The sequence below is a fragment of the Candidatus Moraniibacteriota bacterium genome (assembly GCA_016699875.1).
Taxonomy (GTDB): Bacteria; Patescibacteriota; Minisyncoccia; order Moranbacterales; family UBA1568.
In genome coordinates this window covers 230,685-692,057 of sequence record CP064989.1, presented here as the reverse complement: position 1 = coordinate 692,057, position 461,373 = coordinate 230,685, and the positions used below count along the sequence as shown (strand labels likewise).

The following is a 461,373-nucleotide window of genomic DNA, read 5'->3' as shown; positions in this document are numbered from 1 at the left end:
CAAGACAACAAGTTTGCCGCGCTCAATTCCGCCGTTTGGTCGGGAGGCTCATTCGTCTATGTCCCGAAGGGGGTCACAGTACAACTCCCTCTTCAGGCATATTTCCGCATCAATGCCGAGCGGTTCGGGCAATTCGAGCGCACACTGATAATCGCCGAGGAAGGAAGCTTCGTACACTACACCGAAGGCTGTACCGCACCCATCTACTCGACGGATTCGCTCCATGCGGCCGTTGTTGAGGTGTTCGTTCACAAAGGCGCGCGTGTCCGCTACACCACCGTGCAAAACTGGAGCAACAACATCTACAACCTCGTCACCAAGCGCGCTCGCGCCGAATCAAACGGGGTTATGGAATGGGTAGACTGTAATATCGGCAGCAAAGTGACCATGAAGTATCCGTCCGTCTATCTCGTCGGCGACGGCGCACACGGCGATATGCTCTCAATCGCACTTGCAAGCAACGCACAGTGCCAAGATGCCGGCAGCAAAATGTACCACCTCGCACCAAACACTACCTCGCGCATCCTCTCCAAATCCCTATCAAAAAACGGTGGACAGACATCCTATCGCGGGCTTGTGCATATCGGAAAGAACGCGCGCCGGGCAAAAACAAGCGTCACGTGTGACGCCATGATGCTCGACGCATCAAGTAGGAGCGATACCTACCCGACCATGACCATCGATCGAAGCGATGCCACCGTGGAGCACGAGGCCACTGTAGAAAAAATCGGCGAAGAGAAACTCTTCTCTCTGGAGTCGCGCGGGATTGCACGAAGCGACGCTGAAGGGCTCCTCGTGAACGGCTTCATCGAACCGATCGCCAGAGAGATTCCTCTCGAGTATTCCATCGAGCTCAATCGTCTCATACATTTCGAGATGACCAAGAAAGTCGGCTAACATGCTATGCAATTCTTCAATCTCAACCATACGCCAGCCAAAGAGATTGTTCTCCGCCTCGAACCGAGAGTCTTTTTCCTGTGGAACGAATCGCGTCAGATAGAATTCTCTCTGGCACGTTCCGGCGCTGTCGCCCATATCTTCGCGCTTTTTATCGGAAACCGTTCCGATTCATTCAACCTGTCAGTTATCCAACACCACACAAAACCGGACACGCAATCACATCTTACCGTTCTCAGTATTCTCGACGGGCAGGCGCGACTCTCCTATAGCGGACTCATCCGTATCGAGCGCGAAGCGATTCGTACCGATGCATCACAAACGAACCGCAATATTCTCCTCTCCGAAGACGCGCGGGCCAGCTCTTCTCCTCAGCTCGAAATTCTCGCCGACGACGTATCCGCGCGACATGCGTCCGCAACCGGGACAACACAGCCCGAGTCACTGTTTTTCCTTGAAACACGCGGCATCAAACTACCGGGTGCTAGGCAGCTTCTTGCAGAGGGTGCCGTTCGGAGTTTCTTCGACCACATGCGCGCATACACCGATGATGCGGAAGTAGATGCTTTGGAGCAGGCAGCATTTCGGCAATTGACCCTTCATTCACGTTCATGATTCATCCGGAAACAATTCGAAAAGATTTCCCCGTATTCACGAATCAGCCCGATCTGATCTATCTCGACTCAGCAGCCACATCATTGAAGCCACGGGTTGTCATCGAAAAAGAACGCGAGTACCTCGAAGAATACCCCGCAAACATATCTCGCGGACTCTACGGACTTTCAAATCGTGCCACGCAAGAGTATGAAGCAACGCGAGATGCAGTCGCGCAATGGATCGGTGCCGAGAGGAAAGAAATCGTCTTCACCAAAGGAACCACCGAATCCATAAATCTCCTTGCAGCGACGCTCGGCAACACAATCTCAAGAAACAGCTCCATTGTTGTCACTGGCATGGATCACCATGCAAACTTTCTCCCCTGGCAAGCACTCGCACAGAGAACAGGCGCATCATTCCGCGTCGTACCGGTTTCGCAATTGGGAGAGATCGATATGGCAACGCTCTCATCCTATATCGATACGGCCACAAAAATCTTCGCGTTTCCGCATATCTCAAACGTATTGGGATCCATCTCGCCGGTCAAAGAGTTGGCAGATGCTGTCCACGCACTCGCACCCGAGGCAAAAATCGTACTTGATGCCGCGCAAGCCGCTCCGCACATGGCTCTCGATGCACGAACGCTCGGCGTAGATTTTCTCGCCTTCTCCGCACACAAATGTTTCGGTCCGACCGGTGTCGGCATTCTCTGGGGAAAATATTCTCTCCTCAATACGCTTCCACCCTTTCAATATGGCGGCGATATGGTGGAAAACGCTCGAATCGAAAGGTCAACTTTCAAAGAAGCGCCCCATCGATTCGAAGCCGGCACACCAAATATCTCCGGTGTCATCGCATTTCGCGCCGCCATCGAATACATGCAATCTCTCGATAGAGAAGGGGTTCGAAAGCATGAACACGTACTTACCGAATACGCCCTACACACACTCCGATCAACATTTCCGGATATCCGCATCCTCGGTCCGGACGAGAATATGGAACGCGGAAGCCTCATCTCGTTTTCGCTTCCCGACATTCATCCGCACGACCTCGCCGAATCGCTAGCCACAGAAAACATATGCATCCGTGCCGGAGCCCACTGCGCGCATCCGATCCATTCGATGCTGGGGATTCCGGCAACCGCACGCATGAGCTTCTCGATATACAATTCGAAAGAGGATATCGATCGGGCTATAGCGGGAATAGAGAAAGCTCAACATTTCTATCGCCACCCTGAAAGAATGTAAAATTAGATACACTCAGAAAGTAGCAGACTTCAAGCAGTTCAAGCAGACAGCGCACACATTCCATTTCACGAGAATAACAAGACCAGTCCATCCATTTATTATGAGCTCAAACGATCTCATTCTTGATCACTATCATCACCCGAGAAACTCCGGAAGTCTTCAGCACGCAACACATCACGCTGAGACCAGCAATCTCTCTTGCGGCGATTCGCTCGCCATGGACATCATCATAAAAGACGATATAATAGAGGAAATCGGATGGACAGGAAACGGCTGTGCCCTCTCACAAGCAAGCGCCTCAGTCATCTCGGAGTTTATAATGGGAAAATCAGTAAGTGACATGGAAAGCCTTTCAAAGGAAACCGTTCTTTCGTTTCTCGGCATCGAGACACTCTCCCCTACCCGCCTTCGTTGCGCCCTCCTCTCACTCGAAACCATAAAGAAAACTCTTGAAAAATAAAAAGATCTACTCCTCTAAAGCAGAAATATGCTTCAATTTGAACGTCAATCAGAAACATACTCTGAAGATTCATGGAAAGACACGACCCAGCAAGACCACGATTCAGTGAAAGACTTTTTGAAAGATCATGCCCAAACACCAATTGAACAAAGGTCTCGATACGACTCATTAACAGAGCTTCATTTTTCGGGAACCAATACAACTGTAAATGAAAGAATCTCGGATGGTTCAGCGAAGATACTCTACATAAAAAGATTTCCAAATATTGAAACCCCCAAGCAAATTCACATCGTATTTGAAGGAGAAGGAGCTGGTCACAATATCGATGTCTATCTCAAAGGGAGAGCTCTCAACAATTATTTGGAGTTTTTTCAAAAAAAATCTGAAATTAACCAATAAAGAAACATGTATGGCAAATGTCAAAGATACTGCAAAACCGCACGGACCGATTACCCTGAAGAACGGATGGACCGTCGAGGTCGATGCCAATACCTGTATCGGCGCCGGACCATGCGTTGGCGTTGCGCAGAATACATTTGTACTTGATGATGCCGCCAAAGCAACCATCCTCGAAACCTGTGACCAGGATGATGCCGAAACTATTTTGAATGCTGCGCGATCCTGCCCTGTCTCTGCGATCACCGTAAAGAACGAGAAGGGCGAGGTTATATTCCCGAATTAGAGAACACTCGCAAGATATCAAGAGAATATACAACAAAGAGGCGGCATCACCGTCTCTTTGTTCAAAAGCAAGAGTATGCCACCAAAGAAACCCGGCAAGGCCGCCATTACAAGAGCCCTCAAGACCATCCTTGATCCAGAGCTATTCGTATCAATTGTCGACTTGGGCCTCGTCTACGATATCGCCGTCAAAGACAGTGCTGTGAAAATTACCATGACACTCACCACCATCGGGTGTCCGCTTTTTCAAACCATCGAAAACGAAGTGAGAGAGAAAGTATCCGCGCTCCCGGGAGTAAAGTCAGTCGAGGTTGAACTCACTTTCGATCCCCCATGGGATCCATCTCGCCTTTCCGAACATGCCAAAGCGGAACTTGGCATGGAGTAGCAAGGGCTTCACATTTCTCTATGGACCAAGAAATACTTCATCGACTCGAACAGCAAGATAGAAAACTCGAGGCTATTCAACAATCGATTGAAAAGGTTCGTAAGCAGATATTCCTAAGATTTGTTATAAACACCATCCTCTTCATCTTACCGTTTATCGGCATTGCCATAAGCGTCCCCTGGATCATCAACCTCTTCACTCCCCTCTGTCGGGCTCCGTAACCAAAACCGGTAAAATCTCTCTGAAAAAAGAGCCTCAAAGGCTCTTTTTTTGAAACACTCTCTAGAGAAATCAATCAAACTTTGCTTCGTATCAACTCTCGGAACTTATCGGCATTCACCTGGTGCTTATAGTGCACTTTACCATGACTTGCCAGTTGATCTTCAAATATACGCCGATCGGGATTTTCATAGAAGACGCCGAGCGGGAGTCGATCCGTCTCGATAGCGCGCCGAAATGCCTCGATACGGTCACGCGTATCATGCGTCTTTTCGAGCTCATAGGTCTTCTCCTTGAACCACTGATACGTATTGATCTTGTTGAATACCGTGCATGGTTGGAATATGTCAACCAATGCAAAACCCTTATGTAGAATCGCTTTCTTTATAATCTCTTTGGCTTGCGGTACATTGCCCACAAACGCCCGCGCCACAAACGAGCAGTCCAGAGCGATTGCTGAGGCTATTGGATTGAACGGTTCGAGAATAACCCCTGCAACCTGCACCGGCGTTTTCATGCCCACTTCCGATGTAGGCGAAGCCTGCCCCTTTGTCAGCCCATAGACCATATTGTTATGGATGAGCGCCGTAATATTCGGATTTCGTCGAATCGTATGCGTGAAATGGTTCCCGCCCTCTCCATATGCATCACCATCACCGGTTTCGACAATCACCGTCAACTCCGGATTCGCGACTTTGATTGCCGTCGCCGGAGAAAAAGCTCGTCCATGCAGCCCATTGAACACATTCCCCTTGAAGTAGTGCGGCGCTTTCGCTGCCTGTCCAATACCGGATACGGTCACAAGCTTCTCCGGCGCGATTTCCAATTCCGCAAGCGCCATTTTCATGATGGTCAGAAGCGGAAAATTTCCACACCCCGGACACCACGCGATATCGGTTTCCGCTGGCATGTCAAATGATTTTGAAGAAATTCCCACTTCCATAGAGCTTTATTTCTTATTCCTGATTTTTTATTTTTTCTGCGATTTCCTCAACTGAGAACGGCTCACCGTCGTATTTCACCATTCGCTCGGAGACCGGCAATCCATGTTTCTCCAAAAGGCTCGCGAATTGACCGGAATAGTTATTCTCGATAACCACGATATTTTTGACATTTTTGAAAAGTTCTTTCACATTCGCCGGCAGCGGATACACTTGTCTAAAATGGAGATGTGCAATATCTGTTCGTCCGGATTTTTCAAGCGCTTCCGCAATTGCACCGAAGGTAGACCCCCACCCGACTAGCATGGTTTCAGCATCTTTATTGCCAGTCAATACCGGGGATAGCACATCAGCTATCATTCCCTCAAGCTTCTTGAGACGCTTATCCATCATGAGGACACGCATGTCGAGGCGTTCGGTGAGATGTCCGTCTTCGGTATGTTCATCACTGTCAACAACCACTATTCCCGCTCCCCAGCCAGGAATACCCCTCGGCGAAACGCCACTCTCTGTTAAGACATAGCGCTCATATTCCTTGGAGGTTTCAACGATCTCTCTCGTTTCCGAAGAGAAAGTAAATGCATCCTGCGAAACAGTTGCCACCGTATCAAGAAAATATTGATCAGATAAAAAGAAGATCGGGGATTGCCATTTTTCCGCCATATGAAATGCCTGTCGCATCATTTCAAATGCTTCCTCGTGCGTCCCCGGCGCAAAAATCGCGCGCGGAAATTCTCCATGCCCCGAATAGAGCGCGAGTTCCAAATCTCCCTGCTCAGTTCGCGTCGGGAGTCCCGTTGCCGGTCCCGGACGCTGCGCAATATGGATGACAATCGGCAACTCCATCATCCCGGAAAGGCTCACCCCTTCACACATAAGCGCAAAACCGCCGCCAGAAGTCGTCACCATCGCTCGTGCCCCAGCATAACTCGCGCCAAGCCCCATATTGATCGCCGCAATCTCGTCCTCCGCCTGCTCAACCGCAATGCCAAACGCTGCGGATTCTTTGGCAAGAAATTGCAAAACGCCCGTTGAGGGCGACATTGGGTAGGAAGCGATAAAACTGCATCCGCCGGCAATCGCCCCCAAAGCAATCGCTTCCGTCCCGTCAAGTATCACCTCCTCTTTCACTCGCACATCCTGCGCAATATGCAATTCCAAATTCTCCGCGTAAGCGAGATGCTGCCCAATTTTATACCCCTGTTTCCCCGCCTCAATATTTCCTTCGATGACGTTGTCATCCTTCTTGGCAAATCGTTCCCGAAGATATTCATCAAGGCCGTAAATATTCACCCCCAAAATCCCAAGCACCACACCCGCCGCAACTGTATTCTCAAAAAGCGGATTCCCGAGCCCTGTTGCGATGGATGATATCGGTACATGCACAACTGAGTGATCCATTCCGCTGGCCACCAAATGTTCATCGGCAAGAATGAGCGTTTCCGGCGTTACTCTCCGCCGTATATGTTCAAACGCCGCTTTGTCAAACGGGAAGCAAATATCCATTGACCGAACATATGCGCGGGGTCTCCTTCCGCCAATGCGGATTTCGGTTGAATTTGATCCACCGCGAACCCGCGACATATACTCTTTGGACGCGAAAACAGGATACCTTTCGCTCTTCAAGACCGAAAGTAGTATCCCTTCAACCGTTTGTACTCCTTTTCCCGCGGCGCCGGCAAGCACTACGGAAATTTCGTTATGAGAACTGTGCATAACCCGATTTCCAGAAATTTGTTGAGAGAAGAGTAGAACTTCAAAAGACCAGCGTTTCCAAATCATTTACGAGACTTCCCCGATTCTTCTACTATTACTCCCTTCCATTTCCACTGTCGTATAACAAGGAGACATCCGTTGAAGACAGGAGTCCATTATAGATACGGACATCATCTATCTTTCCGTCAAACGAATCGAAGCTGCCAAATTTCCCACCTACTTTTACTGGGTTGTTATTCTCCTGAGCATCCCCGGACGTGAACACTCCCGCCCCGGAACAATGGTGTGTGGTCAATCCAGGAAGAACCAGATTGCCGTCAACATAGCGTTTCATACTGCCTGAATCCCGGTCAATGACACCAACGTAGTGATACCATGTTCCCGTATTTAAAATGTCCTTTGTATCCGAACACGCTTGCGTACCGGAACTACTTGATGATGTCAGGTGAACAAATTTGAGCCCATTAATCCACACCGAGTAATTTTGAGAGGCATCAGATCCGGACGAGTCCATCTTCGACACAAGCGGCGCCCACCCAGATCCCGATGGAAAATTATCCACTCGAAACCAGAGCGATATACTTATTGTACGCTTCAAATCAAAATCCGACTCATTTGCCATCGTCACCTCTCCGTCCGCCCCACTGAAATCCAAAGTGTAATTTGGCGGACCATCCCCCCAGATCGGAAGAGACGAACCTCCAAGCGTACCATTTCCCCTACTCGACGCTTCATTCACTGCCGTCACCCCAGATCCATCATTGAATTTCCACCATCCGAGGAGCTTCGATCCACTCATTGCCGCCGCCTGAACGGCTCGCACCGTATCACCATAGGTTCCAACCGACTTCACCGAGACAACATCAGACACGTCGTCACCACATTTCAGCATCTGCCCATCAACATCTAAAAAGACAATCCGGTAGCTCCCACCGAGAAAATTCCCATCTTCCATAGCTGCGGCACTTCCGCCTGGACAACTTGTGTCAGGCTCAACCATGTCCTTCAAGGTTCCACTCGACGTGTCATTGAGCAGCCGTATCGCAATCTGAGATGCCGAATCAGCTATCTGAAAAGCACTAACGGATTTATCATTGGAAGAAACAGATTTGAGGTTCGTGACTGATGCTGACATCATTCCGATTGAAGCAACCAGAACAATGCCGAGCAAGATGAGTGAGTATGCGAGAATCGAACCTCGAGAAGACAGTATTGAAACGCGACGCATATTTGTATTATGTGTGGGAGCTGCGTTCCATGACACAAGCAAAACAGCTCGGTAGACAAACTTGAGGAAGGTAATTACTTCACCTCGATTTTTTCAGTGTATCACACATCTCCTCAATTAACTATTCTCCGTTCTCTTCATTTCATCAAACCAACTCTATCTCGCCGAGAAGTTTCCCGTTTACCCCAAGAAGCAAGCGCAAGACTTCTTGATTCGCCATTCCACATTCCACAAGTTACATTCTCCAAAAACATCACCACGCCACGGATGGAAAGCTCTCCAAACAAACTCTCATAGTCTGCACAGAACGCATCCATTCTCCTCTATGGCGCCAAGAATAATCGAATCCGGTTCACAACATCGTTATATATTGCCGTACCCGTTGAATAAGCAAAGAGGTGTCCGCCACTTGCATACCATTTCGCTTCCACAGCTGATGGACTCGAAGCAAGAAGCGCATTGTAAAACGGCTCCGCCTGGCTATCAAAGGATACCAACTCATCGTCTCGCGCATGCAAAAGAAGATATCGAGAAGAGCTCCGATTGCCAACATAGGAACTGGGGCTCGCTGCTTCTAAAGACGCGCCATTCAAAAATGTATTCGCCATACTTCGTACATCTCCGGAAAGAGTCGCGAGATTTGTCGGACCAGCAAGGGACACGACTTTTTTAAGCACTGGTGGTGAGGCATTCCAAGAACATGACGCATCCTTATATACATATGGCTGGAGACTATAGAGCAGGGCGATATGCCCACCAGACGAGTATCCACCAAGAGAAACGTTACTGGTATCAAATCCATACGCAGAGGCTGTTGCTGCAATCCACCGAAGCGCACAATTCGTGTCAAGGAGCGGTGCCGGATAATATCCCGAGGGAACCAGCGTATAATTCGGTGCGACAACGGTTATACCAAAAGCTGAGAGACTGCTGCCAATACGTGCCGCATCATCCGTCTTATCACCCTTATACCAGCCACCACTATGAAGAAGCAGGAGGACTGGTGCATGCGCAGTTCCATTCGCTGCTGGATAGACATCCAGCGAAAGCCCACCCTTATAGGAAACATTGCGCAAGGTTGGCGTTGGAGTTGGTGTTGGAGTTGGAGTTGGAGTTGGAGTTGGAGTTGGAGTTGGAGTTGGAGTTGGAGTTGGAGTTGGAGTTGGAGTTGGAGTTGGAGTTGGAGTTGGAGTTGGAGTTGGTGTTGGTGTTGGTGTTGGAGTTGGCGGCTGGACAGTGTCAGTCTCTTGATGAACTCGCCTCTGAACTACCATAGACATGCCGCGATAAAAACTCATACTTCGTATCAACACTGCCGAAGCAAGTTGATTGTTACAACTCAATCTACGATCTCCAACTCCATAAAACGATACCTCGTACTTTCCAATAGTAAAGTAGTCCCCGCTCAAAATACCGTCCGAACAAAGTCCGAGAGTACCGATGGAAGCATTTGACGATGCGTTTTGATATTTCTCAAAATACAGGCGCAGACCCGCGTCTGCCACCTCGAACGAAACGGGTGAATCCGTAGAAAAAGCAGTGCTTTTCTTCACAGCGAATACCGCCGTAACACCAAGAAAAAAAGTGAGGAGTGCAACAAAGAGAAACCCTCTCCGAACAGAAAGGTGTTTTCCAAAAGATCTTTGACTCAGTAACAACATACCTTCCTACACAATAAAACCAACTCAATCCGAGCGGTACACATTAAAAATATGCGCGCAGCAAAAACTGGGATCTACTAAGAATATACCATCTTTAGGGATCATCTCAAAAAATAATTTTTGAGCCCAAAAAAATCAAAATTCGAGATTCGAGTCATGAAAAATTTTTGAGATGAGCGCTAGTCAAGATACGAACCACTCCGTAATGAATAAGAAATATAAGCCTGTACTTTATACAATTAGGACTTACGCGTTTGCCTGAATCCATGAGAAAATGATATCGGACCCATTGGTCGCAATCCTTTTCTCATCGTTCATGCAAAAACAAAAATGTTCTTTCGGATTGTACACTCGTTTCCTCATTGCCAATCAGAATCGTTGTTCAAGCGTTGAGATGTCAAAATCATTGCCGCATACTTCAATAGCCCACGATGCCATTGATCGATGGAGACTCTCAAAATCGTACAGCCCTCTTCAGCTCTGGCAACATACCCGATACCTGGTAAAAAAAGAAACTGGCTACCTAATCTGCGATGATTCCATTCTCGACAAGCGGCACTCCCGAAAGAACGAGCTTGTCAAAAAACAGTATTCCGGCAATGAACACGGACTCATAGATGGCATATGTTTGGTAAACTTTCTTTGGACGAGTGGCGAGGAATACGTGCCGGTTGACTATCGTGTCTATCGCAGGGAAGACGATGGTCTCACCAAGAATGATCACTTCAAAAATATGCTCGATGTCGCCAAAAAAAGAGGGTTTTCACCAAGATATATTCTCACTGACTCTTGGTATTCCGGCCTTGATAACCTGAAGCACGTCAGAGACAAAGAGTGGCACTTCATCACTATGCTCAAATCCAATCGTCAAGTAAGCCCGAGTTATGGTACCACGCTCGCCATCCAAGATCTGGAGCTTGCCGATAAACAGGTAAGACAGGTCTGGTTGAGGGGTTTTGGTTCCATCCTTGTGTGTGCGTTGATCGACAAGAACGGCGACCGCACCTTTCTGGCAACAGACGATCTTACTCTTACCGAGTATGCAGACTTTACGAATCATTTCAATCATCGGTGGAAGATTGAGGAGTTCCATCGAGGCGTGAAGCAAACCACCGGTATTGAACAGTGCGAATCCATAAAAGCCGTTTCTCAAAGAACTCATATCTTCTCCGCCTTTGTCGCTTTCGTAAAACTGGAGCGACAAAGATTGAAAAGCGGTATCAGTTGGTACGAACAGAAGGCGATGATTTCAAGAATGGCTACACGGTATTGTTTGGCAAACGCGTAAGTCCTAACAATGTCATTCTATCTTCTTTCTTACTTCTTCAAATCTGTTCTCGATCTCACCAAGACGCTTTCGACTTGTATCAAGCAGAGCAACCGCTTCTTCAATTTTCCTGAGTCCCTCTTCGAGGTTCGGCTCATTCTGTTGTTCAAACCACGCGGCAATTCCTTCCAGTTTCTTAAGCGTCTCATCTATAGAAACAGATCCCGTTCTCTTTTTCATATATGCTCTTATTGGAAATATCGATCCGAACCAAGTTTAATTCCGGTTATAAATTGTTTCTAAGAAAAGTTCCGCACCAAGGATTCCAACAACTACAAACAGCTTTTTTAGCTATATCGTATCTCCTGCGCACTCGCTCCGACGCATCCGTCAGCAAGCATCACCTCGAAAGCGTCCCCAACAACAACTTCCGAAACGCTTCGGACCACCCGGTTATCTTTCCGCAATATCCCATACCCGCGTTCCAAGAGGCGCTTCGGATTATTGGCCTCAATCCGAAGTGACAACTCGTCCAATCGTTTGTACATACGCGATGTATTCGCCATTCGAGAAATCAGATGCGAAAAATGCGAGTGCTCTACCCTTGTCCGATCACACCATGAAGAAAACATCGACGAGATACGAACGCCGACACGGTCGATTCTTCGTATGGGGTCCGTTATTCTCTCACTCGCTCGACGAACAGTATCCGAAATATCCCGAACTCGTTCCATGCTGTCGAATACGTTCCGCTGGAAATCATCAAGTATACTTCGGGCAAGAAAAGAACACCGTTCTCTCACTTCCCTTTCAGACACACTGAGAATCTTCGCTACTGCTGTCGGTGTCGACACCATCATATCTGCGGCAAGTGCCGCAAGCGATATATCCTTCTCATGTCCGATTCCAGCAATTGTCGGGATATGGGACTCTGCAATGGCGCGCACCACTGGTTCACTATTGAATGCTTCGAGACTTTCCAGGCTACCCCCGCCACGAATAATCACCAAAATATCCCAATTCTTCGGGTGCTGATTGAAGAATGCGATGCCCTCGAGTATATCGCCAATAGCGCGTCTCCCCTCGACATGTGCATCAAACAATGCTACGGAAAACCCATATCGTTCAAGATTAGCAGAGAAGTCACCCAAAGCAGCACCCTCACGCGAAGTAATGAGCGCCACCCTTCGCGGACTCACAGGGGTCGGCCGCTTTCTTTCCGACAAAAACAAACCTTCTCGCTCTAGTTTGAGCCGAATCCGATCGTATGCCTTTTTGAGCGCTCCCGCACCGGCCAGTCGGATTACTGACACTCGAAAGGAAAACTTGCCTCGCGGCTTCCAGATATTCGGCATCCCTTCCACAATCACCTCCTGCCCTTCTTCAAGATGAACTCCGTGGAGCAGAAAATCATTTCGAAAGATAAGACACGAGAGCATCCCTTCTCCGTCAGCATCCTTGAGAGAGAAATAGATGACATTGCGCCGATCCTCAACACTCGATACCTCCCCTCTAATTGCGAGTCGCATGCCAATGAAACTCTCATTCAAAACGTCAAGGAACGCTCCGACCGTTAAGGTGCAGGTGCCATCCATTTCTTGATTCCCTCCATACATCACATTACTGTGCCACATAGAAAGTGCGGGGGTATTTTCAGTATGCGATAATGAGTGCCCTACGATCCCAGCGCGGCATCAATCGCCTTCTTGAATTCCGAGTACGGCATGGCCCCGGAGATGAGTTCACCTTCAACTGAACCTCCACTACTTATCTTCCCAATGACAAATCCCGGCGTTCCGGATATGCCGGTATCCGTCCCTTCTTGAAGATCCGCATCAATAACGCTCTTAAATTTCTGATCACCTATACATGAAGCAAGTGATTTCCCACCAGCTTTTGCCGCAAGACTTGCCAGGGTTTCATCTGGCATCCCCTTTCCGTTGGTCCCGGTTGTTGCATACACATCACCCACAAAAGAAAAGTATGCTTTATCGCCAGCTGCCTCACGAACACACAGTGCCGCATTCGCCTCCTTTATCGCTGCCTCGCCATGAAAACTCAACGGATAATTCCGTAGCACGAAAAGCGCTTGCCCGGTATCCACATAGTTCTTCACGATTGAATCGAATGTTTGATCATGAAACTGTTTACAGAACGGGCATTCCAAGTCGGTCCACTCGACAATAGCCACTTTTGCCGTTTTCGGATTTCCTAAAACCGGAGAGCTTCCCATCGATGCCATTACCACGGTCTTCTCCGTCGGAGCCGGAACATTCGCAGCAGATGGAGCCGCCTGGTTCCCAATAGCAGGCACTGCTGCTGAACCGGCTTTCTGCGAGGCGTCCGATGAAACAAAGAGGCTTGATTTCAAAATAGCGAAAGTGATGGCAACCGACCCGGCAACAATCGCAATAGAGATCAATATCCCCGCGCCCCACATACTCGAAGCTATGAGCGATCCTTCCGATCGTCGGCGACGCGTCGGCATTTCTTGTCGTTCCTTTTCTTCCATAGGAGAGAAAAAAGTAAATTATAGTTATCAATTCGTTCGAGCATTCCTCTTACAAAAACCCTCGCCTCATTCCAAAATATCCGGTTCATCCTCCGTGTCAGCCAAGCCGACTGACAACATCCGGACGAAACATGAGCAGATATCCGAGAAGAAGCATAAGAACACCGCCAATCAGTGCCGACCACTGCGAATATTTTTCGGTCAGGTGCATTTTCTCAAACCCCCAGATCGCCAATCCAAACACCAAAATATCATCAATCATGTAGAAGAATATGAATATTGCCATCAGGAACTGCGTTTGCCAAAACCCTAAGTGGTTGAGCTCGATAATCTTTGTAAACGCCTGCGGAATCCCAATGGAGCAAGCAAATTCGATTACATTTACAGTAAAAGCAAGTCCAATGATACCAAGCGCCGCCAAGACGGTAAAGTCCCCGGTAATGAATTTTTTTATTTTTTGCACAATCTTGGACCGGTTTTCAGCATCGACAATCTGACACGCTATTTTTGTTCCAAGCGATTTATACCACTCATAGAGAAAAAACAGACCGCCACCCGTTGCCACGATACCGACAATCGGCGTCACAATACGATCAAGCCCAATGAAATTCCATGTCGTAAACCAAACATTCAGGATAAGGTAGTACATGACTGTCTCCGCCACAATAAAGAGTCCGGCAACCTGAATCAATTTCTTCCTCGACCCCGTCTGAGCAAGAAGCACGAGAAATGTCACCAGAACCCACATAGCACAGGGATTGAAGCCGTCAACAAATCCAAGCACCACTGAAAGCATTGGGAGAGAAAATTTTGAAACATCCACCGCACTCCGAATAAACGGCAGGGAGACCAGGTACGATTCGGCATTCGGAAATGCGCACACAGTTCCATCTGCGCATGAAGCTCCAGCCACTTGCTCCGCTTTCGATGCACGACGCTCGCTATCCATAGCCAAATACTGATCAAACGTCACTTGTTCTTTTCCTTTGCTCGCATCGAGAAGCGATTCGATGCGCTTTCCAGTCGTATCCGACGCATCGAACCCCTGAATGATGACCCCGCCAACAATCGTAACGGGCGTTGCTTTCGGAAGTTGTTCAAGAGCAGTAATTCTGTCAAATAATTCCTTTCCTTCCCTATCTATATCGTAGAGCTTGACCGAGAAATCATCCCGACGCGCGCTCAGTTCGGAGAGAAATTTCTCCTCCTCTTGACAGTGCGCACAGTCGGAACGTTCGAGCACCTCAATAACCATGGTCTCATCGGCATGCGCTCGCATTATTGGAGACGCGCCAAACAATGCTCCTGCAAAAACAAGAAGCGCTACGACTATTTGTTTGATTCCTATTTTAGACAACATGGAGCGTTCTCAAAGTCCAAGCCATTCCATACGGATCAGCATAACAGTCCGTTCGCAATGAAACGACACATTTATACTGAGTACATCAGTATACCGCATGTGTTCGAAAGAGAGAAGCGCGCGCGGATTTTTTGCGCCAATATCATCTACATTAAGCCGCCCAATTACATACCCCGCACAAACAGCGCAATGAGCAAGGCGAGAAATATCATAATAGCCGACAGTAAGAAGAGCTTCATACCATACTTTTCTGTCACATCCTCAAAGCGGGATCGATCCCAAAAAATAGGATCAGCTCCCCAAGAATGATGCCGACTCCGCTTCTTTGTGAGTGCCGTTATCAAATCGATCACATTCTTTGGGGCGGAAAATCCTCGCACAAAGAAACCATCCACATTGAATTCAACGGCCTTGGCGCGATCAATCTGCCGATCATTGTGGCTGTTTACAATAAAAAAAGGCTGCGGAAGATCGCTCTCGCGAATATGAGTAATGAGCGAGAAGCCGTCCGACCCAGGAAGATCGATCCCGGTAAATACTACTTGCGGAAGATGCTGTTTGAACTTTGTGAGTGCATCTTTTCCATCCTGAGATTCGATAATGGAAAACCCGGCCAATTTCAAGAGATCCCGATATACCTCACGAGTCGACTGATCATCGTCAACAATGAGCACGCTAATATCTTTTTTGTTTGTTTTCATAGCATCAGAAATCACAATGACGCCGAAACAATATCACCCCAAATATTCACCCATAAAGAAACTGTGGGCATAACTTTTTTCCAGTATATCACGCGTGTGAAAAATCAAAGAATGGTATAATACGCAAAGAGCTTTCACGTCGCCATTTGCCCCTTTCTATGTCCACGCCCATTATCGCCATCAATCGACTCCGCGTCATCTACAATCAGGGAAAATCAAATGAGGTTCGCGCACTCGAGGAAACGAATCTTGAAATTTACCCGGAGGAATATGTCATCATTTATGGACCGTCCGGATGCGGGAAATCAACGCTCCTCTACTCAATATCCGGACTTCAAAAGCCGACTTACGGCGATGTAATCGTCAAACAAAAGCCCCTTTCAAAGATGACGCCGCGCGAAGAACTCGAATTCCATCAAATGTGGATTGGGATGGTTTTCCAGGCATTCTATCTCATTCCTTCTCTCAACATTGTCGAAAATGTTTGCCTTCCAAAGACATTCCGAGGTGAAAACGTCAAGAACCGCCGCAAAGACGGCATCAAACTCTTGCGACGGTTTGGCATTGCTGAGCAAATGGATAAGTTCCCCAACCAGCTCTCCGGCGGACAGAAGCAGCGAGTCGCTATTGCAAGATCCCTCGTCAACAATCCGGAGATAATTCTCGCAGACGAACCCGTCGGCAATCTCGATAGCGAATCCGCGCAGAACGTGCTCGAAATTCTCAAAGAACTCAACGAGGTCGACAAGAAAACGGTCATCATGGTAACGCATAATGCCGAACACCTCCCTTATGCCGACCGCGTTATCTACATGAAGGACGGACGAATTGAGAAAGAGGTTGTACAGAAAGACAAGCGAAAGCTCGAAGCGAAGAAACCGGAACCTGAGCCCGTCGAAGATAACCTCCCGCCAGAACTCAAAATGCTCATGGGGTCATTCCGAAGCCTCTCATCCCAGCAAATGAATGTCCTTCTTATTCCCTTCAAAGCCAAGCAGCTCCTCGCGCATGTGCTTTCTAATCTGACCGAAGAGCAGCTCTCATCTGCAGAAAGCTTCCTCAAAGAGTATCTCTTCAACAATATCAACCGCGAACAATTCTCTAGCAAGCTCGACCTCGATCCGGAGAAAGGCGGTGGCGGATGGAACAAGAAACAGGCTCGAAATTTTTCCAACCGAATCGAATCGCTCGTCACACAATCAAGAATCATTGCCGACCACGTCGATCGGGCACACACGGCACTTTCCGACTATCTGAGCGACCAGTTCAGTATAAAGCTTTCGGGCGTCGCCCTTGATCGTTTTCGTGCCGCACTCAGACTCCGCATTGACAATCGCATTAATCGCGCCGAACTCGAGAAACGCCTCGATGCGCCGAAATCTCTCGGGGGAGTTGGCCTCTATAGCAACACTGCCGATCGTATCGTCCGCGAGGTCGAGATCATTATGCTGTTGAAATATTCTTAACAAAATTCCGTTCTCACTCTCTCCATATGCATTTCTCTGACATACTCAAACTGTCCCTTCGCATGTTTCGCGCGCGTACCATGCGAACACTCCTCACAATTCTCGGCATGTCAATCGGCATCGCTGCTATCCTCTTCCTCGTATCGCTCGGGTACGGATTGCAAGAAACCCTTCTCCAACGCATCACCACATCCGATGCGCTCGCAACACTCGATATTTCCGAGGACCAAACGAAAGGCGCTATCATTAACCAAGAATCCATAGATACCATACGAGATCTTCCCGGCGTCACAGCAACCATTCCCGCCGTTCGTGTTCGCGGACAGGGAAAATTCGGCGATATCACACTCGATCTCGACACCCTTGGCTCTTCGGCCACATTTCTCCGATTGGAAAACATCAAGACGCTTTCCGGCACACTTCTCTCCACTGATCCGAATACGATAGTAATCACCTCCGGCATTGCAAAAACATTCGGAAAATCTCCGGAAGAGATGATAGGGAAAGATTTCGCGCTTACACTTTTTCTCCCCGTCGAAGGAGAGGCTGGAAAAACTGCCACAGCCGGCCCGAAAACTTTTCAGATCGTCGGCGTCGTTGAAACCGAAGAAAATATAGCGTATTTTTCCCTTGATGATTTTCCCGCTGCCAACACCGGGCGCTTCCAGGCACTCAAAGTAAAGGCGGAAACTGCCGATCAAACCACGCCCATACGAGATAAAATCCTCGCGCTCGGTTTCTCCGTTTCATCCATCTCCGACACAATCAGTCAGGCAAACAAGGTATTCAGTGCGATACAGATAATTCTCATGGCATTCGGACTGGTCGCCCTCTTCGTTTCCGCAATCGGAATGTTCAATACCATGACTATCGCCCTTCTGGAGCGCACCGAGGAAATCGGCATTATGCGATCAATCGGCGCTTCGAAATCAAGCATCTCCCTTATGTTTATCGTAGAAGCAACCCTCATGGGTTTCCTCGGAAGCTTGGTTGGAGTCCTCTTGGGATGGTTCGGTGGCAAAGTGTGCAATTCTCTTCTCAACTTCATTGCAACGCGCTTTGGTGGCACAAGCGTCAGCCTCTTTTCGACACCTGCCTGGTTTATTCTTGTCGTAGTCGCATTCGGGTCTGTCGTCGGACTCTTCACCGGACTCTTCCCAGCCCGACAAGCAAGCCGCATTGATCCCCTGGACGCTCTGCGATACAAATAGAGACACACAACACACAAACTGTTCGCAGCAAATCGATAAAAACCGCTGCAAATTCAGAAAGCGGGAATAAAAACAAGAGTTCCATGACACTCTTGTTTTTATATGTATAACAGCGATATCGTCCGCTCAGAAAACATGATGCGCACTACACTTCATTGTCATTCATCCCTTGCAAGATACTTTCAATAACCCGTTTGTCATTCCAAGGAATCCGACGACTGCCGACTGCCATGAATTCCTCGGCGCCCTTTCCTGTCACCAGCACCATATCGCCCGGAACAGCCAGATCAAGAGCTTTTGCAATCGCCTCCCGCCGATCCATGATCACAAAAAGATTTTTCCCAAGGATCTTGTTCACAATTCCCGACTGTATCTCACGAACAATTCTGCCGGGATCTTCCGTATACGGATCCTCATTGGTCAATATGATGATATCGGCGTTCGATGAAACGATTTCTCCCATAAGAGGCCGTTTTCCTCGATCACGATCGCCACAGGCGCCAAAAACAGCGATAACTTTCTTTTCTCGTGACGTTCTTATGCTTGAAACAAGAGCATAGAGATTCTCCAATGCATTCGGTGTCACCGCATAGTCAATTAAAACCGTAATACCCCGATCATTTGCCACATGTTCCATGCGCCCCGGAACACCTCGGACATGAGACAAGGCGCGTGCGGCAATTTCATAGGAAATATCGCACGACACCATTGCAGCAACTGCCGCAAGCGCATTCTCGATGTTAAATAGTCCCGGAAGCGCCAGACAGAATTCTGTCTCGCTGATACGGAATGCCGACCCTTCGAGCGTTGCGGAGATATCTTCTGCCAAGACATCCGCCGAAGCGTCTACTCTGCTGTATGTCACGTGTTTGGGCGGAGGCGTTGCCAGAAATTCCTCGGAGTCTTCCATATCGAGATTCACCACGCCGACCTTCGCTCGATCAAAAAGCCGGCGCTTTGCCCGGCGATATTCCTCCATGGTCCCGTGATAATCGAGGTGCTCGCGCGTCACATTGGTAATAACCGCCACCTCGAACGGCACGCCAAATACCCTCCCCTGATCAAGAGCATGTGACGACACCTCGAGCACAGCATACTCACATCCGGCAGAAACCGCCTCGCGCAAAAACTTCTGCACCTTCCAGCCGGAAAGTGTCGTGAATTTCGATGTATTCACCCATTCCCGCTCTCCGATACGGAAGTTGATTGTCGACGCAATCGCTGCCTTCTTTCCTGACTCGCGAATAATGGCGCCGATACACTGGACTGTGGTTGTCTTTCCGTCCGTCCCTGTTACCCCAATCACTCGCAATTTCCGCCCCGGAAACCCGAAGAAAACACCCGCCATCGCAGCACCTGAAAGATGATAGATATTCTTCAACGATTGCGGAAAAAGCCTCTTCAAAAAGGTCCTCATCATGATTTAAAGTATAACACACAGGAGAACAACGATTAGAAATCTACATTTGAAATAATCCAAAGAAATACGCCAAATGGCTTCCGTACTTGACAAAATCTCAAAATATGCTAACTTCGAGATGTAGTGTCGGTGTTCGCGCGTCTTTCCAGCAAAGGATCGGGAGGATTCGCGGATGGTTCTTTCACCTCCGAAAGCTCTGTGCACAGAGTATAAGGAGACTCTCCCATGAAGGAGAAAAGGTCATGCCGTACTAAAATACCCCCCCCCAAGGGCTCCGGAGAATATTTCGGGGCCCATTTTTTTATGCTTTTTATGTGCACTTTTTTGGTTTCTTCTATTTCATTCTCTGCATACTATTGCTCTGTCCGTTCTCTGTTCACCCATTTCCAGGCAAGTTCAAACACTGCTCTAAACGACTGAGCTATCTCTTTGTCCTCAATCACAACACCCATAAGCCTATCTTTGAACGAAGCAATGCGAACCTTGTCTTCATAAAAAGCGATATCGCACGTAACAGGAAAATCCTTTAGCGGCAAACGAACCAGATTGGCATTCTCTACACCTTCTAAATCACCAGCCTCTCGAGTATATATAGCTTTTGCCTGAAGTTTATTAACGACTCTTTCTTTTCGCAGAGTTTTTAACTCATCTTGCGACACCACTTGCTCAATAATATCTCGCGAGAAAACATTGTAAAATGTCTGATTCTTACTCAACTTGATATGCTCTGATGTCATTGTGAGAATCCCATCTTTCCCTTCGTAGTATTTCACAACTGGCTTGTCTTTGTTGCGATTGTTGATTGACTGCAGTTCGGGAAGCAGACGCTTAAACTGCTCTTCGCGAAGCTCCAATTCCTTCCGCTCCTTGGCGATAAGATCGAGAATACGCTCCGGCATTTCCGCCATGAAGAGCTGCTTCTTCCCCTGATAGTAGCTCGACATGAGACCGCGCTCCATCAGGTTCTCGATGATGAAATAGGTGGTCGGACGCTTAATACCCGCTTTCGCCGAAATCTTCTGCACCGTCGCTTGCCCAAGCTCGAGCGATGCGAGATAGACCTTCGCTTCTTTTTCGTTGAGACCGAGAGATTGAATATCTTTTTCGATCATAGACATAAGGTTAAAGCTGTCCGCCTCCATTCGGACGTGCAATTATCGCAATAAATTATTGTTTTGTCAAGACACGTTTTGCTTTATTGACAATATATTTTGACATACTCATCGCCTTATACAGGCTATATCTGCTTGGTATAAGCACTATATCATAGCTTCCAGGATACCGGATAGCGTTGACATTTCTTGCAAATCCTTGCTTGAATCGCGTAACACCCGAAAGACTCGGCGCAAAACCCGCCGTGTCGACACCGCCAAAGTCATAGCGCACGCACCCGCGACGCCGTGCCATTTCTATCGCGCGCCACTGCAAAAGATACGGCGCCATAAGACCGCGTTCATCGTCACTCGAAGCGCCATGCAAATAGGTCGCCGTATCTCCGAAAAATACTACCAACATCGCCGCAAGATAACGCCCTCCATGCTTTGCTATAAGTAACTCGATTTGATCACTCGGGAAAGAATCCAGAAGCATCCGGTAATGCTGGTCAGCATGCGTCGAAATCCGATTCCGTCGAGCCATCTCTTGATTTATGCGGAGAAATTCACAGAGCATACCTTCGTCCCGACCGGAAAAAACTTCGACCCCATGCCTCTCGGCAATCCGGATATTGTACCGCGTCTTTGATTTCATATTGGCGAAAAGATCCTCTTCACTGCCCGAAATATCCGCAACCAAAATCTCTCTCGGTTGCATATCGTGAGGCGCCTTCCTCATGGAAAATTCTTTTGACCATTCGCCGACACGGCTGAGTTCCTCCTCATTTTTCAGCTCCATTCGTATCCAGCCCAAGGCATTTTTCTGCGCCTCTTGGAGAATATCCCGCCAGCATCTTTGCTGAGAATCAGATATCGGCAATTCAAGGACGGGTCCGCGCGGCAGATACCAATACTTCCCCGCTATCGGAAGCGCGTACTCGATACCATTCGCCCACAACTCATCGCTTTCAAAGTGTCTTGTAACAAAGCCCTCTCGATCATTGAGCCGTCGCCACTCCTCCGACTGAAGAAGTCCGCCATCGGGACACTTCGCGTTGAGCCACCGTGTTTGCTCCGATATGTCCATATATTTCCATTCACTTCCACCGACTCCTTTGCCTAAGCAAAGAAAAAGATGTGTATGAATACAATGCTACCGTTTTTTCCCAAGCACCTTGAGGAGTTCGCTGATTTTTTCTTCAACACGAGTCGCTCCCGGAGCAATCAGTTTCATCGCCTCTCGAACCTCTCCCGGCGAATAGCCCATCGAATTAAGCGCCTCGATCACTTCGCTCTCCTCCGTCGCGCCTTTGAGCCCCTCTGCCGTGAGTGTTCCCACTTTATTCTCAAGGTCGAGCAAGATGCGCTCTGCCGTGCGTTTTCCAATGCCGGAAATCCTTGTCAATATGGAGATATCTTTCCCGACAACCGCCGCCCGAATCGACGCCGGTTCGGCAACCGACAAAATCCCAAGCGCCATCTTGGGACCGACACCATTCACCGATATGAGAAGCTCAAACATCGCGAGCTCCCCTTCATCCAAAAAGCCGTAGAGCGTAATAGCGTCTTCGCGGACATTGGTATATATATGCAGACGAACTGACGCCACTCCGGCAATCTTGCCCAATGCGTACGGCGTAAGATACACCTTATAACCCACACCCCCCGTCTGCACCACCGCAGAATCATGACGCAGAGCAACAACATTTCCTTCCAGTAAAGCAATCATAATGCATCCAAAAGTGTCTTTACACTATCACAAAAGCCTTCCCCTTGCCAAAAAACAAATCGCATGGTAAAAAAGGAAAACGATTCACACCCTATGGGGATGCTAATTTGTTTTTGAAAGCATATGCCGATTAAGGATTCCGCCAAGAAATACATGCGCGTCACCGCCAAGAAGACCGAGCGAAATAAAGTCGCCAAGGGTGTTTTCAAGAGCGCCATCAAGAAGACGCGCGAAGCGGTCAAAGCGAAAGACATCGAAACCGCACAAAAGGAGCTCAAACTCGCTATCAAGAGCCTCGACAAAGCAAGTGAAAAGAATATCATCAAGAAAAACACCGCCGCGCGCAAAAAGTCTCGCCTCAACGCGCTCGTGAAGAAGGCGGTGATGGAGAAATAGCTATTCCCACATGGAGACACCAGAAAGAGCCGTCGGCATACCGACGGCTCTTTTTCCTGAAACTTACTCGCACATACCCGGCTTTCCGGTGTGTATACTTCTTCCCGGGAAGGCTCTATACCGTTGAGTGAGAACTAATGCATCAGAACATTAGTTCTGCGTCATAAGCGTCTGAATCTCACCCTCCGACAGTGCTCGACTATATATGCGCAGTTCATCCATACCTCCCTTCCAGTATCCGGGAACAACTGTGTCAGAACCGAGTCGAAGCATGCTACTCGATAGGTTTGCCGTTGAACTCGGGACGGTTCCATAGAAATTTAACGATTGACCTGCACCATTTATATACACCTTCATCCGATTGGCATTTCCGGAAGCTGTCCCATCAAAAACAAAGGCTGCATGATACCATTGGTTTTGCGTTACCGAAGAAGCGTATCCGGTCCATTCCGCCGCAACATCACTTCCATTCCCCAATTCCCAATACAGGATTCCGCTATACGTATTCACATTGAAGTCGTGTGTTGCATCAACAGATTTCCCAAAGATAACCCTATTTCCATTCTTATTACTGTCTTTGAACCACCCGACAATAGTAATTGCTTGAGCGTTATTGAGCGCTGAGATATTGCCGGCGCTCAAATAGTCATTGCTTCCATCCAATTTGACACTGTTTCCAAACTTCCCAGCCACCCATGTTGGACCATTCACCAGCGTTGCCGCGTTCCCCTGACCTGAGGAATCCGCTGCTGTTGTACCGGATGTTTCATCAAAATTCCAGTATGCCAGAACATCATTAGCAAGTGATGTCACCACCACCTCATCTCCCGACATTGTCATGTTTCCGGAAGCGTCTTTTGACTTCACACGATAGTGGTACGTTGTATTTGCGGAAAGACCGGAAAGAGTGACACTATGATTGGTCACGAGAGTAGTATCGAGTATCGTGCTTTGTCCATAGCTTATTGTGGTGCCGTATTCGACTTGAGAATCGGAAGGTTCGTTGGTAGTCCAGGTTATGATTGCTCCGGTTGCGGTTATGTTCGAAGAGGCGATATTGGAGAGCGTGGGAGGAGTGGTGTCGGGAGTGAGCGTCGTAACCGAGACGGTACTCGAAAGCGCCGACTCGTTTCCCTGCGCATCGTAGGATGAGATTGCATACGAGTACCGTGTTGCCGGAACAAGACCCGTATCACTCGCACTCAACGACGTCGTTGTTCCGATCTCGCTGCCATTGCGGAAAATTCTATAACCGGCAACACCAATATTGTCGGACGATGCCGACCAAGCAAGGTCGATACTCATTGTCGAGACCGCTGTCGCTGAAAGATTCTGAGGAACACTAGGTACTGTCGTATCAGTGTTTTCCACTGTCACCGTTATATTGTCTTCCGCCATATTGAGAGCAGCATCGAATGCTCGCGCCAAAAACGTATGCTGCCCATCGGCAAGCAATGTTGTATCAATCGATATCGAATACGGACTCGATACATCGGTTGCATTCAGTGATTCATCGACGAGAAAGTTGACATGATCCACTCCGCGATCATCCGAGGCATTTACTGAGAGAGAAACCGTTCCCGTAACAGTCGCCCCATTCGTCGGAGCTGTTATCGTTACTGTCGGATCGGCCGTATCGGGAGCAGCGATATCAAATGCAATCGCAAAGTCATCCGTATTCTGATTTCCGATCGCATCTTCACATCGAACAAAATAGACATATGATCCGCTCGACAGTCCGGAAATGGCCGTTGAATGGTTGATTGTCCCCGTTGTTTGGAAAGTATCAATCATTGCGGCGTATGATGTTCCGGAAACCGTGCTGTACTTACAGGTCGCCGATTCATCTGTTGAAAGACTCAGGGTCGCATCGGTAGTTGTCTCCGAAAGCGTTCCGGTTGGCGCTCCATTCGAACGGATTGGCGGTGTCGTATCTTCAACCGTTCCGCCAACCGGCGTATTCATATCGCTTGATATTTCACTCCCCGAAAGCGCCCGATTGTAAATACGCACATCGTCAATTTTTCCGTTCCATGACTGCCCACTCCACCCCATACCGATATGAACATCATCCGTTCCAGCAAGGATCGATGCCGATACTGATTGCGTTCCCACTACATTTCCATTGACATAGAGAGAGAACGTATTCCCGGTATCGTCAAACAGAGCAGCAACGTGACTCCATGCATTAAGCGGCATAGATTGAGCAGAGGCATTGAGGTAATACCATGATCCGGATCCATTGGAAAATCCGACTTGCAATTGACCACCAGTCTCCTGGAAATGATACTCCGAAGACGAACTACTGACCTTGGTAATAATATCTCGATCGCCGGAAAGACTCACCGGATACACCCAGGCCGAAAAGGTAAAGTTTGATAATGACAAAGCGCTCGGATGCCCAAGATTTACAAAATCATCAACACCGTCAAACTGAAGTGCGTTTCCGTTTTTCCCACTTGTCGTCCAAGAAACACCATTGGTCAATGTGCCGGTAATGCTATTGCCACTCGCATCCTGCGCTGTTGTTCCAATCCCTTCATCAAAGTTGTACGCCGCAACAAGTCCGGCCTGCGACGGAGATTGATTAGTCGTCACCACCACCTCATCTCCCGACATTGTCATGTTTCCGGAAGCGTCTTTTGACTTCACGCGATAGTGGTACGTTGTATTTGCGGAAAGACCGGAAAGAGTGACACTATGATTGGTCACGAGAGTAGTATCGAGTATCGTGCTTTGTCCATAGCTTATTGTGGTGCCGTATTCGACTTGAGAATCGGAAGGTTCGTTGGTAGTCCAGGTTATGATTGCTCCGGTTGCGGTTATGTTCGAAGAGGCGATATTGGAGAGCGTGGGAGGAGTGGTGTCGGATACTGCGGTCCCCCCTGCCACTATCGCATCATTTCGCCAGAGGTGAATGTACTGCGGCGCATCATAGGCAATGCTTACGATATCCGCATCACCATCATCATCAAGGTCAATTGCGCGCGTACCAAGATGCGATTCCTTTCCGGCGCCCACAACTTGCTCAGTAAAATTCCCCGATCCGTCATTTTGCCAAATGCTCGTCGTTAAAGATCCCTTGTGTTCCCCAAGAAGAATATCCATATCGCCATCCTGGTCAATGTCATCCACATCCATGGAGTTCGTACTTCCTTGTGTTGCAATAAGATGCCGTATCCAATTCGGTGATGTAGGATCGACCGGCGCTTCCCACCAAAATGTCTCCGCTCCAGATGCGAGACCATTCTCTTCTGTTCCAATAATGTCCCGGCGATTATCTCCGTTCAGATCAACAGCAGCAAATCGATCCGGATATACTGCTTCATTCATATCCCCGATAGTAAATGACTGCCAGTCCGCAGAGCCATCACCCGGATTCCGATACCACTCTACCAGTTTCGTATCACCCGTTCCCGCAGCGATATCAAGATCGCCATCATCATCCATATCTGCTACCCCGAATCCTTCATCGGAAGGATTACTACTCACATGCACCTTCGTCCACGAATCGACAGCGGGGTTTGCCGGCACTTCAAAATACCAAATGCCATCACCGCTCGAAACCACTATCTCCGGTTTGCCACCGCTTCGCACATCAGCTAGACGATACCCTTGCGCGCCAAGGACGTGACTCGCCGCGGGAGCATCACCAATATACACGCTATTCCACGATGACGCCGAGGCATCCGTTGCTTCCAGCCAATAGAGTGCCAATGAAGATCCCTCCGTTTTTTGAGCAATCACATCAGACAGCGAGTCATCATCCACATCCCCGAACAATATCGCCTCCATTCCGGATGGCAGCGATATCGACTGAGTCCACGTACCCAACATATCTCCGCCTGGATTCCGATACCAATATTGTCCGGATATGATATCCCTCCTTCCATCACCGTCAATATCGCCAAAGCCCAGTCCAAATGTTTGACTATGTCCATCCGTTATCTGTTTATAGGTCCATTGGTTTACAGGAAGCGGATCCGAAGCATGATTCTCCCACAGTGAAACAGGCGGGTGTCCTAAATAATTTGCACCGAAAATATCCAGATCGCCGTCATTCCCGATATCGCCGATACATTGATTATGTGTACCGGATGTTGAAAGAATTGTCTTCGTAAATGTCGGTACCGATCCACCATCGCTTTCATATATGGAAAGCTCTTGAAGTTCGAGGCCAGTTACCACATCAAGAGCACCATCACCATCCATATCCCCCACTTCGAGCTTATGACTCCCCATATTGGAATCAATCACATGCTCTGTCCATGTTCCCGAAATCGGATCAATTGGTCCCGCATACCAAGCAAACTTCCCGCGCGAATGCTGGTTGATCATGAGAATATCCGGGCGCGTATCGGCATTCACATCCGCAACCGCTCCTGTCACTTCCGTGCCATAGCCGAATGCTATCGTATGCTTTACAAATGTTCCCGTCCGAGCTGCTGTTGGTGTCTCCACCCACGCGCCATTTACAACAAGGTCGATATCACCATCATTATCAACATCTCCCGAACCCATACCCTCACCGCTATCAGCCACTGTCGAAGAAATGTCCCGCTCGGTCCACAAAGTTGGAGTGTCTTGAAAAAAAATACGAGTGGACGTCTTTCTCGTCACAATATCAAGTTTTCCATCACGATCCATGTCTGCTACTTGAACATCATGAATCCAATCGCCATGTGCACCAACCACATGAACGGTCCATGTGGCAGTTGGATCGCCGGACGGAAGAGGGTTTTCAAGCCAAATGACATTATTCGTTCCATTTCCATCGCCAGTTACAATGTCAAGATCCCCATCACCATCGATATCAGCCAGTTGCATATCCGTCGTAAATTCAATAGCAGCTGAAGCAATGGTGTGTTTTGTCCATGACGGGTACTCATACCAATTCATTTGCAGTCCGCCAATAACCACATCCGGAAATCCATCACCGTTTACATCGCCAATTCCTTTTACATCTCCTGCAAAATCGCTATCAATAACGGTTTCATCAAAAGAAAAATCGGCTTTCGCCGAATAAACATTCATCACATTCCCCAGAATACACGAAAGCACCAAGACTCCCATTCGAAAACACCACGCAACAGATTTTCCTCTTCGTGCATTCCAAATTCCATACAGAGCATCTTGACGCATACGATTTAGATTACGGTTTAGTTTACATCCCTATTCAGCCTAGCAGCTACTTCTTTCCTTGTTTCTGCATCTCACTTAAATTGTTCTTCTTCACGTGCACATATCCTCAACAAGTTAATACTAGCAGAATTCATACATTCCAACAAACCCTTATAACCCACACCCCCCGTCTGCACCACCGCAGAATCATGACGCAGAGCAACAACATTTCCTTCCAGTAAAGCAATCATAATGCATCCAAAAGTGTCTTTACACTATCACAAAAGCCTTCCCCTTGCCAAAAAACAAATCGCATGGTAAAAAAGGAAAACGATTCACACCCTATGGGGGATGCTAATTTGTTTTTGAAAGCATATGCCGATTAAGGATTCCGCCAAGAAATACATGCGCGTCACCGCCAAGAAGACCGAGCGAAATAAAGTCGCCAAGGGTGTTTTCAAGAGCGCCATCAAGAAGACGCGCGAAGCGGTCAAAGCGAAAGACATCGAAACCGCACAAAAGGAGCTCAAACTCGCTATCAAGAGCCTCGACAAAGCAAGTGAAAAGAATATCATCAAGAAAAACACCGCCGCGCGCAAAAAGTCTCGCCTCAACGCGCTCGTGAAAAAAGCAGCTTTGGAAAAGTAACAAAAGCAACATCTGGACATCAGTGTTTGGTTATTAAAACTCCCCCGGTCATTTGGCTGAGGGAGTTTTGTTCTTACACTACGGTGAATAGGATTCATTCATCACGCACTTGCGAGTTGTTTGCGCATAGCAGCCATCGCGATAAGCAGGATTCCCATAGCAGCCATAGGAAGATAAAAGAACCGCTCGATATCAGAGGCAACAAGTATTGCTACACCAAATACAACCATTCTTCCCAGCACTGTCGGAATCTCTCGCAAGATAATGAACTCCGTGTCCTGATCTCCCTTCACTTTCCGGTAGATCATTGCAAAGTATGAAACCAAAAAGAGCGTCATAATGAACGATGAGGAGACCGTGATCAGATATGCCGGGAGCGGCGTCCCGATAAAGAACCGAGCACACCACACGAGCACCAAGAAAATAATGCTTACAAATAGAGTAGCCATGGTACTTTTCTGCTTGTTCACATACCGCCCGACAAATATAGTGAACAGAGCGCCTCCGAGAGATTCGAGAGATCCCACAACACCAGGTGTCGCAAGCGATCCAATAAGGAGGTACACAATAATTCCCCAGAGCCACTCCGATTCTTCCACGATATTGTCGAATCCCTCGAGAAAAAAGAGGAATTTTCGACGCCGAAGCATTGGCAACGTCTCAGAAAAACGAAGATCGATTCGTTCGTCATTTTCAAGCGCCCGCAATGGAAGAGACGACAGAAGAAGACCGAGAAACGCAACAATGAACGTTGCCCAGAATCCCAAGGAAACAACCAGAGCTGCCCCAAGAAGCGGTCCCACGAGACCAAATATTGTTGGGAGCGCAAAAAATACTGAGAAATCTTTGGCGATGGTCTCGCGATCCGTATGCCGCATGAACAACACATTGAGCGGCACATAGTAAACCATATTAGCAATACCACCCACTATAGCCGCTGTCCATACGGAGAGATGCGCGCCACTTCCAAAGAGCAACAGCCCGAGAAACAACATCTGTAACGGGTAGTACCACCGAATCGTCGTCACCATGCCCCACCTTCGGAGCATCGGCACCACAACAGTGAAAACAGCCATGAGCCCGACTCCGTGATAAACAACAAAGAACAAAATCGTCTCGCGAAGTGAATACCCGTTCGTCAGAAGAAATGCCGGCACGTACACACTTACAAACGAAAGTGCTACCGACCGAATCACATGCGCCGCCTGCACGCGATATATCATGCGACTGTTCAACATGGAAAAGAACTTTCCTGCAGATTCTCTCATCATAGCAACTCCATAATTTAGGCTGAAGGGGTCTCAACCGGTAAAATCCTACCATCTTGCTGCAAGACAGACAACTCAACAAAAATATACTTTCGCGCTATCATTGAGGCAATTTCTACTCCACTTCATGAGATATTTTCTCCGAAAAATCCCGCTGTTTTTCTTTGCGCTCTGGACACTCTGTGTCATGGCGGCGTATTTCTATTTCTATCGAACCTACGGACAATCCTATCTCGATGCTTTTCTTTTGTTTCTTTTCCTTGCAGCATTTTTCGCACCGCTTCTTTTCTTCGCCTCGCTCCCCTATCTCTTCCTCAGAAAAGAATTCCCGCCAATACACTGGATCCGTCGTCTGCCAAGTACGGTCTTTGTTCCCATCAAAAGCCTCATCATCGTTTTCTACGGCTGTACGGCGAGTTGGATACTTCTCATTTACCTTCTCAAACCCGACATTGGTATCTCGATAAACAGTACCATCTCTATTTTCCTCGTCACTCTCATCACGCTTGCCGGCTTTTCGATCGGAAGCCATCTCATCCGCCGAGTTCATGTTGAAACAACCGAACTTCTCGAACACTTCATTCTCTCGACACTCCTTGGTTTCGGCATACTCATGCTCATTGTTTACATTGCCGGCATGTTTGGATTTCTCTATGGGACATTCGCCTACGCGCTTGTTTTGGGCACACTCCTTGCTTTCCGAAAAGAATGGTTGACGCTCTTCTCCGATATTAGGAGAACATCGATTTCGTGGAATATCAAGCCATTTTTTACCCTAGACAACTTCGCAATCATTGCATCCTTCTTTCTCTTCGTTTTCGCAACAACCGGACTCCTCTCCCAATTCGCTGCCGGCTGGGACGAAATGCATACGTATCAAGCCTTCCCGCACGCCTACGCGGAAGCACACAAAATTGTCAATTTCAAGTATTGGTTCGCAAGCGGATTCCCACAAAATACCGAGATGCTCTTCACGCTCGCACACCTCCTGAGGGGCTTCACTCCCGCCGCAGGACTCAACACCGTTTTCTACTTTCTTCTCCCCGGAATTCTCATTCTTATCAAACGGTTTGTTTTTCCAAAGGCGAGTTCTCCCGTTATTGTCCTCTTATATATGCTCTCTGCGATTCCGTACCTCATGATCACTGTCGATCACAAGATTGACCTCGCCTTTTGGTGCTACACGCTTCTCGCCACACTCTATCTCCTGAAGTTCTTCCAAACACCGGAACGAAAAACCTTTCTCCTCTTCGCTATTCTTGCCGGAATAGCAAGTGGCACAAAATACAATTTCTTCTCCATAATTCTTCCAAGTTTTCTCGCTGTTCTTCTGCTCTTCCCAAGAAAATTCAGCTTGAAGAGAAGACTCGTCCACATCACGCTCCTCCTTACTGTTATCGCCATCTGTTTTTCGCCATGGGCAGTGAAAAACATCATCTTCTCCGGCAACCCTGTCGAACCTGCGCTCGGCAACCTGCTCTCCCGCAACGACACCTTCTTCAAGCAAATCGGAAGGAGTTATTCGAAACACCTGCAGGAGCAAACTTCCGATTCTTATATCTTCACGGAAAATCAAGAAAACAAAGGCTGGTTATTTCTCCTTGAATCCCCATTTCGTTTCACATTTGATTACGACAAGAAAAATCAGAATGATATCACAAACATCGGTCCTCTATTCCTTCTCTTTCTCCCTATACTCTTTTTCTGTTCAACAAAGAAAGATGACATTTCAACAAAACCGTTCAGAAAAATTCTCGGCACCATTATCATTCTTCAGGGAATCTCCTGGGCAATATCAAGCAATCTCAATTCATGGTACGCCATGTCAATGCTATTGCTTACCCTCCTCTATTTCGGAGATATTCTCTCAAGAAAGCAGTTTGACGTCATAAAAATTCCACTGTTTTTTTCCATCATAGCTCTTTCTCTTGCGGTTGCCGTCGTTCGTTTTGATAATGTTTTCAGAAATGGAACTCTCTTTGTAAGGGAAGATTCCGGGAAATACAACCTGTACAGTACAGCCGATTTCCTCAATAAAAACAACTCCAATGGCATTATATGGGATTCCATTGGCCCGTCACTCAACTACTATGTAAAAAATCCAGAGTCAATCGTGACATATGATTATTGTTTGCACTTGTTCCACTTTCTTCAAAATAAAAACCAAGGCGCTCTACTCGCAGAAAAGTTAAAGTCTCTCGAAGTTTCATATTTTATCTTCAAAGAAGGCGACCTAAGACAATGGCTTGATTCTGCCAGGTACGCAAAGGATACTTCTCCAAAGACTTCCGCCCTCTTCCGGGAAAGCATAGAAAACTACCTCGATTTCAGAGAAAAATATCTTACCGAAATATTCCGAAGTGGAGATATTGCCGTATACACCTACCGAAACTCCCCATAAAAACACGGATGAAAAAATCAACTGAGACTCCAAAGAGAGAGGTAGTTATTATAGGTGCGGGTCCGGCCGGACTCACTGCCGGATACGAACTCACACAGCGCGGATTCAAAGTTACTATCCTCGAATCGGACCGTGTTATTGGTGGCATCTCGAGAACCGTCCGGCACAATGGGTTCCGTTTTGATATTGGCGGACATCGCTTCTTTAGCAAAAACCAAGACATAGAAGCGTGGTGGAAAAAAATGCTTGGAGATGAATTCCTTGATCGTCCCCGCCTTTCCCGATGGTTTTACCGGGGAAATTTCTTTCATTATCCCATCCAACTCATTGACATTCTTAAAACTTTTGGGGTAAGGGAATCTCTTCACATATTCTTGAGCTATATCCGAACGAAACTGTTTCCAATAAGACCGGGGTACACGCTCGCCGATTGGTGTATCAATAACTTTGGAGCGCGCCTGGCAAAGCCATTCTTTCTCGATTACAACCGAAAACTCTGGGGAATTCACCCATCAAAACTCAGCAAGGATTTCGCTTTCCAGAGAATACGGGGGATTTCCTTTTTCAGCGTCTTAAAAGACCGGCTCAAGAAACTCTTCAAACCGGGAGATACTTCCATAAAATCACTTATCAAGACCTTCAGATATCCAAAGTATGGTCCCGGACAAATGTGGGAAACGGTTGCAAAAAAAATTCAAAATTCCGGAGGACATATACTCACACAGCACATTGTCACACAAATACATCATCGAGACGGAAAAATTCTTTCTATTTCTACGCAAACACCTTCCGGGAGAAAAGAGTTCCTTGCGGACTTCGTACTTTCGACCATGCCCCTCAAAGAACTTGTGACCTCTCTTTCTCCTGCGCCGCCGCAGAATATTCTTTGCGCTGCAAATGAGCTTTCCTTTCGCGATTTCATCACTGTTTCCCTAATGATAGATGGAAGAATTCCGCTACAAGACACGTGGATATACACCCACGAAGAGAGCATGCAATCCATTCGAGTCCAATTCTTCCACAATTGGAGTCCCTTCATGGTTCCGAATAAGAATTCATCATGCGTAGGATTCGAATTCACCTGTTCTCTGGGAGACCCCCTTTGGAAAGCAAACGATAAGGATTTGGTTGACTTAGCAAAGTCATACTTACAGAAACTTTGCGGAGACTATTCCAAATCCGTGTTTGACGCAAAAGTAATCCGGATGAAAAACGTATATCCTGTCTACACGCTTGGGTACAAAGAAAAAGTTGAGAAAATAAAGGGATGCCTCTTATCAACATTTAAAGACTATTCGCTCCAGCCGATTGGAAGAGGAGGTCTTCATAAATACAACAACTCAGATCATTCCATGATGACCGCTTTCCTTGCCGTAAAGAATATTCTCGGTGAGGGAAATTACGACCAATGGAACGTCAACTCCGATGCAGAGTACCATGAGATAGCCAATTTAAAAACTTCAAAAAAGATCCCAAAAGAAGGTAATTAGTGCGAAACATAACCAAAATAGACGCGAATAAACGGTTTGAAAAGATTCTTGTTCCGGTGAGTGATTGTAAAGGAATTATAGCGATTGAAGGTGTCCGTGTAGTAGACTGATCCCTTTCTGGTTCTCTTTCGGATGATTTCCATCAGCTCTTCGGCACTCACATGCTCCACCACCCTCGTATAGACTCGTCCATCGCACTCCAAGAGGCCGAAAACGATACTCTCACCTTGGCGCATCTTCCTCGTTTTCCCTTCCGTCTGCCCCCGAAATACGATTCGTCCATTTCAATCTCCCCGGACAGCCTACCTCCTTCCAGTTCAGCGACATGATAGAGCATCTCTCGAAGTCATTGATAGGTGCGCGTGATACCCTGATACTCCACGTCCAGGTCATGTGCCAGGCAGTGCGCGGGTTGTTGCAAATAGAATCCTCTCAGGATCGCAATCTCCCATTTCAAGCGCTGCAGGCTTTTCTGCCTCAAACACTGTCCGCATTTCACATAGCCTCTCCAAGTTCTCGACAGTTTGAAAGAACCACAGGGAACACTCTTTCTCCCTCTCTCAAAATTGGTTGCACAACTAAAAATGTTTGCTTGTCGTTTTACCATAAGGATATGGTATATCCGAATGGTTACGAAATGCACTAATTGCCTAACAAGTTTCTCCTGATTAAAACGAGACCGATAAAGATTCTTCTATCGCATCACCACACTAGCACGCAAATGCACGTTTATCGCATTCCCATCACGAAAGCAAGCAAGGCTCCCTCCGGGTCGCGATCGCCAGACTTTGCCTCACGATCCAGACGCGCAAGGAGCGAAAATGATTTCTCAAGCGCGCTCAATGAGAATTGCGAGGCGATGTGGAAACATTTCCCCGCAGCAAACGGGTGCATACCGAGAAGCTTTGCCGTATCCGAAGCATTTCGAATCTGCCCGTCCGTAAGAGCACCTTTCGTGCGAACAATATTGCGCAATTGCCACGCGCACATACCGAGAAGCCCGAGCGATTCGCCTCCCTCTGCCAACCTGGAAAAGAGCAACGCCGCATCCCTTCTCTTCCCTGAGAAGAGTAAATCAAGCGCCTGAAAAACCGTTTCTTCATTCGCCGCTTTTGGAGAGAGTGCGTGAACATCAACCTCTCGCACCATGTCTTTCGTCCGATATGCGGCGAGCTTCTTCACTTCCGTATCAAGCTGGAACATATTCGTATTCGGTTTCCCTCCCGAACGTTTCGGCGCTTCCCGGCAAATATCAATGAGCGCTTTTTTCGCCGAAAGCTCCATACCGCTTGCTCCGGCGCGTTTCACCGATTCATCCAACCAACGCAACAACATGGGCTCGCCAAGCGCTTCAAATTCCTGCGTCTTTATCTCTTTCTTCGAGAGCGTCTTCCAGAGCTTCTCCACTTTCTTTGGTTGGCCATTTTGACACAAAAGAAGTATCCGATTTTCATCAGCGGAGAGCTCAGTACTATTCACATCGAGAAATTCCGCGAGCTCGCGTCGCATCTCAATCGGCGCCTCGAAGATACCGCTCGCGATCACGAATTTCTTGGACACAAAAAGTCCCCTTTGCGAAAGACACTCGGCAAGAGCCCCTACCTCCGCCCCATCGGAAAAATCAAATTCGAAAAAACCCGTCGAACCCGGGTTTTTTTCAAAGAACGTATTTTTCAGAGCAAGTCGTTTCTCTTTCAACCGAAACGCATCCTCACCGAAAAAGAAAAGGATCATACATATATCACCCCCGCACGGGCGGGAATGACGAGACAGAATTTTTCTACACACCCGGTTCCCATTTGATACCTTGCCCGGGCTCCATTACATCCACCCATATCTGACCGGGCACAAAGAGAACTTCTTTCCCGGACTCATCGAGAAAGGTCAGCTTACTGTCCAAACTCTTCTTGTCCTTCTTCCACGTCCCCTTATACTCCTTGCCATTGAAATAGTAGAATGCGTCACCGCTGTCTTTGGTATCAAACCACGGATCACCCATGTTAATGTTGTTGTATCGTCCAATACCACCATAGTCGAGACCGTCTTGTTCGTCTTTTGGCACAAGATCCCATGGATTCTGAACACCGCGGGCAACATAATCGGTCGCAAGCTTTATTTGCTCCGACTCAGCAATAAGAACCGCGATATTCTTTGGCGCAATACGCTCTCCGTTATTCTTGTCCGTATCGGGCGATTTGTCCCAAATGCGAAGATACGAGTTCGTACTACGATCATAGTCGTAGGAAACGTCATACGGATTCGGGAAAGCAAGGCGCAAATGCCCGCCCGTTGGACGATTCTCAAATGGCGCCTCCTCCTGGTGTGGATACCCCGAGAACTCTCCGGTCGTTCGATAGCCATACTTTGCAATCGCTTGCTCTATAGCGTCCCGGGTAATATGCCCCGTATCCTCGTATTTCATGATACCGGTCTGCGTCCACCGCGGACAAAACGATGTGGTCAAACAATTGATATTGTCTATCACCTTCTGAGAGAGAAGCGTTTCGGCGAATTTGGAATACCCCCAATGCACGAAGATAGCATCGAGACTCTTGGCAAGTGGCAAATAGTCATGCCGCGCACTTCGCATAGAACCGATGTCTTCTGGAATATCGCAGAGGTACACTCCCATAAGACGTGTATTCGCCCCCGTGAAAACTGGCATTTCAAACACCATATCCGCACTGGAGAATCCGGCTGCCGGGCGCGCCGATACATCCGCCGGCTGCATCACAGCAACCGGTCGACGATCCCAGTGCTCGCAGGCGATACCAGTGATCGGACTCACCGGTCCCGTGTTTTTCATTGGCTCCGGTTCATCGTTCATGACCGACTTCCCATTTTCGATTTCTATCGCCTGCCGCGGCTCGCGCGAAGCAAATGGCCAAACCTCAAAATAATATGCGATACCCGCTGCAATCGCCACAATGACTGCCAACACACTTAGTTTTTTTCCAAGAGACATAGAGAAATATATGGAAGAAGTTAGAACGTCTTCACTGTATCATAAAATCAGAAGCGGAAAAACCGCGCACCCCCTCTACAGACTCCCAAAGAAACAATCAATAACCTCATTTTCTACTCGATGTTGAAACATTTCATCCGCGACACTCCGCCGGAACGCAAGACAACCCTCGCCGGCGACACGTTGAAAAAGTCGGCAAGCAATCTCACGATCCTTGTATTCGCCTTTCCTTTTTCGGGAACCGCCTTCACGCCAACGCGAAAATGCGCATCGTCGATCCGCTCAACATACTCCGCCTTCACATTTGTTTTCACAGCAACGAAAACTTTCATACCACTCTATATCTCACCCCAATTCTTCCCAACCGATACATCAACCACAAGCGGAACACGGAGCGTGTAGACTGATTCCATCACGCCTTTTATTTCGTGAGCGAAAACCGGCGCAACGGATTCTTCAACGTCGAATATAAGCTCATCATGGATCTGCAGGAGAAGCGTTGCCTTCCCAGAAAATCGTTCGCGAATAAACGAATCAACCGCGATCATAGAGAGTTTTACGATATCCGCCTCAAGCCCCTGCACCGGCATATTGATCGCCATGCGTTCCGCTGAGGCGACAACCTGATGATTGTCACTTTCAATCTCAGGCAAAAATCTCCGCCTCCCTAATTCCGTCTCGACATATCCTTTCTCCAGTGCGAATTTTCTCATCGAATCCATAAAAGCGCGAATGCCCGAGAAGTGTTCGAGGTAGTCTTCGATGAATTTCCCCGCCTCATCCCGCGTCATGCCCGCAGACTGCGAAAGTCCATAGGCTCCCATTCCATAGATAATACCGAAATTAAACGCTTTCGCCTTGCGGCGCATGTCATCCGTCACGCTTTCGGGAGGCGCATTGTAAACAAGCGATGCCGTACGTCGGTGTATATCTTCTCCGCGTCGAAAAGCCGCGCACATCTCCGCATCATCCGAAAGATGCGCCGCCACACGAAGTTCGATCTGGGAATAGTCCGCCCCGACCAAGAGCTTTCCCGGCGACGCCACAAACGCGCTTCGAATCCGCTCGCCCCACTCGCTTCGAATGGGAATGTTTTGCAGATTCGGATCGGTCGACGAGAGCCGCCCCGTTGCCGCCGTCGCTTGCCCGAAGGTCGTATGCACGCGGCTCTCCGTGTCCACCAGCCGCGGCAAAACATCAAGATAGGTGCTCTTCAATTTTGTCCGCTCGCGATACTGCTCGACCAAGGCAACGATCGGATACTCGTCTTTCAGTTTCTCAAGTTCGGAGGAAGCAGTTGAAACGCCCGTCTTTGTCCGTTTGAGATTTGCCGTCGGGATCTCAAGTTCAGCAAACAACACTTCGGAGAGCTGCTTCGGCGAACCAACATTGAATTCCCGACCGGCAAGCACGAATATCTCTTTCTGAATGGCATCGATCTCTTTTTCCATTTCTTCCGAAAGCGAGATGAGAATGGAACTGTTCAGCCGAATGCCGGCTCGCTCCATCCCGCGAAGTATAGCGATGAGCGGCATCTCCACATTCGAGAAAATATCGAGAATCGTTCTTCCGGATGCCTGCTCCTTCGCTATCTCTTGAAGTTTCTCCGAGAGCTTCTCTTGAAGTACCTGAATCCGCATGGCGGATTCGGCATCGAACGACTCGGCACTGTCCACATATTCCATCATAAGCGCCGAGAGCGACACTGTCCCACCGGCATTCAAGAGATATCCCGCCAAGAGACAGTCAAAATCAATGGAGCGAAGTTCTATTCCGACCGTCTCGAGCATCTTCATCGCCGTCTTCGCGTCATAGGTTGTTTTCAAAATATTGCTCTCGAAGAACAGTTTGAAAGATCTCCGGTTGTCGGCATCAAAAACAATGCGTGCACTCCCAGATTCGCGTTCTTTGAAAAAAGCGATATCGCAAGTAAATGCGGATGTCTGAAAAAGCGTTCCCTTCTCGGGCAGTATCAGAAACACGATGCGATCAGCCGATGCGCACTGTTCAAAAAAAAGTTCTTGATCCTTACGCTTTGTGAGAACATTCCCAGTCGCCTTTGATTTTTCTCCGCCATCATCTGATAACCCGGAATCACTTGCTGGAATTTTTTTCACCAAACTGAAAAATCCCATTTCTCGAAAAAAACCTTCGACCACCTTCCGATCGAAGTCGCGGAGACGACACGATTCAAGATCAAGTGAAACCGGCGCATCGGTATCGATCGTACCAAGCTCACGCGAGAGAAATGCCGACTCGCGCCCCGCCTCGAGTTTCACCCGCAAAGAAGGAGAAAGGTCTCGGAGATGCTCATAAACGGACTCCAATGTTCCATATTTCTTCAAGAGGTCAGTCGCTCCCTTTTCACCGATGCCACGCACCCCGGGAATATTGTCCGACGTATCGCCGCGAAGTCCTTTGAATTCGATCAGTGTCTTCGGCTGAAAACCATACTTTGCCACAACGCCCGTTTCATCATACAGCACCGTGTCTTTCACTCCCTTTCGAAGCGCAAAAACACTCACACGGTCAGACACCAGTTGCAAAGCATCATTGTCGCCTGTCACAATAATCGTTCGAACCAACGGGCGCTGCTGTTTTGCCTGCCGCGCGAGCGTCCCCACACAATCGTCCGCTTCGAATCCTTCTTTTTCATAGATCGGGATATTGAAGGCTCTCACCAATTCCTTCACACGAGGAATCTGTCCGTAGAGTTCGTCCGGCGCTTTGACGCGCGTCGCTTTGTACTCGGTAAATTTCTCATGCCGAAAAGTCGGCCCGGCAAGATCGAACGACGCCGCAATATATTCCGGATGGAATTTCTCCAAGACGGAGAGTAGTGTCAGCGCGACACCATAGACCGCATTCACCAGTTCCCCCGACTTCGACGTCAAAGGCGGGAGCGCATGATACGCACGATGTATGAGCGCATTTCCATCGAGAATGACGAGTGTTGGCAGCGTCTCTTTCATACCGAAAGCATATCGCATTCCCCCGCCATTGGGAAGTCGGAAATACTCTGAAAATTCTCCGAGATAATCCTCGTCTACAAATCTTGACAAAGTACTCGGAAGGGGTATACTGTTCGCTTCAGAGGATGTTCTTTGGGATTCCTCTGAGCAGCTTAATAATTAAAAGTACCCCTATGGTACGAGTTTCCTTGCTTGCCGGGCCGTATGCCGGGCAAGTAGTAGAGGCGCCGTTCGGGCTCGTGACCCCGCAAGATATCTTGTGCGGAGTCGCCGGCTATCGCTATCCGTGGACGACGGACTATTCCGACGCAACGGATGACGAGCGGAACCTCTGGGAAAGCCAAGAGCTTTCCATGAAACTGGTGCGGGCACTCGTGTCCGGCGCAACGGTAGAGTTCCTCGGAAAGGAATATCGAAGCGACGGCATCAAAGGTGCCTTCGAGATAGCCTCTCGGATCGAGGAAGATATACTCGATACCGGCAAGGTTGCATATCTCGAATCCGAGACCGATGACCGCGTCACTCTCGGCGCACGCTAGAAGAAACACGGATACCGCACACGCAACGCCGTCGCGCGACCCATGATTTTTCTAGAAAAGGCTGCCCCTTACCTGGCAGCCTTTTTCAATACTTCGTTTTTATGAAATGAATGAAAAAACCCGGAACCTGTTTGGTCCGGGCGCATGTCTGCAATTCTTGAGTCGGGATTGGATTTCAATATTTTCCGTTGCATCCAATAGTATAGTCAGGTTCTCTGTCCAGATGATCATAAACTCCCGCGAAAAAGTTTGGGTCTCCTTCGCGGAGGACGTAGTCCACTGTCTTTGCAAGGCTTCCTTTGCCAAATTGAAATTCTTCGATATCAACCGACTCTGCCGAAGGCGGCGTTTCTTCAGTATCAACCGGCTCTGCCAGAGACGGCGCTTCTTTTGTGTTTATGAAACCAAGAGCCCTTTGTCCTGCATTTCGTTTTTTTGCCATTCTATTCTCCTTCCCGTTTTCTCTACGGTAAATGAAATGCGAGTTGCGGTTTCCGGCACGAGTCCCGGAACGCGCTCCGGCCACTCGAGCAATACTACACCATTCGGATCACTCGCCCACTCGGCAAATCCCTGCGCACGAAGATCCGCTTCGCCTATTCGATATGCGTCCACATGATAGATACGCTCGATGCCCTCCAGAGGAACCGCGAGGTCATATTGCTTCATGATGACGAACGTCGGACTCGTGAAGGGTCCTGTCGCGCCCATCTCCGCAAGAATCCCCTGCGAAAACGTCGTCTTCCCCGCACCGAGCTCGCCCGAAAGCGCGACGACTCCCGGACAAATCCCCCGAGCAAAACTCGCCCCTAGTTTCCGCAACTCTTCCGCTGATTGTGTGTGAAAAATCGGCATAAAAATTCCTCTTCAACCGTACCGGCCAAAGAGGAAAACGTCAAACGAAAATACTGGGCGAGATTGAATAGACTGTCATTTCTAATTTATCAGGTTGCCTCCACTTCCTTCTCTTGCATCAAGCAATTCAATTAACTCACTCAACGAAACCGCTCTTCCTTTCGGCAACACTTCTTGGATTTGTTTCAAGCTATCCTGAAGAGGATCGTCGTCAAAATCCAGAGGATTCAAGTCATCCTCATACTCTACAATTCTTCTTGGAGAATGTTTTTTCACCTCACTGACTCCTTCTTGGTTTGTTGCAAAGTCGGAATACAACCCAACGCATCGCTTGCTGCTCAGGTATTTCACCTAAAAAGCACGGTCTTTTACTGCTGACGTGTGGGAGGATACACCACATGCATTCCTTCCACCCGCAAGAAGTCTTTATCATCGAAGGCGGAAGCTGGCACCTGATCTGCACGAGCAAACTGACAACCGCAATCCTCGCGCTCATCCAGATGATCAAGATTGCTTGGAGTAGCCGGGCACGACGGGCAGTGCCCATCGCAAAACAGATTCGAACAACAAACTTCTACCGTCATCTTCCCTCTCCTCATGTCCCCGAAAGGCGGCTGGGGTTCGCCGATTGTTGAAACGGCCATTTCCCTCTTTTGGACCAAAAGCCTGTGCGCATTCGCCCTCAAAAAGAGAGAAATATCGTCCCAACAACCGTTTGTTCAAATGGGAAAATTCCATTCGGAGTGTTCGTTTTTTATATCTTTTCAAAGAACATTCGCACTGTATCAGTTTGAATCACGTTTGTCAAGAATGACAGACAGGGAACTCTCCCGAGCTATTTGACCACTCCCGGCTTCTCTGGTAGGTTTGAGTATCTTGAAGCGTCTCTCACAAACCCATCAAGAACAAGTTCCGCGGTCTGCGAAATTCTTCGACGGGAACTCCGGATTTCTTTTTCATTCTCAGTCTCACACCGTATATGTCCCTCCCTCCCGAACTTCAGGTCAAAGAGCTCATTGAAAAGTCCGAGCATGTTCTCATCCTCATTCCCGAACATGCGGGTGGCGACGCGTTCGGAGCAGCATCCGGCATCGGCGCCTTTCTCGAAAATATCGGGAAGGAGGTTACTATTGCCGGGAGCGGCATCGCGGATATCGCACAGCCCTTCGGTTTCCTCAAGCCGCCGAAGAATATTCTTTCGTCCATATCCGGCGTGCGCGAATTTATTCTCTCCTTCAATACCGAACACAATGACATAGTATCCGTCCGCACCGAACGCGGCGATGGCGAATACAATATCTTCATCACGCCAGAGAAAGGCTCGATCGATCCGCGTGACTTCTCTTTTGTTCCCGCCAAATTCTCCTTCGACCTCGTCATCGCGGTCGGCACTCCGGACAAAGAATCCCTCGGGCAAATATTCGAAACCAATCCGGATATCTTCTACGAAGTTCCCGTGATCACCGTCGACCATCACGCCGAAAACGATCGCTTCGGGCAAATCAATATTATAGACATCACCGCATCATCAACAAGCGAAATAGCAACGGCGCTCCTTGAAAAAATAGACGGGAAATACTTCGACGTCCGCGTCGCGGGGCTCCTCCTCGCCGGTATCGTTATCGGCACCGAAAGTTTCCAGAAAAAGAATCTCTCGCCCGGCGCGCTTGGCGCCGCTTCAAGACTCATGGACAAGGGCGCCGACCAGCACGACATTATCTTCCGCCTCGTCAACACACAGCCGCTCTCCCTCTTGAAACTCTGGGGACGCGTCATGGCGGGACTCAAATGGAACGAGGAACGCCGGCTTATGTGGGCATTCGTCACGCCGGACGATATCGTCCAATCCCGGTCACGCCTTGAAGACCTCCCGCTTATTCTTGAAAAGATCCGCCACCACTCGTCTGTCGGGTCAACCTTCATGATTCTCTCTGCGGAATCGCCGTCAAAAACACGGGCACTCCTCAAGTGCCACACCAACACGCTTCTTTCCGAAATCGCAGAACATTTCCCCGAGTCCAAACTTCGCAACAACACCCTCGATATTTCGCTCCCGACCGCATCGCTCGAAGAGGCGGAAACTCTTATGCTGGAAACACTGCCGCCGACGCGATAATGAGAGGCATTCCGTGATATACTTGAGACACTTTTCTCTTCTGTCTCACGTTTATGGTCAAGGTGCTCCCTCGCAATGCTTCGACAGCAAACTTCCATTCCGAACGCGAACAACAAACCGCCAAGATTCTCACCACGCTGAAACGCTCTTCCGAAGAAGGCGAGGCAGCGGCGCTCGCTCATAGCGCGCGCCTTCCCTATGTCGACTTGCACATCTTCCCCATTGAAACAGAGCGCGTCGCGCTCATTCCCGAAGGAGATGCGACATCGCTCGGCATTTCTCTCTTTCAGAAAAGAGGCAAGGAAATCCGCATTGCCATTCTTGATCCGAACCGCCAAAAAGCGCTCGATTATATACGCGCACTCGAAGATCGCGAAGGACTCATCGCGAAGCTCTATGTCGCCTCACGACCTTCGCTCGAACATGCCTGGAATGCTTACAAAAAGCCGGTCTTTCTCGACTATCTCGATCATCTGAAAGTCAATCTTTCCGACAGCGACCTCGCGGCATTCGAGCAAGAATTCGGCAATCTCATTGCACTCAAGAACCGAATTTTAGAGATCCCCACGACACAGGTTCTCGAGACCATCATGGTCGGCGCGATCAAGCTCCGTTCGAGCGATATCCATCTCGAACCGGAAGAGCAAAACGAAATCCGGCTCCGCTACCGCATCGACGGAGTTCTTCAAGACATCGGGCGGTTCCCGGCCAGCATTTATCCTCTTCTCCTTTCGCGCGTCAAAATGCTCGGGAAAATGAAGCTGAATATCCGCGATAAATCTCAAGACGGTCATTTCTCGCTCAATCTCGACTCGAGGAAAATAGACATTCGCGTCTCGAGCATTCCAGGAAACTTCGGCGAGAGCCTCGTGATGCGACTCCTCGATCAAGAAACCGCTCTCCAAGATATTTCGACACTCGGACTCCGCGGACTCGCCTATGAGCAGGTCGAGCGCGCTTTTCAAAAACCGACCGGCATTGTCTTGAACACCGGCCCGACTGGAAGCGGAAAAACAACGACGCTCTACGCCATTCTCCGCAAACTCAATACTCCCGAGACGAAAATCATCACTATCGAAGATCCGATCGAATACGAAATTCCGAATATCACGCAGACACAGGTATCGAAGAGTCGAAACTACACCTTTGCCATGGGTCTTCGCTCCATCGTCCGCCAAGACCCGGATATCATCCTCGTCGGCGAAATTCGCGATGACGAAACCGCCAACATTGCCGTAAATGCCGGACTCACCGGACATCTCGTCCTCTCGACACTGCACACCAACAATGCCGCCGGCAGCGTCGCGCGTCTCGTTGAGATGGGCGTACGCCCCAACACCATTCCGAACGCCGTAAACGCTTTTATCGCTCAGCGGCTCGTCCGTATCCTCTGCTCGGAGTGCAAAGAATCATATGAGCCCGCCGAAGAGACCTCGAATTCTCTCAAAGAAATTCTCTCCCTGATTTCACCGAAAGCGAAGATAGACATACCCAAGGACATACAAAAACTCTGGCGGCCAAAGGGCTGCCTCCACTGCAACGGAACCGGATACAAAGGGCGGATCGGCATTTTTGAAGTCCTCACGCTCACCGATGTGATCACTGAAAAAATCGTCTCGCTCACGAGCGAAAACGACATCATGAAAGAGGCGCTCGAGGAAGGCATGGTCACTATGGCGCAAGATGGCATATTGAAAGCCGTGAGCGGCGACACATCACTCGATGAAGTCTGGCGCGTCACCGGACAAACCGAATTCCTCGAAGACCTCTACGACCAACTCATGTCACAAACACTCGCCCGAGCCTTCCCGGTCGGCGACACCATTCTCAAAGAGACACGAGAAAGCCTTGTTTCTTTCGACCGATTCGGAAAACTCATCGAAAACGCCGAGCAACGCGAAGCGCTCAAGTACGTATTCGCCGGAGCCCTCTTGACCGGCGCCAACGACATCCACATCGAACCGCAGGAGAATTCCGTCGACATTCGTTTTCGTATCGACGGCGTCCTCCAGACGGTTGCGACACTCCCGATGAACGAATACCCGTCTATTTTGGGAGATATCAAACTCCTCTCCGGACTCAAGACCGAAGAACGCGCCGGCGTGCGCGACAGCCGCTTCATGGTCAAGACCGAATCACCGCTTGCCGGAACAAGTGAGCAGAAGTTCGACATCCGCGTCTCCATCATCCTGGGAGGCTTTGGCGAGACCGTCGTAATGCGACTCTTGAACCGCGGCGCCGTCGCGCTCGACATCAAAACAATCGGCGTCCGCGAGCAGACGCTCCATCATCTTTTGGACGGCATGAAGAAACCGACCGGCATCATTTTGAACACCGGTCCCACCGGAAGTGGCAAGACGACGACACTGTACAGTCTTATTGATTTTGTCAAAACGCCGGAGACAAAAATCATCACCGTCGAAGATCCGATCGAATACCAGCTCTCCGGAATACTGCAGACACAGGTGAACGAAGAAGGCGGATACACGTTCTCATCCGCACTCCGCTCACTTCTCCGGCAGAATCCCAACATCGTCATGATCGGCGAAATCCGCGACGACGAAACTGCGGAAATCGCCTTCCAGGCGGCACTCACGGGCCATCTCGTCATCGCCACCCTCCACACCAACAATGCCGCCGGAAGCATACCGCGCCTCATCTCGATGGGCGTTCGCCCTGACGATATCGTAAATGCGGGCGGCACTTACATGGCACAACGCCTCGTCCGCAAGCTCTGCACCTGCAAGAAGCGCGCACCACTCGACGGCGCACTTCGCGAGACCGTCGAAAAAGTATTGCGATTGTTCAATGAAAAGTCCGGCGTCGCCATTCCAGAAATCCCAAACGAGCAATGGATCGCCGGCGGATGCGAAAAGTGCAGCAACACCGGATACAAAAAACGACTCGTTTTAAGCGAGGTCCTCGAGATCAACAAGGACATCCAACACCTCATTATGAACGGCGCTCTCAATCTCGAACTCGAAGAAGCCGCCATACGAAACGGCATGATCACCATGCTCATGGACGGCGTCTTACGGGCCCTCGATGGCGAAACCTCCCTCGAAGAAGTCCTCCGCGTGGTGCATCTGTAAGCCACGTCAAAAGAACTCGAGAAAGTTAAAAGCCGGCGCACTGCGTCGGCTTTTTAAAAGTTCAGGCTAGTCCTTTTATTTGTGGCTATTTTTCCATAAACAACCCCTCTGGGGCACTCCGAATCGTTCGGTATTCCGGATTAAGATGCTCGTCAAAGACTAACATCGTTACCCGTATACCATTCGGAATTCCGAGCGCACAGATAGAGACTTTCTGAAAAGCTCGTTGACGACAAGACCAAAAATCACGAAAGCCAGTACCGCTAATGTCAGGAGAGAGCTTTAAATCTCCCCCAGCAGCGTATGGAAGACCTGTCGCAGTTACGTGAGTTAATCCTAGTAAAGAGTTCTCCGTGACGGAATCTCTCATGTCCTGATTCTGCCGGATCAGAGCAGTATTTGGAGAGATCAAACCGCCGCACGTTAGCTGCTGCGCCATATTGAGGGATGAACCCCGTGCAGAGGAAAAGATGGAGACCTGCAAGTGTCTCTCCTTGTGGGACAATAACTCTTGGACAGTTACAGGTATTCCAACAAGCACTATTCTCGATAAGGAATCGCACGCGATCCCCATCAACAACAGCCTCTCGTTCCATCAGATTTTCGCCATGAAACAATGTCCATGCTGGGATATTCTTAATCTCGCTCATTTTTCTACCTCCGGTTTTTGAAAGCTACTTTTTCATCATCTTCCGGCGACCCACGTACCCCTTGCGCACGTGTACGCCACGACCGTTATAACTTTTCTGCCTGCCGCCACCCTTCCCCTTGCGACCTGCCATGTTCTTCATGAAGAGAAAGCCCTTCTCTTGAGCGTACTCGTCTGATTTCCGTACAATTTCCCAAGCTCGAACGGACTCACTCATCTCCTGAGCACCTCCTAAAACCCAAAAAAGATCTGCCATCTTACTTTCCTCCGGATTTCTCGCTAGTAGCTGCTTGCCGAACAGATAATCAATTCGTTTGGAAGCGACCGAACAAATCGATACTGTGGTTCAAGACTTGGATATCGAAACGTTATAATCGTTCCACTCCCATCTCTTTTCGGAAAAGCAAGTACCGATCGATAAACAACCTGCACAAGCTGTTCCCCTTGAACAAACCTTTCCTCAGAAGAAGAAAAAGCGGTCACCGTCGTATCAAATGGTGCTCCATTCGATACCAACAATGCTGCAGATCCTTTTCTCGTCGAAATACCGCCTTTTATAAAAGGTGAATATGCATATGCGCGAGGGGCGACTTCCTGATCCAAACGGATTACCTTATTACTTACACCTCCTTGAGGAATAAGCCCAACAAAAACCAGAATATTGTAATGTCCCAACATTATCTCATGAGGAACACGGAAAGTGCAAAACCTCGGGTCATCCATCACTGTACATACGGTATCATCATCGCCAAACTTGGAAATGACTCCGAATGTTTTCAACAAAACCTGTCCTTGTAGCAATGTCCACACTGGAATTTCCTTACTATTCATCACACACCTCCGCCCCGCAGGGCTTGCAATTTAACTATTCAGCCACCCAACAATGCCACCATTTAGCCGAGGCACAAAAACATCCCCGCCAGCCTGTAGACAAGTCCTCGAAGATATTTCCCCGAGGGAAGGAGCGGTGTCGAGGAATGGAAGAGCCGAAACCCTTCCACCCGATCTTGGCAAAAGCTCCCAGATTGAGGACAAAAGATAGAAGTCCCCAATTGTCTACAGACGGGCAGGGATGAATACTGAGCCACTGACAAACAGCGCACAACTGACAACTCCTGACAGCCCCTTATGGGCGTTTTCAATTGTCAATGAGCAAAAACAGCGCGACTGGAAATGGTAGCATAGCTTTTATTTTCTGTCAACCGGGGGTATACTGGCGTGAAACACACGCTATGACCCTCATTTCATCGACCGCTACGTCCGACGATCCCGCCCTCGACACAACGCTTCGCCCGCAAGGGTTCGGCGAGTACATCGGGCAAGAGAAGATCAAACGAAACCTCGGCATCTTCATCGAGGCGGCACGCAAGCGCGGCGACCCTGTCGAGCACGTACTCTTCTACGGTCCGGCAGGCCTCGGCAAAACGACACTCTCTCATATCATAGCCAAGGAGATGGGTGTCGGCATAAAAGTGACGAGCGGCCCCGCTATCGAACGCGTCGGCGACTTGGGCTCTATCCTCACCAATCTTGAGAACGGCGACGTGCTCTTCATCGACGAAATCCATCGCCTCAACAAGCTCATCGAAGAAGTGCTCTACCCGGCAATGGAAGACTACAAGCTCGACATCATTATCGGCAAAGGCCCATCGGCGCGCACCATCCAACTCGATCTTCCCAAATTCACCCTGATCGGCGCTACAACCCGACTCGGGTCCATTTCCAATCCGCTTCGAAACCGATTCGGATCCGTGCATCGTCTCGAATTTTATACCGAAGAAGAAATCGCCCGCATACTCACGCGCTCGAGCCGCATACTCAATATCGGCATCGACCCCGCCGGCGCTCGACGCATCGCCCAAGCGAGCCGGCGCACGCCGCGCGTCGCCAACCGCCTCCTGAAGCGCGTCCGCGACTACGCGCAAACGCGAGACGTCGAAATCATCACTCGTGACACCGCGCACGAAGCGCTCACCCTTCTTGAGATAGACCACCTCGGACTCGAACCGACCGACCGGCACATTCTCTCCACCATGATCGATAAATTCTCGGGCGGCCCCGTCGGCGTCCAAACCATTGCCGCCGCAACCAGCGAAGAACGCGAAACCATCGAAGATGTCTATGAACCGTTCTTGATCCAACTCGGACTCCTCGCCCGCACCCCGAGAGGCCGCATCGTCACCCCGGAGGCATATTCCCATCTCGGGGCAACTCCCCCTGAAGGACATGAAAACAAACTTTTTTAAGAAATTTCTACAGAATCATTGCCATATTTCCTTTTTTGGTTTACTGTTGTAAACTATCCACAGTAACGCGTTGTTTTACTCTAGGAAAAGGGCTATGAGTACGGAAACTATATATACAATTGTTGCATCAGTCATAACGTCATTCCTGACTTCACTTGCGTTTGTTACGTACAAATTCGGTCGGTACGCAGAAAAAATAGACCAGCTAGAAAAATGTAGCCTTAATGGAAGATTGTCCAAATTGGAGGGTCAGTTTGAAACCAGTCAAAATGCCTTCTTCCAAAGGAAGAGTCCTATATCGCTTACTGATAAAGGGTTAGAAGCTCTGGAAGAGAGCGGCGCTAAACAATTTGTTGACTCGAACATTGAAGAACTCTATCAGAAAATAGACAAGAAAAATCCTTCTACAGCATATGATGTTCAGGAACTCTCTAGAGCCATAGCGAGTGACCTGGAAAGCGATCCGCGAGTGAGCAAAATGAAAGATTTCGTATATGAACGCGGCATTGACTTTTCAACCATAGCGAGCGTAACCGGAATCTATTTGAGAGACGAGGTCCTTAAAAAGAAGAATTGGAGACAAGACGATATAGATAAATACGCTCCAAAAATTCCCTCTTAGCTTCAAAAAACTCGGATAGAGACTATCTTCGAACCAACTTCCACACCGGTAGGAAGTTGGTTTTTGTTTTCAGTAAATATGGTTATTCGTGGTATAATGCGACCATGAAACTCCTTGTCGGACCATTCTACGCACTCTTCATGCTCGGCATACTCTTTGCGAGTTTTTTCATCGTGTTTCACCTCGCAAATTACTCCGTCAATCGCCGCATTTCTCAACTCACCATTCTCATCTTTTGCGCCGGCACTGCGATACTACTGTTCGTCAATGTGGCGCTTTTCCTCTCGACTCCATTCGATACGATACTTTCGATCTTCCCATCCCTTCCCGGTAATGCCGGTGGCTCGTTCTAGATAGTTCCTCAATCTTCCTCGCCCCTCTCTCCTATGATGACGCCCAACAAAGAACTTACTCGCACCTGCTCCTTTGAAGGTCAGGATCGTGACGAAGAAATTCTCTATGTGATTCACCGTCACTGGTTCAACATACTCGTGCAATTTATTCCCTTCGTACTCGGTCTCATAGCCGTTCTCGCGGTATTCGTTTTCTTTTTCTTCATTTATCCGGACGCATTCGCCGCTCTCGATCGACGATTCTTCGCCTTTGTCGAAAGCGTGCTCCTCATTTTCCTCTGGATCTTCGCCTTCCTCATCTGGATAGACTACTACCTCGATGTCTGGATCATCACCAATAAGCGAATCGTCAATATCGAACAAAAGGGGCTCTTCGTCCGATCCATGAGCGAGCTCTATCTCTTTCGCGTCCAAGATACAACCAGCGAAGTAAAGGGGTTCTTCCCATCAATGCTCAACTACGGCGACGTCTTCATTCAGTCAGCCGGCGAACAAGAACGATTCCAGTTTCACAAAATCCCTGATCCCTACGCCGTCAAAGACACCATCATGGACATGGCGCGCGACACGCATCAGGAAGAAATCGAGTTTATGGAGGAAAACTTCCAGCACCGAGGAGCCAAGAAAAATCCGCCTGAGAAGAATAACAAGAGCAACGCTTGATCGTAAGATTCCTCAATCTCATTCAGAATGGCGAGGTACAGGCGGCGTATTTTCCGATTACTCCGCAAAGGCGGCAGGAACCCCATGATTCCCCAAGGAATCTGCCATGGCATGAATCTATGAAGAAGTACTATATTACAGGTGTAAGCGGAACAGGCAAGTCCACCCTTACGGAAACATTCAAGAAAAGAGGGCTTAATTCCGTAGACTTGGACAGTGGTTTTTGCAAATGGAGAAATATTGAAACCAGCGAAGAAGCTAACATAAAAGAAAAGGGTGTTCCGGGGTTTTACGATAAAAATGACTGGTACTGCGACCTGGAAAAGTTGACGGAGCTTCTCAAAGATCAGACAGGTCCACTCTTTGTTTTCGGAGCCTGCGCAAATCAAAATGATTTTCTCCACTATTTTGACAAACTTTTCCTGCTCAAGTGTAGTCCGGAAGTCTTTTCCAAGCGAATTGATTTACGCACAAATAACAATTACGGAAAATTGCCTTCGGAAAAAGAGAACGAGCTGCGATGGTTTGAAGAATTTAATGAAAGTGTCACAAAAAATGGCGCTATTGTTATCAATGCCGAAAACCCACCGGACCAAGTGGCAGAAGAGATCATTGCTCAAACAAAGATGTAAAGACTTCCTTCCCGTGTTCTTGAGAACCAGTGCCTGGTCCTTGAAAAAACCCCTCGGAGCGGGTACACTGTCGCCAGTAAACGGTTTTATTTGGAAAGGCGATATGTCAGGACACTCACACTGGGCGGGAATCAAACACCGAAAAGGCGTCAATGATGCGAAGCGCGCGAAAGTATTCACCAAACTCGCCCGCCCCATCACTATCGCGGCGCGCGAAGGTGGCGGCAACCCGGATACCAATTTCAAACTTCGTCTCGCTATCGACAAGGCACGCGAGTACAACATGCCGAAGGAAAACATAGATCGCGCTATACAACGGGGGGCCGGCAGCGATAAAGACGGCGTGCAAATAGATGAGCTTGTCTACGAAGCATTCGGTCCTGGCAATGTCGCCATCATCATCAAGGCATCGAGCGAGAATCGCAATCGAACCGTCAGCGAGATCAAAAGTATTCTCACCAAAAATGGAGGGAAGTTCGTCCCGACCGGATCAGTCTCATTTCTCTTTCAAGAAGTCGGAGAGATTGCCCTGGAAATCGACTCTCGCTCTTATGAAACCGCCGAACTCGCCGCCATAGAGGCCGGCGCCATCGATACGGAGTATGATATGAAAGAAGGCATTCTTTTTATTTACACCACTCCTTCCGATCTTCAATTAGTGCAAAATGCCCTTGCAAAAACCGGACTCATCGTGGCATCCTCATCAATTATCCACCGCCCAACGGAGCAGATATCACTTTCCGAAGCCGACCGATCTAGCTATGAATTACTCCTCGAGAGACTCAATGATCACGATGATGTGGATACCGTGTATGACAATGCGCAATAACCAACAGTCAACAACCGCGAGATACGCATCGACTTATTCCGTTACTTGTTATCAGCTGCCCGTGAAGACCTACTTTCATGAGAATACTCGGTATTGACCCTGGAACAGCGACTGTCGGATGGGGAGTCCTCGAAGTCAATGGGAACACTATGACTGCCATCGCCTACGGACATATTTCCACCAGCCCCGCACTTCCACTCTCCGAACGTATTGCCGAAATCTCCCGAGACCTCCGGGAAATCGCCAAGCGATACACTCCTTCCGAAGCTTCCGTAGAGAAGATATTTTTCTTTAAGAATCAGAAAACAGTAATCGCCGTGAGTCAAGCCCGCGGAGCCATACTCTTGACGCTTCAGACTCTGGGCATTAGGCTGTCTGAGTATACGCCGCTCCAGGTAAAGCAGTCGCTCACCGGATACGGACGTGCCGAAAAAAAACAGATGCAAATCATGATCAAGAGCATCTTGAAACTCTCTGAAATACCCAAACCCGATGACGTCGCCGACGCCCTTGCCCTTGCCCTTTGCCATGCCAACAGCCGGACATACCAAAACATGCTCAAACAAAACATATAGAAGATAGGTATCGATGAAACATTTGAAATTTGATTTTCCATCCTATGTCTCTTCATCCGCTCTTTCTTAATTTTGTCGATCAGGGCGTGCCCATCGACACGATCCGGTACATCCTCATGTTTCCGCTCGTTGTCACGCTCGTCGCTTTTTTTCGGCAAGTGATCGGCATCAAGGCATTTGGCATCTACACGCCATCGATTGTTACATTCGCTTTTCTTGCCTTTGATCCGGGAGGTCTCAAATATGGCATCGCCATCTTTGTAAGCATCATTCTCATCGGCATGCTCTCGCGACTCGTTCTCCGCCGACTCCGCCTTCTCTATCTTCCGCGCGTTGCCATCACGCTTACCATTGTCGCGATCGTCATTTTGGGCATACTCGTCGCCGGTGGATACCTCCACCGAACCGGACTCGCTTCGGTTTCCATTTTCCCGCTCCTTATCATGATCACCTTAGTTGAGAAATTTGTCGCCACGCAAATCGAGAAGGGAGACAAAACCGCGCTTGTTCTGGCGACAGAGACACTCTTTATCTCGCTCGTCGGGTATTTCCTCGCGCGCTCTCAAGCACTCGCCAGCATCCTTCTCCTTTCACCGTGGATCGTTCTTCTCACGATTCCCGTAAATATATTCCTCGGTCGCTGGAGAGGATTGCGCCTTTCGGAATACCTGCGTTTCTCGAAATTGTTGAAATCGTAGCACTGTCGTCTATGTTTCATGTTTTCGAAGCCTGGAAAAAGAGTCGCAATATTCTTGGAATGAATGCGCGAAACCTCGACTACCTGCGCCCGTACAATCGGCGCCGTTCGAAGCGCCTTGCCGATGACAAGATGGCCTGCAAACGCCTTCTGAAAAAAAACGAGCTTCCCGTCCCCGCCCTTCTTGCTCGCGTCAAGACCGCGCAAGATTTGGAAAGTTTCGACTGGTCTTTGCTCCCGGGAAGCTTCGCTCTCAAACCCAATCACGGTTTCGGTGGCGAAGGCATCTTGGTTGTATACGGGAAAAAGAAAGATGCGGAGCACACCTGGATCAAAGCCGACGGATCACTTGTCACGGTCGAAGATCTCAAAACACACATCAGGAATATTCTCGACGGCTCATTCTCGCTTGCCAATATTCCCGACTCCGCATTCTTCGAAGAGCGCCTCAAACTCCTCAAACTTTTCAAGCCCTACACATTCAAAGGCGTCCCCGATATCCGTATCGTCGTATACAACAAAGTGCCCGTCATGGCGATGCTCCGCCTTCCTACAAAAGAATCCGGCGGGCGCGCCAATCTCCAGCAGGGCGCGATCGGCGTCGGCATCGACCTTGCTTCCGGCACTACCACGACCGCTGTCTGGGGCAAGAATCGAATCATCGAAAACATTCCCGGCACCCGACTCGTCCTCTCCGGTATCCGCATCCCCTACTGGAAAGATATCCTCAAAATGGCCGTCGAGGCGCAGCAAGTCTCCGGGCTCGGCTTCTTGGGCGCCGACATCGCGATTGATCGCGATCGCGGTCCGGTCTTCCTCGAACTGAATGCCCGCCCGGGACTCTCCATCCAAGTAGCCAATCTCGACGGACTCAAAGGCCGTCTCGAACGCGTCGCCGGACTCGCCATAAAGACAGCTGAAAAAGGCATTCGCATGGGCATGGATCTCTTCGGCGGTGAAATCGAAGAAGAACTTGAAGAAATCTCCGGAAAGAAAATCATCGGCACAGTGGAAAAGGTGAAGCTCATCGGGAGAAACGGCAAGGAAATAGAAGTAGAAGCCAAAATCGATACCGGCGCCGACTCCACCTCCATCGACACCGAACTCGCGCGAGAGCTGGGATTTGGAGATGTGCTGGAGTTTTTCAGAACAATTCCCACTCCCAATACAGCAGACAGATCTGAGCTTCGAGCCCTCTCCGACGAATATGATAAGAAGTACAAAAGCGTACATCCGGACCTCGCTGGTATTACCTTTGTGTATGCTTCAAACGGATTCACCATGAGGCCGAAGATATCGCTTTCATTCATTCTTGATGGAATCGACGTCCCTTCAAAAGCAAGTGTTGTCGAAAGATCACATCTTGAATATCCTGCTATTATTGGAAGAAAGAGCTTGCGGAAATTCCTCATAGACGCCAGCAAATAAAAAATAAACTCAAATATTTATGCTGCTCCTCCTACTAGACAAAGAATCCCCAAGCACAAAATCGAGGGATTTCTTGACACATATTGAAAAGCAGTTAGAAAAGTTACATATTGACTACCAGATATCAAATTTCGAACAGACGGAATTCTTTATAGAACCAGGAAGTGTCAATGTTCTCATAGAAAACCTTCCCATTTCCACATGGTCAACCATTTATCCGCGAAAAGTTGGCCGACAAAAATGCGCCGCACACCTATTGGCACGGACATGCGAAAAGTCATCCATACGATTTCTGGATCCTTTTCATAAGCAAACCAAAGACGCTTCCGATTCGGCCAAAATAGTACAAATGCTTAACCTTGCGGAAGCTGAAGTCCCAATCCCGAGGACATACTTCTCGCCCTCATACACAGATGCGCATATCGAAAATGCTTCCAAATACCTTGGATTTCCCGTGGTCATAAAAGAATCGAACACTTCTCACGGATTAGGTGTTTTTCTTGCAAAGAACCGGGAGGATTTAAAAGATATTCTCCATAAAAGACAAGCACTACCGGAAAAAAGAATGTTATTTCTTCAAGAATTCATAGATAACACATTTGAGTACAGACTTCTTGTTTTAGGGAATACTGTCGCCGTTGCCGAGAAAAAAGTTCGAGACCGCGGACGAGAGTTTAGAAACAATGTGCACTTGGGCGCTACCGAAGAATTTATAGACCCAGCACATGTTGAACTCGTTGCAAAAGAAGCGGCTATTCTTGCGGCAAGGACAACCAATATAGAAGTTGCAGGAGTTGATGTCGTCATCAACAAAGAAGACTCTCCTATAATATTCGAGGTAAATAGCTGTCCGGAGTTCACACTTGATGAAGAAATCTCAAACGAAATTGAAAAACTTTCTGAATATCTCGCCCTATGCGAAAGAACATAGTCATGTATTTTCGAAAACGCCCTCTCTCCCGCGATCCATTTGAAACATTCGGAACAAAGAGATCTGTATACCATAAGTTTTTTCAGCAAGGAGTTCTACGTGGATTTAACATGTTCATTGCGAGCGGAGAAGAAAACCACAGGCACTCGCTACTGTTTAGAAACACTTTTGTATATAATTCTGACCATTTCGAACCTTACCAACGGGAAGTACGTGCTGACGCAATCTTCGATAGAAGTGGAGGATTGGGTTTCCCTCCGAAAGAAATCGGGAGCAAAGTGTTAAATTGCATTGAATTTAAACAGCTTTGTAATGACAAGAATGCCCAAAAAGAGATTCTGGGGAAATACATGCCGGAAAGCTTCTGCATTCGCACACAAGGAGATCTTTCCACTTGCATCAAGAAATGCAATAGAGATTCAAAGATTGTCCTCAAGCCAGCCCGAGGCATGCAAGGGAAAGGCATTCTTATCGACACGCCAAGCAAAATAGCGCAATTTCACATAGAAGACGGCAACGAATACACCCTTCAAGGGTTTGTCGACACCTCTCTCGGAATTCCAAAAATAGCCAAATCCCACCACGATCTCCGCATTGTTATTGTAGATGGAGAGGTTGTCCTGAGTCACGTAAGAGAGCCAAAACCCGGCTCACTCCTTGCCAACGTCGCGCAAGGCGGATCCATACGAGAAATTCCACTAGATGCCATTCCTCAATTTATACAAACAGCAACAGGGGAAATTCAATCCCTTCTCGATAAAAAATATGACTTCCCTCTCTATTCAATAGATTTCGGGATTCAAAATAAGACAACGCCCTTTGTTTTCGAACTAAACGATCAAATAGGTTTTCCAACAGAAGCTATGATTGGATCAGAACTGTTTATACAAAAAACTCTCGAATCTCTTGAAAAGCGAGCCAGTAAATAAATGCAGCCATCCAAAGCGCCCAATCGAAAAACAAAAATTTTCTATGAATTCATTGGAACTCCTCCCGAAGAATCAAGATGACAAAAGAGATCCACGGGGATTTTACCCGGAACGGCCGTCAGATCATCTCGAAGAAAAGATTCGGGCGCTTGCCGATTTTGATAGTGGCAGAGGAGAAAAGATCCAACTTTCTTTCGAAGAGCGCGAAGAAATAAAGAACATGGAAGACTTGCTCGGCGATATATTGGAAAGTATATCAGATATATCACCAAGATCTTCAACTTTTTATAGTGGATATCTTCTCACTGAAGCGGGTCGCAAAGACTTTGAGAAAATAACCGGTATTAGTCTAGAATCCACTGGAAACACACAAGAGTCAATACGAAGATTTCTCTATGAGGCCACACCGATCATCGCCCACCTCTCATCAAAAGAACGAATGGGTATTGCTGGACGATCTCAAGACTACAGCGACACAAATCTATTTACATCGCTCATTGACACTGCCGATCACAACGGAACCATCAGAATCAACAACGTACTCATGCCCGATCCCGTCAAGATTCACCTCGACACAGAAAAAAACGTCGAAAAAATTTTAAAACTGCGTCAATTCAAGGAAAAGATAAAGCGGCAGAAAGACTCCCTAAAAAAGTACCCCTCCTCGCCTAAGCAGGAAACTCTTCTCAATATTTTGCAGCTTTACCAATCAAGAGTCAATGAGATGATTGCGGAAAGCACCTCCTCGATTTTTGACATTGAACGTAAAGCGGAACTCCTTGGGCATGAAAACCTAACTGAAGCGGAAAAATCAGCACTTGAACTCATACGGAAACAGCCGGAAACAAACCTCTCGCGTTACGATAAGTTCATACATGGCGTAGTGCACGAAGAAACTTCATCGGGATGGAGACAACAAGTCGGGGAAGAACTTAGTCAATTTGCTTCGGAGATTGAAGAAGAATCCTACGAAGGAAAAATCCGTAAACGAGAAAATATCGTGAAAAAAAATCTCGACCCGGAAAAGATAGGGGACGAAACTGCTATCTCTGAAGAGAATTTGCGAGAACTCGCCGAGGAAACTCTTCGTTCCTACGACCTTTTAAGCAACCAACCGGCATCGGAATACGATCCGGACAGAATCGGTCCAGCTCCGGATAATAAGTGGCAATTTATTACTCGAAAAGAGATCACATCAATGTCAGTAAATGGAAAGAAAAAAATTATTCAGTGCGGAACCAGTAGAAAATCTGTTGTAGCTGCTATATCAATAGCACTTGCCCATGAAATAGAAGGTCATGTTCTTCAATACGAAAATAGATCGAAAATACCACTTCGACTTTTCAAAAAACTCGGGAGTGGACGGTCATTAGTTTTTGCCGAATGCGGAGCCATGAACAACCAAGACATTGTCTCCAAAGAAGCATTCGGCTTTAACTCTCCGCCGCATCCGCACTATATTCGCGCTATGCAGAAAAAAATTGACGGGGGAAATTACCTTGATTGCGTCAAAGAATTCTATGAGAGCGCCATGAAGATCCCTCGACAAGAAAAATCAGCTGGGACACTTTCCGATGAAGATTTCAAAAAAGAAATGCGGAAAAACCTTAGGCTATCCATTAATAGATCCCAGCGTCTCTTCAAAGATGGATCAGACCTTTCGTCACAGAAAGGATTTCTTGCCAAAAGCAAGGACACCGTATATCTCGAACAAGTAAGACTTTTTCGGGAGTTAAAAAAACATGGGTTGGAAAAATATGTTTTCATTGGTGGGGCAAACTTGAACGCCCTTACATTTCTTCTTCGAAGTGGATTCCTTAATCCTGAAGATATAAAAACTCCGAAATATTATTGCCTTAAGATATGGGAAAGAATGAAAGATCAATTCATTCTAGCTCCTTGAACCAACCGCTTCTCCGCGCTACAATGTGGGTAATCTGACGGACATGCGCACAGAGTCCGTTTGGGAATACGCTTTTCTTCAAACGAATGGAGCATCTGCAGAAGGTCATCCGAGAGGCGAGAGATGCCTGGCAACGGCTTCGGAGAGATCCGGATTCACTTCCCTCCCGGCTCGCCGATTCGGCAGTCGGACGCTGGTGCGCGCGCTTCTCCCGTCGCCGCTATATACCAACGTTTTCCCGCGGACCGCTTGGCACCGTCAATCTCCCACAGGACGCTATGAAGAAGTCTCTATCCCCTTCATCGCCCAAGAAAAAATCCGGCTTTTGGAAATGGGTGCTCCGAATATTCCTCGGATGTTTTCTGGCTGGCGTGATTTCCGTTATCGGCGTCTTCGCTTACTTCGCCAAAGACCTTCCGAGTCCCGGAAAAGTCAACGCGCGCTTTATTGCTGAATCGACCAAGATACTTGATCGCACCGGAGAGCATCTCCTCTATGAAGTGCACGGTGAAGAAAAGCGCACTATCATCCCATTCTCCGAAATGCCCGAAACGGTTCGCGCGGCAACGATCACGCTCGAAGATCAGGATTTCTATTCCCACCACGGCATCAAGTTCTCCTCCATCATGCGCGCCGTTTTCAAAGACTTCGTCGGCGGCGGTGCCCAGCAGGGCGGATCCACTATCACCCAGCAGTTTGTAAAGAATTCCCTTCTCACGCCGGAAAAAACATTCACGCGAAAAATCAAGGAAGCGATACTATCCGTCGAAATGGAGCAAAAATTTTCGAAAGACGAAATTCTCGCGATGTACTTAAATGAAATCCCCTATGGCTCAAACGCCTACGGACTCGAAGCGGCAGCGCAAACGTTCTTCGGCAAAAACGCGAAAGACCTGACACTCGACGAGTCCGCCCTCCTCGCTTCGCTCCCCAATGCGCCAACCTACTACTCTCCCTACGGATCACATCTCGAAGAGCTCAAAGCGCGCCAAGCCAAGGCACTCACCGCCATGGCAAGCCTTGGCTATATCACCGCCGACCAGGCGGATGAAGCAAAGGCGATTGATACACTCGAAAAACTCACCCCTCAGCACGAACAGATTTCAGCGCCGCACTTCGTCATGTACGTGAAAGAATACCTCGCCAAGCACTATGGCGATGACCAAATCGAGCAAGGTGGACTCAAAGTAATTACCACGCTCGACTGGGATAAACAGCAAGCTGCCGAACAAGCCGTCTCCGAAGGTGCCGAGAAAAACCTTCGCTACAATGCCGAGAATGCCTCGCTCGTCGCCATCGATCCCAAAACCGGACAGATCCTCGCCATGGTCGGATCGAAGAACTACTTCGATACCAAAATAGACGGGCAGGTCAATGTCGCCATCCGAGACCGCCAACCGGGATCATCCTTCAAACCCTATGTCTATCTCGATGCCTTTACCAAAGGCTATGTTCCCGAAACAGTTCTCTACGATGTGCCCACAAATTTCTCCACTGACGACGGCAAGTCCTATGAACCGCAAAACTATGACGGCACTTTTCATGGTCCCATTGCACTCATGAAGGCGCTCGGCGGCTCGCTCAACATTCCCGCTGTCAAAGTGCTCTATTTGGTTGGCGTGAAAGATGCCATCACACTCGCAAAAAATCTCGGCATCACGACACTCAATCAGCCAGATCGCTACGGACTTTCTCTTGTCTTGGGTGGCGGCGAAGTGAAGCTGCTCGACCATGTGAACGCCTACGCCACGCTGGCAACCGGAGGCATTAAGCACGAGAAAACCGCCATACTTCGCATCGAAAATTCCAAGGGCGAAGTACAAGAGGAATACCAAGATTCTCCCGGCGAACGCATCGTTGCCGAGAAGTTCGTTGCCATGCTCGACTCTGTGCTCTCCAACAATGACAACCGAGCCTGGGTCTTCGGCGCCAACAGCCCGCTTCGTTTTGACAATCGACCCGTTGTCGCCAAAACCGGCACCACGAATGAGTGGCGCGACGCCTGGACCATCGGCTATACTCCCTCTCTCGCTGTTGGCGTCTGGGCGGGAAACAACGACAACACCCCCATGAAACCCGGCTCCGACGGCTCCTATGTAGCCGCTCCCATCTGGCGAGCCTTTCTGGACAAGGCGCTCGAGAATACCGCCGTCGAAGAATTTCCGAAATACAATCCGGACGATGAGATCGTACCGCGCGACAATGACGGCGATCTCAAAGAAACCGAGTCCGACAACAGCACCGATACCGCTACAGAAAACGCCCCATCTGAAACAACAGAGACAACCGATCAAACAGATGATCCACTCGATCCGCATTTCCCCAAAATCACGAAGCCACTCCTCGGTGGATGGATTGAGAAGAAAGAAGGTGTAAAGGTTTGCGAGATACCAAAAAGCGACAATCTCTGCCTCGCAAGCGATGCCTGTCCGGAAAAGGAACAGTTCAAGCGCGATTTCATCAGTCCGCACGACATCCTCTTCTATGTCGACCGAAACGATCCTCGCGGTCCCATTCCCGACAAGCCCGATCGCGATCCGCAATACAAACTCTGGGATAAAGCTGCCGAAGAATGGTACGGCAAAGACAAGAAGGTCATATTCGAAAGCCCACCAACGGAGAAGTGCTCCGAGAAAGACTTTTCTTCAAAGTTCGGACCGAGCATTTCTCTCTCCGTCCCAAGCGAAACCTCAGATGCGTCGTTCTCCATTTCTGCCGAAGGCGATGCGCCCTATGGCGTCGACTCATTGGAAATATTCGTTGATGGAGACAAAGTAGACTCGAGTGGTAGCGACTCACTCTCCACTACCTACGCCATCCCCAATGGAAAGCGCGGCGACACCCTCTCCGTCGAAGCTCGCCTCAAAGACAATAACGGCAACGAAGTCAAAACCTCGAAAGACGTAAAGACCACCGCCCCATCGGAAACATCATAGCTTTTCTTCATTTGCAAAAAAAACGCCCCCTTCGATCCCGAAGGGGGTTTTGTAAATCAACGTTAAGCACCCTTTAATTTCATTGCCTCATGGTCCTACCTACTTTCCTTCCCATGTCTGTCCGGAGATCTTGAACAGGTGGAGATTCAACACTCTCCACCGCTTTCTTGCCAGAATAATAGACCAGCTCTTGAATCTCATGATTCATGCAATCAATTGTCCCAGGACGAGAGCCTCTCGCCGAACATCCAGCGGATTAACATGAGAAAGACCAGGCAAGAGCGTATCCAATTCGAAACACGAAACGAGCGCGTCCGAAACCGACGTCATAATCTTTTGCTCAAGCAATCGACCAACTTCCTCAGAAAGAATGTGGTCTCCCTCAGAAAATTGCTGACGCAAAGCGGCCAGCAACATCATCAAAAGCTCACCGCACACTATTTGCCGTTCCTCTTCCGGAACGATCTCCAAAGCTTTTTTCAAATCTACCTCGGAAATGCCCATGAGCAATACCTCCGCAAAGCCATTCTTAAAAAAAGAACTCCTTGTACATCAATCCTGCCGCGCACTCTAACATATTATTCTCTCCTCCGCAACCTTTCTATATCACGTACAAGCGACTGGAGCGCGCTTTCTATCTTTTCCAATTTCTCATCAGTCGAGCGTCGTTCGCGATCTTCTTCCGAGTCCTCTTTCTCGATATCATCGGAAATGTCTTCCACATCTTCTTGAATGTCATCGACGTCTTTCTGAATATCTTCGACATCGTCTCCGATTTCTTCCACCTCCTTCTGAATCCCTTCCACATCTTCGCCGATTTCTTCGACATCTTCTTGAATGTCTTCAATATCTTCGGAAATATCTTCGACATCTTCTTGAATGTCTTCAATATCCTCCCGAACCCCTTCGATATTTTCCGAGTGGCGATTCACGGTCATTTGAATAAAGATGGCAAGATAAATCGCCTCGAGCGACACGACCGTCGTGAGGAGGAGGAGAATGTGATCGAGAGAAACCCCAAAGAAAAAGAGTGAGAACGACCCGACAAAGAACGCCGAGTGTGCAAGAAGCGACGGCACCGAGCCGATCCACTTCGCCGCCCGGTCAGCCAATTGCTCAACCGCACTCGGCACATGCTCTGGCAAAACCGGTTTCGTCTCACGAGCATCGGATTGTGACTGCTGTGCCATACCTCAAAAGTCTACCCCGCCAAGCAGAAGAATGCAAAGAAAAACGCTGTACTTGTTCACATACGATGCGGCAACTAAGAAATTGTCCTCAATTTCTCTTTGCCGAAAGGCTGTTTTTTTGCTAGAATAAAGCTATGAGCCTCCAAAACTTCATTGCGAATCGCCCGTATTTTGTCTGGTGGACCGACGACCCGACTCACCTGTCCGACGAAGCTATTATCGAAGCAACACTCACCTCCGGAAACTGGGATGATGTCCAGGAAATGCTCCGGCTTGTCGGTATGGAATCCGCCGCACGAGTCTTCCGCGAACAAGTTTCCAGCCCTCGATCAAACTACTCCTCGAAGACCCGGCATTTCTTCACTCTCTACTTCGACACTCATGCACCCCGAAATCCTTGAAGCTACCCAGCGAAATATCCTACCATCACTCTCCGTTTTTTCTTCAAAATTCGGTTTGGTTGGAGGAACGGCAATTGCCTACATTATCGGACATCGGCGATCGATCGACTTCGATTTGTTTTCCATATCACCGTTCGACAACACTGCTATCACATCAAAACTTCGGTCATTCGCTCCCATCGAACGCGTTTTTGTGGACGAACTCGATCAGTATGAAGCGCTTGTTGGCGGTGTTCGGATTACATTTCTTCGTTATCCGTATGCGCTCGACTTTTCCGAATCGTTCGAGTCAACACTTCGCATGCCAAATCTCCAAACGCTCGGCGCCATGAAACTCTTCGCCCTGGGTCGCCGTGCCAAATGGAAAGACTACGTCGATCTTTACTTCATCTTGAGAGATCATTCCTCTCTCACCGATATCATGATAAAAACTCGGGAAATGTTTGGAAACGAATTCAACGAAAAAATCCTCCGCGAACAGCTTGCATATTTCGACGATATCGATTATTCCGAATCCGTTTCTTACCTCCCGGGTTTCGAAACACCAGACGAAACCGTGCGCGACTTCCTCGTAAAAGCAAGTATCGCTTAACGTGTCACATCCATATCATCATTCCCGCATTTTCAAAAAACTTTTCTCCGCCTCAGGCGGATTTTCTTATAATACCCTCCCGACTCTATACATCCGAAAATCATTCGTGAATTAAAATAAACAAAAAAGGTTCCGACCCGGAGTATCGGAACCTTGAACCATTAACCTCGCGACCCCGGCGCGAAAAAGAACTAACCTTGCCCCGACAACTCCCGAACATCTCTCGGGTCATCATCGAGGCAATCCTCCTCAGCCCAACACTGACGATGAATGTCAGTGATGGGACCGAAGATGGGACCATCTTCGGCGACCAGCACAGCAATCGCCGACCGCACATCCCAGTACGGTCGACACACTCTCGCCGCCGCCCACTCCCGAACCGTCGGCCCCTTCCCGAGGGAAGGTCGCCACCCCGTTACCGCAAAGGTGACAGCGCTCACAAAGGCATCCTGCTTCGCAAGCGACTCGTTCGAGTGTTTCCACCGAATGAATAGGGAGGCGATCCTTGCAACCTGCTCAAGGCTCCAGCCTCTCCCAGCTACCCGACATCTCTGCATGACGGCGGCGTTCATTGGGAGATCTCCTTAATCTCCACGCCGTTCGCTGTCAGGATGGCGGAGGCTACCGGCGTATCCCGATTCCGACCCCCGCAACTCATTCCATTGGCGACGCCTGACTTCCTCGAGACATGCTTGCCACTTCCTTGTGGACCATACCGGGGCATTTTCCTTCAGCCATTTCTCCACTTCCCTTAGTGGAATATGGACGAATTCCCTTTCAAGAACATGCCACCTGTCTTCTCCTAGCCTTATATGAATATCCTTTATTTTTATCCCTACCCTGAGAATGAATCCTGCCGTAACTTCGACAGATATTTCAACTCGCTTCGAGAATCCCCCGTTGTAATCGGAGTATCTGTATTCTTTACCACAAACAACTGTCAGTTTCTTATTCATGTCTTTCTCCTTTTTCAAGGATTGATTGAATCCCTCCACACCCATGGCGAGCGAGAAGAGAATGAAAGAAATTTGCCGCGGTGCAGCAGAAAAGTTTCTACCCATCCGGCATTTCTGCCGAATATTTCGTCACTAGCAACAAAAACACCTTACTTGATTTGCCGACGAATCGTAAAAACATTCTCTGCTGCACCACTGTTTTCTTTCTCTTCTCCTTCCCGAGAGAAAAACTACTGACTTTCCTAATGGTAAACTTTCAAAGAACTCTCCCGTCCCGCACGCTGTACTTATAGTGTGGGATATCTACCAACCCTCAAGCTTTTTCAAGTTGAAAATTGGATTGAGAGAGGGTTGACCATATTCGCGACAAGCACCCTCAAAACTTATCGCGAAGCGCGTGAAAATTCGAGCACGCGCGCCCGTTTTTTGTTAGTCCCGAATCCTCTCGGGACTAACGGTATACTGCCAATCCTTGGCAAGCGCTTCGACTTCCTGCCGAGAGTAATTCGGACGATATCCGTCCGGCTCGCAGACAGTGGAGCCCGTCAGAGCTCCACACATCCGCCGCCCGCAATACGGGCACTTCGGAAGATTTTCATTTTGCATTCCCCTCTCCTTTATCTATTTTTCGGAAAAATCACTCTACCGACCAGCAAGCGTTCTGCTTGCATTTCGGATAAAGCGGGGGAAGAGTTTTCAACCATGAATACCCCTCCCCTTTTGTAACCTTTTGGAGTGTTTGTTTACGGAGACACTCCGATCCGTAGCCAATTTTTTAAGAGGTTTGACTTCCTCTTTACTTTACTGCTACGCCGCCATCGCTTCCATGAACTGACGGATGGCGACTCGAGCGGCGGCAACCGCCCGCGAGTTCCCTGAATTCAACAGGGCAGTTGCCGGAGCGTACAACCGCCCCACATAGCCATGTTGCCGCGCGAAGCTTTCCGTTCCCTGCCGGCAGTTTCCGGCGGAGTACGAATGTTCGCGCGTTACAAGGATTTCAAGTTTTCCACTAGAGATCATTTTCTGAATTTCCTCAGAAACGCCCTCGACACGGAGCGCTTCCCGATGACGCCGAAGCGCCTCGAAAGCTCGCTTTATTACCTTGCTTTCTTGACGTTTCGGATCGTCGTAGTCACTTCTCCACCACGAGGTGGATTGATGATACGCAAACCCGCCAATGCGAACGAGAAGACTTGAGTCACGCCCCGCCGGATTTCCATCCTGCGAGGTTTGGATTTCAACGCATTCCTGCACCGAAATTCCGTGTCGCACCCTCCGCTCTGGGCGCGCGATCGCTCGCACACCCTCCACGGTTTCGACCCGAGATCCCTCCTGAATCTCACCACGAATCCACGCGGCGAAATTCTCGGAGCGACTCGGAGCAGAGCAGAGATTCCGGGAAAGCCAATTTCGAGCAGCGCGGTAGTGCCGCAACTCGCTGACGATACTGCCCTCAAGGCGAGGACTCTTCAGTGTCATCGCCCACACAGTTATTGCCGCTTTGTTGACTGGCAGCTTTCCAGCTGCCGCAACAGCCACAGCTGCCCAAGATGGCTGAAGCCCGTCGACCGAAGTCGACATGAGCACCCAGGCTTTTGCCCTGATCTTCATCATCCGACGCACGAGTGCGCCGGGTGAATGAACCCCAGCAGGAATCTGAGCAAGACAGCTATACGGAGAATTAACCCCGTTTCCGCCGTCAATGCCATCCCGGAAAAACCGATGGAACATAAACGCCGCTACCGGCCACTGGGTGGCCAGCTGGGCAGCACCCAGAATCCAGTTAATTTCGGCTTTTGCCAAGACAACCTTCTCCGGAGCATCCTGACGCCGCCATTCTGGTTTCGGTCCATAGTTGTATGGAAGGCAAACACCCCATCCAACATGTACTTTTACCTCCTCAGAGAGACGACTTATGGCCGTCTCAAGCCCATGCGCATGCGCGCGTGGAGAATAAAGGTGGTAGGTACTCGTCAGATCCCGCCAAGTCCCAGGAATCCCAATCCGGCTTACACCGGAAAGATACTCTTGAGCTTCTTGAGCAATTGAATCAGCAAAACGGGTCGCATTAGTAGTAGTCATGACATCTTCCTCGCCCGGGTCTAGTCGGGCTTCAAGTGTCCTCAGCGAAATGCCTTGGACCGAAACGCCATAACACATTCGTGTGTTCTGGCAGGAGTGTGTTTGCTTACTTTTCTTGCCCCTTTTTCCAAGGATGAAAATTTGCAAGGCAAACAAACACACTTCTGCCAGAACTTCTTACTACTCGATTTTTTTCAAAGAACTTCTTATCCGCCAACTGGCGGATGCCAAAGAACAAAAAAGCACTTCCGAAGAAATGCTTTTTGCAAGATTCGCTTGGGCGATAAAACATGACTAAAACCGCCCGAAGCAAAATCTTGCAAGAAATCTTCCTTTCGGTTCGTCATGTTTTATCGAATTGTTGAGGTACAAAACCAGTGCTCTTCTCTCAAAGAGATTCCCGCAAACCGAAGGTGGTTAATCTTCCATTTACGGTCGATCTCGCAAAGAGAGCGATCGAATCGTGGCGCCTTTCGAAGGAACGGTGGCGCACGGTTTTCTGACGTGCCTCGCTGGGCATATCCGATGGCGTTCTCTTTCGAGAACACCTCCCGCGCACAATCGCGTCACACCTCTACTCGCGGCGACTCCGGAATGATTTCCTACTGGAAGAAATACATTCTATAATAGTCAGAGTCTCGCCCGATTCTTTCCAGTGTTGTCTTCCGCCCACCTTATTCGCCTATCTTCCATCCGATCCATCCCTCTTGAAGGAAAGCATCAAATGCACGCGAACGAAGTGGAAGCGGAAATGAACTTCTTTTCGGTCGTTGCCGGAAAGAGAGGTGCAAACGAGTGGTGTGGGAGGTGCCGGATCAGTGAGAACAGATGGTAGAAAAATTATGTTTCCTCTGCCCGGCTTCGCCCATATCTTTCTCTCGCTTGCAGGTCTCTTTTCGAAAACCCTTCGAGCACTGTCTTGTTCATGGAGTGTCAAATGAACTTGTCTCTCTTACTCTTTCAGCTTGACACCACAGTATAGCGCAGATAACAGTGTTTGTCAATACTTTGTGGCAAGTTATTTGATAATACATGAAAATAGCTCCTTTCAAACGTAATATTGGCTTATTTATACGATTATATAGTCACAGATATTTGACAATACGCAGGTATTTTGCTACACTAGAAGTGTCAAAATATTGTAAACTATCCTATGTACAGTCAGTCGCTCGAGCATGCCGGGCTTCGACCGGAGCAAGCTATTCTCTATGAAGCGCTCCTCAAAAAGGGGTCCTCTTCGGCAGGCGCACTCCACAAAGACGTGCCCCTGAAACGCGGACTCGTGTACAAAGTGCTCGATGAGCTCGCTGAAGCAGGACTCATCGATCGTCGAGAAGAGCCGGGAAAAACCACGCTCTTCGAAGTACGGCACCCATTGAGACTCAAAGAGCTCGCCGAACGACGTGAAGAAGAAGCAAAAAACGCCAAGCTCGCGCTTGAAGGCGTTTTACCGGCTATCATCTCCGATTACAACCTCGTCTCAGGAAAACCGGGTGTTTTGGTGTATGAAGGAATCGATGGCATCAAAACAATTCTCGAGGATACTCTCGATCACAATCCGGAGAAAAAGCTTTTTACTTTCTCAGATCTTGCCGGATACATCGGGTCTCCCGAACTCCGAAAGTGGAACAAAGCACACTACGCCCCAAAAAGAAATCGGCTCGGTATTTACGAAAAGGCTATCGTTCCCAACACCGAGGCCGCTCTCGAGTTTCTCAAGGGCTATCAAGCAAGCGAAGTCACCGAGATACTTCTCCTTGACCACAAGGCATACCCCTTCAAGACCGAAGTCAATATATACAGTGGGAAGGTATCTTTCGTCACCTTCTCGGAAAAGAGTCTCGTCGGCGTCCTTATAGAAAACCAGGAAATATATGAGACATTCCGATCACTCTTCAGTTTCATATGGTCATTTGGCAGAAAGCATTGCCAAGATATTCAGCCAAATTGGACGGAGCGGTTCAGCGCATAGCAGCACACGTGCAAGACAAACATGGACAGCCCCCGCTTCTACACTGATGGTGCAACGATATATTTCTGGATGAATCGCAAAACATCGCTAAGCGTCTCTGATTTTTGGCAACGCATGAGAAGTGATGCGCGCGTTTCACCAAGAGATTGAAAATATTCTTGCGGCGCGGATTCAAGTGATTTGAAATAGTGAAGGAGAAGTGGCTTCAGAATATTCTCCGCATATTCTCGTTGTTTTTCTGACGAAAGCGTCAGAATCTTTCCCGAGAGCACCCCTTGCGGCAGGGCTACCACTTGATCCTCGAGGAGGATATCCGCTTCACTCGAAGGGAAATAAGTACTGTACGGCTCCTTGAATACCAGCCGCTCTTCCTCGCCCTTTTTCCCAGCGCTCCGCCATCCGAAACTCCGGGAATCTGCCGGCATGGGGAAAAAATTAAAGGCGATGTTTTTCTTTTCCGATTTTGTCAAAACTCCCTGAACAGTCGGTTTCTGAATAGACAGGAGCGATTTCCTTGCCGCGCCCATATATGCCTGCCCGGGCATACTTCGCTCTTCTTCCCGCGGCGTATTGATGCGATTTGCCAGCGCCTCAAGGATATCCCTCAGAACCGGATCGAGCTTCTCATGCTCATTCACATCAAAGAAGTCAATACCTTGCTTGGTTGCATACGCCTCCATATTTTCCAAAACCGCCGCAATCATATCATACCGCGCTTCATTTGGATGACTCAGCTTCAAACCATCCGTAGAAAGAATCAGAGCAAGCTCTTCAAGAGCATAGGGCAAGACGGCTTCTCTCATCTTTCCGGATTCATTTGCATTTTCTGATTTTTTTGCAACTGATTCACCAACCATTCCCAGGAACGCCGAGCGCCATACCGGTGTTTCGCTCAACTTTTCAAGCAGTGTCAGATATTTCTCAAACTTCTCATTCTTCTTCTCCGTATCTTTGAAAAATTCTTTGGAGGAAACGATGCGAATGTTACTCAAGCCAAACGTTTGAACAATTCGTTCATACTGTTCGCGTTCCACCTTCCCGATAGCCCGCGCACTCTCCAAAGCTTCTTCGTGTGTTTTTCCATAAAGCACCTCGTAATTCAGCGCCTGCGTCTCATCGCATACGGGAAGAGAAATCTCTCGGCCCTGATTGTTAAGCCAAAAGAGAAAATTATAGAGATCGATCGGCTTCGCACTTTTTCCCCCTCCCGCCAATACCCTTTCCCATTTTGGAAGTTCTTTCGAAATACCTACCGGGAAATACGGTGCTCGTTCGGATGAAGGAAGCTCTGGTCGGATACGATCGACAGCTTTTCCGAAACCCGCAAAAAACTCTTTCGGCAAAGCCGCCAGCTCGCGCCCATAGAGCACTGCCTCAAAAGCAGTCTCCATCCGCTTTCGCTGTTTGAGTATCTCAGTAAGTTTCTTGGTAATCGGTTGGAAACGCCTTGCTTGATATTCCGCCATTTTCAGGTACTTCTTAAGTGTTTCTTCATCAACGTCAGTCCGACTTCCTTCCCCTCTGAGATTTTCCGCCCATGAATACTCTCTCTCAACAAGAGTTATGAACTCTTGTATCAAGTTATTCCCACTGAGATTCGTGCGAATTAATCCTGCGTCTTTATTTTCAGGAAGAGCTTCTTGTCCCCATGCCAAATCAAAGCTACTTTTCATAGCCAGAAAATCTCCCATTGACTTAACATCATCGAATCGATTCGAGCTCTCAACATAGAGTACTTTCAATTCATCCAGAAGAGCATCGAGAGATTCGGAAATACCAAAAAATTCTTCAAGCAAATGACCTCGAGCTTCTTTATTTCTTCTTATTGATTCCGAAAACTGCGCCACTAGATCAGGAGTTGAAACAGCATTATCTGACCCATCAATTGCCTCTCCAATATCCCGCAGAAGTGTGTTCGCTTCCGCAATCAGCGCGCCCACTATTCGCTCTTCCGTCAGAGACTCGGAAGAAAATGTATCTTTGTATATAGCAAATATTCTTCTTGCCTCTTCTCGAGAAACATCAACCAGCTCCGCATACCTCGCAAATACCGCATCCGCCGCTTCTTTTGGCAATTTCTCACCAATGGAAAGTATCGCTTCCCCCATTTCTGCTTCACCCCGCTCAAGAGAGAGAAACGCATGAAAGCCGTTTTCACCATACTTACGCAGGAAATCAAGAAGGTGCTCCTTTTTTTCCTTCGAGGAATGCTTGTAGTAGATGAGAAATTGCCCTTGCTCAAAAAATGAAAGGTTGTTGAAATACAGACCCGTTCTTTCATAAAAAAACTCGTCATAAAATCCGAAATAGTTTTCCTGAAACTCCTTAAGATATTTTTCCCTTTGTTCGCGCTCTTTCTCAGATTCATTCTCACGCCCATGAAACAGAGTTTCATATACAAATTCGTGCACCACGGGTCTCACAACTGCAGTGCGCTCGGATGCATCTCTACCGATGTCTCCGATATTGAAATAGTTTTTCAGGTTTCTCGATTCATCAAAAATGCCCACATCTCCATTTGGCGTAAGACGACGAACAAAATACTCAGGGTTGTTTAGTTCACCCAAATCATATATTCGTTCAAGATACCGCACTCCTTCTTCCGATATTCCTATATTCCCAAATTCGAGACGATACAGTATCGCAGCAATAGCATTCTTATTTTCTGTCACGTTCGATCGAAGTACGCCAAGAAGACGCGACACCGCAAGCGTCGGATTCTGCTGAGAGAGCACCTCGGCAACTTTATTGGCAAACATCGGGTTTCTGCTTTTTTCCCAAAAGCTCACCACGAGGTCAACAAGCTGGTCAGCATTTCCTCTTATATCTTTTATTCTCTCAAGAACCGCTAGAATCAATTTGTGAAAAGGGTATTCTTCCAATGATCCGCCCCCTAGCACCGTTGTGTTCATTTCGTATTCAAAATCACCTTGAGATATGTTGTATGCTCCTGCTGGTTGATACGTTTTAAAAATCATCGAGTGAGCTTCATTTCTAATCTGACCAGGAGGCAGATACCTTGCACTCTTCATGATATTCAAATATCGAGATTTGTCTCGTTGAACGCTTTCCTTGGTAAAATCAGAATTAAACACCTCTTCGAAAACCAGATCATTGTGAAATTTAGCAAGACAAAAACGAAGAAAATCAATTTGTTTCAACTCCGGCAATTTCACATACGCATCATTAAATAAGACAGCCGTATCCATATATCGGTCACTTCTCGCCGAAATGTCACGCGCATCAGAAAGTGCTCGATGATAGCCCTCAATAGCTCCTCCAAAGCCCGCCTTTGCTTCCTCTGAATATTCATAGCCTTCACGCATAAGAACTTGGTCAACAAGCTCCCTGCGTTCAGCTATTTTTCGAGCTTGCTCCAAAGAATCACCATACATGTCTTCTTGTCGTGACGATGTGTTTTGCTTTGCAAGAAGCGTAAACAAAGACCACATTTCAGAAGATTGGAGGTGACTGTCATCAAAAAATTCATACTTAATAACATTGAGATCCAAAGGAAATCGAGAAAAATACCTTGTACACATTGATGGCTTAGTTCGCAGATCTGTCGCAGCAAATCGAATAATTCCCAAGCGCTTCCCTAAAGGATATTCTTCAAGTCTTTTCAAGCCTGATTCGGAAAAGAGTTCTTCAGGATCCGACAGAAAAACCGTGTTCCATATTTTGTAATTTTCCTGCCTATTGTTTGATTCCTGCTCCTGTCCATAGGACACAATCGCATCATCAATCTCCTTTTCTTCCTCATCAGAAGACATTTCAAATGGAGAATCTCTATCAACATCCCTTTGGTTAGAGGGATTTGAATTAATTCTCTCGGATTCGTATTTTGGCAGCTCGAAACTCTCCATATCTTTTATTTCCATTGTATCACCTCCGTAGGACATTCGGGGTATGCCGAGATATGATGGAGATCTGAAAGCAGCCCAGCACAAGAGAGACAAAAAAACAGAGGCCTTCGAGCCTCTGTTTTCGAGTACTGAAAAATGAAATATTTCCGGGTGGGACGGCAATCCCGAAGATCACTCCGGAACCGCCGTTCCGCCAAGAAATACCGTCGGAAAGAGCACTGGCACGTACATATCCTCTCTCATTTGTCAACGCTCGAGTGTAGCATAGACACTAGTATTTGTCAATGCTCATTGATACTTATCGGTCTTCATCTCAAGAACAGCCTTGCATACGGAAAAATGAGGCTTTTCTATGCCTGTTTTGTCATATCTGCAAGTTGTTTTCATTGGCAAGATTCTTCGCCAAAAGCCGATGTCTATCCTCGTCCGTATTCATTCGAAGCCTTCATGTCAACCACCACATCCGCCCCCTGATCAGTGAGTCGCCGGAGAAAATCGTTTCGAAATGCTCCCATTTCTTCCACCCAGAGACTGCTCTTGCAAGACAAAAGGATTTTCCGTCCGTCGAACGAGCGCGGCACCACCGATGCGACGCCGCGATTGCCATATTCTTCCTCGCTACTCTTTGGCGCCAAAAAGATCACGGTCTTCTCATCGATTGCGCGCGACGCCTTCTTGCGCGGCGCCGCATCCTGACGGTATTTCGAATCGAGGAAATTCGCAAGCGATTTCATACCCTATTTCTGTATCGGCATCATAATATAGGTAAAACTCGATCGCGGCGTATCGCTGTCGACCATAGCAAGCGCAACCGGCGTCCCGGAGGTGTTCCCGCGAAAAACAATCGAGGGAGTCTCCATAAAGCCGACACCGTCAAGGAGCGACTTTGGCGGAAAGACAACGCGAAGCTGTCCATTGCCCGCAAGAAACTTCGCTGGGACTTCCGCTTGTTGTTCACCAACACCGCTCGAAACCGCTTCGACACGCACCGTGCCCTCATCAGCAGCCAGGTCGATTGCAATTTCTCCGGCAGCAAATACACTGGCTATTTTGAGTGATCGCAGAAATACTTCCTTCTCAAGAATCGCAGAAAATGAAAATTCTTGCGGCATAATCTGCCGGTAATCCGGGAACTTACCGAGAATAAGGCGCGAGATCACTTCGACACCTTCCATTTCAAAGAACACCTGATTCTCATCGAGCGTCATAGAAAGAGTTTTCTGCGTCGGACTGATAGCGCGAGACACTTCCATAAGCGTGGTCGCCGGGAGAATAAGCGATCCGATTGCGCCGATTTCCGAGAGCATGTCTTCATCGAGAAATGTCTCGATCGGCACGATTTCTTCCGCGAGACGAAAACTGTCTGTCGCCGCAAGCGCCAGCTCTTTCTCAGAGAACAAGAAATTCACACCGGTAAGCTCCAGGCGCGTCTCCTGTGTCGCAACGCACGGCAAGAGCCGGGAAAGGGCCGTGCGAAACGCCTGTGCCGGAAGCTCTATTGACTTCGTACTTTTCTTGGCGGGAATAATCGGAAAATCCGTTGCTGGCAAGCCTTTGATTTTCACGCGGTATCCGCCGCATGAAATGGATAGCGACTGCGCGGTTTCTTCGAGCGTAGCCACTTCCGTCCCCGGGAGATTCCCAACAAATTGCGAGAGCACCTTGACCGGCACCGTGAGACTTCCCTCCTCTTCCACCTTGGCGCCGACGCGCGCTATGATGCCGATTTCGAGATTGGTCGCCGAGAGCTTGAGACGGCCCGATTCCGTCTCAAGAAGCACATTTGCCAAAACCGGAAGCGCGCTCTGTCTCCCCGCCGCGCGCTCCACCGCCCCGATCGCCCGCTTCAAATTCTCCTGCGTACACATGATTTTCATAGGCATTTCGTATAATACATAACACGTACTGCGTTCTATATAACAAAGAGATTTTTGAGCGCGCATCGCGTGGAGCTCCTCTCACGCTTTGGCCTGTTTCAACAGCAGCTCTGGATCAATTCGCCTTTATCACTTGCTCAGTACCAGACTCTCAAGAATACCTTCCACTGCTCTTTTAGTGTCCCTGGTATATCTTGCTTCAATGGCATGTTCACTATTCCAAGATTCCGGATATGCATCCAGCTTGATAACAATCACTCCATTACCGTTCAAGGACTCCCAAACGGTTTTTATCCCCGTAAGATGATCACTTAGGCGTGTGATACGTGGCTTTATGGAGTGATCAATTGTCAGTCGTGCATTTCCTATCGGCTGAATGGAAACATCCGTTTTTTCATCTTTATAGAGATGTATACCCCTCTTTTGATTCTTTTCAAAATCAAAGAGTTGTATGATTCTCCATTCCTTATTTGGATATTTCACTTGGAACGAAAAATCCGTGTCATTGTATCGTGTTTGAGTATCTTCTGGGAGCGTTGGTTCGGGTTCGGACGGTATGGTTTGTTCTTGAAGTGTGGTGCATCCCTCAGTTTTTTTCCATCTCTCGGGAACACGTATATCAGCAAAATTCGCTAAGTTCTTTTCATACCACTTTTTTCTCGCTACGGTACGCATTTCCCTCTCGGCCCAATAGCACCAATCCCCTTGCCATCCCTCATCCCGACGGTATGTCGCCACTAAAGGGAGAACATCGTATGAAAGCATTCTGAGTTCGTTCATCTTGATCCTAGAATCAGCTCGACGCGACATCTCCGCGTTAAAAGAAAAGATGATTCTTTCCACCGGCATTATCGTGGCGATTCCATACATCCAGAGCAATGAGAAAATTAAATGTTTCGCAAGATTGCCTCCGCGACGAAGAAACAGTTTATACGACAACCATGCAAAGAGAATAGCACAGTATATCACTGTATATGAGGCGAAAAATTTTTCATAACTCAGACCATAGAAGAGAATGTAGAGAAACATCCGGTGCCCAGCCGAAATCAAGAGAAGAAATGAAGCAATCGTAAACGCTTTCAGTATGTTCTGAACTCCTGTATTGGTTTTCTTAAAATATCCGAAAAAGAAAATGATGTTTATAACCGAAAGAAGCAGAAGTTGCCAAAAACCACTCTTCACCAACTGTTCGGTTGACTGGAAATCAACCGGCAATTGATTCACCCAAAGATAGGGGAGTTGCAGAGCTATAAATACAACATAAATCATGAGCACTCCCCCAAGGACGATCCCCGAAATGACCGGATCAAGAACGGTTTTCTGCGGCAACGACTGACCCTTCATGTCGTCTGATCGTCTCTCGAAAGAAAGGAAATAGCCTATAATGAGCACTGTGGCAATCGAGGCAAAAGCGATTCGACCCATATATCGAAAAGACAATACCTGATAGAACCAATCAAGAACGCCCCGCATAAGCACTGCAAACTGCGGATCAACTGAAGACAACAGTGGAATGAAAACAGTAAGAGCGAGAATAGAAAAGAGAAGAAGACCCAGAACAACTCGTGAGAATATTTTCTTATTTTCCCCTTCGGTCGAACGCCACCTGCCGCACACCAAAGAGACAGCTGCTTTCAACTTAAAAATGAGTGTCATTCTTCCTATTATCGAAAGAAGAACAAACCATATATCAATAGTTTTTGTGGGGAGAAGCGCATAGCCAAACACAACACTCATAATAAGTGGCAACAAGAGAATGCTCACAATCTTCAGATAGGGGTTTTCCCACAGTGAAAAGCTCAAAGCAATGAGCACTACGGGAACAATCCAGAGAGCGTGTTTTTTCCAATCGGTTATTCTATAGGAGGCAAGGAAGAGGAGTACAAATCCAAGAATAAATACCGTACTATTGAATCCAAGCGCATCGACGAAGGTGGACCAAAAATTCCAAAGCGCTATCACAAAATATACAGATAACGAAAATGACCCGATAACCAGAGCATTCTTTCCCAATACAGCGATTTTTTGCGTCTCAACTTTCATAGAAGAGTTCTTTAATAATCTTCAAATTTCAGGCGATAAAAAATATTTGAATTTGAAAATTTCGAAATTATTGCACAATGAAACACCTATCATTCCTCACTCCCGATACAATCGCTCGCGCAAACTCACGATGTCTTCTTTGAAGCGCCCGTCTTTTTCCATGTCTTTTTGAATACGCTCAACGGCATGCAGTACGGTCGTGTGGTCGCGTCCGCCAAAGTGCTTGCCGACGCCCGAGAGCGAGACGTCGAGTTCGGTGCGGGCAAGATACATCGCCGTTTGTCTCGCGAGCGCAATCTCTTTCTTTCGACCTTTCTTATACAGCTCCTCTTCGGCGACGTTGTAAAATTCGGCCGCTGCGCGTGCGATGGTTTCGATTGTCACCGCTTGCTTGTGCGCAGTAATAATCTGCCCGAGCACCTTGGCGACATAGGCGGGCGTTGGACGGACTTTCTGAAACTCCGCCGATACCAAGACGCGATTCAAAGCGCCCTCAAGCTCGCGCGCATTATTCGTGATATTCTCCGCGATAAACCGGATACAATCTTCCTCGAGATTTGTCCCTTTTTCGAGCAACTTAAGACGAAGTATCGCCATGCGAGTCTCGAGATCGGGACGACTCACATCGGCAATCATGCCGCCTTCGAAACGACTCTTCAGCCGATCCTCTATCGTTGGAATCGCCCGTGGCGTTCGATCACTGGTAATAACCACTTGCTTGTTCAACTGGTGAAGATTGTTGAATACATGAAAAAATTCCTGCTGGGTTTTCTCGCGACCGGAGAGAAATTGCACATCGTCGATAAGCAGTATGTCAATTTCCCGATACGACTGTTTGAAGTCCTCCATGGTCTGATTTTTCAAATGATTGATCAGTTCATTGGTAAATTGCTCAGACGTGGTATAGCGCACTACCAAGTCCGGATTATTCTTCCGCGCTTCATTGCCGATCGACTGCAAAAGATGTGTCTTCCCCACACCTACCACGCCATATATGAAAAGCGGGTTATAGAGCGTGCCCGGACTTTGAGATACCGCAAACGACGCTGCCCGCGCGAGCTCATTGTTTTCACCGATAATGAAATTCTCAAATGTATATCGAGGATTGAGATTGGACGCAACCGGTCGACGAGGCAAGGAGGGAGCTGTCTGGATTGGCGCGTCCTGACTGATTGTCGGACGGACCGGCAGTATGCCGGGAGGCAAGTTTGACGCCGTCTCTTCTTTCGCAACAATGTCAATTTTCTTTACTTCAGAAGACTGGCGCTGAGAAGCGCTTTCCCACGGCTTTTCAAGAGTATCCACATACCGCGCAAGCGCCGCATGGTCATCTGACTTTGGTGTCAACGGAGCATGATCACTTACGCGCACAGGTGCGGCAACCGATGGTTTGGCATTTACTCCGTCGGATGCCGTACGAATAAAACAGGAAATTTCTCGAACGGAAGCATCTTGTTTCTGAAGCGCCTGCAGAATAATGTGATTGTATCGATTTTCCAGCCATTCCTTGGTAAACGGACTTCCGACAGCGATGCGCGCTATGCCGTTTTCCAGGGAAACAAGTTCGGTATTCAAAAGCCATGTCTCGAAATTTGCTTTTGAAACAGACAATTCCAACTCCCCCAAAACGGTTTTCCAGAGTTCTTCTTGCTTCATAACGCTTCACGCCCCCTCTTTGTTCCAAAAAATAGCGGGTACTTTTCCACACTACACCACTTTGATATTCCTTGTAAAAAGGGTTGTTCACAACTTGTGGATAACTGTGACGTTTGACTTTTTCCGCCTTTTTGATACACTTCGAAATACTTTTTGCATCAGCACAGCGTCTTATGAAGCGAACATATCAACCCAAAAAACTGCGACGGAGCCGTCGGCACGGATTTCGCAAACGAAGCGCCACCGTTGGCGGGCGAAAGGTTCTTGCCGCACGAAGGCGAAAAGGGCGAAAGAAACTCGCAGTATAAACAGCGTACTATGCTGCCGAAAGCGTACCGTTTATCTGATCACGCAGAGATACATCGTGTGTTTCGTCTCGGAAAGAAGGCTTATGGAAGCCTTTTTTCATTCATAACACTCCCGAATTCCCTCGAAAAGAGCCGGTTTGCCATAGTAGTCAGCAAAAAAATAGCGCCGCGCGCCGTTGACCGGAATCGCATGAAACGACTTGCTCGAGAGGCACTCCGCATTCGGCTTACACGCCTTATGCCCGGATACGACACGGTGGTCGTTTCTTTACAGAAAGCACCCAAAAAGCCAGACCTCTCGACAGTTGCCCGCGATATAGAAAGTCTGCTTCACCGCACGCACCTGGTATCGGATCGAAAGCGGTAATGAGAAACGGCGGATTCCTCACGGTCTATAATTTCCAAAGTTGTGGTACAGTGAGAGAATGAAAAACCAGAAAAACGTACGAGATTATTCATCGCATACGAAACGGCAGGGTCATCCGATTCGGACGAAATGATGTTATTTGACAGCAATCTCACCAAAGATCACCTCGATACAAAAGCTTATTGAGCGATAATCATTCCCTTTTCATACTATATTTTCATGTCCGCACTCTTTCACTCCGGCGTATACCAGCCGATATACAATCTTCTTGTCTTTCTCTACGACATCATCCCGGGCGGAGACTTTGGCATTGCCATCATCATCGCCACCCTCCTCCTCAAGACCGCGCTCTTTCCACTTTCTCAAAAACAAATCGAGTCGCAAAAGAAAATGCAGGAGATCCAGCCGAAGATAAAAGAACTTCAAAGAAAACACAAGGGCGATCGGGAGAAGCAGAGCCGCGCCATGATGGAATTCTACAAAGAAAATAAGATTAATCCGCTCTCCGGCTGCCTCCCGCTCATACTTCAGCTTGTCGTGCTTATCGCCATCTATCGCGTGCTCTTTAATATCTCCAATTCCGGATTCAGCGTCTCGACCGAAGATCTCTACACCTTCATTTCCAATCCGGGAGACATCCATCGATTCTTTCTGGGCATTCTCGACCTTTCCAAACCCAGCATACTGCTTGCCGCCACGACAGCTCTCGCTCAGTATTACCAGATGAAGATGATCATGGATCAGCGGCAAACAGAAAAGGAGTCGGAAAAATCCGTGCCCGCAAAAGAGTCGAAAACGCCGGAGGAGCCGGATTTCAACCAAATCATGACCAAGCAGATGCTCTATATCGGTCCCGGACTCACGCTCTTTTTCGGCATCACCTTCCCTTCGGGACTCGCCCTCTACTGGCTTGTATCGACACTCTTCATGATCGCGCAACAGCAGCACCTCTTAAAGAAGCAACCGTCAAAAAAGCGTCCCAAACTACCTGCTATTCCAGCCTAGTAATCCCTTACAGTTCTTCGAAATTCTCTGGATAGCATCCGGTTCTCAGCTCTTTTCATCGTGGCTCAACAATGGTATCTTCTCTATACAAGGAGGGAAGAGTCGCTCTGCGATTCATAACCACATGAGAAGATTTCTATGGATACCCAAAGAGCCGAAACCGTCCGATCCCTCGTAAGCGAAATACTCGCCAAGATGACTCTGCCGGCATCGATTGCCATCGAAACACCGACATTTCTCCTGCAGGGAGAGTTTGTTTGTCAGATTTCCACCGCTGAAGGATCGAATCTTCTCATCGGTCAGCGCGGATTGAACCTTGAAGCACTGCAAACCATCGTGCGCGCATCGGCGCGAAAAAAGCTTGATGGTTGGGCAAATTTTTCATTGGATGTCAACTCCTATTGGAAAGAGAAAGCTGAAGCGCTCTTTACCGAAGCAAAAGAAATCGAATCGAGAGTAGCAACAGAGAAAACGCCGGCTTCTCTCCGCCCCATGACTCCTTTTGAACGAAAGTGTGTCCATATGGCACTCGCTGACTCCTTGACTGTCACTACCGAAAGCTCCGGTACCGGCGAACACCGAAAAGTCATCATCAAGCCAAAAGAAGATATTGGAGATGCTCTCTAAATATCCGGTGGTTTCCATGCCGCTCACCCGACTTCTCTCTGATTTCACTATTCTCGATATTCATTGGCTTTACTCGGATAACGCGGATTGCAGAGAAGATCATCTTTTCTGATTTCCTCTTGAACTTTGTCGCTTGACATTCATTGACTCCTTTCCATGCCACTTGCTCGACGTATTGCGTATAATGTCGTCTTCAATTCCGTTGCTAAAATCGCATCGACGGTTTTGGCATTGGTCGCTATCGGATTCATAACACGATATCTCGGCACCGAAGGTTTTGGAAACTACGCAACCGTATTGGCGTTCTTCGGACTCTTTGCCGCTCTCGCGGATTTCGGACTTTCACCGCTTCTTACACGAGAAATCTCTCGAAAAGACGCGCCCGAACAAACCATCGTCGGCAACGTCGTCGCACTGCGCATTGCCAGTTCCTCCTTCATTCTCGGAATCGCTCTCATTGCCGTTCCTTTCCTGCCCTATGACCGAGAGCTTCGCATCGGCATTATCATCGCCGCCATCGCCTTTGTTTTTGCCTCTTCCTCCGGAATATTGAATGGCATCTTCCAAAAGCGCCTTGCCATGTTTGAAGTGGCAACAGTGGAGTTTCTCGGGAAGTGTCTCCAACTCGGCATTATTGTTGCCGCCGTTTCTTTTGACTGGGGATTCGGAGCCATCGTTTTGGCCTTGCTCGCCTATATGGTATTCAATGCCGTATCACTTTTTTTTCTCAGCCAAAGACTCCTTTCTTTTCATCTTTCCTTTGATGTCTCCTTCTGGAAAAATTTCCTCCGCGAGTCACTTCCTGTCGGCATGATCTCCATCGTATCCTTCGCCTATTTCAAAATGGATACGATACTTCTCTCCATACTCCAAGGAAGTGCCGACGTTGGCATCTACAATGCCGCCTACAAAATCATTGAGAACCTCACTTTTTTTCCTGCCATGATTGCTGGGCTCATTCTCCCGCTTTTCTCCCGATATATCTTTCACGAACCCGAAAAATTCCGACTCGTCGCTGACAAGACATTCAAGGTATTTGTCGTCTTCGCCGCACCAATAGCCATTGGCGGATTCTTCTTGGCGGAACCACTTGTTCTCCTTATTGGCGGCCCGGACTTTCTGGCTGCCGCATTGCCGCTTCGCATCCTCATTTTCTCCCTCGCCGCCATATTTTTCGGCAACTTCTTCAATGCCATATTGATCGCCGGGAATCTTCAAAAACGATTACTTGTTCTTCTCTCTGTTGTTGCTTTCTTTAATATCATTGCCAATCTCCTCCTCATCCCGCAATACTCATTTGTTGGCGCTGCCAGCGTATCTCTCGCCACCGAAGCGGCTGTGGCTCTCGGAACCGCATTCCTCGCCCTCCGATTCCTTGAATACCGCCCCGATAGCCATGGGATTGTCCGGATACTTCTCTCTTCTGTCATTTTGGGAATCTTCCTGTTCGTATGCGCGTCACTTCCCTTCATTGTACGACTTCTTGGCGGCATCGCAGTCTATCTCATCGCCCTCTGGTCAACAGGAGGTATTAGCATGGACGAAATAGCCCCCTTACTGTTTCGAAAATCCGCCCCGAGAGAGGATATTGAAACAGGTTCACCTCCTCTATGAATCGATCTCCGCTCGTCTTCATTTTGATACTCAACTACAACGGGCGCGCTACACTTCTCGATTGTTTGCGCTCGGTGTTTCATCTCGATTACCCGCTCTTTCGCGTAGTCGTGATCGATAATGCTTCCACAGATGATTCCTTCGAACAAGCACGAAAAACATATCCGAAAGCCCATTTCATTCGAAACTCCGAAAATGTCGGTTTTGCCCGCGGCATCAATGTTGGCATTCGATTTGCCCTCGACCAAAGGGCTGAGTATATCTGGCTCGTCAATCCGGATACGAAGGTTCCAGCAGATTCTCTACAACAACTCGTCCCTGTTCTTGAAAAACATGCGAACGTCGGCATGGCTTCTCCGCTCATCACCTATCCAAAAAGCTCGTCGGTCTGGTTTGGCGGCGGAAAAATATCCTGGCTCCGGATGCGCGCCACACATATCCCACCACGAAGTCTCGACACGCCCTTCGAAACCGGTTTCCTTTCCGGATGCGCGCCGCTTATCAAGACTTCGGTTTTTCGCATTGTCGGGCTTTTCGACGAACGATTCTTTCTCTACTATGAGGATGTCGATCTCTCATATCGAGCTAAGAAGTTGGGATTTTCCATTATCGTCCATCCGAGAGTTTCCATAGAGCACTCAGAGGAAAGCACAGGAAATCCTGACAAGACATACTGGCTGGTCCGTTCGGGACTCTTCTTTTTCAAAAAGAACACATGGCTTATCGGACAGCCGTTCTTCTGGCTCGCCTTCGGCCTGCGAAGACTGTGGAATACGTTTCGTCTGAAACGCCTGAAAAACACAAAGAGCACTTCGATCCTCTCCGTACGAGATGCCTTCAGAGACTTCTGGAAATATGGATACTAGCACGACGCCGAATCCGCCAAAATTTTCTTTTATTATCGTAAATTACCAAAGCGCCGCTCTTCTCCCGGCGTGTTTTTCATCATTTCAAAACATCACTGTTCCCGGAAAATACGAGTGTATTGTCGTCAATAATGATCCTCGCGAGCAACCGGCGCTCCTCGATTTGCAGAAGAAATTCAATTTCACTTTGCTTCCGCTTGATGGGAATCGCGGCTTCGGCTTCGCCACCAATCGCGGCGCCGAACATGCCCATGGCAGCATTTTGGTCTTTCTCAATCCGGACGCACGGTTTCTCTCGGGAAACTTCTCAGATATCGAAAATGCATTCAAGCGTCACCCATCGCTCGGAATTATCGGCATGAAACTCTTCATAGAACCGGAAAAGCCTCAACCATGGAGCACCGGGGAATCAATCTCTCTGCTCAGCATCGTCCGCAATCACCTCGCTCTGTCCGTAAGCACTCCTCTTTGGAACGCCACGAAGCCACAAAAAGTCAGCTGGGTAAGTGGTGCCGCACTTGCCATACCTAGAACCCTCTTTTTCCGCATTCATGGTTTCGACGAACGATTCTTTCTCTACTATGAAGATGTCGATCTCTGCGCTCGAACAAAGCAGCTTCGGAAGAACATCCTTTTCATGCCGCGCATACGCGTGCTCCACCGAGGAGGAGGCAGCATGGAGGGCGCTCAAGCACTTCAAAAACGAGCCTACTTCGCCTCCCAAGATCGATATTTCTCCCTACATCGCCCCTACCACGAGCATCTTCTTTTGAAATGGCTCCGAAAACTTTTCCGACTATGATCCGATTCCTCTTTCTCCTGTTTTTCGCCACACTTCCCTTTCAGTTTGCCCTGAGTCCGCTCCCCGGCATTGATCTTCACATATCGAGACTCTTCGCTCTGGGACTTTTCGGACTTTGGCTGATACGGTCATTCATACGCCGATCATTATCCATTCCCACCAAACCAGAAACATGGCTTCTCTTCGCCGTCTTTTTTCTTTCGGCATTTTCCCTTTTCTTTGCCGAAAATGCCTCATGGGGAACTCGGAAACTCTTCTTTCTCCTCTCATTTCTTCCGACACTTCTCATTGCCTCTTCCTTACTTCGTACCACTCCTGAAAGAGAAGCGTTCGTTCGAGCACTCACCGGTGGCGCCGCACTCTCGGCGTTGGTTGGTATCGCGCAATTTCTCCTCCCCTTTGTCATTGGTCTTGATCCGGCGATACAATTCTGGCAGCACGCCGTCATTCCCCTCTTTTCCGGGCTGACTTTTTCCAACGTGGTCACTGAATATTCCAGCATGGTCGTCAATATTGGCGGGACCAATTTCCTCCGCGCAAGCGCCTTTTTCCCTGATCCGCATATTGCCTCGTTCTTCTGGGGCATGTCGCTCCCCCTTTCGATTGCGCTCGCCTTTCAGTCCAAGCGCGACCAGGGAAAAAAGTCGCGATTCTTTCTGTTCGCAACAACATCTTTATTGATACTTCTCGCAGATATACTCACCTTCTCCCGCGGTGGATACGTCGCCCTCCTCGCCACCCTTTTTGCTTCACTGGCCATACGTTTCTCAGATCTGATTCGGAAACACACTCTTCCACTTCTCCTGTCCGCAGCAATCTTCGTACTCGCACTCATAATTCCGACTCCGCTCTCCGAAAGACTCGTTTCCTCTCTCGACCTTTCCGATCACTCGACAAGCGGCCGCCTCGCCATATGGGCCGAAGCAATCCATATCATCGAACAACACTCTCTTACCGGTGTCGGATTGGGAAATTATTCCAATACAGTACTTCCTTCCGCTCACTACCGAGAACCGCGTTACGCGCACAACATATTTCTCGATATCGCCGCTGAAACCGGCATCGCAACAGCACTTACATTCTTCCTCGCAATTTCGCTCGTACTCATACAATCACTTCTACAATATCGAAACCGCCCCTTCATTTTTGCCGGCGGGTGCTCGATTCTCATTTTCTCCATCCACAGCTTTTTCGAAACACCTCTGTACTCGGTCCATATCCTTCCACTCTTTCTCAGTCTTCTGGCTTTTATCCCGTGAAACACGCACGCATACCCATTCTGACGAGCATGCTCGCAACATTCCTCCTGATCCCGTTCGAAGGAGCTCGGTTGGTTTTTTTTGGCGTGCCAATGTATTTCGTTGAGATAACCACCCTCGGGTGCGGCATGGTTCTGGCAGCAATGCTGTATTCTCGATACCGTCAAAACGACCGCACAGCATATTCCGCATTGCTTCCACCGCGTCACATCACCGTTGGCATATTCACACTCCTCGGAGGCGTCACACTCTCCATTCTCGCCGCACTTCCAGAGAGCGCTCTCTGCACGCTTTCGTCCGAGACACTCCTCACGGCACTCGGCATATTAAAATCTTGGTTTCTCTTTCCAATCTTCTTCGGGTATACGATTTTTCTCATCTCTCAACGATATTTTTCGCGCGATAACATCCTGTTTATTTTTGCCCTATCTTTCCTCCCGTTTTTCCTCTACTCGTCTCTCATGTGGCTTTTTGGAAGTTATACAACCTACGACGGACGATTCGAGAGCATCTTCAATTCTCCAAACGCATTCTCGATGCTCCTCACGCCAATTCTCATTCTCTCCTGGTATTTTCTTCGAACACAAAGAACGATTTTTTGGTTTTTCTTTTCTTTCTTACTCATATTTCTTCTCTTCTTGACGCACTCGTACTCAGCCTGGCTCGCCACCTGCATCGCCCTCCTCTTTTTTGAAGCTATACATCAACGCCCCACGCCGAAAACTCTCGGCATGACGCTCGGCATAGCAGCATTCCTTCTCGCTCTGTTCTATTTTACCTACGGAAATACTCCCCGATTCGAACACTTTTTCAGTCTCGACTCACGGTCATCGTTTGCATCGCGTGTCATGATCTGGCAATCCGCCGGAAAAATACTGATTGATTCGCCTGTTTTCGGCATAGGTCCGGGAAATTTCCAGAGTTGTTACCTTGCGTATCAGCAATTCTTTCCGCCCTATCTCGAATGGTCCGTCCCCGAGCCGCACAATATATTTCTCGCATTCTGGCTTGGGAGCGGCATTATCGGGCTCATTTCCTTTTGTTTCCTTATTTTCGCTTGGCTGCGACACATTGCCATATCGATATCAAAAACAGAGAACCCCTCGGTTCCCTGGATATTCACCGCTCTTATGATCGCTTTCCTCGTGCACGGACTTTTCGACACGCCCTACTGGAGAATCAGTCTGTCCTATCTTTTCTGGATCATATTTTTTCTCGGAATCGCCCCTGAGAAGTGCACACCTACGTCTTACAAAAGAATTCTATAGATTCGCCCATCATGACGATTCCGAAAAAAGAGCATGGTTTCATCAGCATCAAGCACCAAGTTCTCGGCATCATAGTTCTGATCGATATCGTTTGGATCCACAATGCGCGACTTCTCACCCGTCTCTACGTCCACTTTCCAGAATGTGTCCGCCGTCAATATCGGCTTACGATAGTAATCGTTTGGCAAAATACTCCCCGCTGGTATCGACCCGGGAAGCGCGTAGTACACAAACCGGCTATTCTTCGACCACACCGCCTTCCCCGCAAATGATGGGACAAAGAGATTGGTATACCCTCCGCCTTGATCATTGAGCAACGCGAGCGAAATACTCGTACTCCCCTTCTCTATGGAGTCAGACACAAGAATGCGTGAACCATTCGGCGCGAACAGGTAATCAGCGCCGTAGTTAGCGGAAAATATTTCTTTCATTTCACCGCCCACAATCGGCAATATCTTAAGCGATGTCCGCTCAAACGCATTGCCACGATTCCAGACAGCAACGGTCGAACTCTTCGGCACCGGGCGCATCTCGAGAAACTGAAACGACGTCTCGCCGATCACGGACCAATCCGACCCGTCGGGATTCGCAATATTGAGCGTCCGCTTCTTCGTCTCCGGATCGAAGTACTTGTACACAATACGATCCCCAAGACTGGTCCAGGCAGGACTCTCTATGCCCGACTTCAAAAGAGTTGTCGATGACGCATCAGACTCGTTACCCTTCTTACGACTAAAAAGCACCCATTCGGTATCACCCTTCTGTATCAAAGCCTTCCCGCCATCCGGCGACCACACAATGTCGCGCGGCACAAAAGAAAACGTCTCTACTGTCTTCGGCAATCCCGTCACCAGAAACGTCTCTTTGAGTGCTTTTTCATCCGGTACCAGGTAAAACAGCGCGCGATCTTTCACGTCAAAGAATGGGGCAACGCCCTCGCCATCAGTCAGCGGAGCTATTTTTTTATCCTTCACCTCCGCACTCTGATTTGACGTGTCCGACTCAGGCTCATTGGGAATCACCGCAACATTCGGCACCTTCCCCTCAAGCGGATTGTTCTTGAACAAAAAGTTGTATATCAAAAAGAACAGGAGCAATACCCCAAACAACACCGCCATGATAATGAAGAATTTCTTCATAGAGACTTCACGGAACAAGTGAAAAAAGTTCCCGAGAGGCTTCAAACAAACTCTCCTTTGATGTTGTCAGAATGACATATCCATCAACAACGCCATAATAAATACCTCTCTTCTCTGTGCCAATTGTTACTTCGGAACTTTTGTATTTTAACCCCAAATCCGTAGCCAAAGAATATTCTTTACCAAATTGTACGTACTGATTAGCATCTTCCACGGACAGCGGATCTTGCGGAAAGAGAACTCCGCGCAAATCTTTCAGCATATGCGGACTCCATGCATCCAACTTTGTAAGAGCATCTTCGTAAGAATTCCCTGAATAGTTCTCCAGATGTGCAAAAGACATGTATATGCCGCAGCTTGGGACACTGCCACCCTTATAGCAGAAGACATCGAAATCCTGTTGACTCATGTAGTGAATAAATGCTTCTCCTTCTGAAGAAATTGATCCATCTTGCAGAAGAATTTTGTTGAGTGAAACAGGATAGACGTCCTGATGTCTATCAAAGTTCGCCCACAGCATTCCCTTACCGCCGTCATTGGAAATCGAATCGTAAAATTGTTTTACTGATGCATATGCTTGACCAATCTCTATCGAATTCACATTTCCGGACCGGGGAGGTTCCTTCTTACCAAGAAAGAAGATGCTGGCAGCAATAATGCTCAGTACAAAAATAATTGCAAAGAGGGCAAATTTTTTAAGTTTTTTTTGCATGTAAATTTTCTGGATCATATCGGCTAGCTTTTGCAGTATTTGCTTACCCGAAGAACCTTCAAACCTCCAGCAGAAGCTCCATCAGAAAACACATGAGCGGAATCTCGACCTTTCACAAGACCACTCTTCGTTGAGGCAGCAGCCGTATATGTGCTACAACCATCATTTTCACATAGCACCACATGTCCATGCGATCCGTTATTGTAAACGATAGCATCGCCGGATTTTAAACTGCTTTTATCGCCAATATCCTCAGCAACGGCCTTCATATTTGAAGTGCCGTCGGGAGGAACCGAACATCCGGCTCGCTTGTATGCAGAAACAACAAAGTCCGAGCAGTCTGTATGAGGCGGGCTGCCCTGGCAACCATTCCGAGGGATAGCTTGGCTATAATAACACGATGTGTTGTTGACCATCTTATACGCTTCACTCAAAACCTCGGCCGCGGAGCCACTTGTTGGAGAAGCTGTTGACGTGCTACTTGTACTACTGTTTGTTCCTATCGCTCCGGTCAATCCCGTCAGTTTCAAATTCGTCAAATCGCTGTTTATCGTATCAAGAAGAAGCCACGAAATAAGCGCAATCACCAGTCCGATCAGTGCGGAGTAGATTGTTTTCTTCGCCGTGCCAAGAAGTGCCGTATTCCCCGCACTCGAGAGATAGAGAAACCCGCCCACAACGAGCATAAAGAGCGCCGATATCGCCACAATCCACAGTGCCAGCTTGTAGAGATTCCCGAAATACGTCGCGAAGTCCCCGCTCTGCCCCTCAAACCCAGGCAAATTCTCAAGCGGCGTATAGTTGAGAGAGGTAGAGCCAGAAGAAGTAGAAGAAACCGAAGAAGAATTATTTGTCCCCTGTGAGTTTTTAGGATCGGTGCAGCAGCTTGTAGCCGCACCAGTACCGACTATATTGTCGCACTTACCAACTTTCACCCCTATAACTTCACCATTTACACTACATCCTCCACCAAGGGCACCGCTATCCCTCACGCAGACCCCCCCCTGAGCATGACAAGAAACATCGTCCACGGCTGTTTCCTGATATATTTTATCGCAACATAGAGTATTCCCCGAAGTGTCATCGCTACACGTTCCTATTTGCTGGAGACCATCACAAGTACTTTTACACTGAGCTGTTTTTGAAACATACACAAGACATTCAGCTCGTGTTGCAGGATTGGCTGAAAATGCCACTTTATGAGAAAACAAAAAAATAGACATGCATACAAATAAAAAAATCCTTATTTCCCCAATTCTCTTCAAAGAATTCATACAAAGTTTCATTTCAATGGCAACCCCAAGCGCGTACGAGATAAGAAGCTTCCGCACTCTTATTATTCCCGATCTCCTTTTCTATTTTACATTACCTCTTTCTTCCTCTGGTGCCAGCGAAAACACAACGCCGACAATAAGGAGAATCATGCCCATCGAGAGAATGAGTCGGACGGAAAAGAGCACAAAGGGCGGAACAGCGGAAAAGACCGAGGCAAAGAATGTGTTCGATTTTCCGCGAGCATCTTCCTGACCTTCCAGCGTGACTAATTGAATCTGAATCTCTTTTGAAAATCGCACGGTTTCGGAGCTAAAAGGAGAGATACGCCAGATATCATAGAGCGCTTTCCGAAATTTGCGTGGCTGGTTGTAGGCGCCGGAAAGCGTCACCGTGTAGATGTCGCCGACATTGCCGTCGAGCGCAAGTGAAAGTCCGGTATCATTCCACTTGAAAGGACTGCCATTGATCGACCAGATCATCTCACTCTGATCATCTCCCGATTCAACACCATTCAAGATGAACGTCCCGAGCACGCTCGGGCGAAACACTGCGGAGAGTTGCGCAACACCGCCGACAACTCCCTCAAACGAGGTTTTACTCATATCATCGGATTCGGATCCGTCGAGATTCACATATTTGCCGAGATACTTCGGCCATGCCGTTTCAGTTTCATTGGAAATGATATCGAAATCCGGATCCACAATCTGAAATCGACGCGATACAGTAAACGATTTCCCGGTTTCAGCATTGTTCGCCACTACCGTTACAACATACATATCCCCGACATTCCCGGAAACAGGGAAAAAGTTGACCGCCCCCTGCTTCGAGTCGTTACATTCGCCCGACACCCGAGAGGTACAAGCAAGGGACTGACCATTCAGTGTCCAGGCATAATCGCGCACCTCTCCCTCGCCCGTTGAGAGGAACACTCCGACTATCTGGTTGTTCAAAACCGGACAAATCGTCTGTTGGAATGTGTTCGCTGTGCAGAGCGCCGTGTCGTTTCGCTTGACACTGATCAGTCCCGTCGCCGAATCACTCACCGTATCCACATCGTAGACGTCAATAGACTTATTCGCCACAATTTTCACCACCACCGAACTTGATCCGCTCTGACTCACCGAACCGGAAAAGTTTGTCGTCGCACTTACGGTAATTCGAAGGTACGCCGCATCATCAACAAAGTATTCGCCAAAACCGGGAACAACCGTGTTTGTTTGTTCATCCGTGTACGAATCGCTGTTCAAATTGAGATTAATAGAAAGCGAGGAGATATTGTTGCCATTCGGCATGCTGATATTTTTCGCTGTTTGGAGGTCCTCGGTAATATCCGTCCACACATTCTCATCGCTGAACCGCGTATTGAAGGTGCCGTCCGAACTCGCCTGAACACGCCAAGTATAGTTGGTAAGCGCCGCACTCTGCCCGGTATTGGAAGAGGAAGCATGTACTGTAAGGATATCGCCAGTCTGAGCAATAGTCTTTGCGTCTGTCACCGTGCTATCTCCCCAGGGAATCAACTTCGCTGAAGGCGATTCCGGTTCATACGAGAGCGAGACATCAACATTCTCCGCTTGCGCGCCCTCAGTCGGATCAACGAGGTTATCTTCCAAGCAATCGTTGATATCGGTCGTTGATGTGTTTATAGTTACTTGCGCCGTCTCATTGCTCGAAAAACCTTTCGTGGTGATCTGCTTCGTTCCCTTCCCGACAACATCACAGACATTCTTCGGCAATGCCCACATGATCATCATGCTCGAATCATCATATTTCGTCGTATAGAGGGACGCCCCTTCCACAACCACGCCAACCCTGTCTTCCGGTTGATAGGTCCACTTAAAAGTGCCTTGTCCCAGACCCGCTATATTTGCTTCGTCTTTATTGCCATTTTGTGCCGTACTCGGATCTTCCGGGTCAGTCCGCCAGAAATGTTCTTCGTCGATAGGGAAAGCATCGTCGTTTTCCCCGATATTCCCATCCCGCTCGATTCTACCGTTTCCATCTATTCGATAACTATCCGGAAACAAATGCTCACATCCGCTGGTCAACTCATAATTTTCTCCATCCTCAAAATCATGAATGTAGCAGTACGAGTGCTGCCCAAGCTTGCCATCGCCGCCATACGTCGCCCGATAACCGTCTTCATCGGGATCATTTCCCTTATTCCCCGTCGGATTCACTCGGCTTGGCGCACCGGAGTTGTACATATTTTCCGCACAATCCGCACGCTCTTCATCGGTAAGACTGCCATTGAGCGAACAAGTGGAGTCGAAATTCCCAGCCACAATCGACTGCATCGCTTCAATTTTCCAATCTTCAACCGAGATAACCCGCCGATTTCCAAACCGATCATACCGCCAGTCATCACTACTTGGACTTGAGTCGCGATCGCAGAGCTTCAATTTTTCTTCGCTCGGTGAATCATCCAACTCACATCCCTTCCGGCGAATGTACCATGTGTAATAGAGCGTATCTTTTTCATTGCCGAAGAACTCCGGAAATGCACGGGCTTCCATTTCAGACCCCGGCTTTGGATCAGATGGACTGAAATAGAGCAGCACTTGCGGAGATTGCCCCTTTTGCGCAGACACGTTGAAGTTCTCTCCCTGATTCTGCAAACTTTCCAGATTGAGATGATATCGCTCTTCGAATGAACTCAAACTCCCGGAAACACTCGGCATATTCGTCACAAAAACGTCTGTAATATCAGCCGACGCCTTTTTTGGAATCGAAAAAATCGTAGCGAAAACAATCGCCGCAAGCATCACTGCCGGAAAGAAAAAAACTCTTTGTTTCATGAAAGCGAAATCGACAAGACTAACACGAGTATAGCAGAAAATAGAGAGAAGCAGAACGATACAAAAACAGATTCTGTTGCAAATGCAATAACCGACGCCACCATCGACCATGCCAGCGTAAAAAGAAGTGTCACGAATGTATCAGTATGTGCGAAAACGTGAAGCTCTTGCGCGGAAACAACAGCAACAAGCAAGAAATGCGCTATGAGACTCCGCCATGACAAGAACTTCTTCCAAAGAAGGAGAAAAAATCCGCGAAAGAATACTTCTTTTAAGAAGATAAACCACGCTAGAAACGCCATTGATCCGAGAAACATCAGAAAATCCCGGTGAATCACCGTGAGAGATGCTTGCGACGAATTCAAGAACACCTGTCCGGAAGATGTACATCGCAACACGCCCCATACAAAAGCTCCAAATAGGGAAGCTCCCGCAAGAATCCAGGTTATATTTGCAACGATGCCGAACTTCCCCCATGAACATCCGTACTTCGAAAGCGGCTCGCACAAAACAAACCGAACAAACAGAGCAGGCAGCGCAAAGTAGACCGAGAATGCCAGCAAAAACTGCTCTGCTGTTCCGGAAACAGGAAAGAAAAGAGCCAGGAAAATACTCGCCAAAAGAAGCGCATTCAAACCAAGAAACCGTCGATTTACGCAGATATCGAGCAACGGATGTTTTTTTGCCGGGTACACCATAGAAACTTCCTGGTTTTCATGTTTGTTTTAACTACGCCTCAAACCTCGTTTCGCGTTCCGGCATATCCCACGTCGACCGCATTTGCTCGGACACCCGACTCTTATCAGTGTTCCCTCGATCACTCGACGCTTGACGAATAACACGGCTCAGATTTTCTTTCATTCGTCTTTTATCAAAGTGCTTCGAATTTCTTGCGGCAACGAATTTTTTATCAACCACATAGATCATGCCCACTGCCGCCACTGTAAACGGAAGAAGATTAAAAGGAAACGCCAATCCTTCGAGCGGAATCAGTCCGAGCAAAATGAACGCGTCGATAATGATGAGTCGAGCATTTGACGCAATCCTGTACCGGTGCTTCGGAAAGAAGAGTAGGAGCACGATGAGAGCGTTGGCACACAAACTGATCACCGGCGCTATCACTGGAAGCGCCATCACAATGGTGAAGTCGAGCAAATCTTTGAAGCACGCGACGATGAGCGACGCTGAATACGAAAATATACTTACTCGCTCCAAGCGATTTAAGGACGCGCTTTCTGGCTCATTGTCTTCCGATTCAGACACTGCCGCCTCTTCCTGTACGATACGTGCTACCCTCTGAGCTTCTTGCAAACGCGCCTGCTGTTCACGAAACAACGCTCGCTCCTCCTCAGCAGACGCTTCGGAGGCGAGACGATCTCGACTATTCGCAATGGCACTGGCAACAGCCATAGACACACAGATACACCTTTACCCCTCAGAGCATTCGCCATTCACAGCTATAGAAATAAGGAGCATGCAGACGAGTGTAAACAACAGAACCATTACCTCTCGCTCCAGCCGCCATGCTCGTCAAATTCCCGTTTTGCTGCCTCTATCTCAGCGAGCTGCTCCGGATTCGATGTGATAATCTGATCTTCGCTATATGATGCCACCACCTTAATAGCCACATGCTTCGAACCGGCAAAGAATATTCCCTCACCAACAGCACTCTCCAATAGCAAGAACTTTTCGTGATCCGTGAGATAGAAGGTCTCTGTCACCACATCGATCGATGCGGGAGACTGCCGCAGTAAGAGCTGGAGCGATGAATTGGTCACGATTGGCTTTCCATATTTCGACCCCATGAAGTCACTGATATCCTGAGTAATCGTTGTTAATCCGCAATAATACTTCCGAGCACGCTTCGCAATGCCAAAAAGAAAGCTCGCCGCATCGTCGTTCTGCATCATAATCCATGCCTCATCCACCACAACCAGTCGCCGCTTCAACTCCGACCGCATCTCATTCCAGATATAGTGCAAGATAAGATACATGGCTATCGGACGCAGCTCTTCTTCCAAATCACGTATATTAAACACAACAAACTGGTTCTGCATGGTGATATTGCTCGCATGATTCAAAAATCCCGAGAAAATCCCTTGAGTATATTTTTCAAGACGAGCGGAGAGTGACTCAGTCCCCTCCATATTTCTCAAAACCTCATACAGGTCGCTCATGGTAGGGAATGAGGACGGTGTCAGTGTCGCAAGGTCTGTTTTCCCGGTAATATCGCGCACCGCGTACGTTTCGCGGAGGGCTTGGTCAAGAATAGAGTCCTCCTCCGCCGTGACACTCCCCAGCATGAGGTGCAGCAATCCGATCAGCGTAGCAATATTGCTTCGCAAGAGCCCTTCGAAATCTTCTTGCTCGTCGCGCTGTTTCGGCAAATCAAATGGATTGATATGGAAAGCGGAATTGAGACTCATGTGAATAAATGAGCCATTCACAGTCTCTGCCAAATGCTTGTATTCATTCTCCGGATCAATCACAATAACGCTTGTGTCAAACATCATGGAACGCAATATCTCCAGCTTCATGAAATAGCTTTTCCCGGCACCCGACTTTGCAAATATCACCATATTCGCATTCTCGAGCTTGAACCGATCAAAAAGAATCAGGCTGTTATTGTGCCGGTTAATACCGTATAGAATGCCGTCGTTCGACGAAAGATCGGCGGATACAAATGGAAATGTCGTCGAAAGCGGCGCCGTATTCAAATTATTTGCCACATCGAGCGTGTCCGTCCCGATCGGACGCGTCGACGTGAATCCCTGTTGCATCCGCAAAACGGACGGCTTTATATAGACCAATTGAGACTCAAGCATCGCCTCAATGGATCGGCCCATGCGATTGAGCTCCTCAATCGACTGCGCATAGAGCGAAATATAGATACTGAAACGAAAGAACTTTTCTGTCCCCTGCTGAAGTCGATCGCGCAATTCTTCAATATCATGAAGTGCCGTCTCAAGTACCGGACTTCGTACCTTGCCAGCTTCGGATTCTATTTGAATCGAAGATTCCACCCGCGTTGCCGATTTCAAGAGATTCCTCAAGATGTCACGCGTATCAATCGGGTGTACAAACATCGCCGTATCCATGGGAAAATCGAGATTCACCACCGGTGAGAACCAGTTCGTGTTGAGATAGCGTGGATACGCAATGATAAAGTGCGTTCGCACCAATGTTTCGCCAGACTGAAGAGAATTCGCTGTTACCTTAATGGCAGATGGAGCAATGAGATCACGAATACGAGCTACTCCTCGCTGGTAAAGCACCTCGCTCGCGAGGATTTCATCCTGTTCACCTCCGGAAGAAGACAAAAAAGGGACGCGCATAAACATTCGATTTCAAATTCTGAAAATGACTTTCTTTGAAAATAAATGGGTATTGCCCACAAAAAACGGCACTCACTATGCTTTCTCAACCGCCAGGTCAATCGCTTCGATATTTTTTGTCAATCGAGTCGTAAAGAGCGACGGATTGTAGGAGTTATACAAGAGCTCTATCAACTCTTCCGTGTTGAGTGGCGCTACCTTAAGCCCGGTCTGTGACAAACTGAAACTCACATGATCCACACGTTGCCACAGTTGATTCTTGTAGGTTTCAAAGTATTCACGACGCTCCGCAATTGCCCCAGCCGGATTGAAGAGCGTTGTCAGACTATGAAACAATCCCTTTTCTTTGTCTTCAACCGGAGAGAACGGAATAACAACGTAGAAAAACTTCGACATGATATTTGATACTTCTGAAAGATTCTTAATAAAATTCTGGTACTCGGAAATCTGCATACGCAACAACTCATTTCTCTGATGATTTTCTTTATCCTTCAAAACTTCGATATACGGTTGAATATCAAACCGGCGAGAAGAGATGACGATCTGAACCGGAAAATCCAGTGAGTTGAGAAAATTCTGATACTGCAAAATAATAGCATCTTGTTCCTCGGCGGATTTGAGATCGAAATTGAGCGATGAAACCAAAAGCACCGAGCGAAGCGCGCCATTCTTGAGTACGATGACACCATCGCGCACCTCCTCAACATCCACATAGCGCTGAGTACTGGATGCCGAATCTTGCATTGCTGGTTTTTTGGCGCCGCTCAATGTTTCCATACGATCATCCACTTTATAGAAGGCACTTTCCCAGAAAAAATAGACTCCATCACTTCCTATCAACCACTTTTGCCAAGCTCCGTATTTCTTCGACCGAGAGAGCTCTTGGACTCTCACGTGTTGCTTTTTCCTCTTTTGGCTTCGAGACTTCGTTCTTCATCACGCCCGGGCGATCCCATGTATACACTTTCGGCCGAAAGAAGAAGAGGACTGCATTCACCGAAAAGAAGAGGAGTGACTGATTATACGGACGATAAAAAGCAAACAATACGAAAATAATGATGACGGGAATAGAAAACACGAAGAACGTGGTCGTATCGAGGAATGTCCACACAATAAACAATACCCCTCCCATTCCCACCATCCAGAGTATTTGTTTTGCTGTGAGCGGCCCCGCCACTTTATCCTCAACATCAATGAATTGCGGAACATTAAAAAGCATAGAAGCCGCTATCCAAATCACATATAAGATACTTCTCGGTAATTCTCCAAGAAAACACTATACCTTTCCTTGAATATTCTTCTCTCTCGAACTCCGTAAGTTTACCACACGAGAAGCGTCAGAGCCACTTCCCTGAGACCATTCAGACTCCCGCTGAGCACCATGAAGACTTCTGCGAGGTCGAATGACACTAATTGCTTCCGGATCGCGAGAACTCTCCGACACATGTGAAATTGAATTCTGTCGACTCTTCGTTGCTTCCTGTTCCTTCTCATGCGGCAGCACATGGCTCGAGCTGAAACTCATACCCCCTTTAGCGGGAGCTTTTGACTGAAAAGGTGCGACTGAAGCATACACCGGGGCGGATATTCCACCGGGCTGAGGGGGTTGATTTGGTATATTTTCTTTTTTCTCTTTCGATTTCCATTCAAGCGCCTTCTGAATAGGCGCCGCCTGTGCTGGAAACTTTTCCAATGGACGAAATGATGTCTCGAGCGCCGGAACAGAAGTCTCCGTCACCGGTTGCGTACTGACGCTTCCCCGATCTTGAAACGCGGGAAACATCAGTTCTTGACGATTGCTATCAATTGGCACTGGGGTATTTTCATCGAGCGCCTTGAGAAGAAAAGATACTTTTTCCCGATCCTGAGCAGACAGTCGCCTCGTATTCTCTCCCTGAAAGAGAAATTGCCCTCGTTCCATTGTCGAGTGCTTTCGAATACCCACCGCATCACGATAGTGCCGCAACCAATTCCGAATCGACCCCCGAACCGGCGCAGATTCCCCCTTCACACTGATACGATCATCCGTCACTGTTTGCTCCGACAGCCGCTGATACTTCGCCAATGCATCCAGAAGCGGAAGTTGGACAATTTGCACCGCCGAAGACCCATCATTTTCTGACAGCACCCTAGGAACTGGCTTAATCGTAAGAATATTCTTTTGAATATACTCTTTCACAAATACCACGTCTTTCTGATCAAGTCTGCGCGTGAGAGCATCCTGAAGCCAGATTACATCTTTATTCCGAAGAAAATATTCACGGATAATCGCCGAGATAATTTCAATATGCTCGTCCGAAAGGCCTCGTTCTTTTTGAAGCAACTCAATTCTTCGCGACATTTCTGGCGTCGTCAAAATATCTTTTACTTCCTCCGAGAGGGTATCGAAAATTCCCCACAAACCATTAAATTCACTCTCGGAAAGCTCTTTTCCAAAGAAGTCAATATTGGTCAGCATGGGACGACATACTCTTCTTTTTTTTGAATTTTCAGCGTCATCCATAGGTACAACCTGTAACACGCTTAATGCAACTTATGGGGAAGTAACATGTCTCTCGAAAGATTTCCTATTTCCTCCACCAGTATATCGCAAGTATCCCTCAAGAAAGTCGTCATTGTACTCTCCACTCTTCATTCTCCCCTTGAAATAATCTCTGAAACCAGAATCACCAATTAATCCCCCTTGCTTCCCAAGATTTTCCGAATCAAGTTTCCCAAATGTTGTTTCGTATGCCATTTGCCTCTTTGTTGCATCCGTACCAGCTTCTCCCAACCTATACTCAAGAACCGCCCTCAATCGTCCTTCCTTTTTCATCTTCCCTTCCAAGGTCTTTTCAAGAGTTGAATCACCCCCCAAAGATTTAAGAATCTTCCTATACTGAGCACCACCAATAGTATCCGCCGATGGAAGAGCTCCACTTCCCGCCTTATCAATAAGTTGAGATTTTATTTGAGCCTGAGCAACCGGTCGCATTCCTGGTATCTTTGACGTTGCAGTATTTACTGCTTCAAGCACCTTTGCAAGGTCATCTCCCGACCGCAACATTTCTTTAGGAGCTTTTCGTACAATCTTAGTTATACTGTCAATATCACCACCAGCAGCTTCAAGTGCTCTTGAAAAATCCTCAGCACTTTCAAACATCTCCTTGTCCGCCATAGTAATTGCTGCAGCTCGTTTTTTGATTTCATCTTTAGACTCAAGATCCCTTTGAAGATCAGCATACGAACGATTATCCTTTTTATTTTTTTCAGCAAGTTCATGAACCCTTTTTCGTGTATTTTCATCCAAAGCCTTTCGTACACCTTCTACAGGATGAGAGGCACTTCCAAATAATCCTTCCCACCCAGCTTCTCGCCTCTCCCGAGCCTCCTTTGATTCTCTACCTCCAAGCCACCAAGACTTTCTATTTTTCCAAGCATTCTCCACGCCACCAACAATTCCTGATTGCCTTGGAATATATAAAACCGTCCCTACCGCACCCTTTCTAACCAAATTCCCGGCCTTTCTCCCCAATTGTGATCCCCATTTTATTCCCAAGCCGGATATATCATTGCTGTATTTTTCTGTGGAGGTAATAGCGATCCAAAAAAGCACAATTGGAATCGTAAAGAAAGCAACAGCAGATATCATATTATCATTCACCGAACTTCCTGTAGACTGAAAGGCGCCACCCGCACCTGCAGTGGGATATATAGAGTCTCCTGCCGATTTCATGACAATAACCGACACCAATACAAACATCACTGCAATCGGTCCGTAAAATGCCCATTTGAACAATTTATCCCACCAGCCCTTTGCAAAGCCCTGGAGCGCCGGGGTAATCATTCCCACAAAACCAATTGGCGAAAACATCACCAAAATAGCAAGCGCAATCATTCGAACCAACATCAGCACCGACAATACCAAGAAAGAGATGCCAAACAAAAACATACAAATAGTCGCTGCAAGAAGGTGTGTTGTCTCAAAGTCCTTCAAGGACTTATCATCAACCCCCGGAATAAGAATGTTCTGCATCTTGGCACCACTTAATATTCCCGAGGTAATCTCATTGGGGCCATCAACACCAAAAATATTCTGCGAAAAGAAATACATCGGCACATTTGCCAAATCAATCACAAATCGCGCCACCGGAAAACTGAAATTCACCAAAAGAGCCATAATAACCAGCATCGGTATAGTTCGCTTGTATTCATATTTGTCCAACTGAAATATCGTGGCAAAAGCAGAGAAAAGAAGTACCAATATAAAGAAAATATTAAGAAAATCACGAACAATAAGCCATACCTCATAAATAGCTCCCGCATTCATGAGCTTGGTAAAAGTTTCCGCATTAATCACCCACACAAAAATTCCCGCCGCCAAATTTACAATCCACGAAAAAAACAGAAAAAACGGATACACAAGAGCATTAATCCACGCTCTTGGCGATGCCAAATTCTCAAACCAGCCAGCTTGAGCAAATTGACCGCTCGGAACCAACAAAAAACACCCTGCAAGCAGAGCGAAAAACAGAGCAGGGTGACTCTGAAGAAAGAGAATCGCATTAAACAAAAATGATTTTTTTGTTTTACCTCTTTTTCTCACACATCGAAAAACAAAGACAGTGTTCCAGTGGAAAGTATATCACGAAAATTCTCAGTTCAAAATAAAGATGTAAAGCAAATACGTCGTATACGAAAATGCCAGTACTCTTGTGTTAGCACAAAGAAAGATTTGTTCACCCTATCTCCCCCTACTTAATGAATAATGAATTTTATATATATATTTAATTTTTATTACTATTAGTACTGTGGAGAAGTGGAGAAACAGATTAAATGGGTTTGTTGGGGGCTTTTTAATGGCATATACTTTCGTGGAATTCTCAAGTGTTGCTGTTGATTTGGAATTCATTTGGGTGAAATAACCTGATTGCTCACTTTGTTGCTTGGGTAATTCACAGGGTATATCCGTAGTTTTTCACCAGGAAACATGGGGTTGTGCACAGGATGTGAACAGTTTCTCTTGTTTTGACGCTGTTGGGTGACAAGTGTTGATTTGTGGACAGTTTCTTGTGAGTAAAAAACTGAGCAATTTTTCTCTCAAAGTGATAATAAAAAGCAACTCTTTAAAGATGAGTTGCTTTTCGCTGTGGGAATATTTTTCGGATACTAATAATTAGTAGATGTATCCTTTAATACTTCTGTTGGCAGTGGAAAGGGTACGGCGATCGGTTTTTCCCCAGCCGACATAGTTCATTTCACTTACAATAATGGCGTCATCGAGCACCTTTTCCACCAGAGCAACATGTCCGTAGTAGCGGTTTTCCGTGGTGACAACAATTGAGCCGACTCGCGGGGATTTTCCGGTCTTGTATCCAAGAGCTTTGGCGTTATAAAGCCATGTTCCTGCGTTGCCACCCCAGGGAACATAGCGATTTTGAGCGACATACCAGGTGCAATAGCCGTAAGGGAAGGTGTGTCCGGTCCCAGCCTTTCCGGTCAGTGTTCGCCAGCCGGAGATATCTGTGGCTGTTCCGCCGCTCGAAGTGGCGTATTGTCGGCGATCGAGAATGCTATCGGAAGATGGTTTGGGTGTGTCTTTGTAACCGTCGGGAATGATAAGTTCTTGATCGGTTTCGAGTCGGCCGTTTGCTGGGAGGTTATTGAATGCGATTATGCGCTCGGTGTCGCCATGGTATTTCTTGGCGATATCTTGTATGGTATCGCCTTCTTTAACAATGTATTTCAGTCCTGCGATGGGGAGGATGAATATTTGGTCGCCCGGGCGGATTTCATCGACATTCTCTATATCATTAGCCCAGAGAATAGTATTTACGGTAATGTGGTGGTCTTGGGCAATTTTTCCGAGGGTATCACCCTCTTGCACGGTGTAAATCTTCACACCGTCGCCTTCTTCGGGGTCTTCTTGTATAACCGGAGCAAGATCTGCGGAGGCGACAATGGTGTTGCTGGGAGAATTGATTTCCGATGGGTCCTCGAGTTTCGCTTCCGTATCGACGGTGCTTGAGGCGAAGGCGAGCGGGGCGGTTCCGAGATTTTCCCGTTTGACCTGGCTTTTCATGGGAAATTGCTGGTCATTCGGATTGTCTCCAGTGTGAAAGTAGCCGGAAAGGGCGCTTCCGGGGCGCTCATGAGTCGCAATGTTGGTTCCGGTAACGAGAAAAGCACTCGACACAACGACGGTGAGTGCGGAATACTGGCGAAATAGGTGGAGAATCCGAACGGTCTTGTGTTGTTTGAGATAAACAACACCCTTTCTTTGCAATCGGTGAATGTGAGTATTTCCTTTGTGAAGCAGTTCCTGCCCCTCACGGAAAATACGAAATAACCCCCTGAAAATGCGCGTAGAGATACGCAAGTCCTTTCAATTGCTTCCGCATCCTAGGGGTGCTTAGTAAAAAGAAGCGCCCCATCAGAGCCGAAACCGAAGATTTTTACGCAAGGTTGAGTATAGTAAGAGGCGCATCTCTTGTCAATGGATTTTTGGATTATTTTTCTTTAGTTTAGCTTATTTAAGCCAAAATTTAATTATTTCCTCTGTGGTATACTGAAGGGGTTTAGTGTATTTATCTTCAGTATGCGCGTATGCCGGATGTATCGAGTTTGGTGACAAAGTTTCTCGAATATATGGAAATTGAGCGGGGTCGGTCGCCGAAAACAATAGAAAGCTATGATCGCGTACTTAGGAGTTTTTTTTCATGGAGAAGCGTGCGAGAACCAAAGGATATCACGCTTGACAGTATACGAAAATATCGGTTGTTTTTGAATCGGAGGCAAAATGTCCACGGCGGAGAACTCAAAAAAACAACACAAAACTACCATATTGTTGTTTTGCGTGGATTTCTTCGGTATCTGGCAAAGGAAGGTGTTGTCTCAGCGCCTCCGGAACGTGTGGAAACGGCCAAGGTTCCGGAACGCCAGGTGGATTTTTTGGAGCTGGAGGAGTTTGAGCGGATGTGTCTGGCGGCGAGCGGCATGAGTGAAACCGCGCGCCGAGATCGCGCTCTTTTGGAATTCTTGTTTTCTTCGGGTTTGCGTGTTTCGGAATTGGTTTCACTTGATCGCGAGATGGTAAATCTCGATGCGGGAGAGTTGAGTGTTCGCGGAAAGGGTGGAAAGCTTCGTATGGTGTTTGTGTCGGACCGCGCTCGGCGAGCGCTGCAAATATATCTGGATGCTCGCAAGGATGCCGACCCGGCACTCTTCGTCTCCACGAAACACGGATTTGCCAAGAATACGGCCGAGGATTCGCGCATTACGGTTCGTACGGTTGAGCGGATCGTGGCACGACTCGCGGCTAAAGCGGGTCTTACTAAAGAGGTGCACCCGCATACGTTACGACACAGTTTTGCCACGGATCTTTTGCGGAACGGAGCGGATATTCGAAGTGTCCAAGCGCTTCTTGGGCATTCGTCCATTACGACGACGCAAATTTATACGCACGTTACCGATGAGGGACTTCGTGAAGTGCATGAGAAATTCCATGGAAAAGGGCGGGAAATTTCGAAGTAAGTGCTCGTTGCAAGTTATATCTTTTCAATTGGCGCGATTCCGAGGGCGAGTTTTTTGATACCCTTGGTGCGGAAAGCTATAGTAGCAAGCGTTCCTTCTATTTTTATGACGATACCATTGCCGAATGTTGGGTGCGTGATGGAGTCTCCCGGACGGAGGGTTTCAGGTGTTGTTTTATTGCGGGGTTTTTCGGAATCCGTTCGATGAGATGTGTTTGATGTTGGTATCGGCATCTTTCCATATGCGCTCCTTGTAAATTCCTTGACCCGCTCTTCCGTTTCGATAAGATTTTCTGGGATTTCACTAATGAATCGTGAGGGAGCGTTCATCTGTGTCGAGCCGAATATCATGCGGGTTTCGGCGGATATGAGCCACGCTTTTTCTTTGGCTCGTGTGAGGCCCACATACATGAGGCGACGCTCTTCCTCGAGTTCGGCTGGCGAGAGGGCGCTTCTTGAGTGTGGAAAAATGCCCTCTTCGAGTCCGACGAGGAATACAAAGGGAAATTCAAGCCCCTTGGCGCTGTGGACGGTCATGAGCTGGACGGCGTTTTCATTGCCGTCAATGGCATCTGTGTCGGAGACGAGTGCTATTTCTTCCAGAAAAGATGAGACAGCTCTTTCCAGAGGCGTTCCGTCGTATTTTTTTGCGACCGAGAAAAGTTCTCGGACATTTTCTAATCGAGCCGCCCCTTCTTCTGTGCCGTCTTCCAGCGATGCAATGTATCCAACACTTTCGAGAAGTTCTTTGAGAAATGCGGAGAGAGAGCTGTTTTCAGGAAGTTTTTGAGTGTTTTCGTGCAGGATGTTGGCAAGCTGTGCGGCGGATTTTTGTTTGGAAGTGGCTATACTGAGCTGTTTCCCATCATTTTCTCGTGCCAGCGTTACGGGGTCTGTTTTCGACTCTTTGGCTGATGTTAGCCATGATTCGAGTGTTTTTTTGCCGATTCCGCGCGGCGGCTCATTGGCGATTCGTGCGAGTGAAATCGTGTCCCAGGGATTCGAGATGAGTCGGAGGTAGGCAATGGCGTCTTTTACTTCTTTTCTACCATAGAACTTGAGTCCGCCGATGATGCGATAGGGAATGGAATGGTTGAGGCATGCTTCTTCGATTGCGCGTGATTGCGCGTTGGTTCGATAGAGGATAGCGCATTCCGAGAATCTACGTTCCGACTTGTTTGTGCCTTTGATGATTGACCGTATGGTTTGGATGACATACTCCGCTTCATTGCGTTCGTCTTCGGCTTCGAAAAGGACGATATTGTCGCCGCCCTTTTGAGATGTCCAGAGTTTTTTGTGACGTTGGTTGGGATTTTTGGCTATGATGCTTCCGGCAGCGTCGAGTATGGTCTGTGTGGAGCGGTAGTTTTGATCGAGGGTAATAATAGCGGCTTCGGGGTAATCTTTTTCGAAATTGAGAATATTTCGGATATCCGCTTGACGCCAGCCATATATGGATTGGTAGTCGTCTCCAATTGCAAAGAGATTGCGATGTTTTTCAGCGAGGAGATGAATCAGCGTGTATTGCGAGTGATTGGTGTCTTGATATTCGTCCACCATGATGTACCGGAAGAGGCGTCGGTAGTGTTCAAGTGTCTCCGGATGCGTGTGGAACAAATGTATGGTGAGGCGTACCAGATCGTCGAAGTCGAGCGTATGGTTGCCGCGGAGCTCTTCTTGATATCGCCGGTAGGCTTTGGCGACCAGTTCCTCGTAATAACTTCCGGCCTGGGATTCGAAGGTGAGCTCGTCGAGAAGTTGGTTTTTTGCTCGGGAGATGGCATCGAGCAATGCGCGCGGATGGATATTCTTTGGGTCGATCTCGAGCGTTTTCATGACGCGCTTCATGAGAGAGAGTTGGTCGTCGCTGTCGAGGATAGTAAATGTATTTTTATACCCGAGGGCGGAAATTTCCTTGCGGAGAATTCGCGAACAGATACTGTGAAACGTGCCGATATGCGGCAAACCAGTGTGATGAGCGGTTTCATCTCCGCTTCCTCTTGATGATGAATGTTTCGCTGTCGAGAGCAACGATCGTACGCGTTCACGCATTTCTTCGGCGGCTTTGTTGGTGAAGGTAACGGCAAGGATGTGCTGCGCCCCCACTCCTTTTTCCAGGATGAGATGAGCTGTGCGATGGGTAAGTGTTTTTGTTTTTCCGCTTCCGGCTCCGGCGACGATGAGTACCGGGCCTTCGGTGGTTTCGACGGCGCGGCGCTGTTCCGGGTTGAGGGAGGTGTTGAGTGAAGTCATGGATTCACTCTATCACGGTTGCCGGAAATTGCGCGAGAGGCTTTCGGTTTGGTATGCTTCGCGTATGAAATACTTGAGAATGCTTCTTTTGGCGATTGAGGAATCCAAGACGAATCTTGGCTTGTGGCTGGCCGCTTTTTTCAGTCTTATCACCCTTCGACTCTTGGTAGAGTCGTGGCTTTTCGGTTTTGAGAGTCTTCCTGCCGGGTTTCTTTTTTCTGAATGGACACACAATGTTCTGTTTTTTCTCCTCTCATTCCTTCTATTTCTCCCGATAGTCCGGTATTTTGCACGTATTTCTCTGCGAATGGCATCGAATATACTCCTCTTCGGATTTCTGATCATCCTTGCGCCGCCGATTATCGATTTTGTTATTTCTGACGGGACGGGATTGTGGAGTTTTTACATCTTCGATGGATTTTCCGGCCTTGTTGAGCGATACCTCACTTTTTTCGGAGATCGTCCGGACATGGGAATTACGTATGGCGTTCGTGTTGAAGTCGCGTTCGTGTCGGTAGGTTTTGGACTGTATGTGCTCTGGAAGACGCGTCGGGCTGTGAGATCGCTCCTCTCAGCACTTTCTGCGTACACTCTCCTTTTCTTTCTCGGTACGTTTCCTTCATGGGCGGCGATTCTCATTGATGGCATTGCTCGGGGACAATGGGCGCTCCGTTCTCCCGATGTAGCGGCGATTTTTTTATCGCCACTTTCGCTTTTCTCACACACAATTACGGATCCCCGGTCGGTATTGAATGTAAAAATGAGCCTGTTGTATGGCGGACTCTTCCCGGTTGTTTTCGGGTTTTGGCTATTTCTATCGCACAGGAAGATATTTCTCGCGCTCTTTCGCAATGCTCGACTGCCGCAAGTGGTGTATCATAGCGGACTTCTTTGTACGGGTATCGGTCTCTCGATGGTTTTAGCGACTTCGCCTGCTATGTTCACAGCTCTTGGGTTTTTCGATGCGCTCGCGCTTCTCTTGGTGGTTGTCGGCGTGGTGTTGGCATGGCTTGCTTCGGTTGTCGTCAATGACTTTTTTGATGAAGAAATAGACCAGAGAACCAATCGCTCCCGGCCATTAGTTGCTGGCGATATATCGCGAGAGCTCTACGGGTTTATCGGTGTGAGCTTCTTTGTGGCATCGATTTTTCTGTTGGCCATGGTTAGTGTGAAGAGTGCCTTACTACTTCTTTTGTATCAGGTGATCGCTTGGGTCTATTCTGCGCCGCCCTTTCGGCTCAAGCGGTTCCCGATACTTGCCTCGTTTGTGAGCGCGGTTGCGAGTCTGACAGTCCTCTTTCTGGGATTTTTACTTTTCTCTCCGGATGGGACTATTGCTCGTCTTCCGACTTCATTTGTCTGGCTCTTTCTCTTTGCGTATACGGTGTCGCTTCCACTCAAAGACTTCAAGGATATCTTCGGCGATGGAAAGTATCGCGTATGGACTATTCCCGTGCTTTTTGGGGTTCGTCGAGCAAAACTTTTAATTGGTTCCGGAATTTTCCTGTCTTTTATAGCGAGTGTGTTTGTGTTTCGCATACCATCTTTGTTTCTTCCGGCACTTCTTTTTGGTGGAGCGTCTTTTTGGGTGGTTCTCGCCATGAAACAAAAAACCGGCAGTATTACCTACCGGTCAGTCTTTTGGTGGATATTGGGGTTCGTTTTCCTTCACGGTGTTTTCGTTGTGGAAAACTTTTAGTGCGAAGGCGCGCCCCTTCTTTTTCTTATCAAATTGAGAAGGAGCTTTTCTGCGATTTCTGCAAAATGGTCAGCTCCTGATCTTCCATGAAATTTCATAACTATTTCCACAAGGAGATTTTCTGAGGGTTCGGGGCAGGTTCCTTCTTGATATTCTTCCAACTTTTTTAATGCTAGGGCGATGACTTTATTCCTAAAGTTGGAGTAGTACTCTGCCCAAAAGTGGGCACGAACAGCTAATGCTAATTCGACAGCCTCACGCGTTGAGCATTTCTGAATCTTTTCTTGCTCAAAAAACGCTTGTTGCCATCCGTCATGCTGAATAACCATTTCGATAGCTGCTTTTGCTCCTCCAGGTGTTAAGAGGTTGATACCTTCTATGAGGCAACCAACAATTTCCTTCCGTCTTTCTTCGGCAGTTTGTTCTTTGCTTTGCACGGCCTTACTCCTCATGTTTCAACATTCGGAACTCGCGACTGCGGGTTCTGCGGACAAATGTTGGAAGTGAGGAGTAAAGATACCCTTGTTTGTTAAAGGACATTGCAGTGTAGTGCGTCTCTATAATATTTGTCAAGATTTATCGACCCTACAGATAGTCTCTTGAAGTCTTGTCCACGCTTCTTTCGACAGTTCTTCGGCGCGGGCATTTAAGGGTTTTCCGATGATTTTGAGGATCTTTTCTATTATTTCTCTCGGGTGTTCTCGGTGCGCGGCGAAGTTGTTCATGAGTGTTTTTCGTTTGGAGGCAAAGCCGATCTTGGCGAGACGGAGAATACTTTCGCGTTTGTCGATGGGGAGGCGATTGGGATCCGGTGTGATTCGTAGAACCGCGCTTTCAACGCGTGGCGCTGGGAAGAACGCCTCTTTTGGTACGAGAAACAATATTTCCGGCGTGCCAAAGAGGGCGACTGCGAGTGAAAGGAGGCTTTGTTTCCCATTCTTTATGACGATTCGCTCCGCGACTTCTCGCTGTACCATGAGGACGATGGTGCGTGGCGCCGGATCGAGTGAGACGAGCAGACGAATGATTTTCCCGGTAATCGCATAGGGAATATTTCCAAAGAGAGCGTATGGCTCATCTCGCCACCCGTGTTTCCTCAGAGTTTCCGGAATATCCGTGCGAAGAATGTTTGTTTCGACAACGGAAACATTCGAAGAAAGGGGGAAGCGATTGAGGAGTCCCGGGATAAGATCTCGATCAAATTCCAGAGCGACGACTTTTTTTGCCTTTTGTGCCAATGTGTCCGTAAGCGCGCCTTCTCCGGCGCCGATTTCAACGATGATATCGGAAGAATCGGCTTCATCTGCGATATTTCGGAGAATATCCGCATCTCGAAGGAAGTTTTGACTCAATGATTTTTTGGGAAGCATAGGGGAAATTTTTGAATTTGGTCCTTCAGTTTGTTATTTCTTCCACTTTGACGGGGATGATTCCGGCGCCGAGCGAGGCGATTTCTTTGAAAGCGACTTTGTCGAGATCGATAATGCGGTTTTTCCCGAATGGACCGCGGTCATTGATGCGGACAATAACGGATTTCCCATTGTCGGTATTGGTGACGCGCACATAACTTCCGAGAGGAAGCCAAGGGTTCGCGGCTGAAAGTGTTCCGGTGAAACTATACCATGATCCGAGCCCGGCGTGGCTTTTCCCGACTTCGACTTTGGTGCCTTGAGTGGCTATTTCAGTGACGGGCTCTTTGGTTACCGTACTTTCCTTGAGTGTTCTTTTTATTTCTTTGCCGTCATGGGAGATGACTTCATACGTGAGCTCTCGAATACCTTTATCGCCTTTTTGTGTTATGAGGCGCTTCCTCCATGAGAGGGTCGAATCCTCAGTCTCTTTGGTTTCAAACGGGAGCGGCTTCTTTAGGATTTCCTCTCGAATGTCCACTTTGATAACGGAAATCTTTATGCCATCCGTGAGCGCTTTCTCTGGCTCTGGGGTGACAAGATCGTTTTTGCCAAGTGAAACTCTCTGCTCATTGAGGAGTTGCTCTACGGTATGAAGTGTTGTGACACCTTCCTTCTTTCCTGTTTTGGTTGTTATTGAATAGTGTTTGGCGGTTTCAATGGTGACAGTGGTATTTGCACTGAGAACGGTTTCCGGGTTTGGAGTTAGTGTATCATCTTTGGTATGTGAAATACTGAGGCGTTCAAGGAACTTTTCCACCGTTTCATTCGGAAGGGCTCTTTCCGGGAGAGTGAGACTGTCAATCGAGAGAGAAATTGGAATACTTTGCGGTTTTGTCGTAGTTTCTATTGCTTTGCTTTGAGGAAAAAAGAAAAGCATCGCTCCGCCAATCCCCATGGCGCCAAACAAGGATTGCACAACGAGTTGTGGGGAAATTCGTGCCACTTCCCCATTGTGCCTCGTGACATGGAACGGCGTCAATTCGTTTGAAAAATTTGGTATTGCTAACTTCGGAGAGATTTTAGTTTTCTGTCATTCCCGTGAAGACGGGAATCCAGGTTCCACAAAGCTCATCGTTACAAAAAACTAAAATGATTTTTGGAGAGTATCTCTTATAAAGTAGCAATACCAAAAATGCAAGTCTGAAACGCTTTCCCATTCTCTTTTTGGAGGGGGTTTATGGCTGTGAAAACGTTTTTGACACAAGAAAATATGAGAAAATGCGAGGATAAAGCAGAAAATTCCAAAAAAATCAGGAAATACCCTCTTTTGACGAACGATATTGACAAATAGTTAATTTTACGGTATACTCCAATGTTCTTTACCAATGTGCAGCTTCGCTCCTCGGATTCAGTGTTTGTCCATTGGGTGTGCGGTCGCATACCCCGAACATTGAAAGATGAGGAGTGAAGAGATGAGAAATCACCCGGAGTTAATTGGCGATCGTTGCCCGAGTTGCAATGGAAGCGGTTCTGTCATTGCTACGCGTGGAGCTTTTCGCGTTCAAGTGGATTGCGAAGATTGTGCTGGTACAGGGCTAATTAATAGCCCAAATGGTTGCAAGGAATGTAAAGGAAAAGGAACTATCATTGTCAAGGCGGGATTCATGAACGTCGAATCCATCTGCGAACATTGCAACGGTTCAGGACTAGAACCTTTGGCTTAAACGTCCAACCTGCCTACTTAACTTAACGTGTGAATATAAAAAGCCTCGAAGACCATAATGGTTTCTCGAGGCTTTTCAAATTATCAGAAACGGAAAACTCATGTTTCTCTACTCCGTTTTAAACCGATACTGTATTGCTTCGGCGAGGTGTTTGGGGAGGATATGGTCGGCGGCTTCGAGGTCGGCGATGGTTCGGGCGAGCTTGATGAGGCGGTAGTAGGCGCGGGCGGAGAGGCGCATGGTGGAAACAGCTTGCTTCAAGAGACTCTTGGAGGCGCTGTCGAGTGGGCAGGCTTCTCGAATGAGAGCGGATCCCATTTCGGCATTGGTGAATATGCCTTTCTGAGCGAATCGTTCGCGTTGTATAGCACGGGCTTTTTCAACGCGTTCTCGGATAGTGAGGCTTGATTCGGCATTTTCAGGCGCTTCGAGCTTTTCGAACGGGATGCGTGGGACATCGATATGAAGGTCGATGCGATCCATGATAGGACCGGAAATGCGCGTCTTATAGCGAAGCGTCTCGCGTGGCGAGCAGGAGCAGAGGCGGTCGGGGTCGCCCATATTGCCGCACGGACACGGATTCATCGCGGCAACGAGGATGAATCGCGCCGGAAAATGAAGGGAGCCTTTGGCGCGAGAAACGGTGATGTGTCCGTCTTCGAGCGGTTGGCGCAGGTTTTCCAAAATATTTTTTGAAAATTCGCCGAATTCGTCGAGGAAGAGTACGCCTCGGTGAGCCAGGCTGATTTCTCCCGGTCGAGGGAAGGAGCCTCCGCCCACGAGCGAGACGGCGCTCGCGCTGTGATGCGGCGAACGAAATGGCCGCGACGTGACGAGTGTGCTGTTTCGTGTGAGGAATCCGGCGATAGAGAAGATTTTGGTGATCTCGATGCTTTCTTCGAAATCGAGTTTTGGAAGAATCGAAGGAAGTGTCTTGGCGAGGATTGTTTTGCCGCTTCCTGGAGGCCCGCTCATCAAGATGTTATGGCCGCCCGCTGCGGCGATTTCGAGCGCGCGCTTGGCGTGTTCTTGTCCGCGCACATCTTTCATATCGAGGAGGAAAGTCTCTTCTCTGAAGAGCGTTTCCATGTCGATATCGGGGACGGATTCAATTACCTTGGCGCCCGAGAGGTGCTGCGCAACTTCAAAAAGAGACGTGATGGGGACAATGTGGAGGTCTCGCACCATAGCGGCTTCGGCGGCGTTTTTCTCGGGCACGTAGAGCTCCGGTATGCCGAGCTTCTTGGCGAGGAGGGCGATGGGGAGAACCCCGCTTACGGGGCGGACTTTTCCATCGAGGGAGAGCTCGCCGATGAAAAGTTTGTTGTGGAAATCAAAGGAGAGTTGTTCGGTTGCCAGGAGAAAGCCGAGTGCCATCGGGACGTCGTATACCGGGCTATTTTTTGGCAGATCGGCAGGAGCGAGATTTACGGTGATGCGGCCGAATCGGTGGGGCGGGAGAAACCCGCTATTTTTGAGAGCAGAACTCACTCGATCGCGGGATTCCTTGATGGTGGTGTCCGGAAGTCCAACGACAGTGAAGTGATGCATACCCGTATTGAAGGCATCGACTTCCACTTCGACGAGCTCACTTTCGAGTCCGAGTGTTGCGGCAGAGAAAATCTTGGCAGGCATAGTGGGTCAGGAATGAGATAGGATTTCCAGTAAGTTCTCTACTCTAGCGCATGTTGAAACGAAAACGCAAGCAGGAAACCAACAAGTATCAACCAGATACTTGACAAATAATTAATTTCGAAATACACTATTTTCACTTCGGTCCAAAATCATTGTAGTTGTTTTAATAACTTAAAAGGAGAGAAAGATGCCTGAGATTGAAGTTCCCCAACCCTTGGATAGCGAAATTCTTCGCGCATTTTACAACAATGCAGCAATAGGAATCAGTGCAAAGAATTTTAACTTCCCTTCATGGCAAAAAGTGACTCTTGGAGACGAAAGTGTGGGGACAATACCCTTCACGCGACTCCTCTCAGCCCTCGGAATAACCCCCCAAGCCGTCTATAACCAGCTTGTTTCGGATGGTATCGTCAAAAAGAGAAAATGGTGGCAGCTCAGTTACTACCACAATTCCTTACTGAACAGGCAGAAGCGATGGATTTGGGAAACTCGCCGATACGAAGATATTGATCCTTATCCACTTACTCCAGTCGCTTTCACCTCCATAGCCAGACTCCTTGGCAAGCCGATTCGAACATATAAAATCGACCAGTATGACGGGTCCATTTATCAGTTCACCGTCACTCCCAATGGAGAAAGCATAGACGAACGTGCAGAGTCCTTGCGAGTATAGCATCCCCCCTGTTTTTTCGGCATATTACAAATTTTGTTTTGTAATATGCCGTTTTATTTATCCGTAGCCTCTGTAAAAAACAGATACAAAACTAGCAACCCCGCCCCCATACTCACTCCGATATCTGCTATATTAAACGCTGGAAACCAGAGGAATGGCTGAAAATAGTCGGCAACGCATCCATAAACAAGCCGATCAAGCAGATTTGAAATCGCGCCACCCAACAAAAAACCTCCTCCAACAGGGACGAGGTATACAAAACGACTTGCTCTTTCTTCCTGAAGCTCACGAACCACGAAAAATCCTAGAGCACTTACAAAAACTACCCACAATGCTATCAGCCACACTCCTCCCCCGATACCAAACCCAATTCCCGTATTGCAAACAACCTGAGAGAAGAAGCGCTTTCCAATCTGTGCTCCAAACAAGAAGACAGTAAAAAGAATGCTCAATACAATAAATCGCCAGCGAAACATGTTGATAACTAGGAGAGAACCGCGGTTCTTGCAGCTGGATAAGCCCGAAGCCGTTCGATGTTGATTTCTTGACCCGTTTTCTCGCAAATGCCGTAGCTTCCTTTTTCCATACGGTCGAGTGCTGCAAGTACTTCCTGCAATTCATGCTCGAGATCCTGCTCAACAGCAAGGTTATCTACGTAGCCCTCGACTTCGGTCGCGTTCTCATCGATATCCGTGCCAATTTCCTCCATCTGCGTCTTGTATTCACCCGGAACATCGGTTTTGGTGGCAAACTTCGAGAGCGCTTCCTCGAGGCGTGATTTTTCAGTCAGGAGCTTTTCTTTGAGTTCGGAGAGTGTTGCGGCATCAAGAGTCATAGGGGAAAAATTCAAAGATCAAAGTGTGAACACTGAAAACAAAAACCCTTCTTCAAGTATAGAGAGACAGGGTTCAGTTGTCCAGTTTTTTATTCTTGCGAATTTCAAACAAAGATGTGTTCAAAATGGCGAATAGTGGTTGATCCTGTCTTATCAATGAGAATGGTAACGGCGTCGAAGTGGTAGGAGGAGTCCCGGAGATGTCGTGATTGCAAGTAATATGTTGCTATTTTCTCAAGTTTTCGGAGTTTTCCCGGCGTGAGATTGTCTTCCGGGAATACTGTTCCCATCTCTCCTTTTCGTGTCTTCACCTCGACAAAGACAATTGTATCCCCTTTTTTTGCTATGATATCTATTTCTCCCAGCTGTTTCCCTCGCGGATTTCTGTAATTCATCTCGAGAATTTTGAACCCCTTGTTTTTGAGATAGAGAGCGGCAGTGCGTTCCCCGCTTTTCCCGAGCGAGCTGCGTTTGTGTCGAAACGGCTGTAAGAGAGAGAATGGCAGCATCCTGTTTATAAAGGCGGGATTATGAATATTGAATATCCTAGAGCAATGGGGATATTTTTTCAAACAAAAAACACCCTTTCGGGCTTTAAAGTGCTTCTTTTTGCGAATATGAGAGTTGGTTGCCGGGCGTCAGACGCCCAAATATGAAATAAATTGGCGAGACGCCCGGCCATGCGCCAACGCGTATTCCGGTTACGTAGCCAACGGGTGAGGAGGCATCGGTAATCCATTGAGAATTCGCGTGATTTGTACGCATGAAGTTGTAACACTCTTCCGATTGAGTGTCGCCCGTACCGTATCCTTGGCATGTAGCCTGTTTTTTTGGAATCCTTTACTCGATTCCTTTTTTGAAAGAACTGTTGTTTGGCTTTTTCTTTTTATTTTTCTGTCTTTATTTTTGTGCGACAGGAAAATTTTGTTTTTGTTTTTTTGGTTTCTCCTTGTCGGATGAAGGAGAGCCTCTGAAATTTTTCAGAGGAGGAACAGTAGGGGGGTTCCAATCGCAAATAGGGGGAAATTGCGATTGGAACCCCGCTACCATTCGAGAAGAGCGGACTTCACCGGACGGGTCAACTGAATATTTTATTTTTTTAATGAACCGCTTCCTTTTTCAACCGATCACATCCCAAGTATAGCAGAAAAAAAGAGTGGGGTCAACGCAGGGAAAATGTTTTTGAAGAATGCGAGTATACAAGCAATTTTCTTCTCGGGATTTTTCTTGCCGTTTAAGAATATCTTCGCTGAAAATTTAACGAAGAAAAAAAGAATTTCTTTTTTTCTGTTGCATAAGCCAGCAATCAACCATCTACTGCTTCGAATCTATGATCGTATCGAGTACGGCGCGCTCAGAATTTTTACTGGTACCAAGTACGAGTGTGTTTTCATTGATGGCGTAGTCGAATGACAGAGGTGTTTCTGAAGAAAGGTTGAAGTATTGTATGGTGACCCCCTTGTAGGCAGTGGTTGAGAATATTGCTGCTGGTATGGTCGGAGGTGTATCGACTAAAAGAATGTTCTTGAGGCTCAGCGGCAGCGTTCTCTCTGATTCTGCGAGGTATTTTCTGGTGGCATCGACATCCTTGGTTGCGATGGAGAGAACTATTCGCGGTTCGTTATTGTCAAGGAATATGAAAAGAGTGAAGTTATTGTCGAGACTGTTCAGTAGGTCGCCGGAAAGTCCCAGATTGAAAATAGAGGCAAAAATGAAGAATGCGATTGGTGTGTTGGTTTTGTCGACTACGGAAAACGGTACCGGACCGGTCATGCTGGCCTTCCGCATATCGTCAGCGTCTTGTATAAGTCGCTCCCGAAGCGTTGAGACGGTTTCTGTTTCGACGTCGACGATGAATGGATTGGCGTTGGTCGTGGAAAATGGGAGCGAATCGTCTGATTGTTCGCGAAGATCATCGGCGGACTTGTTGCTGGATATGTCTGGAATGTTCGGAAGATTGACTGTCGGAAGGTTGAATCCTTCGGAAGAGAAGCGGGTTTTCCAGAAATAGAAGGCTCCGCCGCCGATAGATCCTATTACGACCAGTATCATCAGATAATGCTTCCACCCCCATCGCTCCTTGAGGATGATATTGTCAGACATGAGTTTCTTGTCGGTCGGCGCTTTTCGCAGAGAGATTTTTTTCTGCGCTTTCTTCGGCGCTGTTTTTTTTGCATGGGTCGCTTGTGTTGGTGTCGCGACTGGCCAGGTCCCGGTCCGCAAAGATTCCTGTGGTGTGACCGGCAGCTTCAATGCTTCATTTGGTGCCGGTGCTGATTCGGGAACATTTGCGCTGGGAATTTCTAATGATGTTTGTTGCCCGATATTGAGACGCATCGGTCCTCGAGGTGTCGGGGATGTAGGGGTTGGTGCCGCGTGGAATGATGGAAGGTTGAGTGGTGTTGACGAGGAGGCTGATGGAACCGCGATATCGCCGGATTCATTTGGTGAAGGGGTTTCTTGATGAGGTTCCCCTTCTGGAGCCTGTGGTTCAGATTCCTCGATAGTATGAGTGCGTGCCGGTTCGCTCGGCTCTAGAACATATTCCGATTGAGAGAAGGGGCTGTCGGATGGTACGGATATATTTGCCGACTGAGTCTCAATGGCTGACTCTTTTGTTTCCGAAGTTTTCTGCTGAGTAGACTCTATTTCCATGTGTCCACTTTTGGCTATTTCATCCAAATCATGTTGCATGACGTGGATTTTTGCGTCGATCATTTCGTGGGTATCGTCTTTGTTTGATGCTGACATTTTTCGCGAGAAGAATCCCATAGCATTTTGTTTTTGAACAAGAAAGAAGGCGGAACTTCTTCCGCCTCTCATTCTACCACAAACTGTCGTTTCGGACGAGCATGCGATTTGTGTTCAGTGTTGTATCTGATCAGATCAGGATAGCACCTCTTTGAGGGCGGCTTTTCTTGAGAGGTTTATGCGACCTTGGTCGTCAATATTTTTCACGATAACGGGAATCATATCGCCAACATGAACAATGTCCTCGACGCGCTCGACGCGCTCATTGGCGAGCTCGGAAATATGCACCAATCCTTCTTGGTTTGGGAGGACTTCGACAAAGGCGCCGAAATTCATGAGGCGCGTGACGCGTCCCTGAAACAATTCGCCGGGCTTTACCTCACGCGTGAGGTTATTGATCCACTCGACCGCCTTCTTGGAGCTCACTTCGTCAGGTGATGTGACAAATACGGATCCGTCGTCCTCGATGTCTATTTCAACACCGGTTTCGTCGATAATGCGATTGATCATTTTCCCTCCCGGTCCGATAACATCACGGATCTTTTCCGGATTGATGTGAAGCACGATGATGCGCGGCGCGTAGGGTGAAAGCGCGGTGCGTGCCTCGGGAAGCGTTGCCAGCATTTTCCCGAGGATTTCGGCGCGATTGTCTTTTGCCTGCAAGAGCACTGCTTCGAGCATGGGGAGCGTGACACCGTCCACTTTCACATCCATTTGAATGGCGGTGAGTCCCTTGGTGGTTCCTGCGGCTTTGAAGTCCATGTCGCCATAGTGATCTTCGAGTCCCTGGATATCGGTCAATACTTTGTACTGCTTCTCGCTGCCGACGATGATGCCCATCGCTATGCCGGAGACCGGCGCTTTGATAGGGACGCCGGCGTCCATGAGAGCGAGTGTTGATCCGCAGGTTGATGCCATGGACGATGATCCGTTTGAAGAGAGAATTTCCGAAACCAAAAGAATGGTGTATGGGAAGTCTTCTTTGTTGGGGAGCACAGGGACCAATGCTTTTTCGGCGAGGGCGCCATGTCCTACTTCGCGCCGTCCGGGGCCGCGCATCGGACGTACTTCGCCGACGGAGTACGGCGGGAAATTGTAGTGGTGAATATATCGCTTCTTCATATCGACTTCCATGGTGTCGATGATTTGCTCATCACCCGGAGAGCCAAGTGTTGCAACGGTGAGCGCTTGGGTTTCGCCGCGTGTGAAGAGTCCGGTGCCGTGTGTGCGCGGGAGGACGCCGACCTGGCATGTAATGGGGCGAACCTCGGTCAAAGCGCGTCCATCCGGGCGTTTCTCGTGCTGCAAAATATTCTCGTGCACGATTTCATCGGAGAGTTCTTCGAAGACTTGCTCGGTAACCTCGCGAATTTTTGGAACATTTGCATGAACTTCGTTGATTTGCTTGTCGACGTATTCGCGAATTTCGCGGAGTCGGTCGTAGGTTTCTTTCTTGCCCTTGAGGTAGAGCGCTTGAGCGAGACCTTTCTCTTCGAACCATCGGCGAATATCGTCCTCGACTTCCTTGGGAGCTTCGAGGAGTGTTGGCACGAGCTTTTCCTTGCCAACTTCCTTTCGGATCGACTCGATAAAGTCGGCGATTTTTTTGATAGCGTCGAAGCCAAAGGCAAAGGCTTCTATCATGACGGATTCCGGTACCTCCTTGGCGGATACCTCCATCATGTTGATCTTCTCGTTTGTTCCGGCGATGAGAAGATCGAATTCGCTCTCAGCTCGCTCGCCGTTTACGGGATTTAAGATGAAATTTTCATTCATTCTTCCGACGCGAACGGCACCGATCGGCCCGTTCCAGGGGATGTCTGAGAGGGCGAGTGCGGCAGATGCGGCAATCATTCCGATGGTATCGGGGTCATTTTCGCCATCGAATGAGAGGGTAGTGACGACCACTTGCACGTCGTTTCGCATTCGAGCATTGAAAAGCGGGCGAATGGTGCGGTCGACGGCGCGTCCGGTCAATACGGCATCGTCGGACGGGCGTCCTTCGCGTTTCACAAATCGCGAGCCCTTTATCTTCCCTGCGGCGTAGTAGCGTTCTTCGTAGTCGACGAGGAGCGGAAAATATCCCGAAATATTCGAGGGATTCTTGCCGATCACGGCGGTCGCAAGGACGACGGTGTCGCCGTATTGGGCGCGCACGGCGCCGTTTGCCTGCCCCGCGAGGAGTCCGGTTGAAAGCTCAAGGACTCTCCCTCCTATTTGGAGGGACCATTTTTGCTCTTGCATAAGCGGATTCTGCCCGCTTGGAAGCCGCTAAACACGGAGGAGTCACCAAGATTTCCGGAGAATCTTGGGTATTCTTCTGTGCCGAGGGCGATTCCTGCGAGCGTTTCTTAAAGAAAAAAATAAACCGTATCTTCGGGAAAAGTATACGGCTTTTACGGCGAAGCGTCAATGCAGGATCATGTAGGCGGCTATGATGGCGCCATAGAGGATGAGTGTAGTGATGTGGACGAGCCACTTCCAGGATTTGAACCGTTGCCAGCGGATGCCGAGTGTCAAATCGACCGCCATGGAAAGACCGGCTCCGCTGGTGAGGAGGATAAAGAGAATGAGAATTTCTTTGGGGGGCATAATGGGCTGCTTCTGGTATTTCTTGACTAAATAGCCTAGAAATTTCCCGGGCATCTGTCAATGTTGTCGGATATTTTCCGCATTGTTTTTTCTCTCTTTCTTTGCTACACCACAAGAAGAATGTCGGTTTTTTGAAACAATGCGAATATCTGCTGAGATCCTGGCGAAGTGCTGGGGTTCGGAGGTTTTAGATGAACGTTAACACATGCGTCTATGTGCGGAGTGGTTGGAGTGGTGACCGAATCCGGATCGGATGCGGTTGAGTCGGGAGTGAGTGCTTTGTTGCGGCTTGAATACCGCGGATACGACAGTGCCGGTATTGCCACACTCTCTGACAGTGTGATTCGTGTCGTCAAAAAGCAGGGCGGCATTAGCGACGGGTTGGTGCCCGAGATGCGGTCGAAGCAGTTAAGCGGAGACTTCCCTGCTGCAGCTCCGATCGCTATTCTCCACACACGCTGGGCGACACATGGCGGCGCGACCGATACGAATGCGCATCCGCATACGGATTGTTCCGGGAAGATAGCCGTGGTTCACAATGGCATTATCGAGAATTACCGCGAGTTGAAAGAGGAGCTCGTGGCATCGGGGCATGTTTTCCGCTCGGAAACCGACACGGAAGTTATCGCGCATCTTATAGAAGAAGAACGAAAGACTTCCCGGTCACTTCCAGATGCGATCCGATCAGCGCTTGTGCGCGTGCGAGGCACCTACGGACTCTTGGTTCTCGGGTCGGATGAGCCGGGGAGTCTTTTTGCTGCGAAGCAGGGAAGTCCGCTTTTGGTTGGTGTGGGAGAGAATGAGTATATCGTGGCATCTGATCCGTCGGCTATTGTGTCACGGACGCGCGACGTTTTCTTTCTCGAAGACGGAGAAATATCTCATATACGGTCAGATAAACACGTCATATCTCGTGTGGACGGTCACAGTGCCAAGACAAAGACGCTCGAAACTATCGACTGGTCGCTTGAAGAAGCGGAAAAGGGCGGCTACCCGCACTTTATGTTCAAGGAAATTATGGAGCAGCCCCGCGTTATCGAAGATGCGCTTCGGGGGCGGCTCAAAGATGGCGCGGCTACGGCGCGTTTGGGCGGGCTTTCCAGTGTGGATAAGGCAATTGGAAATATCCGGTCATTTCAATTTGTCTCGTGCGGGACGTCGCTTCATGCTGGTATGGTGGGCGAACATCTCTTTGAGGATATAGCGGGGAAGCTGGCCAAATCGACGCCTGCTTCGGAATTCCGCTATAAGAACCCCGTGCTCAATGCGGAAACGGCTTTGATCGCGCTTTCACAATCGGGCGAGACAGCGGATACGCTTGCGGCGGTTGAGGAGGCTGAGCGGAAGGGTGCGTTAACGCTCGGCATCGTGAATGTTGTCGGTTCAACTATTGCACGGAAGACAATGGCAGGCGTCTATACGCATGCCGGACCGGAAATTTCCGTCGCTTCTACCAAGGCATTTACCTCCCAGCTCGCCGTACTTTCACTTATGGCGCTCTCATTGGGGCGTCGCGGTACGCTTTCGCTTGCCGGCGGCAAGGAATTCGCTCGGCAGCTCCGGCAGATTCCTGACAAGATACAGCGGATATTGACGCAGAAAGACGCGATACGGTCTGTGGCAGAGCGTTTTTCGGCATGTGCGGACTTTTTCTATCTTGGACGACGATACAGTGCGCCGGTCGCCTTTGAAGGAGCGCTCAAAATCAAGGAAATAGCCTATGTTCATGCCGAAGCCTATCCTGCCGGAGAAATGAAGCATGGTCCCTTGGCACTTGTCGAAGCGGGCTTTCCTTGCGTCTTTGTTGCTCCTTGCGATAGCGTCTATGAGAAAACAGTAAGCAATATGCAAGAAGTGAAGGCTCGCCAAGGGAGTATTATTGCGGTTACGACAGAAGGCAACACCGAGTTGCTCGACAAGGGGCTTGCCGATGCGTGTTTCTTTATTCCCGAGACGCTCGAATCGCTTTCCCCGCTTCTCTCTGTCATTCCCTTGCAGCTCTTTGCTTATTTTGTCGCCGCGGCGCGCGGTGAGGCGATCGATCGCCCGAGGAATCTTGCCAAAAGTGTGACCGTGGAATAGCTCGGAGCTTTTCTCAGAGCGTATTTTCCATAGAAATATCCCGCTTATTTTTTCAGAGGTTTGTCCTTGTGCATTTTTCTCTCTTGTATCGCGATCTTGAAATTCTGAAGAAGAAAAATGCCACTTTTTGCTTGTATAGAGCGACAATTCACGATATACTCTCGAGTGCCCTTGACAAGATTTCAAGGGTATGCTAACTTGCTCAATATTGAGTTGATTTTCCGCTCGACACGCTGGCTCTTGGTCCTGGTTTTTCTAGGGACCTTGGGTCAAAACGCCAAGGCAAACCTCGAGGAGGATATGCCATGAAGAATCAGGAGCACCTGAACAATGAAGGAATCTCTTTCGTGAGCGCTACCACCGCCAGCGCCTTCTACCGGCCCAATCCCGGCGCTGCCACTCTGGATATGAGTATGATGACCAACGGCAACGTCAGCGGTGGTGCCGGCCTGGGCCTGGGCATCGTCGGCTGCTAGTAACCTAGCCCCTTAGCGGGAGGTGAGAGGGTTCGTGATACCCTCTCTGCTAGCTGGCTGTAAGTCCGAAAGAAAGGGCTGCGCCATTTGCTGAAGCAGGGATTTGTCCTTGCATAAGTGGTGGTTTCCAGCCCTATTGTTGTGTGTTGTTGTGTGTGCTCTGTAACCTAACCGAGTGGCTAGTAGCCCTCGCGCGCAAAATGTTAGGAGCAGCACATGTAGCGCGGCTCTTACCGAGTCGCCGCGGACAATAACTTCCGCGCTCGGTGAGGCGTAACCTTACTCGCCGCTTCATCGGAGGCTAGTCCTCCACGGCTCGAGGCGGCAGAGTACGTGATCCGCATAACGCTTGCGACCGCGTAATGAAGAATGCGAGTCGCTTGCAACAACGCTTTGGCGCGTTATGCGGGTTTTTCTCAGTCCAAACCTAAAAAAGGAGGATGAGTATTGCCTATGAAGGTGTGAGGGTGTTTGTTTTTCTTTTAAATTTCTTTTTCTTGGAAAATTCTTGAAAAAAATTTAGCCCCTGTGGATAATAACTATTCCAGGGGCTTTTTATTTTCTTTGGAGTCCTTGATTCTTGTGGGAAATCGCGGTAGGCTGGGGCATGGAATCGAAACTGTTTATTATTTCCGGGCCGTCGGGTGCAGGGGAAGATTCTATCATCTCTCGATTGGAAGAGCATCTTTCGATTGAGCGCGTGGTGACGACGACGACGCGTGCGCCGCGGGCGGGCGAATCCGAGGGGAATCCCTACTATTTCGTGTCCGAAGACGTCTTCGAGGCGGGCATTCGGGAGCAGAGATTCCTTGAGTATACGCGGCAATACAATGGCAATCTCTACGGTGTTACTTTTGATGAGATCGAGCGCGTACGAAATTCCGGAAAAATCGGCATTTGGAAGATAGAATGGAAAGGCGTTCTCACGGCGAAGAAACTTTTTCCGGATATTGTTGCTATTTTGATTACTGTTCCCTCTCTGGCGGTGCTTGAGGCGCGTATTCGTCGTCGCGACCCGCATGTGACCGATGCCTATATCGCCGAGCGGATGGACTATACGCGCGAATGGCTGCGCCACACCGATATTTATGACTACACTGTCGTCAATGAAGAAGGACAGCTCGATGAAGCTGTCCGGAAAACGCTCGACATTATCGAGAGGTGCGCCTGATCGGCAGTCTTTTCTGAAAAATCTCCAGAATACTGCGCACCGTTTTTCACTCTGGAAGGCAGGAGATTCGATGATTGTTGCGGTTTCGGGCGGTCCGGATAGTCTGTGTCTCTTAGACTGTCTGGTGGCTCTCGGGAAGAAATACGATTGGAAGCTCCACATCGCACATGTGAACTATTCGCTTCGAGGCGAAGAATCCGATCTTGATGAGTGGCTGGTGCGAGAGCGGGCAGGCTTTTATGCTCTTCCGGTTACAGTGTTGCATCCGGATATGTCTGACTATGCCGGAAACCTTGAGGCTCGGCTTCGCGATATTCGGTATAACTTTTTTGAAACGATTCGGGTACAGCTTGGATTTGATGCAATTGCCGTCGCGCACAATCGGGATGATCAGGCTGAAACGGTTCTCTTGCGACTCTTGCGAGGTTCGGGACTTCGCGGTTTGGGAGCGATGCGTCCTCGGGCGGGAGTGATTATTCGTCCGCTACTCCTTACTTCGAGGGAGGATATCTTGCGCTACCTCAAGGAAAATGCGCTTCCCTTCCGTATTGATGGAAGCAATACCGACCCGAAATTTACGCGCAATCGCGTTCGTCATGAACTTCTTCCTGTTCTTGAGACATTGAATCCGAATATTCGAGATACGCTTGCTCGATCAGCGTTGTCTCTCGCTGACGATATCGACCTGCTCGAGCGGTGTATTGATGGGGCACATTCCGTTATCGAAAATGCCGATGGCAGTGGATTTTCTTTGCTTGTGACGAATTTTCTTGTGCTTTCGGATGCTTCTCAGCGATCTACGCTTCGAGCATTGATCGAGCGGTTCAGTGACAGCACATTGCCGCCTTCATTCTCAACTATCGAGGAAATGCGGAATTTTATTGCGAGTACGAAGAATAAGGTAGCGGAAAAGTCCTTTTGTGGCTTGAAATTCATGCGAAGAGGTGCTAGAGTATCGGTACTTCGTGAGAAATAATTATTGGTTTCGAACTCGTCGCACTTCCCTGTTGAATATCTCGTTTTCGCGAGTCTTTTTCGAAACGTTTTCTCCTGAGCGAGGTACTTATTGAGTATATAATTCGCGCAACGTACTTTCATGAACAAGCTTTTCAAAAACATTGGTGCCGTCGTTATCATTTTCTTGTTGGTTTCCGGCATTATTATTCTCTACCAGTCTCCGAAAGGGCGCCCCACAGATGTATCGCTCAATGAATTGGTGTCCGAGATAAACGATGCCAAAGTGTCTTCAGTCGAGGTGAGTGGCAATTCCCTGGCTATAGAGCTCAAAGACGGCAATAAACAGAAGGCGACCAAAGAAACCGAGGGAGCGCTTACGGAAACGCTTCGCAATTATGGCGTTGATACCAATAAGCTGAAAGACGTAAAAATAACCGTCAAGGAGGACTCGGGCGCCGCGCTTTGGCTTGGTGCTATTCTTCCTTTTCTTTTGCCGTTCATTCTCATAGCCGGCTTTATCTGGTTTATGATGAAGCAGGCGCAGCGGGGAAATGCTCAGGCACTTTCGTTCGGCATGAGTCGGGCGCGCATGCTCGATCCAAAGAATAAGAAAAAACGCATTACTTTTGCCGATGTTGCCGGCGCTCTTGAAGCGAAAAATGAGCTTCAGGAGGTCGTTGAATTTCTCAAACATCCCAAGAAATTCCTCACGATTGGTGCGCGTATTCCCAAGGGAGTGCTTCTGCTTGGTTCTCCCGGAACCGGGAAGACGCTTATGGCAAAAGCGGTTGCCGGTGAGGCGCAGGTACCTTTCTTCAATATTAGCGGTTCGGAATTTGTGGAAATGTTTGTCGGTGTGGGTGCGAGCCGTGTGCGCGATCTCTTTAAGCAAGCCAAGAAGAATGCGCCAGCTATCGTCTTTATCGATGAAATAGACGCGGTTGGGCGTCACCGGGGCGCCGGTTTGGGCGGCGGACACGACGAACGCGAACAAACGCTCAATCAAATTCTCGTTGAGATGGACGGCTTTGAGACGGAGACGAATGTTATCGTGATTGCTTCTACCAATCGTCCGGATGTGCTCGATCCGGCGCTTCTTCGTCCGGGACGATTCGATCGACGGGTCATGATGGACCTTCCGGATATCAATGAGCGCGAAGCGATATTGAAAATCCATGTGAAGAACAAACCGCTTGAAGAAAAAGTTCGTCTGCGTACCATTGCGGAGCGCACTCCGGGCTTTTCCGGTGCTGATCTTTCGAATCTGGTGAATGAGGCGGCTATACTCTCGGCGCGCCGTGATAAAAAGGAAATCGGTGCTACGGAACTTGCCGAGTCGATCGAGAAGGTGATTTTGGGGCCTGAGCGCCGAAGTCGAGCGATCAATCCCAAAGAAAAGGAAATCGTTGCCTACCATGAAGGCGGTCATGCTCTGGTGGCGGCGAGTCTTCCTCATGCTGATCCCGTGCAGAAAGTGTCCATTATTTCGCGCGGACATGCTGGCGGATACACGCTTGCGGTTCCGGTCGAAGATAAGACCCTGCAGTCATTCCACCATTTCCGAGACGAGCTCGCCACATTTCTTGGCGGCTATGCCAGTGAGAAGCTGGTCTTTGGCGATGTGACAACGGGTCCGTCGAATGATCTTGAGCGCGCGACGCAGATGGCTCGAAATATTGTGACGCGATTTGGCATGAGTACGCTCGGACCTCGCACGTTTGGCAAAAAGGACGAGCTTGTCTTTTTGGGTCGTGAGATGCATGAAGAGCGGAATTATTCCGAAAAGACCGCTGAAGCGATCGATGCTGAAGTTTCTCGGCTGGTCAATGATGCGTTTTCGCAGGCAACAGCTATCTTGAATGAAAAACGCGATACTTTGAATCGTATTGCAAAGACATTGCTTGAGAAAGAAACGCTTGAGAGGGATGAATTTGCCGCTATTGTTCAAGGGAAAGAAATACCGACTTCTGAGAAAGATGCGTCAAATGAAAAAATCCGGAAGGAAGAATGATCGAGTGCTTTTATCTTTCGTGCGTGCAATGCATCGCTTTTTCGTTTGAAAGAGAGGTTTCTGCGATATCTCTGTTTACCTATTTTCCCTTGGTTTTTGCTGACAAGGTGCTATGAATACTCGCATCGATATTCGTATTCCACTGAAAAGTGGCTTTCGGGCCGTATTCTCAGATCCGCTCTTTTTGCTTTGGGGAGCGGCGATTGCTGTGCCGAAAGGGATTTTGCAGCTCTCCCTGTTTGATGGTACGGGGTTTAGTGCTTTCGACACTTTTTCTCGAAACTCTGAATCCGTATCTTTTCAGGAGGCACTTATTCTCCTTGTTATTATCTCGGGTATTTTTCTGGCGGGTTCGTCAGGTATTGTCGCGCTCGTATCTCTTATGAGTCGACATGAAAACGGCGATGGGCTTTCTTTTTCCAGTGCTTGGATATCTGTGAAGCAGAGAATGAGATATGTTGTCGCTCTGGAAATGCTCCTCATGGCTCTTGTGATTGCTGTGGGGAGTATCCTCTCTATTCCGTCGGATTTGGCTGCTGTTCGCGGGCTTGAAAGTCTTTCTCGTGGATTGTCCTACTCAGCACTCGGACTTCTGCTGTCCATTTCGCTGGTACTCTTCTTTCTCCGTCAATATGCCGCGCTCTACCTTTCCCTTTCGAAGATTTCTCTCCGATCAGCTTTGGAGAATGCAACAAGATTGTTTCGTTTGCACATCAAGGAGACGATTCTCTTGAGTATTGTCCTGCTCCTTTTGGAATTAGCGGCGCTCTTTGTAGTCTCTGATATATTTCTGTTTACGCAGAGTATTTTTGGAAAGACACTCTCCTTTTTAAGTGGCGTCTCCGGAACGCTTTTCGAATGGGTATGCGTACTCGGAGTTCTCTCAATGATCGAAGCATGGAAGTGGGCTTCATGGACATCCTTTTTCCGTATGATTGCGCTGCCAAGAGATCCTGAGCGTAGTGTTTTGCAAAAAACAGAAACCGTGCTACAACAGGAAAGTGCCGTGAGTCTTGATGAGGCATAGCGGGAGTTGATACGGGTCTGTAGCTCAGTTGGTTAGAGCGCTACATTGACATTGTAGAGGTCTCCAGTTCGAGTCTGGACAGACCCACCCACAAGAAATAAACACTTCCCGAATGTGAGAAGTGTTTATTTTTCCTTTTGAATAAAAATCGTCTCTCTAGTTAATTACGCGGCAGTTTGTCCCGCAGTAATCATCGGCCGATGCCGTTGTTGGCGAGCTCATTGTTTGTTGACCGGCATCATTTGGCCCCACGATGTCGGTGCCGGACCCGTCGGTATTGAAGAGTGCTCCGACGTTTTCAGAAATTAGCGCGTTTGACTCTTGAGAGAGTTCGCTTCCAAGGTTTTGCGCGAAGCTTGCGCCGACTGGTCCGAGCCCTACCTTGCTGAGCGTTTGCTGAATGAGCGAGTTTACATAGGCTTGAATGACGCCCGTTACGAGTTCAGAGGGATTTTGAGCGATGGCGAGCGCTTTTGCCGGGAGCGTTTGAACTGCGGAAACAATGTCCGAAATAGTTTGCGGCGGTGTAACAACGAGTCCCTTGGCATTTGTTTGCGGCTTGTAGCCGGTTATTCCGGCTTGCGTCTTTGCAATGGCTTGATTTTTTTCGTTTTCTTGAGCGTATTTTTGTTCGGTAATAAGCGGTATGCCTCGAGGATTGTTCTGCGGCTTCATGATTTCCGAAAAACAACGGTAGTCCCCTTTGGCAAGTGAGCCCGATGGATCCGGACAGACTTGGTCTAGAGTGTACTTCGTCACATCGGTCTCGAGGCTTTTCAGGGTATTCTTCCCGATAGTTGAAAGATACTCGGGATAGTTCTTTATAGTGTTTATTTGGGATGAAACACTTTTCAACGTATTTACTCCCTCGGAAGAGGCGACGTAATTTCCTCCCGATCCTTTCCCGCTAAACATCTTCGGAAAGAAATCGTTGAGCACTACGTCACTGGCTTTCTTTGATGACTCAGTGTAGATGAATTGTTTCCAGTCGGAGATAATGAGAGATCCCTGTCCCCCGGTTCCGTTGACGAGTCGCAATACCTGTTGATTGACGGTTCGTATGGCGGCATTTTTCACAACGCTTAAGGTGACGCCTTTTATTTTTTCGGCAATTTGATCGAGATTGAAGAGCATCATATTTGCTGCTGTCGGCTCTCCCCAGTATCCGGCACGGGCTGGCACAGCAAAGAACACGCTTAGAGAGAGTGTGGCCACAACAAAGCCTCCTCGTTTGAGGTAATGGGGGAAAGAGAAGTTGTTTTTTATTTTGTTCACACGAAACGAATCACGGTCACACTAAACCCACTTCTATTCTCGAAAGATATCTGGAGTTCATCTCAAAAATCATTCATGACTCGAATGTCGATTTTTTCGGCTCCAAAATTATTTTTGAGATGAACTCTAGAGATTTACAGGAATTTCCTCGATGCCGAGGTCTTTCAATGTGGTATCTACATCGCTGACAAAACTTGAAAGAGAGCCAAGCAACCCCTGTATCTTTGAAAGTACGACAACATTTGCTAGCGGATCTGTCTCGAACGAAGTGAGTTCATCTGGAAGTGATGAAGCGTACTGGAAGAGCTGCAGCGCTTTCTTGTGTGATTCAAGCATATTCTCCGGAACTTTCACCTCCTGAAGTTCTTCGAGAGCTTTCTCTCCTTTTGTGCTCAGGTCTTTCAAATATGTTGCATCGCCGCTCTCTATCGATGTCATGGTGCTGGTCATTATTGTGGTCGCGATACTTTCTATGTCTTCCGGCGTTGTAATGATTTCCGGAGAGTTGCTTGCGAGTATGTATGATATTTTGGTGATATATTCGAGTGTATCTTGTTTTATTTTTGCTTTTTGCTCCTCATCGGAAAGATCGTCGTAATTTTGTTTTAGTACTTTGATGGTCGACTCGTCGATTTCCGGAAGCTGTACTGTGTCTGCCCCGTTTTTATCGAGGAGTTCTTGCAGGCTTGCCTGCATATCTTGGACAGAAATAGATGTATCCGAGGTATCATCGGAGGAACTTTTGAGGATGTTGGCGATCTGCTGCGAGACTTGCGTGGTGAGGTTATCTTCATCGGAACCTCCGACACCGGCTTCTGTTTTTGTTGTTGAAGCAGCGAGAGTTTCTTTTATTGAGGGTGCATTTCCAATTGTCGCCGCATCCTTCACGGTAAATATCTTGTCGCCCGGTGATGGCTTGAGCGGATCGTATCCGCTGCGCACTTCCGCTCCATCACTGTAGCCGTCTCCATCAGTATCCGCTTTTTGTGGGTCTGTTTCATAGAGTTGTTCCTCGTCATTTGTGAGCCCGTCTTGGTCGCTATCTTGAAAGATACTGTTTCCGGAAAAATTATCGGAAGCGAAAGAGAAGAAACTGAAACTGGAAAAAACAAGTATGAAAAACACAAAAACAGGCAGGCGAAGCCTTTCCGCTGGTATCAAAAAGGAAAGAAATCTCGACATATGATATCGAAGTAGAATATCACTGTGCAGTATACCACACTTTATTCAAAAAAAACTTTTCCCTGACGTGTCAAATATAGATGAAGAAATTTTTGGAATGATTTAATGGTGAGTGTCGCGGATTGCAGAGATTCGCTGTAATTTGTGGCGGGCGTTTGTCTGAAGGATTTTTTTGTGTCTTTTCTTAGTTTACTATGTGTAATTTTCACTGCCGATGTGTTTTTTTGGTGACTGCTATGGTAGTGAGTGAAAATATTGTTCCTATCGCATTCTCTCAGTGTAATGTCTGGATAAAGGACTTCTTCCGCATTGATAAAGCAGCTACAAGCCTTTGAAGGCAAACCATCTCTCTTCAAAGAGTTGATATTGTTGGATTTAAATTGGACCGGTGATGACAATGATCTCGCGGTTTTTCTGTTCGCATGTTTCACGTATTTCTCTGAGAATCACGCGAATAGTTTCACGTGGAACATTTTATATACTTGCGAGTATAGCGGGAGTATTAAAATCAAAGATTTCTTTATTGGTGTATTCATGTGGCGTAGTCTCTGAATCGCCATACATGGGCACTCTATTGCTCTGCTTTGTTGCCACGAGATTGCTCGATAGATCTTGAAATAAAGCTTTTTGAGCGGGTGTTATTGTTGCGCGTGGAACATTTTTCATTTTGTTTCACATGGAATTATCTGAGATTAACGCTCCTCACGTTAAGATCGCCTTAATAATTGCTTTTTGTAAGTTCCACTGCGTATGTATATTGTATATACAGTGCGCTGAAATTATCTTTCTTGAGCAATGCAGAAAGTATGTAGATCATTGACTGTATTCTTCTGTTCTTTCGCTGTGTTATGAAAGCAATTCCACGCCCTGTATATCTCTGGGTTTTAAGTGGCTGTATTGGTTATATTCCCCGTTGTTTCATGTGGAACAACTATTTCTTTTGTATTGATTTTGGTGAAGTCATTATATTGAGCTGCTTGTTGCTATTGTAACTCCCTTTAGGTGAATTTTTTGTAGGAATTTTTCGATATTTTGTTTGCTGTCTGTTTCGTGATGATCTTCGTTATTGTTTCATGTGGAGCAGTATATTCAGGTATCTGAATTACAAGTTCCTTGTGGAACATATCTGACCACGATTATTAGTATATATCCTTTGGTTTTTTTTTTTTTTTTTTGGATTATTCTCCCGGGGGGTGTTTTTTTGTATAGATACTGTTGTCCGGTAGGCTGTTTTTGTATGCATACAAGTGTAGGTATTTTTGTCTAATTTCCGTTTTCGAGCAACCGGATTGCTCCATGTGGAACAAGCATTTTGTCAGACCTGTTGTTTAACTATACACAGCGTTTCACGTGCAACGTTTTTATTGTCACTGAATCATATTGATAATTAGCAGAACTCTTGTCAGCGAAATTTTTAGTTATTAAGCGGCATTGCATTCGAGTCGCGGCTTGTCTCAGTTGGTATTTGTTTTCTTATCTCGCTTGTCTGATTCACATGGAACATGCTTTTTCATGTCTCTTAGTGGTATCCCGATTTTTGATTTCCACGTGGAACAATAATTGTTCTTGCATAACGAACCAGTCCAAATGTATCTGTATAAGTAATGTTGGTAAGCATGTCGACTGCGGACAGTATTCCATGTGGAACTTATTGAGTAGTTTTATTTTCTCGATGTTTCTCATGGCATATTATTTTTCACGTGGAACAATTTTGTGGTGGTATTATGGAATTCTTGGACGGAAAGATGAATCGGAACTTTAAAGATGTCTATAATAAAAACTTTGTATTTTTTGTTGGATTCTCTGAGATATATTTCTTCACTAGGTGTAATAGGGGGTATTTACTTATTCCTTGTGGAACAATGACAGTATGTAATGTATGCTTGCCAAAATGTTTCACGTGAATCAGTCTACCTATGTCTGTACGAGGTGGCTCATGTTCCTTGTGGAACGTTTTGTATATTCTGTTGGGTGTGTTTATAAAAAGTACGAGTAGATCTTGCTGGTAATTAATGTAGCATTGCTGAGGGCACACCGGTACATGGCGTGGAAAACAAGGAATTTTTTGGAATGGATATTATTCTTTTGATAAAGCTTTGTTGCACATGAAACTTCTTTGTGTGGAGATTCTGAATGTCGAAGAGCTCTAATATGTTCCATGTGGAACTATTGAAACAGATGTTTGCGCGGAGGAGTGTATTAAGACGGATTTCTACCATCCTAAGTAGCTGTTTTTTTCAGAGGGATGGCGCTTAATTCGCTTGTTCTTTTCTGTAATGAATGGGGTGCTTTCGAAATGTTGCGAAAGAGAGTGTTTGATTTGTTTGACTGAGGGCTAAAACATGGTACGATACTCTCATCTTATTGTGTAGAACGCTCTTTGTGGAAAAGATGTGGGTATCTCCACAAAAGTGTTTGCTTGTTGGGCCGTTAGCTCATCTGGTAGAGCGCCTCCATGGCATGGAGGAGGTGAGGAGTTCGAGTCTCCTACGGTCCACTGTGCATGGCGTGAAACAATGTTTCACAGGCTCTTTTTGTATTGAATCTTCGGCCCCTATAGTTCAACGGATAGAACGGTCCCGTCCTAAGGGAGCGATGTATGTTCGATTCATACTGGGGGCACTCACAAGGCATTCTTATCTGCCGACATGCGATTGCATACTGGCTCTGCAACGAATCGGTTTCACCTGCTTGATATATTTTTGATGGATTGATATACTGCAATTCTTTGGTTTTTGGCTCGGTCTATGTCATCTCTCAGAATAGAGAAAGTTAATGAGCTTCTTCGCGAGGAATTGGGGAATATTCTTCCTACGGAAATTTCTCTAAAATCCGGCGTTTTTGTGACAATTGCCAAAGTCAGCGTCGTGCCAAATTTGAAAGAGGCAAGGATTTCTGTGAGTGTATTTCCGGAGAACGAAGCGGAATACGCGTTGAAATCGCTTGAACGGGGACTGTATAAAATTCAGGGAATGCTCAATCAGCGTTTGCATATGCATCCGTTACCTCGGATTTCCTTTGAATTGGACGTAACTGAACGGAACGCGCAAGCGGTTGAGGAGGTGCTATTCGCTCTCAAGAAAGAACAGGGTGAGCCTGATTCGCTATGAACGCCTTTTCTTCGGAATTCCGGACGCTTTCCTACGTCATAAAGAAATCGCCCTCGTTTCTGCTGTTTGCGCATACTCGTCCGGATGCGGATACAGTTGGGGCAACCGTAGCACTTGCAGAATTTCTCCGGTGTCAGGGGAAGGAAGTCTCTATTGCCTGTTTCGATCCTTTTCCGCTGCAACTTGCCGAATTGCTTTCGGAGACGTCGGAGACATTTCTTCATCCGGATCAGCTGGATTTATCGCGCTACGGAGCTATTATTGCGTGTGACTCTGTTGACCGTGGGTTTGACCGCGTGCTTCCTCGGGTGGCACGTCGACAAGTTACGGTGACTCTGGATCACCATCCGGATGTCGCGGTTTCAAGTGATTTGGAGCTGGTTGATGCCAGCTACTCATCTACCTGTGAGTTGATGTACACGTACTTTGAGAAAATCGGTGCGGAATTCAATAAGAAAATAGCGACCGCACTTTTGACGGGCATCATATTCGATACGGGAAATTTTCAGCATATTTGCACAACGCCGCGCGTTATGGATATAGCGGGAATTCTGATGAAGAAGGGAGCGTCGCTTGATCGAATTGTGGATGCGCTCTTTACCAATAAAAGTATTCCGGCGCTTCGATTGTGGGGGAAGGCATTTGAGCGCTCTATTCTCAATGAGAAGAATGGCATGTTGGTGACAGCAGTGACAAAACGCGATGTCGAAGAATGTGAAGCCTCTATCGAAGATATTTACCATGTGACATCTATATTGAGTACGGTTCCGGAAGCAAAATTTGCTATGGTGCTTTCAGAACGAGATGATGAGACGGTTCGCGCAAGCCTGCGTTCTTTGGAGAAGCATAACGTGGACGTTTCGGAAATCGCGCACCGATTTGGCGGCGGCGGACATCGCTTGGCGAGCGGTTTTGAGGTTCCCGGGAAGATTACGCGTCTGGAGGATGGCTGGGCGGTGGTATAATCATGATGAAAAAAATAGAAACAGGAAGACGGAGGATTGAATTTGGAGAACCGGAAAAGCGAAGGGAAAAGGTGTTATGGAATGGGAATTGGCACTTCTTCACAAGTTATCCACAATTGTCATGAAACGTGAGGAGAAAGAAGCGGCGCTCGCAAAGCTGAATAGTGATATGGCGGCAGCGTGTTTATGCGAGCTGCGACACTCGGCGAAGAACGTTGTTCCGGGTATCGGGAGTGCCGACGCTGATATCCTCTTTATTGGGGAGGCACCCGGGAAAAAGGAAGATGAAACCGGTGAGCCGTTTGTGGGCGCTGCCGGGAAATTCCTCAATGAAATGTTGGGGTCTGTCGGGCTTTCGCGCGACGATATCTATATCACCAATGTCGTGAAGTATCGCCCGCCGAATAATCGCGATCCACTTCCCGAAGAAGTTACCGCGTGCTGGCCATGGCTTCGCGCGCAGGTGGAGCTTATTGATCCGAAAATCATCATTCTTCTCGGGCGGCATGCGCTCGAACGGTTTGTGCCGGGGAAGCGCATATCAGTTGAGCATGGCAAAGCGTTTCGCCGAAACGTGCCCAATCTCGGCACGTATGTCTTCTATGCGCTCTATCACCCTGCCGCCGCGCTCTACAATGGCTCCATGCGCGAGACACTCATGAAAGATTTCGCAAAGATACCAAAAATTTTGGAAATGCTCGGGAAAGAAAGTTGATGGTATGAAAAATGCTACAACACTTATCGTTCTTCGCGGACCATCCGGCGCAGGGAAAAGTACGATTGCCAAGACAATACAGGATCGCGAGTTAGCACAAGGAAGAAAGATGGCGTATGTAGAGCAAGACTATTTTCGACGCACTATCCTTAAAGAAAGAGATCTACAGGGCGGATATAATGCGGAACTCATCAAAATAGTAACGATTCTCCTTTTGCAAGAAGGATATAACGTTATCATGGAAGGGATATTTAATCGGGACCGTTATCAGGAAATGTTTCAATCAATTCTTGCCGAACACCCTGTGCAAAATTTCTTCTTTTATTTTGATATTTCGTTTGAAGAAACATTGAAACGCCATAAAACAAAACCAAACTGCCATGAATTTGGCGAGGAGGAAATGAAATCTTGGTACAAAGAAAAGAATTTCCTTGATTGTATCCGAGAAGAGGCTATATCTGAGAGAAGTGAGTTGGAGGAAACGGTGGAATATATTCGAACTTTCACAGCACCCCTTTGAAATAGCCTCCAAGACCATGCTCAACATTATACTACTAGGTAAAATGATACAGAAGGGAAATAGTTTTGCTGGTGAGGTTTGCCTTACCTTAAAGAGTAGATGGATAACTTAAAAAGCCTCGCAATTCGCAAGGCTTGTAACGTACAATGAAGCTATGTAGGATTGATTTTCCCAGGACCTGTCTCAGAGCATTTTTTCTCTTGCTGCTACACTAGTACCCTCTTATACGTTTAATATCACGGAAAGAGATATGAGTGCCACCAAGGGATTGACAAATCTCCGACTTGAACAGCTTAAGCTGATTCATTTCCCGGATGCAATATGCATCATGTATGCAATCCGGATAGCAGTTAGTGAGTGTTATGTTGTAATTTTTGATCGACATCTGACCTCGATGAGGCTCTCCCTCTATACAAGAGAAACCTTGACGTCGAAAGTGTTCGCGAAGATTTGTTCCGTGTCGTTCCAACTCATCCCAGTGTTTACCAAAATGCAACACAAAACACAGCAACGCTTCAGTAAGTTGACTAGAGATATATAGACAAGCTTGATAGCTATAGGTTGTTTCAATTGCTATTTGAGTCTGCCTATGTACTGGTGTCTCCAATGCCAAATTGGGAATTTTCGCACACAAAAGATCTTTCGACCAGTGGACGATTTGAACATTTTTCTTCAGGTTTAAAGTAGACATTTGTTAGTCCTCCAAAACAAATTGTCAAGGTGCATCATTCCGAGGTGAATTCAAGCATTGACTACAAGTCCTGTCAATGCTTGGTACTATTCAGCCCTTTAAATTTCTGTGGGCAAGGAGGGACTCGAACCCTCACATCCTTTCGGATCGCGGATTTTAAGTCCACTGCGTCTACCGATTCCGCCACTCGCCCGGTATCCTTTTGGAGGTCGGAAGGAGAATCGAACTCCTGTACAAGGTTTTGCAGACCTCTCCCTAACCACTCGGGCATCCGACCATGTGTCCAAAGCCTATCAAATACGCGGTGAAGCGTCAACGAGAAAATAACAAAAACACCCCCGAAAAGGAGTGTTTTTGCGTCCGAGATATTTATCGGACCACTTCGGCGGTCAGATTCTTCCGGCCGAAGGCGAATGCCTGTGTTTTGGTTTCCATGTAAATGTCGAAGTGATTGTTTTTGATAGCGCCGCCACGGTCTTCGCAGGTGTACACGCCGTAGCCTTCGATAGCGATTTTGGCACCAAAGGGGTAGGCGGGCGGACAGGCGAGCGTGCGGTGTTCCTGCACTTTCACGCCGGATGCGGTGATGCCGTCGGACTTTCCGCATTCATCGGCCGCAGCCGTATAGGCAGAGGCATTGATGATGAATTTTCCGTCCGGCAAGGCGTCCCACAGGTGTGCCTGTTTGGTTTTCCAGGAAGTGAGCGAATGATCTCGGGGGTCGACTGATTCGATATCCTCTTCAATCGACTGCTCGAGAATGGTGCTCCAGGTAATGGTTTCGGTTTCAGGAGTTGTTTTCGTATTGGTATCGGTATCGATTGCCGCTTGCGCCCCATTCGTTATGCCGAATGAGAGAATCGCAAGGAAGACAAGGGTACCAAAATACCGCATAGAGTTCCTTTACTGGTTAGTCCGGATACCGTGTTTTCGAAGAACTTTTCCCTTAATTTAGCCCTGTATCCGGTGTCTTGTCCGTAACGGACCCGACTGCCTATACTAGCATATTTATAGAATATAGTCAATAGTCGTTGGCATGTTTGACGCTTGATATTTTTCTCTATTTTGAGCAATTTCTTGTATCTTCATACTGTATTTGCCGGTTTCTTTCAACGGAAAATCCCCACTATCGTGGGGATTGAGGAAGGAATATCTCGACGGGAGTGCCTGAATGCTATTCCATGAAGACTTCTCGTACGATGCCGGCGACTTTCTTTGGGGTTGTGAGGGCTTTTACGAGAAAAAACCGTGTATTGAATGTCCCGACCTTTTTGAAGGCTTCTTCGTTGTCGGTGTTGCTGAGGATAATAACGGGAATTTTGGCAATATCTTTGTTAGTGGACAGTGATGTGAGTACATCGAATCCGTCGGAGACGGGCATTTGCAGATCAAGGAGGATGATATCGGGGTGCTCGGCTCGGATAAGTGCGAGTCCGGTATCGCCATTGTCTGCGGAAATCACATCAAAACCCTCTGCAGTGAGGGCAATGGTATACATTTCGCGAACATCCGCCTCATCGTCTATCAGGCAGACTTTTCGCTGTTCTGCGGAGAGTTCAGGTGCCGGGTCGTTCATAAGCATGAGACGTTTACTTTCTTTTATTGTATCACAGCTTCTTTGGGATGAAGGGATGGATGAAGAAGGGGTGCTTTCGTTGTGAATTGCACGTTCTTGGAGAATGCTGGCAACAGTGTTCTTGATGTTTTCATTCCAATCATGCCCGGCGGGCACCTCGAATACGGTAAATCCGTGATTCTTCAATACAGCTACGTCATCTGTGGTGCAAAAGTATTTGTCTTCCGTTCCTCTGATAATGCTGATATTTTCTTTCGGAAACCTCTGGAGTTCGTGGAGCGTGTCTATTTTGAGTAATTGCAAAGCCTTCTTGATATTGCTTGGCCAATAGGCGAGAGGCACGAGTTTTTCTTTGGGTATACCTTCAAAGAGAAGGAATTTTATCCAACGAATGAAGAGCGAGAAAAGCGCGCGCTTCTTTACAAGAGGATTGACGCAGATGAGCGTGCAAGCGGTATTGATTTTCTTGCTCAAGAGGAAATTTACTCCCAAGCTGTGTCCAATAAAGCAATGCGGATTGTCTATTGGAATGGTTTCTTGTCCAAGCCAAATATCAGCGCCATCGCCGATCTCATAATTCTTTACGTATTGACCGGCTCCGGGCGCTAAGAATATATTTTTGTTGTTCATATGCTTTGATGCGCAATTCTGCTGTTGAGAAGCGGAGAGAAATGGTTCCGGTATTCTGTTTGCAGCTTGGGAATATACCAGTCCTTTCCGGTTATTCTCTTGCGACAGTTTTTTGATTGACAGTGGCACTCCCATGCGGATATTTTGTCTTCATTTGCCTCCCAAAGGGAATAATCGGCAGTTATTTCTTCACCTTTCGCTATTGGTCGTTGTGCAGACAGTGTATATGTACAAATCCTTGCATTGATTTGCGTGTAAGAAAAAATGAAGCCCCTAGCAGAGAAGGGGTTTACTCTGGCTTTAATATTGATCTTTTCAGTAGATCTGGGATTATCTTGTTCTTAACAATTGGAGATAGTCGTGTGTTGCTTGCGTCATTTTTTCCAACCCAATGTACAAATTTAATTTCGGAAGAGGGGGTTGGATCGCCTATTAAGTCACCCTGGTAGAGTTGTATGGAGACCTCTTTGGTAGGAACTCCTGCCGCAATATCGATGTACTCACCAATAAACTGCAAGGTATTGAAGTTAATTTCGCAGTCTAACTCCTCTTTGATTTCATTTTTTAAGCACTCCTCGATGGAATCTTCAAAAAACTGTCCACCGGGCATTATATAGTCGTTTGTTACGTTATTCTTGTCTTTTTCGCAAACCAGAAATTTAGTTCTTTCTTTATTGAGGACGAGCAGTCCTATCTTATTGTAAAAAGCCATTATAGTACGTTTAATGTGTTTGTTAGTAATAAACCCATTTCACTGTAATTTAAAATCAGCCCTTTGAGGCTTATTTTAAATTAATTAACCTGAGCTGGCTGGCACACGCGGTTAGAAATGCATTGCAGAAATCCGCTTATTAAGCAGTGGTGAAAAATGTCCACGATATTTTGCCTGAAGTTCTGGTATCTGCCAATCTTTTCCTGTTACCCGCTTACGGCACCCTGTAGCGCCACAGTAACACTCCCATTTTGATACTTTATTTTCATCAGCTTCCCACAGGACATAGTCGGCCGTTACCTCTTCTCCAACTCTGATGTCACGTCTGGCAATAAGCGTATAAGCATCACTCATCCAGACATTCGGATCACAAGAATGATTAAGGAAATATCCCTGGTCATCACCTCGGTCTTCGATACTGTAGAGCTCGTCATCCCACTGCATGACGAGCTTCTCTTTATTTTTTGCTTTTTGTGCTTGTTCACTCTTCACATACTCCCCACCCCATACCAGTACCGATTCATTTTTGTTGATTTTCTCGACTGCAAACATACCTCTGCCGCCAATAGGAGAGTTTTGAATTTCGATTTTCTCAGATATCCAAGTTTGCTTACCTGGCTTTTGAGGTGTACCCATAAGAACAAGTATAATCGAAAAACTTAAAATCACCTCAATTGAGGTGATTTTAATTACCTGAGCGGGTAACGGGAGTCGAACCCGTATCTTAACCTTGGCAAGGTTACATAATAGCCGCTATACGATACCCGCTTGTGTTCTGCTGCTCCGGCGGGCAAACCCGTCTCATGCGCTAACTTCCCGGCGCAGCATGATGTTCTAGGAGGAATACTAGCGAAAAAAGTGCCTCTTTGCAATCCTCTGTGGGACCGGCTGGATTCGAACCAGCGACCAAGAGATTATGAGTCCCCTGCTCTACCGCTGAGCTACGGTCCCTTGGGTGGTGTGGACTTATTAAGTCTACCCTGATGAGATTTGCTTAGTGAATTAGCTTACTGTGAAATTTCAGCGGTATCAAAGTCGATCAAAATCTTCTTCTCCATATTGTAAAACGATCGAGAAAATAAGTGGCTATCTTTTGATGGTTTGGTTTTATCTTGCAACAAATTGTTCTTGTACGTGTAAACTAGGGAACTTATTGGATTGCCAGGGTAGCAAATGAGTCGCCAGCCGTTTTCGGTGGCGAGAATATGTGGGAGGGGTATGTCACCTCTAGTGAGCATACAAGTGACAGCGATTTCTTCTATTAGAAAACCAATGTTTATATCGGACTCCTCTCGCCCTTGATTTCGAAGGTCATTCAGGAGGCATTTTTGGAAATCGTCATTGTTTTTGGCAATATGAAGAAGTAAATTTTTTGCTTCGGTAAAGCCTTCGGCGTTGAGGGTTCCATAATCCCATGGTAGAAAGTGAAATGCTTGTGGTACATATCGTCGTTCTTTGAGAAGGATGTTTTTGAACTCACCTTTATGTCCGAGCATCTGATGTAAAGAACGTCTACGAACAGCGACTGCCTGCTCGTTGCTGTTGAGGTATAGGTCGTTTGTATAAAGAAGGATGCAATCTATAGAGATGTATTTAATTTTGCTTTCGAAGTAGACCAAAAAATCATACAGCCCTTGTCCTGATTGGGCGTTTGCAAGACGGCTCATGGAAAGGGGGAATATGAGATATCCGTCTTTTGGGACACTTGATATATCGAAGTTTCCTCTCATAGTTTTTCAGGGAAGTGTTCCGTATACTTGAGAAAAATGGTGCCGAGGGGGAGAATCGAACTCCCGACACGAAGATTTTCAGTCTTCTGCTCTACCACTGAGCTACCTCGGCATGTTTGATTTAATCTTGGATCAATGATCTGCAAAATTCTCTTGCTCTCCCTTCGCCAGCTGGCGGAGAGCTACCTCGGCATATAAAACTCAAAAACGCACGCTATTGCGTTCATTGGCTCTCACACTGTATCAGAGAAGTGCCTATCAATCAAATAGCTTGGTGGACGATGCTGGACTCGAACCAGCGGCCTCCTCGGTGTAAACGAGGCGCTCTAACCAACTGAGCTAATCGTCCGTTCTGCAACAAAGAATAGCAGAAATAAAGAAAAAGCCAAGGGTTTCTCCCAGGCTTTTTCTCTTCTGGTGGGGATAGAGGGACTCGAACCCTCATGCCACAAGGGCCACGCCCCTCAAACGTGTGTGTATACCAATTCCACCATATCCCCGTTTTCTTTTGATTATCTCGAACGTTTCTTGTTGTTGAGGGAGAGATTCTTGCCGGTCATTGATTTTCTATTCTTTCGCTGCGGGAGCCGATTCTCTGGCAGTTGCCGCGGATTCCTCTTGGGCGGGCTCCGGTTTGGCAGGAGTTTTCTTTGAGGATTGCTCAGGAAGCATATCTTTCGCGGGAATTTCTTTGAGCTTTCGGCTCAAGACCTTTGCGGATTTGTCGCGGACGTAATAGATCTTTGAACGGCCGGCTTTGGTGCGCTTTACGAAGTCGATTTTTTGCACTTGCGGGGAATTGAGCGGGAAAATGATTTCCACGCCGACACCAAAAGAGATTTTGCGGACCGTGATGGTCGGCGAGGCGCTCTGGCCGCCTTTTTTGGCAATAATCATGCCTTCGAAGACCTGGAGACGCTCCTTGCCGCCTTCTTTGATTTTGCGGGTGATGCGGACGACATCGCCGGTTCGAACGGGAGGGAGGTCGGTTCGTCGCTGGGAGAGATTGAATGCGATGAGTTTCTGGTCCATATCGGTAGCGTTATGCCAAGAAAGAAAAACCACCCGAGTAAGGGGCTTCGTATCCGTACTAGCCACTCTAAAAGATATTTCCCATTTCGTCAACAGTGTCGAGGAGATATGGAAAAATCCGTCTCGACAAGGAGAAAATCTCGTGATACTCTGGGAGAGCGCTGAGAAATTTTTCTCTCAGAGGTTTCTTGTGGCAACTTTCTATGAATATTCAGTACTACGGAGATTTTTGCTTTAAAATAACAACAAAGCCCGGTGGTCGCGCAACGGACGATGTGGTAGTGGTGATCGATCCGTGTGAAAAAGACTCGGGTCTTCGTGCGCCGCAGGGTCAAGCGGATGTGACGATCAAGACGCACGTGAGTGAAAAAGATCGCGATATATCGGATGAAGCACTGCTTCTTGACTGTCCGGGCGAGTACGATGTTCGAGGAATATCCGTACTTGGATTTCCTTCGTTTCGCGATGAGGACTCCGGTGCGCTGCGCGGGAAGAATACGATATTTGTCTTGCAGAGCGAGGATGTCACTCTCTGCCATATGGGCGCCTTGGGGCATGAGCTGCCGCTTGGCATTGTGGAAAAGATAGGGCATGTCGACGTCTTGTTTGTCCCGGTGGGGAATAAGGATACGCTGATCGTGAAGCATGTCGATGAATTGGTGCGAAAAATCGAGCCGGCGATCGTGGTGCCGATGCACTACCGTTTCCCGGGGTTTGAGACAGAGAGTGAAGATGAACAGGTGTTTTGCAAGGAGATTGGAAATTGTCCGGAGTCGACGGTTTCCAAACTGACATTCAAGAAAAAAGATCTCGATGGGAAGAATATGGAAGTAGTGCTCTTTGAGCGGGCGTAGCTGGTGTTTGAGGAGATAGTTTTGAGAGCTTTTCTTCGGTGTTTGTTGGGAAGGGGTCGTATTTTCGCAAATATACAAATTGTATGGGATCTCTCGCTTCGGCATTTGAACGTATGCGGCAGAAACCGGAAGCGGTTCGTGTGCGGTATTTGTTTTTTTCGGTTGGCATCTCTTTTGTGTTTGTGGCGGCTCTCTGGGCGTTTTCCTTGAAAGCATCTTTCGGTACGCTGCTCAACAATGATGTTGGCGATGCTGTCGGTACTCTCCGGGAAAGTGCTCAAAATATTCAGGAATCAGCGCCGGTTTCTCTGGAAGACCTCCTTAAGACCGGAAAATCGCTTCAGGAGACTGCGGAACAGCTCCCGAGTGAATCTCTGAAGCCATCAACTCCCGAAACGACGGATTTTTTGCCGGCAAACGGGATTTCATCGGAGGGCGATGCGAGTGATGTCGGTGGCGATTTTTCCGGTGGCAGTAATGCAGCGGCAGTGCCGGAAGCGCCTGCTTCTGTGGCAGACGGCGCTGGTTCGGGAAAAGAATAATGGATTGAATAACAGGTGTATCCGTACGGGTAAAGAGCGCGCGTGCTATACATTCTGATTTCTTTTTATGAAGAAAAATGCTGTTGAAAGCGTGATGACGCCGGAAGATCATATTCACCTGCAGCCGATTACGGACGAAGTGCGGAAATCATACCTTGATTATGCGATGAGCGTGATTGTGTCGCGCGCACTCCCCGATGTGCGCGATGGAATGAAGCCGGTGCATCGCCGCATTCTCTACTCCATGTGGTCTACGGGGCTTAAGTCGAGCGCGAAATTTCGCAAATCGGCGACGGTTGTCGGAGAAGTGCTGGGGAAATACCATCCGCATGGCGATACGGCGGTTTACGACACCATGGTGCGTATGGCGCAGGACTTCTCTCTTCGCTATCCGCTCGTGTGGGGACAGGGGAACTTCGGTTCTATGGACGGAGACTCTCCGGCGGCGTATCGTTATACGGAGGCGAAACTTTCCCCGATAGCCGAAGAAATGCTCTTTGATATCGAAAAAGACACGGTGGACTTCATCCCGAATTTTGACGGTATGCACAAGGAGCCGGTGGTGTTGCCGGCGAAATTGCCGCAGCTGCTTGCAAATGGCACGGTTGGTATTGCCGTCGGCATGGCGACTAATATTCCGCCGCACAATCTTTCCGAGCTGGTCGACGGTATTGCGCACCTCATTGATACTCCTGAAGCGAGCACGGAAGATCTCTTGAAGTTTATCAAGGGGCCGGACTTTCCGACGGGAGGTATTATTTACAATGCGAAAGATATACGCGAGGCCTATGCGACGGGTCGCGGGAAAATTACGACGCGTGCCAAGGCGGAAATTATCGAAACGAAGGCGGGTATGTTCCAGATCGTGGCGACCGAAATCACGTATCTGACCAACAAATCGACCCTGATACAGAAAATCGCCGAATTGGTGAAGGATGGAAAGTTGCAGGGCATCAAGGATCTTCGCGACGAATCCGACAAAGACGGTGTGCGCATCGTGGTTGAACTGAAAAAAGAGGCCTTTCCGCAGAAGGTGCTCAACAAGCTCTACTCGCTCACGGATTTCCAGAAGAATTTCAACATGAACATGTTGGCACTGGTAAACGGTATCGAGCCGCAGGTGCTGAATCTGAAGTCGATTCTCGAGCAGTTCGTTGCGCATCGTGAGATCGTGGTGACGCGGCGGACTCGGTTTGAGCTTGAGAAAGCGAAAGATCGCGCGCATATCCTCGAGGGGCTTAAAACGGCGCTGGATCATATAGACGAGGTGATCGCCATTATCAAGAAGTCTCCGGACAAGGAAACAGCAAAGACGCGCCTCATGAAGAATTTTCGCCTTTCGGATCGGCAAACGGATGCAATCCTCGAAATGCGGCTCCAGACGCTTGCCGGACTCGAACGCAAGAAAATCGAAGACGAGCTTGCCGAGAAGCGAAAGCTTATTGCCGAACTTGAGGATCTCTTGGGGAGTCGGACGAAGCTGATGAAGCTGGTTAAGGGTGAGCTGCTTGACCTTAAGGCGAAGTATGGTGATGGACGCAAGACGAAGGTGGTTCGTTCGGGTATCGGCGAGTTTAAGCAGGAAGATCTCATTCCGAATGAGGAGGCAATCATCACTCTTTCCCAAGATGGCTATGTGAAGCGCATGAATCCGGATGTGTATCGCGTGCAAAAGCGCGGCGGCAAGGGGGTAATCGGTGCAACGACAAATGAGGGCGATGCGATTGCCAAGGTGCTCGGCATTATGACACATGACAACCTCATGTTTTTTACCGATACCGGCAAGGTGTTCCAGACCAAAGCGTATGAAATACCCGAATCGTCGCGCACAGCGAAGGGGCAGGCGATCGTGAATTTCCTTCAAATGTCGCCGGAAGAGCGCATTACCGCGCTTATTGCCTTCAACAAAGATGACAACTACAAGTATCTCTTCATGGCAACCGAACAGGGCACGATCAAGAAAACGAAGCTTGAAGACTATGAGACGGTGCGTCGAAGCGGGCTTATTACTATCAACCTTGAAAAGGGAGATATGCTCGGGTGGGTGGCGCCAACGACCGGTTCTGACCATATCATCTTTACGACGAGCGAAGGGCAGGCGATTCGCTTTAAAGAAAGCGATGTGCGCCCGATGGGGCGAAATGCCGGCGGCGTGCGCGGTATCAAACTCGCCGCGTCCGACAAGGTGGTCGGCATGAATGTGGTGCGTGCGGAGGGAAAGGATCTCGAACTCATCATTCTTTCGGGGAGTGGCTTTGGGAAGCGCACGGATCTCAAGCACTACAAGCTCCAGCATCGCGGCGGAAGCGGTATGAAAACCGCTAAAGTGACGCCGAAAATTGGCAAGCTTGTCGGTGCGGAGGTGGTACATAAGGATGATATTTCCGAATGCGACCTCATGGCGACCTCGAGAAAGGGCACAATCATCCGCATTCCTTTGAAAAGTGTCCCGCTTCTCTCCCGCGTCACCCAAGGTGTCCGCGTTATGCGTCCGCAATCCGGCGATGGAGTAGCATCGTTCACGGTGTTGTAGGTTGACATAAATAATTGAACATTTTATACTTTACGTGTCCAGAACCTTGGGCGATGTTGTTTTTATGTGTTTTGTGCTTGAGGAGTGAAGAGGCAAAGATGAAATGTTGTCCGAATTTTCAACCTAGTGAGGGTATGGTGTCATGAATTTCTACATCAATCCGGAAGCCGAATGCCTTGGTCAAATCAATGCGGTGGCGATGGATGAGAATGGAAAGTTTTTGGGAGCAACGAAGTTACAAAACATTCAAAGAGGAGCAACGAAAGCGGAGATTGATAACATGAAGAAGATGGCGCTAGCTGTAGCAAGGAATTTTGAGTTTATTTGAGCGTTGTTGATATTACAGAGTCATGCTCTGTGAAGGTAAACCAGAGGCGCTTGTAAGTTTGATGGGGGGTCGATCTTCTGGTGTGACGCGCGCAATAGACTTCTTCATATTCAATAAAGAAAGCCAGGCATGGATGCTTGGTTTTTAATTTGCGTAAAAAATGCTTCTGTGATAAGCTTTCATCATAATTTATTAGGGGACGAGCTCGGATTGGTTTGTTTCTTGTAAAAGAACGAGTCCGATGCCGTACGAAAGAGCTATGTTGACGACGAAGCAGAAGGTAAAGGCGACGAAGGATGTGAAGCGGCATGAGAAGGACACAGGGTCGCCGGAGTATCAGATCGCGATGTTTACCGAGCGGATCAAGAAGTTGACCGATCACCTCAAGAAGAATAAGAAAGACTTTCATTCTCGTCGCGGACTGCTCAAAATGGTGTCGAAGCGGAAGCGATTGATGGGATATCTCCAGAAAACCGATGAGAAATCTGCGAAGTCGATTGCCAAGAAGCTCAAACTCGCCTAGGTTTTTCTTCCGCACCCTGAGAACGGGTGCGGGTTTGGTTTTTCTTTAGTGGTGTTTATTATGGCGAAATTTAAAGAACAGCGCGTCGGCATGCTAGTTGACGTGCAAAATATGTATTACAGCGCGCGCATTCTTTTCAGTAAGAAGGTGAGTTTTAGGAATGTGCTGCTTGCGGGGACAGCGGATCGGAAGCTTATTCGGGCGATTGCGTATGGGATTAAGACGGTCGAAGGAATGGAGGACAAGTTCTTCGAAGCGCTGGAAAAGTCCGGTTTTGAGGTAAAAACGAAGGATTTGCAAATCTTTCCCGATGGCTCGAAGAAAGGTGATTGGGATGTAGGTATTGCGATGGATGCAGTAAAAATGGCACGAAACCTCGATGTGATTATTCTGGTTTCGGGCGATGGTGATTATATCCCGCTTGTGGAGTATATTCAGTCAACGACCGGATGTCGCGTTGAGGGTATGGCGTTTAAAGAATCGGCGAGTGCTAAGCTTATCGAGCAGCTTGATGATTTTATCAATCTCTCCGAGAATAAGAAGCTGTTTTTGATTTAGAGTGGAGTTAACGAGGATGGAAATGAAAAACTCCTACTGAGAGATGTTTGTTTTCCTGATTTTTAGAAGTAAAAAACCAAGGATTTTCGAACATTTTCGAATAAGAGAAAAACTCCGCTTTGAGGCGGAGTTTTTCTGCAAAGTCTTTCTCTCTGAGAAGCTGAAAGGGCTATTTCACGGGGAGGAGTCCCATGCGGTGACTCTTCGGTTCCATGGAGAGGATTTTCCATTTGTAGTTCCCTCCGACTTGAAAGACCTCTTCCATTTTTCGGCCCGGGTAGAGATTCTGGAATTCGCTCACGTAGGCGAGTCCATGAATATCCTTGTCGAGGTAGACGAATGCGCCGAAATGGTTAATTTTGTCGACTTTCCCTTCCACGGTGTCTCCGACAGAATATTTCTCAGTGACATTTGCCCAGGGGTCGTCTTTGAGCGCCTTCATAGAGAGGGAAATGCGCGTGTCTTCGATGCCGATCACCTTGACACTGACCTGATCGCCGGTTCGAACTACGGTTCGCGGATCGTCGATGAGTTGCCAGGCGAGCTCGGAAATATGTACCAAACCCTCGACACGCTCTTTTTCATTGTCCGGAATAGGAAATTTGACGAATGCGCCGAAATCAACAACGCCGCTTACTTCGCCGGACACCGTATCGCCGACTTTGAGAGAAGAAATGGCAGCGCGCTCTTTCTCGCTTCGGGCGGCCTTTTCACTTACGATGAGTTTCTCATTGATGCGATCGGCGTCAAGGATACGGACATTGAGCTCTTGTCCGATGAGTCTCTTGAGGAGTTCGAGAATCTTGTTTTTGTCTCCGTCTTCGACGCGCGGGTAGTGCTCGCTTCCCAGCTGGGAAACCGGAAGGAATCCGGGTACGCCATTTACTTCGATCATGAGACCGCCCTTGTTTGCTTCGAGTATCTTGGTGGGGACAACCTCTTTATTTTCGAGCTTCATCTGGATATCTTCCCAAGATTTGTCGTAGGAAGCTTCACGGATAGAGAGTTCGATGGAGCCCTCGTCATTTTCGAGATCGATAAGCGTGGCGCTTACCGTGTCACCTTTCTTCACTTTGACGCCGCCGGCGAGTCCGTCTCGCATTTCTTTGCCGAGCACGGTGCCGGTTCCTAGTGGCCCGAGGTCAACCAAGGCGAAATTGGAGCCCACTTCAATAATGGTTCCTTGGAGAATATCGCCTACTTTTGGTACTTCAAAGGGGTGTTCCGCAATCAATCGGCCCATTTCGGAGTCATCGATTATTTCTTCAGGCTCAGTCTTTGCGGTCTTTTCGCTTGATTTCTTGGCACTCTTGCGAGTTGCCACTGTTTCTTCCGGTGACTTCTCGCTTGTTTTTGTCGATTTCTTCGTGGTTTTTTCGGCAGTAGCCGGTTTCTTTGCCGGAGCTTTCTTTTTCGGGGCGGACTCTTCAGGCTCTTGCTTTATGTTGTCTGCTGTTTCAGGGCTCCCCGCCTTCTTGTGAAGAGCGAGTGTTTCATCGAGGAGAGAGCTGAGTGTTTTCTTTGTAGCCATAGACTTTTCTGGTGTGCGGCGTGCGCAAATCGTCCGCAATAATGATTAAGATGCGCGAGTACATGAAAAAAAGGACATCTGTCCTCTTCTGTCTCCAAATGTTACCGCACTTTCTCTGATTTGTAAAGCTCCTGCCAGTTGGAGAAATCGTCTGGTATGGGCGCTGAGAAAGAGTAGTCTTGTTCAAATAGCCGAAAAGAAAGCTGTGCTGCGTGGAGGAGGTGGCGTTCGGGAAGCGGCGCAATGGTGCGCGATGAACGCGAAGCGTAGAGACAGTCGCCGATTACGGGATGACCGATAGAAGAAAGGTGTACTCGTATTTGGTGCGTGCGGCCGGTTTTTGGCGTTGCTTCGATCAGGGATACGCTGCCGAAAGTCTCGAGGATGCGGTAGCTGGTTTCTGCGGGGCGAGCGACACCTTTGACACGGCGTCCGGGGAGTGCGGCGCTCTGGCGATCGCCACGGGTTGAGCGAGCAATGGGCGTTGTTATGCTTCCTGCTTGCTTGTGCGGGACGCCATATACTATGGCGAGATAGCTTTTGTGTATCGAACGGTTTTGGAAGAGTTTTTTGAGAGCGGCGAATGACTTCTGTGTGCGGGCAATAATGAGGAGGCCGCTCGTATTGCGATCGAGCCGATGAACAATGCCCGGGCGCATTGGTTCTCCGATAGTCGCTATTTCCGGATAGTGAGCGAGGATCCAATTTGCAACGGTGCCGGACTCCGAGGTGCTTGATGGGTGTACTTGTATGCCGGCAGGCTTGTTTATAATTACGAAATCCGATGTTTCCCGGATAATATCAATGGGAACGCTTGGTTCGGGGACCAACGTTTTGTGCTGACGTTCGAATTTATCGGGAAATGACGTGAATTTGTCGGAAAATACGGTGAGACACTCTGTGGCGAGAAGTTTCGTGTGAGGCTTTACGCGCGAAGCATCTGCGAGAACCCCGCCGTTTCGTATGCCGCGCGATATGTGCGCTCGGCTTAGTTTTTTTCCGACAATGTCCTCGAAGTGTTTTGACTGAGCCAAAAATACATCGATACGCTTCCCGAAATCCGCCATGGAAGGGGTTACGGTATACCGATTTTCGTGTGAAACGTCCATGACAATTTGCGCTAAAAAGCGAAGAGTTGACAGTGAAAAAATGGGCACGTAGTATGAATAAACGACAGGCGATTTTTTCGAAATTTTGAGAGGTTTCTCTTTTTTATTCACTTAACCGAAATGTGTATGAGCAAAGAATACGATGATGAGAAAGACGGGTGTTGCGGTGGCGGACTGTGTGGCTGCGAGGAAGACTCGGCGTATGAGTACGGATGTGGCGTTGAGATCGGCGAAAAGGTTCCCGATTTCGACTTAACACTCTACCACAAAGATAAGATTGTGGAAAGTAAGCTCTCGGACTTTCTCGGGAAGTGGGTGGTTTTGTTCTTCTATCCGGCAGATTTCACATTTGTCTGCCCGACCGAGCTGGAGGACTTGGCGGATCACTATGAAGAATTTCAGAAACTTGATACGGAAGTGTTTGGGGTAAGTACGGACACCGTATATACACACAAGGCATGGCATGATCACTCCAAAGCGATCGAGAAGGTGCAATTTCCGATGATTGCCGACCGAACGGCGGAATTAACGATGGAATTCGGCGTTTATATCGAGGAAGAAGGAAATGCTCGTCGCGGGACGTTCATCGTTGATCCGGACGGTGTCTTGCAGTCATATGAGGTAAACTCAAACAATATCGGACGCTCTGCTGAGGAAATCCTGCGAAAGCTTCGCGCGGCACAGTTTGTTCGCGAGCATGGCGGCGAGGTATGTCCTGCCAACTGGAAACCAGGCGCGAAGACGCTGAAGCCAGGACTTGATTTGGTGGGGAAGATATAGACTTGCGATGGTGCGTTTTGTGGTCGAAAATCAACATGCGCGATGAGGCGTGTTTGCAAATAATTCAAAAAAAGAAAAATATCTATGCCATACGCTCCAAAAGATTTCACGCATCTTCTCGGGATGGAAGGGATGAGTGATGCGCTTCTCTCGAATCATTTCACGTTGTACGAAGGGTATGTGAAGAATACGAATGCGGTTGCGGAACTTCTGTCTTCGAAGGAAATGGGGACGCCGGAATATGCGGAGTTGAAGCGGCGCTTTGGTTGGGAGTGGAATGGCATGCGACTCCATGAGCTCTATTTTGGCGGTTTGACCAGGAATAGTACACCACTCGTTCATGATGAGAGTGGTGTTTCCGGCGCATTGGCGCAGTCATTTGGCAGTGTTGAGGCGTGGGAGAAAGATTTCCGTGCTGTCGGGGCGATGCGGGGGATTGGCTGGGTCATTTTGGCAAAGGATGTGGAGAGTGGAAAGCTTTTCAATGTATGGATCAATGAACATGATGCGGGGCATCTTGCGGGGGCAGTGCCTATTTTGGTGATGGATGTGTTTGAGCATGCTTTCATGTTGGACTACGGATTGAAACGTGCGGACTATATTGATACATTTTTTCGCTCGATTGACTGGAGCGTTGTCGAGCGTCGTTTTCAGTAGAGGCAGGAGCTGTCGGGGGTTAACAGAAAACTAATTTTCTCTTGCGAGAAGGGCGCGGATTGGGGCGGCCCGTGTCTTTCTTGCCCTTCAATATGACCGAAACGGCACAAAAAATAAAGAAACGGAACGGAGATATCGTTGATTTCGATGTGAGTAAAATAGAGCGCGCCTTGAAGAGCGCCTTCACAGAAGTAAGGGGCGAAAGTGACGATGCCTTTATACGAACGCTTTCCGAAACGGTCGCTTCGAAACTTCTCCAGGCGTTTCCTCGAGCAGTGCCGTCGGTTGAACATGTGCAGGATTTCGCTGAGAAAGAACTGATGCTGGAAGGGCTTTTCGATGTTGCCAAAGCATATATCATTTACCGATACGAACACGCGAAGATTCGCGAAGAGCGTAAACAGGAAATTGCGCGAAAAATCGAGCAGCATGAGCTCTCTGTCACAAAACGCTCTGGGAAAAAGGAGGTTTTCTCTCTGGATAAGATCCGCCGGACACTCGGGTATCACATGGTTGGCATAGAAAAGGATATCGATGTCGAGGCCATTCTTCGTCAGTGTCGTCTCGAAGTTTACGATGGTATCTCCACGAAAGATGTGGCGCGTGTTCTGACAATGATTGTGCGATCAATGATCGAGCAGGACCCGTCGTATTCGAAGCTTGCGGCGAATTTGCTCTTGGATCGGCTGTATCGAGAAGTTCTGGGTGCTGACGTTACTCGGGAGACTCTTTTGGAGCGTCACAAACAGGCTTTTCAACGGAATATTCTCTGGGGCGTGAAGAAAGGGATGTTTGATCCTCGGATGCTCGGTTTCGACTTGGAGAAGCTTTCCAACCTCTTTGTGCTTGAGAATGACCAGCTCTTCGAATATATGGGGCTCGAGATTCTGTCTTCGCGGTATCTTCTGGAGGATCCGGAGACGAAGTTGCCGCTGGAGACGCCGCAAATGTTCTGGATGCGCATCGCTCTGGGAACGAGCCTGCCCGAGCCGGAGTCAAAGCGGGATGATGTGGCGAAAGATTTCTATTGGGCGCTTTCGGAGTTTCTTTATACGCCGGGCGGGCGAACGCTGTTTCAGGCGGGTATGGTGAAGGCTCAGCTCTCGAACTGCTTTCTGAATGTGGTGCCGGACTCGCTCGATTTGATATTTAAGACCTATTCCGACAACGCGCAGCTTCTCAAGTGGAGTGGCGGCACCGGATCGTCGTGGACGCCGGTTCGCGCAACGGGGTCGTTTATTAAAGGCACGGGCGTTGGGAGCCAGGGTGTCGTGCCGTTCTTGAAAATAGCCAATGATGTCAATGTATCTATAAACCGGAGCGGGAAGCGCCGTGGCGCCGGGTGCGTCTATCTGGAAACCTGGCACTACGATATCGAAGATTTCCTCGAGCTTCGTAAGAATACGGGAGATGAGCGCCGGCGTACGCATGATATCGACACGGCGAATTGGATTCCGGATCTCTTTATGAAGCGGGTGCGTGACAATGGCGAATGGACGCTCTTCTCGCCGGATGAAACGCCGGATTTGCATGAGCTGTACGGCGCTGAGTTCGAGAAGCGCTATCATGAATATGAACGGCGCGCAGAGCAAGGCGGAATGAAACTCTGGAGACGGGTAGTAGCGAAAGATCTTTGGAAGAAAATGCTGACAATGCTCTTTGAAACCGGGCATCCGTGGATCACTTGGAAAGACCCGTCCAATCTCCGGTCGCCGCAGGATCATGTGGGAGTGGTGCATTCTTCGAATCTCTGTACGGAAATTACACTCAATACGTCGCCGGAAGAGACAGCAGTATGCAATTTGGGATCGCTCAATTTCGCAAAGTTTGTAGTAAACGGTGTATTCGATAGAGATCGTATCGAGAAGGTGACTCGTATTGCGGTGCGGATGCTCGATAATGTTATCGATGTAAACTACTATCCGATTCCTGAGGCACGCCGTTCAAATATGCGGCATCGGCCACTCGGGCTCGGTATCCGAGGCTATCACGATGCACTCTATCTTCTCGACATCAACTTTGATTCCAAGGAGGCGGTGGAGTTTGCGGATGAATCTATGGAGATGGTGTCGTACTATGCGATTCTGGCGTCATCGGAATTGGCACGAGAACGGGGGATGTATGCAAGTTTCAAGGGTTCGAAATGGAGTCGGAACATTCTGCCTCAGGATACGATCGATATTCTCGAGGTGGAACGTGGCGAGAAAATTCCGCTGGTGCGAACAGGGAAGCTTGACTGGACGCCTGTGCGGGAGCATATACGAAAATTTGGTATGCGAAATTCGAATGTGCTCGCGATCGCACCGACAGCGAGTACGGCGAATCTTGTCGGGTGTATTCCGTGTATGGAGCCGATTTACAAGAATATTTACGTGAAGTCGAACAAAGAGGGCGATTTTGTGGTAGTCAACAAGCATCTGGTCAATGACCTTAAGAAACTCGGACTCTGGAATCGCGATATGCTCAATCAGCTGAAGTATCATGATGGGAGCATACAAGAGATACCGGGTATCCCGGCGACGCTGAAGGCGAAGTATAAAGAAGTGTTCGAAATTCACTCATCATGGCTCGTGGAGGCGGCGGCTCGGCGCGGGAAGTGGATTGATCAGTCGCAATCTCTCAATATTTTCTTCCGTAATGCATCCGGTCGTGAGCTTTCCGATATCTATTTTCGTGCTTGGGAACTTGGACTCAAAACAACCTATTATCTTCGGACGCTCGGTGCGTCCCAGGTGGAGAAGTCTACGGTATCAACTACGGAATTTGGTTCAACGCACAATCGAGCCAAGAGCAGTGTTTCTCCAACGGCAGCCTCTTTTGCTGTTCCAACCGCACCTCCTCTTTCGTCGGCTCCGGATGTGCCCCCCGCTTCGCTTCCGGTTCGAGAGAGCAGCTCTGCTTCGGAGGGAAGCACATTGTCCGGATCTGCTCCGAAACTGTGTTTGATTGCCGACCCTGATTGCGAAGCATGCCAGGGGTAGGGAAATTTATTGCCTTGTGCGAGATAAAAAGTTTTCCTTCTTGCGTCATTCTCGCGAAGGCGGGAATGACAAGCACCAGTCGTTCGCAAGTGAGAGACACTACATTCAGAATTCTACTTTTATGCCAATACAAAAGGGAGCGAAGCCGGTGGATATCAATAAGCGCCGGGTGATAAATGGGGGAGACGCCGATGTGATGCAGCTCTACCCGATGCGCCACACCTTCGCATGGGAAGCGTACAATGTGGGAAATGCCAATCACTGGCTGCCGACAGAAATTAGCATGCAGAAGGATATCGAACAGTGGAAGGCGCGCGATGTACTCTCGGACGATGAACGAAAGGCGCTGAAGACGGTCTTGGGGTTTTTCACGACAGCCGACTCCATTGCGGCAAACAATGTTGTCTTGGCGTTCTATCGGCATATCACGAGTCCGGAGTGTCGCATGTACCTCTTACGACAGGGATATGAAGAGGCGATACATACGCATTCGTATCAGTATATTGTGGAATCTCTCGGGCTTGATGAAAGCGAGATCTTCAATATGTATCGCGAGGTGGAGGCTATCTACAACAAAGACGAATTCATCCTCTCATTTAATGAGGGTATTTTCGATCAAAATTTCAAGACCGGCACTCTTGCCGCTGATCAGAAATTCCTCGAAAATATGGCGGTGTTTTCGCTGATTCTCGAGGGAATTTTCTTCTATAGCTCGTTTGCGGTGATGTTTGGCTTTCAGCGGCAGAACAAAATGCCAGGAAGTGCCGAACAAATTCAGTATATTATGCGCGACGAGTCTCAGCACTTGAACTTTGGCATCAACATGATTAACGCGATAAAGGAGGAGCAACCGGAACTCTGGACACCGGAATTTCAGCGGCACATCGTAGATCTCATCAGAAAGGCGGTAGTATTGGAGTATACCTTTGCGCAGGAAGTTTTTCCGCGGGGCATTTTCGGCATGAATGCCGAAGGGTTCAAACAATATATCGAGCATGTTGCCGATCGACGTCTCGAGCGTGTGGGATTGCCGGTACAGTACCATGCGGAAAATCCGTTTCCATGGATGAGCGAAGCGGTGGACCTCTCGAAAGAGAAGAACTTCTTTGAGACGCGCGTCACGGAGTATAAAGTGGGCGGAGCGCTTGAGTGGTAGGAATGTCCGAACCTTGATTCGGGGGATTTCAGGATGAGAATGGGACAGAAATAAAAGCAGGGCGGGATGTGGAATCCCGCCCGTTTGTTTTTCCGGAATAAAAGCGCCGAGTCTCTTGTGAGCTCGGCGCGGGGCGATCAGAAACTTACGCGATGGCGCGTCTGGATCTCTTTAAGAGAGCAGATGCCATCAGGGCAATCAGGGTACCCTTTGAATGATACACTGTTGAACCTCGATGCCATTGTTGGCTCGCGATTAAAGTGGAGGGTTGCGAAATAGAGGGTGTATCGGGCGCCATCATGCCAGTTTACAAGGTCAATTACTACACGGTCTATGAAACTGGGAGATTTTTCAAAATCCTGATGACTTGCTTCGACCCGTAATACCTCCATGTTGTGGAAGTCTGCGCCATTCACGCTTATGTGAACGATTGTTCCCGCGAAGAATGCGTCCGCTGACAATGGACCTTCGACTTTGAGCCAAAGCGGAGCCTCTTCCGCTTTGAATATGTGTTCTTCTGCGCGCGAGCATGCGCTGATGGTTAAGGCAAGTGCTACGAGGAAGGCGAATAGATAAGACTTCGAAGTGGTCGTTTTCATGGTGCCTCCTTGAGGCTTTGTTGGGTTGGGAAGTTACTGCGTGTCCGTGATGGACAGTATATATAAACAGAAAATTATAGATTTGTCAAATTTCTCTGCGGTGGGACGGGATTTTGAATCGTCAGTATCTTTCCACTGTTCAACTATAAAACCGAAGCCATGTGTCCAATAATGTCGTCAAAATAAGCCGTACTATTGAGTTCTGTGTTGGCACGTAGACAAGCCATAAAAGTATGGATATGTGCCAAGAATGCCGTGGATAAGCCTTCGGTGTGCCAATAATTTGTCTTAGAATATTGACAAACAGTTGGCAGCATGCTATACTCCGGTGTTAACGATTGAGGTACATTGAAATATTGTGTTTTGCAACAAGTCTTCTCTGGGGTGGCACCCGGGGAACGGAAGAGGAGAGAAACAGGCAAGTCCGCAGTATTGGTATTTCGTATTCCAACGGGCGGCGCTGTGTATGACTCTCATCTTCTTCTGAGGAAGTGCCGAGCCGTAGACAGCGCCGCCCGTATTTTGTTGCCGGAATGATGAGGAGGGACCGTCTCATTTTTTAGAGGAGACCGGTATATCAATTTTCACCCCTCATCATTCTCGCCGCAATGCTCTTGCGTTGTGAGTGAGGAGAGTTCTTTGAAATCCGCCAGTTGGCGGACAATCAGATAGTTTGCGAATTTCTTCTTTGAGGAAAGGGAAGAGAATGTTCGGTGCAGCAGAGAGAGGTGTACGAAAGCAAGTTCTGTTCGTAGAAACTTCTCTGTTGTATCCGAATGTTTTTAACCAATTTTTCGACGAGGAGAAAACCATGCACCACCTGACTATAGCTGGAAAATTTATCCATTACGCAGTTGAAGTGTACGCAGTTGAAGCGCGATCAAATGACGGCTATCTCTACGTGCTCTGCTTAACGCAAAGCTTGGAGGTGGCAAAACTAGTGTCGGAATCCCAGGTGCACGAGGGCGAGCATGGGGAATACCGCGTAGGGAGGGTGATACCCTACGAGGCAGGGCAGGAGGTTTGGCTAGGGTTTCCGTTTCCGCATAGGGGAGCAAAGGCTCTCGTTCGCGGCCAGGTAACGGAAGAGCAGCACGAATTCTTCTGGAAGGAAACGGACCTGGCCATCATAGCCTGATTTTTTAACCCGCCAAGCTCACTCGGCGGGAACAAGAGGGATTGCAAGGTTTTACGCAATCCCTCTCTCAATCCAATTCTCAACTTGAAAAAGCTTGAGGATTGGTAGAGGACAAGTTCTTTGAAATATTTCAGCTTAGTTTGGCATGGAATTCTCTTATTTCGGGTTTCGGCACGGAGTTTTGGAAAGTATTTCCAAAGTTGTGTGCCGAATCTCGGTCCCCATTAGCATGTCGCTGATGGGGTAATTCAGGAGAATTGCCATGACTATGACCGCGAAAGAGAAGTATAAGAAAGTCTCGACAATGGTACGCAGGCTCCGCCGTCAGGGCGCGAGTGCCCTAGAGTATCCGCTTCTGTTGAGAGCGGCGAACCGGTTCTTCAAAGAAAGGGATTTCGAGAGTGCCAAGATGGCAAGGGAGCTTGAGAAAGTTGCATGGAAGTTAGATGGTTTGTCTCGCTTCCCTGCGGGGGCATGGAATGCCCCAGCACTCAGCTGTGCTAGGACTTTCGCTAGGTACAAGGGGTACCTGGCGGGGACCATCCCCAACGCGGACGGGATTAGGTTTCGTCGGCTTACGGGTCGGTGGCCTACTGCCAAGGATGGTCGGAAGTACCAGTCAATCTTGGAAGGCTGATTCAAAAGTCTCGTCGGTGTGACCGATCGATGGGACTGAACAAATAGGTTGGAGCTTGGGAGAGTACTTCGGTACAAACTCTCCCGCTTTATCTGACAGGGAAGCAAGTGCTTCTTGGTCAGTAGAGTGATCCCGCACCATGAGTACGGCGTGCGGGATAGGAAAGTTCTTTGAAGTATGGCACTGGGTTTTCAAATTGAATTGCTGAGTGCATTTCTGATTCAGATTATTCGTGAAAAACGTGAACAGAAACGCGCTTGGCAGTATCGGTGCGAAAATTCAGACCGCCACGAAAGTGGCTCAGACCGCTCGTGCCTGATAAGCACGGAACTATGCTCAACACCTCTTAAGGGGGTTATCATGAAAGCTCAAAATAGGTTTTGTATAGCGGTAGTCCAGCCCATGTCGGAGAGGTTTGTTATTGGCGATGTCGTCCCTGTGGACAATCTCGTCTTCGCCACGGATGAAAACGGATTTGGTACCACCAGGTACCATGTATTCTTTCTCCTGAACGGTCGGTGGAATTGGCTGAACCCCCGTGAAAGGTTGGGAGGTTGTTTTGTGGACAGGAGGGCGTTTGAGGTGGAGAAACTCCAGAAGGAGTATGTGAGTATCTGCGACGATACCCACGGTCAAATCGCCGATGAGGCGATTTGGGCAGAAATAGTAAACCAACTCGGCCACATCCCGGTGGTGCAAGGGATCATTGACTATCGTGCCCGGATGGCACGGAAGGCAATGCCCCAAGTCTGCTTCGCCAAGGGTACGTGTTCGTACAGACCTCACCCTCAGGCGGTTGCCCGTATAGGAGGATCCGAGTCCTCGTATAACTTCTTGCTCGACAAGAATGGCAATGTTCTTGAGGGCTGGGGATCGTGGAGTAGAGGCGCAAATTCTGGATCGTGCCTGCTTAACGAAGCGGAAGTGACTGACGTGCGCGGCGTCCTTGCTGGCGAGTCGCCGAAAACCAAAGTCGGCCGCCACTTCAAGCGGTATATGATTCGGTGTAAGGCGCAATCGCTTTGTGCCAGTACCACCGACGCCCTTTTTGGAACGGGTGGGTAGTAAGGTTACAAAGGGGAGGGGTATTCATGGTTGAAAACTCTTCCCCCGCTTTATCCGAAATGCAAGCAGAGCGCTTGCTGGTCGGTAGAGTGACTTTTTCGAAAATTATAGATAAAGGAGAGGGGAATGCAAAATGAAAATCTTCCGAAGTGCCCGTATTGCGGGCGGCGGATGTGTGGAGCTCTGACGGGCTCCACTGTCTGCGAGCCGGACGGGTATCGTCTGGCTTACACTCGGCAGGAAGCCGAGGTGCTTGCCATGGATTGGCAGTACACTGTCAGTCCCGAAAGGATTCGAGACTAATGAAAAACGGGTGCGCGTGCCCCAGATTCTCACGCGCTTTGCGATAAGTTCTGAGGGTGCTTATCGCGAATATGGTCAACCCTCTCTCAATCCAATTCTCAACTTGAAAAAGCTTGAGGATTGGTAGAGATCAGCGAAAAGAGGAATAGAGTTCTTTGAAATGCTAGGCAAATTGACTGAGGTAGTTATTTCGATTGATGGTCTTGAATGTGCTGTTCGGATAGGCGTCGCGCCATGTCTTTGGGATGCGCGCGTCTTTGTTCCACTTGCACTCTATGGCTTCGATCGCGTCTTGAGATTCGCGAATGATATCAATTTCGACGCCGGTGTGTGTTCGCCAAAAGAAGTAGCTGTCCGCCATGTCGGCGAAGCCGCTTTGCTTGGCGAGTTCCATGAAGACGAAGTTCTCCCAGAGCGCGCCGATATCGTCGCGGTTTGAGAGGGGAACGAATCGACCAATGACGGCGTTTCGCACTCCGAGATCGAGAAAGTAGTATTTCGCCTTTTTGGTAATTTCGTTTCGAAGGTTTCGGCTGAATCCTCGCACTTTCCTGATGACGAACATTTTTTCGAGAAGATCAAGGTATCGGGCGACGGTTTTGATATCGGTTTTGACCGAGATCGCTATCTCATTGAGCGAGACTTCTGATCCGATTTGAAAAGCGATCATGCGGGCGATGTCGCGCAAGAGGTCCGGAGATTTGATTTTGTCGAGCGCGAGTACGTCCTTGTAGAGATACGATGAAACGAGTTCGTTCAAGATCCGTTCTCGCGAGGCGGAATCGGGTGCAATCAACACCTCGGGATAGGAACCGTACCGGAGAAATTGCTCGAGTGTGCCGGACAGCTCGAAGTGTGTTGCTTGTATTTCGGACTGTGCCAATGGGAGAAGCGTCAGGGTAAAGTGGCGACCGGTCAATGGTTCGCCAATCTGCGATGAGAGATCAAATGATGACGATCCGGTCAAAATAATGTGTTTTTCCGGGAAGGCGTCAATGAGCATTTTCGCGCCGAGACCGATACTGGGAACCTGCTGGGCTTCGTCAATGGCAATGGTGTTGTATGGTCGTGCAAAATCAAGGAGCGCATCTCGATTTTCGGAGGCAAAAAGTTCGCGGATGCGGATATCGTCCCCGACAACCGAAAGGACGGTTTGTGTGGGGCGAATACTCTCCAAGTACGCGTTCAAGAGTGTTGTCTTTCCCACGCGGCGCGGACCATATATGACCAGTACTCGATGCGCCGTGAGAGATGATGGTATAGATTGTTTTCGTTGAAAAACCATAATTATATGGTACACAAAACCACAAAATAAGTCAAATATATGGTTTACACTACTTTAAAATAGATTGTACAAAAAGCCTTACGCAAGCCTTGTTTTCTCAATCCAATTCTCAAACCAGAAAAAGTTTGAGGGTTGGTAGAGATTCGCGAGGGGGCAAGGGTTCTTTGAAGTAAGACCAAAAGTTTCTTTTCATGGTTCCGCCACGCGTAGCGGGTAGTGATGATTGAGCTGGATATTCCCGGCAATTGTCGGGGCATTCGGAATATTCCGAATTCTCTCCTCGAGTCCGGTTGAATCTCACCTACGCGTTCTTCTTTTGAGGAGCTTTGTGCCAACAAAGTTTAACGCGCGTCGGAACTGTGGATGGAAAAACAAAAGCCGCTCCGAATCTAGGAGCGGTTTTTTTGTGTTTGATGCGTGAGCTCACTGGTGCCGGGGAGAGGACTTGAACCTCCATGGTGTTGCCACCGCCAGCTCCTAAAGCTGGTGCGTCTGCCATTTCGCCACCCCGGCGTAGGGATGCCGTTCCGGAGGTATTATATCGGGCTTACATCGGAACTGTCGGATGCGGGGGTGAGGAATGAGTTGATGCGATCGGCTTCTTCTTTCAAGACGCCGGATTCTTCGTATTCGCCGTGATGGCGTGTGTCGTCGCCGTAGGTTTCTTTTTTCTGATCGAGGTGAAAGCTTATGTGAAGATCTTCTCCCTCGAGCCGTGTGTACATATGAAAACGCGGGTATCCGGCGGAAGCGAGCGGACGAATGAAACTCATTTCCCCGTTTTCTTGGCGTTGAAAGGCATATCCGGCACGCCGGAGGAGGTTGACGGGATTGTCGGCGATATCTTTGATTGCGAATTTCATAGTCGGGACACTGGGAATCGAACCCAGTCTACACCCACCCGAAGGGCGCGTACTACCGGTATACTATGTCCCGATACTTTTTCTGTCATCTCGATCAGAGTCGAGCAGTCTGTTTTTTTTTGTCTATATTTTCGGGAGATTTCCCTGCTTCTCCTCCCTTTATTCATTGCACCCAGTGCTTTTGCTTGGTGTTTTGGTCATCTTTGGCACGTTTTTCCTTGATGCGGTCTTTGGCAAGTATGCGGAGACGGCTTATGTCTTCCTTGTTGAGTGAGGCAGCTCGCCGAAGGAGTGCTGTTTCCGTATTGCTTGTCGGGTCCTCGATGACTTCGGCAAGGAGAACGTCGAGGATGGCGCCGATTTTCGGCCCGGGCGATAAGCGGAGCGTTTTCATGAGGTCGCGACCGTTTATGGCGAGCATCTTGACGGAGACAGGGTCTTTCGAAACCTTCTCGATCATGTACTCGAGGTGGCGGAGTTTGTAGGGCTTCGCTTTTGGCGTGCCGGAGCCGAGGCGGTCGGCGATGCGGATATCCATGAGGTCGCGCATGTTCTCGAGCCCGACGCGCTTGATCAGTCGGCGGACCGACGCGGCCGTCACTTCCCCTACATTATAGTAAAACAGGTGGTTGTCAACGAGGAGCGTTGCTTTTTCGATGATCTTGCCGGGGAAGCGGAGGCGCTCGAGGAGTTTTCTCGTGATTCTTGCACCGACATGATCGTGGTTGTAGAAGGTGGAGCGATAGCCATTGCCGCGCTTGGTTTGGGGTTTGCCCACGTCGTGAAGGAGGGCGGCAAGGCGGACGTCGAGCCGCGGCGAGGGGCAGGTGGCGAGGGCGCGAATGTTGTGCTCGTAGACGGAATAGATATGATGGAGATTTTGCCCGACGCCGATGCCTTTGGTGATTTCCGGTGCGATATACTCGAGGAGTCCGGCGATGCGAAGGAGATCGATGCCCTCGGCGGGATTCCGAGAAAGGATGATTTTGGAGAGTTCATCCGAGATGCGTTCGGCGGAAATGAGGCGGATGTCGCCCGCGTGCGCTTGAATAGCGGAAAAGGTTTCAGGTTCTATGTGCCAGTCGGCGTGTTTATGAAGATCGTTGCTGGAGTCGCTCTGGTCCATGAATGACCCTTTGGGAAGTGGCATGGGTGTGCGGAGTTCGGCAGAGAACCGAACGGCGCGGAGCATACGAAGTGCATCCTCGCCAAAGCGATCGATTGGATTTCCAACGGCGCGAATGATTTTTTGCTTCAAATCGCCCTGTCCATTGAACGGATCGACGAGGTTTCCGTGTGCCGAGAGAGCGATCGCGTTTATGGTGAAATCGCGGCGGGCAAGGTCTTCTTCGACTGTTTTTACGAAAGAGATTTTCGAGGGGTGGCGTTTGTCGTTATAGCCGGATTCGGCGCGGTAGGTGGTGACTTCGATCACATCTTCTTCGCGATTTTCTTTTCCTGCGGGCATGAAGGGCGTTACTTTTACGCCGACAGTGCCGAAAGTGTTTTCATAGAAGCTCTCAGGAAAAAGGCGCTGGATTTCTTCCGGAACGGCATTGGTAGTGATGTCCCAGTCTTTTGGTTCGCGCCCGAGAAGAATATCGCGAACGCTTCCGCCCACGACAAAGGCCTCGAATCCCGCCTGTTCGAGAGTGGCGAGTATTTCGAGGACAGGAGGAGGTAATATGTGTGGTTTTTCGACCATAATGAGTTGACAGTACAGACTACCCAAGATATATTGACAAGTCAAACGGAGTTGTTTAAAAAATACCACAAAGTGCCTCGAACAGAGAAATTTCGAGGGGTGGTCATTCTTGTTTTGGACTTTATTGAGAGAGGTGTTTGTGTCATGTCTGATGATTCCATTGTTCGGAAGATCGTACTGTATCGAGCTCAGATGCGCAGAGCCCTGAAAGTCGGACTCCTCATGGGTGGAGGCGGCTTCCTTATTTTGAGTACGCTCATTCTCAAGTATTCCGATGCCCAAGATGTTTTCCCTCAGATCCGATTCGTAGGAATTCTCTGCGCGGTAACCTTTCTCCTCTGTGGGTTTGCTGCTTGGGATAATTTTCAAGTGGCAAGGAAACTCAGAAAAGAGCTTGGTGAATGTGGGGAACTCGCCCAATGGCACGAAGGGATTGAAATGCGAACGGCGCGTGATTTATTGGCACTGCGATTTAGGGAGAAAGCATTCTCGTGTGTTCTTTTGGAAGTTCTCCCGGTCTGCATTGATTCGTATGCTCTGCCATTTTCGGTCTGGTTGATTTTGTCAGTATCTATCTTGCTATGTCTCTTCGGTGTGATCATCTCGATGTTTAATGATTGTCGAAGATTGGATGGAGTGCATGCTTCTTCCGAACTCAATGGCTCGAGATGATGCGGCGGCAGAAACAATAAGCTCTGAGGAGAAGCAATCATGAAAGAAGAACTTCTTTTCCAAGAACAGCGAGCGCAGGAAGTGAGGAGATTGAAAATGCGGAGTGTACGGGGTATCGCGTTAGTCTGCTTGGCATGTCTCTGTATGTTCTCAAGCATTCCCTTACGGCTTGCTATGCTTGTGTCGCCGCCAGCATGGTCAGAGGTGATTCTGCTTGTTTCAACAGCGCTTCTTTTGCCGCTCGTTCTTGACTTATTGGGTGACATTTCTAAAATGCAGAATCACTTAAAGCGATTGCACTGAATTCTGTGTCACATAGAGATAGTGAGTAAGCGAGCAGTTGCTAACCAAAACCGCCCCGGGTAGAATCTGGAGGCGGTTGTTTTTTTGGAGATTGGGTTGGTTAGAGTGTGCGGCGTTTTTCTTCGACTTGGAAGGAAAGGATGGTGTCGCCGGCTTGAATTTTGGTTGAAGTCTCTATGGTGAGACCGCATTCGTTGCCACTTCCCACTTCATCGGTGTTCTTTTTGTTCTGCTGGAGGTTTGCCAATCGACCGGTGCCGACGATTTCGCTGTCGCGCTTGATTTCGATTTGGGAGCCCTTCGCGATTTTCCCATCGTTTACGCGTCCACCGACGATCATATCGTGTTTGCCGGTTTTGAAGATAGCGAGGACGGAGAGAATGCCCAAGTCGGTGCGAATGATTTCGGGCGGGAGGAGAGCAGAGATCTGTTCTTTTACGTATTCGACAAGTTTGTAGATGATATTGAAGCTTTTGATGTCGATATTCGCCGTTTCGGCGATGCGGGCGGCGACGGGGGTTGGGTTCACATTGAACCCGACAATGAGCGCGCTGGCGCTTGCGGCGATACGGACATCGCTTTCGGTGATGCTCCCGACGCCTTTGGCGACAATATCAAGGGCGATCTCATCCGAATGAATTGTGGAGAGGATCTGTTCGATGGCTTCGAGCGAGCCGTGAACATCGGTTTTGATGAGAAGCGGGAATTTCTTTACGTCTTCATCGGCGATAATCTGCACGTCTTTCTTTGTGATGCCGCCAGTCATGCGTTCGCGAGACTTGAGGCGGGCGGCAACCTTGCTGCTCACGACTTGTACGACATCATTGGTGTTTGGCGCGGCACTCAGGCCGTAGAGCTGGACTGGTGTCGATGGCGGTGCGGAGACGATGCTTTTTCCGGAAAAATCCTCGAGTCGGCGGATGCGGCCATAGGCGCTTCCCACGGTGACATCTTGCCCTACTTTGAGTGTGCCGGTTTTGACGAGGGCGACTGCAACCGGGCCTCTTTGCGGATCGAGGTGGGACTCAAGGACGAGGGCGAGTCCGTCGCGCTTCGCGTCGCTCTGGAAATCGTTGACTTCGGCAACCAAGAGGATATGTTCGAGGAGTTTGTCGATATTCTTGCCGTGCTTGGCGCTGATTTCGACGGCCGGGTAATTGCCACCCCACTCTTCGAGGAGTATGTCGTTGTCGGCGAGTTCTTGTTTGACGCGAGGTATGTTCGCTTCGGGCTTGTCGACTTTGTTGATAGCGACGATGGTGGGGATGTGGTGTTCGCGGATATAGGAGATAACTTCTTTGGTTTGCGGGCGAACGCCGTCGTCGGCGGCGATGACAAGAATAGCAATATCAGCGAGAGCGACGCCGCGTTCGCGCATGGCGGAAAAGGCTTCGTGGCCGGGCGTATCGATGAAGGTGATAAACTCGCCTCGCTTCTTGACTTGGTAGGCGCTGATTGCCTGAGTGATGCCGCCGGATTCTTTGCTTGCGACATTGGTTTTTCGGATGGTGTCGAGGAGTGTCGTCTTTCCGTGGTCGACGTGCCCTAAGATGGTGACGACCGGGGGGCGTGTCTCGAGCGTTTTTCCGGACGCCTTTTCTTGAGCGCAAATTTCGATAAGTCGTTCGAGCGTCAAGGTCTCGCTGCCGCTTGTTTCGAGGTCTTCTTCGGTTTCAAAACCCATATCTTGAGCGATGATACTCGCAGTTTCAAAGTCAATTTCCTCGTTGATGGTGGCGAGGATTTTGTTCTTCATGAGCTCCATAATGACGGTCGACACTGGTGTGCCAAAGATCTCCGCAAGTCGTTTGACGCTGACGGAAGACGGTATCTTGACGATTTTCTTTGGCTCGGTTGTCGGAGTGGACTCGCTCATAAAAACAGGGACATTAGAAATTGATTCAAAAAAAGCGAAAATCGAAAGTGGAGAGACAGCTTGGAATGTTGTCGATTGTTTTTTACTTCTTCGTCGGGATCTGCGTTGGAGTCGCGGGTGCTTTCTTGGGGTCTCTGGAGGTTTGTGCGAGCTCTATGGCGCGCTTTTCTTCGGCGGTGAACGGGAAATCCTTTGCCTGCCCTTGCACAACCGGCTTTGCATAGACGCGCGCCGATTCTCGGGAGAGAAGGGAAGAGATAACGAGACCGGTCGTGTCTCCGTCGAGGAGCGCGATGCTCCAGCTCTGGTTGCTTCCCGTATCCTGGAATGGGTTGAAGCGGACAATGCCGACTTTGTGAATGCCGATCATGGCAAGCTCGCGAATCTGCTCGGCGAGAGCGAAGAGCTCTTGTATTTCGGTGTCGAGATTGCCGATTTCCTGATCATGTCGCACGATAACCGATTCGAGATCGGCGCCGTGCTTTCCTTTAAGGAACATTTTTTGGCGCTCATCGAGCTGACGTGTCTTGCGAAAGAGCTGTACTATGAGGAATACCTGTATCAGGCAGAGAAACCCAATGCAGACAACTTCAGCGAGCAATGCGCCCGGAGTCGACAGAAAAGCCACGCTACCCATAAAAAAGACTTTGTGTTTCAGTGGTCTTTGACTACTGTACCATCTTTCCTGTGGCTCTGTAAAGGCGTTTTTGTGGAGTGGCGTTTTTGTGTGCTATACTGCCGTTCGCGTCTGTTTCCTTATTCTTACCACATATATTTATGAGCGAAGACATGCGAAAAGAAGACTCCGAGGGTGATGAAGGGAATTCGTCGGCACCGCGCGAGAATATGGCGTCGGGCGGATCGAAATTGTTTGGCGGTATTGCGGTTGTGGCGCTTTTCGGAGCGGCGATCGCTTGGTTCTTGGGGCGGTCGAATGATGTCTTGCCTCCGAATGATATCCGGCCGGAGTCGAGCAATTCGGGAGAGGCTCTGATGAAGCCGGAGGAGGGAGCGATGACGGATGCTTCATACAAGGACGGTACCTATTCGGCGTCGGGCGCCTATACATCGCCTGCCGGTCCGGAGAGCGTCGAGGTGACGCTCACTCTGAAGGACGGCGCGGTGACCGATGTAGTCTTCAAGGGGGACTCCGAAAATGAAAAGAGCAAATTTATGCAGGATAAGTTCGGGGAAGGCATTTCCGCGCAGGTGGTGGGGAAATCTATCGATTCCCTTGATCTCGCCGTGGTGAATGGCTCTTCACTCACCCCGAAAGGTTTTATGGATGCACTAGAGAAGATAAAGCAGGAAGCGAAGGGATGAAATTTCTGACGATTTTGAGTAGAGATAAGTACAGACAGGGTTTTGACCTGTCTGTCTTTTGTAATGTGGCTGAAATTTATCGCGCTTGGGGTATTTCTTCCAACGTGCTACCCATAATTTTTATCAGAGGTGTTCCTCGCATCACGACAATGACGGTATCTCCTTGAGAGAGTATTCTCAGTTGGTTTGGTTCCAATGTTATATGTTTGAGCAATGCGGCTTTCAGGTACAATCCTTCGCTCCATGCGTTTTGTATTGAGTCTTTTGGAAAGCGCACTGCTTTCTCAATCGAGGTATATCTTGGCGTATTGTCGTGGTAGTCTCCTTTTATAGCTAATGACAGAGAGAGCTTGAGAGATACGCTATTGTTATCGACGGGGTTTCGTCTTGCAAAAGGGGATAGCCTTTCATCCAGGGGTTGGTTCTCTATGTAAACTTTGTTTATGCGAATGCTCAATATCCTCCCGGATGGCAGTTGGCAGTCGATTCTCACGGGACTTTTCGTGAATGCTCGTGGAGCAAAATACTCGAGTCTCTTTGGCATGGCATGACTCCGGATATGAAGAACTGTCTCTATTTGTATGGCGTATATTATACTTTGTCAATAGGTGATTGCTTTAAAACCGATTGATTGTTCGAGTGAGAAATCCGGATTGAGAGTGGCGTATTCGAAAGGGAAGGCTGCTCGAAGCGCGTTCGGATTCGTGAGGAAGAGGGCGGTGGCGAGGAGATCGGCGGTCGCGGCGGTTTCGGCGCGGACCCAGGTGGCGAGGAGGTGCTCGGGGGATTGGGTTGTGTCGGGGTCGACGATATGGTGGTAATCTCGCCATCTTCGGCGATTGGTTCCGGAAGCGCAGAAAGCGCCTTGCATCATTTCGATCGATCCCACAACCTGTGTCGGATCGCTCGGATGCTCGAGTCCTACGCGTATTGTTTCGCTGTTCCCTTCATAGACAATATCGCCACTTCCGTTTACGAGGAATCTTCGAATGCGACTTTCGCGCAAGAAATTGGCGATGCGATCGGTAAAATAGCCCTTGCCGATCGCACCGAAGTCGAAGAGAACAGGGTATTTGACAGCGATATGCGTATTGTCGAGTAGGGTCACGGTTTCCAAGAGATCGGGTGAAAGTCGGACTATCTTTTGCGGTGTGAGGGAATAGCTTGCGTCGTAGCCGAGGTCGGAGAGGGTGTGGCCGATGAGCGGCGTGATTTTCCCGTCGGTTGCGCTGTAGAGCTGGAAATATGGCCGGAGCATGGCGACGAAGTGCTCCGGAACCTCGATATCGCCGGTTTGTTTCTCTTCTGCGAGGCGTGAGACAAAGGATGATGGGCGGAAGCGCGAGAAGTTCTCTTCAAATCGTTCCGATCGCGCGAGGATTTCCCTTATGATCGCATGAAAATGGGACGATGATATATCGTCCCACACGGTTATTTCCCAATGCGACCCGAAGGCGTCGTAGGCGTGTTTGTGGGGAGAGGACATGAATATTCAGATTTTTTTGAATCGTTCGACGTGATTCCCGTTCCATTCGACGACTTGGCGCCATTCGCGAAGCGGGCGCGTAAAGAGCGGCGCATCGGGGTTTTCGTAGAGTGGCTCGTATATCACCATCCACTCCTCATCATTCGAATGTAGTGCGAGTTCGTGCACTTTGTACGAATCGCCCTTGTAGTGGCGGTATATTTCGCCTTTCTTCGGCGCATCCGGCGGAAGCGGAACGGTGTGGCCTTTCATAGAGTTTTGAAATAGCGAATGTCGCCTTGCAATCTTTGGCTGACTTCGTCGCGTCGCAGGTTTGCTTTGGTGAAATGAATGCGGAGAGGGAGGGATTCGAACCCTCGATACCTTGCGGTATGCCCGCTTTCCAAGCGAGTGCACTCGGCCACTATGCGACCTCTCCAAATACCGGGCTTGTTTGTTGACTCGGTGTTTCTGTTGTACAATGAGGCTATTCTTTTTGCAACTCGAACACGCATGTAATACTTTATGGGAACGACGCTGACGAATAATTTTGTGAAGCCGGAAGAGGTGATTGACCAGCTTGATGCGTTGGAGAGCGCGTCAGTTGCGGACTTCGGGTGTGGGTCGGGGTTTTTCTCGCTCGCATTTGCGCGGGCGGTGGGGAAGTCAGGAACGGTGTATGCGCTTGATATCTTGCCGTCGTCGCTTGAGGCGGTGGCGAGTCGTGCCAAGGCGCTCGGGCTTTCCAATGTGACGACAAAACGGGTGAATCTGGAACGCGAAGGCGGGTCCGGCTTGCCGGACAACAGCCTGGACTGGGTGATTTTGAAAGATGTGCTCTTTCAGAACAAAAGCAAGGAAACGATGCTCTGGGAGGCCTATCGCGTGCTGAAGTCGGGCGGTTTCCTGTTTATCATGGAGTGGAATGACTCTGAGGCGTCGTTTGGGCCGGAAGCGTCGCTCCGTATTTCCCGGGAGAAATTGATAGAGATGCTCTCTGAGCGCGGTTTTTCTCCGGTCAAGGATATATTGGCGGGGGATTATCACTACGCGCTTGTCTGCCAGAAGTGACCTTTTCTGTCATTCCCGCGAAGGCGGGAATCCAGTCTCTGCGGACGCTGATATTTCCGGATGACGAATTGAGTTTCATGAAATCTCCCTGCGTGTACATACTGGCAAGCGAAAGAAATGGAACATTGTATGTTGAAGTTACATCCGATCTTAGGAAGAGGATGTGGGAGCATAAGAACAAGGTCCTTCCCGGATTTACCGAAAAATATAACGTGAACAAGCTGGTGTATTATGAGCAAGGAGACAGCATTCTTGGAGCTATCCAGAGGGAAGGGCAGTTGAAGAAATGGAACCGTTCATGGAAAATACGATTGATTGAACAAAGGAATCCGAAATGGAGAGATTTATACGATGAATTGTAAAAATTGAGAATGGAGTCTTGTTGGGAAAATCTTGTGTGTGTTTCTGTGGAAGCGAGTGGAACCTGGATTCCCGCCTTCGCGGGAATGACGAGAAGAGAAAAGGGGCGAGAATAACGGGAATGGAAACTGTGGGAAAAGGTGGAAAGAGAGAAGGCTGGAAAAAAAGGGTTTTCAAAAATAAAAAGTGTGTTTATGGGGCGCGTGGTGACAAGGGTGGTTGCGGGGCTTGTTTTGGGGGCGGCAGTACTGTCTCTTTCCGGGTGCGGACTGCGCCAGACTGATACGACGTACAAGATAGACCTTGAAATATGGGGAATCTTTGACGATTCGGAAGCGCTTCGGCAGATTATCGGTCAGTACAAGACGCTCAATCCGAATGTCGGCAATATTTCCTATCGGAAGCTTGCGGTCGATACCTATCGGCAGGATTTGCTCGATGCGCTCGCAGCCGGGAATGGCCCCGATATCTTCCTTATTCGAAACTCTTGGACGCCGGCGTTTGCCGACAAGATCGTGACGGCGCCCGACACCATGATCGACGAGCGAAGTTATCGGAATGCTTTCGTCGACACGGTGGGCGATGATTTTGTGACGGATGACGGGAAAATATCGGGCGTCGTTCTTTCGGCGGATTCGCTCGCGCTGTACTATAACAAAGATCTCTTGGCGGCGGCGGGTATCACGGCGCCTCCGGTCACCTGGGACCAGTTTCAGGATGATGTTCGCCTGCTTACCCGTATCAATTCGTTCGGTGAGATTACGCAGTCTGGCGCGGCGCTTGGAACGGCGACAAATATCAATCGATCGACCGATGTGCTCTCAGCGCTCTTCTTGCAAAATGGTGTCTTGGTGCCGCGAGGGAATGTACGTGATCTCCGCTTGAATGCTGCTGCCGGTGCCAATGCACTTTCGTTCTATACGCAGTTTGCCAATCCGACTTCGTCGCTCTATACGTGGAATCCGCGTATGCACTACTCCATCGATTCCTTCTATGAGGGGACGGCGGGGATGATGATTAATTATTCGTGGCATTTCGATACCATCAAGCGGAAGAACTCGAAACTGAATTTCGCGGTTTCGCCACTGCCACAGTCAACCGGCGCGCAACCTTTTAACTTTCCGAACTACTGGGGGTTTGTGGTGGCAAAGAACAAGACTGCACCTGAGGGAACGCAAGACACAGCTCTTTTTGACAAAATTCGAATATTCGAATCGTGGCAGTTCTTGAAGTACGCGTCATTTCCTCCGACAGGGACGGTTCATCTGGAGAATGCAATAACGGGAAATGCTAAGGATTTTCAGAGTGCATTTGATCCGGCGGCGGCGTATCTTGCGAAGACCGGTGCTCCGGCTGCTCGGCGCGACCTCGTAGAGAAGCAGAAAACCGATCCGGTGCTCGGCCCTTTTGCGGATGGCAATCTTATCGCGCGAAACTGGAAGCAGTCGGATCCCGAAAGTATCGAGAAGATCTTGGGAGATATGATCACGTCGGTTAATCTGGGCGAGGCGACTGTAAATCAGGCGCTCTCGATCGCTGAAAGTCGTATCGGGCAGGTGGAGAGGAAATAGATGAGATTTGAATGTGATTGGTTGCTTGAATGAGTTTGATTTCTCTGTATGATTCTCTTGAAAAAATTCGTACCATTTTTTCCTGAATTGTTTGGAGGGTTTTTGCTTCTCGTTTTCTTTTTGATATCCTCGCCTACATTTGCGGCGAGTTGCACATTCAGTGATTCTTCGACCGGGAAGTCGTATTCAGGCGAATGCCGGACGAATACCGCGGGATGCAATACTGATGAACTTTCGAAAGATGATTCGACGGGTGCCTGTTCGACGGGCGGCGTTGGATTGTGGGATTGTTGTATTCCGAATACGACAACGTTTTATTGTGGCACAAGTGGAGAGGGAACGTGTAAAGATGCTTGCGTAAGCAGTGATACGGCGGTATCCGGAAGCGATTCGCAGTGTGCATCTCTCACGATAACAAAGGGAAAGTGCTGCAAGTCAACCTCTGCTATGACGACGTGCTCCGGAAAGGATTCGAGTGGAACAACGCAGTCGGGGACATGCTCGACAACTTCGACATGCTTGAGTGGGACAGCCTTGACAGGTGCAACGGGATGCACTGGCAGTGTGGCATGTTGCTATACGGCGGTAGCTGGGGAATCGTGCGATATGTCAAAGTGTTCAACAACGGCGTGTGAGCAAGGTAATAACAACTCATTCTGTGCAGCAGAATGCAAATCTCATTATGGGACATCAGGAGAGTACTATTATTGTGAAAATACTACTGGTGGGAGCGGGAGTTATTGTTCGGGATCTCAGAATGCGGGGATAGTTCCGTGTGGACGGTCTTGCGACGACCCAACGACACCTGATGACGAAACGGCGATTTGCACTCTGTGCCACCTGTTTTTGCTCATGAAGAATATCACGAGTTGGATTTTTACCGTGATGACCTATATCGCCTTTGCGGTACTGGTGGCGATGGGCATTTTCTATATTATTTCCGCAGGGAATACTCAGATGATCGGTATTGCCAAAAGCGGTATCAAAGCGGCGCTCTACGGATTTGCCATCGTGCTCCTGGGGTGGGTAGCGATCAATGTGATCCTTATGGTTTTGGCGGACGGCGCACTTGGGACGGATACGGCGACGTTTTCTTTTAAAACAAACGGATCGTGGTTTACGTATAGTTGTGACGCGAAATCAAAATATACACGAACGGGGGTAAACGGAGCATCTAGTGGAAGCGAGACGTCGACCGGTTCTGGTGGGAACTTGAATTGCAAGGATGGAAAGTGTGCGAATAAGCAAGATGTATCAAGTGCAACAAAAAGCAATGCTTCCAACGTGGAGGCGGATATTGTAATGGCAATCATTGATGCGGGTGAGGGTTGTAACAAAAGTCTTTCTACTGATGGGTATGGTTCCTGTGGCTATTCGCAGGCACTTCCTGCTATTCGTGCGAAATGTGGAATTACCGGATCGGCGTCGGAGTCATGCACGAAGATTCAAAATGATGTGCAGCTGGATGTTAACTGTGCAGCATGGCTTATAAAAGATAATGCTGGTCGGTGTGGAATGGATATTCGTAATGTCGCCTCGTGTTATAATAGCGGTAAACCGAATAACTGTGCCCGTACAACAAATCGCTACTGTGATCGTGTGGAAACATATTATAAGAGCTGTAAGTCTTGATGTGTTTGAGGTTTCTCCCAGCGTCTATCATATGAAGTCTTTGGTCTTCTGTTTGGTGGTAGTTACATTTTTTGCATTTGCGTCTTCTGCGCGTGCGGAAGACGTTCTGGTGTTCCATTTTGAGAGTCAGGATGGGAATCTCAGGCTTGATTCGCAGCAATCTCCAGCTATTGTCTTAGAAAGTGATCCGAATTTCTCGGTTGTTGCATTTTCTCAGGAGGTTGTTCGTGGGGAGTATCGTATAGAGTTTTCTGATGTTACCGGAGCCAGTGCGGTTAAGTACGAATTCTCCGGAAAGAAGGGTAAATTTTCATATGAGTTTCCGCATTTTGGTATTGTGAATGGGTATAAAATTTATTCTGTGGGAAGCGGAGCATTGCTTCTTGAAGGGTCTCTTGCAGATTTTGTGCAGTGCAATGCAGATAACATTTGTGAGTTTGAAAAAGGCGAAACGTTACTGACCTGCCTTTCCGATTGTATTTCCGGAAGTTTCAGTGATGAAACAAAAAAGTTGCTCAAGCAGAATAATGACGTGCTTCGGGATCCGAAATCGGGAGAGGTAGTGCTGCGTGGTATGCAGGCGAGCGCAGTCGCCTCGACTGGCGGAACGGCAATGGCGAACAATGGAGCTGGTTCCATTCTGGTGATTGTGGGTGGTATTGCAGTGGTATTAATCAGTGTTGGTGTCGTTGTGCTTATTCGATTGCGTGCGCGGAATAAGCGGTACGGGTTGTAGCTATTTTTTCGAGAACTTTTTGATTCATTCGGTTGGATTCTCCTTCTGGCAGGGCGTAGATTCCCGCCTTCGCGGGAATGACGAAGCAGGGAGAAGGAGTGACGAAAATGGCGAGTGAGAATAATAATGGGAGAGAATTAGCCTTTTTATCTCGGCTCATCGAATGTCTACACGTGTTCTATGATTCCTATTGCTCATGCTGCCGGAGTGATTGATGATGCGCCGACGGTGGCGATGGTGCTCTTTCGTGTGCTTGACTTTTTGTTGGCGGTGTTTGGATTTGTTGTTATACTGGCGCTAGTGTTTTCGGGGATTTTGTACTTTACGGCTGCTGGCAGTTCGGCAAGGCTCGATATGGCGAAGAAGTCGTTTTCATGGGCGGTTATTGGCATAGCGATTGGTTTGGGAGCGTTGGTGCTGGTTCGAGCTATGGCAAAGTTTTTTGAATAGAGTCCCCGTCATTCCCGCGAAGGCGGGAATCCAGTTGCCGCAAAACTTCAGAATTTCCGGAAATCGAACAGAATTTCATGAAATCTCCCTGTGTGTACATGCTGGCAAGTAAGAGAAATGGGACCTTGTATATCGGCGTCACTTCCAATTTGCAAGGAAGAGTTTGGCAGCATAAAAACAAAGTAGTTCCCGGGTTTACGGAAAAATACGATGCGAATATTTTGGTGTATTATGAACAAGGAGAAAGTGTTATTGGCGCTATTCAAAGAGAGAAACAGTTGAAAAAGTGGAATCGTCTGTGGAAAATCCGACTTATTGAAGAAAAAAATCCGAAGTGGAGAGATTTATACGATGAATTGTGAAAATTGAGAATGGAGTCTTGTTGGGAAAATCTTGTGTGTGTTTCTGTGGAAGCGAGTGGAACCTGGATTCCCGCCTTCGCGGGAATGACGAGGGAGGGGGAGGAATTGATAATTTATCAAAAACAGAAAGGAGGTGAGAGAATTACTATGAAAAAATCACTCATTTTGAAGAATATCGGGGCGTTTGCGCTTATCGCGACGTTTGTGACGGTTCCGATGGTGGCGTTCGGACAGTGGTCTGCCGGGGATAGCAATGCGCAGAGTGGCGGGACGCCGAATGCGAGCATATATGACATCATTCACACGACGATGAATTATCTCCTCGCAATCTTGGGCTTCATTGCGATCGTCGGGTTTGTGATCGCCGGTATCATGTACCTCACCGCTGCGGGAGATGAAAAGCGTATAGGTAGTGCCAAGAGCGCTCTGACCGCTTCCATTATCGGTGTTATCGTAGCGCTTATCGGGTATGTGATCGTGAGCGCGGTGGATTCGTGGCTCAATGCGAGTTCGAACTCGAGTATTTAGGAATTCTTCGAAGGTTTCTTTCCAAAGGCGCTTCCGGCATACTGTCGGGGGCGTTTTGGTTTGGAGTTGGAAATGTGCAGAAGATGGAAAATAGGGAGTGGGAGATATGAGCTCGAGTAAATCTGGCGCTTGACAGAGGTGGTATTTTTTCGAGTTTTCAGTGATTGTGATATACTGAGTTCATGAAATTCGGACTGAAACTTTTTGGGTTGTCAGTTTTCTTCTTTGCAGGAGCTTTTTTTGTTCCGTCTGCCGGGGCGCAGACGTGTTCGGGAGGGAACTGCGTATCCGATCCGGCGGCGTGTTCGGGGAATTGGAATCTCGATGACAATTGTCCAAACCGGTATTGCTGTCAGGGCAGTACCACCCCGACGGGAAATGCCGGTGCGGCTTGTACAGCGTCTGACAATGGAAGTTCGGGGACGTGTGCGGCGTCGCTCTCTTGTCCGACGGGAACGTATGTGCATACCAGTTCGGATTGTCTGAGTGCCACGCCGGATTGCTGTACGACGAGTGGCGGGAGTTCGACAACGAATGCTTGCACGAGCGCAGGGACGAACTATTTCTGCTCCGCTTCGAGCACGTGCGGCGGGACGGGATATGAACATTTGAGTAGTCGGGATGATGCGTGCGGGACCGGACGATACTGCTGTAAGCCGACGAGCGAGACTACTTCAGGAACCGGTAATACTACAAGCTCTTCCAATGATTCTTCGAGTACGAGCGGCGGGTGGACATCGGGACTTCAAAGTGTCAAATCCGAATCCGAGTTGCCGAGTTCTTCCGTTGCGACTATTGTGTCGGGATTTATGACGTGGCTTCTCACGATTCTCGGGTTTATCGCCATCATCGCCTTTGTGATTTCCGGTATTATGTATCTCACCGCGGCGGGGAATGACGGACAGATCAAGGCGGCGAAAACAGCGATGACATGGTCTATCGTGGGCGTTGTCGTGGCACTTGTCGGATATGTGATTATCTTGGCGGCGGATTTCTTGCTACGCGGTTCGTGATTTATTTTCTTTAGCTTTACTCGTATGGGAGACAAACCCTATTTCGAAGGTGGCGATCAATCACTTTTGCCCGATGCGCCTATTTACGACATCATCGCAGGGACCATGGATTGGCTTCTTGCGGTCCTTGGCTTCATCGCCATTATCGGCTTTGTGATTTCGGGTATTATGTATCTCACCGCGGCCGGAAACGACGGTCAGGTGAAAACAGCCAAGGAGGCCATGAAGTGGTCTATCATCGGTGTGATTGTGGCGCTTGTCGGGTATGTGGTTGTTCTCGCGGTTGATACGTGGCTGAGTGCCGGAACACAGTTTTAGCGAATGTCTCTTGTGTGATGCGGATTTTTTCTTGCATATGAAAAAAAAGTTTCTTTTGAAATCGTTGGTGCTGTCTTTTGTGGCACTGGGATTTATTCTGTCGTTGGGTGTTAACTCTGTATCTGCTGCATGCCGTGAGGTGACGTGCATGTCTTCCTGCGGGACGCAACAAGAAGTTACTAATGCCTGCAAGACAGAATTGAATTGCTCCGAGAAAGCGTGTATTCCGAGTTCTTTTGTGGCAAGTTGCCCAAATTTTAATACGCAATGTGCGGTAAGTTGTGCCAATGGGGAGGACGCTGCCTGTTCATTAGCTGCTTGTCCAACGGGGACAAAGTATTGCAAAACCTCTACAACGACGGATCCGTGTGCGTCGGGCGGATCAGGGACGTGTCAGACTCCGGTGAGCGGAGCTTGCCCGGGTAGTGGGTCAAACCTTGGGACAAGTGCGACGTGTTCGGCAAATACGAATGGCAAGACGATGTGCTGTGGGTCCGGAAGTGGGACAACGACGACAACAACCACAACTACGTCGACGACAGAGAAGTGTGATACGACGAAATTCAAGGAATATGCCGGGGTGTGCTTCCCGATCAATACGGGACTTTCGGAAGTGTCGGTCGCCAGCATTATCATCAATCTCATGAAATGGATGCTCTATCTTTTCGGATTCCTGGCGATTATCGCATTTGTGATTTCCGGTATCCAATATCTCTCGGCGGCGGGAAATATGAATATGATCGAGACGGCAAAGCGGAATATGAACTATTCGATTATCGGCGTGATCATCGCGCTTTCAGGGCTCGTGATTCTTATCGCGATAGACTCGCTCTTGCGAGCGACAGCATGGGGCGGGTGAGAATAGTTGTTCACTGGGACCGTAATGGAAAAAGAGGAAATAGCATAGATTGTTCTGTCCCCTTTTGTTTTAGTAGAGCATATGAAGTGAAGTAATTATGAAAAAATCCCCACAGTTCGGAGGAGCATTATTGGTGGCCATATGGAGTGTATTTTTTGTAAGTACGCCTGTTTTTGCAGAATGTAGCGCTGTATTTTGCAATGTTACTGGTTATGATTGTTCCCATAATGGTAATATCGAAGTAACAAATGGGTGCAAAGCCGAGAGTAGCTGTGCTTTGAGCGCCTGTACTGATAGTAAGTCAGCGTCACGATGTTCTAATTTCAATGAGAAGTGTAAGTCAGACTGCGGAAGCAGTGGAGAAGGTGATACTTGGTGTACAAGTCACTTGTGTCCGAGTGGCACGAAGTATTGTTCAGGCACCTCTACCTCTACTACCTCTACTACCTCTACTACCTCTACTACCTCTACTACCTCTACTACCTCTACTACCTCTACGACATCCTCTACTTGTACCGGAGGAACATGTAAAGCAAGTTGTGATTCGTCTACGGAAAAGCAAGGTGACACCAAATGTTCTGAAGACTGTGCAACGAAAGATAGTACAAAACCTCTTTACTGTGTTTCTAATTCGACAACTGGTGGATCTGGGGGCGGAACGGCGGGGCAGGTGGTGAATATTTCACTGGTGAATCCTCTGAAATACAATACCGTGCAGCAGGTCTTGATGGCATTGCTCTATGCATTGCAGGGCGTGATCGTCGTTTTGTCACTCGTCTTCATTGTGATCGGGGCGGTGCTCTATATCACGTCGGCTGGCAATCAAGGGCGGGTGACCATGGCGAAAACAGCGATTACGGCAGCCTTAATTGGGCTTGCGATTGGGATACTCGCGCCGACCTTTCTCAAGGAAATCGCTACGGTTTTGGGGTGGAACTCGACGGCGGCGTTGCCATCGGAAGTATCAAATGCACGGAGTGCGGCAGATATATTGCTCTCGGTATTGAATTTCCTCTTGGGTATCGTGGGGACGCTCTCGATCATTATGCTCGTTGTGGGCGGGGTGATGTTTCTCATGGCGGCAGGGAGTCAGGATCGCATCACGACCGGGAAAAAGATTGTCACCTATGCACTCCTTGGCGTCGTGGTGGCGCTTGCCTCGCTGGTTATCGTGCGACAACTTGCATCTTTCTTTGCTAGCACGTAGAGTGGCTTTTGTGTTCTGGAATATCGCAATAAAAAAATAAAAAATCGGACGGGAGCTAAGGCTTCCGTCCGTTTGTTGTTGCGTTCGCTGCGTGTTTATACGTCCTTTGGCGTAAAATACAGCGTAGCTTTGAGCAATCTGTCTATTTTGCACCTCGATGGGTTCTCTCCTGGGAAATCCAGGTATACAGAGAGTGGTGCACTCTCATCTTCGATGTAGATCAGATCTTGGTGTCTTGATGCTTGACCACTTCCTGATCCTATAACGATGTTTCCTCGATCAAGGTTTACATCGGCGCCGTGCATAGCTCTGGTTTCATCATTCTTCACGGCTATTCCGTGCAGTTTTCGACCATTTCCACATGTGCCCCAATAGGTCAGCTGGTCTGGATGTACAGTGAGAACGAAGTATCCGCGACCCGCCGCTTTCACTGACACAGTTTCGACACGAGAGAATTCAACGTTTCTCGATGTTGCCTTGTTGAGGAATCCCTGCACTTCCCTCGCGCCATGCTTCACGGAATCCCAGTCACGGTAGGCGTAGATTAGTGCCGCTCCTACAGCGAGGATGAGTGCAAGGATGAAGATCCATCCTGGAATGGCTGTGATGTGCGCCCCTTTGATTTTCCAGAGAAAGATGATTGCTCCGATGGTGATGAGGATTCCGAGCCAGTGATCTTTCGCAAATTCGAGGAATTTCCACCATCTTTCCACCTTGCTTGCTTCCGGATAGGCTATGCCGAGAAATACGCTTATCAGGATGATTGCAATGACGAATCCAATGAGGCTTCGAACCAATGTGGGATACCATACGACCTCTCGCTCTATGTAGGTGAGAGCTACGAGGGCAAGTATCATCAGCGCGGTATCGAACTCAAGTGCTAGCGATGCATCTCCGTTCCAGGGAATCTCAGCTATGAGGAAGAGTGCCAGGCTTGTTCCGAGGGCAACGTGCGTAATGGATTTCCATGCCCAGAGAGAAAAGTCGCCGACACTTCTTGCTGTCTGAGCGATAGGAAGAAGTCCGAAGGCAATACCTGCTCCGGCGCTGGCGAGCCATATTTTGAGCCTGGCGGCTTGTGCAATCGTGATGAATGCCGAAATGATTGCAAGTATCGGTATGAGGGTCTGCATCTTCATGTAGACAAAGAAGATGGCTATGATATGAGCTGTTATTAGGAATGCAAGAAACAGCCATACGAGCCGCTTCACTCGTTCCGATGCGATTTCCAGTTGATCCCACATGATACGGTCTCCTCTTTACTTAGTGCCAGTGGCGATAGAAACAATCAGAATGATAACCGCAATGAAGGCTCCAATACCGATCCATCGCAGTGTCTCGGTAGTTTTTCCTCGTTCCTCCTGGAGAGCCATCTTTGTCTGTGCGTTCCCGCGGAGATGCTGATTCAATTCTGCGAGACTGGATGGCGAGAGATGTGTGGCAATCCACAAGAAGGGTGCTTCATCGGGAATCATGTTTCCGGTTCGGAGATGTTCTTTCGCCTCCGCGGTTCCATACATGATGACGATTCCCGCGAGCCATTTGAGGTATAATAGCCCTTTGCTTTCTTGCCGGGTCGTTTTCTTTCCGACTCGTTTCTTGCCTGTCTGCGGATCGTCAGAGACGTTTTCCTCTGTGCTTACAGTAGAGACTTCCATATTGGTGATCTTTTTGCGAAGACCATCCCATAGGTGATCTCTGACTGCCTTTGCAACCAGTCCATTTGAAATGTCTGGCGCTAACCCTGCGAGAAGACTCTCCTTGAGTCTAATAAGAGCCCTTTGTTCCTGTATGCCCAATGCTTGCCATAGTTCCCCATATCTTTCCTCATCCTTTGTTGAAAGGAATCCGAAGGCGACACGGTCTCTTTTCTGCGTTTCGGTTCCGCTTGATCCATCTCCAGAACTATTGGTGCTCCCCTTTGGTGACCCGTGAACTCTCATGCCGAGAGCTCGCCATGTGAGAGTGTCCAGTCCAAGACTGAGAAGCTCTGCGATATTGATGCCGAATAGTGTTCTTTCAGCCATCTGACACCACCTTTTTCTTGAGTTGTTAAAGAGTTTCACCACTTATTCATTTCACAGCACCCTCTTTCTAGAAGAAAGGCTGAATATGTTGTGGCCTTCAAATGTAGCATATCTATTGCAAAATGTCAATGTTATTTGGCGGCTTTTCTTGGAGGAATAGGAGGCTTTCTTATGGGTGTTTCTGGGGGCTGCTTGGAGTGTGGCAGCGCTCGGTGCAATTTGACATGGCTTCGAATTGGTGCTATATTTTAAGGGTAAGTTTTTGGGTGAAGTGGGACGGGTTCGCGTGAGCGAGCCTTTTTTGATGAAGAAGATAGTAAAGATAGTAGAAATAGGATTTTGAATGTTAGCTTTTTGTCAGAATAATTGTGTATTCACAACGATATGGCACGGAAGAAGAAAATGCTGGATGTTGATATCGAGCAGGAAGAAGATGTTGAAGAAAAGATTCCCGGGCAGTCGGGGTCTATTCGGCTTGGGGAATTTGGGAGTGCGGTTTTGCAGCTTGCCGAGGAGAAGGGCATTTCCGAAGAAAAAGTGATCGAGGTAGTGGAAGCGGCCTTGGCTGCGGCGTATAAGAAAGACTATGGCAAGCGTGGGCAGGTGATTCGTGCGGAGTTCGACAAAGTGACGAAATCGGCGAAATATTTCCTTGAGAAGGAAGTGGTTGATGAGACGATGCGGGAGTTTGTCGAGGATGAACCGGAGGAGGTAGAAATAGTTCCGGAGAAAAAGGGCAAGAAATCATCAGCCGTTGAGATAACCGAGTCGATTCCCGGTGATGAAGACGAGAACCGCTTGCCGCGATTCAATGCGGAGCGGGATATGACGCTTGATGAAGCGCGTGCGATAAAGCCGGATGCGGCGCTTGGCGAGACGATCGATATTCCGCTCGAGGAGCAACAGGAATTTGGCCGGGTGGCGGCGCAGACAGCGAAGCAGGTGATCATACAGCGCATACGCGAGGCGGAGCGCGAGAGTATGTTTGCTGAGTACAAGAGCAAAGAAGGAACGATTGTGAATGGAACAATCCAGCGTATCGATGGTCGGATTGTGTTTGTCGATCTCGGGAAATCAGTGGGGGCACTCTTTCCGTCGGAGCAAATGGAAGGCGAGAACTACCGTATCGGGCAGCGTATCAAAGTGTATATTCTCCGTGTCGAGGCGGATGCAAAGGGACCGGGCATTACGCTCTCTCGTGCACATGCGGAAATGGTGCGCCATCTCTTTACGCTTGAGGTGCCGGAAATATTTGCGGGGACAGTTCAGATTAAGGGCGTTGCTCGCGAGGCGGGTTCGCGTACCAAGATCGCGGTTTTCACCGCGGAAGAGGGTGTTGATCCGATCGGATCGTGCGTGGGACAGAAGGGGACGCGCGTGCAGGCTGTGATCGATGAGCTTGGCGGCGAAAAAATCGACATTATCGAGTGGAACGAGGACGTGCGCAAGTTTATCAAGGCGGCGCTCAGTCCGGCAAAAGTGACGAAAGTCGATCTTGATGAAGAGACAAAGACGGCGGTGGTGCACGTGCCGGAAGATCAGCTCTCGCTTGCTATCGGTCGCAAGGGACAGAACGTGCGATTGGCGTCGAAGCTTACCGGACTTCGCATTGATATCGCCGGAAGCGGTACGAAGAAAAGTGGTGATGGCGATGTTGAAGCCGAAGGCGCAGTCGAAAGTGATGTGGCATCGGAAGATGACTCGATCAAGGAGTCTCCAGCGGAAGTGTCTGAAGAAATTACCGAGCCTGTCGAGGAGGTGTCGGAGCCGATTATTGGAGATGAGGAGGAGAAGAAATAGTGCTGTCTCGATTGGGGCGGAGGAATCTCTCTGGTGTTTGCAGAAGCTCTTGTATCGTGCAAATGTATCATTAAAACGAATCTTATGAACTTGTGGCAAGATATCTCATATGGGGAGAAGGCGCCGGAAACGGTGAATGTTATTGTAGAGTGCCCGAAGGGATCGAAGAATAAGTACGAAATCGACAAGAAAACGGGTCTGATCAAGCTCGACCGGGCCATGAAGACTTCACAGGACTACCCATTTGATTATGGCTTCGTGCCACAGACGCTCTGGGAAGACGGCGATGCGCTGGATGTGGTATTGCTCTCAACGTATCCTTTGGCGCCGGGCATCTTGGTGGATGCGCGGGTTGTCGGCGTGATGCATATGGTGGATTGCGGCGAGAGCGATGACAAAATCCTTGCGGTGCCCGCAAAGGATCCGCGCTGGGATATGGTGAAAACCTTGAAGGATGTGAATCCGCATACGCTCAAGGAGATACGGCACTTTTTTGAAACCTATAAGTCTATCGAGGATGGAAAGACGGTGGTTATCAAAGGCTTCGAAGGAAAGAAGGAAGCGCTGGTCGCTGTGAAGAAAGGCATCAAGATGTATGAGGAGAAGTTTGGGAAGAATGGAAAGTAAGTGATAGACAATCGGAAGCGAGGAATTTGGAAACTGGAAATTGAATTAGTCACGACGCTGTTTTATAGGCGGTTGCTGTGTGGTTTACGGTTGGTAAGTATGCTCAAAAACAGGCTGATGAGGCCTGTTTTTCTGTGACTATTGACAGAAATGTGTTTTTGGTCTATTATTCTCACAGTTGTTTTTATGTATCGTCTGTGTAAATCTGATTGTCTATCTTTCTTCTTTGGAGACTTCTCATGGCTATAACCCCCAACGGGCATGGCAACAAGCTTGGCTTTGGCCGCAGAGAACATCAAGCTCTTTTGGAGCAGATTGATGAAGGGATGAATCCTTGCCTTTGGTATATTTGGACCAACATGCTTTTTCAAGATGTATACCTGGAGAGATGGGAATGGGAGTGGACGCGAGATGAAATTACTGGTGAGTATCGTATGGTATATTATTAAACTCGATATACTGACTGGAGGTTGCAGTATATAATACCGATTCAGGGATGAATCGGTATTTCTTTTTGAGGTATTGGCAAAGTTAAAAATATATGGGATGATGTGTCGTTGGCAGTTTTTTGTAATGAATCAAATATATGCAGGTTGATATCAAGAAACTCCCGAAGTCGGAGGTGGAAATATCGGTGTCGCTCGGGTGGGATGAGTGGAAGTCGGCGTTTGATCATGCGTCTGCGGAGGTGGCAAAGAGTGTGAAGATCCCCGGGTTTCGTGCGGGGAAGGCGCCGAGAAACATGATCGAGCAAAGAGTGGGAAAGGGAGCGATCCTTGCGGAGGCGGCGGAACACGCGCTGCATGAGTCATATGAGCAGGTGTTGCAGTTGCACCATATCGATGCGATCGGACGGCCGAAAGCGGAGATTAAAAAGAGCGAGGAGAATGGCGCATTTGAATATGTCATCACGACGGCGGTGATGCCGGAGCTTTCACTTTCGGGCTGGGAGAAAGGAGTGAAAAAGGCAAATGCCGAGGCGGAGAAGAAAGATCTGTCTGTGGATGAGAAGGATATCGACAAGGAGTTGCGGGCGGTCGCTGAGAGTCGAGCGAAATTCGTGACAGTGAATCGCGAAGCTCGATCGGGTGACGGTGTTGAGATTGATTTCCGCGTTTTGCAAGACGGCGTGCCGATAGAGAATGGGGTGTCGCGCGGGCATCATATGATTCTCGGAAAGGGGACGTTTATTCCCGGGTTTGAAGAAGCGATCGTTGGTATGAAAGCCGGCGAAGAGAAAGTGTTTGACCTTACATTCCCATCGGAGTATCATGCGGCGCATTTGGCGGGAAAGCCGGCGCGTTTCGAGGTGACGATGAAGGTGGTTGAAGAGCGGGAAATTCCTGCGATTGACGATGAATTTGCATCGTCTCTCGGGAAATTCGAGAACCTCGAAGCTCTCAAAAAGAATATTCGAGAAGGAATGTTTGAAGAAAAGAAGTCTGCGTTGCGGGAGGAGCGTCGCGGCAATATTATCGAGGCACTCGTTGAAGCATCGAAGGCGGAAATTCCGGATGTGCTGCTTGCGGAAGAGCGTGGGAAAATGCTCGCCGAATTCGAATTGCAGCTCTCGCACATGAATACGAGTCTGGATGATTTTTTAGCGAAGTCGAAGAAGACGCGCGAGGAGTTGGAGAAGGATTGGACACCGCAGGCGAATCGCCGGGCGCTCTCGGCGCTTGCGCTTGAGAAGATCGCGGCTGATCGAGAGTTGGAGCCGTCTGCTGTGGAGATTGAGGAAGAAATGAACCGCGTGCTTCAGTATTACCGTTCTATGAAACAGGTTGAGAAAGATGTCGATCTTGAGCGGCTGCATGCCTACTCAAAAGGACGATTGAGAAATGAAAAGGTGCTGGAATTTTTGGAGGGGTTGAAATAGTTGAGATAAGTGATGGCCATGTACTCTTCGTAGTACGTTCAAGAAATGCTCCAGGGCTTGGTGGATGAGCCTCTGTGTTTTGGAAAGAAATAACCATGCAAAGAAGTTTTCGTTCCATGTGCTTTTGAGTGTGCTCGCCCCTTCGTTTATTTCTTTCTCTTTGCCGCAAAGAGCAAATACCTTTCAATTTTTTGGTACCATCTTCTATGAACGCTGAATATTTTATTCCGACTGTGATAGAGAAGACGCACTCTGGCGAACGGGCGTATGATATCTATTCGCGCCTCTTGAAAGACCGGATTGTATTTGTGGGGACGCGAATCGAGGATGGGATGGCAAATGCTCTTATTGCACAGCTCTTGTTTCTTGAGTCGGAAAATTCGAAAGAGGACATCAAGATGTATATCAACTCGCCAGGAGGATCGGTGACGTCGGCTTTGGCAATCTACGATACTATGCAGTACGTGAAGCCGGATGTGCAGACAATCTGCGTCGGCATGGCGGCGAGTGCTGCAGCGATACTCCTCGCATCGGGTGCTTCCGGCAAGCGTATGGCGCTTCCCAATGCCGAAGTAATGATTCACCAGGTGCTTGGTGGCGCTGAGGGGCAGGCGACGGATATTGATATTCATGCGCGGCATATTCTGGCGACGCGCGATCGGTTGAATACTATTCTCTCGAAACATACCAAACAGAAGGTATCGAAAATCGCGCTCGATACCGAACGCGACCATTTCATGAGCGCCCGCGAAGCGCTTTCTTATGGTATCGTGGATAAGGTGCTTGACAAGAAGTTGTGAGTAGTTAAGGATAAGAGATCTTATCCGGAGTGATAGGATGTACTGACATAGGAGTTCTTTTGTAATTTTTCGGTTTGTTCTGTAACTCCTTGGAGGGGTGTTCAATGAAACTTCGAGTATTCAAGACGGAGGATTGTAGCTCTTCTGGTTGGCGGTCTTTTGGCTATCGAGTAGAACGTGCATCGAGAGGGCTGGATTCCGGACGTCCATTTGTTGCTTATTCTAATCTTCGGCTGGCAGCAAATCATATCAAGCATTTTTGGCTTGAGAAGGGAAAGAAGAAGAGAAGGCAATCTGTGGAAATAGACTTCTTGCTCCCATGCTCCATAGAATGTCCGGGTAGCGACTATGGCATGCCTCGGAGACATATTCCTCTCACGATGAGGGAGCAGGAAGTGCTTTGGAGTCTTCTCAGGGAGTTTTGAATAGGGAAGGATACTGAGCTTGTACGAAGGGGCATGTTGCAATACGCCCCTTCTTCTTTTTTAAATAAGAACAGCAAAAAATACAGCAAGCTGCAGGATGCGGCTTGCTGCTTTTTATATATTAGACGTCATTTCTTCTCGAAGAGGTGGAGGAGGCTTTGGCTGTGGATTTCTTCGGGTTTTTCGATGTCCATGAGCTCGAGAATGGTGGGGGCGACATCGGAGAGGAGTCCTTCGATTTGCGTTTCTTCCCGTACCATCTCCTCGGCGCTTTTTTCTCGGTGGTTGTTGGCAGTGACAAACCAGAGCGGAACCGGATTCTTGGAATGTTCCGTGTCTTTCTCTCCGGTTTTGAGATTTCGGACTTCTTCGACATTGCCGTGGTCGGCAGTAATAAGGAGTGCCCCGCCTGCTTGGAGTACGGCGGGAATGAGGAGTGAGAGGCATTTATCAGTCGATTCAACCGCTTCGATCGAGGCCTGCTCATTTCCGGTGTGTCCTACCATGTCCGGACTCGCGTAGTTGAGAAGAATGAAGTCGTATTTTCCCGACTGTACGGCTTCCATGGTCTTGTTGGTTGTTTCGGCGGAACTCATTTCGGGGACTTCGTCGAAATGAGCGACTGAGGGAGAAGGCACCAGCATTCGCTCTTCTCCCGGCCAGGCTTTTTCGACGCCGCCATTAAAAAAATAGGTGACATGGGCGTACTTTTCAGTTTCCGCAATGCGAAGCTGTGCTTTTCCATGCTTACTCAGCACTTCTCCGAGCGTATTGGTGACTTTTTCCGGAGCGAATGCAACGTGAACGGGGAGATTTCGTTCGTATTCGGTCATGGTGACGAAGTCGACCTCGAGTTTTTTTGGGCGTGGAAATCCATCGAAGTCGGGCACTGAAAATGCTTTGGTCATCTCTCGGGCACGGTCTTCTCGGTAGTTGAAGAAAATAATTGAGTCTCCGTCATGGATAAGTCCGACAGGCGCGCCTCCTTGGGAGAGTGCGACGGGCTCGATGTATTCGTCGGTGACGCCTTTTTGATACGACGCCTCCATATAGGCAAGAAGATCTTCTGTAGCAGGAGTGCCTTCGGTAAAGACTTGATAGGCTTTTTCTATGCGGTTCCAGTTGTTGTTGCGGTCCATGCCCCAGTTTCGGCCGCCAATACTTGCCAGTGTGCCGACGCCCAGCATCTCAGTTCGGGACATGACTTCTTTGAGCGTACGTATGCCGGATGTCGGCGGGGAGTCGCGTCCGTCAGTAAAAGCGTGGACGAATACCTTCTTGAGTTCGTTCTGTGCCGCCATTTGAAGGAGCATGTAGAGATGATCTTTGTTGGAATGGACGGATCCTTCGCCGACCAGTCCCATGATGTGGAGTGCGCCACCGTTTTCTTTGACGCGAAGCATGGCATTGGCGAAGGCTTCATTCTTGAAGAACGATCCGTCTTGTACGGCGAGCGATATCCGAGGGAGGTTTTGGTAGATGACGCGTCCCGAGCCGATAGTCATGTGTCCGACCTCGCTGTTTCCCGGAGTATTCCAGGGGAGCCCAACGGCGATGCCAGACGCCTGGAGTGCAGTCATGGGGTAATATTTATTGAGCTTGTCGATGGTGGGGAGTGTGGCTTCGCGAATCGGGTTTCCTTGAGTGCTACTGCTCAAGCCCCATCCGTCGAGAACGATGAGTACGATTGGTCGGTACATAGACGCGTCGTAAAAGAGGAAGTTTCCAGCCGGAGCTTTCCGAAAAATTGCCAAAGCGCTTGAAAATGGCTCATGTAATATGACAGCTTTTCTCATCCTATCATTCCGGTGTCTCTTTGACAAAATGAATGCCCCGGTTTATGATGAAGCGCAGCTTGTATTTAACTCAATTAGTTCTCCGCTTTCAACAAGGGTTCCTGTCTATGATACTTTTTGATTTTCTTTGTTTTCCTTTTCAGTGTTTTTAGGAGAAAGTCTTGCATAAGACAGCATTTTTCTGTCTTGCGCTTTCCATCGGTATTCTAGTCTTTCTATCTTGTTGCTGGCGGACAGTAATACTATGTCCTCCGATCTTACGTTGGTACTTTTAACCATGCTGACGCTTTCCGCGGGCTCTGTCTTGGGTTATTTCGCGCGGCAGAGCATTGCTAAGCGACAGCTCTCGACCGCTGAAGGAAAGGCTGAACAAATGACGTCTGATGCCGCAAAGCGGGCGGAAAATATTGTGCTTGAGGCAAAGAAGAAGTCGGTGCAGATTCTTGAGGAAACGAAGCAGAAAGAAAAAGATCGGGAGGATCAGATACTCCGGTTGGAACGTCGTATTGAGTCGAGAGAAGAGGCCTTGGATAAGAGGAATTCCGAGCTGGAACGTTCTCAGAAGGCTGTGGAGAAGCGGGCGGAGGAGGTCCAGGCGATTCGTGCGGAGGCGGAGAAAACTCGCGAAGAGGAAATGCTTCGTCTGCAAAAAATAGCGGGACTCAGCAAAGAAGATGCGAAAAATATCCTCTTTCAGCTCATGGAGGAGGAGAATCAAGATGTGATTGTGAAGCGGATGGCGAAGCTTCAGAAAGAGGGCGAAGAGGAGATGGAGCGGAAGGCTATGTCCGTTATGGCGCAGGTCATTCAGCGGTATTCCCGTTCGCATGTATCGGAATTTACCACGACAACCGTGCAGCTTCCTTCAGATGATGTGAAGGGGAAAATCATTGGGAAGGAAGGGCGGAATATCAGGACGTTGGAAAAGCTAACGGGTGTGGAGCTTATTGTTGATGATACGCCTGAAACCGTGCTGATCTCCGGTTTTGATCCGGTACGTCGTGAAACGGCGAAAATTGCTCTTGAGAAACTTATTGCTGACGGACGTATTCATCCGGCGCGTATCGAAGAGGTGGTAGAGGAAGCCAAGAAACAAGTGGACGAAAATATTCGCGAGGCGGGGGAGACGGCAGCATATGATGCCGGTGTTCCCGGGCTTCATCCGAAGCTCCTCTATATTCTCGGACGGCTTCGTTTTCGCTATAGCTACAAGCAGAATGTTCTGACGCATTCGCTTGAGGTATCTGCGATTTCTGGCGCATTGGCGTCGGAGCTTGGTGGCAATGTAGCCGTGGCAAAGAAAGCGGGTCTTCTTCATGATATCGGTAAAGCGGTCGATCATGAGATTGAAGGAACGCATGTGAAGATCGGTATTCGCATCTTGGAAAAATTCGGCGTTGCAAAGGAAGTGGCTGAAGCAATGCGTTGTCATCATGATGAATTTCCGCACTCATCTCTCGAGTCATACATAGTAACGGCGGCCGATGCGATTTCCGCAGCTCGTCCCGGTGCGCGCAAAGAGACGGCGGAGAAATATATCAAACGACTGGAAGAACTCGAAGCGCTTATCAATACTTTTGACGAGGTGGAGCGTTCATATGCGCTTTCGGCCGGGCGAGAGGTGCGCATCTTTGTGAGTCCTGAGAAGACGAATGATCTTGGTGCTATGAAACTGGCAAAAGATATTTCCAAGCGCATTGAAGAGGAGCTGAAATATCCGGGGGAAATCCGCGTTATCGTGTTTCGTGAAATGCGTGCGGTAGAATATGCGCGGTAGCACAATGCTCTTGCCGAACGGGTTTCTTTGTCTGAACTTCGGTACTTGACGATGTGCGACTCTCTGCGGTTTACTGTTGCTCCTAATATTTCTGAACGATGTTTGAAGATGTATCTTGAACAGATAAAAAATTTCGCGCATTTGCTTTCTTTTTTGGGAAGGGCTAGAATGATGGGGCATAAAACGAAACCCTGAGCGAAAAGAGAACGAAAGAACTTTTTTCGTTTGCGGACAATCTAGAAAGGCAGGTGGAGACTATGGCGAAGAATATTAACAAAGATATGCTGACGCATGCGATTGTCGAGAAGACGGATCTTTCAAAAAGAGATGTGAGCGCGGTGATCGAGGCGTTTGTGGATGTGGTAACAGCGGAATTGCGTGCTGGAAACAAGGTGACGGTTACGGGCTTCGGAACATTCCGCGTTTCAAAGCGCGCCGCTCGCGTGGGTATTAACCCGCAAACCAAAGCGAAGATCAATATCCCGGCAATGACGGTTCCCAAATTTACCGCTGGAAAGACTCTGAAGGATGCTGTGAAGTAGACAAAACAAAAGATAGAAGCATACAGTCCCCCTTCCGGGGGATTTGTGCTTTTTCGGACTCGCTGGTACTCTGGAAAAGTCGGAGAGGTGATAGGAAGGTTCGGGCCGTCGTATACCGGTAGTACGCGTGCTTTGGGAGCATGTAGACTGGGTTCGATTCCCAGCGGCCCGACAGAGAAAAGATGTGTTACTTGTTGGTTCGGAAATATGCAAACATTTTCAACAAAGGTGCTCGAAATTTCGGAAATTGCAGAGAAAACGCTTGCGATAAAGCTTGAGAAGCCGGCAGGGTTTTCGTTTGAAGCGGGGCAATACAGCGTGCTTTCGGTTCCAAAACTGGCAGCGGAGGATTCGCGGGGTGCGAATCGCTGTATGTCAATTGCGTCGGCACCCTATGAAGATCATCTCCTCTTTGCTATGCGGGTATCTGAGAGTGGATACAAGCAAACAATCGCTCAGCTTGTCCCGGGTGACGAAATGCTGGTCGGCGCCCCGATTGGGCATTTCACACTTCTTCCTGGTGATTCGCGGCCGATTGCTTTTCTTGTTGGCGGTATCGGTATTACGCCGGCACGCAGTATTTTGCGGCAGGCGAACCACGATGGCGATTCGCGTGAATTTTTCCTTTTTTATTCGAATTATCGCCCTGAGGATACCCCATTTCTTGATGAATTGAAAACGTTTCCGAATATTCAGTATCACCCCGTATTCACCATGACGGAGACGGATCGGTCGGTTTGTGTGTGGGATGCCGATCGTGGATTCATTTGCGATGATATGCTCAAAAAATATCTTCCGGAGGTAAGCGCCCCGATCTATTACCTGGTAGGTACGCCGAGCTTTACGAAGGCGATGGAGACGCTACTTGCCGGGTATGGTATCGAGAAGAAGGACACCAAACAGGATCCGTTTGTCGGTCTGTAGTTCTGCGGAAGGTCTTTACAATACGGTTTGTCAGACGATATACTGTCGGCACAGTTCGGATGAGGAATTGACAGGTAAGAGATATGGGGAGGTACTTGTCTCTGTTTGGGATGGAATGTCGGGCTTTGATTGGTTAAATATGCGAGAGTAGTACAGTGGTAGTACGCTAGCCTTCCAAGCTAGATATGCGGGTTCGATTCCCGTCTCTCGCTCCATGTTTTCGCGGAGTTCTTTTTGTGGTGAAGCCCTCCGTTCTGCAGAGGCGGCGTTATTTTTTGTAGACCTCGTGTGCCAAAAATAAAACCTCGCTTCTCGATGACATTTTTCCGACACTCTGATCAAGGGCATATTTTTTTGGCAGTGATTCTTTTCTTGTCGCTCGGCGTGGCGGTGTTTCTGGTGTCATTTGGCAAGCAGGTTTCCGACGAGGTTGCCAGCATGCGTTTTCCGAAAAGTTTCTTTGAACTCAAACTACGGGCTTTGGTTTTCGGATATCCGATGCGGAGGATGGTTCCGTCTCTCCTGGAACAGGATCGCAAGGTTGCCGTTTTCCTCGTTGCTATTGCAAAAAAAGAGAGTAATTGGGGAGTGAATGCGCCATGGAAGGACGGACGAGACTGCTTTAATTATTGGGGATATCGCGGACCGGAGAATGCAACGGATTCCGGATATAGCTGTTTCTCATCGCCACAGGAAGCGGTTTCCGTGGTGGGCTTGAGGCTGCGGACACTCATTGCGGATCAAGGACTTGATACGCCTCGGGAGTTGATTGTGTGGAAGCGAGGGTTTCTGAGTTCGCCGCTTGATGCGTCTGAGGAAAAGTGGGTTTCTGATGTTTCGTACTATGCTGGGAAGTTCTCGAGGTAGCGCATGGATTGTTTCTGTGCTCTCGAGGTGCGTGCTTCTCTGCAAAGAAATCTTTCCACCGGAAGGATTTTTTTGGTATAGTGGAGGCATATTCTATGGATCAAATACCTCGTTTTTCCGAAGAGAATCGGAAGCCGAAAATTCGTGAAATCGATACGGTCGTTCGGGAAATCCACAGTTGGTGGGGACGAACGTATGTTTCTATGAAGAGAACTCGCGTGAAGACGTGGAAAGGAGCTCTTCTCTTGGCGTTTATCGCGGGTACCGTAGTGAGTCTGATTTGGATTGTCTCTCTTGATATCGAAACGGAATCGAGTGCGAGCGTGAATCGCCCTGCCGATTTGCTTGAGATTATGAAGCGCCGCGGCTGCGTAGCCGATGGGCTTCTTTCCGGATATGGCGGTGATACTCGAGCATCTGTCGATCTGATCAATCGCTCCGAGTGCCTCTACCTTCATCGCGCACTTGAATCGTGGCTCAATCCTCCCGATTTCGAGCTTGCTCGTCGGACAAAACAGCTCATCACCAAACCAGATATGGTGTATGGCATGTTCATATCCGAAGCACTCAATACGGAGGCGGAATACTACTCTTCTCTTGAGAATCGCGTGCTCAATTTTTCAGATATGTGTCAGCCGAAGAGCGAGGGATTTTGGGGAAATAATACGTGCAAAGCCTCTTTTGCGAGCAAAGAATACCGCGCCTATGTGCGTGATATTACGCAGAAGGCGATGGATATGGGAATCCGAAGTTTTCTCTTCGGACAGATAGCTTTCCAGGATGTTGATCGAAGCAATGCTTCCGGTATTCTTGAAGAGATGCATCGCTATGCTCGATCGAAGCGCATGAAGATTGCCATTGGTGCTCAGACGAATACCATCACCAGCGCTTCGTATCTCGACCTCTTCGATTATATCGAGGGCGGAGTCGGCGTCACCAAAGATGGCGATGTTGAAGAAAAGCCGTGCGCTTCCCGATACGAATCGCAGGGATGGTGCTGGGCGCTTCTCTGGAATAATCGGTACCTTCCCCATGCAAATATGGTGCTTCTCCACCTCGACTGGAGTGGTATTGCCGGAGATGATATGAGTGTGTTTGCCGCTATGAGTCGAGATGATCGAGCCAAGACTCTCGAGAAGCTTGCTGAGAAGTTCAACGATGCTACGAAGAAGACAGGATTCCTTTTCCCATTTCTTGCGACGCTGTATGACAAGAACGGCGGTTGTTATGGTGCCAAGAAAAGTTTTTATTCTCCGGACAATCGATATTCGTGCAAAGATGAGGATGTTATGAATACGCTTCTGCGGGCGGTTCCTTTCGAGGGTATTGATATGAAGAATGCTGTATCAATTCAAGACTCGGTACAAATGAAAGGTATTTCCATTTCGGAAAATGGCAAGAAAGAGGAGGAAGATGACGCCAAGTTTGATGATCAAGATGTGCCTGATACGATGATTGCTGGGCAGAAATATTCCGTGTCAGTAACTATGAAAAATACGGGTACAACCACATGGTCAGACGATCTTGGTTATCGGCTTGGTTCGCAAAATCCACAGGACAATGCGATGTGGGGCGGGCGGGTCTTCCTCTTTTCGGGGAAGACTATCGAACCGGGGAAGAAGGTTGAATTTGGATTCACGGTGACTGCACCGGAAAAACCCGGCACCTATGATTTTCAGTGGCGCATGCTTCGTGAAGGGCAGGAATGGTTTGGTGAGGAGTCGAAGAACATTGAGGTGCGGGTAGTAGCGTCGTCAAATGAATTGCCAGTCAGTGAAACAAATGGAGAATCGGGGCAGTAATCTTGTTCCAAAATATTTTGGATTTTCAGAGGGACATTCGTCCCTCTTTATGTTTGTGAGTGCTGCTAGTGCATATTGATTTGTTTCAAGTTCTGTGATTCACTGCGTATGGTGCTCTTTTGAAGCGAGTTCTTTGAAACGATTTATCTATGAGGTAGCGCATTGGGCGTAAGACAGTTTTTATGCCTAGCGCGCTACCTCATGCAGAGGAAGTCGTTAGCCGGAACGACCCCGGCAAACTTAAAGAAAGAAGGAGGATGACGATGTCACAGACATTGATCACCAGCCGAGACTCGAAAGGTCTCCACGCAGTCGGTCTCTTCAAGGCCGCCTACGACAAGTCCGAGCTCGACGATGTGCGCGCACAGCGGCTTAACGAGCGCGGTGGCGAACTGCAGGACGGGATCGCGAAGCTCATCACTGAGCTGACCATGTCCAACCAGTACGCCGACGAGGAACTTTATTCCAGCTACACGTACCCGGAGGCATACAAAGGACCCGAGCTGATCGCGGATCAGATTAATGTAATCGCCAAGATCTTCGATCTCGATCCGGCGAGCGCTCTCGAGTTCGCCAATAACTTACCTGCACTCCCTGACAGTGCCGAAGGATGGTTTGCCATCCCGTCCGTTGAAGCGCTGGCCAAGAAGCATTTCCCTAAAGTGACCGATCCGGCGGAGATGTGCTGCCAGGCGGTCCAGCTCGTCCATGCCAAGATCGCGGCCTCCCGGCCGTTCTACAACTACCGCGATGGACAGATCACGCCGGCGCAGTTTCGGGTTCATGCTCGCACGGCGCACGCGCTGGCGTCTCTCACCGAAACGCAGAAGGGCGACATCCTGATCGTCGCCGCCCAGCTCGGCATGCGCCATCGCGGCAAGTCCGTTCGTCGGGCTCGCAAGGTCTTCGCAGCCAACGAGTTTGATCTCGGAAGTCTCGCGGTCTGTTCCATTGTTCTGACTCATCCCGAACGGCTTGCTCGCTGGGCAGAACTGAATATGAACTGCTCCGGTGACGAGTTCTCTCCAAATGCTAATGGTGACTTTCCCGGGTGTCCCTGTCTCGACTTTGACGGTGGTGAGGTTAGGTTTGATGCAAATGCCGTTGTTTTTCCTTGCCGTGGCTTCGGTTCGGTGTCTGGCTTCCTTGTGCAGTAGTCGACCCCGAAATCTTGAATTCTTGGGGATTTTGATCCCTTGAATTCCGCCGACAGCGGATCGAAAAATCGGGGCTATTCACAACACATCGTGGATAGCTCCTTTCTCTTTTTACATATGTTCAAAATTTCATTTTGAACTGCTGTATGCAATACAATAAAATGCTTTTCATATTTTACATCTAGGCCCGCTTCCATCCATAGAATCCAGACCGATGACCGTTGAAGCACGGAAAGAGATTGGTCACTGGGAAGATGATTCCATTGTTTCCTCCCCGACGAACCCTGTCCGCCTTCGAACTACGAACGAACGGGTTTCCGGAGTAGTACTCATTGAGAGAACGAAGAGTCGGACTATGAAAGAAGCGAATCGGATAACTCGGAAACGACTCGGCATACTGCCAAAACACGTACGAAAAACCCTCACTCGTGATCGTGGAAGCGAGAATCTCGGATACGAGGAACTTGAAAAGGAACTCGACATCCGTTGTTTCTTCGCTCACGCCTACCATTCCTGGGAACGGGGATCGAACGAAAACCTCAACGGACTTATTCGACGATTCTTCCCGAAGAAAACGGACTTTCGTATCGTCTCCGATGAGGAGATACGAAGGGTTGAGCATCTCCTCAATTCAAGACCGAGAAAACGCCTTGGCTGGAAGACTCCTTATGAGGTATTTTATGAATTAACAGGTGTTGCACTTGAAGATTGAATGTACTTAGCTGCGTATTGACTTGCCTCAAGTTCTGTGATTCACTGTGTATAGCTTGTTTAATGAGGATGTTCATTAACAATGGATTGAGAATTGCAGTGATTGTATTGAGAGCTCTCAAGAGCGGACTTTACCTCGAAATGTTTAGGAGGATATAGACAAATGGGTGAGTATGATGTTATTGCAGAGCAGTTCTCTTCTCCGAAGAGGGAGGATCAGCCTCTCTGGAATAAGATGTACGCTGTTGTTGGGCGCATGGTTGGGGGAAGCCCTTCTCTATCGGATTGTTCTGCGGTTGTTGCTGACTTTGGATGTGGTTCTGGTCGTTTTGGTAAGGAGTTGATTGATACTGGAAAGGTGAATCTTGTTGTTGGGTTTGATGGTAGTGCAGAGATGCTTCGTATTGGGGTTGAGAGAAGGATTCCTGGCCTATCTTTCGTTCAGCAGGATATTTTCGAGAAGATCCCTGAACAATGGTGTCGCGGAATTTTTCGCTTTGTGACCGCATATAATGTGATTCAATGCGCTAGTAGTGAAGATCAGCTTCGAACGTTTTTTCAGAATGTCCAGAGTCTGCTAAATGTGTCTGTTGGAAAGTTGGAGAATACGGTCCAGTTTGTGGCTGTTCTGATTCATCCGGGGCATCCAATTCCGGAGGTTCAGGCAGTATCAACGTGGATTGATTGTGCGATGGTTGATGGATCGAGAATTCATACCACGCTCTATGGGGTGGATGGTGGGGAGATATGTAGTTTCCAGAACTATTATTGGCGGAAAGAAACTTTGGAAAGGATTGCACAATCCGCTGGTCTTGGAAATCTTTGTTGGCAATGTCCCTCTGAGTTTGACGGTACTTCATTGATTATTTTCTCGGGAGGTAGGATTTCATGAAGCGAAAGACTGTCGTGGTGGTTGCGCTAATTTCCTCGTGGCTATTGCCATTGGTGTGCGTTGCTGGAGGTTGGTTTGAGCTCGACGTAGCTCGGGATCCTAAAGGGGTTTACTCGAGATCGGTTATGGGAGGTGTATCCGGATGGAGCCAATCGAATAGCGCTGTCGGGTATTATGTTTTCGGACAGGCGGTTGAGGGTGGTTACGCGCAGATATATGCCGGACCTCATTTTCGGGTAAACGCCTTTGAGTTTGGTATTGCTGCTGGCGTTGAACATGTTCCTGGGTCAGGAGATACGTGGACATTGCGTCGTGCTGGTTACGTTGCTTTGAGTAAAGAGAAGTTTTTTGCTCTTGGTATTTTCGAAGTCGGGCAATCCGGCAATAGTTGGCACAAGGTAGTGATGACGTACGCCATCAATTCCGAATGGAATTTCGGGTTGATTAATCAAGCGTTTCTTGGCACGGGCGTTCGAGCTGAGTATGCGCTTAGCGAGAATATCTCGATACAGGGTATGACATTTTCCGATGGTGGCGAAATCAATTCTGCAATAGCAATCCAATATCACTGGTAATGACCTCATCTTACTTGAGGTTTGTCTCAAAAATGTGCCTTGCTTGCAATAAAACGAGTGAGGCCTTTTTCTTACCAAATAGTCTAGCACGCATTCCAAGAGATATGTATTGTCTCAACAAAAAATCTCCTCTTTCGGGGAGATTTTTTGCAAGGGGAAAGTTCGGGGAGAGTCGGCTATATTTTATATGAGGCCGACTTGTCCGAAGAAGGTGAGAACAACCAGTGGCATGAGGGCAAGAAGAAATGCGAGTGCGATTTCTTCTCTCTCTCCGCTCTGGGACGTCGAGGGTGTTTCGCAGTTGCAACCGCCTTCATGGTTGCAAGCGGATTCCTCCGTACCTTCCTTCATCTCTTCATCCATACGACATACCTTAACGAATTAAGACGGAAGACAAAAAACGGGCGCGGTCTTTCGACCTCACCCGTTTCTATCTTCCAACAACTCTAGTATACCTCAAAAAAATACGCGTGTCAATATTTCCCTTCACAGCGTGAATCGCCTATACTGAAGTATTCAAAACGACTGTTTTCTCCGAAGTGTCTGCTTATGAATGTCTGGATACGGAAGCTTTCTTCCGCTTTTTTCTCGATTATCTGGGAGGGTACCTATATCGTGTTTCTTGTCGGAATCGGAGGAATGCTTGGGCTCTCGGCGATATATTTTTCCGATGAGACGGATGTGTCTCAATTGCTTGAGCGTCCGCTTGCGGAAACATCGGTTATTTTGGATCGTACCGGAGAGATTCCGCTCTACGAATTGCATGGAGAAGAAAATCGGACCGTCGTAGGGCATGATGATATTCCCGATGCGGTCCGATTTGCAACGGTAGCGGCAGAAGATCGGTCATTCTATAGAAACTTCGGTGTCGATCCGATTTCTATCGTTCGTGCGCTTCGTGCGAATTTTCAGGCGGGACATATCGAGCAAGGCGCTTCAACGATAACGCAGCAGCTGGCTCGCATCGCTTTTCTCTCGCGAGAGAAAACGGTTGTGCGAAAAATACGTGAGGCGATACTCGCTCTCAAAATCGAGCGGACGTTTTCGAAGGATCAGATTCTCGATTTGTATCTCAATACGGTTCCATACGGTTCGAATGCGTATGGCATCGAGCGGGCGGCGGAGTCGTTCTTCGGAAAACATGCAAAAGAATTGACGCTCGACGAAGCGGCATTTCTTGCGGCGCTTCCGCGGGCGACGACACACTATTCGCCGTACGGATCGCATCGAGATGACCTTCGTGATCGGCAGGAGTCGATACTGCGATATATGGAGTCAGACGGATTTGTGAGCGCGTATGATGCTCAGCTGGCGATTGATGCGAATACGTTTGCAAAGCTCCGTCCGATCGAGGCGTCGATTCGAGCGCCGCACTTTGTTTTTGCAGTGATCGATGCGCTTGAGAAACAGTACGGTCGAGAATTCCTCGAAACGCGAGGCTTGCGTATCCGGACGACGATCGATCTCTCTCTGCAGGATGCCGCGGAGCAATCTGTTGAAGATGGTGTTCAGAGAAATGCGAAGTACGATGCGGAAAATGCATCTTTGGTGGCGGTTGATGTGGCAACTGGGGATGTGCTGTCCATGGTGGGGAGCCGAGATTATTTTGACACGACTATTGATGGCGCAGTGAATGTCACGATGCGGCCGCGACAACCGGGATCGGCATTTAAACCGTTTGTGTATGCGAAAGCCTTCGAGGAGGGATACCAGCCAGAGACGCTGGTCTATGATGTGCCAACGAATTTCGGTCCGGATGGATCCGGACGGGACTATACGCCAAAGGATTACGATGGAAAGTACCGTGGCGCACTCTCAATGAAAGAGGCGCTTCCGCAATCACTGAATATTCCCGCTGTCCAGACGCTTGCGGTTGCGGGTGTGTCGAATGTGATCGATCTCGCGCAACGCCTTGGTATTTCAACACTCGATGATGGAAGACTCTATGGACTCGCGTTGGTTCTCGGTGGTGCAGAAGTGTTGCCTTTGGATATGGCGAGTGCGTTTGCCACGTTTGCATCGGAAGGCATTCACCGTGAGTATCGGCTTGTTCTCTCTGTGGAAAATGTGGGCGGATCCATTCATGATGAATTCCCTGTGCAGGAGAAGCGCGTCTTGAATACGGAGATTGCGAGACGTATCAATACGATCCTCTCGGATAATTCGCTTCGTGCCCCCATATTCGGTGCGAATAGTCCACTTGCTTTCCCGAAAGGAACGGTTGCGGCAAAGACGGGGACGACGCAGGATTTTCATGATGCCTGGACGGTTGGATATACGCCGTCGATCGCAGTCGCGGTGTGGGCGGGGAATAATGATAATTCGCCGCTTCGATACGGCGCAGACGGTGTTTTTGCGGCGGCGCCCATATGGCGTGATTTTCTCGATCGAGTGATGGATCGATTGCCAGCAGAATCATTTGCTTCCTATGATCCGATTCCGACAGATATTCATGCGCTTGCGGAACGATTCGGGAAAAATATATCAGATGATACGTCGATTGATATGAAAAAGACTGATATAAAAAAATCGAAAAAGAAAAAGAAGAAATAAGCATGGTTTTTTGGTTGAGTCTGATATAATACGCGTATGGATATTACTTCACTTATTCTCATTGTTCTCGGACTGTTTTTGTTTGAGGTGGTATCGAGTATCGACAATGCCATCATCAATGCACAAGTCTTGGGGACGATGGGAGAAAAATCGAAACGGTGGTTTCTGACGTGGGGATTGTTCTTTGCGGTCTTTGTGGTACGCGGGCTCTTGCCGTGGGCGATTATCTGGGCGGCGGCACCGGGGCTTGGACCGGTGGATGCATTTCTCTCGACGTTTTCCGGCGATGAAATGGTTCAAACGGCAATCGAAACAGCTGCGCCGATACTTCTTATGGGTGGCGGGGTTTTTCTCGTGTTTTTGTTTTTTCATTGGCTTTTCATGGAAGAGAAGTCGTTCGGACTTATCGGTGAGAAGTTTTTCTACTCGCAGGGTGTGTGGTTCTATGCCACGGTGTCGGTGCTTTTGACGGCGATTGTGTGGTTTGCATTGAAGCAGGACCCGATCGTAGCATTTGGAGCGGTTGTCGGATCAACAGTCTTCTTTATCACGCATGGATTCAAGCAACAGGCCGAGCAAAGTGAACAGCGAATGATCAATGCGTCTGGCGGGCTTTCGGATCTCAGTAAACTTCTCTATCTCGAGGCGATCGATATGACCTTCTCGATCGACGGCGTTCTCGGTGCGTTCGCCTTCACTTTTTCGGTACCGCTCATTCTTATCGGGAACAGTTTGGGAGCGCTTGCGGTTCGGCAATTTACCATGGGGAATATCGAGCGCATCAAACGCTATGCCTATCTCAAGAATGGAGCTATGTATTCGGTTCTGTCACTGGGAACGATTATGCTGCTTGAAGCCTTCGGTATGCATGTCCCGCCGTTTGCTGCTCCGTGCATCACATTTATCGTCGTAGGGTATTTCTTTTGGAAGTCGCGGAGAGAGATATTGTCGAATCCGGCATAGTTGGTCAAAGTTTTCGGAAATAAAAACCCCGGCAAGTGCGCCGGCGGTTTTTGATGTCAGTTCCCTTTCATTCTCTCTCGCTCTTCTGTTAGGCGGGCGAGAATTTCTTTGAGCGGGACTGTGCCGAGTTTTCCGATGTCTCGTGATTCAACGGTAGCGGTGTCGGATTCGACTTCTTGGTCTCCGATAACGAGCGTGTAGGGGACTTTCTTTATTTTTGTCTCACGGATGCGTTTGCCGAGACTTTCGTCGGCGTGTATTTCGACGCGAAAGTTTTCGTTGCGAAGCGTGTTGACGAGTTTTTCCGCATATGATCGGTGCGCTTCGCCGATGGGGAGTATGGCGATTTGAACAGGCGAAAGCCAAAACGGAAATGACCCGGCGCAGTGTTCAATCATGATTCCCATAAAGCGCTCGAGCGATCCGGAAATAGCGCGATGGATGACGACTGGGCGTTCCTTTTCGCCTTTTTCGTTTGCGAACGAGAGGTTGAAGCGTTCCGGGAGATTGAAGTCACATTGAATGGTGGCGAGTTGCCACTCTCGATCGAGAGCATCCTTGAACATAAAGTCGAGCTTGGGTCCGTAGAATGCGGCTTCGCCTTCGATGCGCTCATACGGGAGATAATTTTCTTTCGCAGAAGCTTCGAGAGCGTTCTCGGCGGTATTCCATATTTCGTCGGAGCCGAGGTATTTTCCATCTTTCCCGCGGACGGAAAGTCGAACCCAATAACCGTCTATCATGTTGAAGGTGGTGTAGAATTCTTTGATGATGGAAACAATGACGGAAACTTCTTCTCCTATGTGCGATGCGCGGCAGAAGAGATGCCCGTCGTCTTGTGTGATGGATCGGACGCGAGTGAGACCGGCAAGCTGACCCGATTTTTCGTCGCGATAGACAGTCGCCGGTTCAAAGTAGCGAACGGGCATGTCGCGATAACTCCAGTCATTGTCCGCGAATATTTGCATATGGTGCGGGCAGTTCATGGGCTTCAGGAAAAACTTTTCTTCTTTCCCCTGAACGCGGAAGAGTTCATCACCGAATTTTTCCGCGTGTCCCGAGGTTTGATACAGGGTTTCTTTGGCGATGTGCGGCGTCCAGACACGAGAATACCCTTTATTCTTATGGAGGTTCCAGAGATAATTTTCGATCTCTTGGCGGATAATCATGCCATGCGGCTGAAGAAGCGGAAGTCCTGAGCCGACAAGATCGGAGATAGTAAAGAGTTTGAGTTCCTTGCCGAGCTTTCGGTGATCACGTTTCTTGGCTTCTTCTTGTTGCCACTGGTATTTTTCGAGTGCGGCTTTGCTCTCAAAAGCGATGCCAGTGATGCGAGTGAGCTGCTCTCGTGATTCGTCACTTTTCCAGTAGGCGCCGGCGATGCGGGTGAGCGCAAAAGCATCGGCTGGAATTTCACCGGTGTTCTTGATGTGCGGACCCTCGCAAAGATCGACAAAGTCTGCTGTCTTGTATACGGAGATTGTTTCGTTTCGAGCGACTATTTCATCGATAAGTTCGAGCTTGTGCGGTTGGTTTTTGAGAAGTTTCCTAGCTTCACTTTCGGAAATTTCTTCGCGCGTGAAGTCAAGCTTTCGATTGATAAATTTGCGCATGGTTTTCTCGAGCGCTTTGAAGTCATTTTCTGAAACGGTTCTTCCTTGTGAAAATGCGAAGTCGTAGAAGAATCCGGTTTCGGTTGCGGGTCCGGTGCCGAGCTTTGCATCCGGGTCGAGTTCGAGAACGCTCATGGCGAGGAGATGGGCGAGTGAATGGCGAATGGCATCGATGGGGGATTGGCTCATACCGGTCTCGGAAAGGGGATTATATGGCGTATTCTTGCACACATTTTGATGAAAAAAAAGTCCCACTTGATGTGAGGGCTTTTTGTTTGCGTGGTCCGCTTGATCTATTGTTTTTTCTCCTCGATCTCCTGTATTTCAAGAATGAGGTCTTTTTTGAGGTCGTAGTGGGCGGTAAAATCGCCTTTGGATGTTTTCAGGTTGACTGTGACGGGAATGGTGCCGATGCCGGATTGCTTTTGAATGAGAAGTCGGTAGTTGTCTTCGGTGATCGTTGCGGGCAACTCATAGGAAATGCCGGTGGGGAGTGTTTGTCCGATGAGAGCGTCTACTTTGTAGCCGAAAACGGTTTTCTTGAAGGCTGCATCATCTTGAGTGCCGACACCGCCGGTTTTGACACGGCTGTTCTCGATATAGGTAGAACCAAGGGGCGCGTAGACGCGCGTATAGGTGTGATAGTCGCTCGTGCGCCAGTCGCCGTGAGTTGCTGTGTGCGCGTAGGTGTAGAGGAGTGTCGCTTTGGGGTGTTCGCCCGAGGTGAAGTCGACGGTGTATTCGAGAGAGCGTTTTATGTAAGCATCGCTTTTAAGTGCGCCCAAGTTGGCATCGACGACCATGAGCGAATCACTGCCCCAGTCTTTGGTGACCGATCCGTCCCAGTAGACGCTTGCAATAAGCGATTGCAAGGTTTCATCATGAAAGAAGAGCATGATGTCTTTGTTGCGAAGTTCTTCTTGGATGAGAGTGGCGATTTTTGGAATATTGTTGACCGTCGCGAGGCGGCTCATGATTTCGGCGGCGAGCTTTTTCATGATAGTTTTGCGGTTTTCTTTGGCAGTTGCCGAGACGTCGTCGCCGAGATAGTTTTTTTCAACCGCTTCTTCGAGTTGAAGTGCGCCGCCGTCCGATGAATATGTTCCAGGGTATCCGGGAATTGAGATAGGTCCGGTAAGTTCGAGCACATGATCGAAAACGACGGCGTCGACTGCGATGACGGCGTCGAACTTCTCCCGGCCGCCGCCCAAGCGGTAGAAATATTCCGCCTTTTGTGCGTTGGTGGGGAAGTCGGGAGAGAAATTCGAATCGCGGAGCATCCACTTGCGAATTTGCATGTAGCGAGTGAGTGGCCAGGGCGGAGTGATGGTAATCCCGGCATTTTTAATACGCTGATCGAGGAGGTTTGCATCTTCAACAAAAGTGGAAACGAGCTCGCCGTTTTTTATTTTGACAATAGCGTATTGTCCCAAAAAGCCACCGCCCGGGCGGAGCTCGTAGTTGTTCTGGAGCAGTATGAAGAAAGTGTATGTCTTGTCGTCGTGTGCGGTGAATGTCTGGATGAGTGTATTGGCAACGGAGACTTCTTTCTTGGTATCGGGTTCGAGGGGAAGAAGTTTGGAGACTTTTTCAAAAACGTCGAGCGTATGGAGTGCTATCTCTGTCTTGTGCGATGTGCTGTAGGAGAAAACAAAAAATCCCCCTCCGATGAGTGTGATTGTAATGAGTGCGCTAAGAATGCGTTTTTTGGTAAGCCACGCGGGAGGTGTGAGTGAAGGGAGATTCATATGGTATTGCGAAAGAAAAAACCGACGAGGGCATGAGGAATAGTAGCATGGGAACGATGAAGGTGGAAGGTGCTAGTTGTTGTACGGTTGCATGATTACCATTGTTGCGTGGCTTCATTGTTTCATTGTCGTATCGTTTCAGCGTCCTCTTGTTATGCGTAGTCAAAAGCGATTTTTTCCGTGCGTCTTTTTGATTTATCATCGCGTTTGTGATAGATTGGCGACGATAGTATTTTGGTTTGTTTGTATGCGAGTGTAGTATAGTGGCAGTACATAACCTTCCCAAGGTTGGGGCACGGGTCCGATTCCCGTCACTCGCTCAAAAGTTTGTGATACAATGAAAACATGAAGGAGGTTTTCATGGCATTGTTGGTGTTTGCAATTATCGGAGGCGGGATCGTTCTCGGGCTTCGATATCGCGAGCAGGTAAAAGAGGCAGCGGATGTTCGTCCGTCTATTGCTGAGTTTTCGTCGGCGGATCTGCCAGAAGATGACAGTGCTTCGGCAGGGGATCCTTCGATGAGCGATGGAACCGATGTGTCTGGTGATGCGGCAGGATCGGAGGACTCGCCTTCTCGTCCGGATGACCCGGAAACAATTGCAGTGTCGGTTCTGAATGGCGGTGCGGCGGGCGGAAGCGCGGGGAAAGTGACGACCTATCTCCAGTCAAAAGGATACAAAAAAGCAAAGGCGGGGAATACGAATGGGTCGAATGTTGGCATTGTCGTCTACTATTCGGAAGATATGGAAGACGAAGCGAAGGCGCTTCAGCTCGTGCTTCTCGACAGCTACAAAGGTGTCACCGCTTCTCCGGCAAAAGACGCGCAGAACAAAGACGCGGGAAGCGCGCCAATCGTCGTGATATTGGGATCGTGAATTCTTCGGAGACTCTGGTGAGGGAGGGTAACTTACCCCTTAAGGAGACTTATGAAGAGGCATTTTAAAAAATTATCTATTTTTATTGGGAACTGGTCCCTTCCCTTCCCTTCCTTTTCTTTGCCATAATTTTTCCTTCTCCGAAGGAATCAGTTGGTATAATACATATATGTATAACTCTCAAAATCTTCCCCTGAGCAAAAAGAAGATAATCAAAAAGACAATAAATTCAGTTGGAATATTGCCAATGATCTTGCTTTTGGTTTTATTCCCGATAGTTTCCTTTATGGGGAGTAGTTTAGATTTTCATATTGGAAACAAAGCTGCTCTGATTGCTTTTTTGGTTCTTTTTGTTCCATCCCTTATTATCTTGCTCATTGCACTCGGTTGGCAGTATTTATACTACAAGTATTACTACTACAATTTTGAAATGGACGGGGCTGAGATCAAGAAAGGTGTTATTTCAAATGCTACTGGACATGTAAGATATGGTAAAATCCAAAATATCTTTGTTGATCAAGATTTTCTTGATAGAGTTTTCGGTCTTTACGATGTGCACTATGAAACTGCTGGTGAAAGCTCTGATTTTTATTCACACGTGGATGGGTTGGAAAAAGAAAATGCTGATAAATTGGTGAAATTTTTGAATGAAAGAGTTCAAAACAAAGGCTACCAAAATCCTCAAACAACAAGCATTGCAGTAGAAAAAGAAGTGGAAGGTGCAACGATAAATGAAAATGATCAAAGAGTGCTCACGCGAGAGAATATGCCAATTGAAAAGAAGATCATTTTTGCTGATGTTGTTGTAAGAACAATTTTTTACTCAGTAGTTCTTATAATCGGACTTGGTTATATTGGAAACGCTGTGAGTGATGCTCTCAAACTTCCGCTTTCGGTATTTGGATATGGAATTGTTGTAATTCCTATCCTAACGCTTATTGTTAGCTATGTTATGGAATTGATTTGGTATAAGAACTACTATTTCAAATTTGATAGCCAAGGAGGCATAATAACAGAAAAAGTTCTATCAGCCAGAACTACCCACGTTTACTTTAATAGAGTTCAAAACATAGACATCTCACAATCAATAGTGGAAAGATTTTTAGGGCTTTATGAGGTTACTATGGAAACAGCCGCTGAGAGTACGGGTGATGGCTCTATAACAGTTACGGGGCTCAAAAAAGAAAATGCTGAAATTTTGAGAGATTTCCTATTGCAAAAGACTAAAAAGTATCAGTCAGCGTGATCTAGGATAAATAATCATAAACCAAATGAAAGAGAAAAAGCAGTCTGCAAATTGGAACATTGCAGCAACCCATTATTTGACGTCGGGTTTAGCTATGCCATTCTTGGTAGCACTTGTTCTCGGCATCCCAACGTTTTTGCTTATTGGAAAAGACGATGCTCTATTGGTAGTTATCGCGAATTCTGCGCTCTGGTTTCTTGGTATCTGGCTCGGCGTTAGATATTCTGCAAAATATCTTGCAAAAACTTACATTGTAAACGACAGTAACAAGGTTATAAAATTAGCCACTATTTACGCGGCTGTTTTGGGTGGGCTTTTCAGGATCAATAAAATGGATAAAGGTATTTCATTGGAAATGGCTGTAGATTTTATTCTATTTGTTGGCATCGTTATTGCTTTCTACCTATTCAGCAAAAAATACGTTCATAACACGCCAGCTGAAGAAATTCAGCCAACACCTGTTCAATAAGCTGAAAAACAAAATAAAAGCAAAACGCGACCCTTCGGTTGTTTCTGCTGAACTGGAGACGAGCATTTTCCTCTGTCAGAGTCCCCTCGGAGACTCCGGCGAGGAAATTCTATGTGCGATGAATATTACTCGCGTATGACTCATGATGAAGCGTTACATGCGATACGGGAGGCTACAGAATGCGCGATCGCAGAGCTTAAACGGCTGAATGCAAAGAAACGAGTGGTTTATGACCGTCTTTTTCATGACCTTGAAGTGGCGAAGATACGGGATCTTGAGAGGAAAATCGCAGGAGGAAAGACTGAAAAATAAGAAAACGCTATGAGTAAACGAGAGTCCTTCGGCGCAGGTCTTCTTGGAGGAAAAGAGGGGGAAGTAAAAGTAGAGTCGAGGCACATTGAAGATACTGAAAGGGAGGGAATTGAAGGAGGGGCGTCAACTGAGGCAGAGCGGATTCGGGAGCTTCGTAGTGCGGCGCAAGAATCTGAAGAGGATGTTGCGCGGGTTACTGGAGAAGGGGATGGTTTGGAATCTCATTTTTTGGAGAAAGCGCAAGGAATTGGCGTCCCTCCCGAAGCTGTAGAGGAAGTGCTGAGGCGGGAATCGAGGAATCTCCGAGGTATCTCTGTGGCAATGGACAGTGTTAAAGAGGATCACAAGCAGATGGTTGCGAAAATTTTGGGAGTTGCTCTTGCTGCTGGTGGTGTGGGAATGCCAGGGACAGTAAAGGCGCTTGAAATGGGGGTGGATACAGGAGGAGTGGCACAGAAAGCAACGAAGAGGATTGCCGGAGGCGTTCCTGTCAATTCCGTTTTGGTGGAAGCAATAGGGAAGATGACGCCTGGGATAAGGAAGGATGCGAATCGAATTGGACTTCAGGTTGCTGATGCTTCGGGAAGTTCGGCAGAACAATTGACAAAGAGATTAAAAGAAGAAACGGCAGCGTTAGAAGAACAACTGACGGAAAACGGGGATGAATCTTCGAGTCCTGGCGGTATTGTCGACAAAGAAAACGCGGATGATGGAAAGATCAATACTTCTTCGGATGTAGAGTTCGTTGGTGCAAAAATCCCGAAGGAAAGAGAGAAGACTCAGCAAGAAGAGCATGATGAAGTGCTCTATGGGGTTACGGTTGATGAACGATTTCGGGATCAGCAGAGATCGATGGCTGATTTGGCTGTTGACGCTGTGAAGGGCGCTGCTGTTCAAGCTGCTATTACCTTTGGGGAGAAGCGAGGATCTTCCCGCCGTTCGTTCGAGGCATCAGGAGGGGTGATCGATGAACCGGTGGGCAATACGGTTGATATTCCTCTCTATAAAAAGGATGTTGGAGAGAATGGCGCTCTCGAGTTGCAAGGAACCTTGACTCAGGGGCAAAAGAAAGGGCCTCTAAAATCAAAGGGCGGTGTCGGCGGTGATGTTATATACACGTGGGAGAAGTGATGGAAACGAACGCGAGCTTATTTTATTGATAAGAGACGTATTGAACTGTTGAATCGAGCTGGAGCATGGAAGGGCTACGCCCTTCTTTTTTTGTCGCTTGATCTTTTTGTGCAAAAGGCGATAGGCTAGGGATATATGAATACTGAAGTTGAAGACATCAAAGCGCGACTGTCTGTTAAAGATGTGATTGGCGGATATGTCCAGCTTACGAAGGCGGGTGTGAGCTGGAAGGGGCTTTGTCCGTTTCATAATGAGAAGAGCCCGTCGTTCGTCGTGAATGAGGAGCGGGCAAGTTGGCATTGTTTCGGTTGCAACAAGGGCGGAGATATCTTCTCATTCGTCATGGAGATGGACGGACTCTCGTTTCCGGAGGCGCTTGCGCTTCTTGCGGAGCGGGCTGGGGTTGTGCTGGAGCGTCGGACGCGCCGATTTGATCCCAGGCGATCGAGCGCGGATTTCGATGGCGGAGCAGCGTCTGGAAGTTTTGAAGGCAGCGAGGGCGTTGCCAAGGAGAGGATGTTGAGGATACTCGATCTCTCGTCGAAGTTTTTTGAGAAGCAATTGTGGGATGGTGCGGGGAAAAAAATAGCGCTTCCGTATTTGCAAGGCCGCGGGCTTTCGGATGAGAGCATCCGCATGTTCCGGCTTGGCTATGCGCTTCCCGGATGGCGGATGCTCTCGGATTTCCTGGCGGGTAAGGGTTTTTCTTTGTTGGAAATAGAAACAGCGGGAATGATGATTCGAAAACAACAAACGGGAAACTCAGATGCTGTCGTATTGCAGGGCGGCCTCGCTCGCAACGCTTCACGGAGTGATATGAGCGGATACGACCGATTTCGGGATCGGGTGACGTTTCCGATCCTCGATACGTCGGGGCGCGTGCTGGGGTTTTCGGCGCGCGTATTGCCGGGGGCGGATGATCCGCCAGCTGGCGGATCGGCGAAATACATCAATACGCCGGAGACGCCGGTGTACCACAAATCGCGGGCGCTCTACGGAATATTTCCGTCGCGGCAGGCGCTCCGATCAGAGGGCTTTGCACTTCTGGTCGAGGGGAATATGGATGTGATCGCGATGCACCAAGCAGGATTTTCAAATACGATGGCTGTGTCGGGAACGGCGCTCACGGATGAACAGCTTCGTCTGATCAAACGGTATACGGATACGCTCCGACTTTTCTTTGACATGGACAGTGCTGGACAGAAAGCGGCGAGAAAAAGCGCGGAGATGGCGATATCTCTCGGATTCTCAGTGTCGATCATTTCACTTCCTTCGGGGAAGGATGCGGCGGAGATGGCGAAAGAAAATATCGATGCTTTGCGAGAGGCGGTTTCTCATCCGAAGCCGGCACCGGAATACTTTCTCGAGGCGGCACTTGTGACATATGACGCAAAATCAGCGGAAGGGAAGCGGCGCATTGCTGATGATTTCTTGGGGCTTGTTTCGCTTGTCCCACAGCGCATCGAGCAGATGCATTGGGCGCATGTGCTTGCCGATCGTATTGGTGTTCCCGAGCAAACAGTTGTGACAATACTTCAGTCTCTGTCGGTATCGCAGCATGTTTCCCGTGAGGTGTATGCCAATCAATCAAATCAGAGTCTTTCTCCAGGGACCATGTCCTTTGAGCGGCAATCGGAAAAGCTCGGGCGCGATGTGGCAGGGATACTCCTTGCGTGCCCGGCACTCTTGCCACTCTCGCTCGAGGGCGCGGCGGAGCGCGTGTTCTCGGCGGTTGCAACACTGCCAATTCTCTCGTTTCTTGCCGGTGAAACCCCGGAAAGTTTCTCTTTTGCCAATATCCCGAGCGAACTCAAAGATGACGCGGCGGCACTTTCTTTTGTTGGAGAGAAGCTCTTGGGGATTTCTGGAGATACGTCAGATATTGATGTTGGGAAGGCGCGCGCATTTTTCGATGCAACGTGGCAGCACTTCGTTGACGCGCTTCGCAAGGAAGACATGCAATCAATAGAACGCGCTATGCGTGTTGCTCGCGAACGAAATGATACCGCGAAAGAACGTCAGCTTATTGCGGAATTGGTTCGGGTTGGGGGAGAGAAATAGAATGTCGGAGCGATTTTTCCAGGGCGGTTAGTGCGCGGCTTGTGAATAGCTGAAAGTATTTCAAATAAGCAAAAGGCACTTCTCTATGAAACTTCTTCTTACTTCTGTGGGGCTGACACATAAAAAAGTTCGGGATTTCTTTGTGTCTCAATTTGATACGCTTGAAGATAAGAAAGTCTGCTTGGTTTTTACGGTTCGAACGGAAGATGATTGGAAATGGCTTGATTTGTACGATGAAGAATTGAAGGATATCGGACTCGCGTATGATGCGGTGAATATATCCGAAGAGAAAGATCTTTCTGGCCTGCCAGCGTACGATATCTACTATATTTGTGGCGGCAACACCTTTTATATCTTGGATCGACTCAGAAAAACGCATCTCAACAAAAGGCTCGTGGAAGAGATCGAAAAAGGAAAGTTTTATATCGGTGTAAGCGCAGGCTCTATTGTTGTTGGCCCCAATATTCAGACTGCCGGAGTTTCCGGAGAGGCCGGAGATGAAAATGATATTCATCTTGAAGATTTGAGCGGGTTCAATCTCGTTCCGTTTTGTATGGCTCCTCACTTTGTTGAGCGACTTGGAGGAAAAATAGAACGTCTGCAAAAGGAAATCGGGAAGCCGATTGCGGCTATAACGGATGAACAGGCGATCTTTGTGACGGATCGAGGGCAACAGCTGATAGGGGATAGTGGCGGACTCTTTCTTGGGTGTCATTTCGACGGAGCGTAAAGAATGAGGATGTAACGATGGTCGGTCTTTGTGCGGCGCTCTTTTTGTTTGCCTTTTTTCTCTCTTTTTCTGTCATTCTGAAAGACACCTTGGAATTTTTCTTGGGGGTTTTCATATGTCCGACAATATTGTTTTGCGGTTTGAGAACGTGTCATTTGAATATAGTCACAAGAAGCCCGTTTTGGACGAGGTGAGTTTTTCGGTGCGGGCGGGGTTCAAAGCGGTCTTGATGGGGCAGAATGGCGCAGGGAAGAGCTCGCTCTTCAAGCTCATCATGGGTGAGCTAGTGCCGACCGGGGGACGGATCTCGATTGACTCCGGGGCGAGTGTTGCAATTGCGCGGCAGACGGTATCGCGCGACGAGCTTGATCTTACGGTGGAGGAGTTTTTTGCGAAGTGTTTTTCCGAGAAGAAATGGAATCTCCCGGCGCTTATTCAAAAGGTGCTTGAGGTGGTGCATTTGCCAGTGCCGCCTTTAACTAAGAAGCTTCGATCGTTCTCCGGCGGGCAGCAGGCTCGACTCTTGCTTGCTTCCGCACTTATTCAGAATCCGGATATTCTCTTGCTTGATGAGCCGACGAATAATCTGGATGCCGATGGTATCGCGCATCTTACGCAATTTCTCATCGACTATAGAAAGACTTGCTTGGTGATTTCGCACGATGCTGATTTTTTGAATGCGTTTACGCAGGGTGTTCTCTATCTGGACATTTTTACGCAGAAGGTGGAACAGTACGCGGGCGATTACTACGATGTGGTTGAAGAGATAGCGCGCCGCATCGAAAAGGCTGAGCGCGAGAACGCGCGTCGCGAGCATACGATCAAAGAGAAGCGCGCGCAGGCGAATGTGTTCGCACACAAGGGCGGGAAGCTTCGCAGCGTTGCAAAGCGTATGCGGACCCTCGCGGATGATTTGGAGGAGAATAAGGCGGATATTCGTCGCGAAGACAAAACACTGCCGTCGTTCGACATGGCATCATCGGATATGACGGGTCCGATCGTGAATATTCTCGCGGCGTCAGTAGTTCGAGATGGCAAGGCCACACTCCGCCCGATCAACCTTGTGCTCAAGAGGAAGACGCATCTCTTGATTTCGGGACCCAACGGTATTGGGAAAAGTACGTTTCTTGAAGCGCTTGCGTCGGGAGACAATCGTGTCGCGGAAATTTCTGAGGGCGTGAAAGTCGGCTACTATCGGCAAGATTTTTCGACGCTGGACTTTAATGAAACGGTTGCGGAATCGCTCCGTGCTTCGATGAAGGGCGGCGGTATGGAAGATGTCTACAAAACGGCGGCGCGGTTTCTCTTGCCGGCGTCGCTCATTCAAAATAAAATCGAGAGTTTGTCCGAGGGGCAAAAGGGACTTCTTATGTTTGCCAAGCTTTTCCTTGAAGAACCGGATTTACTCATTCTTGACGAGCCGACGAATCATATTAACTTCCGTCATTTGCCGATTATTGCTGAGGCGCTCGATCGGTATGCGGGCACGATGATTCTCGTGAGTCACGACTACAATTTCGTCGCGCAAATTCGCATCGATGAAGCGATTGACTTAGAGTCGATTGCATGACGAAACTAATAGTTTGTTTTCTGTGCCGGAGGTTCCGGCTTTTTGCTTTTGAGTTTTCGCGCTTTTGATGTATGTGCAAACTCTCAGGAGCGGGCGCGTATTAAGGATATGCTGGGGTATTGCAGAGTTTTGTGCGCTGGTATTTAACTCGGGTGATCTCACATTGTATTTATGTCGATACATACAACAAAAGCAGCTATTTTCGGAGCTGCGTTCGCAGGTCTCTCGGCGGGTGTTTTGATGCTTTCGGGATGCAGCTTCTCCGGAAGTGATTCGGGCGCTCCGCAGGGATTGGGAAATGGCGGGTTTTCGTCTGCAGAGAATGTTGCCGCATGTTCAGGGAAATCCGCGGGTGATTCTTGCGAGTTTCCTTCTCGAGATGGAAATTCGACTGTATCCGGGTCATGTAAGCAGATGAAAAACAGCGATACGCTCTCATGCATGCCGGACCGTCCGATGGGAGGGAATGGCAATGGAACCGGAATGGGGAGTGGGCCTCGGAGTAGCTCTTCCTCTCAGTAAGTTTGAATTTTGAGGCGGAGAAACATTGTGACGGTGTTATATCGGAATAGTGATGTTGATTGTGAGGCTTCTTTGTTTTTGATATCCTGCTGAAAGAGAGAGCTGGGCTTGTTTTTAGATTCTTCTTATGAATGAGCGAACAGGGTTGGCGAAGTTTCGGAGATTTGTTATTCCGACTCTCATTGTCTTGGCAGTATTGGGTGGCGCTTACTACTTTTGGTTTCGATCGACTGATACGACGAGCAGTGCGTCGACAATCAAAACAACGACGGTGAAGCGGGGCGATCTTGTGTCATCTGTGACGGGGAGCGGACAGGTGTATGCCGAGTCCTCGGTCGATTTGAAATCGGTAGTTGCGGGTGATGCTATCGACGTGGTAAGTGTTTCGGTGAAGAATGACCAGGAAGTGAAAAAGGGCGATCTTATCGCGACACTTGATATGGAAGATGCGCAGAAATCTGTCCGCGATGCGGAACTTTCTTTGCGGAGTGCCGAGATTAAGATGGCGCAGACAGAGAAGCTGTACAAGCATGAAACCGAAGATGATCGTCGGACTCGCCAGTTGCAAGAGGTTGTTGTTCGAGATGCGGAGAATCGTCTCTCGGACGCGAAGGAAGATTTGCAGAAGTATCTCATTCGTGCGCCGTTTGACGGGGTCGTAACCGGGCTTTCGGTGTCTGCGGGGGACTCTGTTTCGCGAGATGATATCTTGGCGACGATTATCTCCAAAAAACTCTATGCAAAGGTTTTGCTCAATGAAGTGGATGCGGCAAGTGTTTCCGTCGGACAGCAAACCAAGATTTCTTTTAGCGCGGTTGAGGCTTCAGATGTTCCCGGGGTTGTCTCGAAAATCGATACGATTGGGACGGTGAGTAGCGGCGTTGTGTCGTATAATGCCGAGATTGGTTTCGATGATGTCCCGGAAAATTTGAAACCGGGCATGAGCGCTGATGTCGAGATTATTTTGAGCGAAGCAAAGAATGTCTTGTATATTCCCACATCTGCGCTTCGTTCGGATGGGAATGCGAAGTATGTACTTGCCTTGGATGCTTCCAAAAATAAAGGAAATTCTTCTCTTACCGAAGACATGTTTCGGAAAGTTACAGTGACTCTTGGGAATTCCGATGATGTTTCAACAGAGGTGCGGAGTGGTTTGAGCGAGGGCGATGTGATTATGACCACAAAGTCATCTTCTTCAGCTTCCAATTCAACAACCTCTTCTTCCTCCCGAAGGACGGGTGGCGGCATGTTTCCTTTCTAAAAAAATAGTTTCGTGTTGGGGATTCCGAATATCTCTGTATTGTGAGCTTAGATATTTCGCGGAGGTCATGGATCGGTGTTGTTCTTGCGATTTTCGGAAGGTTGTATTCCAGGGCGTCTCCTGTAATGGCTCGAGCAGATTTATTTATTTGTCTTACGCGTGTGATCGAGTGTTCAAATCTGAAGAAAACGTATGTGAACGGCGATTCGGAAACGCTTGCGCTTCAGGGGGCATCGCTTTCCATTCGTGATGGGGAATTTGTTTCCATTATGGGGCCATCTGGATCGGGAAAGTCGACCTTGATGCATATTCTTGGCCTCTTGGACTCTCCGACGAGTGGCGAATATTTTCTTGATGGAAAAGATGTCTCGAAGCTTTCCGAAGATGAGCTTGCCGATATTCGCGTGCGGAAGATCGGTTTCGTTTTCCAGGCGTTCAACCTTTTGCCACGGACGACTGTGCTGCGGAATGTGATGTTGCCGCTCATTTATGAGGGTGTGCCAAGGAGTGATCGATTGTCTCGCGCAGAAGAAGCGCTTCGCGCGGTGGGCTTTCCGGAAGATCGGTGGAACCATCTCTCGAATCAGCTTTCGGGCGGGCAGATGCAACGCGTTGCTATCGCTCGGGCGCTTGTGAATCACCCGTCACTTATTCTTGCCGATGAGCCGACGGGGAATCTCGATACCAAGACGGGTGTTTTGGTGCTCGAGGCATTCCGAAGATTGAATACCGAGCAGGGGCATACGATTGTGCTGATCACGCATGAACCAGATGTCGCAGCGCATACCGATCGGATTATCTCTATTCGAGACGGTGAACTGGTGAGCGATGTGTCGAATTCATATCGGTCTTCTCGTCGCTGATTATCTTTTGAATTGTACAGATGCTATGTTCTTCTCTGATATTTTCTTTGAGACGACAACAGCGCTTCTTGCGAACAAAGTGCGAACCGGGCTGACGGTGCTTGGTATCGTGATCGGTATCGGCTCGGTGATTGCAATGGTGGCTATCGGGACTGGTGCGCAGCAGTCTGTTCAGGAGAGTATTCAGTCTATTGGATCGAATCTTCTCATGGTGCGTCCCGGGTCGCAACGCGGTCCCGGACAGCCAGTGAGTCAGGGTCAGGGATCGGCAGTAACGCTGACACTGGAGGATTCCGATGCCATCAAAGACGCCGTTTCTTCTATTGAGGCGATTGCTCCGGTGGTTTCGAGTAACTCTCAAGTTATAGCCAACGGACAAAATACACGGACATCCATAAGTGGTACGACGCCGGACTATGTTTCTGTTCGAAATCTCGGGATTGATGCGGGACAATTTTTTACCGCGGAACAGAATACTCGGCTTGCCAAAGTTGCCGTTCTTGGTCCGGATGTCGTGGATTCCTTGTTTGGAGATGGGTCGTCGACTGATACCTCCATAGTTGATTCCGCCGATGTTGTCGGGAAGAAAATACGTATAGGCGGCATTGATTTCACGGTGATCGGTACGACGGCTTCGAAGGGCGGAAGCGGGTTTGGTAGTGAAGATGATGTCATCTATGTGCCGATCTCGACGGCTATGCAGTATCTCTCGGGGAGCGATGCGTTGTCACTTATCAATATTACTATTGCCCATGAGTCGGAAATGGATGCGGCGTCAGAAGAAATTACGGCGCTCTTACGAGAGCGTCACGGACTCTCTGGGGATGACGCTTCCGATTTTCGCGTCATGAACCAATCCGATATTGTTCAAACAGCAACGTCGGTAACGAGCACGTTCACATTGTTGCTCGGCGCCGTTGCCGGCATATCGCTCTTGGTCGGCGGTATCGGCATTATGAATATGATGCTCACGACAGTGACAGAGCGGACGCGTGAGATCGGATTGCGCAAGGCGATCGGTGCGAAGCGGCGAGATATCAGTCGGCAATTTCTCGTTGAATCAATCGTACTGACATTCTGTGGAGGTGTTCTTGGTGTGTTGCTCGGGTGGCTTGCTGCTTTTCTTTTTTCGAAGTTCGGCAGTATGACAACGCAAGTATCTCTGTCATCGGTTCTAGTAGCTTTCGGAGTTTCTGCGGCTATCGGTGTGCTCTTTGGGTGGTATCCGGCGCGTCGTGCGTCGAGTCTGAATCCGATTGAAGCGCTTCGATACGAATAGAAGACGCGACTCTTGACAGTGCGAAGAAAGGTCACTTTGATTCGGTGATATAATAAAAGAAACACACCTATCACATCGCTATGGAGCGTTCTCTGGACCGTTCGGTTCTTGGAGTTTCGTCAGTTGGGAAGAATGTATATCTCTATGTGCGTGATTCCCAAGGGAAATCGAATCGGCCAATATCTGTTCTGAGTAGTTTGGACGGAATCTCCTTTGAGCCAATACAGAAAGAGTTTATTTTTACGAGACTTTTGGGGAGTCTTCGTCTGCGTCCGGATATTTCGGATGTTTTTTGTATTTCGGAAATTTCTTCTGCGGAAGATTCTTTTTTTCTTTCTTGTAAGAGAAAGACAAGTGATGGTACTTTTCGAAGTGCATCAGGGTTTTCTTCCGATGGCATTGAATGGAGCGATATCTCGGACATAGAAGGTTTGCGCGAGACGGGAAGAGTTGTTTCTTTGCAAGCAGGGCGAGAAAAGTATGGGTTTTTCTTTGGCGAGCGTACTGTGAAATTGGCAGTATCGACCGATTTGAAACATTGGAATATAAAGCGCTCGGCAATTTTGAAACCTCGCGAAGGATATTTCGACGAGGGGCCGATACGTCTTGTGGCGGCGATTCCTGCCGGGAATGGAATTATTCTTCTGTACGCTTCCGAAACTCATGATGGGCGATGGCTTCTCGGTTCTGCTTTGGCAGAGAAAGAGAATCCGAAAACGATTCTCTGGCGGTCGGAGGAAGCTCTGTGGGAGTCTCCCGATTCGTGGATTGGGAAGGATGTGCGGTATATCGGGTCTGTCTTGCGGGCGAAGAAAGTCCTCGTGTATTGGAGTGTTGATGGGAAGCTGTTTGTGGAAGAAATCGCTCAATTTTGGAAAGTTTCCAGAAATGCTTCGGTGTCCGTTGTTCCCGATAGCATGAAGCTCGAACGTTATGCGGGAAATCCCATTCTTGCTTCTCGAAAGGAGTATGATTGGGAGGCGGGCGAGGTCTTTAATCCGGCAGCGTTCCTTTCTGATGATGGCATGGTGCATATTCTCTACCGTGCGATCGGAAAGAATGGTTTGTCGACGGTCGGCTACGCCAATAGTCGTGACGGTTTCTCGATACATGAGCGACTTGATGTGCCCATCTATGTTTCTTCGCCAACCCTCGATGATGTGAAGGTAACGAGGATTCAAGAGTCATGTACGACGCCGTATGCTTCCGGTAGCGGATGGGGAGGAAGCGAGGATCCGAAAGTGACCTGTATCGAGGATACGCTCTATATGACGTACACTGCATTTGATGGGTATAATTTTCCGCGAGTGGCGCTTACAAAGATTTCCGTTGATGACTTTTTGGCGAAAAAATGGAATTGGTCGCGCCCGGTGATGATTTCGCCGCCTGGGGAAATTCACAAAAACTGGACCATATTCCCCGAGAAAATTCACGGGAGGTTTGCTGTGCTTCATAGCATCAGCCCCGAAGTGCGCATCGATTATCTCGACAATCTCGATTTTGACGGAGAGACTTTTATCAAAAGCGAGCATGTTAAGACGCCACTTAAGGGACGATGGGAATTGCTTGTGCGCGGTGTCGGTCCGTCGCCGATAAAAACAAAAGAGGGGTGGCTCGTGCTCTACCATGCGACAACTCGGGACTGCGGATACAAACTCGGAGCGATGATTCTTGATAAGAAGGATCCGACGAAAGTGATTGCCCGATCAAAGGCGGCAATTCTTGAACCGAAGGTGTGGTATGAAAACGAGGGGACAAAGCCTCGCATTGTCTATAGTTGTGGGGCGGTTGTGAAGGATGAAACACTTTTTGTATACTATGGAAGTGCCGATACGGTGACGTGTGTGGCGACTGTGCCGATTGCTCGGTTGCTTGATGCGCTGCTTCATTCGAATAAGGTAGTGCCGACACGGTATGTGAAATTGGGGGACGAGTAGGTTGCAGGTGTTCGACGTTCAAGATTTTTCTAAATGGAAACGATATGATTCGAGTTGAACGATCGAATGAGAATCCGGTTCTGGTTGGGGAGAGTGGAAATTTTTGGGAGCGATCCGCAGCGTTTAACGGCTGTCCGGTGCAGAGGGGAAAGTGGATTGATCTGGTGTATCGGGCGCAGTCGTCGCGAGTACTGCACGAAGGAGAAACGTATGAAGTGTCTTCGATCGGATGTGCCATGAGTGCTGATGGGATTCATTTTGAGAAACATCGCCAATTTATTCTTCCTGAAGAATCATGGGAACGATTCGGATGCGAGGATCCCCGTGTCACAGCGATAGATGGAACCTATTATATTTTCTATACGGCGCTTTCGACATACCCGTTTTCAGCAGAAGGAATAAAAGTGGCGGTAGCGCTTTCAAAAGATCTCCGAAGAGTGGATGAGAAGCACTTGGTAACGCCTTTCAATGCGAAAGCCATGACGCTTTTCCCGGAGAAGGTGAATGGGAAATTTGCGGCGATATTGACGGCAAATACCGATCGTCCGCCATCCACCATCGGGCTTGCTTTGTTTGATAGCATTGAAGATATATGGTCCGAAGCATATTGGAATGCATGGTATTCGAATCTTTCGGCGCATGAGATTCGACTTCAACGGGGCGATTCCGATCATGTTGAGATCGGTGCTTCACCTCTCCTCACGGAAGACGGGTGGCTTTTGATTTATTCGCATATACGGAATTATTTTACTGAGCGAAAGATATTCGGCATTGAGGCGGTTCTCCTTGATCGAAGTGACCCGCGAAAAATACTTGCGAGGACCGATGCGCCGCTTCTTGTGCCCGAAGAAGAGTATGAATTGTATGGAAAGGTTCCGAATATTGTTTTTCCGTCAGGAGCTATTCTTCGTCGTGGAAAATTGTTTCTTTACTACGGTGCAGCCGACTCGACTTGCTGTGTTGCCACGTGTGACGCGAAGAAGTTGCTTCGGTCGCTTTCGTATCCAAACAGAAAACTCTCCTTCGAGCGCGCTCCGAAGAATCCCGTTCTCTCGCCTGTTTCGGAGCATGCTTGGGAGGCGAAAGGAGTATTCAATCCGGGGGTTATCCGGGATGGCGGGAGAACGCATATTATGTATCGCGCGCTTTCGAATGGCGATACATCGGTCTTTGGATATGCGTCGAGCCGTGACGGTTTGACCATTGACGAGCGAAGCTCGGAGCCGGCCTATGTGCCGCGGGAGCCTTTTGAGATGCGGGCTGGCGGAGGCTATTCCGGATGCGAGGACCCGCGACTCACACGCATCGACGATACGATTTTTATGTTCTACACGGCAGTGGATGGGGCGAATGCTCCCCGTGTGGCGATTACTTCTCTTGGGCGAAAAGAATTTCTCGCGAAACAGTGGCATCGTTGGACATTGCCGAAGCTTATATCGCCACCGGGTATCGATGACAAGGACGCTTGTGTTTTCCCGGAGAAGATTCGTGGGAAATACGTGGTGCTTCATCGGATACAACCGTCGATAGACATTAACTTCTTTGATGATCTGGAGTTTTCCGGAGGATCGATGTTATCGCAAAGCCCATTTATTCTGCCGAGGCAGGGTATGTGGGATGATCAAAAAATCGGACTCAATACGGTTCCGATCCGGACTGATCGCGGATGGCTTCTTTTGTATCACGGTGTTTCGAGCGAGGGGTCGGTGTATCGGCTGGGCGCGGCCTTGCTCGATATCGATCACCCGGAGCGCGTGCTCGCAAGGAGTGATTCGCCTCTTTTCGAGCCGGAAATGGAATACGAGAAAGTCGGCATTGTTCCGAATGTTGTTTTTCCTTGCGGTGCGACGCTTCATGCCGGAAAAATCTTCATATATTATGGCGGTGCTGATCGCGTGGTCGGCGTCGCATCGATGCGACTTAGCGCTCTGCTCAAGAGTCTTACGGGAGAATGAAAAACTTCCCGGGTTTGGAATGTATGACGGGAAGTAGCGGGTGAAATGGTATACTGTGCTCATGGGATATTCTCAGCGGCGCGCGACGCGGTTTCGGCGAGTACGGCTGGCACTTCGAATGCACATAGGGGTGACTGTGGGCATTCTGGTTTTTTATGCGTTTCTCGGGTTTCTCTGGGGACCGAGGTTTTCTTTTGCTGATTTTCAAAAAACATGGAGTGTATTTGCAGATGATGTGACAGTGTCGGCGGTTGTGCCGGAACCGCCGGTTTCGCCGGTTGTTACTGTCGATGCGGCATGTCTTTCCGATGTGCTTTCGGTGAGTCTTGATTGGGCGGATGACAGTGGTTCGACATCGTTTGATATCTACCGCGATAGTTTGCTTCTTGTTTCGGGACTTACGAGCTCATCGTATATCGATACGAACCTTTCTCCGGGAACGGAGTATTCCTACGTGGTAGTTGCGTACGGTCCGATGGGTGCGGGTGTTGCTTCGTCGGATCCGGTTTCGGTGCTAACTCCGTCCGACTGTCTTTCTTCGCTTTCCCCAACACTTACCATTGTGACAGTTGCGGGTACGAATGTTTCTTCGCTCTCCAGTGTTTCCATTTCTGATGCGACGCCGATGCTCACTGGGACGAGTAACATGCCGAACGCGAGCGTTTCGGTGTCGATTGTCGGTGCCACATCGGTCTATGTGACATTCCTGACAAACTCAAATGGTTATTGGGAGTGGACGCCGAGTACCTCGCTTTCTTCCGGTGACTATACGCTTACGGTGACGGTGACGCATCCTTTGTATTCGCTTCAAACCGCAAGCGATTCTTTGATGCTCTCCGTTTCTGTTTCGTCCGGATCGGACGATGACGACGGTGAGCATAGAAAGAAAAAGAAGAAAAAGACCCCTGCTGTTTCAGTTGCCTCTCCGATCTATCGTGTTCCTCCGGCGCTGCCGATATTTCAGCCAATCCCTGCTGAGGGTTTGTCGGGGACGATTCTGGGTGCGCCGCTATCGATGTCTCTCGGTGTGGTAAATGCCGGCGGATGGGTTTTCCAATCACGCACACTCGAAACGCTGCTTTCGATCAATCGATTGGATCGATCGCTCGAAAATCAGTCCGGAGATATTTCATATACGGTGTATGACGTTTCTCATGAGAAGGTTTTTGAATCCACGCGTACAATAGCGATGCGTCGTGGGGGAGAGTATCGCGAGACTATCCCGATTCCTCGTGAGTGGGCATCGGGCGATTATTCTGTTGTCGCACGACTTCATGTCCATGATATGAATATTGAAGCGGAGATGTCATTTCGAGTTATCGAACTTCCGCTCTTCGATTTTGGCGGCGGAATTGTTGTGACCCGGGATGACACTTTGCGATTCCTTGGCTGGGCGTCTCTTGGGTCGGTTCTTTCTCTTCTGCTGGTGCTTTTGCTTTTTGTTCGCGAGTATTGGAGATATGCGCATGCGACGAAACAGGTGAACGAAGAATCGTTCTTTCGCTTCTTAACGGCTCGGAAAGGAAAGGGGGTGGATCGACCATGAACATGCCTCTCGTTATAGTGGCTCTGGATGTTATGGTGATGTTGTTGCTTTTTGTGTCGCTCGTGTTTGCGGTCGGTATTGTCTGGCGAGTGGAGAAAGAACTGGATGTATCGTACAAGTTCTTCGTAGGAGCGCTTGTTTTTTTGCTTCTCTCGGAATTCGTCGGGAAGATTTTCTCGGAGACGATTTTTTTTACAATTCTTTCGGCAATATTCAAAGTTATCTTTGCCGGACTGCTCCTTGCTGGTATTTGGACGATGCGAGATTTGATTCGCCGTCTCGATGGGGAGAAATAGGATGACCTCAGTACATCTGTTTATGCTCATTGACACAACGTATATTTCGATGTATAATATCCACGAATTGAGTTTGTTTTACGTTTCTTAACATCAACCAAAAGAAAGGAGAGAATGTCATGACTCCGGCTTCCCGCGGCACCCTTTTTCCTTTAGATGTATCTTCCTCTATAAGTTTCAAGCGAGATCCTGCGGCTGCTACTTTGCTGGCGTTGGGAGGATTACATAGTTTTGTCGTAAATACCCTGAGTTCTCTTGAAGAACTTGTTGATGATGGCAATCATTATGCGTGTTTGGATGGGAGGATACCTTTTACTCGGACAGACTTCATTTTGCTGGAATTCAAGATAAATGCACTGGCCATGGAGTGTAATAGGGAGATTCTTGGTTGTTTCTTCTTGGGTGAGGGGAACATCCTTAAGAGGATAGGTGAATGCCGTGCAGATATCCGTGCTCTGGTGAGTCGCATCGTTGCGTCAGTCTGACTCTAGCATTCGGCATGCGCCTAACTGGTTTCTGGTTAGGCGTGTTTTTTGCGCTTTTTTTGGGGTTCGCGTAGAGTGGAAAGATATGGATGGAGTGTTTCGATGCAGCCGGTATGCATTCGGGCCGAATCGGCTGCACTACTGCGGGCCCGACGCGAACAAAACGATGAAGGAATATTTGGACGCGGGCGAGAGCGATCCGCGACTTTCGGCTATCCTTGAGCGATTTCAAAATCTTTATCCGTATCTCTCACATATCGCGGAGGGGAACGGTATTCGTGATCCGTTTGATGACAAGGTGGTCGAGGCATATTGGATCGGTAATCGTTTGCTCGACGCATTTTCACCGAGAAAATATTTGGGATTGCTCGATGCGCTCGAGGTGAAGAAAAAGACGGGGCGGGAGCGATTCGACACGATCGGGCAAAAGGTGGTGCGAGGCGGTTTTCCACACCACTCATTTCATGTGCTCAATGTGTGGCGTGAGACAAATCACGAGTTGCTTCATGATGGTGACTGGACGGCGGTTGCCGAGTGCATCGTGAGCTGGGGGAAGGTTGCTGCCGTTTCCGGGCCGTTTATCGATGTCGTTACGGAGCCGCTTGTTCGCGATGAGCGCGGAGCGTTTTTTCTTGGCCACCCTGTTTCTCGCCGGCTGGTGCGCGATCTTTCCGCGGATATCGATATCGATTTGCTCGCGCCCGGCGCATGGGTGTCGATTCACTGGGGCGTGCCGTGCGAGACGCTTTCGGAGCAAACCGTCGCTCGATTGCGTGCATATACATTGAAGAGCATCGCCTTTGCCAATGCCTATGAGCGAAAGAAATAACGAGGCGTTTTCGGTATCGGTTTTTGGCAATCCGGATCTTTCTTCGGATAGCGTGCCGGTGCAATTGGTTCCGAATCTTCGGATACGATTTCCGCACGCACGTTTTGTTATTGAAGACCCCAATGAAATAGACTTGCCGAAGCGGGGAAAGTGGGTTATCCTCGACACGGTTCGAGGACTTGAGAAAGTATCGTGGCTCTCAGTCGATGACATTGCCCGATCCCGCAATGCCGGGATGACGGCACACGACTACGATCTCTCGACATTGCTTCTCCTCGCGAAGAAGCTCGATCCGTCCTTTGAACCGAATATCCTCGGCGTGCCGGAAAGTATGAGTGAGGAACAGGCGCTTCCGGATGTCATTCGGGAGCTGGCGACAGTGCTAAGATGAGAGGTGATAGAAATGGTTCGTTTACAGTCTGTCTTGAAGCGAGTATTTACTCCAAATAGAATTTTCTAGGTTTATTCCATACTGTTTTTCGCGGGATTCTCTGCGTTTCAAGCGTCCGTATTTAAGATAGCATGGACTTCATTCTCGCCTTTTGTCACTTTTATTACTTCACTTGTTTGCATGGCGGAAGGGCGGTTCTTTTCTCGCGGGGTCGAGAAGCGTTGTCTTGAATTGAAAGGATGGCGATCTAGCCAGGGAGACTTGCCACCTACTTTCTACGGGTGGGTTTGGTTTGTATGTCTCTGTATAATGTTGTTTGTTCTTTTCTTCTACTTTGCTCTTTTTCTTCTGTCTGATTCTGACTGGAACAAATTTCCATGGAGAGGTTTTTTCTCGCTTTCACTGATAGTCTGCTATTTCGGTGGACTGGCAATTATGGCACCTCTCGGTGTTCTTCCCGGAAGAAGCGAATGGGAGAGGATGCTATTTCCGCTTCGATAAAGTTTTCAAGAAAACCTACTGAATTGTAATAGTATAGTGCAAACGATAAAACGCCAGCTTTTTTAGCGGGCGTTTTTCTTTCTCGGTTGAGAATGCCTTCTAGTGATGATGTGGGAGATGTTTTTGTGGGTCACTTTTGGCGGCTTGTTTCTTTGAAATTACCTTTTTGAGCCTCGAGCCGTTGGTGCTCATTTTGAGTTCGAGGAAGTGGGCGCCGCAGGACATGCAGGGGTCGTAGGCGCGGATTATTTTTTCGCACTCGAGTTTTATGGCGGACTCCTCCATGTCCATGTGCTCATTGATGAATTGGATGAGGTCGAGTTCGATGGCGATCTGGTTTTGACCGGTCGGGACGACGACCTCGCCGCGCTCGACGATGCCTTTGTCGTTTACTTCGAGCTTGTGGTAGAGCGCGCCACGGGGCGCCTCGACAAGTCCTACGCCGATGCCGGCTTTCGGGACGATTTTCTGTGGCGGTTCGGGCTGGAAGGTTTTCTGTTTGAGGAGATCAATCGCTTCGTCGACGGAGTGGAGGATTTCGATCGCCTGGGCGAGATTGTTGTGAAAGATATTGTTGGAAGGGAACAGTGCGATCGCCTCTGCGGCGTCGTGTTTGGTGCGTGGGTGGAGGCCGGAGCTATTGATGTTGAGTCGAGCGATCGCGCCGACGCGGTAGGTTTCGCCGTCGAACGTGTAGGCGGAAGCTTGGGAGTATGGCAGGACAACGTGCTCTAGATGGTCGCGATAGCCCGCCTCGTCAACGACGAATCCTTTCATATCCCAGAGGTCGCCTTCGAGGTAGGAAAATTTGCTGTTGCGGAGGGCGGCGTAGTTGCTTTTTCGGACGAGTGATGACGGATCGTCGGTAAAGACTTTGATGAGGCGGAGCACTGCCGGGCGAATGTTTTCCAGTTCGATGATGACTTCAGTGATGGACTTCGTATCGGGAGTTTTTCCGAAGCCGCCGGGCATGGGGAGGGGCGCATGGACGCTTCGCCCGGCGACGGCGATTGCGAGGTGGTTGCCGGCGGCTTTCACGGCGAAGGCGTCATGGAGGAGCTGGTGTTGTATGGGGTCGTCATCATCAAATCCCAAGAGCGAGTCTTTGCCGAAGAAGTCGGGAAGACAGAAGAGGTAGAGGTGGAGCGCATGATCGCGAATGATGAGTCCATGATAGGTAAGGGTGCGCAGAAGCATGGTCTGCTCGCTCGGAACAATGCCGAGCGTCTTCTCGACGGCTTCGATGCTTGCGACGAGGTGTGCGTTCGAACAGGTACCGCAGATGCGCGCAAGGAGCTGAGGAATCGCTGCGATCGGTTTGCCTTCCATGGCGTGCGTGTAGAAACGCTTGAATTCTTTGATGGCGAATTCCACTTTTTGCACCTTTCCATTTTCGATAAACACATTGAGTCCGGCAGCGCCTTCCACTTTGGTAAGCTCTTCGATTGAGAATTGGCTGAGTTCGGATATTTGATGCATAGGATTAACTCACAACTTACAATGAACAACTGACGACAGGAAGTTGGGAAATTTGAAATGAATTCTTTCCTGCAAAGAAATTGGGCATGGAATGTGTTGCCTCTGCCGGATCCTCATGCCTGATCTTTTGCTTCCGTCTCTGCCTGAGGGATGATGTCGAATTCGGTGAGCATTTTGTTGACGACGGCGAGGAAGGCGGATTCGGTCATGGGACAGCCCTGGACGCGTTCGTCGACGGTGACGACTTCGTCGAGTTTCTTTACCTTTTCGCCTTGGTTGAAGCGGTCGAGGAGAAACTGAATCTTGTCTTTGAGTTCGGGAGGGAAGGCGTTTCTTTGCGCGCTTGGCATGCCGGTACAGGCGCAGGCACCGATCGCGACGAGCTTCTTGGACTTGGCGCGGATTTCTTTGAGTTTTTCTTCTTGCTCGGCGGAATTGATCGCACCCTCGACGAAGGCGACGTCGAGTTCGTCGAGCACGTTCTTGGTCTGGAGGACGCGCGCATGGCGGATATCAAGCACTTTGCGCCAGGTCTCGAAGTGATCGTTCATGATCTCGGTGAAGATGACGGTACTGTCTTCGCAGCAGGTGAAGGTGAACCAGCCGATGCGCAATTTCTTGGATATTTTATTCATAGTACCGGTATGGTAGCATGGTTTTAATAGGCGGGACAACAAGAGCTGATTGTGGTTGGTCCGCATACTTTTGACTCCGCTAAGGGATTTCCATTTGAGTGAGGTGTTTTTCGTATGGCATTCTTCTTTCGAACGATTCGAGCTGTTCTTCTTTCCTTAGTTGTCTTGGCGTCTTCATTTGCAGTCGTATTTGCTCTGAAGACGGGGAAGATGCCAACAGTGTCTTCTTCTCGGGCAGTGCTCTCCAAAGTGATTCCGGCACTTGATGATTCGTGTCGGTTTCCGCTTGAGTATCGGGTGGGGACTATTGATCCGAATTTCCATCTCTCGGAAGCGGAGTTTTTGAAGGCGATTCATGAGGCCGAGGCGATATGGGAATCGGGGACCGGTCGAGACCTTCTTATGGAAAGCACCGATACCGATGCGATCCCGATCAATCTTGTCTTTGATGATCGGCAGGCGGAAACAGATTCTCTCAAAGAAACATCATCGGATATCGAGAGCCGGAAATCCGCCTATGAGTCGCTGCGTTCCGAGTATAATGCACTCCGCAAAGAGTTTGATGGGAAGAAATTCGCCTATGACGGACACGTGTCTTCGTATGAGAAGAAGCTCCGCGACTATGAACGGCGTGTCGAGAAATATCAAGATCGACTGGCATCGTATGAGCGATTGGTTGCGCAGTGGAATGCCGAAGGCGGTGCACCTCCCGACGAGTATGAGGAATTGGAAGATGAGCGGAAGGATCTCAAGAAGGAGGCATCTGATATCGATGACGAACGCAAGCGATTGAATGATGAGAAGTCGGCGCTCGCGAAGGAATATGCTGCGCTCAATGTGCTTTCCGGGCAGGTGAATACGGCGGCGGGGAGTCTCAATCGCATGGCAAGCGCGCTCAACTTGACCGTTGATACGTATAACCAGGTGTCCGGCGCGCGCGAGGAATTTACAACCGGACTCTATACCAAAGATGCTTCCGGCGCGAATATCGACGTGTTCCAGTTCTACGATCACGACGACTTGGTGCTTATTCTGGCGCATGAGATGGGGCACGCGCTTGGCATTGGACATGCGGCGGAGAGTACGTCCATTATGTATCCGTCCGTTGGCGAGCAGAAACCGGTACTGACCGATGAAGATCGAAGGCTGTTTGAGGAGCTCTGTAAAGAGTAGAGCATACGATCGTTGCGTGTTAAGATTTTCACAGTTGGCACGCCTGCCCGTAGTGCTTCGCACAAGCGATGCGGACAGGTTCAGGAAATACACGAAGGAGCGAGTATGCCTACTCATACCTGAAACGAAAATCTCTCTGCGAGTCGCTCTCGTTTTTTGTAACTTTTGGTTTGTGGAACCGGGATTCCCGTCTTCACGGGAATGACAGAAAACTAAGATCTCTCTGAAGTTAGCAATACCAAAAAATCTTTGCGACAAGATTATAAAAAGCAGTGCTTATGCTGACACCGCGCGTGAAAAAAATTCGGGATTTGTGGTATATCGTATCGAGGAATGTATTCCTTTTGACAAACGGCGTTATCCTGACAGTCGTGGCGCTTCTCTTTGTATTTGGTGATCGGCAGGCAGGATTGTTCTTGGGGCTGGTGACCGTGATCAATATGCTGCTTGGTCTCGGACAGGATATTCGTGCGTGGCGCGCGCTTGAAAAGCTCCAGCTTTTGACGGCGCCGCATGTGAATCGTATTCGCGACGGTGTCGAGGAATCCGTTCTTACGGAAGATGTTCGGAAGGGAGATATGCTTCGTCTCGGCTTGGGCGATCAGATACCGTGTGACGGCGTATTGGTATCGTCGGAATCACTTGAGCTGAATGAGGGGCTTATTACGGGCGAGTCGACATCGTTGCCGCGCGGAGCGGGGGAGCGGGTGCTTGCGGGAAGCATTATTACCTCCGGTGCCGGTCTGATGCGGGCGGAGACGGTGTTTGCCGAGAGTCGCATTGCGCGTATGACGGAGGGAGTGCAGCGATCATCGGTTGCCGAGAGTCCGATACAGAAGTCGGTCAATATGGTGATCCGATATTCCGGGTATGTACTGGTCGTTGTCATTGCTTTTGCGGTTCTTCGCGGTGTCATGGCACATGAGTCGAATGTGAATATCGTGAAGCATGTCGGCGCGCTCGCGAGCGTGATCGTGGCGCAGGGGTTGGCATTCGGCATGACGCTTCTCTTCGCTTATGGAGCGGCGCATCTTTTTCGCCGGCACGTGCTTCTGCAGGAAGTGAATGCGACGGAGAAACTCGGGCGTATCAAGAATCTCTGCCTGGACAAGACGGGAACGCTTTGTGAGAACGGGCTCACGGCGGAGCGGTTTTTGTCTGTTGACGGTGCGCCGGAGGCGAAGTCGTTCGAATACATGACGGCATATCTTGATGGGACAAATGACACATCTCAGACCGCTCTTGCTGTACGGAAGCTTCTTACCAATGACTCTTTCAAGGGGGTTAAAATTGATGGACTGCCTTTCTCTTCGTGGCGTCGGTTTGGTGCAGTGTCATTTAGGGATGTATCGGGAGATACGATGGTGCTCGTGGTGGGAGCTGCCGAAGTAATGATCCCGCAGCTCATTGCCGCATCGGAACAATCGTGGCTGCAGGACATCCTGTCTCGGGAAGCTCGTGAGGGGAATCGGCTTCTTTGTATCGCCCTTTCGGATGGTATGGGTATTCCTCAGGATATCGCGCAGTCGAAACTTTCTCTGCTCGGCGTTTTCGTTCTCTCGAGCCGGCTTCGTCCGGGCATCCGTGAAGCAATCGAGTTCTTTCAGAAGCGTGGAGTGCGTATTCGCATCCTCTCGGGCGATCATGCGGAGACGGTACGGGCCATTGCTCGGTCGGCAGGTGTTCTTGAAACCGACAGCGTGGTCTCGGGTGCGGATATCGATCAGTGGACAGAGGAAGAATTCGGAGATCGCGTGCGGAATACGACTATTTTTGCGCGAATATTTCCCGAGCAGAAAGAGCGGATTGTTGAAGCGTTGAAAGACGATGGATTTACGGCGATGGTGGGCGACGGCGCGAACGATGCTTTGGCGCTCAAGAAATCGGATCTCGGTATCGCGATGTTTGAAGGTGCTCCGGCGACACGTCAGGTTGCTTCGATTGTGTTGACAAACAATAGTTTCACGGCGCTTCCGGGCGGCGTGGAATTGGCGGACAGCATTATCAAAAACGCGGAGATTTTTGCAAGCATCTTTTTCAGTTTTTCATTTACGGGATTTTTTCTCTTCGTGTGGGTCAGTATTTTGGGCTACGCCTTTCCGCTCACGCCGCTCAATATGACGCTTATCAATTATTTTACTATCGGCTTCCCGAGTATTCTTATCTCATACTGGACGATCCGTCCGGCAGGGAAAGCAGTTGCTGCGCATGCGGGAAATTTCTTGAGAAAAGTACTTCCTTTCGTAGTCTCGTCGTCATTGCTGCAGGCGGTTGCTCTGGGATTTATCTTTGCTCTGAGTGGCGAACAGCTGAAAAATTCGCCGTCGAATTTCCTCATCGTTCTGGCTTCGCTTATTTTGGGATTTATTTTCTTCCTCTTTGTCCCGAGGGTTTTCCGGGGAAAGCTCGCGCCTTCGGAGATGAGAGATTTGGTACTGCTCGCGCTCTTCGAGGCGATATTGCTTCCGATAGCTCTTCATGTCCCGTTGGTTTTGCGATTCTTTGAAATCGATATTCCGCCGATTTCTCCTGATGCCTCAGTCAGGTTTTCTTTGGTATTATTCGTCTATACGCTTCTCCAATATGTTCTTGCGCGTTGGTTTGCTCGCGGGGAGCGGGACTGATTCTTGAGGTGAACACTATGAAAATCGCGATATTTTCGGACAACTTCTATCCGGAGATGAGCGGGATATCCGATTCCATTATCTCTCTCGCGAGGGAGCTCGCGGCACGCGGACACAAAATCGTTTTTTATGTCCCGCGGTACTCGCGGCGCGATTTTGCTGTTTCGAAATTGCCGTTTCGCGAATTGGATCTCGGCGAGAATATCGAAATTTTTCGACTGTTCTCACTTCCGTACAAAGCGGCTCCGACCAAGCAGGGGCGGCTCGTACTCCCGATACTTTCGAGTTATCGGCATATCAAAAGATTTGATCCGGATATTATATATACGCAGCTCTTCTTCGGCGCCGGACTCGAAGCGCTTCTTCTATCGAAGCTTCTCAAAAAGATGATTGTCGGAACGAATCACACGCCGCTTCTCGAATTTCTCAAGTATGCGCCGGTCCGATGGAAGCGACTCGAGAACGCCGGGATGAAATATGTGAACTGGTATTATCGGCACTGTGTCTTCGTAAGTGCGCCGTGCCGCGCGCTTCTCTCTGAAATGGAATCGTTTGGTTTTCGCTCGAAGTCGCGCGTGCTTTCCAATCCGTTGGAGCTTTCGGATTTTTCTTCAAGCGGTTCTCCGGATGAAAAGGTCGCACTGAAGAAAAAATTCGGATTGTCCGAACATGCGCTTCTTTACACGGGTCGGCTTGCGCAGGAAAAGAATATCGATGTCGTGCTTCGAGCGATGGCGATTGCTAAGAAATCGATTCCGGATATCTCGTGTGCCATTACCGGTCATGGCTCTGCCGAGCCGTCGCTTCGACAATTGGCAAAGAAGCTTGGCATAGAGGAAAGCGTGCATTTTCTGGGTTATTTGGAGTGCGAGGAATTTTCCGACGTGTATCGGGCGGCGGATATTTTTACGGTGATGAGTACAGCGGAGACGCAGTGCCTTAGCATGATGCATGCGTTTGCTTCGGGATTGCCGGTGATTGCCGCGGATGCGTATGGGTTGCCGGAATACGTACCAAAGAATGCCGGGTTTATTGTTGCTCCCGGCGATACGGCTGGTCTTGCGGAGAGAATGGTCTATCTTTTTTCTTATCCGGAAGAGATGATGCGGCTTGGTGAGAACGGGAGAAACTTTGTGCGCGAGTTTTCCGCATCGGCGGTTGCGAATGAATGGGAGCGAATATTCCGAACGATTCTGGGAGAAGTGTCCGAGACAGGTGAGCCGGTTCTCAGTATTGTCATTCCCGCATACAATGAGGAGAAATTTCTTGAGACAACGCTTCGGACGGTCTTGCAGAGAGTGAGTGAGAGTCGCCGGAGTATCGAAGTGATCGTGGTGAACAACGCGAGTACGGATCGAACGCGGGAGATTGCGCTTTGGTTTCCCGGAGTTGTCGTCGTAGACGAATGGCAAAAGGGTCTCTCTCGAGCACGACAGGCCGGATTCCTCGCGTCGAGAGGCGCTCTTATCGCCAATATCGACGCGGACTCTCTGATACCGAAGGGGTGGATTGATCGGGTCTTGGCTGAGTTTGCAAGGAAGAATAATTTAGTGGCATTGAGCGGCCCATACATTTATTATGATATTTCGCCGGTGACGAATTTCTTCATACGGCTCTACTATTCGGCGGGTTTTCTCTTTCATTTATTCAATCATCACGTGCTTCGATCGGGCGCGCTGATTCAAGGTGGAAACTTTGTGTTGAGACGGTCAGCTCTGGAAAAAATAGGCGGGTTTGATGTTACTATCACTTTTTTTGGAGAGGATACGGATATTGCACGCCGTATTCAGAAGGAGGGGCGTGTTCGATTCACCTTTTCTCTTCCGATGCGGACATCGGGACGCCGATTGAATCGCGAGGGCGTGTTTCGTGCTGCATCCGTGTATACCGTGAACCATTTGTGGGTGCTCTTTTTTAAGCGGCCGTTCACGAAAAGTTTCCGCGATATTCGATAAAAAAATACTGCCGAAACGATTTGTCTCGGCAGGGTGTGTTTGTTTGAGAAGTGATCTTTTTGCTGGCGGATGACTGCCAGGCGAGGGCATGACGCGCTCCTTTTTTGAGCTGGGAAGTTACTGGAATTTTCAGGGACGGAATTGTTTAGGGTGCGATCATATCCCAATAGTCGATTCGCGTCAACATTGACACTCATGGAGTCGAGAGTATATCATCAGAGTTCATCCATATATTCGGGCACGCTGCGTCGCGTTTCAGTTGGAAATACAGAAAAGACAAAAACTGAGAGGGCTGTCTTTCGGGAATTTCTTTGGTATTGAAACGGTTGTCCACGAGTGAAGTTCATGCTGCGGGAGCGAATCTCGGTTTTGGTGCCGACATTGAATGAGGAGGGCAATGTGGCGGACTTGGTCCGCCGTCTTGATGCGTCTTTCCGCTCGGCGGACATCGAGTACGAGGTGATTTTCATCGATGATCATTCGACGGACGGGACACGGTCGGAAGTTGAAAAACTTTCGCTATCGTACCCCGCTTCTTTTTATCTCAAGAAAGGCCATCGAGGGAAGGCACATTCTATCCTTGAAGGATTCGACTACGTGCGTTTCGAAACGATCGCCATGATTGATGCCGATCTGCAGTATCCGCCCGAGGCGCTTCCCGAGATGTATGCGAAGTTGCAAGGTGGAGCCGACATCGTCGTTGCCAATCGGATCGAGCGAGAGACAAGCGCATTGCGAAAGATTTTGAGTCGAGGATTCGCGCTGGTCTTTTCAAAATTTTTGCACGGTCTGGATGTTGATGTGCAGTCCGGCATGAAGGTGTTTCGTGCGCGTATCGCTCGCGAAGTGAAGATTACTCCGGATCCATGGACATTCGATCTCGAGTTTTTGCTGACGGCGCGGAATTACGGCTATGAAATAGGCGGACATTCTATCGTGTTTGCGGAGCGGAAGTCGGGAGAATCGAAAATTGTTTTCTGGAAGGCGATTCGAGAAATCGGGTGGAATGCTCTGAAGCTGCGTTTCCGGGAACGGCAGCCGCTTCACATCCATCCGGAGGGAGCTGGCGCCGGGAAGGTATCCGGCATGATTGGCGCGGGCGTTGCCCATCGGCGCAAGCGGTTCGTGACGCACTCGACACTGCCGCATCATGCCTCGGCACTTCACACGTTTATGCCGTGGCAGCGAATAGTTCTCGCCGGCATTGTGCTCGCGCTTTTGGTCGGCATCTTTGTTCGTCCGATGTCGACACTGGTTGCGGCGACAGCGGTGCTGACAAGCATCTATTTCTTCGATGTGTTGTTCAATGCTTTCTTCGTGGTGCGGAGTCTTAAACGGCCACCGGAAGTTTCTTTTTCGGACAAAGAACTCGCCGCGCTGCGCGATGAGGATCTCCCGATGTATTCCATACTTTGTCCGCTCTATCGCGAGGCGCATATTCTTCCCGGATTCCTCGAGGCGATTGGGAAAATCGACTGGCCGAAAGAGAAACTCGAAGCGCTGCTTCTTCTCGAAGAAAACGACCAGGAAACGATACAAGCGGCGACGGATATGAATCTCCCGTCTTTCGTGCGCGTAGTGGTGGTGCCGCACTCCGAACCGAAGACGAAGCCGAAAGCGTGCAATTACGGTCTTTCGATGACGCGCGGCGAGTATGTTGTGATCTACGATGCGGAAGATATTCCTGATCCGCTCCAGCTCAAGAAAGCGTATCTCGGTTTTCAAACCCTCTCGCGCGATGTGTGGTGTCTTCAGGCGAAGCTCAACTATTTCAACTCCGATCAGAATATTCTGACCCGGCTTTTCACGGCGGAATACTCGCTGTGGTTCGATGTGACGCTTCCGGGCTTGCAGTCGGTCGCGACGTCCATCCCGCTCGGAGGGACGAGCAATCATTTCCGGCGGGAAGATCTTCTCTCGCTTGAAGGATGGGACCCCTTCAATGTGACGGAAGACTGCGATTTGGGAGCGCGGATTTTCACGCGCGGACATCGGACATCCATTATCGACTCGGTAACGCTTGAAGAGGCGAACAGCAAAGTCGGGAACTGGATTCGCCAGCGATCGCGGTGGATTAAGGGATACATGCAGACGTATTTGGTCCACATGCGGCATCCGCTGAAATTTTTCCGAGACAATGGCATTCACGCGCTGCTTTTCCAGTTTATTGTCGGCGGGAAAATCGCGTTCATGCTTATTAACCCGATCTTGTGGCTTCAGACGATTCTGTATTTTTCTCTGAGATCAATAGTTGGTCCGACCATCGAGGCACTCTATCCTCCGGCAATCTTCTATATGGCGATAGTCTCGCTTATCTTCGGGAATTTCCTGGCGATGTACTACTACATGATCGGTTGCGCAAAACGGGAAAAATGGGAACTGATGAAGTGGGTATTCTTGATTCCATTCTATTGGCTCTTGGTATCGGTGGCGGCGGTTATGGCGGCATATCAGCTCTTTGTGAAGCCGCACTATTGGGAGAAGACGACGCACGGACTTCATCTCTTGAAGCGAAAGAAGAAGCCAGTCGATGCGGTTTCGAAAAAAGCTTCTCCGGAAGATGCTGCTAATCTGCCGGGCAGCGTGTTGCCAATAAGCGCGAGCGTATCACCTTGGAACAAGCGTGTCCTGGGAATTCAGAATCGTTTCTCTTGGTTTGTTCCTGGGATTTCTGCGAAGTCTCAATTTATTGATCGTATATCGCGGGGGATTTCCTCCGGTGCGTACTCAAAGATACTGATCGCATTCGCGATTTCTGCGGAGGGGCTCTTTGTGGTGGCCACCTTTCTTTCCAATATTTTGAATTTTGCATTCAATGCGTTTCTGGGGCGAGTGTTGTCGTTTGAGGTGCTTGGAATGGTTGCACTTTTGAATACGCTCTGGTATCTTGCATTGGTTTTCATCAGTCCATTCGCTACCACGATCAATCGTGAGGTTTCTTATCTCTCTGCGAGAAGTGGAGAAAAGGAAGCGCTTACTTTTTGGGCGTCTGTCATGCGGATAGGCTTGATCGCTTCTGTCTTTGTGACCGCACTCTGGCTTTTTGCTGTTCCGGCACTTTCTCGGTTTTTTCACGTTGCTGACGCATTGCTTCTGCTTTCTTTTACGCCGCTTCTCGCAGGCGGACTTCTGGCATTCGGGAATTTCGGATATCTGCAGGGATCTCTTCGTTTTCGAGCTGCGGCGATTCTCTCTCTTATCGAAGCTGGGAGTAAGTTAGTTTTTGCTTTAGGATTTGTATTCTTTGGTTCAAGTGAATATGCATATCTTTCTATACCGGCAAGTGTGGTCTTTGCCGCATTCTTATCTTTTTTCCTCATTCCCGGTGCGGGAAGATCTTTGATTCGCGACCCGCAGTCGCGATCTTTTCCGATAGAGTTCTTTTCCGCGGCGATCTTAGTAACGGTTTCGACGGCGATGTTTACCACAGTGGATGTGCTTCTGGCAAAGCACTTCATGTCTGAACGCGGTGCCGGGGAGTATGCGCTTCTCTCGCTGGTCGGCAAAGTGATTTTCTTTCTCGGCACCATGCCGAATATGTTCATGGTGACATTTGTGGGGAGGAATCGCGGGCTCGGGAAGGGAACGAAGAAAGTATTCTGGATTATCTACGGGCTTTCTTCAATTGTTGTTGCCGGGAGTGTTTTGCTCCTGGGATTTTTTGACGGAGTGTTCTCGAAATTTCTCTTTGGCGAGAAAATATCGGCCGTCTTGCCCTTTCTCCCGATATATGCTGTTGCTATCGCGTTCTTTACGCTTTCAACTATTATCGTCACCTATCACTTGGCTCGGAAGAGATATGTGTTTGTGTTTGCCACTCTTCTTATGTCTATAGCGGAGGCGGTTGGCATTGTTCTCTTTCATGGATCGCTTGATCATATTGTCGACAGTGTCTTTCTTTCAAGTCTGTTTGGTTGGATTTTGCTCAGCATTCTCCACATTACCGAGCCGTCATTCCGATTTGTCGGGCGTGCCGCGAGGGACTTTCTGGATGCATTTCGGGGAAAATTTCCGGAAGAAGTGAATCCTGCCAGTGGAAAGCGTGTGCTTATCTTCAATTGGCGTGATACGAAACACGCCTATGGAGGCGGTGCTGAGGTGTATGTCGAAGAAATTGCGAAACGCTGGATATCTGACGGGCACGCAGTGACGATGTTTTGCGGGAATGATGGGCATCAGTCTCGCCATGAGATTCGACATGGCATCCGGATTGTTCGGCGCGGCGGCTTCTACTTAGTATATGTGTGGGCGGCTATCTACTACTTCGCAAGATTTCGAGGAAAGTTTGATGTGGTGATCGATTGTGAAAACGGTGTTCCGTTTTTTACGCCACTCTATGTAAGAGAGCCGGTTGTATGTCTGCTGCATCATGTGCATCAAGAAGTGTTTTTTCAGTTTCTTCCGAAACCACTTGCGCTCTTTGCAAGTTTCTTGGAGAAGACGCTGATGCCAATGGTATATTCTCGCGTTCCCTTTATTACCGTATCCCTTTCGAGTCAGCGCGAAATGGAGCTCTTGGGTATCGGAAAGGCGGGGATCAGCATTGTTCACCCAGGCGTGCATCTTGAAGATTTTGTTCCGGCAGATCAGAAGGCTGATAGGCCGACAATTCTCTACCTTGGACGGCTCAAGGCTTACAAATCGGTCAACGTGCTTTTGCAGGCTTTTCGATCTGTCATCGCCGAGCGCCCGGAGGCGAAGCTTCTTATTGCCGGGGATGGTGACGATGAGACAAATCTCAAACGGTTGGCATTTGAGACGTTGCGATTGGGAACGGATCGTGTGGAGTTCCTTGGGCGCGTTTCCGAAGAGGAGAAGAAAAAACTCCTGCAGAATTCGTGGATGCTGGTGAATCCATCCATGATGGAAGGTTGGGGAATTGTCGCGATTGAAGCAAATGCGTGCGGAACGCCAGTTATTGCCTCCGATGTTCCGGGTCTTCGCGACTCCGTGAAGAATCCTCACTCGGGTTTTCTGGTTCCGTACGGAGATACTGATGCTTTCGCAGAGAAGATGCTTTTGCTTATCCGCGACCGTGAACTGAGATCGAGTATGAATATCGGTGCCAGGAAATGGGCGGAGGGTTTTGATTGGAATCTGTCGAGCGCTCGCATGTTTGATGTGGTGTTTTCTCGGGACGAGAGTCGAATTCTATGAAGAAATTCACAGTTACTGTCGGAATAGCGGCCTATAACGAAGCGGCGAATATATCGTTTCTGCTTGAGGATATCTTAAAACAACGATGCGAGTCGTTTGTCCTCGGGAGAATCGTAGTTGTCTCTGACGGGAGTTCGGATGAAACGGCGGTTATTGCTCGGCGCTATGATTCTTCGGGTGTTCTCGTATTTGACGATGGCGAACGACGAGGGAAATCTGTGCGATCAAATGAGATATTGGATATATCAAAGGATTCTGATGCTGTCATACTTCTCGATGCGGATATTGCTTTGTTGGGCGACATGGTATTCGAGTCGATGATTCGGTGCGTTAAGGGCGGAGCGGATCTGGTCTCTCCGGAACTTCAGGCTCTTCCGCCGAGAAGTGTATTTGGATGTGCTGTTGTTGCCGGACATGATTTGAAACGAGCGATGTTTTCAGAGTGGCGCGGTGGGAAAAATATTTACCAGTGTCACGGCGCAGCCCGAGCATTCTCCCGGAAGCTTCTCGAGACTTTTCGTTTCAAAGGAAGCATTGGCGAAGATGCTTACTCGTATCTGTTTGTGAAGAAGTTCGGTTTTCGATACGTGTCTCTTCTTGATACGGCGATCGCCATACGGGTTCCTGAAACGTTTCGTGATCACAAAAAGCAGAGTCGGAGATTCCTATGCTCGCAGGATATGTTCCGTGATGAATTCGGCAGTGGAAATGTTTTTGCTGAGTATCGATATCCAAAGGCATTACTTGCGAAGCATCTCTTCATATCGTTTATGAAGCGTCCATTTTCGATTGCGGCATACATCTGCGTTATGATATGCATCGCGCTGTTTCCTTCGGAATCGAATGTCAAAAAGGAAGTATGGACTGCTGCTTCGAGTTCAAAGAAAGTGCGATGAGGATTTCTTTTGCGTGATTTTTCTTTTATGAAAAATGTATTTTGTCTGGTGCGTCGATGTTTCTACAATTGCCTCCGATATTTTGATCGGTTGCTTCCTCGCCGATCAGATAAGGTGATCATTTTCTCTTACCACAGTATTTCGCAGGACAACTGGCGATTCAGCGTCGATCCGAATGTATTTCGGGATCAAATAGAGTTGCTTTTGAGCAAGTATAGCCCGATTACATTATCGGAAGCAGAAGAATTCCTTCGTGGTTCGCGTGCGATCAAGCGCCCATCGTTCGTTTTGACATTTGATGATGGATATCGGGACATTTTGACCGTGAAAAACTTTCTGCATGAGAAAGGCATTCGCCCGGCGTTCTTTGTGCTCTCCGATACGAGCCGGTCCGATGGCGATGAATTGGGAACGAACCGCGAGTTTCTTTCGGATTCGGAAATCCGGAAGCTTCATGGATTGGGGTGGGAAATCGGATGCCATAGCGCGACACATGGCGATTTCTGGGCAATGCCGGAATCTCGTCTGCGACAAGAAACGGTCGAAGCGAAGACGTCGCTTGAGAAACGATTGGGAGTCCCTGTTCGATACTTTGCCTATCCGAGGGGTCGATATACTGAGGCAGCACGTCGATTAGTTCTTGAGGCTGGATATACACTTGCGCTTTCTATGGACGACGGATTTCTCTCTCGAAAGACAGACCCGTTGACCGTTCCGAGAATTGGCGTTGATCGGACACATTCGTTGAGCGAATTTTCAGCGATTCATACCGATGCGGCTATTCTTTTTCGGAAAGCGGCCAAGAAAATTATCGGAAGATTTTTGTAGAAACAGATTATGAATACTCGAGACAGTCTTATCAGATTTGCAAGTCCTATTCGCGCGTTTATTATGCGGACGATATTTCCGAGGTCGAGTTATTTTCTTTTTTCTGTTCCCAAGCGTCGATTGAAGCCAATCAGCTCGAAATTCGGTTATGATCGTGGCACGCCGATTGATCGGTTCTATATAGAGAGTTTTCTGGAGAACGTTCGATCAAGTATTCAGGGGAAGTGTCTTGAGGTGACGGATGACGCGTATACGAAGCGGTTTGGTGGCGCTTCTGTTACGGAAAGCCATGTTGTTGATATCGACGCAAAGAATCCGCATGCGACCATTTATGCCGATCTTCGGGATATGCGATCTGTTGCAAGCAACACGTTTGATACGATGATTGCAACACATACCTTTGGTGTTATCGATGATTTCGAGGCGGCTATTCGAGAATGTTCACGCGTATTGAAGCCGGGCGGCATGCTTATTGCAACAGTGTCTTCTCTTGGTGTGGCTGCGGATCCCGAATCGGCTTTCTGGAGATTTACCAAGGCATCGGCACGATATGTATTTGGAAAATACTTTGATAAACAGTCTCTTGAAATCTCAACGCTCGGGAATGTGCTTTCCGGACAGGCGTTTTGGGTGGGGCTTGCCGCAGAAGAGTTGTCCGAGAAAGAACTGGCTGTAGTTGATGAACGGTATCCTATAGTGGTCTGTATTCGCGCAAGGAAACTATAATTTTTCTCAATATCTCTCGTATGAACACAGAATCTCAGAAGCTCTCACCGGAAGAAAAGCGACTCGATGTTGTTGTAAAGTTCTTCTATCCCGTTGTTGCCGGGATTGAGACAAATATATTGAATATTTATTCTTATCTTGCTCAGCAGGGATGGGAAGTAGTCATTCATACTTCAACGAGTGTTCCAAATTCCTCAGAAATACTCCCTCCCAAAGGCGAAATTCGTGGCCTCTCCATACGAAGATACAAATGGCGGTGGTATGGGTTTGTTCCCGAAATAGACTGGAATCGTCCCGGTTCTATTTGTCTTCACAACTTCAATGTATTTCCGCATAGTTGGATTCTTGTGAAGGTACTTTTTTTGAGAAGATTCTCTCGAATGCGTCGCGCCATCTTTCTTATTCCTCACGGAGGCTATACTCCTGGTTGGTGGACATTTACTCCGTTTCAGAGAGTAATGAAGCGTTTATATCAAAAATATATCGGTACTTTTCTAATAAACCACGCCGTGGACGGACTTCGATCTGTTTCCGAATGGGAGAGTGAGGAAACAGTGAAGAGTGGCGTCCGTCGTGAAATTATAGAGACAATCCCGAATGGGATTGAACGAGAAGTTTATTCGGATATTGAGGGGTTGGCAAGTGAATCTGTTCGTTCACTTGTTCGTGACTTGGGGACATATGTTGTGCAGGTTGGGCGCGTCCATCCTATAAAAAATCAACTTACGACTATTCGAGCTGTAGCAAAAGTTTCGGGAGTTATATTTGCTATTGTTGGTCCTGTGACCGATCCCGATTACAAACGGCTTCTTGATGAAGAGATACAAAGACTCGGTGTTGTTGATCGGGTCCGATTTCTTGGTGTGGTAGATGGAATTGATAAGTATTATTTACTTCGACATTCTCTTGCAAATACACACATGGCATCATGGGAGAGTTATTGCAACGCGGTGCATGAATCTATGAGTCAGGGTTGTATCTGTATTGTTGCTAAAGACACAGCGCTTGAGGAGCTTATTAAGGACGGTGTTAATGGATATGTTGTTCCAGTGCAGGATGCGAATAGCGTTGCCGATAGAATTGGTTTCCTTGTAGAGAATAAGGGGAATGCCGATGTAGAGGCGATTCGCAAGCGAAATATTGCTTTTACTGTCGGACATTCTTGGGATGACCTTGCTCGCTTGGTTGAAAAATTTTATGAACGAATTCTTTTGCAGTGTCGATAAATCATGTTCTCTTGTATGAAAAGAATTCTCTCATTAGTTCGGGGAAATAATCTAGTCATAGTGGGTGGCTTTATTCTCTTCTCGGTGATTATTTTCGCTCTCTCTTTGCGTGGGTTGCCCGGGAACCCAACATCGGGCGATTTGAATACTGCTGAGTGGCGGAAAGGTGGACCACTCGAGCTCTCTCCCGAACGCGGACGATTCGCGTTGCTTTACTCGGTGATTGAAGATCACTCGTTCTTCTTTTCTCTTCCGGTGGCGCGATCTGTAACGCCGGACTTGGGATTGACTCCCGACGGTCGATATGCGTCGCTTTTTGCGCCGACGGTGTCTCTTTTGGTTGCTCCGGGATATCTTTTAGGGAAGTGGCTTGGTGCTTCGCAAGTCGGGGCGTTTTCAATGATTGCTTTGTTTGCGCTATTGAATGCTTGGCTGGTGCGATCGATTGCGCTTCGGCTTGGTGCGCGTCCGCTGGCAGCTTCGCTCGGATCGCTCGCTTTTCTTTTCGGGACACCAGCGTTTGCGTACGGGACGACACTCTACCAGCATCATATAACAGTTTTTCTATTGCTTGTTTCGCTTCTTTTGCTTCTTCGCTCGAGCGGGTGGCGGTCGCTTGTTGCTATATGGTTTTGCGTGTCATTGTCTGTGAGTGTCGATAATCCGAATTTCTTTCTCTTGGCACCTATTGGTGTGTTTGCAGTTTCCAGGATTATGTTTGTTTCTATTGGGGAAAAGATTCGGGTTATGTTTCGCCCGGTTCTTGTTGCGAGTCTCCTTGTGCTTGTGGTGCCGCTGGCGGGGTTCTTGTGGTATAACTCGACAGTGAATGGCGGTGCGTTGAAGCTTTCGGGAACGTTGCCAGCCGTGACAGAGCTTTCAGCAGATGGACAGGCTATATCTCGCGATTTGGAAGCGGCATCTATTGATGGTGTTAACGGAAATGAGGCGAAATCTGCGGTTGGATTCTTCAAAACCCGGGATCTTTTACAGGGACTGTTGACACATCTTGTGAGTTCAGATCGCGGGGTGATCTTCTATGCACCGGTCATATTGTTTGGCGTCTTTGGTTTGGTGTTTCTCGCTCGAAGGCAGGATAAATACGGCGTAGCAAATGTTCTGATTGCAACAGTCATGATTAATCTTCTGCTTTACTCAATGTGGGGTGACCCGTGGGGTGGGTGGGCGTTCGGATCGCGATATCTTATCCCGAGTTATGCGGTTCTTGGTATTGGCATTGGTATCGCACTTACCGAGTGGCGCAAGAACTTCTTTTTTCTGGGAGCATTCTTTGTTGTTTTGGCATATTCGATGTCGGTGAATACGCTTGGGGCGATTACCTCAAATGCGAATCCTCCGGAGCACGAGGTGCTCTCGATAGAGGCGTTGTCCGGAAGGGTTGAGAAATATACCGCTGAGCGGAATTGGGATTATTTGCGCGAGAGCGGTTCGAAGTCGTTTCTTTATCGGGCGTGGGTACATCGATATGTGAGTGCCGAGCAATATTATTGGGGGATAGTAGTTCTGCTCGTGTTCGGATCCGGGCTGTTATTTGTCGGACTGGTTCGGGAGAGTCTTCTTGAGAAAAAGCGTCTATGAAATACTCTTTGAACAAAACATTCTCGATTTTCTCCGTGTCCAGAGAGCGCGTGGAATCGCTTCGGCTTTTTTTTGATAGACATGGGACAGCGATTGTGGTAAGTATGCTCTCGGCTGTTTCCGTGTGGGCATTTGCGCAGTACTACCACAATGGTTTGGGACTCGCCTATAACGATGCTCGCTCGCATCTCGATATCGGTCGGCGTGTAGTAGAGGGGCTTCGTCCGGGGTTTGCGCAGTTGGGGAGCGTGTGGCTACCATTTACGCACCTTCTCATGGCGCTCACGATTTGGAATGATTTCATGTGGCACTCCGGACTTGCCGGCGCACTCTGGTCAATGATTGCCTATGTGGCTACAGGTGTTCTGCTCTTTCTCTTTTTGCGTGAGGTTGGCGTGGGACTTTTGGGACGGTATGTGGGCGTCATTGTCTTTGCGGCGAATTTGAACATACTGTATCTCCAGTCGACAGCGATGACTGAACTCGCACTGATTGGCACTACCATGGCAGCATCGTATTTTCTGCTCTTGTGGTATACGCGCAGGAGACTTCCGTTTCTTTTGCTCTCCGCCTTGTTTGTCATGTTTTCGACGCTGATTCGGTATGATGGATGGTTTCTTTTCTTCTTCGCATCTCTCATGCTATTTGTCTCTGCGTGGAAGTCGGGCGGATATCGGAAAGCTGAGGGGACATTCGTGCTCTTTGCAACGCTTGCCGGGTTCGGGGTGTTTCTCTGGCTCTTGTGGAACCTCCTTATTTTCGGCGATCCGCTCTATTTTGCGTTCGGTCCCTATTCGGCGCATGCGCAGCAAGATGATTTGGCGGCGGCGGGCGTGTTGCTTACCAAAGGGAGCTGGTTTCTTTCGGTAAAGATGTACTTTTACGCCTTGGCGTACAATACAGATACGTTTGTGTTGTTGCTTGGGGCGATTGGAGCGTGCATTTTCTTTTTCGATCGGAAGATAGATTCTCGTGCTCGGTTTGCATCGCTTGCGCTCTTTGCGCCGCTTCTCTTCAATATTCTCGCCCTCTACTTGGGCCATTCCGTATTGTTTATTCAAGGGCTTTCTGGCGATACGTGGTTCAATGTGCGCTATGGAATTCTCATGATGGCTTCGGTCGCGGTTTTTGTCGGCTATCTTGTTCATCGGGCGGTGCCGGTTCGACCGGTCTTGATTGGGACGCTTCTCTTTGTGCTGTTCTTTCAGTTTTCGAGTCAGGATGCGGTGACGATTGACGATGGACGAACCGGGGCGAGCCAGAAGAATGTGACGGAAGTTGCAGCATGGCTTCGCGACAATGCCGGACAGCAAAAGGGGTATATTCTCATTTCCGCCGCTTCGCATGATTCGGTTATTTTCTCCTCGGGTTTGCCTATGGGTCGATTTATTCACGAGGGAACAGGATCGTATTACGAGAGCGCTATTCAGGATCCGGATAACTGGGCAAGGTGGATCGTAGTGCGCAGTAATTCTGATAGTGACTCGACCTGGAGGCTTCTTAAGGACAATGTCGGTTTTCTGGAAGGATACCGATTGGTTGATCACTATCCGTTTGCGGATGTGTACGAACTGAAGCCGGAATATCTTTCCGGCGTAATTACCGATGTGAATGATCCCCGTTAACGTCTCCCGATCTTTTCTTGGTCATGGTATGGTGAATGCATGAAACGATTTCTTATATTTCTCTTTCCCACTCTCTCCCTGATTATTATCGGAGTCCTTTCATTTGTCTTCCTGGCATCGAGCGAACCGACGGTGACGATTTACCCGAAGCCGGATCCGAAGTGGTGGGCATTCCAGTCGGTCGATACGATGAAGCATTCGCGGGATCTGGCGCGTGAAAAGCTGCATGACGATTCTTATGATGCGGTGATCGATCGGGAAGTGCGGAGCATTGCCGACATCGGAGCGACACATGTGGCGATTGCAACTCCGTATGACGAAGAGTTTGTTCCGTATCTCAAGCGCTGGGTTTCTGCTGCGCGGAAGTATCATCTTGCCGTATGGTTTCGCGGGAATTTCTCGGGGTGGGAGGAGTGGTTCGGCTATCAGAAAATATCGCGCGCGGAGCATCTTGCAAAAACCATCGCGTTTATTCGTCGGCATCCGGATATATTCCAAGATGGCGATGCGTTTTCTGCTTGTCCGGAATGCGAGAATGGCGGTCCGGGAGACCCGCGATTGAACGGCGATATCGACGGTTATCGAAAATTCCTGATAGATGAATATGCTGCGACGAAATCGGGCTTCGAGCGAATCGGCAGGCATGTTGATTCCAATTTCTTTTCTATGAATGGCGACATCGCACGGTTGGTGATGGACAGGGAGACGACGGCAGTGCTTGGCGGTATGGTCACGGTCGACCACTATGTGAAGACGCCGGATATGTTGGCTTCGGATGCTGAAAACTTTATCTCTCAAAGCGGTGGGCGGTTGCTCTTTGGTGAATTCGGCGCTCCGATTCCGGATATTAACGGAGAGATGACGGAAGCAGAACAGTCCTCCTGGCTTCGAGAAGTTATGCTTCGATTTGCTCGGACACCTCGCATTTTCGGTATGAATTACTGGACGCAGACGGGGAGTTCGACAGCATTGTGGAGCGAGAATGGCGCGCCTCGTGCAGCTGTCGCGACGCTTGCGGAATTTTTCTCCCCACAGGTATTCTATGGTGTTGTGCGTGACGAGCTTGGTTCGCCGATTGCGGGCGCGACAGTTTCCGCTGGCACTGATTTTTCAGCAACTACAAACAACGAAGGGTATTTCGAACTTCGAGTGCCTTCTTCTTTCGGTGGCACGACACAGCTCTCGGTGCAAGCTCATAATTTTCTCTCGCAAGACATATCCGCTGAGTCGGTTCAGATGCTGATCGTGCTTTCGAGGACGCAAGAGTCGTGGTGGTTTCGCACGGAGAAATGGATGAAATACCATCGCAATGCGTGGCAGTTCTAGCTGTGAAATTTGCCTATTCTTTGCGGAAACAGTATGCTGGAAGCGTCTTTCTAATGAGCGGGATTTTATGGAAAAACAACGAATTTTCTCAGGTATTCAGCCGTCGGGGAATCTGCATATCGGGAATTATCTGGGTGCGATCAAGCAGTGGGTCGAGCTTCAGGAAGCATATGATGCGATTTTTTGCGTGGTTGATCTTCATGCGATTACCGTGCCGCAAAATCCCGAAGAGCTTCGCCGACGTACGATAGAGATCGCGAAAATATATATCGCCGCCGGTATCGATCCAAATCGGTCAACTCTATTTGTACAGTCGCATGTTCGCGAACACACGGAACTCGGGTGGATTCTGAATACGATTGCGCGTATGGGGGAATTGGAGCGAATGACGCAATATAAAGACAAATCACAAAAAGGAGAATCGTCGAGTTCCGGAGTGGGGCTTTTCACATACCCAACACTGATGGCGGCGGATATACTCTTGTATGACACAGCAGTGGTTCCCGTTGGGAAGGATCAGATGCAACATGTTGAGTTGGCGCGCGATATTGCTGAACGATTTAATGGGCGCTTTGGCGAAACATTCATTGTCCCCGAGGGAAAGCTTTCGAAGCAGGGCGCTTTGATTATGGGTCTCGACAATCCGGCGAAGAAGATGTCGAAGTCGGCGAGCTCGGAATACAATTACATTGCGCTGATGGATGATCCGGAAGCGGCGAAAAAGAAAATCATGAAAGCGGTGACGGACTCCGGGGCGGAAATACTTTATGCGGACGATAAGCCGGCGCTCAAAAATCTTATCAATATATACTCGCTTCTCGGCGGTGTCTCGACGGATGAAGTGGTCGCGCGATATGCGGGGAAGGGGTATGCGGATTTCAAGCGAGATCTTGCGGATGTTGTGGCGGAATTCCTTGCCGGCTTCCAGGAGAAGTTTCGCGCTCTTTCCGATGATGATACGCTTCGAATCCTTCATAGTGGCGCGGAGCGGGCGCGTGCAATCGCCGAACGAAAGATGCTCGATGTGCGAGAGAAGATAGGACTTGTGACCGGATAGGTTCCGGATTGGTTGTGGTGTTCTGATTTTCCGATAGTACGATTGTTATGGCTGAAACCGGGAAACGAAAAAGTAGTGCAAAGCCGAAGTTTCGAGCGGATATCCCGGTGGTGTTTGCGGCGATGTCGAAGCGGTCGTTTTGCTACCGGATGTTTATCACGCGGTATATCTTGGAGGCAAAACGGATACCGCTCACGGTCTTCACACTCTATGATTATTTTCTACTCGACACGGTAGATCGGAAGTTCATGATCGAGGCGAACAATGTGCTTGTGGCGCGTTCCAATGAACTCTGGGTGTTTGGACCGGTATCGGAGGGCGTTGCCAAAGAGATCTGCGTTGCCGAATCGCTCGGCAAACCGATCCGCTACTTCGCCATCAAGAAACCGCATCGCCTCGTAGAGATATCCAAATCCCAAGTACAATACGAACGCGGCGTTGAGTAATACACAAGAAAGTGCTTAACGGAGAAATAAAAATCGCCTTCGAAGGCGATTTTTTGTTTGGAGTTGGCAGAACGGGAAAAGCCCTCAATGCGAGAGGAGTGTCTGAATCCCAAGAATTGATAGTGTCGGAAAAAAATCGTTCTTTTTCCCTGGAAACCAAGGGGGACTCAATTTGTCGAACCTCTGTTCTGAAGGCTACCCATTGCCACTATTGCACAGAGTCTCGGCAGTGTAAAGATTGACAAATTTTTAGAAGACAGTTTATACTTTTTTTGTTGTTCCTTAACTTAATCACCTCACATCTCCGAAGGGGATAGCTATGTCTGCAACAGCTGCTCGTTTTCCTTTTCCGAAAGAAGCAACGGTTCATAATCAGCTTTTGATGTTCTTTACAGAGCGTGAGTTTAAAAAGAAATTCCATACTGAAAACGCTCCCTCCGCTTCTGTTCGAGAAGTATTCCGAACATGGGCACTTTGTTTTCGGGATGATTCGCAAATTCAGGCGGACGAAAGGATTTCGATTGACCGGTTTTTCTATGCTGCCGACTTTTCTGTTGTCCGATGGCAACATGAGAACGAACGCGAGAGTAGATATCAAATGTTGAACACTGTAGGCGCGACTGAAAGGAGGAATAAAGTTCTCTGGTATTGGATGCTCGTTGTAGCGCGGAGAATTTTTTGCAAGCGGTATAAGAGGTTTCTTGATGAAGCGCTTAAGATGCTAACCTCTTCTGAATCCTGTGTCTGTCTGACAACATGGGATCCGAGTTGGATGGATGAAATTCAAAACAAATGTGGTATGTGAGATATGTGAGGTGATGCCAATTCCCTAGCTGTTCCTCGCTTCTTTAGAAGGGGAAAGATATTGAGATGTTCCTTTCAGCACGCAATTTACTTTGCGTGCCTTTCTATTTTGAGAACGATCACTTTCTTCTTTTCTGTTGAAGTGTTCATGAAGCTCGCTTACGTGAAGATTTCTCCTTCATCTCTTTCAATTCGAGTGGCTCCATAAAGCGGGTGGATTCCACGGTTGTCGCGTGTTCTTCGATGGTGGCGCCGAGGTTTTTGAAATACTTGGCAACTTCTTGGACGCGGGATTCGGGGGCGCTGGCACCAGCGCTGATGCCAACCGTTTGTGCACCGTCGAACCATGTGGGATCGATATCATCTGCGCTATCGATGAGATAGGATGGTTTTCCCTTGGCGCATGCGGTTTCGGCGAGTCGGGTGGAGTTGGAAGAATTCTTCGAGCCGATGATGAGGACGATATCGGCGAGTTCTGCTATTTCGGAGACGGCTTTTTGGCGGTTGGTCGTCGCATAGCAGATGTCTTTGCCGGGAGGGGCGACGATATGCGGATATTTTTCGGTGAGCGCTTGGATGATTTCTGCTGTTTCGGGGATGCTGAGTGTTGTCTGGGTGAGGTAGGCGAGCTTCTCTTTGCTGTCAAAATGAAGCGCTTCGATGTCGGCTTTGGTCTCGATAAACGGAACCGATTTCTTGTAGGTGTGCTTCGCTTCTCCGATGACCCCGATACCTTCGGGGTGTCCCTTGTGTCCGATATAGACGACCGAGTAGCCGTCTTTCATGAAGCGGTGCATTTCGAGGTGCACTTTGTTTACGAGAGGACATGTCGCATCGATGATCGTGCAATTTTTCTTTCGTGCGATCTCGAAATCTTCGGGTGGCGACCCATGTGCCGAGAAAACAACAACGGAGTTTTCCGGGATGGCTTTGGCGCTGTCGATCGTGATTGCCCCGCGATCTTTCAATGTCTTCACAACCGTTTTGTTGTGGACGATCTCATGCTTGATATAGACGGGTGCGCCGAAGATATCGAGCGTGTCCTCAACGGTTTTCACAGCACGCGCCACTCCAGCGCAAAATCCGTGTGGCGAAGCGAGGATGACTTTCGCGATCATAGATTTTCAAGTTCTGCCTTAAATTTTTCCATTCCATCTTCGAAGATAAGGTTGTCTTTTGAACTTTCAGAAATTTCTTGGTCGTTCTCTATCGTGAAAAACCGTATCGGTTTCTTTGTGCTATGTACTTGTCGTATTTCCGCCATGACTCCATTGCTTATCGATCCGAAGATCCAGAGTTCATCGGCGATCGCTACGAGATTGTTGTTGGCATTTCGGACGATATTTCTCCCAACGGTATCTGCGAGATAGTAGTCGAAGGACATGAACGGATTGATGGGGACGCATCCATTTTCCAAGACATATTTCACAATGAGCATCCGCATGTAGAAGTATCTCTTCGAGAGCGCCGTAAAAACGATTGGTTTCTTCTCTTGCAAATTCATTGCCGGATGGGAAAACTCTTCTGGCATAGTATTACTTCTCTCGTATAATTGTGAGCACCTCATCGCGTTTTTTTGTCATGAGTTCCTGGGTATTGGCTTCGAGGTTGAGGCGGAGAAGAGGTTCGGTGTTCGATGGGCGGACATTGAGCCACCAGTCGGGGAAGTCTATCTTGATGCCGTCGAGATGAGAGACGGCTCCATCTGCATAGGTTTGTTTGAGTTTTTTCAGGATGGCGTCTTTGTTTTCAACTTCGCTGTTTATCTCTCCCGAATGAAAGTAGCGTTTCAGGTCGCTTGCGAGTTGGGATGCGGTCTGCTTGGTTTCGCTCATGACGGAGAGTATCATGAGGGCGGCGAGAGAGCCGGCTTCGGCGTAGGAGTTTTCGAGGAAATAGTAGTGTCCGGAGAGTTCTCCGGCAAAGACGGCTTTCTCGTCGCGCATTTGCTGCTTTATATTGGCGTGTCCCACTTTGCACTCTTTGGCGACGCCGCCCGATTCTTCGATCACTTCTCGCACCGCTCTCGAGGAGCGGAGATCATAGAGGATGGTTGCGCCCGGGTGCGACTTCAGGACTTCCTTGGCGATGATACCGGTCATGTGATCCATGGGAATTATCTCGCCGGTTTCATCTACAAAGCCGACGCGGTCGGCGTCGCCATCGAAGGCGATGCCGAGATCGGCACGCTCTGCAACGACACGCTCTCGGAGTTCGTCGAGGGTTTCGGTTTTGAGCGGGTTTGCTTCGTGTGCCGAGAACGGATGATCCAAATCATCATACATGGTGACAAGTTCGATGTTCTCCGGGAACATTTTGAATATCGGGAGCTCGAGAATGCCCATGGCATTTGCGGTGTCGATCACCACCTTGAAGTGCCGATTCCCGAACCGAGCGAATTTTGCAAATTGTTTTTCGTAAGCGGGTTTTATATCCTGTGTCGAAAGCGAACCCTTCCTATTCGTGCTTGCGAATTCGTTTTTCAAGACCCGATCGCGGATATCGAAGAGTCCGGTTTTTTCTCCGACCGGGAGGGCATTCTTGAGAGCAATTTTCATCCCGTTGTACTCTGGCGGATTGTGTGAGGCGGTGATGGAGACGGCAGCGTCCACGTCGAGGTGCCACGAGGCAAAGTAGACCATGGGCGTTGTGAGGAGTCCCAAGTCGATCACGTGAGCGCCCGCATCCATGGCTCCTTTTGCGAAAGCTTTGAAGAGCGCGGGACTCGAGACGCGAGCGTCACGACCGAGGGCTATGGTCTTGAGCTGCAGTGCTTCGATAGCGGCACGGCCTATTTTCTCCGCATCTTTCTCATTGAAGTCTGTGCCGTATATGCCGCGAATGTCGTAGGCTTTGAAGATGCTCGGATTCATAGAGTGAGTGAAGAAGGAATTAGGAATCACGAATGAGGGAGATAGCGGGTGGAAGATAGAAGATGGGAATGTGGAGAGTTTCTTGTTCTGTTGCCAGTTGTCTGTTCTTTACGTTTGCTTCCCCAACATTGACAGCTCAAGGAAGAGCCGTCAAGATGGGCTATATGTGGAAAAAGCTTTCTTCTCGAGAAGTGTTTACTCATCCGCGAGTGACGCTTATCGAAGATGAGGTCGAGCTTCCGAGTGGTGCTCGGCTGAATTATCTCTATTCAAAGCACATTGTCGATGGTGCGACAGTGATTTGCCGCCGCCCCGACGGGAAGATTCTTGTCCAGAAGGAGTATTCCTATCCGGCAAACGAACACCTCTACCAGTTTCCGGGCGGACTTCTTCTCCCGGATGAGAGCGTCGATGTCGGTGCGAATCGCGAGCTGATGGAAGAAGCCGGCTATCAGGCGGACACGCTCTCCGCTCTTGGTGATTACTATTATGATCACCGAAAGTCGAAGGGGCGGATGTATGTCTTTTTGGGTGAGAGCCTGAAAGAGGCATCGCTTCCGCCGGATCCGGAAGAAGAAGGGGCAATCGAAAGTTTTTGGTTTACAGAAGAAGAGATCGAGTCAATGATACGGAAAGGCGAAATTGAGAACAGTCGGTTCTTGTCTGCCTGGTGCTTATATCGGGTGGGGAAGCAGTGAAATAAATGTAGTTCTTTGGAAAAAGGAGAAAAGAAATGCGTGATGGTGTGTATGAGCGGGCAGTTATCGTGTTCGTATGGCGTTGGGACCATTTTTTGGTTCTTCGGAGAAAGAAGGATTGCCGTTGGGGAATTCCAGGGGGAAAAGCGGAGGCAGGTGAGAGTTCTTTCGATGCAGTGTTGCGAGAACTTTTGGAGGAAACAGGTATTGTTGTGAGTGCTCCTACTCGTCAATTGCATCGTCTCATGACGCATCGTCTCGACCTTGGCTTGGAAGGTTTGTGGGAGTGTGTTTCCTTCGCATTAAATCTCTCGACCCCGTCAACGGTAGTGACTTTGAATCCTGAAGAGCATCTGAATTTTGCATGGGTAACGCCAGGGCGACTTCTTCGGTGTAGGAAGCAGAAGCAACCTATTTTTCCTGGCTTGATTCAGGTGATGTGTGATGCCGGGTATCTTTATTTGCCCGAAGGAGAGCTTGGTGTCAAAATTCAACGTATCGCGTGACATTTTCTTTGGATTCCGCTAGCATGCAGTGAGCGGAGTCCTCTTCTTTTTTGATGATGGCAGTATGTCTCTCAAAGCGGGAATTGTCGGGTTGCCGAATGTGGGGAAGTCGACCTTGTTTAAGGCGCTCTCTGGGAAGGCGGTCGATATCAACAATTATCCTTTTTGCACGATCGAACCCAATGTGGGCATCGTGCCGGTGCCGGATGCGCGGCTTGCGAAGCTCGCGGCGATGTCGAAGTCGGCGAAAGTGATTCCGCCGGTGGTGGAGTTTGTGGATATTGCCGGGCTTGTTGCTGGAGCGTCTAAGGGCGAAGGGCTTGGCAATAAGTTTCTGGCGAATATCCGCGAGGCGGATGCGATCGTCGAAGTGGTGAGGCTCTTTGAAAATCCGGATATTATCCACGTACACGATCGTGTCGCGCCCGTGGAGGATATCGACATTATTCATACCGAGCTTATCTTGGCGGACATGGAGACAGTGGAGAAGCGGAAATTGAAGACTGTGAAAGATGCTCGCGCCGGGAAGAAAGAGGCGCTTGCCGAAATGCCGATACTGGAACACATCGAGTCGGCGCTCCAGGCGGGGAAGCTTGTGCGGGAGGCCGGTATTGTCGAGAGCGAAGATTCGAAGCGGGTGTTTCGTGAGCTGCAACTTCTTACGGCAAAGCCGTTTCTCTTTGTATACAATATGTCGGACCCGGAGGCGGCGCTTCCACCGGAACTTGCCGCACGCCCCCATGTGCGGCTCGATGTGAAGATAGAGGAAGAGCTTTTTTCTATGAGTGCGGACGATCAGGCGGAGCTCGGGCTTTCGTCGAAAATCGGCGACCTCATTCGAGAGACCTATTCGCTCTTGGGGCTTATGACGTTCTTCACAACGGGCGAGACGGAGACACGCGGGTGGACGGTGGCGCAGGGATCGACGGCGCCCCTTGCTGGGGCGGCGATTCATACGGATTTCAAAGATCGGTTCATTCGCGCCGAGGTGATCGGCTGGGAGGCACTTCTCGCTGCCGGGTCGTGGAGTGCCGCGCGCGAGGCTGGGACGCTCCGTTTGGAAGGAAAAGAGTATATCGTTCAGGACGGCGATGTGATAGTGTTCCGGGTGTAGATCTTGTGTTTTTTTGGAAATGTGGTATTTTTTTCGTTGTAGCACCTTTCAGCGTTTTTCATCTTGGAGGATTTCAGATCATGATCTTTGCACCGCTTGATGCTGGGTTGTATGGTTTGTATCTCAGTAAACACGGGACTGCCGTGGCAGCGCTAATGGCGCAGGACCTTCTTTCAAACGGAGATGATCCAAAACAAATGCTTGCTGATGTTCGTGATCTTCTATCGGACATTGATCGAGTGATGAGTGAAGGCTCATTGGATGATCAAGATTGGGAAAATCTTCGAATAGAGTGGTGTCTTACGAGTCCAACTTTGTTGAATCATTTGCAGGAGGCAGAAGAAATGCTGGATCAAATTCCTTGCATGAAGGTCCCTGCCCTCGTGATTCTCTGTAATGTATCGATATTTCTGAATAGCCGACGCACGACTTTCGATTTGAACAACATGTCGATTTCGGAAGTTGTGGCGTAGGTCTCTCGTGTGGCGAAAAGGAGGAATCTTTTCAAGGGGTGTGCAAAACTATTTGCCGCCCTTTTGTTTTTTGAACCTTGACAGGTGATTTTTCTTTTCTTACAATGCGTTTAGCAGTCTGACACTTTGAGTGCTAGACGATAAATCTTAATACTACCGATATGGCAAAGCAAATCGCGTACAGCGAAGATGTGCGGCGGAGAGTGAAGGCGGGCATTGATCATGTGGCGGACACAGTAAAGGTGACGCTCGGACCCAAAGGGCGAAATGTGATTCTCGACAAGGGTTTCGGCGCGCCGACGGTGACCAATGACGGCGTCTCCATTGCGAAGGAAATCGAACTGAAAGACAAGTTTGAAAATCTCGGCGCTTCGCTCGTGAAGCAGGTGGCGGACAAGACCAATGACGCGGCGGGTGATGGAACGACAACAGCGACGGTGGTGACGCAGTCCATCGTGCGCGAAGGGCTGAAATTTGTGGAAACCGGCATCAACCCGATCGGTATCCGTCGAGGGATGGAGGCGGCGAAGGATGAGGTGGTGGCGTTGCTTCGGAAAAATTCCAAGAAGATTTCTTCCAAAGAAGAGATGGCTCAGGTTGCCACGATTTCTGCCGAATCCAGAGAAATGGGTGAGATGATTGCCGATGTGATGGATGAAGTCGGGAAGGACGGCGTCGTCACAATCGAAGAATCACAGAGCTTCGGTCTCTCGAAAGAAGTGGTTGAGGGGATGAGTTTTGATCGAGGTTATGTGTCGCCTTACATGGTGACCAATGTCGAGTCACAGAGTGCCGAGATCAAAGATGCTCTTCTTCTGCTTACCGATACCAAGATCTCCGCTATCAACGAAGTTCTCCCGCTTCTTGAGAAAGTGGCGCAGAGCGGAAAGAAAGAATTGGTAATTATTGCCGAAGAAGTCGAGGGTGAGGCGCTTGCCATGCTGGTGGTGAATAAGCTTCGTGGCACGCTCAATGTGCTTGCGGTGAAGGCACCCGAGTTTGGTGATAGCAGGAAGGCAATGCTTGAGGATATCGCTATCTTGACCGGCGGGCAGGTGATTTCGAAGGACAAGGGCATGAAGCTTGAGAGTATTGATATTTCTATGCTCGGACAGGCGCAGAAGGTGATTGCCACGAAGGATGATACGACGATTGTTGGTGGCAAGGGTACCAAGAAGGGCATTGAGGCGCGAATTGCACAGCTCAAGAGTCTCATCGATCAGACCGATAGCGAGTATGATCGCGAGAAGCTCAAGAAGCGTATGGCGAAGCTTTCGGGCGGCGTTGCGGTGGTGCGTGTCGGCGCGGCGACAGAGACCGAACTTACCTACATGAAGCACAAAATGGAAGATGCGCTCGCGGCGACCAAGGCAGCGGTTGAAGAGGGGATTGTCTCGGGCGGCGGCACGGCATTTGCGAAGGCGGTGGCGATGCTCGCCGAGCAGATGAAGAAGCGGACATTTGATAATCATGAGTTCCGAGCGGGCTACGAGACGCTTCTCAAGGCGCTTAATGAGCCGCTTCGTCAGATTGTGAAGAATGCCGGCGAGCAGGATGCGGCGGTGGTGCTTTCCGAAGTCGTACGCGAAAAGGGAGCAAACTATGGCTATAATGCTGCGACGAACAGCTACGAAGCCGATATGATCAAGGCGGGAATTATCGATCCGCTCAAGGTGACACGAACCGCGCTTGAAAATGCGGTGTCGGTAGCGGCGCTCCTCCTTACAACTGAAGCGGCGGTTGTGGAGCTTCCGGAGGAAAAGCCGGAAATGCCCGGTGGCGGCATGCCCGGAATGGGCGGCATGGGAGGAATGATGTAAGTTTTTTCCGGGATTCCGGATGCAGTGAAATAGAAAACCGTCCCGAGAAATCGGGACGGTTTTTTTCGAAAAAAATCAATGTCGAGAATTTGAGATGCTTAACCTACTCTAGATTACCCCCTCTTTGCGGAGCTGTTTCTGGATGTGGGATTTGGCGATGGAGGTTTTGACGAATCGGAGCCAGTCTTGGTTGGGTTTCTTGCGGCCTTTGTCGGTGATGATTTCAATGACTTCACCGTTCTTGATGTGATGATCGAGCGTGGCAATTTTTCCATCAACCTTAGCGCTGGTCATGCTGTTGCCGATTTCGCTGTGTATAGCATAGGCGAAGTCGACCGGTGTCGCCTCTTCGGGGAGCTCGATAATATCTCCCTTGGGAGTGAAGGCGAAGATATGGTTTTTGAAAAAGTCAATCTTGATACCTTCAAGGAATTCGCGGTTGTCTTGCCCGATTTCTTTTTGCCACTCCTGAAGTTGCTTGACCCAGGCAAGCTCTTTGGGGGGCGCTGTTTCATGGCGGCGAAAGAAGAGTTTGCGCCAGCTGGTGCTCCGCTCTTTCTCGGCATAGGCCCAGTGCGCGGCAATGCCCAGTTCCGCCTCGTCATGCATCTTCTGTGTGCGGATCTGGATCTCGATGATGCGTCCCTCCGGACCGAAGACAGTCGTGTGGAGGGATTGATAGTTGTTCGGCTTCGGGAGGGAGATATAATCCTTGATGCGGCCGACCATGGGACGGTAACTTTTGTGGACGGCGCCGAAAGCTTCATAGCAGTCGGAGACACCAGACACAATTATGCGAACGGCGACGAGATCATAGACGCGCTTGATATCCATGTCATGGCGTCGGAGCTTCTGGTAGAGCCGATAGAGTCGCTTGGAGCGGCCCTCAATATGAATGATGCGGACGCCGTCTCTGGTGAGGCTTTCGCGGATACCAGCGACGCACCGGTCGAGGTATGAGTCGCTTTCGCGCATGTACTCTTTGACAATCGCAAGAGTTTTTTCATGTGCTTCGGGATCGAGGTATTTGAATGCCAAATCTTCGAGTTCGCCTTTGACCTCGCCGATACCGAGCCGATTTGCGATCGGGGCGAATATTTCCATGGTCTCGCGAGCGATTCGAAGCTGTTTCTCTGGCGGGAGATAGTCGAGCGTACGCATGTTGTGGAGACGATCGGCGAGTTTTACGATGACAACACGAATATCTTCCGCCATGGCGAGAAACATCTTGCGGAGATTTTCGAGGTAGTATTCTTCGCGCGAACCGCGGAGGCGAATCTTCCCGAGTTTGGTGACGCCGTCGACCAGTACGGCGACTTCGTTTCCAAATTGCGTGCGTATGGTTTCGAGCGAGACGGAGGTGTCTTCGGGAACATCATGGAGGAGTCCGGCGGCGATAGTGCGAGACTCCATGCCGATTTCTGCGAGGATCTTTCCGACAGCCAGTGAATGCTCGATGTAGTTCTCTCCGGACTTGCGCTTTTGCCCGCGATGCGCTTCATCTGCAAGCGCGAATGCGGACGTGATGAATCGCCGACCTTCGCTTGAGGGAGGGAATTTGCAGGCTTTGAAGATGTCTTCGAGTACGAGGGACATAGGGCATGTTTTTCATCCAGTATATCCCACTTGAGACAAAATACCACCCTTTTTTGACTCTGCTCATGACATGTTTTTGGAATGTCTGTGAATAAAAAACAGCCCGTATGCAGGCTTACCGGGCACGTTCCTTTTTTGCTTGAGTCTGGCGGTTTCTCACTGTTCGAATGCTTTCGGGTAGCGTTCTCGGAATTTTCTTGATATATATGAGCCCAGAGTGAGTCCAGCGACAAATGTGGTCATCATGACAATAAAGTAGGTTGAAAGGCGGACTGTTTTCCCATCGGCTATATCCGGGAAGAAATTCATACTTATGAGGAAGGAGACAACGAAGATCCCGATTGCAAAAAGGAATTCCAAGAAGCCGACAAGGATAGCTCCGGGAATCTTTCGCGAAAAAAGATCGCTTCCTAAGGGAGCTCTCGGAATATTCTTTCCTGCTCGGGATTGTTCGATGTTTCTTTTTACTTGATTTTCAGAAAGAGCGGTTCCGCAACTTCGGCAGAATGCAATCTCGGCGGAAATATTTTCTCCGCAATTCTCGCAATAAGCCGATGTGTGAGAGAATTTCATGGATTCTTTTTGGAAATGTATGGATGCTCACAGTATATACCATATTTCCGAAATGCACAGAGGCACTGCTTCTGTTGTGTCAATGTCGCCATTGACGTGTTCGGGGATCGTGGTAGATTGACGGAATACTTTTAGCTTGTTGATTTTTTGTTATGAAGGCCAGACTTCTTCTTGCATCAGGTGTGTTGCTTCTCGTGCTTTCGGGATTCTTGTTTTTTCTCTTTCGTGCGAAATTTCGCGAGCAATCTTTTATGGAAATGAAATTTTTCCCCATTAAAAACGAGGAAATTAGCAGTCAGGAAGTGTTTGGTGATACCGATATTCAGTCTCCAATCCGCCTTCTTTTTGCGGGCGATATGATGTTCGACCGGTATATTCGGACGCAATCGGATAGGATGGGGAAGGAGGCAATATTTGATGGCATTCGAGCTCAGCTCTCGTCAGCCGATCTCGTGGTGGCAAATCTTGAAGGACCGATTACCTCGAGCGAATCAGAGAGTGCGGGATCAGCGATCGGCGAAGCGAGGAATTACGTCTTTACCTTCAATTCCAAATGGGCAGACGTGCTCGCTCATGCGAATATCCATCTTGTGAATATTGGAAATAATCACATTCTCAACTTCGGCGAGTCGGGACTTGTTGAAACGAGGCAATTTTTGCGAGATGCCGGCGTGAAATTTTTTGGCGACCCGACAGATGATTCATTTCGCTCATATGACGCTATTATTCGCGGGAAAAGAATAGGATTTGTAAACTACAATCAGTTTTACGCGGATGCCGAGTCTCGCGCTCTTTCCGATATCGATCGCCTCCATTCGGCGGTAGATATACTGGTTGTCTATACGCATTGGGGTGCTGAGTATGCTCCGGCAACCGATGAAGAAAAGCGTCTCGCGCATCTCTTTGTCGATCGGGGGGCCGATATGATAATCGGCTCACATCCGCATGTCGTTCAAGAGCGCGAGGTCTATCGCGGCAAGACAATCTATTATTCTCTTGGCAATTTCATTTTTGATCAATACTTCAGCTCGGAAACGATGAGGGGTCTCTTGGTCGAGGCTTCGATTGCTCCGGATAATTCGATATCATTTCGGGAATTCCCTCTGAGACTTTCTTCGGATGGAAGAACAAGTATTGAGTGAGGAGAGAGTTACTTCTTTTTCTTCTCGAGGAGATGAGGGTTATGATTGGGGCAGGTGCGGTCGGAACAGCGTTCGGGGATGGTTTTGGTTCCTTCCATCATGAGAGCGTCACAGGGTTTGCCGTCGCGGATGAATGAGCAGCGCTTGCCGGTCGGACGTGCTTTGATGGCGTGCTTGCAGTCGGGATAGTTGGAACAGCTGTAGAATGTGCCGAAGCGTCCGCGTTTTTCGACCATCTCACCTTTTTGACAGACGGGGCACGTGACGCCGGTTGTCTGTGTGGCGGAGCCTTTGATAAATTTGCATTTCGGATAGGTGCTGCAGGCGATAAATGGTCCGAACCGCCCCATCTTCTCGACAAGTGGGCTGCCGCATTCGGGACAGGGCTCGCCAACATCTTTGTCTTCAGGGATGAGTGAGCCGTCTTTCATGCGTGCGCCTTTGCAGTCCGGGAATCGCGAGCAGCTGTAGAAAACGCCGTTTTTGCCGAGTTTCCGAACCATGCTGCTGCCGCACTCGGGGCAGAGGAGGTCTTTGGGTGCGTCGCCAAGGTTGTTGATTTTCTCTAGTTTGTCTTTGGATTTCACCTCTTTGGAGAATGGCGTGTAGAAATTCTTGAGAGTTTTTTCATAGTCGCGTTCGCCGTTTGAGATATCGTCGAGCTCTTGTTCCATATCGGCTGTGAAGGTGTCGCTCACGATTTCTGCGAAGTGCTTTTCGAGGAACGAGCTCACGGCTTCTCCGGTTTCGGTGGCATGGAGCGCCCGGCCATCTTTGGTGGCGTAGTCTCTGTCAAGAAGCGTCTTGATAATCGAAGCGTATGTACTTGGTCTTCCGATACCGCGCTTCTCAAGTTCTTTGACGAGTCCCGCTTCGGAGTAACGGCGTGGTGGCTCGGTTTGCTTCTTTTCGGAATCGACCGAGCGAAGTCTGAGAGTGCTGCCCGGAGAGAGTTTTGGCACATCCATATCGTCTTGCCGTGCAAAGGGATCAATCTCGAGCCAGCCCGGGAAGAGAAGTCGCGAGCCATTGGCGACGAAGTCGGGAATCGACCGATCGGCGATATTGGCAATGACTTTGGTGCGAAGCATGCGGGCGCTCGCCATTTGCGAGGCGATGGTACGGCGAAATATGAGCGTGTAGAGTTTCTGTTGGTCGGGGCTTGCGCCGGCTTTCTCGCGCGAGGGATCTGTCGGACGAATAGCCTCGTGTGCCTCCTGAGCATTCTTTGACTTCGTGGTATAGATGCGAGGCTCGGAGAATTGGTCGCCGAACTTTTTGAGAATGAAATCGGTCGCTGTTTTCTGCGCGTCTTTGCTAATGGTGACGCTGTCGGTTCGCATGTAGGTGATGAATCCCGATTCGTAGAGCTTCTGTGCGATTCGCATGGTGTTTGCGGGTGAGAATCCGAGTCGGGAACTCGCGGACTGCTGAAGGGTTGAAGTAGTGAATGGTGGAGAGGGTGCCCGCGATGCTTCGGATTCTTTGACATCGAGTACGGACCAGGAACCGGCGCGCGCTCTTTTCAGAATGTCATCGACTTCATGTTCTTCGCGCGGTTCCTTGGAACAGGTGAGCGTGATCGGTGTTTTATCGGGGCAGTCGGCATGTGCGGTGATAACCCAGAAGTCTTCAGGGACAAAGGCGGCTATTTCCCGTTCTTTCTCGACCAAGATACGGAGTGCGGGGGATTGGACGCGGCCGGCAGAGAGACCGTAGCGGAGTTTTTTCCAGATGAGTCCCGAGAGGTCATATCCCACAAGCCGATCCAAAACACGCCGTGCTTCTTGGGCTCGACGGAGATTCTGGTCTATGGATCGCGGGTGGCGTATGCCTTCGGTAACAGCGTTTCTCGTGATTTCGTGGAAGGCGACGCGCTTCGGGCGCTTTAATCCGCAGGCTTCGGCAATGTGCCAGGCAATAGCTTCGCCTTCGCGGTCGGGGTCGGTGGCGAGGTAGACTTCGCCTGCCTTTTTGGTGAGGCGCGATAGCGTTGAGACGATATTTTCTTTGCCGGGGGTTACTTCATAATGCGGGATGAATCCGCCTTTGACATCGATCGCCTTTTTATTGCTTTTTGGGAGATCGCGTATGTGTCCCACGGAGGCGACAACCTGGTATTCCTTTCCAAGGTATTTCTGGATGGTTTTCGCCTTCGATGGTGACTCAACGATAACAAGTTTCATAGAAAATGAGGGGATTTCAAATAATATAGTGTGTGCTCTAAAAGGATTCCTCGAGCATTGTGTTGGAGGCGATCCCTTTGAATTTATACTCGATATGTTCGAATATAGTGCATGTTGCCGATGTTTTTTACCAAGCCTTTCATTTCGAGAAAGGCGAGTGCGGAGAGTGCGTTCGATGTTTCCAGTGTAGAGTGTTTGATGAGCGCGTCAATGTGCATGGTATCACTTCCCAATATTTTGAGAAGACGTTCTTCATCAGCGGAGATATTTTCCTGATCGGATTCGGTTTGTTCGGAAAGTATTTCGCGATTTTCGCGCTCTTTCGAAAGCGGGAGGGCATCGAGAATATCTGAGAGACTTGCAGTGAGAATAGCTCCTCTCTTGATGAGCGCGTGCGGTCCGCGGGAGTTCTCGGAATAGATTGATCCCGGAACGGCGAAGACTTCGCGATTGAAATCGAGTGCGAGGTTTGCCGTGATGAGCGTGCCGCTTTTTTCCGATGCTTCGATGACGACGGTGCCGAGCGACAATCCTGCCATGATGCGATTGCGCGCGGGGAAGGTGCCTTCGGAAGCGCCGGTTCCCGGCGGGTAGTCGGAGAGCAGCGCGCCATGAAGGCTGATGGTGTGAGCGAGATCGAGGTGGGTGCGCGGCGAAATCGAGGCGTCGTCGAGTCCGTTGCCGAGAACGGCAATCGTGACGCCTCCGCCATCGAGGGCGCCCTGGTGCGCTGCTTTGTCGATGCCGAGCGCCATACCTGAGATCACTGCGATGCCGCTTTTTGCGAGCTCGCTCGCAAATTCTCTCGCGATGCCGATACCGTATTCGGTGGGTTTCCGGGTACCGACGAGTGTGATCATGGGACGTCTGTTGAAATCAATGTCTCCACGAAGATAGAGTAGTGCCGGCGGATTGGGGATTTCTGCGAGGAGAGCGGGGTAATTCTCGCTTTCTCTGGAGATGAGGCGAACCCGGTGCTGTTCCAGAGTTTCGAATTCTCTTTCCGGTGAGATGTGTTTGCGAGTGTGAACGATTGTCTCGGCAAGTTTGCTTGGAATGCCAGCGCGGATGAATTCTTCGAGTGGCGCGTCCCATGCCGATTCGAATGTCTCGAAGTGAGCGGCGATTTTCCGAAGTTTTTCGGCGCCGACACCGGATATTTTTCCGAGGCAGTGGAGGAATAGGCTGTCATGCATAGCGGATGAGCTTGAAAATTCCTTGGGAGTATACGGGAGCAATGGGCTATTGGCAAGGATACAGCTCCAATAAGAAAGAGTGTCCGGAAAATGACACCCTTATTTCTTGCTCAACCAAGTGTTTAATCTATAAGGTCGCGTTTCTTGAGGAGAGGGATAACTTGATGTTCGAATATTGATCCGACTTTCATTTCTTGGGGAATGACGGAGTTTATCCATGCTATTTTTTCTACTTCGCTATCAGGCGTCGGTTCGCCTCGGAAAGCTTTAATCATAAAAACTTCCATGATAACTGTCTTTGATTCGTTTCCTGCGGCTGCTGCAGAAAATGTTCCAAATGACTCCATATCACCCTCCTCGACAATTATCTGGAATTCCTCCATCAACTCTCTTGCGAGAGCCTGCTTGGCAGTTTCTCCTGGTTCAATGGATCCTCCTGGAGAGATGAAGAAGTCTTTATTTTTCGATTTCTCTACCAGTAGATTTCTGTCTCGTATGATGATGCCAGCTGCTTTGTGTATGTTCATAGTTAGTTTAGTTTGCGCTACATTGCTCAGTGAGCGCGCTGCCCATGAATAATAATTGCCGTTTTCATATGCTATTTGTTTTGTTTAGTGTGGTATCTATTCCCAGCGATTCAAGGATTTGCCTTGGAAAGTCGACTGTGACTATGTCTGCTTTTTGGAGAGTGGCTTTACTGTTTAATCCCCAAGTGACGGCGAGCATGTCGATGTGACTCTTCTGGCAGGCTTCTACATCGCGCACCTCGTCGCCGATATAGAGTATTTTACTTTTATCGAAACGGTGTTTTCTTGCGAGAGCATTCAGCGCGCCTGACTTTCCGAACAGGGAACTGGTTATGATAAAGTCGACCGATATATCGAATCTTCTGAGGATTTTCGATATGGTATCAGTTGAATTGGACGAAACGATTCCTCTTACGCACCCTTGTTTTTGCAGGGCATCGAGAACTTCCTTGATATCGGGAAAGAGCTGTACGGTGTCGATATAGAGCTTGTATTCCTCTCTGAGACGTTGCGTAAATCTCCAGAGTTTCCAGAGGGGGATCTTTGCGTGTGTCGAAATAAATTTCTTGATGTCTTTATCTTCGAGTTTCAAGATTTCTTCTTTGGTAATTGGCGGGTAGTGATATTGATCGGCGAGACCGTTGAATGCGCGAAAAAGTATTTCTTCCGTGTCGGCCAGTGTGCCATCGAAATCAAAAATAATAATACTCTTGTTTTGTGGGTTCATATGGAGTAGTCATTCTTGTCCGAGGTTTTCAAGTATTGTTGCAGTTTTTCGATAGCCTGTTCCACCTTTTCAAGGTTTTCTTTTGTTTTCATATTTTCTCGAGCGTACTCCATAATTGGTCGGAGTGACGGTGTCTTCGTTCCAAATTTCTCGGACATCCAGAGGTATCGAGGGAATATCCAGAGGTGAAAGTGATGCGCTGAATCTTCTTCTTGGATGAGATATACCGTGTCTATGCCGAGAGTTTTTCGCATTGCTGTGCGAGTGGATGTCACTGTGTTTATGAAATCAATCTTTTCCTCATTAGTGAGCTCATCAATGCTTCGGATGTGTCGTCGCGAAGAGATAATAATGAATCCCGGTATGGGAATCTCAAAATCTTGGTGAACATCAAAATAGGCAGTTGTGAATATGTCTCCTACCCGTTCTATTTTTCCTTCCTCTCTTGCGCATCCGAGACAAGAAATATCGGAGGGAGCCCCTTGGTAATTCGTTATTTTCATAATGTCAGATTCTCGGCTTGTTGTTATTCACGGGAAGGCATCTTGTAATTTCCGCCAAGTGCCGGAACAGCTTCTGTCCATTCGGCGAGCGCGAGGGTGACTTTTCCCGCAAAAGGGATGTCTGAGTTCCAACTGGCGAGCGCTGCGGCGCGGTGCATGCCTTCAATGAGGATGACATTCCCGTTGTGGACGATGCCGGTTAGTTGGGTCTCTTCGGGGAATGCTCGTTGGATATCTCGAATCTTTTCGTTTTGGGAAATAATGGGAAGACGGACGAGATCTTTCAATTGTTTTGTGATCTTTCCTTGGTATGCTTTCTTGATCCATCCCGTGGTCGGGGTGCCATAGAGGAGGGGGCTGTCGGCGAGAGGGTGAGTCAGATGATAAAGCTGCCAGTCGAGTGCTTCGGGATGTAACGGTTTGGCATAGGCGTGCCGCCACTCGTCCCAGGATTCAAAGCCGCGCTCGGTCCAGTGTGCTTTCCATAATTCTTGCCATGCTTCGAGTTCTCGCCAAGTGTCAAACACTTCTCCCCACGAAATGAAACGGAGGTATTTGAGTGACTCGAGATTGGTTTTGAGTACCTTCTGTTTCATGGAATTATTCTTAGAACCTGTTTACAATCTTTTCAACAACAATCGATCAAAACTTAAAACCATCATCTGTAAGCTCGAATCCAGTGTCCGTTCGCAATTCTTCCAGAGCCTTCGGCATTTCTCCAGCCAGGAGAAACTTCTCTTTCGATCAGTGACGTTAGCAGTGGTTACCGTGAACGCATGCGGCAATCCGTTGGTGTCAACGAGAATATGTCGCTTGATACCGGAAACTTTTTTTCCTGCATCATAACCTTTTTCTCGAGCCGTATCTGTATTCTTGACACTTTGAGCATCAACGATGCAGAAACTGGTTTTGCATTGTTTGCCATTTTTCATACGTTCTTGTTCGACCAATTTTTTTTAAGACTTGCTCAAGCATACTCTCTGTCTGTTTGTTTTTTCGTTCCTTCCAGACAAGGAAGTGTCGATAGACACTCTGCCATTTTGGATAATCCTTGGGAAGTGCCCTCCATTGGCAACCCGTGACCAGAATGTAGAGCAGAGCGTTGAATACGTCATAGGAATCAAGTGTCTTTGGTTTGGTTCTCTTCCTGGTTGATTCGAGAAATGGTCTGATGTGTTCGAATTGTTCTCGGGTTATGTCGCTTGGATACATGGTTCTTTTGGTTTGAGGATTATGTCCTCAGTGTACCGGAAGATTGTAAACAGGTTCTCAGGCTTTCGGATTCGACCGATTTTTTTGTGATTCCAGAAAAGCTTTCAATTTCTGCGTGAGTCTATTTTGTCTCTGAAAGAAATTGAATCCTGATTGCTAGAACGCCGAATTTTCTTTCTTTTTCTGGCGAGTAAACTTCGTACATCTGCGTATATTCTTCTGCGCTCTGACTCCCGTATTCATGAGGCGGAAATGCGGCGAACATCCTTTGAAAGGATGGAAAGAGGGAAAGATCGAGGACCTTTGTGAGAATCTTTTTTCGTTCGTCATCAACTCGTCTAAATTCAATCTCATCTCCGACTTTGAGGAGTTTTCTTTTCTTATCATTCAATCTAATCTCAATAACCTTAGTTCCGTTTCTAATTTTCTCAAACGGACTATGATTGAGTTTCATTGTGTGGAGCATACGAGTTTCTGGGGCTGTGGGATGAAGTGAGAACTTATTTATCCAGAAACTCTTCTAAGGAATCGATGCTGATAAATTTTTCTACGTAGCAATCCAATGCCGGATCGTTCGTTGGTTCTGAAAAATAGATAGTCTTGTTTTTCGCAAGAGCATAGCCAAGTTCTAATTTGCAACTTGTTCCCATGTAGCCATTTGGAGTAATCAAGTAAACTATATCAGCTTTATCAATGGCTTTGTAATGTTCTAGCGCCAAACGTTTCTTTTCTCCAGGAGTATCTGCCTTATCTTCGTTTTCATGGCTGTAGTCTAAATTAGGAAAGATAGGTTTTAGTCTTAAAACAGTCAACGCTTCTACAGTTTCTCTTACTAAACTGCGATACTTCATGCTGCATCCGATAGCAATAGTTTTCATAAATTTATCAGATGACGTTCTGGAACGACATGGAAACACAATTCGGCTGATTCTAAACAATTAGTCCTCCGTGGAGTAAACAACGATAAACAATTGTCCCGTTGAATGAGATTTCTTCTGTTCCGCTAAAGCTTGAAAGATTTCCCTCAACCGTAAAAGTATACCGATTATTGTCCTTTGAAAATGAAGATGGACCACGAACAGGGATTACATCATTGCATTTTTGCATCAGAGCTTCTCGAAGGAAAGTATAGACCTCCTTTTCGTCTATATTTTTATTAAGGATAAATCCAAAGTAATTTGCTCCCCATACTGGCTTATTACTTTCATATACAATTTCTTCTCCGATAAAATCACGACCGCCAAAGTAAGTATCGTGATAGATAATATTTCCTTTTTCAAAATGATAATCTTCTGAAGCTAAGCGTGTGGGAGTAGCCTTTGATGCATTCTTGTTTGCATATGTTTCTTTGTTTGCTTCATTAAGAAAGCAAGCAAGATTTTGAATATTCATAGATTTGTCAGCTGGGGAGGCAGGGATCGAACCTGCGCGTGGGGGCTTCAAAGGCCCCTGCCTTACCGCTTGGCTACTCCCCAAGAAAATTTTCAAAGAGTGAATCGTGTCGTGTATCCGCTAACTGACCACCTTGCCGCCGAGGATATTGAGGGCGCTGTCGAGGAGAGGATCTGCTGGATCTTCAGCGACAACGTCGATAGCGAGGCGGGCTGGTGTTCCGAAAATGGTAGCAAGTGCCTGTTCGATGGTCAAGCGGCTTTCGGGTTTTTCGAGCCGTTCTTTGTGAAAAGCATGTCGCACGGACACGCCGATCGCGCCACTTTCGGAGAGCTGCGGCGTGCTGCCGGAGAGGGAGAGGGAAAGGGAAGCATTTTGGCGTTTTATCTCTTCAAGAAAGAGCTTCCATTTGCTTTGGATAATGGCAAGTGTCAGCGGAGATGATGTGCTTGCGCCGCTTGGCGCTTCCGGCGCGCGATGCTCGGGCTCGGGATTCTGATGAGGCGATGTTTTTTCCGATGTCGTCGCAGCGGTTTTCTCTGTCAAAGAAGAGGCTTTCGATGGTGATTCTTCCTTTGGTGATACGGATGGCTTGGCAGGTGCGGGTGGAGGGACTGGGCGTGATGTGGGAGCGGGTGATGTGGGTGTCTCTATATCCTCCGGGTAAATGAAGGCAAGCATGGCGATTTCGAGCGGGACTTGCTGGATGGGGGCGTGTCGGATTTCCGTGCGGGCATGGTGGATGAGCTCCATGAGGCGGGCGAGCTCGGCAAATGAGAATTGCGTGGCGAGTGTTGCGATCGTGTCGTTCTCTTCGGCGGAGGATTGCGCGGCGAGGGATGATTGGGCAACACTCCCAAGTTTGCGGAAGAGAACTTCGCGAAGGAAGTGTGTGAGCGTTCCGGCGAAGGATCGGAAGTCGACGCCTTTTTGCGCGAGCGATTCGAGTGTAAGGATCGCTGTGTCGAGATCGCGATTGCCGAGTGCGGCGACGATATCGAAGACGGTTTTTCGCTCGGTTATACCGAGGATGGAAGCGGCTTCGGATCCGGTGATGTGTTTATCTTCGAGGGCGATTGTCTGCGCGAGAAGGCTTTCGGCATCACGCATGCCGCCTTCGGCAGAGAGAGCAATCATTTCGAGGGCGTCAGCATCAATTGTAATGCCTTCGGACTGAGCGATGCGGGAAAGTTTTTCGATGATGACAGCGGTCGGGAATCGACTGAAATCGAAGCGCTGGCAACGAGAAGAAATGGTTGCGGGGATTTTGTGCAGCTCGGTGGTGGCGAGAATGAATACGACATGTGTCGGCGGCTCCTCGAGTGTTTTGAGGAGGGCATTCCAGGCGCCGCCGGAGAGCATGTGAACTTCGTCGATAATGTAAATTTTTCGTGCGCCGATTGCCGGCGGAAGCTTGACTGTTTCGCGGAGTTCGCGGATATTTTCGACACTGTTGTTTGAAGCGCCGTCTATTTCAATGATGTCAAAAGCGCGCCCTTCAGAAAACGCTCGGCAATTGTCGCAGGTATCGCACGGCTCTTTGGCATTGCGGCGATTGGTACAGTTGATGGACTTGGCGAGGAGTCTTGCGACGGTGGTTTTGCCGGTGCCTCTGGGACCGGTGAAGAGATAAGCATGGGCGAGGAGATCGCCGATGATTGCGTTGGTCAGCGTGGTGACAATATGCTCTTGCCCGGCAACATCACTCCAGTGCTCGGGGCGGTATTTTCGGTAGAGGGTTGCCATAGCCGTTTTGCGGGAGATTTAACTGTTGCAGTCATCGGATGCAAACAAAAAAGACAAGATTCCCTTGTCTTTTGAGTATATCAGAGAGCGAAGGGCTTGCCTATCGCTTGAACACGAAGAATTTGTACCCGATGAAATTCCAGGAGAGGACAGTGACGGAGGCGATGGCGCTCGAAATTGTCGCCCATGTTTCCGGAGAGACGTCCATGAATCCGGTGGCGAAAGTGATAAGAGAATACGTGATGCCGGCATTGAGCACTAACCCGACTATGGAAACCGCAATGAACTGAAAGAATTGCCGACGCACCGTAGCTTCATCGGTGTGCTTTTCTTCGAATGACCAGAACTTGTTCCAAATGTAGCTATTGATGATCGCGATGGAGACGGACGCTACTTTGAAAAGCAAGATGCTCCCGCCGGTCGATATGTGTGTGGCCCAGATGAGAAGACTAAAGATGCCGAGATCAACAATGAAATTGGTGACGCCGATAATGCCAAACTTCGCGAGTTGAAAAAAGAATCGGAGCTTCGGCGAAATCTTCGAGAGCAGGAAACCAATCGTGATGCCGATAACACACAGGAGTGCGAGGATAAGCGCGAAGAGCGGAATTGATACCGGGAGCGCCGTTCCGAGGTTTCTGAAAATAAACGGCGCGAAAATACCGATGAAGAGTCCGTTGATGGCGGCAAAAAAAAGATCTCGCTTCTCGAGTATGTGGAGGGATTGCCCTGGTATTTCCGGCTGCATAGAGGTGATATGGGTCACAGCTACTTATTCTGAATGTTCTTCTCCGGGCGTTGCATCATTATTTCTCTTGAGCTCTGCGAAATCTTTCTCCCACTCACTGAGAATATCATCTTTTGGCGATTCCGGAAGTTCGGTATCGTTTTTGGGTGCGGTCTGTGGCGATGGAGCGGTATTGGGGAAAATGTTCTGCGCGACGCTTGCTTCACTGTGGAGAGCTCCTTTTTGCAGGACATTTTCTATGGATGCCCACGTAGCTCCTTCGCTTCGCGGAAAGACAATGGCGACTTCATCGCCGGGATTTGCCTTGAAGAAGGTGATGGAAGCAAGAAGGACGCGATATGGGTGTCCGTCTGCCATAACCATGAAATTTCCCCGATCATCCTGAATGACGACGCCAATGGCGTGGCGACGCTCGGCGGGACCGATCTGCTTGTAAATAAACGACCCGTCCGGCGTGATGGTGAGTTTGAGGACATCTCCTTCAACGAGTTTTGACTTTGAAGCGTAATTCGCCGGGACGGGATATTGTTTGCCGTCCGACCCCTGCATCACTTGTCCGTCGAAGGTTCCTTGGACGACGGTGCCGTCTTCGATTTCTTCAACCTTGCGCGGACGGCCAACACGCTTCTTGCCCTCGAGCTGAAGAAGCATCGCCTTGGCACTCTGCATAGTTCGCTCGGCATTGGCGATCATTTCTCGGAGCGACTGAATTTTTTGTCCGCGATCTTCGCCGGCGGCGTCGGTTTCCGGTTGTGGTGTTTCGGTATCGGTTGTCATGTGTCGTGCGTGTTCTCGCAACGCTCTCTGTGTCAGACCTCTCTTTTTCGAGACGACAAAAGATCGAAGGAGAATCACTTTTTTGTTTTTCTTTCGCTTATGTAAATTCTATACTAATTTTTTTCTGCGCGCAAACACAGTCGGACTCTTCATTGAAACGAAAGGGAATTGCCATACTTGTCGGTGCTTGTTTTTCCAAAAAGGACGGAATACAATGGAAATATCTTTATATTGTCTGTGCGCCATGTATCGATCACTCATTCTTGTCGGTGTTTTCCTCTTTTTTTCGGTTGCCTTACCGTGCGTGTGCTCGAATGAATTTCTTGCGCTCGCGGCGGATGATTCATGCGGCAGTCTTTCTCTTGGTGTGCACGCTCAGAATGCTGAACATGGGACGATGAGTATGAGCCTCTTTGATCATATTGCCTCGTGGAGGGATTTTTTCTCATCGTCGTTACCGGTTGTCTTTTTTGTTCTTCTTGGAGCAACTCTTCTGAACTTTGGACAGAGAAAAGAGTTATTCTTCAAGTGGAATCGGCTTTTTGAGTTTCATCGGACACTCTTTCGCCCTCCGGAACGATTCGATGCGAGGGCGGCTCTTTCTCGGCCGTTCCTGCGCGCTTTCTACTCGGGCGTGCTGCACGCGAAAATTTCCCACTAGAATTCTTTTTGCCTCGGAAAGCTGCGGCGAATGTCTCGCTGTTTTGGTTCGAGGTTTTTTATTTTGCTCTATCTTTTTCTTATGACATCAAATACGAAGAATAATAATCGAACGTTTAGTGTCCCTATTGCCGGTATGCATTGCCGATCGTGTGAAATATTGATTGAAGAAAAACTTTTGGAAGTTCCCGGAATAAAAAAGGCTGACGTGCAATACCGGAAGGGAGTAGCAACAATTTCTTATGCTGCGGAGAAACCGAATCAGGAGCATGTGGAAACAGCGATTCGTGAGGCTGGGTATGCTGTCGGAACAACTCAGAAGCTGTCTTTTCTGAGTCGAAATATCGCTGATTATCAGGATCTTGGTATTGCCATTGTGGCGCTCCTGATTCTTTGGGGAGCGATTCGCTCTGCGGGACTGTCGAATATTTCCCTGGTTCCGGAAAGTTCTCTCGGGTCCACATCGCCGGGTATCATTCTCTTGGTTGGGCTTACGGCGGGGCTGTCCACTTGTATGGCATTGGTTGGCGGATTGGTACTTGGTGTTTCGGCGCGTCATGCGGAGAAACATCCGGAGGCGACGGTGTTTCAGAAATTCCGTCCCCATCTCTTCTTCAATGCGGGGCGCATCGCTTCTTATGTGGTGCTAGGTGGCGTTCTTGGCGTTTTGGGTTCGTTCTTTGCGCTGTCGGGGGTCTCGCTTGGCATACTGACTCTAATGATAGGTATCGTGATGCTTTTGCTTGGACTCAAATTGACAGGTATTTTTCCGATACTTGAGAGGGTGAGTCTCACGCTTCCGAAAGGCATTGGCCGTTTTTTCGGGCTTGACCGAAAGAGTCGGGAGTATAGCCACCGGAATGCCTTGATTCTCGGTGCGCTTACATTTTTTTTGCCTTGCGGATTTACACAGTCAATGCAACTCCTTGCTATTGCTAGCGGATCTTTTGTGAGTGGTGCATTTATTCTTGGGATTTTCGCTTTGGGAACGGCGCCGGGACTTCTGGGTATTGGGGGGCTTGCGTCGGCAGTGAAGGGCGTATTTGCAAAGCGATTCTTCGCATTCTCCGGTGTTCTCGTGATACTCTTCGCATTCTTCAATATATCGAATGGACTCACGCTTGCCGGATGGAGGAATGTTGATCTTCCTGTTTCTGATCAGTCACCATCTCAACTTCAAGAGACGCCTCGCATGTCGGTCGATCCGTCTGCTTCTCGAGGTGGTGTACAGATTGTGCGAATGACGCAGGATGGATATGGATATCATCCGCAGACGATTTCCGTGGAGCGCGGTCGTCCGGTGAGAATTATCATGACCTCTACCAACCCGTATTCTTGCGCGAGCTCGTTTGTTATTCCGAAGATGAATGTACGGAAAAATCTTCAGTCGGGAGAGAATGTTATTGAATTTACGCCAACGGAGGCGGGAACTATCCCATTCTCTTGTTCGATGGGTATGTATGGCGGGGCTATCGTTGTGAAATAATGTTCTTCTATGAAAAAAATTTCTCTTTCTCTTTCCGGTATGCACTGTTCTTCGTGTGCCCGGCTTATTGAGAATTCGCTCAAGAAAACGGTGGGAGTGACGAATGCGAACGTGAATTTTGCCGCCGAGAAGGCACTGGTGACATTTGATGAGACAAATGCATCTGTGGAAAATTTGATTGACTCTGTGTCGCGCGCCGGATACCGAGCGGAAGAAGTGCGATCGGGCGATACTCAATCCGAACAGAAAAAGCGCGAACGGGAGATCACATCGTATTTCCGTGCGTTTGTCTGGAGCTTCGTGTTGAGTTTTCCGATGTTCCTTTTTATGCTCGCGGATTTTTTCCCGGATTCCTCGGGAAGCAGATGGGTGGCGCCGTATGTCGGAATATTTTCGCTTCTTTTGACAATGCCGATCCAGTTTATTCTCGGGAAGGGATTTTATCGGGGATTTTGGTCGGCACTCAAGGTGCGAACGTTCAACATGGACAGTTTGATCGCGATCGGTACATCAACGGCGTTTCTGTACAGTGTGTACGGTTATGCTGACTATGCGTGGACGAATGGTTCGATCATTGGTGTTCATGGCGAGAAAATTCCGCATCTCTACTTTGAAACGGCAGCTTATCTGGTCACATTTGTCCTTCTTGGGAAGTGGTTGGAGATGCGAACGAAGGGGAAAACATCCGATGCGATCAAAAAGCTGATGGGACTTCAAGCTAGGACAGCGCGCGTGATTCGCAATGGACAATCGATTGATATCCCGATTGAGGATGTTGTGCATGGCGATATGATTCTGGTTCGTCCGGGAGAGAGGATTCCGGTTGACGGCGTGATTCGCATGGGGAGTTCGTCGGTGGATGAATCCATGATTACCGGGGAGAGTCTTCCGATTGAGAAGAATATCGGTGATCCGGTGACTGGTGCGACGCTGAATAAAACGGGAAGTTTCGAATTCGAAGCAACGAAGGTGGGGAGTGAAACGGTGCTGGCACAGATCATCCGGCTTATCGAGGAAGCACAGGGATCGAAGGCTCCCATACAAAATTTTGCCGATACGGTGTCGGCGTGGTTTGTGCCGATAGTTATCGGGATAGCGCTTCTCACGTTTTTCGTGTGGTACTTTGTGTTCGGTGTGACCCTCTCTTTTTCTCTGATGGCGTTCATATCAGTGATTGTGATTGCGTGCCCGTGTGCTCTCGGACTTGCGACACCAACATCTCTTATGGCGGGAACGGGGAAAGGCGCCGAGTATGGGATACTGGTCAAAGGCGGCGAGGCGCTCGAGGCGGCAAGCGGGATATCGGCAGTGGTCTTTGATAAGACGGGGACGATTACCAAGGGAAAGCCGGAAGTGACGGATATCGTTTCATTCGGGAGGATGAGTGAAGAAGATATTCTTCTCAAGGCGGCGAGTCTTGAAAAACTCTCGGAACATTCGCTTGCGGAAGCAATTTGCTCTCATGCGAATATACGGTCGATTGTTTTGGAAAACACACAGAATTTTCTGGCCGTGCCGGGACACGGCGTGCAAGGTACGGTAAATGGCACGGAGTACTTTTTTGGCAATAGAAGACTGATAACGGAAACACTGGGACTGGATGCGTCATCGGCGGAACAGGCATTGTTGTCCCTGGAGGAATCAGGGAAAACGGCGATGATGCTGGCGACTCGAGAAGTAATTCTCGGCATGATTGCTGTTGCGGATACGGTTAAAGATTCTTCGCGCCGAGCGATTGGGAAGTTGAAACGGCGAGGTATCGAAGTGTGGATGATTACTGGCGATAATATGCGGACGGCACGGGCTATCGCTCAGCAGGTTGGCATAACGCATGTGTTGGCTGACGTGCTTCCGGATGCGAAAGCGGACGAAGTGAAAAAAATTCAAGCGAGAGGGAACAGCGTTGCATTCGTTGGAGACGGCATCAATGATGCACCGGCTCTGGCGCAGGCGAATGTCGGCATTGCTCTGGGGAGTGGAACGGATGTTGCGATGGAGACGGGAGACATTGTTCTTATGAAGAGCGACCTTATGGATGTGGTGACAGCTCTTGAGCTTTCACGAGAAACCTTTTCGAAGATAAAACAGAATATGTTCTTCGCGCTTTTTTACAATGTGATCGGTATTCCGATTGCGGCGCGAGCATTTGTTGCATTCGGACTGGTGCTGAAGCCGGAGCTTGCCGGACTTGCGATGGCGATGAGTTCGGTGTCGGTAGTTGGCAATTCGCTTCTTCTTCGTTTTTTCCGTCCGGGAAAGAAGAATTATCTTTCGGCAGTTGCTCCGTTTGTTATGACTTTTGTCTTTACGGCGGCTTTTATCGCCTTTGCTTCATGGAGTCGTGCAACAGAATAGGCGACGAGATCTCCGTTGACTTGCATTATACCAACTCTCTTCTGTGGGTAAGTGCGGATGAGAGAGTGAATTCGTCGGCGTATTCGATGTCGCCGCCGGTAGAGAGTCCGCGACCGAGGCGGGTTATCTTTATACGGAAGGGGGCGAGCTTTCGGCTCAAATAGAGCGCGGTTAAGTCGCCCTCCGTGGTGGGGTTGGTGGCGAGGATGACTTCTCGGATCGATTCGTGTTCGATACGCTGGAGCAATTCGGCAATGCGCAGAGTATGTTCCGATTGTTTCTTCGGAGAGACATCGAGTGTTCCGCCGAGGACGTGATAGCGACCGGTATAGTGATTGGTTCGCTCGATAGCGATCACATCCATGGGTTCTTCGACGACGCAGAGCATCGAATCGTCTCGATTGGTGTCGTTGCAAATACCGCAGAGATCGCCTTCGGCAATGTGAAAACACTGCGAACACGTTTGCAGTTCAGTAAGAGTGCGGAGTGTTTCGGCGAAATCGTTGAGAGTTTCTTCGGACTGCTTGAAGAGATGGAGCGTGAGCCGCTCTGCCATTTTCGGTCCTACGGACGGAAGTGACGAGAAATGCTCGATGAGTTTTTTGAATGTTTTCGGGTACATGAGAGACAGAATTTCAAATGATACACTTCAAGTTTCAAGATTTTTTGGACTTTGGGCTGTTGTATCATTTGAGATTTGAAAGTTATCGCTGTTCTTCCGCATGAAAACGCTCCAGCGATTTGAAGGTGGCAGCGGTTTCGTGGAAGTAGAGCTGGACGCGACCAACGGGACCATTACGGTGTTTGGCGACAATGACGTCGACGATGTTTTTATTCGGCGTGTCCGGCTTGGCGCGGTCTTCGCGATAGAGGAACATGACGACATCGGCGTCTTGTTCGATAGAGCCTGATTCGCGCAAGTCGGAGAGTTTCGGCACTTGGTCCGGGCGTGACTCGACGGCGCGTGAGAGCTGCGAGAGGGCAAGTACGGGGATATTGAGTTCTCGAGCAAGTTGTTTGAGTCCGCGGGATATTTCGGAAATTTCTTGAACGCGATTGTCGCCCCCTCGTCCGCCGCGACCTTCCATGAGCTGGAGATAGTCGATAATGATGAGTCCGAGTTTATGCTCCGCTTGGAGGCGACGTGCCATGGTGCGCATTTCCATGATATTAACCGAGCCGGTGTCATCGATGAAGATGGGTGTTTCGCTGAGGGCACCGATGGCGTCGCCGATCAATCGGAAGTCGTTATCTTGGAGCTTGCCGGTTCGGAGGCGCCAGAGATCGACATTGGAATGAGCGGCGATCATACGATCGACGAGCTGATCCGAACCCATTTCGAGGGAGAATATGCCGACAGGAATCTTGGCATAGACGCCGACCTGGCGTGCGATATCGAGAGCGAAAGTGGTCTTCCCGATGGAGGGGCGTGCGGCGAGGATGATAAGGTCGGATTTCTGGAGCCCCGAGAGGAGCCCGTCGAGATCGGGAAATCCTGTCGGGACGCCACGGAAAGCATGATCGCTTTTGTGGAGCTGGTCGATGCGTTCGAAGGCGTGTTCGAGAATGGGCTTGATGGGAACGAAATCCTGTTTAACGAACTTTTGCGAGACCTTGAAGAGTCTTTGTTCGGCTTCGTCGAGCTGTTTTTCGACATCCTCGCTTTCGTCGTAGCCCATTTCGGCGATATCGCTCCCGGCGGCGATGAGGCGGCGGAGTGTTGCTTTTCGTTGGACGAGTTTGGCGTAGTGGGCGACATTTGAGGCGCTCGGGACACTGTTGACAAGTGTTGCCAGTGCGGTTGGACCACCGACGGTATCTATCTGGCCTTTCTCTTCGAGGCGGTTGGCGACGGAGAGCACATCGATCGGCTCGCTCGCTTCGTAGAGCTCAACCATTGCCTCGTAGATCAGGTTGTGGATATCGCGGTAGAAATCGCCTGTTTTGAGGATATCGGCAATCTTGGTGATGGCGCTCTTGTCGAGCATGAGCGAACCCAAGACCGATTGCTCCGCTTCTTCTGAGTGAGGCGGTATGCGGAGGGTATCTGCGGAAGATCTGTGGCGGGGCATAATACGACAAAAGATTTCTTTTCGATATGTCCCTCTATTGTAGGTGAAAACACTGGTAAATGGCAGTCTTGACAGGGTTGAGCATTTTTAGTTTCATGAATTTCAGAAACACTTTTCATGCTTCTTGTTCCTTATTATTAAACAGTGCTGATTTCTTTCCTGTTTATATAGGAGTACTTCAATGAACCAGCAAGAGTGTCTGTTGCAGATGTTCTTTATTGGCGTGGTTTTTGGTCAGTGGAAGTGTGATCGAGAAAACGACCAGCGATCTCGCGGTGGCAAATATCTTGGTTGGTCGCAGTCCAGAAAGAAGCGAGGAAAAGCAAGGAATCAGAACAAAAAGAGAAGACGACTCGCTCCTCGATTTGCAAAGGCTCGCGGATAAAAGGCTGGGAGGGCAGCCGCTGAAAGTCTTCTTTGAAGTGTCTATCTATTTTTTTGTACCTTTAACTCAAATCCGTTTGCCGTGTCTTCCACGGTGAAGCCTGCGCGTTCTATTTCTCCCCGGAGTCGGTCGGCTTCGGGGAAATTTTTTTCTTCGCGAGCTTTCTGTCGCGCTTCGGCGAGGTGGCGTATCTCTGTCGGAATGGACCCTGATTCTTCAAGGATGAGACCGAGAAGGTCGAGACATTCAAGAAATGTTTTTCGCACATCTTCAATATTTGTGATTGCCTCTGTGTCCAGAGCTTTGTTTCCTTCGCGAATGAAGGCAAGAAGGACCGCGAGTGCTTCGGGCGTATTGAGATCATCTCGCAGTGCCTCGAGAAACTTCTCTCTATAGAAGGCGCTGTCAAAGTTTTTCGAGCCCACGTGTTTTTCGGGAACGATACTGAGACGATCTCGAAATGACTCAAATGTTTTCTTGTTGATACGAGCCTGTTCCAGAGCACTCCATGAGAAATTCATCTGTGAACGGTAGTGTGATGAGAGGAGCGCCAAGCGAAGGTCTGCGGGAGAGAAGTTTTTGTCCTCGATGTCTTCTAATGTGTACAGGTTTCCTTTGGATTTCGACATTTTTTCGTGGTCGACGAGGAGATGGCGCGAGTGTATCCAGTAGCGTGAGAAGGGCACGCGTCCGGTGGCGCATTCGGATTGGGCGATTTCTGCCTCATGATGGGGGAAGATATTGTCTTCGCCGCCCGTATGGATATCAAATTGCTCTCCGAGGTATTCCATACTCATGGTTGAGCACTCGATGTGCCAGCCGGGATAGCCTTCACTCCAGGGTGACGGCCAGTGCATGAGGTGATTTTCCGGAGCTTTTAGCCAGAGGGCAAAATCCCACGGATGCTTTTTATCCGGGTGTTCCTCGAGGCGCGCGCCGACTTTGAGTTTGTCGAGTGTGTTGCCGGAGAGATGTCCGTAGTTTGCAAATGAAGTGACATCCAAGAAAACATTGCCGTTCGCCTCGTAGGCGTGATGTCTTTCGATCAATGTTTCAATCAGTGTGATCATCTGCGGAATGTGCGCGGTCGCTCGAGGGGAGAAATGTGCGGGGAGAATGTTCATTTTTTTCTCTGTTTCCCGGAAGTACTGTTCGTAGAACCGCGCGATTTCTTCCGCTGTCTTTTTTTCGGCAAGCGCCTTTTTGGCGATTTTATCTTCGCCGCTGTCGCCTTGCGCGGTGTCATCTTCGGTTAAGTGTCCGACATCGGTGATGTTCTTGATATGGCGCACTTCGTATCCGTCGTGTTCGAGCAGTCGACGTGCCGTGTCTGCCGTGAGGTAGGATCTGATATTGCCGATATGTACTTTCCCGTATACGGTCGGTCCGCAGGTATACATGCCGACTTTTCCGGCATGGAGCGGTTCAAAAATTTCTTTTTTCTTCGCGAGCGTGTTGTAGAAGGTGATCATAGTCCGGATAGTGCTGTTATTATTCCTCCGCTTCCTTGAGTATAGATTTCTTGTGGGCATTATTCTCACTTTTTAGCATATACCAAGGGTTTTGTCTCGGGAAGAGGTCGTGTTTGTAGATATTTCATATTTTTTGAACGAATCTGTTTCTTCTTGAAGAAGATCGAAGTATTTTTTTGATGAGAGTATTGACATGGTTTTTATTATTCGAAATATTTTGTGAAATTTTTTCCGAAAAAATTTGTGTTGCAAAAAAAATTAGTGTATATTTATCGCAGAGAAGTTTTTTCTCGAAAAAAGAAAAATAAAATAGAAGGAGGTGGTATACATGGCAGCAAAAAAGAAGGCCAAGAAAACAGTAAAGAAGGCGGCCAAGAAAACAACAAAGAAAAAGGCAACCAAGAAAAAGAAGAAGTAGTTTCGTCTTTTCTTCGTTGGTAAACGACGTCCCGGTTTTTCGGGGCGTTGTTGTTTTTGTTTCTTCAATATCTTTGCGCTAACTTTTATATCCGGTCGATGGAGATTTTTACGAGACGGTACTTTTGTGCGAGGTCTCGGAAGATTTCGCTGTTTGCTCTTGGGAATATGGCTTGTATAAGCGATGATATCTGCGATTTTTGTGACGGGCTGATTTCGAAGAAGAGCGTGGTCTTGGAATTTCGTTTTTGTCGCTGAAAATTTTTTCGCAGCTCTTCGAGGAGTCTTCGGTAATGATCGAATCCGTCTGTGCCGCTTTCGAGCGCGGATCTTGGCTCGAAATGCTTTACATCAATTGGCGCGTTGGAAAATTCTTCTGTGGAGAGGTATGGAAGATTGGCTGCGATGATGCTTTCCTGTGCGCGGGAAGAAAATTCTTTCGGAATATTTTCAAGAAGGTCGGATTGAATGAATCGAATCTTGTCCGATACTGATAATTTTTCGGAATTTTTTTTTGCAATGTCGAGAGCATCTTTTGAAATGTCTGTTCCGATGAATGAGAAATGTTTTTCGTGATTTTCGCGCGATGAGAGTTCTGTTGCGATCGTAGTGATGATATTTCCCGATCCGGTTCCGATATCGATAATAACTATCGAGCGATTTTCCAATCGGGGTGCTTGCGATCCGTTTTCAATGTTTGATATGTGTTCCAGTATTTTCTCTACCAAAAGTTCCGTTTCGGGACGCGGGATGAGTGTGTGCTCATTTACGAGAAATTCTCGCCCGTAGAATTCTTTGCGTCCAACGAGAAACGCGACCGGTTCATGTTCGGTTCTTCGAGTGACAAACGCATCGAATTGGTATCTTTCTTCTTGAGTCGTGGAATATTCCGGATGTGCGATGACGAACGACCGGTTTTTCTTGAGTGTGTGTGCGAGCAAGAGCTCCGCCTCGAATCGCGGAATACGTGTTTCCGCTTCGCAAAGAAGTGATTGAACAGTCGAGGACATGGTGATATGTGGGAGTCAAGTGTTTTTGCGACGGACTTATTTCTCGCCAGACGATTCTTTTTCGAGGAGTCGCGCCATGTCTTCCGCTTCGAGGCGAGAGAGGATGCGTTCAAGATCGCCGGCGAGAATATTTTCGATGTTGCTCCAGGATTCTTTGATGCGATGATCAGTAATACGGTCTTGCGGGAAGTTATAGGTGCGAATCTTCTCGCTCCGGTCTCCGGTGCCGATTTGGGTTCGTCGTGCGTCACCGAGCTCTTTTTCTTGTCGCGCTTCTTCCGCTTCGAGGAGTCGCGCTCGCAAGACAGTGAGCGCTTTGTCTTTGTTTTTGTGTTGAGACTTTTCGTCTTGGCAGGTGACGACGAGTCCCGTTGGGATATGAGTAATGCGAATCGCGCTCTTGGTTGTATTGACAGACTGTCCGCCGGGTCCGGATGAACAATAGGTGTCGATACGGAGATCATTCGGATTGATCACGAGGTCCGTCTCTTCCGCTTCAGGAAGAACGGCGACGGTGGCGGTTGATGTGTGGATACGTCCGGATTTTTCGGTCTCAGGAATTCGCTGGACGCGGTGTACGCCGGATTCGTATTTCATGCTCTTGTAAACTTCCGGACCATTCCCGTGACTTATTTCGAAAACAATCTCCTTGAAGCCTCCCAGTCCGGTTTCATTGGTATGAAGCAGCGAAGTTTTCCAGCCGATCTGTTCGGCGTAGCGCGCATACATACGAAAGAGGCTTCCGGCAAAGAGAGCTGACTCGTCTCCGCCTGCGCCGGCGCGAATTTCCACGATGACGTCGCGGGCATTGCGCGGGTCTTTTGGGAGGAGGAGTCTCTTGAGAGTGGCTTCTTCGAGCGGCTTCTTGGCGGCAAGCAGGGTGTTCTCCTCCATGGCGAGCGCTTGTATTTCGGGGTCGGTATCCGAATTTATAATTGTGGCATTCTCTTGCATCGTGCGCTCGGTTTTTTCAAGCGTCTCCGCAGCGGAGAGAATCTCCATAAGTTCTGTTCGCCGTTTGCCGAGTTCGGCGAGTTTTTCCGGTCGTGAAACAATGCTCGGGTCGGAGAGTTCCTGCTCGAGAATTTCAAATTCTTTGCGAATAGCTGTAATAAGATCGTGCATAATAATTTCCTAATGCAATGTTTCCAAAAAAAATCTCTGAAAGATCGCAGGAAGGGGAATGTCTTCCGTTCCTCCTTTGTACTCTAGAGTATACCGCGAGGGATGATTCGGAGGGAAACAAAAAACGATACCCCTCGAAAAAACAGGGCTATCGTTCCTTGGGAGTGATGTCACTATTTCTTGTTTTTGGAAGCAGTGGCGGTCTTTTCGGCTTTGCGCTTGGATTTTTCGGCAAGTTTTACGCGCTTCGGGCGTGCGGTTGTTTTAAGTCCCTCGGTCTTTTTGGACAGTTTCTCGAACCGATCCACGCGACCGGTTGAGTCAATACGCTTCTTTTTGCCGGTATAGAACGGGTGGCAGTTGGCGCAGACGTCTATATTGATCTCGCTTCTTGTTGAGCCGGTTTTGATGGTGGCGCCGCAACCGCAGGTGATGATGGCTTCTCGGGTGTAGGTCGGGTGGATTCCGGTTTTCATAGACGTTCTTTAGATTCAAATTCCAGTTCTTGGCGAGTGTATCATGCCTCTTGGAAATTGACAAGAGGGGAGTCATCCGCTAGAATCTTTTTGACTCGTTTCGCATTCTTTTTGGCGGTGGAACGAGAGATCATTCATGCTTCCATCCGCAGATCCTTTCCTGAGTCTCGCTTTCGAGCGGGATTTGTGGGGTCACTTTAGCGCAATTGTTGTTTGTTGCCGGAGGGGAGCAGAAGAATCAAGGATAATTTTTTGAGAAGAATCGTATGGCTGATGAGACAGTGAAGACGGCTATGCCGTTGAAAGAAGAAGTATCCGTGACTCCGTCGGCGAGTGCTGCCGATGTTCTGACGTCGGACTATTTTGCAAACATTGATTTTGAGACGGTGAATGCAACGCTCGAGTCGCTCCTGAAGGCAGGTGTCCATTTTGGACATATGAAGTCTCGCCGACATCCGAAGATGGAAGCGTACACTTATACCACGAGGAATAACCTCAATATTCTGGACCTTAAGAAGACACTCACAAAGCTTGAGGAGGCGGCGGCGTTTCTTGCATCAATTAAGAAGAGCGGCAAACCTATTCTCTGCGTTGGCACTAAGAAACAGACGCATGATCTTGTCCGGTCATTTGCGAAGCGGCTCGGGCTCTTCTTTGTGGTTGATCGCTGGATTGGCGGGACGTTTACAAATTTTTCCGTTATTCGCAGCCGCACGAAATTTTTGCGCGAAACGGAGGAAAAGCTCGATCGCGGAGATTTCAAGGGGTATACCAAGTTTGAGCGGATGAAAATCGCCGAGGAACTTGAAAAACTTGAGAAAAGCATGGGCGGCATTAAATATATGAACGAACTTCCCGGCGCGGTGTTTCTCGCCGATGCCAAGGAGGGATCGATTGTGATTCGCGAAGCGCGTCGCGCCGGTATTCCGCTTGTTGGTATCGTTGACAGCAATGCCGACCCTTCTTTCATTGATTATCCTATTCCAGGGAATGACGACGCTATTTCATCACTTCGTCTCCTGCTCGGTGTTATTGGGAAAACGCTTGAATCGACCAAGGTGGAGTCAGCTTCGGCGCCAGCGTCCAAATAGGTGCGTGTTTGTACATGGCATTGAAAATCGCCTATTTTCTTTACGAGGATCAAGTTTTCTTTAAACGCAGAGTTCTATGGGGACAATATCTCTTGAGATGATAAAACAACTTCGCGAGATGACGGGCGCCGGCGTTGTTGATGTCAAGAAGGCGCTGGACGAAGCCAAGGGAGATGAGGCGAAAGCAATCGATCTCTTGAAGAAACGCGGACAGGCGAAGGCTCTGAAAAAATCGGACCGCGAAGCGAAAGAGGGTATCGTGGCGTCATATATTCATTCGAATGCCCGCATTGGCGTTCTTGTAAAGCTCTTGTGTGAGACGGATTTTGTTGCTCGGAATGAAGCATTCGCTGTTCTTGGGCGGGATATTGCCATGCATGTTGCCGCCATGAATCCGCGCGTGGTATCGCCGGAAGAGGTGAACGATCTCGATGTTGAGAAGGAGCGGATTGTATGGCGAGAGCAACTTGCTGCTGAGAAGAAGCCGGAGGCGATTGCGCAAACAATCTTGGCAGGGAAGGAAAAGAAGTTTCGCGAGGAAGCCGCGCTTCTGACGCAGTCTTTCGTGAAGGATCCATCGAAAACTGTCGGAGATGTGGTGACGGAAGCGGTTGCCAAAATGGGGGAGCGCATTCAGGTCGGCGGATTTGTCCGTTTCGATATTTAGTGGAATATCCTCTGCCGCATACGCGTCTTTTCTGCTATGATTGAATTGGCTTCTTTCGCCTGGATTCCGAATTGTGTTTTCTATGCTTGCCCTTATTATTCCTCCGATTCTTGTCGTTCTTGCGCTTGCTCTCTTACTGTATCTTTTCTTTCGAAAACTGCCGGAAGTGGAGCGTCGTGAGCGTGAACAGACCGGTTCTTCCGGGTCGCTTCTCTCGGTGAGCGATCGGTTCAAGAGGATGTTTCTGGGCATGGTCGAACGATTCGCTCGTCTTTCGAAGCTTTTGTCACTTAAAATTCATAACAAGCTCAATACGCTTGCCGCTTCGGCGCATTCGGCGCGTGTTCGTGTGGCAGACCGAATCGCAGAGCGAAAGCAGGATCGCCTGGACCAAATGAAAATGAATGTGGCGCCTTTTGAATCAGCACCGAAGAAGAGCTTGTTTGAACGCTCCAGTAAACAGCTGACCGAAAAGGAACTCGACTCTCACTCTCCTCTTCCTACTCAACCACATCGGCCTCGTCGGTGGTTCGGTACGCGTCGGTCAGATAACGATCGGTCTCCGGCAGATACATTTCCAAGTTCTCTGCCGGGTGAAGCCGTATCGAATGAGAATTTTGAGTCGGGAGAGGATTTGCCGCCACTTGTCTCTGAGCCGCTCCAGCCGATACCGGAGCAATATCCGGATCGCAGGGCAAGGAGTGTGCCGTCCTATGCCGGGCGGACACTCCGGGATACAGTGCGGCGTCTTCGTCCGGCACGGGTACGAACAGCATCTCCGTCGCGCGAGATCGAACCGACTGTCCCGCAGAAGAAGGAACAGCTGGAGGATATACTCGTTGAGCGTATCTCGCTCAATCCGAGGGATATCGAGGCTTATGAGCGGCTCGGGGATTACTATCTCGAACAGCAGAATCTGGTCGATGCGAAAGAATGCTATCGCCAGGTGTTGAAGTTGAGTCCGGCATATCGCTTGGTGAAGATAAAGATTCGGAAACTCGAGCGTCTGCTTGAAAAGGACCGAACACCATGATAGAGTGCGGAATGTCGCTGGGAGCGCTCGTTTCAGCGATGAAATGCCTGAGTAGCTCAGTTGGTTAGAGCAGCTGTTTTGTAAACAGCAGGTCGTCGGTTCGAATCCGACCTCAGGCTCTGCCGGGGAGAGAAGAGAATATTGTCGAATGAAAGTACATTGCCGTATTGGGTAGGTGGCGGAGCGGTCAATCGCAGCAGACTGTAAATCTGCCGACTTCGGTCTACGGGGGTTCGAATCCCTCCCTGCCCACAGGGTTTTCTGGAGGTGTCTCCGTTTTCAGAGATTTGAGGCGCGCGGCCGTTGTAGCTCAGTCGGTAGAGCATCTCCATGGTAAGGAGAAGGTCACCGGTCCGATTCCGGTCAACGGCTCAGGTAGAGAATATTTTAAGATATGCGTTATGGGTGCGATTAAGGAAAATATGGTGAAGCTTCGTTGCAGCGAGTGCAAGAAGATTGTCGGGTATACGAAGCGGAATAAGAAGAAGGTAAAGGAGAAGCTGTCGCTTCAGAAGTTTTGCAAATCGTGTCGAAAGCATACTTTGCAAACGGAGTCGAAGTAGGGTTTCCCTTGCTTCGGGAGCGTAGTTTAGTGGTAGAATGCTGGTCTCCAAAACCAGCGGTGAAGGTTCGATTCCTTCCGCTCCTGCCGAGAGTATCGTTTTGGCCTCATCGTCTATCGGTTAGGACATCAGGTTCTCATCCTGAAAAGAGGGGTTCGATTCCCCTTGAGGCTACAGAAATGAATAGGGATCAGACCCGAGGTTCTTCGTCCAAAGGCTGACCAGCCGCTGGCTGGCATCCTGGAAATCAGGGGTTCGAATCCCCTTGGCGGTACATTGTCTTACTGCAAGTTTTTGTTTTATTGGGTACCTGAGTATGTTGTTTGTCAAGGAAAAGACGAGTCTGGATAATCGTGTGGGGCGATTCGCTATCACACTCTTTTTAGTGGTGGTCACGTACTTCCTGTTTGGAATCTTTGAAGATATTTCGGTATTTCTCGAGCAATAGCAAATATCTTTCAAAAGTGTTTCGTATGGGGAAAACGACATTCTTTCTCGTGCGGCACGGAGAAGCCGAGCACAATATTCTTGATGTAGCGAGTTCATATCCGGAGGAGCGCGCGTATCATCTTACTGAAGAGGGCAGACGGCAGGTTTTGGCGCGTGCCGAGGAGTTGGCTCGAGAATCCGTTGATGTCATTTTCTTTTCTCCGCTTACGCGGACGCGCGAAACGGCGGAAATAATTGCAGAGAAAATCGGTGCGCCTCGTATGGAGGACCTGCGCCTGCGGGAACCGGGGTATGGACTGTTTGAAGGCGGTTCCTGGTCGGCGCTGGTTGCAAAGTATCCGCCACCGAAGCGTCGGCTCGAGACCGACGGAACAGACGGCGTTGAAGATTCTGGAAGTGTCCGGGAGCGACTCGCGTCTTTTCGTAATTTTGTGTTGTCTCAGTATGCTGGGAAGCGAATTGTTGTTGTTTCACACGGAAATACGTTGCAATTGCTTCACGGTATTCTCGTTGGACTAACTCTTGAAGAATCGGTTTTATCCGAGAAACGTTGTCGATTTCACCGCGGGGAAATGGTAAGGGTTGAAGTGTGATTCTTGGAAATAATTCGAATATAAAAACGCCCACCGTGTCGTTGCGATGGGCTTTTGTCACCTTGTCACTGCGGGGAGGTTGGGTATCAAGTTAATTCGGACGCCTTCATGTTTCTTGGGTTTGGTGGTTTTTGCATGAAAGCTATCCCGATACTTGTAGCATTGTCGAGGTATTCGTCCGGTGTTGGTAGTACCGGGTGCGTGCTACGACGGAGAGGACTTGTCAATTGTCGAGCGGAGTACTGAGTAGTTCCGATGGACGGGTGGTTCATAAAAAGTCTCCTTATCTGGAACCGTGTAGCCAATGCGGGAGCTGGCGACGACCTTCTTTTCTGCTGCGATGGACGCGAGAGGGTGGATTGATCCGAGCATTGTTCCCAGGGCGAGTGCTTGATGTGTCTTTCGGTACTTTCTGGGGAGTAAAAAGGGAAGAATTTTTTCTTCTTGCTTCAGTAAGCAGTCTCACGTATTTCTCTCCTTCTGTTCGGCAGGATGGACTATCGGGAACCAAAAAACAAAAAGAAACGATATGTTAAATCTTTTCTTCGTGAATCTCAAGAGATGTTCGGCAGGGTTCTTGGGTGGTATTGTCCCAGAGAGAAAGAGGTGTTTCGGGAGAGTTTTGCTGGCTCATAAAGGCTATTCGACGTCGCGCGCCGACAGCCATCTGAAGTCCTTTATCTCTCAGAAGCAATCTTTGTCTGCGTCTATACACGTTGCATCCTCTTCTTGTTGTTAAACAGCTCTGTCATTCTACAAAATATGGAGAAGTTGTCCAGAGGGAGCTTGCTTTGGGGAGGGGAATTGTGATACGTTTTCTGTAATGGCAGTGATGAGGATCTGTCTTTGGACGGATGTATCGCCTCGGAGCCGGAGAGAGAAATCTCGCTGTTGTGATAAACAGCGAGAGAGTAGATTCTCCCGGGATCGCCCGTTAGAGCGAATATGAAGCCCTGACTTTTGTCGTTTCGGCAAATCGGGGGAAACAAGGTGGTACCACGTTGCGACGAAGTTCCGACGTCCTTGGCGCAGGTTTTGCGTTGAGGATTTTTTGTTTTTCAACCATATAGCCATTCAAATCCCTATGTTTGAAAAAGTTGATCCGAAGGTTTCGTTTCCGAAGATGGAAGAAGAAATTCTCAAGTTTTGGGAGAGGGAGAAAATTTTTGAAAAGTCGGTGGAGAAGGATGCGCCGAAGGGAGACTTTGTATTCTATGAAGGACCGCCGACGGCCAATGGAAGGCCGGGGCTTCACCATGTGTTGGCGCGCTCCTTTAAAGATGTGATTCCGCGGTACAAAACGATGAAGGGCTATCGCGTGGTGCGAAAGGCCGGGTGGGATACGCACGGACTTCCGGTTGAGCTTCAGGTGGAGAAGGCTTTGGGATTGAAGAACAAACAGGAGATCGAAAGTATCGTGCCGGGCGATGCGCGCGCGAGCGTGATTGAGTTTAATAAGAAATGCAAAGAAAGCGTGTGGGAGTATCGTGACTTGTGGGAGAAGCTCACGCGGCGGATGGGCTACTGGGTGGATATGGAGCACCCGTATGTCACCTATGAGAACAGCTATATCGAGTCGCTCTGGTGGCAACTTGCGCAGATTGCGAAATTGAAGAATGCAAAAGGCGAGTCATTTATTTATAAGGGACACAAGGTGGTGCCGTATTGTTACCGATGTGGGACAGCGCTCTCGTCGCACGAAGTGGCGCAAGGGTACAAAGAAACGACAGATAACTCCGTGTATGTGAAATTCAAAGCAATACCCGGACAGAAAATCGGCGACTTTACGACGGATGATAAAACGTATTTTCTCGCCTGGACGACGACGCCATGGACGTTGCCGGGAAATGTGGCGCTCGCGGTGAATGAGGATTCCGAATATCGTGTCTTGAAATTTTCACGATCGCCCAATGGGGAATACTTGAAATGGTGGGACGATGCAGAAAAGAAAGAATCAATTATAGAAGGCTGTGAGAGTGAATATCTCATTCTTTCGCAAGAATTTTTGTTGAATCTTGGAAAAAAAGAAGGAGGATATATTTCTAAAGAACAATCTGACTATATTAGTAAGACCGGGCGTAGCGGTTTCCGCTATGAGTCTCCATCAGGTACAAGAATAAAGGCAAAGAGTCTTATTGGAATTAGATATGAACCACTCTTTCATGTTGCAGGAGAAGAAGATGTGAAGAAAAGTTTCAAGGTCGTTGCAGGAGATTTTGTGACGACGGATTCAGGAACAGGAATCGTGCATATCGCGCCGGCGTTCGGGGAAGATGATGCAAATGTGGCGAGGGAGAATGATCTGCCAACACTGCTGACGGTTGAAACAGATGGAACGATGAAGAAAGGATTCGGTCTTCCGGCGTGTGAAGGGATTCCGGTGAAGAAAATGAATGACAAGAATCGATACGCGGTGGATGACTTGGTGATTGAAGATTTGAAGAATCGCGGACTGCTTTTCAAGGAAGAACCGTACGAACACGAGTATCCGTTCTGCTGGCGATGCGATACGCCGCTTATCTATTATGCGAAGCCCTCGTGGTTTATCCGCATGTCGGAATTGCGGGAGGAACTCTCGAAAGGAAATGAATCGATCAATTGGGTGCCGGAACATATCAAAGACGGTCGCTTTGGCGAGTGGTTGCGAGGCGTGAAGGACTGGGCGATTTCGCGTGAGCGGTATTGGGGGACGCCGCTTCCTATTTGGGTGTGCGAGTCGGCGTCGTGCGGAAAAATGAGAGTGATCGAATCTGTCTCCGAATTGGAAAAACTTTCCGGAAAGAAACTCGATGATTTGCACAAACCGTATATCGACGAGGTTGAGTTTTCGTGCGAGTGCGGTAGTACGATGCGCCGGACGCCGGAAGTGTTGGACGTGTGGTTCGACTCTGGCGCGATGCCTCTGGCGCAATTTGGCTATCCGGCATCGACAAGTGGCGAAGAAAAGAAAAATATCGAAACCGGAAAAACATTTCCGGCGGACTATATCTGCGAAGCGATCGATCAGACGCGCGGGTGGTTCTATACGCTTCATGCGGTCGAGAATCTCTTGGCAAAGGCGAGCATCGTGAAAGAACACCGTGCGTACAAGAACGTGATCTGTCTCGGGCATATTCTCGATTCGAAGGGCAAGAAGATGTCGAAGTCGAAGGGGAATATCGTTGATCCGTTTGAGATGTTTGATCAGTACGGCGCGGACGCGCTTCGCTGGCTCTTGTTCTCGCTCAACCAGCCTGGACTTCCAAAGCGCTTCGATGTGAAAGGCATGCGCGATGTACAAAATCGCGTCTTCCGTATGCTCTGGAATTCGTATCTCTTCTTTGTAACCTACGCAAGTGTCGATAATTGGAAGCCAAATCGCTCCACTTCCGATTTCAATGCTTCGAATGTGATGGATCGGTGGATTCTCTCCGAATTGCAACTTGTGATCCGCGATGTTGATGGAGCACTTGGAATGTATGATGTGTACGGGGCGACGCAGAAAGTAGAGGTATTCCTTGATCAGCTTTCCAATTGGTACATTCGTCGTTCGAGAAAACGCTTCTGGAAGAATGAAAATGACGTTGATAAGGAACAAGCGTATCAAACGCTCTATGATGTTTTGGTGACGCTTTCGAAACTCTTGGCGCCGTTCACGCCGTTTATTGCGGAAGAGTTGTATCGGAATCTTACCGGAGAACAGTCGGTGCATTTGGCGGATTTTCCGGAAGTGAATGAAGGTTTGGTTGATGAGAAACTGAATACAGACATGAGATTGGTTCGCGAGATTGTCAGTGTGGGACTTTTGAAACGTGCGGAAGCGAAGATAAAGGTGAGGCAGCCCATATCTAATGTTAAGGCGGAAATTGAGATGAATCTGACGCAAGAATTCAAAGCTATTATAGCTGATGAACTGAATGCTAAATGTGTTGATGTTGTTGTTCACGTGAATGTTGTCTCGGCTAGGGCGTATATAAATAATCCAGTGGTAGTTGTGGACACTAACATCACTCCCGAACTCAAGCTCGAAGGCGAGGCGAGGGAGATTATTCGGGCGATTCAGGAGGGGCGAAAGAAGGCGGGATTCAATGTGGAGGACAGAATTGTGCTTGGGTATGATGGGAAGAAGGAGGTGTTTGAAGGTGATGCGTCGAAGAATATTTCCGGATTCCAAGACATGATCGCGCGGGAGGTATTGGCGACGGAAGTGAAGCAGGGTGAAGTTGCCAATTCTGAATATTCGGAGGAAGTGAAGATTGAAGGAGGGGTATTTCATTTTTGGCTGAAACGGGTATGAGTAAATTAATTGTTGTGTGCGGATTGCCTGGGTCTGGAAAAACGACGCTTGCGGCGGAACTTTCTCGGAAGTTACATATCGTTTGTCTGCACAAGGATGCAATCAAAGAACGACTGTATGATTTTCTTGATGGGAAGACGCTGGAGGAAAGTAAACTCTTTGGCCGAATATCAATACAACTTCTTCTCGCGATCGGGGAAGACATGGTCCGGAATGGGGTGGATATTATTCTGGAAAGCCCGTTCAATCACCCGGATAACCCAAAGACATTTAAACGATGGATTGATGAATATGGTGTAGAGGTAAAGAGTATTGTGTGTTTGGTGCATACAGAGGAACGAATGCGAAGAATGCGAGAGCGTCCGAGACATGACGCGCATCACGATCAGAAACGTTTAGAACTGAAAACAAACTTCGGAGACGAAGATTTTGATTATGAGTGTATACCGGGAAGGAAAATCTTTCTCGATACGTCGGTATCACATGAAGAAATTCTGGGAAAAGCGATGAGCTTTCTCGGTGATTCGTAATTTCCTACTTCTTCCTTCTTTATTCCGAATTCTTTTTTCCATGGACTTCTCTTATACTGCTATCGTGCTTGGGAAACGGGATATCGGCGAGACGGATCGGCTGTATACATTCTTCACGCAGGAAGGAGGAAAGGTGAAAGCGATGGGGCGCGGATCGCGGAAACCAGCCGCGAAGCTTGCAGGGCACTTGGAGACGCTTTCGCTGATTGATCTTTCGATTGCGCGGAGCCGCGGGCGGGGGAATATCTCGAGTGCGGTTGTGGAGAATATGTTTCCACATATACGGAGAGATGAGGTGTCGCTTCGAACAGCACTCGAAGCGGTATCTATCATTGATCGGCGCATGGAGGATGGCGAAGTGGATGCGGAAGTTTTTTTGCTGCTTCTGGGATTCTTGCGAGCACTTGAGATTGTGAGTGCATTGCCGCGGCAGGGGAGTGATGAAGTATCTCGATTTTCTGAGAAAGTATTTCTGCTTTCGCAGGGGTTTCTCTGGAAGTTTCTTGATCGGCTCGGCTATCGTATTGAAGTGCGTCGATGCGCAGCAGGACAGGAGTCTTTGGTGGCGGGCGAGCGATATTGTTTTAGTCCGGATCTTGGCGGCATTGTGTGCTCGCGTCATCGGGAGGGAGCGCGTCTCACTCTTCCGTTCGGGGAAAATGCCGTGAAATTCTTGCGACTCTTGTTTGTAAATTCACTGACTTCGCTTCCGAAGCTCTCTGTTGATCGCGAGACGGCTATCTCGCTTCGTCGCGCGCTCAAAAGTTTTCTTGATTGGACGGGATAGCGTTCTCCTTCATGGTACAATAGGGACGAATATGGATATTTGGAAACGAGCTGTTTGCGTTCGCGCGTTTTCCGTTGTCGAGGTGTTGCTCGGCGCGGCGCTTTTTGCGGTGTTCGCGTCAGGATCGATCGCGCTCCTCTTGCAGGGACTTGATGCGGATCGACTTGCGGAAGAAGAAAGCATTGCGTCGAATTACGCGAACGAAGGGATAGAGGCTCTTCGATCGATGAAGAATCAATCGTTTGCGTCGCTCGGAACAACAGCTACTTCCGGTATTGATCGTGTAGGGTCCGGAGGTACGTGGGCATTTTCGGGCACGTCGACCTCCTATGGGAAATATGTGCGAACGATATCGGTGGCACCGGTTGCTCGCGATGGCAGTGGGAATATTGTCTCGAGTGGCGGAACAAACGATCCTTTGAGTCGGAAAGTGACGTCGACGGTGACGTGGCCGGTTACGGCGGCGCGAACAAGTACGGTTTCATTTGTATCGTATCTTGACGATTGGCGTTTACCAATAAGCAGTGGTGGCAGTTGGATGAATCCGACACAGGTTGCGAGTGTGGATGTGTCCGGAACGAATGATGGCATTAGAATGCAAACGCAGGGAAATTTCGCCTATATGATTCGTCCGAGCGGGAGTCCGAATTTCTTAATCTTTGATGTGAGTAATCCATCGAATCCAATGATAGTCGGGTCCCTGGCAATGACAGGAACGCCAACGGATATTTCTATTTCCGGCGGGATTGCGGTTATTTCGAACAAAAACAATAACCAAGAGTTGCAAGTGGTGGACATAGCCGTGCCGTCTTCACCGAGTGTTGTTGGTATGCTCAATGCTCCCGGTACGGAAGATGCTCTTGGTGTTTTCTTGGTTGGTGCAACGGCATATGTGGTTCGAGCAATCGGTTCGGATGATGAGTTTGTTATTGCAAATGTTTCGACGCCGAATTCGCCGGTTCTGGTCGGCTCAATGAATCTCGGCGATAGTGGAAATGAAGTGGTTGTTTCGGGGAACTTCGCCTCTGTGGCATCGGCGAATGATACGCGGGAAGTACAAGTGGTGAATATTGCAATACCATCCTCGCCGTCTCTTGTGGGAGCGCTCAACCTTTCTGGAACGACCGACGCGACGACGGTGTCGCTTGCGGGGACGACACTCTTGGTGGGGCGAGGGAATGCTTTATACACAGTGAACGTTTCGAATCCGGGAAGCCCCTCGCTTCTTGGTTCCGTCAACGTGTCAGATACGGTGAATGATATCGCGCTCACGTTTGGAAATTCCAATACACTTGCTTTCTTGGCGACGAGCAGCAATTCAGCTGAATTTCAAGTGGTGGATATTTCCTCGCCGACATCTCCTTCTATTGTTAGTTCCGTGGATGTTTCCGGCAACACCGATCTTCTTGGCATTGCGTATAGTGATACATTGGACCAGGTACTTGGTGCCAGTGCTTCCAACACAGGGGAGTTTGTTGTGTTTGCGCCGTAGTCGCATATTTTGGAACTATGATGATATTTTCGGGAAGAATCCGGAGGCAGCAAGGATTTACGCTCATAGAGATGTTGCTCTATGTCGGTGTCGCCGGGATTGTTCTGACATCGCTCGTTGCGTTTGGGTGGAATATGATCGGTATTGGTGCTAAGAACGGAACACACAATGATGCTGTTTCAAATGTGCGGTTGGCATCTGAAAAGATTGCTTTCTTTATTCGAGAAGCGACGGACGTCGATACGGCGAATTCGAATTTCGGCGTGAATTTGGCAGAGGTTCCCGGATCGAAGCTGACGCTTCAGGGAGTTGCTCCGAATACGCCGATTGTGGTCGATGTTGCGAATAGGATGCTTCGGGTTGCTGTCGGCGCCTCGGCGCCTGTTGAGTTGACGTCGACGAATGTTGCGGTGAGTTCTCTTGTATTTATCAATGCCTCTTCATCTGATGGAAATTCAAAGAATATCGGTTTCGAAATCATGCTTAGGACGGTATCCTCGGGGAATCGCTTTGAATATGCGAGCTCGACCGCTCTCCGATCTTCTGCCGAACTTCGATCAAACCCGCTTTAATATTTCTCCGTTTATGCGGCAGTCTCGCGGTTTCATCGTTCTCTCCATGGTGTTTATTCTTCTCGCAGTGTCACTTGCGCTCGGGGTGACGGTTACTATTCTTTCGGTTGGCAATGCACAGACATCCTTCGCAATTTCTGAAGGAATGGAAGCTCGCGATATGCTCGACGGATGCATCGAAGATATGCTGCTCTTTTCGCGAGGGAGCGATTCCTACGCCGGCGGGACTATTGCGCGTCCGGAGGGGTCTTGTGTGGCGACAATTTCGAAATCGGGAAGTCAGTGGACGGCGACTGTGCGAACTGGCGGATCTTTTGATCAGGCAGCGGAAGTGATCTTTACTCGGGCGAGTTCGGGGGTGACGATGGTGAGCTGGCATGCGGTTCCATAGTATCGCTCGTCTTTCGTACGCGGAAGGGTGTATACTGAAAGGTACAAGGTTTGTCGTCCTATGTTTGATACCAAAGGAATTCTTTTTATAACCCCGAATGCTGTTCGAGGCTTTTCGATTCAGGGTGAAAAAGTGACAGAGCTGGTGAATCTCTCGTGGACAACGGAAAATATCGGTTCCGTTTTGGGAACGGCTCGAGCGGCAGTCGGTCGCACGGTGCGGCTTTTGGTTGGTGAGCAGTTTTCCTATGTCGCGACACTTTTTTTGCCACAGGGAGAAACCTACTCCTCTTCGGAGAGGGAGCGCCTCGCGGTTCGAGACCTTGCGGGGAAATTTATTCCGGAAAATCTCGCCGAGAGCGCCTGGGATTACCAGGAAATTTTGTTGCCTGATTCATCGCTCGGGCGTCCGGTGCAGGTTGTGTCATTGGTGGCGTCGTTTGCCCGCGTGGTGATACCAGCGCTTCGTGAGGCGGGCTTTCGCATACCGGTCTCATTGCCGGAGTCATGCGCAGTGGCTAGGCTGTTTTCGGATCGGGAAGAGCCGATACTCTTGGTATACAAGAGCGGATTTTTCTTTGTGGCCGGTGTGATGAAAGGCATTGTGCTTTCGAGTGCCACTTCTCTTCAGGGACTGACATTTGAGACAGTGGAAACGGTCGGGCGGTTTATGAAGGATCGGTTCAATTTTTCTCCCTCGAAGATCATCTTTGTTGGTTCTTGTACGGAAAATGATTTAATAGATTTCGATCGGGCGCGAGCGGAACAATCCGGGTTTTCAATAGAATTCTCCGATAAGAATGCTTTGATCGGACTTGCATCGAAGAAAGATATATCCGGAAGGGATTCGGAAGTTCTTTCCGTCGAGTTGAGTATTGCGGAGGAAAATTCGCCGGATGATGAGAAAGAATCTGCCAATGCTGAGTCGGAAACATCTGAGCGATTCGGTTTGCACAAGCTTGATGAACATGTGTCCGCCGGTCGATCGTCCGGGGCTGATCGATCTCATTCGCTCGTCTCAAATCGTACCAAAGTGCTTGCCGTGGCTTTCGTAGCGGTTGTCCTCGCAGGAGGCGGGGCTATTGCAGTGATGCTGCGGAATCGGCAAGAAATGCCATCGGGAGTACTCGATTCGGCGCCTCTTCCACAATCAGAAGCTCCTCTGATAGAAGATGCTCCTCCGGTCGATAAGGAAGGTGATGATACAGCTTCTTTGTCTGGTGGGGATTTGCCATTGGAGGATGCGGAGGAGATAACTCATGGGAGTTTTCGTGTAGCTATTGAAAATGGGAGCGGTGTTCCCGGGGCGGCATCGAATCTTGGACAGGATCTTTCCGAAGAAGACTTTGTGATATCCGGGGTTCGTACGGCGTTGTCGCGCTTCGCTGTCTCGTTTGTTCGTGCGAAAGAATCCGTGCCAGATGAATTTCTCGATGAACTCTTGGCGAATGCCGGGTTGAATTTTTCACTTGAACGCCGTCGAGATATGCCGGACGATTCCAATGAAGATGTGATTCTCGTACTTGGAGCAGACAGTTCGAACTCGTTGTAAATCCGTCTCTTTCCGAAATATGGAGCATCTCCTGAGAAAACCGACGCAATCTGCTCGAGGGTTTACGCTGCTTGAGATTCTTTTGGTTATCGGGATGATTGCTGTATTGGCAACCGTTGTTTTGGTGGCGCTCGACCCGGCAAAACGCTTCCGAGATGTGCGAGATGCGAAGCGTGCGACCGATGTGCAGTCGATTCTTTCGGCAATCCAGACCTCCATAGTGGACAACCAGGGGACGATGCCTGCGGGTCTCTCGACAACGGAGAAACAACTTGGTACGGGGCCGGGGTGTGCTCTCTCAACAGGGGGATGTGCGGTTGCCGGCAATACCGATTGCATTGATTTTTCTTCAACACTTGCCAAATATCTGAAAACGATTCCAAAAGATCCGAATGGCGGAACAGTGGCGCTGACGCGGTATTCCGTGGTGGTTGATACGAATGGCATCGTAACTGTAAAGGCCTGTAGTGCAGAAGGGGGGACGAATATTTCCGTTTCGCGCTGAGGCGACTCTGAGAAATGTGATATACTGGAAAGTGTTTCTATATCTATCCGTTAAAAACAAAAACGATATGGTGAGATAATAGCATCATCTTGTAATTCTCTTGCTTCGCCAGTGTGTGGCAAGGATTTTATGTGCAATATGGATAGTGTTTAAATCATATAAATGAAAAATATATGAGGCAGCAGAAAGGGTTTACGCTCATGGAAATTCTCTTGGTGATCGGTTTGCTCGCGGTGCTCGCGGTAGTGGTATTCGTTGCGCTTGATCCGGCGAAGCGATTCCAAGATACGCGAAATGCACGTCGTACGACGGATATCCAAAATATTCTCTCAGCGGTGCATACGTATGTGAACGATTCTAAGGGAATCTTCCCCGCGGCGATTACTTCGACGGAGATGCAAATCGGGACAGCAACAACCGGATGTGCTATTTCAACCGGAGGCTGCAATGTTGCGGGTGCAACCAACTGCGTCGATCTCTCGACGGCACTTGGGAGCTATCTGAAGAGCATTCCGACCGATCCGAACGGTACAGCGGCACTCACGGGCTATTCCATTGTTAAAGACTCTAACAATATGGTGACCGTTCGCGCCTGCAATGCCGAAGGCGGTGTCACTGTGATGACGAGCCGGTAAACGTTTACTTGGAAAGAGCGATTAACAAGAGCGGTACTTTTAGGGTATCGCTCTTGTCTTTTTGTCTTGTTTCGCGGTTTCTTCCGCGGTATACTGCGAGGACTATTTCTTTTATTCACGAGATATATATGGAACGTTCAAAAATTTTCGAGGAGATAGAGATGTTGCGAGGGTCACGTGTTGTGGCATATGTGACGAGTGATCGACAGGGGCCGGTCAATGCGCGGGTGGCGATGGATATCATTCCGATTGTCAGCAAACAACTGCGCGCGATCGGAAAGGTCAAGCGCATCGATCTCGTGCTCTATAGCGCCGGCGGCGACACGATGGTGCCGTGGCGGCTCGTCTCGATGATACGCGAATACTGCGATGAATTCGGCGTGCTTGTGCCGTACAAAGCGCACTCTGCGGCGACGATGATTGCGCTCGGCGCGGATGAGATTGTCATGAGTGATATGAGCGAGCTTTCGCCGATCGATCCGTCGACATCGAACTTTTTCAATCCCGCCGATCCCAAGAATCCGGACGGACGCATCCAGATTTCGGTTGAAGAAGTGATGAGCTACTTTGACCTTGCAAAGAACAAATTTGGCGTAAAGAGCGACGAGAAACTCGCGGATATCTTCATGAAATTCATGGAGGCGACGCCCTCAATTCATCCGCTTGCCTTGGGCAATGTGAATCGGACGCACAATCTCATCAAGGTGCTTGCCGAGCGACTGCTCAAGAGTCACGCGCACCCGATGTCGAAAGAAAAGATTGCGAGCATTATCGAACACTTTACGGAGAAACTCTATTCGCATCAGTACTATATCGGGAGAAAAGAAGCGCGCGAGGATCTCAGCGTCTCGACGATTGTTGATGCTGCGTCGGAACTTTCCGAGAGGCTCTCTCGGCTCTATGAGTCCTATGCTGCCGATATGCATCTTACCGAGCCGTGGAATCCGGAAATGGAAATAGATGGGCGGAGCGAGAATCAGCGCGACTACAACATTGCCTTTGTCGAGTCACGCGAGAAAAGCGCCGCTTTCGGAATTTCTCTGGCATTCAAAAAACTCCAGCAGCTCGTCCCGCAACAAACTCCCGGCGGCGTCGTAAATGTCCAACAAGAACAAATCGTCTGGCGCATTGTCGGGCAGGGGTGGAGGTAGAGAGTAATTTATAACGAAATGTGATTTACTGCATGAAACTATAGAAAGTGGCAATAGGCACCGATTGAAGATGAACTCAATAACGTTTTGTCTGTCGTACTTGACAGTTATTTAGTCTTATGCTAGGGTTCCAACATCGCGGTGTTCTCTTGAACACAGGGAAGCGATCGTCTATGGAAAAGTCCATGGCGCATATTTCAGGACATTAACAATATTTGAGAGGTGTCTCATGAAAATTAAGGCAGTCTTTCGGTTTTTGTGTTTGCTGCTGGTCATCTCTTCATTCCCAGTCTTTGCAGCGCCTACTATTCACGTGGGCGGGGGGAGTAAGACAGGGGAATACATCAACATTGCCGGGTCGATTTGCTCGACTCTCGGCACCTTGTTTAGCTGTACTCCGGAAGAAACCGGTGGCACCGTCGATAACGGCGAACGTCTGCTGGCGGGAACGCTGGACATCGCTCTGATGAAGGGTGATGTCGCCGCCGCTCTCGCCGATAATAATCCCGGCAAAGTCAATGTGATTCGGTATGTTGCCGGCGAAGCCGTTCTGGTTTTTATGAAGCCGGAAATCGCGGCGGCCGTCGGCAGCTGGGTGGGTGTGAAGGAGAATGCCTTTCTGGTTTCCATTGGTCTGCCGGGGGAGAAATCGGGTGATGCGGCACTCTTCCGCTCGTTGCAGAGTGTGCAAGGGTCATCGCTCAAAGATGCCGATGTAACCGTTTTCAAGGATCGCGCGGAGCTGGTCTCTGCCGTGGAAAGCGGGAGGGTGAAAATCGGCTTCTTGGTGCAGTATCCGAATCCAGATAATGCCACCTTCAGGGCTATCAATGATGCCGGGTTGGTTATCATGGGCGTCATCGATCCGGACTTTTCCCAGATGCTGTTTGGCGAGAAGTTCGCCGTAAAGCCGGTTATGGTGGGGAATGCCAGGATGTGGGGCTTTGGCGGATCTGCCAAGTCGATTGAGACGGTCACGGTTCCGGTTGGCGTAGTTGCTCGTGATCCGCGCTTGATCCAGGATCCGGCGCAGCAGAGGACATTGGCGGCGGCAATCAAAAAGGTTGCTGCAACTGAAGAAGTTGCCCTCATGCCTCCGGCGGACTGGATGCAAGGCCTTATCAATGCAGCATCAACCAAGATCGGGCAGGGGACCGATGCGCTGGTAACGCGAGCGAAATCATTGGCGAGTGGCGCAAAGGAGCGCTTATCGTCCCTCACCAAGTGAGTGCTGGTTAGGTAATAGTGTTGTTTTGACGGCTCGTTTCCCTTTTGGATTCGAGCCGTTCTCTTTCTCATTCTTTTGGAGAGTATCTCATGAAAACACGATTTGCTGTTACCGTTATTCTGGTATACATCCTGTTTTTTTTGACGTATAACCCGTCCGGGTATTCGTTCGCGACTCAAGTAATCGATCTTGCGAAGAATCCGATTGGATGGATTATCATAGCCGTGTTTCTCGCTGTCTGGTGCGCCGTCTTGTACTTCGTGTACATTAGCACTCGCGTAGTGGTTACAGGGGTCGTGCTTATCTGTATGGGGCTTCTGTTGTATAACCTCTACTACTATCAAGCGGATGTTTTGTTTTCGAATCAATGGATATCGCTCTGCGTGTGGTATCTACTCGCGGCAGTTGGCGTTGCCACTTGCCTGTTGTGGCCGCGCATTCGCCGAGGCGTTACAGGTGTCTATTCGACAGCTGTTGTAGAATCGCCGGAAGAGGAAGACGGGGAGTGAACATTCCTTCATCCGAATGAAAAAACGTGTAGGCATTTGACTGTGACCCGCGGTTACCGAGAGGTGATCGCGGGGTTTTTATTATAAAGTTTTGGTTAAATGAAACTGTAGCACAGCCTGTTTGAGTTCGATGAAACAACAAATAAGCGTCAAAAAATAGGGAAGTTATCCTTGTCTTCTGACAATTTCCGTGCTAGGATAGCGGTCTATGCTTATCGATGATGTTACTCTTGAGGTTTCCGCTGGGAAGGGTGGGGACGGCGTGGTGCGGTTCACGCGGACCATGATGAATGAGGGTCCGACCGGCGGGAATGGCGGGCGCGGTGGAAGCGTCTTTCTGTTGGGTGTGTCGGATCTGGGCGCGCTTCGCCAGTTTCGATCGGTGAAGAGCGCGCGTGCGGGAAATGGCGGCAATGGCGAGCAGAACATGCGGACCGGTGCCGATGGTGCCGACAAGATAGTGCGTGTGCCGGTAGGGACGGTGGCACATGATGTGGCACAGGGCAAAGACTATGACATTGTGTTTCCCGGGCAGAAAGTGTTGGTGGCGCGTGGCGGAAACGGCGGATTTGGAAACTTCCATTTTCGGTCGAGTCGGAATACGACGCCGAATCGAGCGAATCCGGGGCTGCCCGGAGAATCGGTGACGCTCCGTTTGGAGCTCAAAATGATAGCTGATATCGGGCTTATCGGGTATCCCAATGTGGGAAAGTCGAGCCTTCTCAATGCGCTTACTGATGCGTCGAGCAAGGTGGGGAATTACCGGTTTACGACGCTTGAACCGCATCTCGGGGTGTATTTTGACACGATCATCGCAGACATTCCGGGGCTCATTGAGGGTGCTTCGAAAGGGAAGGGTTTGGGGCACAAGTTTTTGCAGCATATCGAGCGGACGAGGGTGTTGTTCCACCTTGTTGCAGCGGATAGCAAGACGCCGGTGACGGACTACATGAATATTCGCCGGGAACTCAAACGGTACAATCCGAAGCTTCTTGAGAAGCCGGAGTGGATAGTGGTGTCGCGCGCCGATGAGCGAATTCCCGAGTTGGTGGCGAAGGTTGCAAAAGCGCTTTCGCGGAAGAATTCGAAAGTGCTTACGCTCTCTATACTTGATGATCAGAGTCTTCTTCTTATGCGAGAGACGATTGCTGAGATCGCGCGAGAATTTTCTGGTCAATCTTCTGATAAAGCTTCAGATAAGCCATTGTCTGAAGCTATCGAGCTCGGGTCTTGACGTCATGTACATAATCTGCTATTATTGGGCGTTGTAGTGCCTATTCGGTTTTCCGGCATTCTTTTCCTTTCGATCCGTCAGTAGTATTTTTGGGATGCGATAAGGTCCGGTATGTCGGTTTCGAATACGGTAGAAGCTTTTTTCTCGGAAGGGTTTTCGAGTCTGGTCCAAAAGAAGTTTCCTCGCAGCATGTTTCTCGCTGTGCAGAGTCTTGGGAAATCAATTTCCCACTGAAAGACACAGGCGTCATATTTGAACGACGTCGCGCAAGGGAAGAAAAGTGCAGCGAGGCTACACATCATCATCTGAAACGGCGCTCTCTGTTCGTATGTTCGAGGGATCCTTTTCGGAGGATTCCGTTTTTGTTTGGCACGCTTCGTTTTTCGAAATGAAGCGTGCGCAAAACGGGACATAATTTATTAGAGAGTTTGCCTATGTTTCAGGAGAGAAGTTTTCGATCGCATACTTCGCGACCGAAGTGGAGCGCGCCGAAACGCGTGACCAAAAAGGGCGGTCGAGGGAAATCGTCGCTTGAGAGAAATTTTGATATTTCACAATTTGTAAAAAAGGCCGTTGTCTCTGCGGAGACGGAAACCTTTCAGCCGGAACATTCGTTTTCGGATTTTTCCATACATGAGAAATTGAAGAAAATAATTGCCGATCGGAATTTTGAAAATCCGACGCCGATTCAGGATTCGGCGATACCATTTGTTCTTTCCGGGCGTGATGTGATTGGTATCGCGAATACCGGAACGGGAAAGACAGCGGCATTTCTTATTCCACTTATCAATAAAATATTCCATGCGTCGAAGTATGAATTTGCGCTTATTCTCGTCCCAACACGCGAGCTCGCGCTCCAGATTCAGGTGGAATTTCTCGCGTTTTCCAAGGGATCAGGACTTCGGTCTGCGGTTGTGATCGGCGGGGCGCACATGCACTCGCAGGTGCGCGATCTGCGTGCGCGTCCAAACTTTATTATCGGGACGCCGGGTCGTATCAAGGATTTGATCGAACGGCGGCTTCTCGACATATCAGGCGTGAACAATATCGTGCTCGACGAGGTCGACCGTATGCTTGATATGGGATTTGTGCGGGATATCAAGCATATTTTGTCACTCGTGAAGAAAGAGCGGCAGTCACTCTTTTTCTCGGCGACGATGGAAGCGGGTGTCCGCGAGATTGCCAAATCATTTCTTACCAATCCGGTGACGGTGTTTGTCAAATCGCGCGCGACGTCGGAGAATGTCAATCAGGATGTCGTACATGTGAATGGTCGCGAAGAGAAAATCGAGCGGCTTCATGAGATGCTCCTCCAGGAAACGTTTCGGAAAGTGCTCGTATTCAGCAAGACGAAACATGGCGCGGAAAAACTTGCTCGGACGCTTTTTGATCGCGGGTTCAAGACGGGGGCGATTCATGGTGATTTGTCGCAAGGACAGCGAGAGCGCTCACTTGCAAAGTTTCGTGACGACCATGTTCGTATTTTGGTGGCGACCGATGTTGCGGCTCGTGGACTCGATATTGATGGCGTCACGCATGTGATCAACTACGATCTTCCGATGACGTACGAAGACTATATCCATCGCATCGGCCGAACCGGTCGCGGCTCGAAAATCGGTCACGCTTTTACTTTTGTTGACAGTACCGAAGTCGACTCTCGCGGTTCGTCGTCGCGGTCATTCGCATCTTCCGGGCGAAGACGCCGGTAGGGATCTCTTGGCTTTCCAGCATTATTCTTCTGTATTTGTTCGGGACTGCCACTACTTATAGTGGCAGTCCTTGTGTTTTATTATAAAATGTGATACAAAAGTATCGTACAGAGAGAAAAGCATACCGCGCAGATCTGTTTCTCCGATGAAGCTTCTATGGAGGCAAGGTTGGCGCAGTTTGGTTGGCAGATCTCTTTGTGAAAAAGGGAATAGTAAGAGGAGTGGTAAACGGAATGCGAAAAGAGAACCCGGTCGCATATGAGGCGGCGGGGAGTTTTTTAAAAAATTGAGAAGTGCGGAGGTGTGAGATGGCGCAACTTATCGATCGGCGGTTGGATGGGAAGAACAAGAGCACGGTGAATCGACAGCGATTCATTCGGCGATTCAAGACTCAGATCAAGAAGGCAGTGACTAAAGCCCTGGGAGGTCGGAGTATTACCAATGTTGACAATGGCGAAAAGGTGAACATTCCTGCTCGCGATTTGTCCGAGCCGCAATTTAGGCACGGTCCTGGCGGAAGACGCGAGGTGATCCGCCCGGGCAACAAAGAGTTTGTACCGGGGGACAGGATGGCGCGCCCGAAGGGTGGGGGTGGTGGCAACGGGTCCGGTAGCGGATCGGCAAGTGATCAAGGTGTGGGCGAAGATGATTTTGTTTTTGAGCTGTCGCGGGAGGAGTTTCTGGATCTGTTCTTTGAGGATTTGGAGTTGCCCAACCTTGTCCGGACACAGCTTGCCAAACTGACGGAGTTCAAATCGGTTCGCGCCGGGTTTAGCAGTGCGGGGAATCCGTCGAATATCGATATTGTCCGATCTCTTCGAGGCGCGATGGCTCGACGCATGGCGCTTGGCAATCCGCACAAGCGACGCATCGCGGAAATCGAAGAGGTTCTCGAATGTTTTCGCGAAAACGGCGTACCGGAGAGTTCTTCTCTCGTTCAGGCTCTCCTGAAGGAGCTTTCTCGCGAGCAAGCCAGGCTTCGGGCTGTGCCGTTTATCGATACGTTCGATCTGCGTTACACTAACAGGGTGAAGCAGCCACAACCATCTTCACAGGCGGTGATGTTTTGTATCATGGATGTGTCTGGGTCGATGGATGCGGCACGAAAGGACTTGGCGAAGCGATTCTTTATTTTGCTCCATCTTTTCTTGAAGAGGAACTATGAAAAAATCGATGTGGTTTTTATTCGCCATCATGCGGTAGCAAAGGAAGTTGATGAACACACTTTCTTCCATGAGAGGGAGACAGGTGGCACAGTTGTATCCAGCGCGCTTGAATTGATGTGCGAAATCATGTCGGATCGCTATCCGGCGGGTAGTTGGAATATCTATGTAGCGCAAGCATCGGATGGCGACAATTGGAATCATGACTCGCCTCATTGCAGAGATATCCTCCTCAAGGAAATCGTACCGTTTGTACGCTACTACGCGTATATTGAAATAACGCCGGATCGCCATCAGACTCTCTGGGAGGCATACGAGGAAGTGAAAGAACAACATCCGAATTTCGCGATGCGGCAGATTGACAGTCCTGCCGATATTTATCCGGTATTTCGAGATCTGTTTCAGCGGAGAATGCATTGAATGAAGAGGAGTCCTCGGGATAATTGTGTCCCGATATTTTCTAGTGCGGTTTACATTCTCGGTGAAAGCCATCGAGTGTAAACCGTTTTTTCTTTCTTGAAATATCGTGATACAATAGAAATATTGTTAACTCTTTGAGTTGATGTCTTTATGACAGAAAAACAAAAAATTGCCGTTGCTATCGGTGTCGGTTTTTTGGTTGTAGCATTTGCGTTTATTTATCGGCAGTTTTCCGGTCAGCGGGTCGTCCCGATGAATGGAGCGCCGACGATGATGCCTCCTGAGCCACCGTCCGCACCAGGCGATTCTGCTATGAGGGGAGAGATAATGCAGGATTCCGATGTGACTCCCGGGACTCCGGATGCTGTGGTCGATGATATTTTGAAGAATGATTCTGATACATCGGCGCTCGATAACGAAGCTGATGGTGAAACGAATGCAGCAAAGGAAAATGTGCAAACCATTGATGCTATAACCAATGCTTATGATGACACGCAACGCTAAATTTTCGTTTGGAGCGATCGGATTCGCCGTCTGTGCGATCGTGTTCTCTTTGGGCATTGTTTCGGTACGCGCCGATGAAAATGCTGACGGGAGTACAGATGGTGGAGGGAAGCGAGCTCCCTGGGTGCGAGCGCACGATCTTGCGACGGAGCGGAAGACACAGGTTGAGAACGATAGCATACAGAAGCGCGCTTTTATGGATGGAAATGCCGGGGATCGGAAAGCGAATCGAGAAGAGAATATGCTGGATCGCCAGCAGAACACATGCGCAGCTATGATCGAACGGAATGAGAGATTAAGCGTGCGCCTGAATGATGCCCAGAAAGGAATATTGGAACGAAAATCGACGCGTCGGAATATTTTTGATGAGAACCGCGATGAGCGCGACTCAACGCTTGAGACGAATCGAAATGAGCGCGACACGAAGCGCGAGGAGATGTATGCGAAGTTGCTTGAACAAGCGGGGGATGATGCGGAGAAACAGGCAGCGGTTGCCGCATTTAAGGCGGCTGTGGAAACGGCAGTTTCCAATCGGCAACAAGCAGTCGATGCGGCTATTGAAGCGTTCCGCGCCGGGGTTGATGCGGCTATCGGCAGTAAGAAGACGACGGTTGATTCGAGTCTGGCTACTTTCAAAGTGGCTGTTGATGCCGCCTTTGCGACAGCAAAGAGTGATTGCGAATCAGGGGTCGACCCGGCGATGGTCCGCGAGACGCTGCGGGCGAGTCTCAGAACCTGTTTACAATCTTCTGGTACACTGAGGACATAATCCTCAAACCAAAAGAACCATGTATCCAAGCGACATAACCCGAGAACAATTCGAACACATCAGACCATTTCTCGAATCAACCAGGAAGAGAACCAAACCAAAGACACTTGATTCCTATGACGTATTCAACGCTCTGCTCTACATTCTGGTCACGGGTTGCCAATGGAGGGCACTTCCCAAGGATTATCCAAAATGGCAGAGTGTCTATCGACACTTCCTTGTCTGGAAGGAACGAAAAAACAAACAGACAGAGAGTATGCTTGAGCAAGTCTTAAAAAAAATTGGTCGAACAAGAACGTATGAAAAATGGCAAACAATGCAAAACCAGTTTCTGCATCGTTGATGCTCAAAGTGTCAAGAATACAGATACGGCTCGAGAAAAAGGTTATGATGCAGGAAAAAAAGTTTCCGGTATCAAGCGACATATTCTCGTTGACACCAACGGATTGCCGCATGCGTTCACGGTAACCACTGCTAACGTCACTGATCGAAATGGAGCTATCCAAGCCGTCAAGGCAAACAAAAAACACCTTTCACGGGTGGAGAAACTCTTGACTGATGGTAGTTATACCGGAGAAAACTTCGCCAAAGCGATCAAAGCATGTATCGGTGCGGAAGTGGGAGTAGCTAAACGAAACGAATTGCATACGTTTGCCGTTCTTCCTCAGCGCTGGGTGGTCGAGAGAAGCTTCTCCTGGCTGGAGAAATGCCGAAGGCTCTGGAAGAATTGCGAACGGACACTGGATTCGAGCTTACAGATGATGGTTTTAAGTTTTGCTCGATTGTTGTTGAAAAGATTGTAAACAGGTTCTCAAAGCGGCTCGAACTTCTATGGAGAGTGAGCGGAAAGATGCGGACACAGTCGGCGAACAGATAAAGACGCTCGCTGAGACAAAAAAGGTGGCTTTTGCAACGGCGCTCTCGGATTTCAAGCTGGCGCTTGAGCAGGCTCGAGCTGATTTGAAAGCGGCATTTGGGACCGATTCGGGATCTGATTCCGAAAGTGAATCGGATTCGCAATAAGCGGATTTCTTTGAGCGGATTCGCTGTTTGCTGAAAACTGTTGTCTCTGAAATATCAATAAAAAGAACCGGCACAAGCCGGTTTTTTTGATTTTTGTAGAAAAATTCAGCGGATATTGTCAAAACTATGCAGTCGGGGTATGCTGGGATTCGGTTGCGCTTCGGCGGAGTCATTTTATTTTTTTCTTTCCTCTTTTATGTTGGTCTTTTTTGTCGGTGCGGTTTTTGTCTTTGGATATGCGGCGATTGTTATGGAACATCGGTGGCATGTGCATAAGACGCATACGGCGCTTTTCCTGGGTGCATCGCTTTGGGCGCTTATCGCTGTTTTTTCCGGCGAGCACGACTTGGACGTAGTGCTGGGCGAGATTGGGCGTGAGGTGTTTGAATTGGTCGCCTTTCTCTTGGCGGCGATGACGCTCGTTGAGATTCTCATTCATTATCGATTTTTTGATTTTGTTCGGACGAAAATTCAACGATTTCATTTGACGGATTCCGGGCAGATTTGGCTTTTGGCGTCGGTAGCATTTTTTCTCTCCGCGATTATCGACAATCTGACGACGACTATTGTGATGGTGCAGATAGCTCGGCGATTCTTTCGGGGTAATAACCTTTTGGTCGTTGCAGCCGCTATCGTGATTGCCGCCAATGCGGGCGGCGCGTTTTCTCCGATCGGCGATATTACGACGATTATGCTCTGGCTCGCCGGGAAGTTCTCGGCGGGGAATATCTTAGCTTGGGGTTTTCTGCCGTCTCTCGCGATTATGCTCGTGAGTGTCTGGTTTCTTTCGAAGCGGATTGCGCACGATACGGCTGATAGCGAGGAATCCGGTCAGGAATCGTTCCATCTGACGCGGTCGGAGCGAATCATTGTGACGATTGCACTTTCATCCTTCTCTTTGCCACTTGTGTCGCATTTCTTCGGACTTCCTCCGTATATGGGGCTTCTCTTGGGACTTGGGACAACCGGTATCGCCATTGCGTTTTTTGCTCGAATTGCGAGGCATCCGAAGACGCACCTTGCCGCCGATATCGAGCGGCTTTTGAAGAGTGTCGACTACGCGAGTATTCTCTTTTTCGTCGGTATTCTTTTGGCCGTGGGTGCGCTCCGGCATTTGGGAGTGCTCGCTGATATTTCCGCGGCGATATTCGGACCGAATCCGGAGACGTGGCGGCTTGTTGCTGGGAATACATCGCTCGGCATTCTTTCCTCGGTCGTTGATAATATCCCATTGACCGCCGCCGCGATCGATATCGTGGCGAGTCATCACCCGGCAATATGGGTATTGCTCGCGCTTACGGCGGGAACGGGCGGATCACTTCTGGTGATCGGGTCGGCGGCGGGTGTTGTCGCTATGGGCATGATCAAAGATCTCTCGTTTCGAAATTATTTCGACAAAGCATTTGTTCCGGCACTTTTCGGTTATATCGCCGGCATCGCTGTCTGGTGCGCCGAATACGCGATGTTTGGGTAGAAAGAGGTGATGTGATGTTTATAAAGAAGCAGAAAATTGCGGTGTTGGTTTCGGGTGGGGTGGATAGCTCCGTTGCTTTGGCGCTTCTGAAACGTGCCGGGCATGATGTTCGGGCGTTTTATCTGAAGATTTGGCTTGAGGATGAGGTGTCATTCTTGGGGGAATGTCCGTGGGAGGAGGATTTGCACTATGTGCGCGCGGTGTGTGAAAAGCTTGGTGTGCCGCTCACGGTTGTGCCACTCCAGAAGGAATATTGGGAGCGAGTGGTATCGTATGTGTTGGATGAGGTGAATCGGGGGCGGACACCAAATCCTGATATGCTCTGCAATCGCCGGGTGAAATTCGGCGCATTCTATGATGCCCTTGGTAAAGAGTTCGACTTCATTGCGACGGGACACTATGCGCAGACCGTGTTTGCTCGGGGAAGGGCGAATCTTCTTTGTTCTCCGGATCCAGTGAAAGATCAAACATATTTTCTTTCGCAGCTCTCCCAAGAGCAGGTATCACGTGCGCTTTTCCCAATTGGCGGATATCAAAAGGAACGCGTGCGGGAATTGGCGCAAGAATTCGGTTTGCCGAATGCGAATCGAAAAGACAGTCAGGGCATCTGCTTTTTGGGGAAGGTGCGCTTTGATGAATTTTTGCGGCACTACCTTGGAACGAAGCGCGGTGATCTTCTCGAATACGAAACCGGGAGAAAGGTCGGCGAGCACGATGGCTTTTGGTATTTTACGATCGGACAGCGCAAGGGCATTAAGCTCTCCGGCGGCCCGTGGTTTGTGGTGGGGAAGGATGCGGCGAAGAATGAAGTGTTCGTTTCCAATGCCTGGCGCGGCGCGGAAGGATCGCGGAAGACATTTGATATCGAAAACATGAATTGGATTGCCGGAGCGGTACCGCAAGGAAGAGCTTTTGAAGCGAAAATCCGCCATGGGGAATCGCGATACCCATGTCGTATTCGCTTGCTTCGCAATAATGGGTGGCGTGTATATCTCGATGAATCGCAACCTGGCATTGCACCCGGACAATTCGCAGTATTCTATGACGGCAAAACGTGCTTAGGTGGGGGAGTGATTATCTAAATTATCTTGAGATGAGCTCTAATGTTTTTCTGCTTGGTATTCGGAAAGAGTGTTGTTATTGAAGATACATACTCGGTTTCTGCCTTTAGCGGCCTTGTCCATTTGCACGTCAATCGGACCGTCGAGATCTGTAGCAGTGTCGATGGAGCTCCACTCGCCTTTTGCCGCGTAGACTGCCATATCTGCATTTCTCTCGTGACTTTGGATATTGGGAACATAGGGAGCGACGCCGATGCTTGCGGTAACGAGAGATGTGTTTTCTTCAGCAATGAGAAACGCCTGTTCGATAGCTTGTCGAATGCGTTCAGCGACTTTGCAAGCGGCATCTATATCCATCGCGAGAGAGATACTGAATTCATCTCCTCCAATTCGACCGAGAGTGCTTTCATGTGGGCGAGTGTTCTCTCGAAAAATTTGAGCTATTTTTTGAAGCAATATATCTCCGGCTTCATGACCTTTCGTATCGTTCACGAACTTAAATTTATCTATGTCGATAGTGAGGAGACAATACGGCTGAGGTTCTTTGCTGTGTCGATCGCGTCGTCGTTCGGCGCCAACTTGGGAGTGTTTGTTGTATTTTTGAATAGCTGAGTTGAGATCACTGAGAGCTCCATCGAAGCCGCGGCGATTGAGAAGTCCGGTCAACGGATCTTGGGTTGCGAGTTCTCTTTGGTGCTCGAGTTCGATCTGAAGACCTGTCTTGTCGTGCAATGTATTGTTTATCTCTGCACTGGTTGCGCTTCCGAGTTCGAATAATTTCTTCGCGGCGTTGGTATTCTCCTTGCCTACTCGTTCTCGAGAATTTTTTTCATTTTTTGCATAGGCTGCTAGGTATTCTTCGGGTGACATGCCGAGCGTCTTAGCTTTTTCCTCTATCTCTTGAACGAAGCTTTCTCGTTTCCGTTCGATGTTTCTTTCGGAGCGGGAATATTTTTCTGGCGGAACTGAATCGATTGAATTTTCAAAACTCTCCATAATGACGTTCGAAAGAAATATGGCTTTATGATAGAATATTCCTCACATTTATGAAAGTTTTACCTACGAAGATTTCTTCGGAAAAAATAAGTTTCTTCGAATCCGTCTTGTTGGACTTTTTTGAGAAGGCCGGGCGGGAGCATTTACCGTGGCGACGGGAGGGAATTTCGGCGTATGAAGTATGGGTGTCTGAAATAATGCTCCAGCAGACGCAGGTGTCGCGTGTCATTGGGTACTATGAAAAGTTTCTGAAGCAATTCCCGACAGTTCAGAGCTTAGCTCGAGCATCATGGGAAGAATTTCTGCCGTATTATGCCGGACTTGGCTATTATGCGCGCGGGCGAAACATGCTGCGGACGGCGAAAATGGTCGTCGACGAGTATGATGGGAAATTCCCGAATGATATCGGTGTTTTGCAGAAACTTCCAGGCATTGGTTCTTACACGGCAGCAGCGATTTCGAGTTTTGCGTACGGCGAGGAGCAAATAGCCTGGGACACGAATCTTCGTCGAGTCATTGGGCGATTTTTTTTCGGGACGAAGAGGGCGGATGAATGGAGATTTACGATCGGCAATTCGAGATCAAGGAACCGGAAAGTCAAGAAGCTTGAGAAACGCAGTGTTTTGAATGAAAGAAATATCAGAATAAGCGCTCCGGAAGCGATTGGACGTGTGTTCTCTGTGCGAACGAAGACGCTGAATGCGGCTCTGATGGATTTTGGAAGTGCGACGTGTTTGGGAAGGCCGAAGTGTTCGGCGTGTCCACTCCGAGAGAGGTGTCGGTATTTTAGGGAAGGCGGGAAGCAAGAGCTAGGAACAGGAGAGACCGAGAAACCAGTCAAAGAGCGACTGCGATCTGACTGGAAGAATGCGCGAGTCGAGGCGACTCTTCATGAAAATCATCAAAAATACTTCTCATCGCTCAAGACTTCGTATCGGCCGTTTGTATTGGATGCGGCGCACAATACGCGAGCAGGCATCAAGCAGTGGTTTCGGGAGCGGTATGGATTGGAGGTGGCAGTTCGCCCTCCCCACGATAAGGTTGTTATTTCGCGTGTGCCGACACTTCGGGTCAATGTGCAGATTCTTTCCGGGAATCATGATTTCACCGAGTTCTCAAGGACGGATATCTCTGCGACATGATTAAAGACACTGTGTTATACTGATGACGCTATGCGAATTCCACATTTCAATACGATTTTCTTTTTCTTTGTTTTTTTTCTGACGGGTGCGGCGGTATTTTTTGTGATGCAGCCTTTTTTGACATCCATGCTGGTTGCGGCGGTTCTTGCGACATTGTTCTATGGGAGATACCAGTCTTTTTTGCGTGTCTTCGGTGGGCGAAAGGGGTTGAGTGCCGGCAGTGTTTTGCTTCTTGTAGCGTTTTTGGTGATTATTCCCATTTTTGTATTGGCGACGCTTGTGATTGGTGAGGCGACCAGTGCTCTCACGACTCTTTCATCGGGGACTCATTCTCTTGGAGAGGTGTCTGAGTTGATACAACTTTGGTTGTCTCGGTTGCCGGTTGTCGGCGAGTTTTTGTCAGAGAAGAACATTCGTATCGCGGACTTGTTGGGGAATGTTGTTGGTAAGGGCGGCGCGCTCATATCGTTTTTGCAGGCGCTCTACGGGAGTGTTGCGGGACTCGTTTTGTGGATATTCGCCCTGTTCTTCGCGCTCTTCTATTTTCTCATTGACGGCGACCGAGTGATCCGACTCATGAAGCGCATGAGTCCTCTTTCGGATAGGGACGACGAGGAGCTTATGCGTGATTTTTCTTCTATGAGTCGAGCGGTGATTAAGGGGTCTATCAGCATTGCTCTTTTGCAGGGAGTTATCGGTGGCATCGGTGTCGCGGTTGCCGGGGTTTCGTCGCCGGCTATTTGGGGGGCGGCTATGGGATTCTTCTCACTTATTCCGGCGGTTGGATCTGGCATTGTCTGGCTTCCGATGGGGCTGTGGCTTTTTTTCTCGGGGGATGTGTGGCAGGGGATTTTTCTCCTTGTTTTCGGTATGAGCATCATTTCGACGGTAGATAATGTAGTTCGTCCGAAGCTGGTAGGGCGAGATACGCAGATTCATCCACTCCTTGTGTTCTTCTCGACGCTTGGCGGTATCGCGCTTTTCGGTATTGTCGGGCTTTTGATCGGGCCGTTGCTTGTCTCGTTCTTTTTGGCATTGACGAGGATATACGTGCGGGAATTTAAAGCTGATCTCGATACCTATAATCAGGGCGGTTTGGCGTCATGATGTGGTGGCAGTCTCTTCCGGAACGTATTGACCCGACTCTTTTTTCTGTCGGTGGCTTTTCTGTCTCTTGGTATGGGGTCGCATTTCTGTGTGGGGCAGTGATTTCGCTTTCTGTTCTTTGGCGAGGATTGTCTCGAGATCGTGCTTTGATGTTTTCTCCGGATACGTTCTTGGATTTCTCGCTTTTTCTTCTTGTGGGTGCGGTAGTCGGTGCTCGCTTCGGCTACGCCTTGTTCTACAATCCTGCTTTTTTTGCTGAACATCCTCTCTCTTTGATATCTCCGTTCGATGCGAGGACCGGCGTATGGACCGGTGTTGCCGGCATGAGTGCTCACGGAGGGATGTTGGGTATAGTATTCGCCGCTTTTCTTTTTTCTTGGCGATATCAGAAGCCTGTGTGGAAGTTGTTGGACCATATTGCGCAGTCTCTTCCTTTGGCAATTTTTTTTGGCCGCATTGGGAACTTTCTTGCCGGAGAGCTCTTCGGTCGGGTGACGACCTTGCCATGGGGCATGGTATTTCCCTCCGCAGACGACATGCTTCTTCATCACCCATCACAGCTTTATGAAGCGGTCGGGGAGGGTTTGGTGCTGTGGCTTGCACTTTTCTTATTGGCAAAACGAAATCGGTTTCCGGGGCAGCTCTTGGTATGGGCACTGGCTCTCTATGGTGGGATTCGGTTCTTGCTTGAGTACTTTCGTTTGCCGGACCCGCAAATCGGGTTCGTGCTTTATGATTTTACCCTGGGGCAACTTTTATCTCTGCTGGTTATGATTTTGTCGGCAACACTTCTCTTTTGGATAAAAAATCGGGAAAATGCTATACTCCCTCGTGCAGAGTAACTCCTTTATTTGTGAGTATGGCTCGATATGCAAAAACCGCTTTGATTGTCGCTCTTGTGTCAGTCCTTCTTGGTTTTATTGTATGGGGCATTGTCAGTGCTCCGTCGGCAAGCGCTCCATCCGCCGATGATTCCGGTGATCCGAATGCCCCGATAGTGTACTACTATGGAAAAGAGTGTCCGCATTGCAAGGACCTCGAGAAGTTCCTTGAGGAGAATCATATAGCTGAGAAGATTTCTTTTGCTAAGAAGGAAGTGTGGCATAATCCGAAAAACTCCGGTGAAATGCAAAAGCGTGCGGATGAATGCGGGATAGAGAAATCCGGTTTGGGCGTGCCGTTTGTGTGGGCTGAAGGGAAGTGTTTTGTCGGCGGACCGGATGCGGAAAAATTCTTTAGAGAGAAGGCGGGCATCCAATAGATTTTGAACTCATGAATGTATCTCACACAGCTCAACACGTGCGGAAACGGATATATATCGATGGTATTCCGAAGCGTGTGACGTCCGCAGGTTCTCGAATCAAATCGTGCCCTTCTCGGGATTTTGCTGCTCAGCCGCTTACGTCGACAGTATTTTTTCGGGGAAGTCGTGTTGATTATCAGAATCGATTGGGAGCTGGAGAATTCCCAAATCGGACGCAATATCTCATAGACGATATTCGCTTGAACAAGCGTGAGTCGTCGACTGGATTCGGTAGGGCTCGATCGCGGTTTAGATATATATGGCAATGGCGGACCATTGAAAGGTCTCTCATTGAGGTTGGCGCTGTTTTCGCTCTTTCGCCGCGCTTTGCATTGCGGACATCGCTTGTTGGGGCAGTATTTTTGGGCATTGTCTCGACGGTGCTTACCTATCGGTATTTTGGGGAGCATGCGCTTGCCGGTGAAGGGTCTTCAGTGTCATCAAGAATGGTGCTTGAACGGGATATGCCTTTGCCGGATGAACCGACAGTGCTTGGTGCGAGCGATCATACTGACGAGCGGTTTGTTGCTGAGGTGACTGATGACCTGGAGAGTATTCGGGAAGTGGAAGAGAAGGAAGCTCTCGAGGCGAAGATCCGGGAAATGGTTGCCGGATATCCGATCGAGGAGATGGTTCCCTATATTGTGGAGAAAGACAAGATTGTCGCGGCATTCTTGGTCGGTATTGCCAAGAAGGAAAGCGCGTGGGGAAAGCGCGTGCCACTCCTCAAAAGTCACGATTGTTTTAATTATTGGGGATATCGCGGCAAGCGTCGATTTATGGGGACGGGCGGGCATACGTGCTTCAATAGTCCGAAAGATGCGGTCGACACGGTCTCTCGTCGATTGGAAAAGCTGATTTATGCGGAGAAAATTGACACTCCGGCCGAGATGATGGTGGTTTGGAAGTGTGGATACGACTGTTCGACACATGATAAGGCGGCGACGAAAAAGTGGATTCAGGATGTCGATCTCTACTTTCATGAGATTGACGAATAGCCTTAAATATGCTAGAAATGAGTGTTATCAAACGGTAACACTTTTTCTCTATGGAGATTCCTTTATGCAGGCGGGGGACACGGTATATTTTCCGAGTTTTTGGCTTTATGAGCCTCTTTTTCGTGTTCTTTGTTTGGAGTGGGGATATGGCTTTGGCAGAAGGATCGGATATTCACTTGCAGGACGATTTGCTGGAATTCCGTCCAGAGAGTGTTTCGGGTGATTCGGGACAGGAGGCTGTTGCTCCATCTTGTGAGGGAGAAATGTCTCCGAAGGAGGGGGAATCGGAAGAGGACTTCCGGTTTCGTACGCTGCTTGCTTCAACGCTCCGGGGTGAACCGATGGAAACAATGGTGCCATTTCTCGCGAAGCGCGATCGGGAGACGGCGGCGTTCTTGGTGAGTATTGCCCGAAAGGAAAGCTCGTGGGGAGAGCATGTGCCAACGAAAGACGGTGTTGACTGCTACAACTACTGGGGCTACAAAGGAGTAGGAAGTCGCGGGACTGGCATGGGCTATGCTTGTTTTTCCAGTCCGGAAGAGGCGATTGAGGTAGTGGGTGATCGGATTTCCGAATTGGTTCATGAAAAACATTTGGATTCGCCGTCGCGACTCATTGTATGGAAATGCGGTTCATCTTGTGAGGGGCATAGTCCGGAGAGTGTTGCAAAATGGATTTCAGACGTGGGAAACGTGTATCATCGGTTTTTCTAAATTTCTGATTTCGTGAGACAAGAGGATTGAATATTGAAGACTTCGACGATCCGTCTTGAGTGGTCGTCTTTTTTTATGCTTTGTTCATAGGTTTTGATGGTATAATGGAGCTGTTTGTTTTTCTTTTCCGTGTTTATTATGCTGTGGCTCTTTTCGGCGATTGGGGGGTATGGGGCGACGGCGCTTTCCGGTATTGCAGATAAGTTCTTGGTGTCGGGGCGCATCGAGAAGCCGGCGGCGTATGTTTTGGTTTTGACGCTGTTTAGTTTGACATCGTTTGCGCTTGCGCCATTTGGTTTGCAACTTTTGCCTCCGGTTGGCATGGTAATTTTCCTGGCGTCGGGAATGCTTTTTGCGTGGAGTTTGCTTTTTCTGTTTACTGCGTTTCAATTGGGAGAAGTATCGAGAGTCTTGCCGCTTGTCGGCATCTTTTCGGCGATGATAACGCTTGTGCCCTCGATTGTTTTGATATTTCTTTCCGGCGATGTCCCTGTCTTTGGATTGATTTCGTTCGCGCTTTTGTTGGCAGGGGTAGCGATGCTTTCTTTCTCTTGCTCCGATGGTCCTTCCTATTCGAAGCGAGTTGTCGGCCTCTCATTCCTTTCCGGGTTGTTGCTCGCGGGATTTTACATTCTTATCAAAGTGGGGGAGGGGAGCGGGGCGAATTTTGTGAGTGGGCTTATTTGGTCTCGATTTGGCGTGTTTCTTGGTGGAGTGTCTTTGGCTCTTGTGCCTGCGTATCGTCGAGACATGCTTTCTTTCTTCTTTGAAAAGTTTCCTTTTCGGAAGCCGGGTTTTTCGCGTTCTGTTCTGGCAGATGCGTCGGGCATGGCTTTGCATGAACGGACGGGCTCGGTGCCGACGTGGCTCATCTTTATTTCCGGGAAAACCATAGGAGGTATCGGCGCGATTCTTATCATATTCGCCACATATCGAGGACCGGCTGCGTTGGTTCAGGCGATGGTTGGTGTGCAATTTGCTTTTGTGTTTCTCATAGCACTCTTTCTTTCAAAGAAATTTCCGGATGTATTCTCCGAGCGATTGTCTCGTGCCGACTGGCTGTGGAAAATGGCGGCATTCGTTTGCATAACGATTGGTATTTGGTTCTCAGTTCGTGGAGAGTTGACTCTTTTTTGATGTGAGAAATGAAAGCTATATTGTTTCGATGTCTGAAGATTGTCCTGTGGATTGTCGCAAGTCTCTTTGTTCTGGCGGCGATTCTTTTTGTGTATTTCAATCTTCCGGGTCCGGAACCCCGCGAAGACGTGCGGTTTGGCATTACGTTCTCGAGTCGATTCGCGCGTGATTTGGGACTTGATGCTCCGGAAGTGCTTCGCGCCCTGTTTGAAGATCTTGGTGTGCAGAGAGTGCGCATTCCGGTGTATTGGGATACGGTTGAGCGTGAGCGCGGAACATTTGATTTTTCCGATATCGACTGGCAGCTTGATATGGCGCGTCAGTATGATGTCGATGTGATTCTTGCTGTCGGGCAGAAGGTCCCGCGATGGCCGGAGTGCTTTGTACCGACATGGGCGGATACGGATGACTTGAAAAATGAAGCGGCAGTACGGTTTATTCGGAAAACCATCGAGCACTACAAAGATCGATCGGAAATTTCTTTGTGGCAAATTGAGAATGAACCGTTCCTGGCGTTTGGAATCTGCCCGCCTCTTTCCGGCGCAACACTTGACCGGGAAATATCCGCAGCTCGCGCCGAAGATTCTTCCCGTCCGATTCTGACGACGGATAGTGGGGAGCTGTCGACGTGGATTCCGGCAGCGAGTCGCGGGGATGTATTCGGAACGACGCTCTACCGGAAGCTCTGGAGCAATCGATTTGGGTATATCACGTATCCGATCGGGCCGAACTTTTTCCGGTTTAAAGAGATGCTGGTTCGAATCTTCTCGCGTCAGAAGAATTTTATGGTAATTGAGCTCCAAGCGGAGCCATGGGCAAATGGCTCGTTCATGGATGTCTCGCTCGACGAGCAGTGGAAAACGATGAACGCCGAGCAATTGCTTGAGAATGTGCGCTATGCTCGACAGGTCGGATTTTCGGATGTGTATCTCTGGGGGGCGGAGTGGTGGTACTGGCTCAGAGAAAAGCGCGGCGTTTCCGATGTGTGGGATGCGGCTCGGGATGTGTTTCGTGCGCGTTGACCGCTGTTTCGGAAGTCGATATACTTTACATATGAAATCAACGGAGAAGACCAAAGCGGCAATTTTCGATATAGATGGGACAATTTTTCGGAAAAATCTCCATTTCGAGCTTATCAATGAACTCTCATGGCTGCGGATATTTCCGTCACATGTTCGGAAAACATTGGTTGATCTGTATTCGAAATGGCTTACACATACGGGAACGTATGAGGATTATCGTCTTGCGCTTATCGACCTGTATGCGCGATTTGTTCGCGGATGTACGCCGGAAGATGTTGCGCGCGCCGCAGAGAGTGTTGTCCCGTTTCGTGAACGGCAGACATACATATTTGCCGAGAATCTTATCGCAAAGCTTCGCGGTGAGGGGTATCTCCTTTTTGCTATTTCCGGTTCGCCTCTTGAGATCGTTGAGGCATACAATCGCGACTATCTCCACTTTGATTCTGTTATCGGAAGTGTCTATGAAGTGAGTGATGATGGTCGCTATACCGGTATAGCGTCGTATGAGCCAAGTCGCGATAAGGGAACGGCGGCACGGAAGCTATTTGAGGAATATCGTGTGTCATTTTCGGATTCGTACGGAGTTGGTGATACTGAGTCCGATATCAAATTTTTGGAACTCGTTGAGCATCCTATCGCTTTCAATCCCAACGAGAATCTCAAGGCTGTTGCTGAAGAAAAGGGCTGGCGGATTGTCGTGGAAAAGAAAGATGTGGTGTATGAGATTGATCCCACGTGTTATCATGCGCTTCCGCTGCGTGAATGAGCGTGTCTAACCATATAGAATGATCGGTATGGGACAGTTTCTCGAGAAATTTCTCAAAAAAATACTTTGGCTCTGGCTCCCATTTTTCGCATTCGGTATCCTTGTTAAGGAACTTCTCGGTCGTTTCAGGAAACATTGAAAACGGATCAATGAATACTTTTTCGGAGCGGCTGGTTCGATGTGGGGGTGTTTTCTACTACTGCATCGTCCCGATTCTTGTGTGGATGAGCGTTATTTTCTTGCTCTCGGATCAACCGAGTCTCGGTGTTGCCGGACAGCATATTTCATTGCCGTATCTTCTTGTGCGAAAGGGGGCGCATGTCGCCGAATATTTTATCTTGGGAGTTCTTTCTTTTCGGCTCTTTGATCGATTGTTTCCTCGGAATTCTCATATAGCGGCCGCAGGTGCCATACTGCTCTCTTTGCCCTTTTCGATATCTGATGAGGCGCACCAACTCTTCGTGACCGGTCGGCAAGGGAAGGTCTCGGACATTATTATCGATGCGTTTGGTATTTTTCTTGCCCTCGTTTTCTCTCTCTGGATACTTCGTCATTGGAAAGGGAATGCAAAAGATGAATTGTTGAGGTAGCGGATGCGCGAATTATCCGTACCTTAGAATCTGTTTACAATCTCCATATTCTACTCCGACTTTCAAATTTTGGCTGCAAAACATTCAGATTTTGTCAGGTTACTCTCCGAGTAGCCTTTCTCAATCTTCATGTTTTTCGCTCAAAATTTGAAAATCTCGTGACGAAAGAGAGATTGTAAGCAGGTTCTTAAGAGATAAAACATAAAAACACCCGATTTTCAAGGGTGTTTTTATGTGGTGTCGTGATTTTCAAACGCTCATTTGTTCACAGACGTCACAAATGTTTTGAAGATGTCCGGATGCTGCACGGCAAGCTCGGAGAGGACCTTTCGGTCAAGTTCGATGTTCTTTTTCTTCTCGATATCGATGAATCGCGCATAGGTAAGTCCGTGTTCGCGCAGGGCATTGTTGAGGCGGACAATCCACAAGCTTCGGAACGAACGTTTCTTGGCGCGTCGATCACGGTAAGCATACTTTCCCGCCTTCAGAATCGCTTCTTTGGCGGCGCGATAGTTGGTTTTGCGGCGCCACCGGAACCCTTCCGCCATTTTGAGGACATTCTTTCTTCGTTTGTTGGCGGAAACACCGCGCTTTACTCTTGGCATAAACGTATGTGATCTCTAGGGGTTATAGCGGACAGCAGTGATTTTCTTTAGGCGTAGGGGAGGGCGGCTTTGATGTTCTTGGCATCTCGACCAGTCATGGTAATATCTCGGCGCTTCGCTCTCTTCGACTCCTTGGTCTCTCGGAGATTGTAGTGATTTTGTTTTGTGGTGCGGCGAATCACTTTGCCGCTCTTGGTCACCTTGACTTTCTTGGCGACGGATTTCCGAGTTTTCTGCTTCATAGGTTTTCCTTATTTTGGGGCAATAATGATGTGGAAGCCGTTGGGGAATCGCTTGATATCCTCTTCAATGCCAAAGGGCGCTTTTATGCTGTTGAAGAATTCCCGGAGGGCATCTCGAGCCTTGTCCGGAAGCGCTTTTTCTCGTCCGCGGAGCACGATCTCTATTTTTACTTTGTGTCCTCGTGTGAGGAATTTCTCTGCCTGCGCCCGCTTGAAGTTGAGGTCATGCGTGTCAGTGCGAAGACGGAGGCGAATGCCCTTGGTCTCAACCTTCTTCTGTTTGCTTTTGGCTTTCTGCTCTTTCTTTCCTTCGGCGTAGAGATACTTGCCGTAATCGAGGATTTTGCAGACCGGAGGTGTTGCTTTTGGGGACACTTCGACGAGATCGAGCTCTTGCTCCTTGGCGCGAGCGATAGCTTGTTCGATCGGCATGTTTTCGTTGACGGTTCCGTCCGCATCGACGACAAACACAAATGGCACGCGGATATGTTCATTGACACGTGCCTTTGGGGTTTCAACAACTTTCGGTCTGGGTCTTCGATATCGACGTCGGCGCATCGTGGTTTTGCAAAAAATATGTGGAGTTGATGGGAATTGCACCCATGTCCAGTGATGAGTTTCAAAAATAGTCTACAAGCATAGCGCACTTGGTATGCGTCGAACCGTCAGGAAGTGCGCGAAAACGGCTCAACGTGCCTTATGTGCAGAAGCGATCGGCTTTCCATAGGGCAAGAAAACCGAGCTTTCCCGATGATATGACACCGGAACATTCCCTATCGGGAGTCGGGAGTCCGATGGCTCCTGCCGAAATTAGGCGAGAGCGGAAGCGAAAGCAGGCTGGAACGCTTGCGCGAAGGCTTGCTTTGCCTTTGTGATGAAGTTTGCAGGTATCATCGCGAAGGGAAGATTTACGATATCACCTTCATAATCGGCTTGCATATTTTCAAAGTGCACCCTGTCGAGTCTAGACAACCCCTCGATAATGAGAATCTTTTTCGGTTCCCATTATTGCGCGGCTGTTTAGGATCTTCTCATTGCTCGGGCTATTTTACGATCAGATTCGCGCTTTTGGGTAGTGGCGCGCTTGTCGTATTCTTTTTTTCCTTTTGCCAAAGCAAACTCGACCTTTATGAGGTGTCTCTTAGTATAGACCCGAAGCGGAATCAGTGTCAAGCCGTTCGTTCGAACTTTTCCAATCAGTCGCTTGGATTCGTTCTTTTTGACAAGGAGGCGACGCGGACGTGTCGGGTCGTAGTTTGACGGATCGCCCGCAAAGGGATAGAACGGCACAAGCGCGTTGGTAAGCATCAAATCAGAGCCTCGTATGGTAACGAAGCTTCCTTGAAGACTCACATGCCCGGTTTTTATCGATTTTACCTCGTGTCCGGAGAGTGCAATACCCGCCTCGAGAGTCTCAAGGATTTCGTAGTCAAACCGAGCGCGCTTGTTGTAGGCGAGAGTTGGCATAGTGTCGGAAAGCTCTTCCGATATCACTCTAGCATGAACGGGCATTCGGGCAAGGACAAGAAGTAAATCAACCCCATTCTTTGGAGGTGGAAATATGACTTTCTTCCTCGAATTTTTTTGGAGTTGCCTCTTTGGAGTTATCTCGAAGTGCTATATAATAAAAGAAAATAAACATCTTCCATATGCGGGGGAATTCCCGTCGTTTGGATGCTATGCGAAAATACAATAATTTCTATCGCCTTTTTGCTTCGGGCGCGGTTTCTGTGGCGCGAGTCTTTGTGTGGACTGCGCGGTTTTTATGGAGTCTGAAGCCGAGATATATCGGTCTGTCTGTCTTGTCCGCTTGCGTGGCAGCAGGCGCATTTTTGTTTCTTTCCGGTCGGATCCACAGTATTCTCGCTGACGGAGAAATCAGCGAGACATGGGATTTTTCAACATCAAGCGAGTACGTCTCTTCAAGCGGAGTTACGATTGATAGCGCGAATACGGAATCTCGTCTCTCGGTTAAGAATTACACCGATGATGACAATACGGTGGCACTTTACCATTTCGATGAATCGAGTGGATCGACGGCGAATGACAGTTCGTCGAACGCAAATCACGCGACGGTATCGGGTGGAAGTTTCGTAGCCGGAAATCTCAACAATGCACTCTCTTTCAATGGAACAACGGCGTTTGCATCGGTGCCGGATTCGGCTGAAAATTCTCTGTCGCAGGCGAATACGATTGAAGCGTGGACGAAATTCTCTTCGGCATTTTCGGCAGGAAGCCATGCTCAGCGCCAGGGAATTGTTGATAAGGGCGACTATCAATTGTACTACGACAATGAAACGGGCAAGCTCACCTATGAGCTGGCAAATGATTCGGCATCCGGATGGACGCAGCAGGCAGGAAATGATATAAACGGGAGTTGGGACTTGAACGGGAATCCGACTATTGAATCCTCAAATGTTCTTGGGGGAGATTTGTATGTCGGGACGGGAAATGGAACGGGCGATGCGGAAGTCTGGAAATGGAACGGAACGAGATGGACACAGATTGGTGGTGACGGTCTCAATAACTGTTGGACAATCAATACGTTTGAAGCGGTGTATGTCATGGCGAATGACGGGACGAATCTCTATGTCGGACTCGGAAGCGGAACTGGCGATGCGGAAGTCTGGAAATGGAACGGATCAACGTGGACAAAAATCGGTGGTGATGCGCTCAATTCGAGCTGGCAAATCAATACGTTTGAAGCGGTCAATGCGCTCACGTTTGTCGGCGGAGAGCTCTATGCCGGACTTGGGACGGGAGCAAATGATGCGGAAGTCTGGAAATGGAACGGATCAACGTGGACCAAAATCGGCGGCGACAGCTTAAACTCCGGCTGGACGACGAATTACGAAGGCGTCTACAGTTTGGTAAATGACGGTACGAATGTGTATGCCGGCTTGGGTTTAACGGCCGGAGATTCCGAAGTCTGGAAATGGAACGGATCAACGTGGACCAAAATCGGCGGCGACAGCTTGAATTCGAGCTGGGATGCGACATACGAGTATGTCTATTCGATGACGTACTTCGGCGGGAATCTCTATGCCGGTCTCGGATCGACGGCTGGCGATGCGGAAGTCTGGAAATGGAACGGCTCAACATGGACCAAAATTGGCGGTGACACCGTAAGTTCAAGCTGGGACAGTTCGAACTATGAAATGGTGTATTCTCTCGCGAATGATGGAACGACGCTCTATGCCGGTCTCGGATCAACAGCCGGAGACAATGAGGTGTGGAGTTTTGACGGATCAGCATGGACCAAAATCGGCGGCGATGGAGTCAATGGGAGTTTTTCGAGTACGCACACGATTGTGAGTACGCTTGCTGTATCCGGGTCGACGCTCTTTGCGGGTGTCAGCACTTCAAGTTCAACGGTTTCGGCACAGGAATGGGCATGGAATGGTTCATCATGGGAGCTTATCGGCGGAGATTACATAAACTTCAGTTGGGGTTTTCGCGGTCTTCGGAGTGTCGAGGTCTTGAATGTGACCGGCGACTATCTGTATGCGGGGACAGGCGTTGCCACTATCGGCAATGCCATGGTGTGGCGATTTGACGGTTCATCCTGGGAACTCATTGGCGGTCAAGGCGTGAATAATAGTTGGATTTCCAATACGTATGAAACTGTGACGAGCTTGATCGGGCATGGAGGTGAGTTGTATGCCGGTTTGGGTTCAAGTGCCAATGACGCCGAAGTGTGGCATTGGGATGGATCGACTTGGGAGCAGATCGGCGGTGATAGTTTGAACTCCGGCTGGACGACGAATTTCGAAGAGGTGAACTCGCTTGCTTCGTATGGAGGGTTTCTCTATGCCGGTTTGGGGAATAGCGCTAATGACGCCGAAGTGTGGCGATGGAACGGATCGACGTGGACCAAAGTTGGTGGGGATAGTCTCTATTCCGGTTGGACGACGAACTTTGAGCGGGTGACGACACTTGGCATATATGCCGGAAAGATATATGCCGGTCTCGGCTCGAGTGCCGGCGATGCCGAAGTGTGGGAGTGTACGAACTGTGATGGCACGCCGTCGTGGAGCCGTGTTGGTGGAGACGGTGTCAACTCGAGCTGGGCCAATAGTACGTATGAACAGGTAGACAGCATGATTGTCTACGCCGGGTTTCTCTATGTCGGACTCGGGACATCGACCGATGATGCGGAAGTGTGGAAGTATGACGGCTCATCGTGGACTATGATTGGCGGTGACGATGTCGGGGGAAGTTGGGCAAGTGGAACATATGAGCGGGTTCGGACGCTTGCCGTTTACAATGGCGCGCTCTATGCCGGGCTGGGGACAACTGCCGGCGATGGAGAGGTGTGGCGATATGTCGGTTCATCATGGACGCAGGTCGGCGGTGATAATATCAGTGGAAGTTGGGGATCGACGATTGAGGAAGTCGGAGCATTCAGTGCGTACAAAGGAAAGTTTTACGCCGGTACCGGAAACACTGCGAATGCTGATGCGGCCGTGTGGTCATTCGGCAACAATGCTTTTCTTCAGTCGGCGACCAGCTCTTTTAATACGAGTTGGCATCATGTGGCGGCGACGTATAACGGCTCCACTATGAGTCTGTATATTGACGGGACGCTCAATAATTCGCGGTCTGTTTCCATGTCGATTTCGGATTCATCGAGCGATCTTTTGATCGGAACGACATATGCCGGGCGGGAATATGGAAAGCCGGAAGGGTTTTTCCAAGGATCTCTCGATGAGCTTCGTATTAGTTCCATAGCCAGGACATCATTCCAGTCAACTCCGTATTCGAGCGGATATGAGACGGTAACGCTCGCTTCGGCAGTGCATACGTCCGGAGTGAAGAAGTGGGACTCATTCGTTGCGGATGAGGAATCGCCCGGTGCCATCACCTATCGCCTCTCGGATGATGGCGGATCAACGTGGCAGTACTGGACCGGTTCCGCGTGGGCGACATCGTCCGGATACGCGCAGTCGAATGACGCTTCGACGGTATCGGCGAACATATCGACATTTCCCGCCGGATCGGGCGGGTTGCTGTGGCAGGCGGTGTTTCTTGGCAATGGAAATGAGTTGGTTCGATTAAATTCTGTTGTCTTGACTGCTACTGCGGATCTCTCGGCGCCGACGTGGTCCGGGACGCCGACACTGACCGCCAAAGATTCCGATGGCGGGTCGACGGACTTGACGACAGCTACGTGGTACTCATATTCGGCGCCATCTTTTGAGTGGTCGGCGGCAACGGATACGGGCGGATCGGGTGTTTCAGGATACTATGTTTATTTCGGCACGTCGGCGAGTGCTGAACCGACGACGCAGGGGGATTTTCAGTCAGGGAATAGTTATGTGGCGACAACGGACACGGATGGAAACGCCTTGGTAAGCGGGCAGAAATATTATCTCATCGTAAAAGCGAAAGATGTGGCGCAAAATTCGAGTGTTGTGTTTCCGGTTTCGTTCTCCTACTGGCTTGATTCGACAGCGCCAACCAATCCTCTTGGTGTGACGGCGGCACCGGCTGTGTATTCTCCCGATAATGATTTCTCATTTTTGTGGAGCGCGGGAGTGGATGGGAATGGTAATCCGGCAACCAACTCGATGATTGCCGGGTATCAGTACCAAATCGGGGCGACTGTGGCGAGTGACAGCTGGTCAGCTACCACGACAGCGCTTCAGGTTGATATCGCGGATGCCGCCTACCAAACCGGAGAAAATTTCTTCTATTTGCGCACGATTGACGTCGCTGGCAATGTGAGTTCGGGAAATGTGCGGACATCATTCTACTATGCGGGGTCAGGACCGACTGCGCCGCAGAACGTCCAGGCAATTCCAGAGACAAATACGGCGAACTCCTTCGCTTTTACATGGGATCCGCCGTTCAGCTTTTCGGGAGAAGCGAGTGATCTCACGTATTGTTATACGGTGAATGCCATACCGTCGGAAGATGCGTGTACGTTTACGTCTCCCGGAGTGGAATCGGTTGCGGCGTCGGCGTTTGCTACGCAAAAAGGCGCGAATACGTTTTATGTCGTGGCGAAGAATCCGGAAGATTTGGGAGGGGTGATTAATTATGGCGCCTATGAGACGGTCGAGTTTGTTGCTGATACGAGTGCGCCGGGGATTCCGCTCAATACCGATATTGCCGACGTTTCGGTAAAGAATACCGAGTCGTGGAAGCTTGCAATCTCATGGGAAGCACCCGCGGATATCGGTTCCGGTGTCGACTCCTATCAGATATATCACTCGCTGAGTGAGGGTGGCACGTATGCAAAGGTTGCTTCGACGAGCGGTATCGCCTTTGTGGATACGGGACTGACGCAGGCGACGCATTATTACAAGATTCGTGCTTGCGACAGCGTTAACAATTGCGGCGCCTTCAGTGAGGTTGTTTCATCGTATCCGACCGGGAAGTATACCGAGGCGGCCGGACTCGCCTCCGGTCCGTCGGTTTCGCTTATTACGACCAAAAGCGCAACAATCGGATGGTCTACCGATCGAGCGTCTGATAGCAAGGTCCAATATGGAAAGGGCTCCGGAGACTATTACTCCGAAGAACCAAGCAACTCCGAACAGGTGACGGATCATGAAATTAAACTCTCGAATCTTTCTCCGGGGACAACCTATCATTATCGCGCGCGTTGGACGGATGAGGATGGCAATACCGGTCTTTCGGGAGAAAAGGCATTCAAAACCGATCCGGCTCCGACTGTTGTCGATCCGAATTTGAAGAGTGCGGGGCTTTCGAATGCCATTTTGGAATTCACGGCGAAAGGGGCGAGCAAGGTGAAAATCTATTACGGACTTACGGAGGCGTTCGGCTTGGTGAAAGAAATATCCACATCAACATCGGAGACAACGTATACAACCAGTATCGAAGATCTTCTCGATGGGACAAAATATTACTATAAGATAAACACTGTCGATAGCGAAGGAGAGGAGTATGAAGGAAACACGCTCTCTTTTGAAACGTTGCCGAGACCGAAAATCGAAGAGGTTCGTATTCAACAGGTGAAGGGAACGGCGCAGACCGTGTTGCTGATTTCCTGGAAGACGAACACGGAGACGTCTTCCATTGTTACGTATGCTCCCGAAGGAGGTGCGGGGGACGCGCGGGATGAAGTGGATGCGAAGATGGTTGTCGGGGAGCATCGCATACTGCTTCGAGATCTCTTGCCGCAGACGTCGTATTCGCTGGTGGTGAGAGGGCGTGACAATTTTGGCAATGAAGCCAAGTCGGATGCTTTGCAGTTTACTACGGCAACTGATACGCGCGCTCCGCAAATTATCGATGCGAATGTTGAGGGACTTATCGTGAAATCGTCGGACGGAAGCCAAGGTGAGGCAGAAGCTCAATTGGTAGTTACCTGGACGACTGACGAATCGGCTACTTCTCAGGTGGAATACGGTGAGGGTACGGGATCGGTCTATCCTCAAAAGACACAAGAAGACGCTTCGCTCGTGTCAAACCATACCGTAGTGATATCGAAATTGACACCGTCCAAGGTATATCATCTCCGTGTTCTTTCGAAGGACAAGGCGGGAAATGTCGGCGAGTCGATTGATATTGTTTCCATTGCGCCCAAAGCGACCGAGAATGCGCTTGATATTGTGTTCTCGAGTCTCAAGTCAATTTTTGGCCAGTAGTCATCGTTATGATGGATACTCTCGTTCCGCTTTCGAATCAATTGTCCTCCGTCGGGTACGAATCGTCTCCTCGGGCGGGGGAGTCCGTCATTACGGTGACAGATGTATATAAATCGTTCCATGTTGGAACGCAGATTATCGATGTCCTGAAGGGCATCAGTTTTACAGTGGAACGATCGGATTTTCTTATCGTGTTCGGACCGTCCGGATGCGGGAAGTCGACTTTGCTTCATATTATTCTCGGACTCGAGGGCCCATCGAAGGGAAGCATGACTTTTCTCGGGGAGAACTTGTATGGTCCGGGAATAGAAGAAGACGTTCGATCGGAGTTTCGGAAGAAACATATCGGCATGGTATATCAACAGTCGAATTGGGTGAAATCTCTGAGCGTCTTGGAGAATATCGCCTTCCCGCTCTTTCTGCTCGGATGGGATCGGCTGGCGGCATTTGAACGCGCTCGCGAAGCGCTTCGCATGGTGGAACTTGTCGATTGGGCGGACTATCATCCGATGGATCTTTCGAGCGGACAACAACAGCGTATCGCGGTTGCTCGGGCGCTCATTACCGACCCGGAAGTTATTATCGCCGACGAGCCGACCGGTAACCTTGACTATGATGCCGGAGAAATGCTCTTGAAACTCCTTCGATCCTTGAATGAGAATGGAAAAACTCTGATCATGGTGACGCACGACCTCGAATATCTTGCGTATGCAAAAACAGCGCTTTCTATGCGAGACGGGCATCTGCTTGGTATTTACCGTGGCGAGGAAAAGGCGAATTTGGAAAAAGAACTGAAGTATAAGCGCGGCGTAAGCATTCAGCAGGGCGCTGGCATTGAGGAGGATCCGAATGTTGAGCCGGTGGTATTCTCGTACGGAGGATCATCGGGCGGGAAGTAGCTCGTTTACGTGTAAGCGGTCTTTTGCGGATTGATTTTTTATGCATTTCCCATTTTTTGGCAAGAAAAAATTTACTCAAGATGTGCAGGACGCCGCCGCTCATGGCGTTGCTGTTCTGGAAACCGCCGACGCTGCTCGACGCGCGCCGTTCTTCGTGCGTCTGTGGCGTTCGATAGTCGGGATTCCCGAATTTTTCAAGAGTACATTTCTCCGCTTGGTTCTCTTTGTCGTGCTGCTCCTCTTTTATATTGTGGCTCGCGGGATATTTTCAGTGTATGGACATGTTCGGAAGCTTCTTCGCTCCCCGTCTCCCCGTTCAAGCGAGGAGATGTTTGCCGCTCTCTACAGTAAAATTGAGAAACTGTTTCGTATTGAGCGGCGGAAATCCATCGATCGCATCAGTCTTATCGGTATCGCTGTCCGCAATATGAAGGTGAAGAAAACGCGGACCGCGATTACTATCGGCGGCATGGCGCTTGGTATTGCGTCAATCGTATTTCTGGTTTCGTTGGGGTATGGTGTTCAACGGCTGGTTGTCTCCCAGGTGGCGCGACTGGAAGAGATGCGACAGATGGATGTGTCGCCTCAGGCCGGCGGCAAAGTCAAGATAGACGATGAGACGCTTTCAAACATGCGTGAAATTCCGAATGTCGAATCGGTTGCGCCGCTTGTTGCCGTGGTTGGCAAAGTGAATTATCAGGGTTCGGTATCGGATATGGCGGTGTATGCGGTTACTTCGGACTATCTGCGTCAGTCGGCGATTCAGCCGTCTTCCGGAAAAATTTTTGAGAGCAATGATCTTTCCGCAAACCTTCCTGCCGTGAAAACGGTTGCTGGCATCTCCGATTCGGTGAATCCCAAGGGATTTGGAGATATTCTTGAGCCGGTTTCGGTGCGGGCGGATTCGACTCTCTGGGTTCGCTTGCGGGAATCTCCCGACTCGAAAGCGAGACTTCTCGGCTATGGTCGTATTTCCCGCGTTCCTGTTTCCGGCGATCTCGTTGCCGGGGAGCCCTACGGAAGCACGGTTCCGGATTCCGGCGAGGCGTATCGCGGTACGGACGGGGAGCCATTTGGAAAGTGGATTTCATCGGAAATGCCTCTCTGGGAAAAATCTTCCGATTGTGGTGATGTCAGTGAGTGCTCCGATGGTTTTTCTCCGGCGAAAAATTCCAGCGGATCCGTTCGAGTCGAACAGGGATATTTCGCTCTTGTGGACGACGAGGTTGAGATCTCATTGATGCATCAATCTGACGATGAGCCAGACAGTGTTTCCGGAATGGTGCTTGGTGAGAGTACTGAGGCGGTTGTTTCGCCCGAAAGCGCCGCTTTGTCTGAATCGGCGTCCGGTTCAGACGATACGTCGGCGACAGTGAATAATATCAAGGTGTCTTCATCGGACGGAGAGTGGGTTGAACTGGATCTCGGCGATTCGTCCGAAGGAGATAAATCGGTGGATCGAGTCGCACTCGGCGATGCGGCGAAACGCGAAGCGGTAGTGAATCGCGCTATGCTTCAAGTGCTTTCGCTGTCCGAGTCTGAAGCTATCGGCAAGAAATTCAATGTCTCCTTTGTGATATCCGGTTCTCTGCTTGGCGGCAAGGCTCAGAAGGCGGAGTCCGTCGAATCGGAGTATTCGATTATCGGGGTAATTCCGGATGATAAGACGCCGGTATTCTATATGCCGTTTATCGACGCGCGAACGCTTGGCGTAGTGAACTATTCCCAGGTAAAACTGACAGTTGCGACGCAGGAATCGCTTGCGAATGTGCGGCGACAGATCGAAGGTATGGGCTATGTGACAACTTCCGTTGCGGATACGGTGGAACAGATCAATAATTTTTTCGGGACGGCGAGAATTGTGCTGGCGCTTCTCGGGATGGCGGCGCTCGGCGTTGCGGCGCTTGGCATGTTTAACACGCTCACAGTCTCGCTTCTTGAACGGACGCGCGAGGTGGGACTTATGAAAGCGATGGGCATGAAGGCGTTTGAGGTTCAAGAGCTTTTCCTTACGGAATCCATGGTAATGTCTTTCTTTGGCGGCGTGCTCGGGCTTTTTTTGGGATTTTTGGCAGGAAAGTCTATCGGCGTGCTCATCTCGACGGTTGCGTTTTTCCGTGACAAAAATCTCGGTGTTCTCGATGTTGCGTACATACCGAATCTCTTTGTCATTACGATCCTTATTTTCTCGTTGGCGGTCGGCGTATTGACCGGGCTCTATCCGGCTCGGCGAGCGACAAAAATCTCGGCATTGAATGCGCTTCGATACGAATAATCATTTGGTTGATTTGATTTGTATGACTCATTCTCAAACAAAAACTCTCGTCCTATGACTCTTCGAAAGAAAATATTTTTTATTGTGGCATATGCTTTGGAAGTGGTGTTGATCGCGCTCTATGCATGGTTGGGTATTTTCTTCTTGGGGAGATTGATCGAAAATGAACAGCGATCCGTTCAGGGAAATGTCGAGTGGACCGGTCGCGTGATTGATCGGGATATTCGGAATATGGATCGGCAGCTTCTTGATTGGTCGCAATGGGACGATTTGTATTCGTTTGCAAATTCGCCGACGGAAGAGTTTGTCGAATCGAACCTTCCGGTTGATTCCCTCGACATTCTCGGTGTGAATTTTATCGTTATCTCCGATCGGGATGGGAATGTATTAGCACAGCAGGGAATGGATAGTCGTACTCGCGAATCGACTCCCGTTCCGGACGATATCGGAGATCTTGTAAAGCCGGGATCGGTTCTTTCAACTTTCGATTCTTCGATGGCGGTTCATTCGGGCATGGTCCAACTCTCATCGGGACTTGCGTTTATTGCAACGCGGCCCATCATGACGTCTCGCGGCGAAGGTCCCTCCCGCGGCACGATCGTCTTTGTGAAGACGATCGATGATTCGTATCGGTACGGACTTTCCAATTTTCTCGGATATCCGGTTTCGTTCGAACTGTACGGCTCGAGGAATTTCCCCGCGGACTTTCTGAGTGTTTCCAATAGTCTGGTTTCTTCGGGTGAGGTTCAAACAGTTGTCGGGGAATCGACTATTTCCGGATATGGATTTGTTCCCGATGTTTTTGGTAGCCCGCTTCTTTTCTATAAAATAGAACGTGCCATTCCGACGGCATTCGGCGTATCGAAGATAGTCGTCATTCTTTCTTTGCTCGGGTTTTTCTTGGTGTCGACGGCGCTTATTTTTTTCCTGCTTCACTGGACGATTCTTTCTCGTGTGAATTACTTGAGTCGATCTCTTGAGCGGGCACGCGAGAAGGGTGTGTCGAAATCGGGAATAGAATTTTCCGGAAGCGATGAGATTGCCAAGCTTGCTGAGGAGATCAATGCCATGCTCCACTCTCTTCTTCAGGTGCGCGAGCGGGGAGATATCGCCGAACAGAGATTCCAGACGATTGCCGATACGATGCCGGCATTTCTGTGGATGATTGATCGTGATCGGACATGTCTCTATGCGAATAAACAGACGCTTTCGCTTATCGGTGAAAGTTCCAAAGAACATTTTACTGACATATGGCAAAAGAGCATTCATCCCGATGACGAGCCGGGGTATAGGGCACAATGTCTGTCTGCTTTTGAAAATCGAAAGCCGCTTCGTATGGAATATCGCGTTTTGTTTTCAAAGAGCAACTACCGATGGGTGCTTGATAATAGTGTTCCATTTTCGAGCTCGTCGGGTGTCTTTTTGGGATTTTTGCATACAGCTATAGACATTACCGATCGGAAGGAGCTGGAAGAAGCGGAAGTAAAGAAGCGAAAAGAGACGGAGCGGCTGAACGCTATCATGGTGAGTCGGGAGCTTCGCATGGTTGAATTGAAGAAAGAGATAAGCGAGTGCCGTCGACTCGCAGGCAAACAACATAATTGATGAGTTCTTCTATGACCCATACGATGAAACCGCAGAACGCATCGGCTTCCGAGAGTGTCCCCGCTTCTCCGGAACACGTGCGCGATCTTGAGAAAAAGGTGCGGCAGTTGGAAGATACCGAGAAAGCGATTCTCAACGTTCTTGACGATGCCCGTATCCTCGAGGGACAACTTCGGGATCAGACCGAGGAATTGAAAAAGTTCCGCATGGCAGCGGAGGAGAGTTTCGATCCCATGATTATCACCGATGCGGATGGCATAATACTGTATGCAAATCCGGCTATTGAACGCGTTACCGGATTTTCTCGCGATGAAGCTATTGGGAAGACTCCGTCTTTATGGGGGAATCAGATGGAGAAAGTGTTTTACGAGAATTTTTGGAAGACTATCAAGGAACAGAAGCGGAAATTCTTTGGAGAAATACAGAATAAGCGAAAATCGGGCGATCTCTATTTTGCGGAAATCGGCGTGTCCCCGCTTCTTGATGAACGGGAGAATATCCGTTTCTTCGTTGCGGTTCAGCGAGATGTGACCGAACGACATCGATATGAACAGCGATTGGTCGGTCAGGCCGAAGATCTGAAAATTGCCAATGAAGCGCTCGCTCGAGAGAAGGAAGAGCGCGATTCGGTTTTGCGTTTTTTGCGATCGATTGGCGATAGCGTCATAGCGGTCGATCTTGGAGGAAATTTCTTGTTTCTCAATGAGGCAGCGGAAGATATTTTGGGAGTTTCCATGGGCGATTCCGAGGCGCGCTCTCTTTTGGGAAGGCGATGTCAGGAGTTTTTTTCGCTAGCGACTGATAGACATCCGGAGATATCGATAGATTTTCTTGAGCAAGTGATCGCGAAGAAGTCTCCGCTGGAGAATGCGCGCGGTTTGCTGGTGCGGAAAAATTTGGAGGCTTTGCCGGTCGCGTATTCCGTTACCCCGATATTCTCCGACAACGATCGACTGCTCGGGTGCATGATCGTTCTCAAGGATATGACGGAGGAACGAGCTATGGATAGTGCAAAGGACCGGTTTCTTTCTGTTGCGGCGCATCAGTTGCGAACCCCGCTTTCGGGGATGCGGTGGAATATGGAGATGCTCCTGGGCGGTGATGTCGGAGATATCTCTCCGGAAGTTGCCGACACGGTGAAGAAGATACATGCGAACACGCTTCGGATGATCGGGCTTATTAACGATCTTTTGAATGTCGCACTCCTTGACTCCGGGCAGGATCCGGAATCGGCGGAAGCCGTCGGGATCGTTGAGACAATAACATCGGTGATTGGGGAGTTGCAGTCGCTTGCTGAGAAATCCGGTGTGCACATTGATTTCTCTCCGACGAAAGAATCAAGCCGGTGGAAGGTAGAGTCTTTTCCGAGGCGTCTCCATGAAATCTGTGAGAATCTCATTCACAATGCTGTCAAGTACAGCCGTCCGGAGTCTGTCGTTACGGTTACCTTGGAAGGACTTTCGGATAGTGAAGTGAGTCTTTCCGTTTCCGATACGGGGATCGGCATTCCGAAATCGGAGCGCGAGAAAATCTTCGGGAAGTTTTTCCGCGCTTCAAATGCGCTTCGTTGGAAGACGGAGGGGTCCGGTTTGGGATTGGCTGTGGTGAAGAATTTTGTCGAAGAGATGGGCGGTCGGGTTTCATTTGAGAGTGAAGAAGGAAAGGGAACGACGTTTCTCGTTATATTTCCGCTTGCGAAAAAATAATAGTTTTTTGTATTTTCCTATGGCAACTAAAGACATAAAATCATCGGACAAATCAAATTCCATTCTTATTGTTGAAGACGATGAATTTATATCGGATGTTTACATGAAGAAGTTGGCTTTGGAGGGGTTCGAGATGGATCTTGCGAAGGATGGCGAGGAGGCGCTTCGGAAGATCCGCGATCGGAAGCCGGATATCGTACTTCTTGATATTATGATTCCGCTCAAAGACGGTTTTCAGGTGCTGACAGAGCTACACGCTGATGCGGCGTTGTCGGATATCCGCGTGGTAGTAATGTCGAATCTGAGCCAGGGAAAGGATATTGCCCGTGCCAAAGAGTTGGGCGCGCTTGATTATATCGTGAAATCGAATGTCTCGCTTCCCGATATGGTGCAGCGCATTCGAAAAGCACTCACCTCTTCGTAGATCTCTCCGTATAGCGCTGCGGTTGAGTCTATTTGAAATCGGTCCAGGCTGTGCTTGTAAATCCCGAAGTGCGCAATGCGCTTCGGGATGTTTTTTTTTTTTTTTTTGACAAATGGTGATTTATTTGATAGTCTGTCAAGACTTCGAGCGGCGGGAGCCGTTTTTTGTTGGCTCTTCGCTCCTCGTGTTTCTCTTAATTTTTTGTGCTGCTTATGGAAATCCGGAATATCGCTATTATCGCGCACGTCGATCATGGGAAGACCACCTTGACCGACGCGTTGATGCGCCAGACGGGCATGACAGAAGAGGGGGCAAGCATGGATTCCAATGCGCTCGAGCAAGAGCGCGGCATCACGATTTATTCCAAGAACGCGGCGCTTTTCTACAAGGATACGAAAATCAATATTGTTGATACGCCGGGACATGCCGACTTTGGAAGCGAGGTGGAGCGAGTGCTCCGATCGATCGACTCGGTATTGCTCGTCGTCGATGCGCAGGAGGGCCCGATGCCGCAGACGCGATTTGTGCTCAAGAAGTCGCTCGAACTGGGGCTCAAGCCGATTGTGGTGGTAAATAAGATAGACAAGCCGGCGGCGCGCGTGGAGTGGGTGCTTGATCAGGTGTTCGAACTCTTTCTTGATCTCGGGGCGACGGACGAACAGCTTGATTTCAAGACCGTCTATGCGATTGCGAAGCAGGGAATTGCGAAGCGAAACATGACGGACGATTCAAATGATCTCTCGCCGCTTCTCGATACGGTGCTTGAGGCGGTGCCGGCCGCAGCGCAAGATACGACATCTCCTTTCCGCGCCCAGCCTTTCAATCTCGGGTACGATAATTTCTTGGGACGTCTTGCTATTTGTCGCGTCTATGAGGGTTCGGCAAAGGTGGGCGATACGGTATTCGCGAAGAAGCCGACCGGCGAAGTATCTTCGGGGCGAATTACCAAAATATTCACCTTTCGCGGTATGAATCGCGAGGAGTCGCCGGAGGTATCTGCGGGAGACATTGCGCTTATTGCCGGTATTGCCGATGTATATATCGGTGACACGATAGCGCACACCAAAGAAGCGGACAATCTTCCGTCGATCGCGATTGACGAGCCGACGATCACCCTGCATTTTCTGGTGAATGATTCGCCGTTTGCCGGACGTGAAGGAAAGTTTGTAACACGCGAGCAGCTTCGCGAGCGTTTGCGCCGCGAGCTTGAGATAAATGTGGGGCTCAAAATAGATTTTGATTCGAGTGAGAACTTTGTTGTCTCGGGACGTGGCGAACTCCACATTGCCATTCTTCTTGAAACGATGCGTCGAGAAGGCTATGAGTGCCAGGTTTCTCAGCCGAAAGTCATCATGAAGGAAATTGACGGCAAGAAATGCGAGCCATTTGAAGAAGTGACGGTGGATGTGCCGACGGAATATTCGGGCGCGGTGATCGAGCGAATGGGGAAGCGCAAGGGTATTATGGCGGATATGAAACAGGGTCAGGGCAATGATTCGAGGCTTCTTTTTGAGATTCCGACGCGCGGACTTCTGGGGTATCGAGGGCAATTCACCGTGGATACAAAGGGCGAGGGCATTCTCTCGTCGCGGTTCTTGGAATTTCGTCCGCATGTGGGCGATATCGAGCACCGGAGCGTCGGCTCGATGATCTCTATGGCAACCGGAAAGGCGCTCGGTTTCTCGCTCTGGAATCTGCAGGAACGCGGCACGCTCTATATTGGCGCCGGCACGGATGTATATGAGGGGCAGGTAATCGGCAATGCCTCGAAGGGCGATGACATGAGTGTCAACCCAACCAAGGGCAAGCAGCTTACCAATATGCGTGCCTCGGGCTCGGACGATGCGATCCAGCTCACGCCGGCATGGACGCTTTCGATCGAGCGCGGGCTCGAAGTGATGGCAAGCGACGAGTATCTCGAAATCACTCCGGAAAGTGTCCGACTTCGCAAACAATACCTTACCGAGAATGACCGTGTGAAAGCGGGGAGGAAAGGCAAGTAAAGTGTTAAAACAGTGATTTTTTATTGAAAACGGCTTGAAAGAGCCGTTTTTTGTTTCTTGTTGTATTTGTCCGAATATATTGACAAAACATGGGCGATATGCTATCATCCCGGTTGTGTGGATCTTTGACAATTCACCCGATACGGCGGAGAGGTGGTTTTACGGCTGATTCAGGCATCTGATTGTGTCCGTGGAAATTTCTCCGTCGTATCGGAAAGTGGTTTCTTGTTTTGTTTATAGTCTTCATTGAGGAGGAAGAAAATGGTAAACAGAGGTAAACTCGATCAACGGAGATGGCAATTAAAATGGTACCTTTCGGGGGCTATTCGTTGGCAGCCGGAAATTCCAAATGGAAGTCGTATTATTTCAGTTGTGACGCATTATTTTGGTGGAAGGGCATTCCAGGAGAGGTATTTGTTTGCGAGTCTACCATGGATACACAGTCTCACGATGGGTGGACTATCATCTGGGATGGAGATGTGAAATGTTTCGTTGTCCCTGCTCACAAGCGTTACGTGTTCGGGGCGTTGATTCAGGGAATCCCAGGTAATGCGATTCCTGTAGATGTATTTTTTGGGAAAGACTGAAAACTAACCGGTCGCTAGGCGACCTACTCGGGAGAAAGTGAGAATGAGTAAGATAGTAGAAGTAACTGTCATTCGCCATGGCTTCCGCGATGCGGATGGTGTGTTTCATCGCCGTCGGATCGAGGTCAGGCAACTGACCATTAATGATGGATCGCGGGTTGTTATCACTCCTGTCGATTTTGGGAGTATTTCTCATCAGTGGAGTGATAGGACCTGTAAGGGGCGGTACCTGCCTTCTCGAAGCACAAATAGCGTCGTTCGTGTTGGACAGCGAGGATAAGCTAGTGAGTTGGGGCGGGTGTGGAAATAAATTTCCCTCCGCCCTCGATTTTTTTTGAAGTCTCTATATATATGGGGGCTTTTTTGTTTGGTTGGAAATTTCAGCTGTGCTTGACGGGAAGTATTTTCCTTTTTGTCATACCTGCGAAGGCGGGAATCTCTGTTCCACCAATTCGAGACGATTACTTTTACTTTGTGAACAAAGCTTGCAATGATCTTTCCATGAGGTAAGTGGAGTCTGGATTCCCGCCTTCGCGGGAATGACGGCAATGGGTAATGGGTGCTATGCTGGCGCTATGTTGAAATCGGCACGACAACTTTCGTGGTACGCGTTTGTCTTTCTCTTGCCGTGGCAGACGGTGTGGATAGTACACGAAGTGTTTGTGAGGGGTGAGAAATGGCAGTATGCGACGATTGGTCTCTATTTGTCGGATGCGGCGCTTCTGACGTGCGCGGCATTTTTCGTTTTTGGAGCAAAGCGGGGAGTGTGGCGCACTCTTGCGCGCGATCGCCTGTTCATTGCGATAAGCACGCTCTTTCTGTGGTCGCTTTTGTCTGCTCTCTGGGCGGTTGATGAGAGTCTTGCATTCCTTTCTGCGTGGCGAGTGTTGCTTCTGGTGCTTGCTTTTGTGCTTGCGCGATATGGCGGGTTTTCTATTCGAAAGACGATTTCGGTTTTCCTCCTCTCGATGTCGATTCAGGCACTGCTCGCGCTTTCGCAGTGGGTCGGGCAGTTTGTTGCGCTGTCGACGCTGCTTGGTATGGCGGAACATGATCCTTCGCGGTGGGGGACATTTGTCTTGAAAACCGAGAACGGGCGATTCCTCCGCGCCTACGGCGGATTCGAGCATCCGAATGTGCTCGGTGGAGCGCTTGCGGTCGCGGCGCTTTTTGGCGGGTGGTTCTCAGTGACTGCGAAAAAGGTTTCTTTTCGAGCTGCTTCTTTGGGGGCGACCGCGCTTCTGAGTTTTGTGCTCGTACTCACGTTTTCACGGAGCGGATGGATGGGGTTTTTCTTTGGGACGGGAGTATTGTTTTTTGGATTCATTCGATGTCTGAAGTGCTCTCTTTTCTTGTCATTCCCGCGAAGGCGGGAATCTACGCTTTACCAAGATTCGGATGTGCCAAGAGAAAACTTTTCCGAAACGCGCCTTTCGACGGTTGATATTGCTGATAATTTTCCGAGAAAATCCTGCTTCAATTCATCCGGAGTCTTGTGGTATCTGGATTCCCGCCTTCGCGGGAATGACGGAAGGGGATGGGTAAGCAGTGTAGTTATTGTAGTTCTTTTGACCTTCATTTCTTATTCGGTGGCGTTTTTTCTTGTTCGCGATATCGCCCTAAGCCGATTTTCGGAGGCGACGCTTGTGCGTGAAGGTTCTCTCTCGGACCGAGAAATATTCCTTGATCAGGCATTTAGGACCATACGCGAACACCCGATTCTTGGTGTCGGTGGCGGGAATTTCACGGCGTTTTCGATGTGGCGGTTTCCGGATGTCGGGGATTTTGTCGGTGCGTTTCAGCCGGTGCATGTTGTGCCGATTCTGGTATGTGCTGAGCTCGGTTTGGTTGGGTTTCTGCTCTTTTCACGCATACTTCTTATCTGGCTCTTTTCAGCATGGAAAAGCAGGAATGCACTTTCGCTCGCGGTGTTTTGCGCGCTTCTACCTGTTCTCTTTCTTGATCACTGGCTCTGGAGCGGACACTTCGGCGTGATATTCCTTGGATTCCTTCTCGGAGTATGTGTGCGGGCGAATGCTGACGCTGAGTTGGAGATTATTCCAAGTGCACGTTCTCGGTCATTTCAGTGAGGGCGGCACGGAGATATAGGTGCTTTTCGAGGGATGGATCGTCGAGGAGGAGTGTCGAAGCTTCTTCTTGGGCGATTTTTATGAGGCGGGTGTTCCCAAGGTGGCTCATGGCGATATCGGGGATACCGGACTGGCGGAGTCCGAAGAACGCTCCCGGGCCGCGGATTTCCAGATCTTTTTCGGCAAGGGAGAAACCGTTATTGCTTTCGACAAGAGCATCGAGGCGATCATTGGTGCTGTTTTTCCCTGGAAGGAGGAAACAATAGGATTGGTGCGCGCCTCGACCGACTCGGCCGCGGAATTGGTGGAGCTGAGAGAGTCCGAATCGATCGGCATTTTCGATAATCATAACGGTGGCATTGGGCACGTCGACGCCCACTTCGACGACAGATGTGGAGACGAGGACATGCAGGGCGCCTTCCTTGAAGTCACGCATCGTTTTCTCCTTTTCGGCAGGTTTCATTTTTCCATAGAGCAGTCCGACGGAAAATTCGGGAAATACTTTTTTAGAGAGTTTCTCGTGCTCCGTTTTGGCGGCTTTGACTTCGGAGAGCGTGGCCGACTCTTCGACGAGCGGCAAGATGATGAAGACTTGCCGCCCTTTTTTTATCTCTTGGCGAGCGAATCGGAAGACTGTTTCCTTGGCGTCGCGTGTGGCGGCGATTTTGGTGACGATAGGGAGGCGATTTTTCGGCATTTCGTCGAGTATGGAAATATCCAGATTGCCAAGGAGGGCAATGCCAAGCGTTCGCGGTATCGGTGTTGCGGTAAGTGTGAGGAGATGAGGCGTTGTTTTTGGCATCCCGTCCTTCGAATGCCGTGTCGCTTCTTGGAGTGCGGCTCGTTGGGAGACGCCGAAGCGGTGCTGTTCGTCAACGATAACCAGTGCCAGGTTTCGAAACGACACGTCTTCTTGGATGAGTGCGTGCGTGCCGATAACAATGCTGGCAAGTCCGCTTTTCACGGCGTTTTTGAGTGTTTCTTTGGCGACGGTTTCCGAGGCGAGTCTGTGTGAAGATCGAGTAAGCAGAGCAATCTGAAACGAAGTTTGCGCGAAGAATTTCGAGAGGGTTTCGTAATGCTGGCGAGCGAGTACTTCTGTCGGAGCAAGAAGTGCTACTTGGAATCCGGCTTGTGCGACGCGAAGTGCGGCAACTGCGGCAACTGCTGTTTTTCCAGACCCAACGTCCCCGTTCACCAGGCGATTCATCGGAATGTCGCGGGCGAGGTCGTTGAGAATCTCTTCGATAGCTTTTGTCTGTGCAGCGGTAAGCGGAAAGGGAAAACAACGTGCGCTTTCCGTGAAGAATTTCTCGTTTTTTGGAAAAGAAACGGCGGACGACTGTTTCCAAATCGATTTCAGTTCGAGGCTTTTGAGCTGGGCAAGAAACATGTCGTCAAAAGCGAGGCGTTTCCGTGCAATCTCGACTTCCTCCGGAGATTTTGGGAAGTGAATCATGCGAAGCGTTCGGGGGAGTGTCGGCAGATGGAGTTTTTCCACGAGCGATTCCGGAAGTGGGTCAGGGATGCCCACTTTTTTTTCGAAGAGCATCTCAATTTGCCATCGGATAAACTTTGATGTGAGCCCGTACGTCTCCGGGTAGATGGGGACGAGGCGCGCGGTATGTGTCGGGCGGCGACTGGACCGCTCAAACGCCGGCGATGTCATGGCAAATCCGTCGCGGTCGCGGGCGACTTTTCCGGAAACGCGGATTCGCGTGTCAGGCGGCAGGTTTCCGGTAATCAGTTTTTGGTTGAACCAGATCAATCGAATGGTTCCCGAATCGTCGGTGAGATCTGTCTCAAATATGCTCATGCGCCGTTTCCACGTCTTTTTTTCTTGGAAATGTCCGACAGTTCCTTCGAATGTCGCTTTTTCTCCTTCGATGGCGTCCGCAATCGACTTGATGTGAGAGAAATCTTCATATCGAGAAGGAATGTGAAACAAGAGATCTTGAACGGTGCGTATGCCAAGTGCTGAGAATTTCGGGATGAAACTCTTTTTGATCGTTGCAATGTCACTGAGATATGTTTGAGAGGAAAGCATATATCCAATAGAACGTTTTTATCCGGCTTTGTAAAGAGATTTGTCGAGCGACTCTGATCATTTTGCGAATACGAACAGAATGATTTATACTAAGGGCGTTTCCTGTGAGAGGTGTTTCTCTTTATCTCCTTTTGTGTTTTATGGGTGATTCAGTGGTGAGCGATATCATGACGGCATCGGTTATTTCCGTGAGTCCATCGGATCCTTTGCAGAAAGTGGCAGCACTTCTTACCGAACATCGGATTCATGGTGTTCCCGTCCTTGATGACGGAGCTATTGTCGGTATTATTACGGAAACGGATTTTTTTACCAAAGATTCGTCGAATATTTATCTTCCGTCATATATAGACTTTATGAGGAAGATGCGTGTTTCGAGTGAGATGAGCGGAAGTCGCCGCGAAATGGTTGATCGACTGATGCAAGCGAAAGCCGAAGATATTATGAGTTCGCCGTGCCAAACGGTTTCCGAAAGTATGGCAGTTCGGGATCTTATCGGAAAGTTCAAGGAGACGGGATTAAGTGTTTTTCCGGTAACGAATGACATGCAGCGCATGGTTGGCATTGTTGCTATCGCCGATATATTGAAGTCATTTGATTCCTCGAAGGAAGTGATATAGCCCGTGTTCTCCATCACGAAAATAGATATCCTTTACGTTTAAGCATATTTTTGCAGCGCTATGGCTGAAGAAAAACAAAAGAAAGATCCCCTTCAGACGGGAGGGACCATGAGTCGGCATATTGACAATCTTGCAAGTGATACGTTGCCATTTCTGGGGAAGTCTTGGGTTTTTGTGTCTCGCACGCGCGTGAAGACTTGGCAAGGGCTTTTCATGCTCGCCTTTATATCTGGCGCATTTGTGTCGTTTGTCTGGAGCGTGTCTGTGGAAATTGAAAGTTTGTCTAAGGCGAGTGGAACAGCGACGCTTTCCATGACATCGCCTGATGCGACTGGGGACGGCACTACGATCAATGTTGCACAAGACGATACGTTCTCTGTGGACTTAGTGGTCGATACTGGCGGAGTTGATGTTGTTGCGACGCGAGCTATCGTGACGTATGATCCGGCGGATTTTCAACTGACCGGATGGGATACGAGCGGATCCATATTCGGTGTCGACAATACCTGTATGTATCAGGGGAACCCATGTCAGATCGTGGATAATGATACGGCTGGTGGGACGATTTCATTGACACTTGCCAAACCGTCGCCCGGAGTAAAGAATAATTCGGGACTTGTGGCAACGCTGACTTTTAAGGCGCTTCGCTCGGTTTCTGCGACGACGAACAATATTCGCTATACTTTTGTTGGTCCGGATGACGATACGGATTCCGATGTTATCGAAGAAGGTGGATTTGGCAATGATTTGTTGTCCAATGTCTCCGGTATTCGGGCGCTCGTCGGTGCACCGACCTGCACGGATTATGTTTACTCAAGTTGGGGAGCGTGCCAGTCGGACAGTACGCAGACCCGGACAGTTGTTTCGACGGTTCCCGATGTGTGTTCCGGTGGGGTTACTCCGGATACGACACAGTCCTGTGTTTATACGCCCCCGACCTGTACGAGTTTTACCGAATCCGGATGGGGTGAATGTCAGCCAGACGGCACACAGACACAGACAGTGACGGGTGTTCCTGCGGGCTGTTCCGGTGGAAATCCTCCGGCGTCGACACAGGGGTGTACGTATACTGGCGGGAGTACAACCTGTACGAGTTTCGATGTGTCTGATTGGGGAGTATGCCAGGTTGACAATACGCAGACACGCACAGTGACGGGTGTTCCCGCTGGTTGTTCCGGCGGTACGCCACCTTCATCGAGTCAGAGTTGCACCTATGTGCCGACGGTTGTTACCTGCTCAAGCTTCTCCTATGGTAGCTGGGGGCGGTGTCTCGGCGAGGTACAGACTCGCGATGCTGAGGGTGTTCCTGCGGGGTGCAGTGGCGGGAGTCCGGATATCGAGCGGTCGTGTGCGGCGGATGCTTCTACCCGAAAGGGAGAGCTCTCGCGAGAATCTATTAAAGTGATTGGTGAAAAAGCGAAGTTTGGGAAGCGAGAAGATTTCATGACTGATGATTCGAAACTTTCTTTCAAGGGGTCGGATGCGGATATCAAAAACGGCAAAGTCGAGATCTATCGCGAGGGAAAATTGAAGGACAGTACAAAAGTGGATAGTAATGGTGACTGGTCGATTAAAGTGACTGAAAAAGAAAATGGCACTTCCCGGTATGCGGTGCGCTATATTGATGCGGATGGAAATGAGGTGGACAAGTCTGCTTCCTACAATATTTTCGTTGACGATAAAGATCCGGAAATTACCGATCTTCCCCGATTTCTTACGAAATCCCGTGGTGAAAAGGTGTGGTGGGATGCAGAAGACAACGAGGATATTGATCACTATCGCTATCAGTTCCTCGGTTATTGGAAGACGACAAAGAGCAAATCGTTCAATATTCCGGCAGATGCCCCGGTTGGTCTCCATATGTTCCAGCTCAAGGTCTATGACGATGTTGGCAATAGCACTTCAAAGACGATTTTGATTCGTGTTCGATAACGCATTAAACCCTTCTAGAATCGTATGAAACAAAAATCGAACATCTCTTTATGGAGAAGTCGAGTATTGAGAGGATTGTTTTTCGGATCTCTTTCTCTCGCAATACTCTCTGTACCAACAGTCTTTGCGGAACTTCCGCCGCCGCCACCACCACCATCGAGTGCGCCGCCCACGCCAACAAGTCTTGTTGCGTCGTCTCCTTCGACGACACAGATTAACCTATCGTGGGATGCGGTTTCAGACGGGTGGCTTGCCGGGTACAACGTCTATCGATGCGGCGGTGCCGGATGTACGCCCACGGTGCAAGTCGGGACGACGAATTCAACGACGACGACGTACTCTGATACCGGACTTTCGTCGGGAACCTATGTGTATGCTGTGACGGCGTATAGTGGGTTTGGCGAGTCAGCTCAGTCGACCAGTGTCGAAGTGGACACGCAAACCAAGACCTACTCGCTTTCTGACTTTACCGCGCTGGTCACTCAGTGGCTTCAGACGGGATCGGGACTCTCGGCGGATGTGAATACTGACAATGTGGTGAATACGCGTGACCTTGGCATCATGATGAGTTTCTGGAGCGGCGCGTAAAAGAAGAGGTTGCGTTGTTTATGACACGGATCTTAAGTGTTTTCGTGAACCGGAAAAGACAGGCGAATTGCCTGTCTTTTGACTTTTTTGGGAAAAGATTTCGATGGGAAGGTAACTCTTCTGCTTCCTGTTTCGTGTGCGCTCGGCAGGAATCGAACCTGCGACCTTCTGGACCGCAACCAGACGCTCTATCCACTGAGCTACGAGCGCGTAGCCTCGTTTAAATATGCAGGAAACGAGAGAGAGTGTCAACTACCGTCGGCTCGTATTTCACTTCCCGGACCGATGTGAGGAGCGCCTCTCGTAGGGCGACCGGGTTTGCGGATCCGAGTGGGATGCGGACGGAAGCTATGAGCGACCCTCGTGTTTTGAGGAAGAGGCTTCGCTCGTCTTCTTCGTATATAATCCAGAACGACTTTATGTTGTCGAACGCATAGATTTCTTCTTCAACGACGACGCCTTCGGATGTGATGGCGCACCTGAGTGTCTTGGGAGATTTCCGGCTATGAAGGAATGTGACGGTTCCGAGGAGGACAAAGGTGATGGCCATGATGGAACTATTCTCGATGAGAGCATAGACAATAATAGCGAGAAACACTCCGAGCAAGAGGAGAAGCGCGCGCGAATGAGCCGGCGATTCGTCGAATTCCGGCGCGGTCCATGTGAGTTGTGGCGGATTGTTTGTCATGGAGGAGTGCAATTCTTTGCGGATGCGTACAGTATAGCACGGTTTTACAAGCCGTTTCTTTCTTGTTAGTCTGGAAATGTTTGCAATATGGTGGGGTGACCGAGTGGTTTAAGGTAGCAGTCTTGAAAACTGCCGTACCGGAAACGGTACCGTGAGTTCGAATCTCACCCCCACCGCAACGAGAGATAATTGGCTACTTTCCTGACAGATCCTATGGAAGAGGTCAATTGGTCCGACTTCGAAAAAGTAGAATTGCGTGTCGGCACTATTCTTGAGGTAGCTGATTTTCCTGAAGCTCGCAAGCCTGCTTACAAATTACGGATTGACTTGGGGGAACTTGGAATAAAGAAATCAAGCGCTCAGATTACTCGGCATTACACAAAAGAAGACCTGTTAGGTAAACAGGTGATATGCGTCGTTAATTTCCCTCCAAAACAAATAGGGCCTTTTATTTCGGAGTGCCTTACTACTGGTTTTGCTGATGAGCATGGCGATGTGATACTGGCTCAACCGGAGAGACAGGTTCCTAACGGATCGAAAATGTTCTAACCTCCCTTCATCCTCTTTACCTGTTATTGATTCTTAAGAATACGGACTTCTCTATGCAAAATTTTACTCACGATATCGTGCGAAGTGTTGCGCCGTGGTTTGTGGATCATGGGGTGAAGATAGTGGCTATCGTTTTTGCGGCGCTGCTGGTTCAGCGATTTGTCGGGGTATTTATTGAGAAGTCGGTGCGAAAGCTGGTAGTGCCGAGTCGATTTCTCAGCAAAGAGGCGGAACGGAAGCGAGAGGACACGTTGATTCGTATCTTTTCGACATCGGCTGGTATTTTGCTCTGGGTTTTGGTCGGGCTGATGATGCTCTCTGAGCTTGGCTTTGCTGTTGGGCCGCTCCTTGCGGCGGCAGGGGTTGCGGGCATTGCCTTCGGCTTTGGCGGGCAGTATCTCATTCGCGATCTTATTAGCGGACTCTTTATTATCATGGAGAATCAGTATCGCATCGGCGATGTGGTGTGTTTCGATACGACATGCGGGCTGGTTGAGGATATCAGTCTGCGCATGACGACGCTTCGCGATCTTGACGGTGTCGTGCATCATGTGCCGCATGGAGAGGTGAAACAGGTGTCCAATATGTCCAAGAATTTCTCTCGTGTCAATCTCAATATCGGCATTGCTTACAACTCCGATTTGGAACAGGTGATTTCGGTGGTGAATCGCGTGGGCGCGGAACTTGCCGAGGATCCGGATTGGAAAGATATGATTATTGCGCCACCTCAATTCCTTCGCGTCGACGATTTTGGCGATTCGGCGATCGTGATCAAGATTCTCGGAGATACGCAGCCGATCAAGCAATGGGACGTGACAGGCGAGCTTCGCAAGCGTCTCAAAATAGCTTTTGATAAAGAGGGTATTGATATTCCGTTTCCGCAGCGAGTGATTCATCAGGCAAGGTAAATAGCACTTCTCCCGAGGATTGCGTATTCGTGGTATAATTTTTGCAGTAGGTGCAAGCATAATTATTTATACGCATGCGTATGAAGATGGTGCATATGGTAGCCTTCATTCTCCTCATCGTTGGGGGAATCAATTGGCTGCTTGTCGGGGTATTTGGCATGGATATTGGCGACTTTCTTTTTGGCGGGATGGATTCGGCGATGTCGCGACTGGTCTATGTGCTGGTAGGCGTGGCGGCGATCTATGAAATTGCGACGCACAAGAAGAATTGTCGGACATGCGAATCCAGTACGGGCGCGCCGTCTTTGTCGCAGATGTAGTCAAAATCTTTCTCTCGGGAGTCATTCCGGATGTTTGTTCGGAATGACTCCTTGTTAGTCGTTGGGCGGAGATATTGTTTTTATTGGAAACACTTCGGTTTTGTATGCATTTCAACTTTTCATCGGGAGAGAAACAGCTGGGGATTCGCCGGGGTCGCAAGACGAAATGGGGCGTTTTACCTCTTTTGGTTATCGGGCTCTTTTTGGCATCGGCCGGGATATATGGATTTCGCGCGTATGCTCGAATTCTCGAAGCTCGTCCGTCGCTTGATATGATGATTGCCGGCGTAAAGCCGGAGAGCTCTCTCGGAGTGACGTTTCCCACTGCGGTTGATACGGACGGGTTTACCGACGGTGTTCGTTTGATACCGGATACGCCGGTTGTTTTCGAATGGACTGATGATGATCGGAAACTCTTGGTGAAACCGGTGAAGCAGTGGTTGTCAGGGATGCGCTACGCGATTTCTTTGCCAACGGGGAAAACCGTCTGGCTCGGGTCGATTCCGGAAACGACACTTTCTTTCGAAACGTGGGCCCCTCCGGAGGTAGAATCGGTTTCTCCGAGCAATGGCGCAAAGGATGCGTTGCTTGGTGCGGAGGATCCGGTAGTGGTGCGTCTTGATCGTCCGGCGGCGGATTCTTTTCTGGATTTCTCATTCAATGGTGAAAAGGCAGTTGTGTATGGCATTGATTCGGATAAACAGGAATTCCGTATTCTGCCACCGGATATTCAGTCGGGGGTGAAATATGTGCTCATGGTTCGCGTACGCAACCGAGAATCGTCCGATGATTCATTTGAAACAATCTACACCGGAAGCTTTGAGACGCTTCCGCCGGAACCGACTACTATAGCAAAGGATTTCCCGACACGACTCCTCAACGCGAAGCGCTATACGGTGCCCGTTGTGACTGCGGGGAAGTACATCGATATCAATGTGGAGACGCAGGTCATGACGCTCTTTGAAAATGGGAAGGCGATCGACGCCTTCATGGTATCGTCCGGCAAGCGAGGAATGGATACGCCGAAGGGGAATTATACGATCCAAAACAAAACGCCGCGCGCCTGGTCCAAAGCATATGGTCTCTATATGCCGTATTGGATGGCGCTTGTTGCGAGTGGGAAGTATGGCATACACGAATTGCCCGAATGGCCGGGCGGTTACAAAGAGGGGGCGAATCATCTCGGCACACCGGTTTCGCATGGCTGTGTCCGTCTCGGTGTCGGTCCCGCCGCGCGCGTCTACACCTGGACCGATATCGGCACGCCCGTTACGGTGCATTGAATTTGAAAGTATATTAAAATGCCACTGAACCTAGCTAGGTTCAGTGGCATTTTCTTGTTTTCAGCGACTCGGTGGCTACGGGAAGCCGGCAGACGTTGCTTTCTCCTCGACAAATTCGAGAGTGTGTTCTAGTAACGCTACAGCTTCCTCGTCACCCGCATCTTCATTTCTTTGCTGTATTCGATTGAAAATCTCCTTTTGCCAAGAGCTAATCCCTTGACCTCCTCTCGCGCCATCAAGTAGGCGATCACTGTATTTCTCAAAGAGCTCTGTAGGTGTCATTTCGCTCACTCCTCTTTAAATGTTGCTCTCATGGGTTCCAAGAAACACGCTCGCATGGAATATACGAATCGGGGCGAGTATGACATGGTATTCGGGTGGTGTCAATTGTCGGCCGATAGAAAACACCTCCCGAGAGTTCGAGAGGTGTTTCTGTTTGCAGAGCAAATGCCGGAGAGAATTACCAGTCCCGCTTGTTGCTGCTACCGTAACCGCCTTCATTTCCACCTTGGCGTGGGCGGGGTTCGAACGGACGAGCCTCGTTTACCACGAGGGTGCGACCATCGAGATCCTTCCCATTCCACATGGAGATGGCTTTTTCGGCATCCGCATCACTGGCCATTTCGACAAAGCCGAAGCCTTTCGAACGACCGGTGGCACGATCGGTAATAACGCTCGCCGACGTCACGGATCCCGCTTCCGAGAAAGCTTCTCGAAGACCGTCGTCCGTGGTGCCGTATGAGAGGTTCCCGACGTAGAGCTTCTGTGCCATAGAATTCAGATTCTAAGGTAAGAGTAACGCGAGTAAGCCGACCTTCTTTCTCCTCTACCTGCTCCCGCTTTCCCTAAAAGCTCGAATATCTCGCCCTTAGAACGTCTCCCGACTTATCGAGAGATTCCGCCAGAAACTCATTGAGAGAAAACTTACTACTGTCGCGAGTGTAGCATACTTTTTGCTTCTATGCAAGGCTTGGCGCTGTCGGATATCCTCGGGGCAATTGCCTTGCCAGAGGGCGTTTGGCAATGATACACTCTTCCTAGGCGCACGTGGCGCTTCCTCAGTGTATGTATTCCTTGTTTTTTGCTCCTCTCGTATATACCGTATGGGCGCGGAAGCATGAAATGACCGGGAATGGTTGTTTGAAAATACGTGGGAGTCTGGAGAGGTGGCTGAGCGGCTGAAAGCAGCACACTGCTAATGTGTTAAGGGGGAAACCCCTTCCAGGGTTCGAATCCCTGCCTCTCCGCACTGTATATTTAGTATCGGATGACCCGAGTGCCTTAGTAACGGGTACTGCAAAAAACCACTCAAATTGGTGGTTTTTTGGTATCCAGTATTTCTTTACTGAGAGCTTTTGCTTATGTAAACTTATAGTAAGTTATGCCCTTGAAAGAGAAATCAAAAAATTGGGGAATATCCAGAGATTCTCACACTCCGAGAGAGGCGTGTGAATTACTAAGCTGTCATCCGAATACCCTCCGCAGTTGGGATCTTTGGCGGGTAACTAGCAGTGCTTTTTATCGACATAAAGAAAAAGCTGGATGATTAGACATTAAAACGATTACGGACTAACTAGCCAAGTATTTGGAAGGGCTCTTTTTCTAGTAGCGATAAGGAGGAGGGGTTCTCCTGATGGCGTCAGAATCTGACAAAATTGTTCGATAATCCGTCGAATATAGCGTAGTTTGTGTTTCGTAACGCGGATCCGTTTTTGGAGATGGGGAGGTAGTGTTATCATTGGCACGGCTCTTGACGGAATCATAGTATATGTGTATATTGTAAAGTCCAGTTTTGGTTTATATCTGGATAATATCAGTTCTTTCGAATTCTATTTGGGAGGTATAGCATGATTGGTTTAGTAGCATATCCCACTAGTGAAGATGAGATTCGCAAAAATCAAATTCTTGATTCAAAGAATAGGCCAATTTGTCTAGTCCGAGTTGATGGCCAGAAATTAAGGCTTTATGTTGGACCAGATGCACATGGTTTTATTTTTGAGGATGAGAATGGTGAATACATCAAAGTTGGGAATGAGAAAAGATGGTGGAGAGGAGTTTTGGACCCACTTCCTGACGATTCAAGGCTAAGTAGGCTGAAAAAATTTGGATTTTGTTCTATCAAACCAGATGCCTATGAAAGGAATCTTGATGGGTTTATCCGGACAGAGCTGGAGTCGATTGGGAGAATTGTTGGTGAGAAGAGAGTGCTGATCGAGGAATCAAATCTATTTCGTCTCTACCCGTACTTTTTCGAGCCGGAATGGGAGACTGTTCTTATTGAGTATTTCTGTTCAAGTCCGACATTATTTATAGTTCTTGCAGGTGAATCTGTAACCGACAAGCTTCTTGAGTTAAGAAGGAAGATACGATCGAGCTATAGGATTCCTAAAGAGCATCCGATTAGGAATCTGTTTCATTGCTCGGACTCACAGGTAGAAGCGATCCGAGAAGCAATTATATTTTTTTCAGTGGAAGAGCTAATCAAGCTAGTTGGTTGCTCTGCGGAGAATGAGTAGCGTTTGGCTGTGATGGTCAAACGCTTTTTTAAAAAAGTTGGATATTTATGAATGGATTTTTTATTGCAGTTGCAATAGGCTTTCTCTTTGTATCAGCATTATGGATACTAAGAATCTTTAGAACTGTTCTCTGGTTGAGGTTGAATGTATCTGAAAATATATCGTCTGCTAATGGGAATAACGGTGTTCGATTTTTTGTTCTGATACCAGTACTTGATGAAATAGATATTCTGGAGAATACAATAAAATACTTTTCTAGCATCCTCCAATCATTTGATGGGTCTAAAGTGATAATAGTGACAACGGAAGAGGAATATAATCTCAATTATAAGGGAAGTGGAAGAGATACTGTTGCCATGTCAAAGTTACTTGAGAAGAAATATGACAACATAATTTGTGTACACTACCCTTATACGGGAGGAAAGATGGCACATCAGGTGAACTACGCAGTGAATTTTATAAGAGGCTCCTTTCAGTTAAAAGCGGGGGATTATTTTGCTCTTTACAATGCTGATTCAAGACCGGATAGCAGGACGTTTTATTGGGTCTGGCGAGTTGTGCGTAGTGTCCGAATGGGAGAAAATCCTCCCCAAGTTTTTCAGCAATACGGAAATTATCTTGGGAACTATCCGATCATTTCCCGCATATCTAATTTTTTAAGAAAATCCATCCTACTTTCCGCGTCGCTGTGGCAAAATAGGTGGAGCATCGGTTTTGAGATTCCGCATTCTTTGGATCAATTCAAAGAGAGAAATGCGCGACCGTCCTTGTTTGCTCCCATGAATTATTGCATTGGGCATGGGCTATTCTTTTCGCAGAGAATTTACAAGGAGGTCGGTGGTTTTTCCGAAGATATGCATAACGAAGATGCTATTTTTGGTTTGCAACTGAATTATTACGGGTATGTTATTGAGCCGATTCCGTTTTTTGATGTTTCCTATTCTCCGGATAGCATAAAGAGTCTGTTTTTTCAGAAGGCTAGTTGGTTTTTCGGGCCTTTGCAGGCATTTGACTATTATTTTCAGATAACAAAAAATGATCCCTCTGTAAAAAGGGATCGTCTTTTGATTTTCTCTTTGAAGTTATTTTCTCATGCTATCTATTGGATCGTGGGACCGTCATTCTTGCTTTTTTTGTTTCTTTGTACCGCTATTTCAGGTTCAACAGCTACATGGGCATCTTTCTTCTTGGTATACGTATGCTTTTTGGTAGTGCCGAATTTTCTTTCCTGGATCATTTTTCGGGGAAAAGATGCTACTGGTACGCTGGTAATTTTCGTATATTTGCTTTCGGGAAGCTTCTTCTTTTATATGCTCCATGGTCTTTCCGGATGGTTATCAACCTTTCGTTATTTTGGTTTTGTAGTTTTCAACTATCCTATCAGAAAAAGCAAAACACTCATTCTGCATGAACATAGTAATTAGCCAGTAGATGTTTCTTTTCTTTTAATATATCGAAAACCTCAGGAAGGTAATCTACTAGTTCCATGTTCTGCGGAAGATGGCTACTTGGTACCCATTGATATTTATCATGATCTTCCGGGTTTAACACCACATCGAAGCTATCACAGGTACCGATAAATATAAGGCGAATAAACTGTTTATTCTTTTTCTGATCAATGTTTGATGTGTAGTGAAATAAACTGAGATTTTTTATATTAAGCCCAACCTCTTCCGTAGTTTCTCTAATCGCACCTTCTACTGGATCCTCTCCATCATGGAGAGTGCCCCCGGGAATATCCCAGACGCCTGGCAAAACATCCTCACTCAACGATCTCCGAATGAGCAGAACTTCTTGCTTCTCATTGAAGAGAAGTGCGTGCACGATAAGTCCCTTATCCATAATGTTTCTTTAGATATTTTCTTCTAGTCTTGATCACATTGACTTTAAACAATATTCAGTTTACTATGCAACGTCCTAATAATGCTAGCATATTTTGTCCTATGGAAAAAGACGCTCTTCTGGAAAAGCCAATCAGAATAAAGCTAGTTTATTTTAGATCATTATTCTCCCAATCGGGAGCGTCTCTGACGATAGGGTCGCTTGCTGCCTATTTTAAGGGGTAAGGGATTCATTGTTGATATATGCCTTTTGGAAAAGGAAAATTTCCATTCTTTTGGAAGCATTTTGAGTGAGAATTCCAATGAAAGACTCGTTATTATTGCAAAGCCAAATTTTAAAGACTTTGCTATCATGTTTCCATTATTTAAGATCATGAGAGGTGGTGGCGAAGTGTCTAAAATCTTCTTCTGTGGACCGTTTGCATCTTTGAATGCAAAATCCATGCTGGAGGAAAATGAATGGTTAGATGGAATCATCATTGATCAGGTTGAGAGTGTTGCTGGGAAGTTGCTTGAAATGATTCAACGAAACGTATCAATAAAAGAATGTAAAGGGGGGATTTGGCGGGAAAATCAATCAATCGTGGAATATGTGCCGAGTGAAGCATATATTCTGCTTAATCAATTGCCATTTCCAGCAAGGGATGTGGAGAAAGAAGAGCTAGGAAGTTATATAAATATAGAAGCTTCTCGAGGTTGTATCTATAATTGTTCATTCTGTCATATACCGCTTGCAACCCGTAAAGAGAAAACTGTAGCAGTAATGGATTTTCGAGACCCGGTTAAAGTTGTAGATGAAATGGAGCTCCTAAACAAGGAAATTGGGAAAAAGCTTTTCATCTTCAATGATAGTGTTTTTTGGGCGTCTGGAAGAGATAATGATCGCATTTTGAAATTTTGTTCGGAAATAAAAAGACGAAAGCTTGATATAAGAATGTATGTATATTTACGATGTAACCCATTTATTCATGATGAAGTGTTAAATGCACTGGCAGATGCTGGTCTTGTTAGGGTTTTTCTTGGTGTGGAGAACGCTTCGGAAAAATCGCAGATTTTATTTAGGAAACCAATTAAAAAAGATTCATTTATTGAGATTCGGGAGAAGCTGAATCGATTGAATGTTAATGTTCATATTGGATATATAACCTTTGAGCCATTTTCGACGCTTGATGACATCCAAATGAATCTAGAATATTTGTACAAAATAGGGAAATTATTCAGATTAGGCGTGATACTTGAACCAGTTCGTGTGATACCCGGATCTTTTATGCATAAGAAACTCCTTGAGGGTGGTCTTATAAGTACTGAAGCGCGCTACCGAGATATAACATATGGCTACAGATTTTTGAATGACGATGTCGGGAGGCTCTTTGAGAAAGCTAAGAGTATTTTTAGTGGGAATTTTGGAGGAATTGCTTACGAGTTTGAATATTATTGTACAACGATGGGTATTCTATATGGTCTAATTCAGAAAGAAAATATCCATCTGGGCGAGGAACTTAGCCTTGAGCATCAAAGATTCTGTCTTTCTCAGAAAGAGCTAATGGATAGTATTTATGTTTTTCTCTCCTCCTTGATTGCTAAAGTAGGGAAAGGTGACTCAATGAATGATTGCTTCCAAAAAGATTTCACTGAAAAATTTTCTGAAAAATTTTTCAAACTGAAGATTGAATATTTTACCTTTATAAACGGCGTTTCACGATTAGGCAGGGATGATATTCTTTCCCAGATTTATTCGGGTCTCGAGAGAACTAGATGAGCCTCTATGAAAAAGGTGTCATACAATCCGTTCCCATCAGCCATAGAGATTCAAACCATATCGTCTTGTAATGCCGGATGTATTATTTGTCCGCATAGGGATGTCGCAGGAAAATTGCCGGGCGGCATTATGTCTATGGATCTTTTCAAAAAGATTATTGATCAAATAAAGAATCCCTGGGGCATTCGGATCATCCCGTATTTCAATAATGAGCCTTTACTCGATCCACTCATATTCGAAAGGCTATCTTATATTAACCAGAAATGTCCGGGCGTGGAGATAGAAGTGTCCACTAATGTCTCACAGCTTAACGAGGAAATGCAGAATAAACTGAAAGCCTTTACCATAAAAGAATTGCGGCTTAGTGTTTTCGGTTTTACAGAAGAATCTTATCGGAAAGTGATGCCTGGATTAAATTGGAAAAAAACAAAGAAAAATTTGGATACTCTTTCCCAAAACAAAGAATTGCGCGCGAACATAGGACAGGTGTCGCTTGTCATGGTTGATTATCCAGAAATAACCCAAGAAGACATTTTGTTGGCGAGAGATTTCTGCAGGGAGACATTTATCAAATTCGAATTCTGGGGATTCTTTGATAGAAGTGGTAATGTTGAGAGGTTTTCGAACGACATAAACAAGGAGTTTGTCTATGGCTGCGAGCAGAGAAGACCATTGGAACGAATGCACATAAATTTTAGAGGAGACGTGATTCTCTGCTGCATGGACTGGAAATGGAAGCACAAGCTGGGAAATGTGACGGAGAGTTCTATGGAAGATATATGGAACTCCGAGATGTATAAAAAATACCGCCAGGCTATTTATAACAACGGATCGGATGTTTACACGGATTTGTGTAAAAAGTGTAAATTGGCCTTATGAGAGTCATCTCATTCGATGGAAATGTGTACACGGGAAAGACAACGCTCATTCGGTTTCTCTCAGATAACTACGGCTACGTGTCTGTTGATGAACACTCTCTTTTTATTGACGGTGTCCCACAGAGGAGCTTTTATAAAAGTGAGTATCTGAACTTGCAAGACCGGTATCTCTCAGTGGATACATATCGAAAAAGTTTTCTTCAAACCGGCGTCAATCTTTTGGACAGAAGCTTTGTTTCCGTGAGCGCTCACGTATTCGCTCTGTATGAATTGGGATTGGCTGATATAAGAGAGGCATACTTCGATCTCCTTAAGAAGAAAATTGAGGAAATTATATTTCCGAATGTGTTTGTTTGGGTTCGTTGTGGGTATAATATTTCTCGCGCAAGATGCTTGAGCGTGAATAATAGGAAGGAAACGGAAGATATCTATCTTTCGAACAAGTATTTTGAGTCTATCGAAAAGTTTAATGCCAAATGGGCATTAGCAGTGGGCGGTTGTGTTATCAACACAGAAAGCAACCCTACTGATTTATGGTGCTCTAGCATTCACGATAAAATTTTCAAGAATCCAGGAACGAATTTGAATGGTAAAATTGTGACTCTTGATAACATTCGAAGATGCATGAACTTGTAAGACTCTTTTTATTCAGAAATTCGAGCCATTGATATTTAGAAGAGTTTGTGATATACACGGGAAGCACCTTTCAAACTTATTAGAAACGAGGATATTCTCATGTCTATAGCATTTGGTCTTGATTTTGGAACCACAAATTCTGTTTTGGCAATAGCGAAGGGAAATAACGTCGCAATTGCTGATATTGACCCATCGAGTCCATCGCCACACACCCTCAAATCGGTACTTTTCTTTGACGAGGAAGGTGGTATCAATATTGGTCAGGAGGCTATTGACCAATACGTTGATTACGGCGGAACCTACGGTCGTCTCATGCAATCCATCAAGGCATTTCTGCCAAGTAAGAGCTTCAAAGAAACCTATGTTTTTGGCAGGCGCTATGAAATCGAAGATTTAATCGCGCTCATTCTGAAAACTATCAAGCATCGCGGCGAACTCCATGTGGGACATGTCGTGGACACGGTTGTCATGGGTCGTCCCGTACTCTTTTCAGAAGACAGAGAGCTTGATCTCTTAGAACCTGTTTACAATCTTTTCAACAACAATCGAGCAAAACTTAAAACCATCATCTGTAAGCTCGAATCCAGTGTCCGTTCGCAATTCTTCCAGAGCCTTCGGCATTTCTCCAGCCAGGAGAAGCTTCTCTCGACCACCCAGCGCTGAGGAAGAACGGCAAACGTATGCAATTCGTTTCGTTTAGCTACTCCCACTTCCGCACCGATACATGCTTTGATCGCTTTGGCGAAGTTTTCTCCGGTATAACTACCATCAGTCAAGAGTTTCTCCACCCGTGAAAGGTGTTTTTTTGTTTGCCTTGACGGCTTGGATAGCTCCATTTCGATCAGTGACGTTAGCAGTGGTTACCGTGAACGCATGCGGCAATCCGTTGGTGTCAACGAGAATATGTCGCTTGATACCGGAAACTTTTTTTCCTGCATCATAACCTTTTTCTCGAGCCGTATCTGTATTCTTGACACTTTGAGCATCAACGATGCAGAAACTGGTTTTGCATTGTTTGCCATTTTTCATACGTTCTTGTTCGACCAATTTTTTTAAGACTTGCTCAAGCATACTCTCTGTCTGTTTGTTTTTCGTTCCTTCCAGACAAGGAAGTGTCGATAGACACTCTGCCATTTTGGATAATCCTTGGGAAGTGCCCTCCATTGGCAACCCGTGACCAGAATGTAGAGCAGAGCGTTGAATACGTCATAGGAATCAAGTGTCTTTGGTTTGGTTCTCTTCCTGGTTGATTCGAGAAATGGTCTGATGTGTTCGAATTGTTCTCGGGTTATGTCGCTTGGATACATGGTTCTTTTGGTTTGAGGATTATGTCCTCAGTGTACCAGAAGATTGTAAACAGGTTCTTAGCGGAAGAAAGATTGCGGGCAGCAGCTCTTCGTTCTGGGTTTGCAAATGTGCACTTCGTGTACGAACCGATCGCGGCGACGCTTTCCTATGAGTCAGACCTTCGAAAGGGGGAGGAGAAACTGGTGCTCATGGGTGACTTCGGCGGTGGAACGTCTGACTTCGTAGTTATGCGGCTCCGTGGTGGAAAACGTGATTCGAGAGAAGATCGTGAAAAAGATATTCTCGCAACTGGCGGAGTGTATATCGCGGGCGATGCTTTTGATGCTTCTATCATGTGGCACGAACTTGCAAAACACTTTGGCAGAGACACAAAGATTCGCGGATCGTTGCCTGATCAAATTCTTGAGCTTCCAATTTGGCTTCCGATGACGCTCTGTGAGTGGCACATGATTCCACAGCTTCGCGACAAGAAGACGCTTCAAATAATCCACTCGCTTCGAGGGGTGTCCGACGAGGATCAGAAAGCAGTGAAAAATCTTCACACTCTGATTATCGAAAATCTTGGCTATATGCTGTTCCGAGCTATCGAGAAGGTGAAGCGAGAACTCTCTGATAGGGAATCCTCCATCATCGAATTTTCCGAGAAAGGCATCGTGATCCGGGAGGAAATCACAAGAGATGCATTTGAAACTCTGGCAGAAGACAAGTTTCAGAAGATTGAAGTCTGCGTGGACGATACAGTGTCTCGGGCTGGGATCTCTTTACAGGATGTGGACACCGTTCTTTTAACAGGAGGTTCCTCCTTTATTCCAAGAGTCAGGAGAATCTTCCTGGACCGGTTTGGGGAGGGGAAAATACTTCCAGTCGATGCCTTCACAAGTGTTGCCTATGGTCTTGGGTTGAGCGCAATGAAATATTGAGTACTTTGTAAGGGTAAGGATTAACCCCTGACTGTTGTAATGATGGTCAGGGGTCTTCATTTTCATTTCTGATTGAAGAAATGGTGAAGGCGTTGGCTTTGGTTATCATTGGAGTACCAATGTTTGCATTATTAATGACAGGTAGAGTATTCTTTCATTCCCATCGTTTCAGCCATTTCAATAGCCGAACCTTTTTCACTATTTTTATATGCCCAGACGGTGATATCATCCCATGATGTCTTCTTGGCTTCTATTGCATATTCAACCGCCTTTACAGGGTTTTCGTTCGTTTCTTGGGTTACCGACCTATTTGATTCCTCAGAGCTTCCCATAATAATGACAAGAATGCCTATCCCCATGATTATTACCCACCATCGTTTATACCAAGGACGCTTCTAAGACTAGATACACCCTATTTTGTACGATCAGTGGGAATGAGCCAATAGATATAATAAAACTGCCAGATTGGCAGTTTTATTATAGCCCTATACTCTTCTTGGGTTCACACTATTTGTTAAGATTTGTAATGGCATAATCTGCTTCAGTCTGAGTGAATTTTTCACCGTGTTCCGAGACTAGTTGGTCACGTATTGCTGCTGGTGAGAGGTGCATTGAATCTTGATAGGTTTTTGCTTTGGCGAGGGCATTGGCATTCCAATCCGTCTCTACATTATCGATACCATACTGTGCTGCTTCAGCAGAGAACTTTCCGCCGTATTCTGAAACTAGCTGATCGTACACTCCTTTTTTCGACATATGCATGGTATTAGCATACGAAGTAGCTTGGCTGAGTGCAGATTTATATTCGGCTGGTACGCTTGGCTTCTTCTCTTCAGTTTTTGCAGTAGTTTCTTCTACTGTGTTGCCGGAGCCTTGTTTTTCAACTGAATTTTCACTAGTAGATGAAGTTTTTGACTTGTCTCCTCCGCTACCACCTATGGCACCGAAGATAATGAATACTGCAACAACTATCACCCACCATCGCTTATACCAAGGGCGCTTAGTTGGAACATTCTGAATCTGTTCCAAAGACTGAATTTGCTCACTCATAATTATATTGATTATATTTATTAGCTAGGATTTAAATTCCGTTCTTGAGGTATACAAAAAGCCCCACGGAACGGCGACAAACCTTTCGGAATGCCCGGAACCCTTTCGGGAACCGACCTAGCTAATAAGTGCCGACCATGAGGCCGTCTCTATTAGCTAGGGTTTATTGCGCCATACCTTAGAGTCAGAGGTCCTCTAAGGGTTAGGACAGATTGTACGACAAGTATAGCTTTTTGAAGGACAAAAATCAACTCTGAATTTTAGGGTGGTTTCATAGGTTTTCTGGTTCAATAGTGATAATTTTTCTTAGTACTTTTACCTTAGATTTGAAGCATCCCATGAGATCTCGTTTCTCTTCGCTCGTTCCTTCTCGAAGGACATACTTAGCATATGTTTTCAGATCAAGATCTTGGTGCTCTTGCGCTTGGTTTCTGATGCCAAGCACCCCTCGATTGAACTTGTTGTAACGTTTTAGCTCCTCTTCAAACTTGTGCTGTACCCCCGTTCGATTAAGATCGACTTGATCCATTATTTTAATCAATTGTTCAGTTAATTCTTCTTCGCGCAGGTATGGGTTCTTGCAGTGTCGATCCTTGGATCTTCCGCAGCCGTAATAGATATACTTGGCTGTTGTTCCATCTTTAAGCTGCTTATACTTCTCTTCCGCAGAAATCCCTGATCCGCATAATCCGCACACCATGAGTTTGGTAAAAGCAAACTCCCGGCTCTGTCGAACAATCTTGTCCCTTTTCAATTGCTCTTGAGTTTTGTCAAAGAGCTCTTTGTCGATGATTGGTTCGTGTTTTCCTTGATACCAGTTGCCAGAACCCTTCGGGTATTCGAAGGATCCGTAGTAAATAGGATTCTGAAGAATCCGGAAGATATTACCAAGAGCAATATAGTGATTGCTTAAACTCTTAAAGTTGAGTTCGAATCTAAGCCAGTGATATATCTTGCGGCCTGACCACTTCTCATGGGCCATCTTCTCGAATATCTTTTTGACCACGGGTGCGCGCTCTGGATCAATGATGATCTGACATTTCTTTTCGATGTGTTTCTGGTTGAGATAGCCGATAGGGGCTACGCCTGGCCAGAGACCCATCTCAACTCTTGTACGCAGCCCTCGTTTTACATTAATGCCTCGATTGTCATTCTCAAGCTTTGCTTGCGAACCAAGGATCATGAGAAGAAACTTCTCGTTAGGATTATTAGTAAACCTCTGGCTATACGTTCTGATTTCCTCTAGCTTTCCGGCATCCATGAGATCCACGATTTTTCCTAAATCTCCAGCGTTACGAGAAATGCGATCCGGTGCCCATGTCAGGATGCCGTTGAATTTTCCTTCTCGAAGCTCTTCGACGATTTCATTAAAGATGGGACGACCTCCCGTTTCTTTGGCGGAGTGAGATTCTCGTTTCATGGCAACGATCTCGAGCCCTTCCCGGTCAGCAAGGAGTAGCATTTCCTTGATTTGAGAATCAATGGAGAGCACTTGGCGCTCTTCCGATTCGCTGCTTTTTCTAGCGTACAGGCAGTACTTTACATTCGTAGGGATGTGTTGTCTGATAGTATTCCCTTGAATTTGCATGGTATCCATACCCCATGAATGACGCGTACCCCTAAACAAGTCTAGGGGCCTTCAGGGGCTAAAATGACTTTTTGCTATAATTGCCTAAAGTTTAGTTTTTAGAGGATTCTGGGCTATGTCAGATATTAAAGAGTTTCAAAAGAATGAAAGGGATAGACTAACCAAAGAGCTTGTCGAGTCGGATGACAGATTTAAGCTTGTTATCGCTGGGGCTGGTACCGGAAAAAGTTTTACTTTTAAATCTTTATTACAGCAAAAGAAAGTAAAATCTCTAGCTCTAACTTTTATAAATAACTTAGCTGATGAGCTAAAGAAGGATCTATCTGGATTAGCGGAAGCCCACACTTTTCATGGTTATTGCAAAAAGCTTCTACATACTTTAAAAATTGATGGGCTTACCTCATCTTTTTATTACTTTCCAAAGCTACCTCTAGTAATAAAGTCAGATAACAAATACTTAACGGGAGATAAGTATAAAAACTTTAGAAAGGTATTTCAAAATCTTAATAAAGGAGAAGAATTAAAGTTTTTTCTGACAAGAGCTACTTACTACAACGCTGTTGGGCACGATGATGCGGTATACCGAGTACTTCAATCTTTCAAGAAGGATAGCTCCGTGATCCCTACATATGGTCAGATTGTGGTAGATGAGTATCAGGATTTTAATCTTTTAGAAGTTTCTTTTCTTGAAGAGCTTTCCAAGCTAAGCCCAACACTCATAGTGGGAGATGATGATCAGGCAGTATACGAGGACTTAAAAGATGCCTCCCCAAGATTTATTAGAAACAAGGCTTCGGATAAGAATTTTATAAGATTCTCGTTGCCGTTTTGTAGCCGATGTACAGAGGTTATTATTAGCGCAGTTCACGACATAATAGGCAGAGCACAAGCAGTAGGTAGGCTCGTCGGCAGGATCAACAAGGAATATGTTTGCTACCTGCCTGATAAGGAAGCCGAGAGTGTTCAGTATCCGAAAATTATTCATGCGAGATGTTCATTACAGAGAAAAACAGATAATTATAATTACATCGGAAAATATATTGAGAGTGAGATAAACAAAATTACTCCGGAGGATTGGGTAAAGGCACAAAAAGGTAACTACCCTTGCGTCCTTATTGCTGGTCAGACTCAGTATTTAAACCAGGTGTACGGATACTTATCAAAGAAATTCAAAGATATAGATTTTAAAGAGACTACCAACGATACGCTCAACTTATTAGATGGATACTTAGTTCTGTTAAAAAACAACCAATCAAATCTCGGTTGGAGAGTTCTTTCGGAGATAGAAATGAAGAAAAAGATTCTAAAGCAAATGCTTGTAGAATCGGAACAAAACCAAGTTTCTTTAGTAGATCTCATACCTGCCGACTTTAAAGATGAACATCTTGCTGTTTTAGAGATACTGAAAAAGGTTAAGAAAGATGAATCTCTCTCTGAAGATGAAGAAGAGGTTGTTACAGATAAGCTTGCTATTACAATAGAAGAATTAAAGAAGGTTCTAAAAAAAGATCCAGAGGCTGAAGACAAAGATAAAAAGCAAAGTCCAATAAAGATAACGTCCTTTAATGGTTGCAAGGGACTGTCTGCATCTTTTGTTTTTCTGGTTGGTTTAAACAATACAGAATTTCCTAAGATACAGAAAAAACCAACTGATAAAGAGATATGTCAGTTTATTGTTGGGTTAACTAGAACACGAAAGCAGTGTTATTTAATTTCAAATAAAAGTTTTGCAACGACGTTTGGTATGAACCAATCTGTTTTTATTGACCGGATAGACTCGAGTAGAATAAGTAACGTAATTGTTGACGCAAACTTTTTTAAAAACCTAAATAATTAATAATGAAAATATCTCAAATCACGCGTCGGGATATTATCGACGCAATAAGAGCTGAAAATGTGAAATGGGCCGGCCGTCTTGAGGAGTCGGAGTTTTTATCGAGAATTTTTGATCTTGAGACCTTGCCATCTTACGATCCAAGACATGCTGATGCAGCTGGAGATATTTGGCGCCATCGTGTTATGAACTATGATTGGGATGATGACTGGGTTTTTTCTGATGAACGCCTCAATCTATTAAATGGGGATGATGAGGTATTTTTACGTTTTCTCTGCGAGACGATACATCCGGTTGTACGATCTGACGTTACGGAGTCAGAGAAACTTCATCAAATGTTCAATCAATTTTTGAAAAATGATGGCTTTGAATTAGTTGAACGTACTCGTATGTCAGGTAAGCCAGTCTATACTGGTCGAGCCATTATAGGCACAGGGATTACTCCGGGTATACAATCCGCTCGTGCAACACTGACAGGTCTTGATCCAATGTATATCGCCCAGCAAATTACTCGCATGGAAGCTGCGGTTACAAATGATGTATCTCTTGCGATTGGAACCGCTAAAGAATTAGTGGAGACATGTTGCAAGACAGTCCTTGAAGAACGAGGTATTCAGTTCGGTAAAAATACTGACATACCGGAGTTAGTAAAACTTACTAGCAAGGAACTGGAACTTACTCCTCAAGATATCCCTGAAAAAGCAAAGGCAGCTGAAACAATAAAGAGATTGCTTAGTAACTTAGCTACTATTACCCAGGGTATCGCGGAGTTGCGAAACCATTATGGAACTGGTCACGGGAAGGTAGCAGGAACAAAGGGTTTAGGGGCGCGTCATGCACGTTTAGCAGTGGGGGCAGCATCAACTCTGGCTGTGTTTTTATCAGAAACACATAGCAATAGAAATGAGCTTGCAAAGTCAGAAGAATAGTTTAGAACCGCTTATTCCATAAACTTCCCGGATCATACTTTTGCAGATGAGGATTCATCTTAACAAACAGTTCCAGACTCTCTCTTGCTGACCGCCTGTTATTCTCCACGCAGTACGTCACCAAAGTTGCGAGCGCATCCGCTAAGTCATCGTGCTTTTCCACACCAAATCCAACAAGTTGTTGAATGAGAGCATCGGCACCATTCTTAGGGAAGAGCACCATCCCACTTCTGAGGTGCGGCGTAATAAGTGAAATGCGGGCCCGTTTGTCTTGCCCAATATTCTGAACGCCTTTCACCGGATAGCGTTCCTTTTCGAGCATCTCCACCAGCGCTCTTTGATAGCCATTATTTTCAATGAGAAGAGTAATCTTTCTTTGATGCTCTTCTGCTAGTCTCTTGATTGTTTCTAGCTGTTCGGAAAAGTTGAGACGCTGGTTGGTCGGGTACGGCAAGATATAGATACGGCGCTTTTCGGCGTACCCATATACTTTGGCGGTGATGATAGCGGTAGAGTCGGCACTTTGTTCTTTAGAGATTGCTGGATCAACAGCAGCAACCGTGAAACAAAATGGGAGCTCTTCTTGGCTCGGAAATGTTTCGTAGGAGTGAATCCATTCGGATAACACGAGCTGATCATCTTCCGGCAAAATCTGTAGCATGTACTCCCGCATCCATGCATTGTAACTTCCAACTTTTTTCTTTTCGGTTTGGATCGATGCTTCATCAGAAAACTTCCCCGGCCACAGAGAACGATCTTCGGTATCAAGCAACGGATACTCTCTGAAAAGCCCGGCTAGATTGCCTTGTTCAATATTTTTTCTAAGACGCATAATAAGCGAATCCTCATGCAGAAGATTCCCAACGACGATGACTCTCGTTTCTCGATCACCAGATGGCACCACGTCGCCTGTAAACCACCGATACGTCTTTTCTCGACTTTCCAAGGTTTTCACTGAGGAAAGATCTTCTACATCATCACAGACAATTAAATCCGGACGATAGGCTCCGTGACGCATACCTCGGATACTTTGCTCTGTCGAAGCAGCCGTGATCTTCGCTCCATAGTTCGAGAGAACGAGAGAAAGCGAACCCCAATCATCTCGCTCTTCTCGAAACGGACCAAGATCGCCTCGTAGAACATCATTCCGTTCCAGTTCCTGCTTAATGTTCTGAAGGTGCTGACGGGCTTGCCATTGAGTCTGACCAGTAATCACCGAGTATTTCTTTTCCTGTCGACCAAGAATGGCCCAGAGGACATAGGCCATGGTGACGATCGTCGATTTCCCTGAACCTCGGAAAGCAACGAAGACAAGCGTCTGATGGATATCGCTTTCAAGTAGGCTAAACATCTCCTTCTGAAAAGGAGCTGTGGCATATTTTACGTAATGTGAGAAATACACATGGAAGAACCAGTAGAAGCTCTCTCTGGTAACGGCTCGGCGAACACTTCGATCATGTGCGATTCTCTCCGCTATATCACGTTCGCTCTTCATAGAGCCCAGCTAATCGAAGTGCTTCTTGTACCAGGGCTTGCTGTTCTGGTGAAAGCTCTGGGGTGAGAGCGAGTTGGCCACCAATCTCAACCTTCGTCTTGTAATCCGGATGATGGTTTGAGAGCCAGAACTTAATCGCTCCAAGATTCTTGTCTTTGATGGCAGAGATAAGTTGGGAAATGGCCATATCACTCACGAGCTCTTTGCCAGACTTTAATGCTTCCTCTGATTCCGCCGCAAATACGGGATCCTTCTCTTTCCAACGATAGAAGGTGGCTTTGGCAATCCCCGAACGTTTGCAGGCGACATGAACAACGGGAGTTTCTCTGAGAGCTTCGAGAACTTTTCGTTTTTCTTCTTTAATCCTTTGATTAATGGTTGCTTGTTGTTTTGGGTACATAGAGCTTAGCTTTTTTGTTAGTGAGTTTTTCCCATCGTCGTTTGATTACTTCTGCGTAGACTGGTGACTTCTCCATAAGGTAACAGCGCCGCTTCATAGTGACTGAGGCAATGAGCGTTGACCCGCTGCCACCGAATGGCTCAACGATGAGATCACCACGCTTGGTCAGGACTTTGATGTACGGGATGAGAATCTCCAGTGGCTTGGTGCCAAAGATGATGCCTTGCCCGGAAGACTTCTCATCAGCAGCTTTGTAGTCGATAAAGTCCGTTGGGCAAATCCGTTTCCCTTTCTCATAGCCTTCCCATTGCGGTTTGCCTTGAATAGCGTAGAGTGCTGTCTCATATTCGTTCTGAAGGAGCTCCTCCTCAGGATTCAAGTTAAGGTCACGAGCTTCTTCTGATGAACCGACCATAGCGATGTCGTGCTTTGAGAAGAACTTGTACTTAGCAGCAAAGCCCTGCATCCGATTTGGAAGGTGCCAGACAAGCATATTCTTGACCTTCCAATGCTTCTCCATCTCGCCCCAAATGGTTCGGATATTCTTCCAATTCTCGTACACGATGATATGGAAGTCTGGTTTAGCAATTTTCGCGACATTATTCATCCAGAGTTCAGTGAAGTTATCGGGCAAAGAATCGGTTTCAAGGTAGCGACGATCACGCTTCGCTCCAAAACCTTCCGTCGCCTTGCCGTTCTTTTTCTTCCCATGGAGGTAATCAAGAATGTAGGGTGGATCAGTAAACACCATGTCAGCTCGTTCATCTCCCATGAGCTTCAGTATGTCCTCTTCAACGGTTGAATCACCGCACATGAGTCGTGAACCATCGAGTTCATAGATGTCGCCCTTCTTCACACTAATCTCTTGAATGTCGAGCTTATCCAGCTCTTTCTTCAGATCGAACGTTTCGGGATTGTCTTCAGAGAGAAAGATGTCGTCGAGCTCTTCGGAAGAAAAACCAACATCTCTCAAGAATGTTTCTCCGAAATTGGCAAGCTTTTCCCAATCGAACTCACCAGTGTTTTTGTTGAGGCGAATGTTAAGCTCTTTCTCTCTTGTGATATCCGGAATATCGACATACACAACGGGCACTGTTTTTTCTCCCAGCTCCTTGAGCGCCTTGAGGCGCATGTGACCACCGATAACAATATTCATTCGGTTTGGAGCGCCATTGAGAATAATCGGGTCAACAGCACCGAAACGTGACAGTGATTTCTTTAACTCCTCAAGAGCCTCTTTTGAGTGCTTACGAGGGTTATACTCCGCAGGGTGGAGAGATGCTATGGGAAGATACTGGATCTCCAGATTCTCTCTTTGCATAGGGTTAGATTAATGGGTTAATAAATGAAAAGGGCGTAGGCAAGTTAGCTAACAGGCTCGATTAAAAGCCCATTAGTTAACTCTGCCTACGCCCGAGAGAATCTCTTGCGTCTACACCTCTTTCCGAAAGCCGGAAAGCGTGACTACAGAAGTTAGGTATGAAATTGTGTTTCTAGTATATGCAGATTGCCAAAAAGGAAGCAAATGAGACGGTGGATAAGTAAGCGACCATTGACATTCTGTTAGAGACTGTACTAGACCTGAGGTATGAACCAATACCGACACCTTAAAGACCATTCATATTACTCCGACCTCTACGATCGCCACACTATTGATGAGTGTAGGCAGCTCGATGGTGTTTTTGATGATCGACCGTTTCCTCCTCTCGAAGGAAAAGAGATCCTCCCAGAAGAAGCAACTCGTTTGAGGAAGGTCTTTAATGAACTTCACCTCTATTTCCTCAAGGGCGAACGCTATGCCAAGAAAGCAGACACCGTTAAAGAATGGATGGGTAACGACGAAAGGAAAGATCAAAAGCTCGATAACGCTCGAGAACCGCAAGATGTCCGCTGTCTCGGTTGCAGTGCCCGCAACATGCGTTGCATTTCGCGCGACCTCATGACCCATAAGTCAGGTAACGAAGCTGTTGTCTTCCTCTTCGAGTGTGGCCATTGTCAGAAACGGCGAGCCTATTGGGAGAGTGGTGAAGAATGGGAGTATAAGGCGAAGTGTCCGAAGTGTCAGAGTGATTTTTCTGGCGAAACGACACAAGAAGGCTCGCTCCTTACCACTGTCTACACCTGTGCTAGCTGTGGCTATACAGAAACCGACACCCTCGACCTTGCGACAGACAAAGAGAAGATCGATCCAAACTTTGAAGCCGATCGGAAAAAGTACTGTCTTTCAGAAAAGGAAGGAATGGAGTATGTAACTCAGCAGGCATCCATCAAATCTATTGTGGGAGAAATGAAAGAGCGGGAGGAAAACAAAGAAGTCTACGAGGCGGTAGCGAAAATCCAAAAGCTTACCATTATGGATCTCCAAAAGCTTCTTGATCCCGCTTTGACTGCTGCTGGCTATCTCAAGCTTGAGTTTGAAAAACCAGATCTCCAAAAAGATGTCCTCCTCGGTTTCAGTGTTCAGGAAAGCAAGAGTGATCGCTCGGAACGGGAAAGTGTCTACGACCTCCAGAAACTCATCAAAAAGACCCTGGAACCTACCAATTGGCGTTTAATGAGCGATGGAGTAAATTATCGTCTCGGTTTCCTTCAGGGGCGATTGAGAGGAGTAGAGGGGGAGGAGAATCTGAAAGAGTTGGTTAGAAAAATCAAGACATGATCATTTGAGTGTACATGTTCAAAACGTGCCAAGCGATATAGGAGAGAGATCCGAGAATTAAGAGTCGAAATTGCCAATGACAGTACTGGTTAGCTTTATCAGAATTTGTCTCAAATGCCTTTCTTACTCCCTCGTAGGCAGCTGCTCTAGCTGTGGGGCTGTATCCTTTAGTATCAGGATGCTCGTTGTTCTCTATTTGCAAAAGTGCGCCGTTGGCGTAGAGGCTAGAGTTGAAATACTGCACATGCTTACAGCCATAAAAGAAACTCAGAGCCCAAAGAATTACCGCCCAGCCTAAGGCAAGCTGTGAAGCATCGAGAGCTTTGCCAGAAGTTTCTTTTAAGGCGAAACCTATCACTGCTACCGAAACAGCCAAGAGGGCGTAGGTATATTGTCTCTGAGATTCTTGGAGGGATCTATGGAGTTCTGTCTGCCGGTCTTGCATACTTTTTCACTTTGGTTTATACTAGATTATACCTATGATACAGCATCTCAGCGAGACAGACAAGAAGGTTTATGTTCTTGTCCGAAACAAGATTGTTCATGGTCTTCCAGCACCCACCTTACGAGAAATCAATGAGGTAACAGGAAAGACTTCTCCTCGTTCAGCAGTATTAGCCCTTCAACGCTTAGAGAAAGCAGGGTTGATACGTCGATCAGGAAGAAAAATCCGACTCGTAAGTCAAGGTAATTCCTCTAATGCTTCTGTAACGACCATTGATGTGCCGCTTGTTGGAAGTATTGCTGCTGGCGCTCCCATACTGGCAGAAGAAAACGTGGAAGTTTCAATTCCAGTTTCGATAGGATTGGCTCGTCCCGGATCAGCATATTTCCTACTTCGGGTTAGAGGCACGTCCATGAATCAGGCGACCGTAAGAGGGACTGAAATTACAGATGGAAGTATCGTCTTGGTTCGTCAGCAACCAGTGGCAGACAATGGTGATGTTGTCGTAGCTCTCATCAATGACGAAACAACGGTGAAAATGCTGGATCGAAAAAACGGCATGGTCATACTCCGACCAAAGTCATCCGATCCTGATCATAGACCAATTATTTTAACTAGTAACTGCATCATTCAGGGAGTAGTGGTAGGAGTTTTACCGGCTGACCTGTACTAATAAACATATGGCGAAAAATATTCACACCGTTTATAACAACGATAAACATCGCTGGGAAAACAAAGCGGAAGGTAATTCTAACCCACTTTCTTGGCATCGCACGAAAGATAACGCTGAGGATCGAGCCCAAAACCTTGCTGAAAATACAGGGGCTGAACACTTTATTCATGGAAAAGATGGAAAGATTCAGGAGCGTAACAGTTACGGAAATGATCCCTTTCCGCCACTCGGCTAATCAAGAGTATGGGGATACCTTTTAGCCAGCTTGAGACTTGGGCCAATCAAGGCGCGACTGTTTCTGCAAAAGCCACTCACGAGTCTATTCGTTGCGGTCTTACTCATGAAAAATCTCCTGTTAAAAGTCTTATTGAGAGCGGGAAAGCAAAAGTTTATTTGCAGGGTTCTTATAAGAACAGTACCAACATTCGTGCTGATAGTGACGTCGACGTTGTAGTTGAACTAACAATGACATTCGGACACAACGCTCACGAATTGCCACCTGAACAGAAGAGCGCTCATGATCTTGCCTATAGCAACGCCACTTATGATTGGCATGAGTTTCGTCGCGATGTAATTAAAGCTCTTACTCTCTACTACGGAGCGTCGAGTATTGATACAACCGGAAATAAGTCGATCAAGCTCTTACCCGCTCCTGGACGATTAAAGGCCGACATTGTTCCGGTGATCAGTTTTCGACGGTACAATTACTTTCATGGAGTCGGTCTTCACAGCGCGGAAGAAGGAATTAAGCTTTATCATCAACAAACTAACAAACCAATAGTTAATTATCCGGAACATCATTACCAAAACGGGGTTGATAAGAATTCCAATCTGCGTACCGGTGGTGTTTTTAAGCCTACGGTAAGGATTTTCAAAAACATGCGAAATCATCTCATCGAAAAGAAGGCTTTGGCAAAAGAAATGGCACCTTCCTACTTCTTGCAATCCCTTATTTATAATGTCCCAGATCCCTGTTTCCAAGCGAATCACAGCGCGACTGTTTATGCAGTACTGAAGCATCTCTACGAAAATCCTGTCGAAGGTTTCGTTTGTCAGAATGAACAACATTTGTTATTCGGGGACACACCGGAGCAATGGAATGTTTCGAATGCTCACACAACTATCATGGCGTTTGTGAAGCTTTGGGATAATTGGGGAAAGTAATCTATGCATCCGTATTCTACAGACACAGCTGAGCGACGTTTTGTTCCACTTCTCCTCTCTGTGGCTGCAATTCTAACTGCATGGGGTTTCGGCCATCTTCTTGAGATATTGAACATTGCCGTGCCTTGGTGGTTTGATGCACCTTCAGTCATGGGGTTCTATGCAATTTTTTACAATCTTTTTGATAATTACCTATGGCGCTGGAACCTCTTGCGCTTCTTGCGTCTTGTCAAAACACCTTGTATTTCTGGAGAATGGCACGGTACAGCAGTTTCCTCATTTAATAATGAGCAACAAGAAGTATCACTCCGAATCAAACAAACATGGACTTCTATTGAGCTGATACTGACCGCACCAGAATCTCAATCACACAGCTTAATCGCGGCCTTTTCTTTGGAGTCTCCGGGAGGCTCAATGTTAACGTATCAGTATCAAAGCGATCCTCGGATGGGTAGTCCTGATAGTATGCAGATTCACTATGGTACTACCCGTTTAATGATTAAAGGCAATCTCATTGAGGGGGACTACTACTCAGGAAGAGGAAGGCAGAATACAGGCACCCTTTCTTTACAGCAGTAGGAGGAGTCTAGAAATAGCCAAACCCTGAAGCTTTTGAGACACCTCAATCAATTCCTCTTTATTAGTCTCATTAGTCTCATTAGTCTCATTTGGCAGAAATGATACCTAGACTCGAGTGCCTAGGTAAAACCCTCTGGAAGGTGCTAAAATATCCCTTAACAGCCCTATCGTGGGGTACTTAACCCGAGTGTCCCGCCAGTCGGAATTTTTCAAGCCAGAGGAAGCCACCTCACTTCGCTCGGCGGCCAATTCGTATTGTTTTTTGGGCGAAAACGAAAAGGATTTATCAATAAAGGGAAAAAGAAATTTTTTCATAAAGGTCGACAATTTAATGATTAATAATCAATAAAACGATGGACAAACAAATAAATAGTTCTATGACAAATAAATCAAGCGGTATTAACGTTGGCGGAATGATTAAGTGGGCATTCGGCGGACTAGTACTTGGATTTGTTGCTGGCTTGTTTACCTCTAATATTTCGTGGACTGCTTTCTGGATTACAATGATATTATTCGTTGTGGTTTTTGGATTCATGGGCGCTAAATCAAAAAGAAAAGAGGAAAAAAAGGCCTATGCTAGTTCTCAATTCATCAGCGATGAGAAATTGACCACTAATCAGAAAATTGCTGCATGGACATTTAGTATTATCAACCCTGTAATTACAGGTGCTGTTATGTACTATATGTGGAGATGTAAATATCCCACGAAAGCACGACAGGCTAATCATATTTCGATCATCGTTTTTCTTGTTGAGCTTGCAATTGGATTTTTCATCGCATTCTCTGGTGGCGCATAGTCTTTTCTTGCAACTATGATTTCTAAAAATAGCAAGGCGTGGGCAGCTCTTTCTTACATAGGCGCATTAGTAATCTTTCCCTTGATCACTAAACAAGATGACAATTTTGTGCTTTTCCATGCAAAACAAGGAATAGTGCTGGTATTTTTTGGCATAGGGTTTAGTGTTATAGCTAATATTAGTTTTGAAGTTGGTGCGCTACCAATCACGATTGGGGTTTGGGTGGTTTCTCTTATCTTTTCCATAATTGGGATTGCTAACTGTGTGCGTGGAAAAGAAACAAAACTACCTATTATTGGTAATCTTGCAAACAAGATTCAATTATAATTTTTAATGCCGCTTTTCCCGCCACACCCGAGCCGTGCGAAGCGCAGCGAGGACAGAATTCTGTTCGAGCTATTTTAAAAATACACCGCACATTGAAACTTTCAAAACTATTCTTGCCTTGTCTTTCTCGACGCAATTCCTTGGGGAGGGATTTGAGTATCCAAACTAGAGGAGCTGTAGTGAATTAACACTTTAATATACATATGGTAACGATAAATCCCTACATCAACTTCAATGGAAATGTCGATGGCAGAAAGCCCTTGGGGTACCTCTTTTGCAATGTTTCGAGACAAATATGGCATTGAATGGACGGTGGAATTTACTCCTAAAAAATAGCCAAGACATCTCTCTTGAAAGGGGTTAGTCCAGCATCCGCTACAATACCTTCATGACTCTCTATAAGCATACGCAAATTGGGTATCTCATGCTGGTGGTGACGATGGCGGTGTCGGTGCTCTTTGTGTGGGCGCAAGTAACAACTCGGATGGAGCCGCCTTCATATGACTCGGGGGCGAACTTTGTGGTGACGGCTCTCATGGCGATCATTCTCTTTCTTCTCGCGTCCTTCTCGACATTGACCGCTATTGTTGATGAACAATGTGTGAGCATCTGCTTCGGATGGGGGATTTTCCGAAAAACATTTGCAACGAATGAAATTGCATCAGTAACGCGAGTGAAAAATCACTGGTATTATGGCTGGGGCACACGGGTGTGGTTTTGGCTGAAGATGTGGATATATAATGTTTCTGGTTTCGATGCAGTTGAAATTACTCTGAAAGATAATCGTGTGTATCGTATTGGCACGGATGAACCGGACAAACTTGAAATGGCGATCAAGCAATCGATTCTCTCGATGAGTAAATAGCGTTGCTGGAGCGCGTGGAATATGTGTAAACGTTATACTTGGTGTGAATCTGAGGAGATCTCACGCGAATCTCAATGGGAAAAATCCGAGATACTTACCGCCCAAAAGGCGGTTTTGTGTTACAATTCTCGGTGTGTTTTTGGTTTTGGCTGGCCTTGTCGTATTGGCTAGGAAATAGTGTCTTTGAGTCTCGATCTAGTGTTGTTTCAAGTGATGCGTATGATAGAAGTAGAGCAAAAATTTCGATTGACAAAAGAAAATCAGGAGCGTATTCAAGGCGTTCTGGATGCTCGGTATGGAAAAGTTGATGCAGTTCGGCAAGTTGATACGGTATTCTTGCTTGAGGGAAATTCTCTTGCGACGTTTAAGCGAGGAGATCCGGTTATGCGAATTCGCTTGGCAGGAGATGACAGTGTGACTCTCACGTATAAACGTGCCTTGGATGGTGGCGAGGATCGTATGGAGTACGAATTGAGTGTGGATTCAGCTGAGACAGCGAAGTGTCTCTTGCAAGAGATTGGCTATATCCCGGTAGCGTGTGTCGATAAGCGTCGTCGGACATATGAATGTGGAAATGTTGTTGTTACGCTCGATGATGTTGAGAAGCTCGGAGCGTTCATAGAGATCGAGGTGCTGTGCAAAGATGAATCGGATATTTCCAGTGCGAGGCAAGAAATAGATCATGTTGCCAAGGAATTTCATTTGGAAGAAAAAGATCGGGAGTCTCGAAAATACGATGAACTTTTGGCTGACAAAGACTGAAAACAGTATCACGCATAAAAAATGAGGATCAAGCCTCATTTTTAGTTTCTTGCGTTTTTTTTGATGGGGCGGATCATCCGCTTTAAGTTTCTTCTTGGAGGGTGGTGGCGACAATGTTTGACGGAGAAGTTCATGAGAGAGAAGACGATTTTTACATGGTTTTTGAAGTGGGTGTTGGGGAATTATAAAAGTGACAATCAGGAGAAAATGCGGTATCATGGGTGTCAATGCGTCGTCTTTATACCTGTTCCGCTATGCCAAAAACCTCTGCGGTGAGAGCTGATTCGGGAGTGAAAGGGAAAGCGAAGAAAGCGAAACGCGCGATGATAGAGATTCGGGGCGCGCGCGTGAACAATCTGAAGGGGGTGGATGTGGATATTCCGCGGGAGAAGTTCGTGGTAATTACGGGAGTGTCAGGGTCGGGGAAATCGTCACTTGCGTTTGATACGATTCATGCGGAGGCGAATCGACGATATATGGAGTCTGTCTCGTCGTATGCGCGGCACTTCATGGAAGCGCTTGATCGTCCGGATGTGGATTTTATCTCCAATCTCAGTCCGTCAATCTCAATTGATCAGAAAAGCATTACGCGTTCGCCAAGATCGACGGTCGGGACACTGACGGAAGCATATGACTATATCCGCGTGCTTTTTGCGAAGGCGGGGTCGCCGCACTGTCCTTCGTGCGGGAAGCGACTTGATCGGCGTGAGGCACAGGACATTCTGCGAGAAATTTTGGACCTTCCCGATGGGACGCGGACCATGTTTCTGACTAAGATGGAGCAAACGCGCAAGAAGACCGAGAAAGAGGCGCTTCAGATATTGCTGCAGGCCGGTTATGCGCGGGTGCGATTTCACAATCAGATCATGCTGATATCGGAGGCGATGCCACATGCGTCGGACATGCTCCTTTCCGAAATGGACGTCGTGATTGATCGTATCACTCTCAATGCGAAGCGTCCGGATGTCGAGCGCGTGCTTGATTCGATCGAAACGGCATTCAAGCTGGGGCGCGGGACGCTCTTGGTGGTCGTGAACGGATCTGAGGAGCGCCGGTACAGTCGGGAATATCTCTGTGCGTCATGCGGCACGAGCATTGCGGAGGTGACGCCGCATACGTTTTCTTTCAACAATCCCGAAGGCGCCTGCGAGACGTGCGCCGGTCTTGGGCGGAAGCTTGAATTGGATCCGGATCTTGTGCTTCCCAACAAGAAGCTCTCGCTTCTTGAGGGGGCAATTCGTCCCTGGAGTCGGACGCCATGTTCATCCGCATCAAACGGCTGTGAGGATGATGACGATGAGGCGATCGAGGGTGCCGGACACGGCAATGGAAGCGGGAAGCGCGAATTGGGCAATGGGAGCTTTGAATTGTTGCGAGCTTTCGCTGGGCGGCGGCACATTTCGCTTGATGCGCCGGTATCAAAACTCAAAAAATCCGATCTTCATGAAATGCTCTTTGGCGAGTCGAGCGAGCATTGCTCGAAGAAACAATTGTTTTCGGGTGTCATTCCGATGCTTGAGAAAAAATATCGCGAGACGAAGTCCGAGCATGTTCGCGCCGGTATCGAGAAATTCATGTCGTCCTCGCTCTGTCCGTCGTGCAAAGGGAAGCGATTGCGGTCGGAAGCGCTCTCTGTTTTGTTTGATGGGAAATCGATCGATCAGTTTGTGGATATGCCGGTTGATCAGTTGGAAGCGTATTTTTCGGATCTCTTGGCGAAAGTGTATTTGAAAAAAAATGATCGAGTGATAGCGCCGCTTTTGCAGGAGGCGACGGAGCGGCTCGGCGCTGTGCGGCAGGTGGGCCTTGGCTATCTGGAGTTATCGCGGAGTGCTGAGACACTCTCTGGTGGTGAGGCGCAGCGCATCAAACTGGCGACACAGATGAAATCGGAGCTGTCCGGTATTCTCTATATTCTCGATGAGCCGTCGATCGGTTTGCATAATCGCGATACCGAACGCCTGATCGATACGCTTCGGGCACTCCAGGGGCAAGACAATTCTCTGGTCGTTGTGGAGCATGACCCGGCTATTATGCGGGCGGCTGACTGGGTGGTCGATATGGGGCCGGGTGCCGGGCGCGAAGGCGGAGAGGTGCTGTTTTCGGGGACGCCGGAAGCGCTGTGGAAATCTAAGACGGAAACCGGCGCGTATCTTTCCGGTCGACGCCGCGTGTCATCGAAGAAATCATTTCGGAAATTCAAGAAAACGCTTTCGGTAATCGGAGCAACAGAACACAATCTTAAGAATGTTGACGCGCATATCCCGCTCGAGACTTTCGTCGCTGTCTCCGGTGTCTCCGGTTCGGGGAAATCGACCCTTATCACGGATATTCTCGGGAGAGCGCTCTTGCGTGAGTTTCACGGCGCGCGAGCGTCGATCGGGAAACATCGGGCGATTCGCGGCATGGAGTATATCGACAAGGCGATCGTTGTTAATCAAGAGGCGATCGGGCGGACACCTCGCTCCAATGCGGTGACCTATACCGGCGCCTGGACGCCAATCCGCGATCTCTTTGCGGCGACGGCGGAGGCGGAGAAAGCGGGGTTTTCGGCAAGTCATTTCAGTTTCAATATGCGCGGCGGTCGCTGCGAGGTGTGTCAGGGGAGTGGTATGCGGAAAATAGAAATGTATCTCCTGCCGGATATGTATGTGCCGTGCGAAACCTGCGGCGGGACGCGTTACAATGAGCGGACGCTGGCGATCGAGTATCGGGGTATGAATGTCTCGGAGGTGCTCGACATGACTGTGTCCGAGGCGCGCGCGTTCTTTTTCGATCAGCCGGCAGTTGAAGAAAAGCTTCGTGCGCTCGATGAGGTGGGACTTGGCTATCTCGTCTTGGGGCAGAGTGCGACCAATCTCTCGGGCGGCGAAGCGCAGCGTATCAAGCTTGCAACGGAGCTCGCGCGGAAGTCGACCGGCAAGACGCTCTATATTCTCGATGAACCGACGATCGGTCTGCACTTCGAAGACATCCGCCGATTGCTCATTATTCTTGATGCGCTGGTTGATAAGGGAAACACGGTGCTGGTTATCGAACACAATTCCGAAGTGCTTTCCCATGCCGATTGGGTAATCGATTTGGGGCCCGAAGGAGGATTTGCGGGCGGTGAAATTGTTTTTGCTGGCACGCCTGTCGACCTCAAGAAGTGCAAACGAAGCCTCACGGGGAGGTATTTGTAAACCTTCTGTATGCTTTTACATCGGGCCATTCTTGAGACGGTCGCGTATTACGACGCGTTTGACTATCCGCTCACGGAGTTTGAGGTGTGGAAATTTCTCCTCGTGTCCGATGGCGAAGGTCGAGAAATGGAATCGGTTCCGTTTCGCATGATTCGCGAGACGCTCGAGGGGACGTATCTTCGAAAGCGCCTCGGGCGCGAACGCGGTTTTGTTTTTTTGCACGGGCGCGAGAAGCTGGTTCCGTTGCGTTTGAAACGGCAAAAAAGAGCCGATTGGAATATCCGAGGTGCGCGGAGGATTGCAAGCATTTTGCGATTCTTTCCGTTTGTTCGCATGGTGGGTCTCACCGGGAGTCTCTCGATGAAAAATGCCGATCGCGGAAGCGATTGGGATTTCTTCATTGTGTTGCGAAGCGGATATATCTGGACGGGGCGGGCGACCGTGACAGCGCTTCTTCATCTCTTGGGTCTTCGGAGGCACGGCGATCATATTGCGCATCGGGCGTGTCTCAATTTTTGGGTAACGACGCGCTCGCTCGAGATTCGTCTCAAGGATATTTTTTCATCGAGCGAGTATTTCTTTATCATCCCGTTTTTCGGTGAAGCGGTCTTCCGAAAGTTTCAGACGTCCAATGAATGGATGCGCCGGTTTCGTCCGCATTTTCGGGTGGCGAGTCTTCCGCATACGCTGTTGCTCCGCGATACTCCGTTAGCAAGGCTTTCACGCGCGATCGGAGAAATCTTCTTGGTGGGTATCGGGATCGAGTTCTTGCTTCGTCGTCTGCAGAAACGGAAAATCGCCGCAAATCCCAAGACGCATACGTCCGAGGGCATTATCGAGGCGACGGATGACGCACTCATCTTTCTCCCGCATCCGCGTGGCCCGCATATATTCGAATCCTTCCGCCGCCGCATGAGCGATATCGAAACCGCGGCACTATCGTAAAGCTGTGACATGTAAAATATGATCTTCACAAGTTTTTTAGAAAGGAGGTGATGATATGGCACGGACATCGAAACGTGTAGCTAAAATTGCTGCTCGGTCGCTTCAGAAAGATTTATCTCGAAAGAAAGAGAAATCAGTTGCTGGCGCGGCATTGCGTTTGCGACGCAAAAAGTAGTGGCAATGCATGATTAATAAAACCAGCGTGTACCAAGTGTTACAAATTTTCTCTCCAGAGGATGTCCTGGAATTTGGAAGCCTGGATACGAGAAAATAGTAAAACAGCGCGATATTTTTCCAGCCTTAACTAAAGGTTGGTTTTTGTTTCTGTCGAATTTTTCTCCTTTTGGGAGAGTCTGTTATTCTATAAACGTAAAGCATTCTTCCATACCTATGGTTAACGTTCTGCAATCGCATAAAACCGCGATGTTTGCCGGGGGGTGTTTTTGGTGTGTGGAGGCGGATTTCGAGAAACTCTCAGGGATTCTCAAAGTGGAGTCGGGGTATGCGGGCGGGACAACGGAATCGCCGACATATGAGAACTATGCTGAGGGCGGGCATCGGGAAGTGGTGGAGGTGACATATGATCCGACGAAGACATCGTATCGGAGTTTGGTTGAACACATTATTTTCTACAGCGATCCGACGGATGCGGGCGGGTCGTTTGCTGATCGCGGAGCGCAGTATGCGCCGGCAATTTATTTTGAAACTGAAGAAGAAAAGCGCATTGCTCGGGAAGTTGTGCGCGAGGTGGAGGAGAAAAAGATCTACGACAAACCGCTGGCATTTCTCATATTGCCTCGCGTGAGGTTCTGGCGGGCGGAAGAATTCCACCAAGGGTACGCTTCGAAAAACCCGGCACGGTATAGCGCCTATCGAACAGGATCCGGGCGCGAGGCGTTTATTGAGGTGCATCGCGATAAGATGCATCTTCTCGCCGGGTTGGAGCAGAATGAATTTTCTTCAAAATCATCTCGGCAGGTGTCGGACGGAGCTTCTCGTGAAAAACCGCCGGAAAAAGAATTGCGCGAAAAACTTTCACCGATTCAGTATGAGGTAACGCAGAAAAATGGCACTGAGCGTCCATTTGAAAATGAATACTGTGATAACAAGGCCGAGGGACTGTATGTTGATGTCGTCTCCGGCGAGCCGCTCTTTCTCTCGACAGACAAGTATGACTCCGGGACAGGGTGGCCGTCATTTGTGAAGCCGATTGATTCGAACGCGGTTTTGTTCCGGGATGATATTTCGCTTCCATCCGTGCGGACGGAAGTACGATCTGCAAAGGGGGATTCACATTTGGGGCATGTCTTCGATGATGGTCCATCGGATCGGGGAGGGAAGCGCTACTGTATGAATTCAGCTGCGCTTCATTTTGTGCCAAAGGAACAGTTGATGGAAAAAGGATACGGAGAATATCTGAAATTATTTGATAAAACTGTGGTATAATTTCGGCACGTGTTTCTCGGGAACATTATGCCAAAGTATCTCTATACCGCAAAAAATCTCAAAACAGGGGAGTCGAAAGGCGGCGAACTGACTGCGAAAGATGAAAAAGGAGTGGCAACTGCGCTTGCTGCGGAGGATTTTGTGCCGACATCTATTAAGGTGATTGAAGAGGAGGCATCGAGCGTGCACGTGAAGTTTTTCGATAGATTCACCTCGGTGTCTCTCAAAGAGAAGATGGTGTTTACTCGGAATCTCGCGGTCATGGTATCGTCGGGACTCACGATGTCGCGCGCGCTTCAAAATTTGAGCACGCAAACCAAAAATAAGAAATTTCAAAGCATACTTGAGTCAATCCATGCCGATATTCAAACAGGGAAGACGCTTTCCGAGGGCATGGGTCGATTCCCGGCAGTATTCGATGAGCTCTTTGTTAATATGGTGTATGTGGGCGAGGTGTCCGGAAACCTGGAGATGGTCCTGGAAATACTCGCAACGCAATTGGAGAAAGAACACGATATCACGAGCAAGGTGAAGGGCGCTTTGATTTATCCGGCAGTGATTTTGGTGGCAATGGTGGGCATTGCCGTATTGATGCTTACGTATATCTTGCCGAGCATTATCGGTACGTTCAAAGATATGGACGTGGATTTGCCGGCGATGACACTTTTTATTATCGGTATCAGTGATTTTCTGCGCGGGCATTATATAGCAAGTATTGCTTTGACGATCGGCGCGATTGTTGCCGGGAAAATCTTTCTGGGGACGGCAGTAGGGAAGCGTGTTTTTAGCGTCTCTCTTCTCTATATGCCGATTGTGGGGAATATTGTGATTAAAGTGAACTGCGCGCGGTTTTCGCGAATTTATAGCTCGCTCTTGCGAAGCGGTGTCTCCGTGGTTGACGGACTCGGCATTGTGTCTCGCGTACTTTCGAATGACGCGTACAAAAATGCTCTTACTCAAGCGATCGGTGAAATACAGCGTGGGACGGAGCTTAGTGTGGTGATTTCACGATATCCGAGAATTTTCCCAATTTTGGTACCGCAAATGATCGCTGTCGGCGAAGAAACCGGGAAGACCGAAACCGTTTTGGAAAAACTCGCGACATTTTATGAAGACGAAGTGTCTCAGATTACGAAAAACATGTCGTCTATTATTGAGCCGATTCTCATGCTCTTGATCGGTGGCGGCGTCGGATTCTTCGCGGTCGCCATGCTTCAGCCGATGTATAGCGTACTTGAGAATATCAAGTAATCCTTCTTTTTCATGTGATTGTGCGCATGATTTCCTGCAGAAAAACCCTGAAGGGCATGACGATTATCGAGGGATTGGTCATGTTGGCTATTTTTTCGATCATCACTCTGTCTTTTTATGAGGTGTATTCGAATGGCGCTCGGTTGGCGCTTGATTCGAAGCGTCGGTTGGCGGCAGTTGCTGTTGCGAACGAGCAATTTGAGAAGTTGCGCAACATCGCATACACCAGCGTTGGATTTGTAGACGAAGCATCAACGGCGCTTCGTGGGACGCTTCCGGCGAGCGAGCGAGAGAAGACGGTGAATTCCGCCGGCTCGTCGTTTACTGTGAAGACTATTGTGCAGAATATCGACGACCCGTTTGATGGGACGGCGGGAGGATCTCCGAATGATACAGTTCCGAATGATTCAAAGAAAGTGACGGTTGAGGTGTCGTGGGGATCAGACGATTCACAGTCTGTTCGTTTATCAACGCGTTTTGTTCCTGATGGTATCGAGACAATTGCCGGGGGTGGCAACTTGGTGGTGAATGTTTCTGATTCAAGCGGCGCCAGCGTATCGTCAGCCACTGTTACGGTGACGGATCTTGATAGTAGCGATCAAACACAGTGCGTTACCGAAAGCGGCAGCTGTTTGTTTGTTGGGCTTGATGAAAAACTTACTCCGCGATATAAAGTGACACTTTCGAAGTCCGGATACGAGTCCGTTGAGACGCGCGATGCCACAGCAACGCTGGATCCGATTGATAAGCACGTCTCGATTCTTGCTGGTCAGTTGCAAACCGTGTCTTTTGCGATGGACAGAGTCTATACCATTACTTTCTCGCCAAAGGAAGTTCTTTCCGGAGATGTGTTGGATTCGGTGAGTTATTTGATTGCAGGCGGGCGGCTTTTGGGGACTAATCCTTCGGACGGCAATAGCCCGGTATATTCGCTTTCCCCGACATCTGTAACAGGAGAGACGTCGATTTCGGACGCTCCTCCGGGAACATATTTTGTCGACGGACCATCGATAACGCCTTCATCATATTCTTATTGGAGCCTCAATCCGGCTATTGTTTCGGATGCGTTTTCCGTCTCTGTTGGTACCGACGGGACGCCGAGCGAATTTTCGTTGGTGGCGATAGATATGTCTCGTCCCGGAGTGTTTTTCACGGTGACAGATGGCACGTCACCGGTCCCAGATGCTTCGGTTCGATTGTTTGATCCGCTTGACCCAAGCGGATACGATCATACGTCAACGACTGATCAATTTGGCAAGGTGTATTTTCCACATGATGAAGGTAGTGTGCTTTTGCTTCAGGACTATTCCTACGAGATTACAGCGACCGGGTATCATGATGAAAATGGAACTGCGACGATTTCCAGTGGATTGGCAGAGGAATCGGTAACGCTCTCTCCAATGTGATGTGTGTGGAATTTGATTATCTGTGAACCGTGCTATGCACTATTTGTCTCTGCGGGGCATGTCTTTGGTGGAACTTATCGTGGCGATTGGCATTATGTCGATCGTGATGCTTGGCATGTCAGCGTTTTTGGCGAGCATATGGCGCACACAATCATTTACCATGCGGACCGGGCAGGCATCGTTTGAGGCATCTCGCGGTGTCGAAGGCATGGTGGATTTGATGAGAAATGCGCAAACCGGCGCGGATGGATCTTTTCCTGTTGTGCGGGCGACTGCTACTGAGTTTTCGTTCTTCGCCGATGAGAATCATGACGGGAAAATCGAACGTGTTCATCTGTTCTATGATGAATCGACAACTCCGAAAACGATCAAATACGGCGTTACTGATCCGACCACGGCGACGCCACCAACGTATCCGGCAAGCGACGACTCGGTATCCGCTATCGCTTCTTCTGTGGTGAACGACGCTTCCGAACCAGTGTTTTCCTATTACGACAGCGCCAACACGTTGCTTTCAGCGACCCCGACGCTCTCGACGGTCCGCATGGTACATGTTTCCATCATGGTTAGCCCGAACAATTCCGCAAGTTCGAATGCGGTTGAAATCTCATCATTTGCTTCCCTGCGAAATCTCTGGGGAAAATAATACATGCCTATGACTTTTTTCTCGGATGGTTGTGTCAAGGAGCGGCAAGGGCGGTTGCCAATGCTTCGCGGGTCGGGACTGGTATTTGTGCTTGTCGTGACGACGATAGCGACGATTATTTTTGCCGGCGTTATCTCCTATGTCGTGTCGCATTTGCAGTACGGGCTCTTCGTGGTTTCTCGGGAGCAATCGCTTCAAGTGGCAGAGGCAGGTGCGCATTTCTATCGGTGGTATATTGCGCATGAGCTTGATGGAAAGAATACCGAACAGATTAATGAATTTTGGCAATCGACGAGTCCGGCGCCTTTGGGCGTCGACAGTGATTATGAGGGAGATTTTCAGGGACTGGGAAAATACCGTATTACCGTGACGCCGCCCGCGGCAAATTCGACGCTCTTTACTATTGAATCGACCGGGTGGACGTACAAATATCCGAGCCACACACGCACCATACGTGTCCGATTTCGTCGGCCGAGTTGGAGCGAGTACATGATTCTCGGAAACGATCCTTTTCGGTTAAGTAAGACGACGGAGATCTTTGGTCCGATGCATGGCAATGGCGGTATTCGGTTCGACGGTGTGGCGCACAATGTGGTGACGGCTGGCGTGACCTGTTATGACGATCCTGATACGGGAACGGTGAATAGCTGCGAGCGTCCGGGTGTCTGGTCAGGTGATTGGTCAGGATCGGATCCGTATAATAGCACACTAAGCAATCTTGTTTTTCTCGGAGGGAAAACCTTTCCGGTTACGACGGTTGATTTCAATAGCGTGACCGCTGATCTTTCGTATATGAAGGATGTTGCGCAGAATAGCGGATCGGCTGCGCACTACTATGGTCCGAGCGGACAATTCGGATATCTTATTGAATTTAAGCCGACTGGATATGAAATTGTCAAAGTGAAGACAATCAACAGTAGTCGAAATACGATTACTAAGGTTGATAACTCTTCAAAAGTTTCCAGTAACTATCCCTCGAATGGGCTGATATTTGTTGAAGATACCGTATGGTTTGACGGAAAGGGTGTGTCTGGAAGCCTTGCAGGTGAACAGTTTGACTCGGAACGAATGACATTGGTTGCGGCTGATCTTGCTTATGGGACCGATCCGAATCTCTATATTATCAGTGGGACGAAATATAAAAACGGAGGAGGCGGCACAGAAGCGATTGGGTTTATTGCTGAGGGATCAATAGATTTTCCCTATGATTCGGATGATAATCTTACTATAAATGGTGCACTCCTCGCTCAGAAAGGATCCGTTTCTCGAGCGAATTATGGGAATGCAAAGAATAAAATCACTATTTTCGGTGCTATTGCCTCAAAAGGTCGTATCGGATTCGGATATACGAATGGTACCGGATATCAAGATCGCGAACTGCATTTTGATGAGAATCTCTCGATCTCTCCACCGCCGTATTTTCCAACCGGAAAGCAATACCTCATAGATTTGTGGGAGGAGCTGTGATAAAATGAAAGAAACTTTTCGAGGCTCTGTCAAAAACAAAATCAAACGAAATGTCTCTCTGGAACAGAAATATCTTTCGACTGACGCCGCGACCGTTCGGATTGGATTTGAGCGACCTCTCTCTCAAGGCGGTGTTTCTTGACGAAGAGGGTGAGCGCGACAAAATCGTGAGTTACGGTGCGGTTAATCTCCCGTTTGAATCAGTGTCAGATGGGAAAATTCTTAAAGAAGAAGCAGTAGTTTCGGGTGTAAAGACGCTTCTCAAGACAGCCGGTCCGGGTAAAATTCACTCCCGAAGAGTCTTTTGTTCTCTGCCTGAGACAAAGGCTTTTTTGCGTATTGTGAGTCTACCGAAGATGGATGCGAGCGAGGTGGAGGAAGCGATTAAATGGGAAATTGAGGCAAATATTCCACTTACACTTGACCAGGTGTATTACGATTATCAACTTCTCGATAGGAATATCACGCGGGAGCAGGGAAAGATGAGTGTCTTGGTAGTGGCAGTGGCTCGTTCAGTGGTAGACCAATTTGTGGGAGCACTCGAATCCGCAGGGCTCGAGGTAGTTGGATTTGAGACGGAATCCATCGCGCAGGCGCGTATTTTATTGCCCGAGGAGGAAAGCGATGTGACGACGCTCATTATCGATATCGGCGACCGGCGGACAAGTTTTCTGATTGCACTTGGAAATATTCCGGTGTTCACTTCAAGTATCCCGCTTTCTTCTCAGATGTTTACCGATTCTATTTCAAAGAGCATGAAAGTGCCGTTTGAGGAAGCAGAACGGATTAAAATCGCAGAAGGCATCGGATCTCAGACAAAGGGAGATCCGCTCTTCCGTATGGTGGAGCCGGTACTTTCGAGTCTTACTGCGGAAATGGAACGATCGGTAGATTTCTATCTCAACACGCTTAAATATTCTTCAGCAGTGGACAAGGTGGTTTTGTGTGGCGGCGGTTCCAATATGCGAGGCATTCTTCCTTATCTCGCTCGGAAAATGGGGAAGCCGGTTGAGTTCGGCAATCCTTGGGTGAATCTCCATATTGGAAAATCCATCCCTGTCATTAATAAGAAACAGTCGGTGCAATATTCGACGGCACTTGGACTCGCGCTTCGAGGCATACGAAACTATGAAAATCCTGCTTAACCTTCTTCCAGTTGAGAAAAAAATTGAAATGCGGAGGCAGACGCGCTTTCGCATGATTGTTGCTCATGGGTCGGTTATTATTTTTCTGGGATTTTTCTATTGTTGCTCGCTTCTCGGTATTTCGGCGTTATTGTCATCGCAGCTCTCATCAATGCAAGGGCTTCTGTCTTCCGACGGCGCTTCGGCTGTTTCGGGACAAAGAGAGATTGAGTCCTATGAACAGTCCTTTCAAGATACCAATAAGCGGGTTTCAGAGATTTCCCGGCTTCTTGCGGGACATATTTCTTGGAAGCCTCTCTTTCGCGCTCTTGATACCGCGACGCCTTCTGGAGTGCTGTATTCGAAGATAGCTGTCGGAAATGATCTTTTCTTTTCGGCTAGTGGCACAGCGCCGAGTCGTGAGGCATTGCTTGCTCTCGAAAATTCCGTCAATGATTCAGATTGTTTTTCGGATGCTTCTGTGCCGCTTTCGGATAAGCTCGTGAAGGAAAATATCGACTTCCAACTGAGTGCTACCGTGCTGAAATCGTGTCTTGTAAGTGGAGAGGATAATCAATAACTAGAGCGCTTCTCGTGAGTATTTTCAGTATGTTGATTTTTTGGAAACAATTCAGAGAAGTTATTGTGCTGCTTGGCATGGCCGGTTTCTTGGCTGCATTGGTGTATTTCGGTATTGTTCGCATTATGGGGAACAATCATGAGAAAATGGAATCGATCCAAAAGGCGATTGTCGATAGAAAAATGCTTGAAGAGCAATCGCAAGGTATTGCCGGTATGCGCGATACCTGGGAGCATATCCAAGCGTCGGATGGAAAATTGGATGTTTTCTTGCCGAAGAGCCGTATTGTTTCACTGGTCGAGTCTCTGGAGGCTATCGGGAAAGACCTGAATGTAACGGTTGTGTCGGAAGCTTCGGAAGCTCCTCGAACTGCTCCTTCGGCAACAAAGAAGATTGTTACCGAGAGGAATACTTCGAAAGGCGATGAGGCAACCGCAGCGACTCCAACAGAAGAGGGATCGGATGACAAAGCATTGTCGTTACTCTTGCCGGCAGATCGATCAATTTTTGTTACGTTCAAGGTGACGGGCACATATGATCATGTGCTTGCGTTTCTTCAGAAATTGGATACCATGCCCACTTTGCTCGATGTACTCTCTTTTGATATTTCACCTGTTCCGGTCAAGGATGAGGCAGCCAGATCGGTGCCAGCTTCTTCTGTGCCCCGTGTTTCTCTGAATCCATTTTCAAATTCGACCGTGGTGGCAGGGGAATTACCAGATGCTTCGGCTGACTCTCCGGAGAATGCTACAGATGTGACCGCATCTTTTTTGACGGTTATTTATACAGCGCCCTGATTCACTCACATCTCTTTTATGTCTCCTCTTTCTTTTCCGAAAAAATTCTCCTTTTCGAAGGCGCTGGGCGTAGCGGGGTTGTGGTGGAAGAAATGGAATTCCACGGTGTTTCTCGTGCTCTTTCTTGCTGTTTCCGGTTTGGGTGTTTTTTCGTGGTATCGCAGCCTCTATGCATTTCACTGGAGTTCGGATGAGGAGCAGGCGTACCGACTTTCCAAAAATAAGCAGGTGAAGTTTCAGCAGAATCGATTCGATGCCGTGCTTGGTATGATCGATGCTCGCGTGATGGAACATGAGAGACCACCGGAACATTTCCGCGATGTGTTTTTTGGGCAATAGATATGATCGTATGTTGTCTGTGACACGGAATCTGGAGAGGGGGAAAGTCGCGGTGAGGAGGCGCGATTTTCCATGAATGGTTTGACAATCTCTATTTTCTGGGTTATAATTGGAGTGTAATCAATGAGAAAACGGGTGAACAAAGCCCGTTTTCTCATTTTTTGAATTATATGAAGCACTCCACTACCCAATTTGTAACCTTCTGTACGAGAAAAGCGCTTTTTACTCTGGTTTTCTTTGTGCCAACACATATCGCTCTAGCGGGCACGTTTTCTTCGCAGGATGTTGCCGACTGGGTGAATCAGGATCGTCTGTCAGTTGGTTTGCCAGCACTTCGAATCGATCCTGTGCTTTCTCGAGCGGCGGAGGCTAAGGCGATGGATATGGTAGCAAAGGATTATTTTGCTCACACGGCGCCGGATGGCACGACACCCTGGTCCTTCTTTGAAAAAGCGGGTTATGCGTATCGTTATGCCGGGGAGAATCTTGCGATTCATTTTACGGATGCAAAGGATGAAGAGTTTGCATGGATGGCGAGCGAGAAGCATCGAGAGAATATCCTCTCTCCGAAATATGTCGAGACTGGTATTGCTGTTGCTGAGATTCCCTGGAAGGGGAAAACGACGGTCCTCACGGTGGAACTCTTCGGGACTCGATTTGGTGAGTCGGTTGCCGATACGGCTCCGTGGAAGTCTCTTTCGGTCGATGCTCCGGTCGCTCCGATGGTCTCCGGGGTATCATCTGCTCACGAGCAAGTGAATAGTGCTTCCGAGGGTAGGGATGTTCCAGGCGCTTCTGCGGAAACCCAAGGAGCCAGAGTGGGAGCTTTATCTGTCTTTCTCTCCGTATTCCTGTTGCCTGATATCTCGATTCACACTTTGGTAGTGGCGACTCTGGTGTGTATCGGATGCCTCGAAGGGATTGCTGCTGCTATTGTGCTCCGATTGTTCCTTCATCGACCTCGATTGTCTTCTTCACGAAACATAACGCCTATGTAAACACCAACACAAAAACACAATTTGTCACCCTCATAGCTCTGTCCTTTTCGGACGAGTCTCAATCAAAGAGGGACGGAGATCTCCGCCCTTTCTCCCGAAATGGGAGGCGCACTCTCTCAAGAAATACCACCCTGAAATTTGTTGCCAGGGTGGTGTTTCGTTGGACAAATTCCATATTCTTCCTTACAATGGAGGCACTTTTGCTGGCAGAGTCTTACTTCTGCGATCCAAGTGTTTTTGGGCTGTTAGCTCAGTTGGTAGAGCACCGCATTTGCAATGCGGGGGTCAGGAGTTCGAATCTCCTACAGTCCACACGGGACAACCCTTTCCGGGTTGTTTTTTGTTGCAAACAGAAGAGTTTTGGTTCGTAGTATACTATATACGTGGGGGAATGTTTTTCGTTAATTTTGTAAATTTCGGATATATGGAGATTTCAAAGATGCTCGGAGCAATGACTCCGATGCGAAAGATGGTTGCCGTAGGTGTCGGCGTGTTGGTTCTTGGAGGAGTAGCGGGGTATGCTGTCGGCAAGGTTGCCGGTCGGGCGGATTTCGACAGTGGTCGCGGCAGTATGTTTCGTGATGGTGGTGGGAGTGGTTATGGCGCTCGCAACCGTTGGAATGATGACGGGCGCAATCGCAATGGTGAATTTAATGGTGCGGGAGGGCAGAATCAAAATCGTGGATCGCAGGGAGGAATGCAACAAAATGGCGGGCAAGGTCAGGGGCAAAACCAGGGCTTGGGACAGGGTGCGGGAATGATGAATGGTCAGGGAGGTCGCGCGCTCGGGAAGAATGAGTGTGTGGCGGATGAGTGCCTTGCGGTTGACGGACTTGAGTATCCGGCGGGAACTCTTTCGGATCAGGCGAAGCAAGCGATATTTTTGGCGATTGATGATGAGTACAAGGCGCACGCGACATATGAAGCAGTTATTGGAAAATTCGGTTCTATCCGACCTTTTTCGATGATTATCCGCGCAGAAGAGCAGCACATTTCCTCGCTCAAAGCGCTTCTTGATAAGTATGGCATCGCTGTGCCGGCGGATCCGTGGACTGGGAAAGTGACGGCTCCGGACAGTATTACAACGGCTTGTCAGACGGGTGTTGATGCTGAAATCGCCAATGCGGCGCTCTACCGAGAGAAATTGCTTCCGGCGGTGACTGAGTATCCGGATATTACCAGTGTCTTCACGAATCTTATGAATGCATCGCAAGAGAAACATCTCCCGGCTTTTGATCGTTGCAACTGATATCGTTCGTGTTTTCCGGAGAAACAAGTGAACGTCGCCAGCATAACATGGCGACGTTTTGTGTTTCGCGGTATTATACGTTCTACTGAACGTTCGTTTCCGTCCCTCAAGATATATGTCGGAATTTCCTTATACGCTGGTTCGTTCAAAGCGCAAGAGCGTATCACTGGTTGTAAAACCGGATGCGACTGTTGTAGTGCGCGTACCGTTTCGGATATCGGCGGAGTTTGTTGGAGCATTTGTCGATTGTCATGAGGAGTGGGTTCGTCGGGCTGTGGATCGTATGCGGGCACTGGCTTCCCGGAAAACACGAAGGTACGTTGATGGGGAACTGTTCCGGTACCTTGGGGAACAGTATCCGCTTCGAATATCAGAGTCCGGGAAATTGTCAGTGGATTTTATGGGTGGTGAATTTGTGCTTCTTTCGCGATTTTTGAATCAAGCGAATGGTCGATTCCGCTCCTGGTATAGGCGAGAGGCGAAAAAGGTGCTTACTGAGCGAGTTGCCTTTTATGCTCGAAAGCACGGGCTCGTCTACGGGTCTATTCGTATAAATGCCGCGCGGACGCGCTGGGGATCATGCAGCGGAAAGGGGAATCTTAATTTCACGTTTCGGCTCGTTATGGCGCCTCTCTCGGTTATCGACTATGTGGTGGCGCATGAATTGGCGCATCTCGTACATCCGAATCATTCGAAAAAATTTTGGCATGTTGTTACAGAAATATGCCCAGGGTTTGCTCGTGAGCGGCAGTGGCTCAAAGAAAATGGTCATTTATTGGAATGTTGACATTCGGCGTATATTCCGAGGAATCTTGCGCTCCTCGGGTCTTTTTGATAGGATGCTACGGAGAGTCGGATGATGTCCGGCGTGCTGTTGGTTTTCGGGCGTGTAGCTCAGGTGGTTAGAGCGCGACACTGATAATGTCGAGGTCCCAAGTTCGAGTCTTGGCACGCCCACCGATTGACGTTTGAGGGGGATTCTTGTACTATCGAAAATACTGTCGCGACATTGCCGCGGGGTGGAGCAGTCTGGCAGCTCGCCTGGCTCATAACCAGGAGGTCGCAGGTTCAAATCCTGCCCCCGCAACAAAATGAGTTTTCGGAATATCCCCGTCTTTTGATGGGGATATTTCATCTGAAAAAGTTGTGTTTATATTCGGGGTATGTCGGAACGGAAATCGAACAATTTATTGAAACGAGTTTTTTTGTCCTACGCGCCTTCGTTTAAGGGGTACTGGTTTTTGACGATCCTCTTGTTTGTCGCGTATGGACTGGCGGCGATCATATCTCATGCAATTTTCCCGCTGGTCTACCGGAACATCATTGATACGGTTTCCACAGCGAATATTCGAAGCGATGTTTCCGAACGTCTCCTTCAGGATTTTTACTGGCTTATTGCTTGTATTGCTACCTACCAAGTTCTCTATCGGATAGGGGATTATGCGATCGTATATGTGCAGAGTCGTGTCATGAAACACGTGTCCGATCGGACGTTCTCTGCTTTGGAGCAGCATAGCTATCATTTCTTTTCGGGGAATTTTGTTGGGAGTTTGGTGGCCAAAGCAAAGCGATATGTAAAATCGTTTGAAGATTTGTTTGACCAAGTGGTCTTTTCGGCATGGATGACGCTGGTTAATTTGATTGGCATATTGGCGACGCTGCTTGTTCTTTCCCCGATTCTTGGGGCGGGATTCTTTGTTTGGACAGCACTTTATCTTCTGACGGCTTGGTGGCTTTCAAAAAAGAAGGCCCCGTATGATTTGGCTGTAGCAGAACAAGATTCCGTGGTAGTCGGGAGACTTTCGGATGTTGTTTCGAATATGCTCGCCGTGAAGATGTTCTCATCGGGTACTCGAGAGCAACATCAGTTTGAGGAATCGACCGACGTTGAGGAAAAGTTGCGTCGTCGAGCGTGGAATTTTCAGAATCTTACATTTATTGTTCAGATGAGTCTTCTGAGTATTTTAGAAATCGGCGGTATGTATGGGGCAATTCGGCTCTGGCTTGCAGGAATGATTTCTACCGGAACGGTTGTATTGGTGCAAATATACATCACTTCTATCGCTCAAATGCTTTTTGCTGTTGGTCGGATATTTTCGAAAATGACCGGGAGCCTTGCCTATGCAGATGAAATGATAGAGGTGTTCGATGCGGCGCCGGATGTGCTTGATCCGAAGCATCCCGAATTGGATCGGATGCAGGAAGGGCGGATTGAGTTCCAAAATATTTATTTCAAATATTCCGATGGCGAGAATGTGTTTACGGATTTCTCACTCGCTATCCGAGATGGAGAGAAGGTGGGAATCGTCGGACCTTCCGGCGCGGGGAAGTCGACGGTGACGAAGCTTCTTCTTCGATTTGTTGATCCGCAAGATGGGGAAATTCGCGTTGACGGACAGAATATCCGTAATATTCGTCAAGACGATCTTCGCTCGCATATCGCCTATGTGCCTCAGGAGCCGATGTTGTTTCATCGGTCGATTCGTGAAAACATTGCCTATGGTCGGCCGGAGGCTTCGGATGAAGAGGTGGTAGCGGCCGCCAAGCAAGCCGAGGCGCATGATTTCATATCAAGGCTTCCGAAAGGATATGACACACTGGTTGGGGAACGCGGCGTGAAACTCTCTGGCGGTGAACGTCAGCGGATTGCTATTGCGCGTGCGATTTTGAAAGATGCTATGATTCTTGTTTTGGACGAGGCGACGAGTTCGCTTGATTCGGAGAGCGAACACGCGATACAGGAGGCACTCGATGAGCTTATGCTCGGAAAGACGGCGGTTGTCATTGCGCATCGGCTGAGCACGATTCGCAAGCTCGATCGCATCGTAGTCTTGAATCGCGGAGGGGAAATCGAAGAAGAGGGTAAGCACGAAGAACTGCTTGTTCATGGTGGTCTTTATGCGAAACTTTGGAACAAGCAAACCGGAGGGTTTCTGGAGGAGTGAGCAACTCTTGCGGAGAATCGAAGAGTGGAGTAGATATTGGAGTAGTACCTGTTTTCTTGTGTGGAGGTGTATGAAATGAGTGTGGCAGACTGGGCGTTCGTTGTTGATGTTGTGCATCGGTTGCGCGATATACTCGAGCTGTCTATCGGAGAGGTAATTATCTTGCAACGGGCGATTCAGGGGAGGTTTCGCGGATTTGGCAATTATTTTGAGGAGGTAAGTGCTGCTATTTACAAGAGCTCCTTAAGTGATGAAAGAAAGATCAAATTCGGGATATTCTACGCGATGTTATTGGGAGTGTCTCATGATTTTTCACTTTGAGTCCTCATTTCCGCAAGGTTCTGAGGGCTTTTTTTATTGTCGAAATTTACTTGAAAGAAACTTGCTTCTCTGGTAGGCTGTCGATACGGTGGTATTTCACCGATCTTTTCTGCGTCTGGACAGAACGAGGCGGTGTCTGATACTATTTGCCAGGGTAGCTCAGTTGGTTAGAGCACGGGACTCATAAGCCCGGGGTCGAGAGTTCGAATCTCTCCCCTGGTACTCGCGAAGCAGATATTATATTGGGGGCGTAGCTCAGTTGGTTAGAGCGTCTGCCTGTCACGCAGAAGGTCGCCGGTTCGAGCCCGGTCGTCCCCGCCAGTCCGAACACGAAGCCCTTTCGAGCACTCTGTCGAAGGGCTTTTCGTATTGTAGGGGTATCTCTCAAATCTTTTCTTACGGCTGATTTTGATAGTAGGTGGAAAAAATGTGGGTTCTGGGTGAACCTTTCCGTGCTATTATTCCCAACAATGGGCGCTTTGTACTTGAATTCGAAACTATGGAACATCAACTCATTGCTTTCTTGCGGAGAACGTATCAACCTCATGTGATTGCGCTCGCCGGGTCGCGCACGGACACAACAGCGACGGAGACAAGCGATTGGGATCTTTTTCTGTTCGGAGAGAAAAAATATCCGAGCGAGATCATTGACTGGAATGGACATGAACTTGATCTTACTTTTCACGAATGGCCGAAACCGGAAGGGTGGGTCTTTACGAATCCCTACGCTCCCATCTGGCCGGTCAAGATTCTTTTTGATGATACTCAAGGAAAGTTTGAAGCAGCTATGGAACGGACACAACATGTCTTTGATCAAGGTCCTCAAGTGGCTTACCAGGCAGGTTGTAAGGATCGAAAAAATAAACTTCGTCGCTGGTTGGAGAAACTGGAGAAGTATCAAGATAATCCGGCGGTTCAGTTTTACTATGCCGGCATCGCCTACGAAGCCCTGATCCGTGTCTGGTTTGAGAATCGAAATTCCTGGTCACTTTCTCCGGTCAAGGCGCTTCCTTTTATCCGAGACCACGATTCAGAATTCTGGAAACTTTTGAAACAATTCTCCGAGACAAGAATCGAATATGCGGGAATAGCGAGAAAGATGGTCGGGTTGTTATGAATGTCTCTTCAATTTCTCGTGGATAAGCAATGCTGTCGGAAATACTATTCTCGCTCAAATGGTAGGTATTGGCTGTAGTTAAATCGAAAGATTGTGCCAATCCATAGTTCTAAAATCGTCCCGCAGTCCCCGCCAGTCCGAACACGAAGCCCTTTCGAGCACTCTGTCGAAGGGCTTTTCGTGTTCTTGTTCGATTCTTGCTTTACTTGTGTGAAAGACTGATGGTAGTATCTTGATATGAAATCAGCGCCTCTCTTACCTGCCAAACTCTACCTCGGAAAAGAGGTCGAGGCGGTTATTGATCGTCCGTTCGGGAGTAAACATCCGAAGCATGGCTTTGTCTATGAAGTGAACTATGGATATATTCCCGATACGAAAGCTCCCGACGGGGAAGAATTGGATGCCTATGTTCTCGGTGTTGAAAAACCTATCGAATCTTTCAAGGGGAAATGTATTGCCATTATTCACCGCCTGAACGATGATGATGACAAGTTGGTGGTGGTTCCGAAATCGAGCGAGGATATGTCTGACGAAGAAATTCGAAAGGCGACACACTTCCAGGAACAGTTTTTCCGGTCGGAAATAGTTCGGACATGATGCTATGCAAGGAGTGGGGTGAAGGGGGGCGAATTTTTACTGTATGAACATTGAATACGAAGCAACATTTCCAGATGTGGATAAGGATGATGTTCGTGAGCGGCTCAGATTGTCGGGCGCTCTTTTGGTGCGGCCGGAATATGTACAGAAAAGGAAGACGTTTCACCTGCCAAAGGAAAAACGATCAGAGAATGCGTGGCTTCGTGTGCGCGACGAGGGAAACAAGATAACCATGAGTCTCAAGACCGTGGATGGTGATACTATTACCGATCAGAAAGAAATATGTCTTTCGGTGAACGACTTCTCGTTCGCCTGTGAGCTTCTGGGTATGATTGGCTGTAAAGAGAAATCATATCAGGTGACAAAGCGAGAACTATGGAAGCTCGATGGAGTGGAGATCACCATAGATGAATGGCCATTTCTCGAGCCGTTTATTGAAGTGGAGGGCGACTCGGAGGAATCGGTGAAGCATGTTTCAGAAGAACTCGGACTCAATTATTCCGAAGCGCTTTTCTGTGCGGTCGGAACGCTATATCAGCGTAAATACGGCGTAACGCTTGATGAAATAAACAACCAAACGCCGCGTCTTGATTTTGATGGACCAAATCCATTTGCTTCGTAAATGAAGTCACGTTTATGAAACTTTTGGATTTGAAGCGAGATATTCGGGAATGTGGTTCGAAAGATCGGGCACGGGTGAATGCGCGGTTTTTCAAGACAGGGAAGGGTGAATACGGTGAGGGGGATCGATTTCTTGGGCTGACAATGATGGATCAACGGGCACTCGTGAAGGCATATCGGGATCTCGGGTATCCGGATATCGAGAAACTTTTGGAAAGTTCGTGGCACGAAGAGCGGATGATCGGACTCTTGATGCTCGTGCTTCGGTATGAAAAGGCAAGTAATGAGGTAGAGCGGCGAGAGGTTTTTGACTTCTACATCACGCATCGATCGGCGGTGAACAATTGGGATTTGGTAGATGTGACGACGCCGAATATTGTCGGGGATTTTTTGTCTCACGGTAAAGATCGAAAGATTCTTTTTGCCTGGGCTCATTCGGAGAATCTTTGGGAGCGGCGGATGGCGATTCTTGCAACGTTTCGATTTATACGCAATGGGGATTTCCGCGATACATTTTCTCTTGCGACAATTTTCATTCATGATGAGCATGATTTGATGCACAAAGCTACCGGATGGATGCTTCGCGAAGTAGGAAAGCGGGACGAAACAGTGCTAACTCGATTTCTTGAGCAATATGCGGATCGCATGCCGCGGACGATGCTTCGCTATTCGATCGAGAAATTCCCTCCTGAGAAACGACAGTATTTTTTGAAGAAAACACGATTCTGATTTCAAAAGCGAGAAACAAAAAAAACAGCCCTACGAAGACTGTCTTTTTGTTGGAGAGAAAGAAATCTTCGCTGGGGTGACTAGAGGGAATCGAACCCTCGTTGATGGTTCCACAAACCACTGTCCTACCATTGAACGATAGTCACCCCGCCGAAGACTTCCGGAGGGTATTTTTTGTTTCTTTGTGCCCCCGGTAGGAATCGAACCTACATCACAGGCTTAGAAGTCCCATGCTCTATCCATTGAGCTACAGGGGCAGGGACGCTAGTAGGCTATCGGGGCCTATGCCACTTGTGTTTATGTGCGCGCAGAGGGATTCGAACCCCCGACCGTTTGGTTAAGAGCCAACTGCTCTACCAGCTGAGCTATGCGCGCATTCTGTGTCCGCAAACAACACCTTCTCCTCGCAGGAGAAGTATTGGAATCCTAGCAAAGTGTGGGCGCTTCGTCAACGCGGGAGTGTGCCTGTTTTGACATAGGTGACCCATTGTTTTTCGGACCAGTCTCTCGGTTTTTCAGTGTAGGTCTCTGTGCCGGGGTGCGGGTATTTGTTTGGAGAGTCGTAGGAGCTTCGGAAGGAATCATTGATCATAGTTGATCCGTCGGCAGCAAGCACGGTTTGAGTAAAGATGGTTTTCATGGCGCCATCCGAGGAGCGTTCGAGGATGTGCGGGCCGTCTATGGAAACACTTCGTCCGTCCGGCGTGCCGTAGAATCGGAAAACGAGCTCGCTTCCCTCGATGGCAACCTGGAGGAGGATGTGTCCCAGCGTGTTGTTCATAAATCGGAAATCCGGTTTGGGGACGTATATGGTGGCGTCCATGCCGTAGGGTTTGTAGTAGCTTACCGGGTAGGCATGGTTGCGACGTTCGGTGATTTTTTGTCCGGTATTGAGTGCGGCACGAAAGAGTGTTGTTGAAACTTGGCAGATGCCGCCGCCGAATTCCGGCGTGGTTTGTCCTCGCTTGATGACGAGTTCGGGCAGATACCCATGTTCGCCATCGACCTCGCCAAGGCGTTTCACGAACGAGAAATCCTCTCCGGGCGCAATGAGAGCTCCCTGGAATTGTTCCATGGCGCGCTTAATGTTGAAAATGCGATTTTTTGGTGATCCGGCAAAACTCGTCCGTCCTTCGCCGAGGAATTGTGTGATACCAAGACGATCGGCATCGGTCGAGGTGATTTTTGGTGAAAGGGTGACCATTGGTATGGTGACTAACGCCGATTCGCTGTGAGATGTGGCGAGCGCGTTCCGTATTGATTGTGTGCCGGTCTCGACATCAATTTCGGATCCATCTCGGCTCGGAGCAAAAGCGGAAACGGTATTGTTTTCTCTAACCGTGAAAACAGCGTCGATTGGATTGTCGCGAGTTTCCGATTGCAGTTGTTCCAAGAATTGACGGATCGATTCGTCATTGAGAATAAATGTTGTTTTGGAGCGAACGGAGAATCTCTGTTGCTCTGTGAGAAAGAAATCGCAAAAGAACGCATCCCATGGGCAGCGTGTCGGAGATATAACTTCAGTCGTTATTCCCGGTTGAAATTGAAGCGAATTTATTGGACTTACCCATGAGTCAATTGTGTCGCGGGAGACGGCTCTCTCGTTATTTCCCCAAGAGATCAAGAGTGATTCAGGGATCGGAATGAGAGAGGTTGTCTCAGCACTCGCATTCTTCGGTTGCAAAAAAAGAACTCCTCCGAAACAGAGTAGGAATATGTATGACAGTGACAGTATTCTTATGGACATAACTGGCGAATCTTTGTCGGGCAGAGAAACCCGGCTTGCCAAAAAACAAGCCGGGCCTTCGGGGTTCAATATCGGAGAAAGCACTAGAACCCTCGTACTTGAATTCGCTTGATTCTTGTCGTGTCGGCTTTCGGGAGGCGAATTGAAAGTATGCCGTTCTTGAGTGATGCCTCTGCTTTGTCGGACACAATGTCTACCGGGAGAAGAATGGATCGGGAAAAAGGACCCCAATAGCATTCTTGGTAGTAGTAGTTTCCATCGGGCACGCTTTCTTCGTTTTTTCGTTCGCCCTTGATGGTTACCATGTCGTTATTGATAGCAACATCAAGATCTTCGGGTTTGACACCGGCAATGGTTGACTTGATTACGATGGCATCATCCGTCTGGTAGACATCGATGGTGAGCTGTCCCTCGGCATCGTCTTGCGCGATAGTATCGTTCTGACCTCCCATTGCGGGATTTTCCCAGCGGGATTCTTCCGGGATAGCCGCGTGTGCCATATGTGGAGTCTCGGGTGCGCCGTAGGTTTCGACGAACTCCTCTGTTGACTCTTCAAAAACAGGAACTTGAGACGTTGGCTCGCCGACGGAGCGTGCCCCGGTGAGTCGTTCGAAGAAAGACTGTTTTGTTTTTGTCATAGATTTATTTTCGATCGGAATTATCAATGGGACACAATACGTATAGTATATCGAAATCGGGAAAATTCGCAAGAAGGGAATGAGCGTGCTGAAGGACTAGGAGAACTGTCCAAAGAGTATGGGCGCGAGGAGTATGTTATACATGGCGTGGATGATACATGCAAAAAGAAAGAGAATGAGGAAGATGCTGACTGGGCGGTTCCTGACATGGGAGAACCAGGCGGCACCGAGTATGCCTCCGGTTACGATGTGGAGCAACGTACTGCTGATAGTGCCAAATACGAGCGAGCTACTGGTGGCGTTGTCTGCGGAGAAGAGTATCTTGATACATGTTTCAAAGAGGGCGAAACCGAAGCCGACCAGCAAGCCTTTGAATATCGCATTTCGGAAAAACGGCATCGTCTCACGTGCAATGCCGCGAAGCGAAAGACACTTCAGGCTCTCTTCGAGGAATGCAATGAGAGCAAGCGAGAGTGGTTCCGGTGCGAATGTGTTTGAGAGAGGGGAAGTGAAATTCGGGGCGAGAAAAAACGTGCTCAGTAGAATTTCGATGAGGAGAACAGCCATACCGGCGAGCCATCCGCGGACCAAGGCGTAAATCATAGAAGGTCTTTAAGGGCGGATTGTATATCAACTCGCCTCTGTTCCTGTTCTCGGAGTTGTGCCCGAGTATTTTCAATGAGTTCCGCCGGCGCTTTTTCGAGAAAAGATTCGTTCTTGAGACGGGTATCGGTATTCTTGATATATCTTTCGATCTGCGTCAATTCTTTTTCGAGACGCTCTTTCTCCTTTTTGAGGTCAACGTGCGTTTCAAAAACCATTGATATATGGGTTTCGCCAACCATCATTTGTACTGTGTGCGCCCGTAGCTTCGGCGCTTCTTTGTTGAAATCAATCGAATTGACACGGGCGCACTGCTCTATGATATGTCTATTTCGCTGCAGGAATATCCCGCGTTTGCCGGTGATGATAACGTCGACGGATTGTTTCGGAGGAATGCGGTTTTCGGATCGGGAATTCCGAATGGCAGTAATGATATCAATGATATGCGAGAATGCACGGCTCTGCTTTTTGAGTTCGGGTGATTCGTCGCGAGCTTCCGGCCAGCGAGCGATCATGAGCAGGGAATCTTTTTCAAAATTTTCCCAGAGTGTTTCAGTAACGAATGGCATGAACGGATGCCAGAGTTTCAAAAGTGTTTCGAAAACATATCGGAGTATCTCGTTATTCTTTTCCACTTTGTGAATTTCCACATACCAGTCGGCAAATTCATTCCAGGTGAAATCGCGAAGTGTCTCTCCGGCGAGCGAAAACTGGTATTTCTCAATGAGTCGGGTTACCTCTCGAACGGTTTTATCGAGTTGGAAAAGAATCCAGTGATCGGCATCTGATTTGCCTTCTATTTTCAATCTTCCGTTTTCCGCATTTGTAGTTGGTGTCGGCTTTTTATTGTCTGCTTCTTGTTGCAGGACATAACGCCCGATATTCCAGAGTTTATTGGCGAAGTTTCGGAAGCTGGCGATTCTTTCTTCGCCGAGGCGAATGTCGTTTCCTGGTGTCCCGCCGATCACGAGGGAGAGTCGCACAGCATCGGTACCATACTTTGCCGAGACATCAAGCGGATTGATAACATTTCCGATTGATTTCGACATTTTCCGACCTTGCTCATCCTTTACAAGTCCATGAAGATAGGCTGTTTTGAAAGGCGCTTCGCCAAGAAGGTACTCGGACATGAGTATCATGCGCGCCACCCAAAAGAAAAGGATATCGCAACCGGTTTCGAGGACAGATGTCGGATGATAGATTTTTTCTTGCTCCCACTTCTTTTCATCCGAACCCCACCCGAGCGTCGAAAATGTCCAGAGTCCGGATGAAAACCAGGTGTCGAGCGTATCAGGGTCTTGTGAAAAATGATCCTTTGATTCGTAACCATTGCCGCAGTTTGGACACCAAAAAAGATCGTTTTTTCCTCGGGAGATTTCTTCTCCGATAAAAGCTGGTCTGTAGAAAAAGTTTTTTCCGTAGTCATCACATGCTTGGCAAGTATCGTGATACCACACCGGAATCCGGTGGCCGTACCAGATTTGGCGGGAGATGCACCAGTCGCGCAGGTGATCGATCCAGTGGAAGTAGGTCTTCTTGAAGCGTTCGGGAATGATATTTACGTCGCCGGAGCGGACGGCATTTTGCATGAGGGATTTGAGCGTTGTGCTTTTTCCGTTACGGTTGAATTCCTTATTGACGTCGATGAACCACTGTTCTTTGATTTGCGGCTCGATAATACCTCCGCCGCGACTGTTTATAGCGACATTGTGAATGTAGTTTTCGTCTGTTTTCGTGACGAGTCCCTTTGCTCGGAGTTTCTCAACGATCTTCGTCCGTGCTTCGGAAATATCCATACCGGCAAATTCGCCGGCAATATCGAGGAGTTTGCCGTCATAGCCGATAACTTGTTCCTTCTCGAGGTTGTGTCGCTCGGCGATATCGAAGTCGGTCGCGTCGTGCCATGGCGTTATTGTCATGGCGCCGGTACCGAAATTCATGTCGATTGCTTCGTCTTTGATGAGGGTGGCGGTGATAGTGCCGTTTATCCATTCGATATTTTCTATTTTTTGTCCATGTTGGTAGGCGGCATAGCGTTCGTCATCCGGATGCACGACAACGTATTTGTCGCCGAATTTTGTTTCGGGACGAGCGGTGCCGATTACAAAGGGACCGTACTGTAAGTAATAGAACGGCGCTTTCTCTTCGCGCCGGTCTACTTCGTCATCGGACACGGTGGTTTGAAATTTCGGATCCCAGTTGACGATGCGCGGACCGCGATAGATGATGCCGTCTTCAAACATCCTGCGGAAAGCTTCGTTTACGGCGCGATTCCGTGCCTCATCAAGTGTGTAGGCTTCTCGACTCCAATCGAGCGAAGCGCCCATTTTTTTGCATTGATTGACGATCGTGTCGTGAGAATCTTGCGCGAATTTCCTGACACGGTCGAGGAAAACTTCGCGCCCGAGATCATGGCGGGTTTTCTGCTCCTCGTTCCAGAGTATGCGCTCGACTTTCTCTTGGGTTGCGATGGCGGCATGATCGGTACCGGGGAGCCACAGCGTCCGATCGCCCCGCATTCGATGGTAGCGCACCATAATATCCTCAATCGCGAGCATAGCGGCGTGCCCCAGATGAAGCGTGCCGGTTACATTGGGCGGCGGAAGGACAATAGAGAATGGCGTCGCATCGGGAGGTGTCACCTCTTTTTCGATGCAGGTATCCGGATTGAAAAAACCGCTCTTTTCCCAGGTCTGATAGACGGTATCTTCGTAGTCTCTCGGCTCGTAGGTCTTGGGTATTTCCTGTTTCATATGGGAAAATAGTATCATTGAAGGGGGCATATTTCAAGGTAGTATCTGATTTGCAATGCCTTCGTGGTTGAGGTGCTGCAGGCACTCTGGCACAGTGCTTGCGCATGGATTCTTCTCTTGAAGCGCTCTCTTTGTGCTATACTTCTCGGTGTAAACGTATGCAATTCTTATCTATTTCTTAATTTATGGATTCTTCGAAGAGCGGCTTCGAATCAAATGCGGAATCGTCGGAGAGGTCTATTGATCGTGCGGCGACCACCTCTTTTAGTGCTTTATCGAAATGGGCATTGTGGCCGTTCTCCTCTGGGAAGCGGTTTATGCAGTTTATGACGGTATTTGCGTTTGTCGCGGGCAGTGTTGTTGGGGTTGTTCTGGTGATGAGTCGGAATGCGCAAAATAGATCGGCAGCTTCCGGATTGCCGCTTCCGCCACCTCCGCCACCACCACCTACGTCGATCTACACGCCTGTGGCGCCGACAGGACTTTCGGCTGTTCCGGTATCTACATCCGAGATCGACCTCTCGTGGGCGGCAAATACGGATATGGAAATTGTGAAGTATGTGGTGTATCGAGATGGGAAAAATGTCGCAGAGGTTTCTTCCGGGACGTCATATGCCGATAAATCGTTGAGTGCAAATACTTCTTATGCATATACGGTGTCAGCAGCGGGGACGTTGGGATTGGAAAGTGCTCAATCGAGCGAAGTGTCCGTAAAGACACTTGACGTTGTTTCTGAAAATGATACGACGCCGCCATCGGTTCCAACGAATCTTTCTGGTTCGACGATTTCCGCAACAGAAATTTCCCTTTCGTGGACGGCTTCAACGGACGATGTTGGAGTGATGGGATATAAGATATACCGATGTTCCGGACGGAAATGTGTTCCTACGACAGAGATTTCGACGAGTTCGACTGCAGCTTTCTCTGATGCTGGCCTTTCGCCGAAGACGTCGTATAGTTATCGGGTCAAGGCGATGGATGCTGCCGGGAATGAGTCCGGATTTTCTTCAACGGCGAGTGCTTCCACGTCAAATGCCGGTGGGAAGAGCCGATAGTGCCTTAACTCGAGCTTTCGTTTTGGATGGAATAAAGAAGCAGCAGCAATGCATAGTTGTTGCTGCTTTCTTTTTCCTTTAGCAATGTCTTCAGGAAGGAGGGTGATAGCAGATATATGTGGCGTTAAAAGGGTGTAATAGCAGATGTGCTGCCTATAATCTTACGCCGATACTGCAGAGTTTCATGTTGGGATCAGCTCGGAGTGTTCTCCATAGTGTAGTCGTCCGGCTCTTTTCTGTGTCTGATAGGCAGTCCCATCGGAAGACTGCTGCCGCGCCGATCATCGCGGCGTTGTCGAGGGAATATTTGAAAGGTGGCATGAGGAAGCACGTATCTGGAAAATCGTGCCCAATCATCTCGCCCATGCGGTGGCGAAGCTCGATGTTTGCTGAGACGCCACCTGCTATGATGGCAGTTTCAGGATGGTATTCCGCGAGGGCGCGGCGAGTTTTCTCGATGAGGACATCGAGCGCGGACTCTTGGAATTCGAAGCAGACAGCATTGATGAAGTTCTCCATCTGTTTTTGTGTCTCGTGTTTCTTCAGAAAGTAGAGCACCGCAGTTTTGAGTCCGGAAAAAGAGAATCGGTAGTCACCACTTTCCTTCATTGGGCGCGGGAAAGAAAAATTTGCCGAATTGTGCGATGAGAATGCGGCGCTTCTTCGGAATGCATCCGCTCTCTTGGCGATTTCGGGACCGCCCGGGTAGGGAAGATCGAGCATCTTCGCGACTTTGTCGAAGGCTTCGCCGACAGCATCATCTTCCGTCTCACCGAGAATGTCATAGGTGAAATGATCGCGCATGAATACGAGTTCGGTGTGTCCTCCGGATACAACCAGAGCAAGAAGAGGGAAGGAATTTTTTGACTCCCCATTCCCGACTTCTGACTCTTGGTAGCTCTTTCTATTGTGTGGGTTTCCGGTTGCCGGCTGTTCTTCTTTGATGAAATTTGCGTAGATGTGCCCCTCGATGTGGTGGATGGGAAGAAGAGGTTTCCGCCAGAGATAGGCAAGGGACTTTGCTGCCGTGACGCCGATCTGAAGAGCGGGCGCGAGTCCGGGTCCTGCGGTGACGGCGATAGCCGCTATATCTTTCATAGAAGCGGATGCTTCTCGGAGAGCTGACTCAATGACAGGGACAATGTTCTTCGTATGTTCGCGTGCTGCAAGATTGGGAACGACGCCGCCGAATGGTGCATGGAGCGCAATCTGCGATGAGACGACACTTGAGAGTACGCGCACGGCGTCGCCAGACTTCTCGACAACTGCCGCTGCGGTTTCATCACACGAAGTTTCGATCGCGAGGATCATAGAAAGTAGTCCCAAGGGGAGTCGAACCCCTCTTTTCAGGATGAAAACCTGATGTCCTAACCGATAGACGATGGGACCAGATTATTCGCTGATTCTCTCAAAAAGTTCTCGTTTCTTAAAGCTGTTCTTCTTGAGTTCTAGCTCTCTTTTTCTGGCGAGTTTCTTTGTTGTGTAGGCTTCATAATATTCGAGTGCAAAAGGAATGAGGTGTTGAATGGATTTGGTTTTTCCTTGATTGTGTTCAAGAAGTCGCTTCCTTAGATTTTCAGTGGAACCAATATATCGATAGGGTTTCTTGGCGCTTTTGAGTATATATGTGTAGTACATAGAAATCCTCCGCGACCCCTCTTCCTAGGATGCCAGCCAGAGGCTGGTCAGTCTTTGACTGAAAAACCTGATGTCCTAACCGATAGACGATGGGACCGGAAGACAAAAACAAAAGCCGATCGGCTTTCTGGGATTGTAGCACAAAAAGGCGGCGATGCAAGGGTTACTCAGTAGTTTCGAGCTCGTTTGCGTGGCAGATCTTGGCGTAGTATCTCGCGCTTTCGCGAACGGTTCGGTTTTGTGTTGTGCGGTCGACAGCGATGAGTCCGAAGCATGGCCAGAAGCCCTTGTCCCATTCGAAGTTGTCAAGAAGCGACCAGTGGAGATAACCTTTGATTTCGGCGCCGTCTTCTATTGCGCGGTGGACGGATGCGAGTGCGCGCGTCAGAAACTCTTGCCGGAGTGTGTCGCTTCGGTCGGCGAGGCCGTTTTCGGTGATATAAATGGGCTTGCCGTATGGTTTCAACTCCGTGAGTGCTTGGTAAATAGACTCGGGATAAAATTCCCAGCCGATATCGGTTCGGCGCTCATTGGGGTTTTTGTAGAGCCCATTATCGATCACGCATCGCCCGTAGTGATTTAATCCGACGAAATCTTGCGTGTCTTTGACGCGATTGAGAAACCACTTGTTCCAAAAATAGTGAGCGAATAGCTTGAGTGTTCGGTTAACGAACGTGTTTCTCTTGAGTTCGAATGACAGCTGGTGCTTGGCGATGCCGATGTGCGCGTTTGGATTGTGTTGTTTGATGGCGGAGTACGTGCTTCGATGCGCTTTGATGAGTGCGAAGTTGGCGCGGATATACTTTAGAAGCCCTCTTTCTTGCGGTGGCCACTGAGCTTTTATATAGGCGTGTCCGGTGACGACGTCCGGTTCGTTGAGGGTAATCCAAAAAGTTACATCGTTTCCAAGTGCGATTGCAACCTTTTTGGCATAGCGGGCGAAGTATTCCGGAAACTTTGGCGCGAGCATCCCGCCCTGCTCTCTGAGCCAGAGGGGCAGTGTCCAGTGCCAGAGAGTGACGAATGGCTCGATGTTCCTTGCTCGAAGCGCGCGGACAACTGTTTGATAATGGACTATTTCTTCCTCATTCCACACCCCCTCCTGTGGCTCGACGCGCGACCACTCGATGGAGAACCGGGAGGCGGTGTGGCCGAGTTCTTTGGCAATATCGAAGTCTTCTTCATAGCGATGATAGTGATCGACAGCGACTCCGGAAATATAGTTCTCGGGGCGCGCGGCTTCCGTGCCGAACTTCTCGGTCCAGCCGGGGAGATGTCCGAATTCAGAAGTGGATTTCTTGGCGAGGCGGCTGGCATTTTGTGCTTCCCACTCTGACCAATCATTCGTATTGCCACCTTCTACCTGATGCGATGCGGTCGCTGCGCCCCAGAGGAATCCCTCGGGAAATTGCCGAATCATATTGACAAAACTATGAAAAAGGTGTATATAGATATGACGCTTGCCGGAATGGTTCCAGTATAGCGGAGCAGTACCTTAAATCCAAAGAAACCTAAAGAGGGGAATTGAGATGAGCATTGTTGATTCTACGTATTTTGTAATTGGCACTTTGTTTGGCGTCGTATCGGGATTTTTTATTGGTGGTTCTCTAGTCATGCTTTTCAATGTCAAGCCCCTTCGGGAACGGACTAAACTGTTAAGTTCCGAGTTAGACGAAATAAAGGAGGAATGGAAGACTGTTATTGAACAACGCCACTTATGGGCGGAAAGAGCGAATGACCAAGCAAGGAAAGCTCAAGATTGGCTTCGGAGGTTCCAAGCCATGGTTGAAATGGCGACGAATGTGTTCATGGATGAAGATGACATCTCTCCTGAGGGTAAAAGGACTGTCGTTGTTCGTCCTACCGAATTCAGTTCAGCTCGCTTAATTATCACTGAGAATTCCTCGGGTCGTGATGAAGTTGTGATCGAATTGAGAAAACCTTGTGGCGAAAATATTCGCAGTTTCAATGTGCACTTCATTCCTTGCGCTCGTTTAGGTGTTGATGCTATCGACGAAGATTATTGGATCCGCGGTGGGTCGGAAGGAGATTTTTTTGAAGTGCTCTGTGCTAATCACCTGAATACGCCTCCTGCTGCCGGTAAGGGCGAAGAAGTTAAAAAATGGCAGCCTGGCTTTAGAGCAGAATAAGGAGGGATTGTAATAACCGCAAAACCCGCACTCATGAAGAGATGCGGGTTTTTTACATTTGTTTTTCCTAAAAACCGCTTGTATCTGTTTCGGAGGATGCCATGTCGGAGTCGATTTGGTCGAGTGACTTTTCGGCATCGTCTTTGGTGGTGACGGCGGGAATTTCTTCCGCTTTCTTTGTCGGTGGTGCAGCATTGTTTGCGGACGATGCGGCACCTGTCTTTCCGGAAAGCGCGTCTGTCGCTGTCTCTGTTGAGGGTGAGCTGTTGTTCGATACTTGCTTCTTATTGCCGGAGACCGAGAAGAGGATGAGCCCTCCGACGACTATGATGGCGACTGCGGACGCTATGAGCGTGATAATTTTTCTTTTGGGATCCATAGAGAGATGTATTGTTGGTGAGTGTTTCGCTTTGAATCGGTTTACAACGAATCGAGTGCGGATCGGATTGCGGTTCGTAGGGTGCCAGTGAAGTAGTCCCGCACTGCTTTCTCGGCGGAACGGACGGCCTCGAAAGCAGTCTTGACGTCGTCGCTCGAGGGGCTGTCTTCTCTGAGGAGCGTAATCAGTGCATCGTATTTGTCGAGCACAGTATCAGTTTTTTCTTTGAGTGTGTCGATTTCGCTTTCAATTGCGCTGGTATCGACATCTTTTGATTGCAAGAAGCTTACGATGTTGCTGAGTCGAGTTTGTGTTGCGGTGATTCTTGATGCTGCGCGTTCCCTCATAGCTTCCGCTCTCTCGAGTCGGTTTTGCGAGGTGACTTTCGCACCATCGGGAGCGTTTTTCATGAGTTCATTTCGTGCCGGCATGCACGAAAGCGTATCGCTTTCGGTGTCGTCGTCTTGACCTTGTCTTGTGGGAGCTTTGGAACAGGTGCCTTCTACAGTGACGGCATCACTGCCATTCGGCGGCGTCATGGAGAACGAACAGCTGTCTCCTTCGGATTTATCCTCGCAGGCGGAAACGGATTCGTTTGATCTGAATGGTCCGCCCTGTTGATCGCCGTCGCGCATTTGCCGATTTTGTCCATATTGTCCCATGTTTCTCGAACCGAATTCGGCGAGCGCGCTTCCCGAAGAGAGTGTTGCAAATGATATTGCGGCAACTGCCACGGCAACTGAATATCCAATCAAATTCTTTTTCTTTTTCATACCGACTATTCTAAAAAATTATCCGACATACCACTCACCGGTTGAAGAAGGCGATTGTCGTACTTTAGTTGGTACGTATGTTCTCAGAATTTCTTGCAGAGAGGAAATTTGTATTCAAGTATTTCTTATTGAGCCCTGGCCGGATATTTTGAGAACGAATGAATTTTTCTCACTGCAAGTGATATGTTTTCACATTTAGGGCTAGTTTGTTTTGGAACTTTCAGGCGTGTATTGACAAAACTTTTGAAAAAAGTATACATAAATGTGATGTCTGCCGGAATTTACGGTAGGGAGAAGGTGTAGTTCTCGAACAACTTGTAAGGAGAAATGAGATGTCTGAAGAATACGTTGTAAACATCCCATCTTTCGCGTTAAATGATCAGAAATGGGAGGGGTATATTCTCCAGCAGGACATTAGCAAAGTTGCGAATACTGGCGTTCGGAATGTCTTAGTGATAACGCCGATTCAATTCGTTACCTTTCATTCTGAAATACTCCCTCTGATTCGATTATGTATGTCTTGGAGTAACTGTGTATTGAGATGCCAGTGTTCTGATGTGATATGTGGCATACTTCGAGATCTAATCATAAGTAAGATGCGGGAAGAAGGTGTTCCGGAAACAGCCGCTCAGTTCTTTGTTGAGTGGGTTTTTGGAACAATCATCATAACTTCCTGAGTGTTGTTTCCGTAACAAAACAACGCTCTCAATGTCTGATGCCGCGATTCAGTTGATTTTGAACGCGGCTTTTTTCTTGTCTTTTTCCCTAAAACAAGGTATTATTCTCGCATGAATACGAGCAGGCAAACGGAGGATATCTTTGAGTTTCCCGATCCGAAGACAACGGATCCGAAGAATCGGCGGGTGCAACGGGCGCTTGAGATGGTGCCGGGGATTTTGTCGTGGGGGACGCTTATCGGGATGTTTGTCGTTTCATTTCTTTTGCCGCTGTGGGCAGCGGTTTTTATTATTCTCTTCGATCTCTACTGGCTCTATCGTATCGTGTTTATTTCGTTCTATTCAACGCGGGCGCATTTCCGTTTGGTGCGATCCAAGAGAATAGACTGGTGGGAGCGGTGTCAGAAGAGTCTTGATCCGGCGGGATTTGTCTGTGAGTTGGAGTCGCGTCTTTTAAGTCTTCGAGATGCGCGTTCGCGTCTTTCGATTGTCTCGCTTCGTCGTCGGCGCGCAGTGAACGCAGAGATTGCCCGGACGAAAGAGACGCTTGCCGAGGCGAAGCGATTGGCAGTGTCCGAACATGACATCATGGACTGGAGGAGCGTGATTCATGTTGTCCTCTTGCCGACGGCAGGGGAGAGTGCGGATATTATCGAGCCATCGATTCGCGCGCTTGCCGAGGCGAATTTTCCCAAAGAACAGATGATCGTGCTCTTGGCGACCGAGGAACGTGAAGATGAGGTGCATCGATTGGCGAAAGTTGAATTTTTGAAGAAGAAATTTGACGGGGTGTTTCGAGACTTTCTGGTAACGACGCATGTGGTGGCGGACGGAGAGATGAAATGCAAGGCATCGAATGCGAAATTTGCGGCGAAGGAATTGCAGAAATATCTTGATGAACGGCACATTGATTACACGCGCGTTGTTTTCTCGAATTTTGACTGCGACAGTATCGCGCATCCGGAGTACTTTGCCGCGCTCACCTATGCATATGTGACGAATCCGAAGCGGCTCCGGCGCGCATACCAACCGATGCCGGTTTATCATAATACGCTGTGGGATACGAATGCATTTGTGCGGCTTGCGGTGACCGGGTCGTCGTTTTGGCACTTGTTTCAGAGTACCAGGCGGCAGATGGTGACGTTTTCATCGCACAGCGAGCCGTTTGATACTCTGGTAAAGGTGGACTTTTGGCTGGTTAATATGATCAGCGAGGACTCCAATATCTACTGGAAATGCCTCGCGTATTTTCATGGAGACTACGAAGTGTGTCCGATTCATTTGCCGGTTTCGCTCGATGCGGTGCTTTCGGATACCTATTGGAAAACCGTGGTGAATTTGTACAAGCAGAATCGTCGATGGGCCTATGGTATCGAGAATTTCCCTGTGACGATGCGCGCTCTCTGGCCCGATCGGCGCATCGCCTTCTTTAAGAAGCTCCGCATTTCGTTTGAAATGCTCGAGGGGCACTATTCGTGGGCGACGACCTCGTTTATTTTGGCGCTTCTCGGGTGGTTGCCCTTGGTCTTGGGCGGCGTTGCGTTTCGTGAGAGTGTTTTGGCACACAATTTGCCGCTTATTACCCAGCGTCTTATGACGCTTGCGATGCTCGGCATGGTCGTGTCGGTGCCGCTTTCTATCTTCTCGCTTCCTCCGCGGCCGGCGAAGTATCACTGGTCGAAGCATTTTTTCATGCTGTTTCAGTGGGTTTTGTCTCCGTTTGTCGCTTTCCTCTCGGCATTTCCGGCGATTGATTCGCAGACGCGCTTGCTTTTTGGGAACTACTTCGGCGAGTTTTGGGTGACTGAGAAAGTGCGAAAGAAGTAGCGGCTTTCGCGAAAGATTTCCCGAGAACATGCGTACTACTTCCGTGCAGTTGTTAAAATTCTTGTTCCGGATGTTATGAATCTGTTGCTTCGCCCGTTTTTCTGGGCACATGAGGGCGTGACGAGACTTTTGCGGCAGTATTATCGACAGATAAAAATCGCTCTCTTGTTGATTGCTCACGCGAGCCTTTTCGGTTTGTTCTTCCCCGAATTGCGCAACAGCTTCGGCGAGTGGTCGAGAAATCTCCTCGTCCTTATTCTTTTCGTGAGTCCGCTCGCAAGAATTTTTCCGATCTCGTTTTTTCAGCTCTTGCTGGGGATGCGTCGGGAGCTTGGCATTCTTTTTGCCTACCTGGCGACGGTGCACGGTGTCGGATATCTGATGGATCCATTGTGGTTCCCGCTTTCTTGGTCGACGTATCTTGCCTCGCCGCTTCGCATAGAGCCGATCTTACTCCTCGGAGTAGTGTCCTATATTCTGACACTCCCGCTTTTGGCGACATCCAATGCGCTTTCTCTCCGCCTTCTCAAGAGGAAATGGGTGACGCTTCACAGAATTGTATATGCGGTGTTCGTATTTGGCATGATTCATGCGTTTGCTATTCGCCACGCTTCCGGTATTTGGGATGCCATCTTTGTGATTAGTATCTACATCGCACTCAAAGCGCTCGCCCGATATCCGCATGTCGCCCTGATTGTGCGGGTGAGGAAGTTCATAGGGGAGGCGTATGGGCGGTATGCTGGCCGATAGGTGAGAGATACTTTGCTTCTTGGCGGGATTCCGAATTGACTCAAATTGACAGTAATAGGAATTTCTGCTTTCTTTGATATGGGAGAAGCTGCGGCTATTTCGGTAGGTGTCGGCTTCTCTATCTTTGACAACTGGGTAAATCACGCAAGAAGATTCGAGAGATTTCTCGAAGGAGGCAGTCATGAGAAATATAGTGGTTCTTTGCGGTTCGGACTCTGATTTCAGGAAAATTGCATCCGGGCTAGCAGTGCTTCGCGAGGCGGAGGCGCAGGACTTAATTTGTGTTCTTGCAGTCGAAGTATGCAGTGCTCACCGGAATCCCGACGAGTTGCGGGAATTGCTTCGAAAATTTAACGATTGCTCTGTAGATGCCGTGATTGTGTGTGCCGGGAAATTGGCGGCGATATTCGGTTATGTGGACTCCATCTCAAGGAATGGGTTGGGAAATAAGCACACTTTGTTTATCGCAGTTCCATTGAAGGGCGAGACGGAGAATGCCACTCAGGCGGCGTATCTTGCGGCAACAGAGGTGCCGGATTCGCAGTTTGTTTTTATGGAAGAGTTCTTCCATGACCCTGCGCAGGCATTCTGGTATGCCATTTGCGGCGTTCGGGGAGAATTCCCGACGGTTCAGTTGCGGGAGCAAAAACCGTCGAGAACGCTGACTCTTCAGAATGCCTATCACGAGGGTCGACAGAGGTATACAGGGGAAGCTTCTGCCGATTCTAATATAGCCTTATTGGAATCAGGCGGACTGATTCACTGGAATACCGGGAAGACACGGGAAATATTTGTCAATCCCGAATGCCTCGAGTATCTCTATATTTTAGCGACGGATCGGGTGAGTATCTTTGACCGAGTGCTCAATGCGGCTATTCCAATGAAGGGAGCCGTCTTGACAGCAGCAACGGTGCATTGGTTGCTTCAGACAGATATTCCTAACCATCTCAAAGCCTTTGGCCGCACTATTACTGATTACTTTCCTGAGCGTCTCCGATACGTGCTGAGTTCTGAGCAAATGCGTTTTCTCATGCGGCACATGATTGTTGTGAAGCGTGTCAGAGTGTTTCAGATCGAGGCAATTGTTCGGGGGTTCTTGACAGGATCCAGTCTTACTGGTTACCAACAGACTGGGAAAGTCTGTGGTATCGAATTGCCTCGCGGACTTTCCGATGGCAGCGAGTTGCCGCAGCCAATTTTCACTCCATCTACGAAGGCGCCCTATGGCGAGCATGATGAGAATATCGACTTCGAGGATATGGTTGAGAGAATCGGGTTGGAAGCGGCGGAAACTATACGCGACCTGTCCCTTCGGTTGTATGAATTCGCTCGAGATATGCTTCGGCCTTTGGGTATCATTCTTGCCGATACGAAATTCGAATTTGCTTATGATGAAGATGGTCGTATCGTGCTTTGCGATGAAGCTCTGACGCCTGATTCGAGTCGTTTTTGGTTGGCTGATCAGCGGCAAGCTGCTCTCGACAGAGGGGAGGCGCCGCCAAGTCTGGATAAACAAATAATTAGAGATGCAGGGAAGGCAGCTGGTTTTCCAAAAACAAATCCTTGCTGGGTTCCTCCTAGGGATCTTGTTGAGGAGATGACTTCTAAGTATCTGCGCATGTTCGAAATTATGGCGGGAATGCCTATCGAACGGTTCTGGCGGGAAAGTATGAAAATTGATTGATTTGCGGCAATGTCCGCATGAACTGCCCCTTGTGGTTTCGGGGCAGTTTTTTATTCGCGGGGAAGTCTTTTTTTTCGTGATATGCTTGCATTTGGATGCAAGGAAAGAGTAGGATGGAGAAGTCAGGCGGAGAATTTTTTCGGGGGATTTATGTTGTTTCATGCGTCTTTGTTGCTGTTTGCGATTTTCTTTTTCGGATCATTGGAATTGGTAGTGATGTTTCCAGAATGGTTTTTGATACTCTCACTCCTCTTTCTTGGGGGAGTGTTTCGTTTTTCGTGGCGGCTCGGAGGAACGGCGAGCTCGGCGATTGTGCCGACGCTCTTCTCGTTTTCGACGGTGTTTCTCTTGTTCTTTGTGAGTTCCGCACGTGAAAAACATATTTTTATCTTTCTAAGTTCGCTTGTTTTCTATATGGCGGCGCTCGGTATTTATCGGCTGCGGCAGTATGATGGCGATCTCACGGCGCAGAGCATGCTTTCTCTTGTCGCGATGACGACGCTTTTTTTCCTCTTCAGTGTTTTTTCGGGACTCTTCTTGAACTTTCAACGGTTTACGGAGTATATGCTCATGCTTTCATGTGGACTTTCGGCATTTTTAGTGGGGCTCTCTATCTTTTTGCGCTCGTTCCGTGAGAATCGAGGGAAGGCAATGCTTTGCGCGCTTATTCTTGGTCTCTTTGCTGCGCAAATGGCGTGGATCGGGACATTTTGGCCGTTTGGCTACTTGACAACCGGCGTGCTTATGCTTATCTTTACTTCTCCTCTCTGGGAGGGTGTCCAGGCAGAAACGACGGGCGGAATTTCAAAGAAGCGACTGGCGATTCAAGTGATTTTTGTGCTTCTTCTTGCGGCGGTAGTGCTCTCGAGTGCCCAGTGGCTGCAGGTGGTATAATTGGAACGGATTTGGCGAATATTTTTGACTATGGAAATGTTATGCGTGTTTTTGCCAGAAAATGTGCGTGGTATGGATTGGCGATCGCGGGTATCGCTGTTGTGGGGGGCTTCGCCGGCATCATTGCCGACCGAGTGCTTCTTCCGAAAATAGCGGCGGATAGCTTCTTGTCGCGATGGGGAATATTTCGGAAAGCGGCGGAGAATACGGTTATCATCAACAAGACGGAGCAGGTTATGATCCGAGAGGACGACTCCGTGGAAACGATCGCGCTGTCAGCCTCTCCTTCAGTAGTGAATATCCTTTCGGTGCGAAGAGGGGGCGACACGGAAATTGCCAAGGTGGGAGAGGAGACGTCGAAAAATATCGGCACGCTTCAAGGGAGTGGCGTCTTAGTGACCAATGATGGTCTCATTGCAACGTTCCATACGGCGCTTCTCGAGAATGCCTCGTATACGGTGTTTCTCTACAATGGTACAAGCTATCCGGCGACCTTGGTGGCGACGGACTCTCTGACGGGGATTTCGTATTTGTCGATTGCGGCGTCCAATCTGCCGTCCATATCATTTGCCGAATCGGACAGTATTCGCGCGGGGAAGAAGCTCATTTTGATTGCCAATACGTCGGAGGAATATCGGAACCGTTACTCGACCGGACTCTTAGGAAATACGGATAAGACGTTCAATATTGCGGGCGGCGCCGTGGCTTCATCGGAGCGATGGGAGGGCGTGTATACTGTCGATGCGGCAACGCTTGCTCCGTATCTCGGCGGTCCGGCGATTGACTATCAGGGCGACCTTGTGGGCATTGTCGGTAATGCACCGAACAACGGCGACTTCGAAACATTTTTGCTTCCGGCAAGCGCTGTAAAATTATCACTGGAGCGACAGGTTCGCGGGACGCTTTCCAAACGACCCGACCTCGGTGTGTCGTACGTCTCTATTACGAAAGCGTATGCGATTGCAAATTCCCTGAGCCGGGATCGCGGCGCACTTATCACGACACCTTCCGGGCGACAGGGACTTGCCATTCTCTCTGGCTCGCCAGCTGAGAAGGCGGGGTTGCGTGTCGGTGATATCGTTATCGCGGTCAATGGACAGGAGATCAATCTCGACAATCCGCTCTCGGTCGCGATCGGAAATTTGAGTCAGGGGGATGTTGCCACGCTCCGCATTCTTCGTGGTGAGAATGAGCAGGATGTGACAGTGGATTTGTAGGAGATGTCTTTTAGCACTCTTCCTTGACAAGTGCCAATCGTCTTCTTAAAATAGGAGAGGTAATAATCTGTTAATCCGAATACGCGTATGAAAAAAGTGAACGTGATGCCGCTTGGCGAGAATGTTCTTGTTGCATTTGAGAAGCCGGAAGTCAAAACCGATTCGGGACTGTATCTGCCGGAGAATGCCTCTTCTGACAAATCCTCGAAGGAGGGAAAGGTAGTGGCCATTGGCGAGAGCGACAAGATCAAGGTGAAGCCGGGTCAGCATGTTATTTATACCCGCTATGGCGGAACGGACATTAAGATAGCCGGCGCCGAATACGCTATTGTCAAACACGAAGACATCCTCGCCGTGGTGACGGAGTAGGTTTCTGATATCCGCATCCCCTGCTTTATTGTTGAATATAGAAACGACCCCTCTCTTACGAGTGGGTCGTTTCTGTTTAGCTCATTTCCCTACCGGGAGATTCTTTGTTTTCCATTCGTCGAAACCGGAGGAGAGGGTGATGGTGTTGAAGAAGCCGAGATCGAAGAGGAGAACGCCGCCGGCAAAACTTTCGCGATCATTGGCGCCGTAAACAAGGATACTGGCGGTCGAGGGAATGATGCGGCGGCGTGTTTCGATTTCGGCGAACGGAATATTGGTGGCGCCGGCAATATGTCCGCCGGCGAAAAGATCGGGAGACCGCGTGTCGAGGATGAACCATTGTCCGCCGCGCCCGATCCGTTCCTTGGCTTCTTCCGGCGAAACGAGGGTGATTTTGGTGACATCGAGCGCGGATGTTGGATCGGCACGGTGCACGACAAGACCGGTTTTCTCTTTCCATGATTCGTAGGTGCCGTCGAATACCGAGATGCGATCGTCGGGGATGCCGCGCGCGCGGAAGAGTGCGACAAGCTGTCCGGCGGCGGAGGTGCTTGGGGCGACGATGATCCAATTCTGTGATTTCTCGGCGTCGGTCGGGTGGAAATTTTGTTCCGCATCTTCCAACATCAGGTTCTCGGAGCCGATGATATGCTCGTCCGCCCAGAGTGATGTCGGGCGCATATCGACAATGCGTACGTCTTTGTCGGATTGCTTTTCCAGAACAATGTCTTGGAGTGTCTGCAGTGAGATGGTGCGGAGGTCGGTTGCCGTTTTCTGTCGGGCGGAGCTGTCAGGCTGGTTCTGACTCGAGGACTGATCTCTTGCGAAGCGAATGAACGACCATGATCCAATGATGGCGACCAAGGCAAGTCCCAGAAAAATTACCAGGGTGTCCCTCGATCCTTTTCCTTGAGACATAGCGGTATTATTCGAGTATCGCGCCGATGAAATCGGGATATCCGCGGACAAAATCCTTGATGGGAACGGAAGATTTTCCTTCGAGCTGGACTTCGTCGAGGAGGATAGTGCCGCGAGCGGTTTCGATGCCGATGGTTTCGCCGATTTCAAACACCTGTCCGAGTTCGTGAGGTGTTTCCGGGCTTTGTTTTTGCAAAGAGATTCGATGAAACTTTATTCGGAGGAGCGATCCGTCTTTTCGCCAAAACGAGAAAATGCCGGGCCATGGAGAGAGTGCACGATAGCGATTGTATATCGATTCCGCTTCGTCGCTCCAGAATATTTTTCCATCCTCACGCTCGATGAGCTGGCAAAGCGTGACACCTTCCGATGGTTGTGGTTTCGGGTCTATTTTTTTGTCGAGCCATTGTTCGAGAGTCGAAAGCAGGATTGATGCGCCGGCTTCGGCGAGTTTCGGAAGAAGTGTTTCGGCGGTGTCGGATGAGCTGATTGGGAGTGATTTCTGCTGGAAAATTGGGCCGGTGTCCATGCCGGCATCCATTTTCATGATGGTGACACCGGTCTCGGTATCGCCAGCAAGGAGAGCGTTTTGTATCGGGGAAGCGCCTCGCCAGCGAGGGAGGAGTGATGCATGAACATTGATGCATTCGAATGGCGGTATATTCAGTACGTCCTGAGGCAGAATTTTTCCGTATGCGGCGACGATGATGATGTCCGGTTTGAATTCGCGCAATTGCTCGATGGTTTCGCGGTCGAATCGATCGGGCTGTACAACGGGTACGGTGTGAGCTTCGGCAAATATCTTGACGGGGCTCTGCACAACCTCTTGATTGCGTCCGGACGGACGGTCGGGCTGCGTATAGACGGCGACTATATTGTAGTGATTGTCGACGAGAGAAGCGAGGATTGATTCTGCGAAACTCGGCGTTCCCATGAATACTACGCGCGCGTCCGATGTTTCCGGCATAGGTTTTTTCTATTGGTTATCTATTCTTTGGGTTTTCAATATATTCTTGCGCTGAGCGAGACGTTCTATTTGCTGTGTTGATCGAGGTTGATGCGAGCAGCTGCTTTGATTTAGTTGATAGAGGTATTTTGTTCAGGATTGAGATTCTTTGGCTTTACTTGGGACAGCGGGTTTCAGAGTGCGTACTGCTTTCGTTTTTTCTGGCTTTTGAAGCGATCGGCGATAAGGATGCCGTCGAGATGATCGATCTCGTGCTGGACGACGATAGCGAAGAGCCCGGATGCTCGCTTTTTTATCTCTTTGCCATGTTCGTCTTCGTAGCGCACCGTGACGCGTTCGGAACGTTCGATGAGGAAGTATTCTTTGGGAAGGCTGAGACACCCTTCTTCGAAGAGAATCTTCTCCTGGGAATAGGAAGTGATTTTCGGGTTAATGAGTACGGTACGATCTCCTTCCACATCGATGACTGCCAATCGGATCGAGTGTCCGATTTGCGGGGCAGCGAGACCGATTCCCTCGGCGACGCGAAGGGAATCAAACATGACGGGGATGAGCTTTTGGATGTCGGGCGAGAGAGGGTCTTTTATCCGGTCGGCTTTTCGATGAAGGATTTCGGTGTCTCTGCCGGTGACAATCGGGAGGATGGTCGTCATAATGTGTAGGAAATATTTGAGAGTGTGTCAAAAAAAAGTTTCAAGACAAAGAGAATTGGGAGGGCTTTTCTGGGAAAAACTCTTTTTTGCTTGTCTTACACTTCGTACGAAAGCCGCAAAAAAGAATTTTTCCCAGAAAAGCTGACTTTTTGAATGGGCTCTGAGATGGATTCTACTCGTTTGTCCGTGTCCATTCGCGGGGAAGTGAGGCTATGAAATCTTCGAGGCTGGCGGAATTTTTTGTGGATGAGAGCGATTGCCGGACAAGAATATGCCGCTGAAAGAGGTGACTCTTTAATGTTGGTATCACTTGGCGAATCGGCGATCGCGGAGAAATGCGCAGTGTTCGACCGGATTTTTCTGCGTGCCGCTGGAGTGCTTCGTATACTCGATCTGTTTCTTGCGAGAGCTTGATTTTGCTTGCCAGTCGGCACGTGAGCTTGGTTATGATACCGAAAGGGGGGTAGAGCAGGAGTCGGCGTTCATCCTCGATTGTTTGAAAAAATCCTTCGAGATTTTCGGCGGCGAGCAATGAGAAGATTGGATTCTCCGGATGAAACGTCTGAATGAAAACTGATCCGGGTGCGGACTTCTTTCCATCGCTTCTTGCGGTTCGTCCGATTGCGGAAAGCATGTTTTGAAAGGCTCTCTCGTCCGCATCCCAGCTCGGAGAGCCGAGCAATGCATCCGCGTCTATGATACCAATGAGCGAGAGACGGGGCAAGTCCCAGCCGCGTATGCCTCGCTCGGTCGTGATGAGTACGTCTCGCGTTCCGGCGAGAAATTCCTGAAGATGAGACAGGGTCGTTTTTTTTGTGGCGTTCTTCCGATCGTATCGGACCGTGCTGATATACGGGAAACGCCGTGCAAGATCCCGCTCGACACGCTCGGTGCCGGCGCCAAGATGCTGAAACGCGAGAGATCCGCACATGGGACAAGCGGGCGTTGTTCCGGCGTTCTGCTTGCAGCGCGCGCAGACATAGTCGCCTTCCGCTCTGTAGGAGAAAGGCTTTCCGCATGTTGTGCAGCGGAATACGGCTTTGCATTCTGCGCAGACAGAAAAAGAATTCATGCCTTCGCGCGAGACGAAGAGTAAAGCTTGTTCTTTGCGGGCAACGGTTGCGGCGATGGCATTGCCGAGTTCTTCCGAAATGGGAGAGAGCTTTTTCTTCCATCGTTCGAGTCGAAGGTTGATAGTTTGGAGTGAGAGGGAACGATCGGAAAGCGCCGGGAGAGTGACGAGCGCTCCTGATTTGCGTGCCGTGAACAAGAGGTTGAACGATGGTGCCGATGCACTGAAGAGACAGATGGCGTGATGCGCTGATGCGAGTGTTTGCGCGGAGCGGTGTGTGTCGTCAGGCAGGGCGAGTCCTTGCTTCCGATATGCTGGCGCGCCGGCATCGTCCACGATGATGAGTTTGAGGGCGCGGAAAGGAAGGAAGATCGCCGACCGCGTGCCGAGGATGATGCGGACGGCGCCGCTTTGCACTTGGCGTACGGTCTCGTCTCGCTCGTTTGGTTTCATGCCCGAGTGAAACACAGCGACCGATTTCCGATCAAACGCATGCGTGTAGCGATTTTCTTCTTGTAAGAGGAGGGATCGATCGGGAACGATGATGAGTGTCTGGCCGCTGTTTGTTATGAGCTCCCTGATACACTCAAAGTGCACTCTTGTTTTGCCGGATGCTGATGGCCCGAAGAGAAGTATGTATGGATGTTGGGAATCGAGAATATCAGCTGCCGCTTTCCGTTGTCCGCCGGTCAAGGGGGGTGATGTTTTTCGGGTGGAAATCTTTTGTTGTGATACTCGCACCTTTTCGGAGCGTGCCGTGCTATCCTCTGTGTCTTTTGCAAATGTTTTTGGGAGGAATTTGAGAAGCAGCGTGCCGAGGGCGATTGAGTCGGCTTGTGCGGCGCGCTCGGCAAAGAGGAGTGTTGCTTTTGAGAGGAATGCTTGCGCGAGGAGTTTTCCGACTGTTTTGTATCGGATCGGTTTTCGCGGGTGTGTTACCTCTTGGGATTCTTCTCCCCAGACGATGCCGCGGACCGTTTTCGGTCCGAAGGAGATCGAAATCACGGATCCTCGAGGGATGTTCTCGGTTGATATGTATGAGAAAAACGGCGATTTCCCCGGGGCAATGGCAATCAGTGGGACAACGCGGATAAGTCGAGAGGATTTTTCGGTTGAATGCTTCATATCCGCATCCTACCAAGGACACCGCTTCTTGGGAATTTCAGATTGGTGTGGTCGAGTATTGACAACATGCGAGCTGCGCGCTAGAGTGGGAGGAGCTTTAAGAAGAGCGATTTTTTATGTTGACGATTCGATTCAATAGATCAGGACGGAAGCATCGGCCGAGTTATCGGGTGGTGCTGCAGGAGCATACGGTGGCGCCGGGCGGGCGGCATGTCGAGGTTTTGGGGAGCTATGACCCGTATTCCAAGCAGTCGGTGTTGAAGCGCGAGCGGATACAGTATTGGATTGGGCAGGGCGCGCAGCCTTCGGATACCGCGCACAATCTCTTGGTCCGAGAAGGAGTTCTCACGGAAAAGAAGCGTTCGGTGAAAATGCCGAAGCCGACCGTGAAAGAGGCTCCGGCAACGGAAGGGGCGAAAGTGGCAGAAGAAGCTCCTGTCGAAAAATCGGAAACAGAAGTGAATGCATAGCACCTTGCTCTATATTTGGAAATATTTCCGCAGACATGAGGCGCTTCAGTTATGAAGAGAAGTCCTCACGAGGAAAGAGATGCAGAGAGATTCCTTGGGGGGGGGATTTCTTGTAGTCTCCTGTCTTGTCCGCGGAAAACGCGGATTTTTTGTTTTCGGGAAATACCAGCTCTCTTTTTGGAAGAATCTGTTTCTTATCGGACTCCGCACGGTGTAAGAAAGAACTATACGGAATAGCTTCTTCCACGAAGAGGAAGGATTGAAAAGAAAGGGGATGTCCGGTCGAACTTCCCCGGTAGCATCTATTTTGAAAAGAATTTATGCAGACAAAGAAACAGAAGGAAGATATTGTAAGCGATGTCACTGAACGTGCACGCGCTTCGAAGTCGGTTGTGTTTGCGAAGTATGCCGGGCTTACCGTGAAGGAATCCATGGAGCTTCAGCGGGAACTTCGCAAGAGCGGCGGTTCGTTGCGAGTGGTAAAGAAAACGTTGCTCTCAATTGCGCTCAAGTCGGTCGGTATCCAGGTGGATGCTCGTGCGCTTGAGGGGCAGATTGTTGCGGCGTTTTCCCCGGATGAAGTGACGGCGCCGAAGGTGTTGGTGGAATTTGCAAAGAAGCACAAGGCGCTCGTGATTGCTGCCGGATCGCTTGGTGAGAAGCAATTGTCTGCGGATGAAGTGACGGCGCTTTCGAAGCTCCCGTCGCTTTTGGAACTTCGAGCGAAGCTTGCCGGGACGCTTGCGGCTCCGATTTCCGGATTTGCCCGGACGCTCTCGGGAAATCTCTCGGGGTTGGTTCGTACGCTGCAGCAAATTGCCGAGCAGAAAGGTTGATATTTTCGTATTAAGTTCAATAATATTTTTCGTATGACTGAAGAAAAAGTCGAAGAGAAGAAAGTAGTGGCGGTTCCGGAGAAGTTTGCGAAGCTCGTCGAGGAAATCGAAAAGATGAGCGTCTTGGATCTTTCCGAACTGGTGAAGGTGCTTGAGGAGAAATTTGGCGTGTCTGCGGCGGCTCCGGTGATGATGGGTGGTGCGATGCCGGCGGGTGCAGCGGGTGGTGCGGATGCTCCGGCCGAGAAGACTGACTTCGATGTCGAATTGACTGCTGCCGGTGGTCAGAAGATCAATGTGATCAAGGCGGTTCGCGAAATTACCGGACTCGGACTCAAAGAGTCGAAGGACTTGGTGGATGGCGCGCCGAAAGTAGTGAAGGAAAAGGTGGCGAAAGCGGACGCTGAAACCATGAAGAAGAAGCTCGAAGAAGCTGGTGCTACCGTGACTTTGAAGTAGTCTCCACTCTTCTTTGAAGAAAAGATATCAGGAAGACAGCCCCGGGATTTTTCAGGGCTGTCTTTTGTTGCGTGTGGTCGTGGTATACTTAGAGTGTTTTTGCGTACGTCCATACAATTCATGTCGTCATACGCGTATGAGCATTTTCTTTCGGGCGGTTTTTCTTTCGCTTGGAGCGGCTCTTTTTTCGGGGGTGAACGGTTTTCTGACGAAGGCGGCAGTTTCGGAAGTTGGCGATCCGGTTGTGTTTACGTTTTTGAAGAATGCGATTGTGTCTCTGATATTTTTTGGTGTATTTCTTTGGTTTCGGAAGTCGAATGAAATCAGAGAGGCATCTTCTCGGGACAAGCGATTGCTCTTCTTGATTGGCATTGTTGGGGGCGGAATCCCGTTTCTCCTCTACTTTAGCGGGCTGTCTATGATTCCGGCGGCGACGGCGGTGTTTATCCACAAGACGCTTTTTCTTTGGGTGGCAATGCTTGCGGTTCCGTTTTTGGGCGAGCGGGTTGATTGGTTGCATGCTTTCGCTTTGGGGTTGTTGCTCTTCGGTGTCCTATTGTTCCAGGTTCCGGTGTGGCATTCGTTTGGTCTTGGGGAAGTCTTGGTTTTGCTGGCAACGATCTTGTGGGCGGTTGAGAATATTCTCGCCAAGAAAGTTCTCCATCATATCTCGAGTCTCTCCGCCATGAGCGCTCGGATGATTCTCGGTTCGGTAGTTATTTTCTGCTGGCTTGTTCTTTCCGGAAAAGTCGGGATAGCGTTTTCTCTTTCTTGGTCTGCTTGGGGATGGACATTTCTGACGAGTCTTCTTCTTGTGGGATATGTGAGTTGCTGGTATCGCGCACTTTCGCTTGCGCCGGCAGGGTTTGTGGCGAGTCTTTTGGTGCCGGCCGCATTTATTACGGGAGCGCTTTCCTCGATTTTCGTTACCGGAACGATTTCGGCGAGTTCGCTTGCGGGGTGGCTCTCCTTGGCACTTGGTATCGCGCTTCTGTCGTGGAAAGTTGCACCTCTTTTTCCAAAAGGACGGGAGCATCAGTTGCTTCGGGTGCCTGCTGGGCGGAGCGTTTGATTTGAAAAGACATTTTCTTGAAAGTAGCAACTCCTATCAGCCCTTCCCTTTTTCGGGGAAGTTACCTATACTGTGGGGGTTATTCGCCTAATGAAACGGTTATGTTGCCTGGAGTCAATCTCTCGGAGTTTATCCTCACTATCGGGTACATAGGTCTCTTTGCAGTCATATTCGCTGAAACAGGGCTGTTTCTGGGTTTCTTTTTGCCCGGGGATAGCCTCTTGTTTGTGGCGGGGCTTTTGGCAAGCGGCGGAGTGCTTTCTCTCCCGGCGCTTCTTATGATCGTATTTACCGCAGCGGTCTTGGGGAATGTGACCGGGTATATATTCGGGCTTCGCGTTGGGACGTCGCTTTTTAGCCGCGAAGAGTCGGTGCTCTTCAAGAAGTCGCATGTTCGTCGGGCAGAAGAATTCTTTAATCGCTATGGTGCGAAGACTATCGTGCTTGCGCGATTTATGCCGATTGTTCGCACATTCGCGCCGATTCTCGCTGGTGTCGGGCGGATGAATTTTCGCGAGTTCTTTTTCTACAACGTGATTGGCGGCTTTCTGTGGTCGTTCGGACTTTTGCTCGGCGGGTTTTTCTTGGGGCAAGTTGTGCCTGATGTCGACCGATATATTCTCCCGATCGTCGTCATCATTATCATCTTGTCATTTCTGCCAGGCATTTTGAAGTATAGGCAGGAGAAGAGACGCATGATGCAGGACAGGATGAATGGGAATAATCCCGATACGGATGCTCTTGTTTGAAACGCTCTTTTCTTTTATACTCTCCCTGGTTTGTCGGAAACCCCCGACGGTTAACAATAGGAGTTATGATTATGGTGGACAGATACATCGACAGTTTTTCTCAACTGTTCTCTCGGGATAAGAATACTCCGGAAGTCCGTTATCTCCAGTTTCTTGTTCGTGGATTTATCGCGACAAGGAATGCGCGAGTTGCGGATCTGGCGTCAGAAAAAATGCAAGAGGCTCGTCTCTTCATGGAGCGCGTAATTGGCGCTTCCTTAGAAGAGATCCTCCCATGTCTCTGTATCGATGGGCGCGTTCTTGTGGAGACGGTGTTTGGACTTTCCGGTGAATCGTTTCGTACTCCGGCAGCGGATATTTCCGATGCTCTCCGTATGAAGGATGGGAGTTTCTATCTTGTAGAGGGAGACTTTACGCGCGAGATTCGTGATCGAGTGAGGAAATTCGGGAGAGTAGTTGTCATCTTAGATAGTCACAGTCACTGTGCTGCGAAGGGCGAGGAAGAAAAAGCGTCTTCGGGAGTCCCGGCTTCTGACGGTGGTTTGCTCAATGACGTGATGCGAAAGAAAGATATTGCCCTTGCGATTCATGATTTTTCGAATCGAGCGTACGGTAATTTGAGTAGTGAAAAGGTTTTCGTGATTCAAACGTCTTTTGATGTGGAACGCGGGTTTCTTTTCATGGGACTTGATCAAGGGGTATCTCTCTCTGATCATCGCGTGACGCGGGAAGGCTACACCGGGGCTGTTTTGGAGGCACTGGCTCGCGAGAGGAAAACTCTTTCGACAGCGGTTCTTTCAGAAAACGGAGGTATTCTATTCGATGTGTGCGAACAAGCGAAATCTCAGGTTGGAGAGATTGATTTTCGACGGCACTACGATGAGAGTATGCGTCGGCTCTGGATGTATATCGCGGATATTTGGGATGAAGTGGCGCCGCGTCTCCGAAGTGAATTGAAACGGATATTCCCTGTTCTTGCAGAAGATTCAGTGGAGTTCCGTCTTCGCATGTCGATACTTCTTTCGAATGCGATCCTCGGTCATCTTCTGAGTTCCGGGGGAGGTTATCCGTACAAACAACATCAGGAAGGTGTGGTTGTTGTGACGACGTTCGCCCGTGGTCCGTACGATATGGCGTCGCCATTTCCTGTTAATGGATATAGTAATGGTGGCGTAGCTATGCTTTCGTATGTTGCTGGCTTTGCAGCTTCTATTGTGCGAGGGAATCGTGGTGCCGGACGGTTTCCGGAAGGAGAGCGTTCTTTCATCGAGGAATGTTTTGGAAGCGATGTGTCTGCATTTGTGAAAAGTCCGGTTCCGGTTTTTATTTCCGAGCGAGTTTACGAAGATGTCCCCAAAGAGGTTGCCGAAGGCTTGTCTGCTCTAGAATGGGGGGAAACTTCGTGGGCTGATATGTCATCTGATGAGTTGGCACAGTTTCTCTGGAGGAATGTTCCGGGTATCTCGGAGGGAGTGGTTGATGGTATCAAAAACCTTCGTACTCGAGCGCTCGAGCTGTATCGTCCCGGACTTCCGGCAACTCAACACCTTCTTTCTGGACAACTCGCTCTGGTGTCATCGATTCGAATGGGATCGGGAAAAGTAGTCGCCGTATTTCCTTTCCTGCTGAATGGATATCCGGAGGGATATCTGAGGAGTATTGGAAAGATACAGTAAGTCCAGACGACATGCTTATTGCAAATAACCCCGAAGCCGTTATGGTTTCGGGGATTTTTTTATAGGGCAACTTATCTCAAGAGAGGGTTTGCGTGTTTGAACTGCCAGCAGGTATTTCTTCCGGTACCGGTTGCTGTTTGGTAATCGTGTGGCGGATGACGTTGGCGAGTTTGAGGGCGAAGTTCATGAGGAGAAGCGACATGAGGAATATATTGGCGCTGATGAAAATGTTTCGGTAGAGTGGGACTTTCATATCGGTGCCAAGAAGGAGCGCGTGAGCGATGACGGCAACATATACGAATATGTTGAGGAAATGTGTGATGCGCCAGAGGCGTTGCGGGATCATGGGTTTGATCCAGCTGGTGAGGACGAGAACGATAAATCCGTAAAATGCCATGATGCCGAGCGCGAGCGAAAGAGGATTGATTTTATCGGCGGCTATATGAAAGGGAATAAATGCATCGGCAATTGTTGGCCGTATGAACGGATCAAAGAGGAAGCTTATGCCATGAAGGAGAGCAAAGAAGAGCGTCTGAACAGCAATGGTGTAGTGAACAGAGAGGGAATAGGCGGGGCGAATGATATCTTTGAGAATGGGAAGTCGGACGGCAATACCAAGGAAAATGGCGAGCCATGCGAAGGCAAAAGCAATGAGTCCCGAAGCGCGCGTGACATACCAGACCCAGGGCACCTGCACCGAAGACGGATCAGAGGTAACGATGACGGTCGCCGACGGCGATGTCGGGTCGAGCGGATCTGTTTGCGCCAGTATTTCCGTGCCGTCGTACCAGTCGTCGCTGTCACTGTCGGGATTTTTCGGGTCGGTTTGGAAACGCGTCGTCTCTCCAATGTCGGTTAATCCGTCGAGATCGGAATCGAGCACGGGTCCGTCGGGGTAGGATATGGGGTCGGAAGTGTCTGCGGCGCGAGTGGCTGCCGGAGCAAGAAGAAGCGCTCCAATAGCGGCAGTAAATACGAGAGTAGATATCTTCATAGTGGGAGAGTTTATTGTTTGGCGAGGAATGGTTTTATCTTCGGGGTCATGATCCAAGGATTGGTTGTTGGGTTTTTGGCTTTTGCTTGAACGAAGAGTGCGGGGATGGAATGTTTGCTTGCATAAGAAAAACCGTCTTTAATTCCCATGAGAAACAGCGTCTTGGCGAGAAAATCGGCACGCTCGGCAGATGTTGAGATTGCGGTGACTGACAGAAGATTGAATGAAAAATTGTTCGGGTGTTTTGGATGAATGAGATGGTGATAGTGTTTTCCTCGGGAAGACACCCAGTGTTTTCTGGTGATGCCTGAGGTGGCAATCGCCTGGTTTGTCATTTCAAAAAGAGCGGACTCTTCAGGTATGTTCTCGACACTGATGCGCCACTTTTCTCTCGCGCGATTCGTGCCACATGCCACCATATCGCCGCCGGAGTCAACGAGAAAGTTTGACCAGTCGTCTTGCCGTATCCGCTCGGCCATTTTGTCCAGAATATACCCTTTGGCTATTCCGGAAAAGTCCATCGGCGCCTCGAATCGTATCATTTCACCCCATACAGAAAGCTCGCTTCTCAGAGGCGCTGTCCGAGGAGAGAATAACTTTTCCAGTACAGGCAGGCTTGCAGGCATCTTGGAGAAATCCGCATCATACCCGATATGCTTGAGAATTGACAGGATGCGCGGATCGAAGAGTTCGTTGCTTTCTTTATGGAACGAGAGAGTGTGAAGTGCGAGAGCGAGCATATCCGGCGAGGCATTTCGGAATTTCCCGAGATGACGATTGAATTCCGAGAGTTCGCTTTCGGGATCGAAGCGATTGAAAATCCGTATCTTTTCAAAACAGCCCTTTACTGTGCTTGCCAGGGTTTGTTCGGCCTTCCTTTCCTCGCCTTTTCGGTGGACTATTTCGAGGTATGTCTCCGTTCCCATAGCGCGAAAGAGACGGGTCGTTGAGAGAAGTGCCTCCTTCGTGTTTGGGTGATTCGGAGTCATGAGTGTTCCGAAAGGGAGAAATGCTACGGCGAGGTTTCCAGGTAGTCTGCGATGCCGTTTTTGTTGTCATCGCGTACGATGTAGATTTCAGGGATGTCCGGATGCGGATCTTCATTGTCGTAGAGTCCGTCTCCGTCGCTGTCGGTGAGCACTGTGGCTACTTCCTGCTGGGTGATGGTTGTCACCGGCACAAGAGTTGTCTCTTTGGTAACGCTTGTCTTCTCAGACTCGACATCGTCTTGTTGGGAGTCTTTACTGCTTCGATCATCGTCTTCATCTTCGTCTTCATACTCTTCCTCATCGTCATCATCCTCGGCATGCGAAACATACCGCTCTGTTACTAGGGCATTTGTGCCGAGGATAAGTATGAGTGAAGAGAGAAGGATGACAACTTGTTTTTTCATAGCGTCTTAGATTTTTTATCGTGGCGTTGTCAGGATGTTCTTGTAGTTCTATCTGCTTTTTTCGTTGTCGTGGAGCTGGATGAGGAAGAGGAGGTGCTTGTTGATGAGGGGACGAGTGTCGTGGTTTTGACTGGTTTGGTTTCGGTGATAGTTTTCTGAAGTGCCGGAGTGGAGCTCTTGAGTTTTTGCTCGCGGTCTTCTTGGATAATGCGTTGTGTTTCGGACAGTGCCGGGTCGATAGGAATTGTTTCGGTGGTTTGCTCGGCATTTTGAGCGAGTCGACCGGAGTCAGCGACACGCAAGGAGAGGACGATCGCCGTGATCACCACTGCTCCAAGAAGAAACGAGAGTGATGTGGCGGCAGGATTTTTGATGGGCGACTGATAGAAACGCATAGACTCGGGTGTTATAAACGGTATTCTGATCTATTGTACGGATTTCTCTTGAGGAAGAATGCGTTTCTGTATGTTTCATCTCGCCTTTTCACGTATTAAAACCACTTCTTAGCACGGAAAATGACGATAGTAATGAGTGAAATGCAGAACATGATGCCGACGTGTATCCAAAAAGCGTACGGGCTGTTGGCAAAGGGGATGCTCGCACTCATGGCGAGCACGTTTGAATAGACGGTCATCGGGAGCATGATAGCCGAGAAAATCGTGAGCACTTTCATGGTGAGATCGAGTTTGTTTGAGAGGAGGGAATTGTTGGTAGCTTCGAGCGACTCGATAATTTCTTTGTTGTTCTCAAGAATGTTCCACAGACGAATATTTGTGCCGATGAGGTCCTGGAAATACATGGTGAGTCCCTCTGGGATGAAGGGACTTTGTTTCTGGAATATGGATTCGATGATAGATCGTTGCGGTTTCAGTGTTCGTCGAAAATTCAGGATGTCGCGCTTTACGACAGAGATCTCAAAAACCATTTCTTTCTCTTTGCCGTTGAAGACATTGTCTTCGATAGCGTCGAGATTGCGTGCGATATGGTCGAGGCGAGGGAAGCATGAATTCATGAGCAGATCGAGGATGTGGTACATGAGGTGTGCTGGCGTCTTGTCCATGTGGAGTCGACGCTTGCCCTCGTTCTTCTCGAGCGCGTCGAAGAAATCGGTCACTTGGAACATATCGTCCCGATGTCCGGTGATGAGATGCGTGCTGGTGAGAATGATGTCCATTTCGCCCGGATAGGTGGTGCGATTCTTGGCATCGAAGAGAGGAATATGCACCGAAAGAAACAGACAATTGTCGAAGTTGATCGCTTTGGGCTGGTAGGTGGGCGTTGAAAATTCCTCGATCGCTATCGGATGGATATTGAAATCCTCTTGCAAATGCAAAATGTCTTCGGGTCCGGGGTTTGGCATGTCGACCCATGAAATTTTTCCAAAGGAAACCGTTTTCATGATTTTCTATTTGGAGATCAAACATCTCCATTATACCATACGGAACATGAAACAATGGCTCTCCTTTTTCATTCGGATATATCAAAAAACGCTTTCGCTGGACCATGGGCTTTTGGGGAAAATCGTGCCGATTCGCGTTTGTCGATTTTATCCGTCGTGCTCGGAATACGCGCGGCAAGCTGTCGAACGGTCCGGTGTTCTCCGCGGCGGGTATCTTTCACTTCGCCGATTCCTACGATGCCACCCCTGGCACCCGGGCGGCTATGACCCGCCTCCAGAGCCAAAAAGTATGAATTAGCACTCATACTTGACGAGTGCTAATCTGTGATTTATACTGGAAACGTATGAATGAGCGACAGAAAACTATTCTTTCGGCGGTCGTAGAACTCTATACGAAAAGTGCACTCCCGGTCGGTTCCGAAGTGCTTCTCTCGCGGGTTCATCTGCCGGTGTCGTCGGCGACGGTGCGGAGCGATATGGCGACTTTGGAAGAAGAGGGGTATCTCTATCAGCCGCATGTTTCGTCGGGGCGTATTCCAACCGACAAGGGGTATCGCTTTTATATCGAGCATGGGATGAAAGACGAGGCTCTTTCAAAGGAAGAAGAAGCAGAATTGAAAAAGGAGCTCTTGGTGCTTGAGGCGCGGAACGCTCGATTGGCACGGACGACTGCCAAGCTTCTCTCGGCGTTTTCGGGGAGTCTTGCGGTGTCCGGTATTGTGAGTCGCGACGAATTCTATGATTTCGGCATGAAGGAATTGATGGGTGAGCCGGAGTTTCAGGAGCTCGACGAAGTGTGTCGACTGGTGGAGGCGCTCGATTCGATTGATGAGAATATCGATACGCTTTTGTCCAAGATGAAAGACGGCGAAGTCAAGATATTCATTGGCGAGGAGAACCCGATCAAGGAAATTTCCAACTGCGCTATGATGGTATCACCCTATCAGAACGCCGACGGTGATCGAGGGGTTCTTGCTATCATCGGTCCGAAGCGCATGAAGTATGCGAAGAACAAATCTCTTTTGGAATACATGAAGCGCATGCTGGGCGGATCGGCGGGAGTGATTGCAATGTTTATTGTGTTGCACTAGTTTTTGGAAAAATTTTATGGAAACAAAAGTTGTTGATGGAAAATTTATAGTAGATGAGAAAGGACATGAACTCTTTCAGATATCGCAAAAGATAGTGGTGTATGATCCTGAGAAGAAAGTGTTCTTGATGTTGAAGATTGCCGATATAGAAAGTTTCTTCGTTCAAAAGTACGGTGTGTGGGATTTTCCCGGCGGTCGGGTGGATGTTGCGGAAAGTCTTGAAGACTCTTTGTCTCGAGAACTTGGAGAAGAGATTGGCTTTGATGTTGATGAGAGCTTGAAACAATCTGGGGTTTTCTTAGCTGAATATAGAAAGAAACGCGTGTTGACTCTCGGATATACAGTGCAAATGTCTTCTTCGCAGGATATTACGCTGAGCTCGGAACACAGTGAGTATCGATGGGTGACAGCGGAAGAAGTTGCTCAGAATGATGAGTTTGGCAGCATGGCAAAGTATTTTATATCGGCAGCTGTCGAACGACTCAAAGAGCGGGAATATTTGAATGATGTGAAGCGGATTTCGGCGGATTTTGAGAATTATCGGCGGCGGCAGGAAGAGCGGATGAGAGAATTGTCGGCGATGAGTTCGGAGCGATTTGCGCTCGATATTATTCCGGTGATCGACAACTTTCGCATGGCAGCGCAGCATGTGCCGGAAGCGGAGAAGGAGAATGCATGGATGACGGGTATTACCTATATCGGAAAGCAACTCGAAGAAGCGCTTGCGACGAATGGCATCTCGGCATTCGAAGTGAAGGAAGGCGATACCTTTGATCCGCATGTGCATGAAGCTGTAAGTCGAGAAGAAGGCGAATCAGCGGAAGAGGGCAAGGTGGCGAAGATGCTCCAGATGGGATACAAGAGTGGCTCGAGAGTGATTCGTCCGGCAAAGGTAGTGGTGAGATAGGACTTGCATTTTGAATTTTCGATAGGAATTTTAACCCAGAGAGGAGGTGAGTACTATGACACGAAGCATTATTCATTGGTCACCGATGCGCGATATCGATCGTTTCTTCGATGAGGATATGTGGGCGCACGGTTTTGCTCCGGCGGTAGATGTCCGTCAGGACAAAGACAATGTGATCGTGGACTTTCAACTTCCGAATATCGATTCGGAGAAGGTAAACATCACTATTGAGAACGACGTGCTCACGGTTTCGGGATCAAGCGAGGAGCGGCACGAAGTGAAGCGCGAAGACTATTACCGCAAGGAAATTAGTCGCGGCGAATTCTCCCGGTCTATCATCCTCCCGATGAAGGTGGAAGGTGACAAGGCGGCGGCATCGTATGAGAAGGGTATTCTCACGATTACCGCGCCGAAGGCGGAAGAGATGAAGCCGAAGAAGATTGCGGTCACGGTGAAGTAATCTTCGTTTGCTTCGACACTCCCTCGGAGCAAATCCCGGGGAGTGGACGAAGCACATGAAGCGAGAAATTGAATTTTTAAGTATTAAATTAAGGGAGTTAGGACGTGAGGACATGGGATACATTTGCATTATTCCTTATTCTTCAATCTTTATCCCAATGAAACAGTATGGCAAAGATACTTGGTATCGATCTCGGGACGACGAATTCGGCGATGGCGTTTGTTGAAGGCGGAAGCCCGACGATCGTAGAAAATAAAGAGGGAAATCGCACGACGCCATCGATGGTTGCCGTGTCGAAGACAGGCGAGCGGCTTGTGGGACTTCTCGCGAAGCGACAGGCGGTGACGAATCCGGAGAATACGCTCTTCTCGATCAAGAGACTCATCGGGCGACGCTTCGATGACGAGGAAGTGGAACGCGATAAGAAAACGCTTCCGTATAAAATCGTAAAAGCGGGCGAGGGCGTGAAAGTGGTGATGGGTAGCAAAGAATACTCGCCGCAGGAAATCTCGGCGATGGTATTGCAGAAATTGAAGGCGGATGCCGAGGATCGCTTGGGCGAAAAAATCACCGAGGCGGTTATCACGGTGCCGGCGTATTTCGATGACTCGCAGCGCAAAGCGACGAAGGAAGCGGGAGAAATCGCGGGTCTCAATGTGCGGCGGATTATCAATGAACCGACTGCGGCAGCTTTGGCTTATGGCTTCAACAAGAAGCAAGATGAGAAAATCGCTGTGTATGACTTGGGCGGGGGAACATTCGATATCTCTATTCTCGAAGTGGCAGCGGATACGGTTGAGGTGCGTTCGACGAACGGTGACACGCACTTGGGCGGTGACGACTTCGATCAGAAGGTGATTCATTGGATACTCGACGAATTCAAAAAGCAGGAAGGTATCGATCTCTCCAAAGATCCTTTGGCACTCCAGCGCATCAAGGAGTCGGCAGAGAAGGCAAAGATCGAGCTCTCGACGGCGCAGGATACCGAAATCAATCAGCCGTTTATTACAAGCGATGCCTCGGGACCGAAGCACTTGGTGATGAAGTTGACGCGAGCGAAGCTCGAAGAACTCGTGCATGATCTCGTGGTGGCGACGCTTGCGCCGGTGAAGCAGGCGCTCAAAGATGCTGACATGAGCGCGAAGGATATCAATGAGGTAGTGATGGTCGGGGGTATGACGCGCATGCCGCTTGTCCTTAAGACCGTCGAAGAGTTCTTCGGCAAGAAGCCGGATATCTCCGTGAACCCCGACGAAGTTGTGGCGATCGGTGCTGCGATCCAGGGGGGCGTGCTCGAGGGGTCAGTGAAAGACGTGCTTCTGCTTGATGTGACGCCACTCACCTTGGGCATCGAAACCTTGGGCGGTATGCGGACACCGATCATCGATGCAAACTCAACCGTGCCTATTTCGCAGTCAAAGGTATTCTCGACGGCGGCGGACAGTCAACCGTCGGTCGAAATACACGTACTCCAGGGCGAGCGCGAGACGGCGGCGGACAACAAATCGCTCGGGCGGTTTATTTTGGATGGTATTCCGCCGGCGCCACGCGGCGTGCCGCAGATCGAAGTCGCATTTGATATCGATGCAAACGGTATTCTCTCGGTGACCGCGAAGGACAAAGCGACGAACAAGACGCAGTCTATCCGCATCGAATCTTCAACCGGATTGTCCAAAGAGGAGGTCGAGCGTATGAAGAAAGACGCTGAGCTTCATGCTGAAGAAGACAAGCGGAAGAAGGAACTGGTCGAAGCGCGCAATATGGCGGACAGTCTCGTCTACACAACCGAGAAAGCGATCCGCGATGCCGGCGACAAAGTGACGGCGGATGAAAAGAAACCAGTGGAAGACGCGATTGCCGAGCTCAACAAGGTGAAGAATGGCGATGATCTTGAAGCGATCCGGAAGGCATCGCAGGCGGTCTCCGAATCCGCACAGAAAATCGGCGAGAAACTCTACAAAGCCGCGCAGGAATCGGAAACGCCTCCCGCACCGGGGCAGGGCGAGCCGCCGAAAACCGAAGGCACTCCCGAATCTCCGAAAGACGCAGAGGTGGAGGATGGGAAGTAGAGTTTGACGGGTGAGAGCGAGGTGAGAGCCTCGCTCTCTGCTTATGTCTTGTAAACTCAATCGACATATTGACTGATCAAATTTGATAGCGTACCCTCTTGAGGGTGTTTTGTTGTTGAAGTCTGAGGAGATTTAAACATGGCAGATACGAGAAAGCTTTTTGTTGTGTTTGATGGTGATCTTGGAACAGTCTCGGTTGTTCAGTGGACGGCAACAGATGGGGGATATGGGGAAGAAGATACCGTTCTTTGCGAAGTTCCGCTCTCGGAAAGGGCGGTAAAGGCGTATGATGCATTTGAAAAGCTACGGGAGATATTTGGCGATGGGGCGGACAGCCCATTATACTCTCTGCTTGACGAACTTGCCTCTGCTGTGTACGCTGCAACGAAGATTCAAAAAAAGCAATGAAGCATGATGTGTAGTGCCGCCAGAGAGTATTCTTCTTTGGCGGATTTTTCTTGATTCGATTCTTTGTTGTTCTAATTGGAGTGGAGGAATCAGAGTTTTGTCTCTTGAGAGGAGCTCTTGAAAGGTGGATATTGTCTGACCTTGTCTGAACCGACAATGAAGAAAGGGGCTTTCCTTGCCTCTGGGCGGGGGTTTGGTACAATAGGGCGGTAGGGGCTTTGTTTTTCTTTTTATGGAAACAGATTCCGGGCGGGTTCGGTATTCGGTTGTTGTTCCGCTTTATAACGAAGAGGGGAATGTCGAGGAACTCCATCGGCGCATCAAGGAATCCTTGGAGAAGCTCGGTGAGTTATATGAGATCATCTTTGTCGATGACGGGTCGAGGGACGCGACGCTCGAGAAATGCCATGCGCTTTCGCCACTTACGCTCGTGGTATTCCGCAAGAACTTCGGACAGAGCGCGGCGTTTGACGCAGGTTTCAAGCGGGCGACGGGCGATATTGTGATTACGATGGACGGCGATTTGCAGAATGATCCGGCTGATATCCCGCTTCTTCTTGCGAAGCTCGACGAGGGCTATGATGTGGTCTCCGGATGGCGGGTGAAGCGGCAAGATTCTTTGAGCAAGAAGATCTTTTCGCGCGGCGCGAACATGCTGCGTACCATTCTCATTCACGACAATATTCACGATTCGGGCTGCAGTCTCAAAGCGTTTCGAAGGGAATGTTTCGAGGACTTCGATCTCTTTGGTGAGATGCATCGGTTTATTCCGGCGCTTCTTGAGATTAAGGGTTTCCGTGTGGCGGAGGTGCCGGTTTCGCACCATCCGCGCGTGCATGGCGTCACCAAATACAACTGGAAGCGGAGCGTGAAGGGATTTGTCGACATGCTCGCCGTGTGGTTCTGGCGGAAGTACTCGCATCGCCCGGTGCACCTCTTCGGCGGCGGCGGCTTTTTGCTTTCTATCTTGGGATCGGGGATTCTCTTTTGGATGTTTGTGGAGAAAGTCTTCTTTGGCGCATCGCTTTCGGATCGCATTTGGCCTATGATCGGCGTCTTCTTGCTTCTTGCGGGCATTCAGCTCTTTATTTTTGGTCTCATGACGGATATGATGATTCGTGCGTACTACAGAAGTCATCATTCGATGAATTACGGTATTCGAGAAGTGATCGAACGGAAATAAATAATCAGTTAATCGGAAACGGTATGAAACTCACGTTTGTCGGGGCGGGATATGTCGGATTGGTGTCGGGCGCGTGCATGGCGGAGATCGGACATACGGTGGTATGTGCGGATGTGGATGCGAAGAAGATTGCAAAGTTGAAGCGTGGCGGGATTCCTATCTATGAATTCGGACTCGAAGAACTCGTGAAGGAGAATGTGCGGCAGGGGAGACTTTCTTTTACGACTGATATCGGGAAGGCAATTCGCGAATCGGAAGCGGTTTTCAGCGGGGTGGGGACGCCGCCCGATCCCAAGACGGGAGAGGCGGATTTGCAGTATGTTTTTGCGGTCGCTGAGGCGTTTGGGAAAAATCTGAACGAATACAAGGTGCTTGTGAACAAGTCGACGGTGCCGGTTGGGACAGCGGATCGCGTGCGCGAGATTGTGATGCAATCGAGTGATGGCACGCAGGAATTCGACGTCGTGTCGAATCCGGAATTTCTGCGCGAGGGAACGGCGGTTAAGGATTTCTTGAACCCTGATCGCGTGATTGTCGGTACGGAATCAGAGCGAGCTTGGGCGATTATGGAGCGGATCTATCGGCCGGTTGCGCGTGCCGGCAGGCCCATTATCCAGACCGATGTGAAGAGTGCGGAAATTATCAAATATGCATCCAACTCGTTCTTGGCAACAAAGATTTCTTTTATCAATGAAATTGCGAACTTTTGCGCGATTGTCGGCGGAAACGCCAAAGAAGTGGCACGCGGCATGGGGTTTGATACACGTATCGGATCGCGCTTTCTCTCTGCGGGTATCGGCTATGGCGGCTCGTGCTTCCCGAAGGATGTGAAAGCGCTTCTTCATACCGGTACGGAGTACGGCTACGAGTTTACTATTCTTGAAGCGGTGCGTGCGGCAAATGAAAAGCAGAAACTTTTGCCTATCAATTTCCTCAAGAAGTCGCTCAAGACTTTGAAGGGTAAGCGAATAGCGCTCTGGGGACTTTCATTTAAACCGCGAACGGATGATGTGCGTGAAGCGCCAGCTCTGCTCATTATCGACACTCTTCTTAAGAGCGGCGCTTCCGTGGTTGCTTTTGATCCGGTAGCGACCGAAAATGCCAAGGCGGTCTTGAAAAGCAATGCCCGGTTGAAGTTTTCCAAAGATCAATATAGCGCGGCAGATGGCGCGGACGCACTCGTCGTGGCGACTGAATGGGATGAATTTCGTACGGCGGATTTCGCCGATCTGCAAAAGCGCATGCGCGGCACGGTGATCGTTGACGGACGCAACATTTTCCGCCGAAGCGAAGCCGAAGCTGCCGGGTTTACGTACTTTGGTGTGGGAGTGTAAAATGTAAGGGGAGTGCAAAGTTTTTTAATCAAGTCAAAACAAATGTATGCGGATTGAAGGAGAAAGTCCTACTAAAAAAGTGGGGATAAATGAAGAAGATGATGGTAGAAGTAAGGAGAAGCTAAATTCTTTTGAAGTAGACAATTTGCAATCGGAAGAACTCCAAAATGAAGTGTCTTCCCTACGAGAAACTCATAACAAGGAGATAGAATCAATTCTTCGCAATCGAGAACTTCGTATTGAAAAAATGCGAAATGCGGAAAAAGTTATTTCGGCACTGTACGCTGATTTGCAAATAGCAGAAATTACTGGTGCAAAACCCGAAAAAAAAGCAAGAATTAAAGAGAGAATCAAGTTTCTTGAGGATGCCATCTCCTATTTTGATGACGAAATAGCCAAAGTAGAAAATTTTGATTATTCAAATGACCTTAAGGGGAAGGCTCCGGATCTTACTTCTCCATTGGATCGTTTACATGAGGACGCAAACAGAGAAAATATAAGAAAAACGAACGCGCGACTTCTCGAAGAAGGCGTGGGACAATATTCAGATCGCATGCAACTCATATACGACAATATGGAGCGGGAGAGTCTTACCCTTCAAGTTGGAGAGGAAAAAGGAAGTAAGAATTTTGACGCGACTGTGGAAAGTCTTGTGGAAAAAATTAAAAATGTTCTCTCAAGCGCATTGATTTATCAGCGTGACTTCATAACAAAGAAAATGCGAGAACTAGAGGGTAATGGAGAATGGCAACCGCTGGGATTTTCCGGTTCGCTCCCCGGTCGGCTTCTTGCTGACCTTCAAGAAAAGATTCAGAGGAACGAGGGAAAGCGTCATTCTGATATGGCTAAGTTAGATTCACTTTGGCGCGCCGTTGCTCCTAAGGTTGGCTCTTTTGTTATGTAGCGTCTTTATATAGACCATTTTTCCTGTGAAACTCCTCATTCATAATTATGAGTATCCGCCGTTGGGAGGCGGAGCGGGGAATGCGACGGAGTACATGCTTCGGGAGTTTGCGGTGTTCTCGGATATGGAGATTGTGCTGGTGACGTCGTCAGTTGACGGTGTTCACCGGACGGAATATCCGGCGCCGAATATCAAGATAGAGCGGCTCCCGGTCGGGAAGAAAGATGGCGCGCGCGATCTTCATTTTCAGTCGAAGGCGAATCTGCTTGCGTATTCTTGGAAGTCGTGGATGTTTTCACGGCAGCTCTTGAAGCGGGAGCAGTTCGATTGTATGCATGCGTTTTTTTCGGTTCCATCGGGGTTGGTGATGCGTCTGCTTTCTATGGAGTTTCATCTCCCGTATATCGTATCGTTGCGCGGTTCGGATGTGCCTGGGTATAGCGAGCGATTTAAGAATCTCTACCTCTTCTTGCGTCCGGTGACGCGGTTTATTTGGCGGAACGCGGCGAAGGTAATCGCAAACAGCGAGGGACTTCGGACACTCGCGCTCCTTACGGAGTCGTCGCGAGATATTGCGGTCGTGCGCAATGGTGTTGATATCAAGGAATTTTTCTCGGTTCCGAGGAATTATTCAGACGGTGTCTCCGAGCCATTTCAGGTATTGGCTATTGCGCGTCTCACGCCTCGAAAGGGTTTGCGGTCATTGCTCGAGGCGATGCATTTGTTGAAAAATTCGGAGAAGAGGCGATTTCTCTTGGATATCGCCGGCGATGGGCATGAACGCGAGTCGCTCGAGGCGTTTGTGGCGGAGCATGACCTTTCTGATCGGGTGCGATTTGTCGGGCGGGTGCCGCACAATGAAGTGGTGCCGCTCTATCATCGGGCACATGTGTACGTACTACCCTCTCTCAATGAGGGGATGAGCAATAACGTGCTTGAAGCGCTTGCCTGCGGACTCCCGATTATTACGACGGATACCGGCGGGACACGCGAATTGGTAGAAGACGGTGTGAACGGTTGCATTGTCCGTATGCGCGACTCGAAACATATCGCTGAAAAAATTGCGTTTCTTGCGTCGCATTCGGATGAAGCGAAGCGATACGGTGAAGAGAGTCGGCGCCGTGCCGAGAGCTTGGGTTGGAATGAAGTGGCAAAGGCGTATCGGGTATCTTACGAAGAAGCGATATCTTCAAAATCATGAAAACAGCTCTCCGAAAACGACTCTCTTTTTTCTTGAAACTCTTGGTGTCGAGCGGGTTTGTTCTGTGGCTCGTATGGCGTATCAACTGGGCGGAGGTTGTTCGGAGAATTTCGGAAGTGGATTTGCCGTTTCTTTCCCTCTACATCTGCATTCTTCTTGCGGGCATCGCAATTTCGTCGAGAAAATGGCAAACTATCGCGCGATCCAAGGGATTTGATCGCCCGTACCGAGATTTCTTTCGTGCGTACCTTACGGGTACGTTTATTAATAATTTTCTTCCTTCAACTATCGGTGGCGATACGTATCGGACGCTGTGGCTTGGAAAACGGGACGGAAAATTGTCGCCGGCACTCTCTACGGCGCTCTTTGATCGGTTTACGGGAATTTGGGCGGCGATGGTGTTTGCTATTATTTTTTCGTTATTCCATTTGAAGCTGGTGTTTGCAAACCCGTTCTGGCTTTTCTTGGATATCGCCATACTTGGCTCGCTTTCGTTTGATTTCGCTCTGCCGGTTCTTCGGAAAATGCCATCCGCCCATTTTTTTTTAGGGAAACTTCCGGAACGCGTGCAGCGATTGATTCGGGAAGTGATGCGCTATCCGTTTCGTCGGACGACGGTTCCGGTGCTGGGGTGGTCGCTTTTGTTTAACCTTGTCGGTGTGGGACTTGCAAACCTCGTGCTCTTTCGGGCGCTGGGTGGCGAGGTGCATGTGATTGAGTATCTCGGTGTTATTTTCTTAGTGACAATTGTCTCGAATATTCCGATCAGTATCAATAATATCGGCGTAAAAGAGTGGGCGTATGCTACATTCTTCGGGTATCTTGGCACCTCTGTCGAGGCGGCGGTCGCCGTTGCTGTGACGAGTCGGTTTATACAGATGATCGTGAGCTTCTCCGCTATTCCCTTCTATCTCCGTTCACGGGATATTTTGGGTCGAGATGCTGAGTGAATTTCACTTCGCGAATGATTCGTTGTCTCGGTTTTTCCTGAGTTCCTCTTGGATGCGAGATTCGAGTTCTTTCGGCGTGTTTCGGAAGCGGTCTTCAATGATAGTGGCGCCGTGGTGTGCCTCTGGATACTTTTTGCCGGTTCCCATGAGAAACCGCTCATGGAGTTCGTGAAGGAGGATGAAACGTCGTTCTTCTTCGGGGAGCGCTTCCTCAATCCATATTTCTCGGTCGGGAATCCATGGATAAACACGATCATGTCCGCCGGCATCGTAATTGAGAAAGAGGAGATCGCGGACGAGTTTGCCGTCAACGATCCAAATGGCGAGCTCGTTGGAGCTGTAGGGCGTGAAGTGTCGCCGGTGAATTCTTTCGATAAGCGCATTTCTTGAGTTCTTAAGTTTCAGGATTTCTCGAGAGAGGGATTCCTCGCGTTCGTGCTGTTCGAGTATGGCGCCGATTTTTTCGGCTTTCTCCGGTTTCATCCCGTTTCTCATGAGGGTTTGTTCGGCAAAGAATCTGTCCATAAAAAATCGGTGTTCGCGAAAATCCGTGTTAGTATCAATCCAAAATTCATCGGTTGGAATGAAAGAAAAATACGTGTGGTGACTGCTTTGCACGAAGTTTTCGCTTAAGTCTTTTCGAACTTTCCCACCGTCAACAAGCCAGACGGAAATATTGTTCACGATGCCTATATTTTTGATATGGTAGGGGTCCGAGGTTTTTCTGTTCATAGGTTTTGGTTTGCTGTTTTTTTTGCTGCACGGTGTTGGAGATCCTATTGCCAGTATAGGATATTTCAAAGCTCACTTCTATATCGCTTGTAGAGAGTTCTCTGATTTCCAGTTGCTTATCGTGCGACAACAATGCCGAATATTTTTTTGGCGCCGTGTTCTTTGAGAGCTTTTGCGCACGCTGCTAGGGTCGCGCCCGATGCGGCTACATCGTCTACCAGCCATATGGATTTTCCGATGATGTCTGCCTTGCCGGTTTTTGTTTGTATGTTCGGAGTGAGTTGGAAGGCTCCTGCGATATTTTCTTGGCGGAGGTCTCTGCTCTGCAATGACATTTGCGGTGCAGTGAATTTTGTTCGAATGAGAATATCATCGAGAATTGGTGGCACAATATCTTGTGGCATATTTTTTGTGAGTGCCTGAGCGAGGATATCAGCTTGATTCCATCCGCGCCAGCGTTCGCGCCGCGGATGAAGCGGAACGGGAATTATGGCATCGGGGAGTGAAACCTCCGATTGAAGGAGTGCAAGTGCAAGAATCTTTCCAAGGGATGACCCGAGGTCTTGTATGAATCGGTATTTGAAGAGGTGAACGAGGTGCGATACGCGCGGATCACTGTAATGGAGCGCGGCGAATATGCCATCATGAGGAATGCTGCCTGCGCAGGAGAAACAGATCTGTCCTTCGGGCGTTTCGCGCGCGCCGCAGTGTCCGCATACTTGAGATTGGCGTCGTCCTTTTGAAATGGTCAAGAAGCACGATTCGCATAAGAAGCACCCTTCTTTGTGACACAAGCTGCAGAAACGAGGAAAAAGCATCTCCTTTCCAAGAAAAAGGAGATGCTGAAAGAGTTGCATATTGGCGATATTCTTCATGGTGTTGCCTTGATAGTCACGCGGTCTCTGGATGATGGAACGGAGAGAGAAATACTCTTTGGAGATCGTTTTGCCGCAATGAGCAGGTCGGCAATCGGATCCTCGATGTATTGTCCGATAATGTTTCGGACAGCGCGCGCGCCGCCTGATTCTTTGGAGCTTTTCTCGCCGATGAACTCGGCGAGAGTCGGACTTCTCCTGAGACGAACGGCATGGTGTTTCATATTGTCAGCGAGGCGGGAAAGTTCTCCGGCGGCTATTTCCGAGAGTGAGGATGCGTCGAGCGGACGGAAAACAATGGTATGGTCGAGGCGGGCAAGAAGCTCTGGGCGAAGCGAGCGCTTGAGTTCTCGCAACGCTTCTTCTTGTAGGGATTCAAATGAAGGGTTCGCTGCGTTGCCGAAACCGAAGCTGCCTTCTTTGAGGAATGATTCCGTGCCGATATTCGACGTGAGAATGATAATGCTCTCTCGAAAATGGGCTTGTCTTCCCTCAGCATCGGTGAGGATGCCCTCCTCAAGAATTTGCAGCAAGAGGTTGAGCACATCCGGGTGCGCTTTCTCAATTTCGTCGAAGAGGATGACTGAAGCGGGGTGGCGCCGTATGTGTTCGGTGAGTTTCCCTCCTTCGCCGAATCCGACGTATCCGGCAGGGGAGCCGATCATTTGTGCCATGGTATGGCGCTCTCTGAATTCGCTCATGTCAAAACGAAGGAATGAGTGTTTTGTGGCGAAGAGCGTTTCGGCGAGTGTTTTTGCGGTGAGTGTCTTCCCAACGCCGGAAGGCCCGAGGAAGAGAAATGATCCCGATGGTCGGTTGGCATGATTCTTGAGTCCGAGTTGGGAGCGGATAATATTTCGAGACAGTGTCTTGAGTGCTGTTTCTTGCCCGGAAATCTTCGCAGAGAGCTTCGGAAAAAGCGATGTCAGTGCATCGTTCTTCTCATTGAGAATTTTTTCGATCGGGGTTTCTGTCATGAGTGCGACTGTTTCGGCGATAAGCGCTTCCGAGAGAGTTGCTCCGTTTGTTTTTTCGCTCAGAACCTCTTCATCGGAGAGATCGCGCAATTGATTCTCGAGAGAAGCTTCTTCGGCGCGGAGCGTCTTGGCTTCCTCAAAGTTGCGCTCTTTGACAAGTTGATTTTTAAGTGCGGAGACTTTCTCGTGTGCGAGCGAGAGTGTCGCATAGCGTTCAGTGTGGTCTGTTGTCAGCGTGCGGCGGCGTAGGAGCGAAGCGGCTTCATCGAGAAGGTCGAATGCTTTGTCGGGGAGAAAGCGTGCGGGCATATGGCGGATACTGAGCGCTACAGCTGCTCGAAGTGCGTCTTTGCCAATGGTGATGTGATGATGCGATTCATAATCGCGGCGACTTTCTTCGAGCATACTGAGAGTTGCTTCCGCTGAAGGCTCTGCTATTCGGATTGGCTGGAATCGTCGCTCGAGTGCCGGGTCTTTTTCAATGTGTCGTTTGTATTCGGCGAAAGTAGTGGCGCCAATACATCTGATATCTCCACGAGAGAGTGCTGGCTTCAAGATATTGGCAGCGTCGAGCCCGCCGCTTGCATTGCCGGCGCCGACGATCGTGTGTATTTCATCGAGAAAGAGGATGACGTTCGGATGCTCGCGTGCTTCGCGAACGATCTCTTTCAGTCGCGCTTCGAACTCGCCGCGGAAGCTCGTTCCGGCGACGAGTGCGGGAAGATCGAGCAGTACGACTTTGGCATTGCGGAAGGCCGGACCAGCGAGTCCTTTGGATAGCCGATCGGCTACTATCTCTACGATAGTTGTTTTTCCAATTCCGGGATCGCCGATCAGGAGGGGGTTGCTTTTAGTTTTTCGTCCGAGTGTGCGAAGAATATTTTCCACCTCTGTCGATCGAGCGCGACATGTCCGCTTGGATGTGCTGCCCCCAAGGAGGACTCCGTACTCGCGAATGGTTGGCGTATCTGATGGTGATTCCGATTGATCTGCTGTAAATCCAATATCAGGGATATCTATCATGCGCGAAAATCCGGGAAGTTCCGGAATATCGACTGGAATGCCAGCAGGGATTTTCTTCTGGGAATTTGGCGCTGATTCTCGATGTAAGGAAAGGAGTGGTTCGATATCGGGGTCGTGTGCTTCTATGAGTGCGTGCACAAAATGCTCACTCCCGACATAGGGGTAGGAGAAGCGATTGGCGAGTAAGAATGCACTTGCAATAATGTCTCTCGTCTTTTTGGAGAGCGATGGCTCTTTGGAGGGCTGAGAATCCTTCGAAGGAGCTGGTCCGGAGGACTCTTGATCAGTGCCCTCTAATTTGATGCCAAATTTTTCGAGGAGCGTGTTACCGAGGGAACCCTTATCAAGAAGAATAGCCATGAGGAGGTGTTTCGGATCGACTTCTCTGGCGTTTCCATTGCGAGCAATTTCAATCGATGCTCGGAGGATTCTCCGTGCATTGATGCTGAGTTTTTCAAAAAAATCCGGCTCATTCATGGCTTTTTCGGTAGGTTTTCTGAAATTTCTATTCGTCTCATTGTATTTTTCTTCAGGGTTTCTGTCAATCTTCCGAAAGCCCGAGAACGCGTGTTTGTTTTGGTGTGCTTTCGAGTTGTGCGGGAAGATTTTTTCTTTGCTGTTCTGTTTTATGCTATACTCTTTTTGTAGACCTGTCTTTGATCCGCGTACTCTGTTTCGTTTACGAATCTTTGTTGTAAGGCGTCCAAACTTCGTTCCTTGAAGCTCTTATGGGAAGAAAGTGTCTATCGATCTCTCGTCGGGGGATGAAATAATATAAAAAGAATCGTGTCATGTTTGGTCTCAACAAACCGTACTTTCTTGGTGTTGATTTCGGGACATCATATATCAAGGCAGTCGAACTTACTCTCCGGAAAGGATTGCCTGTTTTGGTGAACTACGGGTATATCGAGATGAGCTTTACCGAGGGAAAGAATGCCGCTCCCGCCACGCAATCTTCTGAGAAAGTAATTCGCGATTATCTCAAGGCGCTTCTCAAGGTACTCTCTCCAAAAGCGAAGAGGTTGGATATGGCCTTGCCGGGCTTTAGCGGACTTATTACGCTTATCGAATTGCCGGTGATGGAGGCAAATGAGCTTGAACAGGCAATTCAGTTCGAGGCGCATAAATATATCCCAGCTCCGCTTGAGGACGTAGCGTTTAGCTGGGAGGTGGTTTCACAGGGTGAGGCAAAAGATGGAATGGCAACTGCAAAGAAGACTATGGAAATTTTGCTGGTTGCCGCTCTTAAGAAGGAGGTTTCGAAATTTGAACACTATACGGAGGGGATCGGCATGTCGGTTGATCTCCTGGAGTTGGAAATATTTTCCTTGGCTCGAGCGGTTTCTGGTGATAGGCAGGGATCCTATCTTATTGTTGACATCGGATCCCGCGCAACGAACCTGGTCTTGGTTCGAGACGGGGATGTTCGATTGAATCGGAGCTTGAATACGGGTGGCAATGAAATTACCTCGACTCTTTCTGAGGGACTTGGTCTTTCATGGGAGCGCGCAGAAGAGTTGAAGTGCGGGACGCGGGACTTTCTCACGCATCCTGAGTCGGCACTGGTATTTTCGACGCTTGATGTTATTACAAACGAGATACAACGAGTTTTCGCTTTGTATGCCGCGAAGGAGGGGACTGGCTCAATTCGAGAAATTATTGTTTCCGGAGGAACGGCGAAAATGCAAGGACTTCCAATATATCTCCAGAATCAGTTTCATGTTCCGGTATCGATCGCCGATCCGTGGAAGGGGGTTCAGATTGAAGATGCAGTTCGTCCGGCAGTAGAGAGGCTTGGTCCGTCGTTTGCTATTGCGGTCGGATTGGCTCTTGGAGGAGTTGATCGTTATCGAAAGAAATAGTTTTTCGAGATGTGTCTTTCTGTGGTATACTTTCGAAAGAAAATATAAAAAATAAATAACTTATACGAAATTCTTGTACCTATGTCCCAAATAAATCTTATGTCCGGAGAGGGAGGTGCGGCGAATCGTCCGTCGCAAGGCTTTCTTGGAGGATCATTCTCTCTTTCGGTCATCATTCTTGTGATTACCTTCGCAGCATATTTTGGGACGGTGTACTATGTGCAGTCGTTGGAGAACAGCCTTGCTTCTTATAAGGAGGATTTGACTGCAAAGAGAAATCTTGTTGCTGGGGAGAAGGCGAATCGTGTTGCGGACTTTGCTGATCGGCTGAGTGTTATTGATGAAAATCTTCAGAACACCGCTTCAGTTCCGAATGATCCGCTTTCTCGAATAGAACGCGCTATGATGCCGGACGTGAATCTCTCCTCGTATTCTTATGATGTTGCCGGTGGCACGGTGAAGATAGCATTGGTCTCAGATTCTTTCCGTGCGGTGGCGCAACAGATAGTAGCATTTAAACAGGCGGCGGATTTTTCCGCTGTATCGGTTGATGGAAATGTGAAGATTGGCACGGATGGAAAGATTATTGCAGAATTAAACTTGTCTCTCTGATAAATGGGTCCGGCGTTTGCGTAGCTTGCTCCTCGTTTGGTTTTCTGGGTGGTTTTTAATATAAAAAGCGCTATGAAAGTAAAGCTTCTTCTTTTTCCTCTTTCCTTGGTAATTGCGTTGGCAGTCGGCGTATTCTGGGTGCAGCCGGAAATTTCTTCGGCAATCGCATTGCGCGCGCAGAAAAGTGAGACGATGACACAGCTTGCGCAAATGGATCAAGTGATTGCCAATATCGACACGCTCGATAGGAATCTCGCGAGCATTGATAGCGACCGACAGTTTGTGGAAACGTATTTGCCAAAAATGGGAAGTGACGATGTCATTATTGATGAAGTGAACTTTCTTGCAAGTGAATCCGGTGCGTTGCTTGTTTCGGCGGATTTAAAACCGCTATCGAGCGATTTGGCAAAAGCAGCGGCTCAGCAGGTGCAGATGGAGAATGATCAAGCTGAGGCTGCGGCGAACTCCCCGGGAAGTATTCTGGGATCGGATACGTCATCTCCGGAATTAGTGTTCACAAAATCTTCTCCGGATGCGCGTCTCCGATCGGTGGAAGTCTCCATATTTGCACTTGGGAAGTATGATCAGATCAAAACATTCGTCGATCATCTGTATCACTCCAACCATTTCCAGAATTTTGTTTCTGTGGATATTTCCCAAAAGTCAGAGGATCAATCAGGGAATGAACATGCCAGTGTATCTTCTGACACGTTGAGTGCTGAAATGATTGTTCGGTTTGGTGTACTTCCCGGAACCGTTATCTCTTCCGGAGTTCTTCTCGATATGTTTAAAGCGTCAACGTTCAACTTGGCAGTCGTGCAAGATCTTCGAGAACGAGTATTGAATGAATTGCCAGCCCTTGATGCAGCTCCTTCCGAGCGCGCCAATCCGTTTGTTCGTTAATTGATGGAGGTAGTGAAGCAGTTTGTTTCTATGGATCTTCTTGTTTGTTTCAGTCCATTTGTTTATGGCGGATACTTCATCCCGTTCGAACAATCCGGTCGCCTTGCCGCATGCGGATAGCTCGGGAACGAAGGTTGGCGCCGGCGAGAAGCCTTTTGTATCTCCTGAGATTGTCGCAAAAAAAATAGACAAGAAAATACTGAATTTCATCGCGGAAGATGCGGCGAAGCGGTATCGCATGGCATCATTTGAACAGAAGGATTCGGTGTATCGGGTCGCTATGGAGGATCCGCAAAATCTGGAAGCACTCAATGTGCTCCGGTTTCTTGCTGAGAAAGAAGGCGTTGAGGTTCGAACCTATCAGGTTTCCAAGACGGTGCTGGACGGTATACTCTCTCAGTACTCCGAAACTGAGAAGGCGCTTTCTGAGGCAATAAAATCTCTCAGTGACAACAGCAATGTCCCGGACATCTCCCCTCTCTCAGTAGGGGAGGATCAGGGAACATTTCAGGATGCGCCAATTGCGAAGCTTGTGCAGGTGGTTATAGGTCATGCTATCGATGGACGCGCAAGTGATATCCATATCGAACCAGTCGAGGGAAATTATCGGGTCCGGTTTCGCGTGGACGGTGTTTTGTATGCCTCACTCATTCTGCCGGTTTCGGTTGGAAAGGCAGTGGTGTCTCGTATAAAAATACTTGCCAATCTCAAAATTGACGAGAAGCGGAAACCTCAGGATGGGCGGTTTCGCGTTACGGAGCGAGGGACAACGATAGATCTTCGCGTTTCGACGCTCCCGGTGGTTGAGGGAGAGAAAGTAGTGTTGCGCGTATTGGACAAATCGGCCGGTCTGGCAAGTCTTGAGAAAATGGGGCTCTCCGGGAGAAACTACGAAGTGCTTACCAGGAAAATCATGGAGCCGTATGGGATTATTCTCATGACAGGACCAACCGGGTCTGGAAAGTCGACAACGCTCTATGGATTTCTTAGTATTCTGAATAAAGAAGAGCGAAATATAGTGACGCTCGAAGATCCTGTCGAATATTTTCTTGATGGTATCAATCAGAGTCAGGTGAAACCGGAAATTGGTTATACCTTTGCGAGCGGACTTCGGAGTATCTTGCGTCAGGATCCGAATGTGCTGATGGTGGGGGAGATTCGCGATAATGAGACAGCTGAACTGGCAATTCATGCGGCGTTGACGGGGCACCTTGTGTTCTCGACGCTGCATACCAATGATGCGATCGGTGCGGTGCCGCGCCTCATTGATATGGGCATTGAACCGTTTCTGCTCGCCTCATCGCTTCAGGCGGTGGCAGCACAGCGTCTGGTTCGTCGTATTTGCGAGCACTGTAAAGAACAATTCTCTCCGCCAGACGGAGTGCTCGTGAAGATTCGCGATTTTCTCTCGAATATTTCTCCGGAGGAAGCGGCGAAATATCAGGTGAAGCTCGATGGGAAGCTCCAATTCTTCGCAGGGAAGGGTTGCTCGGAGTGTAATGACTCCGGTTACAAAGGGCGTATCGCATTGCATGAGGTTCTTGAGATGACGGATTCTCTTCGGGAAATCATATCGGAGCGAAAAGGAAGTGAAGTGGAGGTGCAAGAACTCGCTCGGAAGCAGGGCATGACTTCGATGAAGCAAGATGGACTTCTCAAAGCCTTGCGCGGGGACACGACAATCGCCGAGGTGGAGCGTGTCACTGAAGGGGCGGATTTGGTTGATGAGGAGTAGATGTTCTTGAATGAATTTCAATTTTTCGAGAAAGCTTATGGATACAGGCGATATGAAAGGAAAGAAGGTGCTTATTGTGGAGGACGACTTCTTTGTCAGTGATATCTATGAGACAAAGTTCAAACACGAGGGATGTGAGGTGGTGGCAGTAGGCGATGGCGCAAAGGCATTCTCAAAGCTTCAGGAGGGATTCGTTCCGGATGTGATTCTGCTTGACCTTATCATGCCGAATATGGATGGACGTGAGTTTCTTGAAGAAGTAAAAAAACTTCCAAATCTTGCAGCTGTCCCCATACTGGTTCTCTCGAATCTTTCGCAAGAGGAAGACGTGGAAGAGAGTCTTGCTTTGGGTGCGAAAGATTATATTGTGAAGTCTCATCTTACGCCGACAGAAATATTTCATCGTGTGAGAGAGTTTTTGCAGGGAAGTGTTTCGGGAGAATATGAAACTGTGATAAAATAGAAGAGCTTTGGTGAGTGATGAATGGGACTGTGGAAGTAGTTTATAGCAGACTTGTTTGCGATAGTTTCTTTGTGAAATATTATTTCAGTTATGGATCTTCGGTACGAACAGCGAATGAAAAATATTTTGCTTCTCGTGGGACAGGAAGGCGCGTCTGATTTGCACTTGGCGGTGGGGCGATATCCGACGCTTCGCATTGACGGTCGACTGGTCCCGATTTCCAAGGAGGGGATTCTTACTCCGGATGATACGAAGGGGCTTGCGGATGTTATTTTGCGAGAGGCGAATCAAAAGGAGTTGCTCGAGGATGGTCAGACTGACTTTTCTTACAATTTTGACAACAAGGCGCGTTTTCGAACGAATGTCTTTTTTCAGAAAGGATACATTAGCGTCACTATGCGTTTTGTGGGCGAACGTATACGGACCCTTGAGGAATTGAATATGCCGCCCTCCCTTTATGATTTCACCAAGCAGTCGCAGGGGCTGGTATTGGTGGCGGGTCCGGTCGGGCATGGGAAATCCACGACGCTTGCCGCGCTTATTGATTCTATTAATCACAACCAGGACAAGCATATTCTGACGATTGAAGATCCGATTGAGTATGTGTATGTGCAGGATCATTGCATTATCAATCAGCGAGAAGTCGGTGAAGATGCCAAAGATTTCTCAAAGGCGCTTCGAGCGGTATTTCGTGAGGATGCGAACGTGGTTTTGCTTGGAGAGCTTCGTGACTTGGAGACGATGTCGACTGCCATGACAGCAGCGGAAACAGGTCACCTTATCTTTGCGACGCTGCACACCAATGATTCCGCTCAGACGATTGATCGTGTGATCGATGTGTTTCCAGCCTATCAGCAGAATCAGATTCGAGCACAGATGGCGAGCGTGCTTTTGGGGGTGGTGTCGCAGAGGCTTTTGCCGCGGATCGGGGGCGGGCGGATTCCGGCGATTGAAATTATGTTGAAAAACCATGCTGTTGAGAATCTCATTCGTGAGAATAAGAGTTTCCAGATTGATAGCGTTATAGAGACGAGTTTAAAGGATGGTATGATTTCTCTCGATCGATCACTGGCTGATTTGGTGCAGCAAGGGCTGGTAGATGTGGAAGATGCTTTCAGGTATTCGAAGAATCGCGATTATTTCCGCATGTTGGTCGGAGGGAAGTCGGAATAGTAACGGGTAAAATTTTTGAGTAGAACTCCGACCAGCCCTCTTTCTGAGTTTGGGACATAGAAGGAATTTGGAATGTACTTCTCATATTTGTTGGGCGGGTAACCTTTCTTGAAAACGTTGCGTTTATAAGGAAGTCGAATAAAAACTTTTCTATGCGGTATATATTTGCAGCGAAAGATGAGTCCGGCTCGGTCAAAAAAGGAACCGTGGAGGCTCTTAACAAAGACCTTGCGGCGCAGATTTTGCAGCGAAATGGATTGGTTCCGGTTTCGGTTGATCGTGAGAGTGCGGGGTTTTCCGTAGAACGTGAATTCCAGAAAATGCTTGATCGCGTAACTCAGAAAGAGCTTATGGTGTTCTTTCGCCAGTTATCGACACTTATTGAGGCTCGCGTTCCGGTTGTGAGTTCGCTTCAGGCGATTGCCGATCAGTCGGACAACAAGTATCTGCGGCTTATTGTGAAGGAAGTAGCGGATGATCTTGAAGATGGCATGGCGTTTTCAGAGGCGCTTGGGCGTTTTCCGGACACCTTTTCGCCGCTTGTGGTCAATATGGTGCGCTCGGGAGAGCTCTCCGGAAATCTTCAGAAATCGGTGACATTTATTGCGGACAATATCGAGCGGAACTATCTTCTTTCGTCTCGCGTGAAAGGCGCGCTTTTTTATCCGGGATTCGTGGTGGCGGTTGCCGCTATCATTTCGTTTATCGTGGTCTCATTTATATTGCCGAAACTCACGATCATGATTAAGGATCTGGGCGTGCCGATTCCGTGGTATACGAAAGTGGTTATGGGAGTCGGAGACTTTATGAGTTCGTACTGGTGGGCCGTGCTCCTCCTTTTGATCGCCGCTTTTGGTGGGGCGATATTTTATGCGAGGAGCGAGGATGGTCGTCGCGAATGGAATCATCTCCAGCTGAAGATTCCGGTGATTGGGATGCTATTGCGGTATGTCTACATCGCGCGTTTTGCCGATAATTTGAGCGCGCTTCTCTCGAGCGGTATTCCGGTTGTTCGGGCGCTCCATATTGTTTCCGATGTGGTCGGCAACACGGTGTATCAGGCGGTAATATTGCGTGCTGCTGACGAGGTAAAAACCGGGAAGACGATCAGCTCGGTTTTCTCGCGTTCTTCAGACATTCCCCCGATTGTCTCGCGTATGCTGATGATCGGCGAGGAAACAGGGAAGATGAACCATGTGCTTGATAGTACAGCACGCTTCTACAGCCAGGAAGTCGACAATATCACGCGCAACATGACATCGCTTATCGAGCCGATCCTGATCGTTTTCCTTGGTATCGGCGTTGGTATCTTGGTGGTTTCTGTTATAATGCCTATATACAATATTACGGGCTCGATTGCGTAGCTGCAGCAGTGTTGAGGAGTGGTTTTTTGTCCAAGTGTTTGAGGAAAAAAGTAATATAAAAATGATCGTATGAAGAGAGCAAGATCTTATGCGGGTGGGTTTACATTGATAGAACTTCTGATTGTTATTGCGATCATTGGTATTTTGGCATCTATCGTGTTGGTGAGTTTGCAGAGTGCTCGCGAGAAAGCGAAGATGTCTAGATTTAAAGCAGTCGTGCACTCTATGCAGACAAAAGCTCTTGAAGTGTGTGACGGTGAAATTATTGATTTTACAGATGGAACAGGATCTTTTGGCACGATTCCTTCGGATATAAATGCTGGAGGTATTGCTGAAAATACTCCTCAAAATTGCGGCACTGGTTCTGCGAATACGTTTGATGTTTCTATTCCTTCTGCACAACTTTCTGATATCTGTACTGCTGTTATTAGAGAAACGGGAATAATGAGCTTTAAACTTGCTGACGGAGTCACCGATTGCTAGTATTCCAGGGGATGGAAAAGAGAATGGCGTGGTATTGACAAATACAAACAGAAAGGAGGTGAGAAATTATGAAAAAAATAAAAGGTTTTACTCTTATCGAACTCCTGATCGTTATTGCAATTATTGGTATCTTGGCGTCTATCGTGTTGGTGAGCTTGAGCAGCGCGCGTGAGAAGGCAAATGTCGCTGCATTCAAGGCTCAGGTGCATTCTTATCAGGCGGCAGCCATTCTACAGTGTGATGGGGGCACTCTTGTAAACAATACAGCTCCTGTTATGGGGAACTTGATGGCTTCAGCAACAGTGAACTCTCAGAGCTGTACGGCGACTGGTGCAGGAACATTTCAGGTAACCATAGTTCCAACGGCGGCTCCTCTAGTAAGTTGTGCCAGCGCTACAGTGACTCAAGATGGCGTAACTGCTTTTACAGCTCAGTCTGGAAAACAGTGTTAGTTGTCTAGAATATTCGAGATATTTGGATGGACGGGTTTGTGTTTTGAGTTGATGAATCTTTTTCAAAGAGTCCCGCAATGTCGGGACTCTTTGATTTTCATAGCGAGTTTGAATATTTTTGTGTGGGTCTGATGCTGGATGGTATACTGAAAACAATGAGTGGATATCTCTCTTGTAAACAGAAATACTATGCTTGTTTTTCTTGATTTTTTTATTTTCGGGCTACTTATCGGGAGTTTTCTCAATGCGGTTTTGTGGCGCATGAGGGAGGGAATCGGACTGGGCGGGCGCAGCATGTGTCCGCAGTGTCGAGCGAAAATCGCGTGGTATGACAATATTCCGATTTTCTCCTTCCTCTTTCTTCGAGGGAAATGCCGATCGTGTCGCCTGGCAATATCGTGGCGGTATCCGATTGTGGAGTGTGTGACCGGAATTCTCTTCGCACTTCTTGGGATGACGTTCTTTTCGCTGGGCGATATTTCTTCGTGGGTGTTGACAGTGCTTTACCTTGTCTCGGCAAGCATACTTGTTCTCATTTTCCTTTTTGACCTTGATACGATGGAAATTCCGAATATTCTCATCTGGATCGGGGTGGGCTGGTCGCTACCGATGTTGCTTCTTGCAGATGCCATCGGATTCTTTCCTGGCGTGTCGATATGGTCGCTACATCTGTACTCGGGTGTGCTGGCGGGGCTTATTGCTTTTCTGCCGCTTTTTCTCATGGCAGCGCTTTCGGACGAGAAGTGGATGGGGATGGGGGATGGGTTCCTGGCATTCTTCTTGGGACTGGTTATCGGGTGGCCGCATATGATGCTGGCGCTTGTTTTGGCATTTGGCATGGGGGCTGTTGTTGGAATTCTTTTGATTGTTTTCGGAAAGAAGGGAATGAAGAGTCAGGTTCCACTTGGGCCGTTTTTGATTCTTGGCGCGTTGCTCGCCCTTGTCTTGCCAGCATGGTTTCCGGCCGTTTCGAATGCGTTTTTCTGGTATTGGTAGTATCCGGATCGATTCCTTCGTTGAAATGAAGAACTGTGGTATACTAAGCGTACTCTTCAGGATCACGGCTTCACTTTTTTCGAAGTTATATTGATTTTCTCTTTATGCGTGCTGTTCGCGGTTTCTCTTTTGTCGAAGTGATGACAGTGATCGCGCTGATGAGCATCATGATGGCGATTACCTTCGTATCGTTTTCAGGAAAGCGCGATGAGACAGCGCTGAATACGTCTGTGCGCGAGGTGGCTGCGGCGATTCGTGTTGCTCAAAGTAATGCACTTGCAGGGGTGCGAGAAGCCGGAAATGATAATGCGCTTTGCCGGCATGCGGCAGAAGCAACGAGCGCGAGTTCTTATGCGGTTTTGGTTCGACACCTGAAGCCGGGAAACAATCTGAGCAGTGATTGTTCTCTCTATCCCTCCAAGACTACGGAATCTTCTCTCGGAACTTTTTCATTGGCAAATGGAGTGACGTTTGCATCGCCGACATGGCGTGTCGACTTCGGGGTTCCTCATGGAGATGTGCTTGGTAGTACAAATCAGAACGTTGTTCTTCAAAAGAGTGGGAAATATTCTTCCGTGTGCGTGCTTGCTTCGGGGTCTGTGCTCGAGCGACCTGCTTCGACAACCGTACCTTCCTGTCCGTAGGCAGATTTCCGAGAGCTGAATTTTTTTACGGTTTTTCACTCGTTATATCGCAGTATCTCCTATGCTTTTTGAAACACAGTGTATTCGAAGAATTGCAAATAGTTCGCAACAAGGATTCTCCTTTGTGGAAGTTATTATTTCGCTCTTTGTGCTTTCAATCGGGTTCTTGGGAGTGGTCAATCTTTCGACAGCGACTCTTCGAAGCTCTTTTCTTCAGCGCGATGCAACTATTGCCTCGATGTTGGTCCAGGAGGGCATAGAGTTGGTCTATAATGTGCGAGATACGAACCTTGTTCGTGGTGTTGATTCGTTTGATGGTAGTCCGAGTGACGCATATGATGACATCAATCCCGGGTCGTACAAGATCGGCTATTCGAATCCGAATCTTTTCTCAACATGTTCCACTTTTGCGACGTGTCGACTTATGTTCATTGCTTCCGGATCGAACACTCTTTTCGGATATGGGTCCGGAACTCCAACGAAGTTCGCTCGCAAGATTCTTGTGGAAGATACCTCCACCGGTGGAGTGCGGAGTCGAAAGGTGACGAGCGTTGTTGTGTGGAGTGAAATGGAATTTCCTGGTTCAATAGATCCGGATCATTGTAATAAATCAACCCATTGCACTTTTTCTCAAACGGAACTTCAGGAAAATTAACCGAGCAGCGTATGTCTATTTTTTCCAAAAAATCACAAGGTTTCTCACTCCTGGAGGTTCTCCTCTCGGTATTTATCTTTTCCGTTATCATGTTGGGCGTGACGTCTTATTTCGTCAGCATTGTGGCGACGAATCAGAATTCAAAGCGCCTTCAGCAGAATCTCGAAGATATCCGATTTGCCATGAATCGCATTGCAAAAGTTTTGCGAACATCCGTTGTTGTTATCCCGACTTCAATGAGTAACGTGACCACAATACGAGTATTTGATTATTCGCAGTCGAAGTGTCTCCAGTATGCTTTTGAGGGAGATAGTATCAGTGAATATTCCAAAGATTTGCCTGTTGGACAATCCGATGAAAAGTCTTGGTGTGCGTCGGCGACAGGCTTTACACAGAGTGTATTGATGGATGTTGCAAGTGGTGCGAATATGAGTGGGCAATTTGTGGCGGTGCCTTCTGATGATGGTTCCGGAGGGTCGGAATTTGCTGGTCGGGTGACGATGAACGCAAAGGTGACTCGTCAGGGTAACTCCTCAACCGTTCAGACAACAGTGTCTCTCAGAAACTACGAAGAAGTTTACCATCCGTAGAAATCAGGAGCCCGGCTCTTTCAAGACATTGTTGGTGTCCGGCAGCTTGTCGGACATTTCTTGTTTGAGTGTTCTGTCTGCGATATACTTCGATGTATGAATTCCTCGCAGATAAGAGATCGGGTTGAGAAGTTGCGTGCCGAGCTATCTCGGCATCAGCGGCTTTATTATGCGCTCGATGCGCCGGAGATTTCGGATACCGCTTATGACTCATTGATGACGGAGCTGCTCTCGCTGGAGCGGGACTTTCCGGAATTTGACTCACCAATGAGTCCGTCAAAACGTGTCGGCGCAGCTCCACTCGATTCTTTTGAAAAAGTGCGGCATGAGATAGCGCAGCGATCCTTCGATGATGCGTTCGATGCGGATGATATGCGGAAATGGGAGGAACGGAATATGAAAATGTTAGGGAAGTCGACATTGACGCCCGAGCTCATTCAATATGACTGCGAACTCAAGATAGATGGGCTCAAGATAGTGCTCACGTATGAACGAGGGGTGTTGGTTCGCGCCGTGACAAGAGGTGATGGAATGGTTGGCGAAGATGTCACGCAAAACGTCCGGACAATTTCGAGTATCCCACTACAGCTGACTGCTCCGGTTACTGCCATTGTTGCGGGGGAGATTTGGCTCTCCAAGAGGGAGCTTGAGCGTCTCAATACTGAGCGAAAACACAATGGACAGCCGCTTTTTGCAAACACGAGAAATGCTGCTGCCGGATCTCTCCGACAGCTTGATTCAAGAGTGACGGCGGCGAGGAAGCTGAGTTCGTTTCTGTACGATATTGAAAGAATAGAAGGTGGAATATTGGGGGCGGAGAGCGAGGTTTCAGAGATGGATGGCGGAAAGAGTGATTCGGGGATGGGAGCGCTCAAAAAGCAAACGGAAGAATTGAAGCTTTTGAAGCAGTTGGGGTTCAAGGTGAATTCGGAATTTCGGGTATGTGGCAGTCTCGAGGAAGTAGCTGCCTATTATGCGGAATGGAATAAAAAGCGTGCCGAGTTGGATTATGAGATAGATGGTATCGTAGTGAAGATTGAGTCGCTTGCGCTTCAGGATCGGCTCGGGGCGACCGGGAAGGCGCCGCGATGGGGCATTGCCTATAAGTTTCCGGCAGAAGAGGTATCAACGGTGATAGAAAGCATTGCGGTGCAAGTGGGACGGACTGGCGCGCTTACGCCGGTTGCCCATTTGTGTCCGGTGCGCGTCGCCGGTTCGATGGTTTCTCGGGCGACGCTTCACAATGAAGATGAAGTTCGCCGTTTGGATATCCGAATTGGCGATACGGTTATTATTCGCAAGGCGGGCGATGTAATCCCGGAGATTGTTCGCGTGCTTGAGAACTTTCGCACCGGGGAGGAGAAGATATTTCATATGCCGAAGGTTTGTCCGGCATGTGGCTCTCCGGTTGCGCGCGAGGCGTTGGGTCGGGTAGATAAGGGTCTGTCCGAGGTGCAAAGCGCTGCTTATTATTGTTCCAGTCCGAACTGTTCGGCTACGGAGAAAGAAAAAATTGTTCATGCGGTTGGTCGGAAGGGTTTTGATATTTCCGGATTTGGCGAGAAAGTGGCGGAGCAACTCTTTGAAGAAGGTCTGGTAGCCAATATCTCGGACATATTCGAACTCAAAGAGGGGGATCTCGAACCGCTATCGCGTTTCGCGGAAAAATCGGCGGGGAATCTGGTTACCGCTATACGGGAGAGTCGATCAATTGCATTTCCGAAGTTCTTGTTCGCGCTCGGCATTCGACATGTCGGCGAGGAAACAGCCTATTTGATCGCCACAACTATTCAGAACGGAGCATTGGGAGGAAAGACTGAAAAGTTAGGCGTTGGGAACGGGCGTGATGATATGAAGAATCTTACGGATATCATTCGGATTTTTCCGAAGATTTCAGCGGGAGAATGGACGCATATCAAGGGGATCGGAGAAAAGGCGGGTGAAAGCCTGTCAGCGTGGTTTACGAATCCGAAGAATATCGATTGCCTTTTGAGAATGAAGCAGTTTGGCGTAGAAGTGGTTCTTGAAGAGAATATTGCTTCTCCCGAGTCGGCAGTCATCGGGAAGACATTCGTCTTAACTGGCGAACTTGCTCGCTTTACACGGGATGAAGCGAAGGATATGATACGGAAGAGCGGTGGGAATATCTCATCTTCCGTGAGCAAAAAGACAGACTTTGTGGTCTCCGGTTCTGATCCGGGCTCAAAACTGGAGAAAGCCCGCGTTCTCGGCATTCGCATTCTCAATGAAGAAGAGTTTGCGGAGTTAGTGAAATAGCTATATTTCTATGCTTTCGATCGAAGAGGTAAAACATATTGCTCAACTGGCGCGCATTGGGCTTGAAGAAGAGGAGATTGAGAAATTTCGCACGGATCTTTCGGCTGTTTTGGATTCGTTTCGAGAATTGGAGCAGGCGGATGTTGAGGGAGTTCCTGCATTTGACGGTGTGCCAGGCGTAGCAAATGCTCTTCGTGAGGATGTGTCGAAATTTTCTAATACTGATGATCAATTGAGAATTCTTTCTTCGTTTCCTCGAAAAGATGGACGGAGTCTCACGGTAAAGTCGGTGTTTTGATGGTACTTTCTTTTATGGGTACGTTTTTATGTTACAAAAAGAACAGCGTCAAAATGTCAGTGAAGTAGTGTTGAGTGGCATTGAAAGCGGACAAGAAGGGGAATTACGATCCGAATGGGGGCGCTACCGTCTTCTTGTGTGGCTCCCTATAGTTTTTTCTGCTTCTCTTTTTGATTTTTCGGACTCCTTTATTCAAACAATAAAATCTTTTGCTTTTTTGCTGTATCTTTTTTTCTCAACGTCTCTTTTGACCCTTTCTTTTACTCGAGCTTTCAAGGAGAGTACAGCGGTTATCTTAAGGCGCTTCGGACTTTCATTTCTTGTTGGGCTGATAGTAATGACACCTTTATTTTTATTATGATTCGTACGCTTCACAAAGAACTTCTTCATCAAGAAACGACCGCGGTGCGGCTTGCCGAGGGGTATTTTGATGCGATTGAGAAACGGGATAGCGAAATTGGCGCGTATCTGACGCTCATGAAAGAATCGGCGCTTCGAGAAGCGCATGAAGTGGATGAGCGGATTCGACAGGGAGAAGAAACGGATCTCTTAGCGGGGATCCCCTGTGCGCTCAAGGACAATATGTGCATGAAAGGTGTTCGTACGACGGCTGCTTCGAAGATTCTCGACAACTATATCGCGCCATATGATGCGACGGTGGTGAAAGAATTGCGTGGCGCCGGAGCGATCATTCTCGGAAAAACGAACATGGACGAGTTCGCCATGGGGTCGTCTACCGAGTCGAGCGCATATCAGAAGACGAAGAATCCACGGGATACGAGTCGTGTGCCCGGCGGATCATCTGGCGGATCCGCGGCGGCAGTTGCGGGCAATATGGCTGTGTTTGCACTCGGGTCTGATACGGGTGGATCTATCCGTCAGCCAGCGTCATTGTGCGGTGTGGTGGGACTGAAGCCGACCTATGGGCGGGTTTCTCGGCACGGGCTTATCGCTATGGCATCGAGTCTTGATCAGATTGGACCGCTGACGCAGACCGTCGAAGATGCGGCGATCGTGCTCTCGCGTATCGCCGGGGAGGACGCTCTAGATGCGACAAGCGCTGAGAGCGGGGGGAAATTCTACGAGCATTTTCTCTCAGGCGATATTACCGGGAAGCGTATCGGTATTCCGAAGGAGTATTTTTCCAACGCGCTTGATGTATCGGTTCGCGCTGTCGCTGAGCGGGCGATTGAACGGTTCCGAAGCCTTGGAGCGGATATCGTGCCGATATCGCTTCCGTCGAGTCATCTGGCGCTGCCGACCTACTACATCATCATGCCGGCCGAGGTGAGTTCCAACCTGGCGCGGCTTGACGGTATACGCTATGGGCTTTCAATCGATAACGAAGAAATATCCATTCTGGACAAGTCCGGATTGTTTGAAACCTATCTTGATACGCGCCAGTATGGATTCGGAACGGAAGTGAAGCGTCGTATTATGCTTGGCACCTATGCGCTTTCGGCGGGGTACTACGACGCGTATTATTCGAAAGCGCAGAAGGTGAGGACGCTCCTGCGGCGCGAATTTGAACAAGCGTTCTTAAATGTTGATTTTATCTTTTCGCCGACAGCGCCGGAGCCGGCATTTCCGTTTGACTCGAAAGCGAATGACCCGCTTTCAATGTATCTCTCGGATATTTATACGGTGACAGCGAACTTGACGGGTGTGCCAGCTATTTCCTTTCCTATCGGTTTTCTGGAAGAGGGCGGTCGGAAACTTCCGCTTGGCGGTCAACTTATGGGAAAGTGGTTTGATGAAGAGGGAATGCTCAACGCCGCACATGCCTTTGAGCAAAGTTTTCAGTAAGTTGTTGTAGCGCTTATGGATGTGTCCGGGGATATTGTATCGATAGCGCAGAGTGTGTTCGAGGCAGTTATGGCCTCGACGACACTCTCCTTTCTGGTAGGATTTCTGGGACTTTATTGCCTCGTTTTGTTTGCGGATATTATCTTGCTCTTCTCGCTTCGGTCAGTCGGCGGCGATCTCAAGAAGGGATTCTTCGGAACCAAAGAGCGACCGCTGGTGTCGGCTGGCCGGCTTTTGAAGGAGTGGAAGGAAATCGAATCGCGTCTCTCATCCGGGAATCCCTCCGCATATAAAGTGGCGGTATTTGAGGCGGATGCTTTTGTGGATAAGGTGCTTGCTGAAATGGGATATTCAGGAAGTGATGCCGGTGAGCGTTTCGCATCAATTGATCCTGGGCACTTTTCGGGGATTGGCGGGCTTCTTGAGGCTCATGAGATTCGGAATCGTATTGTGCACGATCGTGCTTTCTCTCTCGATCAAAGCGAGGCTCGTCGAGTTCTTGCGCTCTATAGAAATCTTCTCGAGGAGGCGGAGATATTTTCGTAGAGTGTTCAGTTTGTTGGTTATCTCTTCTGCCATTCCGACCGGATTCTTCAGCTGGCGGAGAAGGTGCGGAGCGGGAGGTTTCTCGGCGGGGTTTTGTTGGTATCCGGAATGAGAGCGAGGCATGGGAATACAGCGCGTTCTCTATCAAACGAAACGCTCCGGGTCTCTCTGACCGGGCGTTTGACAGAAAGGGGATTTTCGAGTACTCTGGAAGCGTACGAAGAGCCCACAGGAGTCCGGAAGGGCTCTTTAAAAAACCCAAAAATGAGGGGATTTTTGAGGGCATGAGCTTTTTGTGTTTTTCTGTAAAGAGTCTCTCTCCTCGTATTTATGCAAAAAATAACCGAATATTTCCTCGAAGCGAAAGCGGAGGCTCTCAAAATCAATTGGCCGTCGCGAAAACAGGTGATTCGATATACGCTCATTGTTCTGACCGTATCGGCGTGTGTTGCGGTACTGCTCGGGACACTCGATGCGCTTTTTGGAGCACTGTTTCGGAAGTTTATTCTTGGGGCGTAGCACGAATTTTTCTTATTTTTACTATGGCAAAGCAAACACAACATCATGGACGGGCGTGGTACGTGCTTCATACCTATTCCGGATATGAGGATAATGTCTGCCGAAATCTCAATCAACGTATAGAATCCATGGGCATGCAGGAGTTTATCTTCGATGTCATGGTTCCGAAAGAGAAGAAGATAAACATGAAGAATGGCAAGCGCACGGTGGTGGAGGAGCGTATTTATCCGGGCTACATTCTTGTGGACATGATCGTGACGGATGCTTCATGGTATGTGGTGCGCAATACGCCAAATGTGACCGGCTTCATCGGTCTTGGAACAACGCCGACGCCGGTTGATCCGAAGGAAATCGAAGCGCTCAAGAAGCGCATGGGTGTCGAGGAGCCGAAGTTTAAGATCGATGTACGAAAGGGTGATCCCGTAAAGATTGTAGACGGTCCATTTAAGAACTTTGATGGAAAGGTAGAGGAGACGGATGATGCGAAGGGAAAGATAAAAGTTCTTGTTTCTCTCTTCGGTCGCGAGACGCCGGTTGAGCTGGATTTCCTTCAAATCAAAAAGGTATAGCGTTGTGGCACACGAGATGTATCCTGGCTTGATTGAGTTGGATTGGATTTGAATAGAGTTCTGCCCTTGTAGGTATTTTCGAGTTTTAGCATTCGGACGCTTCTTCCGGATATTGGAACGAGACGGTAGAGATTTAATTTTTCCTTATGGCAAATATTAAGACAGTTCTCAAACTTCAGATTCCCGGGGGGAAGGCGAATCCGGCACCGCCAATTGGACCGGCGTTGGGTCAGCACGGTCTTAATATCCAAGACTTCTGTGTTAAATTCAACGAAGCAACCAAAGATAAGATGGGGGATATTATTCCGGCGGAGATTACGGTGTTCGAAGATCGGACATTTACCTTTGTTCTGAAGACTCCTCCGGCAGCAGAGCTTCTCAAGAAAGCGGCAAAAGCATCGAAAGGTGCGGCAAACCCTCTGAAAGATACGGCGGGTTCTATTACGAATGATCAGCTGCGCGATATTGCAACGGCGAAGATGGTGGATTTGAATGCGAATGATGTCGATGCAGCTATGAAAGTAGTTGCCGGAACGGCACGAAGTATGGGCATTAAGATTCAAGGATAATAGATAATATTTGTTTGTGTGGGAGTTTCACTCATTGAGTGGAACGATCGTACCACGACATGATTATGAAACAAGGAAAGAAATACCGGAAACTTGCCGAGCGAATTGAGAAGGGCAAGGTGTATGAGGTGAACGAAGCCCTCGCGCTTCTTTGTGAATCGCCGATTGCGAAGTTTGACGAGACGGTTGAAGTGCACTTTCATCTCGGCATTGACCGTAAGAAGACGGATCAGCTGGTTCGAGGGACTATTGTCTTCCCGAACGGTTTGGGCAAGTCCAAGAAAGTCGCAGTGATCACGTCGTCCAAAGGATCGGAGGCAAAGGCGGCGAAGGCGGACATGGTCGGTGGCGAGGAGATGATTGCTGATATCAAGGAAGGAAAAGTGTTGCCGGGGACGGACTTTGATATCCTTCTCTCGACGCCGGAAATGATGCCAAAACTTGCGCAGATTGCGAAAATATTGGGACCGAAGGGACTGATGCCGAACCCGAAAAACGAAACGGTGACGACAAAGATTCAGGATGCGGTGATGGCGCTCAAGAAAGGGAATAAAGCGAGTTTTAAGACGGATGACTCCGGAAATATTCACCAGGCGGTCGGAAAAGTATCAATGTCTGCAGAGCAGCTGGCCGAAAATATCACGGCTTTTGCCGAGACAGTGCAACGCCTGAAGCCGGAAGGACTGAAGGGGAGACTTATTGTTTCTGCCACTCTGACAACCACTATGAGTCCTGGCATTCGAGTGCAGATCTAGTAGCCAAATACTTGCCCTCTCTCAGTATTTCTTATGGAAGCCCGCTTGAAACAGGTGGGCTTTTGGTTTCTCTTTTGGCGTTGTGGTACAATAAAGTCCGCATACCGGGGCAGCTATCATGATGAATCGCGCTCTTTTCTTTGAGTGACTCGTCTTGTTGTCTTTTCTGTGTTTTGATGTTAATTGCTGAGTTGTTTTGCCATGTATCAAGTGAGGCTGGAGCAATTCGAAGGACCTTTGCCGCTTCTTCTCTCGCTTATAGAAAAGGAGAAGCTCGATGTTACTCGTCTTGCGCTTTCGATAGTTGCTGACCAATATTTGGAGCATATTGCGCAGGAAGACGATGTTGCACTCCCGCATCTTTCCCAGTTTCTCTCGGTTGCTTCGCGGCTTCTCTTGCTTAAATCACGAGCACTGTTGCCAGTCTTATCGTTTACTGAGGAGGAGGAAGAGTCGATAGAAGATCTTGAATGGCGTTTGCGCGAATACAAGCGGTACAAAGAAGCTTCGATAAGATTGGGAAGTCTCTTTCTCTTGGGACATCGGGGATTCCATCGGGAGTCGTTTGTGAATGTGCCCGATGTTTTCGCTCTGCCATCCAATGTAAGTGCTCCGGGTATCCGTGATGCGTTCTCTGCAGTGTTGGGATCGATCCCGTTGCCGGTATCTCTGGACGAGCGGATTGTTGAAGAAGTGGTAACTCTTGAAGAGCGTGTTTCATTTCTTGAATCGCGAATAGAACAGTGTGTGGAGGCGGCATTTTCCGATATCGCAGCTGAATCTCGTGATCGGATCGAAGTGGTCGTTTCCTTCCTTGCGCTTCTTGAGCTGGTGAGGCGAAGGACGTTCAAGGTCAATCAGGGCGAACTTTTTGGAGAGATTCGTTTCCGGAAAGCCGTCAATCCCATGTAGTGTTTTTCTATGGACATACGGAAAACAGTATCAATTGTCGAAGCCCTTCTCTTTGTCTCGGGAGATCCGGTTTCTGTTTCCCGGCTGGCTGAGGTTGCGGAGGTTCCCGAAGAAGATATGGAGGCGGCGTTGGAAGTTTTGCAAAAAACATATGTGGAAGATGCTCGGGGGCTTTTTCTTATCCGTCAGGGAGATGGTGTCGTGCTGACGAGTCATCCGGATTGCGCGGCATTTGTTGAGCGATTTGTCCGGAGCGAACGCGAGAGCACTCTTTCTCGGGCGGCACTGGAGACGCTCGCCATCGTTGCTTATCGCGGGCCGATTGGTCGCGCTGAGATCGATGCGATTCGCGGGGTGAATTCGGCTATGACGCTTCGTAATCTTCTTTTGCGTGGTCTTGTTGAGCGTCG

At 48.7% G+C, this 461,373-nt stretch carries 431 protein-coding genes, 34 tRNA genes, 1 other RNA gene and 4 pseudogenes (2 of these 470 running past the window's edge); 303 read left to right on the top strand and 167 right to left on the bottom strand.

What is annotated here, in order from left to right; genetic code table 11:
- The 8 genes from sufB to IPK84_03410 form a co-directional block, all read left to right on the top strand.
- A protein-coding gene (gene sufB / locus IPK84_03445) for a Fe-S cluster assembly protein SufB (protein ID QQS15400.1) crosses the window boundary here: on the top strand, positions 1 to 897 show its 3' portion. Its footprint begins 510 nt before the window's first position; only the last 897 of its 1,407 coding nucleotides appear in the window; the start codon falls outside the window, past its left edge; it ends in the stop codon at positions 895 to 897.
- Positions 898 to 903: 6 nt separating this feature from the next.
- Positions 904 to 1,512, top strand: a complete 609-nt coding sequence (locus tag IPK84_03440; GenBank protein QQS15399.1) for a SufD family Fe-S cluster assembly protein — start codon at positions 904 to 906, stop codon at positions 1,510 to 1,512.
- The gene (gene sufS, locus IPK84_03435) at positions 1,509 to 2,741 is read left to right on the top strand and encodes a SufS family cysteine desulfurase (GenBank protein ID QQS15398.1); all 1,233 of its coding nucleotides are present in this window, start codon (positions 1,509 to 1,511) and stop codon (positions 2,739 to 2,741) included. Before IPK84_03440 ends, sufS begins: the two co-directional genes overlap by 4 nt.
- A gap of 100 nt (positions 2,742 to 2,841) precedes the next feature.
- Positions 2,842 to 3,201, top strand: a complete 360-nt coding sequence (locus IPK84_03430; GenBank protein QQS15397.1) for an iron-sulfur cluster assembly scaffold protein — start codon at positions 2,842 to 2,844, stop codon at positions 3,199 to 3,201.
- A 27-nt stretch (positions 3,202 to 3,228) separates the two neighbouring features.
- Positions 3,229 to 3,600 carry a hypothetical protein gene (locus tag IPK84_03425; GenBank protein QQS15396.1) on the top strand — a complete coding sequence of 124 codons (372 nt, stop codon included), beginning with the start codon at positions 3,229 to 3,231 and terminating at the stop codon, positions 3,598 to 3,600.
- Positions 3,601 to 3,610: 10 nt separating this feature from the next.
- Positions 3,611 to 3,883 carry a ferredoxin gene (locus IPK84_03420; protein ID QQS15395.1) on the top strand — a complete coding sequence of 91 codons (273 nt, stop codon included), beginning with the start codon at positions 3,611 to 3,613 and terminating at the stop codon, positions 3,881 to 3,883.
- A 75-nt stretch (positions 3,884 to 3,958) separates the two neighbouring features.
- Positions 3,959 to 4,270 carry a DUF59 domain-containing protein gene (locus tag IPK84_03415; protein ID QQS15394.1) on the top strand — a complete coding sequence of 104 codons (312 nt, stop codon included), beginning with the start codon at positions 3,959 to 3,961 and terminating at the stop codon, positions 4,268 to 4,270.
- Positions 4,271 to 4,290: 20 nt separating this feature from the next.
- Entirely contained in the window at positions 4,291 to 4,491 is a 201-nt protein-coding gene (locus tag IPK84_03410; protein ID QQS15393.1) for a hypothetical protein, read from the top strand.
- A 74-nt stretch (positions 4,492 to 4,565) separates the two neighbouring features.
- Here IPK84_03410 and IPK84_03405 read toward each other — a convergent pair whose 3' ends face one another.
- The 4 genes from IPK84_03405 to IPK84_03390 form a co-directional block, all read right to left on the bottom strand.
- The gene (locus tag IPK84_03405) at positions 4,566 to 5,432 is read right to left on the bottom strand and encodes a 2-oxoacid ferredoxin oxidoreductase (GenBank protein QQS15392.1); all 867 of its coding nucleotides are present in this window, start codon (positions 5,430 to 5,432) and stop codon (positions 4,566 to 4,568) included.
- Positions 5,433 to 5,445: 13 nt separating this feature from the next.
- Positions 5,446 to 7,146 carry a 2-oxoacid:acceptor oxidoreductase subunit alpha gene (locus IPK84_03400; protein ID QQS15391.1) on the bottom strand — a complete coding sequence of 567 codons (1,701 nt, stop codon included), beginning with the start codon at positions 7,144 to 7,146 and terminating at the stop codon, positions 5,446 to 5,448.
- A gap of 94 nt (positions 7,147 to 7,240) precedes the next feature.
- Positions 7,241 to 8,374, bottom strand: a complete 1,134-nt coding sequence (locus IPK84_03395) for a LamG domain-containing protein (protein QQS15390.1) — start codon at positions 8,372 to 8,374, stop codon at positions 7,241 to 7,243.
- 323 nt (positions 8,375 to 8,697) lie between these two features.
- Positions 8,698 to 10,035, bottom strand: coding sequence for an alpha/beta hydrolase (locus IPK84_03390; protein ID QQS15389.1), 1,338 nt, complete (start codon positions 10,033 to 10,035; stop codon positions 8,698 to 8,700).
- Between the two features lie 316 nt (positions 10,036 to 10,351).
- Here IPK84_03390 and IPK84_03385 point away from each other — a divergent pair, with 316 nt between their 5' ends.
- Positions 10,352 to 11,323: a transposase gene (locus tag IPK84_03385; protein QQS15388.1), complete on the top strand. Its 972-nt coding sequence runs from the start codon at positions 10,352 to 10,354 to the stop codon at positions 11,321 to 11,323.
- A 12-nt stretch (positions 11,324 to 11,335) separates the two neighbouring features.
- Here IPK84_03385 and IPK84_03380 read toward each other — a convergent pair whose 3' ends face one another.
- The 5 genes from IPK84_03380 to IPK84_03360 all read right to left on the bottom strand — a co-directional run bounded on the left by IPK84_03380 (position 11,336) and on the right by IPK84_03360 (position 15,875).
- Entirely contained in the window at positions 11,336 to 11,542 is a 207-nt protein-coding gene (locus tag IPK84_03380; protein QQS15387.1) for an exodeoxyribonuclease VII small subunit, read from the bottom strand.
- A gap of 107 nt (positions 11,543 to 11,649) precedes the next feature.
- The gene (gene xseA / locus IPK84_03375) at positions 11,650 to 12,936 is read right to left on the bottom strand and encodes an exodeoxyribonuclease VII large subunit (protein ID QQS15386.1); all 1,287 of its coding nucleotides are present in this window, start codon (positions 12,934 to 12,936) and stop codon (positions 11,650 to 11,652) included.
- A gap of 41 nt (positions 12,937 to 12,977) precedes the next feature.
- On the bottom strand, positions 12,978 to 13,814 hold the full coding sequence (locus IPK84_03370; GenBank protein QQS15385.1) for a DsbA family protein: 837 nt from the start codon (positions 13,812 to 13,814) through the stop codon (positions 12,978 to 12,980).
- A gap of 97 nt (positions 13,815 to 13,911) precedes the next feature.
- Positions 13,912 to 15,174 (bottom strand): glutaredoxin, encoded by a 1,263-nt coding sequence (locus IPK84_03365; GenBank protein ID QQS15384.1) that lies wholly within the window; start codon positions 15,172 to 15,174, stop codon positions 13,912 to 13,914.
- Between the two features lie 164 nt (positions 15,175 to 15,338).
- On the bottom strand, positions 15,339 to 15,875 hold the full coding sequence (locus IPK84_03360; GenBank protein ID QQS15383.1) for a response regulator: 537 nt from the start codon (positions 15,873 to 15,875) through the stop codon (positions 15,339 to 15,341).
- Between the two features lie 158 nt (positions 15,876 to 16,033).
- Between IPK84_03360 and IPK84_03355 the strand changes: the two genes are divergently transcribed.
- Positions 16,034 to 17,341, top strand: a complete 1,308-nt coding sequence (locus IPK84_03355; protein ID QQS15382.1) for an ABC transporter ATP-binding protein — start codon at positions 16,034 to 16,036, stop codon at positions 17,339 to 17,341.
- Between the two features lie 26 nt (positions 17,342 to 17,367).
- The gene (locus IPK84_03350) at positions 17,368 to 18,552 is read left to right on the top strand and encodes an ABC transporter permease (protein QQS15381.1); all 1,185 of its coding nucleotides are present in this window, start codon (positions 17,368 to 17,370) and stop codon (positions 18,550 to 18,552) included.
- 145 nt (positions 18,553 to 18,697) lie between these two features.
- On the opposite strand, the gene IPK84_03345 is transcribed toward IPK84_03350, so the two are convergent.
- From IPK84_03345 to ruvA, 4 genes are all read right to left on the bottom strand, one after another.
- A complete protein-coding gene (locus IPK84_03345; protein ID QQS15380.1) occupies positions 18,698 to 19,972 on the bottom strand; it encodes a UDP-N-acetylmuramoyl-L-alanyl-D-glutamate--2,6-diaminopimelate ligase in 1,275 nt (424 codons plus the stop codon).
- 353 nt (positions 19,973 to 20,325) lie between these two features.
- Positions 20,326 to 21,090 (bottom strand): hypothetical protein, encoded by a 765-nt coding sequence (locus IPK84_03340; protein QQS15379.1) that lies wholly within the window; start codon positions 21,088 to 21,090, stop codon positions 20,326 to 20,328.
- A 49-nt stretch (positions 21,091 to 21,139) separates the two neighbouring features.
- Positions 21,140 to 22,153 (bottom strand): peptidoglycan bridge formation glycyltransferase FemA/FemB family protein, encoded by a 1,014-nt coding sequence (locus tag IPK84_03335; GenBank protein QQS15378.1) that lies wholly within the window; start codon positions 22,151 to 22,153, stop codon positions 21,140 to 21,142.
- Between the two features lie 66 nt (positions 22,154 to 22,219).
- Positions 22,220 to 22,795, bottom strand: a complete 576-nt coding sequence (gene ruvA, locus IPK84_03330) for a Holliday junction branch migration protein RuvA (GenBank protein QQS15377.1) — start codon at positions 22,793 to 22,795, stop codon at positions 22,220 to 22,222.
- A gap of 123 nt (positions 22,796 to 22,918) precedes the next feature.
- On the opposite strand from ruvA, the gene rpsT (IPK84_03325) reads away from it, so the two are divergent.
- The gene (rpsT, locus tag IPK84_03325) at positions 22,919 to 23,191 is read left to right on the top strand and encodes a 30S ribosomal protein S20 (protein QQS15376.1); all 273 of its coding nucleotides are present in this window, start codon (positions 22,919 to 22,921) and stop codon (positions 23,189 to 23,191) included.
- Between the two features lie 150 nt (positions 23,192 to 23,341).
- Here the strand turns inward: rpsT (IPK84_03325) and IPK84_03320 are convergent, their stop codons facing one another.
- Together IPK84_03320 and IPK84_03315 are read right to left on the bottom strand one after the other, a co-directional pair.
- Positions 23,342 to 28,333 carry a VCBS repeat-containing protein gene (locus IPK84_03320; protein QQS15375.1) on the bottom strand — a complete coding sequence of 1,664 codons (4,992 nt, stop codon included), beginning with the start codon at positions 28,331 to 28,333 and terminating at the stop codon, positions 23,342 to 23,344.
- A gap of 71 nt (positions 28,334 to 28,404) precedes the next feature.
- A complete protein-coding gene (locus IPK84_03315; GenBank protein QQS15374.1) occupies positions 28,405 to 28,563 on the bottom strand; it encodes a hypothetical protein in 159 nt (52 codons plus the stop codon).
- A gap of 124 nt (positions 28,564 to 28,687) precedes the next feature.
- Between IPK84_03315 and rpsT (IPK84_03310) the strand changes: the two genes are divergently transcribed.
- Entirely contained in the window at positions 28,688 to 28,960 is a 273-nt protein-coding gene (gene rpsT, locus IPK84_03310; GenBank protein QQS15373.1) for a 30S ribosomal protein S20, read from the top strand.
- Positions 28,961 to 29,061: 101 nt separating this feature from the next.
- Here rpsT (IPK84_03310) and IPK84_03305 read toward each other — a convergent pair whose 3' ends face one another.
- Positions 29,062 to 30,231: a hypothetical protein gene (locus tag IPK84_03305; GenBank protein ID QQS15372.1), complete on the bottom strand. Its 1,170-nt coding sequence runs from the start codon at positions 30,229 to 30,231 to the stop codon at positions 29,062 to 29,064.
- A 124-nt stretch (positions 30,232 to 30,355) separates the two neighbouring features.
- On the opposite strand from IPK84_03305, the gene IPK84_03300 reads away from it, so the two are divergent.
- Entirely contained in the window at positions 30,356 to 32,629 is a 2,274-nt protein-coding gene (locus IPK84_03300) for a glycosyltransferase family 39 protein (protein ID QQS15371.1), read from the top strand.
- 8 nt (positions 32,630 to 32,637) lie between these two features.
- Positions 32,638 to 34,119, top strand: a complete 1,482-nt coding sequence (locus tag IPK84_03295) for an NAD(P)/FAD-dependent oxidoreductase (protein QQS15370.1) — start codon at positions 32,638 to 32,640, stop codon at positions 34,117 to 34,119.
- Here IPK84_03295 and IPK84_03290 read toward each other — a convergent pair.
- From IPK84_03290 to polA, 5 genes are all read right to left on the bottom strand, one after another.
- The gene (locus IPK84_03290; protein ID QQS15369.1) at positions 34,116 to 34,355 is read right to left on the bottom strand and encodes a transposase; all 240 of its coding nucleotides are present in this window, start codon (positions 34,353 to 34,355) and stop codon (positions 34,116 to 34,118) included. The genes IPK84_03295 and IPK84_03290 overlap by 4 nt on opposite strands.
- Positions 34,356 to 34,848: 493 nt before the next feature.
- A complete protein-coding gene (locus IPK84_03285; protein ID QQS15368.1) occupies positions 34,849 to 35,853 on the bottom strand; it encodes a hypothetical protein in 1,005 nt (334 codons plus the stop codon).
- A 46-nt stretch (positions 35,854 to 35,899) separates the two neighbouring features.
- Positions 35,900 to 37,084 carry a DUF3048 domain-containing protein gene (locus IPK84_03280; GenBank protein ID QQS15367.1) on the bottom strand — a complete coding sequence of 395 codons (1,185 nt, stop codon included), beginning with the start codon at positions 37,082 to 37,084 and terminating at the stop codon, positions 35,900 to 35,902.
- Positions 37,085 to 37,197: 113 nt separating this feature from the next.
- A complete protein-coding gene (locus tag IPK84_03275) occupies positions 37,198 to 37,416 on the bottom strand; it encodes a DUF167 domain-containing protein (GenBank protein QQS15366.1) in 219 nt (72 codons plus the stop codon).
- Between the two features lie 6 nt (positions 37,417 to 37,422).
- Complete coding sequence (gene polA, locus IPK84_03270; GenBank protein ID QQS15365.1) at positions 37,423 to 40,146, bottom strand: DNA polymerase I; 2,724 nt, start codon at positions 40,144 to 40,146, stop codon at positions 37,423 to 37,425.
- Positions 40,147 to 40,229: 83 nt separating this feature from the next.
- On the opposite strand from polA, the gene IPK84_03265 reads away from it, so the two are divergent.
- Positions 40,230 to 40,595, top strand: a complete 366-nt coding sequence (locus tag IPK84_03265; protein ID QQS15364.1) for a hypothetical protein — start codon at positions 40,230 to 40,232, stop codon at positions 40,593 to 40,595.
- A gap of 175 nt (positions 40,596 to 40,770) precedes the next feature.
- Here IPK84_03265 and IPK84_03260 read toward each other — a convergent pair whose 3' ends face one another.
- The 4 genes from IPK84_03260 to IPK84_03245 form a co-directional block, all read right to left on the bottom strand.
- Positions 40,771 to 41,037, bottom strand: a complete 267-nt coding sequence (locus tag IPK84_03260) for a hypothetical protein (protein ID QQS15363.1) — start codon at positions 41,035 to 41,037, stop codon at positions 40,771 to 40,773.
- On the bottom strand, positions 40,992 to 41,450 hold the full coding sequence (gene tsaE, locus IPK84_03255; protein ID QQS15362.1) for a tRNA (adenosine(37)-N6)-threonylcarbamoyltransferase complex ATPase subunit type 1 TsaE: 459 nt from the start codon (positions 41,448 to 41,450) through the stop codon (positions 40,992 to 40,994). Before tsaE ends, IPK84_03260 begins: the two co-directional genes overlap by 46 nt.
- Before the next feature lie 81 nt (positions 41,451 to 41,531).
- Positions 41,532 to 41,726: a hypothetical protein gene (locus tag IPK84_03250; GenBank protein ID QQS15361.1), complete on the bottom strand. Its 195-nt coding sequence runs from the start codon at positions 41,724 to 41,726 to the stop codon at positions 41,532 to 41,534.
- A gap of 92 nt (positions 41,727 to 41,818) precedes the next feature.
- A complete protein-coding gene (locus IPK84_03245) occupies positions 41,819 to 42,034 on the bottom strand; it encodes a hypothetical protein (protein QQS15360.1) in 216 nt (71 codons plus the stop codon).
- A gap of 395 nt (positions 42,035 to 42,429) precedes the next feature.
- Here IPK84_03245 and IPK84_03240 point away from each other — a divergent pair, with 395 nt between their 5' ends.
- Both IPK84_03240 and IPK84_03235 read left to right on the top strand, forming a co-directional pair.
- Complete coding sequence (locus IPK84_03240) at positions 42,430 to 43,566, top strand: hypothetical protein (GenBank protein QQS15359.1); 1,137 nt, start codon at positions 42,430 to 42,432, stop codon at positions 43,564 to 43,566.
- 53 nt (positions 43,567 to 43,619) lie between these two features.
- Positions 43,620 to 46,658, top strand: coding sequence for a type II/IV secretion system protein (locus IPK84_03235; protein ID QQS15358.1), 3,039 nt, complete (start codon positions 43,620 to 43,622; stop codon positions 46,656 to 46,658).
- A gap of 674 nt (positions 46,659 to 47,332) precedes the next feature.
- Here IPK84_03235 and IPK84_03230 read toward each other — a convergent pair.
- Together IPK84_03230 and IPK84_03225 are read right to left on the bottom strand one after the other, a co-directional pair.
- Positions 47,333 to 47,563, bottom strand: coding sequence for a hypothetical protein (locus tag IPK84_03230; GenBank protein QQS15357.1), 231 nt, complete (start codon positions 47,561 to 47,563; stop codon positions 47,333 to 47,335).
- A 23-nt stretch (positions 47,564 to 47,586) separates the two neighbouring features.
- Complete coding sequence (locus IPK84_03225; GenBank protein ID QQS15356.1) at positions 47,587 to 48,138, bottom strand: hypothetical protein; 552 nt, start codon at positions 48,136 to 48,138, stop codon at positions 47,587 to 47,589.
- A gap of 401 nt (positions 48,139 to 48,539) precedes the next feature.
- On the opposite strand from IPK84_03225, the gene ruvB reads away from it, so the two are divergent.
- The 13 genes from ruvB to IPK84_03160 all read left to right on the top strand — a co-directional run bounded on the left by ruvB (position 48,540) and on the right by IPK84_03160 (position 62,051).
- Positions 48,540 to 49,553, top strand: a complete 1,014-nt coding sequence (gene ruvB / locus IPK84_03220; protein ID QQS15355.1) for a Holliday junction branch migration DNA helicase RuvB — start codon at positions 48,540 to 48,542, stop codon at positions 49,551 to 49,553.
- A 94-nt stretch (positions 49,554 to 49,647) separates the two neighbouring features.
- The gene (locus tag IPK84_03215) at positions 49,648 to 50,175 is read left to right on the top strand and encodes a hypothetical protein (protein ID QQS15354.1); all 528 of its coding nucleotides are present in this window, start codon (positions 49,648 to 49,650) and stop codon (positions 50,173 to 50,175) included.
- Positions 50,176 to 50,279: 104 nt separating this feature from the next.
- Entirely contained in the window at positions 50,280 to 50,528 is a 249-nt protein-coding gene (locus IPK84_03210) for a hypothetical protein (GenBank protein QQS15353.1), read from the top strand.
- 33 nt (positions 50,529 to 50,561) lie between these two features.
- Positions 50,562 to 51,191 (top strand): PH domain-containing protein, encoded by a 630-nt coding sequence (locus IPK84_03205; GenBank protein QQS15352.1) that lies wholly within the window; start codon positions 50,562 to 50,564, stop codon positions 51,189 to 51,191.
- 119 nt (positions 51,192 to 51,310) lie between these two features.
- Complete coding sequence (locus IPK84_03200; GenBank protein QQS15351.1) at positions 51,311 to 51,823, top strand: hypothetical protein; 513 nt, start codon at positions 51,311 to 51,313, stop codon at positions 51,821 to 51,823.
- A gap of 103 nt (positions 51,824 to 51,926) precedes the next feature.
- Positions 51,927 to 52,652, top strand: coding sequence for a YebC/PmpR family DNA-binding transcriptional regulator (locus tag IPK84_03195; GenBank protein QQS15350.1), 726 nt, complete (start codon positions 51,927 to 51,929; stop codon positions 52,650 to 52,652).
- Between the two features lie 77 nt (positions 52,653 to 52,729).
- Positions 52,730 to 53,227, top strand: a complete 498-nt coding sequence (ruvC, locus tag IPK84_03190; protein ID QQS15349.1) for a crossover junction endodeoxyribonuclease RuvC — start codon at positions 52,730 to 52,732, stop codon at positions 53,225 to 53,227.
- A gap of 44 nt (positions 53,228 to 53,271) precedes the next feature.
- Positions 53,272 to 53,925 carry a hypothetical protein gene (locus IPK84_03185; GenBank protein ID QQS15348.1) on the top strand — a complete coding sequence of 218 codons (654 nt, stop codon included), beginning with the start codon at positions 53,272 to 53,274 and terminating at the stop codon, positions 53,923 to 53,925.
- A gap of 11 nt (positions 53,926 to 53,936) precedes the next feature.
- Complete coding sequence (locus IPK84_03180; GenBank protein ID QQS15347.1) at positions 53,937 to 55,352, top strand: hypothetical protein; 1,416 nt, start codon at positions 53,937 to 53,939, stop codon at positions 55,350 to 55,352.
- A 349-nt stretch (positions 55,353 to 55,701) separates the two neighbouring features.
- Positions 55,702 to 56,283, top strand: a complete 582-nt coding sequence (locus tag IPK84_03175; GenBank protein ID QQS15346.1) for an ATP-grasp domain-containing protein — start codon at positions 55,702 to 55,704, stop codon at positions 56,281 to 56,283.
- 2 nt (positions 56,284 to 56,285) lie between these two features.
- Positions 56,286 to 57,212 carry a hypothetical protein gene (locus tag IPK84_03170; GenBank protein ID QQS15345.1) on the top strand — a complete coding sequence of 309 codons (927 nt, stop codon included), beginning with the start codon at positions 56,286 to 56,288 and terminating at the stop codon, positions 57,210 to 57,212.
- Between the two features lie 43 nt (positions 57,213 to 57,255).
- On the top strand, positions 57,256 to 59,115 hold the full coding sequence (locus IPK84_03165; GenBank protein ID QQS15344.1) for a hypothetical protein: 1,860 nt from the start codon (positions 57,256 to 57,258) through the stop codon (positions 59,113 to 59,115).
- 86 nt (positions 59,116 to 59,201) lie between these two features.
- Positions 59,202 to 62,051, top strand: coding sequence for a PBP1A family penicillin-binding protein (locus IPK84_03160; GenBank protein QQS15343.1), 2,850 nt, complete (start codon positions 59,202 to 59,204; stop codon positions 62,049 to 62,051).
- A gap of 204 nt (positions 62,052 to 62,255) precedes the next feature.
- Here IPK84_03160 and IPK84_03155 read toward each other — a convergent pair whose 3' ends face one another.
- Complete coding sequence (locus IPK84_03155) at positions 62,256 to 62,555, bottom strand: hypothetical protein (protein QQS15342.1); 300 nt, start codon at positions 62,553 to 62,555, stop codon at positions 62,256 to 62,258.
- Between the two features lie 74 nt (positions 62,556 to 62,629).
- A complete protein-coding gene (locus IPK84_03150; protein ID QQS15341.1) occupies positions 62,630 to 63,241 on the bottom strand; it encodes a DUF1003 domain-containing protein in 612 nt (203 codons plus the stop codon).
- Between the two features lie 134 nt (positions 63,242 to 63,375).
- Here IPK84_03150 and IPK84_03145 point away from each other — a divergent pair, with 134 nt between their 5' ends.
- Both IPK84_03145 and IPK84_03140 read left to right on the top strand, forming a co-directional pair.
- A complete protein-coding gene (locus IPK84_03145) occupies positions 63,376 to 63,642 on the top strand; it encodes a hypothetical protein (GenBank protein ID QQS15340.1) in 267 nt (88 codons plus the stop codon).
- Entirely contained in the window at positions 63,623 to 64,234 is a 612-nt protein-coding gene (locus IPK84_03140) for a nucleotidyl transferase AbiEii/AbiGii toxin family protein (GenBank protein QQS15339.1), read from the top strand. Before IPK84_03145 ends, IPK84_03140 begins: the two co-directional genes overlap by 20 nt.
- A 191-nt stretch (positions 64,235 to 64,425) precedes the next feature.
- Here IPK84_03140 and IPK84_03135 read toward each other — a convergent pair whose 3' ends face one another.
- The 4 genes from IPK84_03135 to IPK84_03120 form a co-directional block, all read right to left on the bottom strand.
- Positions 64,426 to 64,791 (bottom strand): hypothetical protein, encoded by a 366-nt coding sequence (locus IPK84_03135; GenBank protein ID QQS15338.1) that lies wholly within the window; start codon positions 64,789 to 64,791, stop codon positions 64,426 to 64,428.
- 27 nt (positions 64,792 to 64,818) lie between these two features.
- On the bottom strand, positions 64,819 to 65,190 hold the full coding sequence (locus IPK84_03130; protein ID QQS15337.1) for a hypothetical protein: 372 nt from the start codon (positions 65,188 to 65,190) through the stop codon (positions 64,819 to 64,821).
- A gap of 429 nt (positions 65,191 to 65,619) precedes the next feature.
- A complete protein-coding gene (locus IPK84_03125; protein ID QQS15336.1) occupies positions 65,620 to 65,796 on the bottom strand; it encodes a hypothetical protein in 177 nt (58 codons plus the stop codon).
- Positions 65,797 to 65,997: 201 nt separating this feature from the next.
- Positions 65,998 to 67,275 (bottom strand): hypothetical protein, encoded by a 1,278-nt coding sequence (locus IPK84_03120; protein QQS15335.1) that lies wholly within the window; start codon positions 67,273 to 67,275, stop codon positions 65,998 to 66,000.
- A 1,153-nt stretch (positions 67,276 to 68,428) separates the two neighbouring features.
- On the opposite strand from IPK84_03120, the gene IPK84_03115 reads away from it, so the two are divergent.
- Positions 68,429 to 69,247: a hypothetical protein gene (locus IPK84_03115; GenBank protein ID QQS15334.1), complete on the top strand. Its 819-nt coding sequence runs from the start codon at positions 68,429 to 68,431 to the stop codon at positions 69,245 to 69,247.
- A 38-nt stretch (positions 69,248 to 69,285) separates the two neighbouring features.
- Here the strand turns inward: IPK84_03115 and IPK84_03110 are convergent, their stop codons facing one another.
- From IPK84_03110 to dnaA, 5 genes are all read right to left on the bottom strand, one after another.
- Positions 69,286 to 73,020, bottom strand: a complete 3,735-nt coding sequence (locus IPK84_03110) for a hypothetical protein (GenBank protein QQS15333.1) — start codon at positions 73,018 to 73,020, stop codon at positions 69,286 to 69,288.
- Positions 73,021 to 73,529: 509 nt separating this feature from the next.
- A complete protein-coding gene (locus IPK84_03105) occupies positions 73,530 to 73,847 on the bottom strand; it encodes a hypothetical protein (GenBank protein ID QQS15332.1) in 318 nt (105 codons plus the stop codon).
- A gap of 3 nt (positions 73,848 to 73,850) precedes the next feature.
- Positions 73,851 to 74,990: a DNA polymerase III subunit beta gene (dnaN, locus tag IPK84_03100; GenBank protein QQS15331.1), complete on the bottom strand. Its 1,140-nt coding sequence runs from the start codon at positions 74,988 to 74,990 to the stop codon at positions 73,851 to 73,853.
- A 129-nt stretch (positions 74,991 to 75,119) separates the two neighbouring features.
- Positions 75,120 to 77,033 (bottom strand): DUF4173 domain-containing protein, encoded by a 1,914-nt coding sequence (locus IPK84_03095; protein ID QQS15330.1) that lies wholly within the window; start codon positions 77,031 to 77,033, stop codon positions 75,120 to 75,122.
- A gap of 96 nt (positions 77,034 to 77,129) precedes the next feature.
- Positions 77,130 to 78,689 (bottom strand): chromosomal replication initiator protein DnaA, encoded by a 1,560-nt coding sequence (dnaA, locus tag IPK84_03090; GenBank protein ID QQS15329.1) that lies wholly within the window; start codon positions 78,687 to 78,689, stop codon positions 77,130 to 77,132.
- A gap of 173 nt (positions 78,690 to 78,862) precedes the next feature.
- On the opposite strand from dnaA, the gene rpmH reads away from it, so the two are divergent.
- The 9 genes from rpmH (at position 78,863) to IPK84_03045 (ending at position 86,805) form a co-directional block, all read left to right on the top strand.
- The gene (rpmH, locus tag IPK84_03085; GenBank protein QQS15328.1) at positions 78,863 to 78,997 is read left to right on the top strand and encodes a 50S ribosomal protein L34; all 135 of its coding nucleotides are present in this window, start codon (positions 78,863 to 78,865) and stop codon (positions 78,995 to 78,997) included.
- A gap of 10 nt (positions 78,998 to 79,007) precedes the next feature.
- Entirely contained in the window at positions 79,008 to 79,364 is a 357-nt protein-coding gene (gene rnpA / locus IPK84_03080; protein QQS15327.1) for a ribonuclease P protein component, read from the top strand.
- Positions 79,365 to 79,583: 219 nt separating this feature from the next.
- Positions 79,584 to 80,369: a membrane protein insertase YidC gene (locus IPK84_03075; protein QQS15326.1), complete on the top strand. Its 786-nt coding sequence runs from the start codon at positions 79,584 to 79,586 to the stop codon at positions 80,367 to 80,369.
- A gap of 138 nt (positions 80,370 to 80,507) precedes the next feature.
- The gene (locus IPK84_03070; GenBank protein QQS15325.1) at positions 80,508 to 80,996 is read left to right on the top strand and encodes a hypothetical protein; all 489 of its coding nucleotides are present in this window, start codon (positions 80,508 to 80,510) and stop codon (positions 80,994 to 80,996) included.
- A gap of 156 nt (positions 80,997 to 81,152) precedes the next feature.
- A complete protein-coding gene (locus tag IPK84_03065; GenBank protein ID QQS15324.1) occupies positions 81,153 to 82,610 on the top strand; it encodes a flippase in 1,458 nt (485 codons plus the stop codon).
- On the top strand, positions 82,607 to 83,476 hold the full coding sequence (locus IPK84_03060) for a glycosyltransferase family 2 protein (GenBank protein QQS15323.1): 870 nt from the start codon (positions 82,607 to 82,609) through the stop codon (positions 83,474 to 83,476). The genes IPK84_03065 and IPK84_03060 overlap by 4 nt, the downstream gene beginning before the upstream one ends.
- Positions 83,466 to 84,278 (top strand): glycosyltransferase family 2 protein, encoded by an 813-nt coding sequence (locus IPK84_03055; GenBank protein QQS15322.1) that lies wholly within the window; start codon positions 83,466 to 83,468, stop codon positions 84,276 to 84,278. Before IPK84_03060 ends, IPK84_03055 begins: the two co-directional genes overlap by 11 nt.
- Positions 84,275 to 85,537: an O-antigen ligase family protein gene (locus IPK84_03050; GenBank protein ID QQS15321.1), complete on the top strand. Its 1,263-nt coding sequence runs from the start codon at positions 84,275 to 84,277 to the stop codon at positions 85,535 to 85,537. Before IPK84_03055 ends, IPK84_03050 begins: the two co-directional genes overlap by 4 nt.
- 29 nt (positions 85,538 to 85,566) lie before the next feature.
- A complete protein-coding gene (locus tag IPK84_03045; protein ID QQS15320.1) occupies positions 85,567 to 86,805 on the top strand; it encodes an O-antigen ligase family protein in 1,239 nt (412 codons plus the stop codon).
- On the opposite strand, the gene IPK84_03040 is transcribed toward IPK84_03045, so the two are convergent.
- The 12 genes from IPK84_03040 to IPK84_02985 form a co-directional block, all read right to left on the bottom strand.
- Complete coding sequence (locus tag IPK84_03040) at positions 86,787 to 87,944, bottom strand: hypothetical protein (protein ID QQS15319.1); 1,158 nt, start codon at positions 87,942 to 87,944, stop codon at positions 86,787 to 86,789. The two genes, IPK84_03045 and IPK84_03040, sit on opposite strands and share 19 nt — an antisense overlap.
- Positions 87,945 to 87,951: 7 nt before the next feature.
- On the bottom strand, positions 87,952 to 88,656 hold the full coding sequence (locus IPK84_03035) for a hypothetical protein (GenBank protein QQS15318.1): 705 nt from the start codon (positions 88,654 to 88,656) through the stop codon (positions 87,952 to 87,954).
- 23 nt (positions 88,657 to 88,679) lie between these two features.
- Positions 88,680 to 89,591 carry a C40 family peptidase gene (locus tag IPK84_03030; protein ID QQS15317.1) on the bottom strand — a complete coding sequence of 304 codons (912 nt, stop codon included), beginning with the start codon at positions 89,589 to 89,591 and terminating at the stop codon, positions 88,680 to 88,682.
- Positions 89,592 to 90,011: 420 nt separating this feature from the next.
- Positions 90,012 to 92,729, bottom strand: coding sequence for a hypothetical protein (locus tag IPK84_03025; protein QQS15316.1), 2,718 nt, complete (start codon positions 92,727 to 92,729; stop codon positions 90,012 to 90,014).
- Positions 92,726 to 93,427: a hypothetical protein gene (locus IPK84_03020; GenBank protein ID QQS15315.1), complete on the bottom strand. Its 702-nt coding sequence runs from the start codon at positions 93,425 to 93,427 to the stop codon at positions 92,726 to 92,728. Before IPK84_03020 ends, IPK84_03025 begins: the two co-directional genes overlap by 4 nt.
- Positions 93,428 to 93,458: 31 nt before the next feature.
- Positions 93,459 to 94,139, bottom strand: coding sequence for a hypothetical protein (locus tag IPK84_03015; protein QQS15314.1), 681 nt, complete (start codon positions 94,137 to 94,139; stop codon positions 93,459 to 93,461).
- Between the two features lie 92 nt (positions 94,140 to 94,231).
- Positions 94,232 to 96,064, bottom strand: coding sequence for an ATP-binding protein (locus IPK84_03010; GenBank protein QQS15313.1), 1,833 nt, complete (start codon positions 96,062 to 96,064; stop codon positions 94,232 to 94,234).
- Positions 96,065 to 96,139: 75 nt separating this feature from the next.
- A complete protein-coding gene (locus IPK84_03005; GenBank protein ID QQS15312.1) occupies positions 96,140 to 96,841 on the bottom strand; it encodes a hypothetical protein in 702 nt (233 codons plus the stop codon).
- A gap of 49 nt (positions 96,842 to 96,890) precedes the next feature.
- Positions 96,891 to 97,283: a PrgI family protein gene (locus IPK84_03000; GenBank protein QQS15311.1), complete on the bottom strand. Its 393-nt coding sequence runs from the start codon at positions 97,281 to 97,283 to the stop codon at positions 96,891 to 96,893.
- Positions 97,284 to 97,340: 57 nt separating this feature from the next.
- Positions 97,341 to 98,522, bottom strand: coding sequence for a hypothetical protein (locus IPK84_02995; GenBank protein QQS15310.1), 1,182 nt, complete (start codon positions 98,520 to 98,522; stop codon positions 97,341 to 97,343).
- A gap of 75 nt (positions 98,523 to 98,597) precedes the next feature.
- A complete protein-coding gene (locus IPK84_02990) occupies positions 98,598 to 100,616 on the bottom strand; it encodes a hypothetical protein (protein ID QQS15309.1) in 2,019 nt (672 codons plus the stop codon).
- A gap of 603 nt (positions 100,617 to 101,219) precedes the next feature.
- Positions 101,220 to 102,422: a LysM peptidoglycan-binding domain-containing protein gene (locus IPK84_02985; GenBank protein QQS15308.1), complete on the bottom strand. Its 1,203-nt coding sequence runs from the start codon at positions 102,420 to 102,422 to the stop codon at positions 101,220 to 101,222.
- Between the two features lie 227 nt (positions 102,423 to 102,649).
- Between IPK84_02985 and IPK84_02980 the strand changes: the two genes are divergently transcribed.
- The gene (locus IPK84_02980; GenBank protein QQS15307.1) at positions 102,650 to 103,576 is read left to right on the top strand and encodes a tyrosine-type recombinase/integrase; all 927 of its coding nucleotides are present in this window, start codon (positions 102,650 to 102,652) and stop codon (positions 103,574 to 103,576) included.
- 14 nt (positions 103,577 to 103,590) lie between these two features.
- On the opposite strand, the gene IPK84_02975 is transcribed toward IPK84_02980, so the two are convergent.
- On the bottom strand, positions 103,591 to 105,828 hold the full coding sequence (locus tag IPK84_02975) for a UvrD-helicase domain-containing protein (GenBank protein ID QQS15306.1): 2,238 nt from the start codon (positions 105,826 to 105,828) through the stop codon (positions 103,591 to 103,593).
- On the opposite strand from IPK84_02975, the gene IPK84_02970 reads away from it, so the two are divergent.
- Positions 105,827 to 107,527, top strand: a complete 1,701-nt coding sequence (locus IPK84_02970; protein ID QQS15305.1) for a UbiA prenyltransferase family protein — start codon at positions 105,827 to 105,829, stop codon at positions 107,525 to 107,527. The genes IPK84_02975 and IPK84_02970 overlap by 2 nt on opposite strands.
- Here IPK84_02970 and IPK84_02965 read toward each other — a convergent pair.
- The 3 genes from IPK84_02965 to IPK84_02955 all read right to left on the bottom strand — a co-directional run bounded on the left by IPK84_02965 (position 107,524) and on the right by IPK84_02955 (position 109,816).
- On the bottom strand, positions 107,524 to 107,979 hold the full coding sequence (locus IPK84_02965) for a hypothetical protein (GenBank protein QQS15304.1): 456 nt from the start codon (positions 107,977 to 107,979) through the stop codon (positions 107,524 to 107,526). The genes IPK84_02970 and IPK84_02965 overlap by 4 nt on opposite strands.
- Before the next feature lie 117 nt (positions 107,980 to 108,096).
- Complete coding sequence (gene rsmA / locus IPK84_02960; GenBank protein ID QQS15303.1) at positions 108,097 to 108,897, bottom strand: ribosomal RNA small subunit methyltransferase A; 801 nt, start codon at positions 108,895 to 108,897, stop codon at positions 108,097 to 108,099.
- A gap of 25 nt (positions 108,898 to 108,922) precedes the next feature.
- Positions 108,923 to 109,816, bottom strand: coding sequence for a G5 domain-containing protein (locus IPK84_02955; protein ID QQS16256.1), 894 nt, complete (start codon positions 109,814 to 109,816; stop codon positions 108,923 to 108,925).
- Between the two features lie 535 nt (positions 109,817 to 110,351).
- On the opposite strand from IPK84_02955, the gene IPK84_02950 reads away from it, so the two are divergent.
- Positions 110,352 to 110,603 carry a hypothetical protein gene (locus IPK84_02950; protein ID QQS15302.1) on the top strand — a complete coding sequence of 84 codons (252 nt, stop codon included), beginning with the start codon at positions 110,352 to 110,354 and terminating at the stop codon, positions 110,601 to 110,603.
- 108 nt (positions 110,604 to 110,711) lie between these two features.
- Here IPK84_02950 and IPK84_02945 read toward each other — a convergent pair whose 3' ends face one another.
- Positions 110,712 to 112,238 (bottom strand): YifB family Mg chelatase-like AAA ATPase, encoded by a 1,527-nt coding sequence (locus tag IPK84_02945; protein ID QQS15301.1) that lies wholly within the window; start codon positions 112,236 to 112,238, stop codon positions 110,712 to 110,714.
- 187 nt (positions 112,239 to 112,425) lie between these two features.
- On the opposite strand from IPK84_02945, the gene IPK84_02940 reads away from it, so the two are divergent.
- Entirely contained in the window at positions 112,426 to 112,911 is a 486-nt protein-coding gene (locus tag IPK84_02940) for a hypothetical protein (protein QQS15300.1), read from the top strand.
- Positions 112,912 to 112,964: 53 nt separating this feature from the next.
- On the opposite strand, the gene IPK84_02935 is transcribed toward IPK84_02940, so the two are convergent.
- From IPK84_02935 to IPK84_02905, 7 genes are all read right to left on the bottom strand, one after another.
- Entirely contained in the window at positions 112,965 to 113,387 is a 423-nt protein-coding gene (locus tag IPK84_02935) for a signal peptidase II (GenBank protein ID QQS15299.1), read from the bottom strand.
- A gap of 8 nt (positions 113,388 to 113,395) precedes the next feature.
- Positions 113,396 to 113,746: a TraR/DksA C4-type zinc finger protein gene (locus IPK84_02930; GenBank protein ID QQS15298.1), complete on the bottom strand. Its 351-nt coding sequence runs from the start codon at positions 113,744 to 113,746 to the stop codon at positions 113,396 to 113,398.
- Between the two features lie 104 nt (positions 113,747 to 113,850).
- Positions 113,851 to 114,255 carry a YraN family protein gene (locus IPK84_02925; GenBank protein QQS15297.1) on the bottom strand — a complete coding sequence of 135 codons (405 nt, stop codon included), beginning with the start codon at positions 114,253 to 114,255 and terminating at the stop codon, positions 113,851 to 113,853.
- A gap of 85 nt (positions 114,256 to 114,340) precedes the next feature.
- Complete coding sequence (locus tag IPK84_02920; protein ID QQS15296.1) at positions 114,341 to 114,511, bottom strand: hypothetical protein; 171 nt, start codon at positions 114,509 to 114,511, stop codon at positions 114,341 to 114,343.
- A 549-nt stretch (positions 114,512 to 115,060) separates the two neighbouring features.
- Positions 115,061 to 116,518, bottom strand: a complete 1,458-nt coding sequence (locus tag IPK84_02915; GenBank protein QQS15295.1) for a hypothetical protein — start codon at positions 116,516 to 116,518, stop codon at positions 115,061 to 115,063.
- Positions 116,519 to 116,632: 114 nt separating this feature from the next.
- Positions 116,633 to 118,741 (bottom strand): polyribonucleotide nucleotidyltransferase, encoded by a 2,109-nt coding sequence (pnp, locus tag IPK84_02910; protein QQS15294.1) that lies wholly within the window; start codon positions 118,739 to 118,741, stop codon positions 116,633 to 116,635.
- A 165-nt stretch (positions 118,742 to 118,906) separates the two neighbouring features.
- Positions 118,907 to 119,089, bottom strand: a complete 183-nt coding sequence (locus IPK84_02905; GenBank protein ID QQS15293.1) for a hypothetical protein — start codon at positions 119,087 to 119,089, stop codon at positions 118,907 to 118,909.
- Positions 119,090 to 119,302: 213 nt separating this feature from the next.
- Here IPK84_02905 and glmS point away from each other — a divergent pair, with 213 nt between their 5' ends.
- From glmS to IPK84_02870, 7 genes are all read left to right on the top strand, one after another.
- Positions 119,303 to 121,171: a glutamine--fructose-6-phosphate transaminase (isomerizing) gene (gene glmS, locus IPK84_02900; GenBank protein QQS15292.1), complete on the top strand. Its 1,869-nt coding sequence runs from the start codon at positions 119,303 to 119,305 to the stop codon at positions 121,169 to 121,171.
- Positions 121,172 to 121,476: 305 nt separating this feature from the next.
- A complete protein-coding gene (locus tag IPK84_02895; protein ID QQS15291.1) occupies positions 121,477 to 121,647 on the top strand; it encodes a hypothetical protein in 171 nt (56 codons plus the stop codon).
- Between the two features lie 607 nt (positions 121,648 to 122,254).
- A complete protein-coding gene (locus IPK84_02890; GenBank protein ID QQS15290.1) occupies positions 122,255 to 122,818 on the top strand; it encodes a guanylate kinase in 564 nt (187 codons plus the stop codon).
- Positions 122,736 to 123,794 (top strand): tRNA lysidine(34) synthetase TilS, encoded by a 1,059-nt coding sequence (gene tilS, locus IPK84_02885; protein ID QQS15289.1) that lies wholly within the window; start codon positions 122,736 to 122,738, stop codon positions 123,792 to 123,794. Before IPK84_02890 ends, tilS begins: the two co-directional genes overlap by 83 nt.
- Positions 123,795 to 123,914: 120 nt before the next feature.
- Positions 123,915 to 125,786 carry an ATP-dependent zinc metalloprotease FtsH gene (gene ftsH, locus IPK84_02880; protein ID QQS15288.1) on the top strand — a complete coding sequence of 624 codons (1,872 nt, stop codon included), beginning with the start codon at positions 123,915 to 123,917 and terminating at the stop codon, positions 125,784 to 125,786.
- A 112-nt stretch (positions 125,787 to 125,898) separates the two neighbouring features.
- Entirely contained in the window at positions 125,899 to 126,813 is a 915-nt protein-coding gene (locus tag IPK84_02875) for a hypothetical protein (GenBank protein ID QQS15287.1), read from the top strand.
- A gap of 13 nt (positions 126,814 to 126,826) precedes the next feature.
- A tRNA-Val gene (locus IPK84_02870) sits at positions 126,827 to 126,900 on the top strand.
- A gap of 69 nt (positions 126,901 to 126,969) precedes the next feature.
- Here IPK84_02870 and IPK84_02865 read toward each other — a convergent pair.
- Together IPK84_02865 and IPK84_02860 are read right to left on the bottom strand one after the other, a co-directional pair.
- Complete coding sequence (locus tag IPK84_02865) at positions 126,970 to 128,088, bottom strand: hypothetical protein (protein QQS15286.1); 1,119 nt, start codon at positions 128,086 to 128,088, stop codon at positions 126,970 to 126,972.
- Between the two features lie 126 nt (positions 128,089 to 128,214).
- Positions 128,215 to 129,270, bottom strand: coding sequence for a hypothetical protein (locus tag IPK84_02860; protein ID QQS15285.1), 1,056 nt, complete (start codon positions 129,268 to 129,270; stop codon positions 128,215 to 128,217).
- Between the two features lie 2,424 nt (positions 129,271 to 131,694).
- Here IPK84_02860 and IPK84_02855 point away from each other — a divergent pair.
- The 6 genes from IPK84_02855 (at position 131,695) to IPK84_02830 (ending at position 134,580) form a co-directional block, all read left to right on the top strand.
- Positions 131,695 to 131,767 (top strand) — tRNA-Ala (locus tag IPK84_02855).
- Positions 131,768 to 131,820: 53 nt separating this feature from the next.
- A tRNA-Arg gene (locus IPK84_02850) sits at positions 131,821 to 131,892 on the top strand.
- A 125-nt stretch (positions 131,893 to 132,017) separates the two neighbouring features.
- Positions 132,018 to 132,380 carry a ribosome-binding factor A gene (locus IPK84_02845; GenBank protein QQS15284.1) on the top strand — a complete coding sequence of 121 codons (363 nt, stop codon included), beginning with the start codon at positions 132,018 to 132,020 and terminating at the stop codon, positions 132,378 to 132,380.
- A complete protein-coding gene (locus tag IPK84_02840; protein QQS15283.1) occupies positions 132,377 to 133,345 on the top strand; it encodes a bifunctional oligoribonuclease/PAP phosphatase NrnA in 969 nt (322 codons plus the stop codon). The genes IPK84_02845 and IPK84_02840 overlap by 4 nt, the downstream gene beginning before the upstream one ends.
- A 121-nt stretch (positions 133,346 to 133,466) precedes the next feature.
- Positions 133,467 to 134,060 carry a uracil-DNA glycosylase gene (locus IPK84_02835; GenBank protein ID QQS16255.1) on the top strand — a complete coding sequence of 198 codons (594 nt, stop codon included), beginning with the start codon at positions 133,467 to 133,469 and terminating at the stop codon, positions 134,058 to 134,060.
- 4 nt (positions 134,061 to 134,064) lie between these two features.
- Positions 134,065 to 134,580, top strand: coding sequence for a kinase (locus IPK84_02830; GenBank protein QQS15282.1), 516 nt, complete (start codon positions 134,065 to 134,067; stop codon positions 134,578 to 134,580).
- Between the two features lie 800 nt (positions 134,581 to 135,380).
- Here IPK84_02830 and IPK84_02825 read toward each other — a convergent pair.
- The 13 genes from IPK84_02825 to rplS all read right to left on the bottom strand — a co-directional run bounded on the left by IPK84_02825 (position 135,381) and on the right by rplS (position 140,951).
- Positions 135,381 to 135,464: transfer RNA gene (locus tag IPK84_02825), tRNA-Leu, on the bottom strand.
- A gap of 10 nt (positions 135,465 to 135,474) precedes the next feature.
- A tRNA-Cys gene (locus tag IPK84_02820) sits at positions 135,475 to 135,548 on the bottom strand.
- A 92-nt stretch (positions 135,549 to 135,640) separates the two neighbouring features.
- Positions 135,641 to 136,165 carry a 3D domain-containing protein gene (locus IPK84_02815; GenBank protein QQS15281.1) on the bottom strand — a complete coding sequence of 175 codons (525 nt, stop codon included), beginning with the start codon at positions 136,163 to 136,165 and terminating at the stop codon, positions 135,641 to 135,643.
- Positions 136,166 to 136,445: 280 nt separating this feature from the next.
- Positions 136,446 to 137,477, bottom strand: coding sequence for a response regulator (locus IPK84_02810; protein ID QQS15280.1), 1,032 nt, complete (start codon positions 137,475 to 137,477; stop codon positions 136,446 to 136,448).
- A 289-nt stretch (positions 137,478 to 137,766) separates the two neighbouring features.
- Positions 137,767 to 138,189: an NUDIX domain-containing protein gene (locus tag IPK84_02805; GenBank protein ID QQS15279.1), complete on the bottom strand. Its 423-nt coding sequence runs from the start codon at positions 138,187 to 138,189 to the stop codon at positions 137,767 to 137,769.
- A gap of 111 nt (positions 138,190 to 138,300) precedes the next feature.
- Positions 138,301 to 138,825, bottom strand: a complete 525-nt coding sequence (locus IPK84_02800; protein QQS15278.1) for an SET domain-containing protein-lysine N-methyltransferase — start codon at positions 138,823 to 138,825, stop codon at positions 138,301 to 138,303.
- A gap of 60 nt (positions 138,826 to 138,885) precedes the next feature.
- Positions 138,886 to 138,957: transfer RNA gene (locus IPK84_02795), tRNA-Gly, on the bottom strand.
- A 111-nt stretch (positions 138,958 to 139,068) separates the two neighbouring features.
- A tRNA-Ile gene (locus IPK84_02790) sits at positions 139,069 to 139,140 on the bottom strand.
- Positions 139,141 to 139,196: 56 nt separating this feature from the next.
- Positions 139,197 to 139,919, bottom strand: coding sequence for a hypothetical protein (locus IPK84_02785; GenBank protein ID QQS15277.1), 723 nt, complete (start codon positions 139,917 to 139,919; stop codon positions 139,197 to 139,199).
- Positions 139,920 to 139,956: 37 nt separating this feature from the next.
- Positions 139,957 to 140,031, bottom strand: a tRNA-Phe gene (locus IPK84_02780).
- A 160-nt stretch (positions 140,032 to 140,191) separates the two neighbouring features.
- Positions 140,192 to 140,268: transfer RNA gene (locus IPK84_02775), tRNA-Val, on the bottom strand.
- A gap of 66 nt (positions 140,269 to 140,334) precedes the next feature.
- A tRNA-Leu gene (locus tag IPK84_02770) sits at positions 140,335 to 140,419 on the bottom strand.
- Positions 140,420 to 140,486: 67 nt separating this feature from the next.
- The gene (rplS, locus tag IPK84_02765) at positions 140,487 to 140,951 is read right to left on the bottom strand and encodes a 50S ribosomal protein L19 (protein ID QQS15276.1); all 465 of its coding nucleotides are present in this window, start codon (positions 140,949 to 140,951) and stop codon (positions 140,487 to 140,489) included.
- Positions 140,952 to 141,154: 203 nt separating this feature from the next.
- Here rplS and IPK84_02760 point away from each other — a divergent pair, with 203 nt between their 5' ends.
- The 6 genes from IPK84_02760 (at position 141,155) to IPK84_02735 (ending at position 146,289) form a co-directional block, all read left to right on the top strand.
- Positions 141,155 to 141,805 (top strand): MBL fold metallo-hydrolase, encoded by a 651-nt coding sequence (locus IPK84_02760; protein ID QQS15275.1) that lies wholly within the window; start codon positions 141,155 to 141,157, stop codon positions 141,803 to 141,805.
- Between the two features lie 83 nt (positions 141,806 to 141,888).
- Positions 141,889 to 142,347, top strand: coding sequence for a hypothetical protein (locus IPK84_02755; GenBank protein QQS15274.1), 459 nt, complete (start codon positions 141,889 to 141,891; stop codon positions 142,345 to 142,347).
- A 67-nt stretch (positions 142,348 to 142,414) separates the two neighbouring features.
- Complete coding sequence (gyrA, locus tag IPK84_02750; GenBank protein ID QQS15273.1) at positions 142,415 to 144,880, top strand: DNA gyrase subunit A; 2,466 nt, start codon at positions 142,415 to 142,417, stop codon at positions 144,878 to 144,880.
- A 142-nt stretch (positions 144,881 to 145,022) separates the two neighbouring features.
- Entirely contained in the window at positions 145,023 to 145,208 is a 186-nt protein-coding gene (locus IPK84_02745; GenBank protein ID QQS15272.1) for a hypothetical protein, read from the top strand.
- Positions 145,209 to 145,467: 259 nt separating this feature from the next.
- On the top strand, positions 145,468 to 145,731 hold the full coding sequence (gene rpsO / locus IPK84_02740) for a 30S ribosomal protein S15 (GenBank protein QQS15271.1): 264 nt from the start codon (positions 145,468 to 145,470) through the stop codon (positions 145,729 to 145,731).
- A 60-nt stretch (positions 145,732 to 145,791) separates the two neighbouring features.
- Positions 145,792 to 146,289, top strand: a complete 498-nt coding sequence (locus IPK84_02735; protein ID QQS15270.1) for an NYN domain-containing protein — start codon at positions 145,792 to 145,794, stop codon at positions 146,287 to 146,289.
- A gap of 169 nt (positions 146,290 to 146,458) precedes the next feature.
- Here IPK84_02735 and IPK84_02730 read toward each other — a convergent pair whose 3' ends face one another.
- Together IPK84_02730 and IPK84_02725 are read right to left on the bottom strand one after the other, a co-directional pair.
- Entirely contained in the window at positions 146,459 to 147,820 is a 1,362-nt protein-coding gene (locus tag IPK84_02730) for a S1 RNA-binding domain-containing protein (protein ID QQS16238.1), read from the bottom strand.
- A gap of 101 nt (positions 147,821 to 147,921) precedes the next feature.
- On the bottom strand, positions 147,922 to 148,929 hold the full coding sequence (locus IPK84_02725) for an RluA family pseudouridine synthase (protein ID QQS16237.1): 1,008 nt from the start codon (positions 148,927 to 148,929) through the stop codon (positions 147,922 to 147,924).
- Between the two features lie 126 nt (positions 148,930 to 149,055).
- On the opposite strand from IPK84_02725, the gene ahpC reads away from it, so the two are divergent.
- The 4 genes from ahpC to IPK84_02705 all read left to right on the top strand — a co-directional run bounded on the left by ahpC (position 149,056) and on the right by IPK84_02705 (position 154,503).
- A complete protein-coding gene (gene ahpC, locus IPK84_02720; protein ID QQS16236.1) occupies positions 149,056 to 149,709 on the top strand; it encodes a peroxiredoxin in 654 nt (217 codons plus the stop codon).
- A gap of 84 nt (positions 149,710 to 149,793) precedes the next feature.
- The gene (locus IPK84_02715) at positions 149,794 to 150,366 is read left to right on the top strand and encodes a Fe-Mn family superoxide dismutase (protein ID QQS16235.1); all 573 of its coding nucleotides are present in this window, start codon (positions 149,794 to 149,796) and stop codon (positions 150,364 to 150,366) included.
- A 92-nt stretch (positions 150,367 to 150,458) separates the two neighbouring features.
- Entirely contained in the window at positions 150,459 to 153,347 is a 2,889-nt protein-coding gene (locus tag IPK84_02710) for a ribonucleoside-diphosphate reductase subunit alpha (protein ID QQS16234.1), read from the top strand.
- Positions 153,348 to 153,468: 121 nt separating this feature from the next.
- Positions 153,469 to 154,503 (top strand): ribonucleotide-diphosphate reductase subunit beta, encoded by a 1,035-nt coding sequence (locus tag IPK84_02705; protein ID QQS16233.1) that lies wholly within the window; start codon positions 153,469 to 153,471, stop codon positions 154,501 to 154,503.
- 137 nt (positions 154,504 to 154,640) lie between these two features.
- Here IPK84_02705 and IPK84_02700 read toward each other — a convergent pair whose 3' ends face one another.
- Complete coding sequence (locus IPK84_02700; protein QQS16232.1) at positions 154,641 to 155,102, bottom strand: hypothetical protein; 462 nt, start codon at positions 155,100 to 155,102, stop codon at positions 154,641 to 154,643.
- Between the two features lie 811 nt (positions 155,103 to 155,913).
- On the opposite strand from IPK84_02700, the gene IPK84_02695 reads away from it, so the two are divergent.
- The 4 genes from IPK84_02695 to IPK84_02680 all read left to right on the top strand — a co-directional run bounded on the left by IPK84_02695 (position 155,914) and on the right by IPK84_02680 (position 158,245).
- Positions 155,914 to 156,240, top strand: a complete 327-nt coding sequence (locus IPK84_02695) for a hypothetical protein (protein QQS16231.1) — start codon at positions 155,914 to 155,916, stop codon at positions 156,238 to 156,240.
- Positions 156,241 to 156,502: 262 nt separating this feature from the next.
- Complete coding sequence (locus tag IPK84_02690; GenBank protein QQS16230.1) at positions 156,503 to 156,877, top strand: hypothetical protein; 375 nt, start codon at positions 156,503 to 156,505, stop codon at positions 156,875 to 156,877.
- A gap of 402 nt (positions 156,878 to 157,279) precedes the next feature.
- Positions 157,280 to 157,942: a hypothetical protein gene (locus IPK84_02685; GenBank protein QQS16229.1), complete on the top strand. Its 663-nt coding sequence runs from the start codon at positions 157,280 to 157,282 to the stop codon at positions 157,940 to 157,942.
- A 126-nt stretch (positions 157,943 to 158,068) separates the two neighbouring features.
- Positions 158,069 to 158,245 carry a hypothetical protein gene (locus IPK84_02680; protein QQS16228.1) on the top strand — a complete coding sequence of 59 codons (177 nt, stop codon included), beginning with the start codon at positions 158,069 to 158,071 and terminating at the stop codon, positions 158,243 to 158,245.
- 163 nt (positions 158,246 to 158,408) lie between these two features.
- Here IPK84_02680 and IPK84_02675 read toward each other — a convergent pair whose 3' ends face one another.
- The 5 genes from IPK84_02675 to IPK84_02655 form a co-directional block, all read right to left on the bottom strand.
- Positions 158,409 to 159,530 carry an ATP-binding protein gene (locus IPK84_02675; GenBank protein QQS16227.1) on the bottom strand — a complete coding sequence of 374 codons (1,122 nt, stop codon included), beginning with the start codon at positions 159,528 to 159,530 and terminating at the stop codon, positions 158,409 to 158,411.
- Between the two features lie 427 nt (positions 159,531 to 159,957).
- A tRNA-Leu gene (locus tag IPK84_02670) sits at positions 159,958 to 160,043 on the bottom strand.
- A 23-nt stretch (positions 160,044 to 160,066) separates the two neighbouring features.
- Positions 160,067 to 160,393 carry a hypothetical protein gene (locus IPK84_02665; protein ID QQS16226.1) on the bottom strand — a complete coding sequence of 109 codons (327 nt, stop codon included), beginning with the start codon at positions 160,391 to 160,393 and terminating at the stop codon, positions 160,067 to 160,069.
- A 2-nt stretch (positions 160,394 to 160,395) separates the two neighbouring features.
- Positions 160,396 to 160,466 (bottom strand) — tRNA-Pro (locus IPK84_02660).
- Positions 160,467 to 160,556: 90 nt separating this feature from the next.
- Entirely contained in the window at positions 160,557 to 162,098 is a 1,542-nt protein-coding gene (locus IPK84_02655; protein QQS16225.1) for an HDIG domain-containing protein, read from the bottom strand.
- Positions 162,099 to 162,242: 144 nt separating this feature from the next.
- Here IPK84_02655 and IPK84_02650 point away from each other — a divergent pair, with 144 nt between their 5' ends.
- The gene (locus tag IPK84_02650) at positions 162,243 to 162,770 is read left to right on the top strand and encodes a hypothetical protein (GenBank protein ID QQS16224.1); all 528 of its coding nucleotides are present in this window, start codon (positions 162,243 to 162,245) and stop codon (positions 162,768 to 162,770) included.
- Positions 162,771 to 162,809: 39 nt separating this feature from the next.
- Complete coding sequence (locus IPK84_02645) at positions 162,810 to 163,073, top strand: hypothetical protein (protein ID QQS16223.1); 264 nt, start codon at positions 162,810 to 162,812, stop codon at positions 163,071 to 163,073.
- 100 nt (positions 163,074 to 163,173) lie between these two features.
- On the opposite strand, the gene IPK84_02640 is transcribed toward IPK84_02645, so the two are convergent.
- A complete protein-coding gene (locus tag IPK84_02640; GenBank protein ID QQS16222.1) occupies positions 163,174 to 164,949 on the bottom strand; it encodes a translation initiation factor IF-2 in 1,776 nt (591 codons plus the stop codon).
- Positions 164,950 to 165,031: 82 nt separating this feature from the next.
- Positions 165,032 to 165,586, bottom strand: a complete 555-nt coding sequence (locus tag IPK84_02635) for a DUF4446 family protein (protein QQS16221.1) — start codon at positions 165,584 to 165,586, stop codon at positions 165,032 to 165,034.
- A 140-nt stretch (positions 165,587 to 165,726) separates the two neighbouring features.
- Between IPK84_02635 and IPK84_02630 the strand changes: the two genes are divergently transcribed.
- Positions 165,727 to 166,272 (top strand): hypothetical protein, encoded by a 546-nt coding sequence (locus IPK84_02630; GenBank protein ID QQS16220.1) that lies wholly within the window; start codon positions 165,727 to 165,729, stop codon positions 166,270 to 166,272.
- Positions 166,273 to 166,873: 601 nt separating this feature from the next.
- Here the strand turns inward: IPK84_02630 and IPK84_02625 are convergent.
- From IPK84_02625 to IPK84_02615, 3 genes are all read right to left on the bottom strand, one after another.
- A complete protein-coding gene (locus IPK84_02625; GenBank protein ID QQS16219.1) occupies positions 166,874 to 167,758 on the bottom strand; it encodes an FAD:protein FMN transferase in 885 nt (294 codons plus the stop codon).
- Positions 167,759 to 167,764: 6 nt separating this feature from the next.
- Positions 167,765 to 168,010 (bottom strand): DUF1653 domain-containing protein, encoded by a 246-nt coding sequence (locus IPK84_02620; GenBank protein QQS16218.1) that lies wholly within the window; start codon positions 168,008 to 168,010, stop codon positions 167,765 to 167,767.
- 81 nt (positions 168,011 to 168,091) lie between these two features.
- A tRNA-Ser gene (locus tag IPK84_02615) sits at positions 168,092 to 168,176 on the bottom strand.
- Positions 168,177 to 168,262: 86 nt separating this feature from the next.
- Between IPK84_02615 and IPK84_02610 the strand changes: the two genes are divergently transcribed.
- From IPK84_02610 to IPK84_02550, 13 genes are all read left to right on the top strand, one after another.
- On the top strand, positions 168,263 to 168,808 hold the full coding sequence (locus IPK84_02610) for a class I SAM-dependent methyltransferase (GenBank protein ID QQS16217.1): 546 nt from the start codon (positions 168,263 to 168,265) through the stop codon (positions 168,806 to 168,808).
- Between the two features lie 77 nt (positions 168,809 to 168,885).
- Entirely contained in the window at positions 168,886 to 169,170 is a 285-nt protein-coding gene (locus tag IPK84_02605; GenBank protein QQS16216.1) for a GIY-YIG nuclease family protein, read from the top strand.
- Between the two features lie 138 nt (positions 169,171 to 169,308).
- A complete protein-coding gene (locus IPK84_02600) occupies positions 169,309 to 170,739 on the top strand; it encodes an extracellular solute-binding protein (GenBank protein ID QQS16215.1) in 1,431 nt (476 codons plus the stop codon).
- A gap of 48 nt (positions 170,740 to 170,787) precedes the next feature.
- Positions 170,788 to 172,371 (top strand): AzlD domain-containing protein, encoded by a 1,584-nt coding sequence (locus IPK84_02595; protein QQS16214.1) that lies wholly within the window; start codon positions 170,788 to 170,790, stop codon positions 172,369 to 172,371.
- 31 nt (positions 172,372 to 172,402) lie between these two features.
- Positions 172,403 to 173,107, top strand: coding sequence for a hypothetical protein (locus IPK84_02590; GenBank protein QQS16213.1), 705 nt, complete (start codon positions 172,403 to 172,405; stop codon positions 173,105 to 173,107).
- 180 nt (positions 173,108 to 173,287) lie between these two features.
- On the top strand, positions 173,288 to 173,557 hold the full coding sequence (locus tag IPK84_02585; protein QQS16212.1) for a hypothetical protein: 270 nt from the start codon (positions 173,288 to 173,290) through the stop codon (positions 173,555 to 173,557).
- 77 nt (positions 173,558 to 173,634) lie between these two features.
- Positions 173,635 to 173,919, top strand: a complete 285-nt coding sequence (locus IPK84_02580; GenBank protein ID QQS16211.1) for a GIY-YIG nuclease family protein — start codon at positions 173,635 to 173,637, stop codon at positions 173,917 to 173,919.
- 147 nt (positions 173,920 to 174,066) lie between these two features.
- Complete coding sequence (locus tag IPK84_02575; protein QQS16210.1) at positions 174,067 to 174,447, top strand: hypothetical protein; 381 nt, start codon at positions 174,067 to 174,069, stop codon at positions 174,445 to 174,447.
- 182 nt (positions 174,448 to 174,629) lie between these two features.
- Positions 174,630 to 175,460 (top strand): hypothetical protein, encoded by an 831-nt coding sequence (locus IPK84_02570; GenBank protein ID QQS16209.1) that lies wholly within the window; start codon positions 174,630 to 174,632, stop codon positions 175,458 to 175,460.
- Positions 175,461 to 175,484: 24 nt separating this feature from the next.
- On the top strand, positions 175,485 to 175,778 hold the full coding sequence (locus IPK84_02565; protein ID QQS16208.1) for a hypothetical protein: 294 nt from the start codon (positions 175,485 to 175,487) through the stop codon (positions 175,776 to 175,778).
- A 37-nt stretch (positions 175,779 to 175,815) separates the two neighbouring features.
- Positions 175,816 to 176,637, top strand: a complete 822-nt coding sequence (locus IPK84_02560) for a hypothetical protein (protein QQS16207.1) — start codon at positions 175,816 to 175,818, stop codon at positions 176,635 to 176,637.
- Between the two features lie 390 nt (positions 176,638 to 177,027).
- Positions 177,028 to 177,168 carry a hypothetical protein gene (locus IPK84_02555; protein QQS16206.1) on the top strand — a complete coding sequence of 47 codons (141 nt, stop codon included), beginning with the start codon at positions 177,028 to 177,030 and terminating at the stop codon, positions 177,166 to 177,168.
- A gap of 139 nt (positions 177,169 to 177,307) precedes the next feature.
- Complete coding sequence (locus IPK84_02550; protein QQS16205.1) at positions 177,308 to 177,844, top strand: hypothetical protein; 537 nt, start codon at positions 177,308 to 177,310, stop codon at positions 177,842 to 177,844.
- Positions 177,845 to 177,939: 95 nt separating this feature from the next.
- Here the strand turns inward: IPK84_02550 and IPK84_02545 are convergent, their stop codons facing one another.
- Positions 177,940 to 179,088: a hypothetical protein gene (locus tag IPK84_02545; GenBank protein QQS16204.1), complete on the bottom strand. Its 1,149-nt coding sequence runs from the start codon at positions 179,086 to 179,088 to the stop codon at positions 177,940 to 177,942.
- Positions 179,089 to 179,103: 15 nt separating this feature from the next.
- Positions 179,104 to 179,871, bottom strand: a complete 768-nt coding sequence (locus IPK84_02540) for a hypothetical protein (GenBank protein ID QQS16203.1) — start codon at positions 179,869 to 179,871, stop codon at positions 179,104 to 179,106.
- Between the two features lie 402 nt (positions 179,872 to 180,273).
- On the opposite strand from IPK84_02540, the gene nusA reads away from it, so the two are divergent.
- From nusA to IPK84_02515, 5 genes are all read left to right on the top strand, one after another.
- Positions 180,274 to 181,671, top strand: a complete 1,398-nt coding sequence (gene nusA, locus IPK84_02535; GenBank protein QQS16254.1) for a transcription termination/antitermination protein NusA — start codon at positions 180,274 to 180,276, stop codon at positions 181,669 to 181,671.
- A gap of 84 nt (positions 181,672 to 181,755) precedes the next feature.
- Positions 181,756 to 182,298, top strand: coding sequence for an inorganic diphosphatase (locus IPK84_02530; GenBank protein QQS16202.1), 543 nt, complete (start codon positions 181,756 to 181,758; stop codon positions 182,296 to 182,298).
- A gap of 239 nt (positions 182,299 to 182,537) precedes the next feature.
- Positions 182,538 to 182,747, top strand: coding sequence for a hypothetical protein (locus tag IPK84_02525; protein ID QQS16201.1), 210 nt, complete (start codon positions 182,538 to 182,540; stop codon positions 182,745 to 182,747).
- A 137-nt stretch (positions 182,748 to 182,884) separates the two neighbouring features.
- A complete protein-coding gene (gene tig, locus IPK84_02520; GenBank protein QQS16200.1) occupies positions 182,885 to 184,177 on the top strand; it encodes a trigger factor in 1,293 nt (430 codons plus the stop codon).
- A gap of 206 nt (positions 184,178 to 184,383) precedes the next feature.
- Positions 184,384 to 184,977 (top strand): ATP-dependent Clp protease proteolytic subunit, encoded by a 594-nt coding sequence (locus IPK84_02515; GenBank protein QQS16199.1) that lies wholly within the window; start codon positions 184,384 to 184,386, stop codon positions 184,975 to 184,977.
- A gap of 553 nt (positions 184,978 to 185,530) precedes the next feature.
- On the opposite strand, the gene IPK84_02510 is transcribed toward IPK84_02515, so the two are convergent.
- A complete protein-coding gene (locus IPK84_02510) occupies positions 185,531 to 187,102 on the bottom strand; it encodes a 2,3-bisphosphoglycerate-independent phosphoglycerate mutase (protein ID QQS16198.1) in 1,572 nt (523 codons plus the stop codon).
- A gap of 340 nt (positions 187,103 to 187,442) precedes the next feature.
- Between IPK84_02510 and rny the strand changes: the two genes are divergently transcribed.
- From rny to IPK84_02455, 11 genes are all read left to right on the top strand, one after another.
- Positions 187,443 to 188,975 carry a ribonuclease Y gene (gene rny / locus IPK84_02505; GenBank protein ID QQS16197.1) on the top strand — a complete coding sequence of 511 codons (1,533 nt, stop codon included), beginning with the start codon at positions 187,443 to 187,445 and terminating at the stop codon, positions 188,973 to 188,975.
- Between the two features lie 269 nt (positions 188,976 to 189,244).
- Complete coding sequence (locus IPK84_02500; protein ID QQS16253.1) at positions 189,245 to 189,517, top strand: HU family DNA-binding protein; 273 nt, start codon at positions 189,245 to 189,247, stop codon at positions 189,515 to 189,517.
- A gap of 101 nt (positions 189,518 to 189,618) precedes the next feature.
- Positions 189,619 to 189,689, top strand: a tRNA-Pro gene (locus IPK84_02495).
- A gap of 35 nt (positions 189,690 to 189,724) precedes the next feature.
- Entirely contained in the window at positions 189,725 to 190,441 is a 717-nt protein-coding gene (locus IPK84_02490) for an FAD-dependent oxidoreductase (GenBank protein QQS16196.1), read from the top strand.
- A 141-nt stretch (positions 190,442 to 190,582) separates the two neighbouring features.
- A tRNA-Gly gene (locus tag IPK84_02485) sits at positions 190,583 to 190,656 on the top strand.
- A 73-nt stretch (positions 190,657 to 190,729) separates the two neighbouring features.
- Positions 190,730 to 191,308 carry a glucosaminidase domain-containing protein gene (locus IPK84_02480; GenBank protein ID QQS16195.1) on the top strand — a complete coding sequence of 193 codons (579 nt, stop codon included), beginning with the start codon at positions 190,730 to 190,732 and terminating at the stop codon, positions 191,306 to 191,308.
- Between the two features lie 95 nt (positions 191,309 to 191,403).
- Entirely contained in the window at positions 191,404 to 193,110 is a 1,707-nt protein-coding gene (locus IPK84_02475; GenBank protein QQS16194.1) for a hypothetical protein, read from the top strand.
- A gap of 263 nt (positions 193,111 to 193,373) precedes the next feature.
- Positions 193,374 to 194,267: a hypothetical protein gene (locus IPK84_02470; GenBank protein QQS16193.1), complete on the top strand. Its 894-nt coding sequence runs from the start codon at positions 193,374 to 193,376 to the stop codon at positions 194,265 to 194,267.
- Between the two features lie 214 nt (positions 194,268 to 194,481).
- Positions 194,482 to 194,979 (top strand): IS30 family transposase, encoded by a 498-nt coding sequence (locus IPK84_02465; protein QQS16192.1) that lies wholly within the window; start codon positions 194,482 to 194,484, stop codon positions 194,977 to 194,979.
- Positions 194,980 to 195,141: 162 nt separating this feature from the next.
- Positions 195,142 to 195,870 carry a class I SAM-dependent methyltransferase gene (locus IPK84_02460; protein QQS16191.1) on the top strand — a complete coding sequence of 243 codons (729 nt, stop codon included), beginning with the start codon at positions 195,142 to 195,144 and terminating at the stop codon, positions 195,868 to 195,870.
- A complete protein-coding gene (locus tag IPK84_02455; protein ID QQS16190.1) occupies positions 195,867 to 196,445 on the top strand; it encodes a hypothetical protein in 579 nt (192 codons plus the stop codon). The genes IPK84_02460 and IPK84_02455 overlap by 4 nt, the downstream gene beginning before the upstream one ends.
- 183 nt (positions 196,446 to 196,628) lie before the next feature.
- Here IPK84_02455 and IPK84_02450 read toward each other — a convergent pair whose 3' ends face one another.
- On the bottom strand, positions 196,629 to 196,808 hold the full coding sequence (locus tag IPK84_02450; GenBank protein ID QQS16189.1) for a hypothetical protein: 180 nt from the start codon (positions 196,806 to 196,808) through the stop codon (positions 196,629 to 196,631).
- Between the two features lie 186 nt (positions 196,809 to 196,994).
- On the opposite strand from IPK84_02450, the gene IPK84_02445 reads away from it, so the two are divergent.
- Both IPK84_02445 and IPK84_02440 read left to right on the top strand, forming a co-directional pair.
- Positions 196,995 to 198,998: a transglycosylase domain-containing protein gene (locus IPK84_02445; GenBank protein QQS16188.1), complete on the top strand. Its 2,004-nt coding sequence runs from the start codon at positions 196,995 to 196,997 to the stop codon at positions 198,996 to 198,998.
- Positions 198,999 to 199,034: 36 nt separating this feature from the next.
- A complete protein-coding gene (locus IPK84_02440; protein ID QQS16187.1) occupies positions 199,035 to 199,961 on the top strand; it encodes a DUF475 domain-containing protein in 927 nt (308 codons plus the stop codon).
- Positions 199,962 to 200,017: 56 nt separating this feature from the next.
- Here the strand turns inward: IPK84_02440 and IPK84_02435 are convergent, their stop codons facing one another.
- Together IPK84_02435 and IPK84_02430 are read right to left on the bottom strand one after the other, a co-directional pair.
- Positions 200,018 to 201,763, bottom strand: coding sequence for a threonine--tRNA ligase (locus IPK84_02435; protein ID QQS16186.1), 1,746 nt, complete (start codon positions 201,761 to 201,763; stop codon positions 200,018 to 200,020).
- Positions 201,764 to 201,867: 104 nt separating this feature from the next.
- On the bottom strand, positions 201,868 to 203,322 hold the full coding sequence (locus tag IPK84_02430; GenBank protein ID QQS16185.1) for a DUF4012 domain-containing protein: 1,455 nt from the start codon (positions 203,320 to 203,322) through the stop codon (positions 201,868 to 201,870).
- 249 nt (positions 203,323 to 203,571) lie between these two features.
- Here IPK84_02430 and IPK84_02425 point away from each other — a divergent pair.
- The 20 genes from IPK84_02425 (at position 203,572) to IPK84_02330 (ending at position 223,081) form a co-directional block, all read left to right on the top strand.
- Positions 203,572 to 203,642 (top strand) — tRNA-Gly (locus tag IPK84_02425).
- A gap of 25 nt (positions 203,643 to 203,667) precedes the next feature.
- The gene (locus tag IPK84_02420) at positions 203,668 to 204,198 is read left to right on the top strand and encodes a LytR C-terminal domain-containing protein (GenBank protein QQS16184.1); all 531 of its coding nucleotides are present in this window, start codon (positions 203,668 to 203,670) and stop codon (positions 204,196 to 204,198) included.
- Between the two features lie 169 nt (positions 204,199 to 204,367).
- Positions 204,368 to 205,444, top strand: a complete 1,077-nt coding sequence (locus IPK84_02415) for a PH domain-containing protein (GenBank protein ID QQS16183.1) — start codon at positions 204,368 to 204,370, stop codon at positions 205,442 to 205,444.
- A gap of 25 nt (positions 205,445 to 205,469) precedes the next feature.
- Positions 205,470 to 205,913, top strand: coding sequence for a hypothetical protein (locus tag IPK84_02410; GenBank protein QQS16182.1), 444 nt, complete (start codon positions 205,470 to 205,472; stop codon positions 205,911 to 205,913).
- Between the two features lie 111 nt (positions 205,914 to 206,024).
- On the top strand, positions 206,025 to 206,225 hold the full coding sequence (locus tag IPK84_02405) for a hypothetical protein (GenBank protein ID QQS16181.1): 201 nt from the start codon (positions 206,025 to 206,027) through the stop codon (positions 206,223 to 206,225).
- A 9-nt stretch (positions 206,226 to 206,234) separates the two neighbouring features.
- Complete coding sequence (locus IPK84_02400; GenBank protein QQS16180.1) at positions 206,235 to 207,356, top strand: hypothetical protein; 1,122 nt, start codon at positions 206,235 to 206,237, stop codon at positions 207,354 to 207,356.
- A 135-nt stretch (positions 207,357 to 207,491) separates the two neighbouring features.
- Positions 207,492 to 209,417, top strand: a complete 1,926-nt coding sequence (gene dnaG / locus IPK84_02395; GenBank protein QQS16179.1) for a DNA primase — start codon at positions 207,492 to 207,494, stop codon at positions 209,415 to 209,417.
- Between the two features lie 85 nt (positions 209,418 to 209,502).
- Positions 209,503 to 210,147, top strand: coding sequence for a Type 1 glutamine amidotransferase-like domain-containing protein (locus tag IPK84_02390; protein ID QQS16178.1), 645 nt, complete (start codon positions 209,503 to 209,505; stop codon positions 210,145 to 210,147).
- 115 nt (positions 210,148 to 210,262) lie between these two features.
- Positions 210,263 to 211,717, top strand: a complete 1,455-nt coding sequence (locus tag IPK84_02385; GenBank protein ID QQS16177.1) for an ABC-F family ATP-binding cassette domain-containing protein — start codon at positions 210,263 to 210,265, stop codon at positions 211,715 to 211,717.
- 171 nt (positions 211,718 to 211,888) lie between these two features.
- On the top strand, positions 211,889 to 212,239 hold the full coding sequence (locus IPK84_02380) for a hypothetical protein (protein ID QQS16176.1): 351 nt from the start codon (positions 211,889 to 211,891) through the stop codon (positions 212,237 to 212,239).
- Between the two features lie 127 nt (positions 212,240 to 212,366).
- On the top strand, positions 212,367 to 213,500 hold the full coding sequence (locus IPK84_02375) for an efflux RND transporter periplasmic adaptor subunit (GenBank protein ID QQS16175.1): 1,134 nt from the start codon (positions 212,367 to 212,369) through the stop codon (positions 213,498 to 213,500).
- A 125-nt stretch (positions 213,501 to 213,625) separates the two neighbouring features.
- Positions 213,626 to 214,363 (top strand): ABC transporter ATP-binding protein, encoded by a 738-nt coding sequence (locus IPK84_02370; protein ID QQS16174.1) that lies wholly within the window; start codon positions 213,626 to 213,628, stop codon positions 214,361 to 214,363.
- A 25-nt stretch (positions 214,364 to 214,388) separates the two neighbouring features.
- Positions 214,389 to 215,642, top strand: a complete 1,254-nt coding sequence (locus IPK84_02365) for an ABC transporter permease (GenBank protein QQS16252.1) — start codon at positions 214,389 to 214,391, stop codon at positions 215,640 to 215,642.
- An 80-nt stretch (positions 215,643 to 215,722) separates the two neighbouring features.
- On the top strand, positions 215,723 to 217,579 hold the full coding sequence (locus IPK84_02360) for a hypothetical protein (GenBank protein QQS16173.1): 1,857 nt from the start codon (positions 215,723 to 215,725) through the stop codon (positions 217,577 to 217,579).
- Positions 217,580 to 217,623: 44 nt separating this feature from the next.
- The gene (locus IPK84_02355; protein QQS16172.1) at positions 217,624 to 219,534 is read left to right on the top strand and encodes a hypothetical protein; all 1,911 of its coding nucleotides are present in this window, start codon (positions 217,624 to 217,626) and stop codon (positions 219,532 to 219,534) included.
- Between the two features lie 61 nt (positions 219,535 to 219,595).
- On the top strand, positions 219,596 to 221,080 hold the full coding sequence (locus tag IPK84_02350) for a hypothetical protein (GenBank protein QQS16171.1): 1,485 nt from the start codon (positions 219,596 to 219,598) through the stop codon (positions 221,078 to 221,080).
- A complete protein-coding gene (locus IPK84_02345) occupies positions 221,077 to 221,376 on the top strand; it encodes a hypothetical protein (GenBank protein ID QQS16170.1) in 300 nt (99 codons plus the stop codon). Before IPK84_02350 ends, IPK84_02345 begins: the two co-directional genes overlap by 4 nt.
- Before the next feature lie 119 nt (positions 221,377 to 221,495).
- Entirely contained in the window at positions 221,496 to 221,861 is a 366-nt protein-coding gene (locus IPK84_02340) for a hypothetical protein (protein ID QQS16169.1), read from the top strand.
- Positions 221,862 to 221,946: 85 nt separating this feature from the next.
- Entirely contained in the window at positions 221,947 to 222,690 is a 744-nt protein-coding gene (locus IPK84_02335; protein QQS16168.1) for a hypothetical protein, read from the top strand.
- Positions 222,674 to 223,081 carry a hypothetical protein gene (locus IPK84_02330; protein ID QQS16167.1) on the top strand — a complete coding sequence of 136 codons (408 nt, stop codon included), beginning with the start codon at positions 222,674 to 222,676 and terminating at the stop codon, positions 223,079 to 223,081. The genes IPK84_02335 and IPK84_02330 overlap by 17 nt, the downstream gene beginning before the upstream one ends.
- Before the next feature lie 600 nt (positions 223,082 to 223,681).
- Here the strand turns inward: IPK84_02330 and IPK84_02325 are convergent.
- Positions 223,682 to 225,061, bottom strand: coding sequence for a nickel-dependent hydrogenase large subunit (locus IPK84_02325; GenBank protein QQS16166.1), 1,380 nt, complete (start codon positions 225,059 to 225,061; stop codon positions 223,682 to 223,684).
- 113 nt (positions 225,062 to 225,174) lie between these two features.
- Complete coding sequence (locus IPK84_02320) at positions 225,175 to 225,696, bottom strand: hypothetical protein (protein ID QQS16165.1); 522 nt, start codon at positions 225,694 to 225,696, stop codon at positions 225,175 to 225,177.
- A 114-nt stretch (positions 225,697 to 225,810) separates the two neighbouring features.
- Here IPK84_02320 and IPK84_02315 point away from each other — a divergent pair, with 114 nt between their 5' ends.
- From IPK84_02315 to IPK84_02250, 14 genes are all read left to right on the top strand, one after another.
- Entirely contained in the window at positions 225,811 to 226,869 is a 1,059-nt protein-coding gene (locus IPK84_02315; protein ID QQS16164.1) for a matrixin family metalloprotease, read from the top strand.
- Between the two features lie 278 nt (positions 226,870 to 227,147).
- Positions 227,148 to 229,493, top strand: coding sequence for an HAD-IC family P-type ATPase (locus IPK84_02310; GenBank protein QQS16163.1), 2,346 nt, complete (start codon positions 227,148 to 227,150; stop codon positions 229,491 to 229,493).
- Between the two features lie 17 nt (positions 229,494 to 229,510).
- Positions 229,511 to 231,448, top strand: coding sequence for a glycosyltransferase (locus IPK84_02305; protein ID QQS16162.1), 1,938 nt, complete (start codon positions 229,511 to 229,513; stop codon positions 231,446 to 231,448).
- 345 nt (positions 231,449 to 231,793) lie between these two features.
- Positions 231,794 to 236,605, top strand: a complete 4,812-nt coding sequence (locus IPK84_02300) for a glycosyltransferase (GenBank protein ID QQS16161.1) — start codon at positions 231,794 to 231,796, stop codon at positions 236,603 to 236,605.
- A complete protein-coding gene (locus tag IPK84_02295) occupies positions 236,602 to 237,501 on the top strand; it encodes a glycosyltransferase (protein ID QQS16160.1) in 900 nt (299 codons plus the stop codon). Before IPK84_02300 ends, IPK84_02295 begins: the two co-directional genes overlap by 4 nt.
- A gap of 27 nt (positions 237,502 to 237,528) precedes the next feature.
- Entirely contained in the window at positions 237,529 to 238,329 is an 801-nt protein-coding gene (locus IPK84_02290; protein QQS16159.1) for a polysaccharide deacetylase family protein, read from the top strand.
- Positions 238,330 to 238,338: 9 nt separating this feature from the next.
- A complete protein-coding gene (locus IPK84_02285) occupies positions 238,339 to 239,055 on the top strand; it encodes a methyltransferase domain-containing protein (GenBank protein ID QQS16158.1) in 717 nt (238 codons plus the stop codon).
- Between the two features lie 20 nt (positions 239,056 to 239,075).
- Positions 239,076 to 240,281 carry a glycosyltransferase family 4 protein gene (locus IPK84_02280; GenBank protein QQS16157.1) on the top strand — a complete coding sequence of 402 codons (1,206 nt, stop codon included), beginning with the start codon at positions 239,076 to 239,078 and terminating at the stop codon, positions 240,279 to 240,281.
- A 15-nt stretch (positions 240,282 to 240,296) separates the two neighbouring features.
- The gene (locus IPK84_02275; GenBank protein QQS16156.1) at positions 240,297 to 241,880 is read left to right on the top strand and encodes a hypothetical protein; all 1,584 of its coding nucleotides are present in this window, start codon (positions 240,297 to 240,299) and stop codon (positions 241,878 to 241,880) included.
- Complete coding sequence (locus IPK84_02270; GenBank protein ID QQS16155.1) at positions 241,877 to 243,505, top strand: hypothetical protein; 1,629 nt, start codon at positions 241,877 to 241,879, stop codon at positions 243,503 to 243,505. The genes IPK84_02275 and IPK84_02270 overlap by 4 nt, the downstream gene beginning before the upstream one ends.
- 39 nt (positions 243,506 to 243,544) lie before the next feature.
- Positions 243,545 to 244,831 (top strand): carboxypeptidase regulatory-like domain-containing protein, encoded by a 1,287-nt coding sequence (locus tag IPK84_02265; GenBank protein ID QQS16154.1) that lies wholly within the window; start codon positions 243,545 to 243,547, stop codon positions 244,829 to 244,831.
- Between the two features lie 67 nt (positions 244,832 to 244,898).
- Positions 244,899 to 245,888 carry a tryptophan--tRNA ligase gene (trpS, locus tag IPK84_02260; GenBank protein QQS16153.1) on the top strand — a complete coding sequence of 330 codons (990 nt, stop codon included), beginning with the start codon at positions 244,899 to 244,901 and terminating at the stop codon, positions 245,886 to 245,888.
- A 47-nt stretch (positions 245,889 to 245,935) separates the two neighbouring features.
- Complete coding sequence (locus IPK84_02255) at positions 245,936 to 246,334, top strand: hypothetical protein (GenBank protein QQS16152.1); 399 nt, start codon at positions 245,936 to 245,938, stop codon at positions 246,332 to 246,334.
- A gap of 319 nt (positions 246,335 to 246,653) precedes the next feature.
- The gene (locus IPK84_02250; protein QQS16151.1) at positions 246,654 to 247,139 is read left to right on the top strand and encodes a hypothetical protein; all 486 of its coding nucleotides are present in this window, start codon (positions 246,654 to 246,656) and stop codon (positions 247,137 to 247,139) included.
- A 145-nt stretch (positions 247,140 to 247,284) separates the two neighbouring features.
- On the opposite strand, the gene ispH is transcribed toward IPK84_02250, so the two are convergent.
- The 3 genes from ispH to IPK84_02235 are packed head-to-tail and all read right to left on the bottom strand — an operon-like array spanning position 247,285 to position 250,011.
- Positions 247,285 to 248,256 (bottom strand): 4-hydroxy-3-methylbut-2-enyl diphosphate reductase, encoded by a 972-nt coding sequence (gene ispH / locus IPK84_02245; protein ID QQS16150.1) that lies wholly within the window; start codon positions 248,254 to 248,256, stop codon positions 247,285 to 247,287.
- Complete coding sequence (locus IPK84_02240; GenBank protein QQS16149.1) at positions 248,253 to 248,669, bottom strand: hypothetical protein; 417 nt, start codon at positions 248,667 to 248,669, stop codon at positions 248,253 to 248,255. The genes ispH and IPK84_02240 overlap by 4 nt, the downstream gene beginning before the upstream one ends.
- A 4-nt stretch (positions 248,670 to 248,673) precedes the next feature.
- Positions 248,674 to 250,011 carry a phosphomannomutase/phosphoglucomutase gene (locus IPK84_02235; GenBank protein QQS16148.1) on the bottom strand — a complete coding sequence of 446 codons (1,338 nt, stop codon included), beginning with the start codon at positions 250,009 to 250,011 and terminating at the stop codon, positions 248,674 to 248,676.
- Between the two features lie 164 nt (positions 250,012 to 250,175).
- Here IPK84_02235 and IPK84_02230 point away from each other — a divergent pair, with 164 nt between their 5' ends.
- The 5 genes from IPK84_02230 (at position 250,176) to groL (ending at position 254,622) form a co-directional block, all read left to right on the top strand.
- Positions 250,176 to 250,709, top strand: a complete 534-nt coding sequence (locus IPK84_02230; protein ID QQS16147.1) for an NUDIX hydrolase — start codon at positions 250,176 to 250,178, stop codon at positions 250,707 to 250,709.
- Between the two features lie 35 nt (positions 250,710 to 250,744).
- Entirely contained in the window at positions 250,745 to 251,215 is a 471-nt protein-coding gene (locus tag IPK84_02225; protein ID QQS16146.1) for an NUDIX hydrolase, read from the top strand.
- A 64-nt stretch (positions 251,216 to 251,279) separates the two neighbouring features.
- Positions 251,280 to 252,329 (top strand): redox-regulated ATPase YchF, encoded by a 1,050-nt coding sequence (gene ychF / locus IPK84_02220; GenBank protein QQS16145.1) that lies wholly within the window; start codon positions 251,280 to 251,282, stop codon positions 252,327 to 252,329.
- 80 nt (positions 252,330 to 252,409) lie between these two features.
- Entirely contained in the window at positions 252,410 to 252,802 is a 393-nt protein-coding gene (locus IPK84_02215; protein QQS16144.1) for a hypothetical protein, read from the top strand.
- Between the two features lie 161 nt (positions 252,803 to 252,963).
- Positions 252,964 to 254,622, top strand: coding sequence for a chaperonin GroEL (groL, locus tag IPK84_02210; protein QQS16143.1), 1,659 nt, complete (start codon positions 252,964 to 252,966; stop codon positions 254,620 to 254,622).
- Positions 254,623 to 254,730: 108 nt separating this feature from the next.
- On the opposite strand, the gene IPK84_02205 is transcribed toward groL, so the two are convergent.
- Together IPK84_02205 and IPK84_02200 are read right to left on the bottom strand one after the other, a co-directional pair.
- Positions 254,731 to 256,218: a bifunctional (p)ppGpp synthetase/guanosine-3',5'-bis(diphosphate) 3'-pyrophosphohydrolase gene (locus tag IPK84_02205; protein QQS16142.1), complete on the bottom strand. Its 1,488-nt coding sequence runs from the start codon at positions 256,216 to 256,218 to the stop codon at positions 254,731 to 254,733.
- A gap of 156 nt (positions 256,219 to 256,374) precedes the next feature.
- Complete coding sequence (locus tag IPK84_02200; GenBank protein QQS16141.1) at positions 256,375 to 256,791, bottom strand: zinc ribbon domain-containing protein; 417 nt, start codon at positions 256,789 to 256,791, stop codon at positions 256,375 to 256,377.
- A 152-nt stretch (positions 256,792 to 256,943) separates the two neighbouring features.
- Here IPK84_02200 and IPK84_02195 point away from each other — a divergent pair, with 152 nt between their 5' ends.
- A complete protein-coding gene (locus IPK84_02195; GenBank protein QQS16140.1) occupies positions 256,944 to 257,933 on the top strand; it encodes a CapA family protein in 990 nt (329 codons plus the stop codon).
- A gap of 8 nt (positions 257,934 to 257,941) precedes the next feature.
- Here IPK84_02195 and topA read toward each other — a convergent pair whose 3' ends face one another.
- The 14 genes and pseudogenes from topA to IPK84_02125 all read right to left on the bottom strand — a co-directional run bounded on the left by topA (position 257,942) and on the right by IPK84_02125 (position 268,947).
- Positions 257,942 to 260,119 carry a type I DNA topoisomerase gene (gene topA, locus IPK84_02190; GenBank protein QQS16139.1) on the bottom strand — a complete coding sequence of 726 codons (2,178 nt, stop codon included), beginning with the start codon at positions 260,117 to 260,119 and terminating at the stop codon, positions 257,942 to 257,944.
- Between the two features lie 83 nt (positions 260,120 to 260,202).
- Entirely contained in the window at positions 260,203 to 261,315 is a 1,113-nt protein-coding gene (dprA, locus tag IPK84_02185; protein QQS16138.1) for a DNA-protecting protein DprA, read from the bottom strand.
- Positions 261,316 to 261,437: 122 nt separating this feature from the next.
- Positions 261,438 to 261,842: an NUDIX domain-containing protein gene (locus IPK84_02180; GenBank protein QQS16137.1), complete on the bottom strand. Its 405-nt coding sequence runs from the start codon at positions 261,840 to 261,842 to the stop codon at positions 261,438 to 261,440.
- Positions 261,843 to 261,906: 64 nt separating this feature from the next.
- Positions 261,907 to 262,569 (bottom strand): HAD-IA family hydrolase, encoded by a 663-nt coding sequence (locus IPK84_02175; GenBank protein QQS16136.1) that lies wholly within the window; start codon positions 262,567 to 262,569, stop codon positions 261,907 to 261,909.
- Complete coding sequence (locus tag IPK84_02170; protein QQS16135.1) at positions 262,566 to 263,072, bottom strand: diadenosine tetraphosphate hydrolase; 507 nt, start codon at positions 263,070 to 263,072, stop codon at positions 262,566 to 262,568. The genes IPK84_02175 and IPK84_02170 overlap by 4 nt, the downstream gene beginning before the upstream one ends.
- Positions 263,073 to 263,095: 23 nt before the next feature.
- Positions 263,096 to 263,668 (bottom strand): hypothetical protein, encoded by a 573-nt coding sequence (locus IPK84_02165; protein QQS16134.1) that lies wholly within the window; start codon positions 263,666 to 263,668, stop codon positions 263,096 to 263,098.
- Between the two features lie 21 nt (positions 263,669 to 263,689).
- Positions 263,690 to 264,284: pseudogene (locus IPK84_02160) on the bottom strand (IS5 family transposase).
- 121 nt (positions 264,285 to 264,405) lie between these two features.
- Entirely contained in the window at positions 264,406 to 264,738 is a 333-nt protein-coding gene (locus IPK84_02155) for an ASCH domain-containing protein (protein ID QQS16133.1), read from the bottom strand.
- Between the two features lie 46 nt (positions 264,739 to 264,784).
- Entirely contained in the window at positions 264,785 to 265,162 is a 378-nt protein-coding gene (locus IPK84_02150) for a hypothetical protein (protein ID QQS16132.1), read from the bottom strand.
- 52 nt (positions 265,163 to 265,214) lie between these two features.
- Entirely contained in the window at positions 265,215 to 265,676 is a 462-nt protein-coding gene (locus IPK84_02145; protein QQS16131.1) for an XRE family transcriptional regulator, read from the bottom strand.
- An 11-nt stretch (positions 265,677 to 265,687) separates the two neighbouring features.
- Positions 265,688 to 265,759, bottom strand: a tRNA-Gln gene (locus IPK84_02140).
- A gap of 37 nt (positions 265,760 to 265,796) precedes the next feature.
- Positions 265,797 to 267,422 (bottom strand): DNA polymerase III subunit gamma/tau, encoded by a 1,626-nt coding sequence (dnaX, locus tag IPK84_02135; GenBank protein ID QQS16130.1) that lies wholly within the window; start codon positions 267,420 to 267,422, stop codon positions 265,797 to 265,799.
- 100 nt (positions 267,423 to 267,522) lie between these two features.
- On the bottom strand, positions 267,523 to 268,170 hold the full coding sequence (locus tag IPK84_02130) for a GtrA family protein (protein ID QQS16129.1): 648 nt from the start codon (positions 268,168 to 268,170) through the stop codon (positions 267,523 to 267,525).
- Between the two features lie 24 nt (positions 268,171 to 268,194).
- Positions 268,195 to 268,947 carry a hypothetical protein gene (locus IPK84_02125; protein ID QQS16128.1) on the bottom strand — a complete coding sequence of 251 codons (753 nt, stop codon included), beginning with the start codon at positions 268,945 to 268,947 and terminating at the stop codon, positions 268,195 to 268,197.
- 244 nt (positions 268,948 to 269,191) lie between these two features.
- On the opposite strand from IPK84_02125, the gene IPK84_02120 reads away from it, so the two are divergent.
- The 3 genes from IPK84_02120 to IPK84_02110 all read left to right on the top strand — a co-directional run bounded on the left by IPK84_02120 (position 269,192) and on the right by IPK84_02110 (position 273,448).
- On the top strand, positions 269,192 to 269,608 hold the full coding sequence (locus tag IPK84_02120; GenBank protein ID QQS16127.1) for a hypothetical protein: 417 nt from the start codon (positions 269,192 to 269,194) through the stop codon (positions 269,606 to 269,608).
- A gap of 81 nt (positions 269,609 to 269,689) precedes the next feature.
- Positions 269,690 to 271,093, top strand: a complete 1,404-nt coding sequence (locus IPK84_02115) for a sulfite exporter TauE/SafE family protein (protein ID QQS16126.1) — start codon at positions 269,690 to 269,692, stop codon at positions 271,091 to 271,093.
- Positions 271,094 to 271,102: 9 nt separating this feature from the next.
- On the top strand, positions 271,103 to 273,448 hold the full coding sequence (locus IPK84_02110) for a heavy metal translocating P-type ATPase (protein QQS16125.1): 2,346 nt from the start codon (positions 271,103 to 271,105) through the stop codon (positions 273,446 to 273,448).
- Between the two features lie 25 nt (positions 273,449 to 273,473).
- Here the strand turns inward: IPK84_02110 and recR are convergent, their stop codons facing one another.
- The 3 genes from recR to IPK84_02095 form a co-directional block, all read right to left on the bottom strand.
- Positions 273,474 to 274,070 (bottom strand): recombination protein RecR, encoded by a 597-nt coding sequence (gene recR, locus IPK84_02105; GenBank protein ID QQS16124.1) that lies wholly within the window; start codon positions 274,068 to 274,070, stop codon positions 273,474 to 273,476.
- Between the two features lie 82 nt (positions 274,071 to 274,152).
- On the bottom strand, positions 274,153 to 275,520 hold the full coding sequence (dnaB, locus tag IPK84_02100; GenBank protein QQS16123.1) for a replicative DNA helicase: 1,368 nt from the start codon (positions 275,518 to 275,520) through the stop codon (positions 274,153 to 274,155).
- A 426-nt stretch (positions 275,521 to 275,946) separates the two neighbouring features.
- Positions 275,947 to 277,377, bottom strand: a complete 1,431-nt coding sequence (locus tag IPK84_02095) for a cysteine--tRNA ligase (GenBank protein QQS16122.1) — start codon at positions 277,375 to 277,377, stop codon at positions 275,947 to 275,949.
- A gap of 219 nt (positions 277,378 to 277,596) precedes the next feature.
- On the opposite strand from IPK84_02095, the gene IPK84_02090 reads away from it, so the two are divergent.
- Complete coding sequence (locus IPK84_02090; GenBank protein ID QQS16121.1) at positions 277,597 to 277,818, top strand: hypothetical protein; 222 nt, start codon at positions 277,597 to 277,599, stop codon at positions 277,816 to 277,818.
- 62 nt (positions 277,819 to 277,880) lie between these two features.
- On the opposite strand, the gene prmC is transcribed toward IPK84_02090, so the two are convergent.
- The 3 genes from prmC to rpmE form a co-directional block, all read right to left on the bottom strand.
- Positions 277,881 to 278,804 carry a peptide chain release factor N(5)-glutamine methyltransferase gene (gene prmC / locus IPK84_02085; protein ID QQS16120.1) on the bottom strand — a complete coding sequence of 308 codons (924 nt, stop codon included), beginning with the start codon at positions 278,802 to 278,804 and terminating at the stop codon, positions 277,881 to 277,883.
- 36 nt (positions 278,805 to 278,840) lie between these two features.
- Complete coding sequence (gene prfA / locus IPK84_02080; protein QQS16119.1) at positions 278,841 to 279,929, bottom strand: peptide chain release factor 1; 1,089 nt, start codon at positions 279,927 to 279,929, stop codon at positions 278,841 to 278,843.
- 173 nt (positions 279,930 to 280,102) lie between these two features.
- Positions 280,103 to 280,405 (bottom strand): 50S ribosomal protein L31, encoded by a 303-nt coding sequence (gene rpmE / locus IPK84_02075; GenBank protein QQS16118.1) that lies wholly within the window; start codon positions 280,403 to 280,405, stop codon positions 280,103 to 280,105.
- Positions 280,406 to 280,698: 293 nt separating this feature from the next.
- Here rpmE and rpsB point away from each other — a divergent pair, with 293 nt between their 5' ends.
- The 31 genes from rpsB (at position 280,699) to mnmA (ending at position 307,807) form a co-directional block, all read left to right on the top strand.
- Complete coding sequence (gene rpsB, locus IPK84_02070) at positions 280,699 to 281,496, top strand: 30S ribosomal protein S2 (protein QQS16251.1); 798 nt, start codon at positions 280,699 to 280,701, stop codon at positions 281,494 to 281,496.
- 76 nt (positions 281,497 to 281,572) lie between these two features.
- Positions 281,573 to 282,163: an elongation factor Ts gene (locus IPK84_02065; GenBank protein ID QQS16117.1), complete on the top strand. Its 591-nt coding sequence runs from the start codon at positions 281,573 to 281,575 to the stop codon at positions 282,161 to 282,163.
- 82 nt (positions 282,164 to 282,245) lie between these two features.
- Positions 282,246 to 283,196 (top strand): tetratricopeptide repeat protein, encoded by a 951-nt coding sequence (locus tag IPK84_02060; protein ID QQS16116.1) that lies wholly within the window; start codon positions 282,246 to 282,248, stop codon positions 283,194 to 283,196.
- A gap of 45 nt (positions 283,197 to 283,241) precedes the next feature.
- A tRNA-Thr gene (locus IPK84_02055) sits at positions 283,242 to 283,315 on the top strand.
- A gap of 50 nt (positions 283,316 to 283,365) precedes the next feature.
- Positions 283,366 to 283,448: transfer RNA gene (locus IPK84_02050), tRNA-Tyr, on the top strand.
- A 47-nt stretch (positions 283,449 to 283,495) separates the two neighbouring features.
- A tRNA-Thr gene (locus tag IPK84_02045) sits at positions 283,496 to 283,568 on the top strand.
- A gap of 29 nt (positions 283,569 to 283,597) precedes the next feature.
- Positions 283,598 to 283,759: a 50S ribosomal protein L33 gene (gene rpmG, locus IPK84_02040; GenBank protein ID QQS16115.1), complete on the top strand. Its 162-nt coding sequence runs from the start codon at positions 283,598 to 283,600 to the stop codon at positions 283,757 to 283,759.
- A gap of 15 nt (positions 283,760 to 283,774) precedes the next feature.
- A tRNA-Trp gene (locus IPK84_02035) sits at positions 283,775 to 283,845 on the top strand.
- A gap of 16 nt (positions 283,846 to 283,861) precedes the next feature.
- Positions 283,862 to 283,933 (top strand) — tRNA-Glu (locus IPK84_02030).
- A gap of 299 nt (positions 283,934 to 284,232) precedes the next feature.
- A complete protein-coding gene (locus IPK84_02025; protein ID QQS16114.1) occupies positions 284,233 to 284,802 on the top strand; it encodes a histidine phosphatase family protein in 570 nt (189 codons plus the stop codon).
- A gap of 1,084 nt (positions 284,803 to 285,886) precedes the next feature.
- Entirely contained in the window at positions 285,887 to 289,078 is a 3,192-nt protein-coding gene (locus tag IPK84_02020; GenBank protein QQS16113.1) for an isoleucine--tRNA ligase, read from the top strand.
- Positions 289,075 to 289,608, top strand: coding sequence for an ATP-binding protein (locus IPK84_02015; GenBank protein QQS16112.1), 534 nt, complete (start codon positions 289,075 to 289,077; stop codon positions 289,606 to 289,608). The genes IPK84_02020 and IPK84_02015 overlap by 4 nt, the downstream gene beginning before the upstream one ends.
- 40 nt (positions 289,609 to 289,648) lie before the next feature.
- On the top strand, positions 289,649 to 290,395 hold the full coding sequence (gene recO / locus IPK84_02010; GenBank protein QQS16111.1) for a DNA repair protein RecO: 747 nt from the start codon (positions 289,649 to 289,651) through the stop codon (positions 290,393 to 290,395).
- Positions 290,396 to 290,426: 31 nt separating this feature from the next.
- Positions 290,427 to 291,887, top strand: coding sequence for a hypothetical protein (locus IPK84_02005; protein QQS16110.1), 1,461 nt, complete (start codon positions 290,427 to 290,429; stop codon positions 291,885 to 291,887).
- A 17-nt stretch (positions 291,888 to 291,904) separates the two neighbouring features.
- Positions 291,905 to 292,459, top strand: coding sequence for a prepilin-type N-terminal cleavage/methylation domain-containing protein (locus IPK84_02000; protein QQS16109.1), 555 nt, complete (start codon positions 291,905 to 291,907; stop codon positions 292,457 to 292,459).
- Positions 292,404 to 292,850, top strand: coding sequence for a hypothetical protein (locus IPK84_01995; protein QQS16108.1), 447 nt, complete (start codon positions 292,404 to 292,406; stop codon positions 292,848 to 292,850). Before IPK84_02000 ends, IPK84_01995 begins: the two co-directional genes overlap by 56 nt.
- A 60-nt stretch (positions 292,851 to 292,910) precedes the next feature.
- Positions 292,911 to 294,401 (top strand): LytR C-terminal domain-containing protein, encoded by a 1,491-nt coding sequence (locus IPK84_01990; protein QQS16107.1) that lies wholly within the window; start codon positions 292,911 to 292,913, stop codon positions 294,399 to 294,401.
- A 19-nt stretch (positions 294,402 to 294,420) separates the two neighbouring features.
- Positions 294,421 to 294,906: a type II secretion system protein gene (locus IPK84_01985; GenBank protein QQS16106.1), complete on the top strand. Its 486-nt coding sequence runs from the start codon at positions 294,421 to 294,423 to the stop codon at positions 294,904 to 294,906.
- A 173-nt stretch (positions 294,907 to 295,079) separates the two neighbouring features.
- On the top strand, positions 295,080 to 295,541 hold the full coding sequence (locus tag IPK84_01980; GenBank protein QQS16105.1) for a prepilin-type N-terminal cleavage/methylation domain-containing protein: 462 nt from the start codon (positions 295,080 to 295,082) through the stop codon (positions 295,539 to 295,541).
- 128 nt (positions 295,542 to 295,669) lie between these two features.
- Entirely contained in the window at positions 295,670 to 296,692 is a 1,023-nt protein-coding gene (locus tag IPK84_01975; protein ID QQS16104.1) for a hypothetical protein, read from the top strand.
- 229 nt (positions 296,693 to 296,921) lie between these two features.
- Positions 296,922 to 297,920, top strand: coding sequence for a hypothetical protein (locus IPK84_01970; protein ID QQS16103.1), 999 nt, complete (start codon positions 296,922 to 296,924; stop codon positions 297,918 to 297,920).
- 89 nt (positions 297,921 to 298,009) lie between these two features.
- The gene (locus IPK84_01965) at positions 298,010 to 298,429 is read left to right on the top strand and encodes a hypothetical protein (GenBank protein QQS16102.1); all 420 of its coding nucleotides are present in this window, start codon (positions 298,010 to 298,012) and stop codon (positions 298,427 to 298,429) included.
- A 208-nt stretch (positions 298,430 to 298,637) separates the two neighbouring features.
- Complete coding sequence (obgE, locus tag IPK84_01960) at positions 298,638 to 299,663, top strand: GTPase ObgE (GenBank protein QQS16101.1); 1,026 nt, start codon at positions 298,638 to 298,640, stop codon at positions 299,661 to 299,663.
- 434 nt (positions 299,664 to 300,097) lie between these two features.
- Positions 300,098 to 301,372 carry a DEAD/DEAH box helicase gene (locus IPK84_01955; protein QQS16100.1) on the top strand — a complete coding sequence of 425 codons (1,275 nt, stop codon included), beginning with the start codon at positions 300,098 to 300,100 and terminating at the stop codon, positions 301,370 to 301,372.
- Between the two features lie 308 nt (positions 301,373 to 301,680).
- Positions 301,681 to 302,955 carry a YeaH/YhbH family protein gene (locus tag IPK84_01950; protein ID QQS16099.1) on the top strand — a complete coding sequence of 425 codons (1,275 nt, stop codon included), beginning with the start codon at positions 301,681 to 301,683 and terminating at the stop codon, positions 302,953 to 302,955.
- A gap of 150 nt (positions 302,956 to 303,105) precedes the next feature.
- On the top strand, positions 303,106 to 303,459 hold the full coding sequence (locus IPK84_01945) for a hypothetical protein (GenBank protein ID QQS16098.1): 354 nt from the start codon (positions 303,106 to 303,108) through the stop codon (positions 303,457 to 303,459).
- Between the two features lie 440 nt (positions 303,460 to 303,899).
- The gene (locus IPK84_01940; protein QQS16097.1) at positions 303,900 to 304,220 is read left to right on the top strand and encodes a TilS substrate-binding domain-containing protein; all 321 of its coding nucleotides are present in this window, start codon (positions 303,900 to 303,902) and stop codon (positions 304,218 to 304,220) included.
- 27 nt (positions 304,221 to 304,247) lie between these two features.
- Positions 304,248 to 305,031 (top strand): IS5 family transposase gene (locus IPK84_01935; GenBank protein ID QQS16096.1). Its coding sequence is split into 2 segments (ribosomal slippage): positions 304,248 to 304,511 and positions 304,513 to 305,031, totalling 783 coding nucleotides; the frame shifts between segments, so codons are not numbered across the junction.
- 28 nt (positions 305,032 to 305,059) lie between these two features.
- Positions 305,060 to 305,251 (top strand): hypothetical protein, encoded by a 192-nt coding sequence (locus tag IPK84_01930; protein QQS16095.1) that lies wholly within the window; start codon positions 305,060 to 305,062, stop codon positions 305,249 to 305,251.
- A gap of 139 nt (positions 305,252 to 305,390) precedes the next feature.
- Positions 305,391 to 306,725, top strand: a complete 1,335-nt coding sequence (nhaD, locus tag IPK84_01925) for a sodium:proton antiporter NhaD (protein QQS16094.1) — start codon at positions 305,391 to 305,393, stop codon at positions 306,723 to 306,725.
- Between the two features lie 14 nt (positions 306,726 to 306,739).
- Positions 306,740 to 307,807, top strand: coding sequence for a tRNA 2-thiouridine(34) synthase MnmA (mnmA, locus tag IPK84_01920; protein QQS16093.1), 1,068 nt, complete (start codon positions 306,740 to 306,742; stop codon positions 307,805 to 307,807).
- 18 nt (positions 307,808 to 307,825) lie between these two features.
- Here mnmA and IPK84_01915 read toward each other — a convergent pair whose 3' ends face one another.
- Complete coding sequence (locus tag IPK84_01915; protein ID QQS16092.1) at positions 307,826 to 308,782, bottom strand: GGDEF domain-containing protein; 957 nt, start codon at positions 308,780 to 308,782, stop codon at positions 307,826 to 307,828.
- 50 nt (positions 308,783 to 308,832) lie between these two features.
- Between IPK84_01915 and IPK84_01910 the strand changes: the two genes are divergently transcribed.
- From IPK84_01910 to vanZ, 10 genes are all read left to right on the top strand, one after another.
- Complete coding sequence (locus IPK84_01910; GenBank protein QQS16091.1) at positions 308,833 to 309,924, top strand: A/G-specific adenine glycosylase; 1,092 nt, start codon at positions 308,833 to 308,835, stop codon at positions 309,922 to 309,924.
- Between the two features lie 30 nt (positions 309,925 to 309,954).
- Positions 309,955 to 311,031, top strand: a complete 1,077-nt coding sequence (locus IPK84_01905) for an AI-2E family transporter (protein QQS16090.1) — start codon at positions 309,955 to 309,957, stop codon at positions 311,029 to 311,031.
- Positions 311,028 to 311,873, top strand: a complete 846-nt coding sequence (lgt, locus tag IPK84_01900; GenBank protein ID QQS16089.1) for a prolipoprotein diacylglyceryl transferase — start codon at positions 311,028 to 311,030, stop codon at positions 311,871 to 311,873. The genes IPK84_01905 and lgt overlap by 4 nt, the downstream gene beginning before the upstream one ends.
- 17 nt (positions 311,874 to 311,890) lie before the next feature.
- The gene (locus IPK84_01895) at positions 311,891 to 312,292 is read left to right on the top strand and encodes a hypothetical protein (protein QQS16088.1); all 402 of its coding nucleotides are present in this window, start codon (positions 311,891 to 311,893) and stop codon (positions 312,290 to 312,292) included.
- 11 nt (positions 312,293 to 312,303) lie between these two features.
- A complete protein-coding gene (locus IPK84_01890; GenBank protein QQS16087.1) occupies positions 312,304 to 313,332 on the top strand; it encodes a hypothetical protein in 1,029 nt (342 codons plus the stop codon).
- Positions 313,333 to 313,478: 146 nt separating this feature from the next.
- A complete protein-coding gene (locus IPK84_01885) occupies positions 313,479 to 314,045 on the top strand; it encodes a glucosaminidase domain-containing protein (GenBank protein ID QQS16086.1) in 567 nt (188 codons plus the stop codon).
- A gap of 114 nt (positions 314,046 to 314,159) precedes the next feature.
- Entirely contained in the window at positions 314,160 to 315,182 is a 1,023-nt protein-coding gene (locus IPK84_01880) for a hypothetical protein (GenBank protein QQS16085.1), read from the top strand.
- Between the two features lie 8 nt (positions 315,183 to 315,190).
- Positions 315,191 to 316,204, top strand: coding sequence for a hypothetical protein (locus IPK84_01875; GenBank protein ID QQS16084.1), 1,014 nt, complete (start codon positions 315,191 to 315,193; stop codon positions 316,202 to 316,204).
- 31 nt (positions 316,205 to 316,235) lie between these two features.
- The gene (locus tag IPK84_01870; GenBank protein ID QQS16083.1) at positions 316,236 to 316,970 is read left to right on the top strand and encodes an HAD family phosphatase; all 735 of its coding nucleotides are present in this window, start codon (positions 316,236 to 316,238) and stop codon (positions 316,968 to 316,970) included.
- Between the two features lie 149 nt (positions 316,971 to 317,119).
- On the top strand, positions 317,120 to 317,560 hold the full coding sequence (gene vanZ / locus IPK84_01865; GenBank protein ID QQS16082.1) for a VanZ family protein: 441 nt from the start codon (positions 317,120 to 317,122) through the stop codon (positions 317,558 to 317,560).
- A gap of 257 nt (positions 317,561 to 317,817) precedes the next feature.
- On the opposite strand, the gene rplT is transcribed toward vanZ, so the two are convergent.
- The 5 genes from rplT to smpB form a co-directional block, all read right to left on the bottom strand.
- The gene (gene rplT / locus IPK84_01860) at positions 317,818 to 318,165 is read right to left on the bottom strand and encodes a 50S ribosomal protein L20 (protein QQS16081.1); all 348 of its coding nucleotides are present in this window, start codon (positions 318,163 to 318,165) and stop codon (positions 317,818 to 317,820) included.
- Positions 318,166 to 318,212: 47 nt separating this feature from the next.
- Positions 318,213 to 318,407, bottom strand: a complete 195-nt coding sequence (locus IPK84_01855; protein ID QQS16080.1) for a 50S ribosomal protein L35 — start codon at positions 318,405 to 318,407, stop codon at positions 318,213 to 318,215.
- A 9-nt stretch (positions 318,408 to 318,416) separates the two neighbouring features.
- On the bottom strand, positions 318,417 to 318,965 hold the full coding sequence (locus tag IPK84_01850) for a translation initiation factor IF-3 (GenBank protein ID QQS16079.1): 549 nt from the start codon (positions 318,963 to 318,965) through the stop codon (positions 318,417 to 318,419).
- Between the two features lie 18 nt (positions 318,966 to 318,983).
- Positions 318,984 to 319,383: a transfer-messenger RNA gene (gene ssrA / locus IPK84_01845) on the bottom strand.
- Between the two features lie 44 nt (positions 319,384 to 319,427).
- A complete protein-coding gene (smpB, locus tag IPK84_01840) occupies positions 319,428 to 319,874 on the bottom strand; it encodes an SsrA-binding protein SmpB (GenBank protein ID QQS16078.1) in 447 nt (148 codons plus the stop codon).
- Between the two features lie 182 nt (positions 319,875 to 320,056).
- On the opposite strand from smpB, the gene IPK84_01835 reads away from it, so the two are divergent.
- From IPK84_01835 to IPK84_01795, 9 genes are all read left to right on the top strand, one after another.
- The gene (locus IPK84_01835; GenBank protein QQS16077.1) at positions 320,057 to 326,023 is read left to right on the top strand and encodes a fibronectin type III domain-containing protein; all 5,967 of its coding nucleotides are present in this window, start codon (positions 320,057 to 320,059) and stop codon (positions 326,021 to 326,023) included.
- 8 nt (positions 326,024 to 326,031) lie between these two features.
- Positions 326,032 to 326,922, top strand: a complete 891-nt coding sequence (locus tag IPK84_01830) for an ABC transporter ATP-binding protein (protein ID QQS16076.1) — start codon at positions 326,032 to 326,034, stop codon at positions 326,920 to 326,922.
- Positions 326,923 to 326,962: 40 nt separating this feature from the next.
- Positions 326,963 to 329,197, top strand: a complete 2,235-nt coding sequence (locus IPK84_01825) for an ABC transporter permease (GenBank protein QQS16075.1) — start codon at positions 326,963 to 326,965, stop codon at positions 329,195 to 329,197.
- A 54-nt stretch (positions 329,198 to 329,251) separates the two neighbouring features.
- Positions 329,252 to 330,802, top strand: coding sequence for a PAS domain S-box protein (locus IPK84_01820; protein QQS16074.1), 1,551 nt, complete (start codon positions 329,252 to 329,254; stop codon positions 330,800 to 330,802).
- A gap of 11 nt (positions 330,803 to 330,813) precedes the next feature.
- Entirely contained in the window at positions 330,814 to 332,508 is a 1,695-nt protein-coding gene (locus tag IPK84_01815) for a PAS domain S-box protein (GenBank protein ID QQS16073.1), read from the top strand.
- 19 nt (positions 332,509 to 332,527) lie between these two features.
- Positions 332,528 to 332,932 carry a response regulator gene (locus IPK84_01810; protein ID QQS16072.1) on the top strand — a complete coding sequence of 135 codons (405 nt, stop codon included), beginning with the start codon at positions 332,528 to 332,530 and terminating at the stop codon, positions 332,930 to 332,932.
- A 212-nt stretch (positions 332,933 to 333,144) separates the two neighbouring features.
- On the top strand, positions 333,145 to 334,935 hold the full coding sequence (typA, locus tag IPK84_01805; GenBank protein ID QQS16071.1) for a translational GTPase TypA: 1,791 nt from the start codon (positions 333,145 to 333,147) through the stop codon (positions 334,933 to 334,935).
- 630 nt (positions 334,936 to 335,565) lie between these two features.
- Complete coding sequence (locus IPK84_01800; GenBank protein ID QQS16070.1) at positions 335,566 to 335,802, top strand: hypothetical protein; 237 nt, start codon at positions 335,566 to 335,568, stop codon at positions 335,800 to 335,802.
- Between the two features lie 268 nt (positions 335,803 to 336,070).
- Positions 336,071 to 337,612, top strand: coding sequence for an O-antigen ligase family protein (locus IPK84_01795; GenBank protein ID QQS16069.1), 1,542 nt, complete (start codon positions 336,071 to 336,073; stop codon positions 337,610 to 337,612).
- Here the strand turns inward: IPK84_01795 and recG are convergent.
- Positions 337,578 to 339,659 carry an ATP-dependent DNA helicase RecG gene (gene recG, locus IPK84_01790; GenBank protein ID QQS16068.1) on the bottom strand — a complete coding sequence of 694 codons (2,082 nt, stop codon included), beginning with the start codon at positions 339,657 to 339,659 and terminating at the stop codon, positions 337,578 to 337,580. The two genes, IPK84_01795 and recG, sit on opposite strands and share 35 nt — an antisense overlap.
- 140 nt (positions 339,660 to 339,799) lie before the next feature.
- On the opposite strand from recG, the gene IPK84_01785 reads away from it, so the two are divergent.
- The 3 genes from IPK84_01785 to IPK84_01775 are packed head-to-tail and all read left to right on the top strand — an operon-like array spanning position 339,800 to position 342,796.
- Positions 339,800 to 340,276, top strand: a complete 477-nt coding sequence (locus tag IPK84_01785; GenBank protein ID QQS16067.1) for a CBS domain-containing protein — start codon at positions 339,800 to 339,802, stop codon at positions 340,274 to 340,276.
- 60 nt (positions 340,277 to 340,336) lie between these two features.
- Positions 340,337 to 342,208 carry a hypothetical protein gene (locus IPK84_01780; protein QQS16066.1) on the top strand — a complete coding sequence of 624 codons (1,872 nt, stop codon included), beginning with the start codon at positions 340,337 to 340,339 and terminating at the stop codon, positions 342,206 to 342,208.
- Positions 342,209 to 342,232: 24 nt separating this feature from the next.
- Positions 342,233 to 342,796: a fibronectin type III domain-containing protein gene (locus IPK84_01775; GenBank protein ID QQS16065.1), complete on the top strand. Its 564-nt coding sequence runs from the start codon at positions 342,233 to 342,235 to the stop codon at positions 342,794 to 342,796.
- Between the two features lie 137 nt (positions 342,797 to 342,933).
- Here IPK84_01775 and IPK84_01770 read toward each other — a convergent pair.
- Positions 342,934 to 343,006, bottom strand: a tRNA-Arg gene (locus IPK84_01770).
- Between the two features lie 10 nt (positions 343,007 to 343,016).
- Complete coding sequence (locus tag IPK84_01765; protein ID QQS16064.1) at positions 343,017 to 343,484, bottom strand: hypothetical protein; 468 nt, start codon at positions 343,482 to 343,484, stop codon at positions 343,017 to 343,019.
- Positions 343,485 to 343,573: 89 nt separating this feature from the next.
- Between IPK84_01765 and IPK84_01760 the strand changes: the two genes are divergently transcribed.
- From IPK84_01760 to IPK84_01740, 5 genes are all read left to right on the top strand, one after another.
- Positions 343,574 to 343,660 (top strand) — tRNA-Ser (locus tag IPK84_01760).
- Between the two features lie 37 nt (positions 343,661 to 343,697).
- Entirely contained in the window at positions 343,698 to 344,033 is a 336-nt protein-coding gene (locus tag IPK84_01755; GenBank protein ID QQS16063.1) for a tRNA-binding protein, read from the top strand.
- Between the two features lie 53 nt (positions 344,034 to 344,086).
- Positions 344,087 to 344,941 (top strand): mechanosensitive ion channel family protein, encoded by an 855-nt coding sequence (locus tag IPK84_01750; protein ID QQS16062.1) that lies wholly within the window; start codon positions 344,087 to 344,089, stop codon positions 344,939 to 344,941.
- Between the two features lie 80 nt (positions 344,942 to 345,021).
- The gene (locus IPK84_01745; GenBank protein QQS16061.1) at positions 345,022 to 345,261 is read left to right on the top strand and encodes a DUF378 domain-containing protein; all 240 of its coding nucleotides are present in this window, start codon (positions 345,022 to 345,024) and stop codon (positions 345,259 to 345,261) included.
- Positions 345,262 to 345,365: 104 nt separating this feature from the next.
- Positions 345,366 to 346,544, top strand: a complete 1,179-nt coding sequence (locus tag IPK84_01740; GenBank protein ID QQS16060.1) for a L,D-transpeptidase — start codon at positions 345,366 to 345,368, stop codon at positions 346,542 to 346,544.
- Positions 346,545 to 347,004: 460 nt separating this feature from the next.
- On the opposite strand, the gene IPK84_01735 is transcribed toward IPK84_01740, so the two are convergent.
- Positions 347,005 to 347,316: an RNA-binding protein gene (locus IPK84_01735; protein QQS16059.1), complete on the bottom strand. Its 312-nt coding sequence runs from the start codon at positions 347,314 to 347,316 to the stop codon at positions 347,005 to 347,007.
- Positions 347,317 to 347,704: 388 nt separating this feature from the next.
- On the opposite strand from IPK84_01735, the gene IPK84_01730 reads away from it, so the two are divergent.
- The 3 genes from IPK84_01730 to IPK84_01720 all read left to right on the top strand — a co-directional run bounded on the left by IPK84_01730 (position 347,705) and on the right by IPK84_01720 (position 350,484).
- Positions 347,705 to 347,791 (top strand) — tRNA-Ser (locus IPK84_01730).
- Positions 347,792 to 348,391: 600 nt separating this feature from the next.
- Positions 348,392 to 349,060, top strand: coding sequence for a hypothetical protein (locus tag IPK84_01725; GenBank protein QQS16058.1), 669 nt, complete (start codon positions 348,392 to 348,394; stop codon positions 349,058 to 349,060).
- A gap of 47 nt (positions 349,061 to 349,107) precedes the next feature.
- Positions 349,108 to 350,484, top strand: a complete 1,377-nt coding sequence (locus IPK84_01720) for a glycosyltransferase family 2 protein (GenBank protein QQS16057.1) — start codon at positions 349,108 to 349,110, stop codon at positions 350,482 to 350,484.
- Here the strand turns inward: IPK84_01720 and IPK84_01715 are convergent.
- Positions 350,459 to 350,902 carry an NUDIX hydrolase gene (locus IPK84_01715; protein QQS16056.1) on the bottom strand — a complete coding sequence of 148 codons (444 nt, stop codon included), beginning with the start codon at positions 350,900 to 350,902 and terminating at the stop codon, positions 350,459 to 350,461. The genes IPK84_01720 and IPK84_01715 overlap by 26 nt on opposite strands.
- A gap of 249 nt (positions 350,903 to 351,151) precedes the next feature.
- Here IPK84_01715 and IPK84_01710 point away from each other — a divergent pair, with 249 nt between their 5' ends.
- From IPK84_01710 to IPK84_01700, 3 genes are read left to right on the top strand one after another with little or no spacing between them, the layout of a single operon-like run.
- A complete protein-coding gene (locus tag IPK84_01710) occupies positions 351,152 to 352,660 on the top strand; it encodes a radical SAM protein (GenBank protein ID QQS16055.1) in 1,509 nt (502 codons plus the stop codon).
- 6 nt (positions 352,661 to 352,666) lie between these two features.
- Positions 352,667 to 353,539 carry an SPASM domain-containing protein gene (locus IPK84_01705; GenBank protein ID QQS16054.1) on the top strand — a complete coding sequence of 291 codons (873 nt, stop codon included), beginning with the start codon at positions 352,667 to 352,669 and terminating at the stop codon, positions 353,537 to 353,539.
- Entirely contained in the window at positions 353,536 to 354,174 is a 639-nt protein-coding gene (locus IPK84_01700) for a deoxynucleoside kinase (GenBank protein QQS16053.1), read from the top strand. Before IPK84_01705 ends, IPK84_01700 begins: the two co-directional genes overlap by 4 nt.
- Positions 354,175 to 354,698: 524 nt before the next feature.
- Here IPK84_01700 and IPK84_01695 read toward each other — a convergent pair.
- Positions 354,699 to 355,481: pseudogene (locus tag IPK84_01695) on the bottom strand (IS5 family transposase).
- A gap of 21 nt (positions 355,482 to 355,502) precedes the next feature.
- Between IPK84_01695 and IPK84_01690 the strand changes: the two are divergent.
- Positions 355,503 to 356,402 (top strand): Hsp70 family protein, encoded by a 900-nt coding sequence (locus tag IPK84_01690; protein ID QQS16052.1) that lies wholly within the window; start codon positions 355,503 to 355,505, stop codon positions 356,400 to 356,402.
- A 131-nt stretch (positions 356,403 to 356,533) separates the two neighbouring features.
- Here IPK84_01690 and IPK84_01685 read toward each other — a convergent pair whose 3' ends face one another.
- From IPK84_01685 to IPK84_01675, 3 genes are all read right to left on the bottom strand, one after another.
- A complete protein-coding gene (locus IPK84_01685; GenBank protein QQS16051.1) occupies positions 356,534 to 356,761 on the bottom strand; it encodes a hypothetical protein in 228 nt (75 codons plus the stop codon).
- Between the two features lie 148 nt (positions 356,762 to 356,909).
- A complete protein-coding gene (locus tag IPK84_01680; GenBank protein ID QQS16050.1) occupies positions 356,910 to 357,452 on the bottom strand; it encodes an Ltp family lipoprotein in 543 nt (180 codons plus the stop codon).
- A gap of 271 nt (positions 357,453 to 357,723) precedes the next feature.
- Positions 357,724 to 359,049, bottom strand: coding sequence for a recombinase family protein (locus tag IPK84_01675; GenBank protein ID QQS16049.1), 1,326 nt, complete (start codon positions 359,047 to 359,049; stop codon positions 357,724 to 357,726).
- 106 nt (positions 359,050 to 359,155) lie between these two features.
- Between IPK84_01675 and IPK84_01670 the strand changes: the two genes are divergently transcribed.
- Positions 359,156 to 360,877 (top strand): ATP-dependent helicase, encoded by a 1,722-nt coding sequence (locus tag IPK84_01670; GenBank protein ID QQS16048.1) that lies wholly within the window; start codon positions 359,156 to 359,158, stop codon positions 360,875 to 360,877.
- Positions 360,878 to 360,879: 2 nt separating this feature from the next.
- Positions 360,880 to 361,803, top strand: a complete 924-nt coding sequence (locus tag IPK84_01665) for an abortive infection family protein (protein ID QQS16047.1) — start codon at positions 360,880 to 360,882, stop codon at positions 361,801 to 361,803.
- A gap of 1 nt (position 361,804) precedes the next feature.
- Here the strand turns inward: IPK84_01665 and terL are convergent, their stop codons facing one another.
- Genes terL through IPK84_01650 form a run of 3 tightly spaced genes read right to left on the bottom strand, consistent with a single transcriptional unit; the run spans position 361,805 to position 365,019 of the window.
- Positions 361,805 to 363,298, bottom strand: a complete 1,494-nt coding sequence (gene terL / locus IPK84_01660; GenBank protein ID QQS16046.1) for a phage terminase large subunit — start codon at positions 363,296 to 363,298, stop codon at positions 361,805 to 361,807.
- Complete coding sequence (locus IPK84_01655) at positions 363,282 to 363,698, bottom strand: hypothetical protein (GenBank protein ID QQS16045.1); 417 nt, start codon at positions 363,696 to 363,698, stop codon at positions 363,282 to 363,284. Before IPK84_01655 ends, terL begins: the two co-directional genes overlap by 17 nt.
- Positions 363,670 to 365,019, bottom strand: a complete 1,350-nt coding sequence (locus tag IPK84_01650; protein ID QQS16044.1) for a DNA modification methylase — start codon at positions 365,017 to 365,019, stop codon at positions 363,670 to 363,672. Before IPK84_01650 ends, IPK84_01655 begins: the two co-directional genes overlap by 29 nt.
- A gap of 267 nt (positions 365,020 to 365,286) precedes the next feature.
- On the opposite strand from IPK84_01650, the gene IPK84_01645 reads away from it, so the two are divergent.
- Positions 365,287 to 366,357 (top strand): hypothetical protein, encoded by a 1,071-nt coding sequence (locus tag IPK84_01645; GenBank protein ID QQS16043.1) that lies wholly within the window; start codon positions 365,287 to 365,289, stop codon positions 366,355 to 366,357.
- Here IPK84_01645 and IPK84_01640 read toward each other — a convergent pair.
- On the bottom strand, positions 366,347 to 366,802 hold the full coding sequence (locus IPK84_01640) for a hypothetical protein (GenBank protein ID QQS16042.1): 456 nt from the start codon (positions 366,800 to 366,802) through the stop codon (positions 366,347 to 366,349). The genes IPK84_01645 and IPK84_01640 overlap by 11 nt on opposite strands.
- Before the next feature lie 34 nt (positions 366,803 to 366,836).
- Between IPK84_01640 and lexA the strand changes: the two genes are divergently transcribed.
- The 34 genes and pseudogenes from lexA (at position 366,837) to IPK84_01470 (ending at position 393,729) form a co-directional block, all read left to right on the top strand.
- Positions 366,837 to 367,475: a repressor LexA gene (lexA, locus tag IPK84_01635; GenBank protein ID QQS16041.1), complete on the top strand. Its 639-nt coding sequence runs from the start codon at positions 366,837 to 366,839 to the stop codon at positions 367,473 to 367,475.
- Between the two features lie 7 nt (positions 367,476 to 367,482).
- Positions 367,483 to 367,710, top strand: a complete 228-nt coding sequence (locus IPK84_01630) for a DUF2188 domain-containing protein (GenBank protein QQS16040.1) — start codon at positions 367,483 to 367,485, stop codon at positions 367,708 to 367,710.
- An 8-nt stretch (positions 367,711 to 367,718) separates the two neighbouring features.
- The gene (locus IPK84_01625; GenBank protein QQS16039.1) at positions 367,719 to 368,639 is read left to right on the top strand and encodes a nucleotidyltransferase; all 921 of its coding nucleotides are present in this window, start codon (positions 367,719 to 367,721) and stop codon (positions 368,637 to 368,639) included.
- A gap of 3 nt (positions 368,640 to 368,642) precedes the next feature.
- On the top strand, positions 368,643 to 369,218 hold the full coding sequence (locus tag IPK84_01620) for a hypothetical protein (GenBank protein QQS16038.1): 576 nt from the start codon (positions 368,643 to 368,645) through the stop codon (positions 369,216 to 369,218).
- Positions 369,219 to 369,595: 377 nt separating this feature from the next.
- Entirely contained in the window at positions 369,596 to 370,015 is a 420-nt protein-coding gene (locus IPK84_01615; protein QQS16037.1) for a hypothetical protein, read from the top strand.
- A gap of 15 nt (positions 370,016 to 370,030) precedes the next feature.
- Entirely contained in the window at positions 370,031 to 370,342 is a 312-nt protein-coding gene (locus tag IPK84_01610; protein ID QQS16036.1) for a DUF4870 domain-containing protein, read from the top strand.
- 234 nt (positions 370,343 to 370,576) lie between these two features.
- A pseudogene (locus IPK84_01605) lies at positions 370,577 to 370,678 on the top strand (VOC family protein).
- Between the two features lie 52 nt (positions 370,679 to 370,730).
- Positions 370,731 to 371,207, top strand: a complete 477-nt coding sequence (locus tag IPK84_01600) for a hypothetical protein (GenBank protein QQS16035.1) — start codon at positions 370,731 to 370,733, stop codon at positions 371,205 to 371,207.
- 219 nt (positions 371,208 to 371,426) lie between these two features.
- Entirely contained in the window at positions 371,427 to 371,969 is a 543-nt protein-coding gene (gene cyaB / locus IPK84_01595) for a class IV adenylate cyclase (GenBank protein ID QQS16034.1), read from the top strand.
- Between the two features lie 323 nt (positions 371,970 to 372,292).
- Complete coding sequence (uvrA, locus tag IPK84_01590; protein QQS16250.1) at positions 372,293 to 375,151, top strand: excinuclease ABC subunit UvrA; 2,859 nt, start codon at positions 372,293 to 372,295, stop codon at positions 375,149 to 375,151.
- A 9-nt stretch (positions 375,152 to 375,160) separates the two neighbouring features.
- On the top strand, positions 375,161 to 376,096 hold the full coding sequence (locus IPK84_01585; GenBank protein ID QQS16033.1) for a hypothetical protein: 936 nt from the start codon (positions 375,161 to 375,163) through the stop codon (positions 376,094 to 376,096).
- Positions 376,097 to 376,486: 390 nt separating this feature from the next.
- Positions 376,487 to 377,542, top strand: coding sequence for a peptide-methionine (R)-S-oxide reductase MsrB (gene msrB, locus IPK84_01580; GenBank protein ID QQS16032.1), 1,056 nt, complete (start codon positions 376,487 to 376,489; stop codon positions 377,540 to 377,542).
- 27 nt (positions 377,543 to 377,569) lie between these two features.
- Entirely contained in the window at positions 377,570 to 378,793 is a 1,224-nt protein-coding gene (locus IPK84_01575) for a type II secretion system F family protein (protein ID QQS16031.1), read from the top strand.
- 26 nt (positions 378,794 to 378,819) lie between these two features.
- Entirely contained in the window at positions 378,820 to 380,199 is a 1,380-nt protein-coding gene (locus IPK84_01570; GenBank protein QQS16030.1) for a hypothetical protein, read from the top strand.
- A 58-nt stretch (positions 380,200 to 380,257) separates the two neighbouring features.
- Positions 380,258 to 380,845, top strand: a complete 588-nt coding sequence (locus IPK84_01565; protein ID QQS16029.1) for a hypothetical protein — start codon at positions 380,258 to 380,260, stop codon at positions 380,843 to 380,845.
- Positions 380,846 to 380,854: 9 nt separating this feature from the next.
- Positions 380,855 to 382,312, top strand: coding sequence for a hypothetical protein (locus tag IPK84_01560; protein QQS16028.1), 1,458 nt, complete (start codon positions 380,855 to 380,857; stop codon positions 382,310 to 382,312).
- A 50-nt stretch (positions 382,313 to 382,362) separates the two neighbouring features.
- On the top strand, positions 382,363 to 383,457 hold the full coding sequence (pilM, locus tag IPK84_01555) for a type IV pilus assembly protein PilM (GenBank protein ID QQS16027.1): 1,095 nt from the start codon (positions 382,363 to 382,365) through the stop codon (positions 383,455 to 383,457).
- Positions 383,441 to 384,016, top strand: coding sequence for a hypothetical protein (locus IPK84_01550; GenBank protein QQS16026.1), 576 nt, complete (start codon positions 383,441 to 383,443; stop codon positions 384,014 to 384,016). Before pilM (IPK84_01555) ends, IPK84_01550 begins: the two co-directional genes overlap by 17 nt.
- A gap of 29 nt (positions 384,017 to 384,045) precedes the next feature.
- Complete coding sequence (locus tag IPK84_01545; GenBank protein QQS16025.1) at positions 384,046 to 384,813, top strand: hypothetical protein; 768 nt, start codon at positions 384,046 to 384,048, stop codon at positions 384,811 to 384,813.
- Between the two features lie 18 nt (positions 384,814 to 384,831).
- Positions 384,832 to 385,152 (top strand): hypothetical protein, encoded by a 321-nt coding sequence (locus tag IPK84_01540; GenBank protein QQS16024.1) that lies wholly within the window; start codon positions 384,832 to 384,834, stop codon positions 385,150 to 385,152.
- 170 nt (positions 385,153 to 385,322) lie between these two features.
- Entirely contained in the window at positions 385,323 to 386,150 is an 828-nt protein-coding gene (locus tag IPK84_01535) for a CAP domain-containing protein (GenBank protein QQS16023.1), read from the top strand.
- A 239-nt stretch (positions 386,151 to 386,389) separates the two neighbouring features.
- Positions 386,390 to 386,462, top strand: a tRNA-Ala gene (locus IPK84_01530).
- A gap of 565 nt (positions 386,463 to 387,027) precedes the next feature.
- The gene (locus IPK84_01525; protein QQS16249.1) at positions 387,028 to 387,399 is read left to right on the top strand and encodes a DUF2202 domain-containing protein; all 372 of its coding nucleotides are present in this window, start codon (positions 387,028 to 387,030) and stop codon (positions 387,397 to 387,399) included.
- Positions 387,400 to 387,514: 115 nt separating this feature from the next.
- Positions 387,515 to 388,186: a M48 family metallopeptidase gene (locus IPK84_01520; protein ID QQS16022.1), complete on the top strand. Its 672-nt coding sequence runs from the start codon at positions 387,515 to 387,517 to the stop codon at positions 388,184 to 388,186.
- Positions 388,187 to 388,282: 96 nt separating this feature from the next.
- Positions 388,283 to 388,356, top strand: a tRNA-Ile gene (locus tag IPK84_01515).
- Between the two features lie 56 nt (positions 388,357 to 388,412).
- Positions 388,413 to 388,486 (top strand) — tRNA-Met (locus tag IPK84_01510).
- 118 nt (positions 388,487 to 388,604) lie between these two features.
- A complete protein-coding gene (locus tag IPK84_01505; GenBank protein ID QQS16021.1) occupies positions 388,605 to 390,344 on the top strand; it encodes an ABC transporter ATP-binding protein in 1,740 nt (579 codons plus the stop codon).
- Positions 390,345 to 390,419: 75 nt separating this feature from the next.
- On the top strand, positions 390,420 to 390,665 hold the full coding sequence (locus tag IPK84_01500; protein ID QQS16020.1) for a hypothetical protein: 246 nt from the start codon (positions 390,420 to 390,422) through the stop codon (positions 390,663 to 390,665).
- A gap of 148 nt (positions 390,666 to 390,813) precedes the next feature.
- Positions 390,814 to 390,887: transfer RNA gene (locus tag IPK84_01495), tRNA-Met, on the top strand.
- A gap of 22 nt (positions 390,888 to 390,909) precedes the next feature.
- A tRNA-Asp gene (locus tag IPK84_01490) sits at positions 390,910 to 390,986 on the top strand.
- A 178-nt stretch (positions 390,987 to 391,164) separates the two neighbouring features.
- Entirely contained in the window at positions 391,165 to 391,782 is a 618-nt protein-coding gene (locus IPK84_01485) for a nucleotidyltransferase domain-containing protein (GenBank protein ID QQS16019.1), read from the top strand.
- 237 nt (positions 391,783 to 392,019) lie between these two features.
- Positions 392,020 to 392,379 (top strand): inorganic diphosphatase, encoded by a 360-nt coding sequence (locus IPK84_01480; protein ID QQS16018.1) that lies wholly within the window; start codon positions 392,020 to 392,022, stop codon positions 392,377 to 392,379.
- 43 nt (positions 392,380 to 392,422) lie between these two features.
- The gene (locus tag IPK84_01475) at positions 392,423 to 393,001 is read left to right on the top strand and encodes a CYTH domain-containing protein (protein ID QQS16017.1); all 579 of its coding nucleotides are present in this window, start codon (positions 392,423 to 392,425) and stop codon (positions 392,999 to 393,001) included.
- Positions 393,002 to 393,015: 14 nt separating this feature from the next.
- Positions 393,016 to 393,729: a DNA alkylation repair protein gene (locus tag IPK84_01470; protein QQS16016.1), complete on the top strand. Its 714-nt coding sequence runs from the start codon at positions 393,016 to 393,018 to the stop codon at positions 393,727 to 393,729.
- A 72-nt stretch (positions 393,730 to 393,801) separates the two neighbouring features.
- On the opposite strand, the gene IPK84_01465 is transcribed toward IPK84_01470, so the two are convergent.
- The 7 genes from IPK84_01465 to IPK84_01435 form a co-directional block, all read right to left on the bottom strand.
- A tRNA-His gene (locus IPK84_01465) sits at positions 393,802 to 393,875 on the bottom strand.
- A gap of 39 nt (positions 393,876 to 393,914) precedes the next feature.
- Positions 393,915 to 393,986, bottom strand: a tRNA-Arg gene (locus IPK84_01460).
- 45 nt (positions 393,987 to 394,031) lie between these two features.
- Positions 394,032 to 394,104: transfer RNA gene (locus tag IPK84_01455), tRNA-Lys, on the bottom strand.
- A gap of 73 nt (positions 394,105 to 394,177) precedes the next feature.
- Positions 394,178 to 395,413, bottom strand: coding sequence for a VanW family protein (locus IPK84_01450; protein QQS16015.1), 1,236 nt, complete (start codon positions 395,411 to 395,413; stop codon positions 394,178 to 394,180).
- Between the two features lie 146 nt (positions 395,414 to 395,559).
- The gene (locus IPK84_01445; protein ID QQS16014.1) at positions 395,560 to 396,114 is read right to left on the bottom strand and encodes an Hsp20/alpha crystallin family protein; all 555 of its coding nucleotides are present in this window, start codon (positions 396,112 to 396,114) and stop codon (positions 395,560 to 395,562) included.
- 96 nt (positions 396,115 to 396,210) lie between these two features.
- Positions 396,211 to 396,717 carry a PrsW family intramembrane metalloprotease gene (locus tag IPK84_01440; protein ID QQS16013.1) on the bottom strand — a complete coding sequence of 169 codons (507 nt, stop codon included), beginning with the start codon at positions 396,715 to 396,717 and terminating at the stop codon, positions 396,211 to 396,213.
- Positions 396,714 to 399,470, bottom strand: a complete 2,757-nt coding sequence (locus IPK84_01435; GenBank protein ID QQS16012.1) for a valine--tRNA ligase — start codon at positions 399,468 to 399,470, stop codon at positions 396,714 to 396,716. The genes IPK84_01440 and IPK84_01435 overlap by 4 nt, the downstream gene beginning before the upstream one ends.
- Before the next feature lie 185 nt (positions 399,471 to 399,655).
- On the opposite strand from IPK84_01435, the gene IPK84_01430 reads away from it, so the two are divergent.
- Positions 399,656 to 400,525 carry a fibronectin type III domain-containing protein gene (locus IPK84_01430; protein QQS16011.1) on the top strand — a complete coding sequence of 290 codons (870 nt, stop codon included), beginning with the start codon at positions 399,656 to 399,658 and terminating at the stop codon, positions 400,523 to 400,525.
- Positions 400,526 to 400,678: 153 nt separating this feature from the next.
- Here IPK84_01430 and tsaD read toward each other — a convergent pair whose 3' ends face one another.
- The 4 genes from tsaD to IPK84_01410 all read right to left on the bottom strand — a co-directional run bounded on the left by tsaD (position 400,679) and on the right by IPK84_01410 (position 403,583).
- Entirely contained in the window at positions 400,679 to 401,836 is a 1,158-nt protein-coding gene (gene tsaD, locus IPK84_01425; protein QQS16010.1) for a tRNA (adenosine(37)-N6)-threonylcarbamoyltransferase complex transferase subunit TsaD, read from the bottom strand.
- Between the two features lie 6 nt (positions 401,837 to 401,842).
- Positions 401,843 to 401,914, bottom strand: a tRNA-Glu gene (locus IPK84_01420).
- Positions 401,915 to 401,917: 3 nt separating this feature from the next.
- A complete protein-coding gene (locus IPK84_01415; GenBank protein ID QQS16009.1) occupies positions 401,918 to 402,163 on the bottom strand; it encodes a GIY-YIG nuclease family protein in 246 nt (81 codons plus the stop codon).
- Positions 402,164 to 402,326: 163 nt separating this feature from the next.
- Positions 402,327 to 403,583 carry a glycoside hydrolase family 1 protein gene (locus IPK84_01410; protein QQS16008.1) on the bottom strand — a complete coding sequence of 419 codons (1,257 nt, stop codon included), beginning with the start codon at positions 403,581 to 403,583 and terminating at the stop codon, positions 402,327 to 402,329.
- 109 nt (positions 403,584 to 403,692) lie between these two features.
- On the opposite strand from IPK84_01410, the gene IPK84_01405 reads away from it, so the two are divergent.
- Positions 403,693 to 404,313: a hypothetical protein gene (locus tag IPK84_01405; protein ID QQS16007.1), complete on the top strand. Its 621-nt coding sequence runs from the start codon at positions 403,693 to 403,695 to the stop codon at positions 404,311 to 404,313.
- 67 nt (positions 404,314 to 404,380) lie between these two features.
- Here the strand turns inward: IPK84_01405 and IPK84_01400 are convergent, their stop codons facing one another.
- Both IPK84_01400 and IPK84_01395 read right to left on the bottom strand, forming a co-directional pair.
- Positions 404,381 to 404,692: a hypothetical protein gene (locus IPK84_01400; GenBank protein ID QQS16006.1), complete on the bottom strand. Its 312-nt coding sequence runs from the start codon at positions 404,690 to 404,692 to the stop codon at positions 404,381 to 404,383.
- Positions 404,693 to 404,733: 41 nt separating this feature from the next.
- On the bottom strand, positions 404,734 to 405,465 hold the full coding sequence (locus IPK84_01395; GenBank protein ID QQS16005.1) for a hypothetical protein: 732 nt from the start codon (positions 405,463 to 405,465) through the stop codon (positions 404,734 to 404,736).
- Between the two features lie 788 nt (positions 405,466 to 406,253).
- Between IPK84_01395 and IPK84_01390 the strand changes: the two genes are divergently transcribed.
- The 6 genes from IPK84_01390 (at position 406,254) to IPK84_01365 (ending at position 412,883) form a co-directional block, all read left to right on the top strand.
- A complete protein-coding gene (locus IPK84_01390) occupies positions 406,254 to 407,969 on the top strand; it encodes a hypothetical protein (GenBank protein ID QQS16004.1) in 1,716 nt (571 codons plus the stop codon).
- Between the two features lie 75 nt (positions 407,970 to 408,044).
- Entirely contained in the window at positions 408,045 to 408,719 is a 675-nt protein-coding gene (locus tag IPK84_01385; GenBank protein QQS16003.1) for a ferric reductase-like transmembrane domain-containing protein, read from the top strand.
- Between the two features lie 181 nt (positions 408,720 to 408,900).
- Complete coding sequence (locus IPK84_01380; GenBank protein ID QQS16002.1) at positions 408,901 to 410,403, top strand: phosphoribosylaminoimidazolesuccinocarboxamide synthase; 1,503 nt, start codon at positions 408,901 to 408,903, stop codon at positions 410,401 to 410,403.
- Between the two features lie 81 nt (positions 410,404 to 410,484).
- Complete coding sequence (locus IPK84_01375; GenBank protein ID QQS16001.1) at positions 410,485 to 411,297, top strand: hypothetical protein; 813 nt, start codon at positions 410,485 to 410,487, stop codon at positions 411,295 to 411,297.
- Between the two features lie 41 nt (positions 411,298 to 411,338).
- Positions 411,339 to 412,514, top strand: a complete 1,176-nt coding sequence (locus IPK84_01370) for a serine protease (GenBank protein ID QQS16000.1) — start codon at positions 411,339 to 411,341, stop codon at positions 412,512 to 412,514.
- Between the two features lie 96 nt (positions 412,515 to 412,610).
- Positions 412,611 to 412,883, top strand: coding sequence for a co-chaperone GroES (locus IPK84_01365; protein QQS16248.1), 273 nt, complete (start codon positions 412,611 to 412,613; stop codon positions 412,881 to 412,883).
- Positions 412,884 to 412,964: 81 nt separating this feature from the next.
- Here the strand turns inward: IPK84_01365 and IPK84_01360 are convergent, their stop codons facing one another.
- From IPK84_01360 to priA, 4 genes are all read right to left on the bottom strand, one after another.
- Positions 412,965 to 413,801 carry a rhodanese-like domain-containing protein gene (locus tag IPK84_01360; GenBank protein ID QQS15999.1) on the bottom strand — a complete coding sequence of 279 codons (837 nt, stop codon included), beginning with the start codon at positions 413,799 to 413,801 and terminating at the stop codon, positions 412,965 to 412,967.
- Positions 413,802 to 413,808: 7 nt separating this feature from the next.
- On the bottom strand, positions 413,809 to 414,768 hold the full coding sequence (locus IPK84_01355; GenBank protein ID QQS15998.1) for a methionyl-tRNA formyltransferase: 960 nt from the start codon (positions 414,766 to 414,768) through the stop codon (positions 413,809 to 413,811).
- Positions 414,769 to 414,941: 173 nt separating this feature from the next.
- Positions 414,942 to 415,421, bottom strand: a complete 480-nt coding sequence (def, locus tag IPK84_01350) for a peptide deformylase (protein ID QQS15997.1) — start codon at positions 415,419 to 415,421, stop codon at positions 414,942 to 414,944.
- A 172-nt stretch (positions 415,422 to 415,593) separates the two neighbouring features.
- Positions 415,594 to 417,618, bottom strand: a complete 2,025-nt coding sequence (gene priA, locus IPK84_01345; protein QQS15996.1) for a primosomal protein N' — start codon at positions 417,616 to 417,618, stop codon at positions 415,594 to 415,596.
- Positions 417,619 to 417,734: 116 nt separating this feature from the next.
- Between priA and rpsP the strand changes: the two genes are divergently transcribed.
- The 6 genes from rpsP to IPK84_01315 all read left to right on the top strand — a co-directional run bounded on the left by rpsP (position 417,735) and on the right by IPK84_01315 (position 422,880).
- On the top strand, positions 417,735 to 418,088 hold the full coding sequence (gene rpsP, locus IPK84_01340) for a 30S ribosomal protein S16 (protein QQS15995.1): 354 nt from the start codon (positions 417,735 to 417,737) through the stop codon (positions 418,086 to 418,088).
- A 320-nt stretch (positions 418,089 to 418,408) separates the two neighbouring features.
- Complete coding sequence (locus IPK84_01335; GenBank protein QQS15994.1) at positions 418,409 to 418,924, top strand: 50S ribosomal protein L10; 516 nt, start codon at positions 418,409 to 418,411, stop codon at positions 418,922 to 418,924.
- A 33-nt stretch (positions 418,925 to 418,957) separates the two neighbouring features.
- On the top strand, positions 418,958 to 419,383 hold the full coding sequence (rplL, locus tag IPK84_01330; protein ID QQS15993.1) for a 50S ribosomal protein L7/L12: 426 nt from the start codon (positions 418,958 to 418,960) through the stop codon (positions 419,381 to 419,383).
- Between the two features lie 136 nt (positions 419,384 to 419,519).
- On the top strand, positions 419,520 to 420,455 hold the full coding sequence (locus IPK84_01325; GenBank protein QQS15992.1) for a DMT family transporter: 936 nt from the start codon (positions 419,520 to 419,522) through the stop codon (positions 420,453 to 420,455).
- Between the two features lie 101 nt (positions 420,456 to 420,556).
- Entirely contained in the window at positions 420,557 to 421,204 is a 648-nt protein-coding gene (locus tag IPK84_01320) for a VTT domain-containing protein (GenBank protein QQS15991.1), read from the top strand.
- Between the two features lie 71 nt (positions 421,205 to 421,275).
- The gene (locus IPK84_01315; GenBank protein QQS15990.1) at positions 421,276 to 422,880 is read left to right on the top strand and encodes a hypothetical protein; all 1,605 of its coding nucleotides are present in this window, start codon (positions 421,276 to 421,278) and stop codon (positions 422,878 to 422,880) included.
- 76 nt (positions 422,881 to 422,956) lie between these two features.
- Here the strand turns inward: IPK84_01315 and IPK84_01310 are convergent, their stop codons facing one another.
- The 5 genes from IPK84_01310 to IPK84_01290 form a co-directional block, all read right to left on the bottom strand.
- Positions 422,957 to 423,874 carry a ferric reductase-like transmembrane domain-containing protein gene (locus IPK84_01310; protein ID QQS15989.1) on the bottom strand — a complete coding sequence of 306 codons (918 nt, stop codon included), beginning with the start codon at positions 423,872 to 423,874 and terminating at the stop codon, positions 422,957 to 422,959.
- An 11-nt stretch (positions 423,875 to 423,885) separates the two neighbouring features.
- Positions 423,886 to 424,863: an FAD:protein FMN transferase gene (locus IPK84_01305; GenBank protein QQS15988.1), complete on the bottom strand. Its 978-nt coding sequence runs from the start codon at positions 424,861 to 424,863 to the stop codon at positions 423,886 to 423,888.
- Between the two features lie 23 nt (positions 424,864 to 424,886).
- Complete coding sequence (locus IPK84_01300) at positions 424,887 to 425,267, bottom strand: hypothetical protein (GenBank protein QQS15987.1); 381 nt, start codon at positions 425,265 to 425,267, stop codon at positions 424,887 to 424,889.
- A gap of 29 nt (positions 425,268 to 425,296) precedes the next feature.
- Positions 425,297 to 425,662, bottom strand: a complete 366-nt coding sequence (locus IPK84_01295) for a hypothetical protein (GenBank protein ID QQS15986.1) — start codon at positions 425,660 to 425,662, stop codon at positions 425,297 to 425,299.
- A gap of 95 nt (positions 425,663 to 425,757) precedes the next feature.
- Entirely contained in the window at positions 425,758 to 426,666 is a 909-nt protein-coding gene (locus IPK84_01290; protein ID QQS15985.1) for a magnesium transporter CorA family protein, read from the bottom strand.
- 46 nt (positions 426,667 to 426,712) lie between these two features.
- Between IPK84_01290 and yidD the strand changes: the two genes are divergently transcribed.
- The 11 genes from yidD (at position 426,713) to IPK84_01235 (ending at position 437,173) form a co-directional block, all read left to right on the top strand.
- Positions 426,713 to 426,964, top strand: coding sequence for a membrane protein insertion efficiency factor YidD (gene yidD / locus IPK84_01285; GenBank protein QQS16247.1), 252 nt, complete (start codon positions 426,713 to 426,715; stop codon positions 426,962 to 426,964).
- A 46-nt stretch (positions 426,965 to 427,010) separates the two neighbouring features.
- A complete protein-coding gene (locus tag IPK84_01280; GenBank protein QQS15984.1) occupies positions 427,011 to 427,757 on the top strand; it encodes a hypothetical protein in 747 nt (248 codons plus the stop codon).
- A 16-nt stretch (positions 427,758 to 427,773) separates the two neighbouring features.
- Complete coding sequence (gene grpE / locus IPK84_01275) at positions 427,774 to 428,664, top strand: nucleotide exchange factor GrpE (protein ID QQS15983.1); 891 nt, start codon at positions 427,774 to 427,776, stop codon at positions 428,662 to 428,664.
- Positions 428,665 to 428,719: 55 nt separating this feature from the next.
- The gene (locus tag IPK84_01270; protein QQS15982.1) at positions 428,720 to 429,124 is read left to right on the top strand and encodes an Hsp20/alpha crystallin family protein; all 405 of its coding nucleotides are present in this window, start codon (positions 428,720 to 428,722) and stop codon (positions 429,122 to 429,124) included.
- 167 nt (positions 429,125 to 429,291) lie between these two features.
- Positions 429,292 to 431,193: a molecular chaperone DnaK gene (gene dnaK, locus IPK84_01265; protein QQS15981.1), complete on the top strand. Its 1,902-nt coding sequence runs from the start codon at positions 429,292 to 429,294 to the stop codon at positions 431,191 to 431,193.
- 138 nt (positions 431,194 to 431,331) lie between these two features.
- Positions 431,332 to 431,601, top strand: coding sequence for a hypothetical protein (locus tag IPK84_01260; GenBank protein ID QQS15980.1), 270 nt, complete (start codon positions 431,332 to 431,334; stop codon positions 431,599 to 431,601).
- A 232-nt stretch (positions 431,602 to 431,833) separates the two neighbouring features.
- Complete coding sequence (locus IPK84_01255; GenBank protein QQS15979.1) at positions 431,834 to 432,784, top strand: glycosyltransferase family 2 protein; 951 nt, start codon at positions 431,834 to 431,836, stop codon at positions 432,782 to 432,784.
- A 23-nt stretch (positions 432,785 to 432,807) separates the two neighbouring features.
- Complete coding sequence (locus IPK84_01250; GenBank protein QQS15978.1) at positions 432,808 to 434,118, top strand: UDP-glucose/GDP-mannose dehydrogenase family protein; 1,311 nt, start codon at positions 432,808 to 432,810, stop codon at positions 434,116 to 434,118.
- 46 nt (positions 434,119 to 434,164) lie between these two features.
- Positions 434,165 to 435,022 carry a hypothetical protein gene (locus IPK84_01245; protein ID QQS15977.1) on the top strand — a complete coding sequence of 286 codons (858 nt, stop codon included), beginning with the start codon at positions 434,165 to 434,167 and terminating at the stop codon, positions 435,020 to 435,022.
- Between the two features lie 25 nt (positions 435,023 to 435,047).
- Complete coding sequence (locus IPK84_01240) at positions 435,048 to 436,223, top strand: glycosyltransferase (GenBank protein QQS15976.1); 1,176 nt, start codon at positions 435,048 to 435,050, stop codon at positions 436,221 to 436,223.
- Entirely contained in the window at positions 436,220 to 437,173 is a 954-nt protein-coding gene (locus tag IPK84_01235; GenBank protein QQS15975.1) for a flippase-like domain-containing protein, read from the top strand. The genes IPK84_01240 and IPK84_01235 overlap by 4 nt, the downstream gene beginning before the upstream one ends.
- Positions 437,174 to 437,176: 3 nt before the next feature.
- On the opposite strand, the gene IPK84_01230 is transcribed toward IPK84_01235, so the two are convergent.
- From IPK84_01230 to IPK84_01220, 3 genes are all read right to left on the bottom strand, one after another.
- On the bottom strand, positions 437,177 to 437,905 hold the full coding sequence (locus tag IPK84_01230; GenBank protein QQS15974.1) for a hypothetical protein: 729 nt from the start codon (positions 437,903 to 437,905) through the stop codon (positions 437,177 to 437,179).
- A gap of 116 nt (positions 437,906 to 438,021) precedes the next feature.
- The gene (locus IPK84_01225; protein ID QQS15973.1) at positions 438,022 to 438,762 is read right to left on the bottom strand and encodes a ComF family protein; all 741 of its coding nucleotides are present in this window, start codon (positions 438,760 to 438,762) and stop codon (positions 438,022 to 438,024) included.
- A gap of 14 nt (positions 438,763 to 438,776) precedes the next feature.
- A complete protein-coding gene (locus tag IPK84_01220) occupies positions 438,777 to 441,257 on the bottom strand; it encodes an ATP-dependent Clp protease ATP-binding subunit (protein QQS15972.1) in 2,481 nt (826 codons plus the stop codon).
- Between the two features lie 314 nt (positions 441,258 to 441,571).
- On the opposite strand from IPK84_01220, the gene pilM (IPK84_01215) reads away from it, so the two are divergent.
- From pilM (IPK84_01215) to scpB, 24 genes and pseudogenes are all read left to right on the top strand, one after another.
- The gene (pilM, locus tag IPK84_01215) at positions 441,572 to 442,642 is read left to right on the top strand and encodes a type IV pilus assembly protein PilM (protein QQS15971.1); all 1,071 of its coding nucleotides are present in this window, start codon (positions 441,572 to 441,574) and stop codon (positions 442,640 to 442,642) included.
- Between the two features lie 81 nt (positions 442,643 to 442,723).
- Positions 442,724 to 443,254: a hypothetical protein gene (locus IPK84_01210; GenBank protein ID QQS15970.1), complete on the top strand. Its 531-nt coding sequence runs from the start codon at positions 442,724 to 442,726 to the stop codon at positions 443,252 to 443,254.
- A 72-nt stretch (positions 443,255 to 443,326) separates the two neighbouring features.
- The gene (locus tag IPK84_01205) at positions 443,327 to 444,157 is read left to right on the top strand and encodes a hypothetical protein (GenBank protein QQS15969.1); all 831 of its coding nucleotides are present in this window, start codon (positions 443,327 to 443,329) and stop codon (positions 444,155 to 444,157) included.
- A 64-nt stretch (positions 444,158 to 444,221) separates the two neighbouring features.
- A complete protein-coding gene (locus tag IPK84_01200; GenBank protein ID QQS15968.1) occupies positions 444,222 to 445,892 on the top strand; it encodes a type II/IV secretion system protein in 1,671 nt (556 codons plus the stop codon).
- 37 nt (positions 445,893 to 445,929) lie between these two features.
- Positions 445,930 to 446,355: a response regulator gene (locus IPK84_01195; protein QQS15967.1), complete on the top strand. Its 426-nt coding sequence runs from the start codon at positions 445,930 to 445,932 to the stop codon at positions 446,353 to 446,355.
- Positions 446,356 to 446,445: 90 nt separating this feature from the next.
- Positions 446,446 to 447,528, top strand: coding sequence for a PilT/PilU family type 4a pilus ATPase (locus IPK84_01190; protein QQS15966.1), 1,083 nt, complete (start codon positions 446,446 to 446,448; stop codon positions 447,526 to 447,528).
- Between the two features lie 152 nt (positions 447,529 to 447,680).
- Entirely contained in the window at positions 447,681 to 448,892 is a 1,212-nt protein-coding gene (locus IPK84_01185) for a type II secretion system F family protein (GenBank protein ID QQS15965.1), read from the top strand.
- Positions 448,893 to 448,961: 69 nt separating this feature from the next.
- Positions 448,962 to 449,375 (top strand): type II secretion system protein, encoded by a 414-nt coding sequence (locus IPK84_01180; protein QQS15964.1) that lies wholly within the window; start codon positions 448,962 to 448,964, stop codon positions 449,373 to 449,375.
- 68 nt (positions 449,376 to 449,443) lie between these two features.
- Positions 449,444 to 449,524, top strand: a pseudogene (locus IPK84_01175) (prepilin-type N-terminal cleavage/methylation domain-containing protein).
- 492 nt (positions 449,525 to 450,016) lie between these two features.
- Complete coding sequence (locus IPK84_01170) at positions 450,017 to 450,823, top strand: prepilin peptidase (protein ID QQS15963.1); 807 nt, start codon at positions 450,017 to 450,019, stop codon at positions 450,821 to 450,823.
- 104 nt (positions 450,824 to 450,927) lie between these two features.
- A complete protein-coding gene (locus tag IPK84_01165) occupies positions 450,928 to 451,467 on the top strand; it encodes a type II secretion system protein (protein ID QQS15962.1) in 540 nt (179 codons plus the stop codon).
- A gap of 61 nt (positions 451,468 to 451,528) precedes the next feature.
- Positions 451,529 to 452,122 (top strand): prepilin-type N-terminal cleavage/methylation domain-containing protein, encoded by a 594-nt coding sequence (locus IPK84_01160; GenBank protein ID QQS15961.1) that lies wholly within the window; start codon positions 451,529 to 451,531, stop codon positions 452,120 to 452,122.
- Positions 452,123 to 452,133: 11 nt separating this feature from the next.
- Positions 452,134 to 452,712 (top strand): prepilin-type N-terminal cleavage/methylation domain-containing protein, encoded by a 579-nt coding sequence (locus IPK84_01155; protein QQS15960.1) that lies wholly within the window; start codon positions 452,134 to 452,136, stop codon positions 452,710 to 452,712.
- A gap of 96 nt (positions 452,713 to 452,808) precedes the next feature.
- On the top strand, positions 452,809 to 454,989 hold the full coding sequence (gene ligA / locus IPK84_01150) for an NAD-dependent DNA ligase LigA (protein QQS15959.1): 2,181 nt from the start codon (positions 452,809 to 452,811) through the stop codon (positions 454,987 to 454,989).
- 10 nt (positions 454,990 to 454,999) lie between these two features.
- Positions 455,000 to 455,287 (top strand): Asp-tRNA(Asn)/Glu-tRNA(Gln) amidotransferase subunit GatC, encoded by a 288-nt coding sequence (gene gatC, locus IPK84_01145; protein ID QQS15958.1) that lies wholly within the window; start codon positions 455,000 to 455,002, stop codon positions 455,285 to 455,287.
- A 28-nt stretch (positions 455,288 to 455,315) separates the two neighbouring features.
- Positions 455,316 to 455,648: a hypothetical protein gene (locus IPK84_01140; protein ID QQS15957.1), complete on the top strand. Its 333-nt coding sequence runs from the start codon at positions 455,316 to 455,318 to the stop codon at positions 455,646 to 455,648.
- Positions 455,645 to 457,093 (top strand): Asp-tRNA(Asn)/Glu-tRNA(Gln) amidotransferase subunit GatA, encoded by a 1,449-nt coding sequence (gatA, locus tag IPK84_01135; GenBank protein QQS15956.1) that lies wholly within the window; start codon positions 455,645 to 455,647, stop codon positions 457,091 to 457,093. The genes IPK84_01140 and gatA overlap by 4 nt, the downstream gene beginning before the upstream one ends.
- 15 nt (positions 457,094 to 457,108) lie before the next feature.
- On the top strand, positions 457,109 to 457,639 hold the full coding sequence (locus IPK84_01130; protein QQS15955.1) for a hypothetical protein: 531 nt from the start codon (positions 457,109 to 457,111) through the stop codon (positions 457,637 to 457,639).
- Between the two features lie 330 nt (positions 457,640 to 457,969).
- Complete coding sequence (secE, locus tag IPK84_01125; GenBank protein ID QQS15954.1) at positions 457,970 to 458,158, top strand: preprotein translocase subunit SecE; 189 nt, start codon at positions 457,970 to 457,972, stop codon at positions 458,156 to 458,158.
- 23 nt (positions 458,159 to 458,181) lie between these two features.
- A complete protein-coding gene (nusG, locus tag IPK84_01120; GenBank protein ID QQS15953.1) occupies positions 458,182 to 458,727 on the top strand; it encodes a transcription termination/antitermination protein NusG in 546 nt (181 codons plus the stop codon).
- A 146-nt stretch (positions 458,728 to 458,873) separates the two neighbouring features.
- Positions 458,874 to 459,296 carry a 50S ribosomal protein L11 gene (gene rplK / locus IPK84_01115; GenBank protein ID QQS15952.1) on the top strand — a complete coding sequence of 141 codons (423 nt, stop codon included), beginning with the start codon at positions 458,874 to 458,876 and terminating at the stop codon, positions 459,294 to 459,296.
- Positions 459,297 to 459,358: 62 nt separating this feature from the next.
- Positions 459,359 to 460,051, top strand: coding sequence for a 50S ribosomal protein L1 (locus IPK84_01110; GenBank protein ID QQS16246.1), 693 nt, complete (start codon positions 459,359 to 459,361; stop codon positions 460,049 to 460,051).
- Between the two features lie 201 nt (positions 460,052 to 460,252).
- Positions 460,253 to 460,963 (top strand): segregation/condensation protein A, encoded by a 711-nt coding sequence (locus IPK84_01105; GenBank protein QQS15951.1) that lies wholly within the window; start codon positions 460,253 to 460,255, stop codon positions 460,961 to 460,963.
- Positions 460,964 to 460,972: 9 nt separating this feature from the next.
- On the top strand, positions 460,973 to 461,373 hold the 5' portion of the coding sequence (gene scpB / locus IPK84_01100; GenBank protein QQS15950.1) for an SMC-Scp complex subunit ScpB. 202 nt of this gene lie beyond the right edge of the window; the window shows 401 of its 603 coding nt (coding positions 1-401); it begins with the start codon at positions 460,973 to 460,975; its stop codon lies beyond the right edge, outside the window.

What these genes read in the sequence shown, in the direction of transcription:
- IPK84_02330 (QQS16167.1), top strand. Translation starts at nt 222,674, where the DNA reads ATGAGCGAAAGAAATAACGAGGCGTTTTCGGTATCGGTTTTTGGCAAT.
- IPK84_01400 (QQS16006.1), bottom strand. Translation starts at nt 404,692, where the DNA reads ATGGATCCCAAAAGAAAAATTATCACGCTCATAGCGTCCGCAGTCGCC.
- IPK84_01165 (QQS15962.1), top strand. Translation starts at nt 450,928, where the DNA reads ATGCGTGCTGTTCGCGGTTTCTCTTTTGTCGAAGTGATGACAGTGATC.
- IPK84_02360 (QQS16173.1), top strand. Translation starts at nt 215,723, where the DNA reads ATGGAGCGTTCTCTGGACCGTTCGGTTCTTGGAGTTTCGTCAGTTGGG.
- IPK84_01280 (QQS15984.1), top strand. Translation starts at nt 427,011, where the DNA reads ATGAATGAGCGACAGAAAACTATTCTTTCGGCGGTCGTAGAACTCTAT.
- IPK84_02815 (QQS15281.1), bottom strand. Translation starts at nt 136,165, where the DNA reads ATGCGGTATTTTGGTACCCTTGTCTTCCTTGCGATTCTCTCATTCGGC.
- IPK84_01745 (QQS16061.1), top strand. Translation starts at nt 345,022, where the DNA reads ATGAAGATGGTGCATATGGTAGCCTTCATTCTCCTCATCGTTGGGGGA.
- IPK84_02510 (QQS16198.1), bottom strand. Translation starts at nt 187,102, where the DNA reads ATGTACCGACCAATCGTACTCATCGTTCTCGACGGATGGGGCTTGAGC.
- IPK84_02630 (QQS16220.1), top strand. Translation starts at nt 165,727, where the DNA reads ATGAGCGAAGACATGCGAAAAGAAGACTCCGAGGGTGATGAAGGGAAT.
- IPK84_03075 (QQS15326.1), top strand. Translation starts at nt 79,584, where the DNA reads ATGTCCGCACTCTTTCACTCCGGCGTATACCAGCCGATATACAATCTT.
- IPK84_03155 (QQS15342.1), bottom strand. Translation starts at nt 62,555, where the DNA reads ATGGGCATTTCCGAGGTAGATTTGAAAAAAGCTTTGGAGATCGTTCCG.
- IPK84_03355 (QQS15382.1), top strand. Translation starts at nt 16,034, where the DNA reads ATGTCCACGCCCATTATCGCCATCAATCGACTCCGCGTCATCTACAAT.
- IPK84_02415 (QQS16183.1), top strand. Translation starts at nt 204,368, where the DNA reads ATGTATAACTCTCAAAATCTTCCCCTGAGCAAAAAGAAGATAATCAAA.
- rpsT (QQS15376.1), top strand. Translation starts at nt 22,919, where the DNA reads ATGCCGATTAAGGATTCCGCCAAGAAATACATGCGCGTCACCGCCAAG.
- IPK84_02445 (QQS16188.1), top strand. Translation starts at nt 196,995, where the DNA reads ATGAATGTCTGGATACGGAAGCTTTCTTCCGCTTTTTTCTCGATTATC.
- IPK84_01950 (QQS16099.1), top strand. Translation starts at nt 301,681, where the DNA reads ATGGCGCAACTTATCGATCGGCGGTTGGATGGGAAGAACAAGAGCACG.
- IPK84_02655 (QQS16225.1), bottom strand. Translation starts at nt 162,098, where the DNA reads ATGGTCGAAAAACCACACATATTACCTCCTCCTGTCCTCGAAATACTC.
- sufS (QQS15398.1), top strand. Translation starts at nt 1,509, where the DNA reads ATGATTCATCCGGAAACAATTCGAAAAGATTTCCCCGTATTCACGAAT.
- IPK84_03040 (QQS15319.1), bottom strand. Translation starts at nt 87,944, where the DNA reads ATGAAGAAATTCTTCATTATCATGGCGGTGTTGTTTGGGGTATTGCTC.
- IPK84_02000 (QQS16109.1), top strand. Translation starts at nt 291,905, where the DNA reads ATGATGATATTTTCGGGAAGAATCCGGAGGCAGCAAGGATTTACGCTC.
- trpS (QQS16153.1), top strand. Translation starts at nt 244,899, where the DNA reads ATGGAAAAACAACGAATTTTCTCAGGTATTCAGCCGTCGGGGAATCTG.
- IPK84_03245 (QQS15360.1), bottom strand. Translation starts at nt 42,034, where the DNA reads ATGACGGTAGAAGTTTGTTGTTCGAATCTGTTTTGCGATGGGCACTGC.
- IPK84_02945 (QQS15301.1), bottom strand. Translation starts at nt 112,238, where the DNA reads ATGCCTGCCAAGATTTTCTCTGCCGCAACACTCGGACTCGAAAGTGAG.
- gatA (QQS15956.1), top strand. Translation starts at nt 455,645, where the DNA reads ATGATTCGTACGCTTCACAAAGAACTTCTTCATCAAGAAACGACCGCG.
- IPK84_01940 (QQS16097.1), top strand. Translation starts at nt 303,900, where the DNA reads ATGCGAAGTTGCTTGAACAAGCGGGGGATGATGCGGAGAAACAGGCAG.
- dnaB (QQS16123.1), bottom strand. Translation starts at nt 275,520, where the DNA reads ATGCCCCGCCACAGATCTTCCGCAGATACCCTCCGCATACCGCCTCAC.
- IPK84_02435 (QQS16186.1), bottom strand. Translation starts at nt 201,763, where the DNA reads ATGAGCCAATCCCCCATCGATGCCATTCGCCATTCACTCGCCCATCTC.
- IPK84_02980 (QQS15307.1), top strand. Translation starts at nt 102,650, where the DNA reads ATGCCGGATGTATCGAGTTTGGTGACAAAGTTTCTCGAATATATGGAA.
- IPK84_02800 (QQS15278.1), bottom strand. Translation starts at nt 138,825, where the DNA reads ATGGGTACACCTCAAAAGCCAGGTAAGCAAACTTGGATATCTGAGAAA.
- IPK84_02400 (QQS16180.1), top strand. Translation starts at nt 206,235, where the DNA reads ATGAGTAAACGAGAGTCCTTCGGCGCAGGTCTTCTTGGAGGAAAAGAG.
- IPK84_01810 (QQS16072.1), top strand. Translation starts at nt 332,528, where the DNA reads ATGGCAACTAAAGACATAAAATCATCGGACAAATCAAATTCCATTCTT.
- rpmG (QQS16115.1), top strand. Translation starts at nt 283,598, where the DNA reads ATGGGTGCGATTAAGGAAAATATGGTGAAGCTTCGTTGCAGCGAGTGC.
- IPK84_02195 (QQS16140.1), top strand. Translation starts at nt 256,944, where the DNA reads ATGAAGGCCAGACTTCTTCTTGCATCAGGTGTGTTGCTTCTCGTGCTT.
- IPK84_01375 (QQS16001.1), top strand. Translation starts at nt 410,485, where the DNA reads ATGCTTGCATTTGGATGCAAGGAAAGAGTAGGATGGAGAAGTCAGGCG.
- IPK84_01325 (QQS15992.1), top strand. Translation starts at nt 419,520, where the DNA reads ATGAGCATTTTCTTTCGGGCGGTTTTTCTTTCGCTTGGAGCGGCTCTT.
- IPK84_03230 (QQS15357.1), bottom strand. Translation starts at nt 47,563, where the DNA reads ATGGCAGATCTTTTTTGGGTTTTAGGAGGTGCTCAGGAGATGAGTGAG.
- ruvC (QQS15349.1), top strand. Translation starts at nt 52,730, where the DNA reads ATGAGAATACTCGGTATTGACCCTGGAACAGCGACTGTCGGATGGGGA.
- IPK84_02110 (QQS16125.1), top strand. Translation starts at nt 271,103, where the DNA reads ATGAAAAAAATTTCTCTTTCTCTTTCCGGTATGCACTGTTCTTCGTGT.
- IPK84_03170 (QQS15345.1), top strand. Translation starts at nt 56,286, where the DNA reads ATGTATTTTCGAAAACGCCCTCTCTCCCGCGATCCATTTGAAACATTC.
- IPK84_03395 (QQS15390.1), bottom strand. Translation starts at nt 8,374, where the DNA reads ATGCGTCGCGTTTCAATACTGTCTTCTCGAGGTTCGATTCTCGCATAC.
- IPK84_02200 (QQS16141.1), bottom strand. Translation starts at nt 256,791, where the DNA reads ATGAAATTCTCTCACACATCGGCTTATTGCGAGAATTGCGGAGAAAAT.
- IPK84_02205 (QQS16142.1), bottom strand. Translation starts at nt 256,218, where the DNA reads ATGTCCCTCGTACTCGAAGACATCTTCAAAGCCTGCAAATTCCCTCCC.
- IPK84_03195 (QQS15350.1), top strand. Translation starts at nt 51,927, where the DNA reads ATGTCAGGACACTCACACTGGGCGGGAATCAAACACCGAAAAGGCGTC.
- IPK84_03430 (QQS15397.1), top strand. Translation starts at nt 2,842, where the DNA reads ATGAGCTCAAACGATCTCATTCTTGATCACTATCATCACCCGAGAAAC.
- IPK84_03365 (QQS15384.1), bottom strand. Translation starts at nt 15,174, where the DNA reads ATGTTGTCTAAAATAGGAATCAAACAAATAGTCGTAGCGCTTCTTGTT.
- IPK84_01540 (QQS16024.1), top strand. Translation starts at nt 384,832, where the DNA reads ATGTCTCCTCTTTCTTTTCCGAAAAAATTCTCCTTTTCGAAGGCGCTG.
- dnaX (QQS16130.1), bottom strand. Translation starts at nt 267,422, where the DNA reads ATGGCAACCCTCTACCGAAAATACCGCCCCGAGCACTGGAGTGATGTT.
- IPK84_02475 (QQS16194.1), top strand. Translation starts at nt 191,404, where the DNA reads ATGGATCAAATACCTCGTTTTTCCGAAGAGAATCGGAAGCCGAAAATT.
- dnaG (QQS16179.1), top strand. Translation starts at nt 207,492, where the DNA reads ATGAATACTGAAGTTGAAGACATCAAAGCGCGACTGTCTGTTAAAGAT.
- IPK84_01685 (QQS16051.1), bottom strand. Translation starts at nt 356,761, where the DNA reads ATGGGGATAGGCATTCTTGTCATTATTATGGGAAGCTCTGAGGAATCA.
- IPK84_01785 (QQS16067.1), top strand. Translation starts at nt 339,800, where the DNA reads ATGGGTGATTCAGTGGTGAGCGATATCATGACGGCATCGGTTATTTCC.
- IPK84_01885 (QQS16086.1), top strand. Translation starts at nt 313,479, where the DNA reads ATGGCTTTGGCAGAAGGATCGGATATTCACTTGCAGGACGATTTGCTG.
- IPK84_01155 (QQS15960.1), top strand. Translation starts at nt 452,134, where the DNA reads ATGTCTATTTTTTCCAAAAAATCACAAGGTTTCTCACTCCTGGAGGTT.
- IPK84_01780 (QQS16066.1), top strand. Translation starts at nt 340,337, where the DNA reads ATGGCTGAAGAAAAACAAAAGAAAGATCCCCTTCAGACGGGAGGGACC.
- IPK84_02530 (QQS16202.1), top strand. Translation starts at nt 181,756, where the DNA reads ATGAACTTGTGGCAAGATATCTCATATGGGGAGAAGGCGCCGGAAACG.
- IPK84_03315 (QQS15374.1), bottom strand. Translation starts at nt 28,563, where the DNA reads ATGATTGCTTTACTGGAAGGAAATGTTGTTGCTCTGCGTCATGATTCT.
- IPK84_03050 (QQS15321.1), top strand. Translation starts at nt 84,275, where the DNA reads ATGATCCGATTCCTCTTTCTCCTGTTTTTCGCCACACTTCCCTTTCAG.
- IPK84_02570 (QQS16209.1), top strand. Translation starts at nt 174,630, where the DNA reads ATGAAATTCGGACTGAAACTTTTTGGGTTGTCAGTTTTCTTCTTTGCA.
- IPK84_02250 (QQS16151.1), top strand. Translation starts at nt 246,654, where the DNA reads ATGTCTGCAACAGCTGCTCGTTTTCCTTTTCCGAAAGAAGCAACGGTT.
- IPK84_01690 (QQS16052.1), top strand. Translation starts at nt 355,503, where the DNA reads ATGTCCTCAGTGTACCAGAAGATTGTAAACAGGTTCTTAGCGGAAGAA.
- IPK84_01985 (QQS16106.1), top strand. Translation starts at nt 294,421, where the DNA reads ATGGAGCATCTCCTGAGAAAACCGACGCAATCTGCTCGAGGGTTTACG.
- IPK84_02690 (QQS16230.1), top strand. Translation starts at nt 156,503, where the DNA reads ATGACTATGACCGCGAAAGAGAAGTATAAGAAAGTCTCGACAATGGTA.
- IPK84_02995 (QQS15310.1), bottom strand. Translation starts at nt 98,522, where the DNA reads ATGCTGACCAATATTGACTTCTTTGGAAAAGAGCTTTCCGAGAGTGAA.
- typA (QQS16071.1), top strand. Translation starts at nt 333,145, where the DNA reads ATGGAAATCCGGAATATCGCTATTATCGCGCACGTCGATCATGGGAAG.
- IPK84_03425 (QQS15396.1), top strand. Translation starts at nt 3,229, where the DNA reads ATGCTTCAATTTGAACGTCAATCAGAAACATACTCTGAAGATTCATGG.
- IPK84_01700 (QQS16053.1), top strand. Translation starts at nt 353,536, where the DNA reads ATGAGAGTCATCTCATTCGATGGAAATGTGTACACGGGAAAGACAACG.
- glmS (QQS15292.1), top strand. Translation starts at nt 119,303, where the DNA reads ATGTGCGGAGTGGTTGGAGTGGTGACCGAATCCGGATCGGATGCGGTT.
- IPK84_01200 (QQS15968.1), top strand. Translation starts at nt 444,222, where the DNA reads ATGGCGGATACTTCATCCCGTTCGAACAATCCGGTCGCCTTGCCGCAT.
- IPK84_03360 (QQS15383.1), bottom strand. Translation starts at nt 15,875, where the DNA reads ATGAAAACAAACAAAAAAGATATTAGCGTGCTCATTGTTGACGATGAT.
- IPK84_01310 (QQS15989.1), bottom strand. Translation starts at nt 423,874, where the DNA reads ATGAAGATATCTACTCTCGTATTTACTGCCGCTATTGGAGCGCTTCTT.
- IPK84_01380 (QQS16002.1), top strand. Translation starts at nt 408,901, where the DNA reads ATGAGAAATATAGTGGTTCTTTGCGGTTCGGACTCTGATTTCAGGAAA.
- IPK84_03320 (QQS15375.1), bottom strand. Translation starts at nt 28,333, where the DNA reads ATGCGTCAAGATGCTCTGTATGGAATTTGGAATGCACGAAGAGGAAAA.
- IPK84_02830 (QQS15282.1), top strand. Translation starts at nt 134,065, where the DNA reads ATGAAAAATGCTACAACACTTATCGTTCTTCGCGGACCATCCGGCGCA.
- obgE (QQS16101.1), top strand. Translation starts at nt 298,638, where the DNA reads ATGCTTATCGATGATGTTACTCTTGAGGTTTCCGCTGGGAAGGGTGGG.
- IPK84_02950 (QQS15302.1), top strand. Translation starts at nt 110,352, where the DNA reads ATGAGAAATCACCCGGAGTTAATTGGCGATCGTTGCCCGAGTTGCAAT.
- IPK84_01435 (QQS16012.1), bottom strand. Translation starts at nt 399,470, where the DNA reads ATGAAACAGGAAATACCCAAGACCTACGAGCCGAGAGACTACGAAGAT.
- IPK84_02895 (QQS15291.1), top strand. Translation starts at nt 121,477, where the DNA reads ATGAAGAATCAGGAGCACCTGAACAATGAAGGAATCTCTTTCGTGAGC.
- IPK84_01410 (QQS16008.1), bottom strand. Translation starts at nt 403,583, where the DNA reads ATGATTCGGCAATTTCCCGAGGGATTCCTCTGGGGCGCAGCGACCGCA.
- IPK84_01855 (QQS16080.1), bottom strand. Translation starts at nt 318,407, where the DNA reads ATGAAGCAGAAAACTCGGAAATCCGTCGCCAAGAAAGTCAAGGTGACC.
- IPK84_01615 (QQS16037.1), top strand. Translation starts at nt 369,596, where the DNA reads ATGACAAATAAATCAAGCGGTATTAACGTTGGCGGAATGATTAAGTGG.
- def (QQS15997.1), bottom strand. Translation starts at nt 415,421, where the DNA reads ATGACGACCATCCTCCCGATTGTCACCGGCAGAGACACCGAAATCCTT.
- IPK84_02965 (QQS15304.1), bottom strand. Translation starts at nt 107,979, where the DNA reads ATGAGGAGTAAGGCCGTGCAAAGCAAAGAACAAACTGCCGAAGAAAGA.
- IPK84_03240 (QQS15359.1), top strand. Translation starts at nt 42,430, where the DNA reads ATGTCCCTCCCTCCCGAACTTCAGGTCAAAGAGCTCATTGAAAAGTCC.
- dnaK (QQS15981.1), top strand. Translation starts at nt 429,292, where the DNA reads ATGGCAAAGATACTTGGTATCGATCTCGGGACGACGAATTCGGCGATG.
- recO (QQS16111.1), top strand. Translation starts at nt 289,649, where the DNA reads ATGGACTTCTCTTATACTGCTATCGTGCTTGGGAAACGGGATATCGGC.
- IPK84_01480 (QQS16018.1), top strand. Translation starts at nt 392,020, where the DNA reads ATGAAATCAGCGCCTCTCTTACCTGCCAAACTCTACCTCGGAAAAGAG.
- IPK84_01220 (QQS15972.1), bottom strand. Translation starts at nt 441,257, where the DNA reads ATGAATGAGCCGGATTTTTTTGAAAAACTCAGCATCAATGCACGGAGA.
- IPK84_02120 (QQS16127.1), top strand. Translation starts at nt 269,192, where the DNA reads ATGTATCGATCACTCATTCTTGTCGGTGTTTTCCTCTTTTTTTCGGTT.
- ahpC (QQS16236.1), top strand. Translation starts at nt 149,056, where the DNA reads ATGAGCAAAGAATACGATGATGAGAAAGACGGGTGTTGCGGTGGCGGA.
- IPK84_03070 (QQS15325.1), top strand. Translation starts at nt 80,508, where the DNA reads ATGGATACCCAAAGAGCCGAAACCGTCCGATCCCTCGTAAGCGAAATA.
- gatC (QQS15958.1), top strand. Translation starts at nt 455,000, where the DNA reads ATGCTTTCGATCGAAGAGGTAAAACATATTGCTCAACTGGCGCGCATT.
- IPK84_03290 (QQS15369.1), bottom strand. Translation starts at nt 34,355, where the DNA reads ATGCGCCAAGGTGAGAGTATCGTTTTCGGCCTCTTGGAGTGCGATGGA.
- IPK84_01405 (QQS16007.1), top strand. Translation starts at nt 403,693, where the DNA reads ATGAGCATTGTTGATTCTACGTATTTTGTAATTGGCACTTTGTTTGGC.
- rpmH (QQS15328.1), top strand. Translation starts at nt 78,863, where the DNA reads ATGAAGCGAACATATCAACCCAAAAAACTGCGACGGAGCCGTCGGCAC.
- IPK84_03410 (QQS15393.1), top strand. Translation starts at nt 4,291, where the DNA reads ATGGACCAAGAAATACTTCATCGACTCGAACAGCAAGATAGAAAACTC.
- IPK84_02335 (QQS16168.1), top strand. Translation starts at nt 221,947, where the DNA reads ATGGATGGAGTGTTTCGATGCAGCCGGTATGCATTCGGGCCGAATCGG.
- IPK84_01975 (QQS16104.1), top strand. Translation starts at nt 295,670, where the DNA reads ATGGAACGTTCAAAAATTTTCGAGGAGATAGAGATGTTGCGAGGGTCA.
- IPK84_02115 (QQS16126.1), top strand. Translation starts at nt 269,690, where the DNA reads ATGACATCAAATACGAAGAATAATAATCGAACGTTTAGTGTCCCTATT.
- IPK84_02580 (QQS16211.1), top strand. Translation starts at nt 173,635, where the DNA reads ATGAAATCTCCCTGTGTGTACATGCTGGCAAGTAAGAGAAATGGGACC.
- IPK84_03095 (QQS15330.1), bottom strand. Translation starts at nt 77,033, where the DNA reads ATGAAAGTTGAGACGCAAAAAATCGCTGTATTGGGAAAGAATGCTCTG.
- IPK84_02015 (QQS16112.1), top strand. Translation starts at nt 289,075, where the DNA reads ATGAGTAAATTAATTGTTGTGTGCGGATTGCCTGGGTCTGGAAAAACG.
- IPK84_02805 (QQS15279.1), bottom strand. Translation starts at nt 138,189, where the DNA reads ATGGCTTTTTACAATAAGATAGGACTGCTCGTCCTCAATAAAGAAAGA.
- IPK84_01930 (QQS16095.1), top strand. Translation starts at nt 305,060, where the DNA reads ATGGAGAGTGAGCGGAAAGATGCGGACACAGTCGGCGAACAGATAAAG.
- IPK84_02440 (QQS16187.1), top strand. Translation starts at nt 199,035, where the DNA reads ATGGATATTACTTCACTTATTCTCATTGTTCTCGGACTGTTTTTGTTT.
- IPK84_01270 (QQS15982.1), top strand. Translation starts at nt 428,720, where the DNA reads ATGACACGAAGCATTATTCATTGGTCACCGATGCGCGATATCGATCGT.
- rny (QQS16197.1), top strand. Translation starts at nt 187,443, where the DNA reads ATGTCCTCCGATCTTACGTTGGTACTTTTAACCATGCTGACGCTTTCC.
- IPK84_02585 (QQS16212.1), top strand. Translation starts at nt 173,288, where the DNA reads ATGATTCCTATTGCTCATGCTGCCGGAGTGATTGATGATGCGCCGACG.
- IPK84_01520 (QQS16022.1), top strand. Translation starts at nt 387,515, where the DNA reads ATGTCGGAATTTCCTTATACGCTGGTTCGTTCAAAGCGCAAGAGCGTA.
- IPK84_01180 (QQS15964.1), top strand. Translation starts at nt 448,962, where the DNA reads ATGAAGAGAGCAAGATCTTATGCGGGTGGGTTTACATTGATAGAACTT.
- IPK84_02450 (QQS16189.1), bottom strand. Translation starts at nt 196,808, where the DNA reads ATGGATGAAGAGATGAAGGAAGGTACGGAGGAATCCGCTTGCAACCAT.
- IPK84_01775 (QQS16065.1), top strand. Translation starts at nt 342,233, where the DNA reads ATGAAACAAAAATCGAACATCTCTTTATGGAGAAGTCGAGTATTGAGA.
- IPK84_02410 (QQS16182.1), top strand. Translation starts at nt 205,470, where the DNA reads ATGAAAGAGAAAAAGCAGTCTGCAAATTGGAACATTGCAGCAACCCAT.
- IPK84_02710 (QQS16234.1), top strand. Translation starts at nt 150,459, where the DNA reads ATGACCGAAACGGCACAAAAAATAAAGAAACGGAACGGAGATATCGTT.
- IPK84_03350 (QQS15381.1), top strand. Translation starts at nt 17,368, where the DNA reads ATGCATTTCTCTGACATACTCAAACTGTCCCTTCGCATGTTTCGCGCG.
- priA (QQS15996.1), bottom strand. Translation starts at nt 417,618, where the DNA reads ATGAAGCATTCAACCGAAAAATCCTCTCGACTTATCCGCGTTGTCCCA.
- ligA (QQS15959.1), top strand. Translation starts at nt 452,809, where the DNA reads ATGAATTCCTCGCAGATAAGAGATCGGGTTGAGAAGTTGCGTGCCGAG.
- IPK84_02860 (QQS15285.1), bottom strand. Translation starts at nt 129,270, where the DNA reads ATGTCGAGATTTCTTTCCTTTTTGATACCAGCGGAAAGGCTTCGCCTG.
- IPK84_02725 (QQS16237.1), bottom strand. Translation starts at nt 148,929, where the DNA reads ATGGACGTTTCACACGAAAATCGGTATACCGTAACCCCTTCCATGGCG.
- IPK84_02175 (QQS16136.1), bottom strand. Translation starts at nt 262,569, where the DNA reads ATGAACCCACAAAACAAGAGTATTATTATTTTTGATTTCGATGGCACA.
- IPK84_02350 (QQS16171.1), top strand. Translation starts at nt 219,596, where the DNA reads ATGGGATATTCTCAGCGGCGCGCGACGCGGTTTCGGCGAGTACGGCTG.
- IPK84_01740 (QQS16060.1), top strand. Translation starts at nt 345,366, where the DNA reads ATGCATTTCAACTTTTCATCGGGAGAGAAACAGCTGGGGATTCGCCGG.
- nusA (QQS16254.1), top strand. Translation starts at nt 180,274, where the DNA reads ATGCTGGATGTTGATATCGAGCAGGAAGAAGATGTTGAAGAAAAGATT.
- IPK84_03380 (QQS15387.1), bottom strand. Translation starts at nt 11,542, where the DNA reads ATGAAAAAGAGAACGGGATCTGTTTCTATAGATGAGACGCTTAAGAAA.
- IPK84_02685 (QQS16229.1), top strand. Translation starts at nt 157,280, where the DNA reads ATGTCGGAGAGGTTTGTTATTGGCGATGTCGTCCCTGTGGACAATCTC.
- IPK84_03335 (QQS15378.1), bottom strand. Translation starts at nt 22,153, where the DNA reads ATGGACATATCGGAGCAAACACGGTGGCTCAACGCGAAGTGTCCCGAT.
- IPK84_01665 (QQS16047.1), top strand. Translation starts at nt 360,880, where the DNA reads ATGAAAATATCTCAAATCACGCGTCGGGATATTATCGACGCAATAAGA.
- IPK84_02640 (QQS16222.1), bottom strand. Translation starts at nt 164,949, where the DNA reads ATGAGCGAGTCCACTCCGACAACCGAGCCAAAGAAAATCGTCAAGATA.
- IPK84_02320 (QQS16165.1), bottom strand. Translation starts at nt 225,696, where the DNA reads ATGAATAAAATATCCAAGAAATTGCGCATCGGCTGGTTCACCTTCACC.
- IPK84_01385 (QQS16003.1), top strand. Translation starts at nt 408,045, where the DNA reads ATGAATCTGTTGCTTCGCCCGTTTTTCTGGGCACATGAGGGCGTGACG.
- IPK84_01955 (QQS16100.1), top strand. Translation starts at nt 300,098, where the DNA reads ATGTTTCAGGAGAGAAGTTTTCGATCGCATACTTCGCGACCGAAGTGG.
- IPK84_01705 (QQS16054.1), top strand. Translation starts at nt 352,667, where the DNA reads ATGAAAAAGGTGTCATACAATCCGTTCCCATCAGCCATAGAGATTCAA.
- IPK84_02275 (QQS16156.1), top strand. Translation starts at nt 240,297, where the DNA reads ATGAAAAGAATTCTCTCATTAGTTCGGGGAAATAATCTAGTCATAGTG.
- secE (QQS15954.1), top strand. Translation starts at nt 457,970, where the DNA reads ATGCAAAAAATAACCGAATATTTCCTCGAAGCGAAAGCGGAGGCTCTC.
- IPK84_03300 (QQS15371.1), top strand. Translation starts at nt 30,356, where the DNA reads ATGAGATATTTTCTCCGAAAAATCCCGCTGTTTTTCTTTGCGCTCTGG.
- IPK84_01850 (QQS16079.1), bottom strand. Translation starts at nt 318,965, where the DNA reads ATGCGCCGACGTCGATATCGAAGACCCAGACCGAAAGTTGTTGAAACC.
- IPK84_03020 (QQS15315.1), bottom strand. Translation starts at nt 93,427, where the DNA reads ATGGTGTACCCGGCAAAAAAACATCCGTTGCTCGATATCTGCGTAAAT.
- IPK84_02705 (QQS16233.1), top strand. Translation starts at nt 153,469, where the DNA reads ATGCCAATACAAAAGGGAGCGAAGCCGGTGGATATCAATAAGCGCCGG.
- IPK84_01825 (QQS16075.1), top strand. Translation starts at nt 326,963, where the DNA reads ATGCATTTCCCATTTTTTGGCAAGAAAAAATTTACTCAAGATGTGCAG.
- IPK84_03260 (QQS15363.1), bottom strand. Translation starts at nt 41,037, where the DNA reads ATGGCAAAAAAACGAAATGCAGGACAAAGGGCTCTTGGTTTCATAAAC.
- recR (QQS16124.1), bottom strand. Translation starts at nt 274,070, where the DNA reads ATGTACCCGAAAACATTCAAAAAACTCATCGAGCATTTCTCGTCACTT.
- vanZ (QQS16082.1), top strand. Translation starts at nt 317,120, where the DNA reads ATGAATACTTTTTCGGAGCGGCTGGTTCGATGTGGGGGTGTTTTCTAC.
- IPK84_02405 (QQS16181.1), top strand. Translation starts at nt 206,025, where the DNA reads ATGTGCGATGAATATTACTCGCGTATGACTCATGATGAAGCGTTACAT.
- IPK84_01235 (QQS15975.1), top strand. Translation starts at nt 436,220, where the DNA reads ATGAAAACAGCTCTCCGAAAACGACTCTCTTTTTTCTTGAAACTCTTG.
- IPK84_02975 (QQS15306.1), bottom strand. Translation starts at nt 105,828, where the DNA reads ATGACTTCACTCAACACCTCCCTCAACCCGGAACAGCGCCGCGCCGTC.
- IPK84_02730 (QQS16238.1), bottom strand. Translation starts at nt 147,820, where the DNA reads ATGGCTACAAAGAAAACACTCAGCTCTCTCCTCGATGAAACACTCGCT.
- IPK84_03055 (QQS15322.1), top strand. Translation starts at nt 83,466, where the DNA reads ATGGATACTAGCACGACGCCGAATCCGCCAAAATTTTCTTTTATTATC.
- IPK84_01470 (QQS16016.1), top strand. Translation starts at nt 393,016, where the DNA reads ATGAAACTTTTGGATTTGAAGCGAGATATTCGGGAATGTGGTTCGAAA.
- IPK84_03150 (QQS15341.1), bottom strand. Translation starts at nt 63,241, where the DNA reads ATGGCACAGCAGTCACAATCCGATGCTCGTGAGACGAAACCGGTTTTG.
- IPK84_02465 (QQS16192.1), top strand. Translation starts at nt 194,482, where the DNA reads ATGACCGTTGAAGCACGGAAAGAGATTGGTCACTGGGAAGATGATTCC.
- IPK84_01835 (QQS16077.1), top strand. Translation starts at nt 320,057, where the DNA reads ATGCGGGGGAATTCCCGTCGTTTGGATGCTATGCGAAAATACAATAAT.
- IPK84_02525 (QQS16201.1), top strand. Translation starts at nt 182,538, where the DNA reads ATGGCTATAACCCCCAACGGGCATGGCAACAAGCTTGGCTTTGGCCGC.
- IPK84_01475 (QQS16017.1), top strand. Translation starts at nt 392,423, where the DNA reads ATGAACATTGAATACGAAGCAACATTTCCAGATGTGGATAAGGATGAT.
- gyrA (QQS15273.1), top strand. Translation starts at nt 142,415, where the DNA reads ATGAAGAAAAATGCTGTTGAAAGCGTGATGACGCCGGAAGATCATATT.
- IPK84_01800 (QQS16070.1), top strand. Translation starts at nt 335,566, where the DNA reads ATGAGTAAGATAGTAGAAGTAACTGTCATTCGCCATGGCTTCCGCGAT.
- IPK84_01650 (QQS16044.1), bottom strand. Translation starts at nt 365,019, where the DNA reads ATGCAAAGAGAGAATCTGGAGATCCAGTATCTTCCCATAGCATCTCTC.
- IPK84_02285 (QQS16158.1), top strand. Translation starts at nt 238,339, where the DNA reads ATGAATACTCGAGACAGTCTTATCAGATTTGCAAGTCCTATTCGCGCG.
- IPK84_01560 (QQS16028.1), top strand. Translation starts at nt 380,855, where the DNA reads ATGACTTTTTTCTCGGATGGTTGTGTCAAGGAGCGGCAAGGGCGGTTG.
- IPK84_01195 (QQS15967.1), top strand. Translation starts at nt 445,930, where the DNA reads ATGGATACAGGCGATATGAAAGGAAAGAAGGTGCTTATTGTGGAGGAC.
- IPK84_02610 (QQS16217.1), top strand. Translation starts at nt 168,263, where the DNA reads ATGGGAACGACGCTGACGAATAATTTTGTGAAGCCGGAAGAGGTGATT.
- pnp (QQS15294.1), bottom strand. Translation starts at nt 118,741, where the DNA reads ATGCAAGAGCAAAAATGGTCCCTCCAAATAGGAGGGAGAGTCCTTGAG.
- ftsH (QQS15288.1), top strand. Translation starts at nt 123,915, where the DNA reads ATGAACAAGCTTTTCAAAAACATTGGTGCCGTCGTTATCATTTTCTTG.
- IPK84_02375 (QQS16175.1), top strand. Translation starts at nt 212,367, where the DNA reads ATGAATGAGCGAACAGGGTTGGCGAAGTTTCGGAGATTTGTTATTCCG.
- IPK84_01620 (QQS16038.1), top strand. Translation starts at nt 368,643, where the DNA reads ATGCATCCGTATTCTACAGACACAGCTGAGCGACGTTTTGTTCCACTT.
- IPK84_01290 (QQS15985.1), bottom strand. Translation starts at nt 426,666, where the DNA reads ATGAAAACGGTTTCCTTTGGAAAAATTTCATGGGTCGACATGCCAAAC.
- prfA (QQS16119.1), bottom strand. Translation starts at nt 279,929, where the DNA reads ATGCACGATCTTATTACAGCTATTCGCAAAGAATTTGAAATTCTCGAG.
- tsaD (QQS16010.1), bottom strand. Translation starts at nt 401,836, where the DNA reads ATGATCCTCGCGATCGAAACTTCGTGTGATGAAACCGCAGCGGCAGTT.
- grpE (QQS15983.1), top strand. Translation starts at nt 427,774, where the DNA reads ATGGAAACAAAAGTTGTTGATGGAAAATTTATAGTAGATGAGAAAGGA.
- IPK84_03140 (QQS15339.1), top strand. Translation starts at nt 63,623, where the DNA reads ATGCACCCCGAAATCCTTGAAGCTACCCAGCGAAATATCCTACCATCA.
- IPK84_02125 (QQS16128.1), bottom strand. Translation starts at nt 268,947, where the DNA reads ATGACAACCGATACCGAAACACCACAACCGGAAACCGACGCCGCCGGC.
- IPK84_02345 (QQS16170.1), top strand. Translation starts at nt 221,077, where the DNA reads ATGAACATGCCTCTCGTTATAGTGGCTCTGGATGTTATGGTGATGTTG.
- IPK84_01140 (QQS15957.1), top strand. Translation starts at nt 455,316, where the DNA reads ATGTTACAAAAAGAACAGCGTCAAAATGTCAGTGAAGTAGTGTTGAGT.
- IPK84_02925 (QQS15297.1), bottom strand. Translation starts at nt 114,255, where the DNA reads ATGCTGCCATTCTCTCTCTTACAGCCGTTTCGACACAAACGCAGCTCG.
- IPK84_01320 (QQS15991.1), top strand. Translation starts at nt 420,557, where the DNA reads ATGTTGCCTGGAGTCAATCTCTCGGAGTTTATCCTCACTATCGGGTAC.
- IPK84_03005 (QQS15312.1), bottom strand. Translation starts at nt 96,841, where the DNA reads ATGGAAACATTGAGCGGCGCCAAAAAACCAGCAATGCAAGATTCGGCA.
- IPK84_02255 (QQS16152.1), top strand. Translation starts at nt 245,936, where the DNA reads ATGGCTGAAACCGGGAAACGAAAAAGTAGTGCAAAGCCGAAGTTTCGA.
- IPK84_02935 (QQS15299.1), bottom strand. Translation starts at nt 113,387, where the DNA reads ATGTTTCGCTGGCGATTTATTGTATTGAGCATTCTTTTTACTGTCTTC.
- IPK84_02390 (QQS16178.1), top strand. Translation starts at nt 209,503, where the DNA reads ATGAAACTTCTTCTTACTTCTGTGGGGCTGACACATAAAAAAGTTCGG.
- pilM (QQS15971.1), top strand. Translation starts at nt 441,572, where the DNA reads ATGTTTGGTCTCAACAAACCGTACTTTCTTGGTGTTGATTTCGGGACA.
- recG (QQS16068.1), bottom strand. Translation starts at nt 339,659, where the DNA reads ATGCTTTCCTCTCAAACATATCTCAGTGACATTGCAACGATCAAAAAG.
- tsaE (QQS15362.1), bottom strand. Translation starts at nt 41,450, where the DNA reads ATGCCGATTTTTCACACACAATCAGCGGAAGAGTTGCGGAAACTAGGG.
- rpsP (QQS15995.1), top strand. Translation starts at nt 417,735, where the DNA reads ATGTTGACGATTCGATTCAATAGATCAGGACGGAAGCATCGGCCGAGT.
- IPK84_03180 (QQS15347.1), top strand. Translation starts at nt 53,937, where the DNA reads ATGTTTCATGTTTTCGAAGCCTGGAAAAAGAGTCGCAATATTCTTGGA.
- IPK84_03385 (QQS15388.1), top strand. Translation starts at nt 10,352, where the DNA reads ATGCAAAAACAAAAATGTTCTTTCGGATTGTACACTCGTTTCCTCATT.
- IPK84_03400 (QQS15391.1), bottom strand. Translation starts at nt 7,146, where the DNA reads ATGCACAGTTCTCATAACGAAATTTCCGTAGTGCTTGCCGGCGCCGCG.
- IPK84_02305 (QQS16162.1), top strand. Translation starts at nt 229,511, where the DNA reads ATGAAAATCGCGATATTTTCGGACAACTTCTATCCGGAGATGAGCGGG.
- IPK84_02515 (QQS16199.1), top strand. Translation starts at nt 184,384, where the DNA reads ATGAACGCTGAATATTTTATTCCGACTGTGATAGAGAAGACGCACTCT.
- IPK84_01970 (QQS16103.1), top strand. Translation starts at nt 296,922, where the DNA reads ATGAAAATTAAGGCAGTCTTTCGGTTTTTGTGTTTGCTGCTGGTCATC.
- IPK84_01980 (QQS16105.1), top strand. Translation starts at nt 295,080, where the DNA reads ATGAGGCAGCAGAAAGGGTTTACGCTCATGGAAATTCTCTTGGTGATC.
- IPK84_02065 (QQS16117.1), top strand. Translation starts at nt 281,573, where the DNA reads ATGGGGACAATATCTCTTGAGATGATAAAACAACTTCGCGAGATGACG.
- IPK84_02785 (QQS15277.1), bottom strand. Translation starts at nt 139,919, where the DNA reads ATGAGAGGAAACTTCGATATATCAAGTGTCCCAAAAGACGGATATCTC.
- IPK84_02560 (QQS16207.1), top strand. Translation starts at nt 175,816, where the DNA reads ATGAAAAAAAAGTTTCTTTTGAAATCGTTGGTGCTGTCTTTTGTGGCA.
- IPK84_02225 (QQS16146.1), top strand. Translation starts at nt 250,745, where the DNA reads ATGCGTGATGGTGTGTATGAGCGGGCAGTTATCGTGTTCGTATGGCGT.
- IPK84_02575 (QQS16210.1), top strand. Translation starts at nt 174,067, where the DNA reads ATGAAAAAATCACTCATTTTGAAGAATATCGGGGCGTTTGCGCTTATC.
- IPK84_02230 (QQS16147.1), top strand. Translation starts at nt 250,176, where the DNA reads ATGTGGAAAAAGCTTTCTTCTCGAGAAGTGTTTACTCATCCGCGAGTG.
- IPK84_02545 (QQS16204.1), bottom strand. Translation starts at nt 179,088, where the DNA reads ATGTGGGATCAACTGGAAATCGCATCGGAACGAGTGAAGCGGCTCGTA.
- rsmA (QQS15303.1), bottom strand. Translation starts at nt 108,897, where the DNA reads ATGCTTCCCAAAAAATCATTGAGTCAAAACTTCCTTCGAGATGCGGAT.
- IPK84_01675 (QQS16049.1), bottom strand. Translation starts at nt 359,049, where the DNA reads ATGGATACCATGCAAATTCAAGGGAATACTATCAGACAACACATCCCT.
- IPK84_02760 (QQS15275.1), top strand. Translation starts at nt 141,155, where the DNA reads ATGAATATTCAGTACTACGGAGATTTTTGCTTTAAAATAACAACAAAG.
- IPK84_02680 (QQS16228.1), top strand. Translation starts at nt 158,069, where the DNA reads ATGCAAAATGAAAATCTTCCGAAGTGCCCGTATTGCGGGCGGCGGATG.
- IPK84_03010 (QQS15313.1), bottom strand. Translation starts at nt 96,064, where the DNA reads ATGCGCGTCCCTTTTTTGTCTTCTTCCGGAGGTGAACAGGATGAAATC.
- IPK84_03405 (QQS15392.1), bottom strand. Translation starts at nt 5,432, where the DNA reads ATGGAAGTGGGAATTTCTTCAAAATCATTTGACATGCCAGCGGAAACC.
- IPK84_02940 (QQS15300.1), top strand. Translation starts at nt 112,426, where the DNA reads ATGCCTGAGATTGAAGTTCCCCAACCCTTGGATAGCGAAATTCTTCGC.
- IPK84_03065 (QQS15324.1), top strand. Translation starts at nt 81,153, where the DNA reads ATGCCACTTGCTCGACGTATTGCGTATAATGTCGTCTTCAATTCCGTT.
- IPK84_02605 (QQS16216.1), top strand. Translation starts at nt 168,886, where the DNA reads ATGAAATCTCCCTGCGTGTACATACTGGCAAGCGAAAGAAATGGAACA.
- IPK84_01990 (QQS16107.1), top strand. Translation starts at nt 292,911, where the DNA reads ATGTTTGATACCAAAGGAATTCTTTTTATAACCCCGAATGCTGTTCGA.
- IPK84_01630 (QQS16040.1), top strand. Translation starts at nt 367,483, where the DNA reads ATGGCGAAAAATATTCACACCGTTTATAACAACGATAAACATCGCTGG.
- rplK (QQS15952.1), top strand. Translation starts at nt 458,874, where the DNA reads ATGGCAAATATTAAGACAGTTCTCAAACTTCAGATTCCCGGGGGGAAG.
- IPK84_02715 (QQS16235.1), top strand. Translation starts at nt 149,794, where the DNA reads ATGCCATACGCTCCAAAAGATTTCACGCATCTTCTCGGGATGGAAGGG.
- IPK84_02635 (QQS16221.1), bottom strand. Translation starts at nt 165,586, where the DNA reads ATGGGTAGCGTGGCTTTTCTGTCGACTCCGGGCGCATTGCTCGCTGAA.
- IPK84_01645 (QQS16043.1), top strand. Translation starts at nt 365,287, where the DNA reads ATGAACCAATACCGACACCTTAAAGACCATTCATATTACTCCGACCTC.
- IPK84_01430 (QQS16011.1), top strand. Translation starts at nt 399,656, where the DNA reads ATGGATTCTTCGAAGAGCGGCTTCGAATCAAATGCGGAATCGTCGGAG.
- IPK84_03160 (QQS15343.1), top strand. Translation starts at nt 59,202, where the DNA reads ATGGAGCATCTGCAGAAGGTCATCCGAGAGGCGAGAGATGCCTGGCAA.
- IPK84_01445 (QQS16014.1), bottom strand. Translation starts at nt 396,114, where the DNA reads ATGACAAAAACAAAACAGTCTTTCTTCGAACGACTCACCGGGGCACGC.
- IPK84_02455 (QQS16190.1), top strand. Translation starts at nt 195,867, where the DNA reads ATGAAGCGAAAGACTGTCGTGGTGGTTGCGCTAATTTCCTCGTGGCTA.
- IPK84_02460 (QQS16191.1), top strand. Translation starts at nt 195,142, where the DNA reads ATGGGTGAGTATGATGTTATTGCAGAGCAGTTCTCTTCTCCGAAGAGG.
- IPK84_01545 (QQS16025.1), top strand. Translation starts at nt 384,046, where the DNA reads ATGTTGATTTTTTGGAAACAATTCAGAGAAGTTATTGTGCTGCTTGGC.
- IPK84_02810 (QQS15280.1), bottom strand. Translation starts at nt 137,477, where the DNA reads ATGAACAACAAAAATATATTCTTAGCGCCCGGAGCCGGTCAATACGTA.
- IPK84_03145 (QQS15340.1), top strand. Translation starts at nt 63,376, where the DNA reads ATGAGCCTCCAAAACTTCATTGCGAATCGCCCGTATTTTGTCTGGTGG.
- IPK84_01250 (QQS15978.1), top strand. Translation starts at nt 432,808, where the DNA reads ATGAAACTCACGTTTGTCGGGGCGGGATATGTCGGATTGGTGTCGGGC.
- rpsT (QQS15373.1), top strand. Translation starts at nt 28,688, where the DNA reads ATGCCGATTAAGGATTCCGCCAAGAAATACATGCGCGTCACCGCCAAG.
- IPK84_01565 (QQS16029.1), top strand. Translation starts at nt 380,258, where the DNA reads ATGTCTTTGGTGGAACTTATCGTGGCGATTGGCATTATGTCGATCGTG.
- rpsB (QQS16251.1), top strand. Translation starts at nt 280,699, where the DNA reads ATGCCGTTGAAAGAAGAAGTATCCGTGACTCCGTCGGCGAGTGCTGCC.
- nhaD (QQS16094.1), top strand. Translation starts at nt 305,391, where the DNA reads ATGCTGGGATTCGGTTGCGCTTCGGCGGAGTCATTTTATTTTTTTCTT.
- dnaA (QQS15329.1), bottom strand. Translation starts at nt 78,689, where the DNA reads ATGAAGCAAGAAGAACTCTGGAAAACCGTTTTGGGGGAGTTGGAATTG.
- IPK84_02240 (QQS16149.1), bottom strand. Translation starts at nt 248,669, where the DNA reads ATGCCAGAAGAGTTTTCCCATCCGGCAATGAATTTGCAAGAGAAGAAA.
- IPK84_03025 (QQS15316.1), bottom strand. Translation starts at nt 92,729, where the DNA reads ATGAAACAAAGAGTTTTTTTCTTTCCGGCAGTGATGCTTGCGGCGATT.
- IPK84_03200 (QQS15351.1), top strand. Translation starts at nt 51,311, where the DNA reads ATGAAGAAGTACTATATTACAGGTGTAAGCGGAACAGGCAAGTCCACC.
- IPK84_03390 (QQS15389.1), bottom strand. Translation starts at nt 10,035, where the DNA reads ATGTTGTTACTGAGTCAAAGATCTTTTGGAAAACACCTTTCTGTTCGG.
- rplS (QQS15276.1), bottom strand. Translation starts at nt 140,951, where the DNA reads ATGGACCAGAAACTCATCGCATTCAATCTCTCCCAGCGACGAACCGAC.
- IPK84_03110 (QQS15333.1), bottom strand. Translation starts at nt 73,020, where the DNA reads ATGTCTTCTGATGAGGAAGAAAAGGAGATTGATGATGCGATTGTGTCC.
- rpsO (QQS15271.1), top strand. Translation starts at nt 145,468, where the DNA reads ATGTTGACGACGAAGCAGAAGGTAAAGGCGACGAAGGATGTGAAGCGG.
- IPK84_01725 (QQS16058.1), top strand. Translation starts at nt 348,392, where the DNA reads ATGATTGGTTTAGTAGCATATCCCACTAGTGAAGATGAGATTCGCAAA.
- IPK84_02565 (QQS16208.1), top strand. Translation starts at nt 175,485, where the DNA reads ATGGGAGACAAACCCTATTTCGAAGGTGGCGATCAATCACTTTTGCCC.
- IPK84_02590 (QQS16213.1), top strand. Translation starts at nt 172,403, where the DNA reads ATGAAGTCTTTGGTCTTCTGTTTGGTGGTAGTTACATTTTTTGCATTT.
- IPK84_01395 (QQS16005.1), bottom strand. Translation starts at nt 405,465, where the DNA reads ATGAAAAAGAAAAAGAATTTGATTGGATATTCAGTTGCCGTGGCAGTT.
- IPK84_03345 (QQS15380.1), bottom strand. Translation starts at nt 19,972, where the DNA reads ATGATGAGGACCTTTTTGAAGAGGCTTTTTCCGCAATCGTTGAAGAAT.
- IPK84_03115 (QQS15334.1), top strand. Translation starts at nt 68,429, where the DNA reads ATGTACAGTCAGTCGCTCGAGCATGCCGGGCTTCGACCGGAGCAAGCT.
- IPK84_02875 (QQS15287.1), top strand. Translation starts at nt 125,899, where the DNA reads ATGAATACTCGCATCGATATTCGTATTCCACTGAAAAGTGGCTTTCGG.
- IPK84_01670 (QQS16048.1), top strand. Translation starts at nt 359,156, where the DNA reads ATGTCAGATATTAAAGAGTTTCAAAAGAATGAAAGGGATAGACTAACC.
- tig (QQS16200.1), top strand. Translation starts at nt 182,885, where the DNA reads ATGCAGGTTGATATCAAGAAACTCCCGAAGTCGGAGGTGGAAATATCG.
- IPK84_03280 (QQS15367.1), bottom strand. Translation starts at nt 37,084, where the DNA reads ATGTCTCTTGGAAAAAAACTAAGTGTGTTGGCAGTCATTGTGGCGATT.
- IPK84_02665 (QQS16226.1), bottom strand. Translation starts at nt 160,393, where the DNA reads ATGAAATTCGCAATCAAAGATATCGCCGACAATCCCGTCAACCTCCTC.
- IPK84_02645 (QQS16223.1), top strand. Translation starts at nt 162,810, where the DNA reads ATGAAAGAAGAACTTCTTTTCCAAGAACAGCGAGCGCAGGAAGTGAGG.
- IPK84_03105 (QQS15332.1), bottom strand. Translation starts at nt 73,847, where the DNA reads ATGAAATCGCTTGCGAATTTCCTCGATTCGAAATACCGTCAGGATGCG.
- IPK84_03415 (QQS15394.1), top strand. Translation starts at nt 3,959, where the DNA reads ATGCCACCAAAGAAACCCGGCAAGGCCGCCATTACAAGAGCCCTCAAG.
- IPK84_03340 (QQS15379.1), bottom strand. Translation starts at nt 21,090, where the DNA reads ATGTCTATGATCGAAAAAGATATTCAATCTCTCGGTCTCAACGAAAAA.
- IPK84_02295 (QQS16160.1), top strand. Translation starts at nt 236,602, where the DNA reads ATGAAGAAATTCACAGTTACTGTCGGAATAGCGGCCTATAACGAAGCG.
- IPK84_02625 (QQS16219.1), bottom strand. Translation starts at nt 167,758, where the DNA reads ATGTCCTCTCCCCACAAACACGCCTACGACGCCTTCGGGTCGCATTGG.
- uvrA (QQS16250.1), top strand. Translation starts at nt 372,293, where the DNA reads ATGATAGAGATTCGGGGCGCGCGCGTGAACAATCTGAAGGGGGTGGAT.
- IPK84_01795 (QQS16069.1), top strand. Translation starts at nt 336,071, where the DNA reads ATGGGTAATGGGTGCTATGCTGGCGCTATGTTGAAATCGGCACGACAA.
- IPK84_01160 (QQS15961.1), top strand. Translation starts at nt 451,529, where the DNA reads ATGCTTTTTGAAACACAGTGTATTCGAAGAATTGCAAATAGTTCGCAA.
- IPK84_02365 (QQS16252.1), top strand. Translation starts at nt 214,389, where the DNA reads ATGTTCTTCTCTGATATTTTCTTTGAGACGACAACAGCGCTTCTTGCG.
- IPK84_02270 (QQS16155.1), top strand. Translation starts at nt 241,877, where the DNA reads ATGAAATACTCTTTGAACAAAACATTCTCGATTTTCTCCGTGTCCAGA.
- IPK84_03440 (QQS15399.1), top strand. Translation starts at nt 904, where the DNA reads ATGCAATTCTTCAATCTCAACCATACGCCAGCCAAAGAGATTGTTCTC.
- IPK84_02370 (QQS16174.1), top strand. Translation starts at nt 213,626, where the DNA reads ATGGCTCGAGCAGATTTATTTATTTGTCTTACGCGTGTGATCGAGTGT.
- IPK84_01910 (QQS16091.1), top strand. Translation starts at nt 308,833, where the DNA reads ATGAAAGTTTTACCTACGAAGATTTCTTCGGAAAAAATAAGTTTCTTC.
- IPK84_01890 (QQS16087.1), top strand. Translation starts at nt 312,304, where the DNA reads ATGAATGTATCTCACACAGCTCAACACGTGCGGAAACGGATATATATC.
- IPK84_01305 (QQS15988.1), bottom strand. Translation starts at nt 424,863, where the DNA reads ATGACTCCGAATCACCCAAACACGAAGGAGGCACTTCTCTCAACGACC.
- IPK84_01720 (QQS16057.1), top strand. Translation starts at nt 349,108, where the DNA reads ATGAATGGATTTTTTATTGCAGTTGCAATAGGCTTTCTCTTTGTATCA.
- IPK84_03015 (QQS15314.1), bottom strand. Translation starts at nt 94,139, where the DNA reads ATGGCTGTTGCCAGTGCCATTGCGAATAGTCGAGATCGTCTCGCCTCC.
- IPK84_02890 (QQS15290.1), top strand. Translation starts at nt 122,255, where the DNA reads ATGGAATCGAAACTGTTTATTATTTCCGGGCCGTCGGGTGCAGGGGAA.
- IPK84_02595 (QQS16214.1), top strand. Translation starts at nt 170,788, where the DNA reads ATGATTCTCTTGAAAAAATTCGTACCATTTTTTCCTGAATTGTTTGGA.
- prmC (QQS16120.1), bottom strand. Translation starts at nt 278,804, where the DNA reads ATGTCCTCGACTGTTCAATCACTTCTTTGCGAAGCGGAAACACGTATT.
- IPK84_01415 (QQS16009.1), bottom strand. Translation starts at nt 402,163, where the DNA reads ATGTACTACACATATATACTCAAAAGCGCCAAGAAACCCTATCGATAT.
- IPK84_03225 (QQS15356.1), bottom strand. Translation starts at nt 48,138, where the DNA reads ATGAATAGTAAGGAAATTCCAGTGTGGACATTGCTACAAGGACAGGTT.
- IPK84_01625 (QQS16039.1), top strand. Translation starts at nt 367,719, where the DNA reads ATGGGGATACCTTTTAGCCAGCTTGAGACTTGGGCCAATCAAGGCGCG.
- IPK84_01190 (QQS15966.1), top strand. Translation starts at nt 446,446, where the DNA reads ATGGATCTTCGGTACGAACAGCGAATGAAAAATATTTTGCTTCTCGTG.
- IPK84_02215 (QQS16144.1), top strand. Translation starts at nt 252,410, where the DNA reads ATGATCTTTGCACCGCTTGATGCTGGGTTGTATGGTTTGTATCTCAGT.
- msrB (QQS16032.1), top strand. Translation starts at nt 376,487, where the DNA reads ATGGTTAACGTTCTGCAATCGCATAAAACCGCGATGTTTGCCGGGGGG.
- lgt (QQS16089.1), top strand. Translation starts at nt 311,028, where the DNA reads ATGATGTGGTGGCAGTCTCTTCCGGAACGTATTGACCCGACTCTTTTT.
- IPK84_01440 (QQS16013.1), bottom strand. Translation starts at nt 396,717, where the DNA reads ATGATTTACGCCTTGGTCCGCGGATGGCTCGCCGGTATGGCTGTTCTC.
- IPK84_01300 (QQS15987.1), bottom strand. Translation starts at nt 425,267, where the DNA reads ATGAAAAAACAAGTTGTCATCCTTCTCTCTTCACTCATACTTATCCTC.
- dprA (QQS16138.1), bottom strand. Translation starts at nt 261,315, where the DNA reads ATGCATGACAGCCTATTCCTCCACTGCCTCGGAAAAATATCCGGTGTC.
- IPK84_02145 (QQS16131.1), bottom strand. Translation starts at nt 265,676, where the DNA reads ATGAATATTCAAAATCTTGCTTGCTTTCTTAATGAAGCAAACAAAGAA.
- nusG (QQS15953.1), top strand. Translation starts at nt 458,182, where the DNA reads ATGGCAAAGCAAACACAACATCATGGACGGGCGTGGTACGTGCTTCAT.
- IPK84_01965 (QQS16102.1), top strand. Translation starts at nt 298,010, where the DNA reads ATGAAAACACGATTTGCTGTTACCGTTATTCTGGTATACATCCTGTTT.
- IPK84_01260 (QQS15980.1), top strand. Translation starts at nt 431,332, where the DNA reads ATGGCAGATACGAGAAAGCTTTTTGTTGTGTTTGATGGTGATCTTGGA.
- rplL (QQS15993.1), top strand. Translation starts at nt 418,958, where the DNA reads ATGACTGAAGAAAAAGTCGAAGAGAAGAAAGTAGTGGCGGTTCCGGAG.
- tilS (QQS15289.1), top strand. Translation starts at nt 122,736, where the DNA reads ATGACTACACTGTCGTCAATGAAGAAGGACAGCTCGATGAAGCTGTCC.
- IPK84_01225 (QQS15973.1), bottom strand. Translation starts at nt 438,762, where the DNA reads ATGCAACTCTTTCAGCATCTCCTTTTTCTTGGAAAGGAGATGCTTTTT.
- IPK84_02695 (QQS16231.1), top strand. Translation starts at nt 155,914, where the DNA reads ATGCACCACCTGACTATAGCTGGAAAATTTATCCATTACGCAGTTGAA.
- IPK84_02675 (QQS16227.1), bottom strand. Translation starts at nt 159,530, where the DNA reads ATGGTTTTTCAACGAAAACAATCTATACCATCATCTCTCACGGCGCAT.
- IPK84_02755 (QQS15274.1), top strand. Translation starts at nt 141,889, where the DNA reads ATGGGATCTCTCGCTTCGGCATTTGAACGTATGCGGCAGAAACCGGAA.
- IPK84_01575 (QQS16031.1), top strand. Translation starts at nt 377,570, where the DNA reads ATGCCAAAGTATCTCTATACCGCAAAAAATCTCAAAACAGGGGAGTCG.
- IPK84_01550 (QQS16026.1), top strand. Translation starts at nt 383,441, where the DNA reads ATGAAAATCCTGCTTAACCTTCTTCCAGTTGAGAAAAAAATTGAAATG.
- ruvB (QQS15355.1), top strand. Translation starts at nt 48,540, where the DNA reads ATGACCCTCATTTCATCGACCGCTACGTCCGACGATCCCGCCCTCGAC.
- IPK84_01895 (QQS16088.1), top strand. Translation starts at nt 311,891, where the DNA reads ATGGCTCGATATGCAAAAACCGCTTTGATTGTCGCTCTTGTGTCAGTC.
- IPK84_01390 (QQS16004.1), top strand. Translation starts at nt 406,254, where the DNA reads ATGAATACGAGCAGGCAAACGGAGGATATCTTTGAGTTTCCCGATCCG.
- IPK84_02735 (QQS15270.1), top strand. Translation starts at nt 145,792, where the DNA reads ATGGCGAAATTTAAAGAACAGCGCGTCGGCATGCTAGTTGACGTGCAA.
- IPK84_01500 (QQS16020.1), top strand. Translation starts at nt 390,420, where the DNA reads ATGAGTGTGGCAGACTGGGCGTTCGTTGTTGATGTTGTGCATCGGTTG.
- IPK84_03135 (QQS15338.1), bottom strand. Translation starts at nt 64,791, where the DNA reads ATGCAGAGATGTCGGGTAGCTGGGAGAGGCTGGAGCCTTGAGCAGGTT.
- IPK84_01255 (QQS15979.1), top strand. Translation starts at nt 431,834, where the DNA reads ATGGAAACAGATTCCGGGCGGGTTCGGTATTCGGTTGTTGTTCCGCTT.
- IPK84_02290 (QQS16159.1), top strand. Translation starts at nt 237,529, where the DNA reads ATGAAAAATGTATTTTGTCTGGTGCGTCGATGTTTCTACAATTGCCTC.
- IPK84_02005 (QQS16110.1), top strand. Translation starts at nt 290,427, where the DNA reads ATGGATATTTGGAAACGAGCTGTTTGCGTTCGCGCGTTTTCCGTTGTC.
- ispH (QQS16150.1), bottom strand. Translation starts at nt 248,256, where the DNA reads ATGATCGCGAAAGTCATCCTCGCTTCGCCACACGGATTTTGCGCTGGA.
- IPK84_03295 (QQS15370.1), top strand. Translation starts at nt 32,638, where the DNA reads ATGAAAAAATCAACTGAGACTCCAAAGAGAGAGGTAGTTATTATAGGT.
- pilM (QQS16027.1), top strand. Translation starts at nt 382,363, where the DNA reads ATGTCTCTCTGGAACAGAAATATCTTTCGACTGACGCCGCGACCGTTC.
- IPK84_02540 (QQS16203.1), bottom strand. Translation starts at nt 179,871, where the DNA reads ATGGCTGAAAGAACACTATTCGGCATCAATATCGCAGAGCTTCTCAGT.
- IPK84_02385 (QQS16177.1), top strand. Translation starts at nt 210,263, where the DNA reads ATGTCCGACAATATTGTTTTGCGGTTTGAGAACGTGTCATTTGAATAT.
- IPK84_03210 (QQS15353.1), top strand. Translation starts at nt 50,280, where the DNA reads ATGAAACTCCTTGTCGGACCATTCTACGCACTCTTCATGCTCGGCATA.
- IPK84_01815 (QQS16073.1), top strand. Translation starts at nt 330,814, where the DNA reads ATGACCCATACGATGAAACCGCAGAACGCATCGGCTTCCGAGAGTGTC.
- IPK84_02170 (QQS16135.1), bottom strand. Translation starts at nt 263,072, where the DNA reads ATGAAAATAACGAATTACCAAGGGGCTCCCTCCGATATTTCTTGTCTC.
- IPK84_01205 (QQS15969.1), top strand. Translation starts at nt 443,327, where the DNA reads ATGAAAGTAAAGCTTCTTCTTTTTCCTCTTTCCTTGGTAATTGCGTTG.
- IPK84_01820 (QQS16074.1), top strand. Translation starts at nt 329,252, where the DNA reads ATGACTCTTCGAAAGAAAATATTTTTTATTGTGGCATATGCTTTGGAA.
- IPK84_01640 (QQS16042.1), bottom strand. Translation starts at nt 366,802, where the DNA reads ATGCAAGACCGGCAGACAGAACTCCATAGATCCCTCCAAGAATCTCAG.
- IPK84_01715 (QQS16056.1), bottom strand. Translation starts at nt 350,902, where the DNA reads ATGGATAAGGGACTTATCGTGCACGCACTTCTCTTCAATGAGAAGCAA.
- rnpA (QQS15327.1), top strand. Translation starts at nt 79,008, where the DNA reads ATGCTGCCGAAAGCGTACCGTTTATCTGATCACGCAGAGATACATCGT.
- IPK84_02300 (QQS16161.1), top strand. Translation starts at nt 231,794, where the DNA reads ATGCTGCGGGAGCGAATCTCGGTTTTGGTGCCGACATTGAATGAGGAG.
- IPK84_01355 (QQS15998.1), bottom strand. Translation starts at nt 414,768, where the DNA reads ATGCCGGAAACATCGGACGCGCGCGTAGTATTCATGGGAACGCCGAGT.
- cyaB (QQS16034.1), top strand. Translation starts at nt 371,427, where the DNA reads ATGATAGAAGTAGAGCAAAAATTTCGATTGACAAAAGAAAATCAGGAG.
- IPK84_01870 (QQS16083.1), top strand. Translation starts at nt 316,236, where the DNA reads ATGAAATCAACGGAGAAGACCAAAGCGGCAATTTTCGATATAGATGGG.
- ruvA (QQS15377.1), bottom strand. Translation starts at nt 22,795, where the DNA reads ATGATTGCTTTACTGGAAGGAAATGTTGTTGCTCTGCGTCATGATTCT.
- IPK84_02165 (QQS16134.1), bottom strand. Translation starts at nt 263,668, where the DNA reads ATGAAACAGAAGGTACTCAAAACCAATCTCGAGTCACTCAAATACCTC.
- IPK84_01995 (QQS16108.1), top strand. Translation starts at nt 292,404, where the DNA reads ATGCGAGCTCGACCGCTCTCCGATCTTCTGCCGAACTTCGATCAAACC.
- IPK84_01735 (QQS16059.1), bottom strand. Translation starts at nt 347,316, where the DNA reads ATGGCACAGAAGCTCTACGTCGGGAACCTCTCATACGGCACCACGGAC.
- IPK84_03215 (QQS15354.1), top strand. Translation starts at nt 49,648, where the DNA reads ATGAGTACGGAAACTATATATACAATTGTTGCATCAGTCATAACGTCA.
- lexA (QQS16041.1), top strand. Translation starts at nt 366,837, where the DNA reads ATGATACAGCATCTCAGCGAGACAGACAAGAAGGTTTATGTTCTTGTC.
- IPK84_02025 (QQS16114.1), top strand. Translation starts at nt 284,233, where the DNA reads ATGGGGAAAACGACATTCTTTCTCGTGCGGCACGGAGAAGCCGAGCAC.
- IPK84_03165 (QQS15344.1), top strand. Translation starts at nt 57,256, where the DNA reads ATGAATTCATTGGAACTCCTCCCGAAGAATCAAGATGACAAAAGAGAT.
- IPK84_01945 (QQS16098.1), top strand. Translation starts at nt 303,106, where the DNA reads ATGACAGAAAAACAAAAAATTGCCGTTGCTATCGGTGTCGGTTTTTTG.
- IPK84_01750 (QQS16062.1), top strand. Translation starts at nt 344,087, where the DNA reads ATGCAAAATTTTACTCACGATATCGTGCGAAGTGTTGCGCCGTGGTTT.
- IPK84_02060 (QQS16116.1), top strand. Translation starts at nt 282,246, where the DNA reads ATGCTTGCCCTTATTATTCCTCCGATTCTTGTCGTTCTTGCGCTTGCT.
- IPK84_01905 (QQS16090.1), top strand. Translation starts at nt 309,955, where the DNA reads ATGCGAATTCCACATTTCAATACGATTTTCTTTTTCTTTGTTTTTTTT.
- IPK84_02930 (QQS15298.1), bottom strand. Translation starts at nt 113,746, where the DNA reads ATGACTCTTGATGCCGCAACACTCTCCGAACTCAAAGAAAAGCTCCTG.
- xseA (QQS15386.1), bottom strand. Translation starts at nt 12,936, where the DNA reads ATGTGGCACAGTAATGTGATGTATGGAGGGAATCAAGAAATGGATGGC.
- terL (QQS16046.1), bottom strand. Translation starts at nt 363,298, where the DNA reads ATGAAGAGCGAACGTGATATAGCGGAGAGAATCGCACATGATCGAAGT.
- IPK84_01370 (QQS16000.1), top strand. Translation starts at nt 411,339, where the DNA reads ATGCGTGTTTTTGCCAGAAAATGTGCGTGGTATGGATTGGCGATCGCG.
- IPK84_03060 (QQS15323.1), top strand. Translation starts at nt 82,607, where the DNA reads ATGAATCGATCTCCGCTCGTCTTCATTTTGATACTCAACTACAACGGG.
- IPK84_03125 (QQS15336.1), bottom strand. Translation starts at nt 65,796, where the DNA reads ATGCAAAATGAAAATCTTCCGAAGTGCCCGTATTGCGGGCGGCGGATG.
- IPK84_03130 (QQS15337.1), bottom strand. Translation starts at nt 65,190, where the DNA reads ATGAATAAGAAACTGACAGTTGTTTGTGGTAAAGAATACAGATACTCC.
- IPK84_01130 (QQS15955.1), top strand. Translation starts at nt 457,109, where the DNA reads ATGGATGTGTCCGGGGATATTGTATCGATAGCGCAGAGTGTGTTCGAG.
- IPK84_03285 (QQS15368.1), bottom strand. Translation starts at nt 35,853, where the DNA reads ATGATCCTTTTCTTTTTCGGTGAGGATGCGTTTCGGTTGAAAGAGAAA.
- IPK84_02315 (QQS16164.1), top strand. Translation starts at nt 225,811, where the DNA reads ATGGCATTCTTCTTTCGAACGATTCGAGCTGTTCTTCTTTCCTTAGTT.
- mnmA (QQS16093.1), top strand. Translation starts at nt 306,740, where the DNA reads ATGTTTATAAAGAAGCAGAAAATTGCGGTGTTGGTTTCGGGTGGGGTG.
- IPK84_01610 (QQS16036.1), top strand. Translation starts at nt 370,031, where the DNA reads ATGATTTCTAAAAATAGCAAGGCGTGGGCAGCTCTTTCTTACATAGGC.
- IPK84_01680 (QQS16050.1), bottom strand. Translation starts at nt 357,452, where the DNA reads ATGAGTGAGCAAATTCAGTCTTTGGAACAGATTCAGAATGTTCCAACT.
- IPK84_02835 (QQS16255.1), top strand. Translation starts at nt 133,467, where the DNA reads ATGAAACGTGAGGAGAAAGAAGCGGCGCTCGCAAAGCTGAATAGTGAT.
- IPK84_01655 (QQS16045.1), bottom strand. Translation starts at nt 363,698, where the DNA reads ATGTACCCAAAACAACAAGCAACCATTAATCAAAGGATTAAAGAAGAA.
- IPK84_03045 (QQS15320.1), top strand. Translation starts at nt 85,567, where the DNA reads ATGCTCGCAACATTCCTCCTGATCCCGTTCGAAGGAGCTCGGTTGGTT.
- IPK84_02700 (QQS16232.1), bottom strand. Translation starts at nt 155,102, where the DNA reads ATGAAAACGACCACTTCGAAGTCTTATCTATTCGCCTTCCTCGTAGCA.
- IPK84_02920 (QQS15296.1), bottom strand. Translation starts at nt 114,511, where the DNA reads ATGCGTACAAATCACGCGAATTCTCAATGGATTACCGATGCCTCCTCA.
- IPK84_02325 (QQS16166.1), bottom strand. Translation starts at nt 225,061, where the DNA reads ATGCATCAAATATCCGAACTCAGCCAATTCTCAATCGAAGAGCTTACC.
- groL (QQS16143.1), top strand. Translation starts at nt 252,964, where the DNA reads ATGGCAAAGCAAATCGCGTACAGCGAAGATGTGCGGCGGAGAGTGAAG.
- IPK84_01105 (QQS15951.1), top strand. Translation starts at nt 460,253, where the DNA reads ATGTATCAAGTGAGGCTGGAGCAATTCGAAGGACCTTTGCCGCTTCTT.
- IPK84_01570 (QQS16030.1), top strand. Translation starts at nt 378,820, where the DNA reads ATGATTTCCTGCAGAAAAACCCTGAAGGGCATGACGATTATCGAGGGA.
- IPK84_01585 (QQS16033.1), top strand. Translation starts at nt 375,161, where the DNA reads ATGCTTTTACATCGGGCCATTCTTGAGACGGTCGCGTATTACGACGCG.
- IPK84_01245 (QQS15977.1), top strand. Translation starts at nt 434,165, where the DNA reads ATGCGGATTGAAGGAGAAAGTCCTACTAAAAAAGTGGGGATAAATGAA.
- IPK84_01170 (QQS15963.1), top strand. Translation starts at nt 450,017, where the DNA reads ATGCTTGTTTTTCTTGATTTTTTTATTTTCGGGCTACTTATCGGGAGT.
- IPK84_01485 (QQS16019.1), top strand. Translation starts at nt 391,165, where the DNA reads ATGGAACATCAACTCATTGCTTTCTTGCGGAGAACGTATCAACCTCAT.
- IPK84_01755 (QQS16063.1), top strand. Translation starts at nt 343,698, where the DNA reads ATGGAAGAGGTCAATTGGTCCGACTTCGAAAAAGTAGAATTGCGTGTC.
- dnaN (QQS15331.1), bottom strand. Translation starts at nt 74,990, where the DNA reads ATGAAAATCATGTGTACGCAGGAGAATTTGAAGCGGGCGATCGGGGCG.
- IPK84_02340 (QQS16169.1), top strand. Translation starts at nt 221,496, where the DNA reads ATGACTCCGGCTTCCCGCGGCACCCTTTTTCCTTTAGATGTATCTTCC.
- IPK84_01295 (QQS15986.1), bottom strand. Translation starts at nt 425,662, where the DNA reads ATGCGTTTCTATCAGTCGCCCATCAAAAATCCTGCCGCCACATCACTC.
- IPK84_01535 (QQS16023.1), top strand. Translation starts at nt 385,323, where the DNA reads ATGAAGCACTCCACTACCCAATTTGTAACCTTCTGTACGAGAAAAGCG.
- IPK84_03120 (QQS15335.1), bottom strand. Translation starts at nt 67,275, where the DNA reads ATGACTACTACTAATGCGACCCGTTTTGCTGATTCAATTGCTCAAGAA.
- IPK84_01360 (QQS15999.1), bottom strand. Translation starts at nt 413,801, where the DNA reads ATGTCTCAAGGAAAAGGATCGAGGGACACCCTGGTAATTTTTCTGGGA.
- IPK84_01230 (QQS15974.1), bottom strand. Translation starts at nt 437,905, where the DNA reads ATGAACAGAAAAACCTCGGACCCCTACCATATCAAAAATATAGGCATC.
- IPK84_03205 (QQS15352.1), top strand. Translation starts at nt 50,562, where the DNA reads ATGATGACGCCCAACAAAGAACTTACTCGCACCTGCTCCTTTGAAGGT.
- IPK84_03000 (QQS15311.1), bottom strand. Translation starts at nt 97,283, where the DNA reads ATGCTTTTTAATGTTCCGCAATTCATTGATGTTGAGGATAAAGTGGCG.
- IPK84_01185 (QQS15965.1), top strand. Translation starts at nt 447,681, where the DNA reads ATGCGGTATATATTTGCAGCGAAAGATGAGTCCGGCTCGGTCAAAAAA.
- IPK84_02235 (QQS16148.1), bottom strand. Translation starts at nt 250,011, where the DNA reads ATGAATCCGAGCATCTTCAAAGCCTACGACATTCGCGGCATATACGGC.
- IPK84_01600 (QQS16035.1), top strand. Translation starts at nt 370,731, where the DNA reads ATGACTCTCTATAAGCATACGCAAATTGGGTATCTCATGCTGGTGGTG.
- IPK84_03275 (QQS15366.1), bottom strand. Translation starts at nt 37,416, where the DNA reads ATGAAAGTTTTCGTTGCTGTGAAAACAAATGTGAAGGCGGAGTATGTT.
- IPK84_01315 (QQS15990.1), top strand. Translation starts at nt 421,276, where the DNA reads ATGGTGGACAGATACATCGACAGTTTTTCTCAACTGTTCTCTCGGGAT.
- IPK84_02380 (QQS16176.1), top strand. Translation starts at nt 211,889, where the DNA reads ATGTCGATACATACAACAAAAGCAGCTATTTTCGGAGCTGCGTTCGCA.
- IPK84_03235 (QQS15358.1), top strand. Translation starts at nt 43,620, where the DNA reads ATGGTCAAGGTGCTCCCTCGCAATGCTTCGACAGCAAACTTCCATTCC.
- smpB (QQS16078.1), bottom strand. Translation starts at nt 319,874, where the DNA reads ATGCCAACTCTCGCCTACAACAAGCGCGCTCGGTTTGACTACGAAATC.
- IPK84_02955 (QQS16256.1), bottom strand. Translation starts at nt 109,816, where the DNA reads ATGCTTTTCTTTTTTCCTCAAAGCAAAGCAATAGAAACTACGACAAAA.
- IPK84_01765 (QQS16064.1), bottom strand. Translation starts at nt 343,484, where the DNA reads ATGACAAACAATCCGCCACAACTCACATGGACCGCGCCGGAATTCGAC.
- topA (QQS16139.1), bottom strand. Translation starts at nt 260,119, where the DNA reads ATGAAACTTGTTATCGTTGAGTCACCATCGAAGGCGAAAACCATCCAG.
- IPK84_01830 (QQS16076.1), top strand. Translation starts at nt 326,032, where the DNA reads ATGATGGATACTCTCGTTCCGCTTTCGAATCAATTGTCCTCCGTCGGG.
- IPK84_03265 (QQS15364.1), top strand. Translation starts at nt 40,230, where the DNA reads ATGGTACGAGTTTCCTTGCTTGCCGGGCCGTATGCCGGGCAAGTAGTA.
- IPK84_01210 (QQS15970.1), top strand. Translation starts at nt 442,724, where the DNA reads ATGTCCCAAATAAATCTTATGTCCGGAGAGGGAGGTGCGGCGAATCGT.
- IPK84_02470 (QQS16193.1), top strand. Translation starts at nt 193,374, where the DNA reads ATGTCACAGACATTGATCACCAGCCGAGACTCGAAAGGTCTCCACGCA.
- IPK84_01335 (QQS15994.1), top strand. Translation starts at nt 418,409, where the DNA reads ATGCAGACAAAGAAACAGAAGGAAGATATTGTAAGCGATGTCACTGAA.
- ychF (QQS16145.1), top strand. Translation starts at nt 251,280, where the DNA reads ATGTCTCTCAAAGCGGGAATTGTCGGGTTGCCGAATGTGGGGAAGTCG.
- IPK84_03175 (QQS15346.1), top strand. Translation starts at nt 55,702, where the DNA reads ATGCTTAACCTTGCGGAAGCTGAAGTCCCAATCCCGAGGACATACTTC.
- IPK84_02355 (QQS16172.1), top strand. Translation starts at nt 217,624, where the DNA reads ATGATTCGAGTTGAACGATCGAATGAGAATCCGGTTCTGGTTGGGGAG.
- IPK84_02095 (QQS16122.1), bottom strand. Translation starts at nt 277,377, where the DNA reads ATGATCACCTTCTACAACACGCTCGCGAAGAAAAAAGAAATTTTTGAA.
- IPK84_02310 (QQS16163.1), top strand. Translation starts at nt 227,148, where the DNA reads ATGCTGACACCGCGCGTGAAAAAAATTCGGGATTTGTGGTATATCGTA.
- IPK84_02420 (QQS16184.1), top strand. Translation starts at nt 203,668, where the DNA reads ATGAAGGAGGTTTTCATGGCATTGTTGGTGTTTGCAATTATCGGAGGC.
- IPK84_02970 (QQS15305.1), top strand. Translation starts at nt 105,827, where the DNA reads ATGGATTCACTCTATCACGGTTGCCGGAAATTGCGCGAGAGGCTTTCG.
- rpmE (QQS16118.1), bottom strand. Translation starts at nt 280,405, where the DNA reads ATGAAAACCGGAATCCACCCGACCTACACCCGAGAAGCCATCATCACC.
- rplT (QQS16081.1), bottom strand. Translation starts at nt 318,165, where the DNA reads ATGCCAAGAGTAAAGCGCGGTGTTTCCGCCAACAAACGAAGAAAGAAT.
- IPK84_02745 (QQS15272.1), top strand. Translation starts at nt 145,023, where the DNA reads ATGAATTTCTACATCAATCCGGAAGCCGAATGCCTTGGTCAAATCAAT.
- IPK84_02845 (QQS15284.1), top strand. Translation starts at nt 132,018, where the DNA reads ATGTCATCTCTCAGAATAGAGAAAGTTAATGAGCTTCTTCGCGAGGAA.
- IPK84_03420 (QQS15395.1), top strand. Translation starts at nt 3,611, where the DNA reads ATGGCAAATGTCAAAGATACTGCAAAACCGCACGGACCGATTACCCTG.
- IPK84_02620 (QQS16218.1), bottom strand. Translation starts at nt 168,010, where the DNA reads ATGAAAGGCCACACCGTTCCGCTTCCGCCGGATGCGCCGAAGAAAGGC.
- IPK84_02280 (QQS16157.1), top strand. Translation starts at nt 239,076, where the DNA reads ATGAACACAGAATCTCAGAAGCTCTCACCGGAAGAAAAGCGACTCGAT.
- IPK84_03035 (QQS15318.1), bottom strand. Translation starts at nt 88,656, where the DNA reads ATGCAAAAAAAACTTAAAAAATTTGCCCTCTTTGCAATTATTTTTGTA.
- IPK84_02905 (QQS15293.1), bottom strand. Translation starts at nt 119,089, where the DNA reads ATGCCCCCCAAAGAAATTCTCATTCTCTTTATCCTCCTCACCAGCGGA.
- IPK84_02155 (QQS16133.1), bottom strand. Translation starts at nt 264,738, where the DNA reads ATGAAACTCAATCATAGTCCGTTTGAGAAAATTAGAAACGGAACTAAG.
- IPK84_02130 (QQS16129.1), bottom strand. Translation starts at nt 268,170, where the DNA reads ATGCAGCCGGAAATACCAGGGCAATCCCTCCACATACTCGAGAAGCGA.
- yidD (QQS16247.1), top strand. Translation starts at nt 426,713, where the DNA reads ATGAAACAATGGCTCTCCTTTTTCATTCGGATATATCAAAAAACGCTT.
- IPK84_01915 (QQS16092.1), bottom strand. Translation starts at nt 308,782, where the DNA reads ATGGAGAGTTTTGAAAATTCAATCGATTCAGTTCCGCCAGAAAAATAT.
- IPK84_02915 (QQS15295.1), bottom strand. Translation starts at nt 116,518, where the DNA reads ATGGGATTCTTCTCGCGAAAAATGTCAGCATCAAACAAAGACGATACC.
- IPK84_02020 (QQS16113.1), top strand. Translation starts at nt 285,887, where the DNA reads ATGTTTGAAAAAGTTGATCCGAAGGTTTCGTTTCCGAAGATGGAAGAA.
- IPK84_02490 (QQS16196.1), top strand. Translation starts at nt 189,725, where the DNA reads ATGCAAACATTTTCAACAAAGGTGCTCGAAATTTCGGAAATTGCAGAG.
- IPK84_02150 (QQS16132.1), bottom strand. Translation starts at nt 265,162, where the DNA reads ATGAAAACTATTGCTATCGGATGCAGCATGAAGTATCGCAGTTTAGTA.
- IPK84_02265 (QQS16154.1), top strand. Translation starts at nt 243,545, where the DNA reads ATGAAACGATTTCTTATATTTCTCTTTCCCACTCTCTCCCTGATTATT.
- IPK84_02840 (QQS15283.1), top strand. Translation starts at nt 132,377, where the DNA reads ATGAACGCCTTTTCTTCGGAATTCCGGACGCTTTCCTACGTCATAAAG.
- IPK84_01875 (QQS16084.1), top strand. Translation starts at nt 315,191, where the DNA reads ATGAAAGCTATATTGTTTCGATGTCTGAAGATTGTCCTGTGGATTGTC.
- IPK84_02650 (QQS16224.1), top strand. Translation starts at nt 162,243, where the DNA reads ATGTCTGATGATTCCATTGTTCGGAAGATCGTACTGTATCGAGCTCAG.
- IPK84_02430 (QQS16185.1), bottom strand. Translation starts at nt 203,322, where the DNA reads ATGAATCTCCCTTCACTCACACCTCCCGCGTGGCTTACCAAAAAACGC.
- IPK84_03305 (QQS15372.1), bottom strand. Translation starts at nt 30,231, where the DNA reads ATGATGAGAGAATCTGCAGGAAAGTTCTTTTCCATGTTGAACAGTCGC.
- IPK84_03185 (QQS15348.1), top strand. Translation starts at nt 53,272, where the DNA reads ATGTCTCTTCATCCGCTCTTTCTTAATTTTGTCGATCAGGGCGTGCCC.
- IPK84_03370 (QQS15385.1), bottom strand. Translation starts at nt 13,814, where the DNA reads ATGGAAGAAAAGGAACGACAAGAAATGCCGACGCGTCGCCGACGATCG.
- IPK84_02180 (QQS16137.1), bottom strand. Translation starts at nt 261,842, where the DNA reads ATGAACATACACAAAGCAGCTGGCATCATCATACGAGACAGAAATCTA.